General features: G+C 64.9%; 357 protein-coding genes, 2 tRNA genes, 2 other RNA genes, 14 pseudogenes and 1 riboswitch (2 of these 376 running past the window's edge). Of the genes and pseudogenes, 244 read left to right on the forward strand and 131 right to left on the reverse strand.

From position 1 onward, the window contains the following. Positions 1-536 carry the 5' end (the start) of a type III secretion system effector XopAE gene (gene xopAE / locus M3O59_RS02235; protein ID WP_249048204.1) on the reverse strand. 1087 nt of this gene lie to the left of the window's left edge, so only the first 536 of its 1623 coding nucleotides appear in the window; the start codon lies at positions 534-536; its stop codon lies off the left edge, out of view. Positions 537-1303: 767 nt separating this feature from the next. Between xopAE and M3O59_RS02240 the strand changes: the two genes are divergently transcribed. From M3O59_RS02240 to xopF1, 3 genes are all read left to right on the forward strand, one after another. Next, positions 1304-4096, forward strand: a complete 2793-nt coding sequence (locus M3O59_RS02240; protein WP_283161594.1) for an HrpF/NolX family T3SS translocon protein — start codon at positions 1304-1306, stop codon at positions 4094-4096. Positions 4097-4546: 450 nt separating this feature from the next. Next, on the forward strand, positions 4547-4993 hold the full coding sequence (hap3, locus tag M3O59_RS02245; protein WP_249046969.1) for an Hpa3 family type III secretion system protein: 447 nt from the start codon (positions 4547-4549) through the stop codon (positions 4991-4993). Beyond that, the gene (gene xopF1, locus M3O59_RS02250) at positions 4990-7008 is read left to right on the forward strand and encodes a type III secretion system effector XopF1 (RefSeq protein ID WP_249046963.1); all 2019 of its coding nucleotides are present in this window, start codon (positions 4990-4992) and stop codon (positions 7006-7008) included. The genes hap3 and xopF1 overlap by 4 nt, the downstream gene beginning before the upstream one ends. A 111-nt stretch (positions 7009-7119) precedes the next feature. Here the strand turns inward: xopF1 and xopZ are convergent, their stop codons facing one another. The 13 genes from xopZ to sctU form a co-directional block, all read right to left on the reverse strand. Then, positions 7120-11079, reverse strand: a complete 3960-nt coding sequence (gene xopZ / locus M3O59_RS02255; RefSeq protein ID WP_116906337.1) for a XopZ family type III secretion system effector — start codon at positions 11077-11079, stop codon at positions 7120-7122. 106 nt (positions 11080-11185) lie between these two features. Continuing rightward, positions 11186-12211, reverse strand: coding sequence for a pectate lyase (locus M3O59_RS02260; protein ID WP_373419008.1), 1026 nt, complete (start codon positions 12209-12211; stop codon positions 11186-11188). A 265-nt stretch (positions 12212-12476) separates the two neighbouring features. Further along, positions 12477-12959, reverse strand: a complete 483-nt coding sequence (locus M3O59_RS02265) for a CesT family type III secretion system chaperone (RefSeq protein WP_064631945.1) — start codon at positions 12957-12959, stop codon at positions 12477-12479. Between the two features lie 54 nt (positions 12960-13013). Further along, the gene (hrpE, locus tag M3O59_RS02270) at positions 13014-13286 is read right to left on the reverse strand and encodes an HrpE family protein (protein ID WP_082925772.1); all 273 of its coding nucleotides are present in this window, start codon (positions 13284-13286) and stop codon (positions 13014-13016) included. Between the two features lie 85 nt (positions 13287-13371). Beyond that, on the reverse strand, positions 13372-13614 hold the full coding sequence (gene hrpD6, locus M3O59_RS02275; RefSeq protein WP_064631947.1) for an HrpD6 family protein: 243 nt from the start codon (positions 13612-13614) through the stop codon (positions 13372-13374). A 10-nt stretch (positions 13615-13624) separates the two neighbouring features. Continuing rightward, the gene (gene hrpD5 / locus M3O59_RS02280; RefSeq protein WP_249054672.1) at positions 13625-14563 is read right to left on the reverse strand and encodes an HrpD5 family protein; all 939 of its coding nucleotides are present in this window, start codon (positions 14561-14563) and stop codon (positions 13625-13627) included. Continuing rightward, a complete protein-coding gene (locus M3O59_RS02285; RefSeq protein ID WP_249054670.1) occupies positions 14560-15375 on the reverse strand; it encodes a 4-hydroxyphenylacetate catabolism regulator HpaA in 816 nt (271 codons plus the stop codon). The genes hrpD5 and M3O59_RS02285 overlap by 4 nt, the downstream gene beginning before the upstream one ends. After that, entirely contained in the window at positions 15372-15632 is a 261-nt protein-coding gene (gene sctS / locus M3O59_RS02290; RefSeq protein ID WP_064631953.1) for a type III secretion system export apparatus subunit SctS, read from the reverse strand. The genes M3O59_RS02285 and sctS overlap by 4 nt, the downstream gene beginning before the upstream one ends. 4 nt (positions 15633-15636) lie before the next feature. Continuing rightward, complete coding sequence (gene sctR / locus M3O59_RS02295; RefSeq protein ID WP_064631955.1) at positions 15637-16281, reverse strand: type III secretion system export apparatus subunit SctR; 645 nt, start codon at positions 16279-16281, stop codon at positions 15637-15639. Then, positions 16268-17221, reverse strand: a complete 954-nt coding sequence (gene sctQ, locus M3O59_RS02300) for a type III secretion system cytoplasmic ring protein SctQ (RefSeq protein ID WP_181920612.1) — start codon at positions 17219-17221, stop codon at positions 16268-16270. Before sctQ ends, sctR begins: the two co-directional genes overlap by 14 nt. A 93-nt stretch (positions 17222-17314) precedes the next feature. Beyond that, the gene (sctP, locus tag M3O59_RS02305) at positions 17315-17992 is read right to left on the reverse strand and encodes a type III secretion system protein SctP (protein ID WP_116906333.1); all 678 of its coding nucleotides are present in this window, start codon (positions 17990-17992) and stop codon (positions 17315-17317) included. Beyond that, positions 17992-19914, reverse strand: a complete 1923-nt coding sequence (locus tag M3O59_RS02310; RefSeq protein ID WP_064631959.1) for an FHIPEP family type III secretion protein — start codon at positions 19912-19914, stop codon at positions 17992-17994. Before M3O59_RS02310 ends, sctP begins: the two co-directional genes overlap by 1 nt. An 8-nt stretch (positions 19915-19922) precedes the next feature. Continuing rightward, on the reverse strand, positions 19923-20996 hold the full coding sequence (gene sctU / locus M3O59_RS02315; protein WP_116906332.1) for a type III secretion system export apparatus subunit SctU: 1074 nt from the start codon (positions 20994-20996) through the stop codon (positions 19923-19925). A gap of 213 nt (positions 20997-21209) precedes the next feature. On the opposite strand from sctU, the gene M3O59_RS02320 reads away from it, so the two are divergent. The 9 genes from M3O59_RS02320 (at position 21210) to sctC (ending at position 28837) form a co-directional block, all read left to right on the forward strand. Continuing rightward, on the forward strand, positions 21210-21665 hold the full coding sequence (locus tag M3O59_RS02320; protein ID WP_064631963.1) for an HrpB1 family type III secretion system apparatus protein: 456 nt from the start codon (positions 21210-21212) through the stop codon (positions 21663-21665). A 33-nt stretch (positions 21666-21698) separates the two neighbouring features. Next, positions 21699-22094, forward strand: coding sequence for a type III secretion protein HrpB2 (locus M3O59_RS02325; protein WP_064631966.1), 396 nt, complete (start codon positions 21699-21701; stop codon positions 22092-22094). 1 nt (position 22095) lies between these two features. After that, positions 22096-22860, forward strand: a complete 765-nt coding sequence (sctJ, locus tag M3O59_RS02330; protein ID WP_064631968.1) for a type III secretion system inner membrane ring lipoprotein SctJ — start codon at positions 22096-22098, stop codon at positions 22858-22860. A 9-nt stretch (positions 22861-22869) separates the two neighbouring features. Further along, positions 22870-23499, forward strand: a complete 630-nt coding sequence (locus M3O59_RS02335) for a type III secretion protein HrpB4 (protein ID WP_249046960.1) — start codon at positions 22870-22872, stop codon at positions 23497-23499. After that, positions 23484-24185, forward strand: coding sequence for a type III secretion system stator protein SctL (gene sctL / locus M3O59_RS02340; protein WP_116906330.1), 702 nt, complete (start codon positions 23484-23486; stop codon positions 24183-24185). The genes M3O59_RS02335 and sctL overlap by 16 nt, the downstream gene beginning before the upstream one ends. Continuing rightward, a complete protein-coding gene (gene sctN, locus M3O59_RS02345) occupies positions 24175-25503 on the forward strand; it encodes a type III secretion system ATPase SctN (RefSeq protein ID WP_116906329.1) in 1329 nt (442 codons plus the stop codon). Before sctL ends, sctN begins: the two co-directional genes overlap by 11 nt. Then, the gene (locus M3O59_RS02350) at positions 25496-26005 is read left to right on the forward strand and encodes a type III secretion protein HrpB7 (protein WP_064631976.1); all 510 of its coding nucleotides are present in this window, start codon (positions 25496-25498) and stop codon (positions 26003-26005) included. The genes sctN and M3O59_RS02350 overlap by 8 nt, the downstream gene beginning before the upstream one ends. Continuing rightward, positions 26002-26832 carry a type III secretion system export apparatus subunit SctT gene (gene sctT / locus M3O59_RS02355; RefSeq protein ID WP_064631978.1) on the forward strand — a complete coding sequence of 277 codons (831 nt, stop codon included), beginning with the start codon at positions 26002-26004 and terminating at the stop codon, positions 26830-26832. The genes M3O59_RS02350 and sctT overlap by 4 nt, the downstream gene beginning before the upstream one ends. Before the next feature lie 178 nt (positions 26833-27010). Next, positions 27011-28837: a type III secretion system outer membrane ring subunit SctC gene (gene sctC, locus M3O59_RS02360; protein WP_064631980.1), complete on the forward strand. Its 1827-nt coding sequence runs from the start codon at positions 27011-27013 to the stop codon at positions 28835-28837. 79 nt (positions 28838-28916) lie between these two features. Here sctC and xopA read toward each other — a convergent pair whose 3' ends face one another. After that, on the reverse strand, positions 28917-29297 hold the full coding sequence (gene xopA, locus M3O59_RS02365; protein WP_064631982.1) for a XopA/Hpa1 family type III secretion system protein: 381 nt from the start codon (positions 29295-29297) through the stop codon (positions 28917-28919). A 467-nt stretch (positions 29298-29764) separates the two neighbouring features. On the opposite strand from xopA, the gene M3O59_RS02370 reads away from it, so the two are divergent. Then, positions 29765-30247, forward strand: a complete 483-nt coding sequence (locus M3O59_RS02370) for a lytic transglycosylase domain-containing protein (protein ID WP_249045925.1) — start codon at positions 29765-29767, stop codon at positions 30245-30247. Between the two features lie 88 nt (positions 30248-30335). Here M3O59_RS02370 and M3O59_RS02375 read toward each other — a convergent pair whose 3' ends face one another. The 3 genes from M3O59_RS02375 to M3O59_RS02385 all read right to left on the reverse strand — a co-directional run bounded on the left by M3O59_RS02375 (position 30336) and on the right by M3O59_RS02385 (position 36558). Further along, complete coding sequence (locus tag M3O59_RS02375) at positions 30336-31895, reverse strand: hypothetical protein (RefSeq protein ID WP_330462733.1); 1560 nt, start codon at positions 31893-31895, stop codon at positions 30336-30338. 1222 nt (positions 31896-33117) lie between these two features. Further along, positions 33118-35268 (reverse strand): type III secretion system effector avirulence protein AvrBs2, encoded by a 2151-nt coding sequence (gene avrBs2, locus M3O59_RS02380; RefSeq protein WP_116906328.1) that lies wholly within the window; start codon positions 35266-35268, stop codon positions 33118-33120. A gap of 132 nt (positions 35269-35400) precedes the next feature. Beyond that, positions 35401-36558, reverse strand: coding sequence for an ROK family protein (locus tag M3O59_RS02385; RefSeq protein ID WP_116906327.1), 1158 nt, complete (start codon positions 36556-36558; stop codon positions 35401-35403). A 106-nt stretch (positions 36559-36664) separates the two neighbouring features. Here M3O59_RS02385 and M3O59_RS02390 point away from each other — a divergent pair, with 106 nt between their 5' ends. The 8 genes from M3O59_RS02390 (at position 36665) to M3O59_RS02425 (ending at position 46172) form a co-directional block, all read left to right on the forward strand. Beyond that, positions 36665-39328: a TonB-dependent receptor gene (locus tag M3O59_RS02390; protein ID WP_373418990.1), complete on the forward strand. Its 2664-nt coding sequence runs from the start codon at positions 36665-36667 to the stop codon at positions 39326-39328. Between the two features lie 10 nt (positions 39329-39338). After that, positions 39339-40127: a DUF1868 domain-containing protein gene (locus tag M3O59_RS02395; protein WP_116906326.1), complete on the forward strand. Its 789-nt coding sequence runs from the start codon at positions 39339-39341 to the stop codon at positions 40125-40127. 95 nt (positions 40128-40222) lie between these two features. Beyond that, positions 40223-41325, forward strand: a protein-coding gene (locus M3O59_RS02400; protein ID WP_373418991.1) for an IS3 family transposase whose coding sequence is annotated in 2 segments (ribosomal slippage) — positions 40223-40472 and positions 40472-41325 — 1104 coding nt in all. Because the reading frame shifts where the segments join, the coding sequence is not laid out codon by codon here. Positions 41326-41952: 627 nt separating this feature from the next. Then, positions 41953-42531 (forward strand): anthranilate synthase component II, encoded by a 579-nt coding sequence (locus M3O59_RS02405; protein ID WP_116906711.1) that lies wholly within the window; start codon positions 41953-41955, stop codon positions 42529-42531. 202 nt (positions 42532-42733) lie between these two features. Beyond that, entirely contained in the window at positions 42734-43366 is a 633-nt protein-coding gene (locus M3O59_RS02410; protein WP_116906710.1) for a flavin reductase family protein, read from the forward strand. A 122-nt stretch (positions 43367-43488) separates the two neighbouring features. Beyond that, positions 43489-44526 carry an anthranilate phosphoribosyltransferase gene (gene trpD, locus M3O59_RS02415; protein WP_116906709.1) on the forward strand — a complete coding sequence of 346 codons (1038 nt, stop codon included), beginning with the start codon at positions 43489-43491 and terminating at the stop codon, positions 44524-44526. Positions 44527-44587: 61 nt separating this feature from the next. Continuing rightward, positions 44588-45463 carry an indole-3-glycerol phosphate synthase TrpC gene (gene trpC, locus M3O59_RS02420; RefSeq protein ID WP_181920654.1) on the forward strand — a complete coding sequence of 292 codons (876 nt, stop codon included), beginning with the start codon at positions 44588-44590 and terminating at the stop codon, positions 45461-45463. Continuing rightward, positions 45456-46172 (forward strand): haloacid dehalogenase-like hydrolase, encoded by a 717-nt coding sequence (locus M3O59_RS02425; RefSeq protein WP_064629836.1) that lies wholly within the window; start codon positions 45456-45458, stop codon positions 46170-46172. The genes trpC and M3O59_RS02425 overlap by 8 nt, the downstream gene beginning before the upstream one ends. 317 nt (positions 46173-46489) lie before the next feature. Here the strand turns inward: M3O59_RS02425 and crp are convergent, their stop codons facing one another. Then, complete coding sequence (gene crp / locus M3O59_RS02430; RefSeq protein WP_010368067.1) at positions 46490-47182, reverse strand: cAMP-activated global transcriptional regulator CRP; 693 nt, start codon at positions 47180-47182, stop codon at positions 46490-46492. A 137-nt stretch (positions 47183-47319) separates the two neighbouring features. Here crp and speD point away from each other — a divergent pair, with 137 nt between their 5' ends. Further along, a complete protein-coding gene (gene speD, locus M3O59_RS02435; RefSeq protein WP_010368069.1) occupies positions 47320-48114 on the forward strand; it encodes an adenosylmethionine decarboxylase in 795 nt (264 codons plus the stop codon). Between the two features lie 161 nt (positions 48115-48275). Further along, entirely contained in the window at positions 48276-48590 is a 315-nt protein-coding gene (locus M3O59_RS02440; RefSeq protein ID WP_003483069.1) for a DMT family transporter, read from the forward strand. 248 nt (positions 48591-48838) lie between these two features. Here M3O59_RS02440 and coq7 read toward each other — a convergent pair whose 3' ends face one another. Next, entirely contained in the window at positions 48839-49492 is a 654-nt protein-coding gene (gene coq7, locus M3O59_RS02445) for a 2-polyprenyl-3-methyl-6-methoxy-1,4-benzoquinone monooxygenase (protein ID WP_116906708.1), read from the reverse strand. 182 nt (positions 49493-49674) lie between these two features. Between coq7 and rplM the strand changes: the two genes are divergently transcribed. Continuing rightward, positions 49675-50103: a 50S ribosomal protein L13 gene (gene rplM, locus M3O59_RS02450; protein WP_116906707.1), complete on the forward strand. Its 429-nt coding sequence runs from the start codon at positions 49675-49677 to the stop codon at positions 50101-50103. Positions 50104-50105: 2 nt separating this feature from the next. Continuing rightward, positions 50106-50498 carry a 30S ribosomal protein S9 gene (gene rpsI, locus M3O59_RS02455; RefSeq protein ID WP_016902423.1) on the forward strand — a complete coding sequence of 131 codons (393 nt, stop codon included), beginning with the start codon at positions 50106-50108 and terminating at the stop codon, positions 50496-50498. A 579-nt stretch (positions 50499-51077) separates the two neighbouring features. On the opposite strand, the gene M3O59_RS02460 is transcribed toward rpsI, so the two are convergent. Then, positions 51078-51151, reverse strand: a tRNA-Gln gene (locus M3O59_RS02460). 53 nt (positions 51152-51204) lie between these two features. Continuing rightward, positions 51205-51281, reverse strand: a tRNA-Met gene (locus M3O59_RS02465). 118 nt (positions 51282-51399) lie between these two features. On the opposite strand from M3O59_RS02465, the gene M3O59_RS02470 reads away from it, so the two are divergent. From M3O59_RS02470 to bfr, 3 genes are all read left to right on the forward strand, one after another. Beyond that, complete coding sequence (locus M3O59_RS02470) at positions 51400-52017, forward strand: RNA pyrophosphohydrolase (protein WP_064629840.1); 618 nt, start codon at positions 51400-51402, stop codon at positions 52015-52017. 80 nt (positions 52018-52097) lie between these two features. Continuing rightward, positions 52098-52307 carry a (2Fe-2S)-binding protein gene (locus tag M3O59_RS02475; protein WP_116906706.1) on the forward strand — a complete coding sequence of 70 codons (210 nt, stop codon included), beginning with the start codon at positions 52098-52100 and terminating at the stop codon, positions 52305-52307. Between the two features lie 417 nt (positions 52308-52724). Beyond that, positions 52725-53195 (forward strand): bacterioferritin, encoded by a 471-nt coding sequence (gene bfr, locus M3O59_RS02480; RefSeq protein WP_064629844.1) that lies wholly within the window; start codon positions 52725-52727, stop codon positions 53193-53195. 322 nt (positions 53196-53517) lie between these two features. Here the strand turns inward: bfr and M3O59_RS02485 are convergent, their stop codons facing one another. From M3O59_RS02485 to M3O59_RS02495, 3 genes are read right to left on the reverse strand one after another with little or no spacing between them, the layout of a single operon-like run. Next, positions 53518-55788 carry an ATP-binding protein gene (locus tag M3O59_RS02485; RefSeq protein WP_147308569.1) on the reverse strand — a complete coding sequence of 757 codons (2271 nt, stop codon included), beginning with the start codon at positions 55786-55788 and terminating at the stop codon, positions 53518-53520. Between the two features lie 39 nt (positions 55789-55827). After that, positions 55828-57789 carry an EAL domain-containing protein gene (locus tag M3O59_RS02490; protein ID WP_147308568.1) on the reverse strand — a complete coding sequence of 654 codons (1962 nt, stop codon included), beginning with the start codon at positions 57787-57789 and terminating at the stop codon, positions 55828-55830. A 38-nt stretch (positions 57790-57827) separates the two neighbouring features. Next, complete coding sequence (locus tag M3O59_RS02495; RefSeq protein WP_064629847.1) at positions 57828-58454, reverse strand: DUF4126 domain-containing protein; 627 nt, start codon at positions 58452-58454, stop codon at positions 57828-57830. Positions 58455-58583: 129 nt separating this feature from the next. Here M3O59_RS02495 and M3O59_RS02500 point away from each other — a divergent pair, with 129 nt between their 5' ends. From M3O59_RS02500 to M3O59_RS02525, 6 genes and pseudogenes are all read left to right on the forward strand, one after another. Continuing rightward, positions 58584-59321 carry a DUF6776 family protein gene (locus M3O59_RS02500; RefSeq protein WP_064629849.1) on the forward strand — a complete coding sequence of 246 codons (738 nt, stop codon included), beginning with the start codon at positions 58584-58586 and terminating at the stop codon, positions 59319-59321. 3 nt (positions 59322-59324) lie between these two features. Next, positions 59325-59774, forward strand: a complete 450-nt coding sequence (locus M3O59_RS02505) for a bactofilin family protein (RefSeq protein ID WP_064629856.1) — start codon at positions 59325-59327, stop codon at positions 59772-59774. An 84-nt stretch (positions 59775-59858) separates the two neighbouring features. Beyond that, the gene (erpA, locus tag M3O59_RS02510) at positions 59859-60245 is read left to right on the forward strand and encodes an iron-sulfur cluster insertion protein ErpA (RefSeq protein ID WP_064629859.1); all 387 of its coding nucleotides are present in this window, start codon (positions 59859-59861) and stop codon (positions 60243-60245) included. A 401-nt stretch (positions 60246-60646) separates the two neighbouring features. Continuing rightward, positions 60647-60853: pseudogene (locus tag M3O59_RS02515) on the forward strand (alpha/beta hydrolase); the annotation flags it as partial. Positions 60854-61161: 308 nt separating this feature from the next. Then, positions 61162-62052 (forward strand): NAD(+) diphosphatase, encoded by an 891-nt coding sequence (gene nudC / locus M3O59_RS02520; RefSeq protein ID WP_249046335.1) that lies wholly within the window; start codon positions 61162-61164, stop codon positions 62050-62052. A 73-nt stretch (positions 62053-62125) separates the two neighbouring features. Then, on the forward strand, positions 62126-63016 hold the full coding sequence (locus M3O59_RS02525; RefSeq protein WP_116906703.1) for a cobalamin biosynthesis protein: 891 nt from the start codon (positions 62126-62128) through the stop codon (positions 63014-63016). Between the two features lie 45 nt (positions 63017-63061). On the opposite strand, the gene M3O59_RS02530 is transcribed toward M3O59_RS02525, so the two are convergent. The 7 genes from M3O59_RS02530 to M3O59_RS02560 all read right to left on the reverse strand — a co-directional run bounded on the left by M3O59_RS02530 (position 63062) and on the right by M3O59_RS02560 (position 69734). Further along, positions 63062-63340 (reverse strand): DUF4268 domain-containing protein, encoded by a 279-nt coding sequence (locus tag M3O59_RS02530; protein WP_373419009.1) that lies wholly within the window; start codon positions 63338-63340, stop codon positions 63062-63064. 38 nt (positions 63341-63378) lie between these two features. Continuing rightward, entirely contained in the window at positions 63379-64737 is a 1359-nt protein-coding gene (locus M3O59_RS02535; RefSeq protein ID WP_330462265.1) for an IS5 family transposase, read from the reverse strand. Positions 64738-64842: 105 nt separating this feature from the next. After that, positions 64843-65505 carry a hypothetical protein gene (locus M3O59_RS02540; RefSeq protein ID WP_147308501.1) on the reverse strand — a complete coding sequence of 221 codons (663 nt, stop codon included), beginning with the start codon at positions 65503-65505 and terminating at the stop codon, positions 64843-64845. A 293-nt stretch (positions 65506-65798) separates the two neighbouring features. Next, positions 65799-66209 carry a DUF2752 domain-containing protein gene (locus M3O59_RS02545; RefSeq protein ID WP_116905950.1) on the reverse strand — a complete coding sequence of 137 codons (411 nt, stop codon included), beginning with the start codon at positions 66207-66209 and terminating at the stop codon, positions 65799-65801. Further along, the gene (locus tag M3O59_RS02550) at positions 66209-66553 is read right to left on the reverse strand and encodes a CD225/dispanin family protein (protein ID WP_006450995.1); all 345 of its coding nucleotides are present in this window, start codon (positions 66551-66553) and stop codon (positions 66209-66211) included. The genes M3O59_RS02545 and M3O59_RS02550 overlap by 1 nt, the downstream gene beginning before the upstream one ends. A 287-nt stretch (positions 66554-66840) precedes the next feature. Continuing rightward, positions 66841-68763 (reverse strand): MFS transporter, encoded by a 1923-nt coding sequence (locus M3O59_RS02555; protein ID WP_116905948.1) that lies wholly within the window; start codon positions 68761-68763, stop codon positions 66841-66843. A 68-nt stretch (positions 68764-68831) separates the two neighbouring features. Then, positions 68832-69734, reverse strand: a complete 903-nt coding sequence (locus M3O59_RS02560) for a LysR family transcriptional regulator (protein ID WP_116905947.1) — start codon at positions 69732-69734, stop codon at positions 68832-68834. A 97-nt stretch (positions 69735-69831) separates the two neighbouring features. Here M3O59_RS02560 and M3O59_RS02565 point away from each other — a divergent pair, with 97 nt between their 5' ends. Further along, positions 69832-71022 (forward strand): MFS transporter, encoded by a 1191-nt coding sequence (locus M3O59_RS02565; RefSeq protein WP_116905946.1) that lies wholly within the window; start codon positions 69832-69834, stop codon positions 71020-71022. Positions 71023-71153: 131 nt separating this feature from the next. On the opposite strand, the gene yccS is transcribed toward M3O59_RS02565, so the two are convergent. The 3 genes from yccS to purH form a co-directional block, all read right to left on the reverse strand. Beyond that, entirely contained in the window at positions 71154-73367 is a 2214-nt protein-coding gene (gene yccS / locus M3O59_RS02570) for a YccS family putative transporter (RefSeq protein ID WP_116905945.1), read from the reverse strand. A 242-nt stretch (positions 73368-73609) separates the two neighbouring features. After that, the gene (gene purD / locus M3O59_RS02575; RefSeq protein ID WP_116905944.1) at positions 73610-74905 is read right to left on the reverse strand and encodes a phosphoribosylamine--glycine ligase; all 1296 of its coding nucleotides are present in this window, start codon (positions 74903-74905) and stop codon (positions 73610-73612) included. Between the two features lie 132 nt (positions 74906-75037). Beyond that, positions 75038-76621 carry a bifunctional phosphoribosylaminoimidazolecarboxamide formyltransferase/IMP cyclohydrolase gene (gene purH / locus M3O59_RS02580; protein ID WP_116905943.1) on the reverse strand — a complete coding sequence of 528 codons (1584 nt, stop codon included), beginning with the start codon at positions 76619-76621 and terminating at the stop codon, positions 75038-75040. 1088 nt (positions 76622-77709) lie between these two features. On the opposite strand from purH, the gene M3O59_RS02585 reads away from it, so the two are divergent. Further along, a complete protein-coding gene (locus M3O59_RS02585) occupies positions 77710-82104 on the forward strand; it encodes a beta strand repeat-containing protein (protein ID WP_116905942.1) in 4395 nt (1464 codons plus the stop codon). 333 nt (positions 82105-82437) lie between these two features. Here M3O59_RS02585 and fis read toward each other — a convergent pair whose 3' ends face one another. The 3 genes from fis to M3O59_RS02600 all read right to left on the reverse strand — a co-directional run bounded on the left by fis (position 82438) and on the right by M3O59_RS02600 (position 84696). Then, the gene (gene fis / locus M3O59_RS02590; RefSeq protein WP_002804983.1) at positions 82438-82710 is read right to left on the reverse strand and encodes a DNA-binding transcriptional regulator Fis; all 273 of its coding nucleotides are present in this window, start codon (positions 82708-82710) and stop codon (positions 82438-82440) included. A gap of 116 nt (positions 82711-82826) precedes the next feature. Next, complete coding sequence (locus M3O59_RS02595; protein ID WP_116905941.1) at positions 82827-84047, reverse strand: DUF3426 domain-containing protein; 1221 nt, start codon at positions 84045-84047, stop codon at positions 82827-82829. A gap of 271 nt (positions 84048-84318) precedes the next feature. Then, on the reverse strand, positions 84319-84696 hold the full coding sequence (locus M3O59_RS02600; RefSeq protein WP_064629881.1) for a helix-turn-helix transcriptional regulator: 378 nt from the start codon (positions 84694-84696) through the stop codon (positions 84319-84321). Positions 84697-84839: 143 nt separating this feature from the next. Here M3O59_RS02600 and M3O59_RS02605 point away from each other — a divergent pair, with 143 nt between their 5' ends. Next, complete coding sequence (locus tag M3O59_RS02605; protein ID WP_116905940.1) at positions 84840-85349, forward strand: hypothetical protein; 510 nt, start codon at positions 84840-84842, stop codon at positions 85347-85349. Between the two features lie 9 nt (positions 85350-85358). Here M3O59_RS02605 and prmA read toward each other — a convergent pair whose 3' ends face one another. Next, the gene (gene prmA, locus M3O59_RS02610; RefSeq protein ID WP_064629885.1) at positions 85359-86291 is read right to left on the reverse strand and encodes a 50S ribosomal protein L11 methyltransferase; all 933 of its coding nucleotides are present in this window, start codon (positions 86289-86291) and stop codon (positions 85359-85361) included. 575 nt (positions 86292-86866) lie between these two features. Between prmA and M3O59_RS02615 the strand changes: the two genes are divergently transcribed. Together M3O59_RS02615 and M3O59_RS02620 are read left to right on the forward strand one after the other, a co-directional pair. Beyond that, positions 86867-87796, forward strand: coding sequence for a hypothetical protein (locus M3O59_RS02615; RefSeq protein WP_116905939.1), 930 nt, complete (start codon positions 86867-86869; stop codon positions 87794-87796). Then, positions 87793-88158, forward strand: a complete 366-nt coding sequence (locus M3O59_RS02620) for a hypothetical protein (protein WP_064629889.1) — start codon at positions 87793-87795, stop codon at positions 88156-88158. Before M3O59_RS02615 ends, M3O59_RS02620 begins: the two co-directional genes overlap by 4 nt. Positions 88159-88519: 361 nt before the next feature. Here M3O59_RS02620 and accC read toward each other — a convergent pair whose 3' ends face one another. The 7 genes from accC to M3O59_RS02655 form a co-directional block, all read right to left on the reverse strand. Then, positions 88520-89887: an acetyl-CoA carboxylase biotin carboxylase subunit gene (accC, locus tag M3O59_RS02625; RefSeq protein ID WP_064629891.1), complete on the reverse strand. Its 1368-nt coding sequence runs from the start codon at positions 89885-89887 to the stop codon at positions 88520-88522. After that, positions 89877-90254, reverse strand: coding sequence for a four helix bundle protein (locus tag M3O59_RS02630; protein ID WP_239686939.1), 378 nt, complete (start codon positions 90252-90254; stop codon positions 89877-89879). The genes accC and M3O59_RS02630 overlap by 11 nt, the downstream gene beginning before the upstream one ends. Before the next feature lie 77 nt (positions 90255-90331). Then, a complete protein-coding gene (gene accB, locus M3O59_RS02635; protein ID WP_116905938.1) occupies positions 90332-90817 on the reverse strand; it encodes an acetyl-CoA carboxylase biotin carboxyl carrier protein in 486 nt (161 codons plus the stop codon). Between the two features lie 98 nt (positions 90818-90915). After that, complete coding sequence (gene aroQ / locus M3O59_RS02640; protein ID WP_116905937.1) at positions 90916-91362, reverse strand: type II 3-dehydroquinate dehydratase; 447 nt, start codon at positions 91360-91362, stop codon at positions 90916-90918. 654 nt (positions 91363-92016) lie between these two features. Next, positions 92017-94335 carry a protein-disulfide reductase DsbD family protein gene (locus tag M3O59_RS02645; protein WP_116905936.1) on the reverse strand — a complete coding sequence of 773 codons (2319 nt, stop codon included), beginning with the start codon at positions 94333-94335 and terminating at the stop codon, positions 92017-92019. Positions 94336-94340: 5 nt separating this feature from the next. Further along, entirely contained in the window at positions 94341-94673 is a 333-nt protein-coding gene (gene cutA, locus M3O59_RS02650; protein WP_064629902.1) for a divalent-cation tolerance protein CutA, read from the reverse strand. Positions 94674-95165: 492 nt separating this feature from the next. Continuing rightward, on the reverse strand, positions 95166-96959 hold the full coding sequence (locus tag M3O59_RS02655) for an endonuclease (RefSeq protein ID WP_116905935.1): 1794 nt from the start codon (positions 96957-96959) through the stop codon (positions 95166-95168). 457 nt (positions 96960-97416) lie between these two features. Between M3O59_RS02655 and M3O59_RS02660 the strand changes: the two genes are divergently transcribed. Both M3O59_RS02660 and groL read left to right on the forward strand, forming a co-directional pair. Beyond that, the gene (locus M3O59_RS02660; protein WP_064629906.1) at positions 97417-97713 is read left to right on the forward strand and encodes a co-chaperone GroES; all 297 of its coding nucleotides are present in this window, start codon (positions 97417-97419) and stop codon (positions 97711-97713) included. 126 nt (positions 97714-97839) lie between these two features. Then, a complete protein-coding gene (gene groL, locus M3O59_RS02665) occupies positions 97840-99480 on the forward strand; it encodes a chaperonin GroEL (RefSeq protein ID WP_064629907.1) in 1641 nt (546 codons plus the stop codon). A gap of 117 nt (positions 99481-99597) precedes the next feature. On the opposite strand, the gene xopX is transcribed toward groL, so the two are convergent. Continuing rightward, entirely contained in the window at positions 99598-101721 is a 2124-nt protein-coding gene (gene xopX / locus M3O59_RS02670; protein ID WP_116905934.1) for a XopX family type III secretion system effector, read from the reverse strand. 501 nt (positions 101722-102222) lie between these two features. On the opposite strand from xopX, the gene M3O59_RS02675 reads away from it, so the two are divergent. Then, complete coding sequence (locus M3O59_RS02675) at positions 102223-105036, forward strand: TonB-dependent receptor plug domain-containing protein (protein ID WP_181920560.1); 2814 nt, start codon at positions 102223-102225, stop codon at positions 105034-105036. An 87-nt stretch (positions 105037-105123) separates the two neighbouring features. Here M3O59_RS02675 and yjjJ read toward each other — a convergent pair whose 3' ends face one another. Next, positions 105124-106536 (reverse strand): type II toxin-antitoxin system HipA family toxin YjjJ, encoded by a 1413-nt coding sequence (gene yjjJ / locus M3O59_RS02680; protein ID WP_372367706.1) that lies wholly within the window; start codon positions 106534-106536, stop codon positions 105124-105126. Between the two features lie 230 nt (positions 106537-106766). Between yjjJ and M3O59_RS02685 the strand changes: the two genes are divergently transcribed. The 5 genes and pseudogenes from M3O59_RS02685 to M3O59_RS02705 form a co-directional block, all read left to right on the forward strand. Then, positions 106767-106976 carry a hypothetical protein gene (locus tag M3O59_RS02685; protein ID WP_147308500.1) on the forward strand — a complete coding sequence of 70 codons (210 nt, stop codon included), beginning with the start codon at positions 106767-106769 and terminating at the stop codon, positions 106974-106976. Positions 106977-107003: 27 nt separating this feature from the next. Further along, entirely contained in the window at positions 107004-108077 is a 1074-nt protein-coding gene (locus M3O59_RS02690; protein ID WP_064629916.1) for a 3-deoxy-7-phosphoheptulonate synthase, read from the forward strand. A 684-nt stretch (positions 108078-108761) separates the two neighbouring features. Next, a complete protein-coding gene (locus M3O59_RS02695) occupies positions 108762-110939 on the forward strand; it encodes a translocation/assembly module TamB domain-containing protein (protein ID WP_181920558.1) in 2178 nt (725 codons plus the stop codon). 201 nt (positions 110940-111140) lie between these two features. Then, positions 111141-111516 (forward strand): annotated as a pseudogene (locus M3O59_RS02700) (hypothetical protein); the annotation flags it as partial. Between the two features lie 140 nt (positions 111517-111656). Further along, positions 111657-113549, forward strand: a pseudogene (locus tag M3O59_RS02705) (hypothetical protein); the annotation flags it as partial. A 286-nt stretch (positions 113550-113835) separates the two neighbouring features. On the opposite strand, the gene M3O59_RS02710 reads toward M3O59_RS02705, so the two are convergent. Both M3O59_RS02710 and M3O59_RS02715 read right to left on the reverse strand, forming a co-directional pair. Beyond that, positions 113836-114756, reverse strand: coding sequence for an SMP-30/gluconolactonase/LRE family protein (locus M3O59_RS02710; protein WP_116905930.1), 921 nt, complete (start codon positions 114754-114756; stop codon positions 113836-113838). Next, positions 114756-115274 carry a cupin domain-containing protein gene (locus tag M3O59_RS02715; protein ID WP_064629924.1) on the reverse strand — a complete coding sequence of 173 codons (519 nt, stop codon included), beginning with the start codon at positions 115272-115274 and terminating at the stop codon, positions 114756-114758. The genes M3O59_RS02710 and M3O59_RS02715 overlap by 1 nt, the downstream gene beginning before the upstream one ends. Before the next feature lie 448 nt (positions 115275-115722). On the opposite strand from M3O59_RS02715, the gene glnE reads away from it, so the two are divergent. Then, the gene (gene glnE / locus M3O59_RS02720) at positions 115723-118548 is read left to right on the forward strand and encodes a bifunctional [glutamate--ammonia ligase]-adenylyl-L-tyrosine phosphorylase/[glutamate--ammonia-ligase] adenylyltransferase (RefSeq protein ID WP_116905929.1); all 2826 of its coding nucleotides are present in this window, start codon (positions 115723-115725) and stop codon (positions 118546-118548) included. Between the two features lie 87 nt (positions 118549-118635). On the opposite strand, the gene M3O59_RS02725 is transcribed toward glnE, so the two are convergent. Next, on the reverse strand, positions 118636-119193 hold the full coding sequence (locus M3O59_RS02725) for a VUT family protein (protein ID WP_116905928.1): 558 nt from the start codon (positions 119191-119193) through the stop codon (positions 118636-118638). Between the two features lie 879 nt (positions 119194-120072). Here M3O59_RS02725 and M3O59_RS02730 point away from each other — a divergent pair. Next, positions 120073-121947, forward strand: coding sequence for a S53 family peptidase (locus tag M3O59_RS02730; RefSeq protein WP_116905927.1), 1875 nt, complete (start codon positions 120073-120075; stop codon positions 121945-121947). Between the two features lie 295 nt (positions 121948-122242). Here M3O59_RS02730 and M3O59_RS02735 read toward each other — a convergent pair whose 3' ends face one another. Genes M3O59_RS02735 through M3O59_RS02745 form a run of 3 tightly spaced genes read right to left on the reverse strand, consistent with a single transcriptional unit; the run spans position 122243 to position 124598 of the window. After that, positions 122243-122752 carry a hypothetical protein gene (locus M3O59_RS02735; protein WP_064629932.1) on the reverse strand — a complete coding sequence of 170 codons (510 nt, stop codon included), beginning with the start codon at positions 122750-122752 and terminating at the stop codon, positions 122243-122245. After that, positions 122749-123618, reverse strand: a complete 870-nt coding sequence (locus M3O59_RS02740) for a DUF2145 domain-containing protein (protein WP_116905926.1) — start codon at positions 123616-123618, stop codon at positions 122749-122751. Before M3O59_RS02740 ends, M3O59_RS02735 begins: the two co-directional genes overlap by 4 nt. A gap of 32 nt (positions 123619-123650) precedes the next feature. Further along, positions 123651-124598: a mitochondrial fission ELM1 family protein gene (locus M3O59_RS02745; RefSeq protein WP_116905925.1), complete on the reverse strand. Its 948-nt coding sequence runs from the start codon at positions 124596-124598 to the stop codon at positions 123651-123653. Between the two features lie 134 nt (positions 124599-124732). Here M3O59_RS02745 and M3O59_RS02750 point away from each other — a divergent pair, with 134 nt between their 5' ends. Then, on the forward strand, positions 124733-125323 hold the full coding sequence (locus M3O59_RS02750; protein ID WP_064629938.1) for a malonic semialdehyde reductase: 591 nt from the start codon (positions 124733-124735) through the stop codon (positions 125321-125323). 225 nt (positions 125324-125548) lie between these two features. Beyond that, on the forward strand, positions 125549-126277 hold the full coding sequence (locus M3O59_RS02755; RefSeq protein WP_116905924.1) for a YceI family protein: 729 nt from the start codon (positions 125549-125551) through the stop codon (positions 126275-126277). Between the two features lie 398 nt (positions 126278-126675). Here M3O59_RS02755 and M3O59_RS02760 read toward each other — a convergent pair whose 3' ends face one another. After that, a complete protein-coding gene (locus tag M3O59_RS02760; protein WP_116905923.1) occupies positions 126676-127464 on the reverse strand; it encodes a siderophore-interacting protein in 789 nt (262 codons plus the stop codon). 595 nt (positions 127465-128059) lie between these two features. Beyond that, entirely contained in the window at positions 128060-128605 is a 546-nt protein-coding gene (locus M3O59_RS02765) for a PadR family transcriptional regulator (RefSeq protein WP_064629941.1), read from the reverse strand. A gap of 186 nt (positions 128606-128791) precedes the next feature. Here M3O59_RS02765 and mdcA point away from each other — a divergent pair, with 186 nt between their 5' ends. The 10 genes from mdcA (at position 128792) to M3O59_RS02815 (ending at position 137389) form a co-directional block, all read left to right on the forward strand. Continuing rightward, the gene (mdcA, locus tag M3O59_RS02770) at positions 128792-130438 is read left to right on the forward strand and encodes a malonate decarboxylase subunit alpha (protein ID WP_064629943.1); all 1647 of its coding nucleotides are present in this window, start codon (positions 128792-128794) and stop codon (positions 130436-130438) included. Between the two features lie 9 nt (positions 130439-130447). Continuing rightward, complete coding sequence (gene mdcC / locus M3O59_RS02775; RefSeq protein WP_116905921.1) at positions 130448-130765, forward strand: malonate decarboxylase acyl carrier protein; 318 nt, start codon at positions 130448-130450, stop codon at positions 130763-130765. Positions 130766-130892: 127 nt separating this feature from the next. Further along, complete coding sequence (locus M3O59_RS02780) at positions 130893-131795, forward strand: biotin-independent malonate decarboxylase subunit beta (RefSeq protein ID WP_181920561.1); 903 nt, start codon at positions 130893-130895, stop codon at positions 131793-131795. Next, positions 131786-132490 (forward strand): biotin-independent malonate decarboxylase subunit gamma, encoded by a 705-nt coding sequence (gene mdcE, locus M3O59_RS02785; protein WP_116905919.1) that lies wholly within the window; start codon positions 131786-131788, stop codon positions 132488-132490. The genes M3O59_RS02780 and mdcE overlap by 10 nt, the downstream gene beginning before the upstream one ends. Before the next feature lie 2 nt (positions 132491-132492). Beyond that, positions 132493-133134: a malonate decarboxylase holo-[acyl-carrier-protein] synthase gene (gene mdcG / locus M3O59_RS02790; RefSeq protein ID WP_064629951.1), complete on the forward strand. Its 642-nt coding sequence runs from the start codon at positions 132493-132495 to the stop codon at positions 133132-133134. Continuing rightward, positions 133131-134000 carry a triphosphoribosyl-dephospho-CoA synthase MdcB gene (mdcB, locus tag M3O59_RS02795; protein ID WP_116905918.1) on the forward strand — a complete coding sequence of 290 codons (870 nt, stop codon included), beginning with the start codon at positions 133131-133133 and terminating at the stop codon, positions 133998-134000. Before mdcG ends, mdcB begins: the two co-directional genes overlap by 4 nt. Beyond that, complete coding sequence (locus tag M3O59_RS02800; RefSeq protein WP_116905917.1) at positions 133997-134230, forward strand: hypothetical protein; 234 nt, start codon at positions 133997-133999, stop codon at positions 134228-134230. The genes mdcB and M3O59_RS02800 overlap by 4 nt, the downstream gene beginning before the upstream one ends. After that, positions 134227-135147, forward strand: coding sequence for a malonate decarboxylase subunit epsilon (gene mdcH, locus M3O59_RS02805; RefSeq protein WP_116905916.1), 921 nt, complete (start codon positions 134227-134229; stop codon positions 135145-135147). The genes M3O59_RS02800 and mdcH overlap by 4 nt, the downstream gene beginning before the upstream one ends. Before the next feature lie 87 nt (positions 135148-135234). Continuing rightward, positions 135235-136590, forward strand: a complete 1356-nt coding sequence (locus M3O59_RS02810; RefSeq protein ID WP_116905915.1) for an SLC13 family permease — start codon at positions 135235-135237, stop codon at positions 136588-136590. A 79-nt stretch (positions 136591-136669) separates the two neighbouring features. Next, positions 136670-137389, forward strand: coding sequence for a GntR family transcriptional regulator (locus M3O59_RS02815; protein WP_064629961.1), 720 nt, complete (start codon positions 136670-136672; stop codon positions 137387-137389). Positions 137390-137535: 146 nt separating this feature from the next. Here M3O59_RS02815 and M3O59_RS02820 read toward each other — a convergent pair whose 3' ends face one another. The 4 genes from M3O59_RS02820 to M3O59_RS02835 form a co-directional block, all read right to left on the reverse strand. Beyond that, a complete protein-coding gene (locus M3O59_RS02820) occupies positions 137536-138168 on the reverse strand; it encodes an HAD hydrolase-like protein (RefSeq protein WP_116905914.1) in 633 nt (210 codons plus the stop codon). A 92-nt stretch (positions 138169-138260) separates the two neighbouring features. Next, a complete protein-coding gene (locus M3O59_RS02825) occupies positions 138261-138680 on the reverse strand; it encodes an STAS domain-containing protein (RefSeq protein WP_064629965.1) in 420 nt (139 codons plus the stop codon). After that, entirely contained in the window at positions 138677-139108 is a 432-nt protein-coding gene (locus M3O59_RS02830; RefSeq protein ID WP_116905913.1) for an ATP-binding protein, read from the reverse strand. Before M3O59_RS02830 ends, M3O59_RS02825 begins: the two co-directional genes overlap by 4 nt. Next, entirely contained in the window at positions 139105-141213 is a 2109-nt protein-coding gene (locus M3O59_RS02835; protein ID WP_116905912.1) for a SpoIIE family protein phosphatase, read from the reverse strand. Before M3O59_RS02835 ends, M3O59_RS02830 begins: the two co-directional genes overlap by 4 nt. Before the next feature lie 137 nt (positions 141214-141350). Between M3O59_RS02835 and M3O59_RS02840 the strand changes: the two genes are divergently transcribed. The 3 genes from M3O59_RS02840 to M3O59_RS02850 all read left to right on the forward strand — a co-directional run bounded on the left by M3O59_RS02840 (position 141351) and on the right by M3O59_RS02850 (position 144693). Then, entirely contained in the window at positions 141351-141950 is a 600-nt protein-coding gene (locus M3O59_RS02840; protein WP_181920557.1) for a hypothetical protein, read from the forward strand. After that, positions 141947-143269 carry an XVIPCD domain-containing protein gene (locus M3O59_RS02845; protein WP_116905910.1) on the forward strand — a complete coding sequence of 441 codons (1323 nt, stop codon included), beginning with the start codon at positions 141947-141949 and terminating at the stop codon, positions 143267-143269. The genes M3O59_RS02840 and M3O59_RS02845 overlap by 4 nt, the downstream gene beginning before the upstream one ends. Before the next feature lie 422 nt (positions 143270-143691). Beyond that, a complete protein-coding gene (locus tag M3O59_RS02850; protein ID WP_116905909.1) occupies positions 143692-144693 on the forward strand; it encodes an arabinogalactan endo-1,4-beta-galactosidase in 1002 nt (333 codons plus the stop codon). A 441-nt stretch (positions 144694-145134) separates the two neighbouring features. Here the strand turns inward: M3O59_RS02850 and M3O59_RS02855 are convergent, their stop codons facing one another. Further along, on the reverse strand, positions 145135-146055 hold the full coding sequence (locus M3O59_RS02855) for an IS110 family RNA-guided transposase (protein WP_330462266.1): 921 nt from the start codon (positions 146053-146055) through the stop codon (positions 145135-145137). Between the two features lie 701 nt (positions 146056-146756). On the opposite strand from M3O59_RS02855, the gene aceE reads away from it, so the two are divergent. The 4 genes from aceE to M3O59_RS02875 are packed head-to-tail and all read left to right on the forward strand — an operon-like array spanning position 146757 to position 153377. Beyond that, positions 146757-149444 carry a pyruvate dehydrogenase (acetyl-transferring), homodimeric type gene (gene aceE / locus M3O59_RS02860; RefSeq protein ID WP_116906961.1) on the forward strand — a complete coding sequence of 896 codons (2688 nt, stop codon included), beginning with the start codon at positions 146757-146759 and terminating at the stop codon, positions 149442-149444. A 26-nt stretch (positions 149445-149470) separates the two neighbouring features. Beyond that, positions 149471-150703 (forward strand): AAA family ATPase, encoded by a 1233-nt coding sequence (locus M3O59_RS02865; protein ID WP_249047185.1) that lies wholly within the window; start codon positions 149471-149473, stop codon positions 150701-150703. Continuing rightward, positions 150663-151661, forward strand: a complete 999-nt coding sequence (locus tag M3O59_RS02870) for a hypothetical protein (RefSeq protein ID WP_147308602.1) — start codon at positions 150663-150665, stop codon at positions 151659-151661. The genes M3O59_RS02865 and M3O59_RS02870 overlap by 41 nt, the downstream gene beginning before the upstream one ends. A 6-nt stretch (positions 151662-151667) precedes the next feature. Beyond that, a complete protein-coding gene (locus tag M3O59_RS02875) occupies positions 151668-153377 on the forward strand; it encodes a DUF262 domain-containing protein (RefSeq protein ID WP_116906959.1) in 1710 nt (569 codons plus the stop codon). A gap of 97 nt (positions 153378-153474) precedes the next feature. Here the strand turns inward: M3O59_RS02875 and M3O59_RS02880 are convergent. Continuing rightward, a pseudogene (locus M3O59_RS02880) lies at positions 153475-154053 on the reverse strand (transposase); the annotation flags it as partial. Positions 154054-154160: 107 nt separating this feature from the next. Here M3O59_RS02880 and M3O59_RS02885 point away from each other — a divergent pair. The 3 genes and pseudogenes from M3O59_RS02885 (at position 154161) to M3O59_RS02895 (ending at position 158419) form a co-directional block, all read left to right on the forward strand. Then, entirely contained in the window at positions 154161-155519 is a 1359-nt protein-coding gene (locus M3O59_RS02885; RefSeq protein ID WP_330462269.1) for an IS5 family transposase, read from the forward strand. 143 nt (positions 155520-155662) lie between these two features. Beyond that, on the forward strand, positions 155663-157021 hold the full coding sequence (locus tag M3O59_RS02890) for an IS5 family transposase (protein WP_330462269.1): 1359 nt from the start codon (positions 155663-155665) through the stop codon (positions 157019-157021). Between the two features lie 143 nt (positions 157022-157164). Further along, positions 157165-158419: pseudogene (locus M3O59_RS02895) on the forward strand (IS5 family transposase). 21 nt (positions 158420-158440) lie between these two features. Here M3O59_RS02895 and M3O59_RS02900 read toward each other — a convergent pair. Together M3O59_RS02900 and M3O59_RS02905 are read right to left on the reverse strand one after the other, a co-directional pair. Continuing rightward, a pseudogene (locus M3O59_RS02900) lies at positions 158441-159091 on the reverse strand (IS4 family transposase); the annotation flags it as partial. A gap of 113 nt (positions 159092-159204) precedes the next feature. Beyond that, the gene (locus M3O59_RS02905; RefSeq protein WP_116906639.1) at positions 159205-160191 is read right to left on the reverse strand and encodes an NmrA family NAD(P)-binding protein; all 987 of its coding nucleotides are present in this window, start codon (positions 160189-160191) and stop codon (positions 159205-159207) included. 115 nt (positions 160192-160306) lie between these two features. Here M3O59_RS02905 and M3O59_RS02910 point away from each other — a divergent pair, with 115 nt between their 5' ends. From M3O59_RS02910 to M3O59_RS02935, 6 genes are all read left to right on the forward strand, one after another. Further along, positions 160307-161284, forward strand: coding sequence for a GlxA family transcriptional regulator (locus M3O59_RS02910; RefSeq protein WP_064634505.1), 978 nt, complete (start codon positions 160307-160309; stop codon positions 161282-161284). Between the two features lie 160 nt (positions 161285-161444). Beyond that, entirely contained in the window at positions 161445-161987 is a 543-nt protein-coding gene (locus M3O59_RS02915) for a cysteine hydrolase family protein (protein WP_116906635.1), read from the forward strand. A gap of 169 nt (positions 161988-162156) precedes the next feature. Beyond that, positions 162157-162615, forward strand: coding sequence for a DUF2946 family protein (locus tag M3O59_RS02920; RefSeq protein ID WP_181920644.1), 459 nt, complete (start codon positions 162157-162159; stop codon positions 162613-162615). 394 nt (positions 162616-163009) lie between these two features. Continuing rightward, entirely contained in the window at positions 163010-163621 is a 612-nt protein-coding gene (locus M3O59_RS02925) for an SCO family protein (RefSeq protein WP_330462271.1), read from the forward strand. Between the two features lie 89 nt (positions 163622-163710). Further along, positions 163711-164256 carry a copper chaperone PCu(A)C gene (locus M3O59_RS02930; RefSeq protein WP_116906632.1) on the forward strand — a complete coding sequence of 182 codons (546 nt, stop codon included), beginning with the start codon at positions 163711-163713 and terminating at the stop codon, positions 164254-164256. 37 nt (positions 164257-164293) lie between these two features. After that, entirely contained in the window at positions 164294-164632 is a 339-nt protein-coding gene (locus M3O59_RS02935) for a winged helix-turn-helix transcriptional regulator (protein WP_239687030.1), read from the forward strand. Between the two features lie 382 nt (positions 164633-165014). Here M3O59_RS02935 and M3O59_RS02940 read toward each other — a convergent pair whose 3' ends face one another. Together M3O59_RS02940 and M3O59_RS02945 are read right to left on the reverse strand one after the other, a co-directional pair. Further along, positions 165015-166289 (reverse strand): aminotransferase class V-fold PLP-dependent enzyme, encoded by a 1275-nt coding sequence (locus tag M3O59_RS02940; RefSeq protein ID WP_249047118.1) that lies wholly within the window; start codon positions 166287-166289, stop codon positions 165015-165017. Between the two features lie 194 nt (positions 166290-166483). Beyond that, positions 166484-169066 carry a TonB-dependent receptor plug domain-containing protein gene (locus tag M3O59_RS02945; RefSeq protein WP_064634496.1) on the reverse strand — a complete coding sequence of 861 codons (2583 nt, stop codon included), beginning with the start codon at positions 169064-169066 and terminating at the stop codon, positions 166484-166486. 551 nt (positions 169067-169617) lie between these two features. On the opposite strand from M3O59_RS02945, the gene M3O59_RS02950 reads away from it, so the two are divergent. The 9 genes and pseudogenes from M3O59_RS02950 (at position 169618) to M3O59_RS02990 (ending at position 182872) form a co-directional block, all read left to right on the forward strand. Further along, on the forward strand, positions 169618-170058 hold the full coding sequence (locus tag M3O59_RS02950; RefSeq protein ID WP_064634500.1) for a hypothetical protein: 441 nt from the start codon (positions 169618-169620) through the stop codon (positions 170056-170058). 254 nt (positions 170059-170312) lie between these two features. Then, positions 170313-172532, forward strand: a complete 2220-nt coding sequence (locus M3O59_RS02955; RefSeq protein WP_064634495.1) for a TonB-dependent receptor — start codon at positions 170313-170315, stop codon at positions 172530-172532. Between the two features lies 1 nt (position 172533). Next, entirely contained in the window at positions 172534-173973 is a 1440-nt protein-coding gene (locus M3O59_RS02960) for a PepSY-associated TM helix domain-containing protein (RefSeq protein ID WP_116906631.1), read from the forward strand. A 77-nt stretch (positions 173974-174050) separates the two neighbouring features. Next, positions 174051-174758: a superoxide dismutase gene (locus M3O59_RS02965; protein WP_116906630.1), complete on the forward strand. Its 708-nt coding sequence runs from the start codon at positions 174051-174053 to the stop codon at positions 174756-174758. A 156-nt stretch (positions 174759-174914) separates the two neighbouring features. Beyond that, positions 174915-177053: a TonB-dependent siderophore receptor gene (locus M3O59_RS02970; RefSeq protein WP_116906629.1), complete on the forward strand. Its 2139-nt coding sequence runs from the start codon at positions 174915-174917 to the stop codon at positions 177051-177053. After that, positions 177053-177976 carry an alpha/beta hydrolase gene (locus tag M3O59_RS02975; protein ID WP_249047119.1) on the forward strand — a complete coding sequence of 308 codons (924 nt, stop codon included), beginning with the start codon at positions 177053-177055 and terminating at the stop codon, positions 177974-177976. The genes M3O59_RS02970 and M3O59_RS02975 overlap by 1 nt, the downstream gene beginning before the upstream one ends. 214 nt (positions 177977-178190) lie before the next feature. Further along, a pseudogene (locus M3O59_RS02980) lies at positions 178191-179334 on the forward strand (IS3 family transposase). Between the two features lie 171 nt (positions 179335-179505). Continuing rightward, positions 179506-181959 (forward strand): mechanosensitive ion channel family protein, encoded by a 2454-nt coding sequence (locus tag M3O59_RS02985; RefSeq protein WP_082925811.1) that lies wholly within the window; start codon positions 179506-179508, stop codon positions 181957-181959. A gap of 127 nt (positions 181960-182086) precedes the next feature. Then, a complete protein-coding gene (locus M3O59_RS02990; protein WP_116906628.1) occupies positions 182087-182872 on the forward strand; it encodes a DUF3011 domain-containing protein in 786 nt (261 codons plus the stop codon). A 132-nt stretch (positions 182873-183004) separates the two neighbouring features. Here M3O59_RS02990 and M3O59_RS02995 read toward each other — a convergent pair whose 3' ends face one another. After that, positions 183005-183511 (reverse strand): hypothetical protein, encoded by a 507-nt coding sequence (locus M3O59_RS02995; RefSeq protein ID WP_147308558.1) that lies wholly within the window; start codon positions 183509-183511, stop codon positions 183005-183007. A 422-nt stretch (positions 183512-183933) separates the two neighbouring features. On the opposite strand from M3O59_RS02995, the gene M3O59_RS03000 reads away from it, so the two are divergent. The 5 genes and pseudogenes from M3O59_RS03000 (at position 183934) to M3O59_RS03020 (ending at position 189089) form a co-directional block, all read left to right on the forward strand. Beyond that, the gene (locus M3O59_RS03000; RefSeq protein WP_116906626.1) at positions 183934-184692 is read left to right on the forward strand and encodes a CPBP family intramembrane glutamic endopeptidase; all 759 of its coding nucleotides are present in this window, start codon (positions 183934-183936) and stop codon (positions 184690-184692) included. A gap of 103 nt (positions 184693-184795) precedes the next feature. Beyond that, a pseudogene (locus M3O59_RS03005) lies at positions 184796-185360 on the forward strand (DDE-type integrase/transposase/recombinase); the annotation flags it as partial. A 149-nt stretch (positions 185361-185509) separates the two neighbouring features. Beyond that, positions 185510-187285: a chloride channel protein gene (locus M3O59_RS03010; protein ID WP_116906625.1), complete on the forward strand. Its 1776-nt coding sequence runs from the start codon at positions 185510-185512 to the stop codon at positions 187283-187285. A 189-nt stretch (positions 187286-187474) separates the two neighbouring features. Continuing rightward, positions 187475-187988, forward strand: a pseudogene (locus M3O59_RS03015) (SulP family inorganic anion transporter); the annotation flags it as partial. 90 nt (positions 187989-188078) lie between these two features. After that, the gene (locus M3O59_RS03020) at positions 188079-189089 is read left to right on the forward strand and encodes an IS630 family transposase (RefSeq protein ID WP_082925906.1); all 1011 of its coding nucleotides are present in this window, start codon (positions 188079-188081) and stop codon (positions 189087-189089) included. A gap of 161 nt (positions 189090-189250) precedes the next feature. Here M3O59_RS03020 and M3O59_RS03025 read toward each other — a convergent pair whose 3' ends face one another. Beyond that, positions 189251-191023, reverse strand: a complete 1773-nt coding sequence (locus M3O59_RS03025) for an expansin EXLX1 family cellulose-binding protein (protein WP_116906983.1) — start codon at positions 191021-191023, stop codon at positions 189251-189253. A 586-nt stretch (positions 191024-191609) separates the two neighbouring features. On the opposite strand from M3O59_RS03025, the gene cycA reads away from it, so the two are divergent. Next, positions 191610-192983: a D-serine/D-alanine/glycine transporter gene (cycA, locus tag M3O59_RS03030; protein WP_116906984.1), complete on the forward strand. Its 1374-nt coding sequence runs from the start codon at positions 191610-191612 to the stop codon at positions 192981-192983. Positions 192984-193248: 265 nt separating this feature from the next. Next, positions 193249-194160, forward strand: coding sequence for a CorA family divalent cation transporter (locus M3O59_RS03035; RefSeq protein ID WP_116906985.1), 912 nt, complete (start codon positions 193249-193251; stop codon positions 194158-194160). Positions 194161-194321: 161 nt separating this feature from the next. On the opposite strand, the gene M3O59_RS03040 is transcribed toward M3O59_RS03035, so the two are convergent. Continuing rightward, on the reverse strand, positions 194322-195017 hold the full coding sequence (locus M3O59_RS03040; protein ID WP_064632448.1) for an AIM24 family protein: 696 nt from the start codon (positions 195015-195017) through the stop codon (positions 194322-194324). A 274-nt stretch (positions 195018-195291) separates the two neighbouring features. Here M3O59_RS03040 and M3O59_RS03045 point away from each other — a divergent pair. Both M3O59_RS03045 and M3O59_RS03050 read left to right on the forward strand, forming a co-directional pair. Further along, positions 195292-196394, forward strand: a protein-coding gene (locus tag M3O59_RS03045) for an IS3 family transposase (protein WP_249050105.1) whose coding sequence is annotated in 2 segments (ribosomal slippage) — positions 195292-195541 and positions 195541-196394 — 1104 coding nt in all. Because the reading frame shifts where the segments join, the coding sequence is not laid out codon by codon here. A 110-nt stretch (positions 196395-196504) separates the two neighbouring features. Continuing rightward, entirely contained in the window at positions 196505-198013 is a 1509-nt protein-coding gene (locus M3O59_RS03050) for a type III effector (RefSeq protein ID WP_220375927.1), read from the forward strand. A 50-nt stretch (positions 198014-198063) separates the two neighbouring features. On the opposite strand, the gene treA is transcribed toward M3O59_RS03050, so the two are convergent. Beyond that, positions 198064-199737 carry an alpha,alpha-trehalase TreA gene (gene treA / locus M3O59_RS03055; protein ID WP_116905082.1) on the reverse strand — a complete coding sequence of 558 codons (1674 nt, stop codon included), beginning with the start codon at positions 199735-199737 and terminating at the stop codon, positions 198064-198066. Between the two features lie 600 nt (positions 199738-200337). Here treA and M3O59_RS03060 point away from each other — a divergent pair. Beyond that, on the forward strand, positions 200338-201336 hold the full coding sequence (locus tag M3O59_RS03060; protein WP_064632452.1) for a hypothetical protein: 999 nt from the start codon (positions 200338-200340) through the stop codon (positions 201334-201336). Between the two features lie 100 nt (positions 201337-201436). Here the strand turns inward: M3O59_RS03060 and M3O59_RS03065 are convergent, their stop codons facing one another. Beyond that, positions 201437-202366 carry a GAF domain-containing protein gene (locus M3O59_RS03065; protein WP_147308440.1) on the reverse strand — a complete coding sequence of 310 codons (930 nt, stop codon included), beginning with the start codon at positions 202364-202366 and terminating at the stop codon, positions 201437-201439. 401 nt (positions 202367-202767) lie between these two features. On the opposite strand from M3O59_RS03065, the pseudogene M3O59_RS03070 reads away from it, so the two are divergent. After that, positions 202768-202854: pseudogene (locus M3O59_RS03070) on the forward strand (FtsW/RodA/SpoVE family cell cycle protein); the annotation flags it as partial. 66 nt (positions 202855-202920) lie between these two features. On the opposite strand, the gene M3O59_RS03075 reads toward M3O59_RS03070, so the two are convergent. After that, complete coding sequence (locus tag M3O59_RS03075) at positions 202921-205800, reverse strand: M16 family metallopeptidase (RefSeq protein WP_249046881.1); 2880 nt, start codon at positions 205798-205800, stop codon at positions 202921-202923. A 280-nt stretch (positions 205801-206080) separates the two neighbouring features. On the opposite strand from M3O59_RS03075, the gene M3O59_RS03080 reads away from it, so the two are divergent. Then, a complete protein-coding gene (locus tag M3O59_RS03080; RefSeq protein WP_249046880.1) occupies positions 206081-208699 on the forward strand; it encodes a PAS domain S-box protein in 2619 nt (872 codons plus the stop codon). Positions 208700-209184: 485 nt separating this feature from the next. On the opposite strand, the gene M3O59_RS03085 is transcribed toward M3O59_RS03080, so the two are convergent. Further along, positions 209185-211338: a methyl-accepting chemotaxis protein gene (locus M3O59_RS03085; RefSeq protein ID WP_116905080.1), complete on the reverse strand. Its 2154-nt coding sequence runs from the start codon at positions 211336-211338 to the stop codon at positions 209185-209187. 337 nt (positions 211339-211675) lie between these two features. Further along, positions 211676-213118 (reverse strand): glycoside hydrolase family 5 protein, encoded by a 1443-nt coding sequence (locus M3O59_RS03090; RefSeq protein WP_116905079.1) that lies wholly within the window; start codon positions 213116-213118, stop codon positions 211676-211678. Between the two features lie 211 nt (positions 213119-213329). Between M3O59_RS03090 and M3O59_RS03095 the strand changes: the two genes are divergently transcribed. From M3O59_RS03095 to hemC, 8 genes are all read left to right on the forward strand, one after another. Continuing rightward, complete coding sequence (locus M3O59_RS03095) at positions 213330-214817, forward strand: SulP family inorganic anion transporter (protein WP_181920449.1); 1488 nt, start codon at positions 213330-213332, stop codon at positions 214815-214817. 230 nt (positions 214818-215047) lie between these two features. After that, complete coding sequence (locus M3O59_RS03100; RefSeq protein WP_181920448.1) at positions 215048-216028, forward strand: GGDEF domain-containing protein; 981 nt, start codon at positions 215048-215050, stop codon at positions 216026-216028. A gap of 168 nt (positions 216029-216196) precedes the next feature. Beyond that, positions 216197-217849, forward strand: coding sequence for a M28 family metallopeptidase (locus M3O59_RS03105; protein ID WP_116905077.1), 1653 nt, complete (start codon positions 216197-216199; stop codon positions 217847-217849). A 636-nt stretch (positions 217850-218485) separates the two neighbouring features. Then, positions 218486-220384 carry a glucans biosynthesis glucosyltransferase MdoH gene (gene mdoH / locus M3O59_RS03110; RefSeq protein WP_239686988.1) on the forward strand — a complete coding sequence of 633 codons (1899 nt, stop codon included), beginning with the start codon at positions 218486-218488 and terminating at the stop codon, positions 220382-220384. A 149-nt stretch (positions 220385-220533) separates the two neighbouring features. Beyond that, positions 220534-221202: an alpha/beta hydrolase gene (locus tag M3O59_RS03115; protein ID WP_064632475.1), complete on the forward strand. Its 669-nt coding sequence runs from the start codon at positions 220534-220536 to the stop codon at positions 221200-221202. 4 nt (positions 221203-221206) lie between these two features. Beyond that, entirely contained in the window at positions 221207-222259 is a 1053-nt protein-coding gene (locus tag M3O59_RS03120) for a sensor histidine kinase (protein WP_116905076.1), read from the forward strand. A 30-nt stretch (positions 222260-222289) separates the two neighbouring features. Continuing rightward, a complete protein-coding gene (locus tag M3O59_RS03125; protein ID WP_064632479.1) occupies positions 222290-223027 on the forward strand; it encodes a LytR/AlgR family response regulator transcription factor in 738 nt (245 codons plus the stop codon). Between the two features lie 30 nt (positions 223028-223057). After that, positions 223058-223972, forward strand: a complete 915-nt coding sequence (gene hemC, locus M3O59_RS03130) for a hydroxymethylbilane synthase (RefSeq protein ID WP_116905075.1) — start codon at positions 223058-223060, stop codon at positions 223970-223972. A gap of 46 nt (positions 223973-224018) precedes the next feature. Here hemC and M3O59_RS03135 read toward each other — a convergent pair whose 3' ends face one another. Beyond that, on the reverse strand, positions 224019-224819 hold the full coding sequence (locus M3O59_RS03135; RefSeq protein ID WP_064632483.1) for a DUF481 domain-containing protein: 801 nt from the start codon (positions 224817-224819) through the stop codon (positions 224019-224021). Between the two features lie 463 nt (positions 224820-225282). Here M3O59_RS03135 and M3O59_RS03140 point away from each other — a divergent pair, with 463 nt between their 5' ends. Then, positions 225283-226248, forward strand: a complete 966-nt coding sequence (locus M3O59_RS03140) for a helix-turn-helix transcriptional regulator (protein WP_064632485.1) — start codon at positions 225283-225285, stop codon at positions 226246-226248. Between the two features lie 204 nt (positions 226249-226452). Here M3O59_RS03140 and M3O59_RS03145 read toward each other — a convergent pair whose 3' ends face one another. Then, positions 226453-227022: a lipocalin family protein gene (locus M3O59_RS03145; RefSeq protein ID WP_064632487.1), complete on the reverse strand. Its 570-nt coding sequence runs from the start codon at positions 227020-227022 to the stop codon at positions 226453-226455. A 361-nt stretch (positions 227023-227383) separates the two neighbouring features. Between M3O59_RS03145 and M3O59_RS03150 the strand changes: the two genes are divergently transcribed. Further along, a complete protein-coding gene (locus tag M3O59_RS03150) occupies positions 227384-227695 on the forward strand; it encodes a hypothetical protein (RefSeq protein WP_116905074.1) in 312 nt (103 codons plus the stop codon). Between the two features lie 69 nt (positions 227696-227764). Continuing rightward, on the forward strand, positions 227765-229858 hold the full coding sequence (locus M3O59_RS03155) for a prolyl oligopeptidase family serine peptidase (RefSeq protein ID WP_116905073.1): 2094 nt from the start codon (positions 227765-227767) through the stop codon (positions 229856-229858). Between the two features lie 286 nt (positions 229859-230144). Here the strand turns inward: M3O59_RS03155 and M3O59_RS03160 are convergent, their stop codons facing one another. After that, entirely contained in the window at positions 230145-231329 is a 1185-nt protein-coding gene (locus tag M3O59_RS03160; protein WP_116905072.1) for a pyridoxal phosphate-dependent aminotransferase, read from the reverse strand. Positions 231330-231438: 109 nt separating this feature from the next. On the opposite strand from M3O59_RS03160, the gene M3O59_RS03165 reads away from it, so the two are divergent. The 8 genes from M3O59_RS03165 (at position 231439) to hslU (ending at position 239779) form a co-directional block, all read left to right on the forward strand. Continuing rightward, positions 231439-233574, forward strand: coding sequence for a S9 family peptidase (locus tag M3O59_RS03165; protein ID WP_147308439.1), 2136 nt, complete (start codon positions 231439-231441; stop codon positions 233572-233574). 413 nt (positions 233575-233987) lie between these two features. After that, a complete protein-coding gene (locus tag M3O59_RS03170) occupies positions 233988-234386 on the forward strand; it encodes a YbaN family protein (protein ID WP_116905069.1) in 399 nt (132 codons plus the stop codon). 68 nt (positions 234387-234454) lie between these two features. After that, a complete protein-coding gene (gene lptM, locus M3O59_RS03175; RefSeq protein WP_116905068.1) occupies positions 234455-234709 on the forward strand; it encodes an LPS translocon maturation chaperone LptM in 255 nt (84 codons plus the stop codon). Next, positions 234699-235553 (forward strand): diaminopimelate epimerase, encoded by an 855-nt coding sequence (dapF, locus tag M3O59_RS03180; protein ID WP_064632501.1) that lies wholly within the window; start codon positions 234699-234701, stop codon positions 235551-235553. The genes lptM and dapF overlap by 11 nt, the downstream gene beginning before the upstream one ends. Beyond that, entirely contained in the window at positions 235550-236221 is a 672-nt protein-coding gene (locus M3O59_RS03185) for a DUF484 family protein (protein ID WP_181920447.1), read from the forward strand. Before dapF ends, M3O59_RS03185 begins: the two co-directional genes overlap by 4 nt. Before the next feature lie 199 nt (positions 236222-236420). Then, on the forward strand, positions 236421-237338 hold the full coding sequence (gene xerC / locus M3O59_RS03190) for a tyrosine recombinase XerC (protein WP_064632505.1): 918 nt from the start codon (positions 236421-236423) through the stop codon (positions 237336-237338). A gap of 411 nt (positions 237339-237749) precedes the next feature. Beyond that, a complete protein-coding gene (gene hslV, locus M3O59_RS03195; RefSeq protein WP_116905065.1) occupies positions 237750-238301 on the forward strand; it encodes an ATP-dependent protease subunit HslV in 552 nt (183 codons plus the stop codon). 110 nt (positions 238302-238411) lie between these two features. Beyond that, on the forward strand, positions 238412-239779 hold the full coding sequence (gene hslU / locus M3O59_RS03200) for an ATP-dependent protease ATPase subunit HslU (RefSeq protein ID WP_116905064.1): 1368 nt from the start codon (positions 238412-238414) through the stop codon (positions 239777-239779). A gap of 200 nt (positions 239780-239979) precedes the next feature. On the opposite strand, the gene M3O59_RS03205 is transcribed toward hslU, so the two are convergent. The 4 genes from M3O59_RS03205 to M3O59_RS03220 form a co-directional block, all read right to left on the reverse strand. After that, positions 239980-240435: a nucleoside deaminase gene (locus M3O59_RS03205; protein WP_003482760.1), complete on the reverse strand. Its 456-nt coding sequence runs from the start codon at positions 240433-240435 to the stop codon at positions 239980-239982. Next, complete coding sequence (locus M3O59_RS03210; RefSeq protein WP_116905063.1) at positions 240432-240932, reverse strand: GNAT family N-acetyltransferase; 501 nt, start codon at positions 240930-240932, stop codon at positions 240432-240434. Before M3O59_RS03210 ends, M3O59_RS03205 begins: the two co-directional genes overlap by 4 nt. Positions 240933-241094: 162 nt before the next feature. Beyond that, a complete protein-coding gene (locus M3O59_RS03215; RefSeq protein ID WP_064633038.1) occupies positions 241095-242180 on the reverse strand; it encodes an HlyD family secretion protein in 1086 nt (361 codons plus the stop codon). After that, entirely contained in the window at positions 242177-243826 is a 1650-nt protein-coding gene (locus M3O59_RS03220) for an MFS transporter (RefSeq protein ID WP_064633036.1), read from the reverse strand. The genes M3O59_RS03215 and M3O59_RS03220 overlap by 4 nt, the downstream gene beginning before the upstream one ends. Positions 243827-243914: 88 nt before the next feature. On the opposite strand from M3O59_RS03220, the gene ubiE reads away from it, so the two are divergent. The 5 genes from ubiE to M3O59_RS03245 all read left to right on the forward strand — a co-directional run bounded on the left by ubiE (position 243915) and on the right by M3O59_RS03245 (position 249526). After that, entirely contained in the window at positions 243915-244676 is a 762-nt protein-coding gene (gene ubiE, locus M3O59_RS03225) for a bifunctional demethylmenaquinone methyltransferase/2-methoxy-6-polyprenyl-1,4-benzoquinol methylase UbiE (RefSeq protein WP_116905062.1), read from the forward strand. A 214-nt stretch (positions 244677-244890) separates the two neighbouring features. Beyond that, positions 244891-245781 carry a GGDEF domain-containing protein gene (locus M3O59_RS03230; RefSeq protein ID WP_064633034.1) on the forward strand — a complete coding sequence of 297 codons (891 nt, stop codon included), beginning with the start codon at positions 244891-244893 and terminating at the stop codon, positions 245779-245781. Between the two features lie 237 nt (positions 245782-246018). Beyond that, positions 246019-248001, forward strand: a complete 1983-nt coding sequence (locus tag M3O59_RS03235; protein ID WP_181920454.1) for a M1 family metallopeptidase — start codon at positions 246019-246021, stop codon at positions 247999-248001. Positions 248002-248173: 172 nt separating this feature from the next. Then, positions 248174-248893 (forward strand): hypothetical protein, encoded by a 720-nt coding sequence (locus M3O59_RS03240; protein ID WP_064633031.1) that lies wholly within the window; start codon positions 248174-248176, stop codon positions 248891-248893. Positions 248894-248896: 3 nt separating this feature from the next. After that, positions 248897-249526 carry an HAD family hydrolase gene (locus tag M3O59_RS03245; RefSeq protein WP_116905060.1) on the forward strand — a complete coding sequence of 210 codons (630 nt, stop codon included), beginning with the start codon at positions 248897-248899 and terminating at the stop codon, positions 249524-249526. A 379-nt stretch (positions 249527-249905) separates the two neighbouring features. On the opposite strand, the gene M3O59_RS03250 is transcribed toward M3O59_RS03245, so the two are convergent. Then, positions 249906-250838, reverse strand: a complete 933-nt coding sequence (locus M3O59_RS03250) for a carbohydrate kinase family protein (RefSeq protein ID WP_008573357.1) — start codon at positions 250836-250838, stop codon at positions 249906-249908. A gap of 275 nt (positions 250839-251113) precedes the next feature. Here M3O59_RS03250 and M3O59_RS03255 point away from each other — a divergent pair, with 275 nt between their 5' ends. From M3O59_RS03255 to M3O59_RS03295, 9 genes are all read left to right on the forward strand, one after another. Beyond that, a complete protein-coding gene (locus M3O59_RS03255) occupies positions 251114-252160 on the forward strand; it encodes a rod shape-determining protein (RefSeq protein WP_003482734.1) in 1047 nt (348 codons plus the stop codon). A 172-nt stretch (positions 252161-252332) separates the two neighbouring features. Next, a complete protein-coding gene (gene mreC / locus M3O59_RS03260; protein ID WP_116905059.1) occupies positions 252333-253583 on the forward strand; it encodes a rod shape-determining protein MreC in 1251 nt (416 codons plus the stop codon). Beyond that, positions 253580-254065 (forward strand): rod shape-determining protein MreD, encoded by a 486-nt coding sequence (mreD, locus tag M3O59_RS03265; protein WP_116905058.1) that lies wholly within the window; start codon positions 253580-253582, stop codon positions 254063-254065. Before mreC ends, mreD begins: the two co-directional genes overlap by 4 nt. 3 nt (positions 254066-254068) lie before the next feature. Beyond that, the gene (gene mrdA, locus M3O59_RS03270) at positions 254069-256129 is read left to right on the forward strand and encodes a penicillin-binding protein 2 (RefSeq protein ID WP_116905057.1); all 2061 of its coding nucleotides are present in this window, start codon (positions 254069-254071) and stop codon (positions 256127-256129) included. Beyond that, positions 256126-257244 (forward strand): rod shape-determining protein RodA, encoded by a 1119-nt coding sequence (gene rodA, locus M3O59_RS03275; protein WP_064633021.1) that lies wholly within the window; start codon positions 256126-256128, stop codon positions 257242-257244. The genes mrdA and rodA overlap by 4 nt, the downstream gene beginning before the upstream one ends. Before the next feature lie 311 nt (positions 257245-257555). Continuing rightward, positions 257556-258947 carry a glycoside hydrolase family 28 protein gene (locus M3O59_RS03280; protein ID WP_116905056.1) on the forward strand — a complete coding sequence of 464 codons (1392 nt, stop codon included), beginning with the start codon at positions 257556-257558 and terminating at the stop codon, positions 258945-258947. Between the two features lie 447 nt (positions 258948-259394). Continuing rightward, positions 259395-260543 carry a lytic murein transglycosylase B gene (mltB, locus tag M3O59_RS03285; protein ID WP_116905055.1) on the forward strand — a complete coding sequence of 383 codons (1149 nt, stop codon included), beginning with the start codon at positions 259395-259397 and terminating at the stop codon, positions 260541-260543. Beyond that, positions 260540-261952: a septal ring lytic transglycosylase RlpA family protein gene (locus M3O59_RS03290; RefSeq protein ID WP_116905054.1), complete on the forward strand. Its 1413-nt coding sequence runs from the start codon at positions 260540-260542 to the stop codon at positions 261950-261952. Before mltB ends, M3O59_RS03290 begins: the two co-directional genes overlap by 4 nt. 421 nt (positions 261953-262373) lie before the next feature. Beyond that, positions 262374-263579 (forward strand): D-alanyl-D-alanine carboxypeptidase family protein, encoded by a 1206-nt coding sequence (locus tag M3O59_RS03295; protein ID WP_064633012.1) that lies wholly within the window; start codon positions 262374-262376, stop codon positions 263577-263579. A 145-nt stretch (positions 263580-263724) separates the two neighbouring features. Here the strand turns inward: M3O59_RS03295 and M3O59_RS03300 are convergent, their stop codons facing one another. After that, complete coding sequence (locus M3O59_RS03300) at positions 263725-264786, reverse strand: lipid A deacylase LpxR family protein (protein WP_116905053.1); 1062 nt, start codon at positions 264784-264786, stop codon at positions 263725-263727. A 302-nt stretch (positions 264787-265088) separates the two neighbouring features. Here M3O59_RS03300 and M3O59_RS03305 point away from each other — a divergent pair, with 302 nt between their 5' ends. The 5 genes from M3O59_RS03305 (at position 265089) to M3O59_RS03325 (ending at position 270770) form a co-directional block, all read left to right on the forward strand. Then, positions 265089-266072, forward strand: a complete 984-nt coding sequence (locus M3O59_RS03305; RefSeq protein ID WP_116905052.1) for a CsgG/HfaB family protein — start codon at positions 265089-265091, stop codon at positions 266070-266072. 131 nt (positions 266073-266203) lie between these two features. Further along, positions 266204-266482, forward strand: coding sequence for a YbeD family protein (locus M3O59_RS03310; RefSeq protein ID WP_064633008.1), 279 nt, complete (start codon positions 266204-266206; stop codon positions 266480-266482). Further along, entirely contained in the window at positions 266470-267168 is a 699-nt protein-coding gene (gene lipB / locus M3O59_RS03315; RefSeq protein WP_116905051.1) for a lipoyl(octanoyl) transferase LipB, read from the forward strand. The genes M3O59_RS03310 and lipB overlap by 13 nt, the downstream gene beginning before the upstream one ends. A gap of 14 nt (positions 267169-267182) precedes the next feature. Beyond that, entirely contained in the window at positions 267183-268196 is a 1014-nt protein-coding gene (gene lipA / locus M3O59_RS03320; RefSeq protein ID WP_116905050.1) for a lipoyl synthase, read from the forward strand. 414 nt (positions 268197-268610) lie between these two features. Further along, a complete protein-coding gene (locus tag M3O59_RS03325; protein WP_181920453.1) occupies positions 268611-270770 on the forward strand; it encodes a carboxy terminal-processing peptidase in 2160 nt (719 codons plus the stop codon). A 171-nt stretch (positions 270771-270941) separates the two neighbouring features. Here M3O59_RS03325 and M3O59_RS03330 read toward each other — a convergent pair whose 3' ends face one another. Next, on the reverse strand, positions 270942-271808 hold the full coding sequence (locus tag M3O59_RS03330) for an endonuclease/exonuclease/phosphatase family protein (protein ID WP_116905048.1): 867 nt from the start codon (positions 271806-271808) through the stop codon (positions 270942-270944). A 162-nt stretch (positions 271809-271970) separates the two neighbouring features. Here M3O59_RS03330 and M3O59_RS03335 point away from each other — a divergent pair, with 162 nt between their 5' ends. From M3O59_RS03335 to gnd, 7 genes and pseudogenes are all read left to right on the forward strand, one after another. Then, positions 271971-273026, forward strand: coding sequence for a bifunctional nicotinamide-nucleotide adenylyltransferase/Nudix hydroxylase (locus M3O59_RS03335; protein WP_116905047.1), 1056 nt, complete (start codon positions 271971-271973; stop codon positions 273024-273026). A gap of 119 nt (positions 273027-273145) precedes the next feature. Continuing rightward, a complete protein-coding gene (locus M3O59_RS03340) occupies positions 273146-274549 on the forward strand; it encodes a nicotinate phosphoribosyltransferase (protein ID WP_116905046.1) in 1404 nt (467 codons plus the stop codon). Between the two features lie 142 nt (positions 274550-274691). After that, positions 274692-275108, forward strand: a pseudogene (locus M3O59_RS03345) (DNA methyltransferase); the annotation flags it as partial. 74 nt (positions 275109-275182) lie between these two features. Then, entirely contained in the window at positions 275183-275965 is a 783-nt protein-coding gene (locus tag M3O59_RS03350; RefSeq protein ID WP_181920446.1) for a DUF2242 domain-containing protein, read from the forward strand. 125 nt (positions 275966-276090) lie between these two features. Further along, complete coding sequence (locus M3O59_RS03355) at positions 276091-276471, forward strand: glycine zipper 2TM domain-containing protein (protein ID WP_064632991.1); 381 nt, start codon at positions 276091-276093, stop codon at positions 276469-276471. Between the two features lie 172 nt (positions 276472-276643). Next, positions 276644-277996: a hypothetical protein gene (locus M3O59_RS03360; protein ID WP_373419010.1), complete on the forward strand. Its 1353-nt coding sequence runs from the start codon at positions 276644-276646 to the stop codon at positions 277994-277996. Between the two features lie 20 nt (positions 277997-278016). Next, complete coding sequence (gene gnd, locus M3O59_RS03365) at positions 278017-278958, forward strand: phosphogluconate dehydrogenase (NAD(+)-dependent, decarboxylating) (protein ID WP_116905043.1); 942 nt, start codon at positions 278017-278019, stop codon at positions 278956-278958. Positions 278959-279101: 143 nt separating this feature from the next. Here gnd and M3O59_RS03370 read toward each other — a convergent pair whose 3' ends face one another. Further along, entirely contained in the window at positions 279102-280160 is a 1059-nt protein-coding gene (locus M3O59_RS03370) for an oxidoreductase (RefSeq protein ID WP_116905042.1), read from the reverse strand. Between the two features lie 150 nt (positions 280161-280310). On the opposite strand from M3O59_RS03370, the gene M3O59_RS03375 reads away from it, so the two are divergent. The 5 genes from M3O59_RS03375 to folK all read left to right on the forward strand — a co-directional run bounded on the left by M3O59_RS03375 (position 280311) and on the right by folK (position 285571). After that, positions 280311-280682, forward strand: coding sequence for a BON domain-containing protein (locus M3O59_RS03375; protein ID WP_064632982.1), 372 nt, complete (start codon positions 280311-280313; stop codon positions 280680-280682). 526 nt (positions 280683-281208) lie between these two features. Beyond that, the gene (locus tag M3O59_RS03380; protein WP_116905041.1) at positions 281209-283020 is read left to right on the forward strand and encodes a sensor histidine kinase; all 1812 of its coding nucleotides are present in this window, start codon (positions 281209-281211) and stop codon (positions 283018-283020) included. Continuing rightward, positions 283017-283457, forward strand: a complete 441-nt coding sequence (locus tag M3O59_RS03385; protein WP_055819566.1) for a response regulator — start codon at positions 283017-283019, stop codon at positions 283455-283457. The genes M3O59_RS03380 and M3O59_RS03385 overlap by 4 nt, the downstream gene beginning before the upstream one ends. Before the next feature lie 3 nt (positions 283458-283460). Then, on the forward strand, positions 283461-284963 hold the full coding sequence (locus M3O59_RS03390; RefSeq protein ID WP_116905040.1) for an ATP-binding response regulator: 1503 nt from the start codon (positions 283461-283463) through the stop codon (positions 284961-284963). Positions 284964-285055: 92 nt separating this feature from the next. Then, positions 285056-285571: a 2-amino-4-hydroxy-6-hydroxymethyldihydropteridine diphosphokinase gene (gene folK / locus M3O59_RS03395; RefSeq protein WP_064632972.1), complete on the forward strand. Its 516-nt coding sequence runs from the start codon at positions 285056-285058 to the stop codon at positions 285569-285571. Positions 285572-285732: 161 nt separating this feature from the next. Here folK and M3O59_RS03400 read toward each other — a convergent pair whose 3' ends face one another. After that, entirely contained in the window at positions 285733-286470 is a 738-nt protein-coding gene (locus M3O59_RS03400) for a pteridine reductase (RefSeq protein WP_116905039.1), read from the reverse strand. Here M3O59_RS03400 and M3O59_RS03405 point away from each other — a divergent pair. Continuing rightward, on the forward strand, positions 286469-287722 hold the full coding sequence (locus tag M3O59_RS03405) for a class I SAM-dependent methyltransferase (RefSeq protein WP_181920452.1): 1254 nt from the start codon (positions 286469-286471) through the stop codon (positions 287720-287722). The two genes, M3O59_RS03400 and M3O59_RS03405, sit on opposite strands and share 2 nt — an antisense overlap. Next, entirely contained in the window at positions 287710-288123 is a 414-nt protein-coding gene (locus tag M3O59_RS03410; protein ID WP_064632965.1) for a VanZ family protein, read from the forward strand. The genes M3O59_RS03405 and M3O59_RS03410 overlap by 13 nt, the downstream gene beginning before the upstream one ends. A 473-nt stretch (positions 288124-288596) precedes the next feature. Here the strand turns inward: M3O59_RS03410 and M3O59_RS03415 are convergent, their stop codons facing one another. After that, positions 288597-289097: a hypothetical protein gene (locus tag M3O59_RS03415; protein ID WP_116905037.1), complete on the reverse strand. Its 501-nt coding sequence runs from the start codon at positions 289095-289097 to the stop codon at positions 288597-288599. 187 nt (positions 289098-289284) lie between these two features. Between M3O59_RS03415 and M3O59_RS03420 the strand changes: the two genes are divergently transcribed. From M3O59_RS03420 to M3O59_RS03515, 20 genes are all read left to right on the forward strand, one after another. Beyond that, positions 289285-290757 (forward strand): hypothetical protein, encoded by a 1473-nt coding sequence (locus tag M3O59_RS03420; protein ID WP_064630703.1) that lies wholly within the window; start codon positions 289285-289287, stop codon positions 290755-290757. Between the two features lie 78 nt (positions 290758-290835). Further along, on the forward strand, positions 290836-293493 hold the full coding sequence (locus M3O59_RS03425) for a TonB-dependent receptor domain-containing protein (RefSeq protein ID WP_116905036.1): 2658 nt from the start codon (positions 290836-290838) through the stop codon (positions 293491-293493). A 158-nt stretch (positions 293494-293651) separates the two neighbouring features. After that, positions 293652-294470 (forward strand): type II secretion system protein N, encoded by an 819-nt coding sequence (locus tag M3O59_RS03430; protein WP_116905035.1) that lies wholly within the window; start codon positions 293652-293654, stop codon positions 294468-294470. Next, positions 294467-296557 (forward strand): type II secretion system secretin GspD, encoded by a 2091-nt coding sequence (gene gspD, locus M3O59_RS03435; RefSeq protein WP_116905034.1) that lies wholly within the window; start codon positions 294467-294469, stop codon positions 296555-296557. Before M3O59_RS03430 ends, gspD (M3O59_RS03435) begins: the two co-directional genes overlap by 4 nt. A gap of 4 nt (positions 296558-296561) precedes the next feature. After that, the gene (gene gspE, locus M3O59_RS03440) at positions 296562-298049 is read left to right on the forward strand and encodes a type II secretion system ATPase GspE (protein ID WP_220375926.1); all 1488 of its coding nucleotides are present in this window, start codon (positions 296562-296564) and stop codon (positions 298047-298049) included. After that, entirely contained in the window at positions 298036-299238 is a 1203-nt protein-coding gene (gspF, locus tag M3O59_RS03445) for a type II secretion system inner membrane protein GspF (protein ID WP_116905033.1), read from the forward strand. The genes gspE (M3O59_RS03440) and gspF overlap by 14 nt, the downstream gene beginning before the upstream one ends. Before the next feature lie 27 nt (positions 299239-299265). After that, entirely contained in the window at positions 299266-299730 is a 465-nt protein-coding gene (gene gspG, locus M3O59_RS03450) for a type II secretion system major pseudopilin GspG (RefSeq protein ID WP_116905032.1), read from the forward strand. Positions 299731-299772: 42 nt separating this feature from the next. Further along, complete coding sequence (locus M3O59_RS03455; protein WP_116905031.1) at positions 299773-300243, forward strand: GspH/FimT family pseudopilin; 471 nt, start codon at positions 299773-299775, stop codon at positions 300241-300243. Continuing rightward, positions 300227-300607, forward strand: a complete 381-nt coding sequence (gene gspI, locus M3O59_RS03460) for a type II secretion system minor pseudopilin GspI (RefSeq protein ID WP_116905030.1) — start codon at positions 300227-300229, stop codon at positions 300605-300607. The genes M3O59_RS03455 and gspI overlap by 17 nt, the downstream gene beginning before the upstream one ends. Beyond that, entirely contained in the window at positions 300604-301206 is a 603-nt protein-coding gene (gspJ, locus tag M3O59_RS03465) for a type II secretion system minor pseudopilin GspJ (protein ID WP_064630726.1), read from the forward strand. Before gspI ends, gspJ begins: the two co-directional genes overlap by 4 nt. Continuing rightward, entirely contained in the window at positions 301203-302195 is a 993-nt protein-coding gene (gene gspK / locus M3O59_RS03470) for a type II secretion system minor pseudopilin GspK (protein WP_116905029.1), read from the forward strand. Before gspJ ends, gspK begins: the two co-directional genes overlap by 4 nt. Beyond that, positions 302192-303277 carry a type II secretion system protein GspL gene (gspL, locus tag M3O59_RS03475; protein ID WP_116905028.1) on the forward strand — a complete coding sequence of 362 codons (1086 nt, stop codon included), beginning with the start codon at positions 302192-302194 and terminating at the stop codon, positions 303275-303277. Before gspK ends, gspL begins: the two co-directional genes overlap by 4 nt. Beyond that, positions 303274-303735, forward strand: coding sequence for a type II secretion system protein GspM (gene gspM / locus M3O59_RS03480; protein ID WP_064630731.1), 462 nt, complete (start codon positions 303274-303276; stop codon positions 303733-303735). Before gspL ends, gspM (M3O59_RS03480) begins: the two co-directional genes overlap by 4 nt. Beyond that, on the forward strand, positions 303732-304448 hold the full coding sequence (gspN, locus tag M3O59_RS03485) for a type II secretion system protein N (RefSeq protein ID WP_116905027.1): 717 nt from the start codon (positions 303732-303734) through the stop codon (positions 304446-304448). Before gspM (M3O59_RS03480) ends, gspN begins: the two co-directional genes overlap by 4 nt. A gap of 426 nt (positions 304449-304874) precedes the next feature. Beyond that, positions 304875-305597, forward strand: coding sequence for a GntR family transcriptional regulator (locus tag M3O59_RS03490; protein WP_181920451.1), 723 nt, complete (start codon positions 304875-304877; stop codon positions 305595-305597). 43 nt (positions 305598-305640) lie between these two features. Then, positions 305641-306918 (forward strand): sugar MFS transporter, encoded by a 1278-nt coding sequence (locus tag M3O59_RS03495; protein ID WP_116905026.1) that lies wholly within the window; start codon positions 305641-305643, stop codon positions 306916-306918. 40 nt (positions 306919-306958) lie between these two features. Beyond that, positions 306959-308026 (forward strand): LacI family DNA-binding transcriptional regulator, encoded by a 1068-nt coding sequence (locus tag M3O59_RS03500; protein WP_064630952.1) that lies wholly within the window; start codon positions 306959-306961, stop codon positions 308024-308026. 6 nt (positions 308027-308032) lie between these two features. Beyond that, positions 308033-309061 carry an SIS domain-containing protein gene (locus M3O59_RS03505; RefSeq protein ID WP_116905025.1) on the forward strand — a complete coding sequence of 343 codons (1029 nt, stop codon included), beginning with the start codon at positions 308033-308035 and terminating at the stop codon, positions 309059-309061. A 2-nt stretch (positions 309062-309063) separates the two neighbouring features. Further along, positions 309064-310218, forward strand: a complete 1155-nt coding sequence (gene nagA / locus M3O59_RS03510; protein ID WP_116905024.1) for an N-acetylglucosamine-6-phosphate deacetylase — start codon at positions 309064-309066, stop codon at positions 310216-310218. 558 nt (positions 310219-310776) lie between these two features. Then, the gene (locus M3O59_RS03515; protein WP_181920444.1) at positions 310777-313446 is read left to right on the forward strand and encodes a TonB-dependent receptor; all 2670 of its coding nucleotides are present in this window, start codon (positions 310777-310779) and stop codon (positions 313444-313446) included. Positions 313447-313833: 387 nt separating this feature from the next. On the opposite strand, the gene M3O59_RS03520 is transcribed toward M3O59_RS03515, so the two are convergent. Both M3O59_RS03520 and M3O59_RS03525 read right to left on the reverse strand, forming a co-directional pair. Beyond that, the gene (locus M3O59_RS03520) at positions 313834-315072 is read right to left on the reverse strand and encodes a multifunctional CCA addition/repair protein (RefSeq protein WP_249054390.1); all 1239 of its coding nucleotides are present in this window, start codon (positions 315070-315072) and stop codon (positions 313834-313836) included. A gap of 457 nt (positions 315073-315529) precedes the next feature. After that, positions 315530-317503 carry a transglycosylase SLT domain-containing protein gene (locus tag M3O59_RS03525; RefSeq protein ID WP_147308437.1) on the reverse strand — a complete coding sequence of 658 codons (1974 nt, stop codon included), beginning with the start codon at positions 317501-317503 and terminating at the stop codon, positions 315530-315532. 259 nt (positions 317504-317762) lie between these two features. Between M3O59_RS03525 and M3O59_RS03530 the strand changes: the two genes are divergently transcribed. Continuing rightward, a complete protein-coding gene (locus M3O59_RS03530) occupies positions 317763-320642 on the forward strand; it encodes a TonB-dependent receptor (protein WP_116905020.1) in 2880 nt (959 codons plus the stop codon). Positions 320643-321337: 695 nt separating this feature from the next. On the opposite strand, the gene M3O59_RS03535 is transcribed toward M3O59_RS03530, so the two are convergent. The 5 genes from M3O59_RS03535 to M3O59_RS03555 form a co-directional block, all read right to left on the reverse strand. Beyond that, positions 321338-324313 carry a valine--tRNA ligase gene (locus tag M3O59_RS03535; RefSeq protein ID WP_116905019.1) on the reverse strand — a complete coding sequence of 992 codons (2976 nt, stop codon included), beginning with the start codon at positions 324311-324313 and terminating at the stop codon, positions 321338-321340. Positions 324314-324436: 123 nt separating this feature from the next. Continuing rightward, the gene (locus M3O59_RS03540; protein WP_181920443.1) at positions 324437-325090 is read right to left on the reverse strand and encodes a hypothetical protein; all 654 of its coding nucleotides are present in this window, start codon (positions 325088-325090) and stop codon (positions 324437-324439) included. 2 nt (positions 325091-325092) lie between these two features. Then, entirely contained in the window at positions 325093-326325 is a 1233-nt protein-coding gene (locus M3O59_RS03545) for an AAA family ATPase (protein ID WP_116905018.1), read from the reverse strand. Positions 326326-326334: 9 nt separating this feature from the next. Next, positions 326335-326760 (reverse strand): DNA polymerase III subunit chi, encoded by a 426-nt coding sequence (locus M3O59_RS03550; RefSeq protein ID WP_064630754.1) that lies wholly within the window; start codon positions 326758-326760, stop codon positions 326335-326337. A 114-nt stretch (positions 326761-326874) separates the two neighbouring features. After that, entirely contained in the window at positions 326875-328356 is a 1482-nt protein-coding gene (locus M3O59_RS03555) for a leucyl aminopeptidase (RefSeq protein WP_116905017.1), read from the reverse strand. A 107-nt stretch (positions 328357-328463) separates the two neighbouring features. On the opposite strand from M3O59_RS03555, the gene lptF reads away from it, so the two are divergent. The 3 genes from lptF to M3O59_RS03570 all read left to right on the forward strand — a co-directional run bounded on the left by lptF (position 328464) and on the right by M3O59_RS03570 (position 330948). Continuing rightward, positions 328464-329546 (forward strand): LPS export ABC transporter permease LptF, encoded by a 1083-nt coding sequence (gene lptF, locus M3O59_RS03560; protein ID WP_116905016.1) that lies wholly within the window; start codon positions 328464-328466, stop codon positions 329544-329546. After that, a complete protein-coding gene (gene lptG, locus M3O59_RS03565) occupies positions 329543-330649 on the forward strand; it encodes an LPS export ABC transporter permease LptG (RefSeq protein WP_116905015.1) in 1107 nt (368 codons plus the stop codon). The genes lptF and lptG overlap by 4 nt, the downstream gene beginning before the upstream one ends. A 101-nt stretch (positions 330650-330750) precedes the next feature. Next, positions 330751-330948 (forward strand): hypothetical protein, encoded by a 198-nt coding sequence (locus M3O59_RS03570; RefSeq protein ID WP_064630762.1) that lies wholly within the window; start codon positions 330751-330753, stop codon positions 330946-330948. Positions 330949-331206: 258 nt separating this feature from the next. Here the strand turns inward: M3O59_RS03570 and M3O59_RS03575 are convergent, their stop codons facing one another. Then, a complete protein-coding gene (locus tag M3O59_RS03575) occupies positions 331207-331668 on the reverse strand; it encodes an RDD family protein (protein WP_064630764.1) in 462 nt (153 codons plus the stop codon). A gap of 104 nt (positions 331669-331772) precedes the next feature. On the opposite strand from M3O59_RS03575, the gene xerD reads away from it, so the two are divergent. From xerD to M3O59_RS03610, 7 genes and pseudogenes are all read left to right on the forward strand, one after another. Further along, positions 331773-332744 (forward strand): site-specific tyrosine recombinase XerD, encoded by a 972-nt coding sequence (gene xerD, locus M3O59_RS03580; protein ID WP_064630766.1) that lies wholly within the window; start codon positions 331773-331775, stop codon positions 332742-332744. 305 nt (positions 332745-333049) lie between these two features. Next, complete coding sequence (locus M3O59_RS03585) at positions 333050-333853, forward strand: DsbC family protein (RefSeq protein WP_064630768.1); 804 nt, start codon at positions 333050-333052, stop codon at positions 333851-333853. A 298-nt stretch (positions 333854-334151) separates the two neighbouring features. Beyond that, the gene (gene purL, locus M3O59_RS03590) at positions 334152-338243 is read left to right on the forward strand and encodes a phosphoribosylformylglycinamidine synthase (RefSeq protein ID WP_249046879.1); all 4092 of its coding nucleotides are present in this window, start codon (positions 334152-334154) and stop codon (positions 338241-338243) included. A 744-nt stretch (positions 338244-338987) separates the two neighbouring features. After that, entirely contained in the window at positions 338988-339383 is a 396-nt protein-coding gene (locus tag M3O59_RS03595; protein WP_373418992.1) for a hypothetical protein, read from the forward strand. Between the two features lie 145 nt (positions 339384-339528). Continuing rightward, a pseudogene (locus tag M3O59_RS03600) lies at positions 339529-339867 on the forward strand (PPC domain-containing protein); the annotation flags it as partial. Between the two features lie 539 nt (positions 339868-340406). Then, positions 340407-346961 carry an ESPR-type extended signal peptide-containing protein gene (locus M3O59_RS03605; RefSeq protein ID WP_249054391.1) on the forward strand — a complete coding sequence of 2185 codons (6555 nt, stop codon included), beginning with the start codon at positions 340407-340409 and terminating at the stop codon, positions 346959-346961. A 233-nt stretch (positions 346962-347194) separates the two neighbouring features. Further along, positions 347195-349078, forward strand: a complete 1884-nt coding sequence (locus M3O59_RS03610) for a diffusible signal factor-reguated S8 family serine peptidase (RefSeq protein ID WP_064630954.1) — start codon at positions 347195-347197, stop codon at positions 349076-349078. Between the two features lie 11 nt (positions 349079-349089). Here the strand turns inward: M3O59_RS03610 and M3O59_RS03615 are convergent. Continuing rightward, positions 349090-349165: non-coding RNA, sX9 sRNA (locus M3O59_RS03615), on the reverse strand. A 185-nt stretch (positions 349166-349350) separates the two neighbouring features. On the opposite strand from M3O59_RS03615, the gene gspE (M3O59_RS03620) reads away from it, so the two are divergent. The 12 genes from gspE (M3O59_RS03620) to M3O59_RS03675 all read left to right on the forward strand — a co-directional run bounded on the left by gspE (M3O59_RS03620) (position 349351) and on the right by M3O59_RS03675 (position 361338). After that, positions 349351-351078 carry a type II secretion system ATPase GspE gene (gene gspE, locus M3O59_RS03620; protein ID WP_181920442.1) on the forward strand — a complete coding sequence of 576 codons (1728 nt, stop codon included), beginning with the start codon at positions 349351-349353 and terminating at the stop codon, positions 351076-351078. 265 nt (positions 351079-351343) lie between these two features. Continuing rightward, positions 351344-352561, forward strand: a complete 1218-nt coding sequence (gene xpsF / locus M3O59_RS03625; protein ID WP_064630778.1) for a type II secretion system protein XpsF — start codon at positions 351344-351346, stop codon at positions 352559-352561. 270 nt (positions 352562-352831) lie between these two features. After that, a complete protein-coding gene (gspG, locus tag M3O59_RS03630) occupies positions 352832-353263 on the forward strand; it encodes a type II secretion system major pseudopilin GspG (RefSeq protein ID WP_064630780.1) in 432 nt (143 codons plus the stop codon). 9 nt (positions 353264-353272) lie between these two features. Then, complete coding sequence (gene xpsH, locus M3O59_RS03635) at positions 353273-353782, forward strand: type II secretion system protein XpsH (protein WP_010367776.1); 510 nt, start codon at positions 353273-353275, stop codon at positions 353780-353782. Beyond that, positions 353779-354195, forward strand: a complete 417-nt coding sequence (xpsI, locus tag M3O59_RS03640) for a type II secretion system protein XpsI (protein WP_064630782.1) — start codon at positions 353779-353781, stop codon at positions 354193-354195. The genes xpsH and xpsI overlap by 4 nt, the downstream gene beginning before the upstream one ends. Beyond that, the gene (locus M3O59_RS03645; RefSeq protein ID WP_116905011.1) at positions 354192-354827 is read left to right on the forward strand and encodes a type II secretion system protein J; all 636 of its coding nucleotides are present in this window, start codon (positions 354192-354194) and stop codon (positions 354825-354827) included. Before xpsI ends, M3O59_RS03645 begins: the two co-directional genes overlap by 4 nt. Next, positions 354824-355675 carry a type II secretion system minor pseudopilin gene (locus M3O59_RS03650; protein ID WP_116905010.1) on the forward strand — a complete coding sequence of 284 codons (852 nt, stop codon included), beginning with the start codon at positions 354824-354826 and terminating at the stop codon, positions 355673-355675. Before M3O59_RS03645 ends, M3O59_RS03650 begins: the two co-directional genes overlap by 4 nt. Beyond that, positions 355672-356793 carry a PilN domain-containing protein gene (locus M3O59_RS03655; RefSeq protein WP_116905009.1) on the forward strand — a complete coding sequence of 374 codons (1122 nt, stop codon included), beginning with the start codon at positions 355672-355674 and terminating at the stop codon, positions 356791-356793. The genes M3O59_RS03650 and M3O59_RS03655 overlap by 4 nt, the downstream gene beginning before the upstream one ends. Beyond that, on the forward strand, positions 356777-357430 hold the full coding sequence (gene gspM / locus M3O59_RS03660; protein ID WP_064630791.1) for a type II secretion system protein GspM: 654 nt from the start codon (positions 356777-356779) through the stop codon (positions 357428-357430). Before M3O59_RS03655 ends, gspM (M3O59_RS03660) begins: the two co-directional genes overlap by 17 nt. After that, a complete protein-coding gene (xpsN, locus tag M3O59_RS03665; protein WP_116905008.1) occupies positions 357420-358211 on the forward strand; it encodes a type II secretion system protein XpsN in 792 nt (263 codons plus the stop codon). Before gspM (M3O59_RS03660) ends, xpsN begins: the two co-directional genes overlap by 11 nt. Beyond that, entirely contained in the window at positions 358208-360502 is a 2295-nt protein-coding gene (gene gspD / locus M3O59_RS03670; RefSeq protein ID WP_064630796.1) for a type II secretion system secretin GspD, read from the forward strand. The genes xpsN and gspD (M3O59_RS03670) overlap by 4 nt, the downstream gene beginning before the upstream one ends. After that, positions 360499-361338 carry a glycosyltransferase family 2 protein gene (locus tag M3O59_RS03675; protein WP_116905007.1) on the forward strand — a complete coding sequence of 280 codons (840 nt, stop codon included), beginning with the start codon at positions 360499-360501 and terminating at the stop codon, positions 361336-361338. The genes gspD (M3O59_RS03670) and M3O59_RS03675 overlap by 4 nt, the downstream gene beginning before the upstream one ends. A 203-nt stretch (positions 361339-361541) precedes the next feature. Here M3O59_RS03675 and M3O59_RS03680 read toward each other — a convergent pair whose 3' ends face one another. The 4 genes from M3O59_RS03680 to M3O59_RS03695 all read right to left on the reverse strand — a co-directional run bounded on the left by M3O59_RS03680 (position 361542) and on the right by M3O59_RS03695 (position 366494). Continuing rightward, positions 361542-362270: a UTRA domain-containing protein gene (locus M3O59_RS03680; protein WP_064630800.1), complete on the reverse strand. Its 729-nt coding sequence runs from the start codon at positions 362268-362270 to the stop codon at positions 361542-361544. A 105-nt stretch (positions 362271-362375) separates the two neighbouring features. Next, positions 362376-362951, reverse strand: a complete 576-nt coding sequence (gene pnuC / locus M3O59_RS03685; RefSeq protein WP_064630802.1) for a nicotinamide riboside transporter PnuC — start codon at positions 362949-362951, stop codon at positions 362376-362378. A 192-nt stretch (positions 362952-363143) separates the two neighbouring features. After that, positions 363144-365306, reverse strand: a complete 2163-nt coding sequence (locus tag M3O59_RS03690; protein ID WP_116905006.1) for a TonB-dependent receptor — start codon at positions 365304-365306, stop codon at positions 363144-363146. A 30-nt stretch (positions 365307-365336) separates the two neighbouring features. Further along, the gene (locus tag M3O59_RS03695; protein ID WP_064630806.1) at positions 365337-366494 is read right to left on the reverse strand and encodes a phosphotransferase enzyme family protein; all 1158 of its coding nucleotides are present in this window, start codon (positions 366492-366494) and stop codon (positions 365337-365339) included. 589 nt (positions 366495-367083) lie between these two features. Between M3O59_RS03695 and M3O59_RS03700 the strand changes: the two genes are divergently transcribed. The 6 genes from M3O59_RS03700 to pncB all read left to right on the forward strand — a co-directional run bounded on the left by M3O59_RS03700 (position 367084) and on the right by pncB (position 374634). Beyond that, positions 367084-367923 carry a glycosyltransferase family 2 protein gene (locus M3O59_RS03700; RefSeq protein ID WP_064630810.1) on the forward strand — a complete coding sequence of 280 codons (840 nt, stop codon included), beginning with the start codon at positions 367084-367086 and terminating at the stop codon, positions 367921-367923. A gap of 129 nt (positions 367924-368052) precedes the next feature. Then, positions 368053-369069: a hypothetical protein gene (locus M3O59_RS03705; RefSeq protein WP_181920441.1), complete on the forward strand. Its 1017-nt coding sequence runs from the start codon at positions 368053-368055 to the stop codon at positions 369067-369069. A gap of 12 nt (positions 369070-369081) precedes the next feature. Further along, positions 369082-370989 (forward strand): glycosyltransferase family 2 protein, encoded by a 1908-nt coding sequence (locus M3O59_RS03710; RefSeq protein ID WP_116905004.1) that lies wholly within the window; start codon positions 369082-369084, stop codon positions 370987-370989. A gap of 49 nt (positions 370990-371038) precedes the next feature. Next, positions 371039-372349, forward strand: coding sequence for a hypothetical protein (locus M3O59_RS03715; protein WP_181920450.1), 1311 nt, complete (start codon positions 371039-371041; stop codon positions 372347-372349). Next, positions 372331-373299 carry a glycoside hydrolase family 113 gene (locus tag M3O59_RS03720; protein WP_116905002.1) on the forward strand — a complete coding sequence of 323 codons (969 nt, stop codon included), beginning with the start codon at positions 372331-372333 and terminating at the stop codon, positions 373297-373299. Before M3O59_RS03715 ends, M3O59_RS03720 begins: the two co-directional genes overlap by 19 nt. Positions 373300-373455: 156 nt before the next feature. Beyond that, entirely contained in the window at positions 373456-374634 is a 1179-nt protein-coding gene (gene pncB / locus M3O59_RS03725) for a nicotinate phosphoribosyltransferase (RefSeq protein ID WP_116905001.1), read from the forward strand. Positions 374635-374804: 170 nt separating this feature from the next. On the opposite strand, the gene M3O59_RS03730 is transcribed toward pncB, so the two are convergent. Together M3O59_RS03730 and M3O59_RS03735 are read right to left on the reverse strand one after the other, a co-directional pair. Then, positions 374805-375041, reverse strand: coding sequence for a hypothetical protein (locus M3O59_RS03730; RefSeq protein WP_249046515.1), 237 nt, complete (start codon positions 375039-375041; stop codon positions 374805-374807). Positions 375042-375044: 3 nt separating this feature from the next. Continuing rightward, on the reverse strand, positions 375045-375533 hold the full coding sequence (locus tag M3O59_RS03735) for a hypothetical protein (RefSeq protein WP_373418993.1): 489 nt from the start codon (positions 375531-375533) through the stop codon (positions 375045-375047). A 345-nt stretch (positions 375534-375878) separates the two neighbouring features. Here M3O59_RS03735 and M3O59_RS03740 point away from each other — a divergent pair, with 345 nt between their 5' ends. The 3 genes from M3O59_RS03740 to M3O59_RS03750 are packed head-to-tail and all read left to right on the forward strand — an operon-like array spanning position 375879 to position 376491. Beyond that, a complete protein-coding gene (locus M3O59_RS03740; RefSeq protein WP_373419011.1) occupies positions 375879-376115 on the forward strand; it encodes a cellulose synthase subunit BcsC-related outer membrane protein in 237 nt (78 codons plus the stop codon). Beyond that, a complete protein-coding gene (locus M3O59_RS03745) occupies positions 376112-376360 on the forward strand; it encodes a hypothetical protein (RefSeq protein ID WP_373418994.1) in 249 nt (82 codons plus the stop codon). Before M3O59_RS03740 ends, M3O59_RS03745 begins: the two co-directional genes overlap by 4 nt. After that, complete coding sequence (locus tag M3O59_RS03750; RefSeq protein ID WP_373418995.1) at positions 376264-376491, forward strand: cellulose synthase subunit BcsC-related outer membrane protein; 228 nt, start codon at positions 376264-376266, stop codon at positions 376489-376491. The genes M3O59_RS03745 and M3O59_RS03750 overlap by 97 nt, the downstream gene beginning before the upstream one ends. A 270-nt stretch (positions 376492-376761) precedes the next feature. Here M3O59_RS03750 and M3O59_RS03755 read toward each other — a convergent pair whose 3' ends face one another. Both M3O59_RS03755 and M3O59_RS03760 read right to left on the reverse strand, forming a co-directional pair. Then, positions 376762-378420, reverse strand: coding sequence for a PA domain-containing protein (locus M3O59_RS03755; protein ID WP_116905000.1), 1659 nt, complete (start codon positions 378418-378420; stop codon positions 376762-376764). Continuing rightward, positions 378413-378832: a post-PEP-CTERM-1 domain-containing protein gene (locus M3O59_RS03760; protein WP_064630821.1), complete on the reverse strand. Its 420-nt coding sequence runs from the start codon at positions 378830-378832 to the stop codon at positions 378413-378415. Before M3O59_RS03760 ends, M3O59_RS03755 begins: the two co-directional genes overlap by 8 nt. Positions 378833-379300: 468 nt before the next feature. Between M3O59_RS03760 and M3O59_RS03765 the strand changes: the two are divergent. The 8 genes and pseudogenes from M3O59_RS03765 to M3O59_RS03800 all read left to right on the forward strand — a co-directional run. Continuing rightward, positions 379301-379549, forward strand: a pseudogene (locus M3O59_RS03765) (ArsC/Spx/MgsR family protein); the annotation flags it as partial. A gap of 175 nt (positions 379550-379724) precedes the next feature. Beyond that, positions 379725-380240 (forward strand): peptide deformylase, encoded by a 516-nt coding sequence (gene def, locus M3O59_RS03770; RefSeq protein WP_064630823.1) that lies wholly within the window; start codon positions 379725-379727, stop codon positions 380238-380240. A gap of 655 nt (positions 380241-380895) precedes the next feature. Further along, positions 380896-380988 (forward strand): potassium-transporting ATPase subunit F, encoded by a 93-nt coding sequence (locus tag M3O59_RS03775; RefSeq protein WP_006452907.1) that lies wholly within the window; start codon positions 380896-380898, stop codon positions 380986-380988. A gap of 15 nt (positions 380989-381003) precedes the next feature. Continuing rightward, a complete protein-coding gene (gene kdpA / locus M3O59_RS03780; RefSeq protein WP_116904999.1) occupies positions 381004-382818 on the forward strand; it encodes a potassium-transporting ATPase subunit KdpA in 1815 nt (604 codons plus the stop codon). A gap of 12 nt (positions 382819-382830) precedes the next feature. Continuing rightward, on the forward strand, positions 382831-384930 hold the full coding sequence (kdpB, locus tag M3O59_RS03785; RefSeq protein WP_249046876.1) for a potassium-transporting ATPase subunit KdpB: 2100 nt from the start codon (positions 382831-382833) through the stop codon (positions 384928-384930). 40 nt (positions 384931-384970) lie between these two features. Next, positions 384971-385600, forward strand: coding sequence for a potassium-transporting ATPase subunit KdpC (kdpC, locus tag M3O59_RS03790; RefSeq protein WP_116904997.1), 630 nt, complete (start codon positions 384971-384973; stop codon positions 385598-385600). A 113-nt stretch (positions 385601-385713) separates the two neighbouring features. After that, on the forward strand, positions 385714-388374 hold the full coding sequence (locus M3O59_RS03795) for a sensor histidine kinase (RefSeq protein WP_116904996.1): 2661 nt from the start codon (positions 385714-385716) through the stop codon (positions 388372-388374). Next, the gene (locus tag M3O59_RS03800) at positions 388364-389080 is read left to right on the forward strand and encodes a response regulator (RefSeq protein WP_116904995.1); all 717 of its coding nucleotides are present in this window, start codon (positions 388364-388366) and stop codon (positions 389078-389080) included. The genes M3O59_RS03795 and M3O59_RS03800 overlap by 11 nt, the downstream gene beginning before the upstream one ends. A gap of 125 nt (positions 389081-389205) precedes the next feature. On the opposite strand, the gene M3O59_RS03805 is transcribed toward M3O59_RS03800, so the two are convergent. Further along, positions 389206-389895 (reverse strand): XVIPCD domain-containing protein, encoded by a 690-nt coding sequence (locus M3O59_RS03805; RefSeq protein ID WP_181920440.1) that lies wholly within the window; start codon positions 389893-389895, stop codon positions 389206-389208. A 47-nt stretch (positions 389896-389942) separates the two neighbouring features. Between M3O59_RS03805 and M3O59_RS03810 the strand changes: the two genes are divergently transcribed. After that, positions 389943-390706 (forward strand): IS5 family transposase gene (locus M3O59_RS03810; protein ID WP_330462227.1). Its coding sequence is split into 2 segments (ribosomal slippage): positions 389943-390258 and positions 390258-390706, totalling 765 coding nucleotides; the frame shifts between segments, so codons are not numbered across the junction. Here the strand turns inward: M3O59_RS03810 and M3O59_RS03815 are convergent. The 6 genes from M3O59_RS03815 to M3O59_RS03840 form a co-directional block, all read right to left on the reverse strand. Then, positions 390703-391422 (reverse strand): hypothetical protein, encoded by a 720-nt coding sequence (locus M3O59_RS03815; protein WP_181920641.1) that lies wholly within the window; start codon positions 391420-391422, stop codon positions 390703-390705. The two genes, M3O59_RS03810 and M3O59_RS03815, sit on opposite strands and share 4 nt — an antisense overlap. 93 nt (positions 391423-391515) lie before the next feature. Further along, entirely contained in the window at positions 391516-392079 is a 564-nt protein-coding gene (locus tag M3O59_RS03820; protein ID WP_116906587.1) for a lysozyme inhibitor LprI family protein, read from the reverse strand. Positions 392080-392182: 103 nt separating this feature from the next. Beyond that, the gene (locus M3O59_RS03825; RefSeq protein ID WP_116906586.1) at positions 392183-393580 is read right to left on the reverse strand and encodes an FAD-binding oxidoreductase; all 1398 of its coding nucleotides are present in this window, start codon (positions 393578-393580) and stop codon (positions 392183-392185) included. After that, the gene (locus M3O59_RS03830) at positions 393577-394119 is read right to left on the reverse strand and encodes a metal-dependent hydrolase (RefSeq protein ID WP_116906592.1); all 543 of its coding nucleotides are present in this window, start codon (positions 394117-394119) and stop codon (positions 393577-393579) included. The genes M3O59_RS03825 and M3O59_RS03830 overlap by 4 nt, the downstream gene beginning before the upstream one ends. Before the next feature lie 41 nt (positions 394120-394160). Further along, positions 394161-394529 (reverse strand): YraN family protein, encoded by a 369-nt coding sequence (locus M3O59_RS03835; protein ID WP_116906585.1) that lies wholly within the window; start codon positions 394527-394529, stop codon positions 394161-394163. Positions 394530-394533: 4 nt separating this feature from the next. Beyond that, entirely contained in the window at positions 394534-396264 is a 1731-nt protein-coding gene (locus tag M3O59_RS03840; RefSeq protein WP_116906584.1) for a penicillin-binding protein activator, read from the reverse strand. Between the two features lie 82 nt (positions 396265-396346). Between M3O59_RS03840 and rsmI the strand changes: the two genes are divergently transcribed. Next, positions 396347-397168 carry a 16S rRNA (cytidine(1402)-2'-O)-methyltransferase gene (rsmI, locus tag M3O59_RS03845; protein WP_116906583.1) on the forward strand — a complete coding sequence of 274 codons (822 nt, stop codon included), beginning with the start codon at positions 396347-396349 and terminating at the stop codon, positions 397166-397168. Between the two features lie 163 nt (positions 397169-397331). Continuing rightward, positions 397332-397761: RNase P RNA component class A (rnpB, locus tag M3O59_RS03850), an RNA gene on the forward strand. A gap of 368 nt (positions 397762-398129) precedes the next feature. Here rnpB and M3O59_RS03855 read toward each other — a convergent pair. From M3O59_RS03855 to M3O59_RS03865, 3 genes are read right to left on the reverse strand one after another with little or no spacing between them, the layout of a single operon-like run. Beyond that, positions 398130-398447: a CcdB family protein gene (locus M3O59_RS03855; RefSeq protein ID WP_064630843.1), complete on the reverse strand. Its 318-nt coding sequence runs from the start codon at positions 398445-398447 to the stop codon at positions 398130-398132. Then, entirely contained in the window at positions 398444-398695 is a 252-nt protein-coding gene (locus M3O59_RS03860; RefSeq protein WP_047697619.1) for a type II toxin-antitoxin system CcdA family antitoxin, read from the reverse strand. Before M3O59_RS03860 ends, M3O59_RS03855 begins: the two co-directional genes overlap by 4 nt. A 49-nt stretch (positions 398696-398744) precedes the next feature. Continuing rightward, positions 398745-399512: an NRDE family protein gene (locus M3O59_RS03865; RefSeq protein ID WP_116906582.1), complete on the reverse strand. Its 768-nt coding sequence runs from the start codon at positions 399510-399512 to the stop codon at positions 398745-398747. A 314-nt stretch (positions 399513-399826) separates the two neighbouring features. Between M3O59_RS03865 and mraZ the strand changes: the two genes are divergently transcribed. From mraZ to lpxC, 15 genes are all read left to right on the forward strand, one after another. Then, entirely contained in the window at positions 399827-400282 is a 456-nt protein-coding gene (gene mraZ / locus M3O59_RS03870) for a division/cell wall cluster transcriptional repressor MraZ (protein ID WP_116906581.1), read from the forward strand. Between the two features lie 14 nt (positions 400283-400296). After that, positions 400297-401385 carry a 16S rRNA (cytosine(1402)-N(4))-methyltransferase RsmH gene (gene rsmH / locus M3O59_RS03875; protein ID WP_181920643.1) on the forward strand — a complete coding sequence of 363 codons (1089 nt, stop codon included), beginning with the start codon at positions 400297-400299 and terminating at the stop codon, positions 401383-401385. Then, complete coding sequence (gene ftsL, locus M3O59_RS03880; RefSeq protein ID WP_005991913.1) at positions 401382-401645, forward strand: cell division protein FtsL; 264 nt, start codon at positions 401382-401384, stop codon at positions 401643-401645. The genes rsmH and ftsL overlap by 4 nt, the downstream gene beginning before the upstream one ends. A gap of 367 nt (positions 401646-402012) precedes the next feature. Continuing rightward, a complete protein-coding gene (locus tag M3O59_RS03885) occupies positions 402013-403878 on the forward strand; it encodes a peptidoglycan D,D-transpeptidase FtsI family protein (protein ID WP_249047149.1) in 1866 nt (621 codons plus the stop codon). Positions 403879-403886: 8 nt separating this feature from the next. After that, on the forward strand, positions 403887-405362 hold the full coding sequence (locus tag M3O59_RS03890; protein WP_249047150.1) for a UDP-N-acetylmuramoyl-L-alanyl-D-glutamate--2,6-diaminopimelate ligase: 1476 nt from the start codon (positions 403887-403889) through the stop codon (positions 405360-405362). Further along, positions 405359-406912 carry a UDP-N-acetylmuramoyl-tripeptide--D-alanyl-D-alanine ligase gene (locus M3O59_RS03895; protein ID WP_249047148.1) on the forward strand — a complete coding sequence of 518 codons (1554 nt, stop codon included), beginning with the start codon at positions 405359-405361 and terminating at the stop codon, positions 406910-406912. Before M3O59_RS03890 ends, M3O59_RS03895 begins: the two co-directional genes overlap by 4 nt. Continuing rightward, the gene (mraY, locus tag M3O59_RS03900; RefSeq protein ID WP_064630853.1) at positions 406902-407987 is read left to right on the forward strand and encodes a phospho-N-acetylmuramoyl-pentapeptide-transferase; all 1086 of its coding nucleotides are present in this window, start codon (positions 406902-406904) and stop codon (positions 407985-407987) included. The genes M3O59_RS03895 and mraY overlap by 11 nt, the downstream gene beginning before the upstream one ends. Then, entirely contained in the window at positions 407987-409363 is a 1377-nt protein-coding gene (gene ftsW, locus M3O59_RS03905) for a putative lipid II flippase FtsW (RefSeq protein WP_249047147.1), read from the forward strand. The genes mraY and ftsW overlap by 1 nt, the downstream gene beginning before the upstream one ends. Then, on the forward strand, positions 409360-410697 hold the full coding sequence (gene murG / locus M3O59_RS03910; protein ID WP_249047146.1) for an undecaprenyldiphospho-muramoylpentapeptide beta-N-acetylglucosaminyltransferase: 1338 nt from the start codon (positions 409360-409362) through the stop codon (positions 410695-410697). The genes ftsW and murG overlap by 4 nt, the downstream gene beginning before the upstream one ends. Next, on the forward strand, positions 410694-412127 hold the full coding sequence (gene murC, locus M3O59_RS03915) for a UDP-N-acetylmuramate--L-alanine ligase (RefSeq protein ID WP_249047145.1): 1434 nt from the start codon (positions 410694-410696) through the stop codon (positions 412125-412127). The genes murG and murC overlap by 4 nt, the downstream gene beginning before the upstream one ends. Before the next feature lie 98 nt (positions 412128-412225). Continuing rightward, the gene (locus tag M3O59_RS03920; RefSeq protein ID WP_249046312.1) at positions 412226-413179 is read left to right on the forward strand and encodes a D-alanine--D-alanine ligase; all 954 of its coding nucleotides are present in this window, start codon (positions 412226-412228) and stop codon (positions 413177-413179) included. Between the two features lie 121 nt (positions 413180-413300). Continuing rightward, the gene (locus M3O59_RS03925) at positions 413301-414128 is read left to right on the forward strand and encodes a cell division protein FtsQ/DivIB (protein WP_116906589.1); all 828 of its coding nucleotides are present in this window, start codon (positions 413301-413303) and stop codon (positions 414126-414128) included. Further along, on the forward strand, positions 414125-415360 hold the full coding sequence (gene ftsA, locus M3O59_RS03930) for a cell division protein FtsA (protein WP_003485272.1): 1236 nt from the start codon (positions 414125-414127) through the stop codon (positions 415358-415360). The genes M3O59_RS03925 and ftsA overlap by 4 nt, the downstream gene beginning before the upstream one ends. A gap of 293 nt (positions 415361-415653) precedes the next feature. After that, complete coding sequence (gene ftsZ / locus M3O59_RS03935) at positions 415654-416895, forward strand: cell division protein FtsZ (RefSeq protein ID WP_116906575.1); 1242 nt, start codon at positions 415654-415656, stop codon at positions 416893-416895. 230 nt (positions 416896-417125) lie between these two features. Next, on the forward strand, positions 417126-418037 hold the full coding sequence (lpxC, locus tag M3O59_RS03940; protein WP_064630864.1) for a UDP-3-O-acyl-N-acetylglucosamine deacetylase: 912 nt from the start codon (positions 417126-417128) through the stop codon (positions 418035-418037). Between the two features lie 186 nt (positions 418038-418223). On the opposite strand, the gene M3O59_RS03945 is transcribed toward lpxC, so the two are convergent. After that, positions 418224-418670, reverse strand: coding sequence for a DUF721 domain-containing protein (locus M3O59_RS03945; protein ID WP_082925741.1), 447 nt, complete (start codon positions 418668-418670; stop codon positions 418224-418226). On the opposite strand from M3O59_RS03945, the gene M3O59_RS03950 reads away from it, so the two are divergent. From M3O59_RS03950 to M3O59_RS03965, 4 genes are all read left to right on the forward strand, one after another. Next, complete coding sequence (locus M3O59_RS03950; RefSeq protein ID WP_249054701.1) at positions 418671-419615, forward strand: M23 family metallopeptidase; 945 nt, start codon at positions 418671-418673, stop codon at positions 419613-419615. It abuts the gene before it with no gap. 154 nt (positions 419616-419769) lie between these two features. Beyond that, positions 419770-422508 carry a preprotein translocase subunit SecA gene (secA, locus tag M3O59_RS03955; protein WP_249054707.1) on the forward strand — a complete coding sequence of 913 codons (2739 nt, stop codon included), beginning with the start codon at positions 419770-419772 and terminating at the stop codon, positions 422506-422508. 390 nt (positions 422509-422898) lie between these two features. Then, complete coding sequence (locus M3O59_RS03960; RefSeq protein ID WP_023902735.1) at positions 422899-423264, forward strand: VOC family protein; 366 nt, start codon at positions 422899-422901, stop codon at positions 423262-423264. Between the two features lie 116 nt (positions 423265-423380). Beyond that, complete coding sequence (locus M3O59_RS03965; protein WP_064630872.1) at positions 423381-424328, forward strand: Nudix family hydrolase; 948 nt, start codon at positions 423381-423383, stop codon at positions 424326-424328. Between the two features lie 70 nt (positions 424329-424398). Here M3O59_RS03965 and M3O59_RS03970 read toward each other — a convergent pair whose 3' ends face one another. Continuing rightward, positions 424399-425028, reverse strand: a complete 630-nt coding sequence (locus M3O59_RS03970) for a hypothetical protein (RefSeq protein WP_249046313.1) — start codon at positions 425026-425028, stop codon at positions 424399-424401. 174 nt (positions 425029-425202) lie between these two features. Then, the gene (gene metF, locus M3O59_RS03975; protein WP_064630874.1) at positions 425203-426030 is read right to left on the reverse strand and encodes a methylenetetrahydrofolate reductase [NAD(P)H]; all 828 of its coding nucleotides are present in this window, start codon (positions 426028-426030) and stop codon (positions 425203-425205) included. Positions 426031-426233: 203 nt separating this feature from the next. Between metF and M3O59_RS03980 the strand changes: the two genes are divergently transcribed. Continuing rightward, positions 426234-427211 carry an NAD(P)H-quinone oxidoreductase gene (locus M3O59_RS03980; protein ID WP_249047171.1) on the forward strand — a complete coding sequence of 326 codons (978 nt, stop codon included), beginning with the start codon at positions 426234-426236 and terminating at the stop codon, positions 427209-427211. 201 nt (positions 427212-427412) lie between these two features. Here the strand turns inward: M3O59_RS03980 and M3O59_RS03985 are convergent, their stop codons facing one another. Further along, positions 427413-427781: a VOC family protein gene (locus M3O59_RS03985; RefSeq protein ID WP_249047172.1), complete on the reverse strand. Its 369-nt coding sequence runs from the start codon at positions 427779-427781 to the stop codon at positions 427413-427415. 59 nt (positions 427782-427840) lie between these two features. On the opposite strand from M3O59_RS03985, the gene M3O59_RS03990 reads away from it, so the two are divergent. Continuing rightward, a complete protein-coding gene (locus M3O59_RS03990) occupies positions 427841-428776 on the forward strand; it encodes a Gfo/Idh/MocA family protein (RefSeq protein ID WP_249047173.1) in 936 nt (311 codons plus the stop codon). A 125-nt stretch (positions 428777-428901) separates the two neighbouring features. Here M3O59_RS03990 and M3O59_RS03995 read toward each other — a convergent pair whose 3' ends face one another. Together M3O59_RS03995 and M3O59_RS04000 are read right to left on the reverse strand one after the other, a co-directional pair. Then, positions 428902-430572 carry a histidine phosphatase family protein gene (locus M3O59_RS03995; RefSeq protein WP_249054709.1) on the reverse strand — a complete coding sequence of 557 codons (1671 nt, stop codon included), beginning with the start codon at positions 430570-430572 and terminating at the stop codon, positions 428902-428904. Positions 430573-431039: 467 nt separating this feature from the next. Next, a complete protein-coding gene (locus tag M3O59_RS04000) occupies positions 431040-432410 on the reverse strand; it encodes an alpha-amylase family protein (protein WP_181920670.1) in 1371 nt (456 codons plus the stop codon). A gap of 394 nt (positions 432411-432804) precedes the next feature. Between M3O59_RS04000 and M3O59_RS04005 the strand changes: the two genes are divergently transcribed. Further along, positions 432805-433350 carry a DUF2058 domain-containing protein gene (locus M3O59_RS04005; protein ID WP_116906853.1) on the forward strand — a complete coding sequence of 182 codons (546 nt, stop codon included), beginning with the start codon at positions 432805-432807 and terminating at the stop codon, positions 433348-433350. Positions 433351-433586: 236 nt separating this feature from the next. Beyond that, positions 433587-434144, forward strand: coding sequence for a DUF3228 family protein (locus tag M3O59_RS04010; protein WP_116906858.1), 558 nt, complete (start codon positions 433587-433589; stop codon positions 434142-434144). A gap of 37 nt (positions 434145-434181) precedes the next feature. On the opposite strand, the gene hsdR is transcribed toward M3O59_RS04010, so the two are convergent. From hsdR to ahcY, 9 genes are all read right to left on the reverse strand, one after another. Continuing rightward, entirely contained in the window at positions 434182-436524 is a 2343-nt protein-coding gene (gene hsdR, locus M3O59_RS04015) for an EcoAI/FtnUII family type I restriction enzme subunit R (RefSeq protein WP_249047175.1), read from the reverse strand. After that, positions 436508-436807 carry a type II toxin-antitoxin system RelE/ParE family toxin gene (locus M3O59_RS04020; protein WP_064630888.1) on the reverse strand — a complete coding sequence of 100 codons (300 nt, stop codon included), beginning with the start codon at positions 436805-436807 and terminating at the stop codon, positions 436508-436510. The genes hsdR and M3O59_RS04020 overlap by 17 nt, the downstream gene beginning before the upstream one ends. 1 nt (position 436808) lies before the next feature. Then, on the reverse strand, positions 436809-437093 hold the full coding sequence (locus M3O59_RS04025) for a CopG family ribbon-helix-helix protein (protein ID WP_064630890.1): 285 nt from the start codon (positions 437091-437093) through the stop codon (positions 436809-436811). A gap of 182 nt (positions 437094-437275) precedes the next feature. After that, on the reverse strand, positions 437276-438277 hold the full coding sequence (locus tag M3O59_RS04030) for an Abi family protein (protein WP_116906851.1): 1002 nt from the start codon (positions 438275-438277) through the stop codon (positions 437276-437278). Positions 438278-438287: 10 nt separating this feature from the next. Beyond that, a complete protein-coding gene (locus M3O59_RS04035) occupies positions 438288-438488 on the reverse strand; it encodes a restriction endonuclease subunit S domain-containing protein (protein ID WP_181920669.1) in 201 nt (66 codons plus the stop codon). 190 nt (positions 438489-438678) lie between these two features. Continuing rightward, positions 438679-439477, reverse strand: a protein-coding gene (locus M3O59_RS04040; RefSeq protein WP_373419007.1) for an IS5 family transposase whose coding sequence is annotated in 2 segments (ribosomal slippage) — positions 438679-439207 and positions 439206-439477 — 801 coding nt in all. Because the reading frame shifts where the segments join, the coding sequence is not laid out codon by codon here. Then, a complete protein-coding gene (locus M3O59_RS04045) occupies positions 439452-440384 on the reverse strand; it encodes a restriction endonuclease subunit S (RefSeq protein WP_116906887.1) in 933 nt (310 codons plus the stop codon). Before M3O59_RS04045 ends, M3O59_RS04040 begins: the two co-directional genes overlap by 26 nt. A 53-nt stretch (positions 440385-440437) precedes the next feature. Further along, positions 440438-442207: a class I SAM-dependent DNA methyltransferase gene (locus M3O59_RS04050; RefSeq protein ID WP_249046821.1), complete on the reverse strand. Its 1770-nt coding sequence runs from the start codon at positions 442205-442207 to the stop codon at positions 440438-440440. A gap of 260 nt (positions 442208-442467) precedes the next feature. Then, a complete protein-coding gene (ahcY, locus tag M3O59_RS04055; protein ID WP_116906886.1) occupies positions 442468-443910 on the reverse strand; it encodes an adenosylhomocysteinase in 1443 nt (480 codons plus the stop codon). A 31-nt stretch (positions 443911-443941) separates the two neighbouring features. Further along, a riboswitch (S-adenosyl-L-homocysteine riboswitch) is annotated at positions 443942-444057 on the reverse strand. 136 nt (positions 444058-444193) lie between these two features. Here ahcY and M3O59_RS04060 point away from each other — a divergent pair. The 6 genes from M3O59_RS04060 (at position 444194) to M3O59_RS04085 (ending at position 455444) form a co-directional block, all read left to right on the forward strand. Then, positions 444194-446725 carry a S9 family peptidase gene (locus M3O59_RS04060; RefSeq protein WP_116906885.1) on the forward strand — a complete coding sequence of 844 codons (2532 nt, stop codon included), beginning with the start codon at positions 444194-444196 and terminating at the stop codon, positions 446723-446725. Positions 446726-447083: 358 nt separating this feature from the next. Beyond that, positions 447084-449798 carry a phosphoenolpyruvate carboxylase gene (ppc, locus tag M3O59_RS04065; protein ID WP_116906884.1) on the forward strand — a complete coding sequence of 905 codons (2715 nt, stop codon included), beginning with the start codon at positions 447084-447086 and terminating at the stop codon, positions 449796-449798. 151 nt (positions 449799-449949) lie between these two features. Beyond that, positions 449950-450522: a TetR/AcrR family transcriptional regulator gene (locus M3O59_RS04070; protein ID WP_064630903.1), complete on the forward strand. Its 573-nt coding sequence runs from the start codon at positions 449950-449952 to the stop codon at positions 450520-450522. Continuing rightward, on the forward strand, positions 450519-451556 hold the full coding sequence (locus tag M3O59_RS04075) for a DUF4105 domain-containing protein (protein WP_116906882.1): 1038 nt from the start codon (positions 450519-450521) through the stop codon (positions 451554-451556). The genes M3O59_RS04070 and M3O59_RS04075 overlap by 4 nt, the downstream gene beginning before the upstream one ends. Further along, on the forward strand, positions 451553-453577 hold the full coding sequence (locus M3O59_RS04080) for an esterase/lipase family protein (protein ID WP_181920673.1): 2025 nt from the start codon (positions 451553-451555) through the stop codon (positions 453575-453577). The genes M3O59_RS04075 and M3O59_RS04080 overlap by 4 nt, the downstream gene beginning before the upstream one ends. A 664-nt stretch (positions 453578-454241) precedes the next feature. Then, the gene (locus M3O59_RS04085; RefSeq protein ID WP_116906931.1) at positions 454242-455444 is read left to right on the forward strand and encodes an OmpA family protein; all 1203 of its coding nucleotides are present in this window, start codon (positions 454242-454244) and stop codon (positions 455442-455444) included. A 249-nt stretch (positions 455445-455693) separates the two neighbouring features. Here M3O59_RS04085 and M3O59_RS04090 read toward each other — a convergent pair. Continuing rightward, positions 455694-455942, reverse strand: a pseudogene (locus M3O59_RS04090) (hypothetical protein); the annotation flags it as partial. On the opposite strand from M3O59_RS04090, the gene M3O59_RS04095 reads away from it, so the two are divergent. Both M3O59_RS04095 and M3O59_RS04100 read left to right on the forward strand, forming a co-directional pair. Beyond that, positions 455941-458712, forward strand: coding sequence for a TonB-dependent receptor (locus tag M3O59_RS04095; RefSeq protein WP_116906933.1), 2772 nt, complete (start codon positions 455941-455943; stop codon positions 458710-458712). The pseudogene M3O59_RS04090 and the gene M3O59_RS04095 sit on opposite strands and share 2 nt — an antisense overlap. Next, positions 458702-460288: a histidine-type phosphatase gene (locus M3O59_RS04100; RefSeq protein ID WP_147308599.1), complete on the forward strand. Its 1587-nt coding sequence runs from the start codon at positions 458702-458704 to the stop codon at positions 460286-460288. The genes M3O59_RS04095 and M3O59_RS04100 overlap by 11 nt, the downstream gene beginning before the upstream one ends. Positions 460289-460723: 435 nt before the next feature. On the opposite strand, the gene metK is transcribed toward M3O59_RS04100, so the two are convergent. Next, on the reverse strand, positions 460724-461373 hold the 3' portion of the coding sequence (gene metK, locus M3O59_RS04105) for a methionine adenosyltransferase (RefSeq protein ID WP_064630915.1). It continues 562 nt past the right edge of the window; only the last 650 of its 1212 coding nucleotides appear in the window; the start codon falls outside the window, past its right edge — the gene reads right to left on this strand; it ends in the stop codon at positions 460724-460726.

Raw genomic sequence — 461373 nt, forward strand, 5'->3', positions numbered from 1 at the left:
AGCCCCCGCAGGTTGCCGATGTTTTCAGGCAACTCCCGCAAATATGACGAGTTCGACACACTCAATTGGGTCAACTGGCTTAGCTGGACGACGCTGGCCGGCAGGCGCTCATAGCGCCCACCACCGAGCGTGAGGCGGCGCAGGCTTTGCATGCGCCCCAAGTCGGCCGGTAACTCCTCCAACGGTAACGCCGTCAACTCGAGGGTCCTCAGGTTGGGCAGGCGCGTCAACGACGCTGGCAGCCGTTTCACGCCTGGGCTGGCGGCCACTTGCAGGTGGCGAAGTTGGCGGAGCTGCCCAAGGCTGTCTGGCAACGACCGAAGCCCGGTTCTGATCAGCGACAGTTCTTGCAGTGCTTCAAGCCGGCCGATCGCATCAGGTAGCGTCGTGGCAGGAAGTCCGTACTCGAGTGCGAGCCTGGTGCTTCCGTGAACGTGTGCGCGGCGGATTGAGTCTGCAACGCCTTGCAGAACCTCCCGCGACGTATCCCGTTCGCCGTTGTGCAGGTTGTAGCCGCATGGGACCAGCTCTGCCATCGGCAGGTTAAGCGCGAGCCAGTTGGCGATGTCGCGCTCTACGCTGGCCGGTGGTGCAGAAGAACCTGCAGCTCCCCCAATCGGGGGCGTCGACGAACGCAGAGGCGACCGTAACAAGCGCCCTCCTCCCGGACTCGTGGGCGGCAATCTGTCGGCCGCCGATGTATTTTCGCGCCGTCGCGGCCGCGCATGCAGCGGGCTGAGTAAACCATCCACCGCAGCGGACGGTTCGCGTGGCGTCGTGTTTTCGGCAGGGGGGCGTTCGGTGGTGTCGTTTCGCGGACGAGCGCGAAGTAAGCGGCTTACATTGAACATGGAGATATACCTCGCAGATTCAGCAGACTGCATCGTCTTGTCACACGTAGGCTACTTCCCTGTGATCATCATCGCAGCGCGGAAGCGAAGATGTTGCGTCACCACGCGAATCAGGCGTTTGTTTGCAAACACGCCGCGGTCCTGCATGCCCCGTCCCTCAGTGCCCCATGAAGAGATGGACGATCTGATCGGCTTGCAGCGTCATAAACAATGTCCATCACAAGGACGAGGGCTACTTGTGAACCTCGGCAGCCCCGGACTGGCGTGGTTAGCTCGCCTGCCTCGCGCCGCTTTCTGCGCTTTTTTCGCCAAAATAGTTCGTCGGCGCATGCATCCCTTGGCGGCAGTGGCAAGATCTGTTTCCGCCGCATGAGACATGCCTGTGTCACCGTATGAGCATGTACTCATATGCAGCCGCTCTGTCCTGCTTTGTCACTGCGAGGCCGCATATTATGTCGCTCTACACGCTTTCGACCGGGAGTACCGCCGGTCTGCTTCCACCTCCAACCGATGACGCGTCGTCCCCGGAGTTGCTCGGGTCGGAGTTGGCCATGAACGAATCCGATCTGTTGCTGGCGATGGATACCCTGTTTTTGCTGCAGATTTACAACTTGATTGCCGCCGCTTACGGCAACACCCCAATCAGTGAGGCAGGCAGTTGCATTCCGGGGTTGGCCACGCCTTCAGCGGACGACCTTCAAGCCAGCCAGCCGATCGAGAAACGCACGTCCTGGCCGACGCTGCCGACTCCGTTCGATTCCAAGGACATCAAGGGATCCAAACTCCCGCCTGCGGTGGATGGATCATCGGTGACCTGGGACGGCGGCACGCTCACCCCATCGGAACTGCAGATTGTTTCGACACTTAATCAACACAAGGACAAGATGCCGATTGAGTTCAAAAAACTCAACGACAAGATCAATGACCCGTCCACGCCTGCCGATCTGAAGAGCGCGTTGCAAGGCTTGCAGAAAGACCCGCGTCTGTTCTTCGCCATCGGCTCGCAGGGAGACGGCAAATGCGGCGGCAAGATCAAGGCCGATGATTTGTGGGATTTTGCGGACCATCATCAACAGGTGACCGACCTGGGCGGGAAGAATGCCGAATTCAATCCCAAGAATATCAAGGGAGCGACGCCGCCTCCTGCCGCAGAAGGCTCATCGGTGACCTGGGACGGCGGCACGCTCACCCAGGCCCAGCTTGAGATCGTCTCCACGCTCAATCAGCATCGTGAGATGACGCCGATCGAGTTCGCCAAACTCGATGAAAAGATCAACGACCCGGCCACCCCGCCGGACCTGAAGAAAGCGCTGCAAGGCTTGCAACAGGATCCTGGCCTGTTCTTTGCGATGGCATCGCAGGGGCACGGCAAGCACCATCACGACGACCAAGGCAAATGCAATGGCACGCTCATTGCCGCCAACCTCTACGACTTTGCCGACCGCCATCCGCAAGTGACTGCGATGGGCGGCAAGAACGCAACCTATAATCCCGAAAAAATGAAGGGTCGCGACCTTCCACCTGCAGTGGACGGCTCGTCGGTCACCTGGAAAGACGGAACACTCACGCAGAACGAATTGGAGATCGTCACCACGCTGGATCGCCACAAGGACCAATTGCCGGTCGCGTGGGCCGATCTCGATGCGAAGATCAACGATCCGGCGACGCCGCCGGATCTGAAGAAGGCATTGACCGAACTGCAGAAGGATCCGCGGCTGTTCTTTGCCATTGGCTCGCACGGCGATGGCAAGTGTGGCGGCAAGATCAAGGCCGGCGATCTCGGCAAGTTCTCGGCCGGCCACCCCCAGGTCGCGGAGTACGCCAACAAGCAAGCCAAGGGCTACACGCAGAACTATGTGGCGTCGGACAGCCCGGACAAGACCCAGCCAACGGTCATGACCGAAAGCGACGCGATGCGCGAGTTCTATCGCTACTCGGACTATCTGCCAAAGCATCTGAACCAGGACGCGTTCAAAAAATTGGTCGAAGGCGAGAGCGACACCAAGAAGTCCCCACCGCAGGTCATCGCCGCCGCACAGTACTTCCGCGATCATCCCGATCAATGGAAGGCCTTGGCGGGAGACTCGGGTTCGATGAGCACCCCGGATTTCCTGCAGAAATCCGCATCGCAGATGCACCTGACCGCGCCCGAACTGAAAACCCTGGACACCATCAATAGCCATCAGGATGCGTTCTTCGGCGATGGCAAAGAGGTCACCCGCGACAAGCTCGACACGATCATCAAGGACGACAAAGCCGACCCCGCCGTGCGCGACGCCGCCAAACAGCTGTTGGGCGATCCGCTGCTGTTCGGCTTGTTGAACAATTCGATCACCGGTTACAAGAAGCCCCACAGCTTCTTCGGCGGTGGCCATGTCGTCGACTCGGGCAAGATCAGCAAGAAGGACTTTCAGCAGTTCTACGAGCATATGACGGTGGCCAACAAGACCGTGGAGAAATCACCCGCGCACGCGGCCACATCACCCGACCAGCAGAAGGCCGTCGCGGACATGTTGATGGGCAAGGCCGATCAACCGGAGATCAAGAAGAAGAAGAAGGACATCGGGACCGTCGGCAAGGGATTGCATGAGTTCCTCAAGTGGGACAGCAAGATCTTGGACTGGGCGTCCGTAGGACTGAGTGCGTTGAACGGCATCCCCATCATTGGCGAGTTTGCCGATGCAGCAGCGGTGGCACTGGAAGGCGAAGCGCAGGCGGCACAGGTCCTCGACACCGCACTGCAAGGTGGCGACATGTCGCTCGCGTGGAAACTTGCCGGCATCAACATGGCGGGGGCGGTCGTTGGCGCAGTCGGCGGACCTACGGCCAGGCTCGCGGCCAAGGGAGCAGCCAAAGGGGTCGCCGAGGGCGCAACCAAGGTGACAAGCGAGAGCGCGGCCAAGGGCGCAACCAGGGGGGCAACCAGAGGCTCGACCGTGGGTGCGGCCAAAGGAGGAGGTAAGGGGGCAGCCGAGCGGCCAAAGCCCACTGATGCGGTTAAAGGCTACTTAATAGGAAGTAGCATTAGTAAATCGGTAGAAATACTCAAGATGCCCGTGTTGGCGGGATTTCACTATGAAGAGGTGCAATTGGACAAGCAGAGAAAAAACGGCGAAATCCGCCAGAATCTGGAAGACGCAGGCGGAGTGCCGTTGGGGAAGCAGATTATCCCGAAGGAAGTTGCGTACAAATTCGAGGCGGACACGAAGGAAAACCTCAGGAATTTGAGGGCACGCCGCAGGTAGCGAACGTCTTCGAGCGATGATCTTGTGCAACGGAGCTGCAATCAAAGGAATCGCTCGATTGGCCAGGCAAATGCGGACCGAGAATTTGTAATTTCGAGGCAACGCTCCTCAAGTCGCTGTGTCCTGGTGCAGGATTGGGCTGAGACAGTTGCGCTGCGTTGTTCGCCCGATGTCTCCCCGATGCTGATCGCTGCACCCAGTTCGACCATGCGTGCGACCCTGAAATGCATCAGACCAAGAGAGGCAAGCAGTGGCCAACCATCTGTTGTTTGCGGACTCATGCGCGACGAATGACGCAGGTCGCGCTTGCGCAGTTTCCAGGATTCCAAATTCGTGTTCGGCGCGAGTGGTTCGCAGCGGCTCGCTCAGCTATGTATCCCGATCCAGATACTGTGCCCTATCGGATTGGTGCATTGGCAACTCATCGCATTTTTCCCCGGAGAGACTCAGATGACGTTGGAATCAGGAAATCTTCACTCAGCGAACGACACATTTTTCACCAGCCTGGGAGTCCGTCTCGGATTGCCTGAGGAGCTTGCGCAGCAACTTGGCCAAGGCGAAACCATCCTTGGTCCTGCGGGCATGCTGTGCCGTGTCCACGGGCAGATGCAGCAGGGCGAAATGACCGCGTTTCCGGAAGTGATCCTGCCATTGGCCGCACGCGAGCTCGGCGGCGATGAGGTAGTGACGCTGCTGGCGCTGCAGGAACAATTACTGACGCATTACGGATGGCGGCTCACGCTCTCTGATCTTGGGCTGCTGTGTGTCTGCCCGCTGCTGCTTGAGGGCACGCCCGATGCGGTGGCCAATGCGCTGGAGCGCGGGCAAGTGGTCGCACGTGTGGTGCTGGACGCGCTGGTGACGCAGGCCGGCAGCGCGGCGGAGGTGGCCTCATGAAGCTCACCAGCGGCATTGGGACCTCTGCCAGCGGCCGCGTAACCTCGCCTGCCCCCACACAGCCAACGCAGGCCGAGGAGGCCGTTGCAGTACGGCAGACGCGGACTCCAACCGGGCCGCTCGCGGGCTTATGCTCTCCGGACCCGGTGTTGCGTGCTCGTCGCGCGGCGTTTTCACGTCGCGTGACCACCGACGCAAGTCATGCCGAGTCCTCGCATGGCGCATCCCATCGCTCGGAGTCCTCGCATTCGTCGCATTCGTCGCTGACGGATGCAGCGTTTTACACTCCGCCGCTAAGCCCCGGGTCCTCGGTCAGCGATGTGTCGGACGCGCCTTCCGATGCAGCGACCTATGCGCAGCGCAGCGTGTCGACAGCCGCTGACTTGAAGGGGCAGATACGTGCACGCCTGGAAAAACTGCCATTTGCAGCGCCGTCGGAGGAGCAGGAGGCGCTGCAGGCGGCGTATCTGGAGTGGGCGGACGCGCGCGTGCATGAACGCATCACGGCGTTCGGGCCGGATGCCGGATACCAGATCGTCGGAGACATGAAGACGGCAGGCGCAAAGGCAGCGTTGCCGATCGCCTACGAGTGTCTCAGGGCCTTCTTCATCGGCTCAATGCGGGCTCCGTTCGGTCATGCCGCGGGCGCCGCCTACGACAGTTCGCGCCCGCCCGGTTCGGAGACGGTGAGTACGGAAACGCTGTCCGGTGCAGTGGCGGGCCTGATGTCCTATACCAGCGATACGTTGCTGATCCCGGCAATGGACCGTCGCGCGCGCGTTGCGAATTTGCCGCGTTTTCAGGCCATTGACCCCAAGATCCTGGTGCCCGATCCGCCGCCGGTTTTGCTGGAAATCACCTCCGAAGGCAAGCGTTTCACGCGTCCCGGCGAGGGCAACGCACCCACGCTTGCAGAACTCAAGGCACAAGCCTACGACCGCCGCCAGGGGATCACCCAATGGCAGTCGACGTTGGACGGCAAATCCCTGGATACCTTGTTGCTCAAGCCGACGATCAATGCAGGATTCAACGCGGCGCGGCGGACTTCCGACGACCCGGGCACGCGCACGCCGGCTGGCCAACTGGGATTGAGCGCGCTCGCTACCGGCGGGGCGGGGGTCGTGCAGAAGGCAATGCTCGAAACCGGCAAAGCCGTGGCGCGTACCGGACAGATGAGCGTCCCCGACCTGCTGGGCGGGCAGCAACGACTCAATCTGTTTTCGCTGGCATTGCCGGACAAAACGCGCAGACCTGCGCGGTGGTCCGATGCGGTGCATTTCCCCACCTATTTGCTGGAGATCGGGAAAGAAGGCCTGGCGTTGGCAAGGCAGGCCTTGAGCACGACCAACGCGGTCACCACTGCGGTGCGCGATGTGCTGGGCCGCCACATGCTCAGCAATGTGCTGACCAATTTCGCCTCGCTCGGCGCTGGCCGTTTGATCGCCGCGCCGTTGCGTGGCGGAAATGAAAACGGCAGCGTTGCAGGCGAAGCACCCAACTCCACCGCCACGGTGGTGCAACAGGCCGCGCACGCCCTGTTCAACGATACGGTCTGGGATGCGCTCAAGGCCAAGAACGGCGCAAACACCAGCCAGGCGACGCGACTGGATCAGGACCGAGCCGCCGCCGCAGACAATTATCAACGCACGATTGCACGCACGCTTCAGGCGCTGGCCGAACCCATCGACCAAGCGATTGCAGCGTTTTCGGCGCCGACACCGGCGGAGATTGCGCGTGCCCTGGAGGAGGGAGTAAGGCCCTCGCCCGCACCGGGGCCGCATGCGGAGAAATTGCGTGGAGCTCTGGAAACATTGCGCGCGGAAATCGCCGCCCAGTCGGTCTCGATCGCGACCATCGACACTGTGCGCACTGGGCTGCACGACGGGTGGAAGGAAATGTTCAGCGGAGTGCAACGCAACGACGTGACCAGCACACTGGATACCGAGTTAACGACGCTCAGGCATGCATTGCAGCAGAGCGAGGAACTTCGCCAGTGGGAAAATGGCCGGCCATGAGCGATCGATTCCGCAATTGATCCAGGTGCGTAGTGCACAGCACAACGACAGACGCAGCCGCCGTTGCGTCTGTCGCTTGTTGGTGGCCCCGGTGACGGTCTGGTGCCCGGCTTACGTGCGATCAGTGGATGTGGAAGGGGGCCGTTCGGCGCGCGGCACCGCCTCGTACGCCGGCCATTGACCGACGGTACGCATTGCTTCGGCGATGCGGTTGCGCTGGCGTTTGATGACGAAGTCCACGCCACGTTCTTCGGTCAGTTTTGCCTTCTCGCGCACCAGCAGCAACGTTGGCTCCCACACGGCCGGCTGCTGCAATAGATCGTCGAAGGCAGTGCGCTCGGCGAGCGCGCGTGTGTGATCTCCAGCGTCCTGCGCCATCAGTGCAAGCGCCCGGTGCACGTCCAGCAGCGGCGCTGCGGCGCTGCGTAACACCTCGTCGGCGAACAGCGCGGCCAGCGCGTTGCCATCGGCGAAGCGCTTGGCCTGCTGCATGAAATGCTCCAGTTGCAGCTCTGCCAGCACCGGCTGCAAGGTCAGGTCGACGTCGTTGCCCAGCTTGACCAGCCCGTAGTCGGCCCAGCGCTCCCACTGGGTGCGGACCAGGCGTTCGAATGGTGCGAACTGAGCGAAGTCGCTTGCGCGATCGCTGCGGGTCGCATCGATTTCGCCACCGAACTGGAACAGCGTGCAGAACGCGGTGGCTACCTCCGCGCTCACTTCGGTGGCGTAGCCTGCATCGATTGCCGAGACCGTAGTGCTGGCCGCAGGCGTTGCCGATGTGCCTTCGTCTCGATGCTGGGCAAGTGCGAGTTGCGCGCCGGCCGTGAGGCGTGCGGCCGCTTCCACCCGGCGTGCGGCAGTGGCGTCGCAGTAGTGGGTGGTCATGTAGCCGGCCACGCTCGTCGACGTCCAGCCGAGGTCCTGGCGCGATCTGACCCCGAGCCCGAGCGAGACACCCGCGCGGCGGCCGTGCGCATCGCCTGCGCGCAGCCCGGCGCTGACGCTCGCGCTGCACTCGGTACCCTGGCCGACGCGTGCGGCCTGGTCGATCAGCCCGACGCTGGCTTCCGGATGCTCGGCCAGCAACGCATGCATCCAGTCGGTGTCGGGTGGCTGTGCGGAAGCATCGGGTGTTGCGCGGCGGACCAGATGCTCCAGCATGCGCAAGAACGCCTGCAGCAACTCCGGCTCGCGGCCCTTGCCGAGCCGAGGGATGCGGATCTGCAGGCCGTCTTCCACGCCGGTCTCGCGCCGATAGCGCCAATCCGCAGCGGCCGAGACCCCTGCTGCGGCGTAGTCACTGTCTACATCGATGCCGTAGCCGACAGTCAGGCCGGCGCCGAGTTGGCGCTGTGTCGCCGATTGACGACTGATCTGCAGGTACAGGCCGGTACGCCCCATGTAGAACTCCAGGCAGGCATCGCGATTGCACTGCACGCTGGCGATCAAGCGCGCGCCCAGACCGAAGGCAGATCCCGCGAGCGCAGCGGCCGCCGACAGCGGTGCCAGATTGGCGCCCCAGGTCCGTTGGCAGGTCATCCGCCAGCGGTCGCGCCATTCCAGGTGTGAGAGCATGTCGCGCAGCAGGTCCAGCAACGAGTCGGGGTGGGCGAGTGCACCGGCGCCGGTCTGCTTCAATAACTGCAGGGTCTTGTCCACGGCAGCATCGAAATGCGCCAGGCAGTCGTCTGCATGTGCGCGCCACAATGCGGCCTGTGGCGAGAGATCGCTCGGTTGCAGCGGTGCGGCCTGGTCTGCGTGTTCCGCTCTCCCGGCACGCAGGCAGGTGCGCAACAGATCGAACGCCGCTGGCGCGCTGCAGTGGCCGCTCTGCAATTGCTCCCAGGCACGCTGCACTCCTTCCGGTGGCGCTGCCTGCACCACTGCACCGCCCGGGGCTCGGGAGGCCTGTGCCTGATGGTGGCTGTGCAGCGCGGCGGCACGTTCTCCGATGCGTGCCAGGGTGGCAGCATCGAAGACCATGCCGTTGCGGTCCACGTCCTCATCGACCCACTGCACTAGTTCGGCAGCTGCCTGCCAGCTCAACTCCACATGCGATGGAATGTGGCCCTGTGGGCGGGCCGCATGTACTGCGCCCTGGTAATCGATCAAGGCAGCGCAGGCGTGCTCCAGGGTCAGGTTGGCACGCCGACGTGGTGTCGGCAGTGCGGTGGCCGATGCGACCTCCAGCCCCTCCGACAAGGCATGCAGCGGATTGGGAGCGCTCGCGTGTGCGCCTGCAAGCTGGGGCGAGGTGGCACAAAGCACCGCCTCGCCAAACGCCTGCAGGTGGGCATTTGCGCGTGCATACGCCGAATCGGCAGCACGTGACTCGTAACCGTTGCGCAACGCGTGGTAGGCGGCGCGTTCGTCGCTGCTGCAGGTCTGCAGCGCCTGCGCCGGGTCGGCCGCGTGCAGGGCACGACCGGCCGCGCGTCGCGCATCGCTCAGCCAGCTCCGTGTGGCGGCATCGTCCACAGGCGTGGCGCGCAGCAACGCATCGGCTCGCAACGCAATGCGTGCGATGTCCTGCCGGCCCGGATCGGCGGCAGGCTCGTGGCGCACCTGGATCAACTGGTTGAGCACCTGCCGTCCGCGCGGTATGCGCGACAGGGTCTCCAGCCAGCGTGTTGTGGCTGCCTCGATCGCCGCGCGGGGAATCCCGGAGCGCTCATCCATCGCCGCACTCGGCCGTACACCGGATTCCTCCGGGTCGGCAGGGATCAGCGCACTCCAGGTGCTGTTGTGGACATGGTCGAAGGTGGCAAGCACCAGCGCCACCTCCGCGCGGTTGTCGCCGAGCACACCGGCCACGGCCGAGCGCAGCGCGCCAAGTGCGATGGCCACGATCCCCGCTGCAGGCACCGCCTGGTCTCCGAAACGCGTGGTGGAGAGCCCGTTCGCCCATGTCGACAAGCGCTTGCGCAATACAGTGGCCGCAGCGGCATCGGTTGCGCTAGATGCGGTCTGCGCGATCTGCGCGGCTATCAGCGCGGCCGATGCGGTCTGCAGCGCCTGGCTGGCATTCAGATCGTCGGCAACTGCGCTGCCAAGCTCTTGCTCGAGCGATTGTTTAAGGCCCGATAGCGCCGGAAGCAGTGCACGCAGATCGTCGGCCTGTGTAGCGGTCTCGAACAGGTCGCCAGCCACGATGTGTGCAGACTGCAGCGCCTGCGCCAATGTGGTGTCGAGGCTGGCGGCGCGCACTTGCAGGCGCTGCAGCGAGGCCTGTTGTTTCTCGCGCAGGGCAGACAGGTGGCGGGCGTGTTCGTGCAGTTTGCGGATGCGATCCAGTTCTGCTTCGTGCTTGAGCATGTCGCGCAAGCGCGGACGATGATCCCTTGCAGCAGGCGCGGGCATGGCCATCAGTTGGTCCAGTTGCTCCTGCAGCTGTTGCTCGGTGCGCGCCAGGCGCTCGCTGCACTTGGCGATGTGTTTGCGTAGTAGCACGTTCCAGGTGGCCAGCACCTGTTGGCGTTTGCGGATGTCATTGGCACGGTCGGCCAGGCGCGGTGCGCGTCTGGCATGCAAGCCGGCGGCTTGCTCCAGGCGATCGAGATGCAGTAGCACCAAACGCTCCAGCGCTGCGGCCTTGCGCCCAGCGATCCGGGCGTCGTTTAGCCGCTGCGAGGCAGAGAACGCCGCTATCTGCAAAGGAGCGAGTGCGTGCCAGTCGCCGGGATCTGCCTGGGCCGGCGGCGCAGGTTGCGCAGGCGTGCCTTGGTAGCGCAGCAGGCGCGTGTGGTCTGGAGTGGCCTGCCGGGCGATGCCGACGGCCGTACCAGCGAATTGGGCGAGCTTCTGCAACGACTTGCGCACGCCGCGCAGCCTGCCTGCCTCGCGTGGCGCAGGTGTGTCATGTACGGTGCCGGTAGCAGCTGCGGTGTAGCGATGTACCCGTGCGGCCACATCCGCTTCTGCTGCGCATGCTTCGGACTCGGCCGCTCGTCCATCCAATTGATGCAGTCGTTGATGGGACTGCTTGTGCGGCGCAGGCGTACCCGCATGCGCGGTACTGCGGCTGTTACCAGGCAGCCCGAATGTCACGTTGGAAGGGCGTATGCGGGTCACCCTCTACACCTCGCGTGTTGCGTTGCCAGTGCCGATGCCCGGCAGATGCGGCGCAGCAGTGCATTTGCCGGGCGCGATCGACGTGCAACGCTGGTGTGCGGTGCGATCAGCCGCTGTAGGCCTTATGGCCGATACGTGTCGCGCCTATTGCCTGGGAAGCGTTCGGCACAATCGCCTCGCTGGGCGCATCGGTCTTCAGGTTCTTCAGCGTCACCGTCGCGCCGGGCGCATCGGTACGGAACACCGCTTCCTTGACCTGGTTGAACTGGCAATTCTCGACCAGAAGGTGCGAGTCGATATCGGTATGCCCACCGTTGGTACGGAAGACCTTGCCGGCACCCTCGACGGTGTCGCCCGACATCACCACGTCGGCGGCGGCGTTGTCCTGCACGACCTTGTCGGCAGCTTTCTTGAACGTGCAATTGATGATCTCGACCTTGGGGCGGCCGCTGACCTCGGGGCTCCCACCGGCAATGCGCGCGTCATGCTCACGGTTGCCCTGGCCATCGATGGTGACCGCATCCTCGCTGACATCTTCGTTGACGCAGTTGACCATCTTGCCGCTGCCGATGAAATGCACACCGTCGCCGCCGCCTGTCATATGGACGTTGCAGAGGCTGCCGCCGTCCTCGACGATGAACAGGGGTTGCTGGTGCTCGTCTTGATCGCCTTTGCCCAGGCAGGGGCCGCCGACGTAGGTCTGGCCCTTGCCGTCGAACACCTCGCCCTTGTGCACCACGATGGGCTTGTTCTGGACGCCGGGCGGCGCGGTGACGACCTTGCCGGCAGGAAGCGGCGCCTGCGGGCCGGTCGGGCCTGGCGTGGCGGGAGTACCGTTGGTGGGCGTGGGCGTAACCGAATGACCCGGAGTGGTGGGCGATGCGCCGTTGCCGTTACCCGTTCCAGTGCCGTTACCCGTTCCGGAGCTGTTGCTGCCATTGCCACCGGTGTTGCCATTGCCAGTACCGCTGCCGCTGCCGTGTTGCCCGCCGGTGTTGGTGGAACACGAAGGATTCGATGGCGGCATAGACGGTGTCGGATTGGGGGTGGTCGTGGGTTGACCATCACTGGAGGGCTGATACTGCTGTCGCAGCATGTCCTTGAGCATGCGTTGCATGCAGTACACCAGCATGCTCATGATCACCGCAGTCAAGGCCTGCTGCTGCGAAGGGGAGAATGAGCACGACTGTAAGTTCGCAGTGGAATGTGAGGGGATGGCAAGATTCATTGACGAGTGTCCTTGCAAGGGAGGAATGGCGAACGAAGTCCTGCGCTTGGAAATAACGGATTGGCAGCGTGGCGATGTCCTGCAGCGCAGCGGATCAGCAAGTCGCCGACAGCGTGCTGCGCAGTGCTACATGGCTTGCTAAAACAATGGGCATGTAAGGCCGAGCACCTCACGCGCGTAGCCACAGATAATTTCCGGTTGCGATTCCTTCGAACATTTCGTCGTGTGAAATGAAGATGTTGTTGTTCCAATAGCGGCCATGCTCGGCATAGTGGGCGAGCAGATCGCAGATCCATTCGCCGTCGACGTCGTCGTACAGCGGAACACGCACGATCAGCACGATCACGCCAGCATCGTTCAATCCGAGTTGCGCCTGGTCCTGTGCGTACACCGTCAAATTCGCCTCCAGCAATAGCCGGAAGACCATCAAGGTGCGTCCTGCAGGTGCTAGGCCATAGGAGATGCGTAGGTACAGCGCTTCTTCTTCCGGCGCTTGCTGCGCTTCATCGTCGGTCTGGGCTGCAGGCATGTGCAGATAGACTTCAAACCCTTCCACCCAGAGCACACGACTGCTGAGCACCGCCTGCACATCCGGCAGGTCCAATGCTTCGCACATCTGCTCAACGATCGCTTCGAATCGGGTGCTGCTCATCTGTCGTGCGACATGCGCAGGGCCATGCACCGGCCCTGCGCATGTCAGGCCCTATTACTGGCCAACCAGCTGCTTCGCGTTGTCGCCTGCCTTGCCGATGAATTTATTGAGCGCCACGTTGAAGTCAAGTTCGTTCTTCTTCGCGGTCAGGTAGTTGTTCATGCGCTCCTGTGCTGCGGCTGATTTGCCAATGCCACCCATCAGACTATCCATCTGATTGTCCGAGGTCTGAGTGGTAGTGTGATTGTCAAATCTGCTTGTAAGGTTTGATCCAAACAGATCCCCGGCCTGGCCCAATCGCGGCAATATCGATTGTAAATTTGACATATAAATACTCCTTAGCTAAAGAGAAGTAACGTGGAGCGCTTGTCGGCGCGTTTTGCTTGACCAAGGTGGCCAAGGAACTCGATGGTCAAGGCATGCTGGCGATGTGCGCGACGATGTCGCGCGCAGCGTTGACGCCGTCGTGCAAGACAGTGAAATCGTTGCGCGCAGCCTGATCGCTCGCGGCGGACCAGTGCACACGGAGTTGTTGCGCTGTCGCGTGCAGCGCTGCCTCCATATTGCGCAGTCGCTCACCGGAGAGATCCTGTGCCTTGGTCTGCAAGATCTTGCTCATATCCTGGATGACCGTGTCGGTCATGGTATCGAACATGGTGCGGTTCTCATGGCGCCGCTTGCTGCGGCAGGGAAGTCAGGTGCTTGGTGCCGTCCGGCGTCTCCACGTAATGCAGTCCGTCGGCGAGCAGGGCGGCGTCGTAATTGGCGGGCGGTTTCACGGATGGGTCTTGCTGAGTGATCTCCACATGCAGCGTGCGGATTTCCGGGCCCAGGTCGCTGCGTAGATCAGCGATGCGTCGGGTCGCACGCTCGGCGTTGTCGCTGCTGCCGGCAATCGAAAACACACCATTGCCGTCGTAACGCACGCTGAGGTCGCGGTCGGCCAAGGTGTCGCGCAGCGTTGCCAGTACCTCGTCCACCACCACCACATCGACCGTGACGGCCTGCTGGTACCGATTCAGCCGCGCGCGCAGGCGAGCCGCATCCGCGCTGCTGGTCACCAGGCCTTCGACCCGCACGCGCGTGCCGACCTGCTCTACTCGCGCTTCGCGCAAGCCCAGCTGCTTCAGCACGGAACTGACCTCATTGGCCCGGTTGTCCTGACGTTGCGGGGTGGCCGCGTCGGAGAGAAACGCTGGTTGCAATGAGGGCAGCAACGCTGCGGCGGCTAGCGCTAGCACGGCGCCCACCACTGCACGCACTGCTTTGCGCCTGGGTGCGCGCGTGGCCGGCGTCGGGGCTGGGGAAAGCAGCCGCTCCAGCAATGCCACATCGTCTGGCCAATCGGATGCAGAATCGCCAAGGCACAGCACCAAGGGACCAAAACGGACTGGGTGCAGCGCGATAAACGATGTCGTTGGCAACGCGTCGCTGCGATAACGCACTTGACCATCATGATCCACCTCGATGATGAGCGAGCAACCAGGCCAGTCTTCGATCCGGATATCGGCCTGTGGGTCGGTACCCAGTACGTAACTCCCTGGCTCCAAATCTAATCGTGCGCCGGCATGGATTCCCGTCAGCACGCGAAGTTGCATGGTCATGCGCGAATCTCCCAAGCGGCCCGCTCCGGGTGCTCAATCAACAGCGTGTCCAAGCGTGTGATGGCGTCCGCACGATCGACGCGTTTACGCGGTTTTTCCGCGTTGAGCAGCACCAGCGGCAGCAGTAGATGGAAATTACGCAGCGCTGGGGATGGCTCCGGTTGCGCCGGCACCAGATCTACCAGAAGCTTGCGTAATGCCTGGGCGTTTTCCGCAGAGGTGGTCGCGCTGCCGGAGAGCAGGTGCTCGCGCATCAGTCTCCAGACCATGGCCGTCAACGATGTGGTGGCCGGATGGGCGATTCCGATCGCGCGCAATTCGACCAGGGCGACCGCAAGCGCGCGTTTCTCGGTCATCGGGTCTGCGGCGCGCGTCGCCGCGTAGCGGCCGAGGACGCAGTCGATGCTTGCACGCACACCGGGGTCCGATTGCAGCGGCGATGTGCCCGACCAAACAGCTGCCTGCGGATCGCCGGCATGCGCGTTGCCGCCCTCGCCGTGCTGATCCTCCTGGCCTTGCCCCTGGCCCTGTGGTTGTGCGATTGCGATGCTGACACGGCCACGCAGCACCGACACGCGGGCCGCTTCGTCTTCTGCCTGTTCGGCGGCGTCGAGCTCGCCGTCCTGGCCATCCAGCGAGCGCATGCCACGTCGCCGCTTGCGCGGCGGAGCGGGGCGCAGACGCGGCCCATGCGTTACGGCGTCGGCGAGTGGCTGCACACTGGTGTGCGGCGCATCGGCATGCTTGTGCGATACGCTGGGCGCGCTCGAAACCGACGGCGGCACGGAACCTGGCGGAATGCGCCGGATCATGGAAATGCCGCCTGCATCAGCGCTTGGCCGAACTGCATGATCGCCGAGGCGCCCCACGGCGCGGTGACCGCAATGGCAGCCACCACAACCACCAGTTTGAGCGCGAACGAGATCGATGCGTCCTGCAGTGACATCACCGCCTGGATGAAGGCGATCAGCAGCCCGGCCAGCGCGGCGACGCCGACCACCGGCAACGACACCTTGAGGCACAGCAATAAGGCTTCGGAGGTGAATCGAACAAGATCGTCTTGGTCCATGCCGTCACCGATAACTCAGAACCAGGCCGTGGATCAGCATGGACCAGCCATCCATCGCCACGAACAACAGCAGTTTGAATGGGATCGCCACATTGGTCGGCGTCACCTGCGAAAGCCCCATCGCCATCAATGCATTGGCCACCACCAAGTCGATGACGATGAACACCAGATACAGCAGAAAGCCGATGCGGAACGCCTCGGTCAATTCGCTGAGCGTGAATGCCGGTGCCAGCACGAGAAGATCGTCAGCCTTGAGCGTGTCAGCCTTGTCCTTGGGCCAGATCTGCTGCGCAGAACGCATGAAGAAAGCCTTTTCGCGCTCGCGGGTGTGCTTGAGCAGAAACTGCCGAAATGGCTCGCGGCAGGCGTCGAGCAAGACCACCACGCGGCTGTTGTCTGCCCCGGCACTGTAGTTCTGCGCGGCCTTGAATGCCTCCATGCCCACTGGCGCCATCACAAAGCAAGACACCAGCAACGCGACGCCGTTGAGCACCATGTTCGGCGGCACCTGCTGCACGCCGATGGCATTGCGCAGCAGGCCGAGCACCACCACGATCTTGGTGTAGGAAGTGACCACCATCGCCGCGAAGGGCAGCAACCCCAGCATGATGACCACCAGCAGCAGCGACCCGACGTCAGGCATCTGCATGCGTGGTCTCCGCCATGCTGAGGATCTGCACGCCAAGATGGTCGCCCACGGCCAACAGCCTGCCGATGCCGATGGTCTGGCCGTAGACCACCAGGCGGACGTCGGCCTGATCCACCGGCACCGACATTTCGAGGATCTGGCCGGGCTGCAGGCCCGACAGCACCGACAGCGGCAGTGCCAGCTGGTCCACTTCCAGCTGCACCGGCAGTTCCAGTGCTGCTACATCGGTGGTGGGTGGTGAGGCCTCTTGCTCGGAGATATCGTGCTGCATGGCGGGTGTGGTCTCCAGAATCATCTGTTGCAGGTTCAGGCGTACCGGGGCACGCAAGACTGCGCCTCCCGTTATGCCCCAGAGCAGTTCGCCGCTGCGCAGCGGAGCCGAGGCAATGCCGTGCAGCAAGACATCGCCCGTGCGCAGCGATTGCAGCAGCGCTGCCGATGCGGTGCGCTTGCCGATGCGCAGGCGCGTGTTCACCCGCAGTGCGGCCAACCAGGCCGGCAGAGGTGTTGGCATCGTCAGCGCAGCATTGGCCGCTTGCAGTGCGGCAAGCAGGAGTGGGCTGGCGGTCTCGGCGATCGCGTCGATGTCGCCAAGCGTGATGCCGATGCCGGGGGAATCGGCGGGCTCTGCATCGCGCTCGAAGGCGACGACCTCGGCATTACCCAGACCGAGCGGTGCGAAAGCGCTCAGGCAATCGCTCAACAGCACCCCGGCAATCGACACGCGCAGTGCCTCGTCGGCTTCGTTCAACAGCAGCGCCAGACCATCGCGTGTGGCGATCCGCAGATCCATGCTGCCGCTGTCCAACTGCAGCCGCAGCCGCGCCGCGTCCACGGCGTGGATGCCGCGGCAGTGCGTGATGAAGCCGCAGCGGAGTGCGGCGCGCGCATCACCGAGCAACCTGCCCAGCTGCGCGCGCGCGGCCGGTACCTGCCTCAGTGCCTGAGAGAGGGTACGTGCCGGTGGAGCTAGGCCTGGATCGGTTGGCAAGACGGGATCCCTCCTTATGGCGATGCTGCCGCGTGTGCGGCGTCAGACAACCTCGATGCTGAGCTGGAGCGTGTCACTCAGCGTGGCCTTCAGTGCGGTATCCAGGCGCTTCTTCTCGGTGCAAAGTACCTCGCGCGCGTCCGGCGAGCCGGTGTTGAAGCGAAGCGATAGCTGGTCTGGCGAAAGCCGCAAAAACAAGGTGGTTAGCGCAAGCAGGTCGTGGTTGATGTCCAGCCACGCCTCCCAGGTGCCTGCGCCGCGTACCTGCGTGGCGTTGCAGAACTCGGCCACGCGCAGCGCGATGTGACTGATGGCCATCTGCGCGCGCTGAGTGCGGATCCACTCGGTAGCGATCTGCCGCCCCAGCGCGTCGCTGTCATTGCCTCGAGCGATCTGTCGATGGTGACCCTGATCGAGACACAATGACGGGTCGCTTCGCACCTGCGCAGGGTCATGCTCTTCGTTTGCCACATCCACATCCACATCCACATCCACATCCACATCCCCAGCATCCTCAACGTCGGGCTGCGGCGGATAGTCGTCGCATTCCTGCGGCAACAGAGCGTCCGGTACCGCGAGCTGCGCGCCAGTCAAACGTCGTCGTAATTGCATGAAGTTGGCGCGTTGCGCCAGCCGCAGCGGCGTTGCCGGAGCCGCCGGCCGCAGCGGTGCACCGGCGAGCGGCAGGATGCGCACATGGCGGACAGGCGGCTTGCGCATCAGGCGACCACTCTGCCGATCGGCTGCAGCTGCACCTCCGCGCCCAATTCCTGAAACGAATAGACCTCCAGCCAACCCAGCCGCGCCTCGATCATACGACGCACATAACGGCGCACGTCCATCGATGCGACCACCGCCAGTGGATGCCGCGCGTGATCGCCCACGATGCGCTCCACCTGCTCGACGAGCTGACTGGCCTGCTCCGGTGGCAGGGCCAGGAAATTGCCGGCCGGAGTGGCGCGAATCGACTGCCGGATCAGTTGCTCCACAGCATGGTCGAGCATCACTGCAGGCAGGTTCCCGGTGCCTGCGGTCGCGGTATGCGCAAGATAGCGGCCGAGATCGCAGCGCACATACTCGGTGAGCATCAGCAGATCCTTTTCCTTGGGCCCCCACACCACCAGACTCTCCAGAATGCTCTTGATGTTGCGCACCGGGACGCGTTCTTCCAGTAGCCGTCGCAACACATCGGCGATGCGCTGGGCCGGCATCGCCTTGTTGACCTCGGCGACCAGCCCGGGATAGTCCGCGCCAACCTGTTCAAGCATCCATTGCGTCTCCTGGATGCCGACGAACAGGTGCGCGCGTGCATGCAGCGGCGCAATGGCCTGCTGGGCCAGTGCCTTTTGCATGTCTGCGGTGTCGCTCAATTCGGCACGGGTCTCGGGCACGTCGTGGATCAACACTTCGTACTGCAGGTCCTGCAGGGATTCGCTCTGCCATATCGCGATCCCCGGGAACGGCAACCCTAGCAGCTCGACCAATTGCCTGCGCTCGCTTTCGATCGCCTTATCCAGCAGCGTCGGATCGAGCCTTGCAGCCAGTTGCGGCGACAGCCGCATCGACAAGGGCGAGGCGAAATCGGGCGCGCTTTTGCGGATGTGCGGCGCATCGCCTTTGGCGCCCTTGCGGCTGGTCGATGGCAGCGTCGGTTGGTCGGTGCCGCTGATGTCGCGTTGCCTGCGCCAGATCGTGTAGCCGCCGGCACCGACCGCCGCCGCCAGCAGCAGGAACAGCAGCGCCGGAAATCCCGGCACGAACGCAAAGCAGGCCAGCAGCACGCTCGCTGCCAGCAAGGCGCGCGCGTTGCTGGTGAGCTGGCGGCCGATGTCGAGCCCGAGCGAGCTGATCTTGGTCTCGTTCTCGTTGGCCACGCGGGTGATCATGACGCCGGCCGCCACCGAGATCAGCAGCGAGGCGATCTGCGACACCATCGCATCGCCCACCGACAGGATCGCAAAGCGGTTGGCGGCCTCGCCCGCGCTCATGCCGTGGTAGGTCACGCCGACCACGATGCCGGCCAGGATGTTGACCATGGTGATCACCAGGCCGGCGATCGCATCGCCCTTGACGAATTTCATGGCGCCATCCATGCCGCCGTGCAGTTGGCTCTCGATGGCCAGCCGCGCGCGTTTGTGGCGTGCTTCGTCCGCGGTCAGATTGCCGCCGCGCAGGTCGGCATCGATGCTCATCTGCTTGCCGGGCATCGCATCCAGGGTGAAGCGCGCGCCGACTTCGGCAACGCGTTCGGAGCCTTTGGCGATCACGATGAACTGCACCGTGGTGATGATCAGGAACACCACCAGGCCCACCACCAGATTGCCGCCCACCACCAGCTCGCCGAAGCTCTCGATGATATGGCCAGCCTCGGCGTGCAGCAGGATCGATTTCGTCGACGCGATGTTCAACGACAGCCGCAGCAGCGTGGTGAACAGCAACAACGAGGGAAACGACGACAGCGAGATCGAGTCGGGCACGTACATCGTGACCATCAGCAACACCACGCTCAGGGTAATGTTGATGCCCAGCAGCGTATCGATCAACGGGGTGGGCAGCGGCAGGATCATCAAGCCGATGACCGCGACCACCAGGGCGGCGATCGCCACTTCGCCGCTGTATGCAAAATACCGTGTCAAGCGCATGCGATCTCCTAGCAGGACAGCGGGCTGCTGCCGTCGTCGTGGTCGCGGCCGAGTTCATCCACCCAGCGCAACACCACCGCCACCGTTTCGAACAGCGCCTCGGGCACAGCGTCGCCCAGTTCGACCTGATGCAGCGCACGCGCCAGCGGTGGATTGGCCACGATCGGAATGCCGTGGTTGTGCGCAAATGCGCGCAGTTCCAGCGCACCGTCGTCCACACCCTTGGCAACCACCTGCGGCAGGCCGAAGCCGTCCGGCTCGTAGGCGAGTGCGACCGCGTAATGGGTCGGATTGACCACCATCACCTTGGCCTTGGCGACCCGTTCGCGCGGGTCGCCGAACACCAGTTCCTTGGCAAATTCCTTGCGCTTCCCCTTCACTTCCGGGTCGCCGTCGCTTTCCTTGTGTTCGCGCTTCTGCTCGTCCTTGCTCATGCGTTTGTCGCGGATGAATAGCCAGTGCTGCACACTCCAATCCGCTGCGCCAACCAACACGAACACCAGAACCGCCAGGGAGCACAGCGTGCCCAGCGTACGCCAGCCGATCTGGGCGATGTCAGGCGTAGGCTCGTAGGCAAGCCCGATGATCATCGGCATGAGAGCGCGTATCCCGAACCACAGCACCACACCGATCAGGATGGCCTTGACGCCCAGCTTCAGCAGGTTGATGAGACTGCGTAACGAAAAGAGTTTTTTGACGCCGTTCACGGGATTGAGCGAATCGAACTTGGGCGTCACCGGTTTGAGCGAGGCATTCAGACCGGTCTGGAGAAAAGTGCCGATCAACCCGGCGGCGAGGCAGGCGACCAGGAACGGCAGTATCAGCAACACTCCCTGGATGGCGATGCGACCGAGCGCGCGGTTCATGGCTGTTGCATCGCGTGTATTGGCGGTGAAATCGAAGCCGATCGACATCAATGTGCGCATGTGCTCGACACAGTAACTGCCGGCCAGTTTCATCACCAACAGAGCACCGAGCAGCACCGCAGCTGCGGTTACGTCCGGGCTGATCGGGATTTCCCCATCCCTGCGCGCGTCCTGCAGTTTCTTTTCGGTCGGCTTCTCGGTCTTCTCATCCGACATGGTGCTCTCCGGCCGCTGTCACTCCGTGCGGATTGTGGTTGAGCCGTTGCCCGACAATTCGCTTCTGAGGCGAACGTGTGCGCAGGTCGGCGAAGTCAGTAAGGTTTGTTCGCCAAAGTATTCCGATGTTCGCTTCTGAAAACTTCTGCTGGGCGCGGACGCGTAGCGTTATGCACGCATGCTGTCCGCAGCCATTGAATGACGAGGTGCTGTATGGAAAAGATCGAATGCCCCGGCGCGGTCGTGAGTGGTCTGATCGAGCTGATCACGGTCGGGCTGACCCACGAAAAAATCGACGAGGCCGCAGCGGTGCTGGCCGCAGTTCGGGTGCTGCGGCCGGAGCTTAAGGCGCTGGATACCTTCGATGCGTGGATTTCGATCAAACGCGGCAATTATCTGGAGGGCGCCCGCCTGCTGCGTGAGCTGGAGGCCGATGCGGGTTCCAAGCCGTTGTGCAAGGCCTTGTACGCGTGCTGCCTGTTTGCAGTGGGCGACCAGTCGTGGCATGGCATTGCAGAGGGGCTGATCGAAGAGGACGCCGATGCCGACGCGGTCGGCCTGGTCAAGGCGCTGTCCGGACGCTACACCCCGACGCCCGAGCCAGTGGAGGCGCAGATTGAATCCCCGGTACAGATGGAAGTTCCCAACGCGCAGTACTTGCGCGCCTGAGCATCGCCAGACCCGACCCCGCCGGAGCATGTCATGACGCTCATTCCACCCGTCCCACCGATCACCGCAGGTAGCGGTGTTTCCACGCAAGCGTTATCGCCGACGGCGGCGGCGCCGAACCAGGCGCTAGTCAACCGCTTTCAAGCGTTGATGCAGTCTTCAAGTCCGTTGCCGCCTGCCATGCAGCGTGTGGGAGAGCCCAGCATGATGAGCCGGGTGATCGATGTGCAGAATGATGGCGTGCGCACCATGACCGAGCATATCGATGCCTTCAGCATGCAGGCGCCAACCATGGGGCTGCAGGAAATGACGGCGCAACAGATAAAGTTGATGCACGAGCTGACGATGGTCGGCTTCAACCTCAATGTCAGCGTCGGCGTGGCGCAGTCGGGCAAGAACGCCGTGCAGACACTGTTCAAGAACCAATAGCATGCGCGCGCTCAGATGCATGGTGGTGTTGCTGGTGGCACTGCTGCTGTCTGCCTGCAGTCAGCAGCTGTATTCCGGGCTCACCGAGAACGATGCCAATGACATGCTTGCGGTACTGCTGCGCGCCGGTGTGGATGCGGAAAAGGTCACGCCGGATGATGGCAAGACCTGGGCGGTCAATGCACCGCACGATCAGGTGTCGTATTCGCTTGACTTGCTGCGCGCGCACGGCATGCCGCATGAGCGGCACTCCAATCTCGGCGAGATGTTCAAGAAAGACGGCCTGATCTCCACACCTACCGAAGAACGCGTGCGTTTCATCTATGGCGTGTCGCAGCAGCTGTCGCAGACCTTGTCGAATATCGATGGCGTGATCGCAGCCGACGTGGGAATTGTGCTGCCCAACAACGACCCGCTCTCGTCATCGGTCAAGCCCTCCAGCGCCGCGGTGTTCATCAAGTTCCGTGTCGGCAGCGATCTGACCAGTCTGGTGCCTAACATCAAGACCTTGGTGATGCACAGCGTGGAAGGACTGACCTACGAAAACGTCAGCGTCACGCTGGTGCCGGGCGGTGCGGAGAACGATGCGCAGTTCGCCGCATCGGCGCCGCCACGTACCTGGCCTTGGCCATGGCTGGTCGGAAGCGCGCTGGCGCTGTGCGTGGCGGTTGCTGCGGCAGCGCTGTATTGGTGGCCGAGCGCCGATGCGCGCCGCTGGGGCGGCTGGCAGCGCCTGCGCGCGTTGACCAGAAAAAATGCCGGTTGAGGTCAGCGGATGGACAACGCACGGATCGACAACACAGTACGGTGGATTCAACGCTGGACGGCCATGCTGGCGGCATTGGCGCAATCGCTGGATGCCGCGCGGGTAGCGCATTGGCTTGGTCCGGTCGCAGCGATGGGCTGGGCGCAGGCGCCTGTGCATCGGCGTTTGCGCGTGATTCAGGTCTGGTCGGGGTGGTCGGGCTTGCCGCTTGCGGCGCTCGATCCGCCGGCTAGCACGCTGGTCCTGCTCACGCCCGCCTCGGTGGCCAAGGTGCTGATCAGCCGTGCCCTGTTCTCGCGCGGATTGGCGCTGCGCCGCTGCATCGAGCGCGAACGCCTGGATTGGTTCGAGCAGCTTGTGGGGCCAGCGGTGCTTGAGCATGTGCGCCAGCGCGCGGTCACCGGCCTGCCCATGCCGCTGTTGCCGCGCGATGCCGATCAGGTGGCGTGGATCGGGGATGGCTGGCGTCGGCTGCAGGCCGATGGTGTGTGGCCCGATCCCGGCGTGGCCAAGCTGCTGGCGCTGTCCTTGCCGCTGGGCGCTGCGCAAGTGGCGCCTGTCGCCGCAGACGGCGAGAGCACTGCATTCCTGCACGCGCTTCCCACCCTATTGCCGGAGCCGCCATGCGTCTGTGGCTGAGGTCCACACCCGAGGCGGTCGGCCTGGACTGCGATGTCATTCCGCGCGAGGCGTTGGCCTCGGTGCTGGCACTGGATGCGGCAACCGCGCAGGTGCACGCACGTTGCGCGCAGACCTTGGCCGATGCGCAGGCACGTGCACAGGCGCTGATCGACGAGGCGCAACAGCAGGCCGAGGCGATCCTCAAGGATGCCCAGGACAAGGCCGAGCGCAGCGCACGCCTGGGCTATGCAGCGGGGCTGCGCCATCAGCTCGATACGTGGAACGAGCGCGGCCTGCGGCATGCCTTCGCCACCGAGGCAGCCGCGCAGCGTGCACGCGAGCGCCTGGCCGAGATCGTCGCGCGCGCGTGCGAACAGGTCGTCCACGGGCACGATCCCGTCGCGCTGTATGCGCGTGCCGCACAGGCATTGGAGGGCGCCCTGGACGAGGCGAAGTCCCTGCGGGTGAGCGTGCATCACGATGCGTTGGACGACGCACGGCGCGCCTTCGATGCGGCCGCGGCGGCCGCAGGCTGGAGCATGCCGGTGGAGCTGTGCGGCGACGCGAGTCTGGCGCCGGGCGCCTGCGTGTGCGAATGGGATACCGGCGTGTTCGAGGCCGATCTGCGTGATCAGCTACGCAGTCTCCGGCGAGTCATTCGCCGGGTGTTGGCCACGCCGCAGGCGGTGTCGGATGCTTGCTGAGATGCCGCTGCTGGAGACGGCGCTCGAGCGCGAATTAGCCGCGCTTGCGTTCGGCCGCCGCTACGGCAAGGTGGTCGAAGTAATCGGCACCATGCTCAAGGTGGACGGTGTACAGGTCAGCCTGGGCGAGGTGTGCGAGTTGCGCCAGCGCGATGGCAGCCTGTTGCAGCGCGCCGAGGTGGTGGGGTTCAGTCGCAATCTCGCCTTGCTGGCGCCGTTCGGCGAGCTGGTCGGGTTATCGCGCGAGACACGTGTGATCGGATTGGGGCGGCCACTGGCGGTGCCGGTCGGATCGGCGCTGCTGGGACGCGTGCTCGATGGCCTGGGCGAGCCTGCGGACGGGCAGGGACCGGTTGCCTGCGATACCTGGGTACGGATCCAGGCGCAGGCGCCCGACCCGATGCGCCGGCAGTTGATCGAACACCCCATGCCGACCGGCGTGCGGATCGTCGATGGCTTGATGACGCTGGGCGAAGGCCAGCGCATGGGCATCTTTGCTGCAGCCGGCGTAGGCAAGAGCACCTTGATGGGCATGTTCGCGCGCGGCACGCAATGCGATGTCAATGTGATCGTGCTGATCGGCGAGCGCGGGCGCGAAGTGCGCGAGTTCATCGAGATGATTCTTGGCGAAGAGGGCCTGGCACGCAGCGTGGTGGTGTGTGCGACCTCCGATCGCTCCTCCATCGAGCGCGCCAAGGCCGCCTACGTCGGCACCGCCATCGCCGAGTACTTTCGTGATCAGGGCATGCGCGTTCTGCTGATGATGGACTCGCTGACCCGCTTTGCCCGCGCGCAGCGCGAGATCGGTCTGGCCGCCGGTGAGCCGCCGACGCGTCGCGGCTTTCCACCGTCGGTGTTCGCCGAGTTGCCGCGCCTGCTTGAACGTGCCGGCATGGGCGAGAGCGGCTCGATCACCGCGTTCTACACCGTGCTGGCCGAAGACGACACCGGCAGCGATCCCATCGCCGAAGAAGTGCGCGGTATCCTGGATGGGCATCTGATTCTCTCGCGCGAGATCGCTGCCAAGAACCAGTACCCGGCCATCGACGTGCTGGGCAGCCTGAGCCGGGTGATGAGCCAGATCGTGTCCGCACAGCAATGCCAGGACGCCGGCCAGTTGCGGCGCCTGCTGGCCAAGTACAACGATGTGGAGACCCTGCTGCAGGTCGGCGAATACCGCCAGGGCAGCGATACAGTCGCCGACGAAGCAATCGCCAGGATCGATGCAATTCGCGATTTCCTCAGCCAGCCCACCGATGAGCTCAGTGACTATGAAGCCACGTTGGAGCAGCTTGCAAACGTGATCGACGATGCGTGAGCGTGCGAACACCTGGACAACATTGCAGCAGCTGAAGACGCGCCGCTGCGAGCGTATGCAGGAGCGCCTGAGCGAGTGCAAGCATGCGCTGGAACAGTGCGAGCGCGAACGCGCCAATTGCAGTCAGGAGGCCGACGCCTGCACCACGCGCCTGGCCACGTTCGACGCTGCGCTGGTCGATAAGGCTGGTGCGGGTGAGCCGATCGGTATCGACACCATCCTGCAGCACGAGCGCTTCCGCGCAGTGCTGCAAGAGCGCTGCCACGCAGCCGAACAAGCGCTCGCGACGGCCGGGCAGGCGCTTCAGAGCGCACGCGACGAGCTTGCATCCGTGCAACAGGCAGTGAGCAAGCTGCAGGCACAGGCGCAGATGTATGCAGAAAAAGCTGCCAGTGCGCGCCGTGCCCGGCAAGCGCACCGCGAAGCGGCAGAGGAAGAAGACGCGATCGAAGCGCTGGTGGCACTGCGCGCGTATCGTGCCGCACCCGGGGTGGCGCGATGAACGACACCGCCAACGCGTTGCTGGCGCTTTCATCGCAGGGTCTGTCGCTGGTGACGTTGCTGGCGCTGTGCGGGGTGCGTGTGTTCGTGATGTTTTCCGTGCTGCCGGCAACCGCGCAGGACAGCCTTCCCGGTATGGCGCGCAACGGCGTGATCTATGTGCTGAGCTCGTTCATCGCGTATGGGCAACCGGCTGACGCGCTGGCGAGGATCCAGGCGTCCGGCCTGGTGGGGGTGGTTTTCAAGGAAGCCTTCATTGGCCTGCTGATTGGCTTTGCTGCATCGACAGTGTTTTGGATCGCCGAGAGCGTGGGCCTGCTGATCGACGATCTGTCCGGTTATAACAATGTACAGATGACCAATCCGCTCAGCGGGCAGCAGAGCACGCCGGTCTCCACGGTGTTGATGCAGCTGGCGATCGTATCGTTCTACGCGCTGGGCGGCATGTTGATGCTGCTCGGCGCGTTGTTCGAATCGTTTCGCTGGTGGCCACTGAGCCAGCTCTCGCCGGACATCGGGGCGGTTGCCGAGTCGTTCGTTATCCAGCAGACCGACGGCATGATGGCGGCAATCGTCAAGCTGTCCGCGCCGGTGATGTTGGTGCTGGTGCTGGTGGATCTGGCCATCGGCTTTGTGGCGCGCGCCGCCGACAAGCTGGAACCTTCAAATCTGAGTCAGCCGATCCGTGGGGTGCTGGCGTTGCTACTGCTCGCCTTGCTGACCAGCGTGTTCATCGCGCAATTCGGTGAAGCACTCGGGTTCCTGCATTTCCAGCAGCAGCTGCACGATGCCGCGACCATGAGCGGAAAGGGAGGCGTATCGCACTGATCTTTGTTGAGACATTCCCAGCCGCGCGCTGCCTACACTGAGCGCACGACCGCTGGATGTACGGCCGACGCCTTGGTGCGCGGCTCGGCGGCATCCGGCACGCAATCCTTCGGCCGGCGCCTGCATGCCAAGCGATGCGGCTATCAACTTCTTTCACTTGCCTCGCAGAGGGAACGCCATGGCATATGCCTCTAGTCCAGTTCACCGCCACCGCCGCGCACCGTTGGCCGCTGCACTGCTGCTCGGCCTGTTGCCGCTGCTGCCGCCGCATGCCAATGCCGCGCAGGTGCCGTGGCATTCGCGCACCTTCAAATACGTTGCCGACCACAAGGATCTCAAGGAGGTGCTGCGCGACCTGTCCGCCAGTCAATCCGTCACCACCTGGATATCACCGGAAGTGACCGGCACGCTCAGCGGCAAGTTCGAAGCCAGCCCGCAGAAATTCCTCGACGATTTGTCTGCCACATTCGGCTTCGTCTGGTACTACGACGGTGCCGTGCTCAGAATCTGGGGCGCCAACGAAACCAAGAATGCGACCTTGAATCTGGGCGCCGCATCGACGAGTGCGCTGCGCGATGCGCTTGCGCGCATGCGGCTGGACGATCCGCGCTTTCCGGTCCGTTACGACGAGGCGGCGCACGTGGCGGTGGTGTCCGGCCCGCCGGGGTATGTGGATACCGTCACCGCGATCGCCAAACAGGTCGAGCAGGGCGCACGCCAACGCGATGCCACCGAAGTGCAGGTGTTTCAGCTGCATTATGCGCAGGCGGCCGATCACAGCACCCGTATCGGTGGGCAGGACGTCCAGGTCCCGGGCATGGCCAGCTTGTTGCGTAGCATGTACGGCGTGCGTGGCGCGCCCGCAGCAGCGCGGCCCGGGCCGGGCGCCAATTTCGGGCGGGTGCAACCGATCGGCGGTGGCTCGTCCAATACTTTCGGCAATGGCGGTCAGGGCCAGAACGGTGGTGGCAGCAACACCGGCATTCTCGGATTGCCTGCGTCGTGGTTCGGTGGCGGATCGTCGTCCGATCGGGTGCCGGTCAGTCCGCCGTTGCCGGGCAGTGGCAATGGCGCCAATGCGCCGGCCAGCGTGTGGCCGGAGATGAGCCAGGCCCGCCGCGATACGCCGCTGTCGGTGGACGCCGGCAGCGGTGGCGAGCTGGCCTCCGACGCGCCGGTGATCGAAGCCGACCCGCGCACCAACGCAATTCTCATTCGCGACCGCCCGGAGCGGATGGCCGCCTATGGCACGTTGATCCAGCAGCTCGACAACCGCCCCAAGCTGCTGCAGATCGATGCCACCATCATCGAGATCCGCGACGGTGCCATGCAGGATCTTGGTGTCGACTGGCGGTTTCACAGCCGGCGCGTGGATGTGCAGACCGGCGACGGGCGTGGCGGCCAGCTTGGCTACGATGGCAGCTTGAGCGGGGCCGCAGCGGCAGGTGCAACAGCTCCATTGGGTGGCACGCTGACGGCGGTTCTGGGGGATGCGGGGCGTTACCTGATGACACGCGTCTCGGCGCTCGAGCAGACCGACAAGGCCAAGATCGTGTCTACCCCGCAGGTGGCGACGCTGGACAATGTGGAAGCGGTGATGGATCACAAGCAGCAGGCATTCGTGCGGGTCAGCGGTTATGCATCCGCAGACCTCTACAACCTGTCTGCGGGCGTGTCGCTACGCGTCCTGCCGAGTGTGGTGCCGGGGTCGCCCAATGGGCAGATGCGCTTGGATGTGCGTATCGAAGACGGGCAGCTGGGCACCGATACCGTCGATGGCATTCCCGTCATCACCTCCAGCGAGATCACCACCCAGGCATTCGTCAACGAAGGCCAGAGCCTGCTGATCGCCGGGTATGCCTCCGATACCGATCAGACCGCTCTGAACAAGGTTCCCGGACTCTCCAAGATCCCGCTGGTCGGTAACCTGTTCAAGCATCGCCAGAAGAGCGGGCAGCGTTTGCAGCGCTTGTTCTTGCTGACCCCGCATATCGTCTCGCCCTGAGCAACGCTTCGGGGTTGCAGCCGATGCTGTAACAACATGCAGGCTGCCGCGTGGCGCGGCAGCCTGCATGCATTGCCAATCAGGCTTGGCCGGTGATGCTCGACAGGTTGGCGTTGAAACCGCCACCGAAACTGTTGCTGCCCAGGCTGCTGTTAACCGAACCGCCACCGCCCTGGTTCTGCATCAGCTGCATCACGATCTGCATCAGCATCTGCGTCAACGGACTCAGACCGTCCTGCTGACCGTTCTGCGGCTGTTCGTCTCCGCAGTCCTGATTGGCATCGCTGCCCTGGCTCTGCTGGAGCATCATCATGATGAACATGGCGAGCAACTGATCCAGCTGTTGCTCGGAGTCAGCCGAAGGCGAGCGCTGACTCGAATTATGGGATTGCTGGGGCCCGATGCCCATCGTCTGAAAATTACTGAAATTCGAGAAGTTGTTTCCGATAGATGAGTCCATGTTGATTCCGTCTCATGTGGGTGAACTGGATGCACCGCCGATTGCCGGAAAGCTGCTTCGGCAAGATCGTAATGGGAGCCCTGTGCTGCCCCCGACGGCAAGGTAGAAGAGGCAACCGCGAGACATCTGCAAGGACGCGAAAGCGCGCTTTTGCTTGCGAACCTGGCTGCCGAAAAATGCCAGAAATACACAAGAGAACAGCTGCGTTACAACGATGCGTGCTGCGATTTCGTTTATGCCATAGGCGCTTCGTCCAGCATGGGCGTGCGTGTGCACAGCGCTGTTATGGTATTGCGATAGGGCGGAGCGACGGATCAACCTGGGGTGCGTATCCACTTCGCTGGGTTGCTGGAATCAACGACGATCAGGTGGCAGACATGACAGATACCGATACGCCGACCACGTGTCCGTCCGTGCACGGCACGCGTGTTCGGCGTCCAAAGCATTGGGCCATGTTCTCCAGGAACATGCGCGTGGGCAAACGATGGTGCGCGCACCAGCCCCGGCATGTTGCCGCGCCTCGGCGACGCGTGTTGATTGCAGCGGCGTTGCTATGCGCCGCGCCGCTCGCACGCGCAGACTGTTTTGAAGAAGCCGCCAGTTATCAACATGTCAATCCATGGGTGCTGCGCGCCATTGCGTGGCAGGAATCGCGTGGCCGTGCCGATGCGATCCATCGCAACAACAACGGTACTATCGATTATGGAAGGATGCAGATCAATTCGATCCACCTACGGCGCCTCTCCAGTTACGGTATCTCCAGAGACGCGTTGATGCATCCTTGCGTCAGCGTGTATGTGGCCGCTTGGCGGCTGCGCGAGATGACCAATAAATACGGAAATACCTGGGCCGCTGTGGGCGCCTATCATTCCGAAACGCCCGCGGAGCGCGATAAATACGCGCACGCCATTCATGCGATTCTGATCAGGCGCGGTGTGGTTGTCGAATGACGCTGTCGCGACCGCAGTAGAGCGTGTAGTGGATGGAGTACATCGCCGCGCCCACCGGGTGGCGAGCGCGGCGGTTTGAGCGCTGTGCTTATTCAGGCTGCGCGCGAGATGCTTCAGCGCCGCGAACTGCCGCCTCGGCCTGCCAGGTGGCACCGATGGTCTTGTATTGCGTGCCGGCGACCACGCCGCTTACCGTATTGGCGAGCAATCCGCTGCGTGCAGGCGACAACCCGACCCAGGCGCCAATCATGCTGATGGCGGTACCGAGCGCGATATTGGAGTTGATGGCGGCCGTGCGTGCGACCGAGTGATCCATTACCCGCTCGTAATCCTCGCGCTTGGCTTTCCACGCTGGTTCCCAGATTTGCCTGGTCCCGGCTTCGTCGGCTTCGTGCTGGGTGACGTTGATCCAGTCCAGCGTTTCCAGGCCGACGTTCAAGGCGGCGTTCACTGCCGATTGACGAAAGATGACGCTGGTTGCTTCGCCTTTGGTGAAAGGCGAGTTCAGCCCTGCCCAGCGCTGCTTGGCCGCTGCAACGTCCGGCGATGCCAGCTCGTTCGATGCCAGGTTGGTCAGCACGTTGGCCATGCCGTAGAACCTGCCGGCGCTGGTGATGTGCGGATCGCTGATTCCGCCATTAGTGGGTCCGGCCATTCCCACCATCTTGAAAGTCGCCTGGATGGTGTCGCGCGCTGCGGCATAAGCGGCGATCTTCAGATCGCTGGCCAGCAGCCTGGCCGCCATCTCCGGTTGGCCGGATGCTTTGCCGGCCGCACCCACGGCGATGTTGCTCAGGATGCCGCCCAGCGCAAGCCGGGTGACCAGATCCGAGTACTGTTGCTGCTCGGCTTTCTTGTCGTTGCGTTCGTCTTCGGACAAGGCATCCCATTGTTCGAGACTGAGATTGTGGAAGCCTTGCGCTGCTGCGTCTGAGTTGCGTTTCTCGCGGTTGCTTCGCAGCGTATGCAGCGCCATCTGCAGCGTGCCCGACACAGCCTGCAGGGCGACGACCGCTTCGGGCGGGAGCTGGCGAAGAGCGGCAAACAATCCCTCGCCCAGCAACTCGCGCGCGAAGGTGGTCGGCCCCACTGAAGTGGACTGGTGCACCAGGTGCCCCAGCGCAGCGCCCAGGTATTGCTTGTCAAAACTGATCGGTAGTGCGCCGCGCGCTGCAGCCATCACCGCGGTGGCGGTCGGTCCAAGGACGGTGCGCACGCCATGCGCTGCGTCGGTTCGGATCGATGCAGCCAGTGCACCCAAACGCTCGGTGCGTGTCGTTGCGGTGGTAGTTGCAGATGTGTGCACTGGCGGATATGGAGGCGCAGAGTATTGTTGCGGAATGGAAGAAGGTCCTGCCGACGAAAAGGACTCGTCGGTCTTGAAGAAGTGCTCGCTGCTGCTCTCGTTGGCATGCAGCAGCGGGCTCTTACCGGTGTGTTGGGGTCTGTCGGCAGTGTTGCCAGATCCTTCGCTGCGTTCCGAGTCGCTGCGTCGTCCGCAAGGCCTACGAGCCAGGCCCGACAGTGCAGGGTCCACCGCAGGTGACGGTGTCTCGTTGCACTGTTGTAGTGGTGGCATTTCGATCACCACCTCTCCACTCGTCGACCGCGTTGGCTGGGAAGTGCTAGCTGAAGGGATCTTCGTCACGGCATGTCCTCGCTGTGGGAGAAATGGCGGCGTTCCGCCGCCTGGGCTTGCGGGGCTGTTGATGTGTGGCGTTGACGGCCGGCACATCATTCAATGGACGCATAGCAGTGCCAGCCGCGATTGCAGCGCACGGATCGCTGGTGGCAGAGCCTATGCCTCGATCAACGTGGGACCACGGTCGACGTGCGGCACGCAGACACCGTCTTGCGTGCCGCCATCAGCGGTTCGGGTAAACACAGTGTGAAATTCTTTGCGTGCAATCGAAGTGCTCAGGCGGGCCTTCGCATTCATGGCCACCTTGTGAGGCATGCGTCGTCGTCAGTGACTCGAAAATGCCATCAAGCCGGAGATTCGGGGCGCTTCAATTGCGAAATGATCATTCCTTAACGGAATAGGAGATTCCGTGTAGCGATGGAGTGTGTCTGCCGTTGGTTGCGTCTTGCCTACCCGACCATACCCTCGTGCTCGCAGCAGCGATTACCGTGAAGATGCGGCATGGTTGGGATAAGGGCACAGCGCAAGCAGTGAACGCTTCATGGCTGACGCTGCGCGAGCAGGGCATGCCTGTGGCCTGCTTTGGGTCAACGCAACGAGCAATAGAATTCATCACCGTACAAGTGAGAGCAGTGAGTGATGTTTCTCCGCCACGAAAGCGGACAGAAGAAAAAGCGAATCCATCTATTGAGCCGCGCTCAGCACGGATCTCAGACTGCTCGCGCTACGCTGGACAAGGCTTATTGCATTTCCCCGATCCGACAGCTTGCGTGTGCTAGGGATATCATCCAACGGCCTTCCCGCTCTTATTCGAATGTTCTAAATTATTGCTCCCTACTCTAGGCCAACGGTCCGTTCTTAGGGGGCTCCCACATCCGATCCTGCATCCAGGCAATGACACGGGCACGGGCGTCGTCGTCGTCGTGCGGCAGCATGCTCGAAGTTGGGGATATGGTCGAGCTGCTGGATGGCAATGTGCGCCGGCTCCCTGATCGTACGGCACAGTAGCGGGCGCACCTCCTTAGGTTGGCCCACCTTTCTTCCAGTGCCTAACACGCACAGATGTCACGCGCCAGCTCCTTGCTATCGGGCGAGCGCTCGAACGCGGTGACAGTGGTTGTCGTGGTCGAAAGACGCTCCTGTGATCTGCGTCTTTGGGTGTAGCGCCCAGACCGGAAGTGGGGCGGCATGTCGGTAACGCGCCTAGCGCAGCAGCGCTTGACCAGCCTCAATACTCTGGTTCGATCTGTTCGGCCTGCGCGTTGAGATAGTGGGTCAACGGTGCTCCGCGGTACTGCTCGTCCAGTCTTCCCAGCGATTCGGCGCGAGCATCCACCGCGCGCCGTGCCGCAGGATCCTGCTGGAGTTCTGCGCTATGGTCCAGGACGCGGCCTTCGCGCACTGCCGCCACCAGGTCCGGGTCGACCGGCTTCGATGCCGCGCGGAATTCGCGGGTGCGCTGCTCTACGATCGCCGCATCGCGCGCGGTATCGATTGGAGTATCTGGCGGCAGGTCCAATTCCATGCCGGTATGGCCACGCGCCAGCGTGCGGTTTTCCAGCAGCGCGAGCAGTTCTTCCTCGGGCTGGTCGGTCAACAGGCTTTCGCCGGCCTCGCGAAAGGCACCGGCGGTGGTGCGCTGAACCCCAAAGGCTTCGCCGCTGAGCTTTTGTATCTCGCCGAAGTTGCGCCAGACGTAATAGTCCTTGTCGTGATTGGCGCGCGGCAGGGAGAAATCCTCATACCGGTAACCGGACGAAAACGCCGCCTGCGCGTAAGCCGAGTCCGGCTGACGCAAGTGTGTGCGTGTCAGTTCCATGGCCTTGCCCGCGGCGCTTTTCTGATCGGTGGCCACCGCCTCCACGATGACCGGGCGCATCTTGTTCCAGCTTTCTAACCATTGCACTGCGGTCTCGGCCAGCCCCTCGGGGCTATCGTCCTTGCCCGGGAAAAAATCGCGCAGCTGCGGGTCGGCCAGCATGCCCTGACTGAAGACCGGTACCACATTGATCTTGGCCAACAGCCGGTGGAGTGCAGCACGGCGGGGCGCATCCTGGGAGTGCAGCGGATTGATCTGATAGTGCTTGTACAGATTGGACACAAACTGATCGAAGCCGCCCGTGTAGTACTTGGCGTATAGCTTGATCGCTGATCCCTGGCGCAGGTCCGGCCGGCGCATTAGCAGCATCGCCACCGCCTCGCCAGTGTCTTCCTTGCAATCCAGCGCCACCGACATCGCCTCCGGCTTTTGCAACGCGAGCTCAAGCGCCTGTTCCACGGCGGCAATGGTCTGATCAGTCTTGATAAAGTTGCCATCGGCCGGGTTGCGGATCACAAGCGGCATATCGCGCAGCTGGGCAAACGGCACCTGCGAGACCAATCTGTTCTGCGGGTCGTCGGTCATGCGGCCGATACTGAAGTCGTGCATCAATACCGGCACGCCATCTGCACTGACTTCGACATCCAACTCCAGATTGCGATACCCCTTTGCGTAGGCGCGATCGATGGCGGCAAGCGAGTTTTCCGGAATGCCGGCGTGGTTGTCGAACAACCCCCGGTGCACCATCACGTCCTTGCCCAGCGCGCGCGTGCTGGGCGCCTGGAAATAGTTTTCGTGGATCAGCTCCTTGCGGTGCTTGCGCAGCAGCGCGTCCTTGCCGGCTACCAGATGATGGTCGTTGGCCTTGAAAAACGCTGCGCCGCCATCGCGCGCCGGCACCTCGCGGCCGTGATAGCGCGCGGCGTGCTGCAACTTACGACGCGGCTGCGTGGGTGTGGCGGGCTGCAGCCAGTCCGGCGTTGCCAGCCCATGACCGCGTAGATCCAGCACCTTGCGCAATGCGGTACGCGCTGCATCGCTGAAGGTGTCGCCAGACGCAAATGCGCGCTGCAGATCGAAAATGATGCGGCCTTGCTGCGTATCGACCAGCACCGTGCCTGCCGCTGCACTGGCGCACTCGGGTAGCGCCTTGGCCAGGGCGTTGAACGCGGCTCTATCCAGATACACCGGCTGCAGCTCTCCAGCTGCAAACTTTGCTGCAATGCTGTCCTTCTCGGGCGCGATACCGGCTTGCGCGAGGTGGGTGGCCAGCTTGCTTTGCAGCGCTTGCACCGTGATCTGCCTTGCCTGCACTTCAGCCAGCCGCTGCTCCGAAAACTCGCCGTCCAGCGCCACCAACGCCTGCTTGCCGGTCATCGCGCTGTCGTTCAATGGCACCAGCGGTGGTGCGACGGCACCCTGGCGACGAGGCCGTGCACGCAAGGGCGGGTCGCCGCCTGGTACGTGCGGCACCTCCATCGGGGTGATTGCACTGGTGTGCGTTGGTGTTGCCAGCGCGGTGGTGTGCGTGGAGGCTGGTTGCAAAGGAGCAAGACGCATGACGACCTCAAGAGCACTGCGGGCGACCAGTAAAGCGCGTGCCATATGACAATTCGCAACCGAGGCGAAGTATGCCGCTGCGATGCGAAACGATGCCCTAGGCACACCGCATCATGTGGCCCGGCGCCTGCGCTAAAACAGCGCTTCCTTGAACGGCAGCAAGGCCGCGCCCAGCACCGTGGCATGTGCCTGCACCTGCCCGACCAGTAACGCCGGATACGGCGATGCAACGCCGCGCCGTGGCGCGGGCTCGAAGGCGATACGGGCGATCAGCCGCTGCGCAAGATCGGTCGGCAAGCGCGCGCCGAAGACGATGACGCGCGGGTCGATCAACGCGATGATCGCTGCGACCGCCAGCGTCACGGTGGGTTGCACCACATCCAGCCAGGCGTCGATCTGCGGCCATGCCGCATCGTAGTGCTGTAGCATAGTGTGCAGGTCCGGCAGCACATGGCCATCGGCGACCAGCGCCTGGCGCAGGCTTTCCAGCGTCGGCCGCGCACTGCCGGTCATGGCCGAGATGCGCCCCAGTTCGCCGACATTGCCGTGCGCGCCGCGCTGCACGCTGCCGGCGGCGATCACGCCAGCGGCGAACCCGTCGGCGATCGACAGATAGACCAGATCCGGCCATTGGCGGCCGACCCCATACAAGGCTTCGGCCAACGCGGCGCAATGGGCGTCGTTGTCCATCCATACCGGCAACTGCAGACGTTCGGAGATGAACCGGTCTAGCTCGACCTGCATCCATTCGGCGGCCAGCGAGAGCGGCGGATTGACCCGCGTGCCGTCGCCGATGCGTGGGCCGGTCATGCTGACGCCCACCCCGAACAGCTGCTGCCGGTCTACACCGGCTGCCTGCAGCAACTGATCCACCAGCTCCGGCAACCGCGCTGCGACCAGATCCAGCGTCAGCGGGAACGCCGTGAGCTGGCGCATGCCGCACACCTGCCCGGCGAAGTCGATCAGCACCACCGCGATGCCATCGACCATCAATGAGACCCCCACGCTGAACGCGTAACCGGGAACCAGACTCAGCTGCACACTCGGTTGGCCGCGACCACGCCGCACCGACGGGCCGAGCTGGAGCAGGCCGTGTGCGACCAGCGGGTCGATGATGCCCTTGGTGCCGGGAACACTGAGCCCGCTGGCGCGCGGCAGATCGGCACGCTCCACCTGGCCGGCGCTACGGATCAGATCCAGCAACGCACGCTCGCTGGAACCGGCGGCCTGCCCGTCGCTGCGACGGCGGTAGTGCGAACGAATGGCTGCTTGGGCGAAGAAGGAAGACATAGGAGGGGCAAAGGACGGTTGTTGTCACACAAGCTTAAATTAAGCAAACTAATTTAATCCGCCTGCGGCTACCACGTTGGGGCCGCCCGACATCGCGGATCGTGCCATGCGCCTGTTACATGCCTCTCCCACTGCCCATCTGTCTGTGCCCGGTCTGGCCAGCGTTCCGCAGCGTCGCACATTGTCATTCGCGCTGGGCATGGCCTTGCTGTGCTGGATGCACGCGCCGGCGCAGGCCACCGAGGCGCCGGCCGATGCCTCGGCGCAGACCCTGGATGCCGTGCAGGTCCGCACCTCCTTCCAGTCGCAGAACACGCGTGCCATCGCCACCAAGCAGGCCGCGCCCACCATCGTGGATTCGGTCGCCGCCGACAGCATCGGGCAATTGCCGGACTTCAACGTGGGCGATGCGCTGCGCCGGGTCACTGGCGTGAGCACTGTCGAGTACCAGGGCGAACCACGCTACGTGACGGTGCGCGGCCTCAACGGCAACTACAACAGCATGCTGATCGACGGCTTTGCGTTTGCCAGCAACGACATCGGCAGCCGACAGACACTGATGGATGTGCTGCCGGCCAACTTCGTCGACCGCATCGACGTGGTGAAGTCGCTGCTGCCGGAAAACGATGGCGGCGCGATCGGTGGCGTCACCAATCTGGTCACCGCGACCGGCTTTGCCCGCCCCGATGGCCTGCTGACCGCCTCGGCCAAGGGCGGCGCCAACCTGATGGGGAGCCGCTATGGTGGCCGCACGCCGGTGGGCGAAGGCGAGCTGAAATGGGGCAAGCGCTTCGGGCGTGACGGTGAGTTTGCATTCCTGGGTGCGGCCAGCCTCTGGCGCCGGGAGATATCGGTGCCGCAGCAGGAAAACGGCGGCGCCCTGAACTGGTACAACGCCGACGGCACGCGCGCGCCGCTGGCCTATGGCGGCGTCGGCGCGGCGGTGCCCAGCGAACGGCGCTGGTACAACTACGACAACACCCGCGAACGCCGCGGCCTGACCATGCGCGTGGATTGGCAGCCGGACGGCCCGCTCAGCGGCCATGTGTCCGGCTACACGTTCCGCCAGCGCGAAGCCTCCGACCGCGATACCCAGGCCGCCCAGGTGCAGAACAGCGCGCGCCTGACCCGCAGCGGCCCGCAAAGCGGCACGCTGGACAACCTCAACCAACTCGTCGAGTTGGGGCAACTGCGCTGGAAGCGCGGGCTGTCCGGCATCAACGGCGAGCTGCTGGCCGAGCTGCCCGCGCAGTGGCGCGGCGCCCTGCGGGCAAGCACCTCGCGCGCCACGGTGGACAACCCGCAGACCTGGGACCGCTTCCAGCAGAACCGCCTGGCCTACGGCTTCGATTGGAGCGGCACCCTGCCGACATTCACGCCTCTGAACCCGGCGCTGGCCGACGACCCGACCCGCTACGCCAACCTCAACCACCAGCAGGAACGCACGACCTACGCCGAACGGGTGAGCGACCTGCAACTGGAGCTACGTCGCAACATGGACGAAGACAGCCAGGGGCTGGGCCTGGCCTTGGGCATGCGCCAGGTGCGCACGCACATGCAGACCGCGTTCCAGCGCACTACCTGGAGCGGGTTGCCGTATGCGCTGGACGATGTGCTGGGCAACCCGACCTGCGCCCTGGGCTGCAACATGCCGATGCTGACCATCGACCCGGCACTGGCCGACGCACGTTGGGACGCCGTTGCCGGCCAGGCGCGCGGGGTCCTGGACACCACCGCGCAGAACAGCGGCACTTACGACGTGGATGAGCAGGTACGCGCCGGCTTTGCCCAGGCGCAGTGGCGTGGCGAGCGCTGGCGGTTGGCCGGCGGCGTGCGCCTGGAGCAGACACGCTTTGGCAGCAGCGGCCAGCAACTGAGCGGAACCACCTCGACCCCGGTCAGCGCGCAGCGCACCTACCGCAACTGGCTGCCGTCGCTGGCCGGCCAGGTGCAGACCAGCGCCAACGGCACGTTGCGCTTTGGAGTGTCCCGCTCGATCGGGCGACCGCGCCTGGACCAGATGGCATTGAACGGCGGCGTGCTCACGCTGGGCAGCACCCCGCCTACGCTGAACCAGGGCAACCCGGATCTGCAGCCGCGCCGCTCGCAGAATCTGGACCTTGGCCACGACTGGATCTTCGACGATGGCGGCAGCCTGCTGTCGATCGCGCTGTTCCACAAGACCATCGACGATGAGATTTTCCGTTACGGCCAGCTGCAGACCATCAATGGCGAGCAGGTGCTGGTCACCCAGCCGCGCAACACCGACCGCCCGGTGCGCATGCGCGGTGCCGAACTCGGCGCAATCAAGGAACTGGGCCCGTGGCTGCCCGCGCTTGCCGGGCTGTCAGTCGGCGCCAATGTCACCTTCCTGGACGTGGACTACCCGGTGGTGCTCGGCGATGGCTCGCGCACCACGCTCTCGGTGTTGCCGCAGCAGCCCAAGCAGTTATGGAACCTGACCCTGAACTATGCCCGTGGGCCGCTGCGCAGCTCGCTGGCGTGGAGCCGCACCGGCGAACTGTGGGACGACCGCTACCCCAACTACAGCAGCCAGCAGGAGTTCTATCGCAACCGCTACCAGCAACCGCTGGACCGCATCGATCTGAAACTGGCCTGGGACGTGTCGCCAGCGGTGGCCGTGAGTCTGGACGTGCTCAACCTGGCTGGACAGGGCTACCAGTACCACATCGGCCGCAATCAGGAATACGTGCAGTCGGCCTGGAAGATGGCCCCCACCGTGATGCTCGGCGTCAACGTCAAACTCTGAGGAGCTGTGCATGTCGTCATGTCTGGATACCCCCTTCAGCCGCCGCCAGCTGCTGGCCGCTGTTGCAGGTACCGCGGTGTTGGCCACCGCCCTGCCCACGCTGGCCGAGACACCGCCACCGCCGGATGTGGGCCGCAAGTTCCTGCACTCCAGGCGGCCGATGCCGTTTGCCGGCAACACGTTCGTTGGCCATCTCGAACAGCAGGGCGACGGCTACGACAGCTTCGACCGCGTGCTGGACATCTATCGCGAATTGCCCGAGCACCGCTTCGCCAGCAAGTTCGCGCTACTGCCGCCAAGCAGCTATCACGTGACCTTGCTGGGCGGGGTCAACGAGAGCGACCGCGCGCATGGGCCATGGCCAACTGATATGGCCCGCGATGTCGCACTGAGCGAGATCAATGCTGCGTTTTTATCGCGGCTGGCGCAACGCAGTGCTGCGCCGCTGGGTGCATGCAGCTTTGTGGTCAATCCAGCAACGGCAAAGACTGGCGCCAACGACAATCTGCTCATCCCGCTGAAACCTGCGAACGCGCCGACCGCACAACGGTTGGAAACAGCGCGCCACGCATTGATGACACTGACCCGGCTGCAGCGCCCGGACTACACCAACTTCCAGTTTCATATCTCGTTGGCCTACCTGTGCGAGACGCTCGATCCTGCAGAGCAGGCTGACTACCGTGCTGCAGTCGGCCACTGGCTCAAGCGACTCGCCGCTTCGGGGCCTATCACGATTCCGCGTTTTCATTTTTGTACGTTTGCCGATATGGATGCGTTTCGGACATTGCGCGAGGTGTGAAGTGGAGGTTTGAGAGTGAGAAATTGGCGACGTCCCCCCGATTTTGAGTAGCGCCGCAGTTTGGAGTCCAATTCCCTACCCGAAGGAGATTGGACGTGAAGAAGCGTTTTACTGACGAGCAGGTCATCGGCTTTCTGCGTGAGGCCGAAAGCGGCGTGGCGATCAAGGACCTGTGCCGGCGCCATGGCTTCAGCGAGGCCTCCTACTACCTGTGGCGCAGCAAGTTTGGCGGGATGAGCGTGCCCGATGCCAAGCGACTCAAGGACCTGGAGGCAGAGAACACGCGCCTGAAGAAGCTGCTCGCCGAGCAGGTGTTCCAGAACGATCTGATCAAGGAGGCACTGCAAAAAAAATGGTGAGCGCACCGGCGCGTCGTGCGCTGGTGCGCGAGTGGATCGGGCGAGGGGCCAGCGAGCGTTGCGCGTTGGCCGCGATCGGCATGAGCGCCAGTGCGCTGCGCTATTGCCCGCGCGAGGACCGCAACGTTGCGCTACGCGAGCGCATCGTGGAACTGGCGCATCGCCACAAGCGCTACGGCGTGGGGATGATCTATCTCAAGCTGCGCCAGGAAGGGCGCCTGGTGAACTACAAGCGTGTGGAGCGCTTGTACCGCGAGCAGCAGCTGCAAGTCCGCCGCCGCAAGCGCAAGAAAGTGCCAGTGGGCGAGCGTCAGCCGCTGCTGCGTCCATTGCAGGCCAACCAGGTATGGTCGATGGACTTTGTGTTCGACCGCACCGCCGACGGCCGGGCGATCAAGTGCTTGGTGATCGTGGACGACGCCACACATGAGGCGGTCGCCATCAAGGTGGAGCGTGCAATCTCCGGCCATGGCGTGACGCGTGTGCTGGAGCGGCTGGCCATCCGCCGCGGCTTGCCAAAGGTGATCCGCACCGACAACGGCAAGGAGTTCTGCGGCAAGGCGATGGTCGCTTGGGCGCATGCGCATGGGGTGCAGCTGCGGCTGATCCAACCCGGCAAGCCGAATCAGAACGCCTATGTCGAATCGTTCAACGGCCGGCTGCGCGACGAATGCCTCAACGAACACTGGTTCCCGACACTGCTGCACGCACGCACCGAGATCGAGCGCTGGCGACGCGAATACAACGAGGAGCGACCCAAGAAAGCAATTGGCGGCATGACCCCGTCCGCGTATGCCCAACAGCTGGCCAACACCGATATCATCAACCCCGGACTCTAGACCCGGCCGCTACTCAGGACGGGGGGGGCTGACTCTTCTACTGTTGCAGTATGTACTGGGCTAAGACGGCAAACGAATGCGTCGCGTTGCCGGGCGCATCTGCTCAGGAAGAAGGCGGGCTGCGCCGCACGATGCTTGAGCGTGACCGCTGGTGGCTACAGGCAAGCTGGTCCAGATCCATGCCGCGCCTGATGCCGTCAAGTAGTTCTCCAAGTTCTCAGGGCTCCAGTGCTGGCCATGCCAAGTGGGCAGTCCAGGGGTCTTGGACGAGGACTTCGCGGACTTAGTCATGCCTCTGCTTCCATGCTCTTCACGCAGTGGTTCAAGGCTTCGGCCGGACGCAGCTCAGGCGTAGCGTGGGGCGAACATCAAGGCCCCGGCGCTGACAGATGGCTTTGGACTTGCGCAGCCGTACTTCATGTCGAGTGGCGTCGACCGGCTTGTACGGCTCGTAGGCTTGCAGCTGTACAGAGACCCGGAAGCTCGAGCGAGCCCGTGCGAAGATATGTGCAGTGTTGCTCGCTCCCCAGCAGCTTGGGTATCAAACTAGTTAGTGGGTATCGCAGCGGGTATTGATGAGTGATTTCGGGCTTTGTCCCCTTTTAAAAACAAATAGATAGGCCTGATATGTTGCTCATGCTCGATAACTACGACAGCTTCACCTACAACTTGGTGCAGTACCTGCAGGCGCTGGGGGCCGAGGTCACGGTGGTGCGCAACGATGCGATGAGCGTCGATCAGGTCGCCGCGCTCAAGCCCGAGCGCATCGTGATCTCGCCTGGTCCGTGCACGCCGAACGAGGCCGGTATCTCGCTGCAGCTGATTGAACAGCTGGGGCAGACCACGCCGATCCTGGGCGTGTGTCTGGGCCATCAGAGCATCGGCCAGGTGTATGGCGGCGACGTGATCCGTGCCGGCAACATCATGCACGGCAAGACCTCGCCGATTCGCCACGAGGGCAAGGGCGTGTTCGCCGGCCTGCCGGACAGCTACGAGGCCACGCGCTATCACTCGCTGGTGGTGGACAAGACCACCTTGCCGGATGCGCTGGAAGTCACCGCCTGGACCGAAAATCCGGACGGCTCGGTGGAAGAGATCATGGGCTTGCGCCATCGCCAGTTTCCGGTGGAAGGCGTGCAGTTCCATCCCGAGTCGATCCTGACCCAGCACGGGCATGCGCTGCTGAAAAACTTTCTGCAGCGTTGATCGCGATGGCCGCCATGCACGTTGCCGTCAGCGGCGCAGCTTGCATCGGCATCCACGCACCCGCGTGGCCGGGCTGTGCCAGCACGGCTGCCTACGAGACGATACGCAGCCGATCGCGGACGGCGGCGCCGAGGCATGCAGCCAGCGTTTTTTTCGCCCAGCAAGGCCTGTGCGCTTCGTAGTTAACCGAGATTGCTTCCCAATGAACACGTCCGACGACAGCATGCACTTCTATGAGCCAGCGCGAGGCCACGGACTGCCACACGACCCGTTCAATGCCATCGTGGGCCCGCGCCCGATCGGCTGGATCGGTTCGCGCAGCGCCGAGGGCATCGCCAATCTGGCGCCCTACAGCTTTTTCAACGCTTTCAACTACACCCCGCCGATCGTCGGCTTTGCCAGCATCGGCCGTAAGGACAGCCTGCGCAATATCGAGGCCACTGGCGAATTCACCTGGAATCTGGCCACCCGTCCGCTGGCCGAAGCCATGAACGCCAGCGCGGCGGTGGTGCCATCCGATGTCGACGAATTCGATCTTGCCGGTCTGCAGATGGCGCCATCGCGTTTGATCGATGTGCCACGGGTCGCGGCAAGCCCGGTCAGTTTCGAGTGTCGCTTGAGCCAACTGCTGCAGCTGCACAGTGCAAGCAGTCACGCCATCGAGACCTGGTTGGTGCTGGGCGAGGTCGTTGGCGTGCATCTGGCCAAATCGGCGCTGCACGAGGGCATCTACGACCCGGCCGCAGTGCAGACGATTCTGCGCGCAGGCGGGCCGGCCGATTATTACGAAGTGCAGCCGCAGGCGCGCTTTCGCATGCGGCGTCCAGGCCAATGATCGCCGCAGATGCAGACGCTTCGCCTTGTCGCAACGCTTAGACAGCGCGCTTTCCCACACCGAGCGAGCGCGGCGCAAGCCGCCTGCGTATCCACCCATCACGTTCTGCCACGGTCGTTCCCATGCCCATCACTCCGCAACAAGCCCTGCAGCGCACCATCGAACACCGCGAAATCTTCCACGACGAAATGGTCGAGTTGATGCGGCAGATCATGCGCGGCGAGGTCTCCGACATGATGGTCGCGGCCATCCTCACCGGGCTGCGGGTCAAGAAGGAAACCATCGGCGAAATCGCCGGTGCCGCCATGGTGATGCGCGAATTTTCGCGCCGCGTGGAGGTAAGTGATCGCCAGCACATGGTCGACATCGTCGGCACCGGCGGCGATGGCTCGCACACCTTCAATATTTCCACCTGCGCCATGTTCGTCGCCGCAGCTGGCGGTGCCAAGGTGGCCAAGCACGGCAATCGCAGCGTCTCGTCCAAGTCCGGCAGCGCCGACGCGCTGGAAGCATTGGGCGCAGTGATCGAGCTGCAGCCCGAGCAGGTTGCCAGCGCGTTGGCGCAGACCGGTATCGGCTTCATGTATGCACCGGTGCATCACCCGGCCATGAAGGTGGTGGCGCCGGTACGTCGCGAAATGGGCGTGCGCACCATCTTCAACATTCTCGGCCCGCTGACCAACCCGGCCGGCTCGCCGAACATCCTGATGGGCGTGTTCCACCCGGATCTGGTCGGTATCCAGGCACGCGTGCTGCAGGAGCTCGGCGCCGAACGTGCGCTGGTGGTGTGGGGGCGCGACGGCATGGACGAGCTCTCGCTGGGCGCCGGCACCCTGGTGGGCGAATTGCGCGACGGCCAGGTGCGCGAATACGAAGTGCATCCGGAAGATTTCGGCATCGCCATGTCGGCCAGCCGCAACCTCAAGGTGGCCGATGCTGCGCAATCGCGCACGATGTTGTTGCAGGTGCTGGACAACGTGCCCGGCCCCGCCCTGGACATCGTGGCGCTCAACGCAGGTGCCGCGCTGTACGTGGCCGGTGTGGCCGAGAGCATTGCCGATGGCGTGGTGCGCGCACGTGCGGTGCTCGCCGATGGCTCTGCGCTTGCGCGGCTGGACGCCTACGTGGCCTGCACCCGCCAACTCGCCCTGCAGCCCTGAGCGATGCCGGCTGCCGCACGCGGCGGCAATCGCCCGCCGGCATCCTCACAGTCACGCTGGCATGCTGTGCGCTGGCGTGCAGCCGCGCTCCGGTGCGGCCGTCTTGACCGATAATGCCCGCCCGCCAGGACCCGATACGATGAGCGACATCCTCAACACCATACTTGCCCGCAAGGCCGACGAAGTCGCCGAGCGCAGCGCGCGCGTGCCGCTGGCCGAGTTGATCGCGCGCAGCGCGGATCTGCCGCTCACGCGCGGTTTCGCCGCCGCCATGCAGGCCAGCATCGCCGCCGGCGACCCGGCCGTGATTGCCGAAGTGAAGAAGGCCAGCCCGTCCAAGGGCGTGATCCGGCCCGACTTCCGTCCGGCCGATATCGCGGTCAGCTACGAATTCGGTGGCGCTACCTGCCTGTCGGTGCTCACCGACGTGGATTTCTTCCAGGGCGCGGACGCCTATCTGCGCCAGGCGCGCGAGGCCTGCACGCTGCCGGTGCTGCGCAAGGATTTCACCGTCGACCCGTATCAGGTCTACGAAGCGCGCGTGCTCGGTGCCGACTGCATCCTGTTGATCGTCTCGGCGCTGGACGATGTGCAGCTGGTCGATCTGTCCGGCCTGGCCATGCAGCTGGGCCTGGACGTGCTGGTGGAAGTGCACGACATCGACGAACTCGAGCGTGCGGTGCAGGTGCCGGTGCCATTGATCGGCATCAACAACCGCAACCTGCGCACCTTCGAAGTCACCCTGCGGACCACGCTGGACATGCGTGCCGCGGTGCCGCGCGACCGGATTCTGGTCACCGAAAGCGGCATCGTCACCCATGCCGATGTGCAGCTGATGCGCGGCCAGGGTGTGAACGCGTTTCTGGTTGGCGAAACCTTCATGCGCGCGCCCGAACCCGGCGAGTCGCTGCGTCAGCTATTCTTCGCGCATGACTGAGTCGTATCCCGCACCGCGCGAAGACGCACCGCTGGTGGTCTTCGATTTCGACCACACCTTGTACGATGGTGATTCCGGCAGCCATCTGTTTGCCTGGTTGATCAAGCGCAACCCGTTGCGCCTGCTGGTTGCGCTGCTGGTCTCACCTGTCCTTGGTCCCATGGTGGCACTGCTGCCGACCCGGCGGCGTGGCGTGTCCGGCTATGTGTGGATCGCCACCTTCGGGCTGCACCGCACGCGCGAGTTCAACCGTTTCATCGACGCATACGTGCTCAAGCATGAAGCGCAGATCCGCCAGCGCCTGTTGCCGCATGCCTTGAAGGTCTTCACCGAACACCGCGCCGCCGGCGACCGTGTGGTGGTCGCCACCGGCGCACCGCCGGAGTTGGCGCGCGCAATTCTCGGATTCGTCGCACATCAGGATGTGCCGGTGATCGGCAGCCTGGTCGGCCCGCGCCTGGGCGCGGTCACCGCCCGGCGTCACTGCCATAACGAAGAGAAGATGCGCATGTTGCGCGAGCGCGGCTATGCCGACATCGCCATCGCCTATTCGGACAGCACCGCAGACCTGCCGCTGTTGAAGGCCGCGCGCGCGCCGGTGGTGGTCAATCCCAAGGCCAATCGCGAAGCGTTGTTTCGGCAGGTGCTGCCCGCAGGCACGCCGATCCTCAACTGGGGCTGTCGCGACCGCGGCGGCAAGGCGCTGTAAGACAAGCACACCCATCCAAGCCCCATTCGGTTACGCGCGACGATACTGATGCGCGGTCTGGCCCAACGTGCGCCGTTTGGCACGCCAACCAGCATGGGTGTGGTGTGGTCACGGAATCGACGAATCATCAGGACCGTGACGCAGTCGCGGTGCGTAGCGTGCGGCGTGACCGCTCGAACGCACGCTTATGAGAGGTTTCGCGCAGTGCGTTACTGCCGGCTTGCACCTGCGCCGAACTCAGCCGCATCGCAATTGGATCAAATCGTTGCCCGGCTCGGCCTGCAGCCAGTGCACAGGGCACTGGCTGCACAGTGCCGTCAGCGTGTGCCGTACAGCACGACCGTCTTGCCGCGTGCATGCAGCAGGCCGTCGGCCTGCAGCTTCTTGAGCACGCGCCCGGCCATTTCGCGCGAGCAGCCGACCAGGCGTGCCAGTTCCTGGCGCGACACGCGCAGCTGGGTGCCCTGCGGATGGCTCATCGCTTCCGGTTCCTTGGACAGGTCGTGCAGCGTGCGCACGATGCGGTCGGTCACGTCCAGGAAGGCCAGGCGGCTGGCTTTCCTTGTGGTGTCGAGCAACCGTTTTGAAAGCTGAACGCCGATCGCGTACAGAATCTTCGGCGCGTCCGGCGACAGGCTGGTCTGGAACAGCTGCTGCAGCCGCTCGTAGCTGATCTCGGCAAGCTCGCACTGGGTGCGGGTGCGCAAGATCACCTCGCGGGTATCGGATTCGATGAACAACCCCATCTCGCCGACGAATTCCCCGCTACCGAAGTAGCCCAGCACCAACTCACGGTCGTCATCTTCCTCGGCGATGATGCTCACCGAGCCACTGATCACGTAGTAGAGGGTACCGGCCGGGTCTCCGGGCCGGAACACATCGGTTCGGGTCGGATAGCGCCTGCGGTGGCTGTGCGCCAGAAAACGCTCGATAGTGCCCGCGTCTAGCGCCAGTGAGGGGGTAGCGTTACGTACCGTCGTGGTGACAACCGTCGTGTTTCCTGGGCTCATGGTAGTTCCGCGTGTGATCCCTGAAGCTTAACGGCATGAGTCATGCAAGGTAAACCATTCTCAACATCGGCATTTCGTTGCTGGGACCTTTGGCTCATAATTGACTCCTTTCCCGATTTCCATAAGGACAGACCGACGTGGTCAAGCCGTTGCCTCGCCTGAGGCTACAGGGGTTCAACAACCTCACCAAGGCGCTGAGCTTCAACATCTACGACGTCTGTTATGCGCGTACCGAAGAAGAGCGTCAGCGCTACATCGAGTATATCGATGAGCAGTACGACGCCGATCGTCTGACGCAGATCCTGACCGATGTGGCCGAGATCATTGGCGCCAACATCCTCAATATCGCACGTCAGGACTACGATCCGCAGGGTGCATCGGTGACGATCCTGATTTCCGAAGAGCCGGTGATCGACAAGAAGCAGGCCGGCAAGGAGCTCATCTCCGACGCCGTGGTAGCTCATATGGACAAGAGCCATATCACTGTGCACACATACCCGGAGACGCATCCGCAGGAAGGCATCGCGACCTTCCGCGCCGATATCGACGTCGCCACGTGCGGCGTGATTTCGCCGCTGAAGGCGCTGAACTATCTGATCGAGACGCTGGAATCGGACATCGTGATCATGGACTACCGTGTCCGTGGCTTTACCCGCGATGTGAAGGGCAAGAAGCACTACATCGACCACAAGATCAACTCGATCCAGCACTTCCTCGCCAAGAACGTGAAGTCGCGCTACGAGATGATCGACGTCAATGTCTATCAGGAAAATATCTTCCACACGAAGATGCACCTGAAGGACTTCGACCTGGACCAGTACCTGTTCGAAGAGCGTGCCAAAAACCTCTCGTTCAAGGAGCGCATGAAGATCGAAACGCTGCTCAAGCGCGAGATCGAAGAGCTGTTCCACGGGCGTAACCTGAGCGAGTAATTGTCAAGAACGACCGGTTGCGCGCCTGTTCGAAGGTGCGTCAACGACTCAAGGCGGGACGGCCCGCCACGCGATGACCTCGCGTTCCACAGCCGACGGCGGCCCAGTGTGCAGACACTGGGTCGCTTTTTTTTTGACCGTTTTTTGTGAGGAGTACTGCGATGCCCTGGATCTATCTGTTGCTGGCCGGCCTGTTCGAGATCGGCTTTGCCATGGGACTGAAATACAGCGACGGCTTCACCCGGCTGTGGCCCACCGTGCTGACCATCGGTCTGGCCGGTATCAGCCTGTGGTTTCTGACGCAGGCGCTGAAGACCATTCCGGTCGGCACCGGCTATGCAATCTGGACCGGCATCGGCGCCCTGGGCGTGACCATTGCCGGCATCGCGCTGTTTGGCGACAGCGCATCGTGGTCGCGACTGGCGTGCATCGGTCTGATCGTGGCTGGTGTGATCGGGTTGAAGCTGGTCGGGTAGTCGGTCCCACTTCGCGGGCCCGCCCCCAACGTTCGCTTCGCAAACCTTGGGCCCCGACTCGTTGGCTTCCTATCCCCACGCCTTCGGCCGTGGCCGCACCCGCAGCGCGGGCGCAGCCCCAAAGTTTGCTTCGCAAACCTTTGGGCCCCAACTCAGTAGCTGCCTATCCCCACGCCTTTGGCGCGCCCCCTTAACAAAGGGGGCTTTGCTCCAGTTGGGGTGTCGCGTTCCCGACTCTCGATTCCCGACTAGAGCCGGTAGGCGACTGTCTTCATCAGCTTCGAGGCCAGGGCCATCGCGCTGGGGATCGGGGCCGGGAGGGGACGGGCGCCGGCTTGTTCGGCCTGGTCGGCATGGCGGGCTTCGTCGATCTTCATCACGCGCAGGATGGCGCGGCTGCGCTGGTCGACCGCTGGCAAGGTCTCCAGATGCTCGTCCAGATGGGCTTCGACCTGGCGCTCGGTTTCGACCACGAAGCCCAGGCTCCAGTCATCGCCGCGTAGCCCGGCCAGCGCGCCGAGTGCGTAGCTGCCGGCATACCAGAGCGGGTTGAACAGGCTGGGGCGGCTGTCCAGCTCGTGCAGGCGATCGGCGCACCAGGACAGGTGGTCGGTCTCTTCCTGCGCGGCTTCCAGCAGGTGGTGCTGGGTATGCGCGTCGCGGGCAACCGCGGCCTGGCCGAAATACAGGCCTTGCGCGCAGACCTCGCCGACATGGTTGATGCGCATCAGGCCGGCGGCGTGGCGACGTTGCTGCGGGTCCAGTGCGACATCGGGTGTCTCGGCAGCGGGATTGGGGCGTTCGGCCGGCGGATTACCGAACACCGTGTCCAGCGCGCGCTGGGCTTCGACCAGCAGCCGGTCGAGCGGGCTATGCAGTCGGGAAGGGGAGGTCTGGGTCATGCGTCGATTCTGGCCCCGCTCGACCGCGCTGCCAACCGCCGTGGCTCGGCGGCGGCTGCAACTTGCGCCGACGCCGGGCGTCCCGTACAATCCCGCCTCTTATGTTTCGCCTTCACAACGCGTGGCAAAGTTCCAGTGGTCTTCGGCCACTGCAATCCGCCCGACCACTCAAGAGTTTTCTCATGACTACGTTCACCGCCAAGTCCGAGACCGTTCAGCGCGACTGGTATCTCGTTGACGCCGCCGGCAAGACGCTCGGCCGTCTGTCCACCGAACTGGCCCGCCGCCTGCGCGGCAAGCACAAGCCGGTTTATACCCCTCACGTCGATACCGGCGATTACCTCGTGGTGATCAATGCCGACAAGATCGTCGTCACGGGCAACAAGCTGAAAGACAAGAAGTATCACCGCTTCACCGGCTACATCGGTAACCTGAAGACCGAGAGCTTGGAGCAGGCGCTGCAGCGCCACCCGGAGCGCGTGATCGAAATCGCCGTCAAGGGCATGCTGCCGAAGGGCCCCCTGGGCCGCACCATGTACCGCAAGCTCAAGGTCTATTCGGGTGCCGAGCATCCGCACGCCGCCCAGCAGCCGCAAGTTCTGGATATCTAATCATGGCTATCACGCAAAACTACGGCACTGGCCGCCGCAAGTCCTCCACCGCTCGCGTGTTCCTGCGCAAGGGTACCGGCAACATCACTGTAAACGACCGTCCGCTGGACGAGTTCTTTGGTCGTGAAACTGCGCGCATGATCGTGCGTCAGCCGCTGGAACTCACCAAGAACACCGAAAGCTTCGACATCCTGGTCACCGCCTCCGGCGGCGGCACCACCGGTCAGGCCGGTGCGATCCGTCTGGGCATCGCCCGTGCACTGGTCGAGTACGACGAAACCCTGAAGTCCGAGCTGCGCAAGGCTGGCTTCATGACCCGTGACGCACGCGAAGTCGAGCGTAAGAAGGTCGGTCTGCACAAGGCCCGTCGCGCGACCCAGTTCTCCAAGCGCTGATCCATCGCGTTTGCTGCGTCCCGGTCCGCCGGGGCGCCTGCTTCAAAAGCCCGGTCATGCCGGGCTTTTGTCGTTTTGAGGTTTGACGTCTGTTTGCTGCAAGGCGTGCTGATGTTCTTCGTGAGGGAGGGCGCGCGATGCGCCTCTAGCTGCGTGCGTACGCGGCGCCTGTTTCCGCTGTCTTGCTAAATCAGCTCGCAGGCGAAACCAGAGACGGAGCCTAGGTCAGAGTCGAAACCGAAGTCGAAATGTCATTAATGCCTGGCTGGCGGCATGCGGCACCAGTAGTGCATCTGCATTCGTCAGCTGGATGTTGCTGGGGGAGTTCGGCGTTTCATTGCGGTGCGGCAGCGGTTGGGGTCGTGTCGCGCATGTCGAGGGCAATGCTGCCTGCGCCATGCCTGGGGAGGGGTGTAGAAGCTGGGCCCATGCGCTGTCTGCGCTGCGATCGCAACTATTGGTGACGGACTGTTGTGCCCTCATTCGGCCGAAGTGCGCGTCATGCGGTTGGTCGCTGCATCGCTGTCGAAACGCCGGGCAACAAAAAAGGCCCGATCTTTCGATCGGGCCTTTCGTGTTTGGCTGCCCCGGATGGATTCGAACCACCGATGCCTGAGTCAGAGTCAGGTGCCTTACCGCTTGGCGACGGGGCAATAAAAACGTGTTGATCCAAGATTATCGCATGCCGGTGAGGGCGTGAATACCTTGGTGGCTATGGGTGGACTCGAACCACCGACCCCAGCATTATGAGTGCTGTGCTCTAACCGGCTGAGCTACATAGCCTAGGGAGCCGGCAATTCTCACGATGCATTGCGCTGTTGTCAAGCATTTCGTTTTCAGCTTGTGAGCCGGGCGTCGCCGTGGCAGAGTCGTTGACAGTAGATTTTCAGGAGTCCGCATCGTGATCGATCCGGACGGTTTCCGGCCAAACGTCGGCATCGTGCTGATGCGGCAGGACGGTCAGGTGTTCTGGGCACGACGTGTGCGCAGGGACGGCTGGCAGTTCCCGCAAGGTGGCATGAACACCGATGAGACACCCGTCGAAGCCATGTACCGCGAGTTGCGCGAAGAAACCGGGTTGTTGCCCGAGCATGTGGAATTGCTCGGTGCCACGCCTGGGTGGCTACGCTATCGCCTGCCCAGCCGCGCGGTGCGCCGCAACGAGCGCCAGGTATGCATCGGGCAGAAGCAGGTCTGGTTCCTGCTGCAGTTCACCGGCGACGAATCCCACCTCAAGCTCGACCATACCGATACCCCGGAGTTCGATCATTGGCGCTGGGTGGATTTCTGGTACCCGGTCGAGCATGTGGTGATGTTCAAGCGTGGCGTCTATGCGCGGGCGTTGCGTCATCTGGCGCCCCTGGCGCAAAACCTGGCCGGCCCGGCAGCGGTGGGTGCGATGCCCGAGCGTGCGCTGGAAGCCTGGTTGCCGGGGAGTAGCGCGGCAGGACACGACAGCCCACGCAAGCGTCTACGCAAGCGCAGCGGGGCTCGCCCGGCGCGGATTAATAATGATTAACGTTTGGAATTGACACCTATTCTCGTTTGCGGTGCAATCAGTCCCGGTCCTTTCCGGATCGCCAACACCCGACCGATACCGTGTACGTCTGCATCTGTAATGGGGTCACCGACCACCAGATCCGCGAAGCGGCCGAGAACGGCTGCGCCAGTCTTGCCGAACTGACCATGCGCACCGGCTGCGGGTCCAATTGCGGCTCGTGCCTGGACATGGCCGGCGACTTGTTGCGCCAGGCGCATGCCACCTGCGCGTTGCCGCTGCCCATGCTGGGCCTGGCCAGCGCTGCCTGAGCCTGAGGTCGTTGGCTCTGTGGGCTGCGTGCCTGGTCTGCTGGAGTACCGGTTCAGGCACTGAAGGCAGACGTGCTGGCGTCTGCCCTGCGATGCTGATGGCTCGCGACGATGCGTCGTCTATGCATTGTGCAAACGGTGCGTTACGGCTTCCGCTCCTGACGGCCTGAGCGGCGTCAGGTGGTCGGTGCCGGTAATGCGTAGTTCCAGCTGACGTCGCACTCGATCCGTCAACTCGATTCCCCAGCCGTCATGCGCAGACCAGCCGTCATGCGCAGACCAGCATCCATGCGCTGACCAGCAGCGCCGCCCTGGAGCGGGGCCGGAAGCGTCCCGCAACTGATCACGATTCGCGTTCCTTCATGCGCCGCGCCAACGCGTTAGAGTGCGGCCGGCTCACTGTCTCGGAGACATCGCATGAAGGGCGATACCAAAGTCATCGAGTACCTCAACAAGGTGCTCTACAACGAACTCACTGCGATCAACCAGTACTTCCTGCACGCCAAGATGCTGAAGAACTGGGGCCTGAAGGAATTGGCCGAGCATGAGTACAAGGAATCCATCGACGAAATGAAGCATGCGGACAAGCTGTCCGACCGCATCCTGTTTCTCGAAGGGTTGCCCAATTTTCAGGCGCTGGGCAAGCTGCGCATCGGTGAGAACCCGACCGAGATGTTCCGCTGCGATCTGACCCTGGAGCGCGAGGCGGTTGTCGTGCTGCGCGATGCAGTGGCGTATGCGGAGACCGTCAAGGACTACGTGAGCCGTCAGTTGCTGGTGGACATCCTGGAATCGGAAGAAGAACACATCGACTGGCTGGAAACCCAGCTGGATCTGGTGGCCCGTATCGGCGAGCCGAATTACCTGCTGACCAAGCTTGACGACTGAAAGCGCGTTTGGTCGCGGTGATTGTCTGGCTGTGGGTGTTGCTGCGCGTGTTGCGGCAGGTCGGTTGGGCGCGCTGGTTGCTGGGCGCTGGTAGTTTGCCTCTTCGGGCGCCTTGTTTGGCGAGTGAGGACGCGTGGCTTCGCCCGTACCCTCACCCCAACCCCTCTCCCGCAGGAGAGGGGCTTAAGCGTTTTGCCGCAGTTGGAGAGGCGGTCCGAAGGCGGGTGTTGAGCAATGCTTCGATTCGATGCGAGCGCAGTTTGTTGAGTGCGCGAATGGCCGACGCACGGTTGTTGCTGTCGCTTCGATGACGCTGGCAGGACTACTGGCTCGTCGTGCTGGTGATGGCCTGCAGGCGGGCGACCTGGCCTAGCAGGGCCAGGCGGGCGCGGGCGTATTCGGCGATGACCAGGGCGACCATGACCGAGGGGCGTTCGATGGTGCCGGTGCGGGCGGCCAGTTCGATGCGCCGGGCTGCGTTGGACACGGCCTGCGCGCCGACGTTGGCGCTGGAAGACTTGAGCGTGTGGGACAGATCGCGCAGTTGCATGCTGTCGCGATTGGCTGCGGCCGCTTCCAGTTGTTCGATGAGAAGCGGGGCGTCTTCCAGGAACAGCTGCAGGATGGTGATGGTGTCCGCGCCGGCCACTTCGTAGAGCTCGTCGATGACGCTGTTGTCCAGGATCGGCAGTGCGCGTGCCTGCGCGGCGGCGCTGGCGCTTTCCGGGTCGTGGGGGGGCTGGCCGGCAGGGCTTGGACCGGGCAGCAGCGGCTGACGCGGCAGCCAGCGTTGCAGGCAGGCATCGAGCTGTTCGCGCGCGACCGGTTTGGACAGATAGTCGTCCATGCCCGCGGCCAGGCAGCGTTCGCGGTCGCCGGCCATGGCGTTGGCGGTCATCGCCACGATCGGTACCGGGCGGCCGCCGCTTTCTGTCTCCATGGCGCGCCAGCGCCGGGTGGCGGCGTAGCCATCCAGGACCGGCATCTGGCAATCCATGAAGACCATGTCGTAGCGGGTGGATTCCATGCTGCTCAGCGCGGCTTCGCCGTCGGTGGCGGTGTCGGCCTCGAAGCCGAGCACGGCCAGCAGCTTCTGCGCGACCAGCAGGTTCACCGGGTTGTCTTCGACCAGCAGGATGCGCACCTCGCGCGCGTTGGCCATCGGCGGCGGCAACGGCTCGGGGATCATCGCCGCGGCCAGCGTGGCGGCGTGCGCTGGCTTGGGGTCGGGCGGCAGCACCAGGGCGCGCAAGGTTTCGTCCGGGCTCTGGCGCGGCACCAGGGTGGTGTGGTCCTGCAGTTCGGCCGGTACCGGTTCTTCGCCGTATAGCCAGATCAGCCGCGCGCCGTTGGCATCATGCGGGCGGGCGAGCGCGCGGTGCACGGCGCGCGCGCTATAGCGCAAGGTGTCGTGGTCGGCGATGACGCAGCGGAAGCTTTCGGTGTCGGTGTTGCGGCGCACGCGTTCGAGCGCTTCTTGGGTGGTTTCCATCAGCACATGCGATATGCCCCAGCTGTCGAGCAGGCGCTTGAGGCGTTGTGACAGGCGCGCATCGGAGCTGATCACCATCACCCGCGCCGCGTCGGCGCCGGAGGCCTGCTGCAGGTCGCCGATGACCTTGAGCAGCGGGATTTCGAACCAGAACGTGGCGCCGCGTCCGGGCTCGGATTCCACCCCGATGCGGCCGCCCATCAGGTCGATGATGCGTTTGCAGATCGCCAGCCCCAACCCGGTACCGCCGTACAGGCGTGTGGTGGAGGCGTCGGCTTGTGCAAAGGAGCGGAACAGGCGCGCCTGCTGGTCCGGTGCGATGCCGATGCCGGTGTCGCGGATCTGGAAGCGCAACAGATGCTGGGCGCGGGTTTCGCCCAGGCGGCGCAGCTGGATGTCGACGCCGCCGTGTTCGGTGAACTTGATGGCGTTGCCAATCAGGTTGCCCAGGACCTGGCGCAGGCGGATCGGGTCGCCGCGCACCAGCAGGCGCACCGACGGTTCGATATCCAGGCTGAGCCGCAACTGGCGGCCTTCGGCGGTGCGTTGCAGCAGCTGCACGACGCCGTCGAGCAGTTCGCGCAGGTTGAAGGTAGTGATCTCCAGTTCGAGCTTGTTGGCTTCGAGCTTGGAGTAATCGAGGATGTCGTCGACGATGCGCAGCAACTGCAACGAACTGCCGGTGGCGGTTTGCAGCATGTCGCGCTGATCCAGGCTGAGCTGACCGCTGGAGATCAGCTCCAGCATCGGAATGATGCCGTTGAGCGGGGTGCGGATTTCATGGCTCATGGTGGCCAGAAACTCGCCCTTGGCCAGCGTGGCGGCCTCGGCGGCCTGCTTGGCGCGCAGCAGTTCCTGTTCCAGTTCGCCGTGGCGCTGCAGTTCCTGCTGCAGGCGTTCACGGGCCAGCTCGGCCTCTTCCAGATGCTGCGCCAACGTTTGCTGCGCACGTGCGGCCCTGTAGGCGGCAAACGCAGCGCACAGCCCACACACCACCGCCAGCGTTGCCGACACCGCGGTGACCGCGCGCCACGGGCCCTGCAGCGCAGACCACTGCAAGCCTGCGCCCAGTGCGGCCGCCAGGGCGGCCAGGGTTGCCACGATGCTCCACGCGCGAAAGCCTCCTGCCTGCGCCGTCACTCAGAGCACCGCGTTCGTGAAGTCGAAGTCCAGTTCCTTGCCGACCGTCTGCACCAGGTTGCCCTGGATGAAGTCCACACCGCTCATCCACATCGCGGCCGCTGCCTGCGGATCTTCGATGCGTTGGCCGATGATCAGCAGGCCGCGCTGGTGGGCGATGTCGATGACGCCGCGCAATTGGTCGCGCACCGCGGCATTGCCATGCGCATCGGCGAACCGGTTGGCCATGCGTACGAAGCTCAGCGGCAACTGGCTCAGCAGCGCGTTGGCTTCGTCGCCGGGTTCGAACTGGCTGAGGCAGAACTGCACGCCGGCCGGCATCAACTTGGCGCAGAACTGCTGCACAGTGACAGCGTGGATCAATGCATCGTCCAGGCGCAGGTCGACAATGAGCGATTGCCCGGCCACGCCACGTTCGACCAGCGCCTTGAGCAGCCAGTCCGCAAATGCATCGCGCGCCAGCGTGCGCGGCGATTGCGAGACGAACAGGCGCAGCGGCGGGCTGGCGTGCTGGTACAGGTGCAGCAGGCCCAGCGCGTGGTCCATGACCTGCTGGTCCAGATCGGCGATGCGCCCGGCCGCTTCGGCGGCAGGAATCACCTGGCCGGCCGACAGCAGCGTGCCGTCGGCCTGGCGCAGCCGCAGCAGCACCTGGTATTGCGCGGTGTCGCCGCCGGCCACGGCCACGATCGGTTGATAGGCCAGTTCAAGCTGGCCTTCGACCAGCCGTAGCTGTTCCTGCTGTTCGGCCTGGCTGGGTGCGAGATAGGTCTGCACGCCATCGCTGCGCAGGCGTGCCTGCAGGGCGGTGCGTTCGACCGCTTCCAGCGCGCTGCCGGTGTCGTCGAAGCCCAGCCCCAGCGGTGCCACGCCGATGGCGCAGCGCACATGCACGGATTCTTCTTCGCGCACCGGGAAGGCGTTGGCAGACAGCCGCTGGCGGATCTCCAGCGCCTGCTGTTCCAGGCTGGCTTCGGGCATGTCCACGGCCAGCAACAGGAAGCTGTTGTCGTTCAACCGCGCCAGCGGATAGGGCTGGGCGGCACTGGCCAGGCGGTGCCCGGCCTGGGTCATCAGGCGTTCGTAGGCGGCGTAGCCATAGCGTTCGCGCAGGCCGAGCGCGCTGGCGATCTCGATGAAGAACAGGCCGCCGGACTGCTTGCGCTCCAGCGCATCGGCAAGCAACTCCATCACGTGACCACGCGTCGGCAGGCCGGTTTCCGGGTTGCTGCGCACGCTGACCTGTTCACCGGCGTGCTGCAGCGCCTGTTGGCGCGCGCGGCGGATACGGTTGGATACCGCGGCGATCAGATGGCGCGGGCGGATCGGTTTGGTGAGGAAATCGTCGGCGCCGCTGTCGAGCACTTCGAACTGACGCTCCGGGTCCGGGTCGCCGGTCAGGAACACGATCGGCAGCAGCTGCTGGCCGGGCTGCTGACGGATCAGCGTGGTCAGGCGGATGCCGTCCAGCTCTGGCATGTGCAGATCCATCAGGATCAGATCCGGGTGGTAGTCCTGGATCGCCTGCGGCACGCTGGCGGCAGTCATTTCGACCTGCGCATGCATGCCGGCGCCGTGCAGCACGCTCTGCGCGAACAAGGCCTGCGAGCGATCGTCTTCGACAATGAGCACGCGATACGGCGCATCGGCCGCGACGTTGTCGTCGCCATTGCGGGGCAGCGCCGGCGCTGCCGACGGCGGCAGCGCGGTAGGCGCCGATGTCGGGTGCACGCTGCCGCTGGCGGCCACCGCGCGCAGCGGCGCTACGGTTGCTGCCCGGCTGGCAACAGCAGGCGCAGGAATGATCGCCGCGCTCACCGGCGCCGCATCGTCGGCTGCCACCGCCGCTTCATCGGCCCAGCGACGCCATTGGTCGGCCGGCGGGGTCTCGGCGCGCAGTGGGCGATTACGCGTGGCGGTGTCGTCACGTGTGGTGGAAGGAACCGGATCTCGGGCGGCCATCGATACTCCCTGCAGTCGCGGTGATTATGCGATGAACTTCACGATAGCGGGGAGCGGCGTGCAGCGGGCGTGGTGGCTGTGCGCATCGGCGCGACCAGCCGGTGCATGCCCCGCCACAGCAATCGCCAGATCCACCACACCACCAGCGCGGCCAGCACGCTGGAGCCCACCGCAACACTCAGTGCCAGCCATGGGTGCGCCAACGCCAGCGCCAATGCCGTGGTGGCGATGGTGTCTTCGGCCAGTGAGGCGATCCAGTTGCTTGCCGGCTCGGGCGAGGTGTTGAGCAGTGCGCGTGTACCTGCCTTGAGTGTGTGGCTGGTCAGCGCCACTCCGGCGCCGGCCGCCAGGGCGCCCGCGCCAAGGTCGCCATCGGGGGAAAGCGTGGCCGCGGCCAGGAATGCGCCGGCCGGCACACGGGCCAGCGTCTGCAGCAGGTCCCAGCCCGAGTCCACGCCTGGAATCTTGTCGGCGAAGAACTCAGCCACCGCCAGCGCGCCCGAGGTGCCCAATACCCACACCGACTGCGTCGGATGCAGGGCCGGCGGCAAGTCGATCCAGCCGAGCAGGCCGGCCAGGCCGACGCCGAACACGGTGAGATAAACCCGGATGCCGGCCAGCCAGGCCAGCAGGATGCCGATCACGAACAGATGCGCTTCGCTCATGGCGTGGTTCCCTGCAAACAATTGCAGAACTATGGGATAACCGCCGGCCCAGCGCCAGCGCGACGGGTGTCGGGGCTCTGGCACACTACGCCGCCCATGACTGCGCCGGCCTGCCCGGACCCGATGCCCATGAGACCAGCCGCCCGCGTGCAGATCGTCCAACGTGCCTCCGGCGGCGGCCATTTCAGTGGGCGCTGGCTGTGGCTGGTGGTGGCCGTCGTGTGGCTGGCCTCGCTGGGTGGGGTGTGGTGGCTGGCCACGCGCAGCGCCGCCCCGCGCCTGGTGGAAGCCGAAGCAGCGCTGCAGCAGGCGCAGCGCGCGCAGACCCAGCAGCGCAAGCAGATCGAACAATTGCAGCAGCGCCAGGTCAATCTGGCGATGTCGGACAAGATCAGCCGCGCTGCCAATACCGAGGTGCAGGCCTCGTTGGCCGAGCGCGACGAGCAGATCGCCGCGCTGCGCGCCGATGTGGCCTTCTACGAGCGGCTGGTGGGCTCGACCGCGCAACGCAAGGGGCTCAACGCGCACTCGGTGCAGTTCACCGCCGAGGCCGGCGGCACCTGGAATTACAGCGTGGTGCTGACCCAGAACATCAACCGCGGCGCGATCAGCCAGGGCCAGCTGCGCTTTGCGGTGGAAGGCGTGCGCGCCGGCAAGCTGGTGACGGTGAGCTGGAACGAATTGCACCAGAAGCCCGATGCCGCCGGCCAGCCGTATTCGTTCCGCTATTTCCAGCAGTTGGACGGAAGCGTCATCCTGCCGAAGGATTTCACTCCGCAACGTGTCAAAATCTCCTTGAGCGGCGATGGGGCGCCGGTCACTCAGACATTCGACTGGAAAGTCGCCGGCAATGGCGCGGGGGAGTAGCTCATGTTCGGAAACAAATCCAACCGTGGTGCGCAGACCGTGGTCGATACCTTGATCGGGCCGCAGGTGGTGATTCGCGGCGACCTGGTGTTCAGCGGCGGGCTGTATGTGGAAGGTCGCATCCTGGGCAAGGTGATTGCCGAAGACGGCGCCAGCGCCATCCTGACGGTGGCCGAGCAAGGCAGCATCGAGGGTGAAGTGCGCGCGCCGGTGGTGATCATCAATGGCCAGCTGACCGGCGACGTGCATGCGGCCGAGCGGGTCGAACTGGCCGCCAATGCGCGGGTGCAGGGCAATGTGCATTACCAAGTGGTGGAAATGAGCGCCGGTGCGCAGCTCACCGGGCGGTTGATTCACGCTGCCAGTGCCGGTGCCACTGCGGCGTTGCCGGCACCGGAAGCCAGCCGTGCCGAGCCGGTCAAGGCGCTGCAGGCCGAAACGGCGGGCGCCTGAGTACGGCGTGGGCGGTGAACGCCCCGGCAGCCACCGCGGTCGCTGCGGCTTGAAGTGCGGCCGCCCGACCCCCATGCTGCTGACATGAGTACGCTCGTTTCGCTCCCTACCGCCGCCCCGGCACCGGACTACCAGTCCATCGACCGGCCACTGAACTTTTCCGTGGCCGCCGCCGCCAAAGTGCGCGAGCTGATCCAGGAAGAAGGCAATGCCGAGCTGGCATTGCGCGTCTACATCCAGGGTGGCGGGTGCTCCGGCTTCCAGTACGGCTTCGAGTTCGACGAAAACCGTGCCGAGGACGACCTGGCGGTAGCCACCGATGGCGTGACGCTGCTGGTCGACCCGCTGAGCCTGCAATACCTGATGGGCGCTGAGGTGGACTACACCGAGAGCCTGACCGGCGCACAGTTCGTGATTCGCAACCCCAACGCGAAAACGACTTGCGGTTGCGGGAGCAGCTTCAGCGTTTGAGTGCGGGTGGGTGCTGGGCGGCTGTGTGTATTGCGCGCTTGTGGTCAACCGCCTGTGTTGCGATGGCCGATGTCCTGGCGATATGTGGCCAATAAGGCCCTAATTCCTGCGCGTCGTGTCGATGGCGACAGATGTATGCCGGCTGCGACCTGATGCGTCTCAATCTGCTGGTGGTACGGGAGGGCGCCTGGCGCGTGTTGTCGTAGGCCGTACGCAAAGCGTCGCTTGCCCCGCTTGCTGGAATGGCGATGCGACCGCCGGACTGCCATCAACGTGATGGCCGCCGATTTGACCGGCGCACTGCGCGAATCGCCGCCGTAGATCACGCCTGCATCTGGTGTTTTAACGATCCGTGATTGCTGCAGTCATCCTCTATTGCGAGGACACCGCCGCGCCCCGTGCTGTGGGATTCGTCCAACGACGCCACCATCCCGCTCAAGAATGCGTAGACGGCCATTGCCGGGTTCAAGCGCCGCGGCAGCAACCAGGTGTCGCTGGTGGATATCGGCAGTGGCAACCCCGACGACAACTCGGCCTTCGTCCATCTGGTGGCCAACGAGCCGTGCATCGTGGCGGTGCGGCATCAGCTGCTGGACAAGCAGCGGTAACGCCACGGTCATCGTTTGATGCTGCCGCAGGTGCAGGCCGATGCAGCTGCGGGCTTCGATGCGCCCGCAGCTGCACCGGCTCGTAGCAGCTGCGTTCCCCTCTACGGATAGGACTTGCAACGCCTGTTCTGACGCGACAGCTGCGCATGCTGCCCCTGCATCGGTCGGCGTGCGACATGCCGTGAACCACGCGCCGAACCTTGTCTCCGGCGCTGGTGGCCGCGGCGTCTGAACACGCACTGCAGGCGCGGCAAGCAGACCGCGTGCGACGGTTGCGGGCGCTGGCGATTATCGGCAGGCTTGCGCGGATGTCAGAGTCTCTTTTTTCATCTTCCGGTTTTGCCTTCACCCACGCCCCGCTCGATCGCGGCGATGTGCTGCGTGACGATCCCGACGCCCTGGCGCGGTTATGGCCGCAAGGCCGTGTGCTGTTGCTCGATGCCAAAGGTGCGGCGCTGGCCGATGCCGATGGACAGCCGCTGCTGATGGAGGGTGCCGCGTTGGCCGACGGGCCGGAGGCGGCGATCTTCCTGGGCCTGCGCGACGCGGTGGGCTGGTTCTGTCTGCCGGCCGACATCGTTGCGGTGCAGGCGCCGCAGCGGATCGATCTGCGCCAGGCGGCCACCGACTGGCCGGCCGACATCGCCACCGCCTTCGCCTATGCACGCGCGATGCTGCACTGGCAGTCACGCACGCGCTTCTGCGGCGTGTGCGGTGGGGCGATTGCGTTCCGCCGCGCCGGTTTCATCGCGCATTGCACGCAGTGCCAGACCGAGCACTACCCGCGTGTGGATCCGGCCATTATCGTGGCCGTCAGCGATGGTGCGCGCCTGCTGCTCGGCCGCCAGGCCAGCTGGGCGACCGGGCGTTATTCGGTGATTGCCGGGTTCGTCGAACCGGGCGAGTCGCTGGAGCAGACCGTGGCGCGCGAGGTCTTCGAAGAAACCCGCGTGCATGTGCAGGACTGCCGCTATCTGGGCGCGCAGCCGTGGCCGTTTCCGGGCGCGCTGATGTTGGGCTTCACCGCGCGTGCCGCGGCGACCGAGGTGCCGCAGGTCACCGGCGAGCTGGAACACGCGCGCTGGGTCAGCCATGCGCAGGTCGGCGCTGCGCTGGCCGGCGAGGGTGAGATCGGCTTGCCGCCGCGCATCTCCATTGCGCGTGCATTGATCGAGCATTGGCATCGTGCGCATGCTTGAGCCTGGCCGGCTGTTGCAGCGGTGCTGCGGCGCTTGCGTCCGCTCGGCTAGACTCGGCTGAGGAGGCCCACCCATGTTCACTACCCTGGTTGCCGTCGTCGTCGCACTCGCGTTGGGCCATCTGGTGCCGGCGCAGGTGGCCAGGCTGCGCAATTTCGCCTGGTTCGGCCAATGGCTGCGCCGACTGGACAGTCATGCGGCCGGGCGCGGCGTGTGGCAGGGCCGTTATGGCGTGCTGCTGGCAGTGCTGCCGGCGCTGCTGGTGGTGCTGTTGCAGTGGCTGCTGGACGATGTCTGGCACGGCTTTGTGGCCTTGCTGTTCGGTGTGGCGGTGCTGGCCTGGACCTGGGGCCCGCGCGATCTGGATCGCGATGTGGAAGCGGTGATCGATGCCGATGAGCCGGGCGCGCGGCGCGATGCGATCACGCAGTTGCAGGCCGCCGGCGGCAGCGTGCACGAAGACGCGCCGTCGCTGGTGGAAGCGGTGGTGGTGAATGGACTGCGGCGCTGGTTTGCGGTGCTGTGGTGGTTTTTGCTGCTGGGGCCGTTCGGTGCGGTGCTGTACCGGCTCACGGCCTTGGCGGTGGAAAGCCCGCTGGCGGTCTTGCTGCCGCCACGCAATCTGGCCGGCGCGCGCTGGCTGCTGGCGGTGCTGGAATGGCCGGTGGCCCAGCTGATGACGGTCTCGATGGCGCTGGTGGGCAATTTCGACACCGTCTTCCGCGCCTGGCGCCAAGCGCATGGCAACCGCTGGTCGCTGGAGCCGCATTTTCTCGGGGCGGTGGCGCGTGCCAGCGTCAGTGCCGAATTACGCGAAGAGGCGCACGATTACACCGACTCGGGCCTGGTGCCGGTGTGGCGCCGCCTGCCGGAAGTGCGCGATGCAATGAGTCTGGTCTGGCGCGTGTTGTTGCTGTGGATGGTGGTGTTGGCGTTGCTGGTGATTGCGGGGTGGGTGCGGTAGTTGCAACCGGTTGTGAGAGCGCTGCCTACATTTGATGGGTATCAATTACAAGAGTGCCCTTTGTATAAACGGAGGAAAAACTTCTTTAAATTTGAGTAGCCACTGGATTGTCCATTGACGAATTTCATTGAGGATTTCAGTCTCTGCGTCTATGTCTCCGTCACGATAGACTGCAACTCTGCAGGCTCTCCGGTTATCTAGTCGCTCCCACCTTAAATCTTGTGCAATTTGCGTTTGAATTTTATTTTTCTCCGAAAACACTCTGTCGAACAGCTGCTCGTTCTTCAGTTTGTCTCCGCAGTCAATGTAAATTTCCACTCGCACTTTTCCGCCAGTACGGAGTCGCCCCTGAAAAACCCCCTTCAAGCACCAAAGGTCAGCGGCGACCGGTGCGCCAGGCTCAAGGATGCCCCTGCCATCGCCTGCAACCAGGCACGCAAAAAGGCGATCCAGCGCATCAGCCAGCGCAGGTTGTAGCCGGCGGCGCAGCCGAGCACGTTCAGTGCATCGCCTTGGGCACCCTTTAGATAACAGCGATTCAAGCGGCAGTCCTGTTTCAGATGTCCAATCACCGGCTCCACCGCTTGCCGGCGTTTGATCCAGCTCCATTGCCGTCGTGTCAGCGTCTTGGCCTTGCCGCGATGCAGGATCTGCACGCCATCTACCTCACGTCCGCGATACCCCAGGTCCACGATCGCTACCTGCGGGGTTACATTCACATCCTGCAGCAACCCACGCGTCTGCTCCAGCTGCTCGGCCAACGTATCGCCGTCGTAAGGATTGCCGGGAAAACTGCGCGCGCCCACGATCAAGCCTTTGCGCGCACTCACCGCAATGCCGACCTTGACGCCAAATTCGTAAGGTGTCCGTGCCTTGCCCTTGCTCATGCATTCCACTTCCGGCGCATGCAGGGCGTAGAGCTTTTGCTTGTCCTTGGGGCGTTGTGTCAACACCCGTTGTGCGCGTTCCAGCCAGACACTGATGCGCTCACGCACCAAGGGGTCCAGCTTGCGTTGCAGATCGCGTAATACGCGTCCCAGGAGCGTGCGTTGGCGTCGCAGCACCTTGTGCATGCGCTTGAACTGGCGCGCATGCGCATAGCGCCCGGCCTTGCGGCTCAAGACCGGGCCTTGCCGCGCATAGGTCTGTCGTAGTGCGATGCCGTGGCGCTTGGCCAGCAGCACCAGCTTCTTGCGCGCCACCTCCAGCAGCCGGCTGTCGGTGGGATGGGCGATCGCCTTTTCCTGCACGGTGGTGTCCACGATCACCCGCGACAACTCGCGTGCATCCACCGCCTTCATCGCATGCGCGGTGTTGATCGTGTGCGCCAATAGCTCTTCCATGCCCGCTTCGCCCAGACGCTGTCGCCAACGTGTCAGGGAACTGGGATCGCACGGCAAGCAGGTCTGGAATACCACCTCGCCGGTGAAGAACTGCCAGTACGGATTTTCCAGCCAGCGCGCGCATACGGCCTCGTCGGACAGGTCGTAGGCGTGCTTGAGGTAGAGCAGCCCGGCGATCAGACGCATCGGCAGGCCGGGCCGTCCGCCGCTGGCAGTTGTGGCCGGCAATCGCGGCAATAGCGCCTGCTCCAACGCACTCCACGGCAGCCGATGGCTCAGCTGAACCAGTGGATGGCGCAGGTCGATCTGGTTTTCCAGACGCGAACGAAACAACTCATCGGCAGGCAACTGCTCGGCGGCAGGACGGCGTGTACGCATGGGCGAAAACTGCCAGAAACCAGCGCGTACAGTAACGAAAACTGGCAGTTCCAGCACGCCGAAAATGCGGGGGACGCCCTGCAATGGATGTGGTTTGGGGGTTTTTCAGGGGCGACTACTGAAGCTGGTGCCAAATTTGTAAAATTTAGAGTTTGCTGACGCGAACGTGTACCAGTTCTGGGGTTGTCCAGAGCGAGCGTTGGTAAACTTATAGTTTTCACGAAGTTCGTCGATTAGTGTCTGAAAGTAAATACGATACCTTTCTTGTGTTTCTGACGTGCCCCGTGCTGTATCGTCGCCGCTAACGGTGGCTTCGTTAGGCCTTGATACAACAGATAGCATGAATGCAGGCTTGGAATCATTTATTCGTATTGCTGAGGCTTCAATTGCATATAGGCTCAGGCTATCCCTGAGGTTGTTATTGAGAAAATCCATTGCCGCTTTATGCTCTGGTCGGATGGATTCCGCAATCCAGACCACCGCACTTGCTCGCAAGTAGGAGGCGTAAGTAATCAATTGTCCCAAGTGCTTATGATCCGTTGCTCCGAACTGATTTTCAATCACAATCTTTCTATTGCTTGATACGTCAGTTGCAATGATGTCGGCAGAAAAGTCACCAACGGACGCTTCTGTCGATTCTAGTTGCAGGTCTAGGCCAAGTTTCTTGCCGAGAATTTCTAAATTTTGGGCGAGCCAGGGGGTGAAATGAGTGGCTTCACTTGGCCACATACTTTTAAGGCTTAGGTTTTCAATGGTGCCGAGATCCATTTTTTACTCTATATTTTACAATTGTATTCGGTTGTATTTTTAAATCAAATGTCTAAAAATAATTTCTGTCGTGATTTGGCAGGATTTTTATGACGGCTACTCCGTGAAATGCACTTCAAGGCGGGACTAGTGGCGTTGCACCTTGATCACATCAGCCTAGCGAATCTTGGATCCTTCAAATACTGTTTATAGAACAGAATGGTGAAGATTCATCGTTACCGAGCAGGCACGATAATATGTGAGAAGTTTTCCATCCAAGACGTATCGATTTCAATCCAACCTCCAAGTGGAGATCACCCCGGCGCCAGTAGCGTAAACGGAAACCACGGCAGATTCCGTGCAATCCAGTACGTGGGCAATGCCCAGAGCCAGAATTTCGGCTCGGACATAACGTTCACCACCGGTGCAAACCAACGCGCGCGCCAGCCGGCTTTCCAGGCGATCAGGCCCGGCAGGGTGAACAGGCCGAGCACGGCGGCCGGATTCATTGCGAAGGCGCCGGGTAGATCGAAATGCACCAGCGCATGGAGTGCGCGGGTCATGCCGCAGCCAGGGCAGTAGCAGCCGGTGACGGCGCGGAACACGCAGGGTGGGAACGGGCTGTTGCTCGCGTTTGGGTCAAAGCGGTACAGCAGCGACACGCCAAAGGCGGCCACGCTAGTGGCCGCCCCCAGTCCAAGCCAATGGCGTGGACGCAGTTCCATTACTGCATGTGCTGCAGCTGCTGCATGTAATCCATGTAGCCCTGCATGCCGCCGGTGGCGACCATGCCGATGTTGATCAGCAAGCCGATCACGGCCAGCACGCTGGTCACGATGCACCAAGTCTTGGCGGTGTTGGAGGCGCGACGTGCGCCGTCGATGTCGCCCTGGTTGAGCAGGCCGTTGACCTTGCTGGAAAACACGATCGCCACGATGCCGGAAATCAGTGCCGGGCAGCACAGGCAGAAGCCGAGCACGGTGGAGACGATCGCCCAGATCAGGTGATTGGGCACCGGGCCGGGCGCAGCGCTGGACGAGGGATGGATCGGCGGTGGGATGGCACTCATGGTGAAGCTCCTTGGGTGGTAAACAACTGCGAACTGATGGGTGAGTGGGATGCGTTATCCGGTGCCGGGCGCATCGGCATGCCTATCGCTGCCGGCATGACGGCCAGCCACTGGAGTGCGCGACGCCCGCCGATCACGGCAGGCGCCTCAGGCGCGATGATGTTGAGCACAACGACGTCCCCCGTTACGACCGGCCGCGTCCGCTTGGTGGGCGCGGCGGCAAAGCGTGCAATGGCGCACAGGCTACTCGCGGCACGCGATGGACGCAAAGCCTGCACCTGCCGGGCTCAGGGACGATCCTGACGCAGTGCGCGCACCTGTTGTTCCAACAGCGCGGCGTTGGCCTGGTCGCCGGCAACCGCTGCACCTGCCACCACGTCGATCTGCGCGCGCATCCGCCGCGGCACCCGCATGCGGCCCAGGCGGGTGTCGCGCCGGCTCCACATGCTCGACCACATGCCGCGCAGCGCCAGCGGAATCACCGGCACGCTGCGGCGCGCCAGGATTTTTTCGACGCCGGATTTGAACGGCGCGATCTCGCCGTCCTTGGTCAACGCGCCTTCCGGGAAGATGCATACCAGTTCGCCGTCGGCCAACGCGGCATCGATGCGGTCGAAGGCCTGCTGCATCAGCGCGGGGTCTTCGCGCGCGCCGGCGATCGGAATCGCCTTGGCGGTGCGGAAGATCCAGCGCATCACCGGGATACGGAAGATCTTGTAGTACATGACAAAGCGTACCGGGCGCGGAATCACCGCCGACAGGATCAGCGCGTCCATGTAGCTGACGTGGTTGCAGACCAGCAGCGCGGCGCCTTCATCGGGCACGTGGCGGTCGATGTCGCGCGTGCGCAGCCGGTACAGCACGCTCACCAGCACCCAGCTGAGAAAGCGCATCAGGAACTCGGGCACCAGGGTGAAGATCCACAGCGCCACCAGCGTATTGGCCAGCGCCAGGGCCAGGAACACCTGCGGAATGCTCAGGCCCGGCAGCGGAATGCGCACCCCGAACAGCACCAGCTGCGGCAACTGCAATGCAATACCGATGATGGCGGCAGTGACGATGAACAACGCGTTCTGGATGTTGAGCCCGGCAATCACCCGCGAGAGTTCGGCCTTGGGCGTGCGGCTCTGGATCAGCGCAAACAACGGCACCACGAACAGGCCGGTGAACAGGCCGATTCCGACCAGATCGACGATCAGCCGCACGCTGCCGGGCTGCTGCACGAACTGGCCGATTGACAGATCGCTTACCGGCGCTGCACCGGGGCGGGCGAAGTACAGGTCCAGCAGGAATGCGCTGATGCCGAACGCGCCCAGCGGCACCAGACCGATCTCCACGGTGCGCCCGGACAGCCGTTCGCACAGCAGCGAACCGACGCCGGTGCCGATCGAAAACAGCGCCAGCGCAAACACGTACAAGTCCTGCTGGCCGCCCAGATTGAGCTGCGCATACGTGGGCAGCTGCGCTGTCAGCACGGTGCCGACGAACCAGAACCACGACACCCCGAGCACCGCGTTGCGCACCGCCGGCGTGCGCCGGGTCAGGCGCATGATGGCGCGCGATTCGGGAATGGGGTTCCAGTTGATGGTCAGCTCGGGCGCGCCGGCATCGACCTTGGGCACCAGCCGCGCCACCAGGTTGCCGGTGACCGCGATTGCGATCACCGCGGTGGCCGCAGCCTCCGGGCCATGGCTGCCGGCAATCTGGAAGATCAGCCCGCCGAAGATCATGCCGCACAGGATCGAAATGGAGGTGCCCATCTCGACCAGGCCATTGCCGCCGGTGAGTTCCTCGGGTTTGAGCACCGAAGGCAGGATCGAATACTTCACCGGCCCGAACAGCGTGGATTGCAGGCCGGTGCAGAACAGCGCGATCAGCAATATCACCATGTTCTCGGTGAGAAAGCCCACTGCGGCCAGCGACATGATCGCGATTTCCATCGTGGTGGTGATCACGATGAGTTTCTGCTTCTCCAGTTTCTCGGCGATCTGGCCGGCCAGCGCGGAGAACAGGAAGTACGGCAGGATGAACAATGCCGGCGCCAGATTGGTGTAGAGCGTGCGCTGCGCCGCATCGATGCCCAGGTAGAACAACAAGCCGATGATGGCCTGCCGATAGACATTGTCGTTGAACGCGCCCAACGCCTGCACGGCGAAGAACGGCAAGAAGCGGCGCTGCCTGAGCAGGGCGAACTGACTGTGACCGGACATGCAGTTTCCTTTGCGAACGCGCGCAGCCTAGCAGGCTTCCACGGCGGGCTGGTGCATGGCCGATGCGCTCAGCGCGGAGCGCGTGCCGATGGCGCACGTCGCGCGGCCTGGGCGCGCAGCAGCGCCATGAAGGCACGCGCGGCCGGGGTGGGATCGGGCCGCCACACCGCATAGGTCAAAAAGCCGAAGCGCTCCTTCAGCGCGACCGTCACCACCCCGCGCATGGCCGCAGCCATGGTGTGCGGCACGATGCCCACGCCCAGGTCGGCGGCGACCAGTTCGCGCACCAGATCGGCATGGGTGACCTCGTATTGCTGGCGCTGCCGCAAACCGGCCTGCGCGAAGGCCGCATCGACGATGCCGCGCACGCCGGCGCCGGCGATCAGCCCGGCCATCGGTTCGTCGTCCAGCTCGGCCAGCGCCACCCGCTTGCGCGTGGCGAAGCGATGGGTGGGCGCCACGATCAAGGACAGGGCTTCCTCATGCAGCAGCAGGCGCTGGTCCGGCACTGCGACCTGCGGGCCGACGCCGACCAGGGCCACATCCAGCCGGCCTTCACTCAGGTCGTGCAGCAGGGCCTCGCTCATCGCAGTGCGCAGGTGCACGTCCACCCGCGCATGCGCGCTGCGAAACGCGCGCAGCAGCGTGGGCAGCTGCACGGTGGTGAGCGAGGAGATCTGCCCCAGCGTGAGCCGGCCGCGCACCGTGCCCAGGGCCTGGGCCATTTCCTCGTGCAGGCGCTCGGCCGCGCGCAAGGTTTCGCGGGCGTTATGCAGGAATACCTCGCCGGCTGCGGTAGGCCGCACCTGGCGGGTGCCGCGTTCGAACAGGCGCGCGCCGAAGGTCTCTTCGATCTTGGCGACCTGGTGGCTGAGCGCCGATTGCACCGTGTTGCAGCGGCGTGCGGCCGCAGTGAAGCCGCCTTCTTCGGCCACGGCCACGGCAAATTCCAGTTGGCGCAAGGTCAGCATGCAATCTCAAAACGCGATGGGTGCGGTGAAAACAATACATTGGAAAGATGCATTGCCGCTGCCCACACTGCGCCCATCCTTTCACCAGGCACACGCCATGACCCCCGAGCCGACGTCCCACCCGCCCTTGCCGCGCCGCCTGGTGCTGCTGATGGCCGCTGCCACCGGGCTGGCGGTGGCGAGCAACTATTACGCCCAGCCCTTGCTGGAAACACTGGCGCAGGCGTTCGGAATCCAGGTGCGCAGCGCCGGTGCAGTGGTCACGGCCGCGCAGCTGGCCTACGCGGCCGGCTTGCTGTTGCTGGTGCCGCTGGGCGACCGGCTGGAGCGGCGCGGGCTGATCGTGGGCCTGTTCGTGCTGAGCGCGCTGGGCCTGCTGGTGAGCGCCAGTTCGCACAGTTTTGCGATGTTGCTGGTGGGCACCATCGTGACCGGCGCCAGCTCGGTGGCGGCGCAGATCCTGGTGCCGTTCGCCGCCACCCTGGCCGCACCGCACGAGCGCGGCCGGGTGATCGGCACGGTGATGAGCGGGTTGCTGCTGGGCATCCTGCTGGCGCGTACCGCGGCCGGCGTGCTGGCCGGGGTGGGCGGCTGGCATACGGTGTACTGGATCGCCTCGGGCACGTTGCTACTCACTGCCGGCTTGTTGTGGCGCGGGCTGCCGCAGCATCCCGGCAATGCGCAATTGTCCTATCTGCGATTGGTGGGCTCGGTGCTGACGCTGCTGCGCGACGATGCGGTGCTGCGCTCGCGTTCGGTGCTGGGCGGGTTGATCTTTGCCGGTTTCAGCATGTTCTGGACCACGCTGGCGTTTTTGCTGTGCGGGCCAAGTTATGGCTATGGCACAGCGGTGATCGGGCTGTTCGGTTTGATCGGCGCGGCTGGTGCGCTGGCGGCCAATCGCTCCGGGCATTGGTCCGATCACGGGCATGGCGATCGCGTGAGCTGGGGCGGGCTGGTGATGCTACTGGTGTCGTGGGGTTTGCTGGCGTTTGCGCCGCAGTCGATCGTGCTGCTGATCGTAGGCGTGTTGCTGCTGGATATCGCGGTGCAGGGCGTGCATATCGCCAACCAGAGCGTGATTTATCAGCGCAACCCTACTGCGCGTAACCGCATCACCTCGGCCTATATCACCTGCTATTTCATCGGTGGTGCGGTGGGCTCGACGCTGGGCACGGCGGCGTATGCGCAGGCCGGCTGGATGGGGGTGGTGATCGGTGGCGCGGTGCTGGCCATGGCGGCGTTGGGGTGGGTGTGGCTGAGTGTGGCGCGCAAGCAGTGGAAGTAAGTGTGGCTGACAGAGCGACGGCGCGGCTATCGGATGGAGGTCGCCTGTGCTTGCATCGCATCGCCCGGCATCGGCTGTCCACATGGATGCTGCATTGGTGCGCGGCCTCCGCGCCTACCGACAAGGACGCGTTAGGCCTTGTTGATCGCCAACCGGGTGGTGCTGTCTGCCGGTGCAGTGGTAACCGCCATCGCCGCAGCACGCAGCTTGGGCAACAGGCGCAGGGTCAACGCTAACTGGTCGCGCACCAGGCGCTGCTTGGGCGGTAGTTGCACGGCGTGTTGTTCCAGCGCCTCGGCGGTGGCCACTTCTTCGGTTTCGTCGTGCACCGGCAACGGTTGGCGTTCGCGCAAGGCGGTGGCGATTTCGCCCAATGCGCGCTGCAGGTAGTCACCCGCCTGCGCGATGGCGGGATCGTGTTCGCCCTCCAGCGCGGCGCGGTGCGCGCCCAGTGCAGACAGATAGCCGAGCAAGGTGTTGGACAGCGCCAGGAAGCGGAAGCCTGCATCCAGATTGCGCCGGTAGCGGCCCGGTTCGCGCAGCATGTTGGACAGCGCAACCGACAACGCGGCATCGGCGTTGTGCATGTCGCGGCGTGCGATGCGGTAGGGCAGATCGTCGCGCATGCCGCTGGCGTACTGCTCCAGCACCTGGGTGAGATAGCGCGCGCAACTGGCCAGCACCGTGGCCATCACCTGGTTGAGGCGGCGGCCCTGCCAGTCCGGCAGGATCAGGAACGAGGCCGCAGCGGCAATCGCGCAACCGATCAGCGTGTCGATCAGGCGCGGCCAGATCAGCACGAAACCATCGCCGAGCAGGTTGAAGCAGAACAGCGCCATCACCGTGATGCCAGCGGTGGCCAGCATGTAGCGATCGGTGCGGGTGATGAAGAAGATCAGCGCGGCGGCCAGTGCCAGCAGCAGCTGCACCTCGGTGCCGGGAAACAGCTGCATCAGCGCCCAGGTGGCGACCAGGCCGATCAAGGTACCGGCGATGCGCTGCACCAGCCGCAGGCGGGTGGCGCCGTAGTTGGGCCGGCACACGAAGGCGGTGGTGAGCAGGATCCAGTAGCCGTTGTCGGCATGGATGGATTGCATGATGGCGTAGCCGACCACCAGCGCGATGGCCATGCGCAGGCCGTGCCGGAACAGTACCGAGCCGGGCGTGAATTGCTGCACCAGACGGGCGCCCATTTCGCGCAAGGTGTGCGGCGAGGAGTCGCGCAGCCGGGTGTCGAGGTTATCGCTGGTGGAATCGGACTGCGCCGCTTCGGAGAGCTTGCGTTCGATGCTCTGCAGGTTGGTCACCAGCAATTCCAGCGCACCGAGCAGGCGCGCGAGCGCAGGGTCGGCACGCGCGTGCAGGTAGTCCAGCGATTGACGCAGGTCTTCGGTGGCCAGGCGGCTGTTGTCGCCGTAATCGAACGGTTGGCGCAGGCGGATCGCCTCGCCCAACGCCGCGCAGGCCTTGCCCTGCAATGCGAGCAGGCGCTGGCAGCGGTACAGCACATCGCTGTGGAAGAACGCGTCGGTCAGCGCTTCATACGGATAGTGCGAGGAGCTGGCGCGCTCGTGGAATTCCTGCGCCATGTAGTACAGCCGGAAATACAGGCCCGATTGCACGCCCGGCCGCCCCGAGCGGCCGAAGCGGCTCATGATCGCGGTCTTGGCGGCGTTGAGTGCGCCGACCACCTTGGCATTCTGCTCTGCCAGTGCCAGCCGGCGCGCATGCAGGTCGCTTTGCCGTACCGGTTCGAACAGGTCGGCCTTGAGCTTGAGGTAGCGGCCCAGCTCGAAAAACAGCCGCGACAGCCGCTCGCGCACCGGGCGGTTGGCGAACAGGATGGTCCACAGGATCGACAGCACGCCGTACCAGGTGGCGCCGATCAACAGCAGCGCCGCGCCGTGCCAGGCGATCAATGGATCGTGGCTGCCGTGCTGGTCCATGCCGATCATGGCGTAGATCGACAAGGCTACCGTGGCCTGCGCGATCGAGGCATAGCGCTCGCCCAGCGCGCCGAGCAGGGTCAACGAAAAGGTCGCCAACGCCATGCCGATCACGAACGGCAGCGGGTACGGAAACAGCAGCACCACCGCAGCCGCGGCGGCGGCGAAGCACAGCAAGGAGAGCAGCACCGACTTGATGCGGCCCAGCCAGTTGTCGTCGGTTTCGGCAATGGCGCTGGCGATCGCGCCCAGGAACAAGGCCGGCACCGCAGTGAGTTGGTGCCAATGCCAGCACACGCCCATCGCCACCGCCAGCGCGATGAACACGCGCAGGCCATAGCTGGCCTTTTCATGGGCCCACAAGCGGCTAAGGCGGGTTTCGAAGGAGGGAGTGGCCACGGTCTCTGCAAGGCAGGGTGCCCGGGCATTATTGCCGCAGCCCGGCGCCGCCGGTGTGGACGGCGGCTAGTTCTTTGTCAGTAGGGCGGCGATTGTGCGGATTGGAGCCGATTGCGCGACGACGGTGCCTGCGCTGCAGCCCGACAGCACGTGCCTGCGCGCAGCCGCGTGAGCTGCGCGTCCGGCCAACTGCACGGGCATGTATCGCGCTTGACGACCTTGCAAGGTGTGGTTGCGAGTGCTCAGCTCTGTGCGTCGCGCTCGCGGGCGATCGCGCGCCAGCCGATGTCGCTGCGCTGGAAGGCGTTGGGCCAGTGGATCGGCTGCAGGCCGGCGTAGGCGATGCGCTGCGCGTCCAGCACGCTGTCGCCGAGCGCGGCAACGCACAGCACGCGGCCGCCGGCGCTGATCACCTGACCATCGGCATTCAACGCGGTGCCGGCATGGAAGGCCTTGGCGGTGGCTGGCACTGCGTCCAGACCGGTGATGACCTCGCCGGTGACCGGGGTTTCGGGATACGGCCTGGCGGCGATGACCACACCCAGCGACGGGCGCGGGTCCCACTGCGCCTGCGCGCTGTCGAGCTTGCCGTCGATGGCCGCGTCGAGCAGATCGACCAGATCCGACTGCAGGCGCAGCATCACCGGCTGGGTTTCCGGGTCGCCGAAGCGCACGTTGAACTCGATCACCTTGGGCGCGCCATGCGCATCGATCATCAGCCCGGCATAGAGAAAACCGGTGAACGGCACGCCGTCGGCAATCATGCCCTGCACGGTCGGCTCGACCACTTCGCGCATCACCCGCGCATGCACCTCGGGTGTGACCACCGGGGCTGGTGAGTAGGCGCCCATGCCGCCGGTATTCGGGCCGGTGTCGCCATCGCCCACACGCTTGTGGTCCTGGCTGGTGGCCATCGGCAGGGCGTGTGTGCCGTCGACCATGGAGATGAAGCTGGCTTCTTCGCCGTCAAGAAATTCCTCGATCACCACGCGTGCACCGGCATCGCCGAACGCATTGCCCGAGAGCATGTCGCGCACCGCGTCTTCGGCTTCGGCCAATGTCATCGCCACGATCACGCCCTTGCCGGCTGCCAGGCCATCGGCCTTGACCACGATCGGCGCGCCCCTCTCGCGCACATAGGCCAGCGCCGCGTCCACTTCCGTGTGCACCGCGTAATACGCAGTGGGAATGCCATGACGCGCAAGAAAATCCTTTGCGAAGGCCTTGCTGCCCTCCAGCTGCGCGGCCTTGGCGGTGGGCCCGAAGATACGCAACCCGGCGGCGTGGAAGCGGTCGACCACACCCAGCACCAGCGGCACTTCCGGCCCGACCACGGTGAGCGCGACGGCTTCGCGCTGCGCCAGTGCGAGCAGGCCATCGAGATCGTCGACCTTGATCGCGACATTGCGGCACTTGGCCTCGGTAGCGGTGCCGGCATTGCCTGGCGCCACGAGGACCTCGCTCACGCGTGCGGACTGCGCGATCTTCCAGGCCAGGGCGTGTTCGCGGCCGCCGGAGCCGATGACAAGGATTTTCATTTGAGTGCCGGGAATGGGGAATAGGGAAGAGGGAATAGCAACGTCTTTGGTTCTGCAGGCCGTACGATGTGGAGTGGCATTCAGGGAACCGCTCTGCCGATTCCCGATTCCCAACTCCCCATTCCCGGCACGTCAGTGCCTGAAATGCCGCACGCCGGTGAACACCATCGCGATGCCGTGTTCGTCGGCGGCGGCGATCACTTCGCCGTCGCGCATCGAGCCGCCGGGCTGGATCACCGCCTTGATGCCGGCCGCGGCGGCGGCATCGATGCCGTCGCGGAACGGGAAGAACGCGTCCGAGGCCATCACCGAGCCGGCAACGGTGAGCTTGGCTTCTTCGGCCTTGAGCGCGGCGATCTTGGCGCTGACCACGCGGCTCATCTGCCCGGCGCCGACACCGATGGTGCGGCTGTCCTTGGCGTAGACAATGGCGTTGGATTTGACGTACTTGGCCACGCGCCAGGCGAACAGCAGATCGCCCAGTTCGGCCTCGCTGGGCGCACGCTGGGTGACCACGCTCAATTCGCCCAGCGACATGCCGCGGTTGTCGGCCGACTGCATCAGCAGGCCCGAGCCGATCCGCTTGGTGTCGTAATTGTTCAAGCCATTGCCGTGCGGAATCTTGAGCACGCGCACGTTGGCTTTCTTGGTGGCGTATTCCAGCGCGCCGGCCTCGTAGTCGGGCGCGATCAGCACTTCGACGAACTGGCGGTCCAGAATGGCTTTCGCCGTCGCTGCGTCGAGGGTCTGGTTGAAGGCCAGGATGCCGCCGAACGCGCTGGTCGGGTCGGTGGCGTAGGCCAGCTCGTAGGCATCGCCGCAGGCCGCGCCCACCGCCACGCCGCAGGGGTTGGCGTGCTTGACGATCACACAGGCCGGCGCATCGAACTGACGCACGCATTCCCACGCTGCGTCCGCATCGGCCAGGTTGTTGTAGCTGAGCTCCTTGCCCTGCAACTGCTGGAAGGTGGCCAGCGTGCCCGGCACCGGAGACAGGTCGCGGTAGAAAGCGCCGGACTGGTGCGGGTTTTCGCCGTAGCGCAGGTCCATCACCTTGATGAAATTGGAATTGATCTGCGCCGGGAACGGGCTGCGTGTGGGCACGCTCTCCGCGCTGTCGGCCACCGCCGACAGATAGTTGCTGATCGCCGCGTCGTATTGCGCCACGCGGTTGAACGCGGCCACCGACAAGGCAAAGCGCTTGGCCGCCGACAGCTGGCCGTCGTTGGCGTCGAGTTCGGCCAGCAGCTCGGCGTACTGCGCCGGGTCGGTAGCCACCGCCACGCGGGCGAAGTTCTTGGCCGCGCTGCGCAGCATTGCCGGGCCGCCGATGTCGATGTTTTCCACCGCGTCGGCCAACGTGCAGTCGGCTTTGACCGTGACCGACTCGAACGGATACAGGTTCAGCACCAGCAGGTCGATCGGCACGATGCCGTGTTCGGCCATCACCGCCTCATCGACGGCGGCGCGGCCGAGCAGGCCGCCGTGCACCAGCGGGTGCAGGGTCTTGACGCGGCCGTCCATCATTTCCGGGAAGCCGGTGAGATCGGCGACATCTTTCACCGGCAGGCCGGCCTCGCGGATCGCCTTGGCGGTGCCGCCGGTGGACAGCAGTTCGACGTTGCGCGCCACCAGCGCGCGGGCCAGATCGATCAGGCCGGTCTTGTCGGAAACGGAGAGCAGGGCCCGGCGCACGGGCAGGAAATCAGAGGCCATCGGTGGGGGATGTCGTTGCGGAGCAGCCGATATTGTAGGCTGCGCCAGCGCGCGATGGGCTCGACACCTGCGCGATGGCCTTGATCCGTGTGCTGACGGGAAGCTTCCAGGCGCTGCTACGGGCGCAGGGTTGGTGGGCGCTAGAGCGCAACGGCATCGGGCGACAGCGGGTGACGACCACGTGCCGTTCGGTCGAGGTGTTCGGTTGCCAGACATGATCACGCAGATGTCGGCGAAGCGATCGCTCCACCCAAGGCTGTCTGGCACTCGGCGAGATACCTGCAATCGAACGGCCACCTGCGGTGGTGTCGTGTACTGACTGCAGCTGATGTCAGTCATGGCAGCGCGCTGCCGGCTTGCCGTAAATGCGGCAGCTGCCGCGCATGATCGACCCGGCGGAGAAGAGGAGCGCGCTGATGCAGTGAGATAAAGTCCGCGTCACAAACGCAAAATGACTGAGTGCACATCTGAAAAGCGACATTCGACCATTGCGATTAAATTGATTTGGCGGGCCAATTCACCAATAAATAATGCATTAATCACGAAAACACTTTGCTGTAAAAATCGGCGGGCTGCCGGTCTGTCCGAAAGCGAGCGATTCGCCAAATGACATAATCAAGACCAGTTCGCATATTTAGAAAAAAGTTGGAAATCTCGGCGCAACGCGCGTTTCGCGCTTCGGTATCGGAAACATGTTTTCTGCTGTGGCGACATCTGCCATGTGCTGCTGAATCACGATCTGGACTCGCTGATCTGTTGAGTTCCCTAACGTTCAAAGGCAATGACGCTGTCGGCGAGGCGTCCACCACTACTTGCTGCAAGGGCTGCCGTGCAGGAGCCAGCCTTGCCCTCATCCTAAGCTGCGTCTTGCCGTCACGGCGATCCATGACCCTGCGATTCAAGCAAGACACCCCAGCGCACTCCGCGCCCTAGGGCGTTCCCGAAGGACCACCATTGCCGTTCCGACGCAGTCCTTGCCAGCGGGAGGATGCGTTTCGCCCGCATGGGCGTCGCTCCCATCTTTCTATCGGCGATGGCATGAACCTGACTTGCGCGGCTGTTTTAGAAAATTCAGATGAGATTATCTTATGAATCGTGAAAAAGTTTTGGCATTACGCACATGCACAAACAACATGTCCGATCATTGTGGATTGATCTGGCCGAAAAGCGGTCCGGTCGAATGCAGGCATTGGCAGCCTAGCGTCAAACAGGAAAATGGTTTGACCGGTTTGTTGTGGGGGCAGGGAACCAATGCGCATCTGAACATGCATGCCGATGCGCACTGGGTGGTGTGCATGGTGGAGACCGCAGATATCATCTGGTTGGGCGAAGAGGGAATGATCAAGTTCCCAAAGGCCGACGTGGTCTACGCCGGTAACCGTGCGGGCGCGATGAGCTGCATCGCCGCCGGCATCGAGCAACACGCGCCACCCAAACCCGAATTGCCTGACGACACGGTCATGGCTGCGGAATTCACCCCCAAGGCACCGCACGCGCAGTTCACCGCACCGGCTGTTGAAAGCGGTCCGCATTCCACCGCGCCACTTCCATCACCGCCCAACGGCACCGATCCCCAAGCCGCGCAGCCGTCCAATACGATCCTGCGCACCCGCGAAATCGCCACCTATGGCAGCACGCTCACCGGCGCCGATCAGAGTCAGCTGATCGCAGGCTATGGAAGCACCGAGACCGCCGGTAACGGCAGCGAGTTGATCGCCGGCTATGGCAGTACCGGCGTGGCCGGATCCGACAGCACCATCGTGGCCGGCTATGGCAGTTCCCAGACCGCAGGCGGGGGCAGCACGCTCACTGCCGGCTATGGCAGCACCCAGACCGCGCGCCAGGGCAGCGAGCTGACGGCAGGTTACGGCAGTACCGAAACTGCCGGTGCAGACAGCTCGCTGATCGCCGGCTATGGCAGCACGCAAACCTCCGGCGGCGACAGCTCGTTGACTGCCGGCTACGGCAGCACCCAAACCGCGCGGAACGGCAGCGACCTCACCGCAGGCTACGGCAGCACCAGCACGGCGGGCACCGATAGTTCGCTGATCGCCGGCTACGGCAGCACCCAGACCTCGGGCGGAGAAAGCTCGCTGACCGCCGGCTATGGCAGCACGCAGACAGCGCAGGACGGCAGTGACCTCACCGCCGGCTATGGCAGCACGGGCACCGCCGGTGCCGATAGCTCATTGATCGCCGGTTATGGCAGTACGCAGACATCGGGCAACGACAGCTCGCTGACGGCAGGCTACGGCAGCACCCAGACCGCCCGCACCGGCAGCGACCTCACTGCGGGTTACGGCAGCACATCCACTGCCGGTGCGGACAGCACGCTGATCGCCGGCTATGGCAGCACCCAGACCTCCGGCGGGGACAGCTCGCTCACCGCCGGCTACGGCAGCACGCAGACTGCGCGCAAAGGCAGCGATCTAACTGCCGGCTATGGCAGCACCGCAACCGCCGGTGCGGACAGCACGCTGATCGCCGGTTATGGCAGCACCCAGACATCGGGCGGCGACAGTTCGCTGACCGCCGGCTACGGCAGCACGCAGACCGCGCGCAGCGGCAGCGACCTGACCACCGGCTATGGCAGCACCTCCACGGCCGGCGCCGACAGCACATTGATTGCAGGCTACGGCAGCACGCAGACCTCCGGCGGCGAAAGCTCGCTGACTGCCGGTTATGGAAGCACCCAGACGGCGCGAAGCGGTAGCGACCTGACCACTGGCTACGGCAGCACCTCCACGGCCGGCGCCGACAGCACCTTGATCGCCGGTTATGGCAGCACCCAGACATCGGGCGGCGACAGTTCGCTGACCGCCGGCTACGGCAGCACGCAAACCGCACGCAAGGGCAGCGACCTGACCACCGGCTACGGCAGTACCTCCACGGCCGGCGCTGACAGCACCTTGATTGCCGGTTATGGCAGTACCCAGACATCCGGCGGGGACAGCTCCCTCACTGCGGGTTACGGCAGCACGCAAACCGCGCGCAGCGGTAGCGACCTGACCACCGGCTACGGCAGTACCTCCACGGCGGGTGCCGACAGCACCTTGATCGCCGGTTATGGCAGCACGCAGACGTCCGGTGGTGAAAGTTCGCTCACTGCGGGCTACGGCAGCACGCAAACGGCACGCAAGGGCAGCGACCTCACCACTGGCTACGGCAGCACCTCCACGGCCGGCGCCGACAGCACCTTGATTGCCGGTTATGGCAGCACCCAGACATCGGGCGGCGACAGTTCGCTGACCGCCGGCTACGGCAGCACGCAAACCGCGCGCAAAGGCAGCGACCTCACCACCGGCTATGGCAGCACCTCCACGGCCGGTGCCGACAGCACCTTGATTGCAGGGTACGGAAGTACCCAGACCTCCGGCGGGGAAAGTTCGCTCACTGCCGGCTACGGCAGCACGCAAACCGCACGTAAGGGCAGCGACCTCACCACCGGCTATGGCAGCACATCGACCGCCGGTGCCGACAGCACGCTGATCGCCGGTTATGGCAGCACCCAGACCTCCGGCGGCGACAGCTCGCTCACTGCCGGCTACGGCAGCACGCAAACCGCACGTAAGGGCAGCGACCTCACCACCGGCTATGGCAGCACATCGACCGCCGGTGCCGACAGCACGCTGATCGCCGGCTATGGCAGCACCCAGACCTCCGGGGGCGACAGCTCGCTCACTGCCGGCTACGGCAGTACGCAAACCGCACGTAAGGGCAGTGACCTCACCGCCGGTTACGGGAGCACTTCAACTGCGGGTTCTGACAGTTCGCTGATCGCAGGCTATGGCAGCACGCAGACGGCCGGCTTCAAAAGCATCCTGACCACCGGCTACGGCAGCACCCAGACCGCGCAAGAGGGCAGCATGCTCACTGCCGGCTATGGCAGTTCGTCCACCGCCGGCTCCGACAGCTCGCTGATCGCCGGCTACGGCAGCACCCAGACGGCCGGCTTCAAAAGCATCCTCACCGCAGGCTACGGCAGCACCCAGACCGCGCAGGAGCGCAGCACGCTCACCACCGGTTACGGCAGCACATCGACGGCAGGGCATGACAGTACGCTGATTGCCGGCTATGGCAGTACCCAGACCGCCGGCTACAAGAGCATTCTCACCACCGGCTATGGCAGCACCCAGACCGCGCAGGAAAGCAGTTCGCTGATCGCCGGCTACGGCAGTTCCTCCATGGCCGGCCCGGACAGCTCGCTGATCGCGGGTTATGGCAGTACCCAGACTGCCGGTTACGACAGCTTCCTGACGGCCGGTTACGGCAGTACCCAGACCGCGCAGAGCAGCAGCTGGTTGATCACCGGCTACGGCAGTACGTCCACCGCCAGCTTCCAGAGTTCGTTGATTGCCGGCTATGGCAGCACGCAGACGGCCGGCTACGAAAGTACCTTGACCGCCGGCTACGGCAGCACCCAGACGGCGCAGGAAATCAGTTGGCTCACCACCGGCTACGGCAGCACGCAAACGGCCGGCCATGGCAGCATCCTGACCGCCGGTTACGGCAGCAATTCCACCGCCGGCTATGAAAGCACCCTGATCGCGGGATATGGCAGTACCCAGACCGCCGGCTACGAAAGCACCCTGACCGCCGGTTACGGCAGCACGCTGACCGCGCTGGAAAACAGCTCGCTCACCGCCGGCTACGGCAGTACCGAAATCGCCGGTTTCTCCAGCACGCTGATCGCCGGCTACGGCAGCACCTTGATGGCCCTGGACAACAGTACGCTGACGGCAGGCTACGGCAGCACCGAGACCGCAGGACAGGACAGCTCGCTGATCGCCGGGTATGGCAGCAGCCTGACCAGTGGCGTGCGCAGCTATCTGACCGCTGGCTATGGCAGCAACCAGATCGCAAGCTACGGAAGCTCGTTGATCGCAGGACACGAAAGTACCCAGATTGCCGGCCATCGCAGCATGTTGATCGCCGGCAAGCTGAGTTCGCAGACGGCCGGTTCGCGCAGCACGCTGATCGCCGGCAGGGGCAGCATCCAGACCGCAGGCGACCGCAGCAAGCTGATCGCCGGCGCCGACAGCACCCAGATCGCCGGCGATCGCAGCAAGTTGCTGGCCGGCAGCAACAGCTTCCTCACCGCGGGGGACCGCAGCAAACTCACCGCAGGCGACGATTGCTCGCTGATGGCAGGCGACCGCAGCAAGTTGACCGCCGGCAAGAACAGCATCCTGACCGCGGGCGCCAACAGCCGGTTGATCGGTAGCCTGGGCTCCACCCTCACCGGTGGCGAAGACTCGGTGCTGATCTTCCGATGCTGGGACGGCAAGCGCTATACCAACATCATTGCCAAGACCGGCGAGGAGGGTGTCGAAGCCGATACCGCCTATCAGGTCGACGACGACAAGAACGTGGTCGAAAAATTCGACGATCCTTTCGACACGATCGAAGCGATCGTGCTCGAGCATGACAACGGGTCGGCGTCTGCAGCCGATCACGCGCCTGACGCGCATGCACCCCACTGAGCAAGCAACGCACGCAGGCAATCTGCGGCGTTGATCAGCGGCTGCAGCCAACTGCCCGATGAGCGGCAGTTGGCCTGATCTGCTCAAACACGCATTGCAGTGCCCCCGATGACTGCCGCATGCCCGCCTGGCGTCGCCAGTCCCTGAAGCGGGTCACGCAGAGTGAAACGCGCATGTCAGCGCCGGATGCGCATCGGCAGAGCGAGGCATCCAGACGACGCTCCATGCATCAGCGCTCAGGGCGGCTTGGCTTCGTCAACCATGGCAGTGGAGCGCACTGAACAGCCAGCGACGCTGCACCGCTCTCACGATTCGCCAATCCTACTCCTGGCGTCAGGTCAGCCCGTACTCTTTCAACTTCTTGCGCAACGTCGCCCGGTGAATGCCCAGCATGGCCGCGGCGCGGCTCTGGTTGCCTTCGCAGTGGTTGAGCACTTCGACGAACAACGGGATCTCCATCTCGCGCAGCACGATTTCATACACATCATCGGCGTCGCTGCCGTCCAGGTCGCGCAGATAACGGCGCACGGACTGGGCCACGTGTTCGCGCAGGGGCGACTTCGGGGCGCCACGACTGGTGTCAGGACGAGAGGGGGCTGCGTTCAAAGGAGGTTCCCAGTGTCACGAAGCCGGGACGCGTGGCCGGCGAGGGGGAGTGAGTCTAGCGCGTGACCTCATCGCTCGCCACGCCCGTGTGACGCATGCGTGGCGGTCGCGCCCGCTCACCGGAAGTCGAAACTGAAGGCTGCCGTGCTCGCGGCCGGTTCGCGCACGCGGAACGCCACCTGCACCGCCTGCCCCGGCGCCAGGGTGTCCTGCGCGTCTGGCGACGGGCCCAGATACTCCTGTGGCGACAGCACGCGGGTGCCGATCACCCGGCCATCGGCGTCGGACAGCGACAGCTGCAGCCACGGCCAGGCCTGCGCCCAGCGCGCGTCGTTACGGAAGCTGGCCTGGATCTGCAGCACGCCGGCCACGCCAGGCAGCGGGCGCACATCGCGGTTGAGCAGGGTCAGCGCCGCCGGCTCGCGCCAGGCCGGCAACGTGCAGCGCGCCAGGGTGCAGGCCGCGCTGACCAACGGGCGCCAGCGTGCATTGCTGGCCAGCTGGGCACGGTCGGCAATGACGATTTGCAAGCCGAGCACAGCGACCAAGCCCACCAACACCGCCCACTGCAGCCCGCTGGCGCGCAGGCGCGGACGGCCGATGCCACGCCGCGCAAACGCAGGGGCGGCGGCAGCGGGCAGGGGATGGAACTGCGCTGTGGTGTCGCGTGGCGCGCCACCGACATCGGCCTCCACCTCCGCGGGATCGGCTGCCGGTGCGCTGGCGGTGGCGAGTTCGGTTGCTGCCGGATCGGTGCGGCCGGAAAGACGATCTGCGTGCGGTGCGCTGTCGGTCACGCTCGTCACCTGGTGGCTTGCGCTGGTGTCGGTGTCGGTTGTCGTGATGATCGTCGGCGTTGCCGCGGCGCCTGCAGGCCGCGCAGAGGCTGGCGCTGTTGCAATTGAAGTGTCACGGCCCGTCGTGTGTGCGGACGCTGGTGGTGTGCCCGGCGCATTCGGATAAGACGCGTCGCGATCGGCTGCCGCACGCAGCGCACCCGGCTGCGCCGCGTCCACGGTGCCTGGCAGTGGTTGCGTGTTTTGGTCCGGGCGGCCCGCAGCAGCTGCATCGGTAACGGTAACGGGCGGGGCCAGCCCGTGGTCGCCGGGGACGGTATGCGCGGCGGCCGACGCAGAAGGCGCAGGCACGCGCGGCGCCGGTGGCGCGGCGACCCGCTCCGCTGCTGGGGCCGGCGGCAATGCGGAAGCCGGGGCCGGTGGCACCTGCTCTGCCGGTTCGGTGGGCGGCACAGCCGGGGTCGGAATCAGCGATGGAGCGGCCGGCGTCGCACGCAGGAACGTGGCCAGGGGGCGGCGCGGTGGCGGAGTCTCGGACATCGGCAGGCGTGCAGCGGGAAGAGCCCTATTCAACCACGCGCATGGCGCAGGGCGAACCGGCAAGCGTCTGTGCTGACGCCAATCGCGCAGCGCAGCTCACGCCGACGGCCGCCGCCGAACCACCGCAAGCAAGCGAGTCCCATCCAGGCCCGGCCCCAAAGATGTGGGAGCTGCCACCAGCGAAACGTCCTCTTGGACAATCAGCCCCGGCAATGTCAGCTCGCCGATTCCCGATTCCCGATTCCCGAATCCCGAATCCCGAATCCCGAGCTCACCGCCTGCGCCGCGTCTTCCCCTCGGCCAGCAACAGATCCAGCAGGCCGCTGCGCTGGCGCGGCGCCAGGGTGTCGAAGCGGGTCAGCAGCACGCGTTGCTGGTCGTCCAGGCGCCGGTATTGCGCCGGTTCTTCGGCAATGGCCGACACCGGCGGGCCGAACACGCGCTCGCCGCGGCCGGTGGCCAGGTATTCGAACGCCATGCCGCTGCGCTTGGCCAGGCCGATCAGGTTCTCCACCGACGGGGCGGTGCCCTCGGCCATCTCCCACTGCGCCACGGCGCTGCGGGTGACGCCCAACTCGCCGGCCAGGGCTTCCTGGGTCAGCTTGGTGAGGCTGCGGGCTTCGCGTACCCGTTCGTACAGCTTGCTCACACGGCACCGTTGGAAAGCAGGCAGGGCCGGGAGATATAGCCCTAGCAGCGCTTGGGGATAGTTCGTATGTCTTTCATATCGGCATATGTTTGCGATACTGTCGCGTCGTCAATGACGACAACAGCACAGCGAACTCAAGGAGGATGTTCATGGTCGAGCCTGCCGTTCCCAAGCCCGACGCCCACGGGCGCAGTACCACCCCGCCTTCCGCGCCCGCAGACGCGCCATGGCCGGCGCATTCGCCACTGGACCCTGCGGTAAAACACTTTCGTGGCGCCCCCAGTTTTCAGGTCTGGCGACGCGGTTCCGAGTGGACGGCGGTTGCCGAGGGCGTGCAGTGGTCAGCCGCGCTGGCACCACGCGTCCGGGCGCTGCGCGACCGGCGCTGGTCGCTGCTGGCGGTGAGTGTGCTCATGCTGGGCGTGGCCGGTGCAGTGGCGCTTGCAGGCGCACAGGCGTGGTCGCCCCCAGCATGGGCAGTGCTGCTGGTGGCAGAGGTGGTGCTGCGGCTGTGCGTGGCCCGCTGGGCCGGGCGTTGGCGCACTGCGGCGCTGCAACGCAGCGGCTGGCAGCCGGTGACCCGGCTGCGGGCGATCAGCGTGGCCGATGCGGTGACCACCGCGCAGATCCGCGCCGCCCGGCCACCGCGTTAGCCGTGCGGATTACGCGCCGGAGGACGCGCGGCGCACGCCGTCGATGCGCATCCAGTCTTCATCGCGTTCGCAGCGCAGTTGCTCGAACCAGGGGGCGTAGCGTTCCAGCAAGGCGTCTTCCTGGCCGTGCAGGATGCCGCACATCGCAAAGCGTCCACCCGGGGCCACGCGTGCGGCCAGCAGCTCGGCCAGCGCGTCCAGCGCCGTTGCCAGGATGTTGGCCACCACCACCGAGTAGGTCTGCACCGGCTCGTCCTCCGGCATGTAGGCCGTCAGTTGCGCTTGCAGGCCATTGCGCTCGGCATTCTCGGCAGTGGCCAGCAGCGCTTGCGGGTCGTTGTCCACGCCCACCGCGCTGGCGGCGCCCAGTTTGAGCGCGGCCAGCGCAAGAATGCCCGAGCCGCAACCGAAGTCGAGTACATGCGCGCCTTGCAGCGCGCCACTGGTGCCCAGGCTGTCGAGCCAGCGCAGGCACAACGCGGTGGTCGGGCTGGCGCCCGAGCCGTAGGCCAGGCCCGGATCCAGCCGCACCACCGCCGCTTCTGGAGTATCGGCAGCCTCGGGCAGGTCGTGATTCCACGGCACGATAAAGGTGCGCGCGCCGAACTGCATCGGCTTGAACAGGTCCATCCAGGCGCGTATCCAGTCGCTGTCTTCCACCATGCGAAACGCGACCTGGCTCCAGTCCAGGCCCGGATCGAAGGCTTCCAGCGCCGCCAGCACCACCAGCGCGTCGCTTTCGCCGTCGAACAGCGCAGTCATTGTCAGCCTGTCCCACAACGGCATTTCGCCCACGCCGGGTTCGAGAAGGGCGTGCTCGTTGCTGGTACCGGCATCGGCGTCGAGCATGGTCACCGCCAGTGCGCCGACATCGTCCAGCGCATTCTGGAAACGGGGCTGGGTGACCTCGGAACAGGAAAGGGTCAGTTCAAGAAACGGCATCGTGGCGGTCGGGTCATTCGAAAGCACGCATCGTAGACCATTCGTGTTGGCCTGCCCCAACGCAGCCGCGCTGCGCGGATGGCTGCATTCGGAGCAGTCGCCGCCCCTGGAGTATTGCCTCGCGCATACAGATGGCTTGGGGCAATGAGTGTTCCTGATGAAAAGTGCTTCGTTGCCGGGCAGCTGTGCGGTGTTGTTCAAGCAGGGCGTGCGGGATCCTGGTGCCTGCTTGCGATGAGGCTGCAATCGGGGCGCGGTGACGTGCGTGCTGGTGTTGGCGGTGTATCGGCTGGCCGCGTCTCGGTGTGTCGATGACACTGCCGCGTGATCGAACAAGGTGCGCGTTGCCATTCGCGTCGAATCACGCTGAAGGTCAGCCGCACCTTTACCAACGCACAGCGTGGCGTGCCTGTCGCGCGCCACGCACCTGCACTCCGCGCAGGCCGTCATTGCCGGTATCGCCCCTCCCGCGACGCGCGCTGGCAGCGTCCGCTTGGCCGCGGCTGTGCGCATGGGCGGGTGCTAGACTCCGCGCCGTCGCTGCGGGTGTTGCCGCGGCAGGGTCGCCGCCTGTCATGCCGCTTGTTCGTGCCCGCCATCTCTGGCTGTTGCTCGCTCCTGCCGCGCTTGCGGCGGCCGGGTGGTGGCATGTGCGCGCGCAGCCGGCCGAGCACGCTGCTCACCGATCAGTGGCTGTTTCTGCCAGCACTGCGCACCTCAGCGGTGTGACAACGCCGCAGCACGCGTTTGCAGAGCACGGCACGGCACTGCAGCTGCCCTACCGCGACGCGGTGGAAGCGCAACCGGATCTGTACCGCTACGCGCAGCAATTGCTGCAGCAGGTACGTGCCGGCGATGCGCAAGCAGGTTGGCGATTGAGCCGTGTCTACGATTACTGCGCGCCCTATGCGGCCAGCCCGTCCGGCTATGCCGCCGACAGTGCCTGGATCGCCGCGCAACACACCCCCGGGGTGGTGGCGATGCACGCCGCGCGTGAGCGCGTGGCGCAGCGCTGCGCCGGTTTTGCCCTCGCCGATGGATTAAGCGTGCGCGTGGTCGCCCAGCAACGCCAGGCCGCGGCGCGTGCCGGCAGCCTGGCCGCCGAGGCCGCCATGCTGGCACTGGGCGAACCCTTGCAGGCATCGCCCGGCTACAAGCGCGCGCTGGTGCAACGCGTGCTGGCCTCGCGCGATCCGGAAGCCTATCTGGCCCTGGCCCCGGCCATGGGCGCGCGCGCCAGCGGCGATGACAGTCTGCAAGGCTATGTGGCCGGCGATCAGTTCGCCGAACTGGCCTGGCAAGTGGCCGCGTGCCGGCTGGGGCTGGATTGCAGCGCCGACAGCACCCTGGTCACCAGTTATTGCGCCAACGCCGGCATCTGCTCGCGCGATGCCGCGCAGGATTTTGTGTCGTTCGTATTCGATGCCGCGGTGCCGCGGCAGGGAGCAGACAGGGTGGATGAGATGGTCGATAAATTGGTATCCGAGCCGGGAGCGCAGTCATGAATTACCGTCGGTTGGCGCATGGCGCCAAGTTCTGGTTCTGGGTCGCATTGTTCGTGGCGTATTCGGCGGCGGCGGTGGGCATCGTGATGATCGATACCGCCGATCATCGCTACCAGCCGCTGTCGGTGAAATCCACCAGCGTCACCGCCGACGAACAGCAGCGCCGGCACGGCGCAAGCCAGGTTGCAGCGGTGTACCGCGCCAGCAGCGCCATGCCGTTTTCCACCTTGCCGGCAGGCTCGACGTTTCAGGTGGTGTGGCCGGACGGCTCCACCGAAACCATGACCGTGGTCGACCCGTCATCGGCCAGCGGCATCGTGCCGGTGCCCGGCAGCCAGCAGGCGCCTGCGCCGCGGCGGTGAACGTGCAGCGCGTCGCGTGTCGCTAGAGCACGGCCGCTGCGCATCCGGTAGCGCGGGCGGCACCGGCGGGAGCGTGCGGGGCGCAGCCCAGCCACTGTCACGTTTGCAGATGACCGAAGAACTGCACATCGGATCCGGCGCTGCTTGCGCCATCGGTCTTCGAACACTCGGTTCCGTGAGAGCGCACCCTGGCGCGACAGGGCTCTACCGATAACGCCCCATCGCGCCCGGCTGCGCTCCTACGCATGGACCGGCTGGCTTGCAGGGCTGACGGCGCGATGCAGTGTGGCGCGACGCCCCAGGGAGCAACAAAAAAGCCCGGTTTCCCGGGCTTTTTCGCAACTTGCCATGGCGCTTGCGATCAGGTCAACGCGATCGACTTGTTCTTGCGCTCGGCCAGGCGCTTTTCCAGGTAGTGGATGTTCTGCCCACCGGCCTGGAAGCCCTTGTCGCGCATGATGCGCTGCTGCAGCGGGATGTTGGTCTTGATGCCGTCCACCACCATCTCGCTCAGCGCCACGCGCATGCGCGCGATCGCGGTTTCGCGGTCCGGGCCGTGCACGATCAGCTTGCCGATCATCGAGTCGTAGTTCGGCGGTACCTTGTAGCCGGCGTAGATGTGCGTATCCACACGCACACCCGGGCCACCGGGTGGATGGAAGGCGGTGATCAGGCCCGGGTTGGGCATGAAGGTTTCCGGGTCTTCGGCGTTGATGCGGCACTCGATCGCATGCCCGCGCAGCACGATGTCGCTCTGCTTGATGCTGAGCTTGTGGCCGGCGGCGATGCGCAGCTGCTCGCACACCAGGTCAATGCCGGTGATGCGCTCGGTCACCGGGTGCTCCACCTGGATACGCGTGTTCATTTCGATAAAGTAGAAACGCCCGCCTTCGAACAGGAATTCGAAGGTGCCCGCGCCGCGGTAACCGATGCGGATGCAGGCGTCCACGCAGACCTTGCCGATGGCGTTGCGCAGTTCTTCGGTGATGCCCGGTGCGGGGGCTTCTTCCACTACTTTCTGGTGGCGGCGCTGCATCGAGCAATCGCGTTCGCCCAGATGGATCGCACCGCCCTGGCCGTCGGCCAGCACCTGGATTTCCACGTGCCGCGGATTTTCCAGGAACTTCTCCATGTAGACCTGATCGTTGCTGAAAGCGGCCTTGGCTTCGGACTTGGTGGTCTCGATCGCGGCCTTGAGCGCCGCTTCCGAATGCACCACGCGCATGCCGCGCCCGCCGCCACCGCCGGCGGCCTTGATGATCACCGGGTAGCCGATCTCGCGCGCCACCTTGGTGTTGGCGACGATGTCATCGCCCAGCGGGCCGCCCGAGCCGGGCACGCACGGCACGCCAGCGGCCTTCATCGCGCGGATCGCTTCGACCTTGTCGCCCATCAGGCGGATGGTGTCGGCCTTGGGGCCGATGAAGATGAAGCCGGATTCTTCCACGCGCTCGGCAAAGTCGGCGTTTTCCGACAAAAAGCCGTAACCGGGATGGATGGCCTGCGCATCGGTGACCTCGGCCGCGGCGATCAACGCCGGGATGTTGAGGTAACTGTCGCTGGACGCGGCCGGGCCGATACACACCGACTCATCGGCCATGGCGACGTGCTTGAGGTTGCGGTCGACCGTGGAATGCACCGCGACCGTGCGAATGCCGAGCGTGTGGCACGCGCGCAGGATGCGCAGCGCGATTTCACCTCGGTTGGCGATGACGACTTTATCGAGCATGGGATTCGGGATTCGGGATTGGGGAGTCGTACAGGGCGCTGGATTCGCGCAGATGGCGCGATTGTTCCAGCGTGCGGATCAATGCATTGAGCCTGGCAAACGTGCGATTCAGCAGATCGACAGTTGCCGCACCGGGCGATGCGAACTGCAGGCGTGTTGCAATCTGCAGTTGCGTGTCCAGCTCCGCCAGCGAGCCTCGCGCCATCGAGAGATAACGCAGGTATTCGGCGGTGGAGCGCCGTGCAGCACCTTCGGCGATGTTGGACGGTACGCTGATTGCCGCACGCCGCATCTGTGCTGTCAGTCCAAAACGTTCGGAATCGGGAAAATCGTGGCTCAGGCGGTAGATCGCTTCGACAAGCGACATCGCATCGCGCCACACCGTCAGGCGCTCATGCGGTCGCTCTTGCGAATCCCGAATCACGATTCCCGAATCCCGGCGCTTCAGCCAATCACAAACAGCGGCTGATCGAATTCCACCGGCTGGCCGGTTTCGCCGAGGATGGCCACGATGGTGCCGGAAGCGTCGGCTTCGATCGGGTTGAACATCTTCATCGCTTCGATGATCGCCAGGGTGTCGCCGGCCTTGACCTGCTGGCCAACGGTGACGAAGGCCGGCTTGTCCGGTGCGGGCGAGATGTAGAACGTGCCGACCATCGGTGCGCGCAGCACGTGGCCCTCGGGCAGTGCTGCGCCCTGCTTGGCGCCGCCGGTGGAGGCTTCGGTGGGCGACTGCATCGGCATGGTGGCCGCAGCCGGCGCCTGTGCGGCCGGGGCCGGCGCGTATTGCTGCACCGGGGCGCTCATCATCGCCGTGCCCTTGGGCACGCGCGCCAGGCGCACGCTTTCTTCGCCTTCCTTGATCTCGATTTCGGCGAGATTGGATTCTTCGAGCAGGTCGATCAGTTTCTTGATTTTGCGGAGATCCATAAGGGCCTCTGGAAGTGAAACGGTGGGGAGTGCCGGCGGATGCCGGCGGGAATAGGGTCAGGACGCAGGCACGCTGGCCGAGGTCGGTGCTGCAGGTGTCATGCGTCGCGCTCCAGGCGCGCAATCACCGCTTCCAGCGCCAGCCGGTAACTGTCTGCGCCAAAACCGCAGATGACGCCCTCGGCCTTGTCGCTGAGATAGCTGTGGTGACGGAACGGTTCACGCGCATGCGGATTGGACAGATGGATTTCCACAAACGGCAGCCCCACGCCCAGCAGCGCGTCGCGCAGCGCCACCGAGGTGTGGGTGAACGCGGCCGGGTTGATCAGGATGTAGGCAGTGCCGTCTTCGCGTGCGGCGTGGATGCGGTCCACCAGCACGTGCTCGGCATTGGATTGCAGGCAGCTGAGCGTATGCCCGGCTGCCTGCGCATGGTCGACCAGGGCCGCATCGATCTGTGCCAGCGTGGTGCGCCCGTAGACCTCCGGCTCGCGGGTGCCGAGCAGGTTGAGGTTGGGGCCGTGCAACAGCAGCAGGTGGGCCATGGGATCCAGCAGAGTGGAAAGGCCCGAAGTCTGCGCGATGTGGGCGTTGCTGTCCAGATAGGCGAAGTTGTGCGTGTTTTAAACGTTCGATTGAAAGTGCGCAGTGGCTGCGGCGGGTGCGAGTGCTGGCGGGCATCCGGGCAGAACAGGTCCGGTTGCGAGGGCCCGCCGCCTGCCGTGCGTAGAGCTTCTACGCGTCGGCGTGGAGTCAGGCTCGATGCGCTTGGGCCCGGCAATCAGGCGACACGGCCAGGTCGGCAGTGCTGCCGGTTTGGATATCTGCATCCTCCACAGCCGCGCGTCGGGGTTTTGTGCCCGCGGCAGCAGTTCGTCGTTTGGGTCTTCGATCGCGCTGCCTCGCGTGGTGGTCGATCGCCCGGGCGGCCTGCGGTGGCAATGGCGCAGTGGCGTGTCGCAAGTCGCACCGCCAGCAATGCCGCCAATCGACGCTGGCGTGTCTGCTGCGACCACCAACAGCCGGCGGATGCTCGCCGTTGGCCGCCGGATCTGTTTGCGCATTGCAGCGGCAGCGCCGCCACAACGATCTATGTCAGTGCAGCGCCGTGCGCAGCCTGGGTGGCGTTGCCGGGGTTGGTGTGTCGCCCTCGACGCGTTCGCAGAACATCACACCCTTGCCTGCACTCACAACGCGACTCACCGCGCCGCGCGCAGCAAGGCATCCTCGGTGATCGCGCCAGTCAGCACCGTGGGCAGGATCGCCGGTGGCGCGCCGGGGCCGTAGACCACGTACAGCGGCACGCCGACGGCCTGGTGCTGGTCCAGGAAGGCGCTGATCTTGGGGTCGACGTTGGTCCAGTTGCCTTTCATGTAGACCGCATCGACGCGACGCAGTGCATCGCGGAATTCGGCGCTGCTCAGCACGTTCCTTTCGTTGGCCTTGCAGGTCACGCACCAGTCGGCGGTCATGTTGACGAACACCACGCGGTTGTCGGCGCGTAGGCGGTCCAGCAGTTGCGGCGAGAACGCCACCACGCCTTCGGCCGCGGTGGCCGCGGGCAGGCTGAGGCGGGTGACTGCGACCACCGGCACCAGCGCCAGCACCAGCATCACCGTGGCCAGGCCCATGCCCAGGCGGTGGCTCTTCCAGCGGCTGCGTTCGAAACACCACAGCCCCAAGGCGAGCAGGGTGGCACCGACCAGCATCAACGCCAGCGCATCCACACCGCGCTGCTTGCCCAGCACCCACAGCAGCCAGATCGCGGTGAGATACATCGGGAACGCGAGCACCTGCTTGAGCGTTTCCATCCACGCACCGGGCGTGGGCAGGCGCCGCGCCAGCGAGGGGATGAAGCCGATCAGCAGGAACGGCAGCGCCAGGCCCAGGCCCAGCGCCAGGAACACCAGCATTGCCAGCAGCGCCGGTGCGGTGAACGCATACGCCAGGGCGGTACCCATGAACGGGGCGATGCAGGGGCTTGCCACCACGCAGGCCAGCACGCCGGTGAAGAAATCACCGAGTGGGCCGTTGCGCGATGCCAGCGACTGGCCGATGCCGCCCAGATTGCTGCCCAGCGTAAACACGCCCGACAGGCTCAGGCCCACCGCGAACATCAGATACGCCAGCGCGGCGACGAACCACGGCTGCTGCAGCTGGAAGCCCCAGCCGGCGGCCTGCCCGGCTGCACGCAAGCCGATCACCAGCCCGCCGATGGCGGCGAAGGACACCAGCACGCCCAGCGAGTACCAGATGGCATGGCTGCGCGCGTGGCTGCGGCTCTCGCCGCTGTGCGCCAGGCCCAGCACCTTCAGCGACAGGATCGGCAGCACGCACGGCATCAGGTTCAGCACCAGCCCGCCGAGCAGCGCCAGCACCAGCATCGCCAGCAGGCCCTTGTCGGTATGCGGTGGCGGGGTGCGCTGGGGGTTGCCGGCCGAAGCGTCGGCGACCGGGCCGGCAGTATCGGCGGCGGGTGCGGGTTCAACCGGCGCCTGGCCGGCGGCCAGCGGCGAAATCATCAACGGCGCGGCTTGCGCCTGGTTCTGCGGCGACACCGTGCCGGCCGGGATGTCGAGGGCGACGCGGCGGGTCATCGGCGGGTAGCAGATGCCGTCGGTCTGGCAACCCTGGAACGTGGCCACCAGGGTCAGATGCGCCGGGTCGGGGTGATCGCGCAGCAGCGGCAAGGTGACTTCGGCCTGGTCGAAATACACCACCACATCGCCGAAGTGCTCGTCGCGGTGCGCCTTGCCCTGCGGCCAGCGCGGCAGCCCGGTGCGCACGCCGCCGGCGCCTTCCAGCGCCAACGAGGTGCGGTCGCGGTAGATGTAATAGCCCGGCGCCGGGGTGAAGCGTAGCAGCAGGCTGTTGCCGTCGCCGACGATGGCTTCGAACGTGAAGGCCTGCTCGGCCGGCAGCGGCAGCGCGTCCACGCCGGCGGTCTGGCCGGGGGCGCCGAACAGGCGCGGGCCTGCCGCGCTGCGCGGCACCAGCGCGCCCAGGTTTTCGCGTTGCGGGGCGGTGGCTGACGCGCCGGCCGCGGCGGCGGCGGGCAGGCTGACGCGGATCTCGCGCCGCTGCGGCGGGTAGCACACGCCGGCATCGGCGCAGCCCTGGTATTGCACCTGCAGGACGGCGGTCTGCACGGCCGGCACGGCCTTGCCGGCCAGGGTGGCCTGCAGCTGCTTGCGGTAGGTCTGCACCTGGCCGAAGAACTCGTCGTGCTTGCTCTCGCCTTCCGGCAGCGCCAGCTCTCCGGCAGCAAAGCCCTGCCCGGATTTGACGCTGATGCGGTGGCGATACAAGTAATAGCCCGGCGCGATCTTCCAGCTCAACGCGATGCGGTCGCGGCTGTCGGCGGTGGCGCTCAGTGCGAAGGCCTGGTCCACCGGCAGCAGGTCGGCTTCGGTCACTGCCGCCTGCGCCGGGGCAGGTGCCAGTAACGCCAGCGGCGCGGCGAACAAGGGGGCGGCCAGCAACGCGCAGCGGGCGATCCAGCGGGACAGAGACTTCATGGACGTCAGGATTCCTTGCGGGTTTCGGCCCGGACCCAATCGAGATATGCCGGCAGCCCGGCGCTGGCTTGGACAGCGACCGCTTCCGGCAGTTCATACGGATGCAAGGCCTGCAACCGCGCGATAGCGTCGGGCAGGCGGTCGTCCCAGGTCTTGATCAGCAGTTGCACTTCGGTGCTGCGCTCGATCGCGCCGCTCCAGCGGTACAGCGATTGCGCGCCAGGCAGCTGGGTGACGCAGGCCGCCAGCCGCTCTTCAAGCAACGCGTGCGCGATGCGGTCGGCGCTGTCGGCGTCCGGGCAGGTGCTGAACAACAAATGGAGAGAAGGTGCGCTCATTCGACCTGCCAGTGTAATCCCCTGCCTGCGGGGGATCGACCGCCGGTTCCGGAACAGTGGCAACTTCGCTGCCTTCGCCGTGCGGAAGGGCAGGGCGGCCGTGCCTGCGTGCAGCGGCGGCCTGGGGCCGGCAAGTAGCGCGTGCCGCACTGCGCCGGCCATGCCAGGGCTAAGAACGCGGGCTCGGTTGCGAAGACTGGCCGACAACGTCTGCGGCGTGCGTTGCGCGGGCTGCCCCGACGATTATTTCGCTCGCGTGCGAGGAGGCAGCAGTCGTTGGCGAGGCGTTGTTGAAATTCCGCATGTCGGTGCGGAGGCTACGCATTGCCACGCCCGGCGTTAGTTACCAGCATCGGATCCGATCGAGGGCGTGCTGTCTGCTGCGAAGCACGCCGTCGGCACCGGCGCCTGGCCGCCACCGGTTCCCGTACGTCTTTTCCCGCATGACCCAACTCTACCGGCCCGTCGCATCATGCGCCGGGCCGGCGCAGCTCAGTTGGCCAGCTGGCAGCTGGCCGGTCTGGCCGAATTGAACAGACCGGTAGTGGCCCATTCGGGGTGATCCACGAACGGGTTGCGGTTGCCCTGGAAGCTGAAGATCACCTGGTTGCGGGCACGTTCGGCATCGTCCGGCGGGTCGGCCTGGTGCCAGGCCAGCAGCGTGGACAGCAGGCCCATGTAGGCCGGCGAGGCAAAGGTCTGCACGATCTTGCTGCGGTCGTCGGTGAGCTCCAGGTCCGGCTCGGACTGCCCGGTGGCCGCGTCGGTGCCGCCCTCGTAGCGGATCGCCATGTACATCACCGCACGCGCCATGTCGCCCTTGCGCTTGCCCCACACTTCGAAGGTGCCGCCGTTGCCGTCGGGCGTGCGCACCCAGTTGGAATTGCCCGGATAGCGCCCGCTGCCGCCGCCACTGCCGTCGTTGACCTCGGTCACGCGCTCGCCGCAGCTGCTGGTGCAGGTGGCATAGGGCTTGTTGCCGCGGTCGGCGTTGAAGGTGGTGTCGGTCAGGTACAGCATGTGGGTGTCGGTGTAGGGCGCATACGGCAGGCCGCGGTCGCCGGTGGCGCTGCCGAAGCCCAGCGAGTTGGGCCAGGTGTGCTCGCGGTTGTAGGTCAGCCCGCTGCCGGTCCCGGCCCGGTCGCTACCCTTGGCGTAGCTGCGGTTGCGGTAGGCGTCCAGGATGCGGCCGCTGTTGTTGGGGTCCTCGTCGGCCATCTCCAGGATGGTCCAGGTATTGGTGCCGGTGCCGCTGTACGGGTAGACCGTGTGGCCGCGGATGGTGGCGTTGAGCGAGCAGCGCAGCTGGCTGGCATTGGCGGTGTTGACCCGCGAGTAGTAACCGGTGGCGCCGCCGCTGGCAGTGGCCACGGTGAAGGCGATGGCCTGGTTGGCGGCCGGGCTCAGGCCGCTGGCATCGCGGATGGCGCTGGCGGTGATGGCCAGGGTGCAGCGCTCGCCGCCGACCAGGGCGGTGTTGGTGGACAGGGTGAAACGGGTGCCCGTGGTTGCGTAGCTCAGTGCCACGTTGCCGGAACGGGCGCAGCTCAGCGCGAACGCGCCGCTGCTCAACGTCACCGCTTCGCTGAAGCCCACCGCCAGGTCGCCGGCCGCCGGGAAGCCGGTGGCGCCCTGGTTCGGCAAGGTGCTGGTGATCGTCGGTGCGCCCGTGCTGCCGCCACCGCCGCCGCTGCCGTTGAAGGTCTGGCCGCGGTTGCAGGCGCCAAAGGTCTGCGCCGCCGAGCCGGCCCAGCTGAAGTTCGCTTCCGCGCTGCCGGTGCCGGTGAGTTGCAGCGAACTGCCGACCGCGCTGCTGTTGCTCTCGCTGACCGGCAGGTTCTGGCTGGTGACCCCGGCCGCCGGGCCACCGCCGCCGGTGATGGCGCCTTCGTAGCTGAGGAACTGCACCAACTGGCCATTGGGGTCGACCAATGCCACGCCGTCGTTGGGCCCGTTCTGCACGCCGTTGCTGGCGTAGCTCACGGTGGCCAGCCGCACCTGGCTGCCGCAGCTGACCGGGCTGCCGGCCGGCACCGCGGTGTTGGCGTAGACCGTGGCCGCGCTCGGGGCGCTGCCGTTATACAGATAGATGCGGTAGCCGCTCAGCGATTCGCCGGCGGTGGCCACCACTTCCACGCCTTCGCCGCTGTCGCCGGAGGCGCCTGCGTCGTCGTAGTGCAGCTCGTTGATGAAGACCGCCGCATTGGCGGCCGTGGCGCTCAGCGCGAACGCGCAGGCCAGGGGCAGGGTGCAACGCAGGGACACAGCACGGGACGGCAACCTCATCGACAGCTCCTTGTGATCGGGGAATGCGCTCCCGACTGTAAAACGTGCGCATGACAAACGGTGGAACCTGGTTCCATTTCTAGAGCGCGACTGGATGCGCGCCTGGGCCTGCGCGGCATGGGGCACGCGCAGGCTGCGGGGAGATCAGCGGCGGCGCTGCTTCGCGCGGTGTGGCTTCGGGCAAGGAGCGCCTGCATCGGCCCTGCCGCCGCTGCCGATGCGCACGCGCAGGACGCGTTGCGGGCCGCCGCCGCAGTTGTCCTAGCCTCTGGATGAGACCGCGCAGACGAAAAATTTTTTGCGCCCAGCCCTTGAAAGCCGCCCGCGCAGCACAATCTCTGGCCCGCACCCGCTCAGTCGGGTTTTTTCCGCGCGCTGTGCTGGCAGTCGTCATATGCGAGTGCTAACATCGCCGATAATTTCCAGAACAATCAAACACTTAAGAGGGTCTTTCTCTATGAGCATGAAGCCGCTTCACGACCGCGTTGTAGTCAAGCCGATCGAAGCCGACGAAGTTTCCGCCGGCGGCATCGTGATCCCGGACTCCGCCAAGGAAAAGTCCACCAAGGGTGAAGTCGTCGCCATCGGCCCCGGCAAGCCGCTGGACAACGGCAGCGTGCGCGCGCCGGCGGTCAAGGTCGGTGACAAGGTCATCTACGGCCAGTACGCCGGCAGCAGCTACAAGGCCGAAGGCATCGAGTACAAGGTGCTGCGCGAAGACGACATTCTGGCCGTCATCGGCTCAAGCCGTTGACGGCGGGATTCGGGAGTCGAGATTCGGGATTGGTCAGTGCGCTTGGCGCAGCTGATCCCGCATCCCTCCCGGAACCCGCTCTAGCGAATTCCCAATCCCCAATCTCAAATCCCGGAGTTTCAGACAATGGCTGCTAAAGACATTCGTTTCGGTGAAGACGCACGTACCCGTATGGTTCGTGGCGTCAACGTGCTTGCCAATGCCGTGAAGGCAACCCTTGGCCCGAAGGGCCGCAACGTCGTGCTCGAGAAGAGCTTCGGCGCGCCGACCATCACCAAGGACGGCGTCTCCGTCGCCAAGGAAATCGAACTGGCTGACAAGTTCGAGAACATGGGCGCGCAGATGGTCAAGGAAGTCGCTTCCAAGACCAACGACAACGCCGGCGACGGCACCACCACCGCCACCGTGCTGGCCCAGGCCCTGATCCGCGAAGGCGCCAAGGCCGTGGCCGCCGGCATGAACCCGATGGACCTCAAGCGCGGTATCGACCAGGCCGTCAAGGCCGCCGTCATCGAGCTGAAGAACATCTCCAAGCCCACCACCGACGACAAGGCGATTGCCCAGGTCGGCACCATCTCGGCCAACTCGGACGAGTCGATCGGCAACATCATTGCCGAAGCGATGCAGAAGGTCGGCAAGGAAGGCGTGATCACCGTTGAAGAAGGCTCGGGCCTGGAAAACGAGCTGGACGTGGTCGAGGGCATGCAGTTCGATCGCGGCTACCTCTCCCCGTACTTCATCAACAACCAGCAGAGCCAGTCGGCCGATCTGGACGACCCGTTCATCCTGCTGCACGACAAGAAGATCTCCAACGTGCGTGACCTGCTGCCCGTGCTGGAAGGCGTGGCCAAGGCCGGCAAGCCGCTGCTGATCGTGGCCGAAGAAGTCGAAGGCGAAGCGCTGGCAACCCTGGTGGTCAACACCATCCGCGGCATCGTCAAGGTCGTGGCCGTCAAGGCACCGGGCTTCGGCGACCGTCGCAAGGCGATGCTGGAAGACATGGCCGTGCTGACCGGCGGCACCGTGATCTCCGAAGAAGTGGGCCTGGCGCTGGAGAAGGCCACCATCAAGGACCTGGGCCGCGCCAAGAAGGTGCAGGTTTCCAAGGAAAACACCACGATCATCGATGGCGCCGGCGACTCGGCCGCGATCGAAGCCCGCGTCGGCCAGATCAAGACCCAGATCGAAGACACCTCGTCCGATTACGACCGCGAAAAGCTGCAGGAGCGCGTGGCCAAGCTGGCCGGTGGCGTTGCAGTGATCAAGGTCGGCGCCTCGACCGAAATCGAAATGAAGGAAAAGAAGGCCCGCGTCGAAGACGCCCTGCACGCCACCCGTGCAGCCGTCGAAGAAGGCGTGGTCCCGGGCGGTGGTGTGGCCCTGGTGCGTGCGCTGGTGGCCGTTGGTAACCTGACCGGTGCCAACGAAGACCAGACCCACGGCATCCAGATCGCCCTGCGCGCCATGGAAGCCCCGCTGCGCGAAATCGTGGCCAATGCCGGCGAAGAGCCGTCCGTGATCCTGAACAAGGTCAAGGAAGGCACCGGCAACTACGGCTACAACGCGGCCAACGGCGAGTTCGGCGACATGGTCGAATTCGGCATCCTGGACCCGACCAAGGTCACCCGTTCGGCGCTGCAGAACGCAGCCTCGATCGCCGGCCTGATGATCACCACCGAAGCCATGGTGGCCGATGCACCGAAGAAGGACGAGCCGGCGATGCCGGCCGGCGGTGGCATGGGCGGCATGGGCGGCATGGATTTCTGATCCACGCCACTCGGTTGTTGCAGTAAAAGAACCCCGCCGAATGGCGGGGTTCTTTTATGCGCGTCACTCACGCTTGCGCATGCATGCGGCAGTTGCCGATGACCGGCGCTCGTCCCGTCAGGACGAAGGCGCTGTGCTGCTTGCGGCCTGATCCGGCGACCGATGCGCGTGCGCAGGCGAGCGTTGCTCAGGCGATGCACTGGCTGCGGCCAACGCAGCGTCGTCGTTCGTCTCCTCGATATCGGCGATATCGTCGATATCGGTGATCGTGACGCTGCTGCTGGGCCTGGTCTGCGCCTGCGCGCCGGCGTCCTCGATCACCTGCAGGGCGATCTCGCCGACCCGCTGCGCGTACTCCTGTGCCTGGTCCGGCGACAGGCTTTGCACATATCTGGCCGTGTCTTCCACGTTCTGGATGAGCTCCTCGGGCGAGGACGGCCTACGGATTGCGAGCGTGGTGCCGTCGGGCCCTTTGAACACCCGCATGACCTGAGCGCCGCCCCAGTTCATCGCCAGCTCTGCGCCACGCGCCATCGGGCCCGGCATGGTCATCGACATCAGCGACATGATCGCGCCGGCGTAGTAAGGCGATGCCGACGAGGATTCGATCAGGCTCTTGTCTGCCAAGGTCTTGGACAGTTTCTCCACGCCCAGGGCCAGCGCCATCACCAAGCTGCCGGAGCACATGGCCTTGAAGCGCTCCATTGCGTCCTGGCGGGTCGCATGTGCGTTGAGCGCCGACTGCATCATCACGGTCGTTACAAGGATAGAGTCGGCAACCAGGTCGACCGTGCCGATTCGATCCGGTTGGATCAGGTAGACCGTCAGCCCGGTCACTCCGGCCGCCAGCGACGCCAGTGCCAGCTTGGGTGCAATGTCGTGGTTGGTGACCTGGCGCGGGATGGTGGCTGGCTGGTCCTGGTTCCGGTCCACTTGTAGCGCACTGCTCAGTCGCTTGCTGCATTGGTCCAGCGTCTCCAGCAGGTGCGTGCACTGGGCATTAAGCGTGCGGGTGAGCTCGTGCCCTTGGCTCGGGTCGGTGAACGCGCGACGTGCCTGTTGAAACGCTTCTCGGCCGTTCTCCAGAGCGGCGCAGATCTCGTTGAGTTGCGTGCGCAATTGCGCGCTGATCTGGCCGGGCGTCAGGCGTGCACGCAACCGCTGCGCCTGGCTCTGAAAACCGGCGCTTTCTGCGAATTGGGCGCCCAGATGCGACACCTGGTGTTGCAGTCGATTGCCGAGCACGTTGAGGCTGTTCCAGAGGAAGGGCGTGAGCACCATCGCCGCGCACGCGGTCGATGCGGCCGCGGCAAATCCCGGGTTGTTTTCCACTGCTTCGGCCTGGTGCCGCATGGACGGGTTGCCGAATTTCTTGGGCAGTTCGGTGGTGAGAAACAGTCCGTTGAGCAAAATGGCGTAGAAGTGCATTTCGTTGGCGTCGCGCCCCAGCTGCCCGCCCATCAACGGGAACGGAAGCCCGTCGGCGGTGGGGCGCAGTGCAGAGGCCGAAAGCGTCATCACGCCCTTGGTTGCCGCGGCGATGGAATAGGCGAATGTCTTGGCCTGGTTGCCCAGAAACGGACTGGGGACGACCAGTGGCCACAGATTGACCAGGTTGGCCAGCGACTTCAGCGCCCGCCCGGCCGCAGGTGTGCCATGCTCCAGCGGCTGCAGCGCGTCTTCCACGGCCTTGATGTCGCCGAGCAATTGCTGACGGAAGCGTGCTTCCAGACCGGTTGCCGCTTCGATGACATCGCGCAGCTGGGTGATCTGCTGGCGGCACGCGGCCAGACCGTGCGGCGCGTGCCGTTCCGGGTCGGTGTGACGCACCATCTGCAGGAATGCAGGATCGTCCGCATGGATCTGCAGCATGGTGCGCAGATCCGCCAGCGACCAAAGATTGGACGCCCCCTTCGATACCGCAGCGTAAGCCTGCTGAACGCCGCTTGCCAATGCAGCGTTTGCGCGGGCGGCAAGCGTGGCGGCGGTGGACGGGCCGGCGGCGTGTTCGGGTGAATGGGCTGGCGGTTCGGCGTCGTGCGAGGGCAAAGGCCAAGCGCCGTGCTCGGAGTCGGCGGTGGACGCGCGCGAACGGCTGCGCGGAGTCAGCGCCGACAGGCTGGGGTGGAGCGGCGTTTGCGTCGGCGATGTGGCGTCGGCGACCGGAGCGCTGTCGGTAAGGGTGTCGTGCAATGGCGCCAGAGAAGAGGGGCCTGCGGTTTGCTGTTTCTTGATCTCCATGGGGGGGTTCCTTGATGGGAGGGAGCGGCCAGCGGCTACTGGCTGGCGCACATGCATCATTCGAACAAGCCTGCCCGGCCGGCATAACGCGATGCGAACTCCTGCGTTGCAGGAAGAACCAGCAACGCAGGACGGTGGCAACTTGTGCTCGCATGACCTGTTGCCACCTGCGCAGGGTCGAGTGCGCTGGGTGCGCAGAAATCGTGGTGGGGGCACCCCCAGCCCGCCGCATCGTCGATCGCCGTCACACTCTGCGACTACCTGTTGACACCGATGTCATCGCAGCCTTAGCGTCGCTGGGCAGGCGTTTGCGCCGAGCGGTCGGAGGGCCATCGGACAAGGGGCAGCGGTGCATGCATCGCTGGCGGACGTCGTTGCAGTGCACTGCCACGCCGGCCACGTCCGGCTTCTCCCGGGGATCTTATGAACTGCCGCAGTCATCGTCTTGCCTTGTCGATTTCCGTGTCCTTAGCGCTGACGGCCGCCGTCGCGCCACCGCTCATGGCCCAGCAAACCGAGCCGGATACACCGCGCGCCACCTCCACCCTGGATGCAGTCAGCGTCACCGGTTCGCGCATCAAGCGCGCGCAGGTCGAAGGCGCCCAGCCGGTGGTCACCATCTCTGCGCAGCAGATCCAGCAGGAAGGGTTTGCCACCGTCTACGACGTGCTCAACAGCATGAATCAGCAAGGCTCGGTGGAAGCCGATACGCAGTGGGGCTCGCACACGCCCAACGCCTCACCGATCAATCTGCGCGACCTCGGCCCGGGCCGCACCCTGCTGCTGGTCAATGGCCACCGCGTGGCCGATTACCCTCTGCCGTACGGCGGCGAAAGCAACTTCTCCAACTACAGCAATATTCCCTCTGCAGCGGTGGAGCGCATCGACATCCTCACCGGTGGCGCATCGGCCATTTACGGCTCCGACGCGGTGGCCGGCGTAATCAACGTGATCCTCAAGCGCGACTATCAGGGCGACCAGGTGCGGCTGCGCGGCGGCACCGCCACCGAAGGGGGGCGCGACAGTTTCGACGTCTCCTGGGCAGGTGGGCGCACCGGCGAGAACTGGAGCCTGACCTACGCGCTGCAGGCCACCAGGCGCGACCCGTTGAGCGGGCGCGATCGCCCGCAGATGGACGATTCGGACGACATGTCCTATTCCAACTGGACCGGCCAGAACCGCCTGTACGGCTTCAACCCGTTCACCGGCCTGAGCCTGGTCGATGCCAACACCAACGAGCGCCTGGCGCCGCCTGCGGGCACCTGTGCGCGCTTCGGCGGCGAGTTCGTCGATGCCCAGCGGCTGAGCTACGACCAGAACAGTGGCGCGCTCAGCAATGCCGGTAACTATTGTGGCGTGGCGCGCGATTACGGCGATTGGGGTCTGGTCACCGGCAGCGAAGATTATTCGGCCTATCTCTACGGCACCTGGAAATTCGGCGAGGCCACCGAAGCCTGGGCCACGCTCTCGGCCAACCGCAGCATCGGCCGTTGGACCTACGACCCGCCGTACGCGTATCTGGGCCCGTTCCAGGACGCGGCCACCGGGCGCTCATTGAACCTGATCCGTCAGCTCACCCGGCGCGAAGCCGGCGGCTGGGACCGGCTGGCCAACTACAACAAGGAACAATCCTGGGACCTCAGTGCCGGCCTGCGCGGGGTCTGGGCAGACCGCTTCGATTGGGAGCTGAGCGTGGGCCGCTCGCGCTACACCGTGGACGAATACATCCGCACCGTCGATACCGCGCGCGCCACCGAGTACTTCCTTGGCAGCCCTACCGGCACCGCAGCCGATGGCGCGCCGATCTATGCGATCAACGAAGCGCGGCTGTACTCGCCGCTGTCGTCGAACCAGTATGACGACCTGGTGGCCAAGTCGCGCAACTCGGCCTATTCGTGGGTCAATCAAGCCAGTTTCAGCTTGAGCGGCGATGTGATGCAGGGCTGGGCCGGGCCGATCCGCTTTGCCACCGTGGCCGAGGTCGCCAAGCAGGGCTATCAACTCTCGCCGGACCCATGCGCCAACGAGTGCTACCCGGTGGACGTGGTGGACAGCGGTGGCGGCGAACGCCTGCGCAGCTCGGCCGGGCTGGAATTTCAGATTCCGTTGATTTCCACATTGAGCGCGAATGTGGCCGGCCGTTACGACCGCTACGGCAACTACCGCTCATCTGCCGCGATTCCGACCGATGTCGGCACGCAAAGCGACACCACCTGGAGCGCGGGCCTGGAATGGCGGCCGGTGGAGAGCCTGCTGGTGCGCAGCACCGTGGCCACCAGCTTCCGCGCACCGGACATGCACTACGTGCTGGGCGAACCCAGTTCCACCAACCAGACCGTGATCGACCAGTACCGCTGCATTTCCTCCGGCGCCTACCTCACCGGCGGCTGCAACGACGAGAACAACAACATCTTCTACACCGTGGATGTGAACCGTCGCGGCACCCCGGATCTGCGCTCGGAAACCGGCCGCTCGTTCACCGGTGGCGTGGTGTGGGACATCGCACAAGGGCTGTCGTTGAGCGTGGATTACTACCGCATCCAGCTGGAGGAAATGATCAAGGACCTGGATCGCGACGAAATCCTGTCGGCCGAAGCCGGCTGCCGCACCGGCACCACCATCAGCGGTGGTACCTGGAACAATCCGGGCGGCGCGGGCTATTGCGACACCATCACCTCGCGGGTGACACGCAATGCCGACGGTACCCTGGCCAGCATCGAGCGCGGCCCGATCAACCTGGCGCAGATGGAAACCTCCGGCATCGATGCCGCGCTGAAATATCGCCTTGCCACTGCAGGCTGGGGCAACTTCCAGCTGTCGCTGGACTACAATAACCTGATCGCCTACCGCGAGCAGATCTACCGCACCGACAGCGATGAAAACCGCCGCGACGAACGCGTGCGCAGCCGTGTGCGCGGCAGCGCGCATTGGGACAACGGCGGCGCCTGGGACTGGACGGTGTACTTCCGCCGGCTTGGCTCGATGCGCGCCGTCAACTGGGGCACCTGCGCGCGCTTCGACGACGGCTATCAACCCAGCGCCTCCGACGAGTGCCTGGTGACCGATACCGCCAACGTACATCTGGGCGAAACCAGCAAACGTTACTTCGGCCGCGTAGGCCCGGCGATCTACTGGAACCTGAGCACCGGCTACAAGATCACCGACCACGCCAAGGTCAATTTCTACGTCAACAACCTGTTCAACGAAGTGGGCTACGAAAACAAGGAGCGCTTCTACGGCTACGGCTTCTACAACACCACCTTGTTCAACCCCATCGGCCGCGAAGTGGCGGCGGAATACGTGTTTACGTTTTGAGTGAGGTTTGCCGTGTGGCACGCCACGGCCTCATCGCCGTGGCGTGCAGCGGCGCATTGCGGTGGCATGCGCAGGCAAAGCGCGCCCTCAGGCAAGACGCGCTGCGGTGCGGCGCAGGCTTGCCAAGGCGCGCACGGCGATGTCGCGCATCTGATCGCTCAAGGCGTCATCGTCGATGCAGCGCTGCCAGAACTGTTCGGCCATCTCTGCGGCACGTCGCCACTGCGCGAAGTGACCGACCGTGGGCGCTGGAATCTCGATGTCCCTGGGCACGACTTCGCCACTGGATGCCGGCCGCAGCGCCATCGGCAACATGTCGTACACCGGAGCCAACCGTAACGGTCGCGTGTCGGCAAGGATCAATGCTGCATTGCCCAGATGCATGTCGGTGTTGCCGATGAGCGCGCCGAACCAGCTGATCACCTCCAGGCGCTCGGCATCTTCCGAACTCAGCCAACCATCGCGCTTGAGCAGCGGCGCGAGCGCGCGCCATGTCCCGACCTGAGACTGCCCGTAGAACGCGGCAAAGATCGCCATCAACGAGACAAAACCGCGTCGGCCCAGCGTCGGTGTGCGATCGAAACGCGTGGATTCGAGAAACACGCGCTGGCCTGCCTGTAGTCGCTGCGTCGTTGCGGCAGGGATGCCACCGGCAAGCAGCACCTGGTTGGCTAGATGTTCCATCTGCAGCAGATCTGCCCAGCGGCGCCCGGCAGGCTGATCGATGCGGTCGGAAAACTTCACGATGACCGGGCGATACACGCCATTTTCGCGCAGCACCGCAGTGAACTTTGGCTGTTCGCCTGCAGCGGACGAGCCGACGTCCTCGCCGCGCAGTGCGGCATCGGCATGCGCGAGATACGCCTCCGGGCGCGCTTGGATGTCGATGTCATCAGGCTGGTCGACCGACGACAGCGCACGAGCCAGCGCTTGCTCGCCAACGAGCAGGTCGCCGAGCTGGTCGTGACCGTCGGACAGCAGCGCGATGAGCGCGTCACTCGGCGACCACAGCGTGAGATTTTCGGGCAGCCGCAACGGCCCGGAGACGCGATGTGCCAGGTTGCGCCCGAGAAATCCCTGCGGGCGTTGGTCATCCAGAAACCAGGGCAACGACTCGAACACGCCCAGATGCAGCGGCGAATGCAGCAGCACGGGGTTTTCCTGCAGCAGCTCCACGAAGAAGTGGTCCTGATGGAGCGCATGCAACTGGCCCAACGCCACAACGCTGGCATCGCTGTCGATGCGGTAGAGCGGCCAGGCGCGCGCACCCCGCACCTCGCCCGTGGCGATGTAACTGGTGGCGCGTGCGCTGCCGTAACGCCGCACCGCAGTTCCTGCAGCGGCAACCAGACGCGAAAGTGTTGCCTTGCTCACTCCCAAACGCGCCGCAAGCTCGGCGCCGCGCAACGGGCCATTGATGCGCAGCGTGGTGACCAGGCGTTCTATTGCGTCGGGCTGTGGCATGCAGATGCCGTTGAAACGATTGGTGAAACGATACATAAATTTATAAGGAATTACAACTGCCTGACTTATAAGGAAAAATTTACATATCAAGGCTAGATGAAGCGCCGTAAGTGAAACGATACTTTTGGTGCCTTGGCGCTAGAAGTTTGTCCGGGAAGCAGTACTTGTATGGACCTGGACGGCTGCAGCGACGCTGGGGAAACACGCGTGCAGCGGCGGCGCTGTCAAACCAAGAACTGCCAGACCGGCGCGCTCGTCCGTTGCCGATGAAACAGTGGCAACGCGCAAAAGTGCGTGGTATCAATGCATCCCATGAACGCACCCCGCAGCCAGTTTTATTTTTGGTACTACGGTTTTCCGATGCCGCTGGCGGAGGAAGGAGTGCGCTCACCCTGAAGGAAACTTCAGCAGCATTCCCGAAAAGCCGCCAGCGCACACTGGCGGCTTTTTTGTTGCCGCAATGCCTGGCTCCCTGATGCAACACCGCCCACCGAGACACTGTTATGCCGCCTGTGACCGATGACCTGCGTATCCGCAAGATCGAAGCCCTTGCACCGCCTTCGCAGCTGCTGTCCCTGCTGCCGTGCGATGAGCGCGCCTCCGAAACCGTGACCAACTCGCGCGCCGCGTTGCACGAGATCCTGCATGGGCGCGACGACCGCCTGGCGGTGGTAATCGGGCCCTGCTCGATCCACGACCCGGTCGCTGCGATGGACTACGCGCAGCGCCTGCGCCCACTGCGCGATCAGCTCGGCGACGCGCTGGAAATCGTGATGCGGGTGTACTTCGAAAAGCCGCGCACCACCATCGGCTGGAAAGGCTTGATCAACGATCCGGATCTGGACGGCAGCTTCCAGATCAACAAGGGCCTGCGCGTGGCGCGCGGGCTGCTGCGCGATATCAACAATCTGGGCTTACCGGCCGGTGTGGAATTTCTCGACATCATTTCCCCGCAATACATCGCCGACCTGGTGGCCTGGGGCGCGATCGGCGCGCGCACCACCGAGAGCCAGGTGCATCGCGAAATGGCCTCCGGGCTGTCGTGCCCGGTGGGCTTCAAGAACGGCACCGGCGGCGACGTCAAGATTGCGGTGGACGCCGTGGGTGCGGCCTCGCATCCGCATCATTTCCTGGCCGTCACCAAGGACGGGCACACCGCGGTGGCGGCGACGGCGGGCAACCCGGACTGCCATGTGATCCTGCGTGGCGGCAAGGTGCCCAACTTCGATGCGGCCAGTGTGGAAGCGGCCAGTCAGGTGCTCAACACGTCCGGCTTGCCGGCGCGCCTGATGATCGATGCCAGCCACGCCAACAGCAGCAAGAATCCGGAAAACCAGCCCAAGGTCGTCGACGATATCGCCGGTCAGCTGGAAGCCGGCGAAACGCGCATCGTCGGGGTGATGGTGGAAAGCCACCTGGTTGGTGGGCGTCAGGAGCTGTTGCCAGGCTGCGAGCTGACCTACGGGCAGAGCATCACCGACGGCTGCATCGGTTGGGACAGCTCGGTGCAGGTGCTGGAACGTCTGGCGATGGCAGTGCGCGCGCGTCGTGCGCGACGGATCGCCGAGGCGGCGTGACGCGCCTGCAATGATGTTTACGCGTCGAATGCGTAAGCCCCTCTCCCCCCGGGTGAGGGGTTGGGGTGAGGGTACGGCGGAAGACAGCCATCCAACATCGTAGATCGAGCGCAGCATACTCAACGCTTGCCACGTTCAATCTGCGAAACGCGATGCGCAAGGCATCCAGCTGCAGCACGTCCAATCCAGCGCACCTGTGCCGTTAGCGATGACGAACAAAAATATCGACAGCCTGGCAATGAGCCAGCAGCGTCAACCCCTCAAATCAATCCGTCGGGCCGGCGCAGGGAGCCGGCCCGACGGATTGGACACCACCCAGTGATGGCCCGGCACGCTCATCGGAAGGAGGGGGAGAGAGCCTTCCTGCGACACCAAGCGAGCGGGCAGAAACGTTATCCGCTCGGCACGTGACGTTGCGATGTCGCTGCATGTCGGCGGCGGCAATGAAGTTCGAGAAGCGTTAAAGGCGCGGGGTGATGGATCCCGGCGTTTCCAGGAAGCCGTCGATGCACGCACTGTCACGACGCGACTTTGCTGCAATTGTCATCCAGCAGTGCCGCTCCAAGCTCCACCGCGAACTGCGAACCCCCAATCCCCAATCCCCACAACGGGCCCTGACCACGTTCACACCTCGCCGTCAGCGCAACCGCGATAGTGGCGGCAGACTCTTTCCTGCCTGCGCCCATGCCCTCACTTCGCGATCGCTTCCAGCGCTGGCCACGGCCATGGCGTCTTGCAGTGGTCGTCCTGGCGGCGCTGTACGCGCTGTATCTGCTGGCCGGCAACATCTTTCTCAACACGCCGTTGTTCGATGCTGCCACCAACCGGCAGCCGCACAAGTTCACCATGCAGACCGGCCCGGCGCTGACGCTGTTTCCCGGGCAGGTGATGGCCTGGAACGTGCGCATGCGCGGGCAGGCCAATCGCACCGTGTATGTCTTCCACGCCGACCGCGCACATGCACGCGTGGCGCTGCTGCCGTTGTTCCGGCGCGAGGTGCGTCTGCCGTGGCTGCATGCCACCGGCCTGAGCGCGGAGGTGGAAACCTCGGATAAGCCCATCCCGCCGCCGCCACGTGGCGACCAGGGCTGGACCCTGCGCTTTGACGCGATCACCAGCACCAGCATCCGCAGCGCACGCCTGGGCAAGCTGCTGATCGCCGGGCAGGGTCACGGCAAGGTCGGTTTTCTGAAGCAGCTCAAGGGCGGTCCGTCGGAGTTGTTTCCCTCCGAAGCGGGCTTTACCGATGCGGTGGTCAGCTACGACGGGGTGCAGGTGTTCAATGGCGCGCAGCTGGACACGCAATTCCAGTTTCCGCGCCATTACCGTGATGAAGCGCCGGGCTTGCGCAAGCTCGGTATCACCCGCGCCCGGCTGCAGTTGAAGGCCGCGACGGTGGCGTTGAAGATCGATACCGGTGCGCCGCATGTGGACATCCGCAGCGGGCCGTCGGCGGCGCGCGTAGAGGCCGATATCCGCCTGGACGGTGGCACGCTGCAGCCGGGTAGCCGTGCGGTGTGGCGGCTGCCGCTGCTGGCCGGTGTCGGTGCCACCGATCGCGGCATGCTGGCATTGCAGCTGGATGTGGCGCACGACATCCGCGTGCAGGCACGCCTGCCGCACGACGACAAGACCGGTAGCGAACTGCAGGCCGATCTGCGTATCGCCGGGCGCAGCATTCCGTTCGAGCAGCCGGCACAGGTGCTGCCGCGTCTGTCGGGACAGGTACGCGGGCGCTGGAAGTTCGAATCGTTGAACTGGATCGCCGAGCTGTTCGTGCGCAAGCCGTGGTTTCAGCTGGAAGGCGGCGGTCTGGTCGAAGCGGATCTGCGTCTTGCGCAGGGCCGCCTGACCAGTGGCAGCACCTTGGATATCCCGCGCGTCGAGGCCGTGGCGCAGGTGTTCGATACGCGCCTGGCAGGTATCGCCAGGGCGCACGGGCGCATCGACGATGCCGCCACGCCGCAGGCGCATCTGGACGTCAGCATTCCCACCTTCAAGGCTGCGCCACGCGACGCGCCGAAACAGATCCTGCTGGATGGCCGCGATCTGCAGCTGGCGATGCATGGCGATGCCGAACTGGCCCGCTTGAGTGAAACGCTCAAGGCGCAGCTGCGTTTCAGCGATGCGCGTGTGCCCGACCTGACTGTCTACAACCGCTATCTGCCCGGCAACAACGTGCGCCTGCTCGGTGGCAGCGGCAGCCTGACCGGCGATGTGGCGCTCAATGCATCTGGCGACGTCGGCAACGGGCATGCGAATCTGCGCGGGCAGGGCGCGCATCTGGCATTGGCTGGCGTGCAGATGCGTGGCGATGCGCAGTTGCAGGCAAGGCTGCAACGCGCCGATTTCAAGAACAAGTTCTTCGACCTCAGCGGTACGCGGGTACGCCTGCGCAACATGCGTCTGGGCGACGACGGTAGCGATGCCAACTGGTGGGGCGAGCTGCAGGTCGGTGCCGGCACCATTCAGGCCGACGCGCCGTTCCAGGTGGATGCCGATGCGGCCGTTCGCATGCGCGATATTGCGCCGTTGTTATCGGTGTTCGCGCAGCGCGCAGACTACCCGCGCTGGGTGCTGGGCTTGCTGGATTCCGGCGAACTGGATGCCACCGGGCGGCTGCGTTGGCGCAAGCAACAGCTGCTGGTCGATGACCTGCATGCAGAGAATGCGCGGCTGTCGTTACGTGCGCGGCTGGCGTTGAACGATGCCCAGCGCCGCGGCGACCTATATCTGCGCTGGGGCGTGCTCGGTGCCGGCATCGAACTGGATGGCAAGCAGCGGCAATGGCATCTGGCCGGCGCACGCGAGTGGTACGACGCACAGCCGGGACTGCTGCCGGCGGTGTCGAAAGCCAGGTAAGCCGCTAGCTGCTTCAGGCCATGCGTACTGCGGCCAGCCCGGCGGCCGTTGCAGGGCAAGCGCTGCAGCGCGTGCAGCACCCCGAAGGCGCACCGGACAGCGCAATGCTGCCCAGGCGCAGCCAGCCGCTGCGCATCGCACTCACGGCCCGCTTGGCACACTGCGCCACGCCGCGTGCGCGGTCTTCAGGAGCCTGCCGTCATGACGATGCCTGTTCGCGCCCGCTGGCAGCGCTTGCCGCGCGCAGTGCGTTGGCCTGTGCTGACGCTGCTTGCGCTGTACGCAAGCTATTTGCTGCTCGGCAATCTGGTGCTCAACACACCACTCGGGCCGGCCGCGCTCAATCGCAAGCCGGACACCTTCAGCATGCACTGGGGCCCCGGCGTCACCTGGTGGCCGGGTCGCCTGGCGCTGTGGAGTGTGCAGCTGCAAGGCCGCTCGACGCGGAACAGCTGGAACGTCAGCGCGCAGCGCATGAGCGGGCAGGTGCGGCTGGTGCCGTTGCTGCATCGGCAGCTGCTGGTGCCGGAGTTGCATGCGTTCGGCGTGCGCGGTGGGATGCAGGCTGCCGTGCCGGACGCACATGCTGCGGTGGTCCAAGCGCCGACGCCAAGCACGCAGGTGGCTGCTGCACCGGTGACTGGCGCAGCGGTTACGCCAACGCCAACGCAAGACAAGCTCCCTGTCCCGACCACCAGGGCCGAGGTCTCAGCCAGCACGCAGACGCCCAGGCAGATAACAGGTGCATCCACCGGTACGCCGCAATCCGCTCCGGCCGCCGAGGTTGCCGACGCACCTGCCGGCGTCCCATCGACCGCTCCTGCGTGGACGCTGCAATTCGATCGCATCGTCGCCGACAACGTGCAGGCACTGACGCTGCGTCAGCTGCAGATCGAAGGCAATGGCCAGGTGCAGCTCGGCCTGTTCAAGCAACTGCGCGGCGGGCCGCTGGAAATCTTCCCGTCGCGTGCGGTGTTTGAAGCAGCACGTGTGCATTGGGGCAAAAGCGAAGTGATGCGCAATGGGCAGCTGCGCATCGAAGCCAGCATCGCGCGGCACGGGGCGGAGCAGGCGCGCGGGCTGGCGGTGCTGCAGCTCACCGATGCGCTGGTAGCGATGCATGGCGATACGGCGGCACTGGATGTCACACGCAATGCGCAGGGTCGCCACACGCTCACAACGCGCGCCGGCAAGGGGCGTGCAGATGGCGAACTACGTTGGGTACGCGGTGCCTTGCAGCCTGGTAGTCGGCTGCAATGGCGTGCGCCGCTGCACGACAGCACGCGCGTACCGGCCGCATTGCTGGGCGAGCTGACGGCGCAGCTGCAGGTCGACCAGAATATGCGCTTGAAGGTGAGCATGCCCGAGCCGGCCGATGCCGGGCTGACACTGGACGCCGACCTGCGCGTGCAGGGCAGGCAATTGCCGCTGCAGGCACTGCGCAGCCTGTTGCCGCGCACCTCCGGGCACGCGCGGCTGCATTGGCAGCTGTCTTCGCTCAGCTGGATTCCCGCGCTGTTTCCGGATGTGGATTGGCTCACGCTCGAAGGCGATGGCCTGGTCGATGCCGATCTGCGGATCGATCGTGGCCAGCTCGGTGCGGGCAGCCGCCTGCAGGTGCCGCATGTGCAGGCGCAAGTGGGCGTGATGGGGCATGCGATCACCGGCCAGGCCAGTGCGGACCTGCGTGTGGACGCCGATGCCAACGGGCAGTTGCTGCCTGCGCTCGCCTTGCAGATGCAGCAGTTTTCGATTGCTCATCGCGATGCGCCAACGCGCCCATTCGTGCAAGGCCGCGATCTGCGCCTGGATCTGCAGACACGTGCCGATGCGCGCAACCTGAGCAGTCTGCGCGATGCCACGCGCGCGCACCTGGTGTTTGCCAATGCCCGCGTCCCGGACCTGCGTGCGTACAACCGCTATCTCCCGCAGCAGCAACTGCGCTTTGATGGCGGTAACGGCGTGCTCAGCGGCGATCTGCAGATCGAGCCGGGTGGGCGCATCGGCAAGGGCGGTCTGCGCATCGGGGCGCGTGCGGCGCGGCTGCAGTTTGCCGGCCTGGCGTTGCGCGGCGATGTGGATGCGGATCTGCGCCTGCAACGCGGCGATTTGCACGCGGAAAATTTCAGTCTGGATGCCAGCAGCATCCAGCTGCGCAATGTCGGCTTCACCGGCCCGGATGGACAGCGCCGCGATGGCTGGTGGGCGCGCATCGTGCTGGAAAACACGCGCATGCAATGGCGCCAGCCGGTTGGGGTGGATGGGCGTGTGCGGATCCAGGTGCGCGACCTGGCATTTTTGATGGCGTTGTATACGCGCGACCGTTCGATTCCGGGCTGGATGCTACGGCTGGTGGATGCCGGGCAGGCGCAGTTGACCGCACGCGCGCACTGGCGAGGCGAAACCGTCGTTATCGACCGGTTGCAGGCGCACAACGCACGTTTTCAGGTCGATGCGCGTCTGCGTCTGCAGGGCAATCAACGCAGCGGCAGCCTGCTGGCACGGTGGGGTTTACTGAGCGCGGCCGTGGGCCTGCGCGGCGACACGCCCGAATGGCATCTGCTGCGTGCGCCGGAGTGGTATCGCGCGCAGCCGGACCTGTTGCCTTGATCGCCACAGCGCATGCGCTGGGGTGAAGGAGAGCGCCAGTTCTGTACTGCCTGGTATTGTTTTGCAGTGCAGCGTGCAAGTCGCATTCGGGGCGCGCACTATGATCCTGCATCCCGACGTGGGGGAGGGAGCAAAGCCCGCTGGCAGTTCGCTGCAAGCGGGCTTTTTTATTGCCTGAACGTTGCCGGGTCAAGCGCTGAGCCGCGAAATAGCGAACTCGGCAAGCCCCGGCCAAGCAACGATGGGCGGCCGCCCGCGCGCACCGCAATCGCCAGACCCGCGTGGCTTATTGCCCCAGCTCCAGCAACCACAGCGCGCTGCCGCCGGTAACGAACAGCCGCCGCTGCTGCAGATCGAACGTGCAATTGGAGGCCGTTGCCGGGGTCGGCACCAGGCCGAGCCATTGCCCGTCGCGGTCGAAGATGCACACCCCGGCACCGGAACTGCTCCACAGCCAACCCTGGTGGTCCACACAGAAGCCGTCTGCCAGGCCGTCCGGCACCACCGCGAACCGTCGCCGGTTGTGCAGTGCGCCATCGTGCCAGTCGAAAGCGGTGATCTCCGGCCCACCCGGGCCGCCTTCGGGCGTCTGCGACACGTACAGCACGCGCTGATCGGGCGAGAACGCCAGCCCGTTGGGGTGATCCAGGCTGACCATGCGCTGCAGGGCGCCGCCGTCGGGCGGTAGCCGGTAGACGCTGTGATGGTCCAGTTCCTGCGGGCCCGGGCAGCCCTGGCTGGGCTTGAGCAGGCCGAAGGGCGGGTCGGTGAACCAGATCGCGCCATCGCGCGCCACGATCAGATCGTTCGGCGAATTGAGCCGTTTGCCCTCGAAGCGCCCCACCAGCAGATGCGCACGGCCATCGCCATCGCTGCGGGTGATGGCGCGGCGCCCGTGTTCGCAATGCACCAGCCGTTGCTGCGCGTCCACCGCGTTGCCGTTGGTGAAGGCGGTGGCGTCCAGCAACACGTCCACCGCGCCGTCCTCGCGCCAGCCAAGCACGCGGCGGCCGACCACATCGCTCCACACCAGGGTGCGCTGCGCCTCCCACCAGGCCGGGCCCTCGCTCCAGGTGGCCTGGTCATAGAGAGTCTGCAGGCGCGAGTCACCCAGCCGCGCAGCCAGGGCCGCGTGCTGTGTGATGGGGGGCGGGCAAACGGCTGGCTGGGCAGCGCCGGGTGCGCGAACGCGGCAGTAGCTATCCATCAACGCGGTGCCGGGTGGCCGAACGGATGCGCAGTGGCAGCCCCCGGCGATCGTGCAAATTGCACCAGCATCTGCAGGCACGGTTCGTCGCCCAACTGACCGGAGCGGTGGCCGCGCGCATCGGTGGTGCCCTGATCCTGGCCGAAGTGGATGTCGCCAGGCCCCATTTCCACCCGTGTGCCGTCGCCGGTTTCGATAAACCAGCGGCCGCGCAGCGGGATCACCCATTGCGGGTGCGGGCTCTCGTGCCAGTCGCCCACCCAGCCCACCGGCAGCACCGCAAACTGGATGCCGAGCACCTCGCCCGGGAACGGCCGCAACCACTGCGGCGCCGCACCGCCGCCCACGCTCTTGCTGCCGAAGCCGGGCAATTGCGAGGGATTGAGGCGGCTGTCGCCATCCGGGCCGGTCCACAGATGCAGGAAGGGCAGGCTGGGCGGCAGTGCAGGGTCGTTGCCGTCGGTGTCGAGCGGGACCTGCGAGGGCAGCGACTGTGCGGGGAGTGTGGTGGGCGACATGGCGGTGCCTCGTGCGAAAGCCGCAGTGCAGCATGCGCTTCGTCAGGGCTGCGTAAGCGAGATGTTCAAAGCGCCGAAAGGCTGCACATGCCGCGGCGAGCGGTGCAGTTGTGCGCGCCCGCAGGTGCTGCCTGCTGTGCCTGCAGTGGCACACGGTATCCAACCGAGCGCGGTGTGTGCCGGGTGTATGCCATCGACAGGACTGCGCGCCCGCCTCTGCACCGCTGCCGGTGCTTGCCGTGCCACTGTGTGGAGGCATCGAAGCAAGCGCTGCGCGCTGCGCCTATCGCACGACGTCGATTGGCTGGATGCCTCATCGCATACGGCAACATCGCACACGGCAATTGCAGTCATCGTGACAGCCACAGTCATCGCACTGTTGCCCACCTGCGTTGCGCTGCGGCGACAGTCGCGTGCCGCTTGCGCGCAGGAATGCCAGAATCCCGCCATGTCGCTGCCTACTGCCCCGGTGTCTCCTGCGCTCACCGCCCTGATCGAGCGGGCGGTGGCGCGCGTCCGTCAATCGCTGCCTGCCGAGCAGGCGTGGCCGGGGGGCGATTTCGATCGGCAGCTTGCGCAGGTCGCGCTCGCCAGCGACTTCGCGCTCGATACCCTGGCGCGGCAACCGGCATTGCTGCAGCACCTGGCGCAGCCCGATCCACCAGCGCTGCCAGTGCCGCAGCTGGATCCAGCGCAGCCGCAGCTGTGGCCTGCGCAATTGCGGCGCTACCGCAGCGCCGAATCCACGCGCCTGGTGTGGCGCGATGTGCTCGCGCTGGACAGCGTGGATGCCACCCTGGCCGGCGCGACCCGGCTGGCCGAAACCTGCCTGCACTGTGGCCTGCAGGCGTTGCAGCAGCAATTCGACACCCGCCATGGCAAGGTCGTTGCAGAGGACGGCAGCGTGCAACCTCTGGTGGTGTTCGGGCTGGGCAAGCTGGGCGGTGGCGAGCTGAATTTTTCCTCGGACGTGGACCTGGTGTACGCCTATCCGCAGGGCGGCCAATCCGATGGGGCGCGCCCGTTGGCCGCAGAAGAATACTTCGCGCGGTTGGGTCAGCAACTGGCCAAGTTGCTGGACGAAACCACCGCCGATGGGTTTAGCCATCGTGTGGATCTGCGCCTGCGTCCGTTCGGTACTGCCGGCCGTGTGGCGTTGTCGTTCACCGGCATGGACCAGTATTTCCAGCGCGAAGGCCGCGATTGGGAACGCTACGCCTGGCTCAAGGCGCGCGCGGTGGCCGGCGATATCGACGCCGGCGAAGCCTGGCTGGACACATTGCGGCCGTTCGTCTACCGGCGTTATCTGGACTTCACCGCGCTGGATGGCTTGCGCGAGATGAAGGCGGCCATCACTGCCGAAGTGGCGCGACGCGACCGCCTGGACGACATCAAGCGCGGGCCTGGGGGCATTCGCGAAATCGAGTTTCTGGCGCAATCGCTGCAACTGATTCGCGGTGGGCGCGAGCCGGCTCTGCGCGAACGCCGGCTGCTGCCTGCCCTGCAGGCGCTGGTCGCCGCAGGCCAGATCGATCAGGAGAACGGCCAGGCGCTGACCACGGCCTATCGTTTTCTACGCCGCCTGGAAAACCGCCTGCAGATGTTGCGCGATGCGCAGACCCACGCCTTGCCGCAGACCGCGCTGGATCGCGAGCGTATTGCGTTAGGGCTGGGGTACGCGGATTGGCCGGCACTGCTGGAGGCGCTGACGCCACAGCGCACGCGCGTTGCGACCGAGTTCGCCGAGCTGCTGGCCCCGCGCGTGCGTGCCACTGCACCGGACACGCTTGCCGAGTACTGGCGCGCGCTGCCGCAGGCCGATGCAGCGCCGTTGTCGGGGATTGGCTTGCACGATCCCGAGGGCGCGCATCAGGTGCTGGCCGATTTTGCGCACTCCTCCGGCGTGCGCGCGCTCTCCGATGGCGCGCGTGCACGGCTGGATCGGGTGATGCCGGCACTGCTGCACGCGGCCGCCCGCGCCAGCCAACCGGATGCGGCCGTGCGCCGCATGCTCGGTCTGCTGCAGGCCACCTTGCGCCGCACCAGCTATCTGGCCTTGCTCGACGAACAACCCAGCGCGCTCGCACGCCTGGTCGATGTGCTTTCGCGCAGTGCGCTGCTGGCCGAGCGGCTGGCGGCCTATCCGTTGCTGCTGGACGAATTGCTCGACACCCGCATCAGCGGCCCGCTGCCGGATCGCGCGGCACTGCATGCGGCCTGCGCCGACACCCTGCACATCGACGACACCGAAGCGGCGCTGCGTGAGCTCAACGAGCGCAGGCTTGCGTTGAGCTTCCGCATTGCACTGGCCACGCTGGACGGACGCCAGCAGGCGGTGCAGAGCACCCGGCAACTGGCCTGGCTTGCCGAAGCGGTGGTGCAGACCGTGTTGCACCTGGCGTGCAGCGACATGGTGGCAGCGCACGGGCAGGTGCCCGGCGGCAGCTTTGCCATCATCGGTTACGGCAGCCTGGGCGGGCTGGAACTGGGGTTCGGCTCGGATCTGGATCTGGTGTTTCTCTACGATCACCCGCGCGATGTGGATGCCTCCGACGGCAAGCGACCACTGGACGCCGGGCGCTGGTTTGCGCGGCTTGCGCAGAAAGTGATGGCATTGCTGGCGGCCGAAACCGGCGCCGGCCGCCTGTACGACATCGACGTGCGGCTGCGCCCGGACGGCGGCAAGGGCGCGCTGGTGTCCTCGCTTGCCAGCTACCGCGACTACCAGCGCGAACGCGCCTGGACCTGGGAACATCAGGCGCTGGTGCGTGCGCGTGCAGTTGCTGGCGACGCTGCCCTGTGCGATGCCTTCGCACAGGTGCGCCGCGACACGTTGATGCGGGCGCGCGACACCGCGCAGCTGCTTGAAGACGTGCGCAAGATGCGCGCACGCATGCGCGCCGAGCTGGATCGCAGCGATGCCGGCCGGCTGGATCTCAAGCAAGGCGCCGGTGGCCTGGTGGATCTGGAATTCGTGCTGCAGGCCGGCGTGCTGGGGCTGGCAGCGGACCATCCGCACTTGCTGGCGTGCTGCGATACGCCAGCATTGATCGATGCACTGGTGCTGGCGCAGTGGTTGCCCGCCTCTGCCGCGCCGCCGCTGCATGACGCGCACGCCACGCTGGTGGATGCAGGGCTGGCCTGCACGCTGGATCGGCGTCCACGGTTGATCGCGCCCACGCCGGCAATTCAACAGGCGCGCAGGGTGGTCTTCGACACCGCACGTGCGCAAGGCCTGGACTTTCCCATCGGTAAGGATGCGGTGGCGTTGTAGCGACGCGTGTGCAGCGTCGCCAAGTTGCGCTGCACTGCGAGGCCTTTGCGCAGCAAGCGGACCGATCATGTGCTCGCTATCGCGAGGTCAGCGGTTCGCCCGCGGGGCACTTCGCCACAGCAGGGCGCGGAAGGGGCCGAGCAGAAACACACCCATGCCGAGTTTCACGGCCAGATCGCCGGCGGCCCAGCTCACCCACGGCAGCGCCGCGCCGGCAAACGCAATGCTCCAGAAGATTGCCGTATCCAGCGTGGCGCTACAGGTGGTCGCCACGATCGGCGCGCGCCACCAGCTGCCGTTGCGCAGGCGATCGAATACGCGGATATCCAGCAACTGCGCCGCGATGAACGCGCTGCACGAGGCCACCGCGATGCGTGGCGTCGCCAGCCAGAACGACAACAGCACCGCCAGCGCAAACCCGCACCAGGCGACACGGCGTGCGGCGCGTGGCCCGAAGCGGCGGTTGATCAGGTTGCTGACCAAAAACGCCAGCGGGTACGAAAATGCGCCCCAGGTCAGCCAGTCGTTGATCGGGTATTGCACCAGGATGTTGGACAACAGCACCACCGCACCCATCGCCAACACCGCCCAGGTCAATGCACGGGCGGTAAGCGGGGCGAAGACAGGTGGCGAGGCAAGACGCATGGCGGCACGGTGTTGATGGGGCGCGCAATTATCGCTTCGACGGCAGGGATGGACCAGCGCAGCGATGCGCTCGCCGGCCATGGCGTCGGCACGCGACGATCCGCATCCCGTATTGCGCAAGCGCCTGCCGGCGGGCCGTGCCTGTATCGCGAGCGGCGAACGAGCTGACGCGTGCGCACATCGCGGCCGCAATCGAAAAGTGCGTGCGCCTGCGTTCGTGGTGGCGCATACGCTCGGCGGCATTGTCGGCACGCGATGTGCACAGGGGGCACGCCTGCACCACGCCATCGGCGCGTCATCGGGTACGTGTGCGCATGACGCCCGCCCACCCGCATCGGCAGCACGTGGTGATCGCAAAGCGCGCGGCAGGCCTCGACGTATGCATGGGTGGTGTGAGCGGGCGCATGTGCGCGCAATGGGGGCTTGCAGGTGCTCGCGGCAACGGCGTGCAGCTTGAGACATCCACGCGCGGTGAGCTGGCATGCCGCGGCACCTGCAGCCGCAGACACGCGCACCTCGCTGGTGGCGACACAATCTCGCCCGCTGGAAATTCAGCTGTAGACATCGCACGTATCGTTCCGGCTCCTGACCCCGTCGTCTGATTGATGGCGGCCCTTGCACGCCACGCGACCTGCCGATGCCGATGGAGATAGCCGCCGAATGCGCAGTGTCGCGATGATGCACTGGCAGCTTTTGGCCTTGCTGTCGTCTGCGGCAGCGGCCAGGCGTGCGTAGTGCGGCCGCCGCGGCTATCGAGCGCAGCCGGCACCTGCCTCCTGCTTCCGTGTCGACATGCGCGCGCCGTTGGTCCGCGAGCGCTTGTGCACGCCCCTGCGATGCCGTTGCGCCTCGCTCACTGTTTTTCCCCCGGAGAGATCCATGCTTACTCGCATCCGCTGTCGGCCGCTGCTGGCTGCCGTGTTGTCCGCTTCGCTGTTCGCCTTCGGCAGCGCCAGCGCTGCCACAACCGTCCCCGATGCCAGGCATGACGCCATGACGGCCAGCTTGCGCGCAGCGCCCATGTCCTTCGACGTGCATCTGCCATCACGCGACCAGGCGGCCCTGGATGCGCTGCTGGCCGACATCCAGGACCCGCTGTCGCCGCAGTACCACAAGTGGCTGTCGGCGGCCGAATTCCAGCGGCGTTTTGGTCCAGCGCCTGCACAGCTCGCGCAGGTGCGCGCCGCCCTGCAGGCCGCACACATGACCGTGGCGCAGCAGGGGCCAACCCTGCATGTCAGCGCGAATGCAGACAGCGTGGAGCGGCTGTTTGCCGCGCCGTTGGTCGCCGATCTGAAGGCCGGCCAGCAGGTGCGCCTGGCGGCCGCCGCTCCGCTGCAACTGCCGGCCGCGCTGCGTGCCAACGGTGTCACCGTCACCGGCCTGAGCCGCGGGCTGCCGGCGGCGCACATGGATTCGCGCATGTTGGTTGCCGACCCCGGCAACCGCTCTGGTGATGGCACCACCAGCTATTGGTACAACGATCTCAAGCAGGCCTACGGCTATCCGTCCTACCAGACGATGATTGGTGCGCCGGGGAAGCAGCAGCGGCTCGACGGTAGCGGCAGCACGATCGCCGTGTTGATCGGCAGCGACGTGCTGGACACGGACATCGCCGCGATGTTCGACCACGAGCGCTTCAGCCGGTATGCCGGCAACCATGCCAATCCCACGCTGTACGCGCGCCGCTATGTGGCCGGTGCCAAACCAGGAGTGCAGGATGGCAATCGCGCTGCGGCGCGCGAGGCAACGCTCGATGTGGACATGGCGCTTGGCGGCGCGCCGGGCGCGCACGTGCTGCTGTACGTGATCCCCGATCTCTCCATCGATTCCATCCTGGCCGGCTACCGACAGATCGTGCAGGACAATGAGGCCGACGTGGTCAGCTCCTCGTTCGGGCTCTGCGAACAGGTTTTCACCGCGGCCTATAACGGCAAGGACGCCACCTCCATCCTTGGCGTGTTCGATTCGGTCTTCAAGCAAGGCAACGCGCAGGGCATCAGCTTCGTGGCCTCCAGCGGCGACAATGCCGGCCTGGATTGCCCGGACACGCAATACCTGGTGGAGGGCAAGAACGGCCGGTACGTCCCCAGCGTGCATTGGCCTGCCGCCGATGCGTATGTGACCGCGGTCGGTGGTGGCAACCTGCTCACTGCCTACAAGAAGGGCAGCCTGGATGCGAGCTACCTCAGCGAAAGCGCGTTTGCCGACCCGTTGCAGGCCGAGGACCCGTATGGCGTGGGCGCGCTGCTCAGCGGCGGCTACTGGGGTGCCGGTGGCGGCGTCAGCACGCTGTTCCAGCGTCCGGCGTATCAGCTGCGCGCGCTGGGCGGCACACGCACCTCGATGCGCGCATTGCCCGATGTCGGCATGCTGGTCGGTGGTTGCCCGGGAATCGCCGTGCATCCCTGTCAGCAGGGCACCAGCTCGGTGTCCATCTACGTGGCCGGTGCCATCACCAATTTGATCGGCACCAGCGTGGCGGCGCCGGAGTTCGCCAGCGTGGCCGCGTTGCTGGTGCAAAAGCAGGGCCGGCAGGGCAATCTCAACGATTACCTGTATCGCCTGGCCGCCAACGGCCCGCAGGCCTACCACCGCGGCATCCCCGGCAATAACGGGGTCGTCAGCAACAACGTGCCGATGGCCGGCAAGTACAACTACACCACTGGCTTGGGAACCCCGATCGTGCGGCTGATGATCGGCGCGCTGGACGCGGCGCCGGCAGGCATTCCGCGTTCTCCAAGCAATCCGTAACGGGCAGTGTCGCTGCGCTGGCGGGCGGGTCTTGTCGGTGCGGTGAGGGAGCGGGAGAGCGCACAGTGCGTGGTAGTGCTGTGCGCTCTTGCTCCGCTTCGAGGGTTGGGGGCGCGACCGATGGGCGATGCAAGGTCACCGCCGCCCGCAGCAAGGCAACACGCACGCATCGCGACTCGAATAGACAGCACCTTGGTCCACGGCGGTGGCCGCTGCGGGCCGACGCTTGCCCCCGCAGCGCGCCCGCGTGCAGGTGATCGCCGTGCAGGCAGCGTTGTTGCTCAGCGCGTTGAAATCACCAGCTGCGGCTGCTGTTGTACACCGCCGCGTCGCTGGTTGGCAGGAACGCCAGGGCCTGGCCCTGCGGCGCATGCACGGTCCCGCCACTGCCGGCCGGGCTGGGCTGGAACGACACCATGTCGCCGACGCGAAACCCGGCTGCCGGGTCGTCCTGGCGCGCGGGCCAGCGCAGCATCACGGTGGCCTCAGACTGTTGCGGATCCTGCAGCCTGACCTCGCGTTCGCCCGCGGGCAAGGTCTGCACCGCATCGACCCGCATCGGTGGCAGCGTGCCTGTGCGCGGTTGACCGCTGCCATTGCGCATCGCGTCTACTGCCGTGGAGGAGGCAACGAACGGAGAAGCGACGATAGCGCTGCCGACGACCACCGGGACAGACATCGCCAGGGCGGAATAGAACTGGGACTTCTCGCCCGGGGTGGTCATCTCCCCGGCCTGCACGCAGGTTGGTGACAGGGCGGCAAGCAACAGGGCAGCGGCAACCCGGGAAGACAGCAGGCGTGTCATGGCGTGGCTCCAGTCGTGGCAGTGGCGGGCGGGATCGACAGCTCCTGTGCAAGGGCGTCGCGTTGATGCAGGAAATCGAGCACCGATTCGACGGTGACCACCGAATAGTTGCCTGAAACGCGCTCGCCGACAGGATGATCGGTGGTGGTGGCATTGGCGGCGACAAAACGTGCGCCCACGCGCTGCTTCACATCCAGATGCAGGATGCTGGGGTGATACCGCGCCGCTTGCAGCCAGGCCTGCGCTGCGCGGCGATCGCCGATGACCGTCGGTGGTTGCGCATCGGCTGCCAGCGCCGCGGCCAGCACTTCCAGTACCCACTGGTTGGAATTCTGGTAGTCGGTGGAGAAGGGATAGGCGACCATGCTGTAGCGCGTTTCATGCAGGCGATGCGCGAGCTCGCCGGCGTCACTCAACAATGCCTGCAGGCGCTGTTGGAGCGCGGGCTTCAGGACGCCGATACGCAGAGCGTGGCTGACCGCGCTTTCGCCGACGAAATTGCTCAGGCCTTCGACATAGAGTTGCGAGGCGTCGCGCTTGCAGCGATTGAGCAGGTGGCGCACGCGCCAGATGCCATCGTCGTCGCGCATGGCGAACGCCAGGTGGCTGTGTTTCAGGCCATAGCGACTCAAATCCTGGCCACCGCGCGCCAACACCGCCACCCGTGCCCCAGGCAGTGCATCCAGTGCCTGCGCGGTGGAGCTGGCCAGGTCGAACATCGCGGCGGTGGCTTGCGGTGAGGGGTAACGCGGCACGCAAGGCGGTGCTGCTGCGGTGGCAGCCAGCGGTAATGCGGCAAGGACCAGCAGCGCGATTGCCCGGCGCCGGGTGTGCCCCATCCATCGCGCGTTAATTGTCCCTGTCATGCGAAGCGTTCTTAGTCTCAGTGGCCCTGGGGTCACGGCAGCAGGCGCGTGCGCACCTGCATGGCGATGCGCTCGGTTTCGCGCACTGCAACGATATCGACAGCACCGGCGAGAACTTCATCCACCGGGTGCAGGCGCTGGCGTTGTCCTAACGCGTGCAGGTAGCTGCCCACGCGCCCGCTCGCCTGCTCGGCAAACGCGGCGGCCACCGCCACACGGGTGGCGCAGGCTTCGGAGAGCAGGTTGACCGAATCGGCGGTGGCCACGATGGCATCGGCCCAGCCGAGCAGACCGGCATACGGGTTGGGCCCATCGCGTTCGTCGCACCACAGCAGATGCGGCAGGCCGGCGCAGGCCGCGCGCAGCGTTGCGATTGCATCGCCCGGTGTGCGGCGCGAGGTGGTCACCAGCAGGCTGCCGCCCAGCGCGCGCAGTTGGGCGCTCAAGCGCGTGCACAGCGCTGCCAGCGCCTGTGGCGTCCAGGGCACCTGGTCGGTGGGCCCACCCACCAGCAGGGCCAGCCGCGGGCCCGGCAAGCGGCCGATTGCGGGGAAGGCCACCCGCCCGGCCGCCAGCCACGCATCGTCCACCGGGTGCAGGCTGCCGAGCAGTGTCAGCACGTTACTGCCGCGCAGTGCATCGTGTTCGGGCACGATCAGCAGGTCCCAGTGCCGCGGGTCCAACCGCGGATCCAGAATCTGCACGCTGCGGCTTCCGTGGGCACGCAGCAATCGGGTGGCCAGCGCCGCCTGCCTGCCGCAGCCGATGGCCAGCGCCGGGGGCTGCCGCAGTTGCCGGGCAAATGCTGCGCCAAAGGCCTGCCGTGCGCCGGGTAGCCGCCGCGGCGCCGCCCAACGCCACGGCGCAGTGGGCTGCAGGTGCAGGGGCTGGTAGGCATCGGGTTGCACTGCACGCGCCAGCGCCTCGGCCTGGCGCGCATTGCCGGCACGGCCGTCGCTCAGTGCCCAGGTCAGCGCCATCGTTTCAGATCCGACATAGATTTGTTTCAGATTGAACGCGTGTGGCGGCAATCGCGCCACTCTACACTGCGGGTCTTCACACTGGCGCCGACGCCGCAGCCTACCGTCGCACCACCCCTTCCCCTGGAGTGCTCATGTCCGACTCGCTCAACGCCACCGCACTGGATCAGCTGTTCCGCACCGCCCGCACGCAAAATGCGTTTGCCGACACGCCGGTCAGCCACGAGGTGCTGCGTGAGCTGTATGAGCTGGTGAAGTGGGGCCCCACTGCGGCCAATAGCTGTCCGGCGCGCTTTGTGTTCGTGACCAGCGCCGAAGGCAAGGCCAAGCTCAAGCCGGCGCTGTCGGAGGGCAATGCCGCCAAGACGCTGGCCGCACCGGTGACGGTGATCGTGGCGCATGACGAAGACTTCCACGAAAAGCTGCCGTACCTGTTCCCGCATGCCGATGCCAAGAGCTGGTTCGACGGCCCGCGCGAGGGCCGCACCGAATCGGCGTTCCGCAATGGCTCGCTGCAGGGCGCCTACCTGATCCTTGCCGCGCGCGCGCTGGGACTGGATGCCGGCCCGATGTCCGGCTTCGACAACGCCAAGGTGGATGCGGCGTTCTTTGCCGGTACCCCGATCAAGTCCAACTTCCTGGTCAATCTCGGCTACGGCGACCCGGCCGGGCTGTTCCCGCGTTCGCCACGCCTGAGCTTCGACGAAGCCGCACGCATCGATTAACCGCGGCTGCCCGCTGGTTGCGCTCACCGCCAAGCGGGCGCAACCGGCACGCAGGTGCCGTGTCCCCACGTACACTCCGGTTCCTGTGCACGGCCGTACCAATCAAGATCACGCGCTGGGCAGTGCCTGCTTCGGCGTTCGGTTGTGCTTTCCTGCAGTCCTCGTCCGTCTGCGTTTGGTCCCATCCGCGTTGATCCAACGCGTCTCTCATCACATGGAGTTTCAATGAAAATCGCCCACAAGCTACTGCTGCCGCTCGCCCTCACCGTTGCCATCGCCGCCTGCTCCAAGCCGGCCGACAACGCCGCCGCTCCGGCCGCCGAAACCCCGGCCGCTGCCACCGCACCGGCCGACGCCGCTGCTGCGCCGGCACCGGCTGCTGCTGCTTCGACCGCCCCGGCCGTGGAAGTGGCGTCGGGCACCTACACGCTCGACCCGAGCCACACCGACGTGCTGGCACAGTGGAGCCACTTCGGCTTCTCCAACCCGACCGCGCACTTCGGCAATGTCGACGGCACGCTGGTGTACGACGCGGCCGACGTGACCAAGTCCACCGTGCAGGTCACCCTGCCGTTGTCCGGCTTGAACAGCTTCACCGCCAAGTTCGACGAACACCTCAAGAGCGGCGACTTCTTCGACGCGGGCAAGTTCCCGACCGCCACCTTCAAGAGCACCAAGGTCGAAGCGGCCGGCACCAACAAGCTGACCGTCACCGGCGATCTGACCATCAAGGATCAGACCAAGCCGGTCGTGCTGGACGTCACCCTCAACGGTGCCGGCGAGCACCCGATGAAGAAGGTGCCGGCGGCCGGTTTCGACGCCACCACCACCATCAAGCGCAGCGACTTCGGCGTGGGCCAGTACGCCCCGAATGTCAGCGACGAAGTGAAGATCCGCATCACCACCGAAGCCCTGCAGGCCAAGGCCGGCGACGCGCCTGCTGCTGCGAAATAATTCGCTGCGCAGTTGATCGCATCGCCGCGTGATGCGGCGATGTGTGAAAAGCACAAGCAGGCCCGCCGATTGGCGGGCTTTTGCGTTATGTGGCGGGGTGCGGCCTCGGCGCACCGTCATGCGCATGTAGACAGTCATGCGCATGTAGGGGCTAAGCCTTGATGCGTTGTCGAAAGATGATCAGCGGTAAGTCTGCTGCTCGCGCAAGGCGCATCGCGCCCAGGTCCGCTTACAGGCGTGTGGTCTTCTCACGTAAGAAAGCACGGATGGGTAGCAGCGGACCTGGCCGCGATGCACTGCCGACCGCGTTCCCGGCGGCAGGTTTTCGGTCGAGCAGGCCTCCGCCGCACACGGATACGCGCCTACCTGTGCGCACGCACGACCGGCAACGATATGCCTTATTCGGCGCCCGGGTTTGCCTTCCAATAGCCTTTGGCGCGTACCCATTCCTTGTCCACGCCCATGTGTTCTTCGAGGAACTTGCGCATCGCACGCGCGCGCATGGACTCGGTGCCGATCCAGTAAAACGTGTCGCCGTCATGCGGCTCGTAATCGCGCAGGCTGTCTTCCAGCAAGGTGCTGCTGGCTGCATCGAAGCCGTTGCGTTCCAGCCAGTACACGTCCACGTCGGCGGCGCTCAAGAGCTCCTGGCGTTCGGCGGCATCGGCAATTTCGATAAAGACTTCGGCATGCAGGTCGGCGGGCATCGCTTCGAGCCAGCGGCTGATCGCCGGCAGTGCGGTTTCATCGCCGATCAGCACGTAATGATCGAAATCGTCGGCCACCAGGAACGAGCCGCGCGGTCCGCCGATCTTCAGTGGGTCGCCGGCTTGGGCGTTCGCGGCCCAGCTGGACGCCACGCCGTCGCCGTGCAACACAAAGTCGATGCTCAGCTCACCCGTTTGCGGGTCGAACAGGCGCGGGGTGTAATCGCGGCCCGGCGAGGGCAGCGCACCTTCGGCATAACGCGGGCCTTCCGGTGTCATGGTCGGCAGCACGAAGTCGCCATCGGCATTGGGAAAGAACAGTTTGACGTGATCGTCGGGCGCATCGCTTTGAAAGCCGGCCAACTCGTTGCCGCCAAAGACAATGCGGCGCATCTGTGGAGTGATCGCTTCGCAACGCACCACCTGTGCGGAGCGCAGGCGCGGGTCGCGACGGATTTGGGTGCTGGTGTGCAGTGCCATGGGGGTGCAGTTCCTGGAGAGACGTTGCAGATGCGTGGTGGTGGAGGTGGGAGGTTAGGAGCAAAACCGACGAGGTAACAAACAGGTCAGTAATCAGTGACGGAAAGCGGCTGTTGGCGATTCCTTCTTCCATTGGGATGAGGTGCCCCGTAGGGGCGGATGAGGGGACGAGCGAAGCCGCGCGCAGTTGCAATACCGCGTGGCTTCGCCCGTACCCTCACCCCAACCCCCGCTCCGCGCCCCGGCCCGCGCTTGCGGCGCGGGCGCTCCAAGGCACGCGCGCCAGTGGCGCGCAAGCCGTGCCTTCTCGCCCCGGCGGGAGAGGGGCTTGATGCTCGGCGTCTGAATGAAGTGGTGATTCTGAAATTGCATTTTGCTCAAGACAGACAACCAGGCCACTGCAGCGAGACACGACTGCCCTGGAAAATTTGCAGAGTGGCGAACGCGCAAACGGCGCATCCACCGCCATTCGTGCACGCCACTCGCAGTAGCAACGCAACCTGTCGTAGTGACGTCGCTGCAGTGACATGGTTGTCGTCGCCAAGCACAGTCACGCTGGCATCGCCTGTCCTGAGATCCATCGCAGCACACCCACTCAGCCGTCATCGCGCTCCATGCCGTCGGCGGCGGCGTGGAGTAATGCCGCAATGCGGGCAGTTTCCGCTTCGCTCCACTGCCCGTGGCGCGCAAACAGGCCGTGCTTGATGCGGTGAATCGCATCGCGAATCGGTGCCGGCGTCTGTGCCTTGATCAATTCGCGTGCGCGCCGATGCGTGCGTGCCAGCGCCGCATCGAGTGCATCGCGTTGCTGGGCGACATGCCCGCGGCCGGCGTCGGTGACCTGATAGCGCTTGCGGCCGGCATCCAGCGAAATTTGCACCCAGCCATCGGCTTCCAGCTGCGCCAGCGCGGGATAGATCGCGCCGGCACTTGGGGTGTACAGCCCTTTGAACAGAGCGGCGATCTGCCGCATCAACTCGTAGCCATGGCGCGGGCGCTCGTCGATCAGTGCCAGCAACAGCAGACGCAGATCGCCGTGCTCCAGCGGCCGCGCCCGACCGCTCGCCGCGCGGCCGCGTGCGTCTGCCGGAGACGGATCGAGATCGGCCAAAGGGCCGGATCGGCGCGTGCGCGGTTTCATTCGATATATCGAAGCATGGAGAAACGATATATCGAAGCGTGACTGCGGGCAAGTGCTTCGGTGCCGCGTCGCTGACCGGCATCGTGCCGCAAGCGCCGATGCTGCAACGCGGCTAGACATCGACAAATCCCATAATTACGATGTAATTACTCCGACATTACGGGCCCGGCCCGCTGAGGCAATGCGATGAGTCGACAGTGGGACACCCAGGCCGAGAGCCGGCGTCAGCGCTTGCAGCGCGCCGCCGCGCTCGCGCCGCAGGGGCGCGTGGTGGCTGCCGACGATGTGGTGGCGTTGCTCGAAGCCGTGATCGAACCCGGCGACCGCGTTTGCCTGGAGGGCAACAATCAGAAGCAGGCCGACTTCCTGGCGCGCTGCCTCACCGAGGTGGATCCCGCACGCGTGCACGACCTGCACATGGTGCAGTCGGTGCTGTCGCTGGCCTCGCACCTGGATGTGTTCGAACGCGGCATCGCCAAGCGCCTGGATTTTTCGTTCTCCGGCCCGCAAGCCGCGCGCCTTGCTGGCCTGGTCAGCGAAGGCCGCATCGAAATCGGCGCCATCCACACCTATCTGGAATTGTTCGGCCGCTATTTCATCGACCTCACGCCGCGCATCGCGCTGATCACCGCGCAGGCCGCCGACCGCCACGGCAATCTCTACACCGGGCCCAATACCGAAGACACGCCGGTCATTGTGGAAGCCACTGCGTTCAAGGGCGGCATTGTGATTGCGCAGGTCAACGAAATCCTCGACACCTTGCCGCGCGTGGATATTCCGGCCGACTGGGTGGACTTCGTCACGCAGGCGCCCAAGCCCAATTACATCGAGCCTTTATTTACCCGCGACCCGGCGCAGATTTCCGAGATCCAGGTGTTGATGGCGATGATGGCCATCAAGGGCATCTACGCCGAATACGGTGTGGACCGGCTCAATCACGGCATCGGTTTCGACACTGCAGCCATCGAGTTGCTGCTGCCCACCTACGCCGAATCGCTGGGGCTGAAGGGCAAGATCTGCCGGCATTGGGCGCTCAATCCGCACCCGGCGTTGATCCCGGCGATCGAATCGGGCTTCGTGCACTCGGTGCATTCGTTCGGCTCCGAGCTGGGCATGGAAAACTACATTGCCGCCCGCCCGGATGTGTTCTTTACCGGTGCCGACGGCAGCATGCGCTCCAACCGTGCGTTGTCGCAGACCGCCGGTTTGTACGCCTGCGACATGTTTATCGGGTCCACCTTGCAGATCGATCTGCAGGGCAATAGCTCCACCGCCACGCGCGACCGCATCGCCGGCTTCGGTGGCGCGCCGAACATGGGCTCGGATGCGCGCGGCCGCCGGCATGCCAGCGCCGCCTGGCTCAAGGCCGGGCGCGAAGCGGCAAAACCGGGCGAGATGCCGCGCGGGCGCAAGCTGGTGGTGCAGATGGTGGAAACCTTCCGCGAGCACATGGCGCCGGCCTTCGTCGACAGGCTCGATGCGTGGGAACTGGCCGAACGCGCCAACATGCCGCTGCCACCGGTGATGATCTATGGCGATGACGTCAGCCATGTGTTGACCGAAGAAGGCATCGCCAACCTGTTGTTGTGCCGCACGCCGGAAGAACGCGAGCAGGCGATCCGGGGCGTGTCCGGCTACACCGCCGTGGGCCTGGGACGCGACAAGCGCATGGTGGAAAACCTGCGCGATCGCGGCGTCATCAAGCGGCCGGAAGACCTGGGCATTCGTCCGCGCGATGCCACGCGCGACCTGCTCGCTGCGCGCACGGTCAAGGATCTGGTGCGCTGGTCCGGTGGGCTGTACGACCCGCCGAAACGTTTTCGCAATTGGTAAGGGCTCAGCATGGAAACCATGCGATATCGCTTTGATGGCCAGCACGGTGCACGCGCCGGGCTGGAACACGCGCTGGTCGGTGTGGTCGCCTCCGGCAACCTGGAAGTGCTGGTCGAGCGCGTGCCGCTGGATGGCGCGATGGAGATCGAGATTCTCACCGCCGCACGCGGCTTCGGCGCGATCTGGCAGGCGGTGCTGGACGATTTCGCTGCGCGCCATCCACTGCGCGATGTGCGCATCAGCATCAACGATGTCGGCGCCACGCCGGCGGTGGTGCGTTTGCGCCTGGAGCAGGCGATGGATGTACTGCAAGGAGCCGAGGCATGAGCCGCCACCATCCAGCGCACCCCACCCATCGCGTAGGCGCGCACTCGGGCGCGACGCGCTCGGCCAGTAACGCCTCGGTCGCGCCTACGCAAGTCAGCCGGAGCCGCGCATGAGCACCACCATTCCCATGGCCGAGCGCAGCTACTACGAAGCCGATGCGCGCGAGCGCATCGACGGCCTGCTGGACGCCGGCAGCTTTCGCGAATTCGTCGGCCCGCGTCGGCGCTTGATCAGCCCGCATCTGGCGCAACTCGACACCCCCGGCGCGTTCGATGACGGCATTGTCGTGGGCGAAGGTACGTTGCGTGGCCGCAACGTGCTGATCGCCGCGCAGCAAGGCGCTTTCATGGGCGGTGGCGTTGGCGAGGTACATGGCGCCAAGCTCACCGGCCTGCTCGAACGCGCTGCAAAAACCCGGCCGGATGCGGTGCTGCTGCTGCTCGACACCGGCGGTGTGCGTCTGCATGAAGCCAACGCCGGCCTGATCGCCATTTCCGAAATCATGCGCGCCACCTTGAACGCGCGCGCCGCCGGCGTGCCGGTGCTGGCCTTGATCGGCAGCGGCAACGGCGCTTTCGGCGGCATGGGCATCGTGGCGCGCTGCTGCAGCGCGGTGATCATGTCCGAAGAAGGCCGCTTATCGCTGTCCGGCCCGGACGTGATCGAAACCGTGCGTGGCGTGGAAGAATTCGATGCGCGCGACCGTGCTTTGGTGTGGCGCGTGACCGGCGGCAAACACCGCTATCTGCTCGGCGAGGCGCAAACGCTGGTGGCCGACCGCATCGGCGCTTTTGCCGATGCCGCGCTGACAGCACTCGATGCCTGCAACGAAGCGACTGGCGAGGCTGCGTTGCAGGCGCTGGAGCACGCGCAGCAGCAATTATCCGCACGCATCGACGCCTATGGCGATTGCCGCGACGGGCTGCAGATCTGGAAGCGCCAGGGCATTGTCGATGCAGAACGCTTGCCGCTGCTGGACACCGAAGCCTTCCTCGCCGCGACCGCAGACCGGAGCATCCCATGCAACTGAGTCGCTTGCTGGACCAGCTGTTCCCGCTCGGTCACACCATCACCCGCAACGACGATGTACTTACCGGCAGCGCCACCACCGCGGCCGGCGAGGTCACCGTGATCGGCACCGCCGACAAGCTCGAAGTGGGTGTCGATCATGCGCTGGCATTGGCCGCCACCGTGTTGGCGAGCACGCGCGCGCACCCGCAGCGGCCCATCGTGATGCTGGCCGATACTGCCGGGCAACGGCTGGCGCGGCGCGACGAATTGCTCGGCATCAACGGCTACTTCGCGCACCTGGCACGCACGCTGGATCTGGCACGCAAGCGCGGCGCGCAGCTGGTCACGTTGGTCTATGGCGAGTCGGTCAGTGGTGGCTTTCTGTCGTTCGGTTTGATGGCCGACCACATCCACGCATTGCCCGATGCGCAGATTCGGGTCATGGATCTGCGCGCGATGGCGCGTGTGACCAAGCAATCGGTAGACACCTTGCAGGCGCTGAGCAAGAGCTCGCCGGTGTTCGCGCCGGGCGTTGAAAATTACGTGCGCATGGGGGCGGTGGAATCGCTGTGGGACGGCGATCTGGCGCAGGCACTGCTCGATGCATTGGCCGCGCCCACCGATGGCGACCAACGCCGCGCGCTCGGCGCGCAACGCGGGGGCCGCACCCTGGCGCGCGATGTCGCAGCCTCCGTGGCAGCGGGCGAGGCCTGAGCATGGCCGGCCGCCACGCCCTGGTGTGGTTGCGCGATGATGCGCAGTGGCAGGCAGTCACGCCTGGCGCGCAAGCACGGCTGCAGCAGTGGTTCGGCGCGGGCCTGCCAGCGGTGGTGGCGCGCGGCGATGGCAGCCAGGCGCCGGGCACCCTGCGGCTTGGGGTGCCGTTGCCACCCGGCGAGGACAAGCAGCGGCTGGCACTGCACACCCACGTTGGCGAGATCGCACGCTGCACCGCGCCGTTGGCACTGGATGCAGTGCTGGCACATGCGCCTGCTGCGCTGCAGCCGGCATTACAGGCCTTGCTCACCCAGGCCCGCGCGCATGCATTGCACCCGCGCGTGTTCGGCAGCTTCGCCTGGCAGGCGTTGACGGGCCTGACCTACGTGCACGCGCAGTCGGATCTGGATCTGTTGTGGTCCATCCAAACGCCCGAGCAGGCACACGCGGTCATCGCGCTGGTGCAGCGCTGGGAGCAGCGGCACGGGCTGCGCGCCGATGGAGAATTGCTGCTGCCCGACGACAACGCAGTGAACTGGCGCGAATACGCCGGTAACGCGCCACAGGTGTTGGTGAAGTCCAATCACGGCTGCCGGTTGTTGCCGCGTGCTGCGCTGTTTCCGGTCTGGAGTGCAGCATGAGGGCACAGGCGCAAGACACATGCGTTGCCGACGCGCCTGCAGCACCGCGTGAGGCCGCGTATCGGCTCGGTCGGTTGGCGGTTGGCGCCCTGCATGCAGAGCTGGCGTGCGCGCCCAAGCCCGGGCTGGTGACGCCGTTCGACAGCGGCAGCCATACCGACATGGATGCATCCACCTTCTTGCGTAGCCTGTTCGCGTTGCGTGGCTATTTTGTCGCCATCGCGCAAGCGGGTATCGATCACGCGCCGTTCGAGCGGCTGCGTCAGCTGGGCCTCGATGCCGAGGCGGCAATGCTGCGTGCCACTGCCGGCATCAATACCCATCGCGGTGCGATCTTCAGCCTGGGCTTGCTCACTGCACAGGCGGCACGCCTGCGCGTTGCGCACGGGCGGCCGCCCACTGCGGAGCAGGTTTGCCAGGGTGTGCGCAGCTGGCGCGAGGCATTGCAGGCTGCGCCGCTGAACCCGCACAGCAATGGCCAGCGCGTGCGTGCCCAGTACCGCATCAGCGGCGTGCGCGAACAGGCCGCCGCAGGATATCCGTTGCTGCGCGAGATCGCGCTGCCCACGCTGCGCACTGCGCTGGACGGTGGCGCCACGCAGGAAGCCGCCTTGGCACAGACCCTGCTGCAGCTGGTCGCCGAGGTGGACGATCTCAATCTGCTGCATCGCGGTGGGGCCGAGGGGCTGGCATTTGCCAAAGCGCAGGCAGCCGCGTTCCTGGCCGATGGCGGCATTACCCAACCGCAGTGGCGCGCGCGCTTGCATGCCATCGGCCGGCAGTTCGTCGCACGTCGCCTCAGCCCCGGCGGCAGCGCAGATCTGCTGGCGTGCGCGTGGTTCCTGCATCGGCAGGCGATGGTATGAGCGCTGTGCGCCTGATCGTTGCCGAACCGTCGCTGCAGTTGCGCATGCACGGCAGCGCCGGTTTGAACGCAGACGCGGTGCACGCTGTGCGTCGGGCATTCGCCGCGACTTATGTACGTTTGCCATCAGCACAATCGCGCATCGATGTATCCGGGCGCATAGGCCACGCAACGGCGCACGGCAGTGCGCGTACAAGGCAGTCTTACAAAATCGGGCAGGGCACCGCATGAGCCTGGCCGTGCTCTGTCCGGGCCAAGGTGGCCAGCACGCCGTGATGTTCGCGCGTGTTGCCGATGCGCCTGCGGCCGCCGCCGCCGTCGCCGCCGCACACAGCGTGCTTGGTACCGCGCCGCAGACGCTAGCCGCAGATCCGGGCCGCTACGCCAATGCCATCGCACAACCGTTGGTGTGCGCTGGCACGCTTGCGCATTGGCAGGTACTGCGCGCGCAGCTGCCCACGCCGCTACTGGTGCTTGGTTACAGCGTCGGCGAGCTTGCCGCGCATGCGGTGGCCGGCAGCATGTCCATCGAGACCTGCCTGCAGTTGGCTGCAACACGCGCCCGGTTGATGGATGCCGCCAGCCCACAGCACGCAGGGCTGATGGCGGTGGTCGGGCTGCCGTTGCGCGTGGTGGAAATGCTATGCCAGACACACGGCGCAGCGCTGGCCATCATCAATGGCGATGACCACGCCGTACTCGGCGGCCCGAGCGATGCGTTGCAGGCGCTTGGCGATGCTGCAACATCGCAAGGTGCGCGTGTCACGCTGTTGCCGGTGAGCGTGCCCGCGCATACGCCCTGGTTACGCGCGGCTGCAGACGGCTTCGCCGTTGAACTGGCAACCGCACAACCCATCGCGCCCACACTGCGTGTACTGGCAGGCATCGACGCGCGTGCCGTCAGCACGCAAGCCTTGGTGATCGACACGTTGTCCAGGCAGATCGCACAGACCGTGCGTTGGTACGACGTGCTGGTGCAGGCCGCCGAACGCGGCGCGCGCGTATTTCTCGAACTCGGGCCCGGCAGCGCATTGGCGCGCATGGCACGTGAGGTCTTGCCGGCGTGCGAAGCACGTTCGGTGGACGACTTCCACAGCACCGAGGGTGTTGTGGAGTGGGTCAACGCCGCGTGCGAGCGTGCGGCATGACGATCAGGCAGGTGCTGCACACGGCGTGACCCCGGGGTGGCGGGTGGCCATCCGTGCTGTACGCATATCAGGTGTCTGGGAGGGCGCATGACCCCGCAAATTGCAACGATTCTTGGCTTGGTGATCATGTTCATCGTTGCCACCGCATTGCCCATCAACATGGGTGCGGTGGCCTTCGCGCTGGCGTTCATCGTTGGCGGCGTGTGGGTGGGGCTGGATGGCAAGGAGGTGCTGGCCGGCTTTCCCGGCGACCTGTTCCTCACCCTGGTCGGCATTACCTATCTGTTCGCCATCGCGCAGAAAAACGGCACCATCGATCTGCTAGTGCACTGGGCGGTACGCGCGGTCCGCGGGCGCATCGTCGCCATCCCGTGGGTGATGTTCGTCATCACCGGCCTGCTCACTGCCTTCGGTGCGCTGGGGCCGGCGGCGGTGGCCATCATTGGCCCGGTGGCGTTACGCTTTGCCAAGCAGTACCGCATCAACCCGTTGATGATGGGCTTGCTGGTGATCCATGGCGCGCAGGGTGGCGGGTTTTCGCCGATCAGCGTGTATGGCGGCATCACCAACAAGGTGGTCGAAAAAGCCGGGCTGGACGTCACCGAAATGGCGGTGTTCCTCACCAGCCTGGGCTTCAACCTGATGATGGCGATCATCTGCTTCTGCGCCTTCGGCGGGCTCAAGCTGATGCGCCGGCAAGAGGTCTCGCTGGCCGATGCGCAATACGTGCCGGTCAGCGGCGATCAGGCATCGCAGCGGCGCTTTGCCATCGAGGGCCATGGCGCGCTGGTGGCGGCCGGCGGCGGCACCTTGTCCACCGACCCGCTGGCGCTGGAGGCGGTCTCCATCACCCGTGACCGCGTCATCACCCTGGTCGGCCTGCTCGGCCTGGGCGTTGCGGCATTGGTCTACAACCTCAACGTCGGGCTGGTGTCGATTACCGTCGCCGTGGCGCTGGCATTGATCTCGCCCAATGCACAAAAGGGCGCGGTGGATGGCATCAGCTGGTCCACGGTGCTGCTGATCAGCGGCGTGGTCACCTATGTCGCGGTGCTGGAAAAGGCCGGTGCGGTGGACTACATCGGCACCGGCGTGTCGCACATCGGCATGCCGCTGCTGGGCGCCTTGCTGGTGTGCTATGTGGGCGGCATCGTGTCCGCGTTCGCGTCGTCTGCGGCGGTGCTGGGCGCCACCATCCCGCTGGCAGTGCCGTTCCTGATGCAGGGCCAGTTGGGTGCCGCCGGGGTGATCTGTGCGCTCGCCGTGTCGTCCACCATCGTCGATGTCAGCCCGTTTTCTACCAATGGCGCGCTGGTGGTGGCCTCGGCTGCGAAGGAGGAGCGCGACGGCCTGTTCCGCCGCTTCCTGGTCTACAGCGGGCTGGTGGTGCTGTTGGGGCCGCTGGCGGCGTGGCTGCTGTTCGTGGTGCCGGGCTGGCTGTGAGGGTGGCGGCGTCGGGCAGTGGCAAGGGGCGCCCCGCTAGAATGGGCGCCCCAGACCCGATGCCGACGACCTGCCTGCCATGACCCTCGCCCCTGATTCGCGCCTGTCCAAAAAGCGCGTACCGCTGTACGAGGAAGTGGCCGAGCGCCTGCGTCAGAAGATCTACGACTACGCGCTGCCGCCAGGCGAATGGATCGACGAACCGGCCCTGGCCGAGGAGCTCGGCATCAGCCGCACCCCGCTGCGCGAGAGCCTCAAATTGCTCGCCGCCGAAGGCCTGGTGCAGCTGGATGCCGGCCGCGGCAGCCGGGTCACGCGGCTGACGCTGGAAGACCTCAATCAGCTGTTTCCGGTGATGGCCATGCTGGAAGGCCGCTGCGCGCACGATGCGGTCAAGCGCCTGGATGCGGCCGGCGTACAGCGGCTGGAAGACCTGCATGCGGCGATGGAAGCCGCCTCGGCGGCAGGCGATCTGGCCGAGTACTACCGCAACAATTATCTGATCCACGAAACCGTGCAGCAGTACGCCGGCAATCCGTGGTTGATCCGGGTCACCCACGATCTGCACCGCATCTTGAAGATGCACCGTGGCCGGCAGTTGCTGACCCCCGGGCGCATGGCGCAATCGCTGGCAGAACATCGCGAACTGATGGACTGCGTGCGGCGCGGCGACGCCGAAGGCGCCGAGCGCACCATGCACGGGCATCTGCTGAGCCAGGGCCAGGCCTTGGCGGCGTACGTGGCCGCGGGCGGCATGTTGAACGTGCCGGCACCGTTGCCACGGGTGGGTGGGGTGTAGGCGCTACCGCGTCGCCGCAGCGCTACGCTGCGCAGCTTTCCCTTCTCCCATCGGGAGAAGGTGCCCGAAGGGCGGATGAGGGTACGCCGGCACGTAGCAGTTGAAAGTCCTCGCCCCAGCGAAGCCCCAATCCGCAATCCCAACCGTCAGAAAAGCTCCTCCGGCTTCAACGCAAGCAACCCATCCACATGCTCGATCAACTGCGTCCCGGCCAACCCCGCGAACACCTCCGGATGCGCATAGCCCCACGCCACCGCAGCAAACGGCAAACCCACCGCTTGCGCAGCTTCCCAGTCGGCCACCTGATCACCCACATACACCGCCTGCGCCGCGCTACAGCCGGTTGCGCGCAAGACCCGGCGCAAGGCGCGCTGCTTGCCCAGCAGGTGCGAGCCGCCTTCGATCACTGCGAACTTCGCGCTCAACGCAGCGCCCAAGGCGCGCTGCACATTCTCCACCGAGTTGGACGACACCACCGCCAGGCGCGTGCCAGCTGCATGTAGCTCCGCAAGCACCGCGGCAATGCCGTCGAACAAGGCCATTGGCGGGGCTGCGCGCATCAGCCGGATGAAGTCTGCCGCCACCAGTGGCACGCGCCAGGCGGGCAATCCCGATTGTTTGAGCAGCTCGCGCGTGGTCAAGCGACGGGCGTCGTCCACCTCATGCGCCTGCGCCGCACGAAAGCCGTGCCGTTCGGCCAGCAGCTGCTGCGTACTCAGGAAAAAACCGAACGAATCGGCCAGCGTGCCGTCGAAATCGAAAATGATCAGTGCGGGCATGGCAACGCGCAGGGCAGGGCGTCATAGCCTAACCAGGATTGCGCCCGCGCCCACGCACACACGTCCCCACATGTGCGCGCAGACGATGCGGCTTACGCTTCGGCGAAGTGCGACACGATCGGCGCATCGCTCTGCGCGCTCTGTTCGATGACCTTGCGCTGCATCGCAGCCAGGTAGGCATCCAGCTCTTCGGTGGAAGCGAATACGTCGCTCAGCGGCACCGCCTTGACCATGTCGAAGACCTTGCGGATCTGCGGCTGCGGGTTGCTCACCAGCACCTTGCCCTGGCGCGTGGCCAGCGCCTTGCGCGCCTTGAAGATGCAGCGGATGCCGGCGCTGGAAATGTATTCCAGTGCGCTCAGGTCCAGCACCAGCGTGGTGATGCGGGTGCCCAGCAATGGCGACAGCGCCGCGTCCAGGTCCTGGTAGGTATGGGTGTCCAGCCGCCCGGTCAGGATGACGCGTTGACGGGTGTCTTGCGGCGGGTCGATCTGGATGGCGAGCGTGGTCATGACAAGGCCTCGGGGACAGGGGCGTACGGGTGAAGCAGGGTGACGCGCACCACGTTATATGCACCATCGCGGCGGTAGTCGATGTGATCGGCGAACTGATGCACCAAAAACAACCCCAGCCCGCCGATGGCGCGGTCGTCGAGCGCGCCGGTCACGTCGGGCATGGGCGCAGCGCAGGGGTCGAAGGCGCTGCCGGGGTCGTGCATTTCCAGCACCAGCGCCTGGGTGTCCAGGTGCAGCTGCAGGCGCAGCGGCTGCGCGGCGCATTGGCCGTGGGTGAGCGCATTGCAGCCGAGCTCTTCCACGATCAGCCGCACCTGGCCGATCCGTTCGGCGTGCAGGCCCTCGCGCGTGAGCGAATGTTCCAGCGCGTCGTTGGCGCCGGCCAGCTGGGCCAGCGAGGGCGCGATGGCCAGATCGAGCTTCATGCGGTCGTTGCCTTTCCGGGCGCGTCCCGGCCAGCGTTTGCGACCCGCCCAGCATGCTCCTGGCGCAGCCGGATCGCCAGCAGCGTGATGTCGTCGTACGGGTCGGCCATACCGGTAAAGCGGGCGATATTGGCGATCACCGCCTTGCACTGCGCCGCCGCACTGCGGCGCGGGTGCAGCGCGGCCAGCAAGCGCTCCAGCCCGTAGCTGGCACCGCGCTCGTCCATCGCCTCGGTCACGCCATCGGTGTAGCCCAGCAGGGTCTGCCCGGCGCTCATGCGGCCCTGCAGCACAGGGTAGGACACCTGCGGCTCGATCCCCAGCGGCGCACCGGTTTCCAGCGGCAACGGGTGCGCCTTGCCGTCGATATCGATCAACAGCGGCGGCTCGTGCCCGGCGCTGGCCAGCCAGTAGTCGCCGCTCACCACGTTGATCAGGCCGCACAGCACGGTGGCGAACATGCAGGTCTCGTTGTTTTCGGCCAACCGGGTGGACGCGGCAATCAGGATGGCGTCCGGGCGCGTGTAGCGGCGCGCCGCGATTTCCAGCACGCTCACCGCGCGCGCCATGAACAGGGCGGCCGGCACGCCCTTGTCGGAAACATCGCCCACCACGAACCACAGCAGCCCCGGTTCGGTCTCGATGAAGTGATAGAAATCCCCGCCCACCGCCTTGGCCGGCTCCAGCCATGCGCAGGTTTCCAGATGCGAACTGGCGCGGTCGAAGGTGCGCCCGGAAGGCAGCATCGCCTGCTGGATCTCGCGCGCAATCTGCAACTCGCTGTGCATGCGTTCGCGTGCGGCGGTCATCTCGCCAATCTCGGCGATGTGGTGGCGGATCGCATCGCGTGCGCTGTCGAAGGCGCGCGCCATCACGCCCACTTCGTCGTCGCGTTCGATGTGCTGCAACGGGTATTCGAATTCGCCGCGACGAAAATGCTCGGCGGTATCGGTCAGCTCTTCGATCGGCCGCGTCAACTTGCGCGTGATCCGCCGCATCAACCACCACCACACCACCGCGCCCAGCAGCGCCGCCAGCGCCACCCACGCCGCCAGCCAGTTCAAACCGGCCAGCACATAGCCTTCCGAGGCCGACAACACGAAGGTCCAGCCACTGCGTCCCACTGCCGCGCTATGGGTCAGGAAGCGCTCGCCATCGGGCGCGGTGTGCGCAAACGAAATCGGCTGGCCGGCCGCCACCGCGCGCTGCAACGGGCGCAGGTCCGGGCGTGACCGGGCCACATAGGCATCCAGCGAATGGTGCAGATTGAGCGCCGGGTCGGGGCTGAAGACCAGCATGCCCTCCGGCGACAACAGCATCGGCTGGATGCCGATATCGCGCGGCAATTCGTCGATGATGGCGCGCAGGTGCTGCAGCGGCAGCTCCACGCTGACCATGCCCACCGGCGCTGCATCGGGCGCATCGCCGGGCCGGCGCATGGGCAGGTTGTAACTGGTGTACAGGCCACCGCCATTGGCATCCAGGTAGGGCTCGGACCACCACGCGCGGCCCTCGCGCTGGGTGCGCAGATACCAGGGCATCGCGTGATAGTCGTAGCCCAGTTCCAAGGCAGATTTTTCCACCACGCGCGTGCCGTTGCGATGCACGTACCAGACAAACCCGCTGTCGCCGGCCTTCTGCGTGCGCGGCTCGATGATCAGGCGCGCCGCACCGATATCCGGGTCGCCGGTCAGCGTGGCCAGTAGCAAGGCGCGCAGATTGAACGGCTGTAGCCCCACGCCGCCGCTGCTGGCCGCCAAAGTGCGCCCGCTCACCTGCACCGAATCCAGCATCGCCGCCAGGCTGAGCGCGGTCTGCTCGGTCAAGCCATCCACCTCGGTGCGCGCGGCCTCCACCAACTCGGCGCGTGCGCCCACGTAGAACACCGTTCCCAGCGCCGCCAGCAACATCACCAGCACCGCGGTGGCCGCCAGCAGCACGCGCATGCGCAGGCTTTTGCGCCAGTGCACGCGCGCGGCGACCGGCGTCTGTTGCGGCAGTGAGTGCGGATGGCTGGTCGTGGCACGCTCTCCCCAGCGGCGGCTGCGTTCGATGATGGCAGCTTTGCTGCCATGCACAACCCTGCGCAGCGGCCTCATCCTCACGTGGTCTCGATTGACCGCCCGAACGCAGGCGGACTAGATTGGCTGCCCCACTGCCACGGAGGCCGGCCTTGCGCCAGATTCTGACCCCAAGCCTGCTGGCCCTACTGCTTACGGCCTGTAACGCCCCGGAGACCAGCATGACCCAGACCCTTTCCCCCGCCACCGAGGCCACCGCAGAAGCCGACGTCGAGGCCGGCGGCCGCGGCCTTGCCAAGTTGAATCCGAGCCCGCGCAAGGCGTACGAGGTCACGCTTACCCTGGACAAGGCGCCTGGTGCTTTCGGCCTGGTGCAGGCCGCGGCGCAGTACGACGTCAGCAACGAAGCCGAATGCGGCAAGATCCAGCCCGAAACCGGCACCGCCGGGCGCATCACCAGCCAGGAAGATGTCGCGCTCAAGAAGATCTCCGACACCGAATACCGCGGCACGGTGTATCTGGATCTGATGCAGGACGAAGACTATTACGGCCGCGGCGTCTGCCACTGGGAATTCAGCGGCGCCAGCGTGCTGCTCAAGGCCACCGGTGCCGAAGAAGAAACGCGGTTCCTGTCGTTTATCGAAGCCAAGACGGTGACTGCGCAACAGCCGCAGACCAAGTACTACTGGAAGGAAGGATATCCGCGCTCGGAGTCCAAGAGCTTCCCCGATACCGGTGAGCTGAGCGCGGACAAGTTCAAGCCTGAGATCCGCGACAATCTCTTCACCATCACATTGGCTGCCAAGGAAGTTGCGCCATGACCGTCCCATCGCAGCACTACGCAGACTTGTCCGAGGACACGTATAAGAATCACGCGGTAGGGCGGCGCGCGCCGGGCCATGAAGAACTGGTTCCAGTCGGGAACGAGAATTACGCCATTCTGGAGCATGTCGACAACAAGGCCACCGGATATCAGGGCACGATTTATCGCCGTGAAAGCACCGGCGAAATCGTCGTCGCGCACCGCGGCACCGAGGGCAAGCTCGATGACATCCTCACTGATGCATCGATGGTGCGCAGCCGTCACAACCCGCAAGCCGACGATGCTCTGGCTTTGACTAAGCATGCACTCGACTACGCAAAGGACTACGGCAACCGGACCGGGCACCAGCCGGAAGTGACGATGACTGGTCATTCGCTCGGTGGTGCGCTCGCGCAGATCTCAGCACACCACTACGACCTCAAGGGCGAGACCTTCAATTCGTATGGTGCAGCCAGCCTGTCGTACCGGATTCCGGAAGGCGGTAACAACATGGTGAACCATGTGATGGCGTCCGATCCGGTGAGTGCAGCGTCGCCGCATTTTGGCCAGGTACGCATCTACGCAAAGCCAGACGAAATCAGTACGCTCGGTCACGCCGGTTACAGTAATAGCAGAGCGAACTTCCTGATTCCGGATTCTCCGGTGCTCGCTGCGGGAACCTCGTTAAGCGCGCACAAGCTCGACAACTTCTTGAAGCAAGGTTCGGTCCTCAACGATCCAAGTGCACGTACGCTTGCCGAAACGAACAAGCGCATGATCAATGAGTACCGCACCGATCTGGATCAGATCCGCGCCGGCATCACCGTCATCAGTCGCAGCGGTCGTGGCCTCGGCCAGGACGCCATCGACGCCATCCGTGGCCCGCTCGCTCCGGGCGAGCCGGCCAAGCGCGATGCGCGCGAACATGGCAACGAGCACACCTCGCTGCGAATCGATCAGCCGGGGCATGTGGGCAATGCCTTGTTCCAGGACGCCCAGCGCGGCGTGCATGCGCAGGATGCCCGCGCCGGCCGCACGCCGGATCAGCAGAGCGCGCAACTATCCGGCTCGCTCGCCTCGGAAATGCATGCCGCCGGTGGTCAACGCATCGACGCGGTGATGATGAGCCCGGACGCTGCACGGACCTTCGCGGTGCAGGGGCGCGTGGACGACCCGGCGCAACTGCGCGTCAGCGTGGAGACGATGACCGCCATGAACACGCCGCTGGAGCAGAGCAGCCAACGTGTTGCCGAAAACGCCGCACGTCAGTCGGTGGCATTGGAGCAGCAACAGTCGCAGAGCGAGCAACAGCAGCAAGGGGCGCGCGCCATGGGCTGAGGGATGAGTTGTGTTGTGCTGCCGCGGCGGATGCGCGCGCGGTTGTGCATCACCCCGCGCGCGGTGCGTCACGGCGCCGAGCCTGCACACCACCATCGCGTGTTCCACCGAAACGCCGGGCTTGCCCGGCGTTTTCGCGTTCAATCGCGCAAAAACGCGCACGGGTGCTGCTGCACCCGCACAACAACGCGCCTGCACAACGCGGGCGGACTCAATGTTTTCCTGCCTCAAGATATGCCGCAACACCCCTGCACCTATAGCGGCCTCAACCGCCCTGTACTGCCGTGTTTGAATCTCACCCGCTGCGCAGCGGCACACGGTGAGGCAGCAACGCGTGCGTGCACCGTGGCCGCATGCACACCGCAACGCAGGATCACGCAAGGTGCCACCCGGCGCGACATCCATCGATCAAGGAGCGTTTCATGACTATTTTTCGCATCCACTACCACCGCGTGCTGCTCGTGCTGGCGCTGTGCCTATGCAGCGCCGGCGTCAGCGCGCAGGGCATCGCCAAGGGCGCCGATGTCAGCTGGCTCAACCAACAGGCCGCGAACAATCCGCCGCAGGTATTTCGCGATGCGGCCGGCAACACCACCGACTTCATCAAGCTGTTCAAGGACGTGGGCGGCAACGCGATTCGCCTGCGCGTGTGGGTGAACCCGTCGGGTGGCTGGAACGACGGCCGCGACACCCTGGACAAGGCCAAGCGCGCCGCCGCCCAAGGCATGCGCATCATGATCGACTTCCATTACAGCGACAGCTGGGCCGACCCCGGCAAACAGAACAAACCAGCCGCCTGGGCCGGGCATAACGTGGCCCAGCTCAATACCGACGTCTACAACCACACCCAGGGCATTCTCAAATATCTCAAGGACAACGGCATCAACGTCACCTGGGTGCAGGTGGGCAACGAGATCAACAGCGGCATGTTGTGGAACGACGGCAAGACGCCCAACTTCGCCAACCTCGGCCAGTTCATCAACAGCGGCTACAACGCCACCAAGGCGGTGTATCCCAACGCCAAGGTCATCGTGCATCTGGCCAACGGCTACGACAACGCCAACTTCCGCTGGTTCTTCGACAACCTGCGCTCGGCCGGCGGCAAGTGGGACGTCATCGGCATGTCGCATTACCCACCGGTCGGCAGCTGGCAGGACTACAACAACCGCCTGGACACCAACATGCGCGACATGATCTCGCGCTACGGCAGCGACGTGGTGGTGGCCGAGGTCGGCATGGATTGGCAACAAGCGGCCACCACCCGCGCCATGCTCACCAACCTGCTCAGCCGCAGCAACGCCATCGGCTCGCGCGTGCTCGGCGTGTTCTATTGGGAACCCAACGCCCACCCCGGCTGGCAGGGCTACACCATGGGCGCAGTCAACAACAACGGCCAATTGACCGAAGCGCTGCAGGCGTTCTGATTGGTGTCCCTCATGCCCCTCTCCCGCCGGGAGAGGGGTTTGGGGTGAGGGTACGGGGGCGAAGCCCTCTTGCATTCAAAACGCACGAGGCTTCGCCCGTACCCTCATCCGCCCCTCTGGGGCACCTTCTCCCGGCGGGAGAAGGGAAGCACGCACTGCACCCCACAGTCAGCGGCGAAAAGCCCCTCTCCCGCCGGGGCGAGCAGGCACGGCTTGCGCGCCACCGGCGCGCGTGCCTTGGAGCGCCCGCGCCGTAAGCGCGGGCCGGGGCGCGGAGCGGGGGTGAGGGTGCGGGGGCGAAGCCTTCGGGTGACTCCAGCTGCACGAGGCTTCGCACGTACCCCCATCCGCCCCTGCGGGGCACCTTCTCCCAGCGGGAGAAGGGAAGCTCTCGAAGCCGGTATCGAAGCCCCTCTCCCGCCGGGAGAGCAACTGTCTTGATCAACTGGCGGCGCTAGCCGCCAGTTGATCTCGCATCTTGGCGTTGAGGATGACCAATAATTTGCGCATCGCCGCCACGAGGGCGACCTTGCCCGCTTTGCCCTGCGTGCGTAGCCGCTGGTAAAACTCGCGCAGGGCCGGGTTGAAGCGCACCGCCACCAGCGCCGCCATGTACAGCACTTGCCGCACGCAGGCGCGTCCTCCCCAGATGCTGCGGGCACCGCGCAACGTGCCGCTGTCGCGTGCCAGCGGCGCCACCCCGACCAGTTTGGCGATCGCCTTGCCGGTGAGACGGCCCAGCTCGGGCAGCTGCGCCGCCAAGGTCGCGACCAGCACCGGGCCGACGCCCTTGACCTGGACCAGCACCTCCAGCTCGGCACGTGCAGCCACCTGTTGGGCGATGCGCGCATCTAGCTCCGCCAGCTCTTTTTGCCATTGCCGCACGCCGGCTTGCGCCCGCTTGCGCAGCCACGCATCGGTCAGTTGAGACAGCCGCTGGCGCTCCTGCTGCACCGTCGCCAACACCTGCGTGCGGCGCTGCTGGTACTCGCGCAGCTGACGGCGCCAGCCTTCCAGCGGCTGGTAGGGCGTGAGTGATACCACCATCGCCATCTGCGCCAGCACACGCGCATCCAATGTGTCGGTCTTGGCCAGTTGGCCGATGGCCTTGGCAAAGTCACGCGCCTGGCGAGGGTTCACACGCGCCACCGGCAGGCCGGCCACATGCAGCGCATCCAGCGCTGCCAGTTCGTAGCCGCCCGTGGCCTCCAGCACCACCTGGTGCAGCTCCATGTGTCCCAGCCAGCTGCGCAGCTGGCGCAGACCTGCCGCCGTGTTGGGGAAGCGCCGTTCGCCTTTGCAGCCATGCACATGCACATCCAACCACTGCTTGCTGACATCGATACCTACGCCGTATGCCATGGAAAAACTCCGCTATGCTCCAAGGATCGAGAGCTCTCCTGGGCTGCCCAGCCTGATCGTTACGAGTGCCAACTCCAGCAACTGTTCGGGCGTTTGCCAGGAGATCCCGGCGTGGCGACCTCGCTCTCCCGCGGTTGTTTAAACCTGTGGGTTATCGGTCGACCACGCCGGCTCTCGACACCTAATCTGGCAGATCGCCAAGAGATAAGGGGTTGGGGTGAGGGTGCGGGGCGAAGCCCTCTTGCACCCAAAACGCACGAGGCTTTGCTCGCACCCTCATCCGCCCCTTTGGGGCACCTTCTCCCGAGGGGAGAAGGATCAGGCAGCGGCTCTTATCCTTTGGTCGTAGATCGGCAGCGGTCGCCAGCTCATGCATACCGGCAGGCCACGCGCTTGGCAGACATCGGCTTGCTTCGACATTGCTGCCCAAATGCCACGGCGCTGCAGTTCTCGCTGCCCGCTTATTCAAGACCTCCCCAGCGCGCTCGCCACCGGCCTGCATCGCGCCCGCATCGCGCCCGCGCGCAAGATCACCACACAACTCCCCGCCAAACCAACCGCAACAACCCCCCGTGCACAACACCGTCCCATTCCATACGCACCCGTAGCGAGGAATGCCAACAGGTGCGTGCGGTACACTTGGGGGTTCACGAATTCACGATGTCGACACACCCGCGGGGTGTGTCCCCCCGGGAGCGCTAATGAACTGGTTGAACGAAGTGCTGCACAACGATCCGAACCCGCTCGAGACGCAGGAGTGGCTCGAATCGATCAAGGCCGTCATCGACGTCGAAGGCCCGGAGCGCGCCCATCAGCTGCTGGAAGGCATGGTCGAACAGACCCGCCGCGCCGGCGCTTACCTGCCGTTCTCGCCCACTACCGAGTACGTCAACACCATCGCACCGGCCAACGAGGCCAAGCACCCCGGCGACTCCGCGCTGGAGTGGAAGATCCGCTCGATCATCCGCTGGAACGCCATGGCCACGGTCGTGCGCGCCAACCGCAAGCCGGGCGACCTGGGTGGCCACATCGCCTCGTTCGCCTCCAGCGCCACCCTGTACGACGTGGGCTTCAACCACTTCTGGCGCGCGCCCTCGGACAACCATCCGGGCGATCTGCTGTTCATCCAGGGCCATAGCGCGCCGGGCATCTACGCCCGCGCCTTCCTGGAAGGCCGCATCAGCCAGGCCCAGCTGGACAACTTCCGCATGGAAGTGGACGGCCAGGGCATCTCGTCCTACCCGCACCCGTGGCTGATGCCCGAGTTCTGGCAGACCCCCACCGTGTCGATGGGCCTGGGCCCGCTGGCCGCCATCTACCAGGCGCAGTTCATGCGTTACCTGGAAAACCGCGGCCTCATCGAAAAGTCCGACCGCAAGGTGTGGTGCTTCATCGGCGACGGCGAGTCTGATGAGCCAGAAACCCTCGGCGCCATCGCGCTGGCCGGCCGCGAAGGCCTGGACAACCTCATCTTCGTGGTCAACTGCAACCTGCAGCGCCTGGACGGCCCGGTGCGTGGCAACGGCAAGATCATCCAGGAACTGGAAGGCGTGTTCCGTGGCGGCGGCTGGAACGTCATCAAGCTGCTCTGGGGCGGTTACTGGGACGCCCTGCTGGCCAAGGACACCAATGGTGTGCTGACCAAGCTGATGATGGAAACCGTCGACGGCGAATACCAGAACTGCAAGGCCTTCGGCGGCGCCTACACGCGCGCCAACTTCTTCGGCAAGTACCCGGAGACCGCGGCCATGGTGGCCGGCCTGTCCGACGACGACATCTGGCGCCTGAACCGTGGCGGCCACGACCCGCACAAGGTGTACGCCGCCTACCACCAGGCCGTGAACACCAAGGGCATGCCTACCGTGATCCTGGCCAAGACGGTCAAGGGCTACGGCATGGGCTCGGCCGGTGAGGCGCTCAACCCCACCCACCAGACCAAGAAGCTGGACGACGCGGCGGTCAAGCACTTCCGCGACCGCTTCAACATCCCGGTCACCGACGCCCAGCTGGAAGACGGCCAGGTGCCGTTCTACCACCCCGGCGAAGATTCCCCGGAAGTGCAGTACCTGAAAGAACGCCGCAGCGTGCTGGGCGGCTTCCTGCCTTCGCGCCGTCCCAAGGCCAGCAAGTCGTTCGTGGCGCCCACGCTCGACAAGTTCGAGCGCCTGCTCAAGGACAGCGGCGAGCGCAGCTATTCCACCACCATGTCCTTCGTGCAGAGCCTCAACATCGCCCTGCGCGACAAGGAACTGGGCCCGCGCATCGTGCCGATCGTGGCCGATGAGGCGCGCACCTTCGGCATGGAAGGCATGTTCCGCCAGATCGGCATCTACGCCCCGTTCGGCCAGAAGTACAAGCCGGTCGATGCCGACCAGCTGATGTACTACCGCGAAGACCAGACCGGCCAGGTGCTGCAGCAGGGCATCAGCGAGCCGGGCGCGATTGCCTCCTGGATGGCCGCCGGTACCAGCTACTCGGTGTCGGATGTGCCGATGCTGCCGTTCTACATCTACTACTCCATGTTCGGCTTCCAGCGCGTGGGCGACATCGCCTGGCAGGCAGCAGACATGCGCACGCGTGGCTTCCTGCTCGGCGGCACCGCCGGCCGCACCACGCTCAATGGCGAAGGCCTGCAGCACGAAGACGGCTTCAGCCAGGTCATCGCCGGCTCCATCCCGAATGTGCGTAGCTACGACCCGACCTTCGGCTTCGAGGTCACCGTCATCATGCAGCACGGCATGAAGGCGATGATGGAAGACCAGATCGACGAGTACTACTACATCACCCTGATGAACGAGAACTACGCCCACCCCGGCATGCCGGAAGGCGCAGCCGAAGGCATCATCAAGGGCATGTACCTGCTCAAGGACGCCGGCAAGCCCAAGAAGGGCGAACTGCGCGTGCAGCTGCTGGGCAGCGGCACCATCCTGCGCGAAGCCATTGCCGCAGCCGAGCTGCTGGACAAGGACTTCGGCGTCACCGCCGACATCTGGTCCTGCCCCAGCCTCAACGAGGTGCGCCGCGACGGCTACGCCGTGGAACGCTGGAACCGCCTGCACCCGGAGGCCGAACAGCGCAAACCCTACGTCACCCAGCTGCTAGAAGGCCGCCAGGGCCCGGCCGTTGCCGCAACCGACTACGTGCGCGCCTTCGCCGACCAGATCCGCGCCTTCGTCCCGATGACCTACACCGTGCTCGGCACGGATGGGTTCGGTCGTTCGGATACGCGTGCGAACCTGCGTCGGTTCTTCGAGGTGGACCGGTACTACATCGCGCACGCGGCCATTGCCGCGCTGGCGAAGGATGGCAAGATGACGGGCAAGGATGTGGCTCGGGCGATCAAGCAGTACAAGATTGATCCTGAGAAGGCTAATCCTGTTGGGGTTTGATTTGAGTGCACAAAGGCCTGTCGATAATGAAAATTGAAGAAATAGGTTTCGACAGTTACAAAGCCTTTGGCTCTCAAAGAGATGGGGAGACGGCGCACGCATTGCGTTTAGCGCCGTTAACTCTCTTGTTAGGCAAGAACAATAGTGGGAAAAGTACGGTCGCTCGACTACCCATACTGCTTTTGGGCGCATTAGAGTGCAAGGATGAGCTTGTCTTGCCCTTAGAAGTAAGAGGGCAAGTATACGGGCACAATTTTCTCGATATAGCTTTTGGGGGTAATTTCTTTAGTAAGCCCCGCTTCTCGGTTCGTGCAATGCGTGGCGATCAAATTCTTGAGCTCGACGTCACATTATTTGTCGCAGGTGCGCTTTCGGCCGAAAGTCCACCTAAATTTTGGTCGTATAAAATGGTTTCCCCAGAGAATCTCGAGTATCAAATTGCGGGAGATTTGGAGAATAATTCCCCGCTAAATTTTCTACCTCGCACATCGATATGGGATGATTGGCGCAAGTCCGCAGCAAAAGTATTGGATGAGATGGTTCATATAGGACCAGTTCGATCTTCGATTTTGATGAACTATTCGAATGGGCCTTTTGCAGGTTTCGACACTTCAGGCCGAAATGTTCCTCTTCTACTTAGAGAAAACTCGGTCTTGGCAGAGCAAGTCGGCTTTTGGTACGAGAACCAGTTGGATGGTTGGCGGCTCGGGCTTCAAAAAGATAGCTCGAGTTTTAGTTTGCGCATCACCAATCAATCAAAGGTTTCTACAAATCTCGCCCAGGCAGGAGAAGGGTTGCAGCAAGTGCTTCCGGTGGTGTGTCATCAGTTATGGCGGCAACAGGCTGAGAATTCAGACTTCTTGGATGTGATTGAACAGCCAGAGCTTCATTTGCATCCCGCGGCGCAGGCGCCCTTAGCAGATTTATTTATAAAAACTGCTTTAGTGACCAAAGGGCAAACAATCGTAGAGACCAACTCCGAAGGAATTCTTCTTAGGGTTCAGCGCAGAATAGCTGAAGGGGCTATCCCCCCCTCAGCTGTTGCAATATATTTTGTGCAGCCTACTGATCTAGGTAGTGTGTTGCGCGAGATAAAGCTCGACGAAAATGGTGAGATGGATTGGTGGCCCGATGGGGTGTTCGAAGAAGATTTTGCTGAAGTATCCGCAATTCGTCGGGCTCAACGGAAAATCGGCGCTGGAGGGGGGGGGGGGCTGAATGAATCTTATAGTCACGGAAGATGTTTTCAATGCAGATGATTTAACTCTCAGGCTACTAGATCAGATCATTGATCGAGTTGAGGACGGAGTGCATAGGATTGAGATAAAGGGAGCTGACAGGCTTAAAGAGTCTGAGTTTTACTTGAAGGCCAGGCCTGGCAGACAGAGATTTCTCCTTGGTGCGGCGTCTCGGATTCCGACCCACAGAGGTTCGCGTCGCACGCATCTTGGGGATGTAGTCATTGATTCTCCGGATGCGGTGATTGAGGCGAGAAAGATTGCTTATACCCCGCTTACACTTTTAGTTGAAGATCGCGAGGCCGATGGTGTTCTTATTGAGATAATGATAAATAAGTTGGCTTCCTTGGAAATGCGTGAATTGTGGGATTTCGCTTTTAAAGCTACGCCGGCGGGCATTGAGATAACTACAGCCGGCGGGGTTAATGCAATGCCTCAGCGGATTTCACGCATTCTCTCCGAAGTTAATATTAATAAGGCTCTTAGGCTTATTGTTATATGTGATTCTGACAATCGCTGGCCTCTTGATCCGAATAATTCTAGCCAAAATTCGATCGATGAGATAAAAAAGCTTTGTGTATCTTCTAACATAAGATTTCACGTCCTAAATAAAAGAACGGCTGAGAACTACATACCAGACGAGGTGTTCATCGCAGCTAGCGAATTTCATGGAAACTTGTCTCATAAGCCGAGATTTTTGGCGCTCCTTGAACGAACTGCTTTGCAGCGAGATCATTTTCCTATCAAAGACGGGATGAGCGATGCTGAGCGGGAGTCTGTAGTGAAAGCGGGATTTTATTCTGCGACAGAGATTGCGCACCTGCATCTTCTAAAGGAAAGGCTTTTTCCAAAAAGACCAAGGCTGATGCTTACAGTGTACCGAGAATACTTGGACGCAATTACAGCAGCAGGCTTGCAAGCTAGGGATGGCTCCGGGGAGTTTGATGATATTATGAATTTATTTTCTATTGAGCTCTGAGATCATATGGATGCCGCTGACTTTGTCCCAGAAATCACACCGCAAGTTATCCATCTTATAGATTTATTAAAGAGGGCAAAGGAGGGTAGATTACGTGTGCCTAAGTTTCAGCGCGAGTACGTATGGCGTAGGCAAGATATTGTGGACCTTTTTGACTCGATTGCGCGTCAGTATCCAATAGGAACATTGTTCTTGTGGGGCGCGCAGCCCATACCTAGCAGTCGCCCAAACATCGGACCCCTACTTTTGCCCGAATATAAGGGGGAGACTTGGCTTGTACTTGATGGACAGCAAAGGCTCACTACTCTTGTTGGTGTCTTACTAGCTGACGAGGCACAATGGGATGCGGGTTTCGATGAAGACCCTAGCAGGTGGCGTCTTTTTTTTGACGCGCAAGCAAATGCGTTTACGCATATACGAGACAACGATCCTGTTCCTGTAAATTATCTGCCGGTCCCATCACTTCTTGATACTGTCAAACTATTTTCCCAAGTTCAGAAGTTGCTTTCTTCGTCTGCGTCTAAAGAGGAGGCTTTAATTTGGGCGGCAAGAGCACAGGAAGTGGCTCGTGCCATACAAAGCTATCGGATACCCTTGGTAGAGATTAAGACGAACAGCTTAAGTGTTGCAGTGGAAAGCTTCTCCCGACTTAATAAAAAGGGGCGGAGTATTGGTCAGGATGAGATGTTTTCTGCCCTGACTTACAGAGAAAGTGATTCAACACGGTTTCATCTTGCGGCTGAGATTGATCTTGTTCAATCTAAATTGGTGAGGGCTGGGTTTGGCGAAGTTGACAGAGAGGTTGTACTTCGCGCCGTGTTGACGGCTGCCAACCTGGATCTGTATAGGACTGATTGGACCAGGTTAGGTGATCAGGTAAAGCAAGAAGTCAGAACACAACTACCTGATGCCGTGATAGAGGCCTCCAGAGGATTGGAGGCGGCTGTTGCTTTCTTGAAGGAAATTGGGGTGGCAAACACAAGGATGCTGCCATACAGCATGCAGCTGGTTGCGCTATCCGCTTTTTTTGGCCGAAACAAGAAATTTACTGATGATCAACGCAAGTTTTTGACCAAATGGTTCTGGGCATCATCATTTACCGGGTGGTTCAGTTCAGGCAATGCGGCGTTGATGCGAAGGTTGGTAGATGAGATGCGCGACGATGTGTCGGGTACTGAGTCACCAGTGACGCTGAAGCACATGGACGTTTCAGAAGCGGCTTTGGCAGTTCCTCAGCGTTTTGATATGCGTAGCGCTAGAGTGAGGGCAACGCTTTGTGTTCTATTAGGGCATGGCCCGAAAAGACCGAGTGGTGAGTTGATTAGCCTAGAAGAGGCAACTGCGTTCCTCGTTGAGAGAGGATCCGAGTCCATGTCCAAAGTTTGTTACACAGTTCAGAGCGCAGATCTGCAACGCAGTCCTGCTAATAGGGTCTTAGATGTAGCGCCTGCTATACGTGGGCAAGCCAAAAATTGGATTTTGGAGCTCGATGAAAGTGTCCGAGATGAGGTTCTGCTAAGTCATGCAATAGATCCAAGTACGATTTCTTTGCTGAGAGCAGGAGAACACGATAAGTTTCTACAGAAGCGTCTCGATTTTATTAGCTCGATTGAGAATAAATTCATGAAGAAGGTTGGTGTAACTTTGCCAACATCCATGACGCCGAGTCGGACTGCGATTGATTCGGATCCTGCGGACGGGCGTATGGATGATTGAGCTTTTTGATTAGTGGCAGAAGGGGGGCGAAAGGGTGTCGACTCGCCTTAATCCAGTGCCGAATAACGGGGTCAGGTTCTTAGGTATCCCCACGTTTTTACGGCATCAGCGTCATCTGCTCGCGCACTGCGTCGGGCAGTGTGCGTAAGCGTTCTAGCCAGCGTGAGACCGGTTCCATCGGCCAGCGCCTGACCAACGCCTCGCGGCCGACACGCAGTGTCGAATAGAGCTTGCGGGTGCTGTTGCGCGGCGACAGCCACTGCGCGATGCCGGTGGCTTCGCATCCCAGTCCTGCCAGCCAACTGGCGAAGGTGGCCAGCGTATGGAGTAACAACAGGATCTGCAGGCGCTCACCGGGCCGGGTCAAGCTGTCTTCCATTGCCTGGCCGTAGCGGTGCGATTTCAGATCACGAAATGCCAGCTCGATCTGTATCCGCCGTGCGTACAGGTTGACCAACTGCGTTGCGCTGGGTGCGTGCAACTGCGGTGATGCAACGATCAACCACGGCTCGCGCTCACGCGCTGCTGCTTTCAGGCTCGATGATGCACGCGAGACGTTGGCAGGTGAGCGCCGGTTGCGGTGCTGACGCCCTTTTCGTGCTTTGGCATAGAGCACCAGGCGGCAATTGAGTGGATCGCTGCGATTGATCTGCATCGGTGGTAATTCGTCGCCCCTGAAAAACCCCCAAACCACATCCATTGCAGGGCTTTCCCCGCATTTTCGACGTGCTGGAACTGCCAGTTTTCGTTAATGTACGCACTGGTTTCTGGCAGTTTTCGCCCATGCGCACACGCCGTCCCGCTGCCGATCACTTACCTGCCGATGAGTTGTTTCGTTCGCGTCTGGAAAACCAGATCGACCTGCGCCATCCACTGGTTCAACTAAGCCATCGGCTGCCGTGGAGTGTGTTGGAGCAGGCGCTATCGCCACGATTGCCGGCCACAACTGCCAGCGGCGGACGGCCCGGCCTGCCGATGCGTCTGATCGCCGGGCTGCTCTACCTCAAGCACGCCTACGACCTGTCCGACGAGGCCGTATGCGCGCGCTGGCTGGAAAATCCGTACTGGCAGTTCTTCACCGGCGAGGTGGTATTCCAGACCTGCTTGCCGTGCGATCCCAGTTCCCTGACACGTTGGCGACAGCGTCTGGGCGAAGCGGGCATGGAAGAGCTATTGGCGCACACGATCAACACCGCGCATGCGATGAAGGCGGTGGATGCACGCGAGTTGTCGCGGGTGATCGTGGACACCACCGTGCAGGAAAAGGCGATCGCCCATCCCACCGACAGCCGGCTGCTGGAGGTGGCGCGCAAGAAGCTGGTGCTGCTGGCCAAGCGCCACGGCATCGCACTACGACAGACCTATGCGCGGCAAGGCCCGGTCTTGAGCCGCAAGGCCGGGCGCTATGCGCATGCGCGCCAGTTCAAGCGCATGCACAAGGTGCTGCGACGCCAACGCACGCTCCTGGGACGCGTATTACGCGATCTGCAACGCAAGCTGGACCCCTTGGTGCGTGAGCGCATCAGTGTCTGGCTGGAACGCGCACAACGGGTGTTGACACAACGCCCCAAGGACAAGCAAAAGCTCTACGCCCTGCATGCGCCGGAAGTGGAATGCATGAGCAAGGGCAAGGCACGGACACCTTACGAATTTGGCGTCAAGGTCGGCATTGCGGTGAGTGCGCGCAAAGGCTTGATCGTGGGCGCGCGCAGTTTTCCCGGCAATCCTTACGACGGCGATACGTTGGCCGAGCAGCTGGAGCAGACGCGTGGGTTGCTGCAGGATGTGAATGTAACCCCGCAGGTAGCGATCGTGGACCTGGGGTATCGCGGACGTGAGGTAGATGGCGTGCAGATCCTGCATCGCGGCAAGGCCAAGACGCTGACACGACGGCAATGGAGCTGGATCAAACGCCGGCAAGCGGTGGAGCCGGTGATTGGACATCTGAAACAGGACTGCCGCTTGAATCGCTGTTATCTAAAGGGTGCCCAAGGCGATGCACTACACGTGCTCGGCTGCGCCGCCGGCTACAACCTGCGCTGGCTGATGCGCTGGATCGCCTTTTTGCGTGCCTGGTTGCAGGCGATGGCAGGGGCATCCTTGAGCCTGGTGCACCGGTCGCCGCTGACCTTTGGTGCTTGAAGGGGATTTTTCAGGGGCGACTAATTCGTCGCCCCTGAAAAACCCCCAAACCACATCCATTGCAGGGCTTTCCCCGCATTTTCGACGTGCTGGAACTGCCAGTTTTCGTTAATGTACGCACTGGTTTCTGGCAGTTTTCGCCCATGCGCACACGCCGTCCCGCTGCCGATCACTTACCTGCCGATGAGTTGTTTCGTTCGCGTCTGGAAAACCAGATCGACCTGCGCCATCCACTGGTTCAACTAAGCCATCGGCTGCCGTGGAGTGTGTTGGAGCAGGCGCTATCGCCACGATTGCCGGCCACAACTGCCAGCGGCGGACGGCCCGGCCTGCCGATGCGTCTGATCGCCGGGCTGCTCTACCTCAAGCACGCCTACGACCTGTCCGACGAGGCCGTATGCGCGCGCTGGCTGGAAAATCCGTACTGGCAGTTCTTCACCGGCGAGGTGGTATTCCAGACCTGCTTGCCGTGCGATCCCAGTTCCCTGACACGTTGGCGACAGCGTCTGGGCGAAGCGGGCATGGAAGAGCTATTGGCGCACACGATCAACACCGCGCATGCGATGAAGGCGGTGGATGCACGCGAGTTGTCGCGGGTGATCGTGGACACCACCGTGCAGGAAAAGGCGATCGCCCATCCCACCGACAGCCGGCTGCTGGAGGTGGCGCGCAAGAAGCTGGTGCTGCTGGCCAAGCGCCACGGCATCGCACTACGACAGACCTATGCGCGGCAAGGCCCGGTCTTGAGCCGCAAGGCCGGGCGCTATGCGCATGCGCGCCAGTTCAAGCGCATGCACAAGGTGCTGCGACGCCAACGCACGCTCCTGGGACGCGTATTACGCGATCTGCAACGCAAGCTGGACCCCTTGGTGCGTGAGCGCATCAGTGTCTGGCTGGAACGCGCACAACGGGTGTTGACACAACGCCCCAAGGACAAGCAAAAGCTCTACGCCCTGCATGCGCCGGAAGTGGAATGCATGAGCAAGGGCAAGGCACGGACACCTTACGAATTTGGCGTCAAGGTCGGCATTGCGGTGAGTGCGCGCAAAGGCTTGATCGTGGGCGCGCGCAGTTTTCCCGGCAATCCTTACGACGGCGATACGTTGGCCGAGCAGCTGGAGCAGACGCGTGGGTTGCTGCAGGATGTGAATGTAACCCCGCAGGTAGCGATCGTGGACCTGGGGTATCGCGGACGTGAGGTAGATGGCGTGCAGATCCTGCATCGCGGCAAGGCCAAGACGCTGACACGACGGCAATGGAGCTGGATCAAACGCCGGCAAGCGGTGGAGCCGGTGATTGGACATCTGAAACAGGACTGCCGCTTGAATCGCTGTTATCTAAAGGGTGCCCAAGGCGATGCACTACACGTGCTCGGCTGCGCCGCCGGCTACAACCTGCGCTGGCTGATGCGCTGGATCGCCTTTTTGCGTGCCTGGTTGCAGGCGATGGCAGGGGCATCCTTGAGCCTGGTGCACCGGTCGCCGCTGACCTTTGGTGCTTGAAGGGGATTTTTCAGGGGCGACTAATTCGTCGCCCCTGAAAAACCCCCAAACCACATCCATTGCAGGGCTTTCCCCGCATTTTCGACGTGCTGGAACTGCCAGTTTTCGTTAATGTACGCACTGGTTTCTGGCAGTTTTCGCCCATGCGCACACGCCGTCCCGCTGCCGATCACTTACCTGCCGATGAGTTGTTTCGTTCGCGTCTGGAAAACCAGATCGACCTGCGCCATCCACTGGTTCAACTAAGCCATCGGCTGCCGTGGAGTGTGTTGGAGCAGGCGCTATCGCCACGATTGCCGGCCACAACTGCCAGCGGCGGACGGCCCGGCCTGCCGATGCGTCTGATCGCCGGGCTGCTCTACCTCAAGCACGCCTACGACCTGTCCGACGAGGCCGTATGCGCGCGCTGGCTGGAAAATCCGTACTGGCAGTTCTTCACCGGCGAGGTGGTATTCCAGACCTGCTTGCCGTGCGATCCCAGTTCCCTGACACGTTGGCGACAGCGTCTGGGCGAAGCGGGCATGGAAGAGCTATTGGCGCACACGATCAACACCGCGCATGCGATGAAGGCGGTGGATGCACGCGAGTTGTCGCGGGTGATCGTGGACACCACCGTGCAGGAAAAGGCGATCGCCCATCCCACCGACAGCCGGCTGCTGGAGGTGGCGCGCAAGAAGCTGGTGCTGCTGGCCAAGCGCCACGGCATCGCACTACGACAGACCTATGCGCGGCAAGGCCCGGTCTTGAGCCGCAAGGCCGGGCGCTATGCGCATGCGCGCCAGTTCAAGCGCATGCACAAGGTGCTGCGACGCCAACGCACGCTCCTGGGACGCGTATTACGCGATCTGCAACGCAAGCTGGACCCCTTGGTGCGTGAGCGCATCAGTGTCTGGCTGGAACGCGCACAACGGGTGTTGACACAACGCCCCAAGGACAAGCAAAAGCTCTACGCCCTGCATGCGCCGGAAGTGGAATGCATGAGCAAGGGCAAGGCACGGACACCTTACGAATTTGGCGTCAAGGTCGGCATTGCGGTGAGTGCGCGCAAAGGCTTGATCGTGGGCGCGCGCAGTTTTCCCGGCAATCCTTACGACGGCGAATGGCGTGCAGATCCTGCATCGCGGCAAGGCCAAGACGCTGACACGACGGCAATGGAGCTGGATCAAACGCCGGCAAGCGGTGGAGCCGGTGATTGGACATCTGAAACAGGACTGCCGCTTGAATCGCTGTTATCTAAAGGGTGCCCAAGGCGATGCACTGCACGTGCTCGGCTGCGCCGCCGGCTACAACCTGCGCTGGCTGATGCGCTGGATCGCCTTTTTGCGTGCCTGGTTGCAGGCGATGGCAGGGGCATCCTTGAGCCTGGCGCACCGGTCGCCGCTGACCTTTGGTGCTTGAAGGGGGTTTTTCAGGGGCGACTACTTCGTTTGCACGGTTGGAAGCCAATGCATGCAGGTTCCGGCTATCGATCCATTGCGTTACATCATCGGGCACGGCTTGCGGCTTGACCTGCGTGTGTCCGCGCAGTCGCCCGACCCAATCCCAGCCCATCGCCGACACCGCACGAAACCATGGCGTGCGGAAGCCGGCATCAGTGACCAGGATCGGACGCACATCGTCTGGAATCAATGCGCGCAGTTGCTGCAAGAAACGCTTCTCCGCGCCAGGAGAGCCTTGTTGCTTTCCCGGAACCACCATGTCCAGCAAGGTGAGCGTGCGCCCACCGATCGGGACGGCCGCACGCAGCAGGCACCACGATTTGTCCGGCTTCAGATCGCTCCAATCGATGATGATCACCGGCTGCGTGCCGCGCAACAGCCAATGCGCCATGTCCCGCTCGATGGCGGATCGCTCGGCGTACAACGCGCGATTGCACAGCAGGCGGTCGCATGCCTTGAGGGGCGCACGTACCCGCGTCGCGCCTGGCCACGCGCGTGCGATGTCGATCAACGTCAGCCGGCCTCCATGCACTAGCGCTTCAACCGCGCGCAGCAAGCTGCGTTGGCGTAATGCATGCATCCCGGAGAGTGAGTTAGACAAGCATTTCTGCAATACTTCGCTGGCGCGCATGGTCGGTACTCTTCTTTGGCTTAGTCACCTTGAAGCGTGCCCCATGCGCGCACTTTCTTCCACATCCTGGCACACCAAGTGCTTGATCTTGCAGGAAGAAATGTGGGGATACCTCAGAACCGGTGGGCCTTGCGGCCCCCGCGCACCGCCCGCCATAAAGCTGGCCGGCATGCACCCGCGACGATGCGGGCAATAAAAAAAGCGCCGTGCATCGATCGATGGGCGCTGGTGCGCCTTTTGGTTCGGAACGCCAATGCCGGTCGCCGAAAGATGTCGAAATCTCTACCGACTGATGGCCCTGCTATCGGGGGTAGGTCAGCTGTGTCGATGGTGTTGGCGGACGTTTGCCACAACGCTTGGTAGAAACCAGCCACCGCCGTTGTCGCGGGGCCGAGCAGCGGCTCCAGTTGCTTGCCGAAATCCGCTGGCAATACGCTCTGGAAGCAGACATCGCGCTTGAGATGATGGGCCAGTGCGGCAGCGAGGTCTGCGCCGAGCAGGCCAGGTAATTGGCCGACGCCGACCACGCCGGTCACGCCAGGCCGGTCGAACAGCTGCGCGGCGACATCGGCGACGTCCAGATGCGAGCTCCAGGACACCGGGAACTCTTCGCGGATCGGGTAACCAAGGACGCCGTCGCCATACACGCCGCCAATGACCATGGGCAGCAGCAGGTTTTCCAGATACAGGCGCGGTGCGATGACAACGCTCGACCCGCCGCTGCGTTGCACGCCGTCGATCAGGATGGCGATGGCCGAGTCGGGTGCTGCCTGCAGCGCGCTGCCCGGTGTATCGACGATGCTGCCGCTGGTGGAAATCAAAACGCGCGCCGGCTTTGCGGTGTCGATGGCCTGGACGATGTTGTTTGCGTAGGCAACGCGCACGTCCTCGGGTGCTTGAGGCAGGTGGACGAACACGCCATGCGCGCCGCGATAGGCATCGGTCAGCGATCGGACGGAACGATGATCGACCTGTACCGACGGCCCGGCGACCGCATCGGTGTTGCGTACTGCGGCCACGGCATGCTTGCCGGCCTGCGACAGCACATTGAGTAGCGGCGCGCTTTGTGCGCCGGTGGCACCATGGATGATGTAGGTCACTGGCATACTCTTGTGATGTGGGGAAGCTGTGGAGCCGGAGCATCGGCGGCGTGCTTCGATTACTTCAACTGCACTAATGGCGCGTTGCTGAACGCAAGTCGGCATGGAGAACGAGATGACATCCAGGCAAAGCATCGAGGTCGGCGTGGTGCTGTATGCGGGTGCGCAGCAGGCGGCCGTGCTTGGCCTGACCGACCTGTTTGCGGTGGCCAACCGGTTCTCGGGCGCGAACGGGGCGGGCGCGACGATCCGGGCTACGCATTGGCAGCAGCCGGCGCCCGCCGCAGCACCGTTGCGTGTGTTCGGGAACGACATGCACGCCGACACGCGCCTGGGCGCGTTGATCCTGCCGCCAAGCCTGGGCACTGCGCCGGATGCGGCGCGCAATGCCTGCCTGATCGACTGGCTGCGCGCGCAACATGCCCAGGGCGCTGTGTTGTGCTCGGTGTGCGCGGGTGCGTTTCTGTTGGCCGGCACCGGCGTGCTGGACGGACGCCGCATGACCACGCATTGGCTGCATGCGGAAGCATTGCAGCAGCGCTTTCCGGCGGTCCAGGTGGACCCGGACGAACTGCTCATCGACCAGGGCGATGTCATTACCGCCGGTGGCGTGATGTCGTGGACGGATCTTGGGCTGCGGCTGGTGGATCGCCTGTTGGGGCCGGCAGTCATGCTGGAAACCGCGCGGGTGCTGTTGGTCGACCCGCCGGGCCGACAGCAGCGCTACTACAGCGTGTTTTCGCCGCGCCTGACGCATGGTGACGCGGCGATCCTGCGGGTGCAGCACTGGCTGCAGGAGACCGGTGCGCGAGATGTGGCGTTGACCAGCCTGGCCGCACAGGCCGGGCTGGAGGCGCGCACCTTTCTGCGCCGGTTCCAGAAGGCAACCGGCATGACCAGCACGGACTATGGCCAGCGGCTGCGGATCGGCCGGGCGCGTACGCTGCTGGAAGCGCATGCAATGACCATCGACGCGATTGCGTGGGAGGTCGGCTATCAGGACGCGGCGGCGTTTCGCAAGGTGTTCAAGCGCATTCTCGGGCTATCGCCCAGCGACTATCGGCGGCGGTTTGCAGGTGCGCTCGGTGGCTGACTGCCTTGAGCCGTTGACCACCTTTTGTGGCCGGGTACGCCCGCCGGACACACGCGGCAGCGATGAGATGTCGCTCTCGGCCCGGTGATGTCGGTGGCGCCACTCGTCGCGATGAGCGCGCCGGCGCATGCTTTCCGATGACATCCCACGCGAGAACATCATGACCAAGGCCGTCATCGTCATCGACCTGCAGAACGATTATTTTCCTGGCGGGAAACTGCCACTGACTGGCATCGAACCAGCCGCAGAAAACGCGCTGGCGGTGATTGCCGATGCGCGCCGCACAAGTGTACCGGTGTTTCATGTGCGTCATGAGGCGGGTGCGGATGCGCCGTTTTTTGTCGCCGGCTCGCACGGCGCGCAGATCCGCGATGCGCTCATGCCGCAGGACGGCGAGATGGTCATCGTCAAGCAGCATGTCAACGCCTTCCGTGACACATCGCTTCAGCAGCAGCTGCAGCAGCGCGGCGTAACGCAGGTGACGATCGTCGGTGCGATGAGCCACATGTGTGTGGATGCCTGCGTGCGCGCTGCCGCGGACATGGGCTATACGGTGACGGTGCTGCACGATGCCTGCGCCACGATGGATCTGCAGTTCGCTGGCACCAGCGTGCCTGCGGCGCACGTGCATGCGGCGATGATGGCAGCGTTTCAGTTCGGCTATGCGGCGGTGCTCTCCACGCAGGAGTATCTGCAGGGTTGATGAAAGCGCGGCGCGCGCGTTGCGATGTGTTCGGCGCGAGCGCGCTGCGCCGGTGGTGCCTGGACCGGACGCGGCGCGCAGTGCATGCAACGCGCGCGCCGCGAACCCGGGCGTCGGGCTGCGACGAAGGGTCGCAGGTGGCCTGCGGTTTTTTCAGTACAATTTGTCGGTGCGCTTTCTTCCCTCGCCCGTGTTCAGCCTGATGCAGCGCCTGGCCTGTTTGGCGGCGCTGCTGTTGCTATGCGCGCCCTTGGTGAGCCGCACGCTCGCAGACACATCGCGCTTCCTGGACGCGCCTGTTTGCCACAGCCAGCCCTGGCAGGTTGGCGACGCGCCAGAGACCGATGGCGGTAATATTTACGCCATGCAGCGGTTGGCAGGCGCGCAGGCTGGCGCAGCTCACCAGGAGCTGAGTACCGAACACAGGCTGCACAACGCCGGTGGCGGCAATGCAGTGGCCTGCGAGTACTGTCTGCTCGCCACGCGGCTGCTGCCGTTGTTGCTGATGGCGTGCCTGCTGTTTGCACCGGTTCGCGACCGGCTCGCGGCCGCGCGTCGTGCCGCTGCTGGTCCTGTGGCTGCGCGCTGGTGGGCGCATGCACCACGTGGGCCGCCACTGGTTGCCTGAAACGTCGGTTGTTGCGCTGCACCCGCGAACGGGTGTGCTTCTGGATGTTTTGGAGCAGCTAGATGACGTATTTTGTTTTGCCGCCCCACGCGGCAGCGACCCCGTGCCTTGCGCTTGTGACACTGTTGCCAACGCTGGCGCTGTTCACCCCTGTGCAGATGCACAGGCTGACTGCAGACGAATCGCAACTTCCGCCTCGAACGGCACCGGCCAATGCCGCATCGCATCCGCAACGATGCGACCGGGCGGTGGGCGAACAGCTGCACGGTCATCGATGCGAGGCGCGGCATTGATGCGCGCGGCAAGCTTGGCGATTACCGCGTGTTTGGTACGACATGGCGTAGGCCAGAGCGGCAGAGAGCAGGTCGCTCGCAGTGGATGGAAGGAAATCACGATGCGAACGATGCGATGTAGATGGAAGCGACGACTGCCGCAGCTGATGCTGATGTGCCTGCTCGGCATGTTGGCCGGGTGCGGGCAAGGGGGTGGCGGGTTCGCTCCCAATGGGGCGGACCTCAGCCCGATGGCGCGCGGCATGGACTTTTATCTCTACGACACCGAGGGCGCGCCTCGGCCGTTACGCAGTTTCCGTGGCAAGGCGCTGGTGCTGTTCTTCGGCTTTACCCATTGCCCGGACGTGTGCCCGACCACGCTGGCACGTGCGGCGCAGGTCAAGCGCAAGCTGGGTGCGGATGCCGCGCAGGTGCAGTTCGCGTTCGCCACGCTGGACCCGCAACGGGATAAGCCGAATGTGCTCAGGACCTACGTGAAAGCATTCGATCCGGACTTCATCGGCTTGACCGGTAGCGAGGGCGATATCCGGGTGGCGGCGGGCAATCTGAAAGTGAGCTACGCGAAGGTACCGATGGGGCCGACCTATACCATCGACCACTCTACGCGCAGTTTTCTCTTCGATCGCGAAGGACAGCTGCGCGTGGGCCTTGCGCACGAACAAAGCGTGGACTCGGTTGTGCACGATATCCGGCAAGTCCTCGCACTTAAGTAACGGCGATCTGCCGGCTTCCCGAACATTAACGTCGATGACGATAAGCCAGACGCTGCGGCGCACGCATCGCTCGACCCAAGGAGAAAAACATGAAACTGCATATGCTGATGATGGCTACGTTGTCTGCCTTGACGCTGGTAGCGTGCGAGCGCGCGCCCGCGCCCGAATCCAGCCCGGCGCCTGCCGCCGTAACGCCCACTGCGACCGCAGCGCCCGCTGCAGCAGCTGCGGTGGTGGCGAGCGATGCGTGGTCGCGCGCAACGCCGCCGGGTGCGCCGGTGGCGGGCGGCTACCTCACGTTGCGTAATCAGTCGGCAACGCCCGATCGCCTGGTGGCGGTAGAGTCGCCGGCCAGTGCGCACGTGGAGATCCACGAAATGCGCATGGAGGCGGGCGTGATGAAGATGCGCCATCTGGAGCAGGGGTTGGTCTTGCCGCCGGGCGAGCCGGTGGTGCTCGGCCCGGGCGGCATGCATTTGATGTTCATTGCGCCGCACGCGCCCTTCGAAGAGGGCAAGCCTGTCGTGGCCACGCTGGTGTTTGAGCATGCGCCGCGCGTAGAGGTGCACTTTGCGGTTCGTCCGATGGGCGTGTCTGCACCTGATGCGGATTCACATGCGCAGCATATGCACTAGTCGGCGCCCGTGAGATCGCGTACGCCGGCACTACGGCGTGCAACGCGGCTTTAGCGCCGTTCAATCGCAGAATCGGATAGCCAATGGAAACATCGAACGCTTCGTGCTGTGTGGTGGCCCGTTTTTTCAACTGTTGGAGGGACCACGAGCATCGCTGATTGTGCGCGAACTGCTTGCGGGCCCGCGCCGCTTCACTGAACTCAGGCAGGCAGTGCAGGGCATCAGCGCGCAGACGTTGACCAGTCGCCTGAGGCAGTTCGGAGCCTCCGGGCTGGTTGTGCGGACCGCCTATGCGCAGACGCCGCCCCGTGTGGTGTATACGCTTACGCGGCTGGGCGAGGGGCGGCGCGGTGTGTTCGAGGCGCTGTGCGAATAGGGCGAGTCGTTGCCGGCAGACAGCGTTGCGGTTGCGCCGCCCAAGGACGGCGTTGCGATGACCATGCGGGAGATTGCAGCGGGCTGCCCGCTCGCCAAATCCTGAGTGGAACTGGAGCAAGCGCTATGGCACCAGTCTGTACTGGGAATACGGTGCCATAGCCTTTTCTACGGGTGATGCGGCAAACGCTGACAACGTAAAGCGGAATGTGGCGGGAAACGATGACCGCGCATGCGCACACGCAGCCTGTGGCAAAAAAGCGCTGACGGGCATGTGCGGGAGCTGTGAAATGCCTTTATCCAGCCCGGCCGGTGTGAACGATTCCACAGTCAATCCCGACATCGTTTAGATTTCGTAATTGACTGTATGCGCAATCCGGTAATTAGGCACGCGCAGCAATCATCGTTACAGCATCGGCTAGTGCCAACAGATGATTAGCGGGTGTAAAAATCTGCGGAGTTACACGAATACACGAACCGCTGGCTAGGTCACTCCGCACAACAGTGAAAATGCCGAATTCATTCTGCAAGGACGCCTGCAGCGCGCTAACCGCTGCTTTCGAGCTCTGTCCTTTCAGGCGAAATCCGCCCATGCCCGATGCGTTGCTGGCGTCTGCAGCACCAAGGATTTCCACTGCATCTGATGCACCCAGGCGCGATACCCAGACATTGCGCAGATACTTCAAGCGCGCTTGCTTGTTGGCGCCTCCCACTGCCTGATGAAAGGCCAGTGCATCGGGAACGGTCATGAAGGCCGCAAAGTCCGATGTCGCCAAGTGCACGCGGTTTGCAACATCCGCATCGCCTTCCTCTTCTCCAGGAAATGGCTTCACTGCACCAAGTGTGCCTTGCCGCATGTAGAGCGCGCCAACGCCGACCGGCGATCCAATCCATTTATGCAGGTTGAAGACCGCCCAATCGACATCGAGCGTGTCGAGCGTAAAGTCCAGCAGCCCCCAGGATTGGGCGCAATCGCAAATGACGTCGATCCCGCGTTGCCTGGCCATGGCGGCGATCTGTCGGATCGGCAGGACGAGACCGTGCTGATTGCTGACGTGGGTCAGAAGGACCAGCCTGAGCCGTGGGTGCGCATCGAACGCCTGCGCATACGCCTGGAGATAATCTTCGTCGCTACCGGTGCTTGGCAGGTCGAGCTTGTGACCGCCGACGCGGCGTGATTTGCTCAACCACGCCATCATGCGTTTGAACTCCGGGTAGTCGGCGTCCGCCCAAAGAATGCTGTCGCCTGGTGTCAGCCTGTCGTACTGCGTGATCAGGTTGATGAAGGATTCGGTCGCATTGCGCGTGAGCATGACTTCGTGGACGTTGACGCCGAGCGCATCCGCAACCAGCCTGCGTGAATTCAGAAAGTCTGCATCGTATGCACGACGGGCGTACCAGGAGAGTTCCTTGTTGACTCTATGCGTATGCCGAGCAAGAGCTGCCTCCACCTGCATCGACATCTTGCCCCAGTAGCCGTGCTCAAGGTTGATGATGTCGTCCTGCTCTGCATACAGTGCTCGAATCTTGCTCCAGTACGTTTCATCAGCGGCGAGCTCATCCGGCGGTTTAGGCGACCGGGGGATGCCGAAGGGAATGCCGGTAGCTCCCGTTTCGGAGAGCACCGATGAAACGGCGAGCGAAGCGGAAAATTTCAAGAAATCTCTGCGTTCTCGCATGTGACCCTCTATCGCCAAATGTTGATCAAATCACTATAGCGTCGTGTCAGCTGCTGCTGACGCCCCGCAGCTGCCATGCTTGTGGCACGTCTTGTGACCCCGTGCTCCATCGACGAAGACGTCTTGTGTGATGCCAGGTGATTGCCTCGACTTGCCATCACCAAGCAGCTCAATCAAAACGTCAGGGCGGCGCGCATGAACACGGTGCGTCCGCTGAAGCCGAAGGGTGATGTTGCATTGTAAGGATGCATCCCTGCGTTATCCGAACCGTTGCTGCCCGCCGCGACGCTTGCCACCGTGGAGGCAATATTTTCGTCAGGATAGATATCGAACAGATTCTGTGCGCCGAGGCTGACACGCAGTGCGGGCGTTACCTGTGCCGACAGCTCAAGGTCGGTGATGATCTTCGGAGAAAACGTTTGAATCACATCGTAGGTGCTCGCAGAGGCGGCGACCAGGCGGGTGTCGTAGCCAGGTGTCAGCGCGGCCACCTGTGCTGCGTTCCTGGCCGTCATCGCAACCGTGGAAACCTTGCCGTAGCGCGTATTGGTCATGTTGGCCGTGAAGCGCCCATGTGTGTAGTTCAGATTGAACATCAGCTTGTCCCGCGGCAGGCTGTCGGAGTAGCGCAGCTGCTGGGTCAAGTCGAACAGTGGCGTCGTAATGCCTAACGCAGCGATCGGTGCGGGGGTCCCGGCAATCTGATCGAATTCGGTCTTGTTGTAGTTGCCAGCGAACGTGCCGGTCAGAACAGAGCCCTCTTCGAAGATGCGTCGGTAGTTGACCACCAGGTCCAGACCGCGGGTGGTCGTATCGACCGCATTGGTCAGGAATGAGATCGCAGCAAAGCCGGATTGGCCATTGGCGGCTAGATAGTTGGTGATGCGGGCATCCTGAAACGTCGAGGAAATCGCGATGCGATCGCGTAGCTCGATTTGGTAGGCGTCCAACGATGCGGACCAGTTGCCGTCGTGAAAGACCATGCCCAATGACACGTTGTGGGAGGTCTCCGGCTTCAGGTCGGAGGCGCCGGCCAGGCGCGCGGCTGGCGTATCCACTGCGGCCACCCGCACGATCGCCTGCGAGCCATTGAGTATCAGCGTGTTGGAGGCGTTGTAGCCGGATTGCGCCAATGCCGGTGCCCGAAAACCGGTGTTGTATGACCCACGCAGCGCCATTAGCGCATTGAGTTCCAGGCGGGCGGCCACCTTGAAATTGGTGGTTTCGCCGAAGTCGGAATAGTGTTCGTGGCGCGCGGCAGCGTTCAACAGCAGGCGATCGTTCGGCGAATGTTCCGCCTCGGCGTAGACAGCCTGGCTGCGTCGGTCAAGGTCCGCAGTGTCGTCCGGCCCGTTGCTGGGACCGGGCTGCGCCCCAGGGATCGACGGGCGACCGATATTCGGGCCGTCCAGGATCGGGACGCCACCGTTGATGTAGCCTTCCTCGGCGCCGCTGAACAGACGGTACCTCTCGTAGCGGTATTCCGCACCTAGCGCCAGACGCAATGGATTTGCATGCCCCAGGGCGATCTCACGATTCAGATCCAGATTCGTGGTCCATTGATCGAACTCGGCGCCGTTGCGGTAAAAGCGCGTCGGCGACTGGGTGCCTAGCGATACATTGATGCTGTTGTCATAGGTCAGATCCTGCGTGTTGTTGCCGTAAACCGTCGAAAGATCCCAGCCGAATCCGGCCAGGTCATGCCCGCGTAGCCCTGCAGCGATCGAAGTGTTGTCGATGGCGGTATCCAGCGTCGGACTGTAGCCATCGGGATAGACCGCACGAACGGTCTCGTCCTGTCCTGCGCGCCTGAAGAAGAAGGTAATGTCGCCATCCAGTCGGTTGTGGCCGCCGAACGAATACAGCTCCACCGCATCGGACACCGGCATCACCAGGTTGTAGAACAGCTGACGATTGGTGCTGGGCTGTGTGCCCAGGAACGCGGCGCCATCGCGGTCGAAGCGTGCCTCGCGCGGGTCGAGCGTTCCATTGGAGCGCGTCAGGCCGATGCCGGACCCGAAGTTGCCGGATGGCGTCACCAACGCGCCAGTGGCAGTTGTGCCGAAGTACTGTTGACGAGTGTCCGGGCGCGATCGATCGGCGGCACCAATGTCCTGGATTGCCGCTGTCACGCGCAGCACGCCTTCGGTGCCGATCCGAAACCCGGTACCGGCAGCTACCTCATAGGTGTCGCCATCGCCTTGCGCAGTGGTCTGGTAGGTCGTGTGCGCCGTGTTCTGCAGCGAACGGTCCAGGCTCAGGTTGATGACCCCGGAAATCGCATCCGAGCCGTATTGGGCCGCCGCGCCATCGCGCAGCACTTCGACGCGAGACAGCGCCAGCGAAGGAATGGCATTGAAGTCGATCGAGATGTCGCCGCGGCCGATGCCGTTGCTCGCGTTGAGATCGGCCGAGGTATGGCGGCGCTTGCCATTGATCAGCACCAGCACTTCGCCCGGCCCCAGGCCACGTAGCGAAGGCGGCATCAGGTAATCGCCAGCCCCCGATGCGATGGGACGCGGGATGTTGAAACTCGGCACTTCACTCTTGAGCATCTGCAGCAGGTCCACTCTCCCGCTGCGCTCAAGTTCTTCACGGGAAACCAAATCCACCGGTGTCGGAGACTCGAGCATTGTGCGACCGCGGAAGCGGCTCCCGACAACGATTGCCTCAAAGTTCTTGTCTATCGACGCTGCTGATCCAGACGACACCTCTTGAGAAAACGCTGGAGTAGAAACAAGCAGTGCCGTGGACATCACACCAATTGCGACTGACGATTGAGAACGCAACGCAGCACCTTTCATTGTATTAATTAAAACGTTATATCATAACTTTTGTAAGTCAGATCCATTCCTCGCCCGCCAGGCCTGAGGAGCACAGCCAAATTGCGAGGTTGTACGGCCGCTTGTTCTCAGACGCATATTGCAGTCGTTATCACCGTCGACGGCGGAATCCCAGTAGCCTGACCACGGACATCCATCATCCAGCCGGAGGCCTCCGTGGTCGTAGCCTCGCTCGGATAAGGCGGTCGTAGACAGCCAGCATGGCTTCCAGCTCTGCACACGTAATCGCCGTGTTCCTATGGGCCCGTTTTTGCGCTGTTCGACGGCCGCCTGTCACGGGTAAGAACGCGTCTTCTGGATTTGCTACTGCATCAAAGTTCGTCCGCAGGGCAGGGCATGCGACAGACGGTCGCACAGCGACCATGTCGAGGTATCGCGCCCCGACACTCTCTGCATGCCTTAGACTCGTTGCTATGCATGCGCCTGTCTTCTACCGCTGTTTCAACACCTGGGCATGGCTCGCAATGCTCCTGATAGTGGTGGCACCGCTGGTTAGCCGAACGATTGCGCACCCGACGCCGGATTCAATGCATGCACTCGATGCTCATGCAGCGCACCAACCGAAAGCTCAGTCTTCCACGCTCCAGCTTGCCAGTGCGCATCACATGCACCATGACATGGGGCAGGGCAGGGACCACGCAATGGCAGTGACGCCGGATCCATCAGACAGGGGCGCTACCACGCCGTTGAAGCCCTCCGCCCCCCACGCCGAGCATGAGATGGGCGTGGACTGCGAATACTGTCTGATGGCCGCGCGGATGATCGGCCTGCTGGTGGCCTTGCTCCTTTTGCTGACGACTTGGCCTGCGGTATTGCGCGCCCTGCTCGGCCTCGTCGATACACGGCGTGTTCCTGCCTTAGGAACGCTTGGCGCTCGCGGTCCGCCGACCGCTCTGATCTGCTGATCCAGCTGACCTGAGGCGCAGTGCGCCTATCCGTCAATGCACGTCTGTCTTGCCTCCCGATCACCGTGAGGCTAGCGCGCATGCAAGCGCTGCCCTGCACCTCTAACGCCCGGCGCACTGCCGGCTCTTTTGCTTGTCTCGACCCTGCGTGGTCGCGGCAGTTCGATGCTGTGCCCGATTGAGCGTCCTTTGTCCGATCGCGCTTGCTCACCCCATGACAGCGCCTCACAGCATCCCGTATCGAAGGTTCTTCAATGACGATCTCCCAGTTCGCATCCGGCACGTTGCCTCGGCACGGTGTGCTGCTGTTGTCCATCAGCGGATTTTGCGTACCCGCAACGTATGCCCAGACCAGTAACCAGCAGCCACCTGCCGAGGCCACGACGCTGGATACGTTGAATGTGCAAGGACAGCGCCAGCGCCGGCTGGATGCACCTGCGGTGGTCGGCAGCCGCTTGGGCCTGTCGCAGCGCGAGACGCCAGCCTCGCTGCAAGTCATCGATCAGAACGACATCGCCACGCGGGGCGCACGCACGACCAGCGAGGTGTTCGACATGGTCGCCGGCGCCATGGTCGGCAATGTGCCGGGCAACCCGGCCGTGGTCACCATGCGTGGGTTCAGCGGCAACACGGTTTCTGTCCTGCACGACGGCGTGCGTCTGGGCGCTTCGACAATCGTCACGCGCAACCTGGATACCTTCGGTCTGGAGCGGGTCGAGGTGCTGCGTGGCCCGGCATCCGTGCTGTATGGCGAAGGCGCCCTGGGCGGGGCCATCAACCTGGTGAGTCGCAAGCCGCAACTGGGAGCGCCCTCCATGGAAGGCATGCTGGGCGTCGGCAGTTTCAACACCTGGCGTGCCGGCTTCGACGTCAACAAGCCACTGTCGGAAACGGTCGCCGTTCGCGGTTTCGTCAGCCGCTTGCGCTCAGACAGCCTGGATGACATCGACAACAACCAGACCGATCTGCTGACAGTCGGCGGCAGCCTGTTGTGGCGCCCCGGCACGGGGGTGTCGATGCTGTTTTCCTTCGAGCATGCCGAGGACGACAGCACGGGCACCTATCAGGGCTCGCCCATGGTGCCCGCAGATGTCGCCAGATCGCCGAGCCACGTCGTTCGAAGCACGAATGGATTTGTCGTGGACAAGGCCACACGCCACCTCAACTACAACCCGTTGGGCGCGACAACCGGGGCCAACAGCGACTTGCTGCGCTGGCGTGTGGAGCTTCCGCTCGGCAAGAACTGGACGCTGCAAAACGACCTGAGCTGGTATCAGGCGGATCGGGACTTCTTCTATTCCGACAACTGGATCTACAACCGTGCGAGCGGGCGATTCTCCCGCACCGCCGAGCGGATCCAGCACGATCAGCGGGTCTGGAATGAGCGGCTTGCGCTGGCGTTCGACGGCCAGGTCCGCGGGCATCGCAACCGGTTCACTGCCGGGCTGGAGCACAACGACACCGATTTCCACAATCCGCGACAGACCGGTGTGACCACGCCGGTTTCGCCGATCAATCCGGCGCTCGGCGTCTTCCCGGACGGATCGGCGGCCAACTTCCCTGGGCCAGGCAACAACGTGATCTTCGACTCTCGCCTGCGCACTTCCGCGGCGTTCGCAGAGAACGCGCTCAACCTGACAGACCGCTGGATCCTGCTCACGGGTGCGCGCATCGAGAAGATCACGCTATCGCGCGACATCCGTGATCTGAACACCGGTAGTTCGGAGTCGTTTCGTCCCGACTACAGCCCCTTCTCCTGGCGCATTGGCACGGTCTTCGACCTGACGCCGGACGTGCAGGTCTACGGGCAATACGCCACTGCGGTGAGTCCCGTTTCCACCTTGCTGACCATGCGACCGGCCGCCGGCGTATTCGACCTCAGCAAGGGGAAATCGCTCGAAGCCGGAGTGAAGGCCAGTGCGTGGGACAAGCGCGTGGAGCTGACCGCAGCCGCTTACAGGATCGAGCGCGACAATATCCTTACCCGCGATCCAACCAACCCCAGCATCAGCGTCCAGGGCGGCGAGCAGTCCTCTCAAGGTGTGGAACTCTCTGTTCAAGCCCTGCTCACGCGAGGCCTTCGATTGGACCTGGCCGCCGCTTACGGCACCGCGCGCTACGACCGGCTGCTGGAGGCCGGTGGCGCCGACCGCAGCGGCAACCGGCCCATCAATGTTCCCAACGGCACCGCTTCGCTGGCCGCAAGCTACCGCTTCCTGGGCGTACCGCTTTCGATCGGGGCATCCGCTCGCAACGTCGGCGGCTTCTATACCGATAACGCCAACACGATCCATGTGCGCGGCTATGCGACTTTCGATGCGTGGGTGGGCTACGACTGGCAGCGGGTATCGGCGGTGCTGCGTGTGCGCAATCTGTCGGACGAACTCTACGGAACCTATTCCGGTTATCCGTCCACCCACATCTACCTTGGCGCGCCCCGCAGCGTCGAGCTGACCTTGCGCACGCGCTTCTGACATGGTCCGAAAGATCCCTTCCGGCGCTGCGGAGGTCCAGCTTGCCGAGGCTGGCAGGCGGAACCGGCACCGTCTCTTCTGGCGTTGGCATTTGTACGCCGGCCTGTTCGTCGCGCCGTTTTTGCTCATGCTGGCGGTCACCGGTGCGATCTACCTGTTCAACGATGAGTTGAACGATGCGATCTACCCGGAGCTGCGCTTCACCCCGGCACCCTGGAAAGAGCGAGCCTCGCTTGGGCACATGATCACTGCGGCGCAGGCACATGTTCCGGGAAGCACCGCAACACGGATCGATGTTCCCGCCGATCCCCAACGGTCCGCGCAGGTCTATCTGGACGTTGCCAACGCCCCCTCCCAGATCGCCTTCGTCAATCCAGGCAATGCTCAGGTGCAAGGGACGCTTGTGCCCTCGCGCACCCTGGTGGGGCTTGCGGACCGTCTCCATGGATCGTTGATGCTCGGCACGCCAGGCAGCTACCTGATCGAGCTGGCGGCCTGCTGGGCGGTGTTGCTCATTCTGAGCGGGCTGTATCTGGGCTGGCCACGCGGGCAGGGAGATGCCTGGTGGCATGGTGTGGTCCCGAACGTGCGCGCCAAGGGACGGGCATTCTGGAAGTCGCTGCATGCAGCGACGGGGCTGTGGATTTCGTTGCTGGTGCTCTTCCTGATCTTCACCGGTCTTCCCTGGGCATCGTTCTGGGGTGGCTGGGTGCGCAGCGGCGCCGAGGCGATCGGCGCCGGCTACCCACCGGTCTATCGACGTTATGTTGCGCCGACTGCGCCAACAGTCGGGACCAGGTTCAACGACGTGCCCTGGACGTTGCAGCACGCGCCGATGCCACCCGCCGAAGCAGCCTCGGACCCCGCGCACTCCCATCACGCTAACCACGCGACCTCTAGGCCGGGCACGACACGTTACTGGACCGAAGCAGGCCTGGAGCGCGCCATCGCCCATGTCCGCGACGCAGGCACGACCGATCCGCTGCGGGTCTTCCTGCCCAGTACGCAAGGCGGTGCGCTGATGGTCTACACCTATCCGGACAGACCCCAAGGGCAGGTGACTTACCACTTCGACGAGCGGGGCGAACTGCTCGTTCGTGCAGGCTTCGACGATTACGGCGTCGTTGCCCAGGCCATCGAAATGGGCGTGCAGCTGCACATGGGCAATTACTTCGGTCGTGCAAATCAAGTGGTCATGCTGTTCGCCTGCGTCGGCATCGTCGTGCTCTGCACATCCGGGCTGGTGATGTGGTGGCGTCGCAAGCCGGCGGGCCGCATCGGTGCGCCCGGATCAGATCGCAGCACGCCGCCTGGCTGGCTACTCGCCATGGCCATCGCCACGGCCATCGCGCTGCCGCTGCTGTTCGTGTCGCTTCTGGTCGTCTGGGCGTTCGATCGATGGATCCGACCACGATCACGGCTGTTCCGATGGCTGGACTGACGCGCCGCACGTATCCGCATCGCCCGCTCGTCGGGCATTTCCGGGAGCGTCGCTCCCACATTGTTGAGGAAGAAATCATGAAACGACTCGCCCTTACGTCCCTGTTTGCGACCGCATTGCTGGTCACTGCCGGCACGGCATTCGCGACAGAGCCCGCGCAGGCGCCGTTCTCGTTGCCCGCGCTGCCTTATGCCAACGACGCTCTCGAACCGGCGATCGATGCCGGCACGATGGAAATCCACCACGATCGGCATCACAAGGCCTACGTGGACAATCTCAATGCCAAGCTGAAGGATTATCCCGCCTTGGCCACCACCGCATTGGAAGATCTCCAGGCCAGCGTGTCGCGGTATGACGCTGCGGTGCGCAACAACGCGGGTGGTCACTACAACCACAGCCTGTTCTGGACGCTGATGGCGCCCGTGGGCAAAGGCGGCAGCCCGTCGCCTGCGCTGAAAGCCAAACTCGTGCAGACCTACGGTTCCCAGGAGGCATTCCAGACCAAGTTCGCCGAGGCGGCTACCAAGCTGTTCGGATCGGGCTGGGCCTGGCTGATCCTCAAGCCGGATGGATCGCTTGCCATCACCACCACGCCCAACCAGGACAACCCCTTGATGGATGTGGTCGCCGAGCGCGGCACTCCGCTGCTGGCGCTGGATGTCTGGGAGCACGCCTACTACCTGCATTACCAGAACAAGCGCGCCGACTACATCAAGGCATGGTGGCCGGTGGTCAACTGGAACCAGGTCAACACCCGCTATGACGCTGCCATGGGCAAGCGCTGAGCGCTCCAGGATTCTTGGTCGTGACGCTGCGCGGACCCGTTGCGAAGCACGTCAGCGCGGTGGTCGCTCACCAATCGGGTGCAGCCTCACCGCGCCAGCCTGCTGGCTCACGACCTTCCTGTCGACTCCTATGCCATCTATAAATCGAGACCTGCCATGACCCGTACGACGATGTTGAACGCCGCGATCCTGGTGGCGATTGCATGCTCACTGCCTGCGGCGTATGCCGAGGATGCCGTCGCGCAAACGGAACAGGGCGACACCGAGGCCACACCAAGCTGGACGCTCAAGCCGGTCGAGGTCACTGCCAGACGTGGCCGCTATACGAGCTCCACGAACGCCGCTGCCACCCGCACCGACACGCCGCTGATCGAAGTGCCGCGATCTGTGCAGGTCATCACCAGCACCCTGCTGCAAGAGCAGGATCGACGCACATTGGGCGAGGCACTGGTCAATGTCTCCGGGGTCACGCCGACGCGTTCGGACGAGAACCTGTTCATCCCACCCATCGTTCGCGGCTTTCCGGCGGAGGTGTATCTGGACGGATTGCCGCTGTTTGCGGGCAACCAGCAAGCCTACGATCCCACCGGCATGGTGGGCATTTCCAGCATCAGCGTGCTGAAGGGGCCGAGTGCAACGCTGTATGGCGGCGGGCTTGGCACTCCCTTAGGGGGCATCATCAACATCGAAAGCGAGCGACCAGACCCCACGGCGTCACGTGGCTATATGGCCGTCCGCGCAGGCAGTTTTTCTACCTTCAATCCCTATGCCGACATCAATGTGCCGCTTTCCCCCACTATCGCCGCCAGGATCAGCGCCGAATACCAGAAGAACGACAGCTGGATCGATAAGGTCCATGGCGAGCGCTGGTCTATCCAGCCCAGCCTTCTGTTCCAGCTGAGCCCCGATACTGAGTTGCTGCTGCAAGGCCAATTCAATCGGCGCCGCTCACTGGAATATTCCGGCCTGCCCGCCGATGCGGCACTGGCCGGACGTCTGGATCGCGATGCCTTTCCGGGCTCCCCCAATGGCCAGCCGCTGACCAGCAACGACAGCCGGATGGCCACGGCATCCTTGCGCCATGCGTTCTCCGACCGCGTCACGTTGAACGTAACGGCCCGCTACTTCCGCGGCAAAGTCGATGAAAGTGGCAGCTTCGTGTTTCCCGGTCTTGCCGCAACGCAGACCACACCACCGGACTACGATGTCTTCCCGATCTCGATGGTCAACCGCACCAAGGAAGCGACACTCGATGCCAACCTGCAGGCCAAGCACGAAATGCTGGGCGGCACGCACACGCTGCTGGCTGGCGTTAACTACGACTGGACCAGCTTCTACAGCGGAATGGGGCTGTTCCTCAGCGATAGTCCCTCGGGCACCATCAACCTCGCCAATCCCCGCTACGATCTGAGCTATACGGCACAGCTTCCCGTCAACTCCTATACCGACGACCGCTTCACGACCTTCGCCGGCTACGTCCAGGATCAAGCGACCTACGGTCGCCTGCACCTCACCGGCGCGCTACGCCTGACCTCGCTCACGTTCGTGGAGAACAGCAATATCGGCGTTGCCAACGACAAGACCTATACCCATCTGTCTCCCCAGTTCGGCGCAACCTATGACGTGGTTCCAGGTGTTGCCTTGTTTGCAGGTTACTCCACTGCGTTTCGCGCGCCGTTCGGATTCATGGGGCTTGCGACACCCGAGCCGGAGACCTCCACCAATGTCGAAGGCGGCTTAAAGCTGTTTTCGCCAGGCAGCGGTTTGTCGGGCACCTTCGCAGTGTTCCGGCAGACGCGTGAGGACGTCGCGGTGGCCGACCCGGGCAACGTGGGCTTTTCCGTCCAGAGTGGTCGCCAACGCGCACGTGGTGTGGAAGTGGATATGGTGTGGGAGCCAACTCCGGCGTTCTCGCTGTTGGCCAATTTCGCCCATACAGATGCCCAAGACAACGGTATTTCGCCTGGCGATCGCGTTGCGCGGGTGCCTGACAACAGCGGGCGGATCGCGGCTCGTTACCGATGGTTGAATGGGCCGGCAAAGGGGCTTTCCCTTGGGGCGGGTGCGACCGCGGTCAGCGCGCGGGAACTCACGTTGCCCAATACCATCGCCGTGCCCGGTTACGCCGTGCTCGATGCACAGGCGTCCTACGACCTGGGTCGCTTCACGCTGGGACTCTCATTGGTCAACTTGACGGGGCGCAAGGCCTGGGATCCGTATTCCTATATGGGTTATCCAGTCGTGGCGCCCAGTCAGCCGCGCTCGGCCTATGCCACTCTCACGATGGACCTGTGATGATGCGCTCTTCGACGCGCTGGCTCGCCGGGGCGGGCCTGATGCTGGCATCGGGATGGATTTCCACTGCGGCGGCCGCACAGACGCCGGCAAGTGGAGGAGTGATCATTCCGCTTTACGCCGCAGGCACCAACGAATCGCTGAGCGTGCCCGAGCTGCGCGACACGCTGGAGACGGGCGAGACGTTGATCTACGACGTCAGCGAGCCGACGCTGGAAATGTTCCGTCCCGCTCCTGACCGTGCAAACGGCACCGCGATGATCGTCGTGCCGGGAGGCGGGTTTGTCGCACTCGGTTACACGCACGGCGGCACGGAGGTGGCGCGGGCGTTGGTCGAACGTGGCATTACGGCCTTTGTGTTGAAGCACCGCACCATTCGCAGCGGGGATGGGCCGATGCGCATTCCTGAGGTCCACATGCAAGAGATGGAACTTGTCATGTCACGCGCCAAATCCGGGGAACCCCTTGAGATGCCTCCCTTCGCTGGTGAGCCGAAGGCGATCCAGGACGGTGAACAGGCCATGGCAATCGTTCGGCAACGTGCTCGCGAGTGGGGCATCGATCCCATGCGGATCGGTGTCGTCGGATTCTCAAGCGGTGCTTACCTCGCGGCCGATCTGGCTATCGGGCCTAATGCAACGCGCCCGGATTTTGTGGGCCTGATTTATGGCGGCCTACGCACCCCGGTGCCGTCGGATGCTCCTCCGGCGTTCGTTGCCGGTGCCGCCGACGATGATTATCAGCGCGACGATCCCATCTTGCTCTACACCGCTTGGCGCAAAGCAGGAGCATCTGCAGAGCTGCATGTGTATGAGCGAGGCGGACATGGTTTCGATCTGCGTCCCAATGGAACGACAAGCGATCACTGGTTCGGCCAATTCATGGAGTGGCTGGAGATGCGTGGGTTGCTAGGTCGGACTTAAGTACGGTGCTTGGGGATCGAAAGTCCGCAGGGTTGATAGCCGAGATTCGCCACATGCCATCGCGATGACGACGTCGGAAGTGCCTGGCCGCAAAGATGCGCTGTAGGCGTTGGAGCGCTGGCAATCTCATTTGAAGCATGTACAACGCAGTGATATGCCCAGGGTTTCCTAGACATCTCAAGGCCATGGAAAATGGCTAATTCGGAGGTGTCCCATGAGCAGCAAGCGGTATACGGATGAGTTCAAGATCGAGGCGGTCGGCAAGTGACCGATCGCGGGTTCAAGGTGGCAGCAGTCGCCGAGCGGCTGGGTGTAACAACGCACAGCCTGTACGCCTGGCTGCGCAAGTTCGGCAAGCCCGGCGTCGTGCAGCGCGCCGAGGTGGATCACAGTGCCGAGGTTCGGCGCCTGAAGGCCGAGTTGCGCCGCATCACCGAGGAGCGCGACATCCTAAAAAAGGCCGCAGCGTACTTTGCCAGGGGGTAAAGGCAAAGTACGCCTTCATGCACGCCCATCGCGGGGAATTCAGGCTGTGCGCGATGTGCCGCGTGTTGCGGGTAAATCGTGCGGGGTATTACGCCTGGCGAAAGACGCCCACCAGTGAGCGCGCCAAGGAAGACGAACGCCTGCTGGGGCTGATCAAGCACCACTGGCTGGCCAGCGGCAGTGTCTATGGGCATCGCAAGGTCAGCACAGAGCTACGCGATCTGGGTGAGCGTTGCAGTCGCCATCGCGTGCATCGGTTGATGCGCGCGGAAGGGTTGCGTGCGCAGGTGGGCTATGGTCGCAAACCCCGCTTCCATGGCGGGACCGCGTGTGCCGCAGCCGCCAACCTGCTTGATCGGCAGTTCGACGTGACCGAGCCGGATACGATCTGGGCGAGCGATTTCACCTTCATCCGCACGCATGCAGGCTGGATGTACCTGGCTGTGGTGATCGATCTGTTTTCCCGGCAGGTCGTCGGCTGGGCGATGCGCGACCGGGCCGATACCGAGTTGGTCGTGCAGGCCCTGTTATCGGCAGTGTGGCGGCGCAAACCCGCCTCCGGCTGCCTGATTCACTCGGATCAAGGATCGGTCTACACCAGCCATGATTGGCAGAGTTTCCTGACGTCTCATGGCTTGGTGTGCAGCATGAGTCGGCGCGGTAACTGCCACGACAACGCCCCGGTTGAGAGCTTCTTCGGCCTACTCAAACGCGAGCGGATCAGGCGACGGGTCTATCCCGCAAAGGACGCCGCACGCGCCGAGGTGTTCGACTACATCGAGATGTTCTACAACCCCAAACGCCACCACGGTTCAACTGGCGACCTGTCCCCTGTAGAGCTTGAACGGCGCTACGCGCAACGCGGGTCTTGAGTGTCTACGGAACCCTGGGCGTATCATTTCTTTGCGCCTACAAGATCCTTGCCTCTGCATAGCCCGGCTTCCTGCAACGGAAAAATCAATGCAGAACCGGACTCGAGCGATCCCTCCGCATGTGGCTGCTGATAGTCTGCCGAGACCTACCCGCCTGGTTCCCGGAACGCCATGGTGTCTGCCCTCCGCTTCGCATGCGCCGCCCTGGCAAGTTTCATGCTGGCGCAGCCGGTGACCGCGCACACATGGCATGTCGCCGCCGCCATCACTCCGACCGGTGCTGCCGCATCCATGCCGCCGGTTATAAACAGCGCGCCGACGACGATCGATGTCGCCGACATCCCGTCACTGGCCGACGCGGATCAGCGCCTGGCCGAACGCGCCAGCGAGGCGAATGCGGGGTCAGGCACACCGGCGGCCTCTTTTGCCCGTCGGCTGGCAACGATCGAGGCCGCGGTCGAGGATCCGTTCTGGCGTATGACCTTTGCCCAAATGCGGATGCTGCCGATTCCGCGCCTGGAAAGCTTGTCGCGTCACTGGCGTTTCCAGGCACGTCAACTGGCACGCTGGCGGACGGACCTGGTTCTTGCCACCACACATCGGGCCAGCGACGCGGCAGGACTGGCGTCTCGCCGCGAGGCCTGGGTGGCGACCGCGGCAACCGGGCAGGAGTTGCCTAGTGCGCTACGTCAACGGGTGGACGAGGTCGTGGTCGACCTGGCCCAGGCCGAAGCGGGAGTATCGGATCCGCTGGCTCGGTTGATCGCGCTCGGCAGACGCGGCAATGCGGTGGACGCGCGCATCGAAAGCGCGCAGCGCCGGGTCGCAGAGGCGATCGCGGCGTACGACACGCGCCTGCTGCGCATCGATGGGCCGCCACTGTGGCAACTGAGTCCCGCCAGCACCATATCGGTCGTCGGCACCGGCGATACTGTTCGTAGTGGCCTGGAGATCGAATCACGCTTTGCCGGTGAGTATGTCCAGAGCGATGCGATGGCCGGCCGGCGCGCCTTGCAGACACTGCTGAGCTGTTCGCTCCCGCTTTTGCTTTGGCTCGCCTGGCGCAGTCGCGGACCAATCCGGTGTGGGCAGATCAGCCGGACGGAAGCGAGCGTGCTCTCACGCCCTCTCTCGTGCTGGTTGCTGCTTCTGGTCATCGGCGTGTTCGCCTTCCAGCCCGATGCGCCGATGCTCACTCATCAGCTGGCGCTGGTGATTGCGGTCGTCCCGGTGATACGGTTGCTGCCCATCTCGCACCGACGCCTGCTGGGGATAGCGCCGTATCTGGCCAGTGCGTTGTTCCTGCTGCTGCGGTTGGGTTTTGCGTTCCTGTCCAGCCCGGCTGCTTATCGCCTCTACATTCTTTCACTGACACTGCTCGGTCTGGCCGCAGCGGGCTGGCTGCTGTGGCGTGCACACCGTCATGGCCACGAAGCGCAGAACGGGCGCCTCGGCAAGGCACTGCGTGCCGCGGTGCATGTCGGTGGGATCCTGCTGGCAGCGGCTTTGGTGGCCAATGCGTTCGGCAACGTGTCGCTGGCCGAGACACTGACCGGCGGCGTCATCGACAGCGTGTACTTCGCCCTGCTGCTCGCCGCCGGCATGACCGTCCTGGCAACCTGGGTCCAGCTGCTGCTGAAGCGCCCCGGCGTTTCGCGCTTCCGGCTGGCACGCGAGCATGCAGACCCCGCCGTGCAGGTATTGCTCAAGCTGCTCACTGCCGCCTCAGTCGCAGGTTGGGTCGTCTACGCATTGGACCGCTTCCGTGTGCTGACTCCTGTCAGCGACGCGTTATCGGCGTTGCTCGACCACAGCTGGGCGCTTGGAGATCTGCGCGTGAGCCTGGGGCATGTCTTGCTGTTCGCGCTCAGCGTGGCGATCGCGTTCTGGCTCGCCAGGACGGTACGCCTGGTGCTCGATGGCGAGGTGTTGTCGCGCATGTCATTGCCGCATGGTGTCGCCAACAGCATCGCCTCGTTGAGCTATTACACGGTATTGATGCTCGGCCTGATTGGAGCGCTGTCGGCGGCCGGCTTCAAGACCAGCCAGCTGACCTTCGTGCTTGGTGCATTGGGTGTCGGCATCGGCTTGGGCCTGCAGAACGTGGTCAACAACTTCGTCTCTGGCCTGGTGCTGATCTTCGAGCGGCCATTTCAGCCCGGCGACGTGGTCGAGGTCGGTGGAACCACAGGCCGGGTGCGCGACATCGGCATGCGCGCGACCCGGCTGTCGACGTTCGACGGTGCCAGCGTCGTGGTGCCCAATGGTCAAATGATCTCCCAGCAACTCGTCAACTGGACGCTCTTCGATCGTAGCCGCCGGCTGGAAGTGCGTATTGCAGTGGCCTACGGCAGCGCGCCCAAGGAGGTAGAAGCCCTGCTGACCGACGTGGCGCGCACCACCGAGGGCGTTGCTGCAGCACCACTGCCGATTGTGCTGTTCGACGGCCTTGGCAACGTGGCGATGGAGTTCATCGTGCGCGTCTGGACACTGGAATACGACAATGCCGGCACCATCCGCAGCCTGCTGGTCGGACGTATCTACGAGACGCTGACCGCACGCGGCATCGGTCTGGCGCATGCCGCAGCAGAAGTCTATCCACCACAGCCGCGTACCACACTCTGACCATCGCGTCTTCGCATCGGCAGCCGAACGCGTCTATCCCGAGGTCCGTGTCATAGGAACATGTGACTGACTCTTTTCATGTAACCACGTTGCCTGATCGTGTACGAAAATCACCAAGGAGAACGCAATGAAAAAATTCATCGCCGTCGGTGTCGTCTCTTTAGCAGGTGCGATCTCGCTTGCACCCGCTTCGGCGGCGATCCAGCAGTTCAACGGAACCTGTCCAGGTGGCGTGGAGGTCCACGCGGACCAGGGCGGACCGGTATACATCAACGGCCGCGAAACACGCTTGAAGCGATTCAATGACGATTACTACGAAGCGAGCGATGGCAGGGGCCTGACGCTGTCCATCAACAGAACCCCAGACGGGGGCACCCAGATGTCGTATACCGGACCCGGTAATGACAACGGGGTGTGCTCGGTCCGGGCATCGGCGCGAGAGGTGCAGCCACGCGACCAGCGCACATCATCACAGCGCTACTCCGAAAATTCGGCGGCTGCTACCGTGACCTGTGCCTCGGAGGATCGCAAGCAGCACGAATGCGCGATGGACACGCGTGGAGAAGTAATCGTCTCCCGACAAATCAGCAAGACCCGCTGCGTGCGTGGCGACAACTGGGACGTGAACCGGCATTCCATCTGGGTCAAGGACGGTTGTCGCGCCGAGTTTCGTAATGTCTCCCGAGACAGCGGTGCCAGAAATTCATGGCGACAGGATACGGGCGGCAGGCGCACCGATCTGATGAGCGCCTGCAATACGCGCGCACGCGCCGATGGAGAGGAAGTGACGAGGGTGGCAGTGAATCAGGATCTGACCGAACTCATCATCAATTATCCAGACGGCCGATATGGTTGCCTGGTGCACGACGACGGCACCGTACAGTCGTTTACGCGACTGGGGCGCCAGCGATAAGCTGCTGTCGCTGCACTCGTCGGCGTAAATGCTTGAAGCTGTCACCAGCCAACTCTAAAACTCACGCAGTGGGCCAGGCGAGTGGTCGCCGGGCCCCTCCACGGTCCATGGCTGTTCCGCCGGAACTCAGTATCAGAAGCGATTACGATCAGGCTCGACCGCGCTACACGTCCCTTCGAACGTTTCCGAGCCCCTCATCGTCATAAAGCCACTGTGCCGGTCGATCGAGATCTTCGGCACATTCATGCCATTGAACTTGAACGAGCCCTGGATGCGGTCCGGCGTGATGCTCAGGTCATGTAACTGCCACCAGCCGCCGTTGCTTGTGCTTGAAAGCGGTGGAGCCATGCTTTTGGGTGGCCTGATCCGCCCCGCTCCATCGTGGATCTCGATCTGGAATGTCGCCTGCATTTGTTCGCGGCTGTACTGGACGCCGTCGTGCTGGACGTACTTGTGCTTGTTGCGGTCCCATTCGTAGCCAGACGTATCGTGGCTGGCCAGATGTTCTCCACTGCCCGAACAGATGAGGTCAAAGTCGGTGCGCCCGGCAACATCCGCTGATGCCGGAAAAGCCATCATTGCAGACAGGCCTGCGAAGGAAATGGCTGAGGCACTACGCCAGAGGGTCGAACGTTTCATGCGTGAGAGCTCCGTGCGAGGAATGGTGGGTATTACAACATGATGCAAGATATATCTAAACTCGCCTAACAGCTTTTCGAACAAGTCCACTTGTCGATCAAGTCCAAAAGAGGCGGCAGCAGCAATAAATCGGATAACCAGTTGGCGCATGCGTTTGCCGGCAAACGATTGAGATAACGGCAACCTGCGCACACACGCAAGCGATCTGTACCATGGTTCCAGCAACAAGATGTGCGCATCGTTGCCCACCCCGGTAGCGTCCGTCCTGTCGCATGATGAGCGCGTTGTCGTCTCGGCAAGATCAGCTCAAAGCGAACTGAACCTTTGCAGGGATCCTGCAGTTGGCGACGCGATGGTCTTCGTAAACAAAAAGCGCAGAGAAAACGTGCTTGAATGCAGCTGTCAGCACAGGGCATTCGCAAATGGATACACGCTCCGGCCTCACCCGACCCGACTTTCCTTTTTATAATCGGCAGCCGATCCCGATCTCTGCGTTGCAGTGGTTACTCATCTTGAGTGCGTTGTGCATTGCGTTCGCACTGCTGAGCATGCCATGGCCGTCCAGTGATTCCGTCGCCGGGAGCTGGGTCCATGCACTGCTTTTTTGCCTCGTGCCGTTGGCCGCGATGGCATTGATCAGCAGACGTGCGGTGACGGCACTGTTTCACCGGCTCCATGTTCGCGATGTTCTGTGGATGATCGCAATCGCCGTACTGAATCTGGTCATTACCATCTTGGTTGCGCTCGCCTTTTCCGGACTGCACCACGCATCCTCCAATCCCATGTTTGCACAGCTGGGCAATGCCGATGTCTCGACGCGCGTCATGGCGTTCGGGATGATGGTGCCGCAGCTGCTGGGCGAGGAGCTGCTTACCATCCTGCCGTTGCTTGCGCTTCTGCAATGGCTCACAACCCGCATGCGGATGCGCCGCAGCTACGCGGTACTCTGCGCATGGCTGCTGTCAGCCTTGCCCTTCGCACTGGCGCACCTGCCCACCTATCAGTGGGATCTGCTGCAGTGCCTGGTCATCATCGGCACCGCGCGGCTGGTGCTTTCTCTGGCTTACGTGGTGACACGCAATCTGTGGGTCTCCACTGGCGCCCATGTGCTCAACGATTGGGCACTGTTCGGCTTCGCGTTCTCTTATCCAGTCGCCCCAATGCTGCATGGATTTACTTAGCGCACACGCGCTGCCCAGCAGTTGGCACGATTTCAGCAGACGTGCATCTGACGCATGCGTACTGCCGAATGGATGCTGTTTGCGCTGCTGTTGCCAGCCGGCGCGCTATCGGCGCCGTCCCGATCGCGACGAGGAGGTCATTGCGCTGCTGTCCGCATTGGCCGAGCGCTTTCCCGAGCGTGGCGTTGGAAAGCTCTTTCAGATCATCTGCCGTCGCGGACACGTGTGGAATCACAAAAGGGTCTGGCGTGTGTATTGCATGATGAAGCTCAATCAACGGTGTCGCAGCAGGCACCGGGCCCCGACCCGTCATCCGCAGCCGCTGGCATGCGGTGATCGACCCAATGCTGGATGGTCGATCGACTTCATGTCCAATGTGCTGTGGGATGGTCGACGCTTCCGCACGTTCAATGTCATTGACGACTTCAGCCGGGAAGCCCTGGCGATCGAAGTGCACTTGAATCTTCCGGCCGCCCGCGTCATCGGCACCTTGGAACGCATCGCGGCCTGGCGCGGCTACCCCGGCAAAGAGCGAGGTTCGCGAACAGACCGAACACTGGCTGGCCGACTACAACCACCAGATACCCCACGACAGTCTGGGCGGGCTAACGCACGCCGAGTTCCGTGATCAACATCAACCGCAGACATCTAGCTTTAGCTGGCACTGAATCAAGGGGAGTCGACATACCGATGCATCAAGCGTAGCGTGCCTTGGGTCAGCGACGCGGGTGCACACTGGTGCGGCAGCTGGCGTCGGCGTGGCCGACGCGCTGATCCAGCGATCACTCCTGTCATGCAGCCACATTCTCACGACCCCATGCAGACACCGCATTCCCCCAGCGCGCCGGTACGCCAACCGGTGGACTGGCTGCGCCGGCAGCTACGCGCCAACGACCTGTGGTTCATCGGGTTGGCGGCGCTGGTAGGGTTGATCGCCGCGGCCTTGATGGTGCTGCAGTCCGGTATCGCGCACGGCATGCAGGCCTGGTTGTATGGGCTTGTGCCGGGTGAGCGGCTCAGTACCGCCGAATCGATCATCGCCACCCAGTTGTTGGTGTTGCCGCTGGGCGGCTTGCTGGTCGGCCTGGTTGCATTGCTGGCGCGGCGGCGCAAGCGGCCGCTGGTGGATGCGGTGGAAGCCAATGCCTTGCACGGCGGGCGCATGTCCATGCGCGACAACCTGATCGTTGCGGTACAGACGCTGCTGTCCAACGGCTTTGGTGCATCGGTAGGACTGGAAGCGACCTATACGCAGATGGGCGCGGGCGCCGGTTCGCATCTGGGCCGTGTCCTGCGGGTACGCCGTGCCGACATGCGCACGCTGGTCGGTGCCGGTGCGGCCGGCGCGATCGCCGGCGCGTTCGGGGCACCGCTGGCAGGGGCGTTCTACGCGTTCGAGATCGTGATCGGGGCCTATACGCCCTCGGCGCTTGCGCCGGTGGCGGCGGCGGCGCTGGCCGGCGCGTTCATGGCCAACGCGCTCGGTGCCGCGCCGTATTCCTTGCCGGCTGCGGTGGCCTATCAATTGCAGCCGCGCGACTATGCGATCTACATCGCGCTGGGGCTGACCTGTGCGTTGATCGGCATCGCAGTGATGCGCCTGGTGGCCGGTATCGAACGCGCCGTGGGGCGGTTCGCGCTGCCGATCTGGGGCCGCCCGGTGGTGGGTGGATTGCTGCTGATTCCATTGGCGATGTACTCGCCGCAAGTGCTGTCGTCGGGACATGGCGCCCTGCATCTGGACCTGACCAGCAGCAGCACGCTGCAGGTGTTGGCCGGTTTGCTGGTGCTCAAATGCATTGCGTCGGGCATCTCGCTGGGTTTCGGCTTCCGAGGCGGGTTGTTCTTCGCCTCGTTGTTCATGGGCTCGTTGGTGGGCAGCCTGTTTGCGGTGTTCCTGAACCTGCTGGTCGGCGCGGCGGCGGTGGACATCACCAGTGCCTCGTTGGTGGGCATGGCCGCGTTGGCGGCGGCCATTGTCGGCGCGCCGATGACGATGGCCATGCTGATCCTGGAAGGCACGCACGACTTTGTGCTGGCGAGCGCGGTCATGGTGGCGGTGCTGGTGGCCAATACCGTGGTGCGCCAGGTGTTTGGCTATTCGTTCTCCACCTGGCGCCTGCATCTGCGTGGCGAAAACATCCGCAGCGCACGTGACGTGGGGTGGGTGCGCAATCTGTCGGCCGGCAAGATGATGCGCAAGGACGCCAACCACACTGCGCACGACATCACCGTCAGTGAATTTCGCCGGCGGTTCCCGTTGGGGTCCACGCAGCGCGTGGTGCTGGAAGACGCCGCCGGCCATTACGCCGGTGTGGTGCCGTTGGCGGTGCTGTACGCGGACAACGTGCAGGTCGATGCGCCGGTGAGCGACTACGCCAGGCACCGCGATGCGGCGTTGCTGGCAGACACCGACATCGTGGCGGTCATGAAGGTCTTCGACGCCACGCAGGCCGACGAGCTTGCGGTGATCGACACCCAACGCAAGGTGCTGGGCGTGCTGTCGGAAGGATTCGTGCGCAAGCGCTATGCCGAGGAGCTGGAAAAGCGCGAGCGCGAGCTGATGGGCGAGCGGGTGGTCGGCGATGACTGAGCCACGCGCTGCCGGTCGCGGTTGAGGCGACATGGCGCGTGGTGGCTCGACACGTCCACTGCGTGCAGACCGTGTAGTCGGCAACGCCATGCGCTCGCGGCGCGTGCAGCTACTCATCGACAGCGGCGCCATGCGATGCCAACACACATCTACCAGCGGCCTGCGCGTTGGCTGTGCTCATGCGTCGGCGAATGTGCAGGCCAGGGACTGGCGAACATGCTGGCCAGTTGCTCCATTTGCTTCGGTGGCATGGCCGGCTGCGCGACGATCGGGCAATCGGTGATCAACGTGCGCTCGGGCGGACGCGGGCGCTTGTCGTGCCTGGTGGCCGGCGTCGTCCTGCGGATGGTGGTGTATGGCGCGGCCTGGGTGCGCCAGATTCCGATGGCGGCGTTGGTGGCGGTGATGATCACGGTTGCGCGCATGTGCAGGAGCAGGCCAGCGAGCGTGACGACGGGATACACGTGTACGCGGTGCGCGGCTAGCTGTTCTTTGCATCGGCCGGGCAGTTCGTGGCCGGCTTCGATTTCCCGGGCACGCCGCCGACCGTGCTGATCGATCTGACCTGCGCGCACTTGTGGGACATCAGCGCGGTGGCGGCGCTGGATCGGGTAGTGATCACGCTGCGCGCGCTTGGCGCCGAGGTCGAGGTAGTCGGCGTGATCAGGCCAGCGACAGGCTGATCGACACCCTAGTCCACTGAATCATTGAAATCGGATGCATGATCCCCAGGTAGTGTGTCATGCAAAGAACGAAGTTGACGATCCAACAGCGTGCTGAATTGGAGGCGGTGATGCGCAAGCGTCACGGCAACGCCGCTTTGGTGCGCCGCGCGCGGTGTGTTGTGCTTTGGAGCGATGGAGAACGTCGAGTCCACATACGCACTAAGCTTGCCTGCAACGACGCATTCGTCTCGAAGTGGACGGCGGCGTTTGAGGCGCAAGGACTGGCCGGGCTGGTGTCGGTGCATCCTGGGCGTGCGCCGAAGATACCGACGGCCAAGCTGGAAGCGCGTGTGCTCAACCGCACGCTCAAGCACAAGCCCAAGGACGGTTCGACGCACTGGAGCAGTCGCAAGCTGGCTGCCGAGCTGGGCAATGTGTCGTTCTCGGCCGTCCAGCGCATTTGGCGCAAACACGGCGTGCGTCCGCATCGGTTGGACACCCACATGGTCTCCAACGACCCGGAGTTTGAGACCAAGGCCGCAGACGTGATCGGCCTGTACCTGGACCCGCCTGCGCACGCGGTGGTCTTCTGCGTGGACGAAAAGACCGCGATCCAGGCGCTGGACCGCAAGGACCGGATGCTTGCATTGGCACCCGGACGCGCGCAAAGCCACGGATTCGAATACAAGCGTAATGGCACACTGAGCCTGTTCGCCGCGCTCAATACGGGCACTGGCGAAGTGCTGGGCAAAACGGCAGCTCGTCACACCAGCGAGCAGTTCGTGACCTTCCTCGAAGAGGTTGTCGCCAGTCAGTCCAACGGCCGGGACATCCATGTCATCTGCGATAACGTCAGCAGCCACAAGACGCCGCTCGTGCATGCGTTCCTGGCCGAGTACCCCCGCGTTCATATGCACTACACCCCCACCTACTCGTCATGGCTGAACCAGGTCGAGAACTGGTTCGCCCGCATCCAGCGTGATGTCATCACACGCGGGGTTTTCTCCTCAGTCAAAGACCTCGATAAGAAGCTCATGCGCTACATCCGCCAGTACAACAAAAACCCAAAACCGCTGAAATGGACCTTCGCTGATCCAACTCGACGCATCACATCCGATTCCTCGGATTCAGTGCACTAGGCGCCGCGCTTTGTGAGGAGACTGGTTGTCCCCAAGTTGTTCGCAGGATGTTTTCAAACGTGGAAAGTCTTCTTGCTAACTCCTAGAGGGTTTCCATCTTTGAGTTTCCATCTTTGAAAAGCGTCTGGGCGGCAACATGCCTGAAATAGCCTGTAGCCGGCTCATGGAAACTGCACATGCCCCGGCTCGAAATATGCCGGTTTGCTGCCGTCTTCCGGCAATGCGGGAATCGTGTCGGCGATGACCTTGCCGCGAATGTCGGTGATGCGGATGGACAAGGGTTGGTTGCCGAGTTGTTCGCCAAGGAAATGGTTGTAGTCCATCTTCTGCAGGCTCTTCCACGTGCTGCCCTGTTTCACTTCAAACTTGACCACCGGGTAAGCATGATTGCGCACCTGGATCGCCGCCCACCAGCGCGAGCTGCCTTCCTTGATGCGGTATTGCACGTTGCCGGTGATCGGCGCGCGCACCACTTTCCAGCTGATCGGGATGCGCCCGTCCACCATGTTGCCAATTGCCGCGAAGGCATTGTGCGACAGGTCCAGCCCACCGGATGCGCCTTCGGGGTAGAGGTCGGTGACGTATACGGTGGTCTTGCCCTTGGGGCCGGTCACTTCCAGATATGCGCCTGCCAGTGCAGCCTTGACGCCGCCGAAGTTCAATTGCGTGGGGTTGAGCGCAGTGATGAACGCGGTGCTCGGGATCGGATCCAGTAACAGCGCGCCGCCGGAATAGCCGGAGCCGGTATAGGTTGCAGTGCCGCTGAAGGTCCTGTTCCAGGTGCTGGCCTTGCTGGCATCGGCCGTGCGCGCCGTCTTCGCGGCCGCTGTCGCAGCGGTGGCTGCCGAGATGCCCCAGGCCTGCTGCAGCACCTGCAGTTTGTCTGCGCGCGGTGTGCCATCGCGGGCGAGCAGGCCGCCGTTGTTGGCGTTGCCCACTTCCCAACTACCGAGAAAGGCACTGCGCATGCCGTTGGTGGCCAGATAGCTGCTCAATGCGTGCTGCCACGCCGGGTCACGCGGGTCGCCATCGCCCAGGCCACCACCGATGCTGACCGGCACCACAGCGCGATCGGCTGCGAACTGACCGAAGTCGCGTTGCCAGGTGGCAGGCAATGCGCTGGCGAAATCGTTGGCTGCAAACGCATCGGCCGCATCGCGGTCCGGCCCTGCCAGCTTGGGCATCAGCACCAGATGCGCGGCGGGAATGCGCGGCGGCACGCAGGCAAGCGGCTGCAGATTGCTGCCGGCGGCCTTGCGCGCCGAGTCGCTGCACACCGCGTTGTTGCCCACACCTTCCACGCCGATCATCCAGCCTGGCGCCTGTTGCAATACCGCCGTTGCCGCGCGCGTGGCAACGCGATTCCAGTCCGCCTCCGCAGCGGTACCTGCCCACGTGGCGTTGCGATACCCGCTGCTGCCCAGGTCGAGACCGATGACGCCGGCGGTCTTGCCATAGCGGCGCGCGAGCGTGGTGAGGCCGTCGATCCAGACCTGTTGCTGCGTGCTCAGCTGCGGCGCGCTGTCGTCGCAACCGGCATCGGCGAAGGCGAACATCACCTGCATGCCGCGTTGGGTGCTGGCGCGTACGACGGCGTCGAGCACCTGCACGGAATTCAGCCCGCGCAGCGTTGGCTCGCCGGCAACATCGGTGGCGGCTACCTTGGTGGCCTGCAGTGTCGCTGCACAGACCGGCAGGCGCAGCGCGTTGATGTCGGCGGCCTGCAGTTGATCCAACAGCTGCTGCAGCGTGTTGCCTTGCAAGCCGGCGGCCACATGCGTTGCGCGATCGAAGCCGGGCCAGGTGACGCCGCGGATCTGCAGCGTCTGGCCGCGCGTGTCGACGATGCGTCCGTGTGCACCGACCTGCACGGCCAGCGCGGTGACGGGTGCCAGCAGCGCCAGCACGAGCAGCAGGCGAGAATGGGATTGCATGGGAGTCTCCTGTGGGAAGGGCCCGCGCAGGAGACCAGCAAACGCCCCCCGCGGTCCGTGCGCGCAGTCAAGGAAGCGGGCAGGAGCGTGGCGCTTGGCTGATGCAGGCGGCCGCACTGGAATGGGGGTCGCTGTTTGCGCGCGGCATGCGTGCCATCTGACGAGCAGGCTGCATTCGTGGCGCGCTACATGCGGCGCTGCAGTGCGTGTTGTGGGGCAGCGCGTCATGCGGTGCTCCGCTATCGGAGCGATCACCTGCACACGGTCGCGTGGTGCCCGTGTATCGGGCGCTGCAGGCCAAGCAGCACACATGCCGCTGTTTGCGCGTACGCACAATCTGCACGCCGGCAGGTGCGCTTTGCTTGCAATGGACAGTCATTGCGCCCAACGACCGCGGCGCAAACGCGCCCATCCCAGCGTGGCGAGACAGAGGACGGCGTACGGCTACCAACGCACCACGATGGGGCACCGCGCCAAGCGTATGCGGGCGCATCCAGCGCTTGGTGGCTGTCGCAATGCGCCCCCTGGTGCGCGCTGCCGCAATCTCGTATTTTTGACGGCTTGTTCACTTGCAGGTGCCGTGCCCATGTCCGACCCGTCCGCGCCCGCTCATCTGCAACGCAGCCTGTCCAATCGCCATCTGCAGCTGATCGCCATTGGCGGGGCGATCGGCACCGGCCTGTTCATGGGCTCGGGCAAGACGATCAGCCTGGCCGGGCCATCGATCCTGTTCGTCTATCTCATCATCGGCGCGATGTTGTTCTTCGTGATGCGCGCAATGGGCGAGCTGCTGCTGTCCAACCTGGAGTACAAGTCGTTCATCGATTTCTCCACCGATCTGCTCGGGCCGTGGGCCGGGTTTTTCTGCGGGTGGACGTACTGGTTCTGCTGGATCATCACCGCCATTGCAGATGTCATCGCCATTGCGGCCTACGCGCAGTTCTGGTTTCCCGGATTGGCGCCGTGGATACCAGCCATCGCCTGCGTGCTGTTGCTGCTTGCATTGAATCTGGTCACGGTGAAGCTGTTTGGCGAGATGGAATTCTGGTTTGCGCTGATCAAGATCGTCGCCATCGCCGCGTTGATCATCACCGGCGCCGGCCTGGTGGCCTGGGGCTTCCGTTCGCCGTCGGGCAACGTGGCCTCGCTGTCGAATCTGTGGAACGACGGCGGCATGTTCCCGATGGGCATCGGCGGGTTCTTTGCCGGCTTCCAGATTGCAGTGTTCGCCTTCGTCGGCATCGAACTGGTCGGTACCACCGCTGCAGAAACCGCCGACCCGCGCCGTAACCTGCCCAAGGCGATCAATTCGATTCCGGTGCGGATCCTGATCTTCTATGTGCTTGCCCTGATCGCAATCATGGCGGTAACGCCGTGGCGGCAGGTGGTGGCCGACAAGAGCCCGTTCGTGGAGCTGTTCGTGCTGGCCGGCGTGCCGGCCGCGGCAAGCCTGATCAACTTCGTGGTGCTGACCTCGGCCACCTCGTCGGCAAATAGCGGCATCTTCTCCACCAGCCGCATGCTCTACGGCCTGGCCGAAGAACAGCATGCACCGAAGGGCTTTGCCAAGCTCTCGCGTGCGGCAGTGCCGGCACGCGGGTTGCTGTTCTCCTGCGTGTGCCTGCTGCTGGGCGCGATGCTGGTGTACCTGATCCCCAACCTTGTCACTGCATTTACGCTGGTCACCACGTTGTCGGCGGTACTCTTCATGTTCGTGTGGTCGCTGATCCTGTGCGCCTACATCGCCTATCGCCGCAAGCGGCCAGAGCAGCACGCCGCCTCGCAGTTCAAGCTGCCGGGTGGTGTGTTGATGTGTTACGTGTGCCTGGCGTTCTTCGCCTTCGTCATCGTGCTGCTGACCTTGCAGGCCGACACGCGGCAGGCGTTGCTGGCCAGCCCGGTGTGGTTCCTGATCCTGGCGATCGGGTATGCGGTGAAGGGGCGGCAGGCGCGCGCCTGAGCCAGAGGCGTGGCACTGCCGGCGCGCTCCGGCATGCCGGCAGTGCCCGAGCGGCACTGCGTTGCCAGCGCACGCACCGGCACGTGCACTGCCGAAGGGCTAGCAGGTTCGGTCGCTGCGCAGCGGCCCCTTACCGCCTGGCCGCACCGCGGCTGCACGGCGCCACGATGAAGGCCACTGGCAGCTGAGCGTGCGTGTGGGGTGGCGTTGACGGCGATGGAGCGGGGCCGGATGCTCGCCGCCATCCATCGCCACGGCCTGCCGCATGATCACGATCCACCCGATTGCCGGAACTCACCACGCGCAGGGCTGCTGGGTGGACCTGTGCCGGCCGAGCCCGCAGGAGCTGGCGCAAGCTGCCGAAAAAGTCGGCTTTGCGTTGCCCGATCGCGCGGCGATTGGCGAGATCGAATTCAGCAGCCGGGTGCGCCGCCAGGGCGATGTGCTGTTTCTCAATGTGCCGCGGTTCCAGGATGACGACGGCCCCACCGCGCCGCTGGGGTTTGCGCTGTCGCCGACCATGCTGGTGACCCAGCGCGAGCAGCGCATCGGCTCGCTGGAGGCATTGGCCGCGCGCCTGGAGCACGAGCCCTGCCATAGTTCGGACGACCTGTTGCTGCGCATGTTCGACCAATTGGTCGGGCGGCTGGCAGACCGCCTGGAAGCGCTCGAAGCGGCGGTCACCGACACCACGCGGCTGGTGTTCGACAACCCGCACAAGACCAAGGATCTGGAACGCATGCTGCACCAGGTCGGCGGCATGGGTCGCCAGCTCGGCGGCCTGCACAACGCCGGGCACGGCCTGCTGCGTCTGGTCACCTATCTGGATGGCGCCACGCCGGACTGGTTCGGCGCCGATGCGGCCAAACGCATCACCCTGCTGCACAAGGACCTGACCACCTTGAGCGAATTCCAGCAGCACATGGACGACCGCATCGAGTTCCTGCTCGACAGCGTGCTGGGCATGATCAACATGGACCAGAACAACGTGATGAAGGTGATGGCGGTGGCGTCGGTGGTCGGCATCCCGCCCACCGTGCTGGTCGGCATCTGGGGCATGAACTTCGCCTACATGCCCGAGCTCAAGGCACATGATGCCTACTTCTGGGCGCTGGGCGTGATCGCGCTGAGCGTGGTGATTCCGCTGGCATGGTTTCGCAAGCGCGGGTGGGTGTGAGGCGCGCAGGTGCGGACCTGGTCAAGCAGAGCAGCCAAGCAGATTCGACGGAACCGACGCGCCAGGACTTCAGGTTCGGCAAACCATGTACGCAGCTTTGCGCATGACGTCGGTGCCAGTCAGTTGCCCGGCCACGCAGCGCGCAGCCGGGCACGACAGCATCAGCCCTTGGCCTGAAAACTGGCTTCTTCGTAGGGCTGCACCACCACCCAGCCTTCGCCGGCAAAGCGCATCTGCAGGCTTTCGCCCGAGCCGCGGCCGAACAGCGTGCCGATCGACACGTCGGTGACCAGCTCCGGGGTCAGCGTGCCCGACCAGGCGACGGTGGCGTTGGGGTCGGTGAACACCGGGCCGCTGGCAGCGGTGACCGGCAGGGTCAGCGGCTCGTAATGCGAGGTGATCGCCACGATGCCGTGGCCGCTCAGGCGCACGTTGAACAGGCCGCCGGACAGCATGCCGGCCACTTTGCGCATCATGCTGATCTTGTGCTCGACGCCCGACTCGAACGCCAGCACGTCGTTGCCGTTGACGAAGATCGCCTCGCCATTCAAGCGCAGCAGCGTGACCAGCTTGCCGAGGTCGGCCAGATACACGCGGCCCTGGCCTTCGGCCTTCATCAGCTGCATGCCTTCGCCGCTGACGGCTTTTTTCAGCAGATTGCCCAGGCCCTGCTCCAGCAGTCCCTCGCGGGTGAACTTGACGTTGCCGGTGCGCGCCACCATGGCGCCGGCCTTGGACCACGCCATGCCGTTGAGGCGCACTTCCAGCAGGTGCGGGTTTTCCAGTTCGAACGGATCGGGGCTGACGTCCTTTTCCTTGGAATGGGCGAGAAATTCGTTGAGCGTGCGTACGGCCATGGGTCCGTCCTGGAGTGAAAGAGTGCGCATGATACGCGGCGGTTCGATGAGGCGCCTGCGTTCGTAGACTCCGACGCAAAGAATGCAGGCCATCTCGACGGCGCAGAGCCGAGTACGTTCGCTCAAGTTGATGAATTTGCGCATGCAATGGCACATTTCTACGTGGGAGATTTATTCTTTATTCGCTGATCTATTATTACGCGGATCGGCGTCCCCCCGATTTTGAGTAGCGCCGCAGTTTGGAGTCCAATTCCCTACCCGAAGGAGATTGGACGTGAAGAAGCGTTTTACTGACGAGCAGGTCATCGGCTTTCTGCGTGAGGCCGAAAGCGGCGTGGCGATCAAGGACCTGTGCCGGCGCCATGGCTTCAGCGAGGCCTCCTACTACCTGTGGCGCAGCAAGTTTGGCGGGATGAGCGTGCCCGATGCCAAGCGACTCAAGGACCTGGAGGCAGAGAACACGCGCCTGAAGAAGCTGCTCGCCGAGCAGGTGTTCCAGAACGATCTGATCAAGGAGGCACTGCAAAAAAAATGGTGAGCGCACCGGCGCGTCGTGCGCTGGTGCGCGAGTGGATGGGGCGAGGGGCCAGCGAGCGTTGCGCGTTGGCCGCGATCGGCATGAGCGCCAGTGCGCTGCGCTATTGCCCGCGCGAGGACCGCAACGTTGCGCTACGCGAGCGCATCGTGGAACTGGCGCATCGCCACAAGCGCTACGGCGTGGGGATGATCTATCTCAAGCTGCGCCAGGAAGGACGCCTGGTGAACTACAAGCGTGTGGAGCGCTTGTACCGCGAGCAGCAGCTGCAGGTCCGCCGCCGCAAGCGCAAGAAAGTGTCAGTGGGCGAGCGTCAGCCGCTGCTGCGGCCATTGCAGGCAAACCAGGTGTGGTCGATGGACTTTGTGTTCGACCGCACCGCCGACGGCCGGGCGATCAAGTGCCTGGTGATCGTGGACGACGCCACACACGAAGCGGTCGCCATCGAGGTGGAGCGTGCAATCTCGGGCCATGGCGTGACGCGTGTGCTGGAGCGGCTGGCCATCAGCCGCGGCTTGCCGCAGGTGATCCGCACCGACAACGGCAAGGAGTTCTGCGGCAAGGCAATGGTGGCCTGGGCGCATGCGCGTGGCGTGCAGTTGCGACTCATCCAACCCGGCAAGCCGAATCAGAACGCCTATGTCGAATCGTTCAACAGCCGGTTGCGCGATGAATGCCTCAACGAGCACTGGTTCCCGACACTGCTGCACGCACGCACCGAGATCGAGCGCTGGCGACGCGAATACAACGAGGAGCGACCCAAGAAAGCAATTGGCGGCATGACCCCGTCCGCGTATGCCCAACAGCTGGCCAACACCGATATCATCAACCCCGGACTCTAGACCCGGCCGCTACTCAGGACGGGGGGACGCCGGGATCACAACAATTTTAATTATCGGGTTAATAACTTAGGCAATATATTATGGATATTAGAAATAGCCCTCAGAGGTCTATGGATTTTTCCAATGCTACTGAAGGTATTGTTAGCGATGCATCTTCTTCCTCAGCCGAAGGCCTTCCTGGCAAGGATTTAAATCCTGACAAATCTCATTTTGAAGGTCTAGGTACTGCTCCCAGACGTGCATCTCCTGGCTATTCTGAAAGTCGCACGGTGCAATTAAAGGGCGGATTAAGCAGTGAGCAACAATGTGATCTTCATTCAGAAAAAAAGCGTGTCAATTGGACTCGGGCGTCTGGAGTTTTCGGTAAAATCGGACACAAGATTGAATCCTTATTGGGTATGCGGGATCCCGAATCTCGCGTTCAGGCTTTCGTCGCATTTATGGCTGATGGAAACGGTCGGCCGGGTGCAACGATGCTCGATCTAGGCGATGGCTGGATGAGGGCTACGCGTGTTGTCAATGAAAAAACAGCCTTGATCGACTTCCGCTGCGACGAAGATGGACAAGTGGTAGATGCACGACATCCCGGTAAGTTCCCGCTGCTCCCAGAAGGAAAAAGGCGGGAAGCCTTTGAGACAGTACTTCAGGAGCTAAAATTTAGAGGTGCTGATGTACTGCGTAGTGTTCCTGTGTATTACGTCAACAGGAATACGCGGGGTTACGTGATTCCTACGCATGGTTACGTCGTCGCTGGTGACCCAGACCGGGGACGTAAAAGCGGTGCAACTTTATATGGGGTTGGGGGCGATCCGAAACGTGGCCCTGTTGTTCTCGATGACAAGCTGCTCGCTCGCCTTGTCGCTGGGGAAAATGCGAAGGTCGGCTCCAAGTTGTCGGAGCCTATCCGGGCAGCGATTTCTGCACTAGCTGGTGAGTCCTTTGCTAGTCGCGAGGAATTTTACAATGCATATTCTCGAGTCAGGGGAGGGGAAGTCGATCAGTTGGTGCTGAATGCTGAGATTTCTTCCATATATCGTCTTTTGCCCAAGTCTACGATGGAAATGTGGCCAAAAATTTCCGATGATTACCGAGCCGCAAAGCCAGCCGCACCCGAGCGGGATCTTAGAGCGTTTGAGAGCTTTCCCAAAGATATCCGGCGCAAGGTTAGGCTGAAGCAAATACGTGAGGTAGATAGTATTGACTTATTAGAAGCCAAGCGACAATTCATGCTTCATCGTCTTTACCAGGACGAGCTGCTGGGTCGCGATGGAAGCGGGGTCCCCTCTGAACTCTCTAAACCGAGAGCTACCCCCCAGATTCGTGATCATCTGGTCGCATCCACCCCAAGATTTAAGCGGCTGCCACCTCATCAATCTGACAAGGTAGGAAACTGCAATGCCGGTGCATCATCTCTTTTGCAGCTAGCGGTAGACAAATATGCTGAAAAGAATGACTCAATTCCAGAAAAAGTATCTGCAGCTAGTGTTTTCGGTATTGGTTCGGGTCATCGACTAGCTATATGGGATCCACTGAAAGTCTCGTCTAATCAAAAATCTCTGGGGCCACTGACAAGGACACCAGAAGAACCTGAGACTGATGTGGGTACATCCGGTGGATAGCCGAACTGTTTGCTTCCCACCCTCTCTACAAGGAGGGTGGGTCCAGACATTCAGCGCGTTGCCGCTTCGGGCTTGCGCACGCGCTTTGCCGGCGCCGCCTTGGCCGCCTTGCCTGGATACAAGTTCAACAGCATCAAGGTGACGCCATTTGTCCAGCCGAAGCCGTCCTGCAGGGTGTATTCGCCACCGCCGCCGCCGGCTGCATCGGTTTCCAGGCCGTATTTTTCGACCAGCTTGTGTTCGCGTGCGAACAGCGCCTGTACCTGGGCGAGGAAGCGTTCGCCGATGGTGCGTGCCAGCGCGTCTTCGCCATAGCGGCGCAGGCCGTCCACGGCCACCCATTGCAGCGGCGCCCAGCCGTTGGGTTCGTCCCATTGCTGGCCGGTCTTCACTGCGGTGGTGGCCAGGCCGCCCGGGCGCAGCAGCGTTTTGCGCACGGTGCCGGCAGTGCGCTTGGCGTGATCGTCCGACGCCAGACCGGCGAACAGCGGATACAGCGCCGCGGCGGTGACCTGGTCGCTCAGCGTGCGCGTCTGCCAGTCGTAGTCGGCGTAGTAGCCGGCCTTGTTCCACAGATGCGCGTCGAGGGCCTGCTTGCGCTGCTGCGCGAGCGCGGCGTAATCGCGCGTGCAGTCTGCGCCGGGTTGCGCGCAGGCCTGGGCCAGGGTGCGTTCCAGGTGGTAGAGCAGGCTGTTGAGGTCGATCGGGATGATGGCAGTGGTGCGGATGGTGCGCAGGTTCTGGCCGTCGGCCAGCCAGCGGCTGGTGTAGTCCCAGCCGCTCTCCGCACCGGCACGCAGGTCGCGGTAGACCTCGGCGGCCGGGCGATCGGTGACTTCGGCGGCGGTGCGGGTGTCGTGCAGCCAGGCTTCCGGGCGCGGGGTGTCGCGCTCGTCCCAATAACGGTTGAGCACACTGCCGTCGGCCAGGCGCACCACATGGCGCGCCGCCTGGCCGGGCTGCAGGTCATCGCTGCCCTGCATCCAGTAGGTGTATTCCTTTTGCAGTTGCGGCAGGTAACGCTGATACACCGCCTCGCCTTCCACGCCGGCCTGCAGCTCCACCATGTAGGAGAAGAACGGCGGTTGCGAGCGGCTGAGGTAGTAGGTGCGGTTGCCGTTGGGGATATGCCCGAAGGTGTCGATCAGGTAGGCGAAGTTGTCCAGCATCTGGCGGCTGAGCGTGGTCTCGCCGCTCTTCACCAGGCCCAGCATGGTGAAGTAGGAATCCCAGTAATACACCTCGCGGAAGCGCCCGCCCGGCACTACGTACGGGTGCGGTAGCGCCAGCAGGCTGCTGTGCGGCGGCACGTGGTTCTGGCTGCGCACCAGCTTGGGCCACAGCAGGTCGATGTGCTCGCGCAGCGCGGTGTCCTGGCGGATCGCGTCGGTCTGCACCGGCGGCGACTCTTCGAAATTGGCGTCCACGAACTTGCGCAGGTCGAAACCGGGGTGGTCGTGCTGGGCCAGATAGTCGGCGTTGATCAACGCCGGGTCGCGCAGCGGCAGGAAGTCGACGAAATGCTTCTGATCGTCGAACAGCTCGCCGCGCTGCACGGCCTGAAACAGTTCCGGGTAGGCCACATCGGGCGTGGGCGGCGTGGACGCCGGCGCGTTGACGACAGGAGTGTCCAGCGGCGCGGCAGTCAGCGTGCATGGCGCGACAAACATGCTCAGCGACAGGCCAAGCAGCGACGTGCAGCACGGGGGCGCGGCAGAACTCATGACATCTCCAGAACGGGCAGTGGCGTAGGGCATGGTAAACGACCGAAGTGGCGGGCGGGACCGGTCGAGGGTGCCGGCACGCCGACAGGCTTCGCGCGGAGACGACTGGATTCAGCAAGCTGATCCGGCGTGTTGCCGTCACTTGCATCAATCCAGCCGTATCGGCGCGGATCCAGGCAGCTTGAGCGATGCCGCATCAGCGTCCGTGCGCCCCGGTCGTTGCAAGCGGCGCGCCACAGGAAAGGGGACGGACTGTCGCCGCGCCCGCGATGCTGGCCGCCGATGCACGGCTCGACCAGACCACATGCCAGCGTGGGTGACATCATCAAGAATTCAGTGCTGCAGCGCATCCGGGTGCATCCGCAAGGCACCGTGGGCGCGCGTTCGCCGGCTGCGCTCAGTGGCCGTGCGATTCCCGCGTGCATACGTGCAGCCAATCCGCGTGCGCCCGCCTGCCGCGCAATGTGAATGGCGGCTGGCCCTTTCCGGCCAGACAACGAATTTCAAACGCGCGCCTGCGCTGCGCCCGCTAGATTTGCATGCCCCACACCGGGGTTCGGGTGTGGCATCCGCACTCTCATTTCATCGGTCTCCCGCATTGTGATTACCCGCAGGAAGGAAGCGCTTGTCCCGCATGTCGCCGCTGTCGCATGCACGGGCGCCATCCTGTTCTTTCTTGCCTGCCTGTTGCTGTACATGCCGCCGCCGCGCGAAACCGTGCAACACGACGACAGTTTGCAGGTGTATTTCGTGCCGCGGCCGCAACAGACGCCGCCGGCACCGCAGGAACCGCCGCAGGAGCCCGAGCGCAAACCGCGCGCTGCGGCGTCATCGGCTGCGCGCACGGCGCCGCCACCCACGCGTACCCCACCACCGCAGCGGCAGGTGGCGGCAGCCAATGCGCCCGCCAGCGACGCCATGGCGGCTCAGCTGTATACCCGCGAAGGACGGCTGCGCATGGCGCAGGTGGACCCGATGGCGCAGACCGGCAGCGCGGTGCCGCCGGGCATGACCGACGCGCGCGCGCAGGGCAAGGCGCGCAACGTGATGGAGCGGGTCAACCCGGTGCAGTACCAGGACACCCGCTTCGCCAAGGACTGGAAGAGCGACGGCACGCTGGGCGATGTGGCGATGCAGGAAATGAATCGCGGCATGAAGAAGTTCAACGACATGCTCAATGGGCCGCAGACCCAGGTTGCCAAGGCCCGCCCGCCGCCGGATGTGCGCTTCAATCCTGCGCTGGCCGGCAATCAGGCCGAAATGGGCAGCGAAGCGACCGGCGACGCGTACAAATCGGCGCCGATCGCACACGAAACGCCGCCGGATCTCAAGGGCGAAGCCAGCCGCCGCATCCGCGAGGCCCTGGCGGCGCTGGAGCAACGCAGCGCGCGCTGCGACGCATCCAGGCGCACGTCGCTGCTATCACCGGTGCGCACGCATCTGGGCGATCTGGAGCGTGCCGAGCACGCCTTGAACAACGGCGCCGACCCGGTGATGGCCGCGCAGATGTTGCCGCGCCAGGCCGACAGCGCCTATGACCTCGCCCGCCGCGCGCTGTGGTACGCGGACCGGCAATTGAAGCAGTGCGCGGTGGGGTGAGTGGTGGTGGCGCATTGACGCGCCAGCGGCTGGTGACCATGGCGATTGGAGAGCCAATCAGTCGGGCGAGGTGGGTGCGGGTACGGTTGCAAAGCAGTGCCTACGCCAGGCTCTGCCGGTAACGATCCTTCTCCGCGCTCAACGCAACCTCGGCGCGCAGAAAGACCTGGCCGATGGCCTCGTCCACGCTGGTGGATTGCGCTTCGCCCAACAACACTGTCAGGCCCAGCGCATGTTGCTGCTGGGCGATTTCGCGCAGGCGTTGCAGCGTGCATTCGGCATCCGGGCCACGTAGCACGGCAATGAATTCCGCGCTGTCGGTGACGCGGTCGATGCTGTTGCCCGGCCCCTGCACCAGGGCGGCGAACGCCTGGTCGAGTTGCTGCAAGGTGCGACCGAGCAGGCGCTCGCTCTGGCGTTCGGCCAGTGCGGCCAATTCCTGCACTTCCAGTATCACCAGGTGGTAGCCGGTGTCGGCAACGGCCTGGCTGGCGACCGGGGCGGCCGGTTGCAGGATGGCATCGCGTTCGAGTTGCAGTTCGCGCTTGCGCTCGTCGAGCAGGCGCATGGCCACGCGCGCGAGCGCCTGCAGGCCGGTGCGTTGGATGTCGGTGAGCGTGCGTGGCTCGGTGTCGAGCACGCACACCGTGCCCAGTGCCACACCGTCGGAGGTGACCAGCGGCATGCCCGCATAGAAGCGCGCGCCGGTGTCGCCGGTGACCACCGAGATATCGGCAAACCGGCTGTCCTGGCGCAGGTCGGAGACTTCCATCAGCTGCTCGGGGCTGCGGATGGCGTGGTCGCACACTGCCTGGCTGCGGTCGGTCTGCTGCAGGCCCAGGCCCAACTGGGCCTTGAACCATTGGCGGTCGCGATCCACCAGCGACATCAGCGCAATCGGTGTGTCGCACAGGGAGGCTGCGACCTGCACGACGTCCTGATAGGTGTCCTCGGGCAGGCTGTCGACAATGCGATAGCCATCCAGGACCTGTTGGCGAGAGGCTTCGTCAGCCAGGGGCATGTCTTTCATCGAATAAGCCAGGCGAGCGCGAACGAGGAAGCCGCCAGGATACCGGCAGGGCCGGTAATGCGGCGTGGATGCGGCCGCACGCATGTGCGCGGCCTGGGAGAGAAGTGAAGGTGGCTCATAAGCAAACGACTCGTGTTCGGAAACGACTGGTGTTCGGAGAGGAATCGAACAGCGCAACCTGCAGGCACGCGTGGCAATGAAGATGCGCGTACCGGCTACGCCCGCCGGATCGCGATCCGGCAAGTAGATCGCGCGACAGGATCGCGCTGCGCGCTGATGCGCGAGCTGTGCCCTGGCTCCGTCGAACCCGATTGCGGGCGCTGACCAGCATTGGTTGCAGCGGCGACACTGCGCCACAGCTGCCGAAATTCCCGACAACCGCGGCCATCGCGTCAACGCGCACACCGTGTCTGGCCCTGCCCCTGATCTCCTCCGGCGGTTCGTCGGTGTTGATGACCTGCGTGGCGATGGGCTTGCTGCTGCGCGTGTATCGCCCCGTGCCCGGGTTGGCACCGGGCGCGCCGCACGCAGCGCACCCGGTGCGACAGGCAGGATCAGCGCTTGACCGGCTTGCCGTCCACGTCCAGCACCTGCACCTCGCCCAGCTTGAGCGCACGCACCGGGGCTTCGATCTTCTTCAGGTCGCCCACGATCACCCAGGTCATCGCGTTGGGCGCGATGATCTGCTTGATGGCGGTCTGCGCGGCCGGCTGGTCGATCGCTTCCAGGCGCGGCTTGAGCGTCTGCACGTAATCATCGGGGCGGTCGAACTGCACCATGCCTTCGATCGCACCCAGCACCGCGCCAGTGGTTTCGAAGCTGCCGGGCAGGGCGCGGATGCGCTGGTTCTTGATCTTCTCGATCTCCTCGGTGGTCAGCGGCTTGTCGCCGATGATCGCGGTGGCCTCCTTGAGGATCTCGTTGGCCGACTCGGCAGTCTTGTCGGTCTGCACCGGCGCGGAGAACATGTACGGCCGCTGGCCCTGCGCATCCAGCATGCGGGTGCCGGCGCCGTAGGCCCAGCGCTTGTTTTCGCGCAGGTTCATGTTCAGGCGCGAGGTGAAGGTGCCGCCAAAGGCGCCATTGGCCACGCCGATCGCCAGGTTGTCCGGTGCCTTGGTGGACGGTGCGAGCAGGCCGGCCAGAATCACCGACTGCGGCGCATCCGGGCGGTTGATCAGGTACACGCGCGGCTTGGGCTGCGCAGCGACATCGGCCAGGTTCTTCTTCGGCAACGGCGTGCTGGGTGCCTTCCAGTCGCCGAAGGCAGCATCGAGCTGCGGGATGATCTGCGCCAGCGTGGTATCGCCGGCCACCAGGATGCGCAGGTTGTCCGGGCGCAGCCACTGGCTGTGGAAGGCCTGCAGGTCCTTGGCGTTGAGGCTCATGATCGCCGCCTCGCTGCCGCTGCCGGTGAGTGGGATGCCATACGGATGATTCTGGCCGAACAACAACGGTGGCAACGCACGCAGCGCCAGGCTGTTGGGCTGGGTCTTTTCCTGTGCAATGCCGGCCAGCCACTGGCCGCGGATGCGCTCGATGTCGGCAGCCTTGAACGCCGGGTTGCGCACGATGTCGGAGAACAGCTGCAGCGAGGGCTGCAACTGGTCGTTGAGGGCATTGAGCGAGGCGCTGCAGCTATCCAGATCGCAGCCGACGCCGGTAATCGCGCCCAGGCGCTGCTTGCGCTGGGCGACTTCCACCGAATCCAGCGCGGCAGTGCTTTCGTTCATCAGCGCGGCGCTGAAGCTGGCGGTACCGAGCTTGCTGCCCTGGTCGGCGGCATAACCGGCGTCGAACAGCAACTCGACCTGGGTGACCGGAATGGTGTGGCGCTCGGCCAGGACCACCTCGATGCCGTTCTTCAACTTGCCGCGCTGCAGTTTGGGGAAGCTCAGGTCGGGGAACTGGGTGGTTTTGGGCACCCCCTTGCTGCGATCCACGTTGGAAGCGGCGACGGTGTACTTGCCTGCGGCCGGCAGCTTTGGCGCCGGCTTGCCGGCTTCTTCGCCACGCGCAACCACGGCCTTGTCTTCGGCGGCCGGGTCGAAGTTTTTGCCGGCCGGCAGCACGGTCAGCAGGTAGTCGCCCTTGCCGAACCAAGTGGCCGACGCCTGCTTGACGCTGTCCACGGTGGCGGCCTGGCCGCGCTGCAGATCCTGCTTGTAGGCGCCCGGGTCGCCGCGGTAGACCTGGCCCTCGGCCAGGATCACCGCCTTGCCACCGAAGCCGCCGACCTTTTCCAGCCCGCGCACGAAGCCGGCGCGGTAGGCCACCTGCGCGCGCTGCAATTCGTCGGCGGTCGGGCCTTGGGCGATGAACTTCTTGAGCTCTTCGTCGATGATCGCCTCGACCTTGGCCGGATCCACGCCATCCTTCACGTCGGCCTGGATCTGCATCTGGCTGGACAGCGCGAACGGCTGCACCGAGGCGGACACGTCATCGACCAGCTTGTCCTGGTAGACCAGGCGCTGATACAGCCGCGAGGTCTTGCCGCCGCCCAGCACCGTGGTGGCCAGATCCAGCTGGATCATGTCGTCGGTGCCCAACTGCGGCGCGGCCCAGGTACGGTAGATGCGCGGCTGCGAGACATGGTCGTGCTGCACGCCACGCTTCTGCGCGGCCAGCGGGGTCACCCACGGCTGCTGGCGCGCCACCGGCTTGCCGGACGGGATGTCGCCGAAATACTGCAGCGCCTTGGCACGCGCCTGCGCCACGGTGATGTCGCCGGCCAGCACCAGGGTGGTGTTGGCGGCGCCGTAATTGTCGTTGAACCACTGTTTGACGTCGGCCAGCGAGGCCGCGTCCAGGTCTTCCATCGAGCCGATGGTGTCGTGCTGGTAGGGGTGGTTGGCCGGGAACAGGTTGGACAGGATGTTCTGGTCCACGCGGCCATACGGGCGGTTCTCGCCCTGGCGCTTTTCGTTCTGTACCACGCCGCGCTGGGTGTCGAGTTCCTGCTGGCCGATGGCGCCGAGCAGGTGGCCCATGCGGTCCGATTCCAGCCATAGCGCGGTGTCCAGCGCGGTGGTCGGCACGGTTTCGAAATAGTTGGTGCGGTCGAACCAGGTGGTGCCGTTCATGTCGGTGGTGCCGACCTGTTCCAGCGGCGCAAAGAAACTGCCCTTGTTGTTCTCCGAGCCGGAGAACATCAGGTGCTCGAACAGATGCGCAAAACCGGTCTTGCCGGCCGGCTCGTCGCCCGAACCGATGTGGTACCAGATGCTCACCGCCACCACCGGTGCCTTGTGGTCTTCGTGCACCACCACGGTCAGGCCGTTGGGCAGGGTGAAGCGGGTGTAGGCGATGTCGGGAATGGCGCTGCTGGCCGCGCTCCTGGACAGGCTGGCCGGGGCGGCAGCGACGGCGGGGGCAACGGTACCGGTGGCGACACCAAGCGCACCGGCGATCAACAGGGACAGCGGACGCAGCATGTAACACTCCAGAGCAGGGGGCAATCGGCCGAGGGTAGTGGCTGCTTGGCAGCGCCGCAAATGCTGTTGGGCACGGGGTGGGGCAGGCTGCCGTGACTGCGGTGAAGGGGCCATGGCGGCAACACCTCGGTCGCCTGGCACGGATGCCGGCTTGCTGGTTCGGCCGCTGCGGCCCTCTCGCGCATGTCGACACCATCTTCAAGGCTGCAAGCGAGCACGGCCGGGCCCGCTCAAGTTGATCGTCGCCTCGCCGTTACCTGGGGCGACCTACCTTGCCCAGATGCCGAACGCCGACCACGTCATGACCGTCCTGTTGCCGCCCGTACCGATTCCCGCCGACGACGCCTTGCGCGTGGACGCGGTGCGCCGGTTGGGAATGCTGGACACCGAGGCCGAGCCCGAGTTCGACGATATCGCCTGGCTGGCGGCGCATGTCGCCGGCGCCTCGATGGCAATGGTGTCCTTGCTCGATGCCGACCGCCAATGGTTCAAGGCGCGCTGCGGTACCGATCTGGAGGGCACCCCGCGCAGCGTGTCGTTTTGCTCGTACGCGGTGATGGGCAGTGAGCTGATGGAAGTGCCCGATGCCGCGGCCGACCCGCGCTTCGTCAACAACCCGCTGGTGACTGCTGCGCCGGGTGTGCGCTCGTACGTGGGCGTGCCGCTGATCGGGCGCGAAGGCTACGCCTACGGCACCTTGTGCACGCTCAGTACCGAATCGCGCCTGCTCGACGAACACCAGAAGCAGGCCTTGATCCGCCTCGCGCGCCAGGCCGCCAACCAGCTCGAAGCGCGCCGCGACCGCCTCGATGCACAGGCGCAGCGGCAGACCTTGAGCATGTTGCTGGAAGCCATGTCCGACGGCGTGGTGGCCTGCGGCACCGACGGGCTACTGCGCGAGTTCAACCATGCCGCGCGGCAATGGCATGGCACCGACCCACGCGTGCTGCCACCGGCGCAATGGGCGCAGCATTTCGATCTTTATACGGCCGACGGCAACAACCTGTTGCCCACCGAGGCCATTCCGCTGTTGCGCGCCTGGCGCGGCGAACACGTGCGCAATGCCGAACTGGTGATCCGTGCCAACGGCCAGCCGGCGCGCAGCGTGCTGTGCAATGCGGACCCGGTGGTCGGCGACAAGGGCACACCGTTGGGCGCGGTGTGCGTCATGCACGACATCACCCAGCTCCGGGATGCATCGGCGGCGCTGTCTGCCGAGCGCGCGCGGCTGCAGGCGCTGGTGGATGCCTCGCAGGACGTGGCGATCATCGCCTTCGATCCGCAAGGGCGCATCGAGCTGTTCAATCCCGGTGCCGAACAACTGCTGGGGTACGCGGCCGATGAAGTGCTGGGCAGCTGTCCGGCGCAGTTCCATCTGCCGGCCGAGCTGGAGCGCCACATGGCCACGCTGGCGTTGTCGCCACCGTCGTACGTAAAACTGGCTGCGGCCGCCGCCGGCGATGTGCTGGCCGAAGAACTCTGGACGCTGGTGGGCAAGGACGGCGATCTGCGTCGCGTGCGGCTGTGTTTCAACGTCATCCAGGATGCGCAGCAGGGCCTGGCCGGGTATCTGGCGATGGCCATCGACGTGACCGCCGAATTGCAGGCGCAGGCCGCCGCGCAGCTGGCCGCCGAACGCTTCACCGGCGCCTTCGAAACCGCGCCGCAGGGCATGGCGATCGTCTCGCTGGACGGCGCCTGGCGCGACGTCAATCCATCCTTGTGCAGCATCCTCGGCTATCCGCGCGAGCAGTTGCTGCGCACGACCTTTCAACAGATCACCCATCCCGACGATCTGCAGATGGACCTGCAACTGGTACAGGACCTGATCGACGGCAAGCGCGATAGCTACAGCCTGGGCAAGCGTTACATCAGCCAGCAGGGCGCGGTGATCTGGGCGCAGTTGTCGGTGTCGCTGGTGCGCGATGGCAGCGGTGCGCCGGTGCATTTCGTCTCGCAGATCCAGGATGTCACCGAGCGCCATGTGGCCGCCGAGCGGTTGGCCGAAAGCGAAGCGCGCCTGCGTGCGATCAGCGACGCGACCCCGGCGCTGGTCAGCCAGTTCGATGCCAGCCAACGCTGCCTGTTCGCCAATGAAGCGCACCGCGATTGGTTGGGCGTCGAGCCGGCCAGCCTGGTCGGCTCGACGATCACGCGTCTGCTCGGCGCTCCGCTCGGTGCGGCCGCACGCACCGCATTGGCGCAAGTGGCCGAGGGGCAACGCGCCAGTTTCGAACATGTATTGCATGTGGGAAGCAGCGCGCGCGATGTCGAGATCACCCTGGTGCCGGAAACCGGGCGCATGCTGGCCGGCGCACACGGGTTTTTCCTCATGGCGCAGGACGTGACCGCACACAAGACACTGCACCGCCTGATGCACGAGCGCGCCACCCGCGATGCGCTGACCGGCCTGCCCAACCGTCACGCCTGGACCGAGGCGCTGCAGGCAGCAGTGCTGCAGGCGCAACAGTTGCAGCGTGCGGTGGCGGTGATGTTCCTGGATCTGGATGGCTTCAAACGGATCAACGATACCTATGGCCATCGCGCCGGCGATGCAGTGCTGGTGGAGTTCGGCCATTGCCTGCAACGCGCGGTTGAAGGCCGTTACCTGGTGGCGCGTCTGGCCGGCGATGAATTCGTGGTGCTGCTGGACAATCTACAAACGCCCGACGCCGACTGCGCACGGGTCGCCGATCGCATCCGTCATGCTGCCGCCGCTGGTGCCCTGTTCGGCGAGCAGCGGCTACCGATCCAGCCCAGCATCGGGGTTGCCTGGCAACACGGCGACCACGCCGACACTGCAAGCCTGATGCATGCGGCAGACGAGGCGATGTATGCGGCAAAAAATGCGCGCTGCAGCAAGGACGCCGCAATAAATGGCCGCGACGCTGCCCGTTGAAGTGAGCGGAAGGGCAGTTCCTTCTCCCTTCGGGACATTGCCCTCCTTCATGGAGGAGAAGGTGCCCGAAGGGCGGATGAGGGACGTCTGTCGATGGTGATGGCGGTCGCCCATCTTTTGACGAGCGGTAAATACTTGTCGATTCCCGATTCCCGATTCCCGATTCCCGATTCCCGATTCCCGATTTAGCGCCGACTGTCGGTACGTATGCTTGTTCGTCGATGCATCTCTTCGTTTAGTAATGCATTGGTGCGTGCATTGACGCCTTCCGGCTACCGGGCACCCTCACCCCAACCCCTCTCCCGGCGGGAGAGGGGTCTTGGCACGCGTAGCTTCGCTATTCCTTCTCCCCCCGGGAGAAGGTGCCCGAAGGGCGGATGAGGGTACGGATGCAGATGCATCTAAAGCGCTTGCTGATGCAGATTCGGCCTTCGGGCCACCCTCACCCCAACCCCTCTCCTGCAGTGAGAGGGGCTTAAGCATCATTAGGCTGCCTGCTCGGCCACTCGCCGCTTCGCATGCACCGGGGCCTGCGCCGGCACCAGCCGGAACACCGCCACCGCACGGGTCAGATCCGCGGCCTGGTCTTCCATGCTGCGCGCTGCCGCGGTGGCTTCTTCCACCAGTGCCGCGTTTTGCTGGGTCATTTCGTCCAGCTGCATCACCGTGGTGCTGACCTGTTCGATGCCGGCACTTTGTTCGGTACTGGCGGCGGTGATCTCGGCCATGATGTCGGTGACGCGCTTCACCGAGCTGACCACCTCGGTCATGGTGCTGCCCGCCTGTTGCACCAGGTTCGAGCCTTGCGCCACTTTCTCCACCGAATCGGAAATCAGCTGTTTGATTTCCTTGGCGGCACCTGCCGAGCGCTGCGCCAGGGCGCGTACTTCGGTGGCCACCACGGCAAAGCCGCGGCCTTGTTCGCCCGCGCGCGCCGCTTCCACGGCCGCATTCAACGCCAGGATATTGGTCTGGAAGGCGATGCCGTCGATGACGCCGATGATGTCGGAAATGCGCGCCGACGAGCGCGTGATCGCCTGCATGGTGCTCACCACTTCCTGCACCACGCGGCCACCGCTTTCGGCCACTTCGCCAGTGCCCTTGACCAACTGATTGGCCTGGCGCGCGTTGTCGGCGTTCTGGCGGACGGTGGATGTGAGTTCTTCCATCGAGGCGGCGGTTTCTTCCAGATTCGCAGCCTGATGTTCGGTACGCGTGGACAGATCGGCATTGCCGCTGGCGATCTCGCCTGCTGCGGTGTTGATCATCTCGGCCGAATGCTGGATGCCCTGCACGATGCTGGTCAATTGAATGGCGGTGCGGTTGGCCGCGTCGGCCAGACGCCCGAACGCGCCTTCGTAATGCGACTCCACGCGCTGCGACAGATCGCCGTCGGCGATGGCGGCCATGATGCGGCCTACATCGTCCAGCCCGGCATCGGCCTGCTGCATCAACCGGTTCAAGGCCTGCACCATTTCCGCAAACGCGAACTGGTAGCGGGCCTGCTCGCCACGCGCAGAGAAATCCCCGCGTGCAGCCGCATCGGCCAGACGCGCGATGTCGCTGTTGATGGCCGACAGATTCTCTTTGACGGTATCCAGCGCTTGATGCAAGGCGGCGCGCTGGCCGGGCAGGCGACGCATGTCGCGGCGTAGATCGCCGCGGCCGTAGTCGCTCATCACGTCCATCGCTTCGTTGATGGCATCCAGATGTTCGAACACCACCGTGTTCACGCCGTGCGCCAGCGTGCCGTAATCGCCGGGGAAATCCTCCGGAATGCGGTGTGCGATGTTCTCGCCCTGCTGCAGCCGGATCATGGTCTGCATCTCGCCGTTGAAGCGCTGCAACTGGTTCTGCATCTGCTGCATGCTGTGCATCAGCTGGCCGGTTTCATCGCGCGATTCAACCCGGATGTCGTTGTCGAAGCGGCCCGAGGCAATCGCTTCCGCTGTGCGCGAGGCGGCACGCAGCGGCGCGGCCATGGCCGAGGCGATCAACCAGCACAGGCCGATCACCAGCGCCACCAATGCACCGCCGATCAAGGTCAAGGTGCGCGTGAATCCCCAGGCCTGCACTTGAATGTCTTCGGCATAGACGCCCATCACCAGCACCCAGTTCCAGGCCGGGAAGGTCCTGGCGTAGCTGATCTTGGGCAGCTGTTCCTTCTTGCCCGGCTTGGGTGCGTCGTAATAGCTGAAGCCATCGCCGCTGTCGATGGCGGTCTTGATGTCGCGATACACGTATTGCCCGGCATCGCTCTTGTAGTCGCTCATGTCGGTACCGACGGCGCGCTTGGGATGCATCAGGATGCGCATCTGCGGGTCGACGATGAAGAAATAATCCACGCCATCGTTGGTGCGCATGTCCGCCAGCGTGGTGCGCGCCGCTTCCTTGGCCTGGTCCAGGCTCAGTTCACCGGCTTTGACCTTGTCGGCGTAGTGTTGCATCACGGTCAGGCCCATCTCCACCTCGGTCCTGACGCTGAGCTTGCGCGCCTCCACCAGGTCCAGATATTGCAGACGTGCGGCAGCCATCGCCAGCAGGATCACGCCCACCGTCAACAGCGTGCACAACAGCACGAACTTGCGGGTGAGCGGCAGATTGGCAACGTGACGACGTAACAGGGAGACAACGAGCATGGCAACGCCATCCAGAACGCGCCGAAGCGCATGTAATAGATAGCGGCTGATGCACGCAGGTGTTGAACACTATCTGCGGCAGCGCCTGCTTGTGCGAGACATTCTGCGTCACTGCCATGTAGGAGCACCCTTGGGCGCGATGCGGCGTTATCGACAACGCTGCATCGCGCCCAAGGGCGCTCCTGCTTTGTTTCTACAGACATCTGCTTTAGTCAGCCCGGTTGCAACAACGACATGCCTCAATCAAACGTGCTGCATGTCGCTATGGCGTGCAGCGCAGACTGCTGCAGTCTGCGCTGCACCGTTGGGCGCGAGCTGCATGCCCAGCGCGTGTCGATCAACCTGCCGCGCAGAAGCCGAATTCGGCGCTTGCACCGGCAGCCAGGGTGCGGTTGAAATCCACGCCGCTGGCCTTAAGCGTGCTGCCGCTTTGCGACCAGGTGACATTCCAGGCGTTATTGACGGTGCCGGTGACTGGTAGCGAGATCGTCCAGGTGCCGCTGGCGGTGCCGGTGTTGGTGACCTGCACGCGATTGCAATAGCCACCGTTCCACTGGCTGTCCACGGTCACCTTGGTGCTGAAGCCAGCGCTAGGCGTCGGCGTCGGCGTTGGGGTAGGCGTGGGCGTCGGGGTTGGTGTGGGCGTCGGCGTCGGCGTGGTGCTGCTCACCGTGCCCCACAAGGTGCGCAGCAGCGTCATCTTGTCCTGGCGCACGGTGGTCCAGTCGTCGCGCAGGATGCCGCCGGTGTCGCCGCTGTTGGGGTTCCACGACCAGTAGAAGCCTTCGTTGATGCCCTTGCTGCGCAGGTACTTGACCAACGCGTCCTGCCACACCTTGTCGCGTGCATCGCCTTCGCCGTACTTGCCGCCGAATTCGCCCAGCAGCAGCGCGTACTTGCCGGCGAACTGGCCGAAATGGCGGTCCCAGATGGCCGGCATGTTGTTGGGGAAGTTGCTGTCGTTGAAGTACGACTGCACGAAGACATCCGGGCCGTACACGTGCGGTGCCAGCAGCAGGCGGTTGGCCGGAATGTTCAGCGGGGTGCAGGCCAGCGGCTGCAGGTTGCCGCCCCAGAAGATGCCGCCGTTGGTCGAGCACACCGGGTTGTCGGTGATGCCTTCCACCGCGATGATCCACTTCGGCGCCACGGCCAGCACCGCGGCCGAACCGCGCTCGGCGGCCTTGTTCCAGTCGGTGGCGGCGTTGCCGGTGCCCCAGGTCGCGGCGCCGTGCGGTTCGTTCTTAAGATCCAGGCCGAGCACGTACGGCACGTTCTTGTAGCGGTTGGCCACAAAGCGCAGGTCGGCCAGCCACTGGGCTTCGGTGTAGGAGCCGGTGTACCAGAGCTCGGAGATGCCGGCGCAGTCGGGGGTGTGGTGATCCAGCAGCACATACATGCCGCGTGCGTTGAACTCGTTGATCACCTTGTCCAGGATCTGCAGCGAGGTCAGGCCCTGCAGGTCGGCATTGCGGCTGTAGTCGATGCTGCTGGGCATCTGGTCGCTACGCAGCGTGGCCGGGCAGAACGGCAGGCGCACGGCGTTGAAGCCCAGGCCCTGCATCTGCACGATCATGTCCTTCCAGTTGCGCGCCCACAGGCCATGCATGACGTGATTGCCGGTCTCGAAGCCGAAGACGTTGACGCCCTTGAGCTGCACCACCTTGCCGTTGTCGTCGACAATTTTGTTGTTGCTGATGGAATAGCTGAAGGCCGGTGCGGCGGTCAGCGCCAATGCAGTGGCCAGCGCAAGCGTACTTGCAGTTCTGAAGATGGACATGATGATCTCCCTAAATAGCCGAGCTCGACAACCGAGCGCGGCGAAGGGGGGCATCTTGGTCTGCGGCCGCGTCGCTTGGCGTGATCGCAGCCACAGAAAAGCGCATTGGCGCACCGGTCACACCCAGGCTGCGGGCAGGGTCGCTTTCCCGCACACTATCGCCGCTGCGCGCTGTCCGCAGGCTGTCCTTTCTGTCCCTGGAGTGTCTCCAATGTCCTTGTTGCGTGCCGAATTGGCGCAATGGCGCGCCTCGCCCGCGCGCGAACTGATGGCCGGTGCGGTCGCAACATTTGCACTGATTCCCGAAGTGATCGCCTTCGCCTTCGTGGCAGGCGTCGACCCGCAGGTCGGCCTGTTCGCCTCCTTCGTGATCGGCATCGTGATTGCGTTCTGTGGCGGACGCCCGGCGATGATTTCTGCTGCGGCCGGCTCGGTGGCGCTGGTGGCTGCACCGCTGGTGGCCGCGCACGGGCTGCCGTATCTGCTGGCAGCCGGGTTGCTGGCCGGTGCGGTGCAGATCCTGTTCGGGCTGTTGCGGCTGGGCGTGCTGATGCGCTTTGTCAGCAGCTCGGTGCGCACCGGCTTCGTCAATGCGCTGGCGGTGCTGATCTTCGCGGCGCAATTGCCGCACCTGCTCGGCGCCAACCTCACCACGTGGGTCATGCTGGGCGTGGGCCTGGCCATCATCTACGGCCTGCCGCGGTTGCGCGTGCCCGGCCTGTCGGCGATTCCCTCGCCGCTGCTATGCATTCTGCTGCTCACCGTTGCCGGCAGCGCGCTGCAGTTGCCGCTCAAGACCGTGGCCGACCTGGGCAAGCTGCCGAACGCGCTGCCGTTCCTGCAATGGCCGGCGGTGCCGCTGACGCTGGAGACGCTGCGCATCATCGCGTTGCCGGCCTTGGCCATCGCCATGGTGGGCCTGCTCGAATCGCTGATGACGGCGCGCGTGGTCGATGAACTCACCGATACGCCCAGCAACAAGAACCGCGAATGCACCGGGCTGGGCATCGCCAATGCGGCGGCCAGCCTGTTCGGCGGCATTGCCGGCTGCGGCATGATCGGGCAGACCGTGGGCAACGTGAAGTACGGCGGCCGTGGCCGGCTCTCCACGTTGTTTGCCGGCGTGTTCCTGCTGATCCTGATGGTGCTGCTCAAACCGTGGGTGTCGCAGGTGCCGGTGGTGGCGCTGGTGGCGATCATGGTGATGGTGTCGGCGGAGACCTTCGACTGGCGCTCGCTGCGCACCGTGGTGACCCATCCGCGCACCTCCAGCGTGGTGATGCTGGCCACCGTGGCGGTGACCTTGATCACCCACAATCTGGCAGCGGGCGTGGCGGTGGGCGTGCTGCTGAGCGGGGTGTTCTTCACCTTCAAGGTGGCCGGGCTGCTGCAGATTGCCCACAGCGACGGCGCGGACGGCGTGCGCACCTACACCGTGCGCGGGCAGGTGTTCTTCGCCTCGGCCGATGTGTTCATCGACGCCTTCGACGCACGCGAGGTGCCCGGCCGCGCGGTGCTGCTCGATGTGGGCCGCGCGCATTTCTGGGACATCACCGCGGTGGCGGCCCTGGACAAGGTGGTGCAGCGCTTGCGCCATCACGATCTGGAGGTGCAGGTGAAAGGGTTGAACGCCGGCAGCCGGCGCCTGATGCAGCGGCATGCGCTGGGCGAGGACGCGCTGGAGTCGGCGTTGCCCTGAACTGCGGTTACGCAGGGGCGCGCCCAGCGTGCATGCGGCGCGCGCATTGCGGGCTGTCCGTGCGCTGAGCGCAGCTGCGGGCAAGCTCAAGTTCGGGTGGGCAACGCCGATGATCCGACATCCTCATTGCCAGTCGTTGCCGTGATGCCAGTGCGTTCCACCCCGAGATGTGTGCCTGCGTGCCTTACCCGGCACTGCGGGACCATGTCCGTGCACGGGTTGGCGCGGCCATGACCAACGCACCGTTGCTGGAGCGCATGGTGGACCTGACCGCCATCCGCGACGCCGATCTGCTCGATCTCAGCCTGTTGCGCACCGTGCGCGAGGTCTGCGCGGCCGAAGAACTCTCGTTGCTGCGCATCGCCCCGGACGGCCGCAGCATGGCCGAAACCCGCCTGCGCGAAGACGGCCGGCTGTCGCTGACGGTGGCCGATATCCACGATGCGCAGACGCGTGCGCAGCTGGCCGAGGTGCACGGGCCGGGCGAGGTGGTGCAGCTGCAGGAAGACGGCCGCGCCTTGCTGGTCTATCCGATGATGGAAGCGCGCGGCATCCGCACCTGCCTGCGAGTGGGTGGCGCGCGTATTCCCGGCGTTGCCGAGCAGACCATGCTGCAGGGCTTTACGCGCTTGTTCCAGAATTACCGCAGCCTGCTCGACGACGCCCAGCGCGACGCACTCACCGGCCTGCGCAACCGCAAGACCTTCGACGATGTGATCCTGCGGCTGTTTGCCGGTGGTGCCGACTCTTCAACGGAGCAGGGCGTGTGGCTGGGCATCGTGGACATCGATCACTTCAAGCGCGTCAACGACACCTTCGGGCATCTGTACGGCGACGAGGTGTTGCTGCTGGTCGCCCAGTTGATGCAGCGTGCATTTCGCCAGGACGATCTGCTGTTTCGCTTCGGCGGCGAAGAGTTCGTGATCGTAGTGCGCGGCGTGGACCGCGACACTGCCGTGAGTCTGTTCGAACGGTTCCGGCTGGCCGTGGCCAAGCACCTGTTCCCGCAGGTGGGCCAGGTCACGCTCAGTACCGGCATCGTCGCGCTGACCCATGGCCGGCTGATCAGCGAAATGCTGGACGAGGCCGACAAGGCGCTGTACTGGGCCAAGCAAAACGGCCGCAATCGCGCCGCTGTCTATGCCGAATTGATCGCCGGCGGGCAATTGCAACAGGTCGTGCAACCGGTGGCCTGCGTCGATCTGTTCTGAGCCATCGCGGCACATTGAAACCGGCTCGCGGCCTGCGCGCGGCTGACACAGGCACCAACGTTCATCCACGCAGATCGCACTCGCAGCGACGCATCGGCACGCCGGCATGTATCGGCCCACACGCGATGCTGGCTACACTCCAGCGCTATCCATGATACGGGGTGTGCAATGAAGCGAGTTGCCGTAGGACTTCTGGCGATGGCGGTCTCGACCGCACTGATGGCGGCCACGCCGAGTTTCGATGGTGCGCGCATCTCGCGCGACGTCAAGGAGCTGGCCTCCGACGCCTATGAAGGCCGCGGTCCGGCCACCGCCGGCGAGGAAAAGACCATTGCCTACCTGAGCAAGCAGTTCGCAGACGCCGGCCTGCAGCCGGGCGGTGATCTGACCGACGGCAAGCGCGCCTGGACGCAGGCGGTGCCGCTGCGCCGCGCGGATATCGCCGGCACGCCGACCATCGCCCTGCAGCATGCCGGCAAGCCGCAGGCGCTGACCCAGGGCAAGCAGATCGCCATCCGCGCCGCGCTGGATGGCTCGTCCAAGGTCGACATCGCCAACGCACCGCTGGTGTTCGTCGGCTACGGCGTCAAGGCGCCCGAGCGTGACTGGGACGACTTCAAGGGCGTGGACCTGAAGGGCAAGATCGCGGTGGTGCTGATCAACGATCCGGATTTCGAAACCGGCAAGGGCGCGTTCGACGGTGCCGGCATGACCTACTACGGCCGCTGGACCTACAAGTACGAAGAAGGCGCCCGCCAGGGCGCGCTCGGCGTGCTGGTGGTGCACGAAACCGCGCCCGCCTCCTATGGCTGGGACACCGTGGCCAGCTCCAACACCAACACCATGTTCGATGTGGTGCGCGACAACCCGCGCAGCGCGCATCCCACCCTGGAAGGCTGGATCCAGCGCGATCTGGCCTCCGCGCTGTTCAAGCACGCCGGGCTGGACTTCGACACCTTGAAGAAGCAGGCGCAGACGCGCGGCTTCACGCCGGTGGAACTCAAGGGCCAGGGGCTGAGCGCCAGCTACCAGGTCAAATCCGACGTGATCACCTCGCACAACGTGGTCGCACGGCTGCCAGGCAGCACGCATCCGGATGAAACGCTGATCTACAGCGCGCATTGGGACCACATCGGCGTCGGCAAGCCGGACGCACGCGGTGACACCATCTTCAACGGCGCGCTGGACAACGCCAGTGGCACCGCCGCACTGCTGGAGCTGGCGCGCGGCTTTGCCGCCGGCCCCAAGCCGCAGCGCTCGGTGGTGTTCCTGGCGGTCACCGCCGAGGAAAAAGGCCTGCTGGGCTCGGAGTTCTACGCCTCCAAGCCGCTGTATCCGCTGGACACCACCGTGGCGGTGATCAACATGGACGGCATGAGCCCGTTCGTGCCATCGCGCGATTTCGGCATCTACGGCACCGCAAAACTCGAGCTGCTCGACCAACTGAAGAGCGTCGCCGCGGCGCAATCCAAACTGCGCTACACGCCCGATCCCAAGCCGCAGGCCGGGTATTTCTTCCGTTCCGACCACTTCTCCTTCGCCAAGCGCGGCGTGCCGGCGCTGTCGTATGCAGCCGGGCAGGATTGGGAAGTAGGCGGCGTGGCGGCAGGCAAGGCCGCATCGGACGACTACACCGCCAAGCGCTATCACCAGCAAGGCGACGAGTGGAAGCCGGATTGGACCTTCGCCGGCGCCGCACGCGATCTGGGTGTGCTGTACACGCTGGGCCAGCAGCTGGCCGATTCGCGGCAGTGGCCCAACTGGAGCAGCGATTCGGAGTTCCGCGCCACCCGCGATGCCAGCGAGGCGGCGCGCAAGTAACAATGAAGGCACCCGTCAACTGTCTGGTGCGGTGCCCTTGCCGATTGCGGGACCGTTGGCGGCATGGATGCCGCCAACGAGCCTCCAGGGACGGATTAACGGTGTGTCCCGCGAGCGGTGAGGGCACCGCGCACTCGACCAGCCCTGCTTTGATCCCCGGTCTTTGACCGCATCCAAGCAACGCAACAACCCAACGCCAACGCTCCGTCAGTGCAACCGATTGCACGTCATGGCACACCACTTGCACATCTTCTTCGTGACAGCCTGACAAGCGGCCCGTGACAGCGCGTGTGGCAGGCTGCAATCTGTTGGGGTTGCGTTCGGTCGCTGCGGCGTAGTCTGCCGCGCGGTCCTCGTCGGGAGGGGCGGAGACCGCAAATGCGGCCTTCGTTCCTTTAACGGTCGATTCTTTAAGATGCGCTGCGACGTCAGGTCGCAGCCAGGAGAGCTTGTGCATCGGAGTGGTTTCAGAGCGTCTTGGTCGCACGCCATCGGGTTTGCCCGCGTGGCCGCGTGCCAGGCAATATCGCACTGCATGGCGGGGATGGATCTCCCGTTTCAGCCCGCACTGTCGCCCCCGCGCGACGGGCAGCCCTGATGGATGGCACCGTGACTCTTCCCCCCGCACCAACTGCAATGCCCCCTATTTCCGCCCTTGATGCCGGCCAGCCCACGCTGCCGCCGGAAGCACCGTTGGCGATGCCCGAACAAAACCTGCGCGAGGGCAAGCTGCAGGTTCCGCACCAGCGCACCTCACCGGTCGGCATCGGCGTGCGGCGCTTCTATTTGATCGGCGGCACCTTCGCCACCACCGCCATTGCAGTGTGGGTGATGCTCAGCGTGCTGTGGCCCGACGGCATCAGCGTGCTGGAAGGCTGCCTGCTCGGCCTGTTCGTGCTGCTGTTCGCCTGGATCGCCATGTCGTTTGCCAGCGCGGTGGCCGGTTTCGTCACTGTGGTGGCGCGCGCCGGGCGCAAGCTCGGCATCGACCCGGAACAACCGCTGCCCACGCTGCGCTCGCGCACCGCGTTGCTGATGCCGACGTATAACGAAGACCCGCGCCGGCTGCTGGCCGGCCTGCAGGCGATCTACGAATCGGTGGCCGAAACCGGCCAGCTGGAGCACTTCGATTTCTTCGTGCTCAGCGACACCACCCGCGATCACATCGGCGCTGCCGAAGAACTGGTTTACAACGAACTGTGCGACCGCGTCGACGGGCACGGCCGAATCTTCTACCGCCGCCGCGCCGACAATGCCGCGCGCAAGGCCGGCAACGTGGCCGACTGGGTGCGCCGCTTCGGTGGCAGCTACCCGCAGATGCTGATCCTGGACGCCGACAGCGTGATGACCGGCGACACCATCGTGCGGCTGGTTGCCGGCATGGAAAACAACCCGGACGTGGGCCTGATCCAGACCCTGCCGGCAGTGGTCAACGGCCAGACCCTGTTCGCCCGCATGCAGCAGTTCGGCGGCCGCGTGTACGGGCCGATCATCGCCTTCGGCGTGGCCTGGTGGCATGGCGCCGAAAGCAATTACTGGGGCCACAACGCCATCATCCGTACCCAGGCCTTCGCCGATCACGCCGGTCTGCCGTCGTTGCGCGGGCGCAAGCCGTTCGGCGGGCATGTGCTCAGCCACGACTTTGTCGAAGCGGCGCTGATGCGCCGCGGCGGTTGGGCCATGCACATGGTGCCGTACCTGCAGGGCAGCTACGAAGAAGGCCCGCCCACACTGACCGACCTGCTGATCCGCGACCGCCGCTGGTGCCAGGGCAATCTGCAGCACGCCAAGGTGGTCAGCGCCAAGGGCCTGCACTGGATCAGCCGCATGCACATGCTGATCGGCATCGGGCATTACTTCACTGCGCCGATGTGGGGCCTGCTGATGCTGATCGGCATCGGCATTCCGCTGGCGGGCGGCGGTATCGATCTGGCCGGCAACCTGCCGTTCTCGCCGGCGCGCTACTGGCATGGCAGCAGCCAGGGCAATGCGATCTGGATCTTCGTCTGCACCATGTTCGTGCTGCTGGCGCCCAAGCTGCTGGGCTATATCGCGCTGCTGCTCAACCCGCGCGAACTACGCGCCTGCGGTGGTGCCATCCGCGCCATGCTGAGCATCCTGCTGGAAACCGTGCTGGCCGCCTTGATGGCGCCGGTGGTGATGTACCTGCAGTCGCGCGGCGTGTTCGAAGTGCTGGCCGGCAAGGATTCCGGTTGGGATGCCCAGGTGCGCGACGACGGCAAACTCTCTTGGCCAGCCTTGCTGCGCAGCTATGGCGGGCTGACCGTGTTCGGCCTGTTCATGGGCGCGGTGGCCTACACGGTGTCGCCGTCGTTGGCGGCCTGGATGGCGCCGGTGATCGTGGGCATGGCGTTGTCGATCCCGGTGGTGGCGCTGACCTCGCTGCGTCGCAGTGGCCTGGCGTTGCGCCGCGCCGGCATCTTCTGCATCCCGGAAGAGCTCGACCCACCCAAGGTGTTGGTGCGTGCGTCCGAGCTGCGCCGCGCCGCCGCACTGGAACCTTCGCTGATCTGAGCGCGCGCTGGCATCGTCCACCAGCGATCGATATCGGCGCGCGCCGAGACGCGCGTGGCTCCCGGCACTGCGTTCCTGCCGCCCCGCCGTGGCGTGATCGGGCCAGCGTGTCGCGCAAGGCATAATGCCCAGCCCGCAAGCGGAGCTGGATGATGCTGGAAGTGATCGAACGCGAGACCGGACCGAACCCGCAATGGAGCGTGCTGTGGCTGCACGGCCTGGGCGCCGATGGCAGCGATTTCGCCCCGATGGTGCCGGAGCTGGTGCGCCCGCAATGGCCGGCGCTGCGTTTCGTATTTCCGCATGCGCCGATCCGCCCGATCACCATCAACAACGGTGTGCGCATGCGCGGCTGGTACGACATCGTCGGCATGGACTTCGCCAGCCGTGCCGACAAGGCCGGCATCGCCGAATCCGTGGCCCAGGTCGAAGCCTTGATCGCCCATGAGCAGACCCGCGGCACGCCGCCGGAGCGCATCCTGCTGGCAGGCTTCTCGCAAGGCGGCGCGGTGACCCTGGCCGTTGGCCTGCAGCGCAGCGTGCCACTGGCCGGGCTGATCGCCATGTCCACCTATCTGCCGGATCCGGCCGCGGCCGCCAGCCAGTTGCAGCCGGCGGCCCTGCGCCAACCGCTGTTCATGGCCCATGGCACCGCCGACCCGGTGGTGCCGCTCGCGGCCGGCCAGGCCAGCATGCAGACCTTGCGCACGCTGGGCTTCGCACTGGACTGGCACACCTATCCGATGGGGCACCAGGTCTGTCTGGAAGAGATCGAGGCCCTGCGCGACTGGATGCAGGCGCGCTTCACCGCCGCCTGAGCCCATGGCCCAGCGCGCGCCACAGATCGCCTGGATGCCGGACCTGTGCCGGCTGCCCCGGCTGGGCGCGATGCTGGGCCTGGCCGAACTGGTGGTGCTGGTGGTGACCCTGGTGCCCGATGCCGGCGCCGCGCGCAGCATCACCCTGTCGCGGTTTATCTCGGCCAGCGGCCTGGCGTTGTGGCTGGCATTGGCGGTCAGCGTGCTGCTGTGCGTATTGCGCCCCGGGTTGTCGCGGTTGCCGCCCAAGCTGGGCGGGTTGGCCGCATTGTCGACTGCCGCGGTGGTGGCGGTGCTGGGGGCCAGCATCGTGCATGGCCTGTATGCGGTGCTCGGCCAGGCGCCGCTTGGCCCCTTGGTCGGCTTCTGGCGGTTCACCCTGGGCAGCGCGGCCACGGTGGTGTTGATCACTGCGCTGGCGCTGCGCTATTTCTACGTCAGCGACCGCTGGGAGGCGCAGGTGCAGGCCAACGCGCGCGCCAAGGCCGACGCCCTGCAGGCGCGCATCCGCCCGCACTTCCTGTTCAACAGCATGAACCTCATCGCCAGCCTGCTGCGGCGCGACCCGGTGGTGGCCGAGCAGGCGGTGCTGGATCTGTCGGATCTGTTCCGCGCCGCGCTGGGGGCCGGCGAGGGCGTCTCGACCCTGCGTGCCGAATGCGAACTGGCCGAACGCTATCTGGCGATCGAATCGCTGCGCCTGGGCGAGCGCCTGCAGGTGCGCTGGCACCGCCAGGAGCCGTTGCCCTGGGAGCTGCCGATGCCGCGCCTGGTGCTGCAGCCGCTGGTCGAAAATGCCGTGCTGCATGGCGTCTCGCGCATGCCCGAGGGCGGTACGCTGTACCTGTCGTTGCGTCAGCGCGGCAGCCAGCTGCAGATCCGTATCGTCAACCCGGCCCCGCAGCCCGGCACCCAGTTGCCGCTGCTGGCCGGCGCCGGGCACGCCCAGGCCAGCATCTCGCACCGGCTGGCGTTCCAGTTCGGTGCCGGGGCACGGATGGCGGCCAGCTGGACTGAAGGCTACTATGCCTGCGAGATCACATTGCCGCTGCCGTGAGGGGAAAGTCACTGCAGCGAGGGGGAGTCCATGACGGCCACGCAAGTGCGGGTGCTGATCGCCGATGACGAGCCACTGGCGCGCGAGCGCCTGCGCATGCTGCTGGGCGAGCATCCGCAGGTCGAGGTGATCGGCGAGGCCGAAAACGGCCAGCAAGTGTTGCAGCAGTGCGAACACCTGCACCCGGATCTGGTGCTGCTGGATATCGCCATGCCCGGTGTCGACGGCCTGGAAACCGCACGTTTGCTGCGCCAGAGCCAGCCGCCACCGGCGGTGGTGTTCTGCACCGCCTACGACCAGCACGCGTTGTCGGCATTCGATGCGGCCGCGCTGGATTACCTGATGAAACCGGTGCGCCCGGAACGGCTGGCCGCGGCCCTGGCAAAAGTGGCCACCTTCCTGGCCGGCCGCGCGCCCGGCACTGCGCCCAGGCCGCTGCGCACCCATCTGTGCGCCCGCCTGCGTGGCAGCCTGCGGCTGATCGCCATCGGCGACATCCGCTACCTGCAGGCCGAAGAGAAGTACGTCATCGTCCACCACACCCGTGGCGAGGACCTGATCGAAGAGTCGCTCAAGTCATTGGAGGACGAATTTGCCGACCGCCTGGTGCGTATCCATCGCAATTGTCTGGTGGCCCGCGACGAACTGGTGGAGCTGCGCCGCAGCGGCGATGGCCAGGTGCACGCGGTGTTGCGCAGCGTGCCGCAGCCCCTGGAAGTGAGCCGGCGTTGCGTGGCCAGCCTGCGCGATCAATTACGTCAACTGTGAGTTCCGCGCCGGCTCCGCGATAATGCCGGGATGACCACGCTCCGTATCGCCACCCGCAAAAGCCCGCTCGCCCTCTGGCAGAGCGACCACGTCGCCACCGCGCTGCGTCAGCACCATCCCGGACTGGAGGTGGTGCTGGTGCCGATGAGCACCCGCGGCGACGAGGTGCTGGACCGCTCGCTCGCGGCGATCGGCGGCAAGGGCCTGTTCCTGAAGGAACTGGAGCTGGCCATGCTGCGCGGCGAGGCCGATTGCGCGGTGCATTCGCTCAAGGACGTGCCGATGGAACTGGACGCCCCGTTCGTGCTGCCGGCGATCCTGGAGCGCGGCGACCCCGCCGATGCGCTGGTGTCCAATCTCTACGCCAGCCTGCAGGCGCTGCCGCTGGGCGCGCGCGTGGGCACCTCCTCGTTGCGCCGCCAGGCGCAGCTGCGCGCCGCGCGCCCGGACCTGGAATTGATCGACCTGCGCGGCAACGTCAACACGCGTCTGGCCAAGCTCGACAACGGCGGCTACGACGCCATCGTGCTGGCCTGCGCCGGTCTGCAGCGGCTCGGCCTGGACGCACGCATCACCGCGCGGCTGGACGCGCCGGAGTGGTTGCCGGCGCCGGCGCAGGGGGCGGTGGCGGTGGAATGCCGCGGCGACGATGCGCGCATCCACAGCCTGCTGGCAGTGCTGGATGCCGGCCGCACGCGCGCCTGCGTGGAAGCCGAGCGGGCCATGAATCGCGCGCTGCACGGCAGTTGCCACGTGCCGGTGGCCGCGTTCGCGCGCTGGGAAGGGCAGGGCCTGTTCCTGCAGGGCATGGTCGGCAGCGCCAGCGACGGCCGGCTGATCCACGCGCAGGCACACGGCAGCGCCGATGACACCGAAGACCTTGGCCGCCGCGTCGCGCAAGGCTTGTTCGACAAGGGCGCCGCCCAGCTGCTGGCCGAGTTGTAACGCCGCTGACGACCTGCAGTGCGTTCCGACGTTCTGGTAGCTGCTCTTACTTGAAGGTATAGACCAGGTTGACCGTGGTCAGCGTGTCGGTCTTCTTGTCGCCGTCGCTGACCTCGCTGTTGTGGCGCATCTGCCAGGCGGCCTTGAGCGCGAAATGCGAGTTCATGCTGACCTGTACGCCGAAGTCGTTCTGCGCATAGGTGTTGTATTCGCCCGATTCCACCAGCAGCGTGTTGATCAGATCGGTGTTGTCGGTGACGGTGTATTTCAGGTCGAACAGGCCACGGCCGATCAGCCCGGTCTCGTTGCGGTCTTCGTCGCTGTTGTGCGCGCGGCGCACACCCGGGCCCACCTGCGCGTCCAGATAAAAGCGATCGGCGTTGATCAGGCGCGTGCCGTAGCCGATACCGAAGGTGGCCAGCCGGTCGTAGGTGGCGAAGTCATCGTGTTCGTAGCGGCCGGTGGCGGTGAGCTGGCGGTGTTCGCCCAGCTGCAAGGCGCTGCCGACGCTGCCGGTGTAGCGCTCGGCGGTGGTCTGGCGCTCGCGCTCGGTGCTGCCGTCGTCGTTGGTGTTGGTGTATTCCGAACTCGAACGCAGCGCGGTGGCATCCAGGCTGTGGATCCAGTCGCCGTCGGTGTAGCGCAGGCGCACGCGGCCATTGAGGCTGTCGGTGGTGCTGTTGCCGTGCGCGGCGGCGTAACCAAGCTCGCCGCTGCTACCGCCCCAGGGCGAGGGCATCAGCGCTGCGGCCGGGTCTGCCGGCGCCGGTGCGACCGCCTGGGCCCACACGGCGGGCGTGATCAACAACAGCGGCAACAGGGCAGACAACGGGGCACGGCGGGACATGGGCGGCTCGCTTTGAGGGACAGGGCAGGGGTGAAAGCGATTTCATGATAACGGACTGTGCGGCACGTCATAACCGGATGAACGCCGCGCTTCATTGGGGGTTCGGTCGGCAAGCGGGCTGGGCCGGAGCGCTCTGGCAGGTGGCGTGCAAACTGGCGGCGGCAAGAGAGATCCGGGTGCGCGACGTGGCGGGATCGCAGTGACCCGGGAGGTTGCGTGCAGATGGCAACCGGCGGTGGTGGTTCGGGCGCCGCAGGTGGCGTGGCGCAGAGCGACCTGCCGAGTTGCGTGCGTGCAAGCGGCGACGGCGACACGCGTGGATGCTGCTGGGTGGATGTTGCGACCGACACGACAGACCACGCACCTGCCCCGGACGTAACCTGGCCCTGTCGCCAATCCCCGATCCCAATCCCCTGACGGCGACGCTCACCCCGTCGCGCAAAGACTCGGACATAATCGACGCATGGACCGCTACGAACGCATCAACTCCCTGCATCGCTTGCTCAAGTCGGCACGCTACCCGGTCACGGTGGCGCGGCTGCAGGATGAGCTGAGCTGTTCCCGTGCAACCGTGTACCGCGACCTGGCGTTTCTGCGCGATGCGCTGATGGCGCCGGTGGAAGGCGACGGCGAATCCGGCTTCCGCTATCTCTCCGGCGAAAGCGATCGCTTCGAATTGCCCGGCCTGTGGCTGAGCTCGGAAGAACTGCACGCGCTGCTGGCCTCGCAGCAATTGCTCGCGCGCACCGGTGGCGGGGTGCTGTCCTCGATGCTGGCGCCGCTGCAGCAACGTATCGAAGGCTTGCTGGCTGCGCAGGCCGGCGTGTCGCAATGGCCGGTGGACCGGGTACGGGTGATTCCGCACCGCGGCCGCAAGCTGGACGAAGCCAGCTTCCGCACCGTGGCCTCGGGCGTGCTGGAGCGCAAGCAGCTGAGCTTCGATTACCGCGCGCGCTCCACCGACGAATCGACCAAGCGCACGGTGTCGCCGCAGCGCATCACCCACTACCGCGACAACTGGTACCTGGATGCCTGGGACCACGGCCGCGACGGCGTGCGCAGCTTTGCGGTGGACCGCATCAATCACGCGCGCCTGCTCGAGACCGCGCCGCGCGATGTGCCCGACAGCGAACTGGACGAACAACTTGCCGCCAGTTACGGCATTTTTTCCGGTGCGCCCAAGGGTTGGGCGACCATCGTGTTCAGCGCCAAGGCCGCGCGCTGGGTGGCCGACGAGCACTGGCATTCCAAGCAGCAGGGGCGGTTCCTGCCCGATGGCCGTTACGAGCTCAAATTGCCGTACAGCAATTCGCGCGAGTTGCTGATGGACGTGCTGCATTACGGCTCGGATGCGGAGATCGTCGAGCCCATCTCGCTGCGCGAACAGGCCAAGGCGTTGTTGTCGCTGGCGCTGAGCAATTACGACTGAGCCGAACTGGCCGCGTCCGCACGTTTGTCTTGCGCGCATGTGGTGCGGTCTTCAGCGGCATGCAGGCTGGCGAGCACTCTATTCGCCGCAGGTGCACTGCCGACGGTTTTGCCGCTCGCACAGCGCTGGTCACCGGCGCCTGCGCGATGACGCTTGCACGCCAAGTGCGTGGCCAAGCCGTCGAAGCGTACCGGCAGCGCTGGCTCAGCGCTTGTTCGGCACTTCAAAGCCCAGGCGGTCCACCTGCTCGCGCAGCTGCGGCACGCGCTTGAGTTTGTCGGTGTAGATGGAATAGTCGTCGCGCATCTTGTTGACCAGCGCGCGGTACTGGTCGAGGCTCATGTCCGGCTTGCGCGAGAAGATCCAGGCCAGATCGCGTCCCGGATAGGAGATCAACATCCATGAGCCATCCGGTGCGATTTCCAGAATGCGCTGCTTGGCCGGGATCACCTTGTAGAACCACACCCGCCAATCGCGATTGCCGCTGTCTGCATCCACCGACGCGCGTGCGCTGACTTCCTTTTCCGGCTCGCCAAAGCCGTCGCGGTACAGATAGCGCACCGCCACCTTGCCGTCTTCGACCAGCGTGTACTCGTCGCGGCTGGTCACGTGGCCGCGCTCGACCGGGTTGGGCATGCGCGCAATCACGTACCAGGTGCCCATGATCTTGGACAGATCGATCGCCGGCTCGGCGGTGGACGTGTCCTTGGCGTGCGCCACGGGCAGGCCGAGGACGAGCAGGAAGGCGAGGGCGATCGTAACGGTCAGGCGCATCGCAACATCACAAAGGGGCAATAGGTACAGCACACTACCGCATGCAGGGGGCAAGTTCGCGTCAACGGCCCGGTCTGGCGTCGGCGACAGCGTCATCGGCAGTAGATCGTTGCCGGCCGGAGGGCGATGGACGTTGGTCTGGCGCGGCCGGTGCGGCGCAAGGCGGTATTGCAGAAGGTTGAAAGCCGGCGCGGCCAACTCTCAGCCCTCGCTCCCCAATCCCCAATCCCCGCCGCAAAGCACATCATGCAGCGCCGGACCCCGCGCGGCTCAACCTTTCGCCTCCCAGGTCGCAATCGGTGAGATGGAGGCAGGCAATTCTGCCGGCCTGTCTTCATCCCTTCTGCCACGGAGTGCCGCCATGTCGCATCGTCCTTCCTCTCGTTCCGACCGTCCCGATCCGCGGGTGCTGCGCCCGGTGCGGCAGATCGCCCTCGCTGGCCTGGCGCTGTTGCTGGTGTGGCCGGCCGCGCGTGGGCACAGCGAGTGGATCGGCTGGCTGCCGCTGTGGCTGGTGGGCATGCCGATGCTGGCCTGGTGGAGCTTGCACCGCTTCGCGCTGCCCACGCTGGCCCGGTCGGGCCAGCGGCGGGCCTTGCCGCGTCGGCGCGGTCCGCAGGCGCAGCGCCGGCGTGTCGCTTCGCGGACAGCGACACCTGCGCGGGCGGCCTGACCTTCGGCAGGGGAGGCCGGGCAAAGGGCTGTGTTAGGTTTTCCGGCATTGGTTTTTCAGGAAAAATACATGCCCAAGTTCGCCTCGATCTGCCTGGTTGCCGGCCTGATCGCCGCTGGCGCCGTCTCTGCAGAGGAAACCGCCGTGTCCAACGATCCCTACGCCTGGTTGGAAGATGTCACCGGCGCCAAGCCGCTGGACTGGGTCAAGGCCCAGAACGCCAAGGCCGAAACGCGCCTGGCCACCACGCCGGCGTTCAAGCAGATGGAGACCAGCATCCGCGAAGTGCTGGATTCGGACGCCAAGATTCCCGGCGTGCAGAAGATCGGCGCGTACTACTACAACTTCTGGAAGGACAAGCAGCACGAGCGCGGCCTGTGGCGGCGCACCACGCTGGACGAATACCGCAAGCCGGCGCCCAAGTGGGAAACGGTGCTCGACCTGGACGCGCTCAACAAGGCCGAGGGCGAGAACTGGGTCTGGCATGGCGCCGATTGCCTGCGCCCGGAGTACCAGCGCTGCCTGATTGCGCTGTCGCGCGGCGGCGCCGATGCCGATGTCACTCGCGAGTTCGATCTGGCCGGCAAGCAGTGGGTCAAGGACGGCTTCTTCCGCCCGGAGTCCAAGGGTGGGCTGGGCTGGATCGACCAGGACACGGTCTATGTGTTCACCGATTTCGGTGCCGGCAGCATGACCAGCTCCGGCTACCCGCGTATCGCCAAGCAGTGGAAGCGCGGCACGCCGCTCAGCGCCGCCTCGGTGGTGTACGAAGGCAAGCCGACCGACATGTACATCGCGGCGATGCACGACGACACGCCCGGCTTCGAGCGCGACTTCGTCAGCCGCACCCTGGCCTTCTACAACGACGAGCTGTATTTCAAGGGCGCCGATGGCAAGTTGGTCAAGGTGGATGTGCCCAATTCGGCCAGCAAGTCGGTCAAGCGCCAGTGGCTGACATTGGAGTTGCGCGAGCCCTGGACGGTGGGCGGCAAGACCTACAAGTCCGGCTCGCTGCTGGCCACGCGCTTTGACGATTACATGGCCGGCAAGCGCAACATCGAGGTGCTGTTCGAGCCCACCGACACCACCTCGCTGGCCGGTGTGGCGTGGACCAAGTCGCATCTGGTGTTGAACGTGCTGGAAGACGTCAAGAACCGCCTGAGCGTTGTCACCCCATCGCAGGATGGCTGGAAAAAAAGCGCCTTCGTCGGTGCGCCTGCGTTCGGCACGGTCGATGTCAGCGCGGTGGACAGCGACGACAGCGACGCACTGTGGTTGACCGTCACCGATTACCTGACTCCCACCACGTTGTCGTGGGTGGACGTGGGCACTGCACCGCAGCCGCTCAAGACCATGCCGGCGTTCTTCGATGCCGGCAAGGACACCATCGAGCAACACTTTGCCACCAGCAAGGACGGCACCCGCGTACCGTATTTCCTGGTGCGCCCCAAGGCGTTGAAGCTCGATGGCAGCGCACCGACGTTGCTGTACGGCTACGGCGGTTTCGAAATTTCGATGACGCCCAATTACTCAGGCGGTCTGGGGCGCGCCTGGCTGGAAAAGGGCGGCGTGTACGTGGTGGCCAACATCCGCGGCGGCGGCGAATACGGCCCGCGCTGGCACCAGGCCGCACTCAAGCAGAACCGCCACAAGGCCTATGAAGACATGGCGGCGGTGGCCAAGGATCTGGTGGCGCGCAAGATCACCTCCACCAGGCACCTGGGCGTGCAGGGCGGCAGCAACGGCGGCCTGATGACCGGCAATATGCTCACCCAGTATCCGGAACTGTTCGGTGCCGTAGTGGTGCAGGTGCCGCTGCTGGACATGAAGCGCTACAGCCACCTGCTGGCCGGCGCGTCATGGATGGCCGAATACGGCAACCCGGATACCGATGACTGGAAATTCATCCAGACCTTCTCGCCGTACCACCTGTTCGATGCGAACAAGACCTACCCGCCGGTGATCTTCCTCACATCCACCCGCGATGACCGCGTGCACCCGGGCCACGCGCGCAAGATGGCGGCCAAGATGATCGAGGCCGGCAAGGACGTGACCTATTACGAAAACATCGAAGGCGGCCACGGTGGTGCGGCCAATAACGCGCAGGCCGCGCATATGGCAGCGCTGGCGTACAGCTTCCTGTGGGAGCGGTTGGCGGATTGATGCGGTATTGATCGAACGCAAATCCGCAACTTGATTTTTTTCAATAGGTTGTGTCGAACAAGGCCCTGGGCCGAGTGGCCCAGGGCTTTTTTGTTATTTCCTTCTCCCACCGGGAGAAGGTGCCCGAAGGGCGGATGAGGGTACGGGCACACGCAGAACCGGGCATCCATGAGTGCACAAGTACAACTGCAGCGCCTGAAAACAGCTGCTTTTATCGACCGCATCGAGCGATGCTGCGGCCAAGCGCAGCTATAGCGATAAGCCGTACAAACCGCGCGTCATGTCATCAAAAATGCTGCAACCCACGCGCAATCCGTTCCACCGCCTGCTCAAGCCGCGGCAGGCTCTGGGTGTAGGCAATGCGCACGTGCTGGCTGGCGCGGTGGAAGCCAAAGTCGATGCCGGGGGTGAAGGCGACATGTTCGGTCTCCAGAAAGTGCGCGCAAAACGCCTGCGCATCGTCTGAAAATCTGCTGATGTCGGCATAGAGATAAAACGCGCCTTGCGGCTCGACCGCGATGTCGAACCCCAACGTACGCAGCGCCGGTAACAGGTAATCGCGGCGTTGCTGGAACTGCGCGCGGCGCGCTTCGAAGATGGCGATGCTTTCGGGCGTGAAGCAGGCCAGTGCGGCGTGCTGGGCAATCGTCGATGCGCTGATGTAAAGGTTCTGCGCGAGCTTTTCCAGTTCCGGCACCGCGTCGGGCGGTGCGATCAGCCAGCCCAGGCGCCAGCCGGTCATGCCGAAGTACTTGGAAAAACTGTTCAACACGAATGCGCTGTCGTCCACTTCCAGCACGCTGTGCGCGTCCAGGCCGTAGGTCAGGCCGTGGTAGATCTCGTCCACCACCAAGTGACCGCCGCGCGCATGCAGCGCCTGCGAAAGCGCGGCCAATTGGTCGCGCGACAGCACGCTGCCGGTGGGGTTCGCTGGCGAAGCCACCAAGGCGCCCACGCTGTCGGCGTTCCAGCAGGTGTCCACCAGCGCAGGGGTCAATTGATAATCGGTGGCCGGGCCCACCGGCACCAGTTGCGCGGCGCCCTCCACCAGCCGCAGAAAGTGCCGGTTGCATGGGTAGCCAGGGTCGGCGAGCAGCCAATGCTTGCCCGGATCCACCAGCAGGCTGCTGGCCAGCAGCAATGCGCCAGAACCGCCGGGCGTGACCAGGATCCGCTCCGGATCGATGTCGCATGCGTAGCGCTGCGCATAGAACCCGGCGATCGCCTCGCTCAGCGCCGACAGCCCGCGTGCGGCGGTATAGCGCGTGTGGCCGGCCGCCAATGCGGCCTGGCCGGCGGCGACGATCGGCGCCGCCGTGGTGAAATCGGGCTCGCCGATTTCCAGGTGAATGACGTCGTGGCCGGCCTGTTCGAGCGCATTGGCGCGGGCCAGCAGCGACATCACATGAAACGGGGCGATGTCCTGGCTGCGGCGGCTATACCCGGCTGCGGGCGAAGGCGTTGAGTCCATTGCGAAGATGATAGACCAGCATGACCTAGGACACATGACGCCCGGCGACGGGCTCTTCCACACTCGGGTGCTGGGATGGCATTGCGTTCATCCAACGGACCCCAATCTGATGAAGCCCGTCCTGACTCTTTTGATCGCCAGCCTGATGACCACATCCCCCGCCTTCGCCGCTCCTCCTTCGCCGCCAGACGTCGCCAAGCACCCGCATGTGGTCAAGGCGCCGTTCGGCGCGACCCGCAGCGACGACTATTACTGGTTGCGCGACGACAAGCGCGAAGACAAGGCGATGCTGGCCTACCTCAATGCCGAAAATGCCTACACCGATGCGCTGATGGCGCCGTTGAAGCCATTGGAAGAAACGCTGTATACCGAGATCGTCGGGCGCATCAAGCAGGACGATGCCAGCGTGCCGTACCGCGCGCGTGGCTATTGGTATTACACGCGGTTCGAAACCGGCAAGGACTATCCGATCCAGGCGCGCCGCAAGGGCAGCATGGACGCGCCGGAAGAGATCCTGCTCGATGTCAACCAGATGGCGCAGGGCAAGGGCTATTTCAGCGTCGGCGATGCCGAAGTGAGCCAGGACAACCGCATCCTCGCCTGGGCCGACGATGCTGTCGGCCGCCGTCAATACACCATCCGCTTCAAGAATCTGGACACCGGCGAGATCTATCCGGACACCGTGGAAGGCGTGTCGGCCAATGTGGTGTGGGCCGACGACAACAAGACGCTGTTCTACGTCGAAAACGACCCGGAAACGCTGCTGACCGTGCGCGTGAAAAAGCATGTGCTCGGCACGCCGTCCAAGGACGATGTGCTGGTGTACGAAGAGAAGGACGACAGCTTCTACCTGGGCATCGGCCGCACCCGCGACGACAAGTACATCACCATCTCCGTTGAAAGCACGGTTTCTTCGGAAACGCGCTACGCGCCGGCCGCCAAGCCGGACACGTTCACCGTGCTGGCCAAACGCGAGCGCGATGTGGAATACCACGCCGAGCATTTCGCTGGCCGCTGGGTGATCCGCACCAATGCCGATGACGCCAGGAACTTCAAGCTGGTCACCGCGCCCACCGATGCCACCACGCGCAAGCAGTGGACCGGTTGGGTGGCGCACGACGACAGCGTTTACATCGAAAAATTCGAGTTGTTCGATGGGTTCACTGCCATCGAAGAACGTTCCGGTGGCCTGGAGCGCGTGCGCCTTCAGTTCAACAGTCCGCACCAGGATGGGCAGGCGCTTGCCGGGGAACCGCAATACGTCAAGGCGGATGAGCCTGCGTATTCGATGGGCCTGTCGGTCAATTCCGAGCCAAATACCGCGTGGCTGCGTTACAGCTACACCTCGCTGACCACCCCGGCGACTACCTACGAGCTCAACACCCAGACCGGCGAGCGCAGGTTGCTCAAGCAGCAACCGGTGATCGGCTACGACGCCCGCAACTACGTGACCGAACGCGTGTGGGTGACCGCGCGCGACGGCGTCAAGGTGCCGGTGTCGCTGGTCTATAAAAAAGGCTTCAAGAAAGACGGCAGTGCAGCGCTGTTCCAGTATGCCTACGGCAGTTATGGCGCCTCGATGGACCCGGCCTTCAATCTGCCGGCGATCAGCTTGCTGGACCGCGGCGTGGTGTATGCCATCGCGCATATTCGCGGCGGCCAGGAAATGGGCCGGCAGTGGTACGACGACGGCAAACTGCTGCACAAGAAGAACACCTTCAACGACTTCATCGACGTCACCCGCGGCCTGGTCGCACAGGGCTATGCCGCCAAGGACCGCGTGGCCGCATCCGGCGGTAGCGCCGGTGGCCTGTTGATGGGCGCGGTGGCCAACATGGCCCCGCAGGACTACCGGGTGATGCTGGCGCAGGTGCCGTTTGTCGATGTGGTGACCACCATGCTGGATGCCAGCATCCCGCTCACCACCAATGAATATGACGAGTGGGGCAACCCGGAAAACAAAGAGTATTACGACTACATGCTGTCGTACTCGCCCTACGACAACGTGCGCGAGCAGGCCTACCCGGCGCTGTTCGTGGGCACCGGCCTGTGGGATTCGCAGGTGCAGTACTGGGAGCCGGCCAAGTGGGTGGCCAAGCTGCGCGACGACAATGCCGGCACCCAGCCAATCGTATTCCGCGCCAACATGGAAGCCGGACACGGCGGCAAATCCGGCCGTTTCCGCCGCTATCGCGAGCTGGCCGAGTCGTATGCGTTCGTGCTGGATCAGCTGGGCGTGAAGTGATCTGCAAGGCGAAACGACGCAACCGAGGCTGCGGCTTGAATCCTTCTCCCGTCGGGAGAAGGTGCCCGAAGGGCAGATGAGGGTGCGGTTGCGCGAAGACGCTGCAGCAACGCGATGCCAGCGTTGCTGGATGTCTTGATCGCGCTGTAAAGCCAGAGCTTCAAGCCATCGCTCCAGGCAGCAGCTCCAGGCAGCAGCTTCAAGCAAAGTGTGGCAGGCGCAGTAGGCAAGATCGCCAGCGACTTGCCGGCGCTCGGCTCGGCCCAGCCCGCGTCGACGCTTGTGGCTGGGAGGCTGTGGCACAGCGGCGCAGTTCAACGCGACGCGCCGGCAGCGCGGGCCGCAGCCATCCAGGCGCTCCCCGGCCGCGCTGCTGAGACCACCACCGCCCGCTCTGGCCGTATCATTTGCGCATGACGCGACCGAATCGATTCCGTTGGGCCTGGTGGTTGCTGGCCTACGCCAGCCTGGCCACCGGCATCGCGGGGATCTTCGTGCCAGGACTGCCGACCACGGTGTTCATCCTGATCTCCGCCTGGGCTGCGTCGCATGGTTCCGAGCGCCTGCATACCTGGCTGCTGTCGCATCCGCGCTTCGGGCCGGCGATCGTGGAATGGCAGACCTATCGCGCGGTCAGCCGCAAGGCCAAATGGATGGCCACACTCACCATGAGCGTGTGCGCCGCCATCATGCTGTGGTGCGTGCCGGTGTTCTGGGTCAAGTGCCTGTCGATCGGCAGCATGGTCGTGGTGGCGATCTGGCTGTGGCTGCGCCCCGAGCCGCCGCCGCGCACGTTGCCCGACGCCCACTGAACACAGCACGTGTCCGGAGTGCACCCCGGGCGCACGGCCGTAACGGCGTTCTGGCTATACTTCGGCCCATGAGCCTCATGTCCCGACCGTCTGTTCGTCTCGCACTGGTTGGTGCGACCTTTGTCCTGCTTGCCGCCTGCGGCAACAAGGGTCCGCTGGTGATGCCGCAGAAGCCGGTGCCGGTGGAAGCCCAGCCGGTGCCGCAGCCGCCGGACGCGCCGCAACCGTTGGATGAGTCCACGCCTGCGCCCGCGCCTGTGGACAACGACACCACGCCCGCGCCCACCACCGACCAGCCCGCTAGCAGCGGCAATGAGCGCTGACGGTCGCAGCGGGCGTCTGCGTTTCACCAAAATGCACGGCGCCGGCAACGACTTCGTGGTGCTGGACCTGCGCGATGGCACGCCGCCGCCGGGTGCCGCGCTCGCGGCCCAGCTGGCCGACCGCCACTTCGGGGTCGGCTGCGATCAGATCCTGACCATCGAAGCGCCGCGCAGCGAAGGTGCCGTGGCGGCCTATGGCATCTGGAATTCCGATGGCTCGGCCGCGCGCCAGTGCGGCAACGGCGCGCGCTGCGTTGCGGCCTGGCTGGTGCGCGATGGCACCGCTCAGGGCGACCGCTTCGTCATCGACAGCCCGGTCACGGCGCATGCGGTCGAACGCCTCGATGCAGGCTGCTACGCGGTGGCGATGGGCTTGCCCTACTTCGAGCCTGCGCAGATTCCGCTGGCCGGGTTTGCGCACGCACGCGACGAATATGCGCTGCCGGTGCATGGCGAGACCGTGCGCTTTGGTGCGGTGTCGATGGGCAACCCGCATGCGGTGGTCGAGGTCGGGCGGGTGGATGCAGCACCGGTCGAGCGCGTCGGCACGCTGCTGCAGCAGAACGCGGCGTTTCCCAATTCGGTCAACGCAGGTTTCGTGCAGGTGGTCGACCCCACGCATGTGCGTTTGCGCGTGTTCGAGCGCGGTGTCGGCGAAACGCTGGCCTGCGGCAGTGGCGCGTGCGCGGCCGCCGTGGTGTTGATGCAGCGCGGCCGCGTCGAGCGCGACGTGCGGGTGTCCTTGCCAGGTGGCGAGCTACGCATTCGCTGGCCCGGCGATCAGGAGCAGGTGGTGATGTCCGGCCCGGCTGTGTTCGTCTTCGATGGAGAGTGGAACGGATGAGCGAGAACACGGACAAATTCGGCGCACACGAAGTAGCCACCTGGCTGCGACGTCACCCGACCTTCCTCAAGCAGTTCCCGGATCTGGCAGTGAGCTTGCTGGTGCCGCGCGACGATGGCCCCACTGCCTCGTTGGCCACCTACCAACTGGAAGTGCTGCGCGACAAGAACCGCGAACTGTCGCGGCGCCTGCACGAGTTGGGCAGCAATGCGCAGGAAAACGAGCGGCTGGCAGTGCGCACGCATCAACTCACGCTTGCGCTGATGCGCCAGACCAGCGCGGCCGATACGCTCAAGGCAATGGCGGCCGCGCTGGCGGAAGATTTCAACGGCGAACTGGTGCGGCTGGTCTTGCTCAAGCCGGTCGATGCGCTGGAAGCAGACTGGCTGCAAGTCATCGCAACCGACGATGCGCGGCTGGCTCCGTTCCGCGATTGCCTGAGCGATGGCGAACCCATTTGCGGCCGCCTGCAGGCTGAAAAACATGCACTGCTCTACGGCGCACAGGCGGGCGAGGTGCACTCCACCGCGTTGTTGCCGCTGCCGGGCATGGGCCTGATCGCGGTGGGCAGCAGCGACGCCAACCGGTTCTATCCCGGCATGGGTACGCTATTCCTGCGCATGATGGGCGAATCGCTGAGCGTGGCGTTGCAACGCTTCCACGCGTGATGCGGGCTGCTGCGCGCACCCGGATTGGCGGCACGCTGCCGATGGTGGTGCCGCTGCGTCTGCGGCGAGGGGCGTGAGGTGGTGGCGGTCGGAGAATTTGCATCTCTGCACCTGCGAGGCATGAGGTCTGCGTGTGTGTCGCAAGACCACACCTGCGAGCAGAAAACGCCATCCATGCCGCGCTATCGGGAACGCTGACGTGTCATCGGTCGACGCATTTCTGACCTACCTGCAGGTCGAACGGCAGGTGTCGGCGCACACGCTGGACGCGTATCGGCGCGATCTTGCGGCCCTGGTGGCCTGGACGGCCGGGCAGAACCAGCAAGACGGCACGCAGCAGGATGCCATGCCACGCGACAGTGCACTGCTCGACAGCGCACATTTGCGGCAGTTCGTCGCGGCCGAGCATCGGCGCGGGTTGTCGCCCAAAAGCCTGCAGCGCCGCCTGTCGGCCTGCCGCAGTTATTACGCCTGGTTGCTCAAGCATGGTCGCATTGCGGCCAGCCCGGCGGCGGCGCTACGCGCACCCAAGGCGCCGCGCAAGTTGCCGCAAGTGCTGGACGCCGACGAAGCCGTGCGTCTGGTGGAAGTGCCGACCGATGCACCACTGGGCCTGCGCGATCGCGCGCTGCTGGAACTGTTCTACTCGTCCGGCCTGCGCCTGAGCGAATTGTGCGCGTTGTGCTGGCGCGACCTGGATCTGGACAGCGGCCTGGTGATGGTGCTCGGCAAGGGCGGCAAGCAGCGTCTGGTGCCGGTGGGCTCGCATGCAATCACTGCGTTGCGCGAGTGGCGGCGTGACAGCGCTGGACGCGCCGACACGCACGTTTTCCCAGGCCGGGCGGGCGGTGCGATTTCGCAACGCGCAGTGCAGATCCGCATCAAGCAATTGGCGGTGCGCCAGGGCATGTTCAAGGACGTGCACCCGCACATGCTGCGGCATAGTTTTGCCAGCCATATCCTGGAATCGTCCGGCGACTTGCGCGGCGTGCAGGAATTGCTTGGCCATTCGGACATCGCCACCACGCAGATCTATACGCATCTGGATTTCCAGCATCTGGCCAAGGTCTACGACGCCGCGCATCCGCGCGCGAAGCGCAAGAAAGCGACTGAGTGAGCAGGTGCGTTTGCGCGATGTCAGCTACATCGCCGCATGATTGGCTGATGCGGCTGATAGAGCGGCGGGCGCGTTATGGAGAAGTGGCTCAAAGCCCCTCTCCCGGGGTGAGGGGCTTTGAGCCGAGATTGTTTACGTTGTGGTGTTGGCTGTCGAGATATCGCCGCGCAGAGACGTCGTTGACTGCGCAGTGCAACCGAAGCTGGCGGCCGTACCCTCACCCCGACCCCTCTCCCGGCGGGAGAGGGGCTAGATGGCTTGCTTTCGGATCGAGTGCTTTGTGCGCGTCCGGGGACGCTGCAGCGTATGCGTCGCGTCGCTTCTCAGCGTCGTGTCTGCACATCGCTTCGCCGCAGCGCGCTTGAACCCGGCAGGGGCGTCCCCACCTCTTTGGAAACCCCCGGAGGACCCATGGACCCCAGCCAGAATCCCAATATCGTTCACGCCACCACCATCATTTCGGTTCGACGTGGTGGGCATGTCGCCGTCGCTGGCGATGGCCAGGTCACCCTTGGCCATACGGTCATGAAGGGCAATGCGCGCAAGGTGCGCAGGCTCGGGCGCGAGGGTCAGGTGCTGGCCGGTTTCGCCGGTGCAGCCGCCGATGCGTTTACCTTGTTCGAGTTGTTCGAAGCCAAGCTCGACAAGCACGGGCAATTGACCCGCGCCGCAGTGGAGCTGGCCAAGGATTGGCGCACCGAGCGCCGCCTGGGCAAGCTCGAAGCATTGCTTGCGGTGGCCGACAAGGAAACCTCGCTGATCATCAGCGGCACCGGCGATGTGATCGAGCCGGAAGACGGCATCATCGCCATCGGTTCCGGCGGCTCGTACGCCTTGTCCGCCGCACGCGCGCTGCTCGCGCACACCGCGCTGGATGCCAAGACGATTGCCGTTGAAGCAATCAATATCGCAGGCGATATCTGCATCTACACCAATCGCAATGTGGTGGTTGAAGAGCTGTGAATCGGGAGTGGGGAAGCGCGAATCGCGACAGCGGTTTCGTTTCCACTCCAACGACATAGGCTCTGGATGTCTGCTTCTGCGATTCCCCTTTCCCAATTCTCGATTCCCCAATGTCTAATATCGATACCGCTACCATGACTCCGCGCGAAATCGTGCAGGAGCTCGACCGTCATATCGTTGGCCAGCACGACGCCAAGCGCGCGGTTGCCATCGCGCTGCGTAACCGCTGGCGCCGCATGCAGTTGCCCGAAGAACTGCGCAACGAAGTGATGCCCAAGAACATCCTGATGATCGGCCCCACCGGTGTCGGCAAGACCGAAATCGCGCGGAGGCTTGCAACGCTGGCCAATGCGCCGTTCGTCAAGGTCGAAGCCACGCGCTTTACCGAGGTGGGCTATGTCGGCAAGGACGTGGAGCAGATCATTCGCGATCTGGCCGACACCTCGGTCAAGCTGTATCGCGAGCAGGCCAAGGTGCGTGTGCGCAACCAGGCCGAAGAACGCGCCGAAGACCGCATCCTGGATGCGCTGCTGCCGCGCCGCGCTGCCGGTATTGGTTTCGACCCGGAAGCGGCACGTAACGAGCCGTCGTCGCAGGACAACGAAACCCGCATCAAGTTCCGCCGCATGTTGCGCAACGGTGAGCTGGACGAGCGCGAAATCGAACTGGAAGTGGCCGTCAATGCCAGCATGGACATCATGACCCCGCCGGGCATGGAAGAAATGGGGCAGCAGTTGCGGCAGATGTTCGCCAACATCGGTGGCGGCAAGTCGCAGAAGCGCAAGCTCGCCATCAAGGCCGCGCGCCCGCTGTTGATCGAAGAAGAGGCCGGCAAGCTGGTCAACGAAGACGACGTGCGCACCGCGGCGATCGAGGCCTGCGAACAGCACGGCATCGTGTTCATCGATGAGATCGACAAGGTGGCAAAGCGCGGCGAAGCCGGCTCCAACGGTGGCGATGTCAGCCGCGAAGGCGTGCAGCGCGATTTGCTGCCGCTGGTGGAAGGCTCCAACGTGTCGACCAAGTACGGCACGGTCAAGACCGACCACATCCTATTCATTGCATCGGGCGCGTTCCATTTGGCCAAGCCCAGCGATCTGATTCCCGAATTGCAGGGCCGCTTCCCAATCCGGGTGGAATTGACCGCGCTGACCAAGGCCGACTTCGTGCGCATCCTCACCGAGCCCAAGGCGGCGTTGATCAAGCAGTACGAGGCCTTGTTGCAGACCGAGGGCGTGTCGCTGACGTTCGCCTCCGATGCGGTGGATCGTCTTGCCGAGATCGCAGCGCAGGTCAACGAACGCCAGGAAAATATCGGCGCGCGTCGCCTGCACACGGTGCTGGAGCGTCTGCTCGACGTGTTGAGCTACGAGGCGCCGGACCGCGATGGGCAGAGCGTCACTGTGGACGCGGCCTACGTAGACGCACAGTTGGGCGAGCTGGTGCAGGACCCGGACCTGAGCCGCTATATCCTCTGACGGCGTTGCACGGCAACGTGCGCACGGATCAAAACGACCCGCCATTGGCGGGTCTTTTTGTTTGCAGCATGCACTGTGGCCGAGACTGCCTTGGGGTAGATCTGCACTGTGACTCAGGCTAAACAGCAGCGCCAATCGCGAAGTGGTATTGCTCGTTGCCTGTCACAGCGTACGGCTGCGTAACTGCATTAGCGCTGATCTCAATCCTCGCCGATATCCTCGTTCCACACATCCGGATTGGCGGAAATATAGCCACCCAGCAGATCGATGCATTCCTGGCTCTGCAGATCGATCACGTTGACGCCATGCTCGCGCAACCAGGCGATGCCGCCCTGGAAGGTGACCGATTCGCCCACCACCACCGTGCCGATATTGAACTGACGCACCAGTCCGCTGCAGTACCAGCACGGCGCCAGCGTGGTGACCATGATGGTGTCCTTGTAACGGCGCTGACGGCCGGCCTTGCGGAAGGCATCGGTTTCGCCATGCACGGACGGATCGTTTTCCTGCACGCGGCGGTTGTGGCCGCAGCCGAGCAGGCGCCCGTCGTTGTGATACAGCGCGGCACCGATCGGGATGCCGCCTTCGGCCAGCCCTTGGCGGGCCTCGGCAATGGCGGTGTCGAGCAGGGCGCGGTAGTCGGGGGTGGTGATCATGCAAGCTCCAAAGGGGCCGCGCCGGCAGGGCGCAGCATGTCGAGATGGGGGATACCGTCTTCCAGATACGGCGCGGATGCGGGCGCACACCCATGTGCTGCGTAGAACGATTGCAGATGCGCCTGCGCGCCGAGTTGGATGGCGCTAGCGGGCCAGTGTGCGTGCAGCACGCGGATACCTTCGCGCAACAGCGTGTGCGCCAGTCCGGTACCGCGATACGCGGCAGCGATGACCACGCGGCCGATGCTGGGTTCGGGATAGCTCAGCCCCGGCGGCAGCACGCGCAGGTAGGCAGCCAGCTCGGCGGTGTCGCTGCTGCCCAGCACGTGCAGCACACCGGGATCGATATCCTTGCCATCCAGCTCCGGGTAGGCGCAGTGCTGCTCCACCACGAACACGTCCGTGCGCAGCCGCAGCAGCGCATACAGCTGCATGGTGCTCAGCTGCGCAAAGCGCAACTGCTGCCAGTGCAAAGGAAGCGTCGGTGGGGAGGGCATCGACGCATGATAACGGCATCGTCTGCGAGCGGCGGGCAGACGAGCGCCACTTGCGAGGTCAGCGCGATTGGCGCATGGACGCATCGCCCGGAACCAGACCCGGGCTCTCGATACCGTCCACGTCTGCCTGATGATTCGCCGACCGCATGGCGGCAACAGCGCTCAGTCGGCGGCGCTATCGGTATCGACCGCCACCACCACCGACATGCCTGGCCGCAACCGCGGTGCCAGCGGCTGGTCCGGGTCGACGCTGATGCGCAGTGGAATGCGCTGGGCAATCTTGACGAAATTGCCGGTGGCGTTATCGGCCGGCAGCACGCTGAATTCCGAACCGGCGGCCGGCGAAATCTCCTGCACGCGGCCGTGCAGGCGCGCGTTGTCCAGCGCGTCCACGGTGAAGCTGGCGCGCTGGCCCACGCGAATCTCCGCCATCTGGGTTTCCTTGAAATTGGCCACGACCCACAGCGTGTCCGGTACCAGCGACATCAGCTGCGTGCCGTTGGTGACATAGGCGCCCTGGCGCACGCCAAGCTGACCGAGCTGGCCGTCGCGCGGGGCCAGGATGCGCGTGTTGTCCAGGTTGATCTGCGCCAGCTGCACGGCGGCCTGAGCATTGGCCACCGCCGCTTCCAGCGCGGCGCGGTTGACGGTGACGCTGCGTGCGTTTTCTTCGGCAGCCTGCAGTGCGGCGCGTGCCTGTGCCACGCCGGCATCGGCCTGCGCGCGTGCGGCGAAGGCGGTGTCGCGATCCTGCTCGGATACGAGTTGCTGGCTGGCCAGCTGTTGCGTGCGTGCATAGGCCGAACGGGTGCGGTCGCGCTGGGCCTGGTTGCTGCTCAGCGCCGCACGCTGCTCGGCGATCGTTGCCTCGGCGCTATGCCGTTGCTGGTCCCAGTTGGCAAGATTGGCCTGCGCAGTCTGCACCTGCGCCTTGGCCTGTTCGAATTGCTGGGCGTAGATGCGGTCGTCGATGCGTGCCAGCAACTGGCCGCGCGTGACGTGTGCAAAATCCTGCACCGGCACTTCGGTGACATAGCCGCTCACCTGCGGGGCAATCACCGTGATCTGCCCATGCACCAACGCATTTTCGGTGCGTTCGATCGCACTGACGAACGGCGGCAGCCGCCATGCATACAGCACCAGCAATACGCCGATCAGTGCGAGCCCGCCGAAGCCGACCACACCGGCGATGCGACGGCGACGACGTTGGCGGTCGGCAAGCGGGGAAGACTCTGCTGGTGTATTCATGGGCGCGCAGTGGGGGCAGGAGCAGGGGGCGACACCGGTGGGCGCAGATAGCGGCGCCACACCAGCACGGACAGGATCCACACGCCGGTGGCGATGGCGATGCAACCGATCAACAGGAACACGTCGTTATAGGCCAGGACGTTGGCTTCGCGCGTGGCGATGCCGCCCAGCGTGCGTATGCCTTGGGCCTGACGTAGCGCCGGGTCGCCGATGCTGCGGCCGTACACGCTGGCATAGGCCTGCACGCGTGCGGCCACCTGCGGGTCGGTCAGTACCAGATGCTCGACCAACTGGCTGGAATGGTATTTCTCGCGCACTACCTGCACCGTGCCGAGCAGGGCGCTGCCGAGCAGGCCGCCCATGTTCTGTGCCATGCCGAACAGCACGATGAAACTGATCAGGTTGCCGGGCTGCGCAATCACCCGGCCAAGCCCGGCCACCATCGCCGGGCCAATGAAAAACGTGCTGCCGAAGGCGAGCAGGAACTGGCTGAGGTACATCTGCTCCGGCCGGGTGAGGCTGGTGGCGTCGGCGTCCATGAAGCAACCGGTGCAGATGGCCGCCACGGCGATGATCAGATGTTCGGCCACCCGTGCCGGGTTGATCAGCCACGCGCTGGCGGCCACGCCCACCACCGCGCCCATCAGCATCAGCGCGAACAAGGTCTGCAGCTGCGTGTTGGCCAGGCCCAGGGTCTGGAAGAAGCCGATCGCGCCGGTGCTCTGTTCGGACAGCACCAGCCGGATCAACAGGATCGCCAGGCCCAGCCGCAGCATGTCGCCGCTGGCCAGCCAGCGCGTGTTGATCATCGGGTTGCGGCGGTTGTGCTCGATCCATGCGGCCGTGCACAGCAGCACGATGGAGGCCGCCAGCACCACGCCCAGCCATGGCGTGCTGGTCCACCACAACAAGCGTCCGAGCGAGAGCACCGCAGCCAGGCCGGCCGCGCCGGCGGCAAACAGGCTGAAGGTGAGGAAATCCAATGGCTCGAACACGCGATAGCGGTCGCTTGGCGGCAGCTTGAGCGCCAGCACGCAGGCCAGCGCGAATACCGCCAGCCCGCACTCGAACAGGTACAGGCCCTGCCACTCGCCAAATTCCAGCAGGTCGGTGGAGAACACCCGCGCCAGCGGCAACGCCAGCTGGGTCATGCCCAGGCCCAAAACCACCGCCTTGAGCCGGTATTTGTTCGGGAATGCCTGGATCACGTAATACAGGCCCAGCGAACTGAGCGCCGCGCCCACCAGCCCATGCGCAGCACGCACGGTGATCGCCGAGCTCAGGCTGTGCACGAACAGGTGCGCAAAGGCAATGAGCGCGTACAGCGCCAGAAAAATTTCGGTGAACCGGCGCAACCCGAACTGCTGGCGAAACTTCACCAGCAACAGGTTGGCCGACATGTTGGTCATCACGTAGGCGGCCGGCAGCCAGGCCATTGCGGTGGTGGAGGCGCCCAGGGTGCCTTGCAGATAGGTCAGGTTGGCGGTGACCAGCGCGTTGCTCAGCCCACCGGTGAGCGCCACCACCACGCCCACCAGCCCGTACTGGATGCGCCGCCGGGTGGGGTGCAGCGGCGTGGAGGCTGACCCCGGCAGGGTGGGTTTCTCATGGGGTTGCCAGTCGCGCTGGACGTACTTGTCGCGCACTGAATGCTCGCAGGGGCCAGTTGCAGTTGAGATCGCGATTGTGGTCCGGTTGCGGTCACGGTGGTGTCAGCAGTGCGATAATACGCCCATGAGCGAATCCCCCTATACCTCCGGTACCACCCATTTCGGCTTTCGCGATGTCGCTGCCAAGGACAAGCAGAAGCTGGTCGGCGAAGTGTTCACCTCGGTCGCGCGCAACTACGACCTGATGAACGATCTGATGAGTCTGGGCGTGCACCGCGCATGGAAACGCTACTTCGTGGCGACCGCGCAGGTGAAGCCGGGCGACCGCGTGCTGGACCTGGCCGGCGGCACCGGCGACATCGCCGTGCTGCTCAAGGAGCGCGTCGGCAACGAGGGCGCGGTGGTGCTGGGCGACATCAACGCCGGCATGCTGTCGGTGGGCCGCGACCGGCTCACCAACCGCGGCTTGGTGTCCGGGTTCGACTATGTGCAATGCAACGCTGAAGCACTGCCGTTCCCGGACCAGAGCTTCGACCTGGTGACCATCTCCTTCGGTCTGCGCAACGTCACCGACAAGGACGCCGCGCTGCGCGAGATGTACCGCGTGCTGAAGGTGGGCGGACAGGCGCGCGTGCTGGAATTTTCCGAAGTTACCGCCGATTGGTTCAAGCCGATCTACGACTTCCACTCGTTCAGGATCCTGCCCAAGCTGGGCCAGTTGTTCGCGCGCGATGCCGACAGCTACCAGTACCTGGCCGAAAGCATCCGCAAGCATCCGCCGCAGGAATCGCTCAAGGGCATGATGGGCGAGGCCGGGTTTGCGCGTTGCCACTTCAAGAACCTCACCGGCGGCATCGTGGCGATCCATTCCGGCTACAAGATCTGAGATTGATCCGGCGCGGGGTGATTTGCGCGTCTGCGCCGGCGTGCAGCGCGCCGGAGATCTCCGCACACACATTGCGCTTGTGTTCGCTTGCCGCGCCATCGCCATCGCCATCGCCACCTGCGCACCTGCGTCTGCCGACAAACTTTTGAGACTCTCGTCGCGTTGGCTCCACGAATGGTCGGCGACACTAGGCCATCTTTCGCTGGAGACGTGCATGCGCTTGTACGCAGGGCTGTCGCGCGTGTTTCCTCGCTCCTTCAGCGCCAAGCTGCTGGCGGTGACCTTTGTCGGCATTCATCTGCCGCTGCTGTTGCTGATCGTCTGGCTGGCATCGCAAAGCGAGTTGGGCGGACGCCCGCTGTGGTCGGTGGTGATCGTGGCATTGCTGGCCACGCTGGCCGGCACCGCGCTGACGTTATCGGCGCTGTATCGCCTGCTCGCACCGCTGCGCATCGCCGCCGACGCGCTGGATGCGTATTACGCCGATCAACGCCTGCCCACGCTGCCCGAGCATGGCGATGACGAGTTGGGGCGTCTTCTGCGCGGTATCAATCGCAGCCTGCGCGGTATCGACGCCGGCATGCGCGATCTCAAAAAGCACGCCTTGTTCGATTCGCTCACCGAGGCGTTGAACCGGCGCGGCTGCGAGCAGGCGATGCTGGATTCGGTCACCTCCGCGCAGTGCGAAGGCTGGCCGTTCGTGTTGTTCGTGCTGGACATGGATAACCTCAAGACGATCAACGACCGCTTCGGGCATCTGGCCGGCGACCGTGTGCTGGTGCGGCTGGTGGAATCGGCCTACGGCTGGCTGGGCGCGCAGGACTGGGTCGGGCGCTGGGGCGGCGATGAATTCCTGATCGGCGTACACGCCAGCGAAGACGAGGCCACGCTCAAGCTCAATCAATGGCTGTCGATGCTCGAACGCGAAGATGCCGACGAGGCGCCGCTGCATGTGAGCGCCGGTAGCGCGGTGTGCGAGCAGGGCCTGGATGCCACCGAGCTGTATCGCCGCGCCGACGCGGCGATGTATCGCGCCAAGTTTTCCGGCGGCCGCCGTTTGGTGCGCGACGGGCATGACAACCCACGCAGCCATCCGGTGGTCTAGACGATCCGGCAATCACCTGGCGGCCGGTCCGCAGGTGCCTGCATGCTGCGCACGGGCGGCATACGTCACGCCATCTGCGGTTGCCGCATCAGGTTCGCGCCGTCCCGGCCAGTGACAGGCCCAGTGTCCTCAGCCGGCGCCCGGATTGACCGGCCGGCAAGTGCTCACCATCAGCCGCACGGGCAGGCAACGGCCCGGGGCGCTAAAATGCCCAATTCCCTCGCTGCGGTGCCGTCGATGCGCTTCCCGTTCCTGTCGCTGTCCCTGGCCGTGTCCATCGCGCTGGCCGGCTGTTCCAATGACTCCACGCCGCCGGCCGCAACCACTGCGCCGGCCGCCACTGCCAAGGCCCCCGTGAAAGCAGACGCCCGCAACCACGACGAAAGCTCTTACGCCCAGCCGCAGCTGGTGGTCATCAAGGATCTGGCGCTGGACCTGAAGCTGGATTTCGACGCCAAACAGATCGGCGGCACTGCCACCTACACGCTGGACTGGAAGGACAAGGCCGCCAAGCAGCTGGTGCTGGACACGCGCGAGCTGAGCATTGCGCAGGTGCAGGCCGACGACGGCAAGGGCGCGTTGGCACCGCTGCAGTTCGCGCTGGCGCCGGCCGACAAGACCTTCGGCAGCAAGCTCACCATCGAGACGCCGACTCAGCCGTCCAAGATCGTGATCACCTATCACACCGCACCCACCGCCTCGGGCCTGCAGTGGCTGGAGCCGTCGATGACCGAAGGCAAGCAGTTGCCTTTCATGTTCAGCCAGTCGCAGGCGATCCACGCGCGCAGCTGGGTGCCGTTGCAGGACACCCCGAGCGTGCGCTTCACCTATAGCGCGCATGTCACCTCGCGCCCGGACGTGATGGTGCTGATGAGCGCCGACAACGACCCCAAGGCTGCGCGCGACGGCGATTACAGCTTCAAGATGCCCGAGCCGATTCCCTCTTATTTGTTGGCGATTGCGGCCGGCGATGTGGTGTTCAAGCCGATCTCCGCACGCTCGGGCGTGTGGGCCGAGCCGGCGATGGCCGACAAGGCCGCCAAGGAATTCGAAGACACCGAAAAGATGATCGGTGCTGCGGAAAAACTCTATGGCCCGTATCGCTGGGGCCGTTACGACATGCTGGTGCTGCCGCCGTCGTTCCCGTTCGGTGGCATGGAGAACCCGCGCCTGACCTTCGCCACGCCCACCGTGATCGTCGGCGACAAGTCGTTGGTGTCGTTGGTGGCGCACGAACTGGCGCATAGCTGGTCCGGCAACCTGGTGACCAACGCCAGCTGGAAGGACATCTGGCTCAACGAAGGCTTTACCACCTACGTGCAGGCGCGCATCACCGAGGCGCTGTACGGCGCGGAGATGGCCGAGATGGAGCGCGAGATCGACCAGGGCGATCTGCTGGCCGAAGTGAAGGACATGCCGCCGGCCGACCAGCTGCTGGAGTTGCCGCCGCTGGCGCAGCGCGACCCCGACGACGCCTTGAGCCAGGTGGCCTACGTCAAGGGCGCGTGGTTCCTGCAGTTCCTGGAACAGCGCTTCGGCCGCGAGGTGTTTGACCCGTTCCTGCGCGGCTGGTTCGACGATCACGCGTTCCAGAGCGCCACCACCGACCAGTTCGTCGATTACCTGCAGAAGAACCTGCTGGCCAAGCATCCCAACACGGTGAGCGCGGCGGAAGTGGATGCGTGGCTGAAACAGCCGGGTATCCCGGCGTTTGCGGCCAAGGCGCGCTCGCGCAGCTTCTCGATCGTGGACACCGCACGCATTGCCTGGAGCGGCAGCGGCACGCTGCCCAGCAAGCAGGTCACCGGCGAGTGGGGCACGCAGGAATGGGTGCACTTCCTCAGCGGCATGGGCGCCACGCTCAAGCCCGAGCAGCTCAAGCAGCTGGATGATGCGTATCACTTCACCGGCACGCCGAATGGCGAAATCGCCATGCGCTGGTACCCGCTGGCGATCCGTAGCGGCTACACCGACGCGCGCGCTGCCGCAGGCGAGTTCATCGAGCGCGTCGGCCGCCGCAAGCTGGTGCTGCCGATCTACGCCGAACTGCTGAAGACCCCGGACGGCATTGCGTTTGCCGAACAGGCCTTCGAAAAAGCCAAGCCCAGCTACCACCCGATCACCACAGCATCGGTGGCCGAGATGATCGCCAAGGCCAAGGCGGCAGCGCCTGCACCTGCAGCGACACCTGCGCCTACTCCTGCGCCGACGCAGCAGTAAATCGCGGCGCAACGCCGCGCCGTGAGCCCGGCGATAAGTGCAACAGACGGGGAGCCTTGTGCTCCCTGTTTGCTGTCTGCGTACATGGCGCGAACGCCGCCTGTCATGCATGCGGCCTGCAACGCCAGGCTGGTATCGTTGCGGCTGTTTTCCACGTCTTTCGGAGTCGACGATGAAGTATCTGCTGAGCGCGGCCTTGTGCATCGCGGTCGTGAGTGGCTGTACCGACCGGCAGGCGCAACGTCAGGCGCAGGAAGCCGCACAGGCGCAGGTCAAGGAAAACGAAGCCGACGCCCTCGCCAAGCAATACGACGAGGCGGTCAAGGCGCAGAACTGGGACATGGCGCGCGCGCACGGCGCCGCCTTGCTCGAAGGCTATGCCGGCACGGCGGCCGCCACGCGCATCGAGCCCGGCTATGCCGACATCAAGGCCAAGGGCGAGCAGGCGCGCGAGCTGCGCCGCATGCAGGCGCTGTGGCAGTACTCCCAGGTGCCGGCAAAGGGCGGCACCCAGCGCTCGGCGATGATCGATGCCAAGGAGCGGGTGGACGTAGATGGCAGCGGGCCAAAGCCGGTCAGCCTGGTGTTCCGCGATCACCCGCAATGGAAGCGCCACAGCTACCTCGTGCTCAAGGCCGGCGATTTCAATTGCTACGGCGGCTGCAAGGTGCAGGTTGCGGCCGACGGCGGCGCAGCGCGTGCGATGGCCGCACACCGCCCGGACACCGACGAAGCCATCGCCATGTTCATCGATGACGACAAGGCATTGTGGAAGGTGGTACGCAACGCCAAGCGCATCAGCATCGCGTTTCCGGTCAAGGCCGGCGGCACGCGTACCGCAGAGTTCGAGGTGGGCGGTCTGGAGACCACGCAGATGCCGGGTTGGAAATAGGCCATGGATGGCGCGCGCGCGGCCCGCTTGCCGCTATCGGCTTATCGGCATTGGGTGTTCGACATGGATGGCACGCTGACCCAGCCCGTGCACGACTTCGCGCTGATCCGCCGCGCGCTGGAGATACCGCCCGACGCCGACATCCTGCATCACCTGGCAGCCTTGCCCACCGAGCAGGCGCAGGCCAAGCACGCGTGGCTGCTGGAGCACGAGCGCGTGCTGGCGGAAGCAGCGCAGCCGGCGCCAGGTGCGCAAGACATGGTGCGCGCATTGCAGGCCGACGGCTGCCGCCTCGGGTTGCTGACCCGCAATGCGCGCAGCCTGGCGCAGATCACGTTGCAGGCGATCGGCCTGGGCGATGCCTTCGCTAGGGACGACATCGTCGGCCGCGACGAGGCCGCGCCCAAACCCGCGCCCGATGGGTTGCAGTATTTCCAGCAGCGCTGGTCGGTGAGCGCCGCCGCGCTGCTGATGGTTGGCGACCACCTCAACGACCTGGCCTGCGGCCGTGCCGCCGGTGCCGGCACCGTGCTGGTCAACACCCCCGGCGACCCCTGGCCCGGTCTGGCCGACTGGCGCCTGCGCGATTGCAGCGAATTGCTATGGCGGTGGCAGTCCCAGGTGGATAGCTGACGTCGCACTGGTTTAGAGCCGTTCTCCCCACGGGAGCAGGGCTGGGCTGAGGATGCGGCGCGCATAGCGCCCGAGTTTTCGAACTGCGCGAGGCTTCGCCCGTACCCTCATCCGCCCCTGCGGGGCACCTTCTCCCGGTGGAAGAAGGGACATTGATACGCGAGGACGTTAAAGCTCCTCTCCCGCCGGGAGAGGGATTGGGGTGAGGGTACGGCGCGCGTAGCGCCCGAGTTCTCGAACTGCGCGAGGCTCCGCCCGTACCCTCATCCGCCCCTGCGGGGCACCTTCTCCCGGTGGGAGAAGGGACATTGATACGCGAGGGCGTTAAAGCCCCTCTCCCGTCGGACACTGTCCCGGTGGGAGAAGGGCAAAGCGCCCGTTAAAGCGCGTAGCCGAACTGCTGCTTGAACTGGTCGTTGAATTCGGCGAAGTCGAAGCGCTGGTTCTGGGTGCCGGGGTGTTCGACCTTCAGCGCGCCCATCAGGTTGCCCATGCGGCCGATGGTCAGCCAGTCGTAGCCGCCCTGGATGCCGTAGATCAGGCCGGCGCGGAACGCGTCGCCGCAACCGGTGGGGTCGACCACGCGGCGCTCGTGCGCCGGCGGGATGTCGTAGGTCTTCTCCGGCGTATGCACCAGCGCGCCCTTCGGGCCCTGCGTGGTGATGTAGGCCTGCACGCGCGAGACGATGTCCTTCTCGTCCCAGCCGGTACGTTCCTGCAGCAGGTTGGACTCGTAGTCGTTGACCACCACGTACTGGGCCTGCTCGATGAACTGGCGCAGCTCCGGGCCGTTGAACAGCGGCATGGCCTGGCCCGGGTCGAAGATGAAGGGGATGCCGCCGGCAGCGAACTCTTCTGCGTTCTGGATCATGCCTTCGCGCCCGTCCGGGCCGACCAGGCCCAGGGTCACACCAGGCACATCCTTCACGTGGTTTTCGTAGCTGCGCATCATCGCGCCCGGATGGAAGGCGGTGATCTGGTTGTTGTCGTGGTCGGTGGTGATGAAGGCCTGCGGGGTGAACAGGTCGTCGATGATCTTCACCCGCGACAGGTCGATGCCAAGGGTTTCGAAATGTTCGCGGTACGGGCCGAAATCCTGGCCCACGGTGCCCATCGGAATCGGCGCGCCACCGAGCAGATGCAGGTTGTAGGCGATGTTGCCGGCGCAGCCGCCGAACTCGCGGCGCATGCGCGGTACCAGGAACGACACATTGAGGATGTGCACCTTGTCCGGCAGGATGTGGTTCTTGAACTGGTCCGGAAACACCATGATGGTGTCGTAGGCGAGGGAACCACAGATCAGTGCGGACATCGAGTCAGGCCTTTGCGTAAGGAAATACCCGCCAGTTGCCGGCATGGCGGCGGGACGGCGCCAACGCCGCGGCGCAAAGGGTAACGGCTGCGACCGATCAGGGCCACAACCGCGTGCCATGCCCGGCGTGACCGCCACATGAAAACCGGGCCGCAATAACCGATTTTTCCTTGCCCGCATCGGGGGGGATTGCTAGGCTAACGGACTTCGTTTTCTGCCCAAAATTTCGCCAGTCTGGCGGTGGGCACACGACTTACCCAGGACCAACTCCCTCGATGTTCAAGAAACTGCGCGGCATGTTCTCCAACGACCTGTCCATCGATCTGGGCACGGCCAATACGCTGATTTACGTGCGCGGGCAGGGCATCGTGCTGAACGAGCCATCGGTGGTTGCGGTGCGTCAGGACCGCGCGATCGGCGGTACGCGTTCGGTGGCGGCGGTCGGCGCAGAAGCCAAGCAGATGCTCGGCCGCACGCCTGGTCACATCACCACCATTCGCCCGATGAAAGACGGCGTCATCGCCGATTTCACCTACACCGAAGCGATGCTGAAGCACTTCATCAAGAAGGTGCACAAGTCGCGCTTCCTGCGCCCGAGCCCGCGCGTGCTGGTGTGCGTGCCAGCCGGTTCCACCCAGGTGGAGCGCCGCGCGATCAAGGAATCTGCGGAAGAGGCTGGTGCGCGCGATGTCTACCTGATCGAAGAACCGATGGCCGCCGCGATCGGCGCCGGCATGCCGGTGACCGAAGCACGCGGCTCGATGGTCATCGACATCGGCGGCGGCACCACCGAGGTGGCGGTGATCTCGCTCAACGGCATCGTCTACTCGCAGTCCGTGCGCGTGGGCGGCGACCGCTTCGATGAGTCGATCACCAATTACGTGCGCCGCAACCACGGCATGCTGATCGGCGAAGCCACCGCCGAGCGCATCAAGCTGCAGATCGGTTGCGCCTACCCGCAGGACGAGGTGCAGGAGATGGAAATCTCCGGCCGTAACCTTGCCGAGGGCGTGCCGAAGATGATCAAGATCAACTCCAACGAAGTGCTCGAAGCGCTGCACGAGCCGTTGTCGGGCATTGTCTCCGCGGTCAAGCTGGCGCTGGAACAGACCCCGCCGGAACTGTGCGCCGACGTCGCCGAGCGTGGCATCGTGCTCACCGGTGGCGGCGCGCTGCTGCGCGACCTGGACCGGCTGATCTCCGAAGAAACCGGCCTGCACGTGCAGGTGGCCGACGACCCGCTCACCTGCGTGGCGCGCGGTGGCGGCCGTGCGCTGGAGCTGGTGGACATGCACGGCAACGAGTTCTTCGCGCCGGAGTGAGGCGTTCGGGATTCGGGAGTCGGCATTGGGGATTCGCAAAGGCGGTTCCTGCCTACGGCCCGGCGGGATTGCCGCGCAATTCCGCTGATTCACGTGTTAGCCGCATTCGTCTCGGGGCCAGCCAAGTGCTCCCCGAATCCCTAATCCCGAATCTCCATTCCCGGCCCTGAACGTGCACTCCTACGCCGGTCCTCCCGTCGCCTCCCGTCCGGGCGAAGTTACCTCCACGCTGCGGCTGCTGGTCTATCTGGTGCTGGCGATCACATTGATCGCGCTCGATAGCCGTGGCAGCTGGCTGAGCCAGGTGCGGCTGCAGGCCAATCTGCTGATCCAGCCGATCTGGGCGGTGGCCGGGTTGCCGGGGCGGATCGGGTCGCAGGTGCGCGACAACGCCGCCACCCATGCGCAACTGGTGGAAGAAACCCGCGACCTGCGCAATCAGCTGTTGGTCGCCAACGCGCGCCTGACCCGGCTGCAGACCGCCGCGCTGGACAACGCGCAGCTGCGTGAGCTGCTCAACGCGGCCGAGCGCCGCGGCCTGGACGTGCAGCTGGCACCGATCCTGGACATCGACCTGGACCCGACCCGCCAGCGCCTGCTGCTGGATGCCGGCAGCCGCGATGGCGTGCTGATGGGCCAGGCGGTGATCGATGCCGGCGGGCTGATGGGGCAGGTGATCGAAGTGACCCCGCTGCATTCGACCGTGTTGCTGCTCACCGACCCGGACCATGCGGTGCCGGTCAGTGTGGCGCGCAACGGCGTGCGCCTGATCGTCTACGGCCGCGGCGACCGCCTGGAATTGCGCGACATCCCGCTCAGCGCCGGCGTGCAGGTGGGCGATGAAATCGTCACCTCCGGCCTGGGCGGCCGCTTCCCGACCGGCTTCCCGGTCGGCAAGGTGTCCGAGCTGCATCCCGACGACACCCACGCCTTCCTGGTCGGCGAACTCACCCCGGCGGCCAAGCTCGATCGTGGCCGCGATGTGTTGTTGTTGCGGGCCGGTAAACCGCTGCGCGTGGTGCCTGTGGCCGGGGAGGCGGGACCGGGGACCGGGGACCGGGGACCCGGTAACAGCAGCGGCAACGGCCTTGACGGTGCGGGGGGCGGTGGGCTTGCGGCACATGGTGAGCCTGCGCCGCGCTCCGTCGCTGCACGTTCCGGCGGCACGTCTATGCAAGGCGCTCGGCAAGCCGATGCCGCCCCGGCGTCAACGTCCAACGCTTCTGCGCCGGGCGTGGGCCCGGCGAGCGGGCAGGGCAATGCCGCGGTCTCACCGACATCGGGCGCACGTTCCAGGCCGCAGGTGCCGGCAGCCGGGAACGCTGTGCAAAACGATCCTGCGCCGGCATCCACGTCAACTGCCTCTCCCCGCGTCCCGGGTCCCCGGTCCCCGGTCCCGGCTCCACCGGAGACGGACCAATGACCCGCATGCGCAACACCTGGATCCTGCCGGCCAGCATCGTCATTGCGCTGGTGCTGGGTCTGCTGCCGCTGCCGGCGGTGGTGCAGCCGCTGCGTCCGTACTGGGTGGCGCTGGTGCTGGCGTACTGGGTGATCGAAGATCCAGATCGGGTCGGCCTGGGGATCGCCTTCGTGGCTGGCGTGCTGGCCGACCTGCTGTACGGCGGGCTGCTTGGCGAGCAGGCGCTGCGGCTGGTGATCATGACCTTCATCCTGCAGCGCTTCCGCGCGCGGATGCGCTTCTTCCCGGTGTCGCAGCAGGCGCTGGCGATCGGCGGGCTGCTGCTCAACGACCGCATCGTGTCCTCGGCCGTGCATCTGGCCGTGGGCGAACCGACCCTGCCGTGGAGTTACTGGTGGGCGCCGCTGCTGGGCATGGCGCTGTGGCCGCCGTTGTTCGTGCTGCTGGATGCGGTACGCCTGGGCAAGCGGAGCAAGAAGTAGCCCATGCACGGTCGGCGCCAGCCCAAGAACCCGCACGCCGAGGCCGAACAGTTCCGCCGTCGCGCGGTACTGGGCTTTGTGATGGTGGTGATCTGCCTGGTCGGGCTGGGCGGCTGGTATTTCAAGCTGCAGGTGCTCGACCACGAGGTCTACGCCACCCGCTCGGAAGCCAACCGCATCAAGCCCAAGCCGGTGGTGCCCGGGCGCGGCATGATCTACGACCGCACCGGCCGGCTGCTGGCCGAAAACGTGCCGGCGTTCCGGCTGGACGTGACCCCGGACAAGGTCGCCGACATGGACGCCATGCTGGCCGCGCTGGGCAAGGTGATCCCGATTGCGCCGGAGGATCTGGAGCGCTTCAATCGCGAGCGGCGCGCACGCCGCAGCTTCCTGCCGGTCACGCTCAAGCTGCGCATGAGCGATGAAGAGATGGCGCGCTTTGCGGTGGAGCGCTGGCGCTTCCCCGGCGTGGAGCTGGAGCCGTATCTCACCCGCCGTTATCCATACGGCCCGTTGTTCGCGCACATCATCGGCTATGTCGGCCGCATCGACGAAAAAGACCTGGCGGTACTGGGCGAAGGCAATGCCGCGCTCACCCACATGGGCAAGTCCGGCCTGGAGCGCTATTACGAGCAGGATCTGCGCGGCCAAGTGGGCTACGAGCAGGTCGAGACCAACGTGCAGGGGCGCGCGATCCGCACCGTCGGCCGGGTCGCGCCGCAATCGGGTGCAGACCTGCGCCTGTCGGTGGACGCCGACCTGCAGCGCGCGATGGTGGCCGCGTTCGGCGAGCACGAAGGGGCGGCCATTGCCATGGACCCGCGCACCGGCGAGATCCTGGGCATGGTCAGCCTGCCCAGCTACGACCCCAACCTGTTCGTCAACGGCATCTCGCATACCGACTTCAAGATGCTCAACGACAACCCGTCGCGGCCGCAGTTCAACCGGCTGGTGCTCGGTGGCGTGGCGCCGGGCTCCACGCTCAAGCCGCTGATCGCGCTGGCCGGCCTGGACAGCGGCCTGCGCCGGCCGGAAGACCGGGTGTTGTCCACCGGCATGTTCTATCTGCCCGGGGTCAGCCGCGGCTGGGGCGATTCGCACCGCGGCGGCCACGGCTGGACCGATCTGCGCAAATCCATCGCCCAGTCGGTCAATACCTACTACTACCGCCTGGCGGTGGACATGGGCGTCGAGCGCTTCGACCACTACATGGGTGGGTACGGCTTTGGCGCGCCCACCGGCGTGGACCTGCTGGGCGAAATCGGCGGCATCCTGCCGTCGCCTGCCTACAAGTACAAGACCCGCAAGGAGCGCTGGTACCCCGGCGACACCGTCAACATCGCCATTGGCCAGGGCGACTGGAAGGTGACCCCGCTGCAGCTGGTGCGCGGCGTGTCGGCAATCGCCAGCGGCCTGCTGCTGCGTCCGCATCTGGTGCTGGAACAACGCACCGGCTTCGATCACCCCTGGCAGCCGATGATCCAGCCGCCGGGCAAGCCGGTCAGCCCGAGTCCGGCGCATCTGCAGGTGGTGCGCGAGGGCATGATGGACACCATGCGCCCGGGCGGTACCGGTTATGCCATCACACCCGGGGCGCCCTACCAGATGGCCGGCAAGACCGGCACCGCGCAGGTGGTCAGCCGCAAGGGCGTGGCCGCCGTGGACCCGCGCAGCCTGCCGATGCATCTGCGCCATCGCGGCCTGTTCGTCGGTTTCGCGCCGGCCGACCACCCGGTCATCGCGGTGGCGGTGGCGGTGGAGGGCGGCGGCTTCGGTACCAGCTCGGCAGCGCCGATCGCGCGCAAGATCTTCGACGCCTGGTTGCTGGGCAAGATGCCTGCCGGGCTGGAGCCGCTGGACAGCGAGCTCGGCATGACGGCCGTCGGCGTCAACCAGTTCGAAGCCGGCGTCACCGACGCGCGTGCCGCTGGCGACGCGGCCGCCGCCACGCTGGACGAGATGCCGGTGGTGATCGGCCAGACTGCCGTTGCGCTGGACCCCACCACGCCCGCGCAGCCGGTGGTGCCGGATGTGCCCGATGCGGTGCAGGAGACCGACCATTGAGCGACATCCTGCGCTGGTTGGTGGACATGGCCGCGCGCTTTACGCGCAGCCTGGACTGGGTGCTGTGTCTGGCATTGGGTGGGCTGATGGTGATCGGCCTGTCGGTGCTCAAGAGCGCCGGCGGCAGCGCCAATGGCGATCATCTGGTGATGGCGCAAGGCGTGCGCTTCGTCATCGGCGTGGCCGCGATGTGGGGCATTTCGCGCATGTCGGTGCTGCGCCTGCGCGCCTGGACGCCGTGGGTATATGGCTTGTCGATGCTGCCGTTGCTGGCGGTGTTCGCGCTGGGCACCGGCAAATACGGCCGGCAATGGCTGGACCTGAAAGTGTTCTATCTGCAGCCGGCCGAGCTGCTCAAGATCAGCCTGCCGATGATGGCGGCCTGGTATCTGCATCGCATGCCGCTACCGCCGCGTATCTCCACCGTATTGGTCACCTGCATGATCATCGGCGTGCCCACCGCGCTGATCATGCTGCAGCCGGACTTCGGCACCGGCGTGCTGATCGCCGCCAGCGGCGTATTCGTGCTGCTGCTGGCCGGCCTGCCGTGGTGGTGGGTTGCGGTGGGCCTGGGCGGTGTTTCGGCGGCTGCGCCGGTGGCCTGGTTCTGGCTGCTGCGCCCGTACCAGAAGGACCGCATCATGATGTTCCTCAACCCCGAAAACGACGCGCTCGGCGCCGGCTGGAACATCATCCAGTCCAAGATCGCGATTGGTTCTGGCGGCCTGAACGGCAAGGGCTGGGGGTTGGGCTCGCAGTCGCATCTGAATTTCATTCCCGAGCAGACCACCGACTTTGCGTTCTCGGTGCTCAGCGAAGAATTCGGCTGGATCGGCGTGGCCACCGTGCTGACCTTGTATCTCATCGTGATCGGCCGCTGCCTGTGGATCGCCTCGCAGGCGCGCGATACCTATTCGCGCCTGGTCGCCGGCGCCACCGGCCTGGCGTTCTTCGTCTACGTGCTGGTCAACGGCGGCATGATTTCCGGCCTGCTGCCGGTGGTCGGCGTGCCGATGCCGCTGATGAGTTACGGCGGCACCTCGGCAGTGTCGTTGCTGGCCGGGCTGGGCCTGGTGATGGCGGTCAAGACGCATCGCCCGGTGCATGGGTATTGATGCGGGAGTGCCGCATCGTTGTGCCAATGCCGTGCGCGCGTACTCGGCGCGCATGCAATGTCGCAGCGTCGATCGATGCGACAGGCGTATGTCAAACGCTGACACGTTTTCAGGCACATCGTGTTTTTGCGCAGTGCATTGCAACGACGCGACACCGGCGTAGGCCTGCTTCGTTCGCGCGCTGCCGGGTTCGCGCGCCTGCTGCATGCGGGCACAGCGCTTCGTAGAGTCCGCCAGGCCGCCGCAGCGTTGGTGGCCGCGTCGCGTCGCTCCAGCAGCGCGCGCCACTCCTCTTTCGGGTGACCTCTTCCATGAAACCGCTAACCGCCGCCATCGGCGGTGTCTGTCTGCTGCTTGCCGCGCAGGCCGGTGCCGTCACGTTCGCCACCGGCGATACGCGCGCTGTCGCGCAACCGGCAATTCCCTCCCTCTGCCAGCCCGCGTTGAAGGCCAGCCAGACACCGAACGGCCACCTGTTCGATGCCGCACTGGAAAGTGCGCCGCCCGATACCGAGACCATCCAGGCGGCACTGAGCGCGTGCAAGAACGGCGCGGTGTTGCTGACCAGCGGCAGCGGCAACGCCTTTCTGACCGGCCCGCTGACGATTCCCACTGGCGTCACCCTGGTCATCGATCAAGGCGTCACCTTGTACGGCTCGCGCAACCCGGCCGATTACGGCAGCGGCTGCGGAAGCGCCGGCTCCAAGAGCGGCGGCTGCCTGCCATTGATCAGCGTCAAAGGTGCGAATTCGGGCGTGATGGGCATCCGCACCGACGGGCGGCAGGGCACCATCGACGGGCGTGGCGATCAAGTCATGCTCGGCAAGGGCACCACCTGGTGGGAGTTCGGCGAGAACGCCAAGGCGGCCGGCCAGGTACAGAACAGCCCCGACCTGATCAAGGTGCGGAACTCCACGGCGTTCACGCTCTACAACGTCAATCTGCTCAATGCCGCGTATTTCCACTTCTTCACGCACATCGTCAATGGCCTGACCATCTGGGGCGTGCGGGTGAAGTCGCCCGCCACCAGTCCCAACACCGATGGCCTGGATCTGGATAGCGTGGTCAATGCCACCCTCCACGACAACGATGTGATGGGCGGCGACGATTGCGTGGCCATCAAGACCATCGCCTCCAAGTCGGCCAACATCACCGTGCGCAACAGCCGCTGCTACGGCACGCACGGCATTTCCATCGGCAGCGAAGTGATGTCCGGCGTCAGCAACGTGCTGGTCGACAACAACGCGCTGGTGTCCACCGACGCTGGTGGCAACCGCAGCACCGACAACAGCGGCCTGCGCATCAAGACCAGCCTGGCCAAGGGCGGCCCGGTCAGTCTGGTCACCTATCGCAACACCTGCCTGTATGGCGTCACCAGCCCGTTGGTGATCAACCCGTTCTATGCCGCCGCAACCAGCGGCACCAAGCCGATCTTCAGCCAGATCGTGGTCGACGGGCTACGCAGCGCAAACGATGCTGGCGGCAAGGGCTGGATCCTGAAGGGCTATGACGCACAGACACCGCTGGACCTGGTGCTGGCCAACGTGGCGACCGGCAACACCTCGGTCACTGCGAGCAACGCGCAGATCGGGCTGAGCAACAGCGCGCTGACACCGACCGGTACCGGCGTCACTACGACGCAGGTGCAGCTGGGCGGCGCGATACCGACCTGCTCGGGCGCGCCGCGCTTTCCGGCGCTGTGAGGCGACAGGCGCGGCCGATTCCAGGGGCCGCGCCTGGTCTGCTGCCACGGCTGCGCAGTCGCGCCAGCCGCCGGCGGCTGGCTGTGATTGTTCCAGGCGTTGCAAGGCCGGCTAGCTGGCTGCGGCTCCCTCCAAGGAGGCGACGGCCGCCTTCGCGTCACTGACACCCGCGCGGCGACTGCGCCCGCGATCAGCCGATTGCAGTGATCGTCGAGCACTGAGGGCTCTGCGCAGCGCCAACATGCCAGCGGCGGGCATCGCGCTACTGCACCACGTGGCCGGATTCGTGCTGCTGCCAGATGCGGCGCCGAATCCCGAAGCCCGAATCCCGAATCCTCAGCCACCAAATTGGCCCAGCTGATGCGGCAGACCTTGACTTTGACTAAAGTCTTTGCGTTTCATGGTCTTATTGCCAGAAGTTCATCTGATCTCTGTTACCCTCGGCCGATGATTCGACGCACCCTGACCTGCCTGCTCACCCTCGGCCTTGTCGCCTGCGCGACCCAGCCCAGCCCTCCGTCCCCGCCGCCGGTTGCCAGCGCGCCGCCGGCCAAGCCGCCCGGTCCTCCGGCAGCGCCCACTCCGCCCGCCAGCGCCGCAGCCGAAGCGCCCGCGTTACCGCCGGTCGATCTGACGCCGGTGCCGTTCGAGATCGCACGCGCCAATTTCGTGCGCGACACCTCGGCCAAGTACGGCATCGATGCCGCGCAGATCGAAGCGGTGCTGGCCCAGGCGCAATTCAAGGACGCCATCGTCACCGCCATGTCGCGCCCGGCCGAACGGGTCAAACCGTGGAACGACTACCGGCCGATGTTCATCACCCAGGCGCGCATCGACGGCGGCCGCAACTTCCTGGCGCAACACCGCGCCGAGCTGAGCAAGGTCGAAGCGGCCACCGGTGTGCCGGCGCAGGTGATCGTGGCCATCATCGGGGTGGAAACCAGCTACGGCACCAACGCCGGCAAATACCGCGTGCTGGATGCGCTGTACACGCTGGCGTTCCGCTACCCGCGCAGCGGCGACCCGGCCAAGCTCGAGCGCGAGGTGCGCCGCGAGCTGTTTTTCCGCGACGAACTCGGCCAGCTGTTCGCGCTGGGCAAGGAAGAACAGCTCGACGTCACCACGTTGATCGGCAGCTACGCCGGCGCGATGGGCATGGGCCAGTTCATGCCGTCCAGCTACCGCCAGTTCGGCGTCGATGGCGATGCCGACGGCAAGCGCAACCTGTTTACCGACTACAACGACGTGTTTGCCTCGATCGCCAATTACTTTGTCAAGAAGGGCGGCTGGGTGCGCGGCGGGCAGGTTGCCGTGCCGGCCACGCTGGCTGCCGGCCACGAAGAATTCAATCCCACCGACTGGTCGCCGGTGTACACGCTGGCCGACCTGTCCGCGCGTGGCTATCACCCCAATGCGCCGGTGGTGGCCGGCAGCACCGCCACCCCGATCAGCCTGGACGATGCCAACGGCAAGCAGTACTGGCTGGGCTTCCAGAACTTTTACGCGATCACCCGATACAACATTTCCAAGATGTACGCGATGGCCGTGTTCCAGCTGTCCGAGGCCATCGCCGGCAAGGAGCTCCCCCCGGCATGAATAGCATGACAGGCCCCAAGTGGCTGATCCCGATGGCGCTGATGCTCGGCCTGGCGGCCTGTAGCAGCGCACCGAAGAAGAGCGTCGCCGGCAAGGGCGGCGGTGCGATCAAGAGCGTCAAGGTCGAAGGCAAGGGGCCGGCCTATGTGGCCACCGGCTGCCCGCCCACCTCGCCGTACGCCGCCGCCAAGGAAGATCCGTCCACGCGCGGCGACTACACCGCCGGTGGCCTGTACAAACCCGGCGTCAAGGACACCACACCGGACCACGTGCCCAACGTGGCCTGCATTCCCGAACCGCTGGTCACCAACGAGCCGCGCTCTGCAGTGGGCAATCGCTCGCCGTATGAAGTGCTGGGCAAGCGCTACGTGGTGATGGACAGCCCCGGTGACTATGTCGAACGCGGCACCGCCTCGTATTACGGCAGCAAGTTCCATGGCCGGCTGACCTCCAACAAGGAGGTCTACGACATGTACGCCTTCACCGCCGCGCACAAGACCCTGCCGCTGCCCAGCTTTGCGCTGGTCACCAACACCGACACCGGCGATTCGGTGGTGGTGCGCGTCAACGACCGCGGCCCGTTCCACGACGGCCGTGTGATCGATCTGAGCTATGCCGCCGCGGTCAAGCTGGGCATCACCGGCAAGGGCACCGGCAACGTCGAAGTGCGTGGCCTGACCGAAGCCGACAACGGCAACCTGCTTGCCAAGCGCCGCAGTGGCCAGGCCCCGGTGAATACGGCCGTTGCCGCCGCGCGGCCGGCTGCCAGCGCCAGCCAGATCGATGGCCTGGTGCAGCGTCTGCCCGCCCGCACCGTGCCGCCGCGTGCGGTAACGGCTGGCGCCGGCGCCGCGGTTGCCACATCCGCCGCCGCATCGGCTGGTAGCGCGCCGGTCGCTGCGGCCGGCGAGCGTTGGCGCTACCGCGTGGCTGACTCGCGCCAGCCCGGCGATGCCGACAACTTCGATGCCTGGATGAAGTCGCAGGGCGTGCGCGTGGCCACCGGCAAGCCGGCTGCTGCGGCGCCGCGACCGACCTCGCCAACCCCGGCTGCGGTGCCTGCCGCGGCGGTGCCGGTGGCGGTTGCGACGGTCAAACCCTCCGAGAGCACCGTTGCGCGCCCGCTCAAGGCCGAGCCGCTGCCGGCCAAGGCGCCCAGCGTGGCCGAGGCCGCACTGGGCGACATCCTGCTGCAGGTCGCCAGTTTCGCCAGCCGCGAAAACGCCAACCGCGCGCTGTCGCAACTGGCCTCGGCCGGCATTGCCGGTGCCAGCGTCAGCGACATCGTCAGTGGCGGGCGCACCCTGTGGCGGCTGCGCGTGAATGCACGCGACCACGCCAATGCCTCGGAAATCGCCCAGCGCATCGCTGGCCTCGGCTTCGGCCGCCCGCAGGTCGTGGCCAATTAAGCGCGAGCGGGTCTGGGTTCGCCAATCAAGCGTGAGCGCATCGCGTGCGCGCCCCGGCTGCATGGCTGTACCGGACACGGCCGGGCGATCAGGATCGGCTGGCGAACCATTGCCCACCTCCAATGCGGGTGCGGCAAAGACCGCAATCGGCATGCGCCCGCGCGCTCTGCTCGCCGTGCGTTGCGTGCATCCAGCTGACGACCGAGCGCCATGGTCGGCCGGTCCAACCCGCAGTCCGCAACGCCCACGACGTGCGCGGCGCCTTCAACTGCGCTGCGCAGACGCCACAGGCGTGCGGACAGCACACCTGCATCGCTGAACTGCGCAGGCGCGCACATCCGGCAACGCGTCGCCCTGATCGCCGTGGCGCCTTACAATTTCGCATTGCCCAGCTTTCGGGCCCGTCAGGAGTCGTTCTTCAATGAAATTCCGCTTCGCCGCCGCTGCCGTGGCCACGTTCGCCTTCGGCCTGGTCTGCGCCCAGACACCCGCGCCGCAGCCGACTCCCGCCGTGGCTGCGGCCCCGGCCGCCTTGCCGGTGCCGCCGGCACCCGCCCCGGCGGTGTCCAAGTCCTGGATCCTGATGGACTACGCCACCGGGCAGGTGCTGGCCGGTGAGAACATCCACCAGCAACTGGCGCCGGCCAGCATCACCAAGGTGATGACGTCGTACGTGGTCGCTGCCGAAATCAAGAACGGCAAGGTCAAACGCGACGACCAGGTCATGATGAGCGAACGCGCCTGGCGCGAAGGCGGCGCGGGCACCGACGGCAGCTACAGTGGCTTCCCGGTCAACCAGACGGCGCGTCTGGAAGACATGGAAAAAGGCATGGCGATCCAGTCCGGCAACGATGCCGCGATTGCGCTGGCCGAGCATGTCGCCGGCAGCGAAGAAGCCTTCGCCTCGCTGATGAACAGCTACGCCGCCAAGATCGGCATGAAGGATTCGTACTTCGTCAATGCGCACGGCCTGAGTGCCGAGGGGCATCACTCCACCGCCTTCGATCTGGCCATGCTGGGCCGCGCGATGGTGCGCGATTACCCGGAGACCTACGCCTACAACAAGATCAAGGAATTCCAGGTCGGCAGCATCAAGCAGAGCAACCGTAACCGGCTGCTGTGGCGCGACCCGGCGGTGGACGGCATCAAGACCGGCCATACCTCCGAGGCCGGGTACTGCCTGCTCAGCTCGGCCAAGCGTGGCGACCAGCGCCTGATCGCCGTGGTCATGGGCGACAGCTCCGAAGAACAGCGCGCCACCGACAGCCTGGCGCTGCTCAACTGGGGCTTCCGCTTCTTCGAAACCCACAGCCTGTACGCGCCGGGCAAGGTCGTGACCAAGCAGAAAGTATGGAAGGGCCAGCAGGACGAAGTGCAGCTTGGCGTGGCGCAGCCGCTGCTGGTCAGCCTGCAGCGCGGCCGCTACAACGACCTCAAGCCGAGCATGGAAGTGGCCAAGAATCTGCAGGCACCGATCAAGCAGGGCCAGCAGATCGGCACCGTCAAGGTCAGCCTGGACGGCAAGATCATCGCCCAGGCACCGCTGGTGGCGATCAACGCCGTCGAAGAGGGCGGGTTCTTCAAGCGCCTCTGGGATGCGTTCTGGATGTGGTGGGAATCGGAGTGATCCAAAGAAAAAGCCGGCTTTCGCCGGCTTTTTCTTTGCGGGGATTGGGGATTCGGCATTCGGGATTGGTAAAAGCCGGAGCAGTGGCGAGTCGCCAGCAGTCCGCTCCTACGACTCCCCAATCCCGACTCCCCAATCCCAACCCTCAGAGCATCCGACTGATCGTGAAGCTGCCATACACCGGCGTCTCGCGCTGGGTCTCGAATTCGCGGGTGCGGTGGTAGCGGGCAATGGCAAATTTCCAGCGCCCGTACATCACCGCCAGGCCGTAGCCCACGTCGCCCACGAACGGGCGCTTGTCCACGCTGTGGCTGCTGCGGAAGGTGTTGCCGTCCAGGGTGATGTCGCGGATCACCCAGCGCGCATCGGTGGTCAGAAACACATGCCCCGACCAGCCGCTGGCGCGTCCCAAGCGGCTTGGCGCAGTGTTTTCGCCTGCCGGGCGGGTGGGCGTGCTGCCGAAGTCGTCCGGCAGTTTCCAGCCGAAGCGCGCTTCGCCGCCGGCATTCAGATGCGTAGCCATGTTGCCGACCGCGCCGCCCCAGTGCGAAATGAAGTCCCAGCCGAAACCGCCGGCATTGCCGCTGGCGTCGGCCGGCCAGCGGCGCATGCGCTCGTGCACCAGATTGATCAGCGGCTCGTTGTGCAACTGGTTGTCCCAACCCTGGAACTTCTCGTCGCCGAGCGCATCGTGGATCGCATCCTGCGCCTCCTGCGCAAAGGCCCACGGGCCGACCACGCCGATCTGCAGCTGGGTGGTCCGCAGGTGCGCGTCGTTGCGCGCGTTGTAGCCGAAGCTCGCCAGCAGGATGCCCGCATACGGGCGGTCGTCCGGGATCACCCCGCGGCGGGTGTAATCGGTCGGGGTAAAGATGGCCTGGCCGATCGAGAACACCATGTTCTGCTGGTCGAACTCGCCCGGATGCAGTCGCTCCAGGTAGCTGTTGACCCAGCGCGCGGTGCGCGGCAGGCACGGGTCGTCGGTGTAATCAACCAGGTTCGGCGACACCAGGGTCAGCACCGCACCGTTGGAATAGCCCTGATCCTGATCTTCGCCGCCGAACAGGTCGTTATCGACCCGGAAATTCACCGCGGGCGGCGTACGTCCCAGCCGGCTGGAATCGCACTGATCCACCGCCAGGGCCGGCAGCGACAGCCCGGAAAGAGAAAGCAGCAGGGCAGCAGACAACGCGCGCGGTCTAAGCATGGAGGGCCTGGGCAGTGGAAGAAGGGCTGAGCTCAGAAAGGTGCCTGCGTGCGCTGCTGCGCCGTGTGAAGTGCGTGCCATCATGCGCCGGCTCGACCGGGCTGTAGCAGAAACTGCGGACACCGCTGCGTTCCATCTGCGAGGTGGTCAAAACCCGGCACCTCGGCGATGAAAAGCCCGCGCGGATAGCATATGATCCGCCCCATGGGGAACTAGCCCCAAGGAACGGCGGCCTTTGCAGGCCAATTCATTACCAACGGATCGCGTCTGCCAACGGCAGCGCAGGTGTTTAGGGGAATAATATGAGCAAGACCATTTCTGTGAGCGCAGTGCTGTTGTCCAGCGTGCTGGGGATTGCATTGGCCAGCGTCAGCGCGCCGGCGTCGGCCGGGTTCAAGGATGCTTTCAAAGGTTCCGCGCAGGACCAGCGCAAAACGGGCGTCGCGCAAATCCCGACGTGCGCCAAGCCGCTGGGTAGCCTGTCGGTCATCGAGCCGGAAGACGCCGTCAACTGGTGGTCGGGTCAGCAGCTGCCGGCGCCCTCCAAGTTGATCAAGGTGTTCGTCAACAAGTCACGCTGCTTCACCCTGGTGGACCGTGGCGCCGGCATGGCGGCATCGCAGCGCGAGCGCGATATGGCGGCCAACGGCGATCTGCGTGCGCGCTCCAATGTGGGCAAGGGCCAGATCCGCGCGGCCGACTATGTGATGACGCCAGACCTCATTTCGCAGAACAGCAATGCGGGCGGTAGCGCGATTGCCGGCATGCTGGGCGGCCTGGTCGGCGGCAATGCGGGCAACTTGGTGGGTGGCCTGAATCTCAACAAGAAGACCGCTGACGTAGTCCTGACCATCACCGATGTGCGCTCGTCCGAGCAGGTCGCCATGGCCGAAGGCAACGCCAAGAAGACCGACCTGGGCTGGGGTGCGCGTGGCAACCTGTTCACTGGCGGCGATTTCGGCGCGGCCGGTGCCGGCGGTTATGCCAACACCGAGATTGGCCAGGTGATCACGCTGGCCTATTTGCAGGCGTATACCGATGTCGTCACTCAGTTGGGCGGGCTCTCCGGCAACGCGGCGGCCTCCAATACGCAGCAGGCGGTCACGGTCACGCGTGCAGGGCGTCTGCTGGGTAATGCCAAGGGCACCGGCGCGGCAGTGCGTACGCTGGAGCCGGGCATGATGCTGTACCCGACCGGCACCAAGGAAGGCGTCATGTGGGAAGTCGAAGACGAGATGGGCAACCGTGGCTGGGTGTCGTCGGCCATGCTGGAATTGTCCAAGTAAGCCGTTGCCGAGATCTGTGCCAGGCGTGATCGCACTGGCGTGACGCAGCGGGGCCCACGCATGTGGCCCCGCTGTCCCATCCCGCGCAATGCGGACTTGGGTTTGCCCTCCACCGGCCCGATAATGGGGCGATGGACATCAGCACCGACAACCCCGATCACGGCTTTCAGTTTCCCGGCACCTTCGAGCTTAGCGCCATGGGCACGGCCGAACGCGGGCTGGAAACCGAACTTCCGCGTCTGCTTGCCGCCACTGGCGTGGAGCTGCTGCAGGAAGCCGTTAGCTGGAAGCATTCTTCCAGCGGCAAATATGTCTCGGTCAAGATCGGCTTTCGCGCCGAGAGCCGGGAGCAGTTCGACGCTGCGCATCAGGCGCTGCGCGACCATCCGGAAGTGAAGTGGACGCTGTAGCAGCCGAGCCGGTGAGCACATCGCAGCTTGGCTTGCCGGCGCACGTGCGCGATCTCGGCCGGCAGGACTACAGCCCGGTGTGGCGCGCAATGCAGCGTTTCACCGATGCGCGCGATGAGCACACCGCAGACGAAGTCTGGGTGGTCGAGCATGCCCCGGTGTTTACGCTCGGCCAGGCAGGCAAACCCGAGCACGTGCTGGCGCCGGGCGAGATTCCGGTGCTGCAGGTCGATCGCGGCGGTCAGGTGACCTACCACGGCCCAGGCCAGCTGGTGATCTACCCGCTGCTGGATCTGCGTCGGCTCAAGATCGGTGTGCGCGACTACGTGTGCAAGATCGAGCAGGCGCTGATCGATACCCTGGACGAATGGAATATCGTGGCCGAGCGCCGCGATGGTGCGCCCGGCGTGTATGTGGGCGATGCCAAGATCGCCGCGCTGGGCATCCGGGTGCGGCGCGGCTGCACCTTCCACGGGCTCTCGTTCAATGTGGCGATGGATCTGGAGCCGTTCCACCGTATCAACCCGTGCGGCTACCAGGGCCTGCAGGTGACCTCGGTGCTAGACTTGGGCGGCCCCTCCGGGATGGACGCCGTCAAGGCGGTGCTGCTCGAACAGCTGGCGCGCCAGTTTGGTCTCGTATTGCAGCCTGTTTCCGCGTTGCCCGACCTTTCGCTTCCGGCCTGAGCGCCCGTACCGACATGACCCAACCTATCGCCCGTTCCATCCCCTTGCAGGTCGTCTCCGGCGACACCGCCGCGCCTGCGCCGCTGCAGACCGGCGTCAAGCAGATCGGTGGCGACAAGATCAATCGCTCGCCGGTGCAGTTCGTCGATGCGCCGGTGCTGCGCAAACCGTCGTGGATCCGGGTGCGGATTCCCTCCGGCAACGCGGTGCAGAACCTCAAGGCCAAGCTGCGCGAAAACCGCCTGGTCACGGTGTGCGAAGAGGCCAGCTGCCCGAATATCCACGAGTGCTTCAGCCACGGCACCGCGACCTTCATGATTCTGGGCGAGGTGTGCACGCGGCGCTGTTCGTTCTGCGATGTGGCGCACGGCCGGCCCAAGCCGCCGGATGCCAGCGAGCCGGCCAGCCTGGCCAACACGGTGGCCGACATGGGCCTGAAATACGTGGTGGTGACCAGCGTGGATCGCGACGATCTGCGCGACGGTGGTGCACAGCATTTCGTCGACTGCATCTCGGCGATCCGGGTCAGTTCGCCCAAGACCCGCATCGAGATTCTTACCCCGGATTTCCGCGGCAAGGGCCGCATGGACCGCGCGCTGGAAATTCTGGCGCTGAGCCCGCCGGACGTGTTCAACCACAACATCGAAACCGTGCCGGACCTGTATCCGAACGTGCGCCCCGGTGCCGACTACCAGTGGTCGCTGACCCTACTGCAGCGCTTCAAGGCGCAGCACCCGTCGATCGCCACCAAGTCCGGCATCATGCTGGGCCTGGGCGAGACGATGGAGCAGGTGCAGGCCACCTTGTGCGACCTGCGTGCGCACGATGTGGACATGATCACCATCGGCCAATACCTGCAGCCGACCCCGCACCATCATCCGGTCATGCGCTACTGGACGCCGGAGGAATACAAGGCGCTGGAGGAGTACGGCAACGCGCTGGGCTTCAGCCATGTCGCCTCCGGGCCGATGGTGCGCTCGTCGTATCACGCCGATCGTCAGGCGGCCGGCGCTGGCGTCGCTGCCTGAGTGATCGGTTGGCGGTCGGATGGCCGCCACGGTGCGTTCGTGAGTGGCGGTTGGTTCGATTCCCGCTCGCCGGTTGCTTGGAGCGCCGGAGCAGCCGTTTGCGTGTGTCGTCAGTAGCTAATTCGTCGACCACGGATGACGCTGCGTCCGCCATTCCAGATCTGTTCCAAGTCGAACAATCCAGTCGGCCCCGTGCATTGCGCGGGGCCGCGTCGTCTCTGGCCCATCAGGCGCCAGGTGGCAGGGTGCGGTCTCGTTCACAATCCGATACAGGCCCGGCGCTAGGCTGATTCGGCCAGCGGATGACAACGCCAGCAACTTTCGGCACTGTCATGCTGTCTGATCCGTTCACCGCTTTCCTTTCATCGGCCCTGTGCCGAGAGCCATTCGATGACCTACAACGTTTCTGCGTCCATGAAGGCCGGCCTGCTGGCGCTGGTGTTGACCACTCCGATGGCATTGCTGGCGCGCGCCGATACCGCGTTGCCTGCCGCTGCCACGCCCGACCAGGCGACGGCCACCAAGCTGGTCTACGGCCTGCTGTCCGATAGCCGCTACGCCTACCGTCCGCGCACGCTGGACGAGGCGATGTCCAAGGACGTGTTCAAGCGCTATCTGGAAACGCTGGATGGCGGCAAACAGTTCTTCACCCAGGCCGACATCGACGGCTTTGCGCCACTGCAGGCCGGCGTGAGCGATGCACTGCGCGGCGGCAATCTGGAGCCGGCGTTCCAGGTGTTTTCGGTCTACAAGAAGCGTGTCGACCAGCGCGTCAAATACGCACGCGACCTGCTCAAGCAGGACTTCGATTTCAGCGGCAGCGACAAGTTCGAGTACGACCGCAAGGACGTGCCGTGGGCGGCAGACGACAAGCAGTTGGATGTGTTGTGGCGCCAGTCGGTGATGAACGACTGGCTGCGCCTGCAACTGGCTGGCAAGAAGCCCGAAGACATCCGCAAGACGCTGGACAAGCGGTACGTGGCACTGGCCGATTCGGTCAAGCAGCTCAAGGGCGAGGACGTGTTCCAGTTCTTCGTCAATGCCTATACCAACGCCGTCGACCCGCATACCGATTACTTCACTCCGCGCACTGCCGAGACGTTCAACCAGCAGATGTCGCTGTCGCTGGAAGGCATCGGCGCGCAGTTGCAGAAGCAGGACGACATGGTGGTGATCCGCGAGGTGATCCCGGGCGGTCCGGCAGCGGTGGATGGCACGCTCAAGCCGGGTGACCGCATCGTCGGCGTAGGCCAGGCCAAGAACGGCGCGATTGAAGATGTGATCGGCTGGCGCATCGACGATGTGGTGGCAAAGATCCGCGGCAGCAAGGACACCCAGGTGCGCCTGGAGTACATCCCGGCCGAATCGGGCATCGATGGCAAGCACCGCACGGTGACGCTGACCCGGCAAAAGGTGCGTCTGGCCGAACAGGCTGCCAAGGGCGAGACCATCACCCTGCCTGCCAAGGGCAGCGAGCCGGAACGTCGCATCGGCATCATCAAGCTGCCGGGCTTCTACCAGGATTTCGAAGGCCGTCGTCGCAACGCGACCGATTACGCCTCCGCGACCCGCGACGTTGCCAAGCTGCTGGCCGGCTTCAAGACCGACAAGGTCGACGGCGTGGTGCTGGACCTGCGCAACAACGGTGGTGGTTCGCTGGATGAGGCGATCGAACTCACCGGGCTGTTCATCGAGCAGGGGCCGGTGGTGCAGGTGCGCGAATCCGGCGGCCGTGTCACCGTCAATGGCGACAGCAATCCCAAGGTGGCGTGGGACGGTCCACTGGGCGTGTTGATCAACCGCGGTTCGGCGTCGGCATCGGAGATCTTTGCCGGTGCGATCCAGGACTACGGTCGCGGCCTGGTGATCGGTGAAACCAGCTTCGGCAAGGGCACCGTGCAGAACATCGTCGACCTGGACCGCTGGCCGGCCGCAGAAGGTCAGCGCTATGGGCAGGTCAAGCTGACGATCGCGCAGTTCTTCCGTGTCAGCGGCTCCAGTACCCAGCACAAGGGCGTGGTGCCGGATATTGCATTCCCGGCCAGCGTGGATGCCACCGAATTCGGCGAGAGCACTTACGACAATGCGCTGCCGTGGACACGTATTGCCGCCGCGCCGCACACCCAATACGGCAACTTCGCGCCGTTGCTACCCAAGTTGCAGGCGCTGCACACCGCACGCATTGCTACCGACAAGGAATTCCAGTGGTGGGAAGAAGACGTCAAGCAGTTCCGCGATGAAAAGGCCAAGAAGTACATCTCGCTGAACGAAGCCGAGCGCGTTGCCGAGCGCCAGAAGCAGGACCAGCAGCGCAAGGACCGCCAGCAGGTGCGCAAGCAACTCGGTCTGCCGCTGGATCCGCTTGCCGAAGACAGCGATGACGGCCTGACCGGTAACGAGCGCGATATCGTCAAGGACACCGCCCGCGAAAAAGCCGCGGAAAAGCGTCCGGATCCGTTGCTGCATGAATCGGCGGCGATCCTGGCCGACGCACTGGGCCTGCTGGCGCAGGACCAGCCGCTGTCGGCGCAAGTGTTGCCGCAGTCGACCGCGCCGGGGCGTTGGGCGGATTGATCGCATCGGGATGTTCGTCCTGTAGAAAAGCCACCGCATGCGGTGGCTTTTTCTTTTGGTACTCCCCAGAGCGGATGACCTGCGGCTTGGCTGCAGGGTCCTGGCCTTCCCGCCATCACAATCGCACGCAGGGGCGCTGCTTCAGACAGGCAGAACAAAGCCGTAGCGATGTCAGTGCGGCCAGGAAAACTCGGCCAGCACCGGATAATGATCGGAAGGAAGCACGCTGCCCGGGCGCATCTCCAGCGTGGTGAAGCGCGTAGGCATCAGGCCACGGAACAGGATCCAGTCGATGCGTCGGGTTGGCTGCGTGGTGAAATCCTGGAAGGTTTTTTCCGGGCCCTGCGGCTTTGTGACATGCGTGCGCGCATCGTCGAGCACGGCGGTCAATGTGCGATAGGTGCCCTGGTCGGGATCGCTGTTGAAGTCGCCAGTCAGTACCACCGGAACATCGGCAGGAAGCGTTGCGATGCGTGACAGGATCAGGCGTGCGCCCTGTTCGCGTGCGGCTTCGTCTTGATCGCGATGCGGCAAGTGGGTGTTCAACAGGTAAAAGCGGCGCTTGTCGCTGCGGCGTTCGAACAAGGCCCAGGTGACCATGCGCGGCAGGTCGGTGTTCCAGCTGCTGCTGCCCGGCACCTGTGGCGTTTCCGATAGCCAGAAGTCGCCCGATTCCACCACCGACAACGTGCGGCTGTCGTAGAACACGCCCACGTGTTCGCCGTTGCCGTCGGCGTCGCGGCCTTTGCCGAACCAACGGTAATCAGGCAGCTGTGCAGCCAGATACTGCGCCTGTTCCTGCACCAACTCCTGCGTTCCGAACACGTCCGGGTGTGCGTGTTCGATCGATGCCACCATCGCCGTGCGGCGCACGCTCCAGCGCTTGTCGCCGTCGGTGTCCACCGGCACGCGCACATTGAACGACATCACCCGCAAGGGCGCAGGCGCGGGTGCAGCCCATGCAGGCAGGGCGATGCACAGCAGCGCGAGTGCCGCGAGCAAGGAACGTGACACAGCGCGAAAGGACAGGCGTGGCATGCAGGCGGATTCCTCAGGGACCAGTCGACGAGTCTAATTGGACTGCATGACCGAAATGTCATTGCGACATGGCGCCGGCTTGACGTTATCGCGCATCGGCGTAGCGTTTGCACCAAGCCAGCGGATAGACCGCTGGCTGCTAGCCAACCGTGAGGGATTCTCATGGCAACACCGTACGACTATCTCGTGTTTATCGGGCGTTTCGAGCCCTTTCATAACGGCCACGCCGCCGTCGCCCGCCACGCGCTGGGCAAGGCGAAAAAGCTCATCGTGCTGATCGGCTCGGCCGACACGCCCCGCACCATTCGTAATCCTTGGACGGTGGCCGAACGCGCGGTGATGATCGAGTCTGCGTTGCCGGACGAAACCGCGCGGCTGCTCGTGCGGCCGCTGCGCGACCACCTCTACAATGAAAGCCTGTGGATCGCCGAGGTGCAGCGCCAGGTTGCCGAAGCGGTGCACGCCGATGGCGGCACGCTGGATGCGAATATTGGCTTGATCGGCATGGACAAGGATGCCAGCAGCGACTACCTGCGTGAGTTTCCGCAGTGGCCGCTGGAAGATGTGCAACACACGGCCACGCTGTCTGCCACCGAGTTGCGCCGTTATCTGTTCGAGGCCGGCGATATCGGGTTCCATGGCGGGCTGTTGATGTTGCGCGGCAATGTGCCGGCGCCGGTGTACGACATGCTGGAAGCGTTCCGGCGCAATTCGCCGAGCTATGCGCAGCTGGTGGCCGAATACCGTTTCATCGAGCAGTACCGCGCCGCGTGGAAAGACGCGCCGTATCGGCCCACCTTCGTCACTACCGATGCGGTGGTGGTGCATTCGGGCCATGTGTTGCTGGTGCGGCGTCGTGCCGAGCCGGGCAAGGGCTTGTGGGCGCTGCCGGGCGGTTTTGTCGGCCAGGAGGAAGGCCTGCTGGATTGCTGCCTGCGCGAGCTGCGCGAGGAAACCCGCCTCAAGCTGCCGCTGCCGGTGCTGAAGGGCTCGTTGCGTGGCAAACAGGTCTTCGATCACCCCGAGCGCAGCCAGCGCGGGCGCACCATTACCCATGCGTTTCATTTCGAGTTCCCTGCCGGCGCATTGCCTGCGGTGCGCGGTGGCGACGATGCCGATAAAGCGCGCTGGATTCCGATCGCCGAAGTGATGGCGATGGGCCCGCGGCTGTACGAAGACCATCTGCATATTCTTGAATTTTTCCTGGGCCGCGGCTGAGAGTGCACCGGCTGAGTGCTGCCGTGATGCAATAGGCAGCTCGCGCGGCAACCGCTTGAACCGTGACCTCCCGCCGGCGGACAGACCGCTGGTTCATTCGACGCGAAGGCGCTTCCGTCATGCATTACCTCGATAACCTGCTGCTCGATACCGATAGCTATAAGGCCAGCCACTGGCTGCAATATCCGCCCGGCACCGATGCCTCGTTTTTCTACGTCGAATCGCGCGGTGGCGTGTACGAGCAGACCGTGTTCTTCGGCCTGCAATCGATCCTGAAAGAAGCGATCAGCCGGCCGGTGACGCACGCCGACATCGACGATGCGAAGGCGCTGCTGGCCGCGCACGGCGAGCCGTTCAACGAAGCCGGCTGGCGCGATATCGTCGACCGGCTGGGCGGGCAGTTGCCGATTCGCATCCGCGCGGTGCCCGAAGGTGCGGTGGTTCCCACCCACAACGTGCTGATGACGATCGAGTCCACCGACGCCAAGGCGTTCTGGGTGCCGTCGTATCTGGAAACCTTGTTGCTGCGCGTGTGGTACCCGGTGACGGTGGCCACGGTGAGCTGGCAGGTGAAGCAGATCGTGCGCGACTATCTGGAGCGCACCAGCGACGATCCGGCAGGGCAGCTGCCATTCAAGCTGCACGACTTTGGCGCGCGTGGGGTGTCCAGCCTGGGCTCGGCTGCCTTGGGCGGTGCCGCGCATCTGGTGAATTTTCTTGGCACCGACACCTTGTCGGCCTTGCTGCTGGCCCGCGCGCATTACCACACGCCGGTGGCCGGGTATTCGATCCCCGCTGCCGAGCACAGCACCATCACCAGCTGGGGCCGCGAGCGCGAAGTGGATGCGTATCGCAACATGCTGACGCAGTTCGCGCGCCCGGGATCGATCGTGGCGGTGGTGTCGGACAGCTACGACATCTACCGCGCCATTGCCGAGCATTGGGGCACCACCTTGCGCGAAGAAGTGATCGCCTCCGGTGCAACGGTGGTGATCCGTCCGGACTCCGGCGATCCGGTGGATGTGGTCGAACAATGCCTTGTGCTGCTGGACGAGGCGTTCGGCCATCAGGTCAACGGCAAGGGGTACAAGGTGCTCAATCATGTGCGGGTGATCCAGGGCGACGGCATCAACCCCACCTCGTTGCGCGCGATTCTGGAACGCATCACCGCTGCCGGCTATGCCGCCGACAATGTGGCCTTCGGCATGGGCGGTGCGTTGCTGCAGAAGGTGGACCGCGACACGCAGAAGTTTGCGTTGAAGTGCTCGGCGGTGCGTGTGGACGGGCAGTGGATCGATGTCTACAAGGACCCGATCACCGACCAGGGCAAGCAGAGCAAGCGTGGCCGGCTCACCCTGCTGCGTGACCGCAACGATGGCAGTTATCGCAGCGCCTTGCTCGATGAGGTGGGCATGCATGCCGACAGCGAAGATGCGCTGGTGACGGTGTGGGAAAACGGCGTGTCGCAACAGGAGTGGACGTTGGAACAGGTGCGCGCGCGTGCCGACGCCGCGCGACGCTGACACGCGGCGCGCAGGGCTCACCATGCACACATCCATCGACGACATCGCGTTGTTGCCTGTTTCACCGCTGTTGGCGCGTCTGCGCGCCGCAGCGCCCAGCCTGCAGCGGCGCGTGCCGCTGCAGGACGAGGCCGGTCGCTGGCATGCCTTACGCATCGGCGACCGCAGCCACGAATACGTGCTGATCTTCCAGCAGTGCCGTGCCCAGCTGGATCTGCAGCAGGCCGCGCAGTTGCTGCAGGCGGTCCACGCGCAGGGCTTGCCGGTGATGGTGCATGGCAGCTACGCGCGCTGACTGGCGTCGCCGACGTTGGTGCCCCTGGGCCCGGCCGATCTGGACCTGATGCTGCGCGCCGAACAACCGCGATGGGACCGCCTCACCCACTGGCTGCAGCAGCAGGGCTTCGCATTGAGCCTGTGGGGCGAGCCATGCCGTGCCCCGGTGGCGCTGGCGGCGGTGCGTGTGCACCACTACCTGCGCGCCGGGTGCATCGGCGCCGATGGCGGCCGCCTGCAGGTGGACCTGCAACTGCCAGCGGATGAACCGCCGTTGCCCTGATCCGGTAACGCGACGCCGCGAGCACATGGGTTGCCGCTATGCTCTGTGCCGGTTTTGGATGCCGGAATTTCCCTATGTCTTGTTCTTCCCTGATTGCGCGCGGCGCATTGCTTGGCGCGCTGGCAACCCTGGCTGGCTGTGGCGGCAGCAAGGGCGACACCATGCTGATGCGCGAGTCGTTCAACTCCGATGACACCTATTCGCGCAGTGTGGCCGCCAGTTCGCCGCAAGCCTGCGAAGCGGCGCGGCGCGTGCTGTTGAGCCAGGGCTACGCCGTGACGCGTGCGGATGCCGCCGCGGTGGAAGGCAGCAAGAACTTCCAGCTCAAGGAAGCCGACAAGAGCGAACAGCTCAACCTGCGCATTTCCTGCGCCACCCAGGATGGCGGCAAGGCGCAGGTGTTCGTCAGTGCGCTGCAGGACCGCTACGCGCTGAAGAAGAGCTCGACCTCTGCCAGTGTGGGCGTTGGCGTGCTGGGCTCGTTGTCGTTGCCGGTCGGCAGCAGCGGCGATTCGCTGGTGCGCGTGTCCAGCACCACGGTGCAGGATGCGGCCTTCTACAAGCGCTTCTTCGAACGCCTGAACTCGTATCTGCCCAATGTGACCGAAGCAGTGCCTGCTGCCGCGGGTGCAGCGCCGGCGCCAGCACCGGCACACGCAGCGGCACCCGTGCCGGCTGCTGTTGCCCCGGCCACCCCTGCAGCGAGTCCCCCGACCTCGGCAGTGCCTGCACCCGCTGCAACGACGGCGCCTGCACCCGATGCACAGCCGCCGGTGGCCCCATTGCCGGTCGAAGCGCAGGATCCGCCGCCAGCGCCGGCCAAGCTGCCGCAAAGCGAGCCCGCCACGCAGCCGTGACGGCGCGGTTCACACTCCGCCCCGAAACCTGAATAGCCGGTTGCGCGCTTCACGTTGTGTTCTCGACCCGGTGGCCAGAGTGCGCCCATGGCTCGCCGAGCGGGCGAGAAACGTGGAGAGCAACGATGAAAATGCGCACATCCCTGCTGGGTATGTCCCTGATCGGCTTGATGGCGACGAGCACCTTCGCCCAGGCCCAAAACTATTCGCACCAGCAGCGCTATTCGGAAGCAGACGAAGGGCGCAGGTTCAACGATGGCACCCGCGTCCGCTGCCGTAATGTCGAAGTGCAGAAGAATTCGACCGACCCGAACCGCATCGGCGGCACCCTGGCGGGTGCTGCGATCGGTGGCCTGCTGGGAAACCAGGTCGGCGGCGGCAACGGCAAGAAGCTGGCGACCGTGGCCGGTGCAGTGGCTGGCGGTGCAGCTGGCCGTACCATCCAGGGCAATCGTCAGCAGGCCAACGGCAATCGGCAGGTCGAGCGCGTCTGCGAGCGTCGCTGAGTCTGGCGAGTGCTTTGTTCGAATTGATTCCAGCGAGCCCCGGTCATGCCGGGGCTTTCTACGTCTGAGGATGCGGCGTTGTGCTAACCGTTCGTTGCGCATGTCACCGATGAGTTCTGTCCACGCGCACGACCGTTCGTCGTCACCGCGATCGACCTTTACGTTGATGCCGATGCTGCGCCACGCGGGGCGGTGCCGATTGAGCGCGCTGGTATGTGCCAGCGCACTGCTTGCCGCGCAGCTACTGCAGGTGGCGGTTGCTGCGCCGAGCGAAACGACCAAGGCCGCCAGCGCAGACTGCGTGGAAGCGCTGCTGCGACGGCTGGGCTGGACCATCCATCGCGCTGCGGTGGACGCACCGATAAATGCGCCGGTGATCCGGCGCGGTGCGCCATGCACGCGCGGTACGCTCGCGCAGGCGCAGGCCGCCGGGGATCTGCAGCTGACGCTTCCGGCGCAGTGGACGACGCAACAGCGTGGCGCAGCGCTGGCCGCCTTGCTGGACGATGCGGCCACGCAATGCGCGTATGCCTTCGAAGTCGGCGCAGCCACACGCCGTGCGGTGACGCAGTTGCAGAACAACCCGCGCTACCGGTTTTCCGCGCTGCAGCTGGGGTGGATCGGGTTTGGCTGGCGTGGTGCAGCGGCGCAGGGCTGGAGCGGTTTTCGCAGTTTCGGGCGCGGCTACCAGCCGCGCGGCAGCAATGCGCAGGCACTGGATGCGTTCTATCGCGGCCAGGTGCGTTCGGAGTGCGGGGTGGGCCGACAGGTGGCCCAGCTCGCCACCCAGCGCGAATTGTTCGGCGATGCCGGCTTCGACCAGGCGTTTACGCCGGGCGAAATGTCGATTGGCACGTTTCTGACCTTGCACGACACCGACAGCATTCTGCTCGGTGCGCATGCCGGCGAATTTTTCGCCGATGGTAAGGCGGTGAAGACCTCGCAGCTTGGGCGGCAGGCGTTTGTGGGCGCACCGGGTTTCATTGCGCACGTGTTCGACAAGGCCTATCTGGATGACATCCATAACCAGGCCGAAAATTTCGTGGTGGTGGACGTCAGCGACGCAGCTGCGCGGGCGCTGGCCCGGCACGGTGGGTTTGCGTATTACGACGCGCGCAACCGGCAGATCTGGGAGCTGGCCAAACAACTAAGAGGGCCCGGCAAGCGCCGCTTCGAGCGCCTGCTCTACCAAGGCGATGCGATGCTACGCGCCACGCTCGACCCGCAGCAGCAGACCCAGCTGCAGCAATTGCAGACGTTGCTGGACGACCCGTTCTATCGCGGGTTTCTGGTCTATGTGCATCCCAAGGGCACCAAGCCGATCGGCTATCACGTGGCGCGCCTGCTCGACCGTAACCCGCGCACGCCGTATGCCATCGACCTGACCTTGCACAATCTGCGCACCACCTTGTACTGGCGGTGGATCGATTGGCAGCTGCAGCAGTGCAGCGCCGGCACCGCCGCGGAACGATCCATTGAGAATTCCGCCACGCCAGCGTACGTCGAGCGTGGCACCCTGCACTGATCAGATCATGAGGAGCGATTATGGAACTGGGTATGGTGGGACTGGGCCGCATGGGCGCCAACATGGCCGAGCGCCTGGTCAACGGCGGGCATCGTGTGCATGGCTACGATCCGGGCGCGAGCGCGCGCAGCAGCGCGCAGGCCAAGGGCGTTGTCACCGCCGATGCGCTGGCGGCACTGGTATCGGCGCTGCCGAGCCCGCGCGTGCTGTGGTTGATGGTGCCGGCGGGCAAGATCGTCGATGACACCCTGGCGCAGCTGCTGCCGTTGCTGCAGGCCGGCGACATCGTCATCGATGGCGGCAATTCGTATTACAAGGATTCGCAGCGTCGCGCAGCGCTGCTGCAGGCCAGCGGCATTGCGTTTGTCGATTGCGGCACCAGCGGCGGCATCTGGGGTCTGCAGGAAGGCTATAGCTTGATGGTGGGTGGCGACGAAGCGGCGGTGACCGCGTTGCATCCGGTGCTGGCAACGCTCGCACCGGCGCCGGACAAAGGCTGGGGACGGGTGGGCTCGAGCGGTGCCGGGCACTTCACCAAAATGGTCCACAACGGCATCGAATACGGAATGATGCAGGCCTATGCCGAAGGCTTCGCGCTGATGCAGCACAAGACCGATTTTGCGCTGGACCTGCACCAGGTTGCCGAAATCTGGCGCGATGGCAGCGTGGTGCGTTCGTGGTTGCTGGATCTGACTGCCGATGCATTGACGCACAACCCGACCATGGCCGGCATTGCGCCGTTCGTGGCCGATTCGGGCGAAGGCCGCTGGACGGTGGCCGAAGCGATCGACCTGGAAGTTTCGGCGCCGGTCATCACCTTGTCGCTGATGGAGCGGTTGCGCTCGCGCGACAAGGATTCGTTCACCGACAAATTGCTGGCGGCGATGCGCAACCAGTTCGGTGGCCACGCAGTGATGGCCACGACCTCGGTAGCGCCGACGATCGGCAGCAAGGACGCATAAGCGCGTCGATGCGCTAGTAATCCAATGCGCGTCTTTGTTGCGGCGCGCATTGGTGTTTTCTTTCGATATACAGCAGACGCGCAACACCGATCATGTGTATCCAGACGCGTGCGTGTATCCAGGCACGTGCCTGCACAGAGGTGCTATCGCCTGTGTGCAGCGTCCAGCCACAGCACCTGGCCGTCCGCAGCGCTGCGTTGCGCAAGGTCCAGCAGCTGCATCAGCTGCACCGCGTCGCTGCCACCGACCGGCGCCGGGCCGGTGCCGGCCAGCGCGTCGCGGAAGGCGGCATAACACTGCCGATAGTCGCCCGGCAGATTGTCGGGTTGATGGGTGTGGACACGGCCTTCGTCATCCACGCGGGTGAGCGTGCCCGGTAATGGATCGACGCCCCAGCCGACCGTGCCGGGGCGACGGCCGGCGCGCAGCTGGTCTTCCTGCGTATCCAGGCCGTGCTTGAGGTAACTGCCACGCGTGCCGTGCACGACGAAGCGCAGGCTGCTGTCGGCCACCAGCGACCCCGCATGCAGAATCACGCGCAGGCGCGGGTACTGCAGGGTGACGTGGAAATAATCGACGCTGCGTGCCTGCTCGCGCTGACGTTGCAGATCCGCGCCGATTGCCTGAGGCAGACCGAACAGCTGCACCGCCTGATCGAGCAGATGCGGGCCCAGGTCGTACCAGAGCCCGGCGCCGGGAACATCGCTCTCGCGCCAACGGTCACGCACCTGCGGGCGATAACGATCGAAGTGCGAGTGGAACTCCACCACATCGCCCAACTGGCCTTCTTCGATCAGCCGGCGCACGGTGAGAAAGTCCGCATCCCAACGGCGGTTCTGGAACACGCTGATGATGCGTCCGGCCGCGTTGGCGGCATCCACCATCTGCTGGGCCTGCGTCGCATCCAGCGCAAACGGCTTGTCCACCAGCACATGCTTGCCGGCAGCCAGCGCCCGCAGCGCAAACGGCGCATGGGTCTGGTTCGGCGTGGCGAGCACCACTGCATCCAGTGCCGGGTCTGCCAGCGCGCTGTCGAGGTCGGCAACCACGTTCGCACCGGGGACGTCGGCATGCGGCTGCTGCGGCTTGGACGACACCACGCTGTGCAAGTGCAGGCCGGGGGTGCTTGCGATCAGCGGTGCATGGAAGGTGCGGCCGACATAGCCGTAGCCGACGACAGCCAGATTGAACGGTTTAGGCATTGAAAACGGTTCATCGCAACGACGAAGGGAGCCCGCATGGTATTGCACATACCCGTGTGTGCAGGGTTCACAACCCCTGCATGCGGCGGTCACGCCTGCTCTACGAGCGCCACTGCAAGCTGCGCCCACATTCAACAGGAGGTGCTTGGTATGAACACCATGACGCATGCACGTAAGTTGCTGGCTCTGTCGCTGTCGCTCGGTCTGACCCTTGGCGCGTCGCAGGCATTTGCGGCACCGCAGGAACATGCCGATCACAAGGACCACGCTGCCGGCATGAACGAGTCCAAGAAGCCGGTCACCGACACCTGGATCACCACCAAGGTCAAAGCCGACCTGCTGGCCACCGACAATGTCTCCGGTACCGACGTGAAGGTCGAGACCAAGAACGGCATCGTGACGCTGACCGGCGCCGTCGCCACCCAGGCCGAACACGACAAGGCTGTGGCAGTTGCCAAGGGCATCGAAGGCGTCAAGAGCGTCAAGTCGACCGGCCTGAAGGTCACCGCTGCGAAGAAGTAAGCGCAGCCGCGGTAAATGCCGGGGCCGCCGAGGCGAGGCGGGGGACCCGGGCACCAGGCGCACTCCACGGAGTGCGCCTTTTTTATGGCTGCCTTTCCTGCGCAACGAGGCAGGTGGCTCAGGCAAGAAGACGCGCGCGACAGCCGAGCCGTGTTTAGCCGCGTCGCATCGCGATGTGGCATGGCCAGCGCTGTTCTCGCCGAAATTCCTAGGGCGATTTCGATAGCGATAAAAAAGAGGCAGTCTTGGCCAGAAAGGATGGCTGTCGCGACAAGCCTTCGGGCCTGTTTGGCTGCGTCCGTTGAGGCGGCCAGCGTCTCGACGCAAACACGGATAGCAGGCGATCTGGCCGATGAACGGGCTTTCTTCTCGCGCGGATTTCACGTTTACTGCACGTATGCTATGCCCATTCAGCTATGTCACGACTCGACGTGATTTGTCTGAATCATTAATCTGGTACGGGGCATGATCGGAGACAATGCCGATCTGTCCTTGGCCCTTGCCGCGAGCGGAAACCGATCTAGCAATGCAAACAACGGTCCAAGCAGACAAGTGGGATCGCTGGCGCCTGCCTCTGTTGGCGGTTGCCGTGTTCCTGATTGTGGTGGTGCCGGCGTTGCTGCTGCAGCAGATGGCGCGCAACGCCAACCAGGCTGCAGTGTGGGTGTCGCATAGCCAGGAAGTGCAGGAAACCGCGCAGCGGCTGGAAGCGGCGATGCGCGACACCGAATCGGCGGCGCTGATGCGCTCGCACGGTGTGGAACGCGAGGCGCTGCATGAGCGCATGCGCCGCGGGCGGCGCGAGGCGCTGGCGGCGGTGCAGCGGTTGATCGAACTGACCAAGGACAACCCCGCGCAACTGGTGCGCATCGGGCGGATCCAGAGCACCATCGAGCGCCGGCTGCTGCTGGCCGAGCGCATCGCGGTGACCACTGCGCCGGAACAGATCCGTGCGTTGATCAACGACATGACCTTGAACAACCCGATCCGCGTGTTGATCGACGACCTGCAGGGCGCCGAAGGCCGCCTGCTGGCGCTGCGCAATGCGCGCGCCGAGACCGAGCGCATGCATTACGCGGTGCTGAGCTGGGCGGCGCTGGCGGTGCAGCTGTTGCTGCTGGGCACGGTGATCTGGCTGCTGCAGCGGCAGATCCGGCGCAGGCTGGCGGCCGAGCAGGAATACCTGCGTGCCAATGGCCGTGCCAGCTCGGTGCTGCAGACCGTGCGCGAGCCGATCGTGCTGCTGGATGCCAGCCAGCGCATCATGTTGCATAACCCCGCCTTCGCCGAGCTGTATGGCCTGGACGAGCGCGGCAACGAAGTGATGGCGCTGGAGGATGTGGGCGAGGGCGTCTGGCGCGATACGCAGATCCATCAGCGGCTGGCCGATGTGTTGTTGCGTGGCCGCGAGCTGTGGGATTACGAACACGAGCAGCGCGCTGCCGATGGCGTGCTGCGCACCATGTTGATCAACGCACGCCGCATGCCGCTGCCCGACACCACCGACGAAGACGTGGTGCTGATGACGGTCAGCGACATCAGCCTGCAGAAGGCCGCGCAGCTGCGCATCCAGGAGCTCAACCGGCAGATGGAAGGCAAGGTGGAGCAGGTGTCGGAGGTCAACCGCGAACTGGAAGCCTTCAGTTATTCGGTCTCGCACGATCTGCGCGCGCCGTTGCGGCACGTGGCCGGATTCTCCGACAAGCTGGCCCGCCATCTGGGCGATGCGGCCGACGAGAAATCGCGCCATTACATGGAAGTGATCAGCAGCTCGGCGCGGCGCATGGCCTCGCTGATCGACGACCTGCTGGTGTATTCGCGCCTGGGCCGCAGTGCGCTGCGCCTGCAGGCGGTGGACATGCAATCGCTGGTGGCCGAAACGCGCGCGATTCTGGATTCCAACGTGCAGAGCGAGAACACCGGCCACCGTGTGGACTGGCATATCGCGCCGCTGCCGGTGCTGGTGGCCGACGAAAACATGATGCGCCAGCTGTGGATGAACCTGCTCGGCAATGCGGTCAAGTACAGCGCCAAGCGCGAGGTGGCCAGAGTGGAGGTCACTTACACGCCGATGGCCGACGGCGGCCATCAGTTCAGCGTGCGCGACAACGGAGCCGGTTTCGACATGGAATACAGCGCCAAATTGTTCGGTGTGTTCCAACGTTTGCACAAGGCCAGCGAATACGCTGGTACCGGCATCGGGCTGGCCAGCGTGCGGCGCGTGTTGACGCGTCACGGTGGCCGGGTCTGGGCCGAAGGCGTCGTCGACGAAGGCGCCACGTTTTATTTCGTGTTACCTCCTGCGCTTGAAGCGCCCAATCAAGAGTTCAGCGTATGACCGCCATCCGTACCATTCTTCTGGCAGAAGACAGCCCGGCCGATGCGGAGATGGCGGTCGACGCCTTGCGCGAAGCCCGTCTGGCCAATCCCATCGTGCACGTCGAGGACGGCGTGGAAACCATGGATTACCTGCTGCGTCGCGGCGCGTTCGCCGACCGCGAGGAGGGCTTGCCGGCAGTGTTGCTGCTGGACATCAAGATGCCGCGCCTGGACGGGCTGGAAGTGCTCAAGCAGGTGCGCAGCGACGAGACGCTCAAGCGCCTGCCGGTGGTGATCCTGTCGTCCTCGCGCGAAGAGAGCGACCTGGCCCGCAGCTGGGACCTGGGCGTGAACGCCTATGTGGTCAAGCCGGTGGATGTCGATCAGTTCTTCAACGCAGTCAAGACGCTCGGCACCTTCTGGGCGGTCATCAATCAGGCACCGGAGCTGGACTGAATCATGCCGCATGAGGGGGGCAAACTGGAGCAGCTGAAGATCCTTCTGGTGGAAGATTCGCCAGAAGACGCCGAGCTGTTGTCCGATCAGTTGCTGGATGCCGGCATCGATGCGGCGTTCGAGCGCGTGGACAGCGCGCCCTCGCTGCGCGGCGCACTGGAGACGTTCCAGCCGGACATCGTGTTGTCGGATCTGAGCATGCCCGGGTTTTCCGGCCATCAGGCGCTGCGCCTGGTGCGCCAGAGTGGCGCCACGCCCTTCATTTTCGTCTCCGGCACCATGGGCGAGGAGACCGCAGTCAAGGCACTGCAGGACGGCGCCAACGACTACATCATCAAACACAACCCCAAGCGCTTGCCGAGTGCTGTGATTCGCGCGGTGCGCGAGGCGCGTGCGGACCTGGAACGGCAGCGCGTGGAAAACGAGCTGATGCGGGCGCAGCGCCTGGAAAGCCTGGCGATGCTGGCTGCCGGCCTGAGCCACGACCTGCGCAACATCCTGCAGCCGTTGCTGATCGTGCCCGACCTGCTGGCCGGGCGCAGCGACGACCCGCAGCTGCGCCAGCTGGCCAACTTGGTGGCCGAGTGCGGCCGGCGCGGGCATGAAATGGCCGAGTCGATGCTTTCGTTCGTGCGCGGGTCCAACAAGCCACGCGAGCAGGTGTCCATCGCCAATCTGTTCCAGGCGGTGCAGATGCTGCTCAGAAGCAGCCTTCCCGATGGCGTGCGCCTGCAGGTGGACACGATCGCGTTGGACCTGGTCATCGAGGCCAACTACACCGAGTTGCAACAGTGCCTGCTCAATCTGGGCTTGAACGCGATCCAGGCGATGCCTGCGGGCGGCACCCTGATCCTGTCGGCCGACCGTCACGACGGCACACGCGTGCGCATGAGCGTGGCCGACACCGGCGTGGGCATGAGCGAGGACACCCGCGCACGCTTGTTCAGCCCGTTCTTTACCACCAAGGTCGATGGCACCGGGCTGGGGCTGATCTCGTGCAAGCGCATCGTGGAAAGCTACGGCGGCAGCATCGTGGTCGACAGCCGCCTGGGCGAAGGCACGCGCTTCGACATGATCGTGCCGATGCGCGCGGCGTCGGTGGCAGTGACCGAAACCGAACTGCCGCTCGCGCTTGGCCATGGGCAACGCATTCTGCTGGTGGATGGCGAGGCCACGCGCCTGTCGCTGCTGGGCAATGCGCTCTCCAGCCAGGGCTACCAGCCGCAGTTGGCCAGCGATGGTGCCGCGGCGCTGCAGCTGGTGCAGCAGCACGCGATGCCGGACCTGGTGATCATCGACAGCGACATCATCCTGCTCTCGGCGGTCAGCGTGCTGCTGAGCATGCAGGAGCTGGGATATCAGGGCCCGGCGATCGTGCTGGAAGACGTCGGCGCGCCGCTGCAACGTGCGCACTTTCCGCCGGATCTGCCGGTGCATGTGCTGCGCAAACCGCTGGAAATGCGCCGGGTGTTCCGCGCTGTGGCGCACGCGCTGGAAGTGGCCTGACCCCAGGTTTTAGCGCGCGCCGCACAGGCATCTGCAGGTGCGGCGCGATGGCAACAGTTGACGCCCACGCCGGCCGCATGCGCGAATAACGCATGACCACCGTGCTTCTCAGCCTCGGCAGCAATGTCCAGCCGACCCATTACCTGCGCTTGGCCGTTGACGCCTTGCGTGCGCGCTTTGGCCAGCTTGCCGTCTCCCCTGCGTATCGCACGCCGGCGGTGGGCTTCGATGGGCCGGACTTCGTCAACAACGCGGTGGTGCTGCAGACCGATCTGGACCTGGATGCGCTGGATCACTGGCTGCATGCGCTGGAAGATGCGCATGGGCGTGACCGCAGCGGCCCGCGTTTCAGCGACCGCACCCTGGATGTGGATGTGGTGTTCTTCGGCGATTGCATCATCGAAGGTCCCGGGCATCTGCGCATTCCGCGGCCCGAGCTCAAGCACGCATTCGTGCTCAAGCCGCTGGCCGATATCGCGCCGGACTTCATCGACCCGCTGAGCGGGCAGACACTGGCCGCGCTGTGGCAGGCGCATCCGCAGTACGGCAGCGCGTTTACGGCAGTGGAGCTGGATGCCATTGTGGCGGAGTTGAGCGCCACGCAGTAGCGCGGTGTGGCTGTGCGGTAGAGCGGGGCTGCGCGCAACTACGCTAGATGCGCAGGCACTGCCTGGCAGCGACGCGCTGGGCCACGGTGGCGAACAAGCCAACGCGCGTTGCCCAGAGCTCCACGCTTCGCAGCGGAGTGCGCGTGGCCGACACGCGCCGCTCAACTGAGCTGGCGGCCACCGTCCACATGCAGGGTGTGGCCGGTGACGAAACTGGCGTCGTCCAGCAGCCATCGCACTGCTTCGGCAATTTCTTCCGGCATGCCGATGCGCGCCAGCGGCGTGCGTGCGAGCAGCGCCTGCTTGGCCTCGGAGGGCTTGCCTTGTTCCGGCCACAGGATGGCGCCAGGCGCGACCGCGTTGACGCGCACGTGCGGCGCCAGTTCCAGTGCGAGCGAGCGCGTGAGCATTTCCAGGGCGCTCTTGGAGGCACCGTACAGCGGGTGGTTGCGCATCGGTTGCTGCGCGTGCAGGTCGGTGAGATTGACGATGGCGCCGCGACGCTGGCGCAACTGTGCGGCCGCTGCCTGAGCGATGAAGAACGGTGCGCGCGCGTTGACCGCAAACAATTCGTCCCATTGCCCAGGCGTGGCCTCGCCCACGGCGGTGGGATAGAACGCCGAGGCGTTGTTGACCACGCCGTCCAGGCGGCCGAAGCCGGCAATGCAGTCGGCCACCAATTGCGCAGGCGCGTCCGGCAGCCGCAGATCGGCGTGCAGGGCCTGCGCGCTGCCGGCACGCTGTGCGCACAGCTCGGCCACGCGCGCGTCCAATGCCTCGCCGGAGCGATGTGCGTGCAAGGCAACGCGGTAGCCGGCGGCGTGCAGCGTGGTGGCGATCTGCGCGCCGATGCGGCGGGCTGCACCGGTGATCAATACCACCTTGGAACTGTCTGTCATGGCGTACTCGCTCGGCGTTGCAGGGGGCTCGGCTATCCTGTGCATTGTCCCCGCAACCGGTGCCCGCATGCACGCCGACCTTCCCACACCCGATCCGGACGCGCTGGCGCACAGCAACCGGCTGGTTGCGCATCTGCGCGCCGAAATCCAGGCCGCCGGCGGTGCGATTCCATTTTCGCGCTTCATGGAGCTGGCGCTGTATGCGCCAGGTCTGGGGTATTACAGCGCCGGTGCGAGCAAGTTCGGCGAAGCCGGCGATTTCGTCACCTCGCCGGAACTTGGGCCACTGTTCGCAGCGACCGTCTCCGGTGCACTGGCACCGGTGCTGCAGCAACTCGGCCCGCAGGCGCGGGTGCTGGAAGTGGGCGGCGGCAGCGGCGCGTTTGCCGAAGTCACGCTCAAGCGCCTGCTGGAGCTGGATGCGCTGCCCGAGCGTTACGCGATTCTGGAGCCCAGCGCGGACCTGCGCGAGCGCCAGCGCGAGCGGCTGGGGCGCAGTCTGATCCCGCCGGTGTTCGATCTGGTGGAATGGCTGGATGCGCCGTTCCCGGACGATTGGGATGGCGTGGTGTTCGCCAACGAAGTCATCGACGCCTTGCCCACGCCGCGCTTCGCAGTGCGCGATGGGCAGGTGTATGAAGAAACCGTGGTGCTGGATGCGCAGCAGCAGTTCGCACGCGGCGAGCAGCCGGCCGATGCGTTGCTCAGTGCAGCGGTGCGGCATCTGGAGCGCTACCTGGAGCAGCCGTTCGCCGATGGTTATCGCTCCGAGTTGTTGCCGCAGCTGCCGTACTGGATCCAGGCGGTCGCCGGCGGTCTGAAGCGCGGTGCGATGCTGTTCGTCGATTACGGTTACCCGCGTGGCGAGTTCTATCGTGCGCAGCGCGAAGACGGCACCTTGCGGGCGTTCTATCGGCATCGCATGCATGAAGATCTGTATCGCTGGCCGGGCCTGCAGGATCTGACCGCATCGGTGGACTTCACTGCATTGGCCGAGGCCGGCACCGGCGCGGGCTTCGAGCTGGCCGGTTATTGCACACAGGCGAGCTTTCTACTCGGTAACGGGATGGACGCATTGTTGGCGCAGGCCGACACGCGCACCGATGAAGTCGGGCGCATGCGCTTGCGCGAGCAGATCAAGCGACTGACCTTGCCCAGCGAGATGGGCGAGCGCTTCCAGGTGATGGGTTTCTCGCGCGATGTGGATTTTGCACCAGCGTTCCTGGCTGGCGATCTCACGTGGCGGCTGTGACTTCGGCGTTACGGCCGTTTCGGCGGCCGCGGTTGTGGGTCGGCTTGTGGATCGCGGCAATCGTTGTAGTCATTGCCGTGTGCATGGGGCCACCGCCGGAGTTCCCGGAGTTGCCGTCCAACAGCGACAAGGCCGAGCATTTCCTGACGTTCGCGTTGTTGTGCTGGGGAGCGGTGCAGTTGTTCGCCACGCGCCGCGCGCTGGTGTTCGCTGCACTCGGGTTGGTGCTGCTGGGGATCGGGATCGAGATCGCACAAGGTGCGTTGACTACCAATCGCAGCGCAGATCCCTACGATGCGTTGGCCGACACCTTGGGTATTCTTGCCGGGCTGTGCCTGGCGTGGACGCCGTTGCGTTTTGTGATGCTGCGGATCGACCAGCGCTTGTTTGGGCCGCGTTGATTGTTTCGACACGGTGATCTCCCGAGAACACTGCAACTTGGTTGCAGGGCCCTTGCCCGCCCACCATCGCGGGACACGCTGCAAGTACGTCCCTGTAGGCTCTGGCGCGGTATCCATGCCGCTCAAGGTCCCGCGACGGTGAGCGGGCAAGGACCAGTCGAGTTGGTCGGTGTGCAAGTGAGAGCAATGCTTGTAGCGCGCTGCTAATCAGATTAATTCGATTGCTTTCGTTGTCCTACACCAGCGACGTAGCAACACGCCCACGTGGCATGTGGTGTGACCGCTTTCGGTGAGCTGCCGACCAACATTCTGGTGAGGGCACCGCACGCTCGACTCACTCGGCTTTTGCCTATCTCTGAGCGCCGCTACGACTCGACACCCAGTCGCAAGGGGCCGACCCAAGAAGTTGGGACGGGTCATCTTCAGCAAAATCGTCAGGCACGTCGCAACTGCGTACGCGTTGATCGCCGCCCTCAGTCAGGCATGTGCACTGCGCGCTCGCGCAACCACTTGGTGGCTACCCATTTTTCACCGGCCAAAACAGGTGCGCCGGCGTGCAGGCTACGCGTCATCGGATGCGGGCGGTCGTAGTCCACGGTGCGCGAGCGCGCCAGGCGCGGTTGTGCCAGGGCAATCAATGCATCGCATTCGGCATCGGAAAGAAAACCGCCCAGCACCACCACGCGCGGTAGCAACAGGCTGACCAGTACACGCACCTCGCGGTCGCCCAAGGTCAGCAGCGAGGCATCGTCGCTCTGTTGCAACGCAGGCACGCGCACCGGCACCGGCAAGCCGTTTGCCTGCGCATGCTGCTGGATGTGTGCACGCACCAGCGTCTCGACCGCATCAATGGCGTCCTGCTCGCTCCAGCCTTGATCCAGCAGCGGCTGTAGCGCCTGCTCGGGTGAGTAGCCGGCGACGGCCTGCGCCACGATCCAGTCGGCCAGCGCGGTGGGGATGTCGGTGTATGTCATCGCTCTACAGTGCATGCCGGCGTGTGGCCGTTGTATGTCAACTGTGTCGCGGTAAGACAAGTGAAACAGACGCTCGCTATAAAAGTGACGGGGATCTTGAACGTGCTCGCCACTGCAGTGCGCGGAACGCCACCAATTCTTGACGACTCCTCTTCATACCGGACCCTTTGACCTGGAGATCAGCCGCATGGCCGTTCGCAACAGCAGCAAGACACTTCTCATGACGTTTGGTACCGCACTGGCGCTGTCGGCCTGTGGTGGCGGTGCCGACCGTGTCGCATCGCCGGGCGAAGGGGCGTTTCCGCCGGCACCTGCACCCGCGCCGACGCCGGCACCCACGCCTGCACCGACCCCGGCACCCGCACCGACCGGCCCGGCCGCCGATTGCCCGACCGGTTTTTCCAATGTCGGCACCATTGCCAACAACACGCTGCGCGCCTGCCAGTTGCCGGAAACCATCACCGGCAATCTGGTGGTGCCGGCACGCGCGGGCACCGCGTATTCGATCAGCGGCCGCGTCAATGTGGGCACCGACCGCGGCGGCAATGCCACCGCTCCGGCGGCCGGCAGCACGCAGGGCATCTTGACCATCGAGCCGGGCGTGACCCTGTTCGGTTCGGCCGGTAGCGACTACATCGTGGTCAACCGCGGCTCGCAACTCTTTGCCGAAGGCAGCGCGACTGCGCCGATCGTGTTCACCGCGCGCCAGGCACTGGATGGCACGGTCAGCGCCAACACCATCGGCCTGTGGGGCGGCATCGTGGTGCTGGGGCGCGCGGCGATCAACAACTGCCCGGGCACCACCGTGTCCGGCACGCCGGAATGCCAGGCGCAGGTGGAAGGCACCAACGCGTTCTATGGCGGCAACAACGCCACCGACAACAGCGGTTCGATGCGCTACCTGCGCGTGATGTATTCGGGCTTCGAAATTTCGCCCAACAACGAGTTGCAGGGCATCACCCTGGCCGGTGTGGGCAGCGGCACGCGTCTGGACTACGTGCAGATCCATAACAGCTCCGACGACGGGATCGAATGGTTCGGCGGCACGGTCAACGGCAACCACCTGGTCATCACCGGCGCCGACGACGATTCGCTGGATACCGACGCCGGCTGGAGCGGTGCACTGCAGTTCGGCATCGTGGTGCAGCGCGCCGGCGGCGGCGACCGCATGAACGAATGGAGCAGCCTGCGTCGCCAGCCGTATTCGCGCCCGAAGGTGGCCAACTTCACCTACGTGGGCAATGCGCGCGCTGGTGCGGCGATCATGCTCAACCAGGGCACCCAGGCGGCGTTCTACAACTCGGTGGTCACGCGCCCTGCCGGTGGCACCGGTGATGGTCTGGTGTGCTTCAACCTGGCCGATGCCGACACGCTCGGGACCTTCCACTCGGTGTTTTTCGCCTGCCCGACCGCATTCGGCAGCGACGCGCGTGCGGCCACCCAGTTCGCGGCCGGCACCAACAACGTCGCCAACGGCGTGTCCACGTTGCAGAACACCTTCGTCAATGGCGCCAACGAAACGGCCGTGCCGGCGTTCCAGGGCTTGAACGGGGTGAGCAGCTTTTTCCAGCAGGTGAACTACATCGGTGGCGTGCGTGATGCCAACGATACCTGGTGGCAGGGCTGGACCTGCGGCCTGACCGCCGATCGTCCCTGCTGAAGGCACGGCATCGCAAGGCAACCGATCGTCGCCTTGCGATGCGTCCAGCGTCATCTTTCTGTTGCCAGGGCTCCCACGATGCGAACCTCTGCTGTTGCCCGTCTTTCGCGGACGGGCTTGTCTCTTTCCATTTCCACCTTGCTGATGTCCGGCGCCGCCATGGCGCAGTCGACCGGCAGCGATGCGGCCGGCGGCAGCAGTAGTTCCAGCGCTGCCGCCAACAGTGCACCCAAGCAACTCGACCAGGTCGTGGTGCGCGGCGACTACATTCCCGAACCGATGCTGCAGACCTCGGAAGTGGCCTCGTTCGTGACGCGCGAAGACATGGAGCGCACCGGCGACAGCAGCGCGGCGGTGGCGCTGACGCGTGTCACCGGGCTGAGCCTGTCGCGTGGCAAGTATGTGTATGTGCGCGGCCTGGGCGAGCGTTATTCCTCGGCCTTGTTCAACGGCTCGCCGCTGCCCAGCCCCGAGCCGATGCAGCGCGTGGTGCCGCTGGATCTGTTTCCCAGCGACGTGCTGCAAAGCGTGACCGTGCAAAAGACCTATTCGGCCGATTATCCGGGCGAATTCGGCGGTGGCGTGATCGATCTGCAATCGATGGCGATCCCCGACAAGCCGTTCCTGTCGTTGACCGTGGGTGGCGGCGCCAATAGTGTCAGCACCGGCGAAAAGGGCCTGACCTATTACGGTTCCGGCGATGACGAGTGGGGCTTTGATGATGGCACCCGCAAGCAGCCTGCGGCCTTGCGCGATGCGATCAAGACCGGCCGCCGGGTCGATCTGGGTAGCTTCTCGCGCGAGGACATCCGCCGGATCGGGCGCAGTTTGAACAATGCCAACCTGTATGTGCTGCAGGAAAAGGACAGCATCGACCCGGACGTCAACGTGGGTGGCAGTGCCGGCTACAGCATGGAAGTGGGCGAAGCCAGGCTGGGCATCATTGCCGTGGCCAGCTACGACAACGAGTGGCGCACGCGCACCGGCAAACAGCAGGACGGCATTTTTGTCGGCGACAGCGTGGAGTTCAATTCCAATTACGATTTCGCCACCACCCGCAACAACGTGCGCAGCAACGGCATGTTGGGGCTGGGGTGGGAATACGGCCGCCACACCATCGGCTGGACCACGTTGTACGTGCACGACACCTTGAAAGTGGCGCGCAGCCGTGCCGGCCGCGACGAACTGGCCGGCTTCGATGTGCGCGACGACAACACCGAGTGGTACGCGCGCCAGTTGATCAACAACCAGCTGCGCGGCACGCACGCCTTCGGCGAATACGACGATTTGAAGATCGAATGGCGCGCGGCAGTGGCCAACGCCAGCCGCGATGTGCCGTATGAGACCGGCATTCGCTACGAGCTGCTGGATGGTTACTGGGCGCACGACGCCTCGCGTGTGCAGAACTACACGCGCTTCAGCAAGGTCGACGACACCGTCGCCAGTGGTGGCGTGGATGTCACCTGGCGCTTGCCGATGGAGCACGAGCTCACTGTCAAGGGCGGCCTGGCCTATCTGGACAACGACCGTAGCGCGTGGAGCCGCGAATTCCGCTTCCTGGCGCTGGATGGCCCGCTGCCGTTCTTGAACCAGTACCAGCGCGTGGATTATCTGATTTCCGACTACAACCTCAGCAACGATCTGCTGCGTCTGCGCGAAACCACCGGCAGTTTCGGTGCGGCAGCGTATGACGCCACCTTGAAGGTCAAGGCAGCGTATCTGCAGGCCGAAGGCGAGATCGTGCCGACGCTGCGGGCCACCGTGGGGGTGCGTTATGAAGAGGCGACGCAGGCGGTGCATCCGTACGACATCTTCAGCGGCACGCGCCAGGATGGTGTGGCACCGTTGGAGAACAGCTATGCGCTGCCGTCGGCCACGGTGACCTGGAATTTTGCCGAGAACCAGCAGCTGCGCTTTGGTGCGTCCAAGACCATTGCCCGCCCGCAGTTCCGCGAAATGGCGCCGCAGCAATATCTGGACCCGGATATCGACCGCCAGTTCTTCGGCAACCCGTTCCTGATCGACAGCGAGCTGGTCAATCTGGATGCGCGCTACGAATGGTTCTTCGAGCCGGGCCAGTACGTCACCGTCGGCGCGTTCTACAAGAACATCGACAAACCGATCGAAGCCATCGTCAACGACGCGCCCGGCGGCGGCATCGTGCAGAGCTTCATCAATGCGCCCAAGGCCACGCTGTACGGTGTGGAGCTGGAGGCCAAGAAGTATCTGGAGTTGCCGATCGCCGCCGCTTGGTGGGGCGACAAGCGCCTGTTCGTCTCCGGCAACTACACGCGCACCAGGTCCAAGGTCAGTGCCAGCGATGGCGACACGGTGCAGCCGTTCGGCTTCACCGCACCGGTGCAGGCGACCTTGTTCATCCGCGATGGCTCGGCCTTGCAGGGGCAGTCCGACGACATCGCCAACCTGCAGATCGGTGTGGAAAGCGAAAGCACCCACAGCCAGGCCACGTTGATCGCCAACTATGTCGGCGAGCGGGTGTCGGCACGTGGTCGTCCGGGGCAGCCGGATTACATCGACAAGCCCGGCACTTCGCTGGATCTGGTGATCAAGAAGGGCCTGGTGTGGTCGGGCGATACGGTGTCGGTGAACGTTGCCGCACGCAATCTGCTCAAGACCAAATACCAGGAGTATCAAAAGCTGGGCAGCAACCGGGTGGACCTGTACACCTACCAGCCCGGCATCAGCTATGACATCAGTGTGACAGCGCGCTTCTGATCCAGCGCATCGTCGGCAGTAGCGCAAACGCCCGCTGTGCATCGCATGGCGGGCGTTTGCGTTTTCTCGCGTGGCGCCGTGAGTCGGCCTGTGTCATCAATTTCTTCGAACTGACACATTGCCGCCGCATTCTGTCATCCAATCGAAATCCGCGACGGATGTCCGCTTTGCAGCGCGCCTGGCCCTCATTGAATTCCTTGTTGCTGGCGCCGGGCGTTCGCACTGCGGTGGCGTGCTGCACGATCGCACTGCTGGCGCTGCAGGGCGTGCGCTTGCTGTGGCTGGTACTCACGCCGATCGGGCCGCTGGGCACGGCGCAAACTGGTTCGCCCGGCACTGCCGACGTGTCTGCGCTGCGCCGCGATGTGTTCTATCGCAACGTGTCCGCTGCCACTAGCGAGGGCCTCGTGTTGCACGGCGTGCGCGCTGGTGGCACGCAGGCGGCCGCCTATCTCAGTGGCAGCGATGGCCGGCAAGGCGCATACCGCGTCGGCGACACGCTGGCGCCCGGTGTGGTGGTGCAGGCGATCGCAGCCGACCATGTGGTGCTGCGTGACGGCGGCGGTGTACGTCGAATCGCATTGACTGAATCTGCTGCTACGGCGGCACCGCTAGCGCCTGCATCGACGAGCGCCACCGCGCCGGCCGCTGCTGCCGCGGCAGTGCACTCGAATGTCGCAACGGCAGCAGGCGCGACCGCAGCCACAGCGGTCGATCCGCAGCAGTTGCTCGCCAGTGCCGGCCTGCGCGCAAGCGCCGACGGTGGCGGCTTCACCGTCATGCCGCGCGGCGATGGTGCATTGCTGCGTCAGGCCGGCCTGGCGCCGGGCGATGTGCTGACCCAACTCAATGGCCGCGCGCTCGATGCAGAGCATCTGCGCGAGCTGCAGGACGAATTGCGCGATGGCCAGAGCGCCACGCTGACCTACCGCCGCGACGGCCAGACCCACACCATGACCTTGAAGCGCCCGCAATGACCGCTGTTCGCCCGCTCTGGCTGCTCTCGGCCACGTTGTTGCTCGCACTGCCTGGGCTGCCGACGACGGCACTGCATGCTGCCGATGCGCCGGCAGTACGCCTGCAGGACGTGGACCTGCGCGCCTTCATCCAGGACGTCTCGCGCGCCACCGGCATCACCTTCATCGTGGATGCGCGCGTGCAGGGCTCGGTCAACGTGGCGCGTGCGCAGGCGATGTCGGAAGAAGACCTGCTTGGCATGCTGCTGGCGGTGCTGCGCGCCAATGGCCTGATTGCGGTGTCCAGCGGGCCGGCGACCTACCGCATCATTCCTGACGACACCGCCGCGCAACAGCCCGGCAGTGCGGCCAGTGGCAATCTGGGGTTTGCCACGCAGGTGTTCACCCTGCAGCGCGTGGATGCGCGCAGCGCGGCAGAAATCCTCAAGCCGCTGATCGGGCGCGGCGGGGTAATCATGGCGATGCCGCAAGGCAACAGCCTGTTGATTGCCGACTACGCCGATAACCTGCGCCGCATCCGCACCCTGGTGGCGCAGATCGATACCGACCGTGCAGCCATCGATACGGTGACGCTGCGCAACAGCTCGGCGCAGGAACTGGCGCGCACGCTGACCACGTTGTTCGGGCAAGGCAGCGAGCGCAGCAATGTGCTGTCGGTGTTGCCGGTGGACAGCAGCAACTCGTTGATCGTGCGTGGCGACCCCGCACTGGTGCAGCGGGTGGTGCGCACCGCAGTAGACCTGGACGGGCGCGCCGAACGCCGCGGTGATGTCAGTGTGGTGCGGCTGCAACACGCCAGTGCCGAGCAATTGCTGCCGGTGTTGCAACAGCTGGTCGGGCAGACCCCGGGCAATGAGGCGCAGGCCGGGCAGGACACGCGCTCCACCGCGGTGGATGTCGCCAATGCAGCCGGCGCCGCACAGACCCAGGTGATCACGCCGGCAGCAGGCAAGCGCCCGGTGATCGTGCGCTACCCCGGCTCCAATGCCTTGATCATCAATGCCGACCCGGAGACCCAGCGCGCCTTGATGGATGTGATCCGGCAGCTGGACGTGCACCGCGAGCAGGTGCTGGTGGAAGCGATCGTGGTGGAGATCTCCGACACCGCTGCCAAGCGCCTGGGCGTGCAGCTGCTGCTGGCCGGCCGCAACGGCACCGTGCCGTTGATCGCCACGCAGTACAGCGGCGCATCGCCGGGCATGGTGCCGTTGGCCGCTGCGGCGGCGGGCACGCGCAGCGGCAATGCCGACGACGATTCGGTGCTGGAACAGGCGCGCAATGTGGCCGCGCAATCGTTGCTGGGCTTGAGCGGCGGTTTGATCGGGCTGGCCGGGCAAAGCAACGATGCGGTGTTCGGCATGATCATCGATGCGGTCAAGAGCGACACCGGCTCCAACCTGTTGTCCACGCCGTCGATCATGACCCTGGACAACGAACAGGCACGCATCCTGGTCGGCCAGGAAGTGCCGATCACCACCGGCGAAGTGCTGGGTGCGGCCAACGACAACCCGTTCCGCACCATCCAGCGCCAGGACGTGGGCGTGGAACTGGAAGTGCGCCCGCAGATCAACACCGCCGGTGGCATCACCCTGGCGATCAAGCAGGAAGTCTCGGCCATTGCCGGGCCGGTCAGCGCGCAGTCCTCGGAGCTGGTGTTCAACAAGCGCCAGATCGAAACGCGTGTGGTGGTGGAAAACGGCGCCATCGTCGCGCTCGGCGGCCTGCTCGACCAGAACGACCGCCAGACTGTTGAAAAAGTGCCGCTGCTCGGCGATGTGCCCGGGCTGGGTGCGTTGTTCCGGCACAGGTCGCGCAACCGCGACAAGACCAACCTGATGGTGTTCATTCGCCCCACCATCATCCGCGATGCGGCCGATGCGCAGCGCATGACTGCGCCGCGCTACAGCTATCTGCGCGACCGCCAACTGGCCGATGGCGACCCGGAAGCGGCGCTCGATGCATTGGTGCGCGACTACTTGCGCGCACCGCCGCCGCAGTTGCCGGCCGGCCCTGCGTCGCTTGCACCGACGCCGACGCAAACACCGGCAGCCACGCCTGCGTCCAACGCGCGCCCCGCGCAGCGCTGATGCCATGACCACTGCACGCGCCAGCATTTCCTATGCGTTCGCCAAGCGCCACGGCGTGGTGTTGCTCGGCAGCGACACTGCCGCGCAGATCGGCCTGCGCGAAGGTGGCGATGTGCAGGCCTTGATCGAGTTGCGCCGTGCGTTGGGCATGCCGCTGCAGGTGCGCACGCTGGCGCCATCGGTATTCGACCGGCACGTGTCGGAGATCTACGCCGATGCCGGGCTGGAGCAGGGCGTGCAGGTGGAAGCGCTGGACCTGCATGGCAGCCTGGATTCGTTGATCGACGACATCCCCACTGCCGATCTGCTCGACAGCCAGGACGATGCGCCGATCATCCGCCTGATCAACGGCATCATCGCCGAGGCCGCGCGCCTGGGCGCGTCCGACGTGCATCTGGAATCCTACGAATCGCGCTTGCGGGTGCGCTTGCGCGTGGATGGGGTGATGCGCGAAGCGGCCACCTTGCCCGGGCGCATCGCGCCGTTGCTGGTGTCCCGGGTCAAGGTGATGGCGCGGCTGGATATCGCCGAAAAACGCATCCCGCAGGATGGCCGCGTGTCGCTGGTGATGGGCGCAAAGGCGCTGGACGTGCGCGTCTCCACGCTGCCCACGCGCGGCAGCGAGCGGGTGGTGCTGCGTATTCTGGACAAGGAGCAGGGCACGCTGTCGCTGGCACAACTGGGCATGCCGCCGGCGGTGATGCACACCGTGCAGCGCGCCTTGCAGGTGCCCAACGGCATCGTGCTGGTCACCGGGCCCACCGGTTCGGGCAAGACCACCACGCTGTATGCAGCGCTGAGCCTGCTCAACGATGGCTCGCGCAACATCCTCACCGTCGAAGACCCGGTGGAATACGCCATCGATGGCGTCGGCCAGACCCAGGTCAACGCGCGCGTGGGAATGACCTTCGCCGCCGGCCTGCGCGCCATCCTGCGGCAGGACCCGGACGTGGTGATGATCGGCGAGATCCGCGACACCGAGACCGCACAGATCGCGGTCCAGGCCAGCCTCACCGGCCATCTGGTGCTCTCCACCGTGCACACCAACGACGCGGTGGGGGCGGTCACGCGCCTGCGCGACATGGGCATCGAACCGTTTCTGCTGGCATCGAGCTTGCGGCTGATCCTGGCGCAGCGGCTGGTGCGGCGCTTGTGCCCGCAGTGCCGCTGCGAGCGCACGATCGATGCGGGTACGCGCCAACTGCTGGATGCGCCTGCCGACGCGTTGATCTACACAGCCGTGGGCTGCAGCGTCTGCCACCACAGCGGCTACGCCGGGCGCGTGGGCATCTACGAAGCCATTGCGGTGGACGATGCGATGCGCCGCCTGATCGGCGACAACGCCGACGAAGATGCGCTGGCGGCGGTGGCCTTCGCGCGCGCGCCGCGGCTGGGCGATGCCGCACGTGCCGCCGTGTTGCAAGGCCTGACCACGCTGGAAGAAGCGCTGCGTGTCACCCGCCAGCAGGACGACGCGCATGCCGCAGTTTGATTACACCGTGCTCGATCTGCAGGGGCGCAACCGGCACGGCGTGATCAGCGCCGACAGCGTGCACAGTGCGCGTGCGCGGCTGGAGCAGCGGCAATGGGTGCCGGTGCGCGTGGAAGCGGCCGCAGCCACAGCCGGCACGGCCGTGCGCGCAGCGCGCTTCAGCGGCAAGGATCTGGTCCTGTTCACCCGCCAGCTCTCCACCCTGGTGGAAACCGCGCCACTGGAAGAAGCCCTGCGCACCATCGGCACCCAGTCCGAACGCCGCGGCGTGCGCCAGGTCACCAGCCAGACGCATGCGTTGGTGCTCGAAGGGTTTCGCCTGTCCGATGCAATGGCACGCCAGGGCAAGGCGTTTCCCGCGTTGTATCGCGCGATGGTGGCCGCCGGCGAAAGCGCGGGCGCGTTGCCGCAGGTGCTGGAACGCCTTGCCGATTTGCTCGAACGCCAGGCGCAGGTCCGCAGCGAGTTGCAGTCTGCACTGGTCTATCCCGCCGCACTTGCATTGACGGCCGGTGCGGTGGTGATCGTGCTGATGACCTTCGTGGTGCCCAAGGTGGTGGACCAGTTCGATTCGATGGGCCGCGCCTTGCCCTGGCTGACGCGTGCGGTGATCGGCGTGTCGCAGTTTCTGTTGCATGCAGGCATCCCGTTACTCATTGCGCTGGCGGTTGCGGCGGTGGCCGCGTTGCACATGCTCAAACGCCCGGCGCTGCGCCTGGCGGCAGACCGCGCGCTCTTGCGTGCGCCCCTGCTGGGCCGGCTGATCCGCGATCTGCACGCCGCACGCATGGCGCGCACGTTGGCGATCATGGTCAACAGCGGCCTGCCGCTGATGGAGGGCCTGATGATTGCCGCGCGCACCGTGGACAACCGCGCGTTGCGGCTGGCCACCGACAGCATGGTCACCGCCATCCGCGAAGGCGGCAGCCTGGCCGCGGCGATGAAGCGCGCGGGGGTGTTTCCGCCGACGCTGCTGTACATGGCTTCCAGCGGCGAAAACAGCGGGCGTCTGGCGCCGATGCTGGAGCGCGCTGCCGATTATCTGGAACGCGAATTCGCCTCGTTCACCACCGCCGCGATGAGCCTGCTGGAGCCGGCCATCATCGTGCTGCTGGGCGGGGTGGTGGCGGTCATCGTGCTGTCGATCCTGTTGCCCATCCTGCAATTCAACACCCTCGCGCTTGGTTGAGCGCGGCCGCTTCTTACGGAGATCTTCATGCAGTCCATTCAATACCTTGCATGCGTCCACGCACTCACCTCGCGCAAGCGTGCGCGCGGCTTCACCCTGGTCGAGCTGATGGTGGTCATCGTCATCATCGGCCTGCTCGCCACCGTGGTGATGATCAACGTGATGCCCAGCCAGGACCGCGCGATGGTCGAAAAGGCGCGCGCCGACGTGGCGGTGCTGGAACAGGCGCTGGAAACCTACCGGCTGGATAACCTCAACTACCCGAGCAGCGAACAAGGCCTGCAGGCCTTGCTCAACCCGCCGAGCGGACTGACGCGGCCGGAGCGTTATCGGCAGGGTGGCTATATCCGCCGGCTGCCGGAAGACCCGTGGGGCTACGCCTATCAATACCGGGGTCCGGGCCGCAATGGCGGCTTCGACGTGTACTCGTTTGGCGCCGATGGTGCAGAGGGCGGCGATGCCGACAACGCCGATATCGGCAACTGGCGCTGAGTGCCGACAGTGCCTGCCACTGCACAGCGAGCAACCATCTGCATGCGAATGCACGCAGCGCCAACGCGCGCGCGCGGCTTCACCCTGCTCGAAGTGCTCGCGGTGCTGGTGATCACCGCGCTTGCCAGCACGCTGGTGGTGATGACCTTGCCAGATACGCAGCGCGATCTGCGCGATCACGCCGATACGCTGGCCAGCGCGCTGATGCACGCGCGCGACGAGGCGATCATGAGTTTGCGCATGGTGGAGGTCAGTATCGATGCCGGCGGCTACGCGTTCCGTCGCCAGGCGCAGCAGCGCTGGGTCGCCTTGGATGAAACGCCGTTCGCAGCCATGCGCTGGCCGCAAGGCATCCAGGCGCAGTTGCCCGCCGGCAGCGAGCGACTGAGCGTGCGTTTCGATCCCACCGGTGCGGCCACGCCGCAACGCATCGCATTGGGGGATGGTCGGCAGCAGATGCAGGTGATGGTGGATGCCGCCGGTGTGGTGCAGGTCGATGCGCCCTCGCGCTGACACACGCGCAGCGGGCGGATTCTCGCTGATCGAGCTGATGGTCGCGCTGGCGATCTTCGGCATGGCGGTGGTCGGTCTGTTGAATCTGTCCGGCGAGAGCACCCGCACGGCGGCGGTGCTGGAAGAGCGGGCACTGGCTGCGGTGGTGGCTGAAAATCAGGCGATCGAGGCCATGCTGGCGCCCGCTGCTACCGTACGCGCACCGGCGAACGGGCAGGCAGTGCTCGGCGATCGCCGCTGGGAATGGCAACGCCAGGCGATGCCGGCCGGCGCCGCAGGCCTGTTGCGGATCGAGGTGCGCGTGCGCGCCGCAGGCCAGGCGCAGGAGGTTGCCAGCCTGAGTGTGCTGCGGAGTGCCGAATGATCCGCAGGCAACGCACGCGCGGCTTCAGCTTGATCGAACTGCTGGTGGCTCTGGCGGTATTCGCGCTGGTGGCCGCAGTGGCGGTGGTGGTGATGCGGCAGAGCATCGCTCAGCGCGATGCCGTGCGCGCGCGCCTCCAACAGATCCGCGATTTCCAACTGACGCATGGCCTGCTGCGCAGCGACCTGCAACAGGCTGCGGTGCGCCGCACCCGCAACAGCGAGGGCAGTGCCGCCCGCAGCGCATTTGCCGCAAGCGCACCGGGCACGCAGGGGCCGTTGTTCGGCTTCGTGCGGCGTGGCTGGAGCAACCCGGACCAGGCGCCGCGTGCGTCGCTGCAATACGTGGAATACCGCGTGGTGGATGGGCGGCTGGAGCGCAGCGCACGCCCCGCGCTCGACGGCGCAACCGCCGGCACGCCGCAGGTGCTGTTGCGCGGTGTGCGCTCGGCAGTGGTGGCGTTCCATTACCGTGCGCAATGGAGCGATGGCTGGAGCGGCGGGCTGGAAGCAGTGCCGGATGCGGTCGCGCTGGAGTTGGAACTGGACCACTGGGGACGGGTGCGCCAGCTGTTCCTGCTGCCGGAGGGGCGCACATGAGCGCGCTGTGTGTTCCTGCCAGGCAACGGGGCGTGGCCTTGCTCACGGTCTTGCTGCTGGTTGCAGTGATGACCTTGCTGATGGTCGCCGTGCTGGACGATCTGCGCTTCGGGCTGCGCCTTAGCGGCAATGGCGCGGCGATGACGCAGGCGCAGTGGTACGCACTGGGGAGCGAGGCCGTCGCGCGGCAACGGTTGCAGGCCTTGGCAAAGCGCGATCCGCTGCGCACCACCCTGGACGGCGGCTGGAAGGACCAGCCGGTCCGCTTTCCGTTGGACGACGGTGCCGTGAGCGTGCGCCTGCGCGACCGCGGCGGCTGCTTCAATCTCAACAGCGTGGTTGTCGGTGCGCCCGAGCAATGGCAGCGCAGCGATGAAGGTGCACGTCAGTATCGCGCCTTGCTCGAAGTGCTGGGCATCGCCCCGCAACAGGCGCAGGCGCTGACCGATGCGCTGGTGGACTGGATCGACAGCGACGCGCAGCCCGGTGCGCACGGTGCCGAAGACGAGCGCTACCTGCAGGCTGCCGTGCCGCTGCGTACCGGTGCGACCTTGCTGGCAGGCGTCAGCGAACTGCGCACCATCGTCGGCTATACGCCACAGCTGATCGCGCAACTGCGGCCGTATGTCTGCGCATTGCCGGAGGCGCGCTTGTCGCCGATCAACGTCAACACGCTGCGCCTGGAAGACGCGCCGGTGCTGGTCGCCCTGACCGGCGGTGCATTGGCGTTGCCGGCCGCGCGACGCGTCATCGCCGCACGGCCGGCCGGAGGATGGCGCGACGTCAGGACGTTCCTGAGCCAGCCGGCGTTGCTGCAGGCCGAGCCTTCCAATGCAGTGTTGGAGCAGATCGAACTCCGCACCCATTATTTTTCGCTCTACAGCCAGGTGGACCATGCCGGCGCGCAGGTCCTGCTGGAAGCGTTGCTGCAACAGGAAGCGGCCGGCCGTGTGCGGCTGGTGGCGCGCCAATGGAGTTCCGACGAATGAGTAGTTGCTTGCTGTTGCTGCCAGCCGATGCCGCGGCCGAACCCATTGCCGTGCGCGTGGATGCGCAGGGGCACACCGTGGCGCAGCACACGCCCAGCGCACTGCACGAACGCTCAGCGCGCACGCTGCTGGTGGTACCGGGCAGCGCGGTGCATCTGCGCTGGATGACGCTGCCGGGCCGCAGCGTTGCGCAATCGGTGGCGGCCGCGCGGCTGCAACTGGCCGCGCATCTGGCCACCGATGCGCAGGCCTTGCATGTGGCGATCGCTGAACAGGCCGAGCTCGATGGCGCACGCCTGGTTGCGGCCGTGGACGCTGCGCTGATGCACCAGTGGTTGCAGCGCGCCGCGAGTGTGGGTGTGGTGCCCGATGCGGTGGTGCCGGATTGTCTGTTGCTGGACAACGCCGATGCCGAACAGGCACCCACCGTGGTGGAATGGGATGGGTGCTGGCTGCTGCGCGGGCCGCGCCTGGCTTGCAGCCTGGAGCCGCCGCTTGCGCAGCTGCTGCTCGCCGCACAACCGCATGCGGAAACGCTGCCGCCGGAAGCAGATCCGCAGCGCGCCATTGCCCAGTTCGCGCGCCATGCCGCCACAGCGCCGCTCAATTTGCGCCAACACGCTTTCGCAGCGCAGCCGCAAAAACGTTCTGGCTTCAGTTCGCGCACATTGGCAGCGCTGCTTGGAGTGTTGGTGATCTCGCCGCTGTTGTTGCTGCTGGCGCAGACGCTGCGTTACGAGATTGGCGCGCAGCTGTTGCAACGGCGCGCAATGGCAATGCCGGGCACGCGGGTAAGTGCAAGCGCACCACAGCCTCGGCACCCCACACCCTCAGCGACCGCATTCGCTACCGAGCTTGCGACGTTATTTTCCGCCATCGATGCAATCCCCGGTGCAGAACTGGACGCGCTGACGTACCACCCTGCCGGCCCATTGCGCGTCACCTTGCTGCATGGCGATGCAGCGCAGGTGCAGCAGTTGTCGGCGCGGCTCAGCGCTGCAGGCTGGCAGCTGCGGCCCGGCACACGTCAACCCCAGCACGATAAAGTGCGTACCCCGATGGAACTGGAGCCACCGCGATGAGCAGCCTGCCGCAGCGCACGCACGATTGGTGGCAGGCACGCGCGCCACGCGAGCGCATCATGTTGTCGGTGATGCTCATCGCGGTGGCCGCGTTCGTCGCCTGGTACTTGGTGGTGGTGCCGATGCGGCACTGGCGCACCGCCGCGCAGGCCCGCTACGACGTCGCAGCAGAACAGCTGCTGCACGCACGCGCGTTGCAGCGCGATAGCGTGACTGCAGCGGTGCCGCGCGCGCGCGTTCTGCGCAGCGCGCACGAGGCCGGTATCCTCATCGTCACTCCGTCGCCCGGCGCCCCGGGAACGCTCGAACTGCAGATCGACGCAGTGACCAGCACCGTGCTGTTTTCCTGGCTGGAGCAACTCCGCCAACGTGACAACCTGGCACCGAGCGCGCTCGATATCACCCGCCGCGACGGCCAGTTGCAGGTGCGTTGCACGTTTGCGGGCATCGCGCCATGACACGGCTGCGTTGGCTGTTACTCATCGCCTTGCTGGGTGCGTTCGGGGTGATCGCAACGTTCCCATTGCGATTGGCGATGCCGGTCGAGACGTTGCCAGTTGCAGTGCTCGAAGCACAGGGCTCGCTTTGGAAGGGCACCCTGCGTGGGGTGACCTGGAACACGCAGGAACTGGGCGATGTTGGCGTGCGTCTGCGCGCGTGGCCGCTGCTGCGCGGCGAGCGCCAGATGCAGCTGACCGCGACCACCGCACAGCTGGTGGTCCTGCAGGGCGCGCGCCACGGCATGGAGCAGGCCAACGGGCGCATGCTGTTGCGTAAGCCGGGCGGGCTCACGTCGATGGATCTGTCGATCGACCTGCGCGATGTCCGCGCCATCTTCGACAGCACGCGCTGCACACAGGCCGGCGGCGACGTCGCAGTACAGGTGCTCCCCACTCCTGCGGGCGAAGCAGCAGGGCTGTTGCCGCTACGCCTGCGCGGTAGCCCCCAGTGCGTGGACGCTGCGGTGGTGCTGGCGCTCACGCCCGATGGCGGCCTGCCCGAGGGCGTCGACCTCAGCGCCGAGCTGCGCCTGCAGCGCGATGGTCACTGGCAATGGCGCACGCAGGTCGAACCGGGCAAGGACAGCGCCCTGCAGCTTGGCTTGCAACTGCTCGGCTTCACGCAGACGCCGGAGCGCTCGCTGGTGCGGGTCGATCAGGGGCGCCTGTAACCGGTTCGGTGGCGCGGCGGCGACCATTGGCGGTGGCTCACTACAGCCGGTAGTCGCAGCGAAGGCGCCTTGACGCCATTCAGTCCAACTGCAGTGCCAGCCAGACAGCACTTAGCGTGTTCCACTCCGTTTATGAATTGGTCTGATCGGTCGGTGCGCGTGTGTCTGTCGCCCATCTGAAACCGGTCCATCACCTGCCTGCCTGCAAGCGCTGCCAAACCCGCGCCGGTCCTGGCTTAGTTCGGCACTCTGATGAGTGCCATGCAATATCCGCCGCTGCCCGTCTCAGCTTTCAGGCAGAGATTTCCTGCCATTCAAGACCACGGGACTGGTGCCACGCCGCCGATTGGTACTATATTGGACCTATCGAATTCCGGCAGGTAGACACAACCGATGGTCAAGGTCAGGGCGGACGCCGACAAGCGATTGGACGACCTGCACCTGGACGCGTCCGCGCCGACCCCGCTGTATCTGCAATTGGCCGGCAAGCTCACCGACGCCATCCGTGGCGGCCAGTGGAAGGCCGGCGAGGCGCTGCCGGCCGAGCGCCAGCTGTGCGAGCGCCTGCAGATCTCGCGGGTGACCCTGCGCCAGGCGGTGGATGTGCTGGTCGAACAAGGCCTGGTTTCGCGCCGGCAGGGCGCCGGCACCTTCGTCACCACCCAGATCCAGCATCAACTCAGTGGCCTCACCAGCTTCAGCGAGACGCTGCGCATCAAGGGCTACGAGCCCGGCACGCGCTGGCTGGAGCGGCGGTTGCGCCCGGCACACGGTGAAGAAATCCTGCGGCTGGGGTTGTCGCCGGATGCGGCGGTGGCTTCGCTCACGCGCCTGCGCAGCGCCGACGACCGCGTCATGGCTTACGAGAACGCGGTGCTGCCGCAACGCATCGTCGCCGACCCACAGCAGATCGGCGATTCGCTGTACAGCTACCTGGATGCGCAGGGCACGCCGGTGGTGCGCGCGCTGCAGTATTTCCGCGCGATCAACCTGCCGGCGCGGCTGGCCGAACACCTGCGCATGAAAACCGGCGAGGCGATTCTGCACGTGGTGCGCGTGGGCTATGCCCGCGATGGCAGCGCGATCGAATTGACCGACACCTATTGCCACAACGATTTCTACGATTTCGTCGCCGAACTGCGCCGCTGACGCCGCCGGCATTCCTCACGACAACCTCAGAGCCCGCCGATCCATGACTACCGCCAGGCCCGCAAGTCCCGTTGTCTCGATCGCCATCGTCGGCGTGCTGTTTTTCATCATCGGCTTTTTCACCTGGATCAACGGGCCGCTGATCACCTTCGTGCGGCTGGCGTTCGACCTCAACGAGGTCAACGCGTTTCTGGTGCTGATGGTGTTCTACCTGTCGTACTTCTTTCTGGCGTTGCCGTCGTCGTGGATTCTCAAACGCACCGGCATGAAGAAGGGCCTGGCGCTGAGCCTGGTGGTGATGGCGGTAGGTGCAGCCGGATTCGGCCAATTCGCCACGCAGCGCTGGTATCCGGGCGCATTGGGCGGGCTGTTCGTGATCGGTAGCGGCCTGGCCTTGCTGCAGACGGCGATCAACCCCTACATCAGCATTCTCGGGCCGATCGAAAGCGCCGCGCGCCGCATCGCGCTGATGGGCATCTGCAACAAGATCGCCGGCATCCTGGCGCCGATCCTGATCGGCTCGCTGGTATTGCACGGGATCGGCGATCTGTCCGCGCAGGTGGCCAGTGCCACGCCGGCCGCCAAGGAACAGTTGCTCACCGCGTTTGCGGCCAAGATCCACGCGCCGTATCTGGTGATGTCCGGGGTGTTGCTGGTGCTGGCCATCGGCGTGCTGTTTTCGCCGTTGCCCGAGCTCAAGGCCTCCGAAGCCAATGCCACGCCCGGCAGCGCGGCCGGCGCGCAGAAATCCAGCATCTTCCAGTTCCCGCATCTGTGGCTGGGCGTGTTGTGCCTGTTCGTCTACGTGGGTGTGGAAGTGATGGCCGGCGATGCCATCGGTACCTACGGCCACGGCTTCGATCTGCCGCTGGACAGCACCAAGCTGTTCACCTCCTACACGCTGGGCGCGATGTTGCTCGGCTACATCGCCGGCCTGGTGATGATTCCCAACGTCATTTCGCAGGCGCGTTACCTGAGCGTGTCGGCGGTGCTGGGCGTGCTGTTCTCGCTCGGCGCCTTGCTCACCCACGGTTACGTGTCGGTGGGCTTCGTGGCTGCGCTTGGGTTTGCCAACGCCATGATGTGGCCGGCGATCTTTCCGCTGGCCATTCGCGGGCTGGGCCGCTTTACCGAAATCGGCTCGGCACTGCTGGTGATGGGCATTGCCGGCGGCGCGATCATTCCGCAGCTGTTCGCCATTCTCAAACAGCACTACGACTTCCAGGTCGTGTTCGCTGCGTTGATGGTGCCGTGCTATCTGTACATCCTGTTCTATTCGCTGCGCGGTCACCGCGTGGGCCTGCCGGCCCAGGCCAAGTGAACCCGCCAGCATGATGCGTCCCGACGAACAAGGCACACCCATGCGCAGGCCCACCATCAAAGACGTCGCCGAGCGCGCCAAGGTCTCGTTGAAGACCGTGTCGCGGGTGATCAACAACGAGCCCTCGGTGATGCAGGCCACGCGCGCGCGCGTGCTGCGCGCCATCGCCGATCTCGACTACGAGCCCGATCCGTCTGCGCGCAACCTGCGCAGCGGCACGCCGTTCGTGATCGGCCTGGTCTACGACAACCCCAACCCGTACCACATCATCGGCATCCAGAACGGCGTGCTGGCCGCCTGCCGCGAAACCGGCTTCGGCCTGCAGATCCATCCCTGCGATTCCACTTCGCCGCTGCTGGCCGAAGAACTGGCCGAATGGGTGCAGCGTTCGCGTCTGGCCGGCGTGGTGTTGACCGCGCCGATGTCCGAACGCCCGGAACTGCTGGCCGGTCTGGCCGCGCGCGGCATCAAGAGCGTGCGCATCATCGCCTCCACCAAAGATCCCGGCGATGGCCCGTGCGTCTACATCGACGACCGCGATGCCGCGTATGAAATCACCGAGCACCTGATCCAGCTCGGTCATCAGCGCATCGGCTTTCTGTGGGGCGGCTCGCAGCACCGTTCCAGTGGCGAGCGCTATGCCGGCTACGAAGCGGCGTTGAAAGATTACGGCATCGGCCTGGACAAACACCTGGTGATTCCCGGCGACTACACCTTCGACGATGGCTTCCGTGGCGCGCGTCGGTTGTTGTCGTTGCGCGAACCGCCCACGGCCATCTTCGGCAGCAACGACGAAATCGCCGCCGGCGTGCTGGCGGCGGCCAAATCCACCGGCATGAACGTGCCGTATCAGCTATCGATCGCCGGCTTCGAGGACAGCCCGTTCTCGCGCCAGTCGTGGCCGGCATTGACCACCGCCAAGCAGGCCACCGAAGACATCGCACGGCATGCCGCACGCTTGCTGATCAGCCAGTTGCGCAGCGATGCCTACGACGACCAGCCCGCGCAATTGCAGAACCGCGGCTTCGTACCGCAACTGGTGGTGCGCGGCTCCACCGCGCCGGCGCCTGCGTCCACCGGCAAACCCCTTCCTCCCGAATCCGCCTGAGCCACGATGAGCCTTCCCACCGAAACCGACACCTTGATGTTCCGCGAGGCGGCGCAGACTGCCGACGTGGTTGCTGCACAGTTCGCCCGCAATGCCGACACCATCGCCGCGCTTGCGCAGTCGCTGCGCGACAATCCGCCACCGTTCGTGGTGACCTGCGCGCGCGGCAGTTCCGATCACGCCGCCACCTACGCCAAATATCTGTTCGAAACCCAGCTCGGCATCGTCACTGCGTCTGCGTCGCCGTCGGTGGGCTCGGTGTATGCAGCGCCGCTGCAACTGCGTGGCGCGCTGTACATCGTGATTTCGCAATCGGGCAAGAGCCCGGACCTGCTGCGCAATGCCGAAGCGGCCAAGGCCGCCGGCGCGCGCGTGGTCGCCCTGGTCAACGTGGAAGATTCGCCGCTGGCGCAGCTGGCCGATGTGGTGATTCCGCTCGGCGCAGGCCCGGAAAACAGCGTGGCTGCCACCAAGAGCTACCTCGCCTCGCTGGCAGCGGTGCTGCAGCTGGGTGCCGTGTGGAAGAACGACCCGGCACTGCTCGCGGCAGTGGATGCATTGCCGCAGCAACTGCGCAATGCCTGGCAGGCCGATTGGTCGGCACTGACCACCGGTTTGACGCCCGCGCATAACCTGTTCGTGCTGGGCCGCGGCCTGGGCCTGGGCGCGGCGCAGGAAGCGGCATTGAAGTTCAAGGAAACCTGCGGCCTGCATGCCGAAGCCTACAGCTCGGCCGAGGTCAAGCATGGCCCGATGGCATTGGTGGGCCCGGGTTTTCCGGTCTTGGTGTTTGCCCAGCCGGACGAAACCGGTGCCGGCACGCGCGCACTCGCCGCCGAATTCCGCGCGCGTGGCGCGCAGGTGTGGCTGGCCGCGCCCGATGGCGACCTGCCGCTTGCCGATGCCGCGCATCCTGCCTGCGCACCGCTGCTCACCGTGCAGAGCTTCTATCGCGCGATCAACGCATTGGCGCTGCAGCGCGGCCACAATCCCGATTTGCCGCCGCATCTGAACAAGGTCACGGAAACCGTCTGATCATGCACGCTTTCACGACTCAGGCACTGTGCAACGCACGCGTGCTCACCGACAACGGATTGCAGGATGGCCTGGTCGTGGTGCTGGCTGGCACGCAGATCCAGGCGATTGTGCCGGCAGACGACCCGCGCGTTGCGCAGGCGCATATGCGCGTGGATCTGGGCGGCGCCACCTTGTTGCCGGGTTTCATCGACATCCAGGTCAACGGCGGCGGCGGGGTGTTGTTCAACAACGCACGCGACCCGCAGGCATTGGCCACCATCGCCGCGGCGCATCGCCGCTTCGGCACCACCGGCATGCTGCCCACGCTGATCAGCGACACTGCCGAGGTGATGGCCGAAGCGATCGATGCAACGCGTGCTGCAATCGCGCAAGGCGTGCCGGGCGTGCTCGGCATCCATCTGGAAGGCCCGTACCTCAGCCCCGCGCGCAAGGGCACGCACGACGCGCACAAGTTCCGCGTGCCGGACGCGCACGAGATTGCGGTCGACACCTCGTTGGATAACGGCGTCACCCTGATCACGCTCGCGCCCGAGCGCGTGCCGCTGGACGATATCCGTGCCTTTGTTGCCGGCGGCGCGATCGTGTTCGCCGGGCATACTGCGGCGACTTACGAGCAGGCGCGCGCTGGCATCGCCGCAGGCGTCAGCGGCTTTACGCATGTGTACAACGCGATGTCGCAACTGGCCGGGCGCGAGCCCAACGCAGTCGGCGCGGCGCTGGAAGACCCCACTGTGTGGTGCGGCGTCATCGTCGATGGCGTGCACGTGCATCCCGCCAGCCTGCGCGTGGCCCTGGCGGCCAAGCCACGCGGCAAGCTGCTGCTGGTCACCGATGCCATGCCGATGGTCGGCAGCGACAGCCCCAGCTTCGATCTGTATGGCGAGACCATCACCGCCGTGGACGGCGTGGTGCGCAATGCCGATGGCGCACTGGCCGGCTCCGCACTGGACATGGCCACCGCCGTGCGCAACAGCGTGCAGTGGCTGGGCGTGGATCTGGCCGAAGCCGCACGCATGGCCTCCACCTATCCCGCGCAATGCATCGGCCTGGGCGACCGCCTGGGACGCATCGCGCCCGGCTATCAAGCCGACCTGGTGTTGGTGGATGCAGATGTGCAGGTGTTGAGCACCTGGGTGGCCGGGCAGCGGGAGTAAGCGTTACGCTTGCGTCGCGCGACCACGCGCGGCGTTCATGGCGTGTCGCATCGTTGCAACCTTCGCCTACGTCGCGCAGTGCGGCGTCTCTTCATCGTCGTTACGCGTTGCCGACGTTTCATGCAAACCACACTCTGCGCGCGCGAACACTCTGCACCGCACCATCGTGCGCGCAGCGGTGTGGCAGTAGGCAGCAAGGCGCAGCGGTCTGCATGCGCGCCGAAAGCAGTGAGACGACGGTCACGCGGTCATCCAGATATCTGCACAAAACACGCTGTTCAGCGCATAAAAAACCGCGTTCGTGCGCATGAGTTGACAGCGCCGCTCACGAAAGGCACCTTCGTTGATAACGTTGTCAGCGAAGAGACGCTGCTCCACGTTCGAGAAAAACATTGCCGGCCGCGCATCTCGCGGCTTGGCGTTACCCGCATGCCGTCATGGAATGCGGGTGGTCGCTCGTATCCGGTACAGGGGGCGGATTACGGGCATGACACGCGCGTCGCGCGTCGTTGCGCAACCACACGGTTGCCATCCGACATCAGTTACGAGGTCCATGCAATGCTGTTTCCCCATCTGTTCGCTTCATCCCGTTGTGTGCAAGTGCATGCGTCCATCGCTGCGCTATGCCGCTCTCCATTGAGTGCCGCCGTCAGGTGCTTGCTTGTCGGTGGCGCCACCGTTGCCTGCGTTGCAGCGCTTCCCGCATTCGCGCAGGAACAGCCTGCACCTGCGCAGCAAAAAGCGCCCGCGCAAACCAATCCATCGGTTTCCACGCTGGATGAAATCAAGGTGGTGGGCTACCAGGCCAGCCTGGGCAAGGCGCTCAACGTCAAGCGCAATGCCGATGCGATCGTCGATGCGATCAGCGCCGAAGACATCGGCAAATTTCCCGATACCAACGTGGCCGAATCGTTGTCGCGGCTGTCCGGCATCACCGTGGACAGGCAGTTCGGCGAAGGCGAAAAAGTCAGCATCCTGGGCACCGATCCGGCGCTCAATCGCGTGCTGCTCAATGGCCAGACCATTGCATCGACCAGTTGGGGCGGCGACCCCAACGACCCGGACAGCCGCTCGTTCAACTACAGCACGCTGGCGCCGGAGGTGGTCGGCCTGATGGAGATCTACAAGACCCCGGAAGCGCGGATCGATGAAGGCTCCATCGGTGGCACCGTGATCGTGCACACGCGCAAGCCGCTGGATCTGGATCGCAATACGCTCACCGGCACCGTGAGCTACGGCTACAACGATCGTTCCGACGAAGGCAAGCCGAATGCGTCGGCGTTGTACAGCTGGAAGAACCAGGACGAAACCCTGGGCGTGCTCACCTCGGTGATGCATTCGCAGCGCGTGTTGCGCCGCGACGGCGTGGAAATCTTCGGCTACGACAATGTGCAGGGCACCGGGTTTCCGCCGGGGGTAGTCGGTAACAACACTGGCGTGTTTCCCACCTCGATCAATACCGCGTTGTTCCAGCAGACGCGCAAGCGAGACGGCGTCAGCGCTGCGCTGCAATGGAAGCCGGACAGTGATTTCGAGCTCAATCTGACCGGCCTGTACGTCAAGGAAAGTTTCGACAACTACAACCAGAGCCGTTACGGTTATTGGGGTTCTACGCCGGGCGATGCGCAGGCCTTGGGATTCGAGAATGGCGTGGCCACCTCGGGCACGTTCGGCGACCAGTCCAACACCTATCTGGACGGCTATCTGCGCAACAGCGATGTCACCACCGGCAGCATCCATTTACGCACCGACTGGCATGGCGATGGCTGGAATGCGTCCAGCCAGGTGGGCTACACCAGCTCGCAAGGCGGTGCCGAGCGCATCTACGGCATCCAGTTCCGCAACCTGGCAGGCTACAGCTACAACATCGACGGGCGCCGCACCGCGATGGACTACAGCACCGACCCCACCAATGCCGCAGCGATGCAACTCAACAACGCCTCGGCCAGCCACAGCCCGCAGTACGACAAAGAGCGCTATCTGCAGCTGGATTTCGACCATGCGGTGGAGTGGGGACCGTTCACGCAGATCCTGACCGGCATCAAGCTCACCAATCACGCCACTGGGCAATCGGCGTACAGCCGTACCTGGACCCCGAACGATGGCAGCACCCTCGCGGCGTTTTCGCCTGGCACCACGCCGTCCGGGTATCTGGACGGCCTATCGACCAGTGCCGACATGCAGCGCTGGTCGACCATCAACAGCGGTGCGATCAGTCGATACATCGGCGGGTTGGAGGGCGATGACGGGCTGCCGATAAGTTATGCCGGCAACTACAGCATCGAAGAGCAGAACCGTGCGTGGTTCCTGCAAGGCAACTTCTCCGGCGAGCGCTATCGCGGCAACATCGGTGTGCGCTATGTGCATACGCGCGATTCCACCGATGGTTTCAGCTACGCGCCAGGCGGCGGCTATACGCCGGTCAATTTCCTCAGCAGCTACGGCAAATGGCTACCGGCGTTCAATATTGCGTATGACCTGCGCGACGATCTGATGCTGCGCTTTGCCGCCTCCAAGGTGATCGCGCGGCCGCGTTATACCAACATGACCCCGTATGTGGCCACCGACGACACCACGCTGACCGCCTCCACCGGCAATCCAGGCTTGAGCCCGTACGAATCGACCAACCTCGGCGCATCGCTGGAGTGGTATTTCTCCGACAGCAGCCTGCTCAGTGGCGAATTTTTCTCGCGCGATATCTCCAACTACATCCTGACCACCGTGCAGGACCGCGTGTTCTTCAACAACGCCACCGGCGGGTCCAGCACGTATCAGACATCGGTGCCAACCAATGCCGGCGATGCCAAGGTGCAAGGCGTGGCGCTCAATCTGCAGCACAACTTCGGCAACGGCTTCGGCGTGGTGGCCAACTACACCTATTCCGATTCCAACACCGACGGCGACTACAGCCTGCCGTACAACTCGCGCAATGCCTACAACATCAGCCCGTACTACGAGCAAGGCAAGTGGAGCGCGCGGGTGAATCTGGGCTGGCGTTCGGAATACTTCACCCAGATCGGGCGGCTCAACGGTCAGCAGATGACCGATGCGTTCACCCAGGTGGATGCATCGTTCGGTTATCAGGCCACCGAGCGCCTGCGCGTGGCGCTGGAGGCCACGAACCTGCTGGACGAAACCTACTTCAGCTATATCGGCAACAAGAACCAGCCGTACTACATTTATAAAAACGGCCGCTCCTTCATGTTGAGCCTGAATTTCAAGCTGTAAAGCGCATGGTTCGGGGGAAGCGCACGCACGGCGCGTGGAGGGCGTTGGCCGTCACGCCACTGCGAGGCTGGGTGTGCCTCTTTCGAACCCTGCGGTTTTCGAGTTGCGCAACGACGAGGTGCGCTTGGTGATGCCGATGTACCAGGGAATACCGGCGGCCGCATAGGCGCGAGAAGGCATGCACGATGAAGAGCGTCAAAGACTACTGCGCATCCGCTACCGGATCGTGGCCTATGCTCGGCATCGGCGTGTGCCACGCCTGCACTCCGGTTCCGCTGCCATCTGCATCCAGCTGACGGCCGCTCGCAACGTTTTTTGCCGCTCTACTTGCTGCCTCGGCGATCCGCCACGGGTATGGACGCCAGCGGCCCAGCAGGCAACCAGCGCTCACTCCGCGCGCTTTAAACTGCGCGCGGCGGCAATGGCCGCAATGCGCGCCTTTGCCAATGCTTCACCGATCTGCGGGCCTTGCAGGCCATTGGCTGCCAGGTCGCGCGCGTTGATTGCCAGGGCAGCGGCGTGCAGTCGCTTGAGTTCTTCGCCTTGTGGGTACGCGTCATCTTCGCTACCCAGGCGGCCACGCTTGTCGGCTTCGCATACCAATGCCAGCTGCGCGATGCGCTCGGGGCGGCGGAAGCCATCGCAGCGCACCAGTAGCTCGTGCACGGTGCGGTCGCGCAGTTCGGCCAGGCGATGCACGTTCAAGTGTTCGCGGCAGGCGGTGACGGCAAGCTGGCGGTAATCCTGCGGCACCTTGAGGCGTTCGCACAGCGTCTGCAGCGGAGCGACGCCGCGTTGTTCGTGCATGACGTGGCGCGGCCATTCCTCCGGCGGTGTGAATGCCTTGCCCAGATCGTGAGTAAGTGCAGCAAAGCCGACCAACGCATCGCCTGGCGCCAGCTGCGCGGCCATGTCGCTGACCATTTCCTGGTGGATGCCGGTATCCACTTCCGGATGGAACTTGGCGCGCTGCGGCACGCCATACAGCGCATCGAGCTCGGGCAGGATGACGCGTAGCGCATCGGTCGCGTGCAAGGTGCGCAGGAATGCCGATGGCTGCGCGCAGGTCAATGCGCGACGCAGCTCCTGCCACACGCGCTCGGGCACCAGGCTGTCCAGCTCACCGCTGGCTGCCATTTCCCGCATCAGTGACGCAGTCTCCGGCGCGATGGCAAAGCCCAGCGGCGCCAGCCGCGCCATGAAGCGCGCAGCACGCAACACGCGCACGGGATCTTCGACAAATGCCGGGCCAACATGCCGCAGGACGCGCGCCTCCAGGTCGCGTGCGCCGTTGTACGGGTCGAACAGCTCGCCCGTGTCCTCGTCGCGCGCGATCGCATTGATGGTGAAATCGCGGCGCAGCAGATCTTCTTCAAGCGTCACCGACGGATCGGCATCCACCACGAAGCCGCGATAGCCGCGGCCGGACTTGCGCTCGGTGCGCGCCAGTGCGTATTCCTCGCCGCTGCGCGGATGCAAAAACACCGGAAAATCCTTGCCAACCGGTTTGAAGCCCTGCGCTTCCATCTGCGCCTGATCGGCACCCACCACCACCCAGTCGCGGTCGCCAGCCGGCTGGCCAAGCAATGCATCGCGGACTGCGCCGCCAACGAGATAGATCTTCATGCGCACATGATGCCCGATGCGGTGTACGCGTCGAAATAATCCGTGGGTGCGGCTGTCAGGCGTTTGGCCGGGCTTTGTGGCGGCCAAGTCATTGCGTCAGCACATCTTGAGTGTTTCGAGATGGTTGGACGGAATCGATGGATCAGTTGTAGCGCTCTAGAACTGCAGGTCTTCGCAGTTGCTGCAGGGCCCTTGCCCGCCCACCGTCGCGGGACACGCTGCAAGCACGTCCATGGAAGCTCCTTGGCGGCATCCATGCCGCCAAGGGTCCCGCGACGGTGCGCGGGCAAGGACCAGGCGAGATGGTCGGTGGGCAAGTTTTCAACACAGCAACCAGCGACCACAAAACCGTGCGAAGCAGTGTCCTCGTCCTTCAATAAAGCCACCAGAACAGTGTCTGGCGAGCGCGCCGCGCGCACCACCGAATCAGCAAGTGATGCGCGTCGATTAACTCGACTCAATCCTGCGCCGCGTTATTCGCAGCCTGGCCCGGCGTGCACACCGGCTTGAGGCGCTTGTCCACCAGCTTGCCCATCAGTCGGTCGCTCAGCGGCAGCATGTCGCCGTTGAGGCGCCAGTCGTAGATCACGCTGAAGGCCAGCACGCGCGCAACGTATTCGCGGGTTTCCTTGTAGCTGATGGTCTCGATCCAGAAGTCCGGCTCAAAGCCCGGGCGCTGCGATTGCCAGCGCCCGGTCGGGCCGGGGCCCGCGTTGTAGGCGGCGATGGTGAGGTAGGGCAGCCCGTAGGTGTTGAGCAACTGACGCAGATACGCCGTGCCGATGGCGATGTTGGTATCCGGCTCGTACAGGCTGGTGGCGCCCGCATAGCCGGGCAGGGCAATGCCCTTGGCGACGGCAGCGCCGGTGCCGGGCAACACCTGCATCAGTCCCATTGCGTTGGCCGGCGAACGCGCGCGCGGATTGAAGATGCTTTCGGCACGGATTTCCGCGGCCACCCAGGCCGGGTCGATCGCATTCCTGGCGGCTTCGCGGCGAATGCTGTCGTCGTGATGCAACGGGAAGCGCAGCGCGTACAGGCGTTGTTCTTCCGGCTGCTTGCCAAGCGCGAACACCGCGCGGTCGAACCAACCGTTGTCGCTGGCCACTTCCACCGCCAGGCGGCGTTGGGTGTCGTCGAAACGGGTGGCGGCATCGTTCCATTCGGCCACTGCCCAGCCGGGGCGGTCGATCTGGAACAAGGCGATGGCGCGGATCAAGGCCGGGTCGCGTGCGACGGCCGCCTTGGCCTGCGGGCTGTCCTTGGGCTCCCACGGACACAGCCGGTACGGCTGCTGCAGGCGGTCGGCGGCCAGGAAGCCGTGGAAGGTCGGCGATTGCGCGGCTGCGCGATACAGCGGCTGTGCGGCCGCGGCAGCGCCGGTCTTTTCGGCGAGGCGCGCTTCGAAATACTGCCAGCGCGAATCGCTGCGCTGGGCTGCCGGCATCTTGCGAATGGCAGCCAATGCCGCCGGCCAGTCGCCACGCGACATCGCCTCGCGCGCGCGCCATTCGTGCAGGCGTTCGTCGTAGGACGCATCCGGCACGGCGTTGAGCCGACGCGCCGAATCCGGCAGATACGAGGCCACCGTCCACAGCGCGATCTGGTACAGCACCTGCCCGCGTTGCGCTTCGCTGAAGCCGAGCGCGCCGGCAAGCTGCGGTAGCTGCTGCTCGGCGGCGTCCGGGTCGCTCTTGGCCAGTTTGGCCAACCCGTCGACTGCAATGCGGCGGCTGCGCTCGGTCCTGGGCCAAGCCAGTGCACGTGGGTGGACCTTGTCGAGAAAGGCAGCGTAATCGGTGGCCAGCGCCAGATCGGCCGCCGGCAGGCCACGCGCGGCGGTGCGCATCACCGCAGGCAGCTGCGCATCGGCAGCGGCTTCCACGCGCTCCCACCGCAAGGCCGGCGTCAGCTCGCCGCGCGATTCCAGCCCGGCAACCACCGTATCGCAGGCATCGGGTAGCCCCTTGCCGGTGCGCCACAGCGTCAGCGCATCGCGGCTCCACTGCGCGTCCGCCTTACCGGTGCCCAGGCGCGCGCTCAGCTGTGCGCAGCGCAGGCCCACATTGTCGGTGGACTTCCAGTTGGCCAGCAGCGTGTTCCAGTCCTGCCGGCGTGCCACCGCCGGCAACCAGGTGCTGCGGAAGCTTTCGGCCACCGGCTGGCCCGCATAGCGCTGCAAAAATGCTTGTGCCTGCGCATTGGAGACGTTGTCGATATTGCGCTTGAGCGTGGCAAATTCCAGCCAGCCGTAGAGCGGGTGGCGGCTCAATGCGCCGAGCTGACCGGCATCGGCCTGGCCGCGCTCTGCGGCTGCGATGGCATCGCGCACGGCGGTCAATTGCGGGTCGAGGGTTTGCGCATGCAGCGCGCTGCTGCCAAGGCACAGCAGGCCGATGAAAACAGTGGCAAGGCGGGGGGCATAAGTCATGCCGCGATGATACCGAAGCACGCCTGAGCGCCTGAGTGAATACGCAGCGTGGCGCTGACCACGCGACTGCACGCACCTGCCAGCGCAGCCGCGCCACGCCCGCATCCGCGCTTGCACGCCTGCAGCATTCACCGCTGCAGGCCGCAGCGCACTGCTGCATTGCCAGTTGCAGCGCGTTAATGTTTCGTTTAAAAGTTGGGACGGACCGCAGGGCACGGGGGCGTGCGGACACTTACCTATCCTTCTGGAGAGAGAAAGGATGAAGCGTCTGATTGGCCCCACGCGGTCATGCCTGGCCGTGCAGTTGTCGTTGTGTCTGATTCCCACGCTCGCCTGGGCGCAGCAGCCCGAGGCCGCTCCGAGCACGCGCACGCTCGACAGCGTGCAGGTCACCGGTACGCGCATCAAGACCGCCGAATTGCAGGGCCAGGTGCCGATCCAGACGCTTAACCGCGCCGACATCGAACGCACCGGGCTGACCTCCATCGGCGAAGTGCTGCAGGAACTCACTGCATCGGGTTCGGCACTCAATGCCAAGTTCAATTCGTCCGGCAACTTCGGTTTCCCGCCCGATGGCGGCGGCGTGGGGGCGGGCTCGGCGCAGGTGGATCTGCGCCATCTCGGTTCCAAGCGCGTGCTGGTATTGGTGGATGGCATCCGTTGGGTCAATGAATCCTCGGCGTCCGGCGTGGGTTCCTCGACCGATCTCAACACCATTCCTCTGGCGATCGTCGAGCGCATCGAAGTGCTCGAAGACGGCGCTTCATCGCTGTACGGTTCGGATGCGATCGCCGGTGTGGTCAACATCATCACCCGTCGCAGCTTCGACGGTGCGCAGGTCACGCTCAACTACGGGCAGTACGGCAAGGGCGATGGCGCCAACCAGGGCATGGACCTGGCCTGGGGCACCAGTGGCGAGAATTTCAGCCTGTTTCTCGGTGCCAGCTACGTCAAACAGGATCCGATCTATGCGCGCGACCGTGCGCAGGCGCGCTTCCCGATTCCGGGCACCGGGCTGACCTTCGCCAGCTCGGCAACGCCGGATGGCCGCTTTCAATTCGTCGACCCCAACACCGGCGTGCGCCAGAACCTCACGCCCAACGCCGGCGTGGGGACACCGCAATACGATGGCAGCGGCGGATGTACGCGTAGCGACGACTATCACTGCTTCGGCACCGCAGACCGCTATAACTTCGCCGAGCAGAATCTGTTGCTGACGCCATCCGAGCGCAAGGGCGTGTTCGCGCAATTTCGTTACTACTTCAATGACGACGTGCAGTGGTACGTCAAGGCGTTGGGCAACCGGCGCGAGTCGACCAACCAGGCCGCACCGGAGCCGATCTTTCTCGGCCCCGACGCCGGCACCGGCAACCCGTTGGCCGACAACATCGTCATTTCGGCGCTCAATCCGTTCAACCCGTTCGGCTTCGAGTTGAATTCGGCGACCAACCTGATCCAGATCGGCCGCCGCCCCGTGGAAGGCGGGGCGCGTCGCTTCGAGCAGCAGGTGGACACGCAATACTTCGGCACCGGCCTGGTCGGCACCTTCGAAGGTGCAGGGCGGACGTGGTTCTGGGACGTCAACGGCATGTACAGCAAGAACAAGGCCGAACAGACCAACTACGGCAGCTACAACCTGTTCAACATCAATCTGGGGCTGGGCGACCCGGCGGCATGCGCGGCGGTGGCAGGTTGCGTGCCGCTGGATATCTTCAGCGGCGCCGGCAGCATCACGCCGGAGATGTTGCGCTGGATCCAGCCGGTGGTGCGCGACCGTAGCCAGAACGAATTGAGCCTGTTCACTGCCAACCTGAGCAGCGAGCTGTTCCAGCTGCCCGGCGGTGCGGTGTCGTTCGCCACCGGCTACGAATACCGCAAGTACGAAGGCTCGTATCAACCCGATCCGCTCACCGTGGCCGGGCGCTACAACGGCGTGCCGTCGTTGCCTACCTCGGGCAGTTACGACGTCAACGAGGCCTATCTCGAACTCAATATTCCGATCTTCGCCAACTCGGCCCTGGGCGACAAACTCGATCTGAATATCGCCGGGCGTTATTCGGATTATTCCACCTTCGGTGGCGAGTTCACGCCGAAGTACGGCCTGCGTTGGCAGGTCACCGATGAGTTCGTGTTGCGCACCAGCTATGCGGAAGGCTTCCGTGCGCCGACCATCGGCGAGTTGTTCGGTTCGGCGGCGCGTGCGGACCTGCAGTTGTCGGACCCATGCTCGATCGGCCTGGGCGGCACCGCACCGCGTGGTAGCGCGGCCAACTGTGCAGCGCTCGGCGTGCCTGGCGGTTATCAGCAGGCCAACCAGCAGATCTCGGTCACCACGGGCGGCAACGAGCAGCTGGACCCGGAACGTTCGCGGAGTTTCAGCGCGGGGTTCGTGTTCAGCCCGGGCTTTGCGAGCAACGCAAGCTGGTCCGATCGCCTCGATCTGGAGGTGACGTTCTACCGTCATCACGTGGACGGTGCGATCCAGGCGATCAATGCGCAGACGCAGCTGGATCTGTGCGTGGATACGCTGGATGCGTTGTACTGCAGCGGGATCGGGCGGGCATCCACCGGCGGCATCAACGCCTTCAATAATCGGTTGACCAATCTGGGCTCGATCAAGACCGACGGGTGGGACGTGGATCTGTTCTGGACCTTGCCGGAAACCGCGTTCGGGCGTTTCAAGCTGTCGTGGCAGAACACCTTGGTGGGCCGGTACGAGGCGCTGGGCGCAGCAGGTCAGCGGCAGCCGCAGGGGCCGGGTATCGAGGTGGTCGACAGCGCGATTCCGGAGTGGACCAGCAACGCGGTACTGGACTGGTCGCTGGGCAACTGGACGGCATCGTGGACCGCGCGGCACATCTCCAAACTCACCGAGCAATGCGGTGACGCGGTGGAGTTTGCGGTGTGTTCTGATCCATCAGTGGGCACCAACCGGCTGGATGCGATCACCTACCACGATGCGCAAGTGGGTTATCGGGTCGATTGGCTCAAGGGACTGCAACTCACGGCCGGCTTGAACAACGTGTTCGACAAGGATCCGCCGATCTGCCTGTCGTGCTCCCTCAATGGCTACGACGCGTCCACCTACGACATCCCCGGTGGACGGTTCTGGTATGCGCGTGTGGATTTGAAGTTTTAGTCCAACAGCACAGGCGTAGCTGGCAGCTGCGGTGAATTGGCGCCGGTATTTGAGGTGTCACTTCACCGCAGGCCCTTGCCCGCCCACCATCGCGGGACACGCTGCAAGTACGTCCGTGTAGCTCCTTGGCGGCATCCATGCCGCCAAGGGTCCCGCGACGGTGAGCGGGCAAGGACCAGTGGAGATGGTCGGTTTGCAAGTTTGCAAGCAGGGCACGAAGGGTATTGTTGGAATGGCTGCGTGGCGTATCAGCTTCCCAATCACGCCGAGCCCCCGTAGAGCCTTTAGGAAAACCACCGACTAACTTTCTGGTGCGGTGTCCTCACCGATTGCCGGACCGTTGGCGGCATGGATGCCGCCAACGAGCCCCCATGGGCGGGTTAACGGCGTGTCCCGCGAGCGGCGAGGGCACCGTGCACTCGACGTCTTTGTGTTTGCTGCAGTGCCCTTGCCCGCCCACCATCGCAGGACACGCCGTGAATCCGTCCCTGGAGGCTCTGGCGCGGCATCCATGCCGCTCAAGGTCCCGCGACGGTGGGCGGGGCAAGGACCAGTGGAGCTGGTCGATGCGCAACGGTTTCAACAAGCGGCCAGCAAGCCGCGTTATGCGGTGTTCTCGTTCTTCAATAAAGGCACCAGCCAACTGTCTGGTGAGGGCACCGCGCACTCGACACACTAGAAGCTGATCGATTTTCTCAGATCTTCGCGCGCTGCTCGCGCAAACCGGTCAACTGCGTGGTCCACTCGTTCAAGCGCGCACGTTCCTGTTCGACCACGGCGGCTGGGGCGTTCTGCACGAACGTGGCGCTGCCGAGTTTGCCGTTGCACTTGCCGATTTCGCCTTCCACACGCTTGATTTCCTTGTCCAGACGCGTGCGTTCGGCATCCATGTCGACCAGGCCTTCCAGCGGCACCAGCAGCGTGAGCTCGCCGACGATGGCGGCGGCCGATGGCGGTGCCTCCTGACCGGCGTCCAGCCAGTCGATCGTTTCTAGCTTGAGCAGGAATGACAGCTGCGAGGCGAAGCGGGCAACGCGGGTGCGATCGTCCTGCGTGCCGGCCTGCAACAGCAGGCGCACCTGCTTGGAGGGCGGCACGTTCAACTCGCTGCGTACGCGGCGCAGCGCCGACACCATCGACTTCAGCCACTCGACATCGGCCTCCGCGCTGGCATAGCCGTGCGTGTCGACATCGCCTGCCTGCGGGAACGTCTGCAACGAGATCGTCGCGGCGGTGATGCCCAGGCGCGGTGCGACCTGCTGCCACAGCTCTTCGGTGACGAACGGTGTGAGCGGGTGCAGCAGACGCAGCAAGGCTTCGAGCACATAGAGCAGAGTGTGACGGGTGCTGGCGGCATCTTCTGCGTGCTCAATCGCTTCCGGCGTGCTGCCTGCAGCGGCCAGCGTGCTGTCCTGCACCGCGCCGTTGAGTGCGGGCTTGGCCAGTTCAAGGAACCAATCGCAGAACGCGTTCCAGGCGAATTCGTACAGCGATTGCGTGAGCAGATCGAAACGGTAGTTGGCGTAGTGCGCGTGGGTTTCTGCGGTGACCTTGTCCAGACGCGCCAGGATCCACTGCTCCGCTTCGGTGCGCGGCTGCGGCACGCCGTTGAAGCGCGCGCCTTCGGTGTTCATCAGCACGAAGCGTGTGGCATTCCACAGCTTGTTGCAGAAGTTCTTGTAGCCTTCGGCGCGGCCAAGATCGAACTTGATATCGCGACCATGCGTGGCAAGCGCGGCGATGGTGAAGCGCAGTGCGTCGGCACCGTGGGCGATGATGCCGTCCGGGAATTCCTTGCGCGTGGCTTTTTCGATCTTGGGCGCATCCTTGGGCTTCATCAGCCCGGTGGTGCGCTTGGCGACCAGGGCCTCGATGCTGATGCCGTCGATGATGTCGAGCGGATCGAGCACGTTGCCCTTGGACTTGGACATCTTCTGGCCCTGCGCATCGCGGATCAGGCCGGTGATGTAGACATCGCGGAACGGCACCTGGCCGGTGAAGCTGTCGGTAGCCATGATCATGCGCGCCACCCAGAAGAAGATGATGTCGAAGCCGGTGACCAGCACCGACGACGGCAGATAGCGCTCGAAACCGCGCTCGGCCATCGCGTTCGCATCCGGCCAGCCCAGTGTGGAGAACGGCCACAGCTGCGAGGAGAACCAGGTTTCCAGCACGTCTTCTTCCCGCCGCAACGGGTAGTTTTCTGCGAGACCATTTTTCTCGCGGACTTCTTCAATGGACCGGCCAACGAAGATGCGATGCTCTAAATCGTCGTACCACGCCGGGATTCGGTGGCCCCACCACAGCTGGCGGCTGATGCACCAATCCTGAATGTTCTCCATCCAGTGGCGATAGGTGTTGATCCAGTTCGGCGGCACGAATTTGATCTGACCGCTTTCGACCAGCTCCAGGCCGCGCTTGGCCAACGCATCCATCTTCACGAACCATTGGTCGGTGAGATACGGCTCGATCACCTGGCCGGTGCGGTCACCGCGCGGCACCTGCAGTTTGTGTGGTTTCGTTTCGACCAGCAGACCTCGCTCTTCAAGATCGGCGAGCACCGCCTTTCGTGCATCGTAACGATCCAATCCCGAAAATTTACGGAAGGAAATAAATCTTTTGACTGGGCTCAGTAGCTTTACATTGCTGTCCAGTTCTTGTTGATGGCTGGGATCGATGTAGCTGGAATGCCCAACAATTTTTGCATCAGTAGTAAGAATATTGATGGGCGATGCCATCTCATCTTGATGACGTTGCCAGACCGCGTAATCGTTGAAATCATGCGCAGGCGTGACCTTGACCACGCCAGTGCCGAACGCGCGGTCCACGTAATCGTCGGTGATCACCGGCACTTGCCGGCCGGTGAGCGGCAGCACGATGCGTGCGCTGTGCAGGCTGGCATAGCGTGCATCGTCCGGGTGCACCATCACCGCGGTGTCGCCCAGCATCGTTTCCGGGCGCGTGGTGGCCACCACCAGATAATCGCGGGTTTCGCGCAAGGTCTCCACGCCATCGGCATCGTGCTCGACGTGTTCGTAGGTCACGCCATCGGCCAGCGGATACCGGATCGACCACAGGAAGCCGTCTTCTTCGACGTTTTCCACTTCCAGATCGGAAATGGCGGTCTTCAGCACCGGATCCCAATTGACCAGGCGTTGGCCGCGATAGATCAGGCCCTGCTCGTACCAGCGCACGAACGCTTCGTTGACCGCGGCCGAGGGCTGCGGGTCCATGGTGAAGGTGCTGCGCGACCAATCGCTGGAGGTCCCCAAACGGCGCATCTGGCGCTCGATGGTGTCGCCGGATTCGGCCTTCCATTCCCACACCTTGGCGATGAAGCCTTCGCGCCCGAGCGAGTCGCGCGTTTCACCGTTGCCTTCCAGCGCCAGATTGCGCGACACCACCATCTCGGTGGCGATGCCGGCGTGGTCGGTACCCACCTGCCACAGCGTGTCGTAGCCGCGCATGCGGTGATAGCGCACCAGCGCATCCATCAGCGTCTGTTGAAACGCATGGCCCATGTGCAGCGTGCCGGTCACGTTCGGCGGCGGCAGCAGCACGGTATACGGCTCGCCCTTGCCGGACGGCACGAAATAGCCAGCCGCCTCCCACTGCGCATACAGGCGCGATTCGAAGGATGCGGGGTCGTAGCTGGAGGCGAGTTGTGTCATGGTGTGATCGAAAGGAGACTGGAAATTTGATTAATCGAAGTGGTGCCAGTTAGCGCCAGAATGCAGTTTTTTCGTTTTTCAGAGAGGGGGCGCGCAGTATTTGGAAAATCGGTCAGTGATTCATTATGCCGTAAGCTTTGTCAGCTTACGCAGTCCATCGCGAAACTTACAGAAGCTTGGAGACTGATTGAGCTCTACATCCATATTGGGGCAGATATGGTCAGCCCATTCATGCTTCACCTCGCCAGGTAGCGGCCAGCCGGCTTTGATGATGGCTGCAGATCCGCCAGGGTAAACTGCGTCCGCCAAGAGCTCCCAGGTTCCACAGATGCTATCCTGCTGATAGCCTGAAAGTATTTCTTTTTTTGCTTTTGGATAGGCAGCGAGCACGGCTGGCTTGTCACCTAGAAACCAGGATTCCATTTCCTCAATCGCGAGGCGAAAAACAGTCTTCGGCGCCGGATTGCACTGCTGCGCCACGGCTTTCAAATCGGCCAGGAAAGTAGCGCAGTCACGTCGATCACTATCTAAGACAACAACAACTGCATCTACGCTTGGCGTTCTGCCGTACCCGCTGAGGAGTCTGGGAAGCTGGTTCAATAAGGCGCGCTTTGCAGGGTCTGCATTAGTCGAAAGGCCAGATGGTAGTCGTCCGATCCCCTTGTAGGGGTGGATGCGCCACGTATGCGGTTCTCCATGCTCTCCGATGACGGCAGGCAGCAGCATGCTCACCACCTTGGCACCAGAACTGTCTTCCACAAGGACTTCAATATGCATACTTATTTTGTATCCAAGTAGTCGCTGTACCAAAGTCCACCGAGAGGCAAGCCTTCTTCTACGAGATTACGCACTAACTCGATATCAGACGCTCGGCAAATGGTGGAAAATCCATTTTTTCCTTTCTCGAGTATCCAGACTTCCTTGGCTGAAAGTGCATCTACGAAATAGGGCTGGTGGGTGGTGACGAAGATCTGTGGTGCGTTCTTCTTTCCCGTGGCATGGCTTCGCAGTTCCCGCGCAAGTGAATCGAGTAATCGATGGTAAAGGCCGTTCTCGGGTTCCTCGATACAGATGAATGGCGGTGGTTCAGGATCTTCCATCAAGAGCAGGTATGCGAATATCTTCAGCGTTCCATCCGACATCTGGCCAGCATAGAAGGGATCGTTGAAGGCGCCGTCGTTGAATTGAAGAAGCACGCGTTTGTCTTCCGTCACAGCTGTTCTGATGCTGTGCACGCCAGGGATTTTTGCCGCGATACGGTCAAGGATTGTCCTGAAACGTTCTTTATGTTCGCGTTCCATATACTGAACGACATTTCCGATGTTTTCGCCGTGCACATCGAGATGCCGCTGAGCTCCGGCCGAAGGGATGGAGCGTGCAGCGTCCGGGTGAAAATAGGAGAGATACCAGCCTTTCATGAAGTCGCGGAAACGTTTGATGCGCGGATGCTCTTTCAATGTGCCAAGCGTTGCAATTCCTAACTGGCGCAAATCAGTGAGCTCCACATCCTCTTGAGCGCGATCTTCTTCGCCGCTGGATGTTTCCACCGCTTCTTCGCCAGCCCATACTTTTCCAACGCCGTGGTGCAGGCGTAAGAATGGGTAGGGTCGTCCGTGTTTCTGTCCTTTGCGACGCTGCTTGAGAACCTCTGACTCGACGAATGGTCGCCCGCTGCTGTCCAGGTTGATAGCCAGCTCGTAGGTGATGGGTCGTTCGCCCTTGGCTTCTCGGTAATAGATATCGAACCGTATGGATTCTTCGGTTCCCAAAGAGCGCATGCGCTCGAAGCCTCCGCGTTGTTTGTCGTCGCAGGCCGATTCCACATCTTTCGACAAGCAGTCAGCGACAAAGCCGAAGGCATCGAATAGCGTGCTTTTCCCGACACCATTCTTGCCGATGACAACAGTGAAAGGAGTCAGCGGATCACCCTGCTGTTCAGCAGACAGGCGTCCAAGCGTGATATCGCGCAGCGCGCGATAGTTGCGGACACGAAAGCCTTCAATTAATGCCATACCTTTCCCCTACATGTCGTATTTCGTGAGTTCCAGGCCCAGGGCCTTGTACTGCTTCCAGCGTTCGCGCAGCGGTTCGCGGGCGGCGGGGTCGGCCGGTACCACTTCCAGCACGCGGTCGCAGGCGCCCAGGTAGGGGTCGTCGCGCAGGTTGATCACCAGCGGGCGCGAGGGCGCGGCGAATTCGGGGGCGGCAATCAGCACCGGCGCCAGTTCGTCTTCCTCATCGGTGCCGGCGATCTGGTGCGGTACATAGGCCTCGTCGTCGAACGCCCACAACAGGTCGTCCAGCGCCTCGGCCTGTGCGGCATCGCGCGCCAGGATCAGCGTGGACAGGTTGGCATCGTTGGCCTTGCGCGCCAGCTCGCAGACCAGCCGCAGCGGTTCGTTGAGGAAGCGCGGTTTGGCGATCAGGTAGAAGTCGGCACGGGGCATCAGGGCAGGGAATCGGGAGAGGGGAATCGGGAATGGTCACGGCATCGCCGCGACCTCGAAGGTCGCGGCGATGACTGAGAGGAGAAGGGTTTCACAATTCCCGATTCCCGATTCTCAATTCCCACCCGCGGCGCGGTCCAGCAACCACTGTGTCAGCAGGCCCACCGGGCGGCCGGTGGCCATGCCGCGCTTGCCTTCGTCGCTGGCCACGCCGGCGATGTCCAGATGCGCCCAACGCTGGTTTTCGGTGAAGCGCGACAGGAAGCAACCCGCCGTGATCGCACCGCCCCAGCGGCCGCCGATGTTGTAGACGTCGGCGAAGGTGGAATCCAGCAGGCCCTGGTACTCGTCCCACAGCGGCAGGCGCCAGGCGCGGTCGAACACTTGCTCGCCGGCGCTGAGCAACTCGTTGGCCAGGTCGTCGTGCTTGCTCATCAGGCCAGCGGTCTGGTGGCCCAGGGCCACCATGCAGGCACCGGTCAGCGTGGCCACGTCCACCAGCGCTTCGGGGTTGAAGCGTTCGGCGTAGGTCAGCGCATCGCACAGGATCAGGCGGCCTTCGGCATCGGTATTGCCGACTTCGATGGTCTTGCCCGACATGCTGGTGATCACATCGGAGGGACGATACGCGTTGCCGTCGATGGCGTTTTCCACCGCAGGTACCACCACCACCAGGTTGATCGGCAGCTCGGCCTTGACCGTGGCCACGAAGGTGCCGATGACGTTGGCGCCACCGCACATGTCGTACTTCATTTCCTCGATGCCGCCCTGCGTCTTGAGGTTGACGCCGCCGGTGTCGAAGGTAATGCCCTTGCCCACCAGTACGTAGGGACGCGCGTCGCCGCCGCCGTTCCACTTCAGCACGATCAGGCGTGGGCGGTTGGCCGAGCCGCGCGCCACCGACAGCAGCGAGCCCATGCCCAGCGCTTCCATCTGCGCCTCGTCCAGGATCTCGGCCTCGGCGCCCGGGAACTTGCCGGCAAATGCCGCGGCAGTGTCGGCCAGGTAGGCCGGAGTGCAGTAGTTTGGCGGCAGGTTGCCCAGCTCGCGGGCGAATTCCACGCCTTCGGCGGTGGCCACGCCTACGGCCAATGCGCGGGCGTCGTCGCCGGCGATGGCCAGGGTGGTCAGGCCGCTCTCGTCGACCTTCTTCTTGCCCAGGGTGGCGGTGTAGCGATAGGCCGCATGGTCGCCGACGATGACTGCCTGGCGGATGTTCCAGGCTGCGTCGCGGGCCTTGACGGGCAGTTCGGTCAGGGTGAGCAGGGCAGTGCCGACCGCGCCGGTCTTCAGCGCGCGGGTCGCATCGCCGATCGCCTTGAGGTAGGGCGCCACGCCGAACTTGCCGGTCTCGCCCAGCCCGACCACCAGCACGCGCGGGGCGGTCACGCCGGGCAGGTCGTGGACCAGGGTGGTGCTGCCGGTCTTGGCAACCACGTCGCCGCGTGCCACCAGGGCCGTCAGGCGACCCTGGCTGGCGCTGTCCAGCGCCTGCGCAGCGGGCGAAAGGGTGTTGTCGGCAAACACGCCAACCACGATGCAGTCGACGTGGGCGCTTGCCGGCGCGTCTTGGTTCAGGATGAATTGCAGGGCCATTGATCAGATTCCGTAGGCAAATCCGTACAATCGCGGGCTGTTTACGCCAACCGGACTAGGCTGGCGCCGCCGCGAACGAATCCGAGAGTTTAAAACAAGCCCACCCCATGCCGAAGCTCGATCGATACCTGCTCAGCGATTTCACCCAGAGCTTCCTGGCCACCTTGATCGTGCTGCTGGTCGTCAGCGTCGGCGGTGTGCTGGTGGATATCCTCGGCAATATCGCCGACGGCCGCATCCCCGCTCGCTTGCTGCTGTCGCAGGTGGGCCTGCAGTTCGTGGCCTACCTGCCCATCATCCTGCCGCTGGCGCTGATGCTGGGACTGTTGTTGGCACTGGCGCGGCTGTACCGCGATTCAGAAATGGCCGTCATCACCGCCATAGGCGTGGGCCCAAAGCGCATGTTGCGGCCGATGCTGATGCTGGTGGTGCCGGTGGTGGTCATCATCGGGCTGTGTTCGCTGTGGTTGGGGCCGTGGGCCAGCCGTACCGCCGAGACCATGCTGGAAGACGCAAACCGCAGCGTGCTGATGGCCGGCCTGGAGTCGGGCAAGTTCACCCCGCTGTCCGGCGGCGGCGTGGTCTACCTGACCACCATCTCGGCCGATGGCAAGAACCTGGGCAAGGTCTTCATGCAACGGCAGAAGGACGACCGCATCGATGTGGTCACTGCCGACCGTGGCGCAATGTTCTTCGAAGGCAAGACCGACCGTTACTTGCGCCTGGAGGACGGTTACCGCATCGAAGGGCCGGCTGCCGGCACCACCCTGGACTACCGCCTGATGAAGTTCGCCAGCAACGACGTGGTCTTGCCCGACCGCACCCGGACCCACGACGCCAACGACCCGGAGGTGATGTGGACCACCCAGCTGCTGTCCGATGAGCGCCCCGCTGCCCGCGCGCAGCTGCATGAGCGCCTGGCGCCGCCGCTGCTGGCGTTGGCCTTCGCCTTGCTGACTCTGCCGCTGTCACGCAGCGCGCCGCGGCAACAGCGTTACGGCCGGATCATGCTGGCCTTCCTGGCCTATATGGTGGGCACCAATCTGATGATCGTCGGCACCCAGTGGATCGCCAACGGCAAGACCCCGGCAGCACTGGGCCTGTGGTGGCTGACGTTGCCGCTGCTGGCAGTGGCGGTCTTGGCGTATGCACGCGATGGCCGCGTGCGTCGGCCGAGGGCGGGCGCATGAGGCTGACCCCGCGGGTCCATGATTGGTACGTCGGCCGCGTGGTGCTGTTCACCGTGCTGCTGACCTGGGCGGTGTTGCTGGGGCTGGATCTGGTCAACGCCTTCGCCAGCGAGGCCAAGAACATCGGCCAGGGCAGCTACAGCTTCGGTCACGCGGTGGCCTTTGTGGCCTACACCGTGCCGCGGCGCGCCTACACCTTGTTCCCCACCGCCGCGGTGATCGGCGCCCTGATGGGCCTGGGCCAGCTGGCGGCCACATCCGAGCTGACCGCGCTGCGTGCGCTGGGCGTGTCGCGCAAGCGCATGTCCGCCTCGGTGGTCGCCGCGATGGCGCTGTTGACCGCCAGCATGGTGATCAGTGGCGAAACGGTGGGCCCGTGGGCGCAAAACCAGGCCGATACGCTCAAGACCAGTGCCCGTCATAACAGCAACATGGCGATGGCCCGCTATTCGGGTCTGTGGGCACGTGAAGGCACTACCTTCCTCAATGCGCTTGGCGGCGAAGAAAAGCTGCTCGATGGCGGCGGCACCGCGCTGATCTTGCACGATGTGCGCTTGTACAGCATGGATGCCAACGGCAGGCTGCAGCAGCTCACTTATGCCTCCGTGGCCGAGCACCGCGACGGCCACTGGACCCTGCGTCAGGTGCGTCGCGATACCTTCCAGGAACGTTCGGTGCAGCGCGAAACCTTCCCCGAGCTGCCCTGGCAATCGCAGCTGAGCCCGTCGGCGCTTGCGTCCGGCTTGGCCAAGCCGCGTAACCTCTCCGCGCACGAGCTGGAGCAGAGCATCGAATACCGCCGCCGCAATGGACTGGATTCGCGCGACTACGAAGATCAGTACTGGAGCCGTTGGTTCTACCCGCTCAATGTGCTGGCGCTGTGCATGGCGGCAATCCCGTTCTCTTTCGGCTCGCTGCGCAGCGGCGGCCTGGGCAAGCGATTGTTCCTGGGCATTTTGTTCGCGCTGGGGTTCTGGTTGCTGCAGCTGTTCTTCGGCCGCATGGCCGGCGCGCTCAAGCTTGATTACCGCATCGCCTACGCGCTGCCGCCGATGGTGATGCTGGGCGTGTCGGCGTGGTTGTTCCGGCGGCGCAGTAGTTGAGCCGCGCAGCGCAGGCCTTGCCCGATGCCGACCAACGTGCGCTTGCGCAGGCGGTCAGCGAAGTACTGTAGTACCTGTGGGATCCGATCGGCGTTGCGGGCGTGCCGCAGGCGCGCGATGAGTACGCCAGCTATGTTCCCGAAATATGCACGCTGCTCTGGCAGGGTGCTGATCAGGCAACGGTCGCCACGACCCTGCGTGAGATTTCCGGGCAGCGCATGGGTCTTGATGAAACGGATGCTTTAGCCGAGCCGGCGGCCCGCCGTTTGATGGCGTGGCGCGAGGTCATCACCCGTTAGAAGTGGGGAAATCCGTCAGGCGTATTGGCTGGCCGGTTTCGGCAGCCGGACGCGCCGGCCTTCATTAGGTGAGCGGGTGTTCGACCTCTCACGTGCGGGCAGGTCCCCCGAGGCGGCTGCGTAGTACCCTTGCCAGCGCATGCCGCTGAGACGCTCACAGGAGCTCGCTGGCATCAGCAATCGGCATATCGCAAGACGGCCACTCAACCGCAGCACATTCCCCTAACCAGCATTAGCTGGGCGACGTGTTGGTTGTGGCTAATGCTTGGGAATGCGCTCCAGCCGGGTGCCACTCGCACGGTCATGCCAGGTCAGGCGCTCGCGATCCAGCCATGCCCACCAGAAGCCGGCGCCGCCCAGCGCCAGCGCCAGCGTGCCCACTGCGTAGCGGATCCAGGCTTGTTGCCAGGTGGGTTGTGGCCCTTGCAGTCGCAGCCGCCATGGGCGCATGCCCAGGGTCTGCCCACCGCGGCGCCAGCTCACCGTGGCGTAGACGCCTGCGGCGAGCCAGCAGCACACCCACAATAGCCATTGCCAGCCACTGAAAGGAGCGATGTTCTCGCGCGCCGGGTGCCCGGCCAGCGTGAATCCCAGCGTGAACGCAGCGGAGATCAGCATCGACAGCGCCAGCACCGGCCAGAGGTCGTAGCACAGCGCCAGCAGCCGCCAGCCCACCAGGGCAGGGGGGCGCGCAACCCGAGGCAAAGGGATCGAAGTCATGGCGCGAGCATAACGGTCGCCAGGCATGGAGCAACGCCGCGCTGCGGTAGCTGTGCTCGTTTTGTTAGCCGCTCAAAACCCGCGCGGCGTTTTATGCTGTGGCGATGTCTGCCAGCAGCCCTGCCGAACGCCGCCAACTCACCCGCCAACTGCCGCCGGTGCAGGCCGCCGATGCTGCAGTGATCGAACGGTTCCTGGACCGGTTCTGGGCCGAGCAAGGCGTGGCGCGGCAAACCCTGGACAGCTATCGGCGCGATCTGGAAGGGCTGGCGCGCTGGCGCGACGGCGCTGGCGGCGGATTGCTGGGTATCGATCGCGCGGCGTTGTTCGACTATCTGCGCTGGCGTACCCAGGCCAATTACTCTCCGCGCAGCACGGCGCGGTTGTTGTCGACCTTGCGTGCGTTCTATGGGCTGTGCCTGCGCGATGGCGTGCGCAGCGACGACCCGACCGCATTGATCGACCCGCCGCAGCTGCCGCGCTCGCTACCCAAGGCGTTGACCGAAAGCCAGATCGAGGCGCTGCTCGGCGCCCCTGACGTGGAGGCCCCAACCGGTCTGCGCGACCGCGCCATGCTGGAGCTGATGTACGCCGCGGGCCTGCGCGTGAGCGAGCTGGTCAACCTGCCGGCGGTGGGGGTGAATCTGCGCCAGGGCGTGCTGCGGGTCACCGGCAAGGGCAGCAAGGACCGCCTCGTACCGCTGGGCGAAGAATCCCAGCACTGGCTGGAGCGGTATCTGCACCAGGCGCGCCCGCTGCTGGCCGAGCACAAGCCGGTGGCGCCGGTGGAGGGGCAGGTGCCATTGTTCATCGACGCCGCCCGTCACCCGCTCAGCCGCCAGCACTTCTGGTCGCTGGTCAAGCGCTATGCGGTGGTGGCCGGCATCGACCCGGCAACGGTCAGTCCACATGGCCTGCGGCACAGCTTTGCGACCCATCTGCTCAACCACGGTGCAGACCTGCGCGCGCTGCAGATGCTGCTGGGCCACAGCTCGCTGTCCACCACCCAGATCTATACGTTGGTGGCGCGGCAACACCTGCAGAAACTGCACGCCGCGCACCATCCGCGCGGTTAGCCGGTTAGCCGGTTTGGCGGGGAAGGCCCGTCGCGTGAGCGCCTCCCTGCGACGGCTTCAAGGTGCATGGGGGCACGCGTGGGGGGAGCGCACCAGGGCGCGGTGCTTTTTCCCGGCAAGACCGCCGCGCAAGCGCCTCAGATCCCGCCAGGGACACGACCTACGGCGCCGCGCGCCGTCCGCATGTCCGACCCGTGAACGTTACGAACGCAGCATTGGGCAAACAAACAAACAGTGGCGGCCGGTGCCAGGCTTCATCCACCCTGTGCGAGAATCCGGCCACCCCAATTCCACTGGATGCGTGAATGTATCGTCTTGCTATCGCCGCGCTGCTGGGCGCGCTCAGCCTTACCGCCTGCGCACAATCGTCGCAGCCTGCGGCGGGCAACGCCGGCGCCAAGCCAACCGCCGCTGCCGCCCCCGCCGCAACTGGCAATGTGGATCAGCGCGTCGGCGCCGCCCTCAAGGCCCTGGACCCGGACTTCAAGCCCGATTACATCGGTGCTGCGCCGTTCCCTGGGTTCCGCGAGGTAGTGGTCGGTGGGCAGGTGCTGTACGTCAGCGACGACGGCCGTTACCTGATCCAGGCGCAGCCGTTCGACATCCAGAACAAGCAGTTCGCCGCCAGCCCGGGACTGCTGGCCTACCGCCGCAAGCAGCTGGAAACCGTACCCAAGGCCGACCGCATCGTGTTCGCGCCGGCCAACCCCAAGTACACCGTGACCGTGTTCACCGACGTGGAATGCGGTTACTGCCGCAAGCTGCACAGCGAGATCGGCGAGCTCAACAAGCAGGGTATCGCGGTCGAATATCTGGCCTTCCCGCGCATGGGCCTGGGCAGCCAGGACCACAAGGAAATGATTGCCGTGTGGTGCGCTGCCGACCGCAAGCAGGCACTGACTGCGGCCAAGTCCGGCCAGCCGGTGAATTCCAAGGACTGCAAGAACCCGGTGTCGATGGAATACACCCTGGGCCAGCGCCTGGGCGTCAACGGCACCCCGGCGATCTTTGCGCCGGACGGCACCCAGCTCGGTGGCTACCTGCCGCCGGCGCAGCTGCGCGAAGCACTGGAAAAGCGTGCCGTGACCACGGCAGGCGGCAGCCGCTGAGGCGGGCTCAGCCCTGACCATCGCGGCGCGTCGCTGATGGCGTCGTTGTGGTGATGGTCCGTGCAATGACAAAGGCCGGGGTGCGTCCGCATCCCGGCCTTTGCCGTTTCCGAGGGGGCGCCATCTGACCACGTTCCCTGGTGCCGCCCGGCGCAACACGCCGGCATGCGCATGGGCCAGCGTCAAGGCCTGCCTGACGATTCCCCATTCCCCATCCGTACTGCCGCACCCCCGACCGACGCCGACCCATCGGCTCCGTTACAATCTGCAGCCCCGTTTCTGACACGGTTCCCCGGACATGATGGTCCTCGAGGGCGCTTCCGCCCTTTCGCCGTTCCGCCGCGCTCGGCTCGAAACCCGCCTGCAAACCCTCGTCCCCGCGCTGCGCATCACCGGCGCCTGGCACGTGTACTTCATCCGCGTCGAGGCCGGGCAAGCGCCCGATCAGGCCACCTTGCAGCGGATCCTGCAGGCCGACGCCGCCCCCGCGCCGCGCGATGCCGATGCCTCCTCGCGCTACGTGGTCCCGCGGCTGGGCACGCTGTCGCCGTGGTCCAGCAAGGCCACCGAACTGGTGCGCGGCGCCGGGCAGCCGATCCAGCGCGTGGAACGTGGCACCCGCATCGACCTGGCCGGCTGGCCGGAGGACGCGCCCGCGCAGGCTGCCGTGGCCAAGCTGCTGCACGACCCGATGACGCAGTCGCTGCTCGGCTCGGCCGCCGCTGCCGAGGCGCTGTTCAACGTGCCCGACCGCGGCCACTTGCAGCGCGTGCCGCTGGACGGGCTGGAGCAGGCCAATCGCGACCTGGGTCTGGCGCTGGCGCAGGACGAGATCGATTACCTGCGCGAACGCTTCGCCGCGCTGGGGCGCGACCCGGCCGATGTCGAATTGATGATGTTTGCGCAGGCCAATTCCGAGCATTGCCGGCACAAGATCTTCAATGCCAGCTGGACCATCGACGGCAAGCCGCAGGAACGCTCGCTGTTCCGCATGATCAAGCACACCCACCAGCAGACCCCGCAGCACACCTTGTCTGCCTACAGCGACAACGCGGCGGTGGTGGAAGGCGTGCCGGCCGCGCGCTATCGCCCGGACCCGGCCAGCGGCGAATACCGCAGCGAAGCGGTGCTGCCGTCGGCCTTCGCGATCAAGGTGGAGACGCACAACCACCCCACCGCGATCGCGCCGTTCCCCGGTGCGGCCACTGGCGCAGGCGGAGAAATCCGCGACGAAGGCGCCACCGGTCGCGGCGGCAAGCCCAAGGCCGGCCTGACCGGGTTTTCGGTCTCGCACCTGCGCATTCCCACCCTGCCGCAGCCGTGGGAAGCGCCGCGCGCGCTGAATCCGCGCATGGCGCCGGCGTTGGACATCATGCTCGATGGCCCGCTCGGCGGCGCAGCCTTCAACAACGAATTCGGCCGGCCCAATCTGCTTGGCTACTTCCGCAGCTTCGAGCTCGCCGAAGGCCCGGGCCTGACCCGCGCCTACGACAAGCCGATCATGCTGGCCGGTGGCTTGGGCGCGATCGATCGTAACCAGGTCGAAAAGCTGCGCCTGCAGCCGGGCGATGCGGTGATCGTGCTGGGCGGCCCGGCGATGCTGATCGGCCTGGGCGGCGGTGCGGCCAGTTCGGTGGCTGCCGGCGACAGCGCCGAAGCGCTGGATTTCGCCAGCGTGCAGCGCGAAAACCCGGAGATGGAGCGCCGCTGCCAGGAGGTCATCGACCGCTGCGTGGCGCTGGGCGTCGACAACCCGATCCGCTGGTTCCACGACGTGGGCGCGGGCGGCCTGTCCAACGCGATCCCCGAGTTGCTGCACGACTCCGGCGTGGGCGGCATCATCGACCTGGGTCGCGTGCTCACCGACGACCCCTCGCTGTCGCCGCTGGAACTGTGGTGCAACGAATCACAGGAACGCTACGTGCTCGGCGTGCCGCAGGCGCGCCTGGAAGAATTTGCCGCCATCTGCGCCCGCGAACGCTGCCCGTTCGCCGCGGTCGGCGTCGCCACGGCGGAGGAACGGCTGGTCGTGGGGTATGGGACGCTGGATGGCGGGACCGGGGACCCGGCACCGGGGACCCGGGGAGAGCAAACGCAAGAGCGCGATTCCGCTTCGTCCGCCGGCGGTGTGTCCGTCGCCGCCGATCCTGCTTTCCCGGGTCCCCGGTCCCCGGTCCCCGGTCCCGCTCCCGACCTCCCAATCAACCTCCCCATGGACGTGCTCTTCGGCAAGGCACCGAAGATGCATCGCGATGCCGTGCATCCGGCTGCGCCGCAGTGGCCGGTGTTGCAGACCGCGTCGCTGGACCTGCAACAGGCCGGCTTGCGCGTGCTGGCGCATCCCACCGTGGCGTCCAAGAGTTTTCTGGTGACCATCGGCGACCGCAGCGTGGGCGGGTTGACTGCGCGCGAGCAGATGATCGGGCCGTGGCAGCTGCCGCTGGCCGATTGCGCGATCACCCTGGCCGGTTTCGACACCTTCGAAGGCGAGGCGATGTCGATCGGCGAGCGCACGCCGCTGGCGCTGTTGAATGCGGCCGCGTCCGCCCGCATGGCGGTGGGCGAAGCGATCACCAACCTGTGCGCCGCCCCGGTGCAGCGGCTGGACAGCATCAAGCTCTCGGCCAACTGGATGGCCGCCGCCGGCCACAGCGGCGAAGACGCATTGCTGTACGACGCAGTGCGCGCGATCGGCATGGAGCTGTGCCCGGCACTGGAGCTGAGCGTGCCGGTAGGCAAGGACTCGCTGTCGATGCAGGCGCAGTGGGTCGAGGCCGGGATTCGGGATTCGGCATTCGGGATTGGCGAAACACCGGGTTCCTCCGTTGTTGCCAATCCGCAATCCCCCATGCCCAACACCATCGCTCACAAGAGCGTGTCACCCGTCTCGCTCATCATCAGCGCCTTCGCGCCGGTGGGCGACGTGCGCACGCAGCTGACGCCGTTGCTGCGCAGCGATGAAGAGAGCGAGTTGTGGTTGATCGGGTTGGGCGGTGGCAAGCAGCGCCTGGGCGGGTCGGTACTGGCCCAGGTGTATGCCGATGATGCGGCGCTTCCTGCGTTCGGCGGCGAGGTGCCGGATCTGGACGACGCGCAGCGCCTGCGCAGTTTCTTCGAGTTGATCCGCGACGCGCGCGAAAGCGGGCTGTTGCTGGCGTATCACGATCGCAGCGATGGCGGTGCGTTTGCGGCGCTGTGCGAGATGGCCTTTGCCTCGCGGCAGGGCCTGGATATCACGCTGGATGCGTGGGGCGACGATGCGTTCCGCAGCCTGTTCAATGAAGAACTGGGCGCGGTGGTGCAGATCGCCAGCGAAGATCGCGCCGCGTTCGCCGATCTGGTCGAGCGCCACGCGTTGACCGAATGCGCGCAGCGTATTGCGCGGCCCACCGGTGCGCCGCGCATCCGCGTGAGCGGGCAGGGCCGCGTGCTGGCCGAGTGGCGTTGGGAAGAGTTGTTCGATGCGTGGTGGTCGGTGACCCATGCCATGCAGAAGCTGCGCGACAACCCCGATAGCGCCGACGAAGAGCGCGCGCTGGCGCGTGATTTCAAGGCGCCGGGCCTGCGTCCGACGCTGGTGTTCGACCCCTCGGAAGATGTGGCGGCGCCATTCGTGGCCACCGGTTCACGGCCCAAGGTGGCGATCCTGCGCGAGCAGGGCGTCAACGGGCAGATCGAAATGGCCTACAACTTCGAGCGTGCCGGTTTCCGCGCCTACGACGTGCACATGAGCGACCTGATCGAAGGCCGCGTGGAGTTGAGCGAGTTCGTCGGTTTCGCAGCGTGCGGCGGTTTCAGCTACGGTGACGTGCTGGGTGCCGGCCGTGGCTGGGCGACCTCGATCCTGGAACGTTCGGCGCTGCGCGACGCGTTTGCCGCATTCTTCGCGCGCAGCGATACGTTCGCGCTGGGGGTGTGCAATGGCTGCCAGATGCTCAGCCAGCTCAAGGACATCATTCCCGGCGCCGAGCATTGGCCGCGCTTTTTGCGCAACCGCAGCGAGCAGTTCGAAGCACGTACGGCGTTGCTGGAAGTGGTGGAGTCGCCTTCGATCTTCCTGCGTGGCATGGCCGGTTCGCGGATTCCGGTGGCGGTGGCGCATGGCGAAGGCCGTGCAGAGTTCGACACCGGCGTGGACCAGGCCGCTGCACGCGTGGCACTGCGTTACATCGATGGCGACGGCGTGGTGGCATCGCAGTACCCGCTCAATCCGAACGGTTCGCCGGACGGTATTACCGGGCTGACCAATAGCGACGGCCGCGTCACCATCCTGATGCCGCATCCGGAGCGCACACCGCGCAGCGCAAACCTGAGCTGGCATCCGGCCGACTGGGGTAACGACTCGCCGTGGTTGCGGATGTTCCGCAACGCGCGCGTGTGGTGCGGTTGAGTCGGTGACCCGTGGCCGCGTGCGCTGAGTGCGCGGCCACGACCTCCCTGACGGCCGTGTGCAGCGTGCACACGGCCGTTTTTGTTTGTGGTGGTCACGCTTCTGATGCCACCTCGTTGCAAGATGCCTGCGCGACGTTCTGGATGGATTGGGTTGCATCGTGCATCGTGCACCGCCATGCAGAGGTGCGGCGATGCTGACGCTGAAAGAGGTGTGTAACCGGTGTGTTCTGGCCGGCTGCTAGCGCGTCCTGGTCGGTCCATCCATGTGCCCCGGTCGTGCGCCGCAGCAACGCGGCCCGCGTGCTGCAGCTCGGCGATCGACAATGTGTCGCGCCTGTTCATGCCGCCCTGGTTGTGCAGTCGTAACTAGGTTCCGTTAAAAAGTAAGGGTTGCTTGTAGTAAATGTGAGAGTTCTTCGGTATTCGCATCAAAATATTTTTTGCGTGCGTGATGTGCTCTGCATTTAGTTGCTCGGACGTTAAATATATTCATAAAACGTTGCGTCTTCATCACATTCCGCACGTCTTATAAAAACTTAATGTTGCTTATTTCCCGTATAAATCCTGGTGAAAGGGGGGGGCTGCTGCGCTCTATAAGGCCTCACGGGGGGGGGCGCCAATCAGGTGTGCGGCGGTCGGTTCTTGCGCGCCAGACCATAATCGAGAATAGGCGTTTAATGAAGAATATCGAAGATGCCGAGGGGCGGTCGCTCTCCGGTGAGGCGAACATTATCCGATTATCTTGAAAATGCAGGTGCAGTGCCGTCTGCAGGCGGCCAGTGGTCTGGCCGTTTCCATCTGCATGGTGCTGGTGGGCGGTGGCACCACAGCCACTGCAATGGCGCAGATGCGCACTTCGGCGACTCCGTGCAGCGTAGTCGATGGCCAGTGTCTATGTGCGCAGCACTGGCTGCCGCTGATGCGTCGATGGGCTTTGTTGCCCGTGCAGCGGCGCGACATCCACGCCAATTGCATCAGTGCCGGCCGAAGACGATGCCGAGTTGCCTCCATTCGTCGACGGGCAAGATGCCATTGCCCTGGGGCGGCAAGTAATGCGCTTGTCGATGGCACCAGCGCGCTGGGAGCGGGCAGCCTGACATTGGAGCGCGATGCGAGCGCGGTGGTGATGCGTTGGTGATCAGCACATCTGCGGTGGCGGTTGGCGGGGTTGCAGTGGTGTACGACTACGGCGCGTTCTGCTTTGTCGTCGGTAGCAGCGAGCAAGCCACCGAGGCCACCGGCGTTGCCTCCACTGCGATCGGTGGCGGGGCCAATGCGGTCGACGCGCGCATGACGGCGGTGACCTGGGTTGCACTCTGGATGCCCAGGTGCTGCAAAACGGCACGATCCAGCGTGGTGTGTCCAATGTGGCAGGGGATGCCGGCGTGTTCACTTTCCAGGCGTCCGCAGGCCAGGTACTGAGCTTTCTCAGCTTTGGTGGCATCGGACAGGCATCGCTGTACGTGGCACTCGGGCGCGTACAGCGCTGACGACAACGACGGCGCCTCCATGCGCAGCGGCACAGCCAGACAGTGCGCTTCACCGCGCCGCGCGCAGGCACCTACGTGCTCAAACTGGAGGGCGCCAGCTTCGATGGCGCAAGCCTGTTGGCGCGCCAATGAGTCGACGTCCGGCATCGGCGCCTGGAGTGATCGTCATTTCCCTGGCGCACCCGCGCCTGGCGCCAGCGCCGGCAGGCCAGCCAGGCAGCGGTTGCCGGTACCCGAGGCACTGACCCGCCATCTGACCCCTTTCTGCTGCGGTTTTGCGCAACCAAGCCCGCTGGCGTCTCGCCAGCGGGTTTTTTTTGTCCACAACGGACACGGCTATTCAGCTTTTAAATGTCTTGAGAGACATGATCTAGGTCGCTGTTTTCCAAAGGTTTATCAAAAATCTAATAAAAGCAAGCAGAAGTGTGATGGAAAGCGCACTTATCTTCGCTTTCTGTCAAAAACTTGACGCCTGAAATGACGGCTGTTAACACTTTGCTCAGTTCTATGGTTGGGTAGCGTTCACTTTTTGACTATCCAGGGAGCAGGTGAAAGCCGCTCCCGCCGCAAGGCCCATGGCGCGAACACCTGCGGGGAATCTCAGGCTGGAAGGCCTTTCGCAGGCGGGTGTTCGCCAAAAACCAGTCCAACAACTCAGGAGTCGTGCGTCGATGAATCGGATTTATCGCAAGGTCTGGAACAAATCACTGGGCGTGTGGGCCGTGGCCTCGGAATTGGCCAGCGGTGACAGCCCCGGAGCCGTTGCATCAGCCTCGCTCATCGACCGCCGCCAGAGCCTCGCACTGGCCGCCGCCATCGCCCTGGCACTGGGTGGCGCCGGATTCGCCACGCCGCTTCCCGCCAATGCGCAATCGGTCGAAGTCGGCCGCGGCGCATCCGCCCCGGCCAGCAAGGCCACCGCAATCGGCGCCAACAGCCGCGCCAGCGCGACCGGCGCAGTGGCCACCGGCGCCGACAGCAGCGCCAGTGGCGTCAACAGCAGCGCGATCGGCCGCCAGACCAATGCCATCGGCGAGAACGCCGTGGCCATCGGCTACAACAGTTTCGTGCGCCAGGCCGGGGAAAACGGCGTGGCGCTGGGCGCCGATGCAGGTGTCACAGGAGCAAATTCGGTAGCGCTGGGCGCAGGCTCGCGCACCCACGAAGACGAGGTGGTGTCGGTGGGTAGCGGCAATGGCCGCGGTGGCCCGGCAACGCGCCGCATCACCAATGTCACTGCCGGCGTCAACGCCACCGATGCGGTCAACGTGGCGCAGCTGCGCGACGTGGCCGATGTGGCCGAAGACACTGCGTTGTTCTTCAAGGCGACACCAGGCGACGACAGCGTGGGCGCCTATGTCGAAGGCGAGCGCGCCCTGGCCGCAGGCGATGGCGCCAATGCAGTGGGCACCGCCACCACCGCGCTCGGCACCGGTGCCAATGCCGTGGCCGAGAACGCAACGGCGGTGGGGTTCAATGCACTGGCATCGGGCCAGAACAGTGCGGCTTTCGGCCATAACGCACAGGCCAATGGCCCGGGGAGCGTCGCCGTTGGCGGCGCGGCGGTGAACGAAGATGGCGAGCCGTTGATCACCAATGGCGGCGTGCCGGTCGATACCGGCGCCACCAGTGCCGGCGTCGGTGGAACCGCGGTCGGCGCCAGCGCCAATGCCGACGGGTTTGCGGCTTCCTCGTTCGGCGTCGGCGCGTATGCGGCCGGTGCGCAGTCCTCTGCGTTCGGCGCAGTGGCCAATGCGGCCGGCGATTACGCCACGGCCGTGGGCACGCAGACCAGCGCCAGCGGCACCAGCAGCACCGCTGTCGGTGGCCCGGTCGATCTGATTCCCGGCCTGGGCTTCTTCGTGCAGACCCAGGCCAGTGGCGAAGCGGCCACTGCGCTCGGCGCCGGTGCGATCGCATCCGGCACCTACACCACGGCCGTGGGCACGCTCAGCGAAGCCTCCGGCACCGAAGCCACCGCCGTGGGCTACTTCGCCTACGCGCCGGGCGAAGGCGCCACCGCGGTTGGCCCGGAATCCTGGGCCAGCGGCGAACTCAGCACCGCGCTCGGCTACTACAGCACCGCGCGCGGCGCCAACTCGGTTGCGTTGGGTGCCAACTCGGTCGCCACGCGCGCCAACACCGTATCGGTGGGCGCGGCCGGCGATGAGCGTCAGATCACCAACGTGGCCGCTGGTACCGAGGGCACCGATGCGGTGAATCTCGACCAGCTCAGCGCAGTGTCCGATGTCGCATCCACCACCGCACGCGCGTTTGTCGCCACCGGCGAGGGCGCCGCGATTGCAGAAGGCATCGACAGCGTCGCTGCCGGTTCCAATGCATCGGCTGTAGAGGATTACAGCACCGCGTTGGGTTCCAGCAGCCTGGCATCTGCGCAGGGCGCCACCGCGATTGGCAGTGGTGCCAGTGCCACGACCGACAACGCCACCGCAGTCGGTTTCAACAGCGCCGCAACTGCCGAAAACACCACCGCGCTCGGTGGTAACAGCAGTGCAGCGGGCGACTCCAGTACGGCAGTGGGCGGCGCAAGCCAGGCCACCGCCAGCGGCGCGACTGCGCTCGGTTACGAAAGCATCGCCAACGGTGCGGACTCCACTGCGCTGGGCGCGGGCAGTGTGGCGTTCGGCGACACCAGCACCGCCGTGGGCGGCGCGAGCGTTGCATTCGGCGATGACAGTGCCGCCGTCGGCGCCAATGCCGCCGCTGGCGGTACTGCCTCCACCGCCGTCGGCGCAGGCAGCAGTGCGTTCGGCGAGCGCACTGTCGCGCTGGGCGGCGCCAGCAATGCATCGGGCGACGACAGCATCGCGCTCGGTGCAAGCAGCCAGGCCTCTGCGCTGGGCACCACGGCCGTCGGCAGCAATGCCAACGCCAGCATCGCCAACGCCACGGCGGTGGGCTTCAACAGCAGTGCCGGCGACGACTACGCCACTGCGCTCGGCAGCGACAGCAATGCCTCGGGATATTTCAGCACCGCCGTCGGCGGCAACAGCATTTCCAACGGGCGTGGTGCAACGGCAATCGGTTACGAAAGCATCGGCAACGGCAGCGCATCGACTGCGCTGGGCTTTGCCAGCGTGGCATGGGGTAACGGCGGCACCGCCATCGGCACCGAAAGCTTGGCCTACGGTGACGACAGCACGGCGCTTGGCGCGAATGCGTCCGCAGCCGACACCGGCTCGATTGCCGTTGGCACCTACGCAAACGCATATGGCCCGCGTGCGATTTCGCTCGGCGGCCAATCCAGCGCGACTGGCGATGACAGCATTGCACTGGGTTGGGGAGCCACCGCCGTGGGCACGCAGAGCGTCAGCCTCGGTGGCGGGGCATTGGCATCTGCCGACAACAGCGTTGCGCTGGGTGCAGGCGCTGTCGCCGATCGCGCCAACACGGTGTCGGTGGGCACGGCCGGCAGCGAGCGCCAGATTGCCAATGTTGCGGCCGGCACCGAGGGCACCGATGCGGTGAATCTCGATCAGCTCAACGCCGTGGCTGGCGCTGCGGAAAATACCGCGCGCCTGTATGCAGGCACCGGTGACGGCACCGCTTTCGCACAGGGCGACGACGCGACCGCGGCCGGTTCCAATGCCACCGCAGACGGCGATTACAGCAGCGCGTTCGGTGCCGGCAGCCAGGCCACCGCAATCGGTGCGGTGGCCATCGGCAGCGGTGCCAGCGCCACGGCGCAATACGCCAATGCGGCCGGTTACAACGCAGCGGCCAGCGGCTTTGGCAGCGTGTCCAATGGCGCCTTCAGCCAGGCCAGCGGCGACTACGCGGTGGCCTTGGGTGGCGAGAGCGAAGCGGCGGGTGCGCAAAGCACGGCGCTCGGTGCAGCGGCAGGCGCGTACGGCGATGGCTCGCTGGCAGTCGGCGCGCTGAGCGAAGCGCAGGGTAGCGAATCCACCGCGATGGGTTATTTCGCCAGCGCCAGCGGCGAGTCGGCCACCGCCGTCGGTGCGGAGAGCATTGCCAACGGCACCACCGCGGCGGCCTTCGGCTTCGGTGCTGAAGCCACGTCCAACTACTCCACTGCCTTGGGTGGCTATTCCACCGCGAGCGGTTTCAACAGTACTGCGCTGGGTAATTTCAGCACCGCCAGCGGCTCCAATACGGTGGCGGTGGGTGGCGATGCCACCGCCACTGGCGCGTACAGCGTTGCAGCCGGTCAGGGCAGCGTGGCCAGCGGCTACAACAGCGTGTCGGTCGGTGGCGCCTTGCTCGGCTTGTTGCCGACCGAAGCCTCCGGCGATTACTCCACCGCCGTGGGTGGCGCGGCGTGGGCGCCGGGCCTCAACAGCACCGCGCTGGGCAATTTCTCCGAATCCACCGGCGAAGGCAGCGTGGCATTGGGCGCCGATTCGGTGGCCGATCGCGACTTCGCGGTGTCGGTGGGCAGTGCCGGCAACGAACGTCAGATCACCAATGTGGCAGCCGGCACGCAAGGTACCGATGCGGTGAATCTGGATCAGCTCACCGCGGTTGCCGAAGCCGGTGCAGCCACCAGCAAGTACTTCCAGGCCAGCGGCAGCGATGACAGCGATGCCGGCGCGTATGTGGAAGGCGATGACGCATTGGCCGCTGGTGAAGGCGCCGCTGCCACCGGTACAGGCACCACCGCGTTGGGTGCAGGGGCGAAGGCAGTGGTCGACAGCGCCACCGCAGTTGGCGTCGCCGCGTTGGCTGGCGGCATCGGCGCGGCAGCGGTGGGCAACAACGCTCAGGCACTGGGCGAAAACAGCAGCGCGGTCGGCAGCAACGCATTGGCCAGCGATATCGGTGCCACCGCGAACGGTGCCGGTGCGCAGGCGATTTCGACCTACACCACCGCACTCGGCAGCGAAGCGGTGGCCTCCGACAATCAGGCGACTGCTGCGGGTTTCCGCAGTACCGCCTCCAATATCGGTAGCGCCGCATTCGGTGGCTATAGCGAATCCAGCGGCCGCCTGTCTTCGGCACTGGGCTATGGCGCGGTTGCATCCAGCGACTACAGCACCGCCGTCGGTGCCGTGGCGCTGGCCTCCGGTGCCAGCGCGGTCGCCGTTGGCGAATTCAGCGAAGCCACCGGCGATGAGAGCGTGGCCGTCGGCGGCAGCACGTTCTTCGGGTTCATTCCGGCGCGTGCGTCCGGCACGGGGGCAGCCGCCCTCGGTGCCGGTGCCTGGGCTACCGCCGACTACACCACTGCCATCGGCTGGAATTCGTATGCCGACGGCGTCAATGCCACTGCGTTGGGCCAGAGCGCAGCCGCGCTTGTCGACAACACGCTGGCATTGGGTGGCGGCAGCCGCGCCGATGCGGTCGGTGCCAGTGTGGTCGGTGTGGATGCATCGGCCACCGGCATCAACAGCACCGGCGTCGGCCGTCAGGTCAACGTGATCGGCGAAAACGCGGTCTCGGTGGGCTACAACTCGTTCGTGCGCCAGAGCGCGGTCAACGGTGTAGCCCTGGGCGCCAACGCCGGTGCAACCGGTGCCGATTCGGTTGCGTTGGGCTCCGGTTCGCGTACCTATGAAGCCGACACGGTGTCGATCGGTAGCGGCAATGGCCGCGGCGGTCCGGCCACGCGCCGCATCGTCAATGTCAGCGACGGCCAGGCGGCTACCGATGCGGTCAACAAGGGCCAGCTGGATTCCCTGGCGGCCGATATGCAGACCACCAATGGCATGGTGCGCACCACCGGTGAAGGCGTGGCGTCGGCAACCGGCGATCGCAGCAGTGCGGTCGGCGCGGGCGCCACCGCCAGTGGCGCACGCAGCGTGGCAATTGCCTCCGGCAGCCGCGCCTCGGCCACCGGTGCCAGTGCGATGGGTGTGGACAGCAGCGCCAGCGGCGCGAACAGCACCGCGATGGGCCGGCAGACCAATTCCATCGGCGAAAACGGTGTTGCACTGGGCTACAACTCCTTCGTGCGCGAAAGCGGCAGCAATGCGGTGGCACTCGGTGCCAATGCCGGTGCCAGTGGCGCCGATTCGGTGGCCCTGGGCTCGGGCTCGCGCACCTATGACGCCAACACGGTGTCGGTGGGTAGCGGTAATGGGCGTGGCGGTCCGGCGACACGTCGCATTGTCAATGTGGGTGCCGGTGCGATTGCCAGTGCCAGCCTTGAGGCGATCAACGGCGGGCAGTTGTTCCAGTCGTTGAGCAATGCCGCCAGCTTCCTTGGTGGCGGTGCGGCGATCGGCGCGCAAGGCGTGTTCGTCGCGCCGACCTACGTGATCCAGGGCGCCAGCTACAACAACGTGGGCGCGGCATTGACCGCGCTGGACACCAAGGTCACCCAGCTGGATGCACGTGGCGGCACTGCGCTCGCCAGCACCACGTCGCTACGCACCGCCACGGTGCCGGCTGTCGCTGCACCTGCTACGAGCGATGCAGCAGGCAACGTCAGCACCGCTACGGTCACCACCGGCGTGCAAGGCACGCCGACCGCAGCCGTGGTCGGCAGCATCACGCCAGCGGCCACGTCCACCGCGGTCGGCACTGCAGCAGTGGCCAATCACGTCACCGGCACCGCAATCGGCGGCAGCGCGTATGCGCATGGCCCCAACGACACCGCCATCGGCAGCAATGCACGCGTCAATGCCGATGGCAGCACCGCGGTGGGTGCAAATACGCAGATCGCTGCGGTCGCCATCAACGCGGTGGCGATGGGCGAGGGCGCGCAGGTGACTGCAGCTTCCGGCACCGCTGTCGGCCAAGGCGCACGTGCCACGGCACAAGGTGCGGTCGCACTGGGTCAGGGTTCGGTTGCCGATCGTGCCAATACGGTGTCGGTGGGCAGCGTCGGCGGCGAGCGTCAGGTGGCCAACGTGGCTGCCGGTGTGCGCGCCACCGATGCGGTCAACAAGGGCCAGTTGGACAGCGGCGTTGCCGCAGCCAACAGCTACACCGACAGCCGCTACAGCGCGATGGCCGACAGCTTCGAAAGCTACCAGGGCGATATCGAAGACCGTCTGCGCCGGCAGAACCGTCGCCTGGATCGCCAGGGCGCGATGAGCTCGGCGATGTTGAACATGTCCGCCAGCGTGGCGGGTATCGCTTCGCAAAATCGCATCGGTGCCGGTGTCGGTTTCCAGAACGGCGAGTCGGCGTTGTCGGTGGGGTATCAGCGCGCCATCAGCCCACGCGCCACGTTGACCGTGGGCGGTGCGCTGAGCGGGGACGACAGCTCGATCGGCGTGGGTGCCGGTTTCGGCTGGTAAGCGTTGGCAAGACTGCGGTTTGCATCAAACGCGGCGGCGCCGGTGTGCGCCGCCGCGGCAAGGCAAGGCCTGAGGGGGCAGGCAAGGACCGTGGCTAGGCCAGGCAACGGATTCGCATGGAGTGATGGCCGTACCAGGAGCGATCGATCAATGCCGCAGGCCAGTCATGGCTGCGTGGCGTGCTCGACCCCGTTCCAAGCCTGATTCACGAAAAACACGAAGAGGATTTCACCGTGATCGACAAGACTTTCCGCCTCACCCCGCTGACCGGCGCCATCCTGATGATGGCTCTCGGTGCATCCGGCACCCTGGCTGCCGCACCGAAACTGCTGGTCAAGGAACCGACCCAGGCAGCTCCGGCCGGCGCTGCATTCAGTAGCCGCCTGATCGTGCGCTACAAGGACAACACTGCCGCTGCGACCGATCGCAGCAGCAAGCTCAATGCCGTGCAGGCCGCTGTCGGCCGCGTCGGCGCGAGCACCGGCGCACGCAGCAGCGCAGCCGCCGCCAAGGCGACGTATGTGCGCAAGCTCGGCATCGGTTCGGACCTGATCAAGCTGTCCAGCACACTGACCACCGCGCAGGTGGACAAGGTGGTGGTCGAGCTCAGGAACGACCCGTCCGTGGCCGACGTGCAGATCGACCGCATGCTGCGCCCGATCGACATCAGCAAGCGTGTTCCCGCCACCGATGTCAGCCCGCAGCTGGTTCCCAACGACCCGCTGTACGCCCAGTACCAGTGGCACCTGAGCAACCCCAACGGCGGCATCAATGCACCGGCTGCATGGGATCTGTCGCAGGGCGCCGGCGTGGTGGTGGCGGTATTGGATACCGGCATCCTGCCGGGCCATCCCGATTTCGCCGGCAACATCCTGCAGGGCTACGACTTCATCACCGATGCCGAAGTGTCGCGGCGCCCGACCGATGCGCGCGTGCCTGGCGCACTGGATTACGGCGACTGGGAAGAAGCCGACAACGTCTGCTACGACGGCTCGGTCGCCCAGGAAAGCTCCTGGCACGGCACCCATGTGGCGGGCACCGTGGCCGAGGCGACCGATAATGGGGTAGGCATGGCCGGTGTGGCGCCGAAGGCGACCATCCTGCCGGTGCGCGTGCTTGGCCGTTGCGGCGGTTACACCTCCGACATCGCCGATGCGATCGTGTGGGCCTCCGGCGGTGCGGTGGATGGCGTGCCGGCCAACACCAACCCGGCCGAAGTGATCAACATGAGCCTCGGCGGCGGCGAGCCGTGCGATTCGGCCACCCAGCTGGCGATCAACGGTGCGGTCTCGCGCGGCACCACCGTGGTGGTCGCGGCCGGCAATAGCGGCGAAGATGCAGCCAACCATTCGCCGGCCAGCTGCAACAACACGATTACGGTGGGCGCCACGCGCATCACCGGCGGCATCACCTACTACTCCAACTATGGCAGCAAGGTCGACTTGTCCGGCCCGGGCGGCGGCGGCAGCGTGGACGGCAATCCGGGCGGTTACATCTGGCAGGCCGGTTACACCGGTGCGACCACGCCGACCTCGGGCACCTATAGCTATATGGGTCTGGGCGGGACCTCGATGGCGTCGCCGCACGTGGCCGGCGTCGTGGCGCTGGTGCAGAGCGCGGCCATCGGTCTGGGCGATGGCCCGCTGACCCCGGCTGCGGTCGAAGCGCTGCTCACGCAGACCAGCCGTCGCTTCCCGGTGACCCCGCCGGCCAGCACGCCGATCGGCAGCGGCATCGTCGACGCCAAGGCTGCGCTGGAAGCGGTGCTGGTGGAGCCGTGCGACCCGGCCACTGAAAGCTGCGCACCGACTGCCATCGAACTGACCAACAAGGCACCGGTTGCCGGCTTGAGCGGCGCTGCCGGCAGCTCCACGCTGTACAGCTTCGACGCCAAGGCCGGCGCCGTGCTCAGCTTCATGACCTACGGCGGCACCGGCGATGTGTCGGTGTATGTCAGCTTTGAGGCCGAGCCCACCGCTACCTCCTACGATGCCAAGTCGACCCGTCCGGGCAACAGCGAAACCGTGCGTTTCACTGCACCCAAGGCAGGCACCTACTACATCAAACTGGTCGGTGCGAAGGACTACGCGAAACTGACGCTCGTTGCACGACAGTAAGTGATAAGAGCGGCTAGCAAAACGTAGCAAGCGGTTGTCAGGTGGGTGCGGACGGCGCGCACGAACCGGAGTGTACGCGTGGTGCATGCCGATTCCGAGCACCGACCGCGCCCGCATGGCGGCCGCACAGTAGTTTTGTTAGTTGCCCTAAATAGTGTGACCGCTGCCCCCGGCCCATCACCGGGGGCAGCGTTTTTCAGGGCGATTCAGATGGGTGCGGTTGATCGTCGCGGCAAACTGCTACAGTCGGCGCCGGACCAGTGGAGACGAGTGTGAACGCGGTTGCCGTCGATCCAATCGAGCATCGAAGTGCGGAGACGCGCATCGTCGATGCGCTGCTTGAACGCCGTCGTCTGAAAGACACCGATCTGCTGCGCGCGCGCCAGTTGCAGGCCGAGTCCGGTATGGGCTTGCTTGCCCTGCTCGGCCGCCTGGGTCTGGTGTCCGAACGCGATCATGCAGAAACCTGCGCCGATGTGCTCGGCCTGCCGTTGGTGGATGCACGCCAGCTCGGCGACACCCCGCCGGAAATGCTGCCTGAAGTGCAGGGCTTGTCGTTGCGCTTTCTCAAACAATTTCATCTGTGCCCGGTCGGCGAACGCGATGGCCGGCTGGAGCTATGGACCGCAGACCCCTACGACGATTACGCCGTGGATGCAGTGCGCCTTGCCACCGGCTGCACGCTGCTGTTGCAGGTGGGTTTGCGTTCGGAAATCGACGATCTGATCGAGCGCTGGTACGGCCAGGGCCGCAGCGCGATGGGCACCATCGTGGAAACCGCCGATGGCGATGCCAACAGCAGCGACGACATCGAAGCGCTGCGCGATCTGGCCTCCGAAGCGCCGGTGATCCGGCTGGTGAATCTGGTGATCCAGCACGCGGTGGAACTGCGCGCCTCCGACATCCATATCGAACCGTTCGAAAGCCGGCTCAAGGTGCGTTACCGCGTGGACGGCGTGCTGGTGGAAGGCGAAAGCCCGCCGGCCAAACTCACTGCCGCGGTGATCAGTCGCATCAAGATCATGGCCAAGCTCAACATCGCCGAACGCCGCCTGCCGCAGGACGGCCGCATCATGCTGCGCGTGCAGGGCAAGGAGCTGGATCTGCGCGTGAGCACCGTGCCCACCGCGCATGGCGAAAGCGTGGTGATGCGCCTGCTCGACCGCGAAACGGTGGTGTTCGACTTCTACAAGCTCGGCTTCACCGAAGACTTTTTGCCGCAGTTCCGCAAGGTGCTCGAGCAACCGCACGGCATCATGCTGGTCACCGGCCCCACCGGCTCGGGCAAGACCACCACGCTGTACACCGCGCTGAGCCAGCTCAATACCTCCGACGTGAAAATCATCACCGTCGAGGACCCGGTGGAATACCAGATCGAAGGCATCAACCAGATCCAGGCCAAACCGCAGATCGGGCTGGATTTCGCCAACGCGCTGCGCAGCATCGTGCGTCAGGACCCGGACATCATCATGATCGGCGAAATGCGCGATCTGGAAACCGCACGCATCGCGATCCAGTCCGCGCTCACCGGCCACCTGGTGCTGTCCACGTTGCACACCAACAACGCGGCCGGCGGCATCACCCGTCTGCTGGACATGGGCGTGGAAGATTACCTGCTCACTTCCACCATCAACGGCATCCTGGCGCAGCGTCTGGTACGCAAACTCGACCTGGCCAACGCCGAACGGTATGCCGCATCGCCGGAAGAAATCGCCAAGTTCGATCTGCGCCGCCTGCAGCCGGAGGGCGAGATCTTCCTGTATCGCCCGCGTCCTTCTGCCGGCGCACCCACCGGTTATCTCGGCCGGACCACCATCGTCGAATTCCTGGTGATGAACGACGAATTGCGGCGCGCGGTGATGCGCCGCGCCGGCATGGGCGAAATCGAACAACTCGCACGCCAGGCCGGCATGCGCACGATGTACGAGGATGGCCTGTCGAAGGCCCTGCGCGGCGAAACCACCATCGAAGAAGTCCTGCGCGTCACGGAGGATGCGTGATCGGCGACGTGATGGGACCCGGGACCCGGGACCGGGGACCCGGGAACAGCCAAGGCAGCAGCGTGGCTGCGTCTTTGCCACGCGCGGACCTGCGCGCTGCCAGATTCCAGTGCTGCGGCACGCCGTCTTTCACGGGTCAGGGCAGCAACGACGTCCCGGCTGCAGCGCCCATCCATGCCGACCGAAGCGCCGCAGTGTTCCCGTTGTGCAGTAAACCGATCTTCCCGGGTGCCCGGTCCCCGGTCCCCGGTCCCGGCCGTTCCTGATGCCCCTCTACCGTTACAAGGCGCTGGACGCCCACGGCGAAATGCTCGACGGCCAGATGGAAGCGGGCAGCGATGCCGAAGTGGCGCTGCGTCTGCAGGAGCAGGGCCATCTGCCGGTGGAAACGCGTCTGGCCACCGGCGAAAACGATTCGCCGTCGCTGCGCATGCTGTTGCGCAAGAAGCCGTTCGACAATGCCGCGCTGGTGCAGTTCACCCAGCAGCTGGCGACCTTGATCGGTGCCGGGCAGCCGCTGGATCGTGCGTTGTCGATCCTGATGGATCTGCCCGAAGACGAAAAAAGCCGGCGGGTGATCGGCGATGTGCGCGACACCGTGCGCGGCGGTGCGCCTTTGTCGTCCGCACTCGAGCGCCAGCATGGGCTGTTTTCCAAGCTCTACATCAACATGGTGCGCGCCGGCGAAGCCGGCGGCAGCATGCAGGACACGCTGCAACGGCTGGCCGATTATCTGGAGCGCAGCCGCGCGCTCCGGGGCAAGGTGATCAACGCGTTGATCTACCCGGCGATCCTGCTGGCGGTGGTGGGCTGCGCATTGCTGTTTTTGTTGGGCTACGTGGTGCCGCAGTTCGCGCAGATGTACGAAAGCCTGGATGTGGCGCTGCCGTGGTTCACGCAAGCGGTGTTGAGTGTGGGCCTGCTGGTACGCGACTGGTGGCTGGTGCTGATCGTGGTGCCCGGCGTGCTGGGGTTGTGGCTGGATCGCAAGCGTCGCAACGCTGCATTTCGTGCGTCGCTGGACGAGTGGCTGCTGCGCCAGAAAGTGGTCGGCAGCCTGATTGCGCGGCTGGAAACCGCACGCCTGACACGGACTTTGGGCACCTTGCTGCGCAATGGCGTGCCGCTGCTGGCGGCGATCGGCATTGCGCGTAACGTCATGTCCAACCTGGCGCTGGTGGAGGATGTCGCCAATGCCGCCGACGACGTCAAGAACGGGCATGGTCTTGCGATATCGCTGGCACGCGGCAAGCGCTTTCCGCGGTTGGCGCTGCAGATGATTCAGGTGGGCGAAGAATCCGGCGCACTGGACACGATGCTGCTCAAGACCGCCGACACCTTCGAGCTGGAAACCGCGCAGGCCATCGACCGCGCATTGGCCGCGCTGGTGCCGTTCATCACGCTGGTGTTGGCCTCGGTGGTGGGGCTTGTCATCATTTCGGTATTGGTACCGCTGTATGACCTCACCAATGCAATCGGCTGAGAGCGGCGATCGATGCGGCCGCGTTGCCGCCAGACGGACGCAGCCGGTACTCGGAATCGGCGTGCACCACTCGTACACTGCGGGGCCTGCGCGCGGTTTGCGCGGAGCTGCCAACCAGTCGCGACGCGGTGCCAGCCATGTTCCCGGCCGGGCAGCGTCTTCACAACAACGTTCCGGTGACCGCACGACACCCATGCGGGAACCATTGCAATGCCCGCCGTGTCATCTGTTGGCGGCAGCATCCTTCATCGACGTGCAAGGAAATCGTTCATGATCAAGCGTTCCATCACCCGCAGTCCGTCGCGCGCAGGCCAGGCCGGCATGAGCTTGCTGGAAATCATCATCGTCATCGTGCTGATCGGCGCGGTGCTTACGCTGGTCGGCAGTCGCGTGCTCGGTGGCGCCGATCGCGGCAAGGCCAATCTGGCCAAATCGCAGATCCAGACCCTGGCCGGCAAGATCGAGAATTTCCAGCTCGACACCGGCAAGTTGCCGAGCAAGCTCGATGACCTGGTCACCCAGCCCGGCGGCAGCAGCGGTTGGCTGGGCCCGTACGCCAAGCCGGTGGAACTCAACGACCCATGGGGCCACACCATCGAGTACCGCGTGCCCGGCGATGGCCAGCCGTTCGATCTGATCAGCCTGGGCAAGGACGGCAAGCCCGGTGGCAGCAGCTACGACTCGGACATCAAGTACCAATAAGCCCTCGCCATGCGCGTTGCGTGTCAGCCGTTGCGTCATCCGCATGGAGTGGTCGGCCCTGGTCGGGCACGCACGCGTGGCACCTCGTTGCTGGAAATGCTGCTGGTCATCGCGTTGATCGCGATGGCCGGCGTGCTCGCCGCCGCGGCATTGAACGGCGGCATCGACGGCATGCGCCTGCGCACCGCCGGCAAGGCGATTGCCTCGCAACTGCGCTACACGCGCACCCAGGCGATTGCCACCGGCACGCCGCAGCGGTTCTTGATCGACCCGCAACAGCGCCGCTGGGAAGCCCCCGGCGGCCATCACGGCGATCTGCCGCCGTCGCTGGAAGTGCGCTTCACCGGCGCGCGCCAGGTGCAATCGCGGCAGGATCAGGGCGCGATCCAGTTCTTCCCGGATGGCGCCTCCACCGGCGGGCGCATCGATCTACAGGTCAAGGACGCGCGGTGGCGCGTGGACGTGGGCTGGATCACCGGCGAGGTGCGTTCGGGCCCGTTGCGGACGCCGTCGCCATGAGACGTCAGCGCGGTTACACCCTGATCGAAGTGATCGTCGCCTTCGCGCTACTGGCGCTGGCATTGAGCCTGTTGCTGGGGTCGTTGTCCGGTGCCGCACGCCAGGTGCGTGCAGCCGATGAAAGCACGCGCGCCACCTTGCACGCGCAGTCGCTACTGGCCATGCAAGGGATGGACAAGCCGCTGGAGCCCGAGCAGCAACAAGGCAGCTTCGAAGACGGGCACTTCCGCTGGTCGATGGACGTGCGCCCGTACGACGAACCGCGGCGCAACCCGCAGGCACCGCTGTCGCCCGGCGCACATCGCCTGCTGCAACTGACCCTGGTGGTGCGCTGGGGCGAGCAGCCCAACCAGGTGCTGCAATGGCGCACGTTGCGGCTGGTGGCCGCCGCCGCGCAGGGCAGCCCGCCATGAGCCGTTCGCGCAGCGCCGGATTCACCCTGATCGAAGTGCTGCTGGCGACCATGCTGCTGGTCGGCGGGCTGGCATTGGCGTTTGCCACCTTGCGCTCGGCCAGCGCGGTGAGTCAGCGCGGCGAAGCGATCGCGCAACGCAGCGAGCGCGTGCGTGCGGTGGAGGAATTCCTGCGCCGGCGGCTGGCCGCGGCATTGCAGATCGCCATGGGTATCGACCCGCAGAGCCAGCAGCCCATCTTGTTCATCGGCGAACCGCAACGCATGCGCTTTGCCGCAGACGTGCCGGATTATCTGGGCCGCGGCGGGCCGTATCTGCACGATCTCTCGGTGGCCGGCGATGGCGAACAGCGCAATCTGCTGATCGCATTGACCATGCTGCAATCGGGCAAGTCGATCGAAGAAGGCAGCACCTTGCCGCCGGAAAAACTGGCCGAAGGCGTGCAGCAGGTAAGTTTTCGTTATCGCGGCATGGATCCGCAGAACGGCCGCCTGAGCGCATGGCTGCCGCGGTGGGAATGGCACGACCGCCTGCCGCTGCTGGTGCGCATCGACATCCGCAGCGGCGACGCCGCATGGCCGTCGCTGGTGGTGGCGCTGCCGCAATCCAGCAACCCCGGGGCAGAGCAATGAGCCGCGCGCGTGGTGCCGCGCTGGTGTTGGTGTTGTGGCTGATCGCCCTGCTCACTGCGATGATCGGTGCGTTCGCGCTCACCGCACGCGTAGAAGCATTGCAGGGCAGCATGCTGCGCAATGGCGCACAGGCGCAGGAATACGCCCGCGCTGGCCTGGAATACGCACTGTCGCGCTTGCAGAGCACCGATACCCAGACACGCTGGCGCGCAGACGGCCGACGCTATCGTTGGCAGATGGACGATGCCAGTGTGGAGATTCGCATCACTGACGAAAGCGGCAAGGTGGATCTGAACATGGCCGAGCCCACCTCGCTGGTCGGTCTGGTGCGCGCGGTAGGCGGCGAGCAGGCCAATGCCGCGCGCATCGCCGGTGCCATCGTCGATTGGCGCGATGGCGATTCGTTGAGCCAGCCGGGTGGCGGCGCGGAAGATCGCGACTACGCCGACGCCGGGCTGCCGTATGGCGCAAAAGACAGCCCGTTCGAAACGCTGGGCGAACTGCGCCTGGTGCTGGGCATGGATGGCGAGTTGTATCGCAAGCTGCTGCCCAACATCACCCTGTACAGCGGGCGTTCGCGGCCTGAAGCGCGCTTTGCGCCCGGCCCGGTGTTGACCGCGATGGGCCTGGATGCGCAGCAACTGCTGGCGCAGCGTGACGCGCCGCTGGGTTTGCCGGGCAGCGAGGCGACGGTCGGTGGCTCGGACACTTATAGTATCGAGAGCCGGGCGCGACTGAGTCAGGGACGCGAGGCTGTGTTGCGGGCGGTCGTGTCCATCAGCGCGTCTGCATTACCGGGGTCGGCCTATACCGTGTTGCGTTGGGAAGAGGGAGCAGCAGTGCAATGACCGCATGGCGGGATACCTTGGGTCGTATCGGCGTACGCGCCATGCCGGGAGCCGGAGGCGTCTGGCGTTGGTGGCACCAATCGCTGCTGGCCTGGCTGCCGCAACGGTGGCAATGGCAGTTGAGTCTGTCGCAGGCACGCCTGTTGTTGCAGCAGGACGGCGACACGCTGCAGTTGCTGCGCCAGCGCGACCACAGCAGCGACACTGTCGCCAGCCTGCCGTGGCCGGTGCAGCCGCAGGAAGTGAACGCCTTGCTGCCGACCGCGCTGGAAGGCCTGCCGCGGCATTGGTTGTTGTCGGCCGCACACGCGTTGCGCCGCCCGTTGCGCCTGCCTGCCGCAGCAGCGGCGCGCCTGCAGGATGTGGCGCGCTTCGAGATCGATCGGCAAACCCCGTTCACCGCCGACCAGGTGTATTTCGATGCGCGCGTGCTCGACGTGCGCGAAGACGGCCAGCTCGATGCCGAACTGGTGGTGGTGCCGCGGCGCATGATCGACGGCCCGGCCGGTGTGCCGGACGCCTGGAACAGCGCGCTGTCGGGAATCGATGTTGCCGATGCGAACGGTCTGCCGCTGGGCGTGAACCTGCTGCCCCCAGCGCGACGCCTGCGCCGCAGCGACCCGATGCAGCGCTGGAACCTGATGCTCGCTGCCGCCGCACTGGTGTTGTTGGCCGTGGCCGGCTGGTTGCTGCTCGACAATCGCCGCCAGGCTGCCGACGATCTGCGCGCCAAGGTGCAGGCCAATGCTGCGCGCGCGCGCCAGGTTGCCGCCGAACGCCAGCAGTTGCTCGATCTGGTTGAAGGCGCCCGGTTTTTCCAGCAGCAACGCGCCACCCGCCCGACCTCGGTGGAAATCTGGGACGAGTTGAGCCGGCGTCTGCCCGGCGGCACCTATCTGGAAAAATTCTCGGTCGAAGGCGGGCAATTGCAGTTGATCGGCTTGAGCAACGAAGCCTCCTCGCTGGTGCGCCGTCTGGAAGGCTCGCCGCTGTGGCGCACGCCCTCGCTGACCGGCGTGCTGCAGAGCGATGCCGGTCGCAACGTCGACCGTTTCACCATCACCGCCGAGCTGGCCGGCCCCGATGCGAAGGAGGCGGCCAATGCCACGCAGCGTTAAGCGCGATCGCTGGATCGCTTTGGGGATACTGCTGCTGGTGATCGGCGTGGCGTATCTGGTGCTGGTGCACCCGTGGTTCACCCAACCGATGATCGCCGTGCAGGACGACCTGCAATCGCTGCGCGAGCGCGAGCTGCGCGTGCGCGTGCAATTGCAGCAGGCGCCGGAAGTCAGCAAGCGGCTGCGCCAGGCGCGTCAGACGCTGGAAAGCCGCCCGGGCTTCTTGCCGGAGACCTCGGCCGAACTCGCCTCCGCCGGGTTGGTGCAGCGGCTGGAACGCGCGGTGGTGGAAGCCAGCCCCGGCAACCGCAGCTGCGCCATCAGCAACCGCTCGCCGTTGCAGCCGGAGAGCAAGGACCGCTTCACCCGCGTGGCGGTGCAGGTGCGTTTGCGCTGCGGCACCCCGGAACTGGCCTCGGTGTTGTACAGCCTGGAAAACGGCACCCCGCGTCTGTTCGTGGACAACCTCAACGTGATGGCGCAGCGCTACCAGCTCTCGCCCAACGAGAGCGGCAACGGCCTGGATATCGCCTTCGAACTGGCCGGCTACCTGCGCCCGGGCGCCAGCGCCGCGCCGCTGAATACCGAGACCGCGCCCACAGCGCCAGCCGCCGCAGAGGCCAGCAATGCGCCTTGACATGATCGGCCTGCGCACCTGGTTGCTGGCTACCGTGGTCGGTTGGGCACTGCTGGTGTGCGTGCTGGCGGTTGCCGGCCTGGGCAAGCGCGTGGAGCTGCTGCCGGACGACCCCGCGCTGGTGCAGCGGTTGCCCACCTTGCCGGCACCGGCCCCGGAGCGGCTGGGCGCGTTCGTGAAATATTCGGAGATCGCCGCGCATCCGGCGTTCGCTGAAGACCGCTTGCCGCATCCGTTCTTCCTGTCCGGCAACGACGGCAGTGGCGCCGCTTCCACGGTGCGCCTGACCGGCGTGCTGCTGACCGAAAACTTCAAGATGGCCACGCTGACCCTGGACCCGCAGGATTCGGTGCGCGTGCAGCTGGGCGGCGACGCAGTGAAGGGCTGGCGCCTGCTCGCCCTGCAGCCGCGCAGCGCAACCATCGAAGGCCCCAGCGGCACTCAGACACTGGAACTGCACGTGTTCAACGGCCAGGGCGGGCAGCCGCCCACCGCCAATGCGGCCGCGCGTGGTGCCGCCGCGGCAACCCCGCCGTTGCCCTCTCCCGATGCTGCCGCGGTTGCACCGGCGCAGCCGCCGCCAGCGCAACCCGCTACGCCCGTGCAACAGCCCGGCGGGCAGGCACCGCCCACGGTGCCGCCGCAGCGCAGCGATGGCGCGCAGGAAGCCCCACGCCCCTCCGACGATCAGATGCGTGCCATCCGCGAACGCATCGAAGCCCGACGCCGCCAGCTGCAACAGCAGCGCCAGAGCGGCTCTACCCCCGGTCAGACCCAATGAGTGAACGCATGACGCCGCGCCTGTTTCCCGTGTCCCTGCTGATTGGCCTGCTGGCCGGTTGCGCCACCACTCCGCCGCCGGACGTGCGCCGCAATGCGCGCCTGGACCCGCAAGTCGGCGCTGCCGGCGCCACCCAGACCCCCGCCGAACAACGTGCAGACGGCAACGTCAGCGCCAGTGCCAAACCGAGCCCGGTGATCCGGCGCGGCAGCGGCACCATGATCAACCAGAGCGCCGCCGCCGCGCCGTCGCCCACGCTGGGCATGGCCAGCAGCGGCAGCGCCACCTTCAATTTCGAAGGCGAGTCGGTGCAGGCGGTGGTCAAGGCGATCCTGGGCGACATGCTCGGCCAGAACTACGTCATCGCGCCGGGCGTGCAGGGCACCGTGACCCTGGCCACGCCCAACCCGGTCTCGCCGGCGCAGGCCCTGAACCTGCTGGAAATGGTGCTGGGCTGGAACAACGCGCGCATGGTGTTCAGCGGTGGCCGCTACAACATCGTGCCGGCCGATCAGGCGCTGGCCGGCACCGTCGCGCCCAGCACCGCATCGCCCTCGGCCGCGCGCGGGTTCGAAGTGCGCGTGGTGCCGTTGAAGTTCATCTCCGCCAGCGAAATGAAGAAGGTGCTGGAGCCGTATGCGCGGCCGAATGCCATCGTCGGCACCGACCCGTCGCGCAACGTCATCACCCTGGGCGGTACCCGTGCCGAGCTGGAGAACTACCTGCGTACCGTGCAGATCTTCGACGTGGACTGGTTGTCGGGCATGTCGGTGGGCGTGTTCCCGATCCAGTCCGGCAAGGCCGAAAAGGTCAGCGCCGATCTGGAAAAGGTGTTCGGCGAACAGAGCAAGACGCCCAGCGCTGGCATGTTCCGTTTCATGCCGCTGGAAAACGCCAACGCGGTGCTGGTGATCACCCCACAGCCGCGTTACCTGGACCAGATCCAGCAGTGGCTGGACCGCATCGACAGCGCCGGCGGCGGTGTGCGGTTGTTTTCGTACGAGTTGAAGTACATCAAGGCCAAGGACCTGGCCGATCGGTTGTCTGAGGTGTTCGGCGGCCGCAGTAGCGGCGGCGATTCCAATGCCTCGCTGGCGCCGGGCGCCGAGAGCAGCGTGCTCGGTGGCGCGCTCGGTAATCGTGACAGCAGCATGGGTGGCAGCTCCGGCATGACCGGTGGCAGCGTCGGCGAAAGCGGCGATGGCAGTTCGTCCGGCAGCAGCTTCGGTGGCAGCAGTGGGAGCGGCAGCAGTGGTGGCCTGGGCAACGGCAGCCTGCAGCTGTCCCCGCGCAGCAACGGCAATGGCGCGGTGACCCTGGAAGTGGAAGGCGACAAGGTTGGTGTGTCGGCGGTGGCCGAAACCAACACTTTGCTGGTGCGCTCCACACCGCAGTCGTGGGCCTCGATCCGCGACGTCATCGAAAAGCTCGATGTGATGCCGATGCAGGTGCATATCGAGGCGCAGGTGGCTGAGGTGAATTTGACTGGTGAGCTGCAGTACGGTGTGAATTGGTATTTCGAAAATGCAGTGAGCGTGCCAGTGGCATCCGGTGGGCCCGGCCTGCCACCTGCCGTAGGACGCGGCATCTGGGGCGACATTGCAGGAACCGTCACCAACGGTGGGGTGGGCTGGACATTTCTTGGCAAGAATGCAGCGGCAGTCATCAGTGCGTTGGATACCGTGACTAACGTACGTTTGCTGCAGACGCCTTCGGTGTTCGTGCGCAACAACGCCGAAGCCACGCTCAATGTGGGCTCGCGCATTCCGATCAATTCGACGTCGATCAATACCGGGCTGGGCAGCGACAGCAGCTTTTCGTCGGTGCAGTACATCGACACCGGCGTGATCTTGAAGGTACGTCCACGGGTCACCAAGGACGGCATGGTGTTCCTGGATATCGTGCAGGAGGTCAGCACGCCGGGTGCACGACCGCCGGCGTGTACTGCGGCGGCTACCACAACCGTCAACAGCGCCGCTTGTAACGTCGATATCAATACGCGCCGTGTCAAAACCGAAGCTGCAGTGCAGAGCGGCGACACCATGATGCTCGCAGGCTTGATCGACGACACGACGAGCGACGTCAGTGCAGGCGTCCCCTTCTTGAGCAAGCTGCCAGTTGTCGGCGCCCTGTTCGGTCAAAAGACCAGGAATACCGACCGCCGCGAAGTCATCGTGCTGATCACTCCGTCGATCGTCCGCAATCCGCAGGAGGCACGCAATCTCACCGACGAGTACGGCGAGAAGTTCCGGGCGATGGATCCGCTTGATGCAGCCAAGAAACTAAGGTGAGTGCAGCGCTGCCCGTCGTGCTGGTGCCGGTCGGCACCGACGACGAGGCGCTGGACGCGTGTTTAGGCGCGCTGGACGCCGCCACGCCCGCAGGCACGCGGGTGTGGCTGGCCGACGATGCCCAGGCCGGTCCGCGCGGGCGCGTGGTGATCGAACACTGGCTGGCGCGCACGCAGTTGCAGGCACACCACACCCGTCGCCAGCGCATGCTCGGCGAGGTGGCACATCTGGACGAAATGCTCAGCGCCTGCGGCGACGCCGATGTGGTGGTGCTGGGGGTGGATGCCTGCCCGTTGCCCGGGTGGTTGCGGCAACTCACCGCCTGTTTTGCACGCGATGCGGCGATCGCCACGGCCACGCCGTGGAGCAATGTCGGCGAAGCCTGCAGCTGGCCGCGGCTGGGCGAACTCAATCCGATGCCGGATGCACCCGAACGGCTTGCGGCTGCCTGTGCCGCGATGCCGCCGCTGCACCCGGAACTGCCGTCGGCGATCGGGCATGCAGTGCTGTTGCGTGGCACTGCACGCCGCAAGGCCGGTGGCCTGGATGCCAGCAGTTACGGCTCGTGGTATGCCGCACTGGTGGATTTGAGCCTGCGCATGGGCGGGCTGGGCTGGCGCAACGTGTTGTGCGACACCGCCTTCGTCGCGTCGCCGCACGAAGGCCGCCCGGCCGATGGCGACATGGACGCACTGGCCACGCGTTGGCCGGCCTGGCACGCACGCCTGGCCAACTTCCTCATGCACGACCCGCTGCGCGCCCGGCGCGATCAGCTCACCCAACTGCTGGCCGAACTGCCGCCACCGGACCCGCAACGCGCGCTGTTCGACGCGTAGAGCAGCTAACACAACACCTGCGCTCGGCGCCAAGAGCGCGTGGCCGGCGCTCGGCGCCGCATGTATCACCTGCGCGCTGTGTTCCGAGCGCACGACCGAATTCAGATCGATAGTTCACGATGTGCTGTCAGTGACGCCAAGCCCGCACTAAAGCCGCAAAGACAGCAGCGCGGCATGCTCTTCCCAATTCCCAATTCCCCGCGCTACAGCGCCGAGCGCGTCGGTGCCTCCGTGCGCACCACCACATCCAGCGCGTCGTGCCGCCAGGATTCGATATCCAGTTCCACCGCGCTGCCGTCTTCGGCAAAGCTGATCCGCTGCAGACGGAAACACGGGGTGCCGGGGGTGGATTGCAGCAGCATCGCCTGCGCCGCATCCAGGCCGGCCGGATGCATCGACAGCTGCGCGCGGCTCAGGAACAGGCCGAGCCGCTGGTTGAACACGCTCGACAGCGAGCCGGCCAGATCGTGTTCGAGCAGGCCAGGCGCCCAGGCCGCGAGCACCACATTGGTTTCCAGCAGCACGGCGCGGCGGTCGATCCAGCGCCGGCGTTGCAGCACAAACACGTCGTCGTACGGGCTATCCAGGCGCAATGCCGCAGCATAGGCGGCGCCTGCTGCCTGCCGGGTGGCGCTCAATAACTCGGTGCGCGGCTTGCGTCCTTGCGCCGCCACGTACTGCATGAAACCGGCAATGCTGGTGGGGTCGTAGCGCACGCGCGGTGCACTGACAAACCAGCCGCGGCGGTTTTCGCGGTAGATGCGGCCTTCGGCTTCAAGCTGCTGCAGCGCTTCGCGCAACGTGATGCGGGTGCAGGCGAACCGCTCGGCCAACGCGCGTTCCACCGGCAGGCGTTGATCCGGCCCCCATTCGCCGGCGGCAATCTGCGCAGAAATCACTTCGGTGATGGTGTGCTGGCGCGACACGCTCATGCGGCGAACCGCCGAGGAAGCGCGCAGGGCATGGGCAAGGCAATGAGTTGAAAGGCGTACATGCTGCGATGGTAAAGAAGAACGCGTGCGCAAACTGCGCTTGGCTCAGTGGGCGCCGGCCAGGTTCCGGTTCTGTTGGGTTTTCCAGCTGTGCCAGCCGTACACGGCAAGTGCCACGAAGCCGGCATAAAGCACGGCGGTGGGGTAGAGCCCCGTGCTGATGAAGACGCCGACATACACGCAGTCCAGCACGATCCACAACACCCAGTTGGCGATGCGCTTGCGTGCTGCCCAGACGCTGGCGACCAGGCTGAAGCTGGCCAGCGCCGCGTCCAGCCACGGCAGCGCCGCATCGGTGCGGTAATGCATGTAAGCACCGAGTGCGGCAGCGAACGCCGCGCCGATGCACAGCGACAGCCACAGTTCCGCAACCGGCATCGGCAGCGGGCGAATCCGCGTTTGGACAGCGCTTCCGCGTTGCCAGTGCCCCCATCCGTAGAGCTGGGTCAGCACGTAGACGCCTTGCAACAGCATGTCCGAGTACAGCTTCCACTGATAGAACAGCCATGCATACAACGCCACCGCCACGATGCCGACCGGCCAGCACCAACGGGTGCGCCGCGCGGTCAGCCATACGCCCAGCAGGTTGATCACGACGGCGATGGATTCGAGCAGCAGCATGGAAGGCCTGAAGGGAATGCAGAGTGGAAGCTGGATCGAGGTGCAATGCTGCAGACAGGTCAACGCGACGGTGCAAGCACCAGGTGAGCGTTTGTCATTTGGTGCCATCTACCCATGCGCTGCGCTCACGACAGCAACAGCGCAACGAACGCAGCTCAGCTGCTGGCGAATCGAATGGCTGCATCAGCGCTTTTAAAAATCCACCTGCACGGTCAGGCGCGCCGTCCGCGGTGCGCCGGGGAACAGATAGGCATCGCCCTGGTATTCGCCGGAATCGCGCCAGTAGCGCTTGTCGAACACGTTGTCCACATTCAAGCGCCAGGTGGTGGCCAGCCCGCCCAGCGCAGTGGCATAGCGCGCGCCCAGATTGGCCACGGTGTAGGCCGGTACGCTGGCAGTGCCGATTCGGTCGGCGAACTTGCGCCCGCTGTATTGCACGCCGGCCAGCAGCGCCAGCCCATCGACACCGGGCACGCTGTAATCGGCCTGCACACTGGCGCGCAGCTTGGGCACGTTGATCGCCTGATGGCCTTCGTACTCGGCAATGTCGGTGCCTTCTGCGCGCGCGCGGATCGCCGCAACGCTGGCGAAGATGCGCAGTTGTTCGGTGGCTGCGCCGTCGGCCGACAGCTCCAGGCCGCGGTTGTGCAGGCGGCCTTGTTGCACGTAGAGCAGACCGCCATCGGCCTGCGGTTGGGTGAACTGGTAGGCCTGGCGGATGTCGAACAGCGCCGCGCCCAGGCGCAGGCCGTCGAGATCGAATTTTGCGCCGGTCTCCAGCTGGTACGCATTGGTCGGCGGCAGGATTTCATCGGCGTTATCGGCAAACCACGGCGCGGTGCCGCCGGCGGCCAGGCTCTTGGCGTAGCTGGCATACAGCGACACGTTCTGCTGCGGTTTGAACAACAGTGCCGCCTGCGGCAGCACCGCGTCCTTGCGGGTGCGCCGCTCCAGCATGCCGTCGCGATCGAACGCGCGTTCGTCCAGCCGCACGGCGCGCGCGCCCAGCGCCAGCTCCCACTGCTTACCCAGGCCGATACGGTCGGCCAGCACCAGCGCGCGCTGGCGGCTATCCAGGCGGCGTTGTTTGGGGTCCAGGGGGACATCGGTTTGTGCGAACACGGCCGGGTCGCGGTCGATGCTGCCGCTGCCGACGAATTCGTTGACCGAGCCAAAGCGATCGATGGTGCGGCGTAGCCAGTCGCCACCGATGCTCAGATGGTGATCCAGTGCACCGGTGAGCACGTGGCCTTCCAGCGTGGCGCGCAGTTGATCATGCACGCGGGTGTCGTCGGGGCTGCGGTAGTCGTAGACGTCGTACTCGCCCTGCGCGCTGAAGAAGTTCGGCGTGGCGATGTCCGCGCAGCTTGCCGCGCCATAGCAGCCCCAGGCGAATGCGGAGAAATCGTTGATCACCGAGCGGCTGCGCGATGCCTCGGCGGTGGCGCGCCAGTCGTCGTTGAACTGGTAGGCGTAGCGCAGCTGGGCGTTGAGCGAATCCATTTCCACCGGCCGTGCCCACGGCTGGTAACCCAGCAGGCGACGCACGTCGATATCGCGCGGCACCTGCGTGCCGCCGAGCAATTGGTAGCCGGGTACCGAGCGCTGTTGCCGATGCTGGTATTCCACGTCCAGCTGCAGCAGCGCTTGCGGGGTGATCTTCCAGTCGCCGGCCAGCGAGAGGAAATTGCGGTAGCCATCGGCATGGTCGACATAACTATTGATGTCTTCGCGTGCGGCGTTGACGCGCACTCCCAGCGTGCGTTCGGCACCGAACCAGTCGCCCAGGTCGGCGGCAACATAGCGCGAGCCCTGCTCGTCGGTGCCCAGGGTCACGCTGCGCACGTGCTCGGGCCGCTTGGTGCGGTAGTCGATCAAGCCGGCCGGCTCGTTGACGCCCGACTGCAGTCCGGCCAGACCCTTGACGAGTTGCACCTGCTGCTTGTTTTCCAGCGCGATCGACTGTTCGCCCACCGCGCTCAGGCCGTTGATGCGATAGCTGTTTGCGGCATTGAGCGAATAGCCGCGCACCACGAAGTTTTCGTAATAACCGATCGGCGCATACGCATCGCCGGCGGAGGCGTCGGCGCGCAGCACCTCACTGAGCACGCGCGCCTGACGGTCCAGCAATTGCGCGCGCTCGATGACTGCGATCGAGGCCGGTGCGTCCAGCAGCCGGGTTGCGCCGAATCCGCTCAATGCGGTGTTGGTTTCGGCATGCTCGCCACGCACGTTGACCGCATCCAGTTCGACCGCATCGGCGTCGGGTTGCTGCTGCGCCAGTGCAGGAGCGCAGCACAGCGCCAATGCAAGCGCGAGCGGGCAGCGGGAGAGCAGGGGAGATGCAACGGACATGGGCAGGACTCGACAGAGAAAGGAAGGCGCTCATGGCAACCGGTGCGCACGCGCGTGCAGATGCTTGAGCAGGTGCTGGCCGTCGGCGCTGGTAAACCAGTCCGCATGGCCCAGCAAATAGCGGTGATAGGCGATGTCGGCATTCGCGGGCGAGCGCGTGATGCCGGCGAAGTATTCGATTTCGCTCAGCGCGAAGTCGGCATGCACGATGGGCAGCAGCGCGGCCAGGCAGCGCACTTGGTTGGCATCCAGCGGGCGATGCTGCGCGTAGCCATCCAGCAGCGCGTCGAGCTGGGCCAGCTCGGCCTGCGCGCGTGCGCCGGTGTCCAGTCGCAACCACGGGATGAGGTTGCGTTCGATGGCGGTGGCCAGATCGAACAGCGCGCTGCTGCAATCGCTCAAGCCGAAATCGAAGATGGCGCTGACGCGGGTATGCCCGTCGTCGGTGTCCCACAGCAGGTTGGACGCGTGCCAATCGCCATGGGTCCACAGCGGCGGTAGCGCGCCCGGTGCGGACAGCAGTGGCCATGCACGCGCATGCCAGGGCAGCAGATGGGTGGCGAAGTCGTGCTGCCAGGGGCGGTGCTGCAGCGCCGCTGCCAGGCGTGGCCGTGCCGGCAAGACCGCATGCAATGCCTGCACGGGGTCGGCCTGCGCAAACAGGCGCAGATTGGCGACCAGCACGCTGGTGGAGCGCGCGGGTGCATCGAAGCCCTGGGCGGCGGTGTGCAAGCGCGCCAGCGCGACGCCGGCGGCCTGTGCATGCGCAGCGTCGGTGAACGGTGTCCACGACAAGGCATCGCGGTAGATGTCGCGTCCGGCGCCGACGCGCTGCACCTCGTACACCCAATCGTCGTGTGCCAGCGCAGTGCGGCCCTGGGCGTCGTGCAGCACTTCCACCACCGGTGCGCCGGCCCAGCGCAGATGGGCCATGAAGCTGTGCTCCTCGCGCAACGCGGCGACGCTGCGCACGCTGCGGTGGTGGCGTTTGACGATGAGCGGGCCGCTGGCAGTGTCCACGCAGGCCGCCGCCGAGAACGGGCGCGCGCTATGCCAGCGCACCGCGGCAAGCTGGCCCAGTGCCGGAAACCCCTGCAATACGCGCTGGATTTCGTCGGTGCTCAGCACCGGCCAATCCGGCAGCGCCAGTTCCAGGCTCATGCCATGTACCTGATGCGGCACGCTCATGGCGGCGCGCCTTGCGTACGCCTGCGGCGTGCGGCACCGGTGGGTGGTATAGACCAGGAGGTCAGGAGTGAAGCGGCGGACCCGGCGCGCGCGCCGGCATCGACAAGGACGGCGCTGCCAGGCCGTCGTTGCATCGCATCCGCCATCAGGCAGCCGCGACGCAGGGAATGAAAAGGCAGCGCGAAACCAAAAGGTCGCTGGCCGTCATCTCAACAATCAGGTGTGGGAGTGCATCAAAGCGACTGGCAAAACGGGTGGCTGTCAGGTGGGTGCGGGCGGCGCGCTCTCAAAAAAAACGCGATGTACGCCTGGTACATGCACCGCGTGCTGCCCGCGCTCGCCTGTTGGCTGCGCAATCGTGTTGCTGGTCGCTCAAGTGTCGCAAACGGAGACCGCATGGCGGCTCCAAGCGCGCAGTATGCGCTTTGCGGCGATGGGTCGCCATGCCGGTGTGGCGCGGTCGCGCGAGCGCCGGCGAGGCCAGTGCAGCCGCGACAGCAGCTGGCGCGCAACCTGCAGCCCGCACCTGCAGCCCACAGCGTCGAAGTTGAGATGGCGCTGCGCCGTCCCGGCACCGGATAATGGCCGGATGACTCCCGTCCAGATCGCCGCCGTCGTCGTCACCTACCAGAGCAGCAGCACCATCGATGCGTGCCTGTCGCGATTGCGCGCGGCCGCGGGCATCAGCGAGATCCGGGTGGTCGACAACGCCTCCAGCGACGACACCCTGGAAGTGGTGCAGCGCCACGCGCTGGCCGACGCGCGGCTGCATTTCATCGCCAACCCGGACAACCCCGGTTTTGCCACCGCCTGCAACCAGGGCGCGCGCGACTCGCAGGCGCCCTGGCTGGTCTTCATCAACCCGGACCTGATGGTCGAGCGCGACACCTTGCTGCAGCTCTGCGACCGCGCGGCCGGGCATCCGGCGGTGCTGTTGGGAGTGGAACAGGTGGACGAACAAGGCCGGCCGGACGCGGCGGTGCGCCGTCGCGACCCGGACTTTGCCGCCATGCTGCGCGCCCCGCGTGCCGCCGCCCAGCTGGCGGTGCCGGCCGACCCGGCGTGCGCCTTGCAGACGGTGGATGCCATCTCCGGTGCGTTGATGCTGATGCAGCGCAGCCTGTTCGACCGGCTGGACGGCTGGGACAGCGGCTACCGGCTGCATGCCGAGGACCTGGATCTGTGCCGGCGTGCGCGCCAGGCCGGCGCGCTGGTGGCGGTGGCCAACGATCTGCAGGTGCTGCACGTGCGCGGGGTCTCCAGCCGTGCACGCCCGTTCTTTGTGGAATGGCATAAGCACCGCGGCTTGTGGCGCTATTTCCGCAAGTTCGAAGCCGGCCAACGCGGGCTGTTCACCCGTCTCGGCGTGTGGCTTGCCATCTGGACCCATGCCGCTGCGCAGGTGCCGCGTTTGTTGCAAAAGAAATGAGTTTGATCGCGTTAAATTTGTGATAAATCAGTGATGGGTCGCCGCAAAAACTGTGATACGTTGCGCCCCGAAGTGTGATCAATCATTAGCTTCCTGTCCCTCTCGGGTCCCCCATCAGGAATCGTGCAAATGTCCTTACAGAACGACCCGCAATTGCGGGTACGTCAGTCGTGCGCCGCCCCGCTGCAGTCCAGCCCGGTTGGCCCGACGTGTCGCCCCAATCCAGCTGCCCGTCGCGCGCCGTCGATCCTGGCCTCAGCGCTTGCACTGAGCTGCCTGCTTGCCGCCTCGCCGGGTACCGCCCTGGCCGGTGCCTGGACCCAGCCGCAGGGCGACACCTTGGTGATCGTCAAGGCCTTGCATAGCGATGGCCGTGGGTGGTTCGACGACAGTCACCACCGCACCACGTTTGGCGACGGCCAGCAGTTCGACGGCAACGGCCGCAGCCGTCAGGACCAGCTCAATGTGTATGTCGAGCATGGTTTGACCGACAAGCTCAGCTTCATCGGCAATTTCTATTTCACCGATGTCGGTTTCAGCAGCCACGATGTTGGTCGCGGCCGGCAGCAAACCAGTACGACCGGTTTTTCCGATCAAGAAATCGGCTTGCGCTACGCGCTTCCGAGCGCGCCGGACGATGTCTGGCGCAGTTCGGTGCAAGGGCTGGTCAGTATCCCGGCCTATGGCCGCAGCAAGACCTACCACCCGAACAATCCCCCGGCGAATTCCGATCCCGCGCTCGGCTTGGGCGATTACGGCCTGGAGCTGCGGTATAGCCGTGGCCGCGGCTACACGCTGGGCGGACGCAATGGGTACGTTGATTTGGGGGGCGCAGTGCGCCTGCGCGGCAGTGCGGCTTCCGATGAAGTGAGGGTGGATGCATCGACTGGTTTGAGCCTGACCCCGAGCTGGTTGTTGCTCGGCGAACTCAACGTCATCCAGGGTCTGGGCAATGGCCGTAACAATTTGCCGCGGCAAGGCTTTGTCGCCACCGGCACCAACTACGACCTGACCAAGCTGCAGCTGTCCACGTTGTATACCGCGCCGGGCGGCAGCCAATGGCAGCTGGGGTATCAGCAGCCGGTGATGGGCCGCAACACTGCTGCCGCAGGCGGGCCATTCGTGGCCGCCTGGTGGCGTTTCTAAGGGCGCGTCCACATGACGGTCACCTGCGAAATGGAAGCGCTGGGACGCGCGCCGGACATCGGCCGCGAGCGCGGTCTGCTGGGTCGTGCGCTGGTTTCGGCAGGCGTCATCACCGATGAACAGCTGCGCTTGGCGCTGGCCTTGCAGCAACGCTGGAACTCGCGTCTGGGCGATGTGATCCTGGCCCAGCGCGGTGTCCCGGCGCAGCGGTTCTACGCCATCGTTGCGGCGCACTTCGGGCTGCAATTCGTCGATCTTGTGCAGCAGTCGCCGGATCCGGCGCTGCTGACTCCCGGCGATCTGGACAGCTACGCGCAGCGCCTGGTGTTGCCGTGGCGGCGCGAGGACGGCGTGCTGGTGTTGGCCGTGGCCGACCCCGATCCAGCGTTGTTCGCCTGGGCGCGCGCGCATTACGGCGAAGACGTGCGCTTTGTCGGCACCGCCAAGTTCGACATCATCTGGAGCCTGCAGCGCTACGCCGACGAGCAGCTCACCGATAACGCACTGAACCTGCTCGCCTCGCACGCGCCGACCTATTCGGCACGCCAGGTGGTCACGCGCGGGCAGAAGCACGCGCTGTGGGCGATCGCTGCGGTGTTGCTGCTTGCGATGGTGGTGTTTCCGGTGCCGGCCTTGATCACCGTCAACGTGCTGGTGGCGCTGGGCTTTTTGGCGACCTTCGGTTTGAAGCTGTTGCTGGTGTGGTTCGGCTCGCGCCATCGCATCGACATCAAGGTCACCGAGGACGACGTGGCCGCGCTGCGCGACGACGACCTGCCGGTCTATACCGTGCTGGTGCCGATGTACAAGGAACCGGAAGTCCTGCCGATTCTGGCCAATGCGCTGCGCAAGCTGGACTACCCGATCAGCAAGCTCGACGTGAAGCTGGTGCTGGAAGCGGACGATTTCGAGACTATCGACGCGGCCAAGAAACTGGGCCTGGAAGCATTCTTCGAAATCATCCGGGTGCCGCCGTCGCAGCCCAAGACCAAGCCCAAGGCCTGCAACTACGCGCTGCATTTTGCGCGCGGCGAACTGCTCACCATCTACGACGCCGAAGACAAGCCAGAGCCGGACCAGCTCAAGCGCGTGGTGGCGGCGTTCCGCAAGGCCGAGAAGGATGTGGTGTGCATCCAGGCGCGGCTGAACTACTACAACGCCGACGAAAACTGGCTGACGCGGATGTTCACGCTGGAGTACACGCTCTGGTTCGACTTCTACCTGCCGGCGCTGGAATACCTGCGTATCCCGATTCCGCTGGGCGGCACCTCCAATCACTTCCGCCTGGACGTGTTGCGCCAGGTGCGTGCATGGGACCCGTACAACGTCACCGAAGACGCCGACCTGGGCGTGCGGCTGATCCAGAACGGCTACCGCGTCAACGTGGTGAACTCCACCACGTTCGAAGAAGCCAACGTCAGCATTCCCAACTGGATCCGGCAGCGTTCGCGCTGGCTCAAGGGCTACATGCAGACCTGGCTGGTGCACATGCGCGACCCGGTGCATCTGTATCGCAGCACCGGGTTCAAGGGGTTTTGGGGCTTTCAGTTCTTTATCGGCGGTAATTTTTTCATCGCGTTGGGCGTGCCGGTGATGTGGGCGTTGTGCCTGATCAGCATCGTGAGCGGCGCGCGCGTTTTCGATGCGATTTTCCCGCCGTGGCTGGCTGCAGTGTCCCTGGTCAACCTGCTGCTGGCCAATGCATTTTTCATCTACATCACGTTGGTGGCTGCGTTCAAACGCGACTACTTCAAGCTGGCGCCCTACGCGCTGACGGTGCCGTTCTATTGGGTGCTGCAGTCGGTCGCCGCCTACAAGGGTCTCTGGCAGCTGATCCACAATCCGTTCTATTGGGAGAAAACCACGCATGGCATCAGCAAGCATTCGGAAAACGAGCGCCGCGCCGCACTCGAAGAGTGACGCGGTAACGCCGCGTCGCGAGAGCGGGCTGCCGGCGTTCCTGGTGGCCGTGGTGGCATTGTCGCTGCTCAGCCAGCCGTTGCTGCTGCAGTCGGTCGGCACCGCAGCGCCGACGCTTGCGCCGGGTGCTGGCTTGCCGGCAACCGGCCTGCTGGCGTGGGCCGTCGATCTGACCCTGCACAGCTGGAATCTGCCGTTCCAGGTCTGGCCGTTCCTGGCGGTGGCGGCCAACGCGCTGTTCCTGTCGCTGCTGTGGCGCGACCTTGCCGGCGTGTTAGGGCGCGGCTGGGCCAGCGCTTTGACCCTGCTGGTGGGCTGCAATCCGCTGTTTCTGTTACCGATTGCAGCCGGCGGCAGTCAGGCAGTGGGGTTGCTGGCCTTCTACGGCCTGTGCCGCACCTTGCGCCGCTTGCAGGCGCCGGTAGAAGCCTTCACTTATCTGCGTATCGCCGGCTGGTTGTGCGTCCTGCTGTGCCTGGATCTGCAGACGCTGGCGTTGTCGACGATGGTGGCACCGTGGCTGCTGTTGGTGATGCCGCCGCAGATGCTGCGCAAGGCGCCGGGTTCGTTCTATCTGGTGTGCTATCTGCCGTTCGCGTTCCTGGTCGGCATGTGGGCCTACGTCAACCTGACCGTGTTCAATGCACCGTGGCCGACGCTGTCCAGCATCGCGCAGGTGTCCAGCCCGCTGCCGCTGCCGTTGGCCGCGCATGCCGAAGGCTGGTTGCCGGCGGTGCGCTGGGGCGTTGCGGCCGTGGTGTGCTTCCCGATCCTGGCGCTGGTGGCGCGTGCGCGCAGTGGCGCGTTGACGCGTGGCGTGGTGGCCAGTGCCGGCACCGTCATCTGTGCGGCGGCGTTGTCGTTCGCATTCGGCTGGGCCGGGTTCGACGCCTTGTTGCTGCTGTGGGTGCCGGCGGCGTTGTTGTTGCGCGCGCTGCACGCCGATCAACGCAGCCAGGCTGCTGGCTTGCTGCTGCTGGGCCTGATCGGTGCGGTCTGGGCGCAGCCGCAGGGCTGGGGTAGCTGGATGCGTGCCGCACCTGCCGATGAGCAGGCGTTGCTGCAGGGCGAGGCCGTGGTCATGACGGCGCCGGTGTCGCTGCCGGTGAATGCAGCGCTCGCTCCTGCTGCGCAGGATGCAGGTGTGGCGCAGCCGGCAGTGACCGACGGCGTTGCCGTGACGCCGGCTGCAACAGTGGCTGCCATCAGTGCCGACCGGGCAAACCCTGTCACCGCCACGGTGGCGCAGCCGGACGATAACAACGCATCCTTGCGTGCAGCCGCGTGCGCCCAACACGCGGCGCTGCCGAATTCCGCGGTGTCTGCCGAGGTGTCTACCGCATGTTCAAGCGCCTTCTAAGCAGCGCAGCGTTGATCGGCGTGTGTCTGCTGGCAAACGGCTGCAATGCCGCCGCGCCCATCTGGATGGGTGCCAACGTCAAGGTCTCGGCCAACGCGCCGTGGGAAAGTGAGGCTGCAGCGCAGTCGTTGGACGCGCTGGCCGATACCGGCGCCAGCAAGGCGCTGCTGGTCGCGTTCGTGTGGCAGGCCAACCCGCAGTCCAACGACCCGGTGCTGGGGAGCGACAGCAACGTGGAAGCCATGCGCGCCGCGTTGCGGCAGAGCCTCCAGGCCGGCTTGCAGCCGACACTCAAGGTACATGTATGGATTCCGGGTCACTGGGCCGGCGATGCAGCGCCTACCGACCCGGCTGCCTGGTTTGCGGCGTATCAGAATGCGCTGCTGCCGCTGGCCAGGTTGGCGCAAGACGAACACGCCGAAGCGCTGGTGATCGGCACCGAATTGCGCAAGCTGCAGGACGCGCCGCAGTGGCCGGCCCTGGTGGCGGCCGTGCGCAAGGTCTACCACGGCAAGCTGCTGTACGTGGCCGATGGCATGGAGCATGCCGAGAGCTTCCGGTACTGGTCGTTGTTCGATGCGGTGGGCACCAGCCTGTATCCGCGCCTGTCCGAAGCCGCCGATGCACGCACCGCCGAAATGACCGCTGCCGCGCAACGCCTGCAGCAGTTGGGGCAGCGCGTGGGCAAGCCGGTGTGGGTGGCCGAGCTGGGGCTGCGTTCTGCGCGCGGCAGTCTGGCGGCGCCCTGGGAAAGCCCGGAGCAACGCACGGCCGCAGTCGATACGCAGCTGCAGCTGCAGGTGCTGCAGCAGTGGCGCAAGGTGCTGAATGCGCACGGCGTGGAAGGCATCGCGCTGTGGTGCTGGTACACCGACCCCAAGGCCGGTGGCCCGGGCGACAGCGACTTCACCGTGCAGGGCAAGCCGGCTGAGCAGGTGCTGGCGCGCTGAGCGATGGCGCCTGGCAATCTCCGAGAGAATGCCAGGCGCAATTACCGAGGTGACTTGCCGGGGTGACGCGCACTGCCGCTGCGCAGCGCATCGCCTCCCGGACGCATGGGCGGCTTGCACGCAGCGCGATCGCCGCTGCGGGCATAATCCGGCGGCATGATCATCCATTCGCTGCTCGACACCGACCTGTACAAATTCACCATGATGCAGGCGGTGCTGCACCAGCATCCTGCAGCGCAGGTGGATTACCGCTTCAAATGCCGCACGCCCGGCGTGGATCTGGCGCAATTCATCGACGAGATCTCACGCGAGATCGACGCGCTGTGCCGGCTGCGGCTGCGCGAAGATGAGGTGGATTACCTGCGCAGCCTGCGCTTCATCAAGCCGGACTTTGCCGACTTCCTGGCGCTGTTCCATCTGGATCGCAAGTATCTGCAGCTGTCGGCATCGACCACCCACCCGGGCGAGATCGAGCTGACCATCCGCGGCCCCTGGCTGCACACCATCCTGTTCGAAGTACCGCTGCTGGCGATCATCAACGAGGTGTGGTTTCGCAACACCTCCGAGCCGGATTTCGAGGAGGGCCGCAGCTGCCTGCGCGCCAAGATGAGCAGCCTGCGCAGCATGCCGGCCGGCTGCAAGATCGCCGATTACGGCACCCGCCGGAGGTACTCGCGGCAGTGGCATGGCGAGTTGCTGCCGCTGCTGCGCGATGGCCTGGGCGCGCAGTTCGTGGGTACCAGCAATGTGTATTTCGCCAAGCGGTACGGGCTGACTCCGCTGGGGACGATGGCGCACGAATACCTGCAGGCGTTCCAGGCGCTGGGGCCGCGGTTGCGTGATTCGCAGGTGGCGGCGCTGGAATCGTGGGCGCGCGAGTACCGCGGCGATCTGGGCATTGCGTTGTCGGATGTGGTCGGGCTGGACGCGTTCCTGCGCGATTTCGATCTGTACTTCTGCAAGCTGTTCGATGGCATGCGCCACGATTCGGGCGACCCGTTCGAATGGGGCGAGCGCGTCATCGCGCATCTGGAAGCGCACCGTATCGACCCCCGCACCAAGGTGCTGGTGTTCAGTGACGGCCTCAATATCGACAAGGTGATGCGGCTGTACGCGCACTTCCACACGCGCTGCCGGCTGGCCTTCGGTGTGGGCACCAGCCTGACCAACGACCTGGGGCCGACGCCGCTGCAGATCGTCATCAAGATGGTCCGCTGCAATGGCCAGCCGGTGGCCAAGCTCAGCGATTCGCCCGGCAAGAGCATGTGCGACGACATCGGGTACCTGCGCTATCTGCGCGACGTGTTCGGGTTGCCGCCGCCGGCAGAAACGTAACCGCGCAGGGTGACCATGCGCGGCAGTTATCTGCAACGCGCGCTGGCGCAGGCACCGGAGTCGCCGGAAGTGCTCGCCGCCGCCGGCCGCGTGTGTCGCAGCGCTGGCAAGAACCGCAAGGCCGAGCAATATTTCCGCGCATCGCTGGCTGCGCAGCAGCGCCAGGCCGCTCAACTCGATAACGGCCTGCCGTCGGCACGCGGCACGGTTGCGGTGGCATCGTCCGGGCGCCCGCTCAATCCGTTCTCCGGCATGACCGGCGCGATGCCGCGCTCGCCGGCGGTGCTGTCCGAACACATGGACGGCGGCAATGCGTACGACGCCGCCGCAAGGGCGCGCACCGTGCAACTGGCGCCGGTCGCCACGCCGCCCACCGCTGCACGTTTCGCAACGGCTGCGCCGGTCAACGCCTATACCGGCACCAGCGACGACGCGTTGCCGCAGCCGGTGAGCGCCAGCGCCGTGCCTTCCACCTTGCCTGCACCCAGCCGCCGCCTGCGCGCTTCCACGCGCAACGACGTGCCGCTGCTGTCAGCAAGCGATCCACAGCCGCGCGCCATCGCCACGCACGCACTGCCTGCGCGCAGCAGCGGCAATAGCGTGCTCGAGGAATTGCGCGCGGTGCAGTTGGAAAACAGCGACAACCTCGCCGGCGGCGCGCTGTATCGCGCCCGCGAAGGCGAAAACGGCCTGGGCCGTTTGGACGACATCGAAATGCCGGTACAGGCCGAGTTCGCGGTCGGCGAGGGCAAGCTCGGCGTCACCCTGACATCCACCGGGGTGGACGCCGGCACGCTCACTACCGAGTCCGTCACCGCCAGCCGCTTCGGCACCGGCCCGCAGGGCGCGATCGGCGATGCGCTGGCCGCCGATCGTGGCCCGATCGACACGCTGGTCAACACCCCGGTGTATCAGCTGCTTGCCACCGAAGGCGACGACGCCGCCTCACGCGAACGGCTGCGCCGCTACACCTTGAACACCGGCTTGTTCAACGAGCTGCTGGTCGAAAACAACAACAGCAACGCCGCTGCGCTGGCCGCGCTGGCCAACGAACCGTTGCCGGCGTATCTGCTCAGCATCAACGTCTCCGCCACGCCGATTGCGCAGCTGCCACGCGACATCCTGGGCAACACCGCACTCAGCGAACAGCTGGGCGCCGGCGATGCGGCCACTTGCGCGCGCTGGCCGGCAGCACGGCCGCTGCGCAGCAGACGCCCACCGGGCTGGCCGATACGCTCAACGCGATGGCCGCCAGCGGCAACGGCAGCTGCCGGCTCAGCCAGGACGACACCGGCGTGGGTGTTGGCGTGCGCTATCGCAATGGCGGTTTCAGCGCCGATGCGGGCAGCACGCCGATCGGGTTCCAGGAACAGAATGTCATCGGCGGCGTGGGCTATCGCGGCGAACTCGGCGACACCGTCAGTATGTGGACCTGGGGTTCCCGGTGCACTGGAGCGGGCGCACGGCCGGGCAGACGGTGAACTGGAAGGTCGACGCCAGCATCGGCGTGCAGCACTTCAGCACCGACGCCTCGCCGTATTTCCCCGCTGACCGACCCTGCAACAGGCCGCCTACGATGCCGCATCGCTGGCGGCGCTGCTCGGCCTGGTCAACCGCTACACCGACCCGGTGTACGCCGGCGAAAGCCGTACCGGCGTGTCCTACAACCTCAGTGGTGCGGCCGAATGGCAGGTGGCACCGCAGCTGTTTCTGGGCGGGCGGCTGACGTGCAACAACGCGCGCGACTCCAACCAGTTCAGCTGCAATCTCTATCTGCGTTTCGTGATGGACCGGTTGGGCGCGGCGCTGGGCCGTGCGCCGCAGGTGCTGACCTCGCCGTATGCGGCGGATCGTTGATGGCCTGGCAAGCCTGATGCGTCGTCGATCGGGTGTGCAGCAAGCAGGCGCAGCACGTGTGTGCAGCGAATGCATGCAGCGGAGCGTGACGCGACAGCTGGCTGCCGCGCGCATCGCGTTCGCGCCCTGATGTGCTTCCGGCTGTTGGTTCGAGTCGCTGCAACGGTGCGTGGAACGCTTGGCCTGCACCGAACGCCATGAGTGCGGATAAACGAACGGCGCCTCTCGGCGCCGTTCGCATTACTGCGTTTTACGCACCACGTGTGACGCTTACGGACGCACCTTGGTGGCGCAGACAAAGACCGCTGCCTGCTGCACGCGGCTGATCACACCCTGGCTCTGCAGCTCACGCACGTGCTCGTCCATGCAGGTCAGGTAACCCAGACGGTTGCCGCCATTCTGCGACTTGCACAGGCTGCTTTCGGCAGACACGTTCGCACCCGGAATCAGGCCGCCGGTCTCCACCGTTGGCACCAAGGTATTGCAGGTGCCCAACTTGGCCGGCCCGCTGTTCAAGGTCCAGCCGATGTCGGCAAACAGCGCCGGGGTCAGGTCGATGTTGACGTGCGCCTGCACCTGCGGTGTGTCGAACGGTTCCATCAACGCGTTCGGCTGCAGATCGGTATCGAAGTGCGAGAACGTCGAACCGCCGGCCACCACGCTGGGCGAGTACAGGCGCGTGCGGCCTGCGCTGTCGGTGCCCTGCAGCAGCGTGGGATCCTCGTACAGCGCCGCGACCACCGCAGTACTGCTCTTCAGGCGCGCGCCATCGGCCTGCGAGACCATGATGGCGGGGATGGTGATGTCGGTGATCGGCGGGGCGGCATTGCCCATCGTCTGCACACCCGCGGCGTTGTTGGCCACGATCACGCCTACGGCGCCGTTGAGTTGCGCATTCTTCGCCTTGATCGTAAACGCGCAGGTGCCGCGGTCGATCAACGCCACCTTGCCGGCCACATCGGCCGCATTGGCGAAGGGTGTTTCGCAGCCATCGCTGGCCGACGGTGCCGCCACGCCATCGTTGACCGTCACCACCGCACGCGCGGGGAAATTGGCTGCGGTGGCCAGTGGCCCGAAGCTGGCAAAGCCCACTTCGAACTTGCCCGCTGCGCTGGCCGGTGCGGTCACGCGCAACAGCGTGCGCTGGTCCAGGATCAACGCCGCCTCGCGGTTCACGCGGGTGCCGGCCCACACCGTGCGTCCGGGCGTGCGCATCGCTTCGGCACGCAGGGCGTCGGTCATGGCAGGGTCGTCGAAGCGCTTGTTCTGGACGTTGTCGTAGGCCTGCGAGGTGTAGACGTCGGTCAGGCCGCTGCCCGAACCGAGCACACCGGTGGTCTTGTTGAGGAAGCCCGCCGCGCCCAGCCCATGGCCGATCTCATGCATCACCACGTTGAGGAAGTTGATCTGGCCTTCGGGCGTCTTGCCGTCCAGACCCAGATACCAGCCCGAGCCGGCCAGGCAGTCGTCCTTGCCCAGGTCCCCATTGAACTGCGAAAACACGTCGGCCGGATCGGCCGGATCCGGCACCAGGTCCTGCCCGGCGATCGCATCGCCCAGCGCAGACGGGTACAGCGTGTTGGGCTTGGCGCCGGGGAAATTGTTGACGATCCAGTTCGGCCCGGCCTGGCCCAGCGTGCCGGTGGTGGCGGCGCAGGTCAGCCGCGCGAACGAGGCATACACCTTGATCTCGACGTTGCTCTGCAGCACCGCGCCCCACAGGTCCATCGCGTACTGATAAGCGATACGGCGTTGCTCACCGACCGAGCGCCCCGGGTTGCCGCCCAACGGCGCGGCAGCAGTCGGGTCGTTCAAGCCGACCACGCTGCCGGCATCGCCATTGATCAGCGTGACGTTGGCCGCCGACGCATGCAGCGGTGCCAGTGCGGCGGCCACGGCCAGGGACAACAGCAACAAGGGCTTATTCATGCGGCAGCGCTCCGTGCTCGGCGTGGGCGGGTTGGGGGGTGTCGGCGTCTTCGCTGTGTTCGATGACGATGCGTCCGTCGGCCTGGCGGGTCGCTGTCAGCGAACTCATCTGGGTCGCCGGCAACTTGCGCACCACGGTGCCATTGGGCAGGCGGCGCTCGGTGGCGCGTGCGGCCGCCTCGGTCTGCGGCACCGAGCTGCGCGCTGCGCCGCGACGGGCTGCGGAGGCGGCGGCCTGCTGATCCAGCGCCGCGCTCTCGGCGTCGGTCAGCGGGCGCAACTTGCCGGTGGTGGGGTCGATCCCGACCTTTGAACTGCTGGTGGCTGCCTCCTGCGCTGCGGCAATGGCCGGCAGGCACACAACACACAACACACCGGACAGCATCCATCCGGGCTTGCGAAAGCTCATCATCGTTGGGGTTTCCTTGGGTCCAACAGGGGAAAAAACGCCGTGCTGACACCGGCGCTCGGGAGAATCCTTCCGTTCCATTCTGTTCATGACTGAATCATGAATACGTGACGTGTGTCAATCTTTTGACACGTCAGCCGATGAATGCGAAGCGGTAGCCTGAAAAAGTCATCGACTGACTTGTGGTTTGAGATTTTCTTGGAATGACCCGTTGGGATGGCCCGGAATCAGTCAGATTTTTGGCGCACAGACACAGGCACAGGCCCGCTCCTGGTCATGCCATGACAAGGTCCGTAGCTAGCCCCGCCGAGCAGCCCGCTGCTTCAGAAAGGCCGATGGTCCAGCAGGCGCCAACTGCACTCTCTTCTCCCGCCGGGAGAAGGTGCCCCGAAGGGGCGGATGAGGGTACGGGCGCCGTCTACAGGGGCATGTCCTACCGACTTGCTTTTCCTGGCGTCGCCCAGTTCCGCTCGCCAGAAGGGAACGCCGTATCTGGAGCTGGGACTCGACAATCCTGCGCTGGATGACGCCGCACTCCTCAGCGCGATGCTCGCGCACCCCATCCTGATCAATCGCCGGTTCGTGCGGACGCCGCTGGGTACGCGCCTGTGCCGGCCATCCGAGCAAGTGCGCGAGCTGTTGCCTCCGGCCACCCGCGCGTTCGTCAAGGAGGACGGCGAACCCGTGCTGGACGAGACCGGTCAGCGCATCGGTGCCTGAGCGCCGCAGCCATCGCTAAAGCGACTGCTTGAGCACAGGCCGGTGCGGCCGGTGCCAGGACGCGCTATGTCGCATTTTTGCACTCGGGTGAACGCCGCCCACATCTGCCTGGCAGCCGCTCGCTAGCAGGTGTTGGCCGTTCTAAGATCGCCGTATCGTTTTGAGGAGCACCGACATGATTCGTGAAATTATCCGCATGGGCGACAAGCGCTTGCTGCGTGTGGCGCCGCCGGTGACCAATCTGGGCAGCGCCGAGTTGCACACGCTGGTGACCGATATGTTCGAAACCATGGACGATGCGCGTGGTGTCGGCCTGGCAGCCCCGCAGATCGCGGTGGATCTGCAACTGATGGTGTTCGGTTTCGAAGCCAGCGAGCGCTATCCCGAAGCACCCGCAGTGCCGCGCACGGCGCTGGCCAACGCGCAGATCGAACCGCTGTCAGACGAGATGGAAAACGGCTGGGAAGGCTGCCTGTCGATTCCCGGCCTGCGCGCAGTCATCCCGCGCTATCGCTACATTCGCTACCGCGGCTTTGCCCCCGACGGCAGCCCGATCGAGCGCGACGCCGAAGGCTTTCATGCCCGCGTGGTGCAACACGAATACGACCATCTGGTCGGCCGCCTGTATCCCTCGCGCATCGAAAACTTCGACACCTTCGGCTTCGAAGACGTGCTGTCCTACGACCTGTAGCACTGCTCTCAACCGGCAAGCAGCGACGCGCTGTCTTCGCTCTTCAACAAAACCAACAGCCAACTATCTGGTGCGGTGTCCTTACCGATTGCGGGCTCGGTGGCGGCATGGATGCCGCCACCGAGCCCGCATGGACGGATTAACGGCGTGTCCCGCGAGCGGTGAGGGCACCGCACGCTCGGCCATCTCCGCGTTGAGCAGTCAAGACGACACCCGTAACCAAAGGGCCAGTGCCTGAAACGAAAGGGCGCTAATACTCAAACAAAAGCAGGCCAGCCTCAGGTCGCAGCAAACGTCGTGAAGATGGCAGGGCACGGGTGTCTGCACCCTGCCAACGCCCCCTGATCCCAGCGAACATCGGCTTGATCCAGGAACGACAACTCCCCAACTCATCCGCACTGCCTGATTTATGCGGAATTTACGCGGCGGCCAATACAGGTCCATAGCGACTTTACGCGGCACGGGCGGAGACTGCGCAGGTTGGCGGAGCGGTTCCGCCGTGGACGATCCCGATGCATCCCTTGACCTGTCTGCTCCATCGGCGCTGCGCGCACGGTGCGGCAGCGCTTTGCCTGGTTGGCACGCACACGCTGCCAGCGCCATTGCACATCGCATCCATCGCGCCGCCTTGTGCGCGTCTTGGGGAGTAGCCGACATGCCTGCCTGGTTGTCCCTGTTGTGCGGCGTGGCCGTACTCGTTGCTGCTGCGTACCTGTTGTACGTGGTGCTGCGGCCCGAAGACTTCTGATGCGAGTGCGCTCCGATGACTGAAACGTTTCTTGTCTACGCGCTGGCGATCGTGCTGGCGTGGCCCCTGGGCCGCTATCTTGCCGCGGTGATGCGCGGTGCCCCGATGCGCGGCGATGCGCTATTCGGCTGGATCGAGCGGCCGTTGTATGCCTTGCTCGGAACGCGCCCGCAGCAGGGCATGTCGTGGCGCGGTTACAGCGTGGCTTTCCTGCTCAGCAATCTGGTCGTCGGCGTACTGACCTGGGTGGTGTTCATGACCCAGGCCTGGCTGCCGTTCAACCCAGACGGCATTGCGAACATGCGCTGGGACACTGCGCTGCACACCATGGTGTCGTTCGTCACCAACACCAATCAGCAGCATTATTCCGGTCAGGCGCAGCTGTCGTATCTGGCACAGACGACCGGCATCGTCGGTCTGCAGGTGGTGACACCGATGATGGGGTTGGCGTTGGCAGTGGCGACGCTGCGCGCCTTGTTCGGTGGGCGCGCTGCCGCACACGTATCCGATACCGCACTGGCATCGGACGCGACGGCGAGCGCCCGCGCAGAGACGGCCGGGCCGGACGATTCGGAGACGGCACTGCTGCGCAATGGAGGGCAACAGCCAGGTTCCAGCGCGGAGGCACTCCCCGAAGCAGACGTCGGCAATTACTGGGCAGATGTGATCCGCGCCAGCGTGCGCGTGTTGCTGCCGCTGTGCCTGCTGTGGACGGTGTTGCTTGGCTGGCAAGGCGTGCCATCCACATTGCAGGGCGCGGCAACGGCAGCGCCGTTGGATGGTAGTGCCGGCATGGCCAAGCAGACCATTCCGGTGGGCCCGGTGGCGGCAATGGTGGCGGTGAAACAGCTCGGCACCAACGGCGGTGGCTGGTATGGCCCCAACAGTTCGGTGGCGCTGGAAAACCCCACGCCGTTGAGCAATCTGCTCGAAACGCTCGCATTGGTATTGCTGCCGATGAGCGTGGTGTTCATGGTCGGCTATCTGACCGGGCGCAAGCGCCTCACCGCGTTGGTGTTCGGCACCATGCTGACGATGTCGGCCGCGTCCACTGCGTTGTTGCTGTGGTCCGAAGCGCATTCGACCAGCGCGGGCTCGCCAGCGCTGATGGAAGGCAAGGAAGTGCGCATCGGTGCGGATGCTTCGGCGTTATGGGCGGCGTTGACCACGCAGACCTCCAACGGCTCTGTCAATGCGATGCACGATTCGCTGGCGCCGTTGAGCGGCCTGGTCACGCTGGTCGACATGCTGATCAACGCCATCTGGGGCGGCATCGGCTGCGGCTTGCAGCAGTTCGTGGTGTATCTGTTGCTGAGCGTGTTTCTGGCCGGGTTGATGACCGGACGCACGCCGGAATTGTTCGGCCGCAAGATCGAATCACGCGAAGTGCAGCTGCTGGCGCTGCTGATCCTGCTGCAGCCGCTGGTGGTGCTGGGCTTCACCGCAGTGGCATTGGCAGTGCCGGCATTTACCGCCAATTCCAATCCTGGTTTCCATGGCATCAGCCAGGTGTTCTACGAGTACACCTCCGCGTTTGCCAACAACGGGTCGGGCTTCGAAGGCCTGGGCGATGCCACGTATTGGTGGAATCTGAGCTGCTCGGTGGTGTTGGTGCTGGGACGGTATCCGGCGTTGATCCTGCCGCTGATGGTGGCCGCGCGCATGGCGGTGAAGCGGCGCGCGCCGGAGTCTGCCGGCAGCCTGCAGGTTGAAACCCCCACCTTTGCGTTGACCCTGATGGCGATCGTGCTGGTGCTGACCGTGCTGCAGTTCATGCCGGCACTGGTGCTGGGTCCTATCGCTGAACACCTCGCCCTGGCGGCGTCCTGAGAGTTTTGAGCAATGTCTACGATCGATACGACTGAAAAACGCGAGCGCGGCGACGCAGCGTTGTTCGATGCCGCCGTGCTGGTTGCGGCGATGCGTGCCGCCTTCGGCAAGTTGGCGCCGCGGCATCTGCTGCGCAGCCCGGTGATGGCGGTGGTGATGGGCGGCACGTTGCTGGCGGCGGTGATCACCGCCAGCGGACATGGCAATGCAGGCTTCGGTTGGGCGGTGACGGCGATCCTGTTCGTCACGGTGTTGTTCGGCAATTTCGCCGAGGCCATTGCCGAAGCGCGTGGTCGCGGCCAGGCCGCCTCACTGCGGCGTGCGCGCAAGGACCTGATGGCACGCCGGGTGGAAACCGCACTTGGCGGCCGCGAGACCTGCGTGCCAGCGGCGGAGTTGCGTCCGGGCGATTACGTGATGGTGTCCGAAGGCGAATTCGTGCCGGCCGATGGCGAGATCGTGCGTGGCGTTGCAACGATCAACGAAGCAGCGGTCACCGGCGAATCGGCACCGGTGCTGCGCGAGGCGGGCACCGACCGCAGCGGCGTGATCGGCGGCACGCGCGTGCTCTCCGACGAGATCGTGTTCAAGGTCACCGCCGAGCCGGGGCACAGCTTTCTGGACCGCATGATTGCCTTGGTGGAAGGCGCCAACCGGCAGAAGACGCCGAACGAAATCGCGCTGACCTTGTTGCTGGCCGCGATGACGCTGACCTTCCTGATCGTGGTGGCCTCGTTGCCGGCGATTGCGGGGTTCGTCGGCGTGACGCTGGATCCGCTGCTGCTGATCGCGCTGTTGGTGTGCCTGATCCCCACCACCATTGGCGGCTTGTTGCCGGCGATCGGCATTGCCGGCATGAACCGCGCGCTGTCGGCCAATGTGCTGGCTAAATCCGGCAAGGCAGTGGAAGTGGCCGGCGACGTGGATGTGTTGCTGCTCGACAAGACCGGCACCATCACCTACGGCGATCGGCAGGCCACCGCGTTTCATCCGTTGGCCGGTATCGACCGTGCGCAGCTGCGCGACGCCGCAATGCTGGCCTCGCTGGCCGACCCGACGCCGGAAGGGAAATCCATCGTCAAGCTGGCGCGTCAGCAAGGCGCGGTGGTGGTGGAGCCGGAGGCGCCATTGGATGCGGATCCCTCCACAACAGACCGCGCATCCATGCGCGGGGTCCCTCATTACATCGCCTTCACCGCGCAGACGCGCATGTCCGGTGTGGATCTTGCCGGGCGCGGTATCCGCAAGGGTGCCGGCGATGCGATCGTGGCCTATGTGCAGGGCATGGGCGCGACGGTGTCGCCGGAATTGCAGGGGCGTATCGAAGACGTCGCGCGTGGCGGTGCCACACCGCTGGTGGTGGCCGAAGGCCGGCATGTACTCGGTGTGGTCGAACTGAGCGATGTGGTCAAGCAAGGCATCAAGGAAAAGTTCGCGCAGCTGCGTGCGATGGGCATCAAGACGGTGATGATCACCGGCGACAACCCGCTCACCGCCGCCGCCATTGCCGCCGAAGCCGGTGTGGACGACTACATCGCCCAGGCGCGCCCGGAAGACAAGCTGGCACGCATCCGCGCCGAGCAGGCCGGTGGGCGGTTGGTGGCGATGGTTGGCGACGGCACCAACGATGCCCCGGCGCTTGCCCAGGCCGATGTGGGCCTGGCGATGAACTCCGGCACGCAGGCGGCCAAGGAGGCCGGCAACATGGTCGACCTGGATTCGGACCCGGCCAAGCTGCTGGCGGTGGTCGAAGTGGGCAAGCAGCAGCTGATCACGCGTGGTGCGTTGACCACATTCTCGCTGGCCAACGACGTGTCCAAGTATTTCGCGATCCTGCCGGCGCTGTTTGCGGCAGCGATTCCGTCGATGGCGGCGCTCAACGTGATGCAGTTATCCAATCCGCAGCACGCGGTGCTGGCGGCGTTGATCTTCAATGCGTTGATCATCCCGGCGTTGATTCCACTGGCCTTGCGCGGCGTGCGTTTTCGTCCGTCCAGCGCCACCGCGTTGTTGCGCCGGAACATGCTGATCTACGGCGTGGGCGGCGTGCTGCTGCCGTTCGCTGCGATCAAGGCGATCGATCTGGCGCTTGTCGCTGCTTTCGGTGCTTGAGTTGCCTGTGATGCACCTTTCTACTTCCGAGAATCTGTCCATGTCTTCTTCCTTGCCGTTACGCGACGACGGCGCTCTGCGCGGTTCGCTGATGCTCGCGCTGTTCATCCTGTTCGGGCTGGGCCTGGCCTACTCGCTGATCGCCACCGGCATCACCGGTGCGCTGTTTTCCGAGCAGGCGCATGGCTCGCTGCTGCGCGTCGATACGCGCGTGGTCGGCTCGGCGCTGGTTGCCCAGCCGTTTGCCGATGCGCGTTACTTCCAGCCGCGTCCGTCGGCTGCCAAGTACGACCTCACCGCGGCGGCCGGCAGCAATCAGGCGCGTTCCAATCCTGATTTGCAGGCGCGCATCGCGGCCACGCGTGCGCAAGTGGCCGCACGCGATGGCATCGCGCCGGAGACAGTGCCAGGCGAACTGCTGACCCAATCCGGCAGCGGTCTGGACCCGCACCTGAGCCCGGCCGGCGCGCAGGTGCAGATCCGCCGCGTGGCCGCCGCACGCGGCTGGCCCGAGCAGCGCGTTGCCGCACTGGTGCAGGCGGCGACCGAGGCGCCACAGTTCGGTTTGCTTGGGCTGCCGCGGGTGAATGTATTGGCCTTGAATCTGGCGTTGGATAAGGCCGGGACCGGGGACCCGGGACAGGGGACCCGGGAACAGCAACAGCAATAGCAATAGCAGCAGTAATTCTGCGGCATTGCGCGGTAGGCTCTCCCGGGTCCCGGGTCCCGGGTCCCGGGTCCCGGGTCCCGATTTTCCCGTCCCTACTCCTAATCCCCACCCAGATGTCCGACGCCCGCACCCAGCAAGCCGACGCCTTGATCGGCGAATTACAGCGCGAACACGGCGGGCGCCTGACGGTGTTCCTGGGCGCAGCGCCCGGCGTCGGCAAGACCTACGCCATGTTGTCGCGGGCGCGCGAGCGCCTGCGCCAGGGCACGGACGTGGTGGCCGGCGTGATCGAAACGCACGGGCGCAGCGAAACCGCTGCGCTGCTGGAGGGCTTGCCGCTGCTGCCGCGCGCGCCGGTGAGCTACCGGGGCCGCCTGCTGGAAGAACTCGATCTGGATGCAGTGCTGGCGCGCAAGCCACGGTTGGTGTTGATCGACGAGCTGGCGCATCGCAACGTGCCGGGCAGCCGCCACGAGCGGCGCTGGCAGGACATCGTGGAATTGCTCGATGCCGGGCTCGACGTCTACACCACGGTCAACATCCAGCACCTGGAAAGCCTCAACGACATCGTGCTGCGCATCACCGGCGTGCGCGTGTCCGAAACGGTGCCCGATGCGGTGTTCGACCGCCTGCGCGACATCGTGCTGGTGGACCTGCCGCCACGCGAACTGATCGAGCGCCTGCAACAAGGCAAGGTCTATCTGCCCGAGCAGGCCACGCAGGCGCTGCAGGCGTTTTTTTCGCCCTCCAACCTCACCGCATTGCGCGAGCTGGCGATGCAGACCGCCGCCGACCGTGTCGACAGCGATCTGCGCGACACCCAGGCCGCACGCGGCTTGCCCGGCACCGCGGCATTGCGGCGCCGCGTGGTGGTGGCCATCGATGGGCGCGGCAGCTCGGAGTATCTGGTGCGCGTGGCGCGGCGCCTCTCAGAGCGACGCGATGCACCATGGACGGTGGTCACCGTGCAGACCCGCACCGTGACCGACGCGGCCTGGCAGCTGGAAATCGACCGCGCGTTCGCACTCACGCGCAGGCTCGGTGGCGACACCGCATTGCTGCACGGCGCCAACGTCGCCGATGCCCTGCTGGATTTCGCCGCGCAAAACGGCATCTCCACCCTGGTGCTGGGGCGCACCCGCGAACGCCCGCTGGCGCGCATGTTCAACCGCACCCTGACCCAGCAACTGCTGCAACGTGGCGCGCATTACGAACTGGTCATCGTCAGCTCCGCCGACGCGCGCGCACGTGCGCGGCAGCGCTGGCGCAACCCGCGCCAATGGCTGCAGCGGTATGACCTGGCGTTCGCCGCAATCGCTGCGGCGGGCGCGGTGGCGGTGGCGTGGTTGCTGCAACGCTGGACCGACATCGACGACCTGTCGATGGTGTTCATCGTGGCAGTGGTGCTGGTGGCCTCGCGCACACGCATGGCCGCCGCCGTGATCGCTGCGCTGCTGAGTTTTGTCGCCTACAACTTCTTCTTCATCGAACCGCGCTTCACCTTGCACATCAGCGCGCGCCAGGGCGTGGTGACGGTGTGCCTGTTCCTGATCGCCGCGCTGGTCGCCGGCCGGCTGGCCTCGCGCCTGCGTAGCCAGGTGCTGGCCTTGCGCGCGGCCAATGCGCACGCCAACGCCTTGCAGGCGCTGGCCCGCCAGCTCAGCACCGCCGCCGATCTTGGCCAGGTGCTCGAAGCCGGCCGGCGCGCCCTGGCCACCGCCCTGGATGCCGAGGTCTGGCTGCGCCTGGAACAGCGCGAAAGCGAGGCACCCACCAGCTTCGGTGCGCTCGATCGCAGCGCGGCGGACTGGACCCAACGCCATGGCCAACCGGCCGGCCGCTTTACCGATACCCTGGCGGGTGCGCAGTGGTGGTGCCTGCCGGTGCGCCACGAACGCGGCACCCTGGGCGTGGCCGCGCTGCGCTTCCGGCAGACCGTGCAGCGGCCTGGCCTGGAACAACGCCGCCTGGCCGAAGCGATGGTGGAAGACATCGGGCAGGCCGCGCTGCGCACGCGTCTGGTCGCCGATCTGGAAGGCGCGCGCGTCAGCGGCGAAACCGAGCGGTTGCGCTCGGCGTTGCTGTCGTCGGTCTCGCACGATCTGCGCTCGCCGCTGGCCTCGATGATCGGCTCGGCCAGCAGCCTGGCCAGCTACGGCGATGCAATGGATGCGCAGGATCGCCACAGCCTGCTCGACACCATCCAGTGCGAAGGCGAGCGGCTGGATCGCTATATCCAGAACCTGCTCGACATGACCCGGCTCGGCCACACCGGGCTCACCTTGAATCGCGACTGGATCGGTGTGGACGAGTTGATCGGCTCGGCCACCCGCCGCCTGCAGCGCTACCAGCCGGAGGTACGCCTGCAACTGGATCTGGCAGCCGAGCTGCCGGCGATCTGGGTACACCCGGCGCTGGTCGAACAGGCCATCTTCAACGTGCTGGAGAATGCGGCGAAATTTTCGCCACCCGGTGCGGCAGTCACCGTGCACGCGCGCCTGCAGGCCGGCGCCTTGCAGATCGATATCGGCGACCAGGGCCCGGGCATTCCCGAAGACGAGCGTGCGCGCATCTTCGACATGTTCTACAGCGTGGAGCGCGGCGACCGCGGGCGCAACGGCACCGGGCTGGGCCTTGCCATCTGCCAGGGCATGATCGGCGCGCATGGCGGCAGCGTGGCGGCATTGGCCGGCGCACATGGTCACGGCACCACCATTCGCATTACGCTGCCGTTGCTCGTTCCCGCCGCGCCACCTCGCCCCGATGCCGACTGACCTCACTGCCATCCCGCCCGCCCGCGTGCTGATCGTCGACGACGAGCCGCAGATCCGCCGTTTTCTCGATATCAGCCTGCGTGCGCAGGGCTACCGCGTGCTGCAGGCCGGCACCGCCGAAGAAGGCCTGGCCACGCTGGCCGGGCAGGGCGCCGAACTGGTGGTGCTGGACATCGGCCTGCCCGATCGCGACGGGCACGAGGTGCTGCGCGAAATCCGCCAGTGGTCCAACGTGCCGGTGATCATGCTCACCGTGCGCGCCGGCGAAACCGAAAAGGTCGCCGCGCTCGATGCCGGCGCCAACGATTACGTGACCAAACCGTTCGGTGTGCAGGAACTGATGGCGCGCATCCGCTCCTTGCTGCGCCAGGCCGGTGCCGGCAGCATGCTGGAAGAAAGCGTGTTCGACGATGGCCGCCTGCATATCCATCTGGGCCTGCGCGAAGTCACGTTGGCAGGCGAGCCCGTGCCGCTGAGTCGCAAGGAATACGCCTTGCTCGCACTGCTGCTCAAACATGCCGGCCGTGTGGTCACTCAACCGCAGCTGCTACGCGAAGTATGGGGACCCACCCACGAAGAAGACACCCATTACCTGCGCATTCTGGTCGGCAAACTGCGCCAGAAACTGCAAGACGATGCCGCCGACCCGCATTACATCGTGACCGAGCCCGGTGTGGGGTTGCGCTTTATCGGGGTGACGCGCTGAGCGTGTTGCAATGCGGCGCCCGCCAAATTTAAGAAGCGGCATCGAAATCGCGCATAAACTTCGATTTTTGAAATGCGATTGGAATGACGTGGCAGCTAGGGTTGCCTGAAAAATCATGCGGACAGCTATCCTATAACCGGCCCTGGGCGCTCCTGTTCTTGTGCCTGTTCACGTTGCATGCTCTGCTGCTTGCTTAATTGCTCCCGATGAATATCCAGACCATGCTGGATGGATACTTCGACTGGTGTATTGATCGCAACCTCTGTTGGCACATGAGCTCGCATACTCGCAGGGTTGCTTGGCTCTCCTTGTACCGCAAAAAGATATTGACCCGCCTGCCTAGATGGGGTGGCCGTACTAAGTATTACGTGGTCCACACGCGTGAGACCATTTGCCATTGCTTCAGTAGCCAGACATGCGGCTGCTCGATCACTCCGATCATCTGGTAATCGGCCCATCGAGCGGTCTAGCGCATGAACATGTTCCACGCACTGTCCAAATATTTGTGGGAGAGCTGGTGAGTCGATGGCAAACGGTGCAGGCGGTCCAAAGGGGTGTGCGCCCTGGTGATAATGAGGGTCGGTAGGTTCAAGTGGAGAAGACCATGCTCTGCCCTCCCAAGTATGGATCTCCCCTGAAGGATTGGTGACAGACAAGCTGCCTTCGCGGTCAACTCGCACCTGAGAAATTTCTTCTCTAGCCAGTTCATTTCTACCTGTAATTGTCAGGATGGGACCGGACGTTCTTTCATCCATCCGGTCGAGGATGCGGGAGCCATTCACCGGATCTCGTAACATCGCGTCAAACAACTGCAAGCTAGAGCCTGTTAACACTAATGATCTGAGCGGTTAAACTATTGCGCATGGAAATCACACCCGCACAATTTTCTCTCATCGAACAGTGTCTGCCGAGGCAGCGCGGCAATGTCGGCATGACCAACCTGCAAGTAGTCAATGCCATCCTTTATGTTGCCGAGCATGGCTGCAAATGGCGCGGCCTGCCCAAGCGCTTTGGCAATTGGCACACGGTGTACACACGCATGAACCGTTGGGCCAAGGCAGGTGTGCTGGACCGGATGTTCGCTGAACTGCAGAAGTCCCACATCGTGCGCATCAAAATCGAGGCGGTCTCGCTGGACTCTACCAGCATCAAGGTGCATCCGGATGGGACTGGTGCGTTAAAAAAAACGGCCCACAATCCATCGGTAAATCGCGCGGCGGATGGAATACCAAGATTCATATGGTTGCCGCAGATGCTCGAACAGCGATCACGTTCGGATTGACGCCTGGCAACGCCCATGACGCACCTGCGGGCCGCACGTTGCTTGAACACCTTGGGCCTGTGGAGCGACCGATTCATTTGTTGATGGATCGTGCTTACGAAGGCAATGAGACGCGCCAACTAGCGCTTGATCTTGGCTACGTCCCGGTGGTTCCGCCAAAAGCCAATCGGGTCGAGCCCTGGGAGTACGACCGAGAAATGTACAAGCGGCGCAACGAAGTGGAGAGGCTGTTTCGTCGCTTGAAGGGCTACCGCCGGATTTTCTCGCGCTTCGAAAAGCTGGATGTCATGTTCCTCGGATTCTTAAGCTTCATCCTTGTCGTTGATGGACTTCGGATGTGTTAACAGGCCCTAGGCTCATTGTTGAACCCTTGGGCCAAGGCCGGGTTGTCGGCTTCCCTGACCTTAGATTGCCATTCCTCGCTACCTTGTCCTTGTCCGAGTTCCAATGCGTTGACGAGGCCAACCCCTCGAAGCGTCGCATCGCGCCCGGACACGATCGCTGCCCTGGCAGCGGGGTTCAACCCATTGATGCCTTGATTCCCGATCCATTCGCGCACCGCATCCGTAGTCATGCCATCCGATTGCTGGAGGCTTTCGACAAGCAAGGCTCCACGGGCTTGGTTTTGGTTGTAAAGTTTGCTGGTCACGGCAACAATTGCGGCAGCGCTCTCGGGATGGTCCCTATTGAGATCCTGCAGCCAAATTATCTGCGAAAGGGGCTGGCCAACAGCTTCCCATTTTCGGTCCACCTGCTGATCGTTCAGGCCTTGAACAAATGTTCGGCCGTCGTCTGACCTGAGGAACTCGTTGAGTCGATCCTGCTCTACAGTCGAAAGGTCATTACCTACTTGTCCTGGGGTCTGCAGGCGCTGCAGAAGATTCGTTTGCTCTACGTGGTTGAACTGCTGTTGAGGCGGGGCCCACTCTGCATAGTGGCGAAGCATCTCCTCGGCGGCAGCTCCCCGCCCAGGCTGACCGAAGTCCCACTGCATAATGCCTACAGGCCAGCCTGAATTTCCGGTGCTGTGTTGCAAGGCGTACGCGGCGCCAAGATTCACTTCGCTGGCACGGCCGACAGCGTTCTATGCAAGCACTTCGAAGCTTTGACGACTTAACGCGTCGTAGCGGTATCCTTGTGTCATCTTCGTCCCCTAAGGAATGGCTTTTATCAACTGTTCCAGTTGCTCGATACGTAGCCGTGTGGCGTTTATGCTGCAGTCTGCAGTCAGGGCATCTTGTTCATTGCGAGACATGCCCTGCACCAATGGCTCGGCCTGGCAATAGGCATCTCGATAAGTGCGCCAGGCTTTAGACGCAGCATTGAAATTCTTTTCCAGATCATCCAGATAAGCGGGATCGTCAGTGGCATAGCTGGCGTAGCGCACGCGCGCCTTGTCGAGGATTTCCCTTTCGATTCTTGTCAATTTTTCGTTGATCGAACGAGTTTCACGTAACGAGATGCACGTTGCGCCCAATAGCTTGCAGTCAGCTTCCGGCAAGGCCAACAGGCATGCTTGTCGATCTTTGGTTGCACTAATGCGGGAGCAGTCCGAACTGGCTCTTGTTGATGAAGTGCTTGGCTGGCCTGAAGCGACAGCGCCAGCCTCCGGCGACGAACAGCCTGCCAACGACAGCAATGCAGATGTTGCTATCCATCGCGCGGCCGTTCCCAGTGTGAAAGCGGCTCTATCGGGTTTTTTTCTGGTGGCGATCATAGGCATTCTCTAGTGCAATCGCTTGGCAGCCAAGCTAGCCAGAGAAATCGCTTTGAATCAAGCGACGATCGCCCGACGCCAGCACGGCCAGGGCTATAGACAGCTACGAAGAGTTTTCTAGAGAAGGCAGCACTTTTCCCGGATTCAAGATCCCATCCGGGTCCAGCGCGGCCTTGATCGCGCGCATCGCTGCCAGCGTGGGGGCGCTGAACGCCTGCGTCATGAAATCGCGCTTGGCCACGCCGATGCCGTGTTCGCCAGAGAGCGTGCCTTCCAGCGACAGCACCAGTGCGAACAGCCGCGGCAATGCCGCGTGCGCGCGTGCGTCTTCGTCGGCATCGGCCGGGTCGTACATGATGTTGACGTGCAGATTGCCGTTGCCTGCGTGGCCGAAGGCGACGATCGGTAACGCGAACTCTGCAGCAAGCGCTTCCACGCCGGCCACCAGCGCGGGAATGCGCGACACCGGCACCACCACGTCTTCGTTGATCTTGCCGGGCTTGATCGTGCGTAGTGCAGGCGACAGCGCGCGGCGCGCAGCCCACAGTTTGTCGCGCGCGCCGCCGTCGGCGGCGATGTCCAGACTCAGCACGCCTTCGCCATCGGCGGCGTCATGCAGTGCCTGCAATGCGTAGGGCAGGGTGTCGTGATCGCCATCGGCTTCGATCAGCAACATCGCGCCGGCTTCGGGCACATCGCTGCCATTGCGGCGCAGTAACGCGATTGCGCTGGCGTCCATGAATTCCAGCATGGTCGGCGTGGTCGGTTGCGCCATGATGCGCGACACCGCCGCCGCAGCGCTGGCGGCATCGCGGTACAACGCGCGCACCCCGGCTTGCGCGACTGCACGCGGGGTCAGCTTCAAGGTCGCTTCGACGATGATCGCCAGGGTGCCTTCGCTGCCCACCAGCAGATGCGTGAGGTCGTAGCCGGTGGAATTCTTGGTGTATGCGCCGCCGCAGCGGATCACCTCGCCGGTGCCGGTCACCGCCACCAGGCCAAGCACGTTGTCGCGGGTTGCGCCGTACTTCACTGCACGCGGGCCGCCGGCGTTGGTGGATAGATTGCCGCCAACGCTACAGATCTCTGCACTGGACGGATCCGGTGGCCAGAACAAACCATGCGGCTGCAACGCCTGTTGCAGGTCGCCATTGAGCACGCCGGGCTGCACCACCGCGCAGCGGTCTTCTGGACGCAGCGCCATAATGCGATTCATGCGCGCCATCGACACCACCACGCCGCCGGAAAACGGCACTGCCGCGCCGGTGGTGCCGGTGCCGGCGCCGCGCGCCACGATCGGCACGCCGTGCGCGCGGCAGGCCTGCACGATCGCCACCACATCCTCGGTATCGCGCGGCAAAGCGACGGCGGCGGGCAATGCCCAGCGGCGCGAATCGTCTTCGCCATAGCGGCGGCGCGCATCTTCGCCGGTCAACCAGCCCTCGGCGCCGAGGCGCTTGGCCAGCAGCTCGGCCAGTGCAGCGGGAAGTACGTCGGTCATCGCATCTGATCCTGTGGTGTCGTGCGCTGGATGCATCTCCAGCCCAGCACGGCGACGGTGAGCGGCAGCCAGACCCAGCGCAGCTCGGAGAGCAGCGTGTCCAGGCCGCGCGCATTGAAAAATCCGTTGGCGAACGGCGACACGCGAATGGGCCGCCACGGTGCGAACCAGCGTGTCTGGTCCCACGGCCAGCCCAGTGCCACGCCCCGGCCGCCGGAGGTCATCGCATCCAGCAGCGGGTGCGATGCGGTGCAGACGAACAAAAACACAGCCGCCTGCACGGCATCGGCACGCAACAGGCGATGCGCCGCGCCGCCGAACAATGCCATCACTGCGGCGACTAACAACGAGTGGCTGGCACCGCGATGGCCGAACGCGTCGGCATACGGGATGTGGTGCAACGCAAACGCCGCCACGTCGGCGTCGTGCAGCATCGCCGCCAGCACACCGGCAGCCAGCAGGCATGGCGACATGCGGCCGCGTTCACAGGCGCACCAGAGCGCCAGCGGCACCGCAGCGTGGGTCATGATAGTCGGCATCGAACGTCGGTAATGGCGTGGGTAGCGAGCGTCGGGCGTGGTCAGCAATCGTCAGTGCGGAACGCGTCGCGGATCCAGTGCAATACCGGCGGTTCGCCGCTGGCGTCGACCACATCGAAGCGGCACGGCAGCGCTGCCAGCGCGGGGTGATGGACAAGAAACAATTGCGCGGCCAACACCAGCTTGCGGCGCTTGCGCACATCCACCGATGCCGCGCCGCCACCGAAGCGGTCGTCGCGCCGGTAGCGCACTTCCACAAACACCAGCGATTGCCCGTCGCGCATCACCAGATCGAGTTCGCCGCCGCGGTAGTTGGCGTTACGCACCACCAGCCGCAGACCGGCCTGCTCCAGCATGACGCGTGCGGCCGCTTCCACTGCCGCACCGCGCTGCTGACGCGCCGCCGGCATGGCCTCAGCGGCCGTCGGCGATCGGCACCGGGCGGCCACCGTTGAAGGTGGACCAGGCCGGCGTGCGCAGCACGTTGCCGAAGCCGTCCAGATGCAAGGTGCCGGTGGCGCCACGCAGGCCGCCATCGGTGCCGGTGGCAAGTTTTTCCAGGTATGCGCTGATCTTCCAGGCGTCGTAGCCGAACGCGAACAGGCGGGCGGCCGGGCCGCGTGCGCTGGGCAGTGTGCTGGCCACCTGGCTGGCCGCCGGCAGGCCGGACACGCCCAGCGCGGTCCAGGTTTCGCTCGGGTAGACGATGCCGTCCAGTGCCAGGTCGTCTTCGATCTTGCCGGTGCCGGCCACCAGCTGCGAGGTGCCCACGCGCGACTTGCCGGCAAATCCGCTCAATGCCAGCTGCGGGGCCAACGCCCGCGCGGTGTTTCCGCGCACCGCCAGGAACACCGCATCGGCGGTGCCGTAATTGCGCAGCTGCGCGCCGATGTCGCCCGGCGTATCGGCCACGCTGATGCTGCCGGCCACCGTGCCGCCGCGTTCGCTGAAGCGGTCGCGGAAGGCCTTGATGGTGCGCTTGCCGCTGTCGTCGCTGGTGCCGACGATCAGCACGTTGCGGCGCTCGCGCGAGAGCAGGTATTCGGCGGCCATGATGCCGTCGTCTTCCGGTGCCAGCGAGAAGCCCGCGCTGCCGGTGGGCGGTGCCTTGTTGTCGGTGGGGCGGTTGAGCGCCAGCACCGGCACCGCCAGTTGGCCGCGTGCGAACAGGGCGCTCACTTCATCGCGCCCCAGCGGGCCGACCACGTAGTCCACCCCGGCGCTCACCGCTTTGTCGTAAGCGGCATTGGCACCGGCCGCAGTGCCGGCGGTGTCGAAGAACTGCACTTCCGGGCGGCGGCGGGTCTCGGCGTAATAGCCGGCCAGCAGGCCGTCACGCACCGGTGCGGAGGCGGTGGCCAGGTTGCCGGTGAGCGGCAACAGCACGCCCAGCTTGACCGGCGGGCGGTAGCCATCGCGCTCGGCCGGCGGACGCTTGCTGGTGTCGAAGCCCCACTGCGCATCGCGCTCGAACGCGTGCGGCAACCCCAGCCCACGGCTGATCAGCGCGCGCCCGGCGAAGTTGTACAGCGGGTCGCCGGCCGGCAGTGCGGCGGTACGGCCCTTGAGCGTGGCATCGTCCAGCGCGGCCAGCAGACGCGCGATGGCGCGCTGGTTCTCGCTGCGCGGCGTGCCGGTCAGGCTGGCATCGGCGCGCGCGCGATCGGCGGCGGCGCCGAACAGGTCGCCGGTGGTTTCCAGCGCGGCGGCGCGGGCCACCAGCCAGCGCGTCTGCAGCGGCTGGGTCAGCCCCTGCGGGCTGTCGCCCAGCGCCTCCAATGCCTGCGCGCCCTGCCTGTCGAGCACCGCCAACTCGCCGGTGAGCAGCCCGAAGCGGGCGCGGTCTTCGCCGCTGAGGTGGCGTGCATTGACCTGCGCCAGCAGCGTGCGTGCGCGTGCATCATCGCCGGCGTCGTGCCAACCGAACGCAGATGCGGCCAGCAAGCGGCTGCGCTGTGCACCACTGGCACTGGCGGCCTCGGCTTCCAGCTGCTGCCCCGCCTCGCGCGGCTTGCCCTGGTCCAGCAACGCCAGCGCCGCGCTTTGCGTGGGCGAGGCGGTCTGGGTGACGCTGCTGGTGGCGCAACCGGCCGCCAGCATCACCAGCAGCGACAGGGCGGAGATCCTTGCAACACGCTTGTTCATTTCAGATCCATTGGACAGGGGCCGCCAGGGCGGTCCGTTGAAAACCGCTACGATTCTACCCTTTGCCCCCGGAAGACCGCTGATGATGTCCCCTGGAACCCTGCACGTGGTCGCCACGCCGATCGGCAACCTGGCCGACCTGTCGCCGCGCGCGCAGGAGGTGTTGCGTGGCGTGGCCGCGATCTGCGCCGAAGACACCCGCCACACCCGCCAATTGCTCAGCCATTTCGGTATCGACCGCCCGCTGCTGGCCCTGCACGACCACAACGAAGAAGCCATGTCCGAACGTATCGTGGCGCGCCTGGGCGAAGGCGAATCGCTGGCCATCGTCAGCGATGCCGGCACCCCGCTGGTCAGCGACCCCGGTTTCAAGCTGGTGCGCGCCGCCCGTGCCGCCGGCATCAAGGTCAGCCCGGTGCCGGGCGCCTGCGCGGCGATCGCCGCCTTGAGCGTGGCCGGCCTGCCCAGCGACCGTTTCGGCTTCGAGGGCTTTCTGCCGGCCAAGAGCGCCGCCCGCCGCGAGCGCCTGGCGCACCTGGCCGGCGAAACCCGCACCCTGGTGTTCTACGAGTCCTCCCACCGCATTGTCGAGTCGCTGGCAGACCTGCGCGGGGCCTTCGGTGACGAGCGCCCGGCGGTGATCGCCCGCGAGCTGACCAAGTTGTTCGAAACCGTGCTCGACGGCACCCTGGCCGAGCTGCAGGCCAGGGTCGAAGCCGACGACAACCAGCGCAAGGGCGAGTTCGTGGTGATGGTGCAGGGCGCCGCCGACGCCGCCGAAGGCCAGCTGGCCGAAGGCCGCCGCGTCTACGCCAAGCTGGCCGAACACCTGCCGCCGTCCACCGCCGCCAAGCTGGCCGCCGAGCTGACCGGTGCGCCGCGCAAGGCCTTGTATGGCGGCTAGGTGTGTTGTTGCAGGAGCACGTTGACCTGTAGTGGGATTTTTCTCGGTAAGGCCTCTCGCGCCCGGGTGCGCTCCTACGGGTAATTGCGGGCTTACCGGCGATGGCGGGCTGGCAGCGTTGCGCCGTTCTGCACGGTGGCGATAGCGTATAGTGCGCCCCGGCGGAGTCGGCCAGACAGTCGCGTCACTCGCAAGAGTGCCGAGGAAAGTCCGGGCTCCATAGGGCAAGGTGCCAGGTAACGCCTGGGCGGCGCAAGCCGACGGAAAGTGCAACAGAAAGATACCGCCTACGTCCCTCGTCACCCCTCTGCCGCCACTGAAGCGTGTCGGCGATGCATATAGGCATCGCCAAGTGCGTTCGGAGGCCGCAGAGGGGTGGCGAGGGGCCGGTAAGGGTGAAATGGTGCGGTAAGAGCGCACCGCGAGTCCGGTAACGGACCGGCACGGCAAACCCCACCTGGAGCAAGACCAAATAGGGATCCATTGGCGTGGCCCGCGCTGGATCCGGGTAGGTTGCTTGAGCGCTGCGGTGACGTAGCGCCTAGACGAATGACTGTCCACGACAGAACCCGGCTTATCGGCCGGCTCCGCCACCTTCGTTCGGGCGTTCGCCCTTCTCGAAGGCGCCCACGCTTCGTACCGCCGCAGGCGGTACAAAACGCGGGTCCCGCTCCGGGTATGCCATATCCCCCGCGGCTGTCGCCGCGCCCCCTTGACTCAAGGGGGCTTGCAGATAGGTGGTTGGCTGGGGCGCTGCGCACTAAGTGATCAACTCCCTTCCACCGCTTGCAGCGGTAGGTGCCCGAAGGGCGGATGGGGGCGAGCTTTTCGCTCTGGCGTCATGGCGGTAAATCGGGCGTCAAGCGCTGGGATGCTGGACCAGCCGATGCTTCAGCGTGCGCAACCTGCCGCGATCTGCGTCATGGGCGTCTCGCTCACGCTGCAGTTGCCAGCGCGCTACCTAACCAAACGAGCGGGTGAACAGCTCGTCCAGGGCGTCGACGATGCGTTGCCCTTCGTCCCTCAACGAACCCGCCGGGTGGGTGAGTACCGAGAGCGGTACCGAGGTCATTTCCAGTGGTTGCAGCACGACGCGCTGGCCGGCGACGACGAATTCGGGGGTGAAGCGGGAGGGGGTCGGGGAGTGCGCGGAGGCGATGACCAACGGTACGACGACGCGGCGGGGGGAGGCATCGAAGATTTTCGATTGGACGACCACAACATAAGGAATGTTCTTGTTGCGTCCGACGTTGGCGTAGATATCGAACTGGTCGGTCACAGGGTGGAGAACTCGTCGGCGAAGGCGCCGTGCGCGTCGGTGAAGGCCTTCCATTCGCTTGCGGCGCGTTGCAACTCCATCGCCCGGGCGCTGTGGCTGTCGCGCTCCTTCGTCACGTACTCGGCCAGCAGTTCCTCCACCTTTGCCGACAGGTTGCCGGTCATGGCGCGGGCCTGGGCGGCCAGGTCGGCATTGATGGTCAGGTTGAGGGGTTTTTTTGGTGCGGAGCTATCGTAATAACGGCTCATGACGGGCCTCCTGCGCTTATGCGCACGCTATGCGCATGATTCTGGGCTGTCAATGCGTGGCAGCGATGTCCAGCCGGGTCTCGCCCTGGAAGATCCCGTTCGGGCCGAAGCGGCGCTCGTGGATGAAGCCATGGCCGTGATGGTCCACCGCCACGATGGTGCTGGCGCGGGTGCCGTAGCTGGCGCCGCTGATAAATGCGGCCGAGAGCAGGCGCTCGGTGGGCAGGTCCACGCCGGTGTGGGGAAGGGCGTCGTCGGGGGCGATGGCCGGGTTGCCCAGCGCAGCCCAGAGCGGCTGCAGGTTTTCATCGCCGTTGGCGCACCAGTGGCGCAGCACCTCGGTCAGGGCGGCGGTTTTGGGCCACTGGGCGTCTAGCGGCCCGTTGGACATGCCATGGATGCCGGGCGCCAGCGTGCGGGCCAGTGGCGGGTGGTTGCTGAGGTGCTCGCAACGGTCAGCGTCGCATAGCAATAGGTTAAACGGTGGGAACGCGTGGGCGGCGCCGGAAAGTAGGTCGGCATACGCGGTAGCGCCCAGGCTGCCGGACAGATAGTCGGCAATCAGATGCCCGCGTGAGCGCCCCGAGGCGGTGGCGAGCGGGTCGCGCACATTGGTCACCACCGCAACGCGGCCGTCGCAGCCCAGGCCCACCCAACTGCCTCCGGAGCGCAAATCGCGGCCCGCCAGCACGTTGTCGGCCGGTGCCGCCCAGTGCGCCAGTGCTGCGGTGGGGCGTTCGTGGAATTCATCGCGGTTGCCGGCCAGCAGCAGGCGCCAGCGCGGGTGGGTTTTCCAGGCAAGGGCGACCAGGCACATGCCCGCGATTGTCGCCCGTTTGCGCAGTGGCCGGGTGTAGCTGGCGCAACGTGAAGTGAGACAGTGGTCGAGTTTACATGGCCTTCACACCCCTGAATTTTTGTTCAATCTCAAAATCTGAGACGAAACAGCAACTTGTGGATAACCTTTGAACAAGTCTCTAAAGAGTGCTGCAACTCATTGATGCGATTGGCGATTTGTAGCCTGCAAAGTTGTTGACAACCTTTGACGCGCTGCTAAGGTGGGCAACGGAGGGAAAACCAGGTGTTTTGTGGTTTTTCGTGGTTCAATGATCCCCCAGCGGGTATTCGAGGTTGCATTCGGTGTTTCAGGGCGAGACTGCCATCACGGTGGACGACAAGGGGCGCATGGCGGTACCAACCGCATATCGCGACCTGGTTACGCGTGCGAGTGGCAATCGCCTGGTGCTCACCTACAACCCGTTCGAAGCCGGATGCCTGTGGCTGTACGCGGAAAAGGAGTGGGAGCGGGTGCGCGACGATGTGATGTCCAAGCCCAATACCCAGCGCGTGGTCCGCACGCTGCAGCAGAAACTGGTGGGTTCTTCGGCCGTGCTCGAGCTGGATGCCAATGGCCGCCTGAGCATCCCGGCCAGTCACCGCAATGCGGTCGGCATCGAGAAAAAGGCCGTGCTGCTGGGCATGGGCGACAAATTCGAACTCTGGAGCGAGCAGGCACATCGCGCACTGATCCAGCAGACATTGTCTGACGGGGATCTGGGCGATGAATTGCTCGATCTCAGGTTGTGAGCCGGGGTGCCCGGATGCGCGGTGAAGCGCAGCCCGGTCACCCGGTGTCGCAGCCGCCGGCGGCCCATGTGCCGGTGCTGTACAGGCCGGTTCTGGATGGCCTGCAGGTGACCGAAAACGGAACCTATCTCGACGGCACGTTTGGGCGTGGCGGGCACGCACGTGGCGTGCTGGAACATCTTGGCCCGGGAGGTCGACTGCTGGTGATGGACAAGGACCCCGAAGCGATCGCGGTGGCCGAACAGGCGTTCGGTGGCGATGCGCGCGTGTCCATCCATCGCGGCAGCTTCGCCGGCCTTGGCCAGGTGGTCGCCGCTGCGACCGTCGACGGCATTCTGCTGGATCTGGGCGTGTCTTCGCCGCAGCTGGATGTGGCCGGGCGCGGTTTCAGTTTCGGCAAGGACGGCCCGCTGGACATGCGCATGGACCCGGACAGTGGCCAGAGTGCAGCCGACTGGCTGGCGCATGCCAGCGACCGCGAGATCGCCGATGTGCTGTGGACCTATGGCGAAGAACGCCAGAGCCGCCGCATCGCGCGCGCCATCGTCGCGCGCCGCGCCGAACAGCCGCTGCTGCGTACCGCGCAGCTGGCCGACCTGATCGCCTCGGTGATGCCGCGCGGCGACAGCAAGACCCACCCGGCCACGCGCAGCTTCCAGGCGATTCGCATCTACATCAACCGCGAACTCGACGATCTGGAAGCCGGCCTGGACGCTGCCCTGGCCGCGCTCAAGCCCGGCGGCCGGCTGGCGGTGATCAGCTTCCACTCGCTGGAAGACCGCATCGTCAAACAATTCATGGCCCGCTACGCCAAGGCCCCGCCGAGCAACCGCCGCCTGCCCGAAGCGCAGCCGTTCGTGCCGACGCTGCAGTTGGTGAGCGGCGCGATCAAGGCCGACGTCGACGAGCTGACTGTCAATCCACGTGCGCGCAGTGCGGTGTTGCGGGTGGCTGAGAGGGTGGCGGGACCGGGGACCCGGGACCTGGGACCCGGAAAGAGCGACAGCGACAGCCAGGATCCGTCGGGCACCGGCCTTGGTTCTTCCCGGGTCCCGGGTCCCGGGTCCCCGGTCCCGAGCGCACTCCAAAGGAGCGCGCCATGAGCCGCCTGCTGCTTATCGTGCTGCTGGCCTGCAGCATCGCCTCGGCGATCGGGGTGGTGTACATGCGCCACATGCATCGCAAGCTGTTCGTGCAGTTGTCCAAGCTCGAACACACCCGCGATGAACTGAACATCGAATTCGGCCGGCTGCAGCTGGAGCAGGCCACCTGGGCGGAAAGTAACCGTGTCGATCAGGTCGCGCGTGCGCGCATCGGGATGAAGTTCCCGGAGACCAACGACATCGTGGTGGTGCGCCCATGACGAATTCGCGCGACAGCCGTTTTGCACGGCCAAGCTGCCTGCAGGGAGGCGCATATGCAGTTGGTGCGCCGGTGACAAAACGGCAGGACAGCCGTTTTGCACGGCCAAGCTGCCTGCAGGGAGGCGCATATGCAGTTGGTGCGCCGGTGACAAAACGGCAGGACAGCCGTTTTGCACAGCGCAGCTGCCCGCAGGGTGGCGCATATGCAGTTGGTGCGCCGGTGACAAAACGGCAGGACAGCCGTTTTGCACAGCGCAGCTGCCCGCAGGGTGGCGCATATGCAGTTGGTGCGCCGGTGACAAAACGGCAGGACAGCCGTTTTGCACAGCGCAGCTGCCCGCAGGGTGGCGCACACGGAGGTGCGCCATGAAAGCTGGTCGCAACCGCCCCCGTAGCAATTTCAACCTGCGCGGTCGCCTGACCCTGGTCGGCATCGCGCTGGGCCTGTGCTCGGTGACCCTGATCGGGCGCGCAGCATTCGTGCAGTTGGTCAACCGCGATTTCTATCAGCGCCAGGGCGAAGCGCGTTACTTGCGTGAGCTGCCGATCGCCACCTCGCGCGGCATGATCACCGACCGTAACGGCGAGCCGCTGGCAGTGTCCACGCCGGTGGAATCGATCTGGGTCAATCCGCAGGAACTGCTGCGCAATCCGGACCGCATTCCCGAGCTGGCCAAGGCGCTCGGCCAGCCGCTGGACGAGTTGAACGCCAAGCTGGCGCAGAAGGCCGGCAAGGAATTCATGTACCTGCAGCGCCGGATCAATCCGGACAAGGCACATGCGATCGTCGATCTGAAGATTCCGGGCGTGTTCTCGCAGCGCGAATTCCGTCGCTTCTATCCGCAAGGCGAAGCGATGGCCCACGTGCTGGGCTTCACCAATATCGACGACCGCGGCCAGGAAGGGCTGGAGCTGGCGTTCGACGAATGGCTGCGCGGCAAGCCGGGCTCCAAGAAGGTGGTGCGCGATGCGCGCGGCGCCATTGTCGAGAGCGTGGACCTGGTGCGTCCGGCCCAGCCGGGCAAGGACCTGACGCTGAGCATCGACCGCCGCATCCAGTTCCTGGCCTACAAGGAGCTGCGTAACGCGTTGGTCGAAAACAATGCTGCCGGCGGGTCGATGGTGGTGATGGACGTGGCCACCGGCGAAGTGCTGGCGATGGTCAACCTGCCCACCTACAACCCGAATGCGGTGACCGGCATCAATCCCGCGGCGCGGCGCAATCGCGCAGTGACCGATCTGGTCGAGCCGGGCTCGACGATGAAGCCGCTGACCGTGGCCACCGCGCTGACCGCCGGCGTGGTGACCAAGGACACCGTCATCGACACCAACCCCGGCTACATGGCCGTGGGGCGTTTCACCATTCGCGATGTGCCGCGCAACAACGGCGTGCTCAACGTCACCGGCGTGATCACCCGCAGCTCGAATATCGGTGCGGCCAAGATCGCCGCCAAGGTGCCGGACCAGACCTTCTATCAGTCGATCCGCAACTTCGGTTACGGCAGCGCGCCGCATAGCGGTTTTCCCGGCGAATCGTCGGGCGTGGTGCTGCAGCCGGCGCGCTGGAGCGGTCCGTCCAAGACCACGATGTCGTATGGCTACGGGCTGTCGGTGACGCCGCTGCAGATTGCGCAGGCGTACGCCACGCTGGGCAACGGCGGCAAGCTGACCCCGCCGACCTTCGTGCGCGGCCAGCACAACGAAACCCGCCAGGTGGTCACCCCCGAAGTGGCGCGCCAGGTCATCGACATGATGGAAACCGTGGTCACCCAGGGCGGCGCCAAGGGCGCGGCGATCCTGGGCTATCACGTGGCCGGCAAGACCGGTACCGCACGCAAGAACGGCGCCAACGGCTACGAGCGCGGGCATTACAACGCGCTGTTTGCCGGCCTGGTGCCGGCCACGCGCCCGCGCTTTGCCACGGTGATCGTGATCAACGATCCGCAGGGCAAGGTGTACTACGGCGGCCTGGTGTCGGCGCCGGTGTTCCACAAGGTGATGGAAGGCGCGCTGCGTTTGATGGACGTGCCGCCGGACGACATCCAGTCGTGGCTGGCCGCACAGGCCGCCGGCAAGACCGGTCAGCCGGTGGTCAAGCCGCAGCCGGCCGACCTGGATCCGGCACTGGTGCCGGACCCCGTGGACGAAGTGTCTGCCGGCATTCCGACCGCACTGGCACCTGCGTCCGCCGCGCCGGCGCAGCCTGCACCGGTGCAGGAGAGCCGCCAGTGAGCCGCAGCATGGCGCTTTCGCAGCTATTGCCCGACGTGACGCTGACGCACGACGTGCAGGTGTCCGGCCTGGTGATGGACAGCCGTGCGGCACGCCCGGGCGATGCGTTCGTGGCGATTGCAGGCTTCGGTGCGCACGGTCTGGGCTTTGTCGAACAGGCACGCGCCAACGGTGCGGTGGCGGTGTTGTTCGAGCCGCCGGCGCCCGACGGTCTGCCGGTGCCGGCCGATGCGATTGCCGTGCCTGGGTTGCGTGCGCGTCTGGGCGGCATGGCCGATGCATTTCATGGCCGGCCGTCGCAGACCATGCGCATGGTTGGCGTCACCGGCACCAACGGCAAGACTTCCACCGTGCAGCTGCTGGCGCAGGCGTTGACGTTGCTCGGCACGCCCACCGGCACGCTCGGCACCCTGGGTGTCGGCCTGTACGGCACGGCCGTGCCAACCGGATTCACCACGCCGCTGGTGCTGCCCACGCATGCGTTGCTGGCGCAGTTGCGCGATGATGGCGCGCAGGCGGTGGCCATGGAAGTCAGCTCCCACGCGCTCGATCAGGGCCGCGTGGACGCGGTGCATTTCGATGTGGCCGTCTTCACCAATCTCACCCGCGACCATCTCGATTACCACGGCGACATGGCGCAGTACGGCGCCGCCAAGGCCAGGCTGTTCACCCGCGCCGGGTTGAAAGCGGCGGTGGTGAATCTGGACGATGACTTCGGCCGCACGCTGCTGGCCTCGCTCGACCCCGCGCTGCGCGCGATCGGCGTGAGTTCGCGCGCGCAGGCGAACGCCAGCGTGCGCGCACAGGCATTGCAGCTGGACCATCACGGCATCAACTTCGCGCTGAACATCGCCGGCGAAGTGCATCCGGTGCATTCGCCGTTGCTGGGCCGCTTCAACGTGGACAACCTGCTGGCCGTGGCCGGCGTGTTGTGGGCGATGGACATTGCGCCTGCGCAGATTGCGATTGTGTTGGGCCAGTTGCAGCCGATCCATGGCCGCATGAATCGGCTCGGCGGTGCGCATGGCGCTCCGCTGGTGGTTGTCGATTACGCGCATACGCCCGACGCGCTGGAACAGGCATTGGCTAGCCTGCGTTCGCATGCGCAGGACCGCCTGATCTGCGTGTTCGGCTGCGGCGGCGAACGCGACACCGGCAAGCGCCCGCAGATGGCGGCAATTGCAGAACTCAACGCCGACGTGGCGATCGTCACCGACGACAACCCGCGTGGCGAAGATGGCGATGCGATCGTGGCCGACATCCTGCGCGGCTTCGCGCGCCCGGATGCGGCCATCGTGCAGCGCGATCGCGCCGCCGCGATCCATCAGGCCATCGGTATGGCCAGTGCGTCCGATATCGTGTTGATCGCCGGCAAGGGCCACGAGCCATACCAGGAAGTGGCCGGCGTGCGGCATGTCTTCGACGATGCCACCGTCGCTGCGCAGGCCCTGTTGCCGCGCACCGTGCTGGGGGTGCGCGCATGAAGCTCACTCCACTGTCGCTGATCGCCCATTGGGCCGGCGGCGAACTGCATGGCGAGGACGCCATGATCGACGCGGTCGGCAACGACACCCGCACGCTCGCCAACGGCAGCCTGTATGTGGCGCTGCGCGGCGAGCGTTTCGATGGACACGACTTTGCCGCAGACGCGGTGGCGCATGGCGCCAGCGGCTTGCTGGTAGAACGCGTTCTGCCGGCGCTGAGCGTGCCGCAGGTGCTGGTGGACAACACCGAACTGGCCTTGGCGCGCATCGCCGCCGGCATGCAGCGCGACCGCGCCACCCGCGTGGTTGCGCTGACCGGTTCCAACGGCAAGACCAGCGTCAAGGCGCTGCTGTTGTCGATCCTGACCGAAGCCGGGCGCGTGGACGGCACCACCGTGTACGCCACGCCGGGCAACCGCAACAACGAAATCGGCCTGCCGCTGGCCGTGATCGCCGCGCCGGACGATGCGGACATTGCGATCTACGAAATGGGCGCCGGCAAGCCGGGCGATATCGCCTACCTCACCGATATCGCGCGTCCGCATGTCGCATTGGTCAACAATATCGCCCCCGCCCATCTGGAGCGCCTGGGCAGCCTGCTCGGCGTGGCGCAGACCAAGGGCGCGATCTATACCGCACTGCCGGCCGATGGCGTGGCAGTGATCAATGCCGACGATGCCTTCGGCGCCTGGTTCGAGCAGCAGCTGCATGCGCAAGCGGTGCAGGGGCGTCGCGTGTTGCGCTATGGCTTGCAGGCCAGTGCCGAGATCCGCGCACACCAGCTGCGGCTGCATGCCGATGGCGCCCGGTTCACCCTGGTGACCCCGCAGGGCCAGGCGCAGATTGCGCTGCCATTGCCGGGCCGCCACAACGTACTCAACGCATTGGCCGCCACCGGTCTGGCGTTGGGCGCCGGCATCGCATTGCCGATCATCGCCGCAGGCCTGGCGCAAGCGCATCCGGTGGCCGGCCGGCAGGTCGCGCATCGTTTGCCTGGCGGCGCGGTGCTGATCGACGACAGTTACAACGCCAACCCCGGCTCGCTGGATGCCGCCATCGATGCATTGGCCGCCGCGCCGGGCGATGGCTGGCTGGTGCTGGGCGACATGCGCGAACTCGGCCATGAGGGCGCTGCACTGCACGCCGCTGCCGGCCGGCGCGCGCGCGCTGCCAAGCTGCAGCGTCTGTACGCATTGGGCGAGCTCAGCGCCGCCGCCGCGCAGGCGTTTGGCGAGGGCGGCCGGGTGTTTGCCACGCATGCGCAGCTGGTCGAGGCGTTGCGGGCGGATCTGGGTCAGGCCGGGAGTGGCCAGCCGGGACCTGGGACCCGGGAACAGCAGCAACAGCATCACGCATCAGGAAATACGCAGGAACACGCTTTGATTGAACAACAACAGTCGCAGTCCGCGCCCGCTCTTGCGGGTCCCGGGTCCCCGGCCACCGGTTCCGGCGCCATCACGCTGCTGGTGAAGGGGTCGCGCGGCAGCGCCATGGATCGCATCGTCACCGCGTTGCTCGCACCGGCGGAGGATGCCTCACATGCTGCTTGAGTTGGCCCGCTGGCTGCAGCAACTGGAGAGCCTGTTCGGGCTGTTCAACTATCTGACCTTTCGCGGCATTCTGGCGGCGTTGACCTCGTTGTTCCTGTCGTTGTGGATGGGCCCTGCGGTGATCCGCAAGCTGGCCCAGTTCAAGGGCGGCCAGCCGATCCGTCAGGACGGCCCGCAGACGCATTTCTCCAAGGCCGGCACGCCGACCATGGGCGGCTCGCTGATCCTGCTCACCGTCACCTTGTCGGTGCTGCTGTGGGGCGATCTGCGCAACCGTTACGTCTGGTTGGTGCTGGCGGTGATGCTCTGCTTCGGTGCGATCGGCTGGTACGACGACTGGATCAAGATCGTGCGCCGCGACCCCAATGGCCTGAAATCGCGCTGGAAATACCTGCTGCAGTCGATCTTCGGCCTGGCCGCCGGCCTGTTCCTGTACTACACCGCCGACGTGCCGGCCGCGATCACCTTCTACATTCCGATGTTCAAGTCGATCGCGCTGCCGTTGGCCGGCGTGAGCTTCGTGGTGATTGCCTACTTCTGGATCGTCGGCTTCTCCAACGCGGTGAACCTCACCGACGGCCTGGACGGCCTGGCGATCATGCCGACCGTGCTGGTGGCCTGCGCGCTGGGTGTCTTTGCCTATGCCTCGGGCAACGTGGTGTTTGCCGAATACCTGAAAATCCCGCTGATTCCAGGCGCTGGCGAGCTGATCATCATCTGCTCGGCGATCGCCGGTGCAGGGCTGGGCTTTCTGTGGTTCAACACCTATCCGGCCATGGTGTTCATGGGCGACATCGGCGCGCTGTCGCTGGGCGCGGTACTCGGCACCATCGCGGTGATCGTGCGCCAGGAAATGGTGCTGGTGATCATGGGCGGCGTGTTCGTGATCGAAACCCTGTCGGTGATAATCCAGGTGGCCAGCTTCAAGCTGACCGGCAAGCGCGTGTTCCGCATGGCGCCGATCCACCACCACTTCGAACTCAAGGGCTGGCCGGAGCCGCGCGTGATCGTGCGCTTCTGGATCATTTCGGTGGTGCTGGTGCTGATCGGCCTTGCCACGTTGAAGGTGCGCTGATGAACGACATGTCCCGCCAGGCCACACGACTGGACGCCATCGGCGGCCGCTACGACCCGTGGTTGCTCGGCGCGGCAGCCACGCTCGCCTCGCTGGGCGTGGTGATGGTGGCCTCCAGCTCGATCGAATTGTCGGAGAACCCGTTCTATTACCTGACCCGTCACCTGCTGTTCCTGGGCATCGGCATCGGGCTGGCGTTCTGGGCGATGCGCACCGAACTCAAGACCATCGAGCAATACAACCAGGTGTTGCTGCTGGCCTGCTTCGGTCTGCTGATGGTGGTGTTCGTGCCGGGATTGGGCAGCAGCGTCAACGGCGCCAAGCGCTGGATCAACCTGGGCGTGTCGAAATTCCAGACCGTCGAAGCGGTCAAGGTGCTTTATATCGTGTGGCTGTCCAGCTATCTGGTGCGCTTCCGCGACGAGGTCAACGCAACCTGGCCGGCCATGCTCAAGCCGCTGGGTGTGGCGATCGCGCTGGTTGCGCTGTTGCTGATGCAGCCGGACTTCGGCTCGTCCACGCTGCTGCTGGCGATCACTGCCGGCATGCTGGTGCTGGGCGGGGTAAACCTGCCGCGCATGTCGATGCCGATCGTGTTCGGCCTGCCGGTGTTCGCTTTCATCGCAATCCTGGAGCCGTACCGCCTGCGTCGTATCACCTCGTTCCTGGATCCGTGGGCCGATCAGCTCGGCTCCGGTTATCAGCTGTCGAATGCGTTGATGGCGGTCGGCCGCGGCCAGTGGACCGGTGCGGGGCTGGGTGCCTCGGTGCAGAAGCTCAACTATTTGCCTGAAGCGCATACCGACTTCATCTTTTCGGTGATCGCCGAAGAGCTGGGCTTTGTCGGCGTCTGCGGTGTGATCTCGCTGTATGCGCTGCTGGTCGGCCGTGCGTTCTGGCTGGGCATGCGCTGCGTGGAAATGAAGCGTCACTTCTCCGGCTACATCGCCTTTGGCATCGGCTTGTGGATCAGCCTGCAAAGCTTCGTGTCGGTGGGTGTGAACCTGGGCATCCTGCCGACCAAGGGCCTGACCCTGCCGCTGATTTCCTCCGGTGGTTCGTCGGTGTTGATGACCTGCGTGGCGATGGGCTTGCTGCTGCGCGTGTCCTACGAAATGGATCGCGCCGAGCGGTTGCGCAGCAAGTTGTCGCCGCAGGGTGCAGGCGCGCCAGCGGCTGAGCCGATCGAGCCGGTTGCCGAATCGGTGCAGCCGGCGTATGCGCCAGCACGCAAGCCGCAGCGCGAGACCGCTGCAGCCGCGCCGATCGCCGCCGCGCCGGTTGCTGCCGCATCCGTGGCACCGGCATCGGCGATTTTGCGCGGCACCAGCCGCATGCAGCCGCGTGTGGAACCGACGTTCGGGAAGATCGCATGAGTGTCTATGCGAACTCTTCGCAGAAGTCCGCACAGCCGAATGCGGGAATTCAACCGGTGATGATTCTGGCTGGCGGCACCGGCGGGCACATCTTCCCGGGACTGGCCGTGGCCAAGGTATTGCGCGCGCGCGGCGTGCCGGTGACCTGGCTGGGCGCCGATGGCGCAATGGAAACCCGTCTGGTGCCGCAGCACGACATCCAGATCGACACGCTGGCCATCAGCGGCCTGCGCGGCAAAGGCCTGGTGAAGTTGCTGGGTGCACCGGTGCGCGTAATGCGCGCGGTGCGCGCCGCCGGCTTCGTGCTGCGCAAGCGTCAGCCGCGTGCGGTGATCAGCTTCGGCGGCTTTGCGGCGGGCCCGGGTGGCCTGGCTGCGCGCCTGCTTGGCGTGCCGTTGCTGGTGCACGAACAGAACCGCGCGCCGGGCATGACCAACAAGGTGTTGTCGCGTTTCGCGCGCCGCGTGCTGACCGGTTTTCCGGGCAGCTTCGTCGGCGAAGAGGCGGTGGGCAACCCGGTGCGTGCCGAGATTGCCGCACTGCCTGCGCCAGCTGCACGTCTGGTTGGCCGCGATGGTCCGGTGCGCCTGCTGGTGCTTGGCGGTAGCCAGGGCGCACGGGCATTGAATCAGGCGGTGCCGGCGGCGCTGGTTGCACTCGGTCGCCCGGATGTCGAGATTCGCCATCAGTGCGGCGAAAAGCTGCGCGCCGAAGCCGAGGCCTCATATGCACAGGCCAGCGTCACTGCCAGTGTCGAACCCTTTATCGCCGACATGGCCGCAGCCTACGCCTGGGCCGATCTGGTCGTGTGCCGCGCCGGTGCCTCCACACTGGCCGAACTGTGCGCCGCCGGCATCGGCAGCGTGCTGGTGCCGTTCGCCGCTGCGGTGGACGACCATCAAACCCGCAATGCCGAATATCTGGTGGGTGCCGACGCCGCCGTGCTGCTCAAGCAGGACGACAGCCTGGCGGTGCGTTTGCAGCAGGTCTTGCAGACCCTGCTCAACGACCCACCCCGTCGCCTGTCGATGGCCAACGCCGCGCGCACCCTGGCCAAGCCGGATGCTGCCGAGCGGATTGCCGACATTGTGTTGCACGAAGCCGGGACCGGGGACCGGGGACCGGGGACCCGTGGCAAGCACGATCAACGCCATGGAAGTACCGAGACCCGCGATCCGCAATGCGGGGGGCGTGAAGAACAGAATCAACAGCAGACAGGTATGCACGCAGATAATCATCACGGGCAGGCGCAACGCGCTGCCGCCGCTTCGCTCTTCCCGGGTTCTGGGTCCCCGGTCCCCGGTCCCGCTACCTCCACAGGAGGTGCCGCGTGATCCGCCGTCTGCAGGACAGCGGCGATCTGGTGCGCGCATTTCCGCGCGTGCATTTCGTCGGCATCGGCGGCACCGGCATGAGTGGTATTGCCGAGGTGATGCTGACGCTGGGCTATGAAGTCTCCGGCTCCGATAACGCGGATAACGCGGCGACGCGGCGGCTGGCCAAGCAGGGGGCGCGCGTGATGCGCGGCCACTCGGCTGCCAACGTGCTCGGCACCGATTGTGTGGTGGTGTCCAGCGCCATCCGCGAAGACAACCCCGAGCTGATGGAAGCGCGTAGCCAGCGCATCCCGATCATGCCGCGTGCAGCGATGCTGGCCGAGTTGATGCGCTTCCGCCGCGGTATCGCCGTGGCCGGCACGCACGGCAAGACCACCACCACCAGCCTGGCGGCGGCCGTGCTGAGCGAAGGCGGGCTGGATCCCACCTTCGTCATCGGTGGCCAGCTGCTGGCGGCCGGCGCCAACGCAAAGCTCGGCGGCGGCCAATGGCTGGTCGCCGAAGCCGATGAGAGCGATGGCAGCTTCCTGCGCCTGAATCCGTTGATGGCGGTGATCACCAACATCGATTCGGATCACCTGGAAAACTACGGCAACGACTTTGCCCGCGTGCAGGCGGCGTTTGCCGAATTCCTGCAGCGCCTGCCGTTCTACGGCCTGGCATTGCTATGCATCGACGACCCGGAAGTGGCGGCACTGGCCAGCAAGACGCCGCGCCATGTGATGAGCTACGGCATGAGCGAAAACGCCGACGTGCGCGCCGAAGATGTGGTGCAGGACGGCCCGCGCATGCGCTTCACGCTGCGCCTGCCCGAAGGCACCACCACGCCGGTGACGCTCGCACTGCCGGGTCGTCACAACGTGCTCAATGCACTGGCTGCCGCCGCAATCGGCTGGCAGCTGGGCGTGGCACCGGAAACCATTGCGCGCGCGCTGGAGAACTTCGCCGGCATCGGCCGTCGCTTCAATGATCTGGGCGAAGTCACCACCAGCACCGGCGCACGTGTGCGCGTGGTCGACGATTACGGCCATCACCCACGCGAGCTGGAAGCCGTGTTCGCTGCAGCGCGTGGCGGCTGGCCGGACAAGCGCCTGGTCGTCGCCTTCCAGCCGCACCGCTACAGCCGCACCCGTGATCAGTTCGACGCCTTCGCCGCCGTGCTCAGCACCGTCGACGCGCTGGTGTTGAGCGAGGTCTACCCGGCCGGCGAAGCGCCGATTCCCGGTGCCGACTCGCGCGCATTGGCACGCGCCATCCGTGCGCGTGGCCGCAGCGAGCCGGTGGTCGTCGGTCAGATTGCCGGCCTGGCTGAAGTGTTGCCCGACGTGCTGCAGGACGGCGACCTGCTGTTGATGATGGGCGCCGGCGATATCGGCTATGTGGCTCAGCACATCATCAACAATGGATTTGTTGAGGGTGAGGCATGAGCGCGCCCTCTATCGGGACCCGGGACCCGGGACCCGGGACTGGAGAACAGCAGGTCGGGCAGTCCGTCGTGTCTGCCGTTCCGGGTCCCCGGTCCCCGATCCCCGATCCCGGCATTCAACGCACCACCGATCCGGCAACCTTTGGCCGCGTTGCGGTGCTGCTCGGTGGCACCTCATCCGAGCGCGAAGTCTCGTTGAACTCCGGCAGCAACGTGCTGGAAGCGCTGCGCGCACGCGGTGTCGATGCACAGCCGGTCGATGGCATTCCGGCGTTGGCCAAGGCCTTGGTCGCCCAGCAGTTCGACCGCGTCTTCAACGTTCTGCACGGCCATAACGGCGGCGGCGAAGACGGCATCGTGCAGGGCCTGATGGAAGCGTTCGGCGTGCCGTACACCGGCTCGGACGTGCTCGGCTCGGCGTTGAGCATGGACAAGATCCGCACCAAGCAGGTGTGGCTGTCGCTGGGCCTGAGTACGCCGCGCTACGCGCGTCTGGCCGCCGGCGCCAGCGCCGACGACATCCATGCCGCTGCCAAGCAGATTGGCTTGCCGGTCATCGTCAAGCCGGCCAATGAAGGCTCCAGCGTCGGCGTCAGCCGCGTGTTCGACCAGGCACAGCTGGAAGAAGCGGTGACCCTGGCTGCCCGCTACGACGGCGCGCTGTTGATGGAGCAATTGATCGAAGGCGATGAACTGACCGTTGCCGTGCTCGGCGATACCGCATTGCCGTCGATCCGCATCGTGCCCAAGGGCCAGTGGTACGACTACAACGCCAAGTACGTGGCAGACGACACCCAATACCTGTGCCCGGGTCTGGAAGACGATGCCGAAGCGCAGATCCGCCAGCTCGCGCTGGACGCCTTCCGCGCTGCCGGCTGCCGCGGCTGGGGCCGCGTGGACGTGATGCGCGATGGCAGCAGCGGCCAGCTGTATCTGCTTGAAGTGAACACCGCTCCCGGCATGACCAGCCACTCGCTGGTGCCCAAGGCTGCACGCCAGCTCGGCATCGAGTTCGAAGAACTGGTCTGGCAAGTACTGGAGCAGACGCTGTGACGCAGGGACAGAGGACCGGGGACCAGGGGCCCGGGAACAACAAAAGCGGTTACGCCTCAGCTCTGGCTTTTCCGGGTCCCCGTTCCCCGGTCCCCGGTCCCGCCGTGTGCGGAACGCGCGCGTGAACGCCACCCTGCGCATCCTGGCCTGGTTGCTGGCGCTGGCGTTGGTCGCGCTGCCGGTGGTGGCTGTGCTCAATGGCTGGGTCGGTGCCGAGCGTTGGCCGCTGGCGAAGCTGCGCGTGTCCGGCGACTTCAAGCGGGTGCCGGCCGAAGAGTTGCGTGCGGTGGTGTTGCCGTATGCGCGTGAAGGGTTTTTTGCGGTGAAATTGCAGCAGGCGCAAGACGCCATCGCGCGTTTGCCGTGGGTGGAAAGTGCGCAGGTGCGCAAGCGTTGGCCGGACGTGCTGGAAGTGCGCGTGACCGAGCACAAGCCGTTCGCACGCTGGGGCACCGACCGCATGCTGTCCGAGCAGGGCCGCCTGTTTCGCACCCCGCCGTTGTTGAAGGATTTCAAGTTGCCACAGCTCGGTGGGCCGGACAGCAAAACCCAGGATGTGGTGGCGCTCTACAACGAATCGCGCGCGTTGTTCGCACCGACCGGGCTGGACGTGGAGCGTCTTGAAATGGACGCGCGCGGCAGCTGGTCGTTGGGGCTAAGCAACGGCGTGCAGATCGTGATCGGCCGCGACGATGCCCGTGCACGTTTGCAGCGCTTCGCGCGCGTGCTGCCGCAGCTGGCCGACCCGCAGCGCCCGATCGCGCGTGCCGACCTGCGCTATACCAACGGATTTACCGTGGAGCGGAAGGGATTGGAGAGTGGGGATTCGGGATTGGAAAAAGCGCAGCCCCGGCATCGCGCAGCACCTTCCGCACCTCCCGTCGCCCTGGCATTTCCGCGCTTTCCCAATCCCATATCCCGAATCTCGAATCCCGGCTTTAAGACATGAATCGCAAAGGCGACAAATCCCTCATCGTTGGACTGGACATCGGCACCTCCAAGGTCGTTGCGCTGGTCGGCGAGTATTCGCCCGGCAACCCGATCGAAGTGATCGGCATCGGTTCGCATGAATCGCGCGGTCTCAAGCGCGGCGTAGTGGTGGACATCGAATCCACCGTGCAGTCGATCCAGCGTGCGGTGGAAGAAGCCGAGCTGATGGCCGGCTGCGAAATTCGCTCGGTGTACGCATCGATTTCCGGCAACCACGTGCAGTGCAAGAACTCGCCCGGCATCGTGCCGATCCGCGATGGCGAAGTGACCTGGAGCGATCTGGAGCGCGTGCTCGATGCCGCCAAGGCCGTGGCCATTCCCGCCGACCAGCGCATCCTGCATGCGATTCCGCGCGAGTACGTGCTGGACGATTCGCAGGAAGGCATCCGCAACCCGGTCGGCATGACCGGCGTGCGCCTGGAGGTGCATGCCCACCTGGTGGTGTGCGCGCAGTCGGCCGCGGCCAACATCACCAAGTGCGTGCAGAAGTGCGGCCTGCAGGTCGACGATCTGGTGCTGTCCTCGCTGGCATCCTCGGTGGCCGTGCTGACCGCCGACGAGCGCGAACTGGGCGTGGTGCTGGTGGATATCGGCGCCGGTACCACCGACCTTGCGGTGTATGTGCAGGGCGCCATCTGCCACACCGCCTCGCTGCCGATCGCCGGCGACCATGTCACCAACGACATTGCGCACATGCTGCGCACGCCGACCCCGGAAGCCGAGCAAATCAAGGTGCGCTATGCCTGCGCGCTGGCGCAGCTGGCCACCGCCGAAGAAAGCATCCAGGTGCCGTCGGTGGGCGACCGCCCGCCGCGTCGCATGCCGCGGCACGCGCTTGCACAGGCAGTGCAGGGCCGTTACGAGGAAATTTTCGAGATGGTGCAGGCCGAACTGCGCCGCTCCGGTTTCGAAGAAATGGTGCGTGCCGGCATGGTGCTCACCGGTGGCGCCTCGAAGATGGAAGGCGTGGTGGAACTGGCCGAAGAAATGCTGCAGATGCCGGTGCGTGTGGGCATCCCCCAGCACGTCACCGGCCTGGGCGAAGTGGTCGGCAACCCGGTACACGCCTCCGGCGTTGGCCTGTTGTTGATGGGCAGCCAGATCGAACACCCGCGCCGTCCGTCGATCCCGACCGGACGCGCGGGCAGCTTGTTCAAGAAATTGAAGAATTGGTATCGCGGCGAATTTTGATGGGCCGGGATTCGGGATTCGGGGATTCGAGATTGGAAAGAGCGAAAGAAAAGCAGGGCGGCAGCGAAGATAAGTAGAGAGCGGCGAGCAGGTAGGCGATAAAATTTTTGGCAGGCATTGCGTCGAGGATCAGGTGTGGTGAGTCGTTGAGCGCAATAGCGCATCGATGACCGCGCAACCGAGGCCCGACTTTCAAACAACAACACTCGCCGTGATGCGGAGTAGGGCAGGGACCAGCGCTTTTGCGAATCCCCAATCTCCACTCCCCAATCCCGGCTCAAGAGGACACTGACATGGCACATTTCGAACTGATTGAAAAAATGGCTCCCAACGCGGTCATCAAGGTCGTTGGCGTCGGCGGCGGTGGCGGCAATGCCGTCGCGCACATGGTCAACACCAATGTCGATGGCGTGGAATTCATCACCGCCAACACCGACTCGCAGGCGATCAAGAACTGCGGCGCCAAGCTGCAGCTGCAGCTCGGCACCAACGTCACCAAGGGCCTGGGCGCAGGCGCCAATCCGGAAGTCGGCCGTCAGGCCGCGCTGGAAGACCGCGAGCGCATCATGGACGCGCTGCAGGGTGCGGACATGGTGTTCATCACCGCCGGCATGGGTGGCGGTACCGGTACCGGTGCGGCACCGGTGGTGGCGCAGCTGGCCAAGGAGATGGGCATCCTGACCGTGGCCGTGGTCACCAAGCCGTTCCCGTTCGAAGGCCGTCGCCGCATGCAGGTGGCGCTGAAGGGCATCGAAGAGTTGAGCCAGCATTGCGACTCGCTGATCACCATCCCCAATGAAAAGCTGATCACCGTGCTGGGCCGCAACGCCACCATGATCCAGGCGTTCCGCGCCGCCAACGACGTGCTGCAGGGCGCCGTGCAGGGCATCGCCGATCTGATCGTGCGTCCGGGCCTGATCAACGTCGACTTCGCCGACGTGCGCACGGTGATGTCGGAAATGGGTCTGGCGATGATGGGCACCGGCTCGGCACGTGGCGATGACCGCGCGCAGGCCGCTGCCGAGGCTGCCATCCAGAACCCGCTGCTGGACGATGTGAACCTGGCCGGTGCCAACGGCATCCTGGTCAACATCACCGCCGGCCCGGACTTCACCATGTCCGAGTTCGACGAGATCGGCCGCACCATCGAAGCGTTCGCTTCCGAAGATGCGACCGTGGTCGTGGGCACCGTGCTCGACCCGGACATGCAGGACGAAGTGCGCGTCACCGTCGTGGCCACCGGCCTGAACCGTGCGGTTGCACGTCAGACCCAGCGTCCGGACCAGCGTGCGCCGATCAAGCTGGTGCGCAACGCCACCACCGGCCAGCCGGAGTTCGGCGATTTCGATACCGGCGGCGATGCGGTGTCCAAGTCCGTCGGCGGCAGCATGGGCCTGGGCCTGCGTCGTCCGAGCAGCGATTCGGTTGGCAGCAGCAGCGGCAATGGCACGGGCGGCGGCGCTTCGGCACCGGCGGCAGACCTGCCCAACGACTACCTGGATATCCCGGCGTTCCTGCGCCGCCAGGCCGACTGAGGAACGTCGGCTGCGTCGCCACGGTGACGCAGCCCGTCCCGTCCCGGAGTTCGCTTCGGGTTGCAGTGCCATGTCATTCCTGCCGGATCGGTGCCGATCCGGCAGCTTTTGTATGTCCTGACCGGGCGATGACAGTTTTCGTCACGCGCGACTTGTTAAAATTCGGATAATCTCAACAGATTAGACAGTCGGTTCAGCGTCTGTCTGCATTGTTCATCCAGACTTCGCATATGACCCAGCAACGCACTCTCAAGAACACCATTCGCGCCACCGGCGTCGGCCTGCACAGCGGCGACAAGGTGTATATGACGCTACGACCGGCTCCGGTCGATCATGGCGTGGTGTTCCGGCGGGTGGACCTGGAACCTGTCGTCGAAGTCCCGGCGGACGCCGAGCTGGTCACCGAGACCACGCTGTGCACCGGCCTGACCTGCAACGGCGCCAAGATCCAGACGGTCGAACATCTGATGTCCGCACTGGCGGGCCTGGGTGTGGACAACGTCATCGTCGAACTGTCTTCGGCCGAATTGCCGATCATGGACGGCTCGTCCGGCCCGTTCGTGTTCCTGCTGCAGTCGGCAGGCATCGTCGAACAGAGCAAGCCCAAGCGCTTCATCCGCATCAAGCAGACGGTGGAAGTGCGCGAAGGCGACAAGGTGGCGCGCTTCGAGCCCTATGAAGGCTACAAGCTCGGCTTCACCATCGAATTCAATCACCCGATGATCCCGGCCAAGCAATCGCGCCAGGAAATCGAGTTCTCCACCTCGGCTTACGTCAAGGAAATTTCGCGCGCGCGCACCTTCGGCTTCATGCGCGACCTGGAATACATGCGCGAGCGCAATCTGGGCCTGGGCGGCTCGATGGACAACGCCATCGTGCTGGACGAGTTCCGCGTGCTCAACGAAGACGGCCTGCGCTACACCAACGAATTCGTGCGGCACAAGATCCTGGACGCCATCGGCGACCTGTATCTGGCCGGCGGCGCCATCCTGGGCGCCTACGAAGGCTTCAAATCCGGTCACGCGCTCAACAACAAGCTGGTGCGTGCGCTGTTGGCCGACCAGGCCGCCTGGGAATGGGTCAGCTTCCCGGAAGGCACCGAGCAACCGCCGGTCACCTACGCCAGTCCTGTCTACGCCTGATGTCAGGGAATGCCGCAGTCGGCGTTCGAAGTGTGAACCCGGTCGAATTTACGGCCCGTTCTTAACATTTATTTAAGGCTTCCCTAACTCCTGCGGGCTGCATGCCCGCTAGGATGCGTCGTGTCGTGTGCGGTCTTCGCAAGTCTTTCACGCACTGGCGGCCGCTCCGGAGAGCGGTCAAGGACCTCACCGTTTGGTCGGTAGGACGTCCTGCAAGGAAGCCAATGCGTCGCGCAAGCCTTTGTGCGTCGCCTCGGACACGGGTCTGGAACGGTCGCGGTTCTGCTGCGTTGGGGAATGCAGCGGGGCAGTTGCGGTCTTGACGGTCACCGCGGTGGCCTTCAGTCCGATGGATCGGGCGGCATCCAGGATTTGGGTTTCGGCAAGCCGCACCTTGGCATGCCAGACCGGCGAATCCACCAGAAAAACGAGCTGTTCGCCTCGGACATTGGCCAGCCGGCAACGGGTGACCAGATGAGGTGGTAACAGGGGGCGCAACTGCCGGTCCAGCGCATCGAGCCACAAGGCGCGGCGCAAGGGGTCGCCAGCCTTTTCCCCCAACGCGGCCTCGATGGCCGGTTGTGGAGTGGAAGGGTTGCGTGCGTTGGACTTGGGCTTGGACATGACACTCATATGGCGTTGAACAAAGTTGTAATCAAATCTCGTGAAACCCGGGCACAGCGTGTGGCCCGACAGTTCCAGGGCTTTGCAGCGGATCGGCCGATGGTGGTGCTTGGCGCGGTACTGGGCCTGGGCATGCTGATCGGCGTCGGCGCAAGCACCGCGACCGGCATGGTGACCAATTCCGCGCTGCAGGCCAAGGTCGCGCAGCAGCAGGCCGAGCTTGCCCAGGCGCAGCGCGCCTCGCAGGCGCAGGTCAACGCACTGGCCGCGCGCATGGGCGAGCTGCAGGCCCAGGCCACCCGCCTCAACGCGTTGGGCGAGCGGCTGACCGAAATGGGCAAGTTGAAGGACGGCGAGTTCGACTTCGACGCGCCGGTGGGCGTGGGTGGCGGCGATGAGCCGGTCAGCGACATGCCGGTCAAAGACCTCAAGGAGACGCTAGGGCAAGTGGAACAGCAGTTCTCCGCCTCCGGCCAGCAACTGAACGTGCTGGCGTCGCTGCTGTTCGACCATCAGCTCGAGCAGAATTCGGTGCCCTCGCGGATGCCGATCCGCAACACCTACATCACCTCGGGCTTCGGCGGTCGCGCCGATCCGTTCGACGGTGGTTCGGCCTTCCACAAGGGTGTGGACTTCCATGCCAACGTGGGCGACCCGGTGATGTCGGTCGCCGATGGCGTGGTCAGCTACGCCGGTGTGCGTGGGGGCTACGGCAACGTGGTCGAAGTGGACCACGGCAACGGCTACGTCACCCGCTACGCGCACAACTCGCGCCTGGTGGTGAAGGTGGGCGATCTGGTGCGTGCCGGCCAGCAGGTGGCGCGTGCCGGCTCCAGCGGGCGGTCCACCGGTGCACACGTGCATTTCGAGGTGTGGGCAGACGGGCGCGTGGTCAATCCGCGTAAATTCCTGGGTGGAACCGCCACGCCGGTCGGGCGGCGAGGGCGCGGCTGACGAAGGCGCGGGCCGCGCTTGATTCGTGAAGGCCCGCCCCAAGCTACAATAGGGTGTTGCCATGACAGGGCGCAGTGCGCCCTGTTTCGTTTACGGCGGTCGGGTCTTGGGGACCGGCGTCGGTCAAACCGTTCCTTTTCAACCGGTTTCTTCAATGATCAACAGTCTGCTTACCCGTGTCTTTGGCAGTCGTAACGAACGCCAGCTGCGCCAGCTCACCCGCCTCGTCACCCAGATCAATGCGCTGGAGCCGACGATCGAGAAGCTCTCCGACGCCGAGCTGCAAGCCAAGACCCCGGAGTTCAAGCAGCGGCTTGCCGCCGGCGAGTCCCTGGACAAGATTCTTCCCGAAGCCTTTGCAGTGTGCCGCGAGGCCAGCCGCCGCGTGCTGGGCATGCGCCACTACGACGTGCAGCTGATCGGCGGCATGGTGCTGCATCTGGGCAAGATCGCCGAGATGCGCACCGGCGAAGGCAAGACCCTGGTGGCCACGCTGCCGGTGTACCTCAATGCGCTGCAGGGCGAGGGCGTGCACGTGGTCACGGTCAACGACTACCTGGCGCGCCGCGATGCTGCGCAGATGGGCAAGTTGTACAACTGGCTGGGCCTGAGCGTGGGTGTGGTGTATCCGGGCATGCCGCACAGCGACAAGCGCGAGGCCTACGGCAGCGACATCACCTACGGCACCAATAACGAATTCGGCTTCGACTACCTGCGCGACAACATGGCGCTGTCGCGGGCCGACCGCTATCAGCGCAACCTGCATTACGCGATCGTCGACGAAGTCGACTCGATCCTGATCGACGAAGCGCGCACCCCGCTGATCATTTCCGGCCCGGCCGACGAATCGCCGGAGCTGTACATCCGCGTCAACCGCATCGTGCCGCAGCTGACCAAGCAGGAAAGCGAAGAAGGCGAAGGCGATTTCTGGATCGACGAAAAGGGCAAGCAGGTGCATCTGTCCGAGGCGGGCATGGGCCACGCCGAAGAACTGCTGCTGCAGGCCGGCATCCTGGAAAACGCCGAAGACGGCCTGTACGCCGCGCAGAACCTGAGCGTGGTGCATCACCTCAACGCCGCGCTGCGTGCGCATGCGATCTACCAGCGCGATGTGGATTACATCGTGCGCGATGGCGAAGTGGTGATCGTGGACGAATTCACCGGCCGCACCCTGTCCGGGCGTCGCTGGTCCGACGGCCTGCATCAGGCGGTCGAAGCGAAGGAAGGCGTGCCGGTGCAGCGCGAGAACCAGACGCTGGCCAGCATCACCTTCCAGAACCTGTTCCGCATGTACAAGAAGCTGTCCGGCATGACCGGTACAGCCGACACCGAAGCCTACGAATTCCAGAGCATCTACGGCCTGGAAGTGGTGGTGATCCCGACCAACCGCCCGACCGTGCGCAAGGACCACCCGGACCAGGTGTTCCTCAACCGCAAGGGCAAGTTCAATGCGGTGCTGGCCGATATCGAAGATTGCGCCAAGCGCGGTCAGCCGGTGCTGGTGGGTACCACCTCGATCGAGACTTCGGAGATGCTCTCCGAGCACCTGCGCAAGGCGGGCGTGAAGCACGAAGTGCTCAACGCCAAGCAGCACGAGCGCGAAGCCACCATCGTGGCCAACGCCGGCCAGCCGGGCGCGGTGACCATCGCCACCAACATGGCCGGTCGCGGTACCGACATCGTGTTGGGCGGTTCGCTGGAAACCGAGCTGCATGGCCTGGGCGAAGAGATCAGCGACGAGCAGCGCTTCGCCGCCAAGACCGAATGGCAGCGTCGCCATGACGCGGTCAAGGCCGCTGGCGGTCTGCACATCATCGGTACCGAACGCCACGAATCGCGCCGTATCGACAACCAGCTGCGCGGTCGCGCCGGTCGTCAGGGCGACCCGGGTTCGTCGCGCTTTTATCTGTCGCTGGAAGACAATCTGATGCGCATCTTCGCCTCGGACTGGGTCCAGAAGGCGATGCGCATGATGGGCATGAAGGAAGACGACGTCATCGAAGATCGCCTGGTCAGCCGGCAGATCGAAAAGGCGCAGCGCAAGGTGGAAGCGCACAACTTCGACATCCGCAAGAATCTGCTGGATTTCGACGACGTCAACAACGATCAGCGCAAGGTGATCTACGCCCAGCGCGATGAGTTGCTGGATGCCGAATCGGTCAAGGACAACGTCGACGGCATTCGCGGCGATGTCATCTATGACCTGGTTGCGCGCTTCGTGCCGCCCAATTCGGTGGACGAACAGTGGGACCTGAAGGGCCTGGAGGCCACGCTGGAATCCGAGTTGGGCATGCCGCTGGCGTTGAGCGAAATGGCGCGCACGCAGGAAGAACTGGACGCCGAACAGATTGCCGCCAAGGTGCAGGCAGCGGTGGACGCGCACTTCGCCGAGAAGGAAGCGGCGGTGGGCAACGACACCATGCGCGCACTGGAAAAGCACGTGATGCTGACCGTGCTCGACCAGGGCTGGAAGGAACATCTGGCCAAGATGGATTACCTGCGCCAGGGCATCTATCTGCGCGGTTACGCCCAGAAGCAGCCCAAGCAGGAATACAAGAAGGAAGCCTTCGAGCTGTTCTCCGAGATGCTGGAAAACGTCAAGCGCGAGGTGATCAACCTGCTGGCGCGCGTGCGTATCCGCAGCGAAGAAGAAGTGGCGGAACTGGAGGAGCAGGAACGTCTGCAGGCACAGGCGCGCCTGATGGCCTCGCAGTTCCAGCACCAGGACGCCGGCGGCTACGGCGCCGACGAGGAAGTGGAGCAGATGCAGGGCGGCAACGCACCGGTCCCGGTCTCCCAGGTCACCCGCGACGAGCCCAAAGTCGGCCGTAACGATCCGTGCCCGTGCGGCAGCGGCAAGAAGTACAAGCATTGTCACGGTCAACTCAGCTGATGCTGAGTTGACCGTGGTGCAGCCCGCTTTGCGGGCTGCACACCCAGTGTCCGCGTAGCGGACGCTGGGTGCACGGTATTCCTCCGATCCCCGCGCCTTTGGCGCGCCCCCTTACCAAGGGGGCTCTACTGACGAGGGGATTCGTGAGGCTTGTTGAGAAGCGGGAATTGTTTGGACAGCGGGATTGAATGTCGGAGGCTGCGTGCAAGGCCTGTCTCCCGATTCCGTTTGCGTTTGGCGAACTTCCTACCAAGAGCCTTGTTTGCAGAGTCGGTAGGTGTTTGTCTGGAAAGCATGGCTTAAGGGCGAGGAGGGCACGCTTGGCGGGCTCTACCCCGGTGAGCGTCAGCGCGGCGTATGCTCATTCCACGTCCTGCGTGGAGTGCGGTCATGTCGCTGTCCAGCCAGCAACTGAAAGTGTTCGTGCCTGCGCGCGACTACGCTTTGTCGCAGCGGTTCTATCGCGCACTGGGCTTCGTGCAGGAAGACGAGGTGGGCAACGTGACCTGCTTTCGGCATGGCACGCACTGCGCGTTCTTGTTGCAGGATTTCTATCTGCGCGAGCTGGCCGAGAATCTGATGCTGCACCTGTGGGTGGACGATGCGGATGGCTGGTGGCAGCACGTGCACGACACCGGGCTGGGCGAGCAGTTCGGGGTGACCTGCAGTGCGCCCGAAGATCGACCATGGGGCGCACGCGATTTCACCTTGCACGATCCCAGCGGAGTGCTCTGGCGCATCGGGCATCCGCTGTAGGGCCGGGATTGGGGATTCGGGATTGGCAGAAGCACATATGCTGCGCTTTGACCAATCCCCAATCCCCGCCTTCAAGCGATTGCACTGCACCGCTCACTCGCGGCACTCTTGCCGCCATGCCTGATTCTCTTCGATCCATTCACGTCGTTGCCGGCGTGATCACCGACCCCCGCGGCCGCATCCTGCTGACCCGCCGCACCGAAACCCGTGACATGCCTGGCCTGTGGGAATTTCCGGGCGGCAAGCGCGAGCCTGGCGAGACCTCCGAACAGGCGCTGGTGCGCGAGCTCAACGAAGAGCTCGGCATCGAGGCGCAGGTAGGCGAGTGGCTCATGGAGGTGCCGCAGCTGTATCCGGACAAGCGGCTGCGCCTGGAAGTGCGCCAGATCACTGCATGGAAAGGCAGCCCGCGCGGCCGCGAAGGTCAGGCGATGACCTGGGTGGCTGCAGACAAGTTGACCCGCTATTCGATGCCGCCGGCCGACGTGCCCGTGGTGGGCATGCTGCGTCAGCCCGACCGTTATGTGATCACTCCAGAACCCGATGACGATGCGCTGTGGCTGGAAGGTCTGGAGCGCGCATTGCAAAGCGGGCTGACGCGCATCCAGTTACGCGCACGGCAGGCCACGCCGGCGCGCTGGCGGGCCTTGCTGCAACAGGTGATGGGCTTGCGTGGTCGGGCACGCGCGCAGCTGTTGCTCAACCGCGACATCGCGCTGGCCGGGGAGCTCGGCATCGGCGTGCATCTGGGTTCGGAGCAACTTGCCGCCTTGCAGGAGCGTCCGTTGCCGGCCGAGCAGGTCGTCGCCGCGTCGTGCCATGGCTTGGAGGATCTCCGTCACGCGCAACGGCTCGCCTGCGATTTTGCGGTGCTGGGGCCGGTGCAGGCAACGGCGTCGCATCCAGGCGCGACGCCGTTGGGATGGGAGGGATTTGAACGCTTGCGCGAGCAGGTCGCGCTGCCGATCTACGCACTCGGCGGCATGCAGGTCGACGATATGCGCGAGGCGCGCGCGCATGGCGCGCAGGGCATCGCGGCGATCCGCGCGCTTTGGCCGCAGTGACCGCACCGACGCTGGTGGTATTACCCAATCCTGCGGTGATCTCATCCAGCAGAATGCCGCGCATACGGCGCTAGAACGTCACCCAAAAGCAGTTGTACTGCCGGCGCAAGCGCAACACGCTGCGCGCCGGCGTGCCGCTGGCAAGGGTCTGTTCCAGCCGCAGTCCCCAGGGGCGCGGGCGGCTGGGCGGGGCGGGAAGCGGCGCATCGATGGCGCTGCCGTCCAGCGATGGCGTGGCTGCGGTGGTGTCGGCCTCCCAGCCCGGCGTGTCGCTTTGCGGATACATCGGGGCGATGTCCAGCAACGGGCGTTGCACGATGGCTTCCAGGCGGCTCAGCACCTGATTGGCCGCCGCGTCGGATTGCCCGCTCCACAGGTAGAGGCTGGAGAGCCGATTGACGTCGCGGCTATCCACTGCCAGTTGCAGCAACGACACCAGTTCGCTCAGCCGCCGTGGGCAGCCGTAGCGATACAGGCCGGTGGTGCCCTGGGGGCGAATGGCGGGCGGCGCCCGGCTTGCCGCGCCGACGTCTTCGCAGCGCCGGTCGGTGAACATGGTCTGCCCGTCCGGCGAGACGCAACGATGGATTTCCTGCGCCTGCACCGGTACAGCGGGACAGATGCAGAGCAATAACAACAGGGGCAGAAGGCGAGACATCGGCGCAGCGTAGCCGGGCGCGTGTGAGCTTGCGAGAGACATGTGCATGCCGGTGCGGGTGCGCTGGCTGCCGGTCACGCAGTCAATTTTGGAAGCGCGCGGTCGAATCGAGATGGGCCCAGTGCCGCGCGAGGTGCTGCGCTGTGCGGCACGGCTGGCGGGCTGCTTGCCTACGCCCCAAGCGCCCACCGCACGCATGCGTGGATGAAGCCGCACTCAGCGGCCGAGCAGCTGCAACACCTGCGTGGTCGGTTTGGCCAGATTGAGCGTGTAGAAGTGCAATGCCGGCACGCCACCTTCGATCAGGCGCTGGCACAAGGACGCCACGACGTCTGCACCGAAGGCGCGCACCGCGTCGGCATCGTCGCCGTAGGACTGCATCTTCTTGCCGATCCAGCGCGGAATCTCCGCACCGCATTGCTCGGAAAACCGCCGCAGCTGCGAGAAGTTGGAGATCGGCATGATGCCGGGAATGATCGGGACGTCCACGCCCATGCGCTGCACCGCGTCGCGGAAATGAAAGTAGGCATCGGCGTTGTAAAAATACTGGGTGATCGCCGCATCGGCGCCGGCGTCGACCTTGGCCTTGAAATAGCGCAGGTCGCTGAGCGCATCGGCCGCCTGCGGATGGGTTTCCGGATAGGCTCCGACCTCGATGCGGAACGCATCGCCGTGCTCGGCGCGGATGAAGGCGATCAGGTCCGAGGCGTAACGCAGGTCGCCCGGATGGCCCATGCCCGAGGGCAGGTCGCCGCGCAGCGCGACGATGCGGGTGCAGCCGATCGCCCGATACAGCTTGAGCAGTTCACGGATCTCCTGCCGGCTGCCGCCAACGCAGGACAGATGCGGCGCCGCTTCGAAGCCATGCTTCTGCTTGAGGTGGCGCACCGTTTCGGAGGTGTAGCTGAGCGTGGAGCCGCCGGCGCCGAAGGTGCACGACACATACTCCGGCGCGTAGCCCTTCAACCTGGCGGCAGTGCGGTCCAGTTGCGCGCGCTGGTCATCGGTCTTGGGCGGGTAAAACTCGAAACTCAAATGCGTCATCGCGGCGGGTCCGGCAGATCGTGCGGGCATAATATCGCTTCATCGCGATGAATGCATATTTGGTTGCGGGTGTTCCGGCTGTGCAGGGTGTTGCGGTTCGGCAGGCCGCGAGCAGGTGCAGCGCAACGCTGCACACGCGGCCTCTGGCCTGGGCGTTGACGGGCGCATGCCTACACTGGGCGCACTTTCTACGGAGCGCCTTCATGAGCGATACCACGATGACCGCTATCGCCATCCGCGATAGCAAGGGCGACGCCGACGCGCTGTACGCCACCGAGCAGCCGCGCCCGCGTCCTGCACCGGGGCAGGTCCTGATCCGCGTGCATGCTGCCGGCATCAATCGGCCCGACCTGCTGCAACGTGCCGGGCACTACCCGCCGCCGCCTGGCGCACCGCAGACCCTGGGGCTGGAAATCGCCGGCGAGATCGTCGAGCCGGCCGGTCGCTGGAAGGTCGGCGACCGCGTGTGCGCACTGCTGGGCGGCGGCGGTTACGCGCAGTACGCCGCTGTCGATGCGCGTCACGTGCTGCCGATTCCCGCCGGCATGGATCTGGTGCACGCCGCCGCGCTGCCGGAGACCATCTTCACCGCCTACGCCAATTTATTCGAACATGGCCAGCTGGCGGCAGGGCAGTGGCTGCTCTTGCACGGTGCCACCTCGGGCATCGGCGTTACCGCGATCCAGATGGCCAAGGCGGCGGGCGCGCACGTTCTGGCCACCGCACGCTCGGCCAGCAAGGCAGCACAGGCGCGCGAGCTGGGCGCCGATGTGGCGATCGACTCCACCAGCGGATCGTTTGTCGCCGTGGCCAAGGCGCATGGCGGTGTCGATGTCGCGCTCGACATGGTGGGCGCTGCGGTGTTTGCCGATACCCTGGAAGCGCTCAATCCACGCGGACGTCTCGTCTACATCGCCTCGCAGGCCGGGGCCACCATCGAGGTGCCGATCCCGTTGCTGATGCGCAAGCAGGCGGTGATCACTGGCTCCACGCTGCGCCCGCGCAATGCCGATGAAAAGGCCCGGCTGGCTGCGGAAGTGGAACGCGTGGTGTGGCCGTGGATCGCACAGGGCAAGCTGCGCGTGCTGCTCGACAAGCGCTTCCCGCTGAGCGAAGCCGCAGCGGCACATCGCTATCTGGAGCAGGGCAGTCACCTGGGCAAGGTAGTGCTGGAGATGTGACCGCGTTTGGTCGGTGGCCTGGCGGTGCGAAAGCATGCCGGGCCGCTGATGCGGGTCGCTTGTTTGCGGGGTGGTGCGTTTTCTGTCGTTGCAATACGCGCACGCGTGAGTGCGTGTTTCCTCACGCGTGTGCCACGCCCCAGCAAAACGCGACAGCATTTGATTGCCAGTGCGCCGATGACGCGTAGGCGGCAGTGCCGGTTACTGCGGTGGCGTGTGATCGACCACGGCTTCAAGGTGGTGCCCGTCGGGGTCGATGACGAACGCGGCGTAACAGGCGTCGCCGTAGTCGGGCCGTAAGCCGGGCGCGTCATTGCAGCGGCCGCCGTGTTGCAGCGCGGCCCGGTGGAAGGCATCCACGGCAGAGGCATCGGTCGCGGCAAATGCCAGATGAAAGCCGGCGCCCGGCACGCACTGCGCGGCCTGGCGTTGTTTCAAGGCCAGGCAATCGTCACCAGCCAACAGGTATAGCAAAACAAGCAGGAGCGATGTCTCGCGGTGGGCTGCACCCTGACCGTACACTGCGCCGTCGCGTGCGCTTTCCGTTCGCGCCGCTGCAGCGTCGGCCATGCAGCGTGCGAGGGCAGCCGTTCGCGCCGATGTCACCTCCCATCAGCACGAAGGTTTCGATGAAGCATCCAGACGCATTGCGCATTGCCCTTGTCGGCATCGGCAAGATCGCCCGCGACCAGCACGTTCCCACCATCGCTGCGCGCGACGATGTGCAGTTGGTTGCCACCGTGAGCCGGCATGGCACGGTCGACGGTGTGCCGGCCTATCAGACACTGGAAGACGCGTTCGCCGCGCAGCCGGAGATCGAAGCGGTGGCATTGTGCACGCCACCGGTCGGGCGGCACGCGTTGGCGCAGACCGCGTTGGTGGCCGGCCGCCATGTGTTCCTGGAAAAGCCGCCGGCCGCCACGCTTGCCGAGATCCATGACCTGCAGGGCGTGGCCCGGCGTGCGCAGCGCAGCCTGTTCACCAGCTGGCATTCGCGCTGCGCCGCCGGCGTGGCACCCGCCCGGGCATGGCTGGCCGACAAGCAGATCGTGCGCACGCACATCACCTGGAAGGAAGACATCCGCCATTGGCATCCGGGCCAGGACTGGATTCTCGAGCCCGGCGGAATGGGCGTGTTCGACCCCGGCATCAATGCGCTGTCCATCGTCACCCATCTGCTGCCGCGCAGCTTCGCGCTGCGCGAGGCCGAGTTGCACACCCCGGACAACCGTCAGGCACCGCTGTATGCCAGGCTTGCCTTCGTCGATACCGCGGGCGTACCGGTGACGGCCGAATTCGATTTCCTGCAGACCGGCCACCAGCGCTGGGATATCGAAGTGGAGACCACCGCTGGCATGCTCATGCTCAGCGAAGGCGGCGCCAAGCTGAGCATCGATGGGCAGCCGCACGTGCTGCCTGCGTCCAGCGAATACGACGGACTGTACGCGCGCTTTGTGCAACTGGTGCGCGCCGGTGAATCGGAAGTGGATGTTGCACCGTTCGTGCATGTGGCAGATGCGTTCATGCTTGGCGCGCGCACGGTCACCGCACCGTTCGCCTGGTAGTTGGCGCACGCCGATTCGTCTGAGGCTGGACCCACCGGCCGTTTGCCGGTGGGTCTGCAAGCTGCTGTCGCTGATCTGTCAGTAGCTCCGGGCACTTACGGACTGCGCGCCCGGTGCCGTGTGGATCAGCGCGTTTCCAGTACGACTTGGTCTGGTTCGATCACGTTTGGGTCGGTCCCGGTGCGCGCCTCGGTAGGCCGGGTGGCCGCCACGCGCAGCGCCGGTGTGATCTGCGCGCGGAACTGCCTGACCACCCATGCTTCGTCCAGCAATGCAAACGCGAAAAAGCCCAGCAAGGTGCCGGCCACCAAGGTGGGCGCGTGCGTAAAGGTGCCGGGCAGCAATAGGCTCAGCCACAAGAAGATATTGGGCGAGGTCTGCAGAAGATGGATGTCCAGTGCCACTGGCGCGCTGATGGTCCGGCCGGTCACGCGCTGGTGCACGCGCAGGTAGAGCGCGCTGCCCATACGGCATGCCAGCAACAAGGCCAGCGGTAGCAGCAGCGCACTCCATGCATGCCAGCCGCCGTGGCTCAGTGCATCCAGCAGCGAGGTGCCGCCAGCGCGCAGCGAGACCAGAAAGGCCATCGGCACCATGGTCAACGAGCCCACCCAGCCCCAATTGGTGGCCAGCTTGCCCGCCGCGATCGGTCGCGCGCGGCGCCAGCCCTGGGCCAGCAGGGACGGCAACGCCAGGGCGAGCACCAGCACCACAAAGAAGCGCTCCAGCGCGTGCACGTTGCCCAGCACCTCGTGGTGATCCAGGAACAACAGCAGCAACAGCACTGGCAGCAGGATCGACAACACCAGCGTATAGCGTGCCGCAAAGAAATAATCGCCACCGCGTGCCAGCGAAAAGGTCGGTACCGACAGCGCAGGCGGCACGATCAGCAGCAGGCCAATCACATGCACCCACGGGTTGTGAAACTGCGTCAGCAGAAACATCGCCAGCGCAGCGCGGGCCACGCTGAGCACACTGAGCGCAATGTCCTCCGGCCCGCCGCTCAGGCGCAGTGCGCCAGGTTCGATGCGCACAGACAGAAAAAATGCATTCGCCGCCAGCAACGCGACGATGGCAGTTGTGGTGAGCACATGCGGCAGGCCGATGCCCAGGCATGACAGCGCAAACCCGCCCAGCGCTGCGATCAGCATCCACTGCAGCAGACGGATTTCCGTTTGTTCGCCCAGGTAATTCATGCGCGAAGAGCTGCGTGCGGTCATGCGTTTGAGTTCGTCCCACGACAATGGGCGCGAGTTGGGCAGGCGAAAGTCGATGTACTCGGCGGGCGGCAGGCCGGAGGCGATCAATGCAAACACTTCGACGATGTACTTGTGCGCCACCACCAGGACCTGTTTGCCTTGCCGATCCAGTGGTGCCAGCACGGTGTCGTAGTACGTCTTGCAGCGCGCATACATGTCCATCCAGTGTTCACCGTCCGGCGGCGCGCCGTCGGCATCGTGAAAGCAGGCGTCGTAGAGGCGATGGCCGATGGACTTCTTGATCAGCGTCTTGTTCTTGCCGGCGAAAATGCCGAAATCGCGCTCCACCAGCGCCGCGCTGGACAGCACACGCCGGTGCCCTGATGCACCTTCCAGAATGATCGCGGCAGTGGCCTGCGCACGTTCGAGGGTGGAGACATGTACCTCGTCGAACTGCAGTGCACGTTGCCGCACATAGCGTGCCGCCTGCTGCGCCTGGCGGCGCCCGAGCGATGTGAGCGGGGAGTTCTGCGCACCAGCGAAGTAATTCTGCTCGTTGGCGAGCGACTCGCCATGACGCACGAAATAGAGAGGCATCGCGTTGCTCCGGTTTGCGCAACTGTCACTGGAATCGAAGCGCCACCCGCGATAACGCGGAGCCAGTCACTTCGCCGCATCGGCGACTGCTGCCTGCACTGCGTGACACATCTGTGCATGCAGCACGCCGCCACGTAGGTGCAGCGGCAAAGCGGTTGCGTTGCAACGGCGGGGCGATGCGTCGGAATCAATTCATGTTGAGCTGAAACACGTGAAAAAGCGCTTGTCTGCAGGTGATATGGGTGAGCGCTGCATGCCAGCGAGCCTGCGTATTGCAGGCCGCGTGACCCTGGATGCAACCGATCAGAGCCGGCATCCAGATACAAAAAGCCCCCGCCGCGCGTCTGCGTCGGGGGCGATGGATCGCTCGCACGGTAATGGCGTGCGATCTCTCAAGGTGTGCTGCAGGTTACCTTGTTATGCCTGGATAATCGGGCGCTGCGGTGTCGCCCTGTGCCGATGTTTGCTCAACGCCGCCACATGCGCGCGCCACGCGCCGGCAGCGTAAAGGTGTAGGAGCCGCTGGAAATGCGCACCACATTCCCCGACCCCAGCGCATCGGTGTAATCGGCATTCCAGAACAACACGCTGTTGTTCATTCCCACCGTGGTGGTGACGGGGTTGCCGCACTTGTTGATGCCGACGATGCCCAGGCTGCCGCGACGAAACAGAATGTGGCAGGAGCTGGACGACAACACCTGCATGTCGGTGCCCTGTACGCCATTGTGGAAGCCGATCATGCGACGCAGGTCGTCGCGCAGGTACGCATTGACCCAACGGTTGTCGCCGCTTTCGTTGTTGTCGGTGTAGATCATCGGCATGCCGCCGTTACGGCCGATCAGGTACGCATACGCCAGCGTTTCATCCACCGGGTCGAGAATGGCATAACGGAAACCGGCGTTGTTGGGGATGTCGTGGGTGACCGCAAAGGTCACGGCACGATTGCCCGGCAATGCCTGGCCGGATGCTGCCGGGTCCACCAACTGCTGCATGCTGGCGCCAATGGCGAATGCGTTACGCACCGCATTGAACAGCGGGAAGTCGTAGGCAGCATGCGGTGTGGATTGCAGGTAAGGCGCCAGGAACTGGTCGTAGTCGCCATTACCCGTGCCGCCGCCGGTGATCACTTCGCCGAACACATACACGCCGGAGCGGATGCCGGCATCGAAGACGCGGTTGAGATGGTCGAAGGTCATGTGCTTGGCCGCGTCCACACGGAAGCCGGTGACGCCGATACCCTTGAGTGCCTGCAGATAGGCGCGCTGCTGTTGCACCACCCAGTCGTTGCCGACCAGATCCGGCAGGCCTGGGTCGCTGCCACCGCCGCAGATGCGGTAATTGCGCACCTGGAAGGCGTCGTTGTAGTTGCTGATGCATTGCGCCGCGCCAAAATCGCTGGCGCCAAGGAAGTTGGACTGCAGCGTGCCGAACAGCCGCAGTGAATCGTAACGGCCAGGATTTGCCGCGTATTGCGACAGCACCGCACTGCCTGGGTAGTTGAGGTCCGAGCGCGTGGCCGCTTCGTTGGCCATATGGTTGAACACGATGTCGGCATAGGTTTCCACGCCGTTGTTGGCCAGTGCCTGCACCATCTTCCGGAATGCAGCGGTGTCGCCGAGCGGGTTGTCGATGAGGCGGATGTCCTGCGGCTGATAACGCGCCCACCAGGCGCTGCCTTCGGAGCGGTACGCGGGGGGGACCAGCACCTTGCGATAGCCAGCATCGGCGATCTGCTTGGCACGCGCTTCGACGGTGGCATACGGCCAGTTGAAGGCGTGCAGGATGACATCGGCCTGGACGTTGGCAGTGGCCAGCAACAAGACCAGCGCCGTCAGCAAGAGACGGGCACTGCGCTGCATGAGCGAGGGTGGAGCGTGAGCAGGCGTGTTGCGCATCGGATGGTTCTCCAGTGGGTGGCGCAGGCCGCCGCGCAGTGCGCGATGCCTGCATCAAGGCCTCCGGCCCCTGTTCCGGAAAGCGCGCGCACGGCGTGCAGCGCGCGACGATGCTAAGCGCGCATCGCGGCGCAGCATCGGTGTTGTGCATACGTATTCACTGCATCGAATGGGTAAATTGCGCGCGGTGTTCGGCGCCAACGGCGGGCTTGGTCGCAAAACGCAGCGCACGGCGCGTGCCGGGCCGAGTGGTGATGCCAGCGGTTCGGCCAGGCTGCGACGGGGCCATGGCGCCGGCCGCGTTAAACTAGCCGCCAGCCCACTGCCAAGCCTCCCGATGCGCAACCCATTGCAAGAACAGCTGCTCAAGGCCGGCCTGGTGAAAAAGGCCCAGGTGGACAAGATTGCGCGCGAGCAGGTCAAACAGCGCCACGCCAAGGGCGCGGCGGTGTCGCCGGCGGATGCCGACAAGGTCGATGCGGCACGCCTGCAGGCCGAGCGTGCCGAGCGCGATCGTGCGCTGGCCGAAGAGCGCAACGTACAGGTGCGCCGGCAGGAGGTGCTGGCCCAGGTCCGGCAGATCGTGGAGACCAGCAAGGTCAAGTGCGAAGGCGAGATCGACTACCGCTTCAACGACGGCAGCGTCATTCGCAGCGTGCTGGTGAACCCCGTACTCCGTAGCCAGTTGGCCAGTGGCGCACTGGTGATCGTGCGCCACGGCGATGGCTTCGAGCTGATTCCGCGCGCCGCCGCCGACAAGGTTTACAGCCGCGATGCCGACACGGTTGTTCTCGATCACGGCCGCAACAGCGCGCCGGCAGCGGCCGATAGCGACGATGACTATTACAGCCAGTTCAAGGTGCCTGACGATTTGATCTGGTAGGGCGGCGAACAGATGCGGTGAGCAGGCGGTGCACGAATCTGCATGCGCCGGGGCGCGGAACCGCAACGTAGTGCTACCCCTCAGGTCATCGTCCATGGTGACGTGACTGCTATGAGCTCGGCTCAAGCAACCATGCGTGCCAGCCCCGTCGCTGCGCAACAGTCCCGGTGCTGCTCAACGTAGTCGTGCGCCAGCCTGCGCGCTACCCTGGTGCTCTTGTCGCCACACGTACCGTCATGTCGATCGTTCTTACATCGTTCGCCCGCACCCGCCTGTTCCCGCGCGATGGCCGTCGCAATGCCATCCAGGACTGCACGCCCGAGCAGTTCGTCCAGCGGCTCGATGATGAGGCGCCGCTACGCGTGATCGAGGGCTATGCGCCGTTTTGCCGGTTGCACGTGCACCGCAACTGGACCACGACCCGCTGCCTCACCGTGCCCATCAACGCTGACAACCGCCATTTGCTGCGCTCCGGCTACGAGGCGCGCAGCACGCAGGAATTGGCTGTACTGGTGCGTTGGTTTGAAGGTGTCGAGCCGCCGGTGGCCGCGTATCTGCTGCCGATCCTCTACAGCCGCGATCAACTGGCCAAGGAGGGCGCGCTCATCGATGCGGACTGGGGCGTGGTCGGTTGCCTCTACACCGCAGAGCCGCAGGAAATTCCGATGGCACCGATCACGATGTTGCGCAACGCCCTGGGCGTGGAAGAAGGTGGCTCTGGCGTGCCGCTGGACCGCGACGCGTATCGGCGCAGCGTGGCGTTCTGGGAACGCAATGCGAACTGGCGGCCTTGATATTGGTTGTGCCGTCCGCGTTGCATGCGTCTACCAATCAGCGGAATAAGTGCGCCTGGATCCCAACGAATGCACTGCGGATGTCCGCAACACTGCCCAGCATCCGTTTGGCGTCGTTAACCCCGCCGTAGCGGATTCGTAAAACGTCGCCGATCCTGCTGCTGGCCAGTTCACCGGTACCGTTGCGCGCGTAGTTGCCCAGCACGTATTCCAGGAACGAACGCATCTCACGCTCGTACCCGCTCAGGCCGGTGGACATGGCTGACTGCACCCGCTGCGTCCGCGACAGGGGCGCCAGGGTGAAGCGAACGTAGGCCAGTACATCGAAGATGTCGCTGTGCGGTGCATCGATCAGGCGCCGCATGTCATCCAGTCGCTCGTTGTCGTACCCCAGGTCCGTGAGGCGCTGTATAAAGTCCTCGCGCCGGTCCGGGTCGCTCCAGATGGCGCGCAGGTGGTCTTCGTCCTTGAGCAGCGCATCGAGGTCACCGAAGAGCTGTTGCATGAATTCCTGCGCGGTGATCATCCTGCCGTCGTTGGACCAATACGTGGTCGCGGCGATGTAGTGGATGCTGCGCTCGCGGCCGTCGGAGAGCTTGACCACCACTCGCTTGGGCGGCGCGGGTTCGTTGATGCCGCCACCAAGCGCCCCGGGCTCGCTCTCTCGATGCAGTCGAGGTTTGCGCGGCTCGGCCGGATCGTCCGGCGGCAGCGGCTCGCCATCCCACGCGGCATCGTTGAAGTGCGCATAGGCCTTCACGAAGTCGTAGATAGTGAAGTAATCCTTGCCTTCGAACGTGCGCGTGCCGCGCCCGATGATCTGCTTGAACTCGATCATCGACTTGATCGGGCGTAGCAGCACGATGTTGCGGATGTTCAGCGCGTCCACGCCGGTGGACAGCTTCTGCGACGTGGTCAGGATGGTCGGGAGGGTCTTCTCGTTGTCCTGGAACTCACGCAGGTGGCGCTCGCCGAGCTCACCGTCGTCGGCGGTGACGCGCTCACAGTAGTGCGGGTTCGGGTTGTCCTTGATCTGATTGATGAAGTTGCGTACCTGCGCGGCGTGCTCCTGGGTGGCGCAGAACACCAGCGTCTTCTGGCGCTGGTCGATCTGGTCCATGAACTCCTGCACGCGGCTGCGCTCGCGCTGGTCGATCACCAGCCGGGTGTTGAAGTGGGCTTCCGTGTAGACGCGGCCGCGTTCCAGCTCGCCTTCTAGCACTACGTCACCCTCGGAGTAGGTGTACTCGTCCAGGGTCGAAGCCATCTGCCGCACCTTGAACGGCGTGAGAAAGCCGTCGCCGATGCCCTCCTTCAGCGCATACGTGTAGACCGGCTCGCCGAAGTAGGCGTAGGTATCGCCATTGACATCGCGCTTCGGCGTGGCGGTCAGGCCCAGCTGCACGGCCGGCTTGAAATACTCCAGGATCGCGCGCCAGCTGCTTTCGTCGCGCGCACCGCCGCGGTGGCACTCGTCGATGACGATGAAGTCGAAGAAGTCCGGCTCATAGCCCTCGAAGGTGAACTGCGCCGCCGCAGGCGCGTCTTCCGCATCGCCGCCACCGGTCATGAAGGTCTGGAAGATGGTGAAGAACACGCTGGCATTGCGCGGAATGCCGCCCTTCTTGAGGATTTCTTCCGGTCGGATCCGGCACAGCGCATCCGGTGGGAACGCATTGAAGGCGTTGAAGGCCTGGTCGGCCAGAATATTGCGGTCGGCCAGGAACAGGATCCGTGGGCGGCGCACCGGGTCACGGCTGAGGTTCCACTTGGCGTGGAACAGCTTCCACGCGATCTGGAACGCGACGGATGTCTTGCCGGTGCCGGTGGCCAGCGTCAGCAGGATGCGGTTGCGGTCTGTCGCGATGGCCTCCAGCACTGCGGTGATCGCGTTGTGCTGGTAATAGCGCGGCTGCCACTTGCCGCCGCCGGTCTCGAACGGCACCGCGCCGAAGCGCTCGCGCCAGTCGTTGCCGTGCGGAAAGCAGCGCAGCCAGAGTTGTTCCGGTGTCGGGAACGGCAGGGCGATCTCGCCTTCGGCGCCGCTGTCCATGTCGATGCCATACCAGCCGATCCCGTTGGTGGCATAGGCAAATCGCGCCTGCAGCCGCGTCGCATAGTCCTTGGCCTGGCCGACGCCTGCGGTGTGGCCCAGTCCGGCACGCTTGGCCTCGATCACCGCCAGTTTGCGGCCGCGGTAACTCAACACGTAGTCCGCCGACAGCGCCGTGCCGCGCTGGCCGCCGCCGAGAATGCGGCCAGGGCAGATCAGCTCGCGATGGACCTGCGCGCCATCCACCACGCCCCAGCCGGCCTCGCGCAGCACCGGGTCGATGCGGTTGGCGCGGGTGTCGGCCTCGGTTTCAGTCGTCGCGTGCATAGCCTGCCTCGCGTTGCGCGCGGATCGCCAGGACAAATACGGTGTCCAGCGCCGTTACATACTGGTAGAGGGCGATGTATCCGCGAGCGCCTTGGCCAATGACCAGTTCACGCAGATCGTTGTGCGTCAGGCGCCCGATCAGCGGATTGTTCGTGAGCACATCGGATGCACTGACGATCTCGCCAAGACGCTCTTGGATGTGCGCCGCCTCGTGCTGTTCCAGGTGGCCGATGATGCGCCGCAGGTCCTCGTTGACAGAGGGTAGGAACTCGACGCGCGCCATGCTATTCGGCGAACTTGCGGGGGACGGGAAGCGGAGTGTCCTTGCCCTGAATGCGTCCCATCAGATAGCGACGCATCTCGTCCCAGGGAATGCTCTCGCCGGTCTCAAGGAATTCGGCCCAACGGCGTTCGGCCTCTGCATGGAAGTCGGTGCGTCGCTCGGCCAATTCGGCCTTTTCGGCAATGGCTTCCAGGATGAAATTGTGCGACGTGGTGCCGGCCGCTTGCGCGGCCTTGGCGATGCGGGCCTTGAGCGCTTCCGGCAGGCGAATGGTGGTGGTGCTCATGCGGGGCTCCCGTTCAGGATGTCCAAATGTAGCACATGAGTGCCACCGGGGCGCAGCGTTTCAAGTGGTGCACGCATGAGCGGTTTTGATGATGCATATTGGCGATTCAAAGCCTGCTCGGTTAGACTTGCCGCAACACGACCCCCGCCTCTTGGTTCCTTTGGGAATCTACGCGGGGGTTCTTATTGCCTGTCGCTCGCGAGCCACCAGTCTTTCCACCCGATGGGCGCCCCCATATCCGCAGCGGATAATTGGCGTGTCGATGCCTGAGACGGAAAGGCGTCCAGATGCGCCGCCGTCCGCTCCGGCCACCTGCTTCCGGGGCATACCACCCGCACCAAATGGCAGACCATCGCCAACTGGATGAACGGCTTAGTCAGTAGATCCTGCCTATTCTCGAATGCAGCGCCCCAAGCCGGCCAGGCGGCTGATGGTGGAATGGGAGAACTCACCATATTCCGGTTCCACACGCGGCTATGGTGCGCCACCAGATTGCGCAGATAGCTCAAACAGCGCACCCAGCTTGCGAACACCTTCCAGTCGGCAATTCCATAGCGCTTGGCGATGGCCTGTTGGTCGGGCACTTTCATCATCGCCAGCAGTTGCGAGACTGCGCCGAAGTCCCACACCTCGATAGCGACCCAAATTGGCAGATCCGGGCCATGCTTTTCACGATAGTGTTTGACGAAATCCTCGCGTGAGCGCTGCACCAACCCCTGGTACTTCATCTGCCATGTGGCGAAGACAGTCTGGTTCGTCTGCGGCGCTCTTTTTTCGCGGAATGTGGGGTGGAAGTTGCTTTCATGTAAATGAGCGAAGGTGTCGGTTTTACCCAGTCGATATGCCACTTCCACCCGTAGTGACACTTCGATTCGCTCAAGCGCGTCCGCCAGTAGTACGCGCAGCCGACGATCGAACAGATACAGGTCGATGGCGTCGGTGAACGTTGTCCCCGGCATGAAGTCATCCGTGCGCACCGAACGGATCGCCCCCGATTGCGGGTCCTGCTCATGCCGGAAGATCCGGAACAGATACCAGTACGCACTGAGCCGGTAGTAGCCGACACGCTGTAGCCATGCCACTGCCCAGTCCCTGTCCGACACGGCCAAGCCGCGTTCTTCCAGCATCAAGAGCTGATCTTGGAACGATTTCCACGGGCGATCGTAGGTGCTGGCATCGGTCATGGCGAAGAAATCACGTCAGTTGGCCGGAGAAGGCGGCTTGGAGTAGGGATTGGCGGAGGGCAGCGATATCCGCGATCTGCGCTTTGTAAGAGGTGCGTAGCGCTGTGGCCGAATTGATCAGTGCTTCCGACCTCGCAATGACGTCACGCTGCAGGGCAATGTCAGGCACGACGAAGCGAAGATTCCGCAGATCCTTGATGTTGATCTGCATAAGTGCGGCTCCATAGGTCTTCTCAGCAATCTGACTTCGGATCGCGCCAAAGCAAAATTGGAAATACGCGAAATCACGCAAGACGCGAGTCGGCTCGAACCGGATGGGAACGATGCCGCGCGTGACGTTGGAACCAGCCAGTTCGTCTTCAGCAACCGAAATAGCGCCGGTGTTGCCCCTAAGAACCTGTTCACAATCTTCTGAGTAACAGTGCCAAGAAGGCCAAATGGATGAACTGCAGGCTGGTGTTGAGTTTGCGCTCGCAGTTCTTCCATAGCCTTCGGTTCTTCTCCAGCCAAGCAAAACTACGCTCGACAATCCATCGCTTGGGCATGACCTTGAAGGTGTGCAGTTCGCTGCGCTTGGCAATCTGCACCGTGAGCTGCTCGCCTAAAATCTCTCGCGCGCCGCTGGCAAACGGTACTCCGGTGTAACCGCCGTCGCACAGTAAGCTTTGTACAAGCGTCAGGTTTGACTGACAGCGCTCCAACGCCTGCAGCGCACCTTTGCGGTCGGTCACCTCCGCCGTCGTCACCGCGATTGCGTGGGGCAACCCCTGACTATCAACAGCGATATGCCGTTTGATGCCCGACACCTTCTTGCCTGCGTCATACCCCTTTTGCCCAGCTGTGTCCGTGTTCTTGACGCTCTGCGCGTCCACGATCAAGAACCTGGTGCAAGCGTTGCGCCCCTGTCTCACGCGGGCCACGCCAACCTGATTTTTTGAGCGCCCGCTCCAGCAGGCTCACCCCCTCATCGTCGCACTCGCTCCACTTGGCAAAGTACGAGTGCACGGTCCGCCACTTCGGAAAGTCGCTGGGTAGCGCTCGCCATTGGCAACCGGTTCGCAGCACGTACAACACTGCGCACCACACCTCATATAAATCCACACGGCGTGGCTTGGTGCGCTTGCGCGCTTGTTCCAGGATCGGCAGCACGTGTGCGAACTGCTCCCGGCTCATGTCACTCGGATAGGTCTTTTGGCGCATCCGCATAGTCTGCACTGATCTGCGAAGATCGTGAACAGGTTCTTACGCAGAGTAGAAGCTCTCCGCCTTTCAACGTCGTTCGTGCGTAACCGCGTGCAGCGCGTAGGTCAATTCGTTTCAAGCCGGCAAGGCCCACCTCTCGCCGCGTCAAATCAACGGGACGCACGATTGGCAGCCCATTACTTACCTCGTCTCCCGGCTGAACGATTCCATAAGACAGACTGCAATCCGGATGCACTGCATCCTGCAGGGCAAGCGAGCTTGATTGGCTGGCGATCGCTTCGAACTCGTCGCCCAAGGTGCGTCGAAGAAGACCTTCAGCAGCTTGGAGACTCTCTTCGCAATTTGCGCGGGCGCGGTCGAGTGCGGCGAAGGCCTGATCCAGCACTGCGACGATGCGCTTCTGCTGTGTCATCGAAGGTATGCAGACATGAAATGCTTTCAATTCAGGATAGTAGATCGTCTGATGCACTGATCCGCTTGAGAAACGCGAGAGAGCCGACTCCTCGGCCACGAAGAGATAGCGCAGGAAGTCCGGGTCGATACTTCCGGAACACACCCAGTTGACAAAGTCCTGGCTGGTCGCCATTTCGCGACCCATCTTGACTACATAGCCGACCGAGGCGGTGCGAGATAGACAGACAGTTCCAGCTGGAAGCACTCGTGCGGAGGAATTCGAGATGCCTAATGCGTTTGTTTTTTCAAGGGTTTGCGAGACCGTTCCACCGTGAGCAGACTTCGCATCACGTATCCCAATCCACGGGATGTCTCCCCCCCAATACTCGGGCTTGTTTCGACTTGGCGTATGACCAGACTCCATCCTTGCTATACTTGCAAGGGGCAACCATTCCCAACCACTCGGCGGGTCGACGCCGGGGCGATTCACGGACAATGCAACGTTGCCCATGATCGTTCTTGTTGTGGCTTCTCTGCCGCCGGTGCGGGTCTGCGTTCGACTACTCACAGCATCGCCCTTACCGTCGCCAGCAACTTCGCCGTCTCCGCATCCCGCGCCAGCATGTCGTCGATGATCTGCTGCGGGGTACGCTGCGGTGCGGACTCCGGCGCGTGCGGGTTCTTGACCGACAGGTCGCAGGTGGCGACATCGACGTTGGCCACATCGACCGTCCAGCTCTTCTCGCTGCCTGCCTTGGTCTTCTGCAGTGCCACGAACTCGACAAGATCCGCATCATTCAGCGCATTGGTCTTGCCCATCGAACGGCCGGGATCGAGCTGGTAGTACCAAATATTGCGCGTGGGCGCGCCCTTGTCGAAGAACAGCACCACGGTTTTCACGCCCGCGCCCTGGAAGGTGCCGGACGGGCAGTCCAGCACCGTATGCAGGTTGCAGTTGTTTAGCAGTTCGCGGCGCAGTTCGATGCTGGCGTTATCGGTATTGCTGAGGAAGGTGTTCTTGATGACCACCGCGCCGCGTCCACCGGCTTTGAGCTTGCGGATGAAGTGCTGCAGAAACAGGTAAGCCGTCTCCGATGAGCGAATGGGGAAGTGTTGCTGCACTTCCTTACGCTCGCCGCCGCCGAAGGGTGGATTGGCCAGCACAATGTCGTGCCGGTCCTTCTGCTGGATATCCATGACGTTTTCCGACAGCGTGTTGGCGTGGCGGATATTGGGCGCATCAATGCCGTGCAGGATCATGTTCATGACGCCCAGCACGTAGGCCAGCGATTTCTTCTCCTGCCCATAGAAGGTTTTGCGCTGCAGCGTGTCCCAGTCCTTGGCGGATAGATCATCGCGGCGCAGGTGCTCCCATGCCTCGCACAGGAAGCCCGCGCTGCCGCAGGCGCCGTCGTAGATGGTTTCGCCGATCTGCGGCTGTACCACCTGGATCATCGCGCGGATCAGCGGGCGCGGGGTGTAGTACTCGCCGCCATTGCGGCCGGCGTTGCCCACGCGCTTGATGCGGGTTTCGTACAGTTCGGACAGCTCGTGCTTGGCCTCTGAGCTGCCGAAGCTCAGCGTGTCGACGATCTGCAGCACGTCGCGCAGGGTATAGCCGGAGCGGAAGCGGTTGGAGACTTCCGAGAAGATCTCGCCGATCTTGTACTGCAGGCTGTCGGCCTGCACGGTGCTGTCCTTGAACGACTTGAGGTGCGGGACCAGCTTGCCGTTGACGAACTCGATCAGATCGCTGCCGGTGCGCGCGTTGGGGTCGGGTCTGCCGTCCCGCGTCATCGGCGCGGCCCAGTCCTGCCAGCGATAGGGCTTGGCCAGGATGGCGTCGTAGGCCTTGCCCTTGAGCAGGGCTTCATCAGCCCATTCGTGTTCCATGTCATCCAGGTACTTCAGGAACAGCAGCCACGAGGTCTGCTCGGCGTAGTCCAGCTCCGAGGCGAGGCCTTCGTCGTTGCGCATGGCCTTGTCGATGGCATTGAAGGCCTGGACGTAGGCGTTGTGGCTGCCCTGCTCCGTCTTCGCGCTGCCGCGTTTGGCGTGCGGCGTTGGCGATGCGGCGTTGCGCTGTCTGTCCGGCGCGGGACTGGCGCCAGCGATCGACACAGAACCACCGCGCCCACGGCCGGGCACGATACGGCCTTGCTCGATGAGGTGTGCCTTGACCTGCGTGTAGGTGCTGTCCGCCCAGCCCAGCGCGCTGCCCAGCTTGCCGTTGCCTGCAGAGCCACCCAGCGCTTCCAGGGTCTGCATGAATCGTTCGGCTTGTGTCTCCAGCGACATCGGGTAGGGGCTCCAGCGTTCGAATCGGGCGCGCATTGTCGCAGCTAGCGGGGCCTCCGGCATCGATGCGGAGCGACATTGGTCAGCGTTGGGTCGATGAACGACACTGGCGCCCCACTGCACCTTCTGCCTGAGCCGGCGTGAGCGGCGTTCCGATCCGCGTGGCGCGGTACCCTCTCAGCTCATGGGCAGCGCCGGTTACAGACCCATTCGAGGCGCCTGGTCCGCCGATCGCATGAAAAACGGGCGCCTCGCGGCGCCCGTTCTTATCTGCATGGCGATGTTTTACCAATGGGTCAGTAGCGGTAATGATCCGGCTTGTACGGGCCGGCCACATCCACGCCGAGATAATCGGCCTGGTCCTTGGTCAGGGTGGTCAGCTTCACGCCGATCTTTTCCAGGTGCAGGCGGGCCACTTCTTCATCCAGGTGCTTGGGCAGGATGTAGACCTTCTTCTCGTAGCTGTCGCGCTTTTCCCACAGGTCGATCTGGGCCAGGGTCTGGTTGGCGAACGAGTTGGACATCACAAAGCTCGGGTGGCCGGTGGCGCAGCCCAGGTTCACCAGGCGGCCGTCGGCCAGCAGGAAGATCGCGTTGCCATTGGGGAACACGTACTTGTCCACCTGCGGCTTGATGTTGATCTTCTCCACGCCCTTGAGTGCATTCAGCGCATCGACCTGGATTTCGTTGTCGAAGTGGCCGATGTTGCACACGATGGCCTGGTCCTTCATCGCCTGCAGGTGCTCGACGGTGATGATGTCCTTGTTGCCGGTGGTGGTGACATAGATGTCGCCGCGACCCAGGGTGGATTCGATGGTGTTGACCTCGTAGCCTTCCATCGACGCCTGCAGCGCGCAGATCGGGTCGATCTCGGTGACGATGACGCGGGCGCCATAGTTACGCAGCGAGGCGGCGCTGCCCTTGCCCACGTCACCGTAGCCGCAGACCACGGCGACCTTGCCGGCCAGCATCACGTCCATCGCGCGCTTGAGGCCATCGGCCAGCGACTCGCGGCAGCCATAGAGGTTGTCGAACTTGCTCTTGGTGACCGAGTCGTTGACGTTAATGGCCGGGATCAGCAGCTTGCCGGCTTCGGCGATCTGGTACAGGCGATGCACGCCGGTGGTGGTCTCTTCGGAGACGCCCTTCCAGTCCTTGACCACGCGGGCCCAGTAGCCCGGGCGCTCGACGGCCACGCGCTTGAGCAGCGCCTTGATCACGCCTTCTTCGTGCGAAGACGCCGGCTCGTCGACCCAGGTGCTGCCGTTTTCGAGCTCGTAGCCCTTGTGGATCAGCAGGGTGACGTCGCCGCCGTCGTCCACCACCAGCTCCGGGCCGGTGAGGGTGCCGTCGGGCAGGCTGAAGGTCAGCGCGTCCAGGGTGCAGTCCCAGTACTCTTCCAGCGTCTCGCCCTTCCAGGCGAACACCGGCGTGCCGGTGGCGGCGATCGCCGCGGCGGCATGGTCCTGGGTGGAGAAGATGTTGCACGAGGCCCAGCGCACGTTGGCGCCGATGTCCTTGAGCGTTTCGATCAGCACCGCGGTCTGGATGGTCATGTGCAGCGAGCCGGTGATGCGCACATCCTTCAGCGGCTTGGTCTGCGCATGCTTGCGGCGGATCGACATCAGGCCCGGCATTTCGTGCTCGGCGATGTCCAGCTCCTTGCGGCCCCAATCGGCCAGGGAGATGTCGGCAATCTTGTAATCGGCGTGCGGGGTAATCTTTGTGACAGCGTTCATGCAATGGCTCCGGTAGGCAAACGAATGTCTGCAATTCCGGGCGCCGTTGAACGGTAACTGCTGGTCGAGCCTGGCCGTAGTTGCCTGCACTTTTCGTGCAGTGAAGCGGATCAGTCCGCCCTACCGGTCGCAGCGCCCCTCGACGAGAGCGCTGATTATATCGGCAGCACCCCCCTCCGGCATGAATTGGCCGGTTTGAAGTGGCACGCCCCCCACCAACGGCAGGGGAGCGGCTGGCGGGCGGCTGGTATGGTCGCAGGTCGACCATCACCGGGGACGGGCAATGCAGGAGAAACAGCATGCGCAAGGTTGGCGGCAGCACACATGGGCGCTGGCAGGGGCGCTGGCATTGAGCGCGCCGGTGTTGGCGATGGCGGCCGGCCCGGCGGCCGGCGCAACAGTGACGCAGCCGGGCGCCGCGGCAGGCAGCGCGTATCAGCTGCCATCCAAGGCACTGCAGGCGGTGGTGGACGCACCGCGCGCGCCGTTGCTGCAGCTCTCGCCCAAGCGCGACCTGGCCGCGATGCTGCAGTTGCCGGCGTTGCCGGACATCGCCGAGGTGGCCCAGCCCGAACTCAAGCTGGCCGGCGTGCGCATCCATCCCAAAACCCACGCGGCCAGCCGCTTCTCCTTCGCCAGCAAGCTGTGGCTGCTGGCGGTGGCCGACGGAAGCGAGCGCCAGATTGCCGGGCTGCCGTCGCCGTTGTCGCTGGCCGATCTGAGTTGGTCGCCGGATCAGCGCTACCTGGCGTTCCGCCGCGAGGATGCCACCAGTGGCGCCAACGAACTGTGGCTGGTGGACGTGGCCGCCGGGCAGGCGCGGCGTCTGCTGGCTGGCTTGAACACCAGCGTCGACGACGCATTGCATTGGTTGCCCGATGGCAGCGGATTGCTGCTGCAGCAGGTGGCGGGGCAGGGCGCGCCGCCGGCCCGCGATGCGACACCGGCCGGCCCGGCGATCCAGCAGACCGGCGCCGCTGCCGGGGTGCGCTCGCTGCCGACCTATCAGGACCTGTTGCGCAACGAGGCCGATGCGCGCGTGTTCGAGTACTACGCCACCGGCCAACCGATCATCGTTACGCTAAGCGGGCAGGTCCGCCCGATCGCCGCGCCCGGCATCCATCTCAATCTGTCGGTGTCGCCGGATGGCCGTTACATCCTGAGCGAACGCGCTGAGCGGCCGTTTTCGTATCTGGTGCCGGTGGACAATTTCCCGCGCCGCATCGAGGTGCTGGACCTGCAGGGCAAGCTGGTGCGCCAGATCGCGCAGCTGCCATTGGTCGAAGGCCTGCCGACCGGCAACGACGCCGTGCCCACCGGCGTGCGCGACATCGCCTGGCGGCACGATGCGCCGGCCACCTTGGTGTGGGCCGAAGCGCAGGATGGCGGTGACCCGGCACGCGAGAGCACCATCCGCGATGCGGTGCGGATGCAGGCCGCACCGTTCAACCGCGCACCGGTGACGCTGGCGCAGTTGGGCAGCCGGTTCGAGGGCATTCACTGGGGCCGCGGCGACCTGGCGATTGTGAGCGAGAGCTGGTGGAAGACTCGCCGCACCAAACAGTGGCGCATCGCACCGGACCAACCGCAACGCGCGCCCGAACTGTTGTGGGATCGCTCCTCGCAGGACCGCTACAAGGACCCGGGCACGCCGGCGACGGTGGCCGATGGCAAGGGCCGCGCGTTGCTGCAGACCAGTGCCGATGGCAACAGCCTGTTCCTGCTCGGCAAGGGCGCCTCGCCCGAAGGCGACCGCCCGTTTGTGGACCGGTTCGATCTGCAAAGCAAGCGCGCCACACGGCTGTTTCATTCGCAGGCGCCCACCTATTCCGCGCCCCTGGCGCTGCTGGACGCGCAAGGCACGCAGTTGCTGCTCAGCCGCGAATCGCCTGAAGAACCGGCCAACTACTTCGTGCAGTCGCTGGGCGATGCAACGTCCGCACCGCGCGCGTTGACGCAGTTCGCGCACCCGTTGCCGCAGTTGCGCGGCGTGCAGAATGAGCAGATCCGCTACAAGCGCGCCGATGGGGTGGACCTCACCGCCACACTGTTGCTGCCGCCCGGCTATGACCCCAAGCGCGACGGCCTGCGGCCGCTGCTGATGTGGGCCTACCCGGGCGAATTCAAAAGCGCCGACACCGCCAGCCAGGTCACCGACTCGCCGTACCGCTTCAACGCCATCAGCTACTGGGGGCCGCAGGCGTTCCTGGCGATCGGCTATGTGGTGCTCAACAACCCGACCATGCCGATCGTGGGCGAAGGCGATGCCGAACCCAACGACACTTACGTGCCGCAGCTGATCGCCGATGCGCAGGCGGCCGTGGATGAAGTGGTGCGGCGCGGCGTCACCGACCGGCAGCACATTGCCATCGGCGGGCATTCCTACGGCGCCTTCATGACCGCCAACCTGCTCGCGCATACGCGCCTGTTCAAGGCCGGCATCGCGCGCAGCGGCGCCTACAACCGCACGCTCACCCCGTTCGGTTTCCAGGCCGAAGAACGCAACTACTGGCAGGCGCAACCGGTCTACCAAGCGATGTCGCCGTTCAACTATGCCGACAAGATCAAGGACCCGCTGCTGCTGATCCATGGCCAGGACGACAACAACACCGGCACCTTCCCGATCCAGAGCGAACGCATGTTCGCCGCAATCAAGGGCCTGGGCGGCACCGCGCGGCTGGTGATGCTGCCCAACGAATCGCATGCCTACCGCGCGCGGCAATCGATCATGCAGATGCTGGCCGAAAGCGAGCAGTGGTTGCAGACCAATGTCGGCGAGCCGTTGCCGGAGAAGAGCGCCACACGCAAGCGTTGATCGATGGTGCGCTGGCACCGGTGCGCTGACACCCGTAGGAGCGCGCTTGCGCGCGACGCGACGTTACCGATGAAGCTTCGTCGCGCCCGGGTGCGTTCCTACAGCAGATGAGGATGTGGCTGATGCGCTGCCGGCAACGACTGCTGAGCCGCGTGGATGGTTGCGCGATCACCCGTAGGAGCGGGCCTGCCCGCGATGGGCGTTGCCGGGAAAGCCCATCGCGGGCAAGCCCGCGCCTACAGGTCGTCGATAGGCGCACACGATGGTTGGTGTTGAAACCGTCGTGCCGGTCGCGATCATCTAATCCTTTTGGGTTAGTCTTCGACGACTTTGCGCTTGAAGAGGGTGTGCGTTTCCGATGAACGAGTACCGCAGCAGTCTTGTGTTCGCTACCCCCGACCTTCCCTTGCGCGACGATGTGCGTCGGCTCGGTGCACTGGTGGGCGATCTGCTCGCCGAGCAGGTGTCTGCGGAATTCCTCGATGAAATCGAACGCGTGCGCACCACCGCGATCTCGCGGCGCGAAAGCGATGCCCCGCCATCTACCTTGAGCGAACAACTCACCGGCCGCGAGCCGCGCGAGGCCGAAGCGCTGGTGCGCGCCTTCAGCACCTATTTCCAGGTGGTCAACATCGCCGAGCGCGTGCATCGCATCCGCCGCCGCCGCGATTACCAGCGCAGTGGCACCGACACCCCGCAGCCCGATGGCCTGCATGACGCCTTGCGCCGGCTCAAGGCGCAGGGCGTGACCCTGGACGAACTCAGCGGGTGGTTGCCGCGCATCGATGTGGAACCGGTATTCACCGCGCACCCCACCGAAGCGGTGCGCCGCGCGTTGCTGGAAAAAGAACAGCTGATGGTCGCCAGCCTGGTCGACAACCTGGACGGCATGCGCACGCCCAACGAACGCGCCAGCGATGCCGCGCGCTTCCGCATGGCCTTGACCGCCTCGTGGCAGACCGCCGATTCCTCGCCGGTGCGCCCCACCGTGGACGACGAGCGCGAGCATGTGGGCTTCTATCTCACCCAGGTGCTCTACCGCGTCATCCCGGTGATGTACGAAACGCTCGAACACGCCATCGAAGAAACCTACGGCAGTGTGCCGCCATTGCCGCGCCTGCTGCGCTTCGGCACCTGGGTGGGCGGCGACATGGACGGCAACCCGAACGTGGATGCCACCACCATCGCCGGCACCCTGGATGCGCAGCGCCGCGCGGTGCTGGACCGCTACCAGAAGGAACTCTGGCAACTGGCCAGCCTGCTCAGTCAATCGACCACGCTGGTGCAGGTCAGCCCGGAACTCACCGCGCAGCTGGAACGCTACCGCGCGCTGCTTCCCGAAGACGCCGCGCGTTCGCGTCCGCGCCATGGCGACATGCCGTACCGCCTGTTCAACGACCTGATGCGCGCACGCCTGCAGGCCACGCTGGACGATGCCGCCGGCGCCTACACCAGCCCGTCCGAGCTGGAACACGACCTGCAATTGATCCTGGACAGCCTGCAGGCCAACAAGGGCCTGCACGCCGGTTGGTTCGCCGTGCGGCGTCTGCTGTGGCGCGTACGCAGTTTCGGGTTTCATCTGGCGCGCCTGGACGTGCGCCAGGAATCGAGCGTGCATGCGCGCGCAGTGGCCGACGCCCTGGGCCTGGCGGATTGGGACGAACAGGACGCCAGGCAGCGTGCTGGCTTGCTCGGCCCGTATGCCTCCGGCGAACAGGCGCTGCCGCGCGTGGCCGACGAGGGCAATGCGCGCCTGGATGCGGTGTTCGCCGCACTCGCCGATGCACGCACGCGCCACGGCGCCGATGCGCTGGGCAGCTACATCATTTCGATGGCGCATAACCGCGCCGACGTGCTCACCGTGCTCGCGTTGGCGCGCCGCGGCGGCCTGGTCGACGACGCGGGCGCGGTGCCGCTGGACATCGTGCCGCTGTTCGAAACCGTGGACGATCTGCGTGGCGGCACCGGCACCGTGCAGGACCTGCTGGCCGACCCGGTGTATCGCCAGCACCTGGCCGCGCGCGGCGATACGCAGATGGTGATGCTGGGGTATTCGGACAGCGGCAAGGACGGCGGCATTGCGGCCTCGCGCTGGGGCCTGCAACGCGCGCAGGTCGAATTGCTGGAAGCCGCCGCCGAGCTGGGCGTGCGGCTGACCTTCTTCCACGGCCGTGGTGGCTCGATCGCGCGCGGCGGCGGCAAGACCAGCCGCGCGCTGGATGCCGCACCCCGCGGCAGCGTCGATGGCCGCTTGCGCGTCACCGAGCAGGGCGAGGTGATCCATCGCAAGTACGGCATTCGTGCATTGGCGCTGCGCTCGCTGGAACAGATGACCGGCGCGGTGTTGCTGTCGAGCCTGCGCCCGCGTGCGCCCGAGCCGCGCGAGGAGCGCTGGCGCCCGGTGATGGATCTGGTGGCCGGACGCAGCACCGTGGCCTATCGCGCCTTCGTCGGTGCGCCGGATTTCATGCAGTACTTCCGCCTGGCCACGCCGATCGATGTGATCGAGCGCATGACGCTGGGCTCGCGTCCGTCGCGGCGGTTGGGACAGGATGCGGCATTGTCCAACCTGCGCGCGATTCCGTGGGTGTTTGCGTGGAGCCAGGCGCGTGCGGTGATCCCGGGATGGTACGGCGTCGGCAGCGGGTTGCAGGCGGCGGTGGATGCCGGGCATGAAGACACCTTGCGCGAAATGGCGCAGGACTGGCCGTTCTTCCGCACCTTCCTGGACGACATCGCCATGGTGTTGTCCAAGGGCGATCTGAATATCGCCGAGCTGTTCTCGCGGCTGTCCGGTGATCTGCACGAGCGCTTCTTCCCGCAGATTCGCGACGAACTGGCCCTGACCAAGGGCTGGGTCAAGGCGCTGCTGCAACAGCAATCGCTGTTGCAGCACGACCCGCGGCTGGCGCTGTCGATCCGCCTGCGCAACCCCTACATCGACCCGATCAGCGTGCTGCAGGTGGACCTGCTGCAACGCTGGCGGGCCACCGATGGCGAAGACGAAGCATTGCTGCGCGCGCTGGTGGCCTGCGTCAATGGCGTCTCGCAAGGCGTGCAGAACACCGGCTGATTGAGCGGCCGTTGGATCAGCTGTTGGATCAGTAGTTCAAGTTGCTGGTTCAAGGCCAAGCCAACGGCCGCGCAGGCCGTTGGTCGGAAAGGGCGCGGAATTGCCAAGCGGACTCTGGCATTACCGGACAAATCTGTCCGATAATGCCGGCATGACGACCTCACGCCCCGATGCCGCGCTGCGCCGCCGGCAGATTCTCGATGCCGCCGACGAAGTGTTCAGCGAATACGGCGTCAATGCTCCGCTGGAACTGGTGGTGGAGCGCGCCGGCCTCGGCCGCGCCACCTTGTACCGTAATTTCCCGGATCGGGAGGCGCTGATGACCGCGCTGATGGCACGCGGGCTGGACGGCCTGGAGCGGCTGGCCGCCGATCTGGCCGACCGCCCGGACGGCTTGGCCGTGCTGCTGCACGACGTGGCCGAGCACATCGCCCAGTCTGCGCCGTTGGTGGATTTCTGGCGCTCGATGGAACGCGCACACCCGGCAGTGGAAGCGGCCGACCGGCGCGTGGTCAGCATCTTTCTGCCGTTCGTCCATCGCGCCCGCGATGCCGGGCTGTGCCGGGCCGATGTCGATGACGAACAGCTGCTCTTGGTGATCGACATGCTGGGCAGCTGCCTGCGCGGTAACGACGAAACAGAGCGCAAGCGGCTCGCACATCGCTCGGCCGATCTGCTGATGCATGCGCTGGGCATGCAGGTACCGGAAGGCGGTACGCGATGACACCGGCCACGCGCGCCTGCATCGGTCGCTGGGCCCTGCGGGTTGTGTTGGTGCTGGCTGCGTTGTGGGGCGGCCTGGCACTTTATTACGCACTCACCGGCAACGCCTTCGTGCGCGCCGGGTGGGTGGCGTCATGGTGCGCAATGGCGATGGCAGCGCTGTGGGGCTTGCGCCGCGGCCGTGAGAATTGGGCCTTGGTCGGCATCTTCAGTGCCGCGTTCGTGGTGCTGGCGTTGGCCTGGTGGATGATGCCGCCCAGCCAGGACCGCGAGTGGGCCGACGATGTCGCCCAGCGGTTGCGGCCACAGGTGCAAGGCAACATCGTCACCCTGCACAACGTGCGCAATTTCGACTGGCACAGCGAAACCGACTACGTGCCGCGCTGGGAAACCCGTCAGTACGATCTGGATCGCCTGGTCAGCGCCGATCTGGCCTTGTCGTACTGGATGGGCCCGGCGATTGCGCACACGCTGGTGTCGTTCGGCTTCGACGACGGCGCGCGCGTGGTGTTCTCGCTGGAAATCCGCAAGGAACGCGGCGAATCGTTTTCGGCCGTGGGCGGGTTTTTTCGCAGTTTCGAAGAAACCCTGGTGGCTGCCGACGAGCGCGACATCCTGCGCGTGCGCACCAATGCGCGCGGCGAAGACATGTATCTGTATCGGCTGGCGATTCCCAAGGCCGGCTTGCGCCGCATGTTCATGGGGTACGTGGAGCTGGCCAAGGAGCTCGATCGCAAGCCGGCGTTCTACAACACGCTCACCAGCAACTGCACCACCATTGTGTTCGCGCTGGTGCGGCAACTGCAGCCCACGCTGCCGCTGGATCACCGTTTGCTGCTGTCCGGCTATGTCGACGAATACGCCTACGACCATCACGGCCTGATGCCCGGTTACGACTTCGCCACCTTGAAGCAGCGCGGGCATTTCACCGCACGCGCGATCGCCGCCGACAAGGCAGCGGATTTTTCTGCGCGCATCCGTGCCGGCATGCCGCTGGCGCCTGCGCCAGGTGCAACAGCGACGCCACCGCGGTGATGCCGCGCATGCGGATGTGCCGCACCGCTGCGGTCCTGGCGGGCGTGCTGGCGAGTTTCTATTTGAGCGGCTGCGCCATGGTGACGGTGCAATCGCGCAACAGCGGCGACTACATCGCCCAGACGCGTGGCGATGTGCTGAGCACCGGCGAGCTGAGTCAGTCCGGCAGCGAGACCTTGCAGGTTGCCGGCTTGCAGCCCAAAGCCTGCCGCGCCGACCCGCTACCGTGTCTGCAGCAACTCACCAGCGAGGCAGGCATCGGCGATGAGCGCCGCCTGGCCACGCAGGCAGAGCTGTGGACCGCGCATGCAATCGCGCTGAGCGGGCGCACCCCCACCACGATGAGCGATGCGGCGGTGGATGCCTGGCTGGAAGCGGCACGCCATGCCTACGCCTATCTGTTTTTTACCGCGCGCGCGCCCAGTGCGCGCGCGTTCGAGAATCGCCAGACCCAGGCGCGCGATTACTACAACTACGCCGTGCAACAGGTGGTGGAGCGCCTGTTCGCACGGTCGCAGCAAACCGGCCAAACCACGCCGACGCCCACCACGGTGGGACGTTGGCAGCTCGGCATCGATCTGTCCGCCTATCGGTTGCCGGGTGGCGGCTACACGCCGCGTGCGATCTTTGCCGCCTCGGCCTTGCGCTTCAACGGCGTGCGCAGCACCTATCGGCGCGATGGGTTTGGCGCCGAACTGGTGGCCGAAGTGGACCCGCACGTGGTTGGAGATCCGGCCGGGCTGGCGCTGCAGCAAGCCGCAGCGGTGGGTACCCGCCCTGATCGCCCGCTGCCCACTTTCAGCGAAATGCCGTACACACCGGCAACGGTGTTGCTGCGCTTCGAGGGCGACACGCTCGCCGAGGTGTTGCGCAGCAACCTGGTCACCATGCTGCCGTACGACCCCTATCGCCAGAACGAAGTGGTGCTGCACGGGCAGCGCGTGCCGTTGGCCGCCAACTTCACTGCCGCGTATGGATTGTGGCTGGCCAGATCCGGCTTTGCCGCGCAGTCGCTGCGCTCGATGCTGGGCAGCGCCCGCGGCATCGACCACCCGCATCTGTATCTGATGCAGCCTTACGACCCCAATCGCCGCGTGCTGCTGATGCTGCACGGGTTGGCCAGCAGCCCGGAGGCCTTGGTCAATGTGGCCAACGAAGTGATGGGCGATGAAACGCTGCGCCAGCGTTACCAGATCTGGCAGGTGTATTACCCGACCAACGCGCCGATGGCGGTCAATCGCGCCGAAATCCAGTCCCTGGTGGAGCGCAGCCTGCGTCACTTCGACCCGTCCGGCAGCGCCATCGCCTCGCACGACATGGTGTTGATCGGCCACAGCATGGGCGGCGTCATCGGGCGGCTGCTGGTGTCGTCTTCGGGCGAGCAGTTATGGAATTCGCTGTTGGAAAACTACCGTCTTGAGGGCGAGCGCGGCGCACGCGTCCGCGCGAAGCTGTCGCCGTTGCTGCATTTTTCGCCGATGCCGCAGATCGACCGCGCCATCTTCATTGCCGCACCGCATCGCGGCACGCCATTGGCCGAAGGTGGGCTGGGGCGGCTGGTCGGCAAACTGGTGCGTCTGCCCATCGCCTTGCTGGATCGCTTCGGCGATGTGATGCAGGACCTGGCCAGCAGCGAACGTGCCGATCATGGTGGCGAGTACCGCCGCAAGGGCCGCCTGCTGGTGCCCACCAGCATCGACAACCTGCGCGACACCGACCCGTTCGTGCGCGCCACGATGGACTTGCCGATTTCACCACGCGTCCGCTACCACACCATCATCGGGCGCGAAAAACCGCAGGTGCCGCTCGCCGATTCCGACGATGGATTGGTGCCGTATCGCAGCGCGCATCTGGATGGCGCGGCGTCGGAACTGGTGGTGACCTCCTGGCACAGCGTGCAGGAAACCCCGCAGGCGATTCTGGAGATTCGCCGCATCCTGCATGCGCAGTTGCAGGCCAAAGCGGCGGGAAGTACGGCTGCGCAAGGCGGGACACCGGCTGCACCGTCTGCGACGCTCTGAAAGCGGGCAGAATCCAGGCGCCGTTGGGTCAGCGAAGAGTGGTTGCGCGCGTTGCGCGCATCCAGCCGCTGCTCGCAAGGTCGGCGTCAACGATGGCACCAAGCGTGTCCAATAAACTACGTCACGTCATTCTGTTGCAGACGGGCTGGTGTGCGGCCTGGCTGCAGGGCCCTTGCCCGCCCACCATCGCAGGACACGCCGTGAATCCGTCCCTGGAGGCTCTGGCGCGGCATCCATGCCGCTCAAGGTCCCGCGACGGTGGGCGGGCAAGGACCAGTGAAGATGGTCGGTGCGCACGGTTTTAAATAAAACAGCCTGCAAAAAACTGTCCGGTGCGCTGATTTCGCTCTTCAATAAAGCCACCAGCAAACCGTCTGGCGTGGTGTCCTTACCGATTGCGGGACCGGTGGCGGCATGGATGCCGCCACCGAGCCCCCATGGACGGGTTAACGGCGTGTCCCGCGAGCGGTGAGGGCACCGCGCATTCGACCCACTCAGCATTTGACTTGAACCTCTGACTGCATTCATCCAGACGTGGCCGGCAAATCGCTGCACTCACGCCAGAAGAACGCGCAGGCGGTTTGTCAGTCGCTCTTGGCGCGTTGTCGACCGAGCTCGTGCTATCAGGCGGCTTTCCGAACATGCTCAAACCAAGGAAGACGCGATGCGCAAGACGCTGTCGGCAGTGATGTGGGTTCCCTTGCTATTGGCTGGTTGCGGCCGCGGCGAAGGTCAGCAGAACACGGCCGACGCTGCGGGCGCAACGCCGCAGGCAACGCAGACTGCGACGCCTACATCTGCCGCGCCGGCCGCCACCGATCAGGCAGTGCCGGAATTTCCGGCTATCCCGCTGATTGTGGTACCCGATATCGCCGGCGTGACCCCGGCACAACGTGCGCTTGAGGCGTCGCTGCAGGACATCCTCGACCCGATCGAAGGCGTCAGCGTTGCACCGGCGCGCTGCGGCGAGGGCGGCACGCTGATCACCGATGCCGGCATGACCAGCATCGATGCCGATGGCAATCTGTTGCGCAATCGTGATGGCGGTCTATTCAACCTCAAGGCCGATGGCAGCGGCACTGCCAACTTCGAGGGTGGGCTGATCAGCGTCAACGCCGACGGCAGCGGCACCATCAATGCCGCAGGCGATGGCGGCGACGATGCAATCATCCGCGTCGAGTCCAACGGCGCCGGGACCTACAACGGCCCGGCCGGGTTGATCAGCCTGGATGCGAAGGGCGCAGGCACCTGGAACAGCGACAAGAGCGGGCTGGTGAACAACCACGGCGACGGCAGCGGCACCTGGAACGGCCCGCGTGGCTTGATCGCCATCAACGCCGATGGCTCGGGGACCTGGAACGGTCCGGACGGCCTGGTGCAAAACCGCGGCGACGGCACCGGCACGGTCGGCACACCGCCGCGCGAAGTGCGCATGCTGCCGCTACCGAAGGTGCCGCCGGCCGGCCGCTTCCCGCCGCTGCAGAAGTTCGCACTGCCTGGCGCGCCCTGCGGCTATCTGATCACCTTGAACGACCGCATTTTGTTCGACTTCGATCAATCCGACATCCGCCCCGACGCCGCGCGCGTACTCGACACGCTGGGCGCTGCGCTGGCCAAGGTGAGCGCAAGGGACATGCAGGTAGGCGGGCACACCGATGCCAAGGGCAGCGACGACTACAACCAGGCGCTGTCCGAGCGCCGCGCCAATGCCGTGCTGGCTGCGTTACGCACGCGTGGTGCCGCGCAGTCGGCCAATGCCAAAGGCTATGGCGAAGCGCAGCCGGTTGCGCCCAATACCGTCAACGGGCAAGACAATCCGGGCGGGCGCCAGCTCAATCGGCGGGTCGAGATTTTTCTGCGCACTTGACCCTGGCCTGGTAAGCCGGCATAGCGCTTGCCCAGCGTGGGCCTTGCTCGTGTAGAGCTTGCGCCCACATGCTGGCGGTGAATTGCGTGCCGGGCGCAGTGGCTGGTAGCGCGCCTGTCATGTGGTGAGCTTCCCCGCGTCGTGTGTCTCTCCGACGCGAGCGCGCATCCGCGCAGACGTCATTCAGTGCCGCTCACTGCATGCCTCATGGAGCGACGCTAAGTCGGCCCGTTATAAGCGCTGCCACATGCGCACATCGTCGAGACGCTCTGCATCCATACGCCAGCGACTATGCCGAATTACGCACATGCTGCGTGCATTTGTCATGTTCGCAAGGCCGGTCACCAAACTGACATGCCGCATCATCACCATGCCCGGCGCCTGCCTGCAGGTGTGATGCAGTTCCGCCACTGCTGGCTGCCTCGCTCTCCCACATTCGTGGTGGCGTTGCCCTGGCCCAAGCACATGGCGCGCTGCTGCATCATCGGAATCCACCATGATCGCTCGTTGTTCGCTGTTGCGTCCTTCCCGTTTGTCGCAGGCGCTGTGTTTGTCGTTGTGCGCACTGTGCGGCCATGCCGCGGCCCAGGCCGCACAGGCCGCCACGCCTGCGCAGGGCGATATGGCCACGCTGGACAAGATCACTGTCGCCGCCACGCGCTACAACGCGACCGACATGCAGATGGCGGCCACCAACACCGTCAACGTGCTGTCGGCCGACGATCTGAAGACCACTGCCGTGCATAACGTGGCCGAAGCGCTGGGCCTGATGCCCGGCGTCAACGTGATCAATACCGGGCAGTCGTACTTCGGCGGCATCGACGGCGCCGCGCGCGGCGAAGGCATGTTTTCCTCGGTGCGCGGCCTCAATGCCGAATACAACGTCAACCTGATCAACGGCATCAACGTTGCACAAGGCATGCCGTACAGCCGCGGCGTGCAACTGAGCCTGCTGCCGCCTTCGGGCCTGCAGACCATCGTGTTGAACAAGACGTCCACCGCCGATATGGACGGTGATGCGATCGGTGGCACCATCGATTACCGCACGCCCAGCGCCTTCGATTCGCCCGATCGCCAGGGCGGCAGCGTGACCTTGAGCGGGCGACTGGAAAGCCGTGCACGCGACTACGGCGATTCCGGGCTGGGCAGCGGCGCAGCCGGCGATTGGCATGCGCGCTTCGGCGATGCCGGGCAGTTCGGCGTGTCGGTCAGTGCGTACTACGACGAGCGCCATTTCGTGAACAGCGAAGTGGCCGGCGCCTCGGCCGCGCGCAGCGACGGGTCCTGGGAGTTCGCACGTGCCGATGCCAGCGGCAATCTGGCAGCCGGCGCCGACCCGCAACAGGTGTTGCAAAGCACCGGCGTCAACATCGGCTATTCGCAGGGCGACACCCGCCGCTACGGTGGCAATGCCGCCTTCGACTGGCGCGTGGACCCCAGCCTGCATGTGTACGCGCGCATGACCTACGCCTTCGCCAAGACCGAGCAGAACACCGGCTACACGCAGTTCGTGCCAGCCAATGTCAGCTTCACCCAGATCGGCACCAGCGGCGCGTATCAGCCGCAGATCGATCGCGTGGCGGTGCGTTACTGGTACGAAACCAATCCCGAAGAAGCCGACCTTGCCACCATCCAGTTCGGTGCGGAAAAACAGCTGGGCCATTGGACATTTGCGCCGAACATCTTTTACGGCACCGGCAATAACGATCGCCCGGACCATGTGGAAATCTCTGCGCGCAACGATCAATACGCCTCGACCAACTTCGCCTACGGCGCCAACCGTTTCATCAGCTACGACGGCGATGGCTTTCCGATCCCGTTGCTCACCCCGGCCATGCAGGCGCAGGCCTCGGATGTGGGCAGCCTGTTCGCGCGCCGCACCGGGCAGATCTCCAAGCAGTTCAGCGGCCAGGACAAGGGGGGCGGCAAGTTCGACGTGGGCTACGACTTCGACGACGGCCTGCTCAGCCGCATTGCCTTCGGCGTGAAGTATGTCGACAGCTCGCGCAGCTTCACCGACCGTGACTGGACCAATGCCAAATACACCGACGGCACCTTGTTGCGCGACACCGGCCTGATCGCGCAGCGCTACGACGCGGTGTATCCCGGGCAATATGCGTTTCCCACCGTGCGCCTGAGCAATGCCGCGCTCAACGATTTGATCGCACGCACGCTCACGCCGGCCAGCTTCGACAGTTGCGGGCAGCTGGCGATCAACAACCTCAACTGCAACACGATGCGCGCCACCGAAGCGGTGAGCGCGGCCTACGCAATGGCGACCTTACGCACTGGCAACTGGGAAATCCTGCCGGGCGTGCGCTTCGAACATACCGCCATCACCAACACCTTCTGGGCGCAGCCGGCTGCCACCGACGGGGCCGAGCAGGTCGGCGCGTTCGCCAACAACCGCACCCGCTACAACGTGGTCCTGCCGAGCGTGTTCGTGAACTACCGGCCCGATGGCGATGGCGCGGTGTATCGCGGTTCGGTGTGGACCAGTTACACGCGCCCGGCATTCGTGCAGCTGGGTGGTGGCCGCTCCACCGATATCTCCAGCGATGGCCAGACCACCATCACCGAAGGCAACCCGGATCTGAAACCAATCAAGTCGCTCAACGTGGATCTGTCGGGCGAATGGCAGAACGACAGCGGCGGTCACGCCATGCTGGCCGGCTATTACAAACGCCTCACCGACTACATCTACGAAAGTGGCTCCGAGGCAGCCAATGCCGGCGAAAGCGGCAGTGCCAGCACCCGTTTCGTGCGTCCGCAAAACGGTGGCGACGGCCGCGTACTGGGCATGGAAGCGGCGGTGCGGCAGGCCTTCCAGGGCCTGCCCGCGCCGCTGGACGGCTTCGGCATCGGTGCCAATGTCACCCGCCAGACCACGCGCGTGGATCTGGGCGAACAAGGCTTCGCACACGAGCGCATCCAGAACGCGCCGAACCTGCTTGCCAACGCGGAGTTGTTCTACGAGAAGGGGCCGTGGTCGGTCAATCTGAGCTATCACTACTCCGGCGAATACGTCTCGGTGTACGACTATCTCAACCAGGGCGCGCATTGGGACAACCTGTGGATCAAGCCGATCACCCGCGTGGACCTGCATGTGGGCTACGCACCAACCGACCACCTGCGCGTGGATCTGTCGGTGGCCAACCTCACCAAGCAGCACAGCTACTGGGCACATGTGGGCCACGATACCGAAGCGGTGTCCGACATCGTCGATTCCGGCATGACCAGCCTGGTGACCGCAAAATATGTGTTCTGATCTCGGGCGATGCGCGTGTAACGACGTCGCAGGCGTGCAGCGGCATGCACCCCTTGCGACGGACGCGCAACAGAATGCAGATGATGCATGTGGTTGCGATGGATCAGGGCAGGGCGCATTGCCACGTGTGCGGTTCGCGGGCGCTAGCAAATCGCCACGGCCCCCCCGCCTCGTAGGCGGCATGCGCAACGCGATGCGGATTGCGGCACGCACCTTGGGCGCAACGCGCAGGCAGTGCGGCAGCACGGTGCCCGTGCCCGGCATCCCGGTGGTATCCGGCGGCGCGCTGAGCCTGCTGGTGGTGGCTGCATTGGTGCTGGGTGGCTGCGTCTCCTCAACACAGCGCGCATCCACCTCTCCCGTTGGCGGCCAATCCACCAGCACCCCAGGCGAGCGGGCAGAAACGGGCACGCCCGCAGCTGCGCAGACCGCACACCTGGAGCGCGTGGTGGTGGTCTTCCGGCATGGCGTGCGCGCACCGCTGCAAGGCGAAGCTGCCGCCGCGCACTATGCCGACCAAGCGTGGCCACACTGGTCCACACCCGCCAGCCTGCTCACCCCGCGGGGTCGCAAAGGCGTGCGCTTGAGCGGCGAGTACCTGCGGCAGTGGTTGGTGCAGCAGGCCCTGCTACCGAACGGCGGGTGCCCGGCGACCGGCAGCGTGTCGGTGTGGGCCAATACCGATCAACGCACCATCGATAGCGGCGCACTGCTGGCCGACGCGCTCGCACCCGGCTGCGGCATCGCCGCCAGGCATCGCGAGGCTGGCAGTGACGATCCGCTGTTTCGACCGATCGAAGCCGGCGCGGTGCCGTTCGATGCGGTCGCAGCGGTCGCATCGATCCAGCAACAGACCGGTGGCCCTGCCGCCTTGCTGCAAGGCCATACCGCCGAACTGCAGGCGCTGCAGCAGATTCTGGGCTGTACGCGGACGCCCTGCGATTTCGCGCGGATGCCTTCCAAATTGACTCCATCAGCCAACGGGCGCGGCCTTGTCTTGGGCGGGCCGATCGACCTGACCTCCGGCACCGGCGAAGTGTTGCTGCTGCAATATGCCGACGGCCTGCCGCTCTCGCAGGTCGGCTGGGGCCGCGCCACCCCCGAGCGGCTGGCGCAGGTGTCGCGCCTGCACGCACTGCTGTTCGACATCTACGCACGGCCGCACTACATGGCCGCACGTTCGGGTGCACCGCTGGCGCGGGAGGTGCTGCAACGGTTCGGCGACGCGCAGGCACCGAAGGTCTCGCTGTTCGTCGGCAGCGACACCCACATCGCCGCACTGAGCAGCCTGCTGGGCGTGCACTTCCATCTGCCCGGCTACGGCGCCGACGACCCGCCTCCGGGCGGTGCGCTGCTGCTTGGTCTATGGCGCCAACCTGACGGAACGCGCGTCGTGCGTGCACGTTACCTGGCGCAATCGCTGGACCAACTGCGCACGCTGGCGCCGCTGGATCTGGCACATCCGCCGCTGCAGCAGGAACTGGCGCTGGAGATCTGCGCGCCCGATCAACGCATGACATGCCCATTGCCGGCGTTTGCGCAGGCGCTGGAAACCCAGTTGATGCTGGATCCATAGGTGCGGCGTGGCGCAGTCGGTTGGACGTCAGTTGCCCTTGCTTGAAGCAGAACAATGTCCAGCAAGCGGGCCTGGCTTCCTTTTCCCCTCGGGAGATTGTCCCCCTTTATGGGGGAGAAGGTGCCCGCAAGGGCGGATGAGGGTACGGGCGAAGCCTCATGGAATTGCGAACGCAGCTTGGCTTCGCCACGTACCCTCACCCCAACCCCCGCTCCCGCAGGAGAGGGGCTTTAGAGCGCTTCGCTCTGACGCCGGGAGAAGGGCTTTGCAGCAATGTGGCAACGCTGTCCCTTCTCCCTTCAGAAAGGTTCGCGCAAGGGCGGATGAGGGTCCGCGCGTAGCCGCGCAAAAATACCAACGCAGCCGCATGAAAACGCAAATGGGCCGCATCAGCGGCCCATTTGCTACCCAGCAACGCTCCGAAGAGCGCGTGGCTTACTTCAGCTTGGCGTCGGCACGCAGGGCGTCGGCGCGGTCGGTCTTTTCCCACGAGAACGCGGTTGCAGTGTGCTGCGCGCCGGTGGCGTCGGTGTAGGTGAAGTCCTTCGGCTTGCGGCCGAAGTGGCCGTAAGACGCGGTCTGCTGATACATCGGGTGGATCAGGTCGAGCATCTGGATGATGCCGAACGGACGCAGGTCGAAATGCTTGCGGATCAGCTTTTCGATCTGCTCGTCGGCGATCTTGCCGGTGCCGAAGGTGGTCACCGAAATCGAGGTCGGCTCGGCCACGCCGATGGCGTAGGAGACCTGCACTTCGCAACGGTCGGCCAGGCCCGCGGCCACCACGTTCTTGGCCACATAACGCGCCGCATACGCTGCCGAACGATCGACCTTGGACGGATCCTTGCCCGAGAACGCACCGCCACCGTGACGCGCCCAGCCGCCGTAGGTGTCGACGATGATCTTGCGACCGGTCAGGCCGCAATCGCCCACCGGGCCGCCGATCACGAACTTGCCGGTCGGGTTGATGTGGAACTTGGTGCCCTTGTGCAGCCACTTGGCCGGCAGCACCGGCTTGAGGATTTCCTCGCGCACGGCTTCGACCAGATCCTTCTGCTTGATGCCCGGGTCGTGCTGGGTCGACA

This window comes from Xanthomonas nasturtii (assembly GCF_023337365.3).
GTDB lineage: Bacteria > Pseudomonadota > Gammaproteobacteria > Xanthomonadales > Xanthomonadaceae > Xanthomonas > Xanthomonas nasturtii.

Bases quoted from the DNA above. Each gene is read 5' to 3' on its own strand.
- M3O59_RS02240 (WP_283161594.1), top strand. From the start codon at position 1,304: ATGTCGCTCTACACGCTTTCGACCGGGAGTACCGCCGGTCTGCTTCCA.
- hap3 (WP_249046969.1), top strand. From the start codon at position 4,547: ATGACGTTGGAATCAGGAAATCTTCACTCAGCGAACGACACATTTTTC.
- xopF1 (WP_249046963.1), top strand. From the start codon at position 4,990: ATGAAGCTCACCAGCGGCATTGGGACCTCTGCCAGCGGCCGCGTAACC.
- M3O59_RS02260 (WP_373419008.1), bottom strand. From the start codon at position 12,211: ATGCTGGTGTACTGCATGCAACGCATGCTCAAGGACATGCTGCGACAG.
- M3O59_RS02265 (WP_064631945.1), bottom strand. From the start codon at position 12,959: ATGAGCAGCACCCGATTCGAAGCGATCGTTGAGCAGATGTGCGAAGCA.
- hrpE (WP_082925772.1), bottom strand. From the start codon at position 13,286: ATGTCAAATTTACAATCGATATTGCCGCGATTGGGCCAGGCCGGGGAT.
- hrpD6 (WP_064631947.1), bottom strand. From the start codon at position 13,614: ATGTTCGATACCATGACCGACACGGTCATCCAGGATATGAGCAAGATC.
- hrpD5 (WP_249054672.1), bottom strand. From the start codon at position 14,563: ATGACCATGCAACTTCGCGTGCTGACGGGAATCCATGCCGGCGCACGA.
- M3O59_RS02285 (WP_249054670.1), bottom strand. From the start codon at position 15,375: ATGATCCGGCGCATTCCGCCAGGTTCCGTGCCGCCGTCGGTTTCGAGC.
- sctS (WP_064631953.1), bottom strand. From the start codon at position 15,632: ATGGACCAAGACGATCTTGTTCGATTCACCTCCGAAGCCTTATTGCTG.
- sctR (WP_064631955.1), bottom strand. From the start codon at position 16,281: ATGCAGATGCCTGACGTCGGGTCGCTGCTGCTGGTGGTCATCATGCTG.
- sctP (WP_116906333.1), bottom strand. From the start codon at position 17,992: ATGCGCAAGCCGCCTGTCCGCCATGTGCGCATCCTGCCGCTCGCCGGT.
- M3O59_RS02310 (WP_064631959.1), bottom strand. From the start codon at position 19,914: ATGCGCTTGACACGGTATTTTGCATACAGCGGCGAAGTGGCGATCGCC.
- sctU (WP_116906332.1), bottom strand. From the start codon at position 20,996: ATGTCGGATGAGAAGACCGAGAAGCCGACCGAAAAGAAACTGCAGGAC.
- M3O59_RS02320 (WP_064631963.1), top strand. From the start codon at position 21,210: ATGGAAAAGATCGAATGCCCCGGCGCGGTCGTGAGTGGTCTGATCGAG.
- M3O59_RS02325 (WP_064631966.1), top strand. From the start codon at position 21,699: ATGACGCTCATTCCACCCGTCCCACCGATCACCGCAGGTAGCGGTGTT.
- sctJ (WP_064631968.1), top strand. From the start codon at position 22,096: ATGCGCGCGCTCAGATGCATGGTGGTGTTGCTGGTGGCACTGCTGCTG.
- M3O59_RS02335 (WP_249046960.1), top strand. From the start codon at position 22,870: ATGGACAACGCACGGATCGACAACACAGTACGGTGGATTCAACGCTGG.
- sctL (WP_116906330.1), top strand. From the start codon at position 23,484: ATGCGTCTGTGGCTGAGGTCCACACCCGAGGCGGTCGGCCTGGACTGC.
- sctN (WP_116906329.1), top strand. From the start codon at position 24,175: ATGCTTGCTGAGATGCCGCTGCTGGAGACGGCGCTCGAGCGCGAATTA.
- M3O59_RS02350 (WP_064631976.1), top strand. From the start codon at position 25,496: ATGCGTGAGCGTGCGAACACCTGGACAACATTGCAGCAGCTGAAGACG.
- sctT (WP_064631978.1), top strand. From the start codon at position 26,002: ATGAACGACACCGCCAACGCGTTGCTGGCGCTTTCATCGCAGGGTCTG.
- sctC (WP_064631980.1), top strand. From the start codon at position 27,011: ATGGCATATGCCTCTAGTCCAGTTCACCGCCACCGCCGCGCACCGTTG.
- xopA (WP_064631982.1), bottom strand. From the start codon at position 29,297: ATGGACTCATCTATCGGAAACAACTTCTCGAATTTCAGTAATTTTCAG.
- M3O59_RS02370 (WP_249045925.1), top strand. From the start codon at position 29,765: ATGCGCGTGGGCAAACGATGGTGCGCGCACCAGCCCCGGCATGTTGCC.
- avrBs2 (WP_116906328.1), bottom strand. From the start codon at position 35,268: ATGCGTCTTGCTCCTTTGCAACCAGCCTCCACGCACACCACCGCGCTG.
- M3O59_RS02385 (WP_116906327.1), bottom strand. From the start codon at position 36,558: ATGTCTTCCTTCTTCGCCCAAGCAGCCATTCGTTCGCACTACCGCCGT.
- M3O59_RS02390 (WP_373418990.1), top strand. From the start codon at position 36,665: ATGCGCCTGTTACATGCCTCTCCCACTGCCCATCTGTCTGTGCCCGGT.
- M3O59_RS02395 (WP_116906326.1), top strand. From the start codon at position 39,339: ATGTCGTCATGTCTGGATACCCCCTTCAGCCGCCGCCAGCTGCTGGCC.
- M3O59_RS02405 (WP_116906711.1), top strand. From the start codon at position 41,953: ATGTTGCTCATGCTCGATAACTACGACAGCTTCACCTACAACTTGGTG.
- M3O59_RS02410 (WP_116906710.1), top strand. From the start codon at position 42,734: ATGAACACGTCCGACGACAGCATGCACTTCTATGAGCCAGCGCGAGGC.
- trpD (WP_116906709.1), top strand. From the start codon at position 43,489: ATGCCCATCACTCCGCAACAAGCCCTGCAGCGCACCATCGAACACCGC.
- trpC (WP_181920654.1), top strand. From the start codon at position 44,588: ATGCTGTGCGCTGGCGTGCAGCCGCGCTCCGGTGCGGCCGTCTTGACC.
- M3O59_RS02425 (WP_064629836.1), top strand. From the start codon at position 45,456: ATGACTGAGTCGTATCCCGCACCGCGCGAAGACGCACCGCTGGTGGTC.
- crp (WP_010368067.1), bottom strand. From the start codon at position 47,182: ATGAGCCCAGGAAACACGACGGTTGTCACCACGACGGTACGTAACGCT.
- M3O59_RS02440 (WP_003483069.1), top strand. From the start codon at position 48,276: ATGCCCTGGATCTATCTGTTGCTGGCCGGCCTGTTCGAGATCGGCTTT.
- coq7 (WP_116906708.1), bottom strand. From the start codon at position 49,492: ATGACCCAGACCTCCCCTTCCCGACTGCATAGCCCGCTCGACCGGCTG.
- rplM (WP_116906707.1), top strand. From the start codon at position 49,675: ATGACTACGTTCACCGCCAAGTCCGAGACCGTTCAGCGCGACTGGTAT.
- rpsI (WP_016902423.1), top strand. From the start codon at position 50,106: ATGGCTATCACGCAAAACTACGGCACTGGCCGCCGCAAGTCCTCCACC.
- bfr (WP_064629844.1), top strand. From the start codon at position 52,725: ATGAAGGGCGATACCAAAGTCATCGAGTACCTCAACAAGGTGCTCTAC.
- M3O59_RS02490 (WP_147308568.1), bottom strand. From the start codon at position 57,789: ATGGCCGCCCGAGATCCGGTTCCTTCCACCACACGTGACGACACCGCC.
- M3O59_RS02495 (WP_064629847.1), bottom strand. From the start codon at position 58,454: ATGAGCGAAGCGCATCTGTTCGTGATCGGCATCCTGCTGGCCTGGCTG.
- M3O59_RS02500 (WP_064629849.1), top strand. From the start codon at position 58,584: ATGAGACCAGCCGCCCGCGTGCAGATCGTCCAACGTGCCTCCGGCGGC.
- M3O59_RS02505 (WP_064629856.1), top strand. From the start codon at position 59,325: ATGTTCGGAAACAAATCCAACCGTGGTGCGCAGACCGTGGTCGATACC.
- erpA (WP_064629859.1), top strand. From the start codon at position 59,859: ATGAGTACGCTCGTTTCGCTCCCTACCGCCGCCCCGGCACCGGACTAC.
- nudC (WP_249046335.1), top strand. From the start codon at position 61,162: ATGTCAGAGTCTCTTTTTTCATCTTCCGGTTTTGCCTTCACCCACGCC.
- M3O59_RS02525 (WP_116906703.1), top strand. From the start codon at position 62,126: ATGTTCACTACCCTGGTTGCCGTCGTCGTCGCACTCGCGTTGGGCCAT.
- M3O59_RS02535 (WP_330462265.1), bottom strand. From the start codon at position 64,737: ATGCGTACACGCCGTCCTGCCGCCGAGCAGTTGCCTGCCGATGAGTTG.
- M3O59_RS02540 (WP_147308501.1), bottom strand. From the start codon at position 65,505: ATGGATCTCGGCACCATTGAAAACCTAAGCCTTAAAAGTATGTGGCCA.
- M3O59_RS02545 (WP_116905950.1), bottom strand. From the start codon at position 66,209: ATGGAACTGCGTCCACGCCATTGGCTTGGACTGGGGGCGGCCACTAGC.
- M3O59_RS02550 (WP_006450995.1), bottom strand. From the start codon at position 66,553: ATGAGTGCCATCCCACCGCCGATCCATCCCTCGTCCAGCGCTGCGCCC.
- M3O59_RS02555 (WP_116905948.1), bottom strand. From the start codon at position 68,763: ATGTCCGGTCACAGTCAGTTCGCCCTGCTCAGGCAGCGCCGCTTCTTG.
- M3O59_RS02560 (WP_116905947.1), bottom strand. From the start codon at position 69,734: ATGCTGACCTTGCGCCAACTGGAATTTGCCGTGGCCGTGGCCGAAGAA.
- M3O59_RS02565 (WP_116905946.1), top strand. From the start codon at position 69,832: ATGACCCCCGAGCCGACGTCCCACCCGCCCTTGCCGCGCCGCCTGGTG.
- purD (WP_116905944.1), bottom strand. From the start codon at position 74,905: ATGAAAATCCTTGTCATCGGCTCCGGCGGCCGCGAACACGCCCTGGCC.
- purH (WP_116905943.1), bottom strand. From the start codon at position 76,621: ATGGCCTCTGATTTCCTGCCCGTGCGCCGGGCCCTGCTCTCCGTTTCC.
- M3O59_RS02585 (WP_116905942.1), top strand. From the start codon at position 77,710: ATGAATCGTGAAAAAGTTTTGGCATTACGCACATGCACAAACAACATG.
- M3O59_RS02595 (WP_116905941.1), bottom strand. From the start codon at position 84,047: ATGTCCGAGACTCCGCCACCGCGCCGCCCCCTGGCCACGTTCCTGCGT.
- M3O59_RS02605 (WP_116905940.1), top strand. From the start codon at position 84,840: ATGTTCATGGTCGAGCCTGCCGTTCCCAAGCCCGACGCCCACGGGCGC.
- prmA (WP_064629885.1), bottom strand. From the start codon at position 86,291: ATGCCGTTTCTTGAACTGACCCTTTCCTGTTCCGAGGTCACCCAGCCC.
- M3O59_RS02615 (WP_116905939.1), top strand. From the start codon at position 86,867: ATGCCGCTTGTTCGTGCCCGCCATCTCTGGCTGTTGCTCGCTCCTGCC.
- M3O59_RS02620 (WP_064629889.1), top strand. From the start codon at position 87,793: ATGAATTACCGTCGGTTGGCGCATGGCGCCAAGTTCTGGTTCTGGGTC.
- accC (WP_064629891.1), bottom strand. From the start codon at position 89,887: ATGCTCGATAAAGTCGTCATCGCCAACCGAGGTGAAATCGCGCTGCGC.
- M3O59_RS02630 (WP_239686939.1), bottom strand. From the start codon at position 90,254: ATGTCGCTTGTCGAAGCGATCTACCGCCTGAGCCACGATTTTCCCGAT.
- accB (WP_116905938.1), bottom strand. From the start codon at position 90,817: ATGGATCTCCGCAAAATCAAGAAACTGATCGACCTGCTCGAAGAATCC.
- aroQ (WP_116905937.1), bottom strand. From the start codon at position 91,362: ATGGCCCACCTGCTGCTGTTGCACGGCCCCAACCTCAACCTGCTCGGC.
- M3O59_RS02645 (WP_116905936.1), bottom strand. From the start codon at position 94,335: ATGAAGTCTCTGTCCCGCTGGATCGCCCGCTGCGCGTTGCTGGCCGCC.
- cutA (WP_064629902.1), bottom strand. From the start codon at position 94,673: ATGAGCGCACCTTCTCTCCATTTGTTGTTCAGCACCTGCCCGGACGCC.
- M3O59_RS02655 (WP_116905935.1), bottom strand. From the start codon at position 96,959: ATGAGGTTGCCGTCCCGTGCTGTGTCCCTGCGTTGCACCCTGCCCCTG.
- M3O59_RS02660 (WP_064629906.1), top strand. From the start codon at position 97,417: ATGAGCATGAAGCCGCTTCACGACCGCGTTGTAGTCAAGCCGATCGAA.
- groL (WP_064629907.1), top strand. From the start codon at position 97,840: ATGGCTGCTAAAGACATTCGTTTCGGTGAAGACGCACGTACCCGTATG.
- xopX (WP_116905934.1), bottom strand. From the start codon at position 101,721: ATGGAGATCAAGAAACAGCAAACCGCAGGCCCCTCTTCTCTGGCGCCA.
- M3O59_RS02675 (WP_181920560.1), top strand. From the start codon at position 102,223: ATGGCCCAGCAAACCGAGCCGGATACACCGCGCGCCACCTCCACCCTG.
- yjjJ (WP_372367706.1), bottom strand. From the start codon at position 106,536: ATGTATCGTTTCACCAATCGTTTCAACGGCATCTGCATGCCACAGCCC.
- M3O59_RS02685 (WP_147308500.1), top strand. From the start codon at position 106,767: ATGAAACAGTGGCAACGCGCAAAAGTGCGTGGTATCAATGCATCCCAT.
- M3O59_RS02690 (WP_064629916.1), top strand. From the start codon at position 107,004: ATGCCGCCTGTGACCGATGACCTGCGTATCCGCAAGATCGAAGCCCTT.
- M3O59_RS02695 (WP_181920558.1), top strand. From the start codon at position 108,762: ATGCCCTCACTTCGCGATCGCTTCCAGCGCTGGCCACGGCCATGGCGT.
- M3O59_RS02710 (WP_116905930.1), bottom strand. From the start codon at position 114,756: ATGGATAGCTACTGCCGCGTTCGCGCACCCGGCGCTGCCCAGCCAGCC.
- M3O59_RS02715 (WP_064629924.1), bottom strand. From the start codon at position 115,274: ATGTCGCCCACCACACTCCCCGCACAGTCGCTGCCCTCGCAGGTCCCG.
- glnE (WP_116905929.1), top strand. From the start codon at position 115,723: ATGTCGCTGCCTACTGCCCCGGTGTCTCCTGCGCTCACCGCCCTGATC.
- M3O59_RS02725 (WP_116905928.1), bottom strand. From the start codon at position 119,193: ATGCGTCTTGCCTCGCCACCTGTCTTCGCCCCGCTTACCGCCCGTGCA.
- M3O59_RS02730 (WP_116905927.1), top strand. From the start codon at position 120,073: ATGCTTACTCGCATCCGCTGTCGGCCGCTGCTGGCTGCCGTGTTGTCC.
- M3O59_RS02735 (WP_064629932.1), bottom strand. From the start codon at position 122,752: ATGACACGCCTGCTGTCTTCCCGGGTTGCCGCTGCCCTGTTGCTTGCC.
- M3O59_RS02740 (WP_116905926.1), bottom strand. From the start codon at position 123,618: ATGACAGGGACAATTAACGCGCGATGGATGGGGCACACCCGGCGCCGG.
- M3O59_RS02745 (WP_116905925.1), bottom strand. From the start codon at position 124,598: ATGGCGCTGACCTGGGCACTGAGCGACGGCCGTGCCGGCAATGCGCGC.
- M3O59_RS02750 (WP_064629938.1), top strand. From the start codon at position 124,733: ATGTCCGACTCGCTCAACGCCACCGCACTGGATCAGCTGTTCCGCACC.
- M3O59_RS02755 (WP_116905924.1), top strand. From the start codon at position 125,549: ATGAAAATCGCCCACAAGCTACTGCTGCCGCTCGCCCTCACCGTTGCC.
- M3O59_RS02760 (WP_116905923.1), bottom strand. From the start codon at position 127,464: ATGGCACTGCACACCAGCACCCAAATCCGTCGCGACCCGCGCCTGCGC.
- M3O59_RS02765 (WP_064629941.1), bottom strand. From the start codon at position 128,605: ATGAAACCGCGCACGCGCCGATCCGGCCCTTTGGCCGATCTCGATCCG.
- mdcA (WP_064629943.1), top strand. From the start codon at position 128,792: ATGAGTCGACAGTGGGACACCCAGGCCGAGAGCCGGCGTCAGCGCTTG.
- mdcC (WP_116905921.1), top strand. From the start codon at position 130,448: ATGGAAACCATGCGATATCGCTTTGATGGCCAGCACGGTGCACGCGCC.
- M3O59_RS02780 (WP_181920561.1), top strand. From the start codon at position 130,893: ATGGCCGAGCGCAGCTACTACGAAGCCGATGCGCGCGAGCGCATCGAC.
- mdcE (WP_116905919.1), top strand. From the start codon at position 131,786: ATGCAACTGAGTCGCTTGCTGGACCAGCTGTTCCCGCTCGGTCACACC.
- mdcG (WP_064629951.1), top strand. From the start codon at position 132,493: ATGGCCGGCCGCCACGCCCTGGTGTGGTTGCGCGATGATGCGCAGTGG.
- mdcB (WP_116905918.1), top strand. From the start codon at position 133,131: ATGAGGGCACAGGCGCAAGACACATGCGTTGCCGACGCGCCTGCAGCA.
- M3O59_RS02800 (WP_116905917.1), top strand. From the start codon at position 133,997: ATGAGCGCTGTGCGCCTGATCGTTGCCGAACCGTCGCTGCAGTTGCGC.
- mdcH (WP_116905916.1), top strand. From the start codon at position 134,227: ATGAGCCTGGCCGTGCTCTGTCCGGGCCAAGGTGGCCAGCACGCCGTG.
- M3O59_RS02810 (WP_116905915.1), top strand. From the start codon at position 135,235: ATGACCCCGCAAATTGCAACGATTCTTGGCTTGGTGATCATGTTCATC.
- M3O59_RS02815 (WP_064629961.1), top strand. From the start codon at position 136,670: ATGACCCTCGCCCCTGATTCGCGCCTGTCCAAAAAGCGCGTACCGCTG.
- M3O59_RS02820 (WP_116905914.1), bottom strand. From the start codon at position 138,168: ATGCCCGCACTGATCATTTTCGATTTCGACGGCACGCTGGCCGATTCG.
- M3O59_RS02825 (WP_064629965.1), bottom strand. From the start codon at position 138,680: ATGACCACGCTCGCCATCCAGATCGACCCGCCGCAAGACACCCGTCAA.
- M3O59_RS02830 (WP_116905913.1), bottom strand. From the start codon at position 139,108: ATGAAGCTCGATCTGGCCATCGCGCCCTCGCTGGCCCAGCTGGCCGGC.
- M3O59_RS02840 (WP_181920557.1), top strand. From the start codon at position 141,351: ATGACCCAGACCCTTTCCCCCGCCACCGAGGCCACCGCAGAAGCCGAC.
- M3O59_RS02845 (WP_116905910.1), top strand. From the start codon at position 141,947: ATGACCGTCCCATCGCAGCACTACGCAGACTTGTCCGAGGACACGTAT.
- M3O59_RS02850 (WP_116905909.1), top strand. From the start codon at position 143,692: ATGACTATTTTTCGCATCCACTACCACCGCGTGCTGCTCGTGCTGGCG.
- M3O59_RS02855 (WP_330462266.1), bottom strand. From the start codon at position 146,055: ATGGCATACGGCGTAGGTATCGATGTCAGCAAGCAGTGGTTGGATGTG.
- aceE (WP_116906961.1), top strand. From the start codon at position 146,757: ATGAACTGGTTGAACGAAGTGCTGCACAACGATCCGAACCCGCTCGAG.
- M3O59_RS02865 (WP_249047185.1), top strand. From the start codon at position 149,471: ATGAAAATTGAAGAAATAGGTTTCGACAGTTACAAAGCCTTTGGCTCT.
- M3O59_RS02870 (WP_147308602.1), top strand. From the start codon at position 150,663: ATGAATCTTATAGTCACGGAAGATGTTTTCAATGCAGATGATTTAACT.
- M3O59_RS02875 (WP_116906959.1), top strand. From the start codon at position 151,668: ATGGATGCCGCTGACTTTGTCCCAGAAATCACACCGCAAGTTATCCAT.
- M3O59_RS02885 (WP_330462269.1), top strand. From the start codon at position 154,161: ATGCGCACACGCCGTCCCGCTGCCGATCACTTACCTGCCGATGAGTTG.
- M3O59_RS02890 (WP_330462269.1), top strand. From the start codon at position 155,663: ATGCGCACACGCCGTCCCGCTGCCGATCACTTACCTGCCGATGAGTTG.
- M3O59_RS02910 (WP_064634505.1), top strand. From the start codon at position 160,307: ATGACATCCAGGCAAAGCATCGAGGTCGGCGTGGTGCTGTATGCGGGT.
- M3O59_RS02915 (WP_116906635.1), top strand. From the start codon at position 161,445: ATGACCAAGGCCGTCATCGTCATCGACCTGCAGAACGATTATTTTCCT.
- M3O59_RS02925 (WP_330462271.1), top strand. From the start codon at position 163,010: ATGCGAACGATGCGATGTAGATGGAAGCGACGACTGCCGCAGCTGATG.
- M3O59_RS02930 (WP_116906632.1), top strand. From the start codon at position 163,711: ATGAAACTGCATATGCTGATGATGGCTACGTTGTCTGCCTTGACGCTG.
- M3O59_RS02945 (WP_064634496.1), bottom strand. From the start codon at position 169,066: ATGTCCACGGCACTGCTTGTTTCTACTCCAGCGTTTTCTCAAGAGGTG.
- M3O59_RS02950 (WP_064634500.1), top strand. From the start codon at position 169,618: ATGCTCCTGATAGTGGTGGCACCGCTGGTTAGCCGAACGATTGCGCAC.
- M3O59_RS02955 (WP_064634495.1), top strand. From the start codon at position 170,313: ATGACGATCTCCCAGTTCGCATCCGGCACGTTGCCTCGGCACGGTGTG.
- M3O59_RS02960 (WP_116906631.1), top strand. From the start codon at position 172,534: ATGGTCCGAAAGATCCCTTCCGGCGCTGCGGAGGTCCAGCTTGCCGAG.
- M3O59_RS02965 (WP_116906630.1), top strand. From the start codon at position 174,051: ATGAAACGACTCGCCCTTACGTCCCTGTTTGCGACCGCATTGCTGGTC.
- M3O59_RS02970 (WP_116906629.1), top strand. From the start codon at position 174,915: ATGACCCGTACGACGATGTTGAACGCCGCGATCCTGGTGGCGATTGCA.
- M3O59_RS02975 (WP_249047119.1), top strand. From the start codon at position 177,053: ATGATGCGCTCTTCGACGCGCTGGCTCGCCGGGGCGGGCCTGATGCTG.
- M3O59_RS02985 (WP_082925811.1), top strand. From the start codon at position 179,506: ATGGTGTCTGCCCTCCGCTTCGCATGCGCCGCCCTGGCAAGTTTCATG.
- M3O59_RS02990 (WP_116906628.1), top strand. From the start codon at position 182,087: ATGAAAAAATTCATCGCCGTCGGTGTCGTCTCTTTAGCAGGTGCGATC.
- M3O59_RS02995 (WP_147308558.1), bottom strand. From the start codon at position 183,511: ATGAAACGTTCGACCCTCTGGCGTAGTGCCTCAGCCATTTCCTTCGCA.
- M3O59_RS03000 (WP_116906626.1), top strand. From the start codon at position 183,934: ATGGATACACGCTCCGGCCTCACCCGACCCGACTTTCCTTTTTATAAT.
- M3O59_RS03010 (WP_116906625.1), top strand. From the start codon at position 185,510: ATGCAGACACCGCATTCCCCCAGCGCGCCGGTACGCCAACCGGTGGAC.
- M3O59_RS03020 (WP_082925906.1), top strand. From the start codon at position 188,079: ATGCGCAAGCGTCACGGCAACGCCGCTTTGGTGCGCCGCGCGCGGTGT.
- M3O59_RS03025 (WP_116906983.1), bottom strand. From the start codon at position 191,023: ATGCAATCCCATTCTCGCCTGCTGCTCGTGCTGGCGCTGCTGGCACCC.
- cycA (WP_116906984.1), top strand. From the start codon at position 191,610: ATGTCCGACCCGTCCGCGCCCGCTCATCTGCAACGCAGCCTGTCCAAT.
- M3O59_RS03035 (WP_116906985.1), top strand. From the start codon at position 193,249: ATGATCACGATCCACCCGATTGCCGGAACTCACCACGCGCAGGGCTGC.
- M3O59_RS03040 (WP_064632448.1), bottom strand. From the start codon at position 195,017: ATGGCCGTACGCACGCTCAACGAATTTCTCGCCCATTCCAAGGAAAAG.
- M3O59_RS03050 (WP_220375927.1), top strand. From the start codon at position 196,505: ATGGATTTTTCCAATGCTACTGAAGGTATTGTTAGCGATGCATCTTCT.
- treA (WP_116905082.1), bottom strand. From the start codon at position 199,737: ATGAGTTCTGCCGCGCCCCCGTGCTGCACGTCGCTGCTTGGCCTGTCG.
- M3O59_RS03065 (WP_147308440.1), bottom strand. From the start codon at position 202,366: ATGAAAGACATGCCCCTGGCTGACGAAGCCTCTCGCCAACAGGTCCTG.
- M3O59_RS03075 (WP_249046881.1), bottom strand. From the start codon at position 205,800: ATGCTGCGTCCGCTGTCCCTGTTGATCGCCGGTGCGCTTGGTGTCGCC.
- M3O59_RS03080 (WP_249046880.1), top strand. From the start codon at position 206,081: ATGCCGAACGCCGACCACGTCATGACCGTCCTGTTGCCGCCCGTACCG.
- M3O59_RS03085 (WP_116905080.1), bottom strand. From the start codon at position 211,338: ATGCTCGTTGTCTCCCTGTTACGTCGTCACGTTGCCAATCTGCCGCTC.
- M3O59_RS03090 (WP_116905079.1), bottom strand. From the start codon at position 213,118: ATGTCCATCTTCAGAACTGCAAGTACGCTTGCGCTGGCCACTGCATTG.
- M3O59_RS03095 (WP_181920449.1), top strand. From the start codon at position 213,330: ATGTCCTTGTTGCGTGCCGAATTGGCGCAATGGCGCGCCTCGCCCGCG.
- M3O59_RS03100 (WP_181920448.1), top strand. From the start codon at position 215,048: ATGACCAACGCACCGTTGCTGGAGCGCATGGTGGACCTGACCGCCATC.
- M3O59_RS03105 (WP_116905077.1), top strand. From the start codon at position 216,197: ATGAAGCGAGTTGCCGTAGGACTTCTGGCGATGGCGGTCTCGACCGCA.
- mdoH (WP_239686988.1), top strand. From the start codon at position 218,486: ATGCCCCCTATTTCCGCCCTTGATGCCGGCCAGCCCACGCTGCCGCCG.
- M3O59_RS03115 (WP_064632475.1), top strand. From the start codon at position 220,534: ATGATGCTGGAAGTGATCGAACGCGAGACCGGACCGAACCCGCAATGG.
- M3O59_RS03120 (WP_116905076.1), top strand. From the start codon at position 221,207: ATGGCCCAGCGCGCGCCACAGATCGCCTGGATGCCGGACCTGTGCCGG.
- M3O59_RS03125 (WP_064632479.1), top strand. From the start codon at position 222,290: ATGACGGCCACGCAAGTGCGGGTGCTGATCGCCGATGACGAGCCACTG.
- hemC (WP_116905075.1), top strand. From the start codon at position 223,058: ATGACCACGCTCCGTATCGCCACCCGCAAAAGCCCGCTCGCCCTCTGG.
- M3O59_RS03135 (WP_064632483.1), bottom strand. From the start codon at position 224,819: ATGTCCCGCCGTGCCCCGTTGTCTGCCCTGTTGCCGCTGTTGTTGATC.
- M3O59_RS03140 (WP_064632485.1), top strand. From the start codon at position 225,283: ATGGACCGCTACGAACGCATCAACTCCCTGCATCGCTTGCTCAAGTCG.
- M3O59_RS03145 (WP_064632487.1), bottom strand. From the start codon at position 227,022: ATGCGCCTGACCGTTACGATCGCCCTCGCCTTCCTGCTCGTCCTCGGC.
- M3O59_RS03150 (WP_116905074.1), top strand. From the start codon at position 227,384: ATGTCGCATCGTCCTTCCTCTCGTTCCGACCGTCCCGATCCGCGGGTG.
- M3O59_RS03155 (WP_116905073.1), top strand. From the start codon at position 227,765: ATGCCCAAGTTCGCCTCGATCTGCCTGGTTGCCGGCCTGATCGCCGCT.
- M3O59_RS03160 (WP_116905072.1), bottom strand. From the start codon at position 231,329: ATGGACTCAACGCCTTCGCCCGCAGCCGGGTATAGCCGCCGCAGCCAG.
- M3O59_RS03165 (WP_147308439.1), top strand. From the start codon at position 231,439: ATGAAGCCCGTCCTGACTCTTTTGATCGCCAGCCTGATGACCACATCC.
- M3O59_RS03170 (WP_116905069.1), top strand. From the start codon at position 233,988: ATGACGCGACCGAATCGATTCCGTTGGGCCTGGTGGTTGCTGGCCTAC.
- lptM (WP_116905068.1), top strand. From the start codon at position 234,455: ATGAGCCTCATGTCCCGACCGTCTGTTCGTCTCGCACTGGTTGGTGCG.
- dapF (WP_064632501.1), top strand. From the start codon at position 234,699: ATGAGCGCTGACGGTCGCAGCGGGCGTCTGCGTTTCACCAAAATGCAC.
- M3O59_RS03185 (WP_181920447.1), top strand. From the start codon at position 235,550: ATGAGCGAGAACACGGACAAATTCGGCGCACACGAAGTAGCCACCTGG.
- hslV (WP_116905065.1), top strand. From the start codon at position 237,750: ATGGACCCCAGCCAGAATCCCAATATCGTTCACGCCACCACCATCATT.
- hslU (WP_116905064.1), top strand. From the start codon at position 238,412: ATGTCTAATATCGATACCGCTACCATGACTCCGCGCGAAATCGTGCAG.
- M3O59_RS03205 (WP_003482760.1), bottom strand. From the start codon at position 240,435: ATGATCACCACCCCCGACTACCGCGCCCTGCTCGACACCGCCATTGCC.
- M3O59_RS03210 (WP_116905063.1), bottom strand. From the start codon at position 240,932: ATGCCCTCCCCACCGACGCTTCCTTTGCACTGGCAGCAGTTGCGCTTT.
- M3O59_RS03215 (WP_064633038.1), bottom strand. From the start codon at position 242,180: ATGAATACACCAGCAGAGTCTTCCCCGCTTGCCGACCGCCAACGTCGT.
- ubiE (WP_116905062.1), top strand. From the start codon at position 243,915: ATGAGCGAATCCCCCTATACCTCCGGTACCACCCATTTCGGCTTTCGC.
- M3O59_RS03230 (WP_064633034.1), top strand. From the start codon at position 244,891: ATGCGCTTGTACGCAGGGCTGTCGCGCGTGTTTCCTCGCTCCTTCAGC.
- M3O59_RS03235 (WP_181920454.1), top strand. From the start codon at position 246,019: ATGCGCTTCCCGTTCCTGTCGCTGTCCCTGGCCGTGTCCATCGCGCTG.
- M3O59_RS03240 (WP_064633031.1), top strand. From the start codon at position 248,174: ATGAAGTATCTGCTGAGCGCGGCCTTGTGCATCGCGGTCGTGAGTGGC.
- M3O59_RS03245 (WP_116905060.1), top strand. From the start codon at position 248,897: ATGGATGGCGCGCGCGCGGCCCGCTTGCCGCTATCGGCTTATCGGCAT.
- M3O59_RS03250 (WP_008573357.1), bottom strand. From the start codon at position 250,838: ATGTCCGCACTGATCTGTGGTTCCCTCGCCTACGACACCATCATGGTG.
- M3O59_RS03255 (WP_003482734.1), top strand. From the start codon at position 251,114: ATGTTCAAGAAACTGCGCGGCATGTTCTCCAACGACCTGTCCATCGAT.
- mreD (WP_116905058.1), top strand. From the start codon at position 253,580: ATGACCCGCATGCGCAACACCTGGATCCTGCCGGCCAGCATCGTCATT.
- mrdA (WP_116905057.1), top strand. From the start codon at position 254,069: ATGCACGGTCGGCGCCAGCCCAAGAACCCGCACGCCGAGGCCGAACAG.
- M3O59_RS03280 (WP_116905056.1), top strand. From the start codon at position 257,556: ATGAAACCGCTAACCGCCGCCATCGGCGGTGTCTGTCTGCTGCTTGCC.
- mltB (WP_116905055.1), top strand. From the start codon at position 259,395: ATGATTCGACGCACCCTGACCTGCCTGCTCACCCTCGGCCTTGTCGCC.
- M3O59_RS03290 (WP_116905054.1), top strand. From the start codon at position 260,540: ATGAATAGCATGACAGGCCCCAAGTGGCTGATCCCGATGGCGCTGATG.
- M3O59_RS03295 (WP_064633012.1), top strand. From the start codon at position 262,374: ATGAAATTCCGCTTCGCCGCCGCTGCCGTGGCCACGTTCGCCTTCGGC.
- M3O59_RS03300 (WP_116905053.1), bottom strand. From the start codon at position 264,786: ATGCTTAGACCGCGCGCGTTGTCTGCTGCCCTGCTGCTTTCTCTTTCC.
- M3O59_RS03305 (WP_116905052.1), top strand. From the start codon at position 265,089: ATGAGCAAGACCATTTCTGTGAGCGCAGTGCTGTTGTCCAGCGTGCTG.
- M3O59_RS03310 (WP_064633008.1), top strand. From the start codon at position 266,204: ATGGACATCAGCACCGACAACCCCGATCACGGCTTTCAGTTTCCCGGC.
- lipA (WP_116905050.1), top strand. From the start codon at position 267,183: ATGACCCAACCTATCGCCCGTTCCATCCCCTTGCAGGTCGTCTCCGGC.
- M3O59_RS03325 (WP_181920453.1), top strand. From the start codon at position 268,611: ATGAAGGCCGGCCTGCTGGCGCTGGTGTTGACCACTCCGATGGCATTG.
- M3O59_RS03330 (WP_116905048.1), bottom strand. From the start codon at position 271,808: ATGCCACGCCTGTCCTTTCGCGCTGTGTCACGTTCCTTGCTCGCGGCA.
- M3O59_RS03335 (WP_116905047.1), top strand. From the start codon at position 271,971: ATGGCAACACCGTACGACTATCTCGTGTTTATCGGGCGTTTCGAGCCC.
- M3O59_RS03340 (WP_116905046.1), top strand. From the start codon at position 273,146: ATGCATTACCTCGATAACCTGCTGCTCGATACCGATAGCTATAAGGCC.
- M3O59_RS03350 (WP_181920446.1), top strand. From the start codon at position 275,183: ATGTCTTGTTCTTCCCTGATTGCGCGCGGCGCATTGCTTGGCGCGCTG.
- M3O59_RS03355 (WP_064632991.1), top strand. From the start codon at position 276,091: ATGAAAATGCGCACATCCCTGCTGGGTATGTCCCTGATCGGCTTGATG.
- M3O59_RS03360 (WP_373419010.1), top strand. From the start codon at position 276,644: ATGCTGCGCCACGCGGGGCGGTGCCGATTGAGCGCGCTGGTATGTGCC.
- gnd (WP_116905043.1), top strand. From the start codon at position 278,017: ATGGAACTGGGTATGGTGGGACTGGGCCGCATGGGCGCCAACATGGCC.
- M3O59_RS03370 (WP_116905042.1), bottom strand. From the start codon at position 280,160: ATGCCTAAACCGTTCAATCTGGCTGTCGTCGGCTACGGCTATGTCGGC.
- M3O59_RS03375 (WP_064632982.1), top strand. From the start codon at position 280,311: ATGAACACCATGACGCATGCACGTAAGTTGCTGGCTCTGTCGCTGTCG.
- M3O59_RS03380 (WP_116905041.1), top strand. From the start codon at position 281,209: ATGCAAACAACGGTCCAAGCAGACAAGTGGGATCGCTGGCGCCTGCCT.
- M3O59_RS03385 (WP_055819566.1), top strand. From the start codon at position 283,017: ATGACCGCCATCCGTACCATTCTTCTGGCAGAAGACAGCCCGGCCGAT.
- M3O59_RS03390 (WP_116905040.1), top strand. From the start codon at position 283,461: ATGCCGCATGAGGGGGGCAAACTGGAGCAGCTGAAGATCCTTCTGGTG.
- folK (WP_064632972.1), top strand. From the start codon at position 285,056: ATGACCACCGTGCTTCTCAGCCTCGGCAGCAATGTCCAGCCGACCCAT.
- M3O59_RS03405 (WP_181920452.1), top strand. From the start codon at position 286,469: ATGGCGTACTCGCTCGGCGTTGCAGGGGGCTCGGCTATCCTGTGCATT.
- M3O59_RS03400 (WP_116905039.1), bottom strand. From the start codon at position 286,470: ATGACAGACAGTTCCAAGGTGGTATTGATCACCGGTGCAGCCCGCCGC.
- M3O59_RS03415 (WP_116905037.1), bottom strand. From the start codon at position 289,097: ATGACATACACCGACATCCCCACCGCGCTGGCCGACTGGATCGTGGCG.
- M3O59_RS03420 (WP_064630703.1), top strand. From the start codon at position 289,285: ATGGCCGTTCGCAACAGCAGCAAGACACTTCTCATGACGTTTGGTACC.
- M3O59_RS03425 (WP_116905036.1), top strand. From the start codon at position 290,836: ATGCGAACCTCTGCTGTTGCCCGTCTTTCGCGGACGGGCTTGTCTCTT.
- M3O59_RS03430 (WP_116905035.1), top strand. From the start codon at position 293,652: ATGTCCGCTTTGCAGCGCGCCTGGCCCTCATTGAATTCCTTGTTGCTG.
- gspD (WP_116905034.1), top strand. From the start codon at position 294,467: ATGACCGCTGTTCGCCCGCTCTGGCTGCTCTCGGCCACGTTGTTGCTC.
- gspE (WP_220375926.1), top strand. From the start codon at position 296,562: ATGACCACTGCACGCGCCAGCATTTCCTATGCGTTCGCCAAGCGCCAC.
- gspF (WP_116905033.1), top strand. From the start codon at position 298,036: ATGCCGCAGTTTGATTACACCGTGCTCGATCTGCAGGGGCGCAACCGG.
- gspG (WP_116905032.1), top strand. From the start codon at position 299,266: ATGCAGTCCATTCAATACCTTGCATGCGTCCACGCACTCACCTCGCGC.
- M3O59_RS03455 (WP_116905031.1), top strand. From the start codon at position 299,773: ATGCGAATGCACGCAGCGCCAACGCGCGCGCGCGGCTTCACCCTGCTC.
- gspI (WP_116905030.1), top strand. From the start codon at position 300,227: ATGCGCCCTCGCGCTGACACACGCGCAGCGGGCGGATTCTCGCTGATC.
- gspJ (WP_064630726.1), top strand. From the start codon at position 300,604: ATGATCCGCAGGCAACGCACGCGCGGCTTCAGCTTGATCGAACTGCTG.
- gspK (WP_116905029.1), top strand. From the start codon at position 301,203: ATGAGCGCGCTGTGTGTTCCTGCCAGGCAACGGGGCGTGGCCTTGCTC.
- gspL (WP_116905028.1), top strand. From the start codon at position 302,192: ATGAGTAGTTGCTTGCTGTTGCTGCCAGCCGATGCCGCGGCCGAACCC.
- gspM (WP_064630731.1), top strand. From the start codon at position 303,274: ATGAGCAGCCTGCCGCAGCGCACGCACGATTGGTGGCAGGCACGCGCG.
- gspN (WP_116905027.1), top strand. From the start codon at position 303,732: ATGACACGGCTGCGTTGGCTGTTACTCATCGCCTTGCTGGGTGCGTTC.
- M3O59_RS03495 (WP_116905026.1), top strand. From the start codon at position 305,641: ATGACTACCGCCAGGCCCGCAAGTCCCGTTGTCTCGATCGCCATCGTC.
- M3O59_RS03500 (WP_064630952.1), top strand. From the start codon at position 306,959: ATGCGCAGGCCCACCATCAAAGACGTCGCCGAGCGCGCCAAGGTCTCG.
- M3O59_RS03505 (WP_116905025.1), top strand. From the start codon at position 308,033: ATGAGCCTTCCCACCGAAACCGACACCTTGATGTTCCGCGAGGCGGCG.
- nagA (WP_116905024.1), top strand. From the start codon at position 309,064: ATGCACGCTTTCACGACTCAGGCACTGTGCAACGCACGCGTGCTCACC.
- M3O59_RS03515 (WP_181920444.1), top strand. From the start codon at position 310,777: ATGCTGTTTCCCCATCTGTTCGCTTCATCCCGTTGTGTGCAAGTGCAT.
- M3O59_RS03520 (WP_249054390.1), bottom strand. From the start codon at position 315,072: ATGAAGATCTATCTCGTTGGCGGCGCAGTCCGCGATGCATTGCTTGGC.
- M3O59_RS03525 (WP_147308437.1), bottom strand. From the start codon at position 317,503: ATGACTTATGCCCCCCGCCTTGCCACTGTTTTCATCGGCCTGCTGTGC.
- M3O59_RS03530 (WP_116905020.1), top strand. From the start codon at position 317,763: ATGAAGCGTCTGATTGGCCCCACGCGGTCATGCCTGGCCGTGCAGTTG.
- M3O59_RS03535 (WP_116905019.1), bottom strand. From the start codon at position 324,313: ATGACACAACTCGCCTCCAGCTACGACCCCGCATCCTTCGAATCGCGC.
- M3O59_RS03540 (WP_181920443.1), bottom strand. From the start codon at position 325,090: ATGCATATTGAAGTCCTTGTGGAAGACAGTTCTGGTGCCAAGGTGGTG.
- M3O59_RS03545 (WP_116905018.1), bottom strand. From the start codon at position 326,325: ATGGCATTAATTGAAGGCTTTCGTGTCCGCAACTATCGCGCGCTGCGC.
- M3O59_RS03550 (WP_064630754.1), bottom strand. From the start codon at position 326,760: ATGCCCCGTGCCGACTTCTACCTGATCGCCAAACCGCGCTTCCTCAAC.
- M3O59_RS03555 (WP_116905017.1), bottom strand. From the start codon at position 328,356: ATGGCCCTGCAATTCATCCTGAACCAAGACGCGCCGGCAAGCGCCCAC.
- lptF (WP_116905016.1), top strand. From the start codon at position 328,464: ATGCCGAAGCTCGATCGATACCTGCTCAGCGATTTCACCCAGAGCTTC.
- lptG (WP_116905015.1), top strand. From the start codon at position 329,543: ATGAGGCTGACCCCGCGGGTCCATGATTGGTACGTCGGCCGCGTGGTG.
- M3O59_RS03575 (WP_064630764.1), bottom strand. From the start codon at position 331,668: ATGACTTCGATCCCTTTGCCTCGGGTTGCGCGCCCCCCTGCCCTGGTG.
- xerD (WP_064630766.1), top strand. From the start codon at position 331,773: ATGTCTGCCAGCAGCCCTGCCGAACGCCGCCAACTCACCCGCCAACTG.
- M3O59_RS03585 (WP_064630768.1), top strand. From the start codon at position 333,050: ATGTATCGTCTTGCTATCGCCGCGCTGCTGGGCGCGCTCAGCCTTACC.
- purL (WP_249046879.1), top strand. From the start codon at position 334,152: ATGATGGTCCTCGAGGGCGCTTCCGCCCTTTCGCCGTTCCGCCGCGCT.
- M3O59_RS03605 (WP_249054391.1), top strand. From the start codon at position 340,407: ATGAATCGGATTTATCGCAAGGTCTGGAACAAATCACTGGGCGTGTGG.
- xpsF (WP_064630778.1), top strand. From the start codon at position 351,344: ATGCCCCTCTACCGTTACAAGGCGCTGGACGCCCACGGCGAAATGCTC.
- gspG (WP_064630780.1), top strand. From the start codon at position 352,832: ATGATCAAGCGTTCCATCACCCGCAGTCCGTCGCGCGCAGGCCAGGCC.
- xpsH (WP_010367776.1), top strand. From the start codon at position 353,273: ATGCGCGTTGCGTGTCAGCCGTTGCGTCATCCGCATGGAGTGGTCGGC.
- xpsI (WP_064630782.1), top strand. From the start codon at position 353,779: ATGAGACGTCAGCGCGGTTACACCCTGATCGAAGTGATCGTCGCCTTC.
- M3O59_RS03645 (WP_116905011.1), top strand. From the start codon at position 354,192: ATGAGCCGTTCGCGCAGCGCCGGATTCACCCTGATCGAAGTGCTGCTG.
- M3O59_RS03650 (WP_116905010.1), top strand. From the start codon at position 354,824: ATGAGCCGCGCGCGTGGTGCCGCGCTGGTGTTGGTGTTGTGGCTGATC.
- M3O59_RS03655 (WP_116905009.1), top strand. From the start codon at position 355,672: ATGACCGCATGGCGGGATACCTTGGGTCGTATCGGCGTACGCGCCATG.
- gspM (WP_064630791.1), top strand. From the start codon at position 356,777: ATGCCACGCAGCGTTAAGCGCGATCGCTGGATCGCTTTGGGGATACTG.
- xpsN (WP_116905008.1), top strand. From the start codon at position 357,420: ATGCGCCTTGACATGATCGGCCTGCGCACCTGGTTGCTGGCTACCGTG.
- gspD (WP_064630796.1), top strand. From the start codon at position 358,208: ATGAGTGAACGCATGACGCCGCGCCTGTTTCCCGTGTCCCTGCTGATT.
- M3O59_RS03680 (WP_064630800.1), bottom strand. From the start codon at position 362,270: ATGAGCGTGTCGCGCCAGCACACCATCACCGAAGTGATTTCTGCGCAG.
- pnuC (WP_064630802.1), bottom strand. From the start codon at position 362,951: ATGCTGCTGCTCGAATCCATCGCCGTCGTGATCAACCTGCTGGGCGTA.
- M3O59_RS03690 (WP_116905006.1), bottom strand. From the start codon at position 365,306: ATGTCCGTTGCATCTCCCCTGCTCTCCCGCTGCCCGCTCGCGCTTGCA.
- M3O59_RS03695 (WP_064630806.1), bottom strand. From the start codon at position 366,494: ATGAGCGTGCCGCATCAGGTACATGGCATGAGCCTGGAACTGGCGCTG.
- M3O59_RS03700 (WP_064630810.1), top strand. From the start codon at position 367,084: ATGACTCCCGTCCAGATCGCCGCCGTCGTCGTCACCTACCAGAGCAGC.
- M3O59_RS03705 (WP_181920441.1), top strand. From the start codon at position 368,053: ATGTCCTTACAGAACGACCCGCAATTGCGGGTACGTCAGTCGTGCGCC.
- M3O59_RS03710 (WP_116905004.1), top strand. From the start codon at position 369,082: ATGACGGTCACCTGCGAAATGGAAGCGCTGGGACGCGCGCCGGACATC.
- M3O59_RS03720 (WP_116905002.1), top strand. From the start codon at position 372,331: ATGTTCAAGCGCCTTCTAAGCAGCGCAGCGTTGATCGGCGTGTGTCTG.
- pncB (WP_116905001.1), top strand. From the start codon at position 373,456: ATGATCATCCATTCGCTGCTCGACACCGACCTGTACAAATTCACCATG.
- M3O59_RS03740 (WP_373419011.1), top strand. From the start codon at position 375,879: ATGGCCGCCAGCGGCAACGGCAGCTGCCGGCTCAGCCAGGACGACACC.
- M3O59_RS03755 (WP_116905000.1), bottom strand. From the start codon at position 378,420: ATGAATAAGCCCTTGTTGCTGTTGTCCCTGGCCGTGGCCGCCGCACTG.
- M3O59_RS03760 (WP_064630821.1), bottom strand. From the start codon at position 378,832: ATGATGAGCTTTCGCAAGCCCGGATGGATGCTGTCCGGTGTGTTGTGT.
- def (WP_064630823.1), top strand. From the start codon at position 379,725: ATGATTCGTGAAATTATCCGCATGGGCGACAAGCGCTTGCTGCGTGTG.
- M3O59_RS03775 (WP_006452907.1), top strand. From the start codon at position 380,896: ATGCCTGCCTGGTTGTCCCTGTTGTGCGGCGTGGCCGTACTCGTTGCT.
- kdpA (WP_116904999.1), top strand. From the start codon at position 381,004: ATGACTGAAACGTTTCTTGTCTACGCGCTGGCGATCGTGCTGGCGTGG.
- kdpB (WP_249046876.1), top strand. From the start codon at position 382,831: ATGTCTACGATCGATACGACTGAAAAACGCGAGCGCGGCGACGCAGCG.
- kdpC (WP_116904997.1), top strand. From the start codon at position 384,971: ATGTCTTCTTCCTTGCCGTTACGCGACGACGGCGCTCTGCGCGGTTCG.
- M3O59_RS03795 (WP_116904996.1), top strand. From the start codon at position 385,714: ATGTCCGACGCCCGCACCCAGCAAGCCGACGCCTTGATCGGCGAATTA.
- M3O59_RS03800 (WP_116904995.1), top strand. From the start codon at position 388,364: ATGCCGACTGACCTCACTGCCATCCCGCCCGCCCGCGTGCTGATCGTC.
- M3O59_RS03820 (WP_116906587.1), bottom strand. From the start codon at position 392,079: ATGATCGCCACCAGAAAAAAACCCGATAGAGCCGCTTTCACACTGGGA.
- M3O59_RS03825 (WP_116906586.1), bottom strand. From the start codon at position 393,580: ATGACCGACGTACTTCCCGCTGCACTGGCCGAGCTGCTGGCCAAGCGC.
- M3O59_RS03830 (WP_116906592.1), bottom strand. From the start codon at position 394,119: ATGCCGACTATCATGACCCACGCTGCGGTGCCGCTGGCGCTCTGGTGC.
- M3O59_RS03835 (WP_116906585.1), bottom strand. From the start codon at position 394,529: ATGCCGGCGGCGCGTCAGCAGCGCGGTGCGGCAGTGGAAGCGGCCGCA.
- M3O59_RS03840 (WP_116906584.1), bottom strand. From the start codon at position 396,264: ATGAACAAGCGTGTTGCAAGGATCTCCGCCCTGTCGCTGCTGGTGATG.
- rsmI (WP_116906583.1), top strand. From the start codon at position 396,347: ATGATGTCCCCTGGAACCCTGCACGTGGTCGCCACGCCGATCGGCAAC.
- M3O59_RS03860 (WP_047697619.1), bottom strand. From the start codon at position 398,695: ATGAGCCGTTATTACGATAGCTCCGCACCAAAAAAACCCCTCAACCTG.
- M3O59_RS03865 (WP_116906582.1), bottom strand. From the start codon at position 399,512: ATGTGCCTGGTCGCCCTTGCCTGGAAAACCCACCCGCGCTGGCGCCTG.
- rsmH (WP_181920643.1), top strand. From the start codon at position 400,297: ATGCGCGGTGAAGCGCAGCCCGGTCACCCGGTGTCGCAGCCGCCGGCG.
- ftsL (WP_005991913.1), top strand. From the start codon at position 401,382: ATGAGCCGCCTGCTGCTTATCGTGCTGCTGGCCTGCAGCATCGCCTCG.
- M3O59_RS03885 (WP_249047149.1), top strand. From the start codon at position 402,013: ATGAAAGCTGGTCGCAACCGCCCCCGTAGCAATTTCAACCTGCGCGGT.
- M3O59_RS03890 (WP_249047150.1), top strand. From the start codon at position 403,887: ATGGCGCTTTCGCAGCTATTGCCCGACGTGACGCTGACGCACGACGTG.
- M3O59_RS03895 (WP_249047148.1), top strand. From the start codon at position 405,359: ATGAAGCTCACTCCACTGTCGCTGATCGCCCATTGGGCCGGCGGCGAA.
- mraY (WP_064630853.1), top strand. From the start codon at position 406,902: ATGCTGCTTGAGTTGGCCCGCTGGCTGCAGCAACTGGAGAGCCTGTTC.
- ftsW (WP_249047147.1), top strand. From the start codon at position 407,987: ATGAACGACATGTCCCGCCAGGCCACACGACTGGACGCCATCGGCGGC.
- murG (WP_249047146.1), top strand. From the start codon at position 409,360: ATGAGTGTCTATGCGAACTCTTCGCAGAAGTCCGCACAGCCGAATGCG.
- ftsA (WP_003485272.1), top strand. From the start codon at position 414,125: ATGAATCGCAAAGGCGACAAATCCCTCATCGTTGGACTGGACATCGGC.
- ftsZ (WP_116906575.1), top strand. From the start codon at position 415,654: ATGGCACATTTCGAACTGATTGAAAAAATGGCTCCCAACGCGGTCATC.
- lpxC (WP_064630864.1), top strand. From the start codon at position 417,126: ATGACCCAGCAACGCACTCTCAAGAACACCATTCGCGCCACCGGCGTC.
- M3O59_RS03945 (WP_082925741.1), bottom strand. From the start codon at position 418,670: ATGAGTGTCATGTCCAAGCCCAAGTCCAACGCACGCAACCCTTCCACT.
- M3O59_RS03950 (WP_249054701.1), top strand. From the start codon at position 418,671: ATGGCGTTGAACAAAGTTGTAATCAAATCTCGTGAAACCCGGGCACAG.
- secA (WP_249054707.1), top strand. From the start codon at position 419,770: ATGATCAACAGTCTGCTTACCCGTGTCTTTGGCAGTCGTAACGAACGC.
- M3O59_RS03960 (WP_023902735.1), top strand. From the start codon at position 422,899: ATGTCGCTGTCCAGCCAGCAACTGAAAGTGTTCGTGCCTGCGCGCGAC.
- M3O59_RS03965 (WP_064630872.1), top strand. From the start codon at position 423,381: ATGCCTGATTCTCTTCGATCCATTCACGTCGTTGCCGGCGTGATCACC.
- M3O59_RS03970 (WP_249046313.1), bottom strand. From the start codon at position 425,028: ATGTCTCTCGCAAGCTCACACGCGCCCGGCTACGCTGCGCCGATGTCT.
- metF (WP_064630874.1), bottom strand. From the start codon at position 426,030: ATGACGCATTTGAGTTTCGAGTTTTACCCGCCCAAGACCGATGACCAG.
- M3O59_RS03980 (WP_249047171.1), top strand. From the start codon at position 426,234: ATGAGCGATACCACGATGACCGCTATCGCCATCCGCGATAGCAAGGGC.
- M3O59_RS03985 (WP_249047172.1), bottom strand. From the start codon at position 427,781: ATGGCCGACGCTGCAGCGGCGCGAACGGAAAGCGCACGCGACGGCGCA.
- M3O59_RS03990 (WP_249047173.1), top strand. From the start codon at position 427,841: ATGAAGCATCCAGACGCATTGCGCATTGCCCTTGTCGGCATCGGCAAG.
- M3O59_RS03995 (WP_249054709.1), bottom strand. From the start codon at position 430,572: ATGCCTCTCTATTTCGTGCGTCATGGCGAGTCGCTCGCCAACGAGCAG.
- M3O59_RS04005 (WP_116906853.1), top strand. From the start codon at position 432,805: ATGCGCAACCCATTGCAAGAACAGCTGCTCAAGGCCGGCCTGGTGAAA.
- M3O59_RS04010 (WP_116906858.1), top strand. From the start codon at position 433,587: ATGTCGATCGTTCTTACATCGTTCGCCCGCACCCGCCTGTTCCCGCGC.
- hsdR (WP_249047175.1), bottom strand. From the start codon at position 436,524: ATGCACGCGACGACTGAAACCGAGGCCGACACCCGCGCCAACCGCATC.
- M3O59_RS04020 (WP_064630888.1), bottom strand. From the start codon at position 436,807: ATGGCGCGCGTCGAGTTCCTACCCTCTGTCAACGAGGACCTGCGGCGC.
- M3O59_RS04025 (WP_064630890.1), bottom strand. From the start codon at position 437,093: ATGAGCACCACCACCATTCGCCTGCCGGAAGCGCTCAAGGCCCGCATC.
- M3O59_RS04030 (WP_116906851.1), bottom strand. From the start codon at position 438,277: ATGACCGATGCCAGCACCTACGATCGCCCGTGGAAATCGTTCCAAGAT.
- M3O59_RS04035 (WP_181920669.1), bottom strand. From the start codon at position 438,488: ATGCAGATCAACATCAAGGATCTGCGGAATCTTCGCTTCGTCGTGCCT.
- M3O59_RS04045 (WP_116906887.1), bottom strand. From the start codon at position 440,384: ATGGGCAACGTTGCATTGTCCGTGAATCGCCCCGGCGTCGACCCGCCG.
- M3O59_RS04050 (WP_249046821.1), bottom strand. From the start codon at position 442,207: ATGCGCGCCCGATTCGAACGCTGGAGCCCCTACCCGATGTCGCTGGAG.
- ahcY (WP_116906886.1), bottom strand. From the start codon at position 443,910: ATGAACGCTGTCACAAAGATTACCCCGCACGCCGATTACAAGATTGCC.
- M3O59_RS04060 (WP_116906885.1), top strand. From the start codon at position 444,194: ATGCAGGAGAAACAGCATGCGCAAGGTTGGCGGCAGCACACATGGGCG.
- ppc (WP_116906884.1), top strand. From the start codon at position 447,084: ATGAACGAGTACCGCAGCAGTCTTGTGTTCGCTACCCCCGACCTTCCC.
- M3O59_RS04070 (WP_064630903.1), top strand. From the start codon at position 449,950: ATGACGACCTCACGCCCCGATGCCGCGCTGCGCCGCCGGCAGATTCTC.
- M3O59_RS04075 (WP_116906882.1), top strand. From the start codon at position 450,519: ATGACACCGGCCACGCGCGCCTGCATCGGTCGCTGGGCCCTGCGGGTT.
- M3O59_RS04085 (WP_116906931.1), top strand. From the start codon at position 454,242: ATGCGCAAGACGCTGTCGGCAGTGATGTGGGTTCCCTTGCTATTGGCT.
- M3O59_RS04095 (WP_116906933.1), top strand. From the start codon at position 455,941: ATGATCGCTCGTTGTTCGCTGTTGCGTCCTTCCCGTTTGTCGCAGGCG.
- M3O59_RS04100 (WP_147308599.1), top strand. From the start codon at position 458,702: ATGTGTTCTGATCTCGGGCGATGCGCGTGTAACGACGTCGCAGGCGTG.